308 protein-coding genes, 4 tRNA genes and 4 pseudogenes (2 of these 316 cut by a window edge) are annotated in these 461,373 nt (G+C 41.9%); 163 read left to right on the top strand and 153 right to left on the bottom strand.

Features of this window, described 5'->3' with window-relative positions; genetic code table 11:
• Positions 1-814: the 5' portion of an energy transducer TonB gene (locus R9C00_18445; protein ID WPO33685.1), read on the bottom strand. Its footprint begins 14 nt before the window's first position; only the first 814 of its 828 coding nucleotides appear in the window; it begins with the start codon at positions 812-814; its stop codon lies off the left edge, out of view.
• Positions 815-1,348: 534 nt separating this feature from the next.
• Here R9C00_18445 and R9C00_18450 point away from each other — a divergent pair.
• The 8 genes and pseudogenes from R9C00_18450 to R9C00_18485 all read left to right on the top strand — a co-directional run bounded on the left by R9C00_18450 (position 1,349) and on the right by R9C00_18485 (position 9,134).
• On the top strand, positions 1,349-1,849 hold the full coding sequence (locus R9C00_18450) for a T9SS type A sorting domain-containing protein (protein ID WPO33686.1): 501 nt from the start codon (positions 1,349-1,351) through the stop codon (positions 1,847-1,849).
• The gene (locus tag R9C00_18455) at positions 1,850-2,521 is read left to right on the top strand and encodes a hypothetical protein (protein ID WPO33687.1); all 672 of its coding nucleotides are present in this window, start codon (positions 1,850-1,852) and stop codon (positions 2,519-2,521) included.
• Positions 2,522-2,561: 40 nt separating this feature from the next.
• Positions 2,562-4,451, top strand: coding sequence for a hypothetical protein (locus R9C00_18460; protein ID WPO33688.1), 1,890 nt, complete (start codon positions 2,562-2,564; stop codon positions 4,449-4,451).
• Between the two features lie 217 nt (positions 4,452-4,668).
• Complete coding sequence (locus R9C00_18465; GenBank protein ID WPO33689.1) at positions 4,669-5,862, top strand: DegT/DnrJ/EryC1/StrS family aminotransferase; 1,194 nt, start codon at positions 4,669-4,671, stop codon at positions 5,860-5,862.
• Between the two features lie 83 nt (positions 5,863-5,945).
• Complete coding sequence (locus R9C00_18470) at positions 5,946-7,025, top strand: iron-containing alcohol dehydrogenase family protein (protein ID WPO33690.1); 1,080 nt, start codon at positions 5,946-5,948, stop codon at positions 7,023-7,025.
• Positions 7,026-7,755: 730 nt separating this feature from the next.
• Positions 7,756-8,067, top strand: a complete 312-nt coding sequence (locus R9C00_18475) for a transposase (GenBank protein WPO33691.1) — start codon at positions 7,756-7,758, stop codon at positions 8,065-8,067.
• A gap of 49 nt (positions 8,068-8,116) precedes the next feature.
• A complete protein-coding gene (locus tag R9C00_18480; GenBank protein ID WPO33692.1) occupies positions 8,117-8,965 on the top strand; it encodes an IS3 family transposase in 849 nt (282 codons plus the stop codon).
• A gap of 73 nt (positions 8,966-9,038) precedes the next feature.
• Positions 9,039-9,134: pseudogene (locus R9C00_18485) on the top strand (IS200/IS605 family transposase).
• A gap of 48 nt (positions 9,135-9,182) precedes the next feature.
• Here R9C00_18485 and R9C00_18490 read toward each other — a convergent pair.
• Positions 9,183-10,028 (bottom strand): annotated as a pseudogene (locus R9C00_18490) (IS3 family transposase).
• 427 nt (positions 10,029-10,455) lie between these two features.
• Here R9C00_18490 and R9C00_18495 point away from each other — a divergent pair.
• From R9C00_18495 to R9C00_18510, 4 genes and pseudogenes are all read left to right on the top strand, one after another.
• On the top strand, positions 10,456-10,731 hold the full coding sequence (locus R9C00_18495) for a hypothetical protein (GenBank protein ID WPO33693.1): 276 nt from the start codon (positions 10,456-10,458) through the stop codon (positions 10,729-10,731).
• Positions 10,732-11,228: 497 nt separating this feature from the next.
• Entirely contained in the window at positions 11,229-12,602 is a 1,374-nt protein-coding gene (locus tag R9C00_18500; GenBank protein ID WPO33694.1) for an MBOAT family O-acyltransferase, read from the top strand.
• Between the two features lie 7 nt (positions 12,603-12,609).
• Positions 12,610-14,304 carry a hypothetical protein gene (locus R9C00_18505; GenBank protein WPO33695.1) on the top strand — a complete coding sequence of 565 codons (1,695 nt, stop codon included), beginning with the start codon at positions 12,610-12,612 and terminating at the stop codon, positions 14,302-14,304.
• Between the two features lie 492 nt (positions 14,305-14,796).
• A pseudogene (locus tag R9C00_18510) lies at positions 14,797-15,642 on the top strand (IS3 family transposase).
• Positions 15,643-15,928: 286 nt separating this feature from the next.
• On the opposite strand, the gene R9C00_18515 reads toward R9C00_18510, so the two are convergent.
• A complete protein-coding gene (locus R9C00_18515; protein WPO33696.1) occupies positions 15,929-16,717 on the bottom strand; it encodes an IS5 family transposase in 789 nt (262 codons plus the stop codon).
• Positions 16,718-16,799: 82 nt separating this feature from the next.
• On the opposite strand from R9C00_18515, the gene R9C00_18520 reads away from it, so the two are divergent.
• A complete protein-coding gene (locus R9C00_18520) occupies positions 16,800-17,636 on the top strand; it encodes an IS982 family transposase (GenBank protein ID WPO33697.1) in 837 nt (278 codons plus the stop codon).
• A 144-nt stretch (positions 17,637-17,780) separates the two neighbouring features.
• Here R9C00_18520 and R9C00_18525 read toward each other — a convergent pair whose 3' ends face one another.
• Positions 17,781-18,167 (bottom strand): DDE-type integrase/transposase/recombinase, encoded by a 387-nt coding sequence (locus R9C00_18525; GenBank protein WPO33698.1) that lies wholly within the window; start codon positions 18,165-18,167, stop codon positions 17,781-17,783.
• 22 nt (positions 18,168-18,189) lie between these two features.
• Positions 18,190-18,471: an IS3 family transposase gene (locus tag R9C00_18530; GenBank protein WPO33699.1), complete on the bottom strand. Its 282-nt coding sequence runs from the start codon at positions 18,469-18,471 to the stop codon at positions 18,190-18,192.
• 132 nt (positions 18,472-18,603) lie between these two features.
• On the opposite strand from R9C00_18530, the gene R9C00_18535 reads away from it, so the two are divergent.
• The 3 genes from R9C00_18535 (at position 18,604) to R9C00_18545 (ending at position 21,044) form a co-directional block, all read left to right on the top strand.
• Positions 18,604-19,697 (top strand): IS3 family transposase gene (locus R9C00_18535; GenBank protein WPO38778.1). Its coding sequence is split into 2 segments (ribosomal slippage): positions 18,604-18,862 and positions 18,862-19,697, totalling 1,095 coding nucleotides; the frame shifts between segments, so codons are not numbered across the junction.
• A gap of 337 nt (positions 19,698-20,034) precedes the next feature.
• Positions 20,035-20,262 carry a hypothetical protein gene (locus tag R9C00_18540; protein WPO33700.1) on the top strand — a complete coding sequence of 76 codons (228 nt, stop codon included), beginning with the start codon at positions 20,035-20,037 and terminating at the stop codon, positions 20,260-20,262.
• Between the two features lie 200 nt (positions 20,263-20,462).
• The gene (locus tag R9C00_18545) at positions 20,463-21,044 is read left to right on the top strand and encodes a DUF2911 domain-containing protein (GenBank protein WPO33701.1); all 582 of its coding nucleotides are present in this window, start codon (positions 20,463-20,465) and stop codon (positions 21,042-21,044) included.
• A 90-nt stretch (positions 21,045-21,134) separates the two neighbouring features.
• Here the strand turns inward: R9C00_18545 and R9C00_18550 are convergent, their stop codons facing one another.
• From R9C00_18550 to R9C00_18630, 17 genes are all read right to left on the bottom strand, one after another.
• Positions 21,135-22,154, bottom strand: coding sequence for a glycoside hydrolase family 5 protein (locus R9C00_18550; GenBank protein WPO33702.1), 1,020 nt, complete (start codon positions 22,152-22,154; stop codon positions 21,135-21,137).
• Positions 22,155-22,319: 165 nt separating this feature from the next.
• A complete protein-coding gene (locus tag R9C00_18555; GenBank protein WPO33703.1) occupies positions 22,320-22,601 on the bottom strand; it encodes a DUF2007 domain-containing protein in 282 nt (93 codons plus the stop codon).
• 79 nt (positions 22,602-22,680) lie between these two features.
• The gene (locus tag R9C00_18560; protein ID WPO33704.1) at positions 22,681-25,209 is read right to left on the bottom strand and encodes a glycoside hydrolase family 9 protein; all 2,529 of its coding nucleotides are present in this window, start codon (positions 25,207-25,209) and stop codon (positions 22,681-22,683) included.
• Positions 25,210-25,262: 53 nt separating this feature from the next.
• Positions 25,263-26,804, bottom strand: coding sequence for a carboxylesterase family protein (locus tag R9C00_18565; GenBank protein WPO33705.1), 1,542 nt, complete (start codon positions 26,802-26,804; stop codon positions 25,263-25,265).
• A 774-nt stretch (positions 26,805-27,578) separates the two neighbouring features.
• Entirely contained in the window at positions 27,579-27,734 is a 156-nt protein-coding gene (locus R9C00_18570) for a hypothetical protein (GenBank protein WPO33706.1), read from the bottom strand.
• A 233-nt stretch (positions 27,735-27,967) separates the two neighbouring features.
• Positions 27,968-28,351 (bottom strand): hypothetical protein, encoded by a 384-nt coding sequence (locus R9C00_18575; protein WPO33707.1) that lies wholly within the window; start codon positions 28,349-28,351, stop codon positions 27,968-27,970.
• 191 nt (positions 28,352-28,542) lie between these two features.
• Entirely contained in the window at positions 28,543-29,454 is a 912-nt protein-coding gene (locus tag R9C00_18580) for a helix-turn-helix domain-containing protein (GenBank protein WPO33708.1), read from the bottom strand.
• A 15-nt stretch (positions 29,455-29,469) separates the two neighbouring features.
• Complete coding sequence (locus R9C00_18585; GenBank protein WPO33709.1) at positions 29,470-30,333, bottom strand: SDR family oxidoreductase; 864 nt, start codon at positions 30,331-30,333, stop codon at positions 29,470-29,472.
• Positions 30,334-30,766: 433 nt separating this feature from the next.
• Positions 30,767-31,579 (bottom strand): oxidoreductase, encoded by an 813-nt coding sequence (locus R9C00_18590; protein WPO33710.1) that lies wholly within the window; start codon positions 31,577-31,579, stop codon positions 30,767-30,769.
• A gap of 1 nt (position 31,580) precedes the next feature.
• Positions 31,581-32,090 (bottom strand): hypothetical protein, encoded by a 510-nt coding sequence (locus R9C00_18595; GenBank protein ID WPO33711.1) that lies wholly within the window; start codon positions 32,088-32,090, stop codon positions 31,581-31,583.
• An 80-nt stretch (positions 32,091-32,170) separates the two neighbouring features.
• A complete protein-coding gene (locus tag R9C00_18600; protein ID WPO33712.1) occupies positions 32,171-32,983 on the bottom strand; it encodes an AraC family transcriptional regulator in 813 nt (270 codons plus the stop codon).
• A gap of 6 nt (positions 32,984-32,989) precedes the next feature.
• Entirely contained in the window at positions 32,990-33,766 is a 777-nt protein-coding gene (locus tag R9C00_18605) for an AraC family transcriptional regulator (GenBank protein ID WPO33713.1), read from the bottom strand.
• Positions 33,767-33,788: 22 nt separating this feature from the next.
• Entirely contained in the window at positions 33,789-34,940 is a 1,152-nt protein-coding gene (locus R9C00_18610; GenBank protein WPO33714.1) for an SDR family NAD(P)-dependent oxidoreductase, read from the bottom strand.
• Positions 34,941-35,252: 312 nt separating this feature from the next.
• Positions 35,253-35,405, bottom strand: coding sequence for a hypothetical protein (locus R9C00_18615; GenBank protein WPO33715.1), 153 nt, complete (start codon positions 35,403-35,405; stop codon positions 35,253-35,255).
• A gap of 244 nt (positions 35,406-35,649) precedes the next feature.
• Positions 35,650-36,507 (bottom strand): SDR family oxidoreductase, encoded by an 858-nt coding sequence (locus R9C00_18620; GenBank protein WPO33716.1) that lies wholly within the window; start codon positions 36,505-36,507, stop codon positions 35,650-35,652.
• Positions 36,508-36,624: 117 nt separating this feature from the next.
• A complete protein-coding gene (locus R9C00_18625) occupies positions 36,625-37,203 on the bottom strand; it encodes a Crp/Fnr family transcriptional regulator (GenBank protein WPO33717.1) in 579 nt (192 codons plus the stop codon).
• Positions 37,204-37,315: 112 nt separating this feature from the next.
• Positions 37,316-38,497 (bottom strand): IS481 family transposase, encoded by a 1,182-nt coding sequence (locus R9C00_18630; GenBank protein WPO33718.1) that lies wholly within the window; start codon positions 38,495-38,497, stop codon positions 37,316-37,318.
• A gap of 287 nt (positions 38,498-38,784) precedes the next feature.
• Here R9C00_18630 and R9C00_18635 point away from each other — a divergent pair, with 287 nt between their 5' ends.
• The 6 genes from R9C00_18635 (at position 38,785) to R9C00_18660 (ending at position 49,282) form a co-directional block, all read left to right on the top strand.
• Positions 38,785-39,606, top strand: a complete 822-nt coding sequence (locus R9C00_18635) for an IS982 family transposase (GenBank protein WPO33719.1) — start codon at positions 38,785-38,787, stop codon at positions 39,604-39,606.
• 110 nt (positions 39,607-39,716) lie between these two features.
• Positions 39,717-40,310 carry a sigma-70 family RNA polymerase sigma factor gene (locus tag R9C00_18640; protein ID WPO33720.1) on the top strand — a complete coding sequence of 198 codons (594 nt, stop codon included), beginning with the start codon at positions 39,717-39,719 and terminating at the stop codon, positions 40,308-40,310.
• Positions 40,311-40,463: 153 nt separating this feature from the next.
• Positions 40,464-41,519 carry a FecR domain-containing protein gene (locus tag R9C00_18645; protein WPO33721.1) on the top strand — a complete coding sequence of 352 codons (1,056 nt, stop codon included), beginning with the start codon at positions 40,464-40,466 and terminating at the stop codon, positions 41,517-41,519.
• A 199-nt stretch (positions 41,520-41,718) separates the two neighbouring features.
• A complete protein-coding gene (locus R9C00_18650; GenBank protein WPO33722.1) occupies positions 41,719-45,108 on the top strand; it encodes a SusC/RagA family TonB-linked outer membrane protein in 3,390 nt (1,129 codons plus the stop codon).
• Positions 45,109-45,220: 112 nt separating this feature from the next.
• Positions 45,221-46,768 (top strand): RagB/SusD family nutrient uptake outer membrane protein, encoded by a 1,548-nt coding sequence (locus tag R9C00_18655; protein ID WPO33723.1) that lies wholly within the window; start codon positions 45,221-45,223, stop codon positions 46,766-46,768.
• A 558-nt stretch (positions 46,769-47,326) separates the two neighbouring features.
• On the top strand, positions 47,327-49,282 hold the full coding sequence (locus tag R9C00_18660; protein ID WPO33724.1) for a glycoside hydrolase family 97 protein: 1,956 nt from the start codon (positions 47,327-47,329) through the stop codon (positions 49,280-49,282).
• Positions 49,283-49,418: 136 nt separating this feature from the next.
• On the opposite strand, the gene R9C00_18665 is transcribed toward R9C00_18660, so the two are convergent.
• The 5 genes from R9C00_18665 to era all read right to left on the bottom strand — a co-directional run bounded on the left by R9C00_18665 (position 49,419) and on the right by era (position 56,440).
• Entirely contained in the window at positions 49,419-52,589 is a 3,171-nt protein-coding gene (locus R9C00_18665; GenBank protein ID WPO33725.1) for a hypothetical protein, read from the bottom strand.
• 345 nt (positions 52,590-52,934) lie between these two features.
• Positions 52,935-53,729 carry a C4-type zinc ribbon domain-containing protein gene (locus tag R9C00_18670; GenBank protein WPO33726.1) on the bottom strand — a complete coding sequence of 265 codons (795 nt, stop codon included), beginning with the start codon at positions 53,727-53,729 and terminating at the stop codon, positions 52,935-52,937.
• Between the two features lie 150 nt (positions 53,730-53,879).
• A complete protein-coding gene (locus R9C00_18675) occupies positions 53,880-54,980 on the bottom strand; it encodes a Nif3-like dinuclear metal center hexameric protein (protein ID WPO33727.1) in 1,101 nt (366 codons plus the stop codon).
• A 151-nt stretch (positions 54,981-55,131) separates the two neighbouring features.
• Positions 55,132-55,311, bottom strand: a complete 180-nt coding sequence (locus R9C00_18680; GenBank protein WPO33728.1) for a hypothetical protein — start codon at positions 55,309-55,311, stop codon at positions 55,132-55,134.
• Between the two features lie 241 nt (positions 55,312-55,552).
• Complete coding sequence (era, locus tag R9C00_18685; protein WPO33729.1) at positions 55,553-56,440, bottom strand: GTPase Era; 888 nt, start codon at positions 56,438-56,440, stop codon at positions 55,553-55,555.
• A gap of 68 nt (positions 56,441-56,508) precedes the next feature.
• On the opposite strand from era, the gene R9C00_18690 reads away from it, so the two are divergent.
• The 9 genes from R9C00_18690 (at position 56,509) to R9C00_18730 (ending at position 79,295) form a co-directional block, all read left to right on the top strand.
• Positions 56,509-56,581, top strand: a tRNA-Met gene (locus R9C00_18690).
• 236 nt (positions 56,582-56,817) lie between these two features.
• Positions 56,818-56,890 (top strand) — tRNA-Met (locus tag R9C00_18695).
• 423 nt (positions 56,891-57,313) lie between these two features.
• Positions 57,314-57,901 (top strand): RNA polymerase sigma-70 factor, encoded by a 588-nt coding sequence (locus tag R9C00_18700; GenBank protein WPO33730.1) that lies wholly within the window; start codon positions 57,314-57,316, stop codon positions 57,899-57,901.
• 266 nt (positions 57,902-58,167) lie between these two features.
• Positions 58,168-59,190 (top strand): FecR domain-containing protein, encoded by a 1,023-nt coding sequence (locus R9C00_18705; protein WPO33731.1) that lies wholly within the window; start codon positions 58,168-58,170, stop codon positions 59,188-59,190.
• A 180-nt stretch (positions 59,191-59,370) separates the two neighbouring features.
• Positions 59,371-62,919: a TonB-dependent receptor gene (locus R9C00_18710; GenBank protein ID WPO33732.1), complete on the top strand. Its 3,549-nt coding sequence runs from the start codon at positions 59,371-59,373 to the stop codon at positions 62,917-62,919.
• 124 nt (positions 62,920-63,043) lie between these two features.
• Positions 63,044-64,948, top strand: a complete 1,905-nt coding sequence (locus tag R9C00_18715; protein ID WPO33733.1) for a RagB/SusD family nutrient uptake outer membrane protein — start codon at positions 63,044-63,046, stop codon at positions 64,946-64,948.
• A 35-nt stretch (positions 64,949-64,983) separates the two neighbouring features.
• Positions 64,984-66,195: a DUF4959 domain-containing protein gene (locus tag R9C00_18720; protein ID WPO33734.1), complete on the top strand. Its 1,212-nt coding sequence runs from the start codon at positions 64,984-64,986 to the stop codon at positions 66,193-66,195.
• 85 nt (positions 66,196-66,280) lie between these two features.
• A complete protein-coding gene (locus tag R9C00_18725; GenBank protein WPO33735.1) occupies positions 66,281-67,447 on the top strand; it encodes a DUF4998 domain-containing protein in 1,167 nt (388 codons plus the stop codon).
• 505 nt (positions 67,448-67,952) lie between these two features.
• Positions 67,953-79,295 (top strand): T9SS type A sorting domain-containing protein, encoded by an 11,343-nt coding sequence (locus tag R9C00_18730; protein ID WPO33736.1) that lies wholly within the window; start codon positions 67,953-67,955, stop codon positions 79,293-79,295.
• A gap of 74 nt (positions 79,296-79,369) precedes the next feature.
• Here R9C00_18730 and yiaK read toward each other — a convergent pair whose 3' ends face one another.
• The 3 genes from yiaK to R9C00_18745 all read right to left on the bottom strand — a co-directional run bounded on the left by yiaK (position 79,370) and on the right by R9C00_18745 (position 82,438).
• Positions 79,370-80,374: a 3-dehydro-L-gulonate 2-dehydrogenase gene (yiaK, locus tag R9C00_18735; GenBank protein ID WPO33737.1), complete on the bottom strand. Its 1,005-nt coding sequence runs from the start codon at positions 80,372-80,374 to the stop codon at positions 79,370-79,372.
• Between the two features lie 188 nt (positions 80,375-80,562).
• A complete protein-coding gene (gene tyrS / locus R9C00_18740; GenBank protein ID WPO33738.1) occupies positions 80,563-81,843 on the bottom strand; it encodes a tyrosine--tRNA ligase in 1,281 nt (426 codons plus the stop codon).
• Between the two features lie 178 nt (positions 81,844-82,021).
• Positions 82,022-82,438, bottom strand: a complete 417-nt coding sequence (locus tag R9C00_18745) for a DUF6157 family protein (protein ID WPO33739.1) — start codon at positions 82,436-82,438, stop codon at positions 82,022-82,024.
• 71 nt (positions 82,439-82,509) lie between these two features.
• On the opposite strand from R9C00_18745, the gene R9C00_18750 reads away from it, so the two are divergent.
• The 10 genes from R9C00_18750 (at position 82,510) to R9C00_18795 (ending at position 97,167) form a co-directional block, all read left to right on the top strand.
• On the top strand, positions 82,510-83,211 hold the full coding sequence (locus R9C00_18750; protein WPO33740.1) for a sigma-70 family RNA polymerase sigma factor: 702 nt from the start codon (positions 82,510-82,512) through the stop codon (positions 83,209-83,211).
• Between the two features lie 90 nt (positions 83,212-83,301).
• Positions 83,302-84,336: a DUF4974 domain-containing protein gene (locus R9C00_18755; GenBank protein WPO33741.1), complete on the top strand. Its 1,035-nt coding sequence runs from the start codon at positions 83,302-83,304 to the stop codon at positions 84,334-84,336.
• Between the two features lie 183 nt (positions 84,337-84,519).
• Positions 84,520-87,816 (top strand): SusC/RagA family TonB-linked outer membrane protein, encoded by a 3,297-nt coding sequence (locus tag R9C00_18760; GenBank protein ID WPO33742.1) that lies wholly within the window; start codon positions 84,520-84,522, stop codon positions 87,814-87,816.
• Positions 87,817-87,837: 21 nt separating this feature from the next.
• A complete protein-coding gene (locus R9C00_18765; GenBank protein WPO33743.1) occupies positions 87,838-89,493 on the top strand; it encodes a RagB/SusD family nutrient uptake outer membrane protein in 1,656 nt (551 codons plus the stop codon).
• A 69-nt stretch (positions 89,494-89,562) separates the two neighbouring features.
• Positions 89,563-90,540 (top strand): alpha/beta hydrolase, encoded by a 978-nt coding sequence (locus tag R9C00_18770; GenBank protein WPO33744.1) that lies wholly within the window; start codon positions 89,563-89,565, stop codon positions 90,538-90,540.
• The gene (locus R9C00_18775) at positions 90,537-91,481 is read left to right on the top strand and encodes an alpha/beta hydrolase (protein ID WPO33745.1); all 945 of its coding nucleotides are present in this window, start codon (positions 90,537-90,539) and stop codon (positions 91,479-91,481) included. Before R9C00_18770 ends, R9C00_18775 begins: the two co-directional genes overlap by 4 nt.
• The gene (locus R9C00_18780) at positions 91,462-92,475 is read left to right on the top strand and encodes a pectinesterase family protein (protein WPO33746.1); all 1,014 of its coding nucleotides are present in this window, start codon (positions 91,462-91,464) and stop codon (positions 92,473-92,475) included. Before R9C00_18775 ends, R9C00_18780 begins: the two co-directional genes overlap by 20 nt.
• A gap of 43 nt (positions 92,476-92,518) precedes the next feature.
• On the top strand, positions 92,519-94,165 hold the full coding sequence (locus R9C00_18785; protein WPO33747.1) for a glycoside hydrolase family 28 protein: 1,647 nt from the start codon (positions 92,519-92,521) through the stop codon (positions 94,163-94,165).
• A gap of 136 nt (positions 94,166-94,301) precedes the next feature.
• A complete protein-coding gene (locus R9C00_18790) occupies positions 94,302-95,543 on the top strand; it encodes a glycoside hydrolase family 88 protein (GenBank protein ID WPO33748.1) in 1,242 nt (413 codons plus the stop codon).
• Between the two features lies 1 nt (position 95,544).
• Positions 95,545-97,167: a glycoside hydrolase 43 family protein gene (locus tag R9C00_18795; GenBank protein WPO33749.1), complete on the top strand. Its 1,623-nt coding sequence runs from the start codon at positions 95,545-95,547 to the stop codon at positions 97,165-97,167.
• Positions 97,168-97,239: 72 nt separating this feature from the next.
• On the opposite strand, the gene R9C00_18800 is transcribed toward R9C00_18795, so the two are convergent.
• From R9C00_18800 to R9C00_18855, 12 genes are all read right to left on the bottom strand, one after another.
• The gene (locus R9C00_18800) at positions 97,240-98,508 is read right to left on the bottom strand and encodes a cyclic nucleotide-binding domain-containing protein (GenBank protein ID WPO33750.1); all 1,269 of its coding nucleotides are present in this window, start codon (positions 98,506-98,508) and stop codon (positions 97,240-97,242) included.
• 174 nt (positions 98,509-98,682) lie between these two features.
• Complete coding sequence (locus tag R9C00_18805; GenBank protein ID WPO33751.1) at positions 98,683-101,100, bottom strand: penicillin acylase family protein; 2,418 nt, start codon at positions 101,098-101,100, stop codon at positions 98,683-98,685.
• Between the two features lie 252 nt (positions 101,101-101,352).
• A complete protein-coding gene (locus R9C00_18810) occupies positions 101,353-101,859 on the bottom strand; it encodes a hypothetical protein (GenBank protein ID WPO33752.1) in 507 nt (168 codons plus the stop codon).
• A 30-nt stretch (positions 101,860-101,889) separates the two neighbouring features.
• Entirely contained in the window at positions 101,890-102,378 is a 489-nt protein-coding gene (locus tag R9C00_18815; GenBank protein WPO33753.1) for a hypothetical protein, read from the bottom strand.
• 27 nt (positions 102,379-102,405) lie between these two features.
• Positions 102,406-102,906, bottom strand: a complete 501-nt coding sequence (locus R9C00_18820) for a hypothetical protein (protein WPO33754.1) — start codon at positions 102,904-102,906, stop codon at positions 102,406-102,408.
• Between the two features lie 71 nt (positions 102,907-102,977).
• Positions 102,978-104,090, bottom strand: a complete 1,113-nt coding sequence (dnaX, locus tag R9C00_18825) for a DNA polymerase III subunit gamma/tau (protein WPO33755.1) — start codon at positions 104,088-104,090, stop codon at positions 102,978-102,980.
• 838 nt (positions 104,091-104,928) lie between these two features.
• Positions 104,929-106,149: a cytochrome c peroxidase gene (locus R9C00_18830; GenBank protein ID WPO33756.1), complete on the bottom strand. Its 1,221-nt coding sequence runs from the start codon at positions 106,147-106,149 to the stop codon at positions 104,929-104,931.
• A gap of 41 nt (positions 106,150-106,190) precedes the next feature.
• Positions 106,191-107,009, bottom strand: a complete 819-nt coding sequence (locus R9C00_18835) for an MbnP family protein (protein WPO33757.1) — start codon at positions 107,007-107,009, stop codon at positions 106,191-106,193.
• A gap of 260 nt (positions 107,010-107,269) precedes the next feature.
• On the bottom strand, positions 107,270-109,333 hold the full coding sequence (locus R9C00_18840) for a glycogen debranching enzyme N-terminal domain-containing protein (GenBank protein WPO33758.1): 2,064 nt from the start codon (positions 109,331-109,333) through the stop codon (positions 107,270-107,272).
• A gap of 664 nt (positions 109,334-109,997) precedes the next feature.
• Positions 109,998-110,780 (bottom strand): IS5 family transposase, encoded by a 783-nt coding sequence (locus R9C00_18845; GenBank protein WPO33759.1) that lies wholly within the window; start codon positions 110,778-110,780, stop codon positions 109,998-110,000.
• 198 nt (positions 110,781-110,978) lie between these two features.
• Positions 110,979-112,319, bottom strand: coding sequence for a PhoH family protein (locus R9C00_18850; protein WPO33760.1), 1,341 nt, complete (start codon positions 112,317-112,319; stop codon positions 110,979-110,981).
• A 139-nt stretch (positions 112,320-112,458) separates the two neighbouring features.
• The gene (locus R9C00_18855; GenBank protein WPO33761.1) at positions 112,459-113,460 is read right to left on the bottom strand and encodes a glycosyltransferase; all 1,002 of its coding nucleotides are present in this window, start codon (positions 113,458-113,460) and stop codon (positions 112,459-112,461) included.
• A 267-nt stretch (positions 113,461-113,727) separates the two neighbouring features.
• Between R9C00_18855 and R9C00_18860 the strand changes: the two genes are divergently transcribed.
• Both R9C00_18860 and R9C00_18865 read left to right on the top strand, forming a co-directional pair.
• Positions 113,728-114,648 (top strand): hypothetical protein, encoded by a 921-nt coding sequence (locus R9C00_18860; GenBank protein WPO33762.1) that lies wholly within the window; start codon positions 113,728-113,730, stop codon positions 114,646-114,648.
• Between the two features lie 305 nt (positions 114,649-114,953).
• Positions 114,954-116,996, top strand: coding sequence for a prolyl oligopeptidase family serine peptidase (locus R9C00_18865; GenBank protein WPO33763.1), 2,043 nt, complete (start codon positions 114,954-114,956; stop codon positions 116,994-116,996).
• Positions 116,997-117,327: 331 nt separating this feature from the next.
• Here R9C00_18865 and ppk1 read toward each other — a convergent pair whose 3' ends face one another.
• Positions 117,328-119,448 (bottom strand): polyphosphate kinase 1, encoded by a 2,121-nt coding sequence (gene ppk1, locus R9C00_18870; protein ID WPO33764.1) that lies wholly within the window; start codon positions 119,446-119,448, stop codon positions 117,328-117,330.
• A 333-nt stretch (positions 119,449-119,781) separates the two neighbouring features.
• Here ppk1 and R9C00_18875 point away from each other — a divergent pair, with 333 nt between their 5' ends.
• The 7 genes from R9C00_18875 to R9C00_18905 all read left to right on the top strand — a co-directional run bounded on the left by R9C00_18875 (position 119,782) and on the right by R9C00_18905 (position 128,342).
• Positions 119,782-121,206 carry a biopolymer transporter TolR gene (locus R9C00_18875; protein WPO33765.1) on the top strand — a complete coding sequence of 475 codons (1,425 nt, stop codon included), beginning with the start codon at positions 119,782-119,784 and terminating at the stop codon, positions 121,204-121,206.
• Between the two features lie 123 nt (positions 121,207-121,329).
• Positions 121,330-122,595: a M28 family peptidase gene (locus R9C00_18880; GenBank protein WPO33766.1), complete on the top strand. Its 1,266-nt coding sequence runs from the start codon at positions 121,330-121,332 to the stop codon at positions 122,593-122,595.
• Between the two features lie 69 nt (positions 122,596-122,664).
• Positions 122,665-125,301 (top strand): type ISP restriction/modification enzyme, encoded by a 2,637-nt coding sequence (locus R9C00_18885; protein ID WPO33767.1) that lies wholly within the window; start codon positions 122,665-122,667, stop codon positions 125,299-125,301.
• Between the two features lie 139 nt (positions 125,302-125,440).
• On the top strand, positions 125,441-126,541 hold the full coding sequence (locus tag R9C00_18890; protein WPO33768.1) for a type III polyketide synthase: 1,101 nt from the start codon (positions 125,441-125,443) through the stop codon (positions 126,539-126,541).
• Positions 126,542-126,686: 145 nt separating this feature from the next.
• Complete coding sequence (locus R9C00_18895) at positions 126,687-127,475, top strand: IS5 family transposase (GenBank protein WPO33769.1); 789 nt, start codon at positions 126,687-126,689, stop codon at positions 127,473-127,475.
• 47 nt (positions 127,476-127,522) lie between these two features.
• Positions 127,523-128,080 carry a thioredoxin family protein gene (locus R9C00_18900; protein WPO33770.1) on the top strand — a complete coding sequence of 186 codons (558 nt, stop codon included), beginning with the start codon at positions 127,523-127,525 and terminating at the stop codon, positions 128,078-128,080.
• A gap of 40 nt (positions 128,081-128,120) precedes the next feature.
• A complete protein-coding gene (locus R9C00_18905) occupies positions 128,121-128,342 on the top strand; it encodes a hypothetical protein (protein WPO33771.1) in 222 nt (73 codons plus the stop codon).
• An 83-nt stretch (positions 128,343-128,425) separates the two neighbouring features.
• Here the strand turns inward: R9C00_18905 and R9C00_18910 are convergent, their stop codons facing one another.
• The 4 genes from R9C00_18910 to R9C00_18925 all read right to left on the bottom strand — a co-directional run bounded on the left by R9C00_18910 (position 128,426) and on the right by R9C00_18925 (position 132,950).
• A complete protein-coding gene (locus tag R9C00_18910; GenBank protein ID WPO38779.1) occupies positions 128,426-129,811 on the bottom strand; it encodes a dipeptidase in 1,386 nt (461 codons plus the stop codon).
• A 424-nt stretch (positions 129,812-130,235) separates the two neighbouring features.
• A complete protein-coding gene (locus tag R9C00_18915; GenBank protein ID WPO33772.1) occupies positions 130,236-131,300 on the bottom strand; it encodes a PDDEXK nuclease domain-containing protein in 1,065 nt (354 codons plus the stop codon).
• Positions 131,301-131,668: 368 nt separating this feature from the next.
• Positions 131,669-132,187, bottom strand: coding sequence for a hypothetical protein (locus R9C00_18920; protein WPO33773.1), 519 nt, complete (start codon positions 132,185-132,187; stop codon positions 131,669-131,671).
• A gap of 118 nt (positions 132,188-132,305) precedes the next feature.
• A complete protein-coding gene (locus R9C00_18925; protein WPO33774.1) occupies positions 132,306-132,950 on the bottom strand; it encodes a hypothetical protein in 645 nt (214 codons plus the stop codon).
• 308 nt (positions 132,951-133,258) lie between these two features.
• On the opposite strand from R9C00_18925, the gene R9C00_18930 reads away from it, so the two are divergent.
• Positions 133,259-133,621, top strand: coding sequence for a BlaI/MecI/CopY family transcriptional regulator (locus tag R9C00_18930; GenBank protein ID WPO33775.1), 363 nt, complete (start codon positions 133,259-133,261; stop codon positions 133,619-133,621).
• Complete coding sequence (locus R9C00_18935) at positions 133,618-135,126, top strand: TonB family protein (GenBank protein ID WPO33776.1); 1,509 nt, start codon at positions 133,618-133,620, stop codon at positions 135,124-135,126. The genes R9C00_18930 and R9C00_18935 overlap by 4 nt, the downstream gene beginning before the upstream one ends.
• Before the next feature lie 49 nt (positions 135,127-135,175).
• On the opposite strand, the gene R9C00_18940 is transcribed toward R9C00_18935, so the two are convergent.
• From R9C00_18940 to R9C00_18950, 3 genes are all read right to left on the bottom strand, one after another.
• Complete coding sequence (locus tag R9C00_18940) at positions 135,176-135,823, bottom strand: sterol desaturase family protein (GenBank protein WPO33777.1); 648 nt, start codon at positions 135,821-135,823, stop codon at positions 135,176-135,178.
• Positions 135,824-136,051: 228 nt separating this feature from the next.
• A complete protein-coding gene (bshC, locus tag R9C00_18945; protein ID WPO33778.1) occupies positions 136,052-137,608 on the bottom strand; it encodes a bacillithiol biosynthesis cysteine-adding enzyme BshC in 1,557 nt (518 codons plus the stop codon).
• Between the two features lie 241 nt (positions 137,609-137,849).
• Positions 137,850-139,196, bottom strand: a complete 1,347-nt coding sequence (locus tag R9C00_18950; GenBank protein ID WPO33779.1) for an NAD(P)/FAD-dependent oxidoreductase — start codon at positions 139,194-139,196, stop codon at positions 137,850-137,852.
• A 310-nt stretch (positions 139,197-139,506) separates the two neighbouring features.
• Here R9C00_18950 and R9C00_18955 point away from each other — a divergent pair, with 310 nt between their 5' ends.
• The 3 genes from R9C00_18955 (at position 139,507) to can (ending at position 142,963) form a co-directional block, all read left to right on the top strand.
• Positions 139,507-140,184 (top strand): FkbM family methyltransferase, encoded by a 678-nt coding sequence (locus R9C00_18955; GenBank protein WPO33780.1) that lies wholly within the window; start codon positions 139,507-139,509, stop codon positions 140,182-140,184.
• A gap of 565 nt (positions 140,185-140,749) precedes the next feature.
• Positions 140,750-142,318 (top strand): SulP family inorganic anion transporter, encoded by a 1,569-nt coding sequence (locus tag R9C00_18960; protein WPO33781.1) that lies wholly within the window; start codon positions 140,750-140,752, stop codon positions 142,316-142,318.
• Between the two features lie 6 nt (positions 142,319-142,324).
• Positions 142,325-142,963 (top strand): carbonate dehydratase, encoded by a 639-nt coding sequence (can, locus tag R9C00_18965; protein ID WPO33782.1) that lies wholly within the window; start codon positions 142,325-142,327, stop codon positions 142,961-142,963.
• Between the two features lie 78 nt (positions 142,964-143,041).
• Here the strand turns inward: can and R9C00_18970 are convergent, their stop codons facing one another.
• Positions 143,042-144,979, bottom strand: a complete 1,938-nt coding sequence (locus tag R9C00_18970; GenBank protein WPO33783.1) for a DUF3857 domain-containing protein — start codon at positions 144,977-144,979, stop codon at positions 143,042-143,044.
• 327 nt (positions 144,980-145,306) lie between these two features.
• Here R9C00_18970 and R9C00_18975 point away from each other — a divergent pair, with 327 nt between their 5' ends.
• Together R9C00_18975 and R9C00_18980 are read left to right on the top strand one after the other, a co-directional pair.
• Complete coding sequence (locus tag R9C00_18975) at positions 145,307-145,948, top strand: hypothetical protein (GenBank protein ID WPO33784.1); 642 nt, start codon at positions 145,307-145,309, stop codon at positions 145,946-145,948.
• Between the two features lie 150 nt (positions 145,949-146,098).
• Positions 146,099-146,551, top strand: a complete 453-nt coding sequence (locus tag R9C00_18980; protein WPO33785.1) for a hypothetical protein — start codon at positions 146,099-146,101, stop codon at positions 146,549-146,551.
• Between the two features lie 92 nt (positions 146,552-146,643).
• Here R9C00_18980 and R9C00_18985 read toward each other — a convergent pair whose 3' ends face one another.
• Complete coding sequence (locus R9C00_18985) at positions 146,644-148,329, bottom strand: AMP-binding protein (protein WPO33786.1); 1,686 nt, start codon at positions 148,327-148,329, stop codon at positions 146,644-146,646.
• A gap of 855 nt (positions 148,330-149,184) precedes the next feature.
• Here R9C00_18985 and R9C00_18990 point away from each other — a divergent pair.
• From R9C00_18990 to R9C00_19000, 3 genes are all read left to right on the top strand, one after another.
• Positions 149,185-151,113, top strand: coding sequence for a PrkA family serine protein kinase (locus R9C00_18990; GenBank protein WPO33787.1), 1,929 nt, complete (start codon positions 149,185-149,187; stop codon positions 151,111-151,113).
• 99 nt (positions 151,114-151,212) lie between these two features.
• A complete protein-coding gene (locus tag R9C00_18995; GenBank protein ID WPO33788.1) occupies positions 151,213-152,478 on the top strand; it encodes a YeaH/YhbH family protein in 1,266 nt (421 codons plus the stop codon).
• A gap of 38 nt (positions 152,479-152,516) precedes the next feature.
• A complete protein-coding gene (locus R9C00_19000) occupies positions 152,517-154,037 on the top strand; it encodes a SpoVR family protein (GenBank protein ID WPO33789.1) in 1,521 nt (506 codons plus the stop codon).
• A gap of 26 nt (positions 154,038-154,063) precedes the next feature.
• Here the strand turns inward: R9C00_19000 and R9C00_19005 are convergent, their stop codons facing one another.
• The 12 genes from R9C00_19005 to R9C00_19060 all read right to left on the bottom strand — a co-directional run bounded on the left by R9C00_19005 (position 154,064) and on the right by R9C00_19060 (position 165,873).
• Positions 154,064-157,726: an ATP-binding protein gene (locus R9C00_19005; GenBank protein ID WPO33790.1), complete on the bottom strand. Its 3,663-nt coding sequence runs from the start codon at positions 157,724-157,726 to the stop codon at positions 154,064-154,066.
• A gap of 427 nt (positions 157,727-158,153) precedes the next feature.
• Positions 158,154-158,435 carry a hypothetical protein gene (locus R9C00_19010; protein ID WPO33791.1) on the bottom strand — a complete coding sequence of 94 codons (282 nt, stop codon included), beginning with the start codon at positions 158,433-158,435 and terminating at the stop codon, positions 158,154-158,156.
• 47 nt (positions 158,436-158,482) lie between these two features.
• A complete protein-coding gene (locus tag R9C00_19015; protein WPO33792.1) occupies positions 158,483-159,031 on the bottom strand; it encodes a DUF420 domain-containing protein in 549 nt (182 codons plus the stop codon).
• A 21-nt stretch (positions 159,032-159,052) separates the two neighbouring features.
• Positions 159,053-159,631: an SCO family protein gene (locus R9C00_19020; GenBank protein ID WPO33793.1), complete on the bottom strand. Its 579-nt coding sequence runs from the start codon at positions 159,629-159,631 to the stop codon at positions 159,053-159,055.
• 332 nt (positions 159,632-159,963) lie between these two features.
• A complete protein-coding gene (locus R9C00_19025; protein WPO33794.1) occupies positions 159,964-160,299 on the bottom strand; it encodes a cytochrome C oxidase subunit IV family protein in 336 nt (111 codons plus the stop codon).
• 56 nt (positions 160,300-160,355) lie between these two features.
• Positions 160,356-161,102, bottom strand: coding sequence for a cytochrome c oxidase subunit 3 (locus tag R9C00_19030; GenBank protein ID WPO33795.1), 747 nt, complete (start codon positions 161,100-161,102; stop codon positions 160,356-160,358).
• A gap of 147 nt (positions 161,103-161,249) precedes the next feature.
• Positions 161,250-161,831 (bottom strand): cytochrome c oxidase subunit 3, encoded by a 582-nt coding sequence (locus R9C00_19035; protein WPO33796.1) that lies wholly within the window; start codon positions 161,829-161,831, stop codon positions 161,250-161,252.
• Between the two features lie 26 nt (positions 161,832-161,857).
• Positions 161,858-162,760, bottom strand: a complete 903-nt coding sequence (cyoE, locus tag R9C00_19040; GenBank protein ID WPO33797.1) for a heme o synthase — start codon at positions 162,758-162,760, stop codon at positions 161,858-161,860.
• Between the two features lie 128 nt (positions 162,761-162,888).
• Positions 162,889-163,905 (bottom strand): COX15/CtaA family protein, encoded by a 1,017-nt coding sequence (locus R9C00_19045; GenBank protein ID WPO33798.1) that lies wholly within the window; start codon positions 163,903-163,905, stop codon positions 162,889-162,891.
• A 101-nt stretch (positions 163,906-164,006) separates the two neighbouring features.
• Positions 164,007-164,990 carry a 2-oxoglutarate and iron-dependent oxygenase domain-containing protein gene (locus R9C00_19050; GenBank protein ID WPO33799.1) on the bottom strand — a complete coding sequence of 328 codons (984 nt, stop codon included), beginning with the start codon at positions 164,988-164,990 and terminating at the stop codon, positions 164,007-164,009.
• Positions 164,991-165,263: 273 nt separating this feature from the next.
• Positions 165,264-165,500 carry a DUF3303 family protein gene (locus tag R9C00_19055; GenBank protein WPO33800.1) on the bottom strand — a complete coding sequence of 79 codons (237 nt, stop codon included), beginning with the start codon at positions 165,498-165,500 and terminating at the stop codon, positions 165,264-165,266.
• Positions 165,501-165,741: 241 nt separating this feature from the next.
• Positions 165,742-165,873 carry a hypothetical protein gene (locus tag R9C00_19060; protein ID WPO33801.1) on the bottom strand — a complete coding sequence of 44 codons (132 nt, stop codon included), beginning with the start codon at positions 165,871-165,873 and terminating at the stop codon, positions 165,742-165,744.
• A 317-nt stretch (positions 165,874-166,190) separates the two neighbouring features.
• On the opposite strand from R9C00_19060, the gene mraZ reads away from it, so the two are divergent.
• The 14 genes and pseudogenes from mraZ to R9C00_19130 all read left to right on the top strand — a co-directional run bounded on the left by mraZ (position 166,191) and on the right by R9C00_19130 (position 182,897).
• Positions 166,191-166,697 (top strand): division/cell wall cluster transcriptional repressor MraZ, encoded by a 507-nt coding sequence (mraZ, locus tag R9C00_19065; protein ID WPO33802.1) that lies wholly within the window; start codon positions 166,191-166,193, stop codon positions 166,695-166,697.
• A gap of 105 nt (positions 166,698-166,802) precedes the next feature.
• The gene (rsmH, locus tag R9C00_19070; protein ID WPO33803.1) at positions 166,803-167,702 is read left to right on the top strand and encodes a 16S rRNA (cytosine(1402)-N(4))-methyltransferase RsmH; all 900 of its coding nucleotides are present in this window, start codon (positions 166,803-166,805) and stop codon (positions 167,700-167,702) included.
• Positions 167,703-167,826: 124 nt separating this feature from the next.
• On the top strand, positions 167,827-168,180 hold the full coding sequence (locus tag R9C00_19075; protein WPO33804.1) for an FtsL-like putative cell division protein: 354 nt from the start codon (positions 167,827-167,829) through the stop codon (positions 168,178-168,180).
• 15 nt (positions 168,181-168,195) lie between these two features.
• A complete protein-coding gene (locus tag R9C00_19080) occupies positions 168,196-170,298 on the top strand; it encodes a penicillin-binding protein (GenBank protein ID WPO33805.1) in 2,103 nt (700 codons plus the stop codon).
• A gap of 186 nt (positions 170,299-170,484) precedes the next feature.
• Positions 170,485-171,936: a UDP-N-acetylmuramoyl-L-alanyl-D-glutamate--2,6-diaminopimelate ligase gene (locus R9C00_19085; GenBank protein WPO33806.1), complete on the top strand. Its 1,452-nt coding sequence runs from the start codon at positions 170,485-170,487 to the stop codon at positions 171,934-171,936.
• A 3-nt stretch (positions 171,937-171,939) separates the two neighbouring features.
• On the top strand, positions 171,940-173,151 hold the full coding sequence (gene mraY, locus R9C00_19090; protein WPO33807.1) for a phospho-N-acetylmuramoyl-pentapeptide-transferase: 1,212 nt from the start codon (positions 171,940-171,942) through the stop codon (positions 173,149-173,151).
• A 36-nt stretch (positions 173,152-173,187) separates the two neighbouring features.
• The gene (gene murD / locus R9C00_19095; protein WPO33808.1) at positions 173,188-174,582 is read left to right on the top strand and encodes a UDP-N-acetylmuramoyl-L-alanine--D-glutamate ligase; all 1,395 of its coding nucleotides are present in this window, start codon (positions 173,188-173,190) and stop codon (positions 174,580-174,582) included.
• Positions 174,583-174,629: 47 nt separating this feature from the next.
• A complete protein-coding gene (locus R9C00_19100) occupies positions 174,630-175,808 on the top strand; it encodes an FtsW/RodA/SpoVE family cell cycle protein (protein WPO33809.1) in 1,179 nt (392 codons plus the stop codon).
• A gap of 138 nt (positions 175,809-175,946) precedes the next feature.
• Positions 175,947-177,026 (top strand): annotated as a pseudogene (murG, locus tag R9C00_19105) (undecaprenyldiphospho-muramoylpentapeptide beta-N-acetylglucosaminyltransferase).
• 34 nt (positions 177,027-177,060) lie between these two features.
• Entirely contained in the window at positions 177,061-178,464 is a 1,404-nt protein-coding gene (murC, locus tag R9C00_19110; GenBank protein ID WPO33810.1) for a UDP-N-acetylmuramate--L-alanine ligase, read from the top strand.
• A 5-nt stretch (positions 178,465-178,469) separates the two neighbouring features.
• The gene (locus R9C00_19115; GenBank protein WPO33811.1) at positions 178,470-179,234 is read left to right on the top strand and encodes a hypothetical protein; all 765 of its coding nucleotides are present in this window, start codon (positions 178,470-178,472) and stop codon (positions 179,232-179,234) included.
• A gap of 80 nt (positions 179,235-179,314) precedes the next feature.
• Positions 179,315-180,619, top strand: coding sequence for a cell division protein FtsA (ftsA, locus tag R9C00_19120; GenBank protein ID WPO33812.1), 1,305 nt, complete (start codon positions 179,315-179,317; stop codon positions 180,617-180,619).
• Between the two features lie 89 nt (positions 180,620-180,708).
• The gene (ftsZ, locus tag R9C00_19125; GenBank protein WPO33813.1) at positions 180,709-182,136 is read left to right on the top strand and encodes a cell division protein FtsZ; all 1,428 of its coding nucleotides are present in this window, start codon (positions 180,709-180,711) and stop codon (positions 182,134-182,136) included.
• Between the two features lie 203 nt (positions 182,137-182,339).
• On the top strand, positions 182,340-182,897 hold the full coding sequence (locus R9C00_19130; GenBank protein WPO33814.1) for a DNA-3-methyladenine glycosylase I: 558 nt from the start codon (positions 182,340-182,342) through the stop codon (positions 182,895-182,897).
• Here R9C00_19130 and R9C00_19135 read toward each other — a convergent pair whose 3' ends face one another.
• From R9C00_19135 to R9C00_19145, 3 genes are all read right to left on the bottom strand, one after another.
• The gene (locus tag R9C00_19135) at positions 182,898-184,175 is read right to left on the bottom strand and encodes a dihydroorotase (protein ID WPO33815.1); all 1,278 of its coding nucleotides are present in this window, start codon (positions 184,173-184,175) and stop codon (positions 182,898-182,900) included.
• A gap of 112 nt (positions 184,176-184,287) precedes the next feature.
• Positions 184,288-184,995, bottom strand: coding sequence for a LytTR family DNA-binding domain-containing protein (locus tag R9C00_19140; GenBank protein WPO33816.1), 708 nt, complete (start codon positions 184,993-184,995; stop codon positions 184,288-184,290).
• A complete protein-coding gene (locus R9C00_19145; GenBank protein WPO33817.1) occupies positions 184,988-185,998 on the bottom strand; it encodes a histidine kinase in 1,011 nt (336 codons plus the stop codon). The genes R9C00_19140 and R9C00_19145 overlap by 8 nt, the downstream gene beginning before the upstream one ends.
• A 231-nt stretch (positions 185,999-186,229) precedes the next feature.
• Here R9C00_19145 and R9C00_19150 point away from each other — a divergent pair, with 231 nt between their 5' ends.
• The 5 genes from R9C00_19150 (at position 186,230) to R9C00_19170 (ending at position 191,022) form a co-directional block, all read left to right on the top strand.
• Positions 186,230-186,592, top strand: coding sequence for a MotA/TolQ/ExbB proton channel family protein (locus tag R9C00_19150; GenBank protein ID WPO33818.1), 363 nt, complete (start codon positions 186,230-186,232; stop codon positions 186,590-186,592).
• Between the two features lie 187 nt (positions 186,593-186,779).
• Positions 186,780-189,152: a DUF2339 domain-containing protein gene (locus tag R9C00_19155; GenBank protein WPO33819.1), complete on the top strand. Its 2,373-nt coding sequence runs from the start codon at positions 186,780-186,782 to the stop codon at positions 189,150-189,152.
• A complete protein-coding gene (locus R9C00_19160; protein ID WPO33820.1) occupies positions 189,133-190,368 on the top strand; it encodes a DUF3999 family protein in 1,236 nt (411 codons plus the stop codon). The genes R9C00_19155 and R9C00_19160 overlap by 20 nt, the downstream gene beginning before the upstream one ends.
• A 91-nt stretch (positions 190,369-190,459) precedes the next feature.
• Complete coding sequence (locus R9C00_19165; GenBank protein WPO33821.1) at positions 190,460-190,684, top strand: DUF433 domain-containing protein; 225 nt, start codon at positions 190,460-190,462, stop codon at positions 190,682-190,684.
• Positions 190,681-191,022 (top strand): DUF5615 family PIN-like protein, encoded by a 342-nt coding sequence (locus tag R9C00_19170; GenBank protein ID WPO33822.1) that lies wholly within the window; start codon positions 190,681-190,683, stop codon positions 191,020-191,022. Before R9C00_19165 ends, R9C00_19170 begins: the two co-directional genes overlap by 4 nt.
• Positions 191,023-191,037: 15 nt before the next feature.
• Here R9C00_19170 and R9C00_19175 read toward each other — a convergent pair whose 3' ends face one another.
• From R9C00_19175 to R9C00_19190, 4 genes are all read right to left on the bottom strand, one after another.
• Complete coding sequence (locus R9C00_19175; GenBank protein WPO33823.1) at positions 191,038-193,089, bottom strand: BatA domain-containing protein; 2,052 nt, start codon at positions 193,087-193,089, stop codon at positions 191,038-191,040.
• A gap of 140 nt (positions 193,090-193,229) precedes the next feature.
• Positions 193,230-195,803, bottom strand: coding sequence for a M14 family metallopeptidase (locus R9C00_19180; protein ID WPO33824.1), 2,574 nt, complete (start codon positions 195,801-195,803; stop codon positions 193,230-193,232).
• 168 nt (positions 195,804-195,971) lie between these two features.
• Positions 195,972-200,636 (bottom strand): TIR domain-containing protein, encoded by a 4,665-nt coding sequence (locus tag R9C00_19185; GenBank protein ID WPO33825.1) that lies wholly within the window; start codon positions 200,634-200,636, stop codon positions 195,972-195,974.
• Positions 200,637-200,916: 280 nt separating this feature from the next.
• Entirely contained in the window at positions 200,917-201,315 is a 399-nt protein-coding gene (locus tag R9C00_19190; GenBank protein WPO33826.1) for a hypothetical protein, read from the bottom strand.
• A gap of 643 nt (positions 201,316-201,958) precedes the next feature.
• On the opposite strand from R9C00_19190, the gene R9C00_19195 reads away from it, so the two are divergent.
• The 10 genes from R9C00_19195 to R9C00_19240 all read left to right on the top strand — a co-directional run bounded on the left by R9C00_19195 (position 201,959) and on the right by R9C00_19240 (position 214,880).
• Positions 201,959-202,699: a (Fe-S)-binding protein gene (locus R9C00_19195; GenBank protein WPO33827.1), complete on the top strand. Its 741-nt coding sequence runs from the start codon at positions 201,959-201,961 to the stop codon at positions 202,697-202,699.
• A 161-nt stretch (positions 202,700-202,860) separates the two neighbouring features.
• On the top strand, positions 202,861-204,222 hold the full coding sequence (locus R9C00_19200; GenBank protein ID WPO33828.1) for a LutB/LldF family L-lactate oxidation iron-sulfur protein: 1,362 nt from the start codon (positions 202,861-202,863) through the stop codon (positions 204,220-204,222).
• A 22-nt stretch (positions 204,223-204,244) separates the two neighbouring features.
• Positions 204,245-204,832 carry an LUD domain-containing protein gene (locus tag R9C00_19205; GenBank protein ID WPO33829.1) on the top strand — a complete coding sequence of 196 codons (588 nt, stop codon included), beginning with the start codon at positions 204,245-204,247 and terminating at the stop codon, positions 204,830-204,832.
• A gap of 39 nt (positions 204,833-204,871) precedes the next feature.
• Entirely contained in the window at positions 204,872-205,441 is a 570-nt protein-coding gene (locus R9C00_19210) for a rhomboid family intramembrane serine protease (protein WPO33830.1), read from the top strand.
• A gap of 195 nt (positions 205,442-205,636) precedes the next feature.
• On the top strand, positions 205,637-206,620 hold the full coding sequence (locus tag R9C00_19215) for a HAMP domain-containing sensor histidine kinase (GenBank protein WPO33831.1): 984 nt from the start codon (positions 205,637-205,639) through the stop codon (positions 206,618-206,620).
• A gap of 198 nt (positions 206,621-206,818) precedes the next feature.
• Positions 206,819-210,202, top strand: a complete 3,384-nt coding sequence (locus R9C00_19220) for a two-component regulator propeller domain-containing protein (GenBank protein WPO33832.1) — start codon at positions 206,819-206,821, stop codon at positions 210,200-210,202.
• A gap of 70 nt (positions 210,203-210,272) precedes the next feature.
• Entirely contained in the window at positions 210,273-211,637 is a 1,365-nt protein-coding gene (locus R9C00_19225) for an AGE family epimerase/isomerase (protein WPO33833.1), read from the top strand.
• A 76-nt stretch (positions 211,638-211,713) separates the two neighbouring features.
• Complete coding sequence (locus tag R9C00_19230) at positions 211,714-212,220, top strand: rhodanese-like domain-containing protein (GenBank protein ID WPO33834.1); 507 nt, start codon at positions 211,714-211,716, stop codon at positions 212,218-212,220.
• A 147-nt stretch (positions 212,221-212,367) separates the two neighbouring features.
• The gene (gene map / locus R9C00_19235; GenBank protein WPO33835.1) at positions 212,368-213,132 is read left to right on the top strand and encodes a type I methionyl aminopeptidase; all 765 of its coding nucleotides are present in this window, start codon (positions 212,368-212,370) and stop codon (positions 213,130-213,132) included.
• A gap of 1,025 nt (positions 213,133-214,157) precedes the next feature.
• Positions 214,158-214,880, top strand: a complete 723-nt coding sequence (locus R9C00_19240; GenBank protein ID WPO33836.1) for a DUF6252 family protein — start codon at positions 214,158-214,160, stop codon at positions 214,878-214,880.
• Between the two features lie 206 nt (positions 214,881-215,086).
• Here the strand turns inward: R9C00_19240 and R9C00_19245 are convergent, their stop codons facing one another.
• On the bottom strand, positions 215,087-215,941 hold the full coding sequence (locus tag R9C00_19245; protein WPO33837.1) for an AraC family transcriptional regulator: 855 nt from the start codon (positions 215,939-215,941) through the stop codon (positions 215,087-215,089).
• Positions 215,942-216,399: 458 nt separating this feature from the next.
• Between R9C00_19245 and R9C00_19250 the strand changes: the two genes are divergently transcribed.
• The 10 genes from R9C00_19250 to tnpA all read left to right on the top strand — a co-directional run bounded on the left by R9C00_19250 (position 216,400) and on the right by tnpA (position 226,082).
• Entirely contained in the window at positions 216,400-216,546 is a 147-nt protein-coding gene (locus tag R9C00_19250; protein WPO33838.1) for a hypothetical protein, read from the top strand.
• Positions 216,547-216,628: 82 nt separating this feature from the next.
• Positions 216,629-217,789, top strand: coding sequence for a cytochrome P450 (locus R9C00_19255; GenBank protein ID WPO33839.1), 1,161 nt, complete (start codon positions 216,629-216,631; stop codon positions 217,787-217,789).
• A gap of 288 nt (positions 217,790-218,077) precedes the next feature.
• The gene (locus R9C00_19260; GenBank protein WPO33840.1) at positions 218,078-218,386 is read left to right on the top strand and encodes a 2Fe-2S iron-sulfur cluster-binding protein; all 309 of its coding nucleotides are present in this window, start codon (positions 218,078-218,080) and stop codon (positions 218,384-218,386) included.
• A 4-nt stretch (positions 218,387-218,390) separates the two neighbouring features.
• Positions 218,391-219,635, top strand: coding sequence for an FAD/NAD(P)-binding oxidoreductase (locus R9C00_19265; protein ID WPO33841.1), 1,245 nt, complete (start codon positions 218,391-218,393; stop codon positions 219,633-219,635).
• Positions 219,636-219,650: 15 nt separating this feature from the next.
• Positions 219,651-220,769 carry a Zn-dependent alcohol dehydrogenase gene (locus R9C00_19270; GenBank protein ID WPO33842.1) on the top strand — a complete coding sequence of 373 codons (1,119 nt, stop codon included), beginning with the start codon at positions 219,651-219,653 and terminating at the stop codon, positions 220,767-220,769.
• A gap of 340 nt (positions 220,770-221,109) precedes the next feature.
• Positions 221,110-221,913 (top strand): alpha/beta hydrolase-fold protein, encoded by an 804-nt coding sequence (locus R9C00_19275; GenBank protein WPO33843.1) that lies wholly within the window; start codon positions 221,110-221,112, stop codon positions 221,911-221,913.
• 153 nt (positions 221,914-222,066) lie between these two features.
• Positions 222,067-224,367: an FdhF/YdeP family oxidoreductase gene (locus R9C00_19280; GenBank protein WPO33844.1), complete on the top strand. Its 2,301-nt coding sequence runs from the start codon at positions 222,067-222,069 to the stop codon at positions 224,365-224,367.
• A 124-nt stretch (positions 224,368-224,491) separates the two neighbouring features.
• Positions 224,492-224,815, top strand: a complete 324-nt coding sequence (locus R9C00_19285) for a metalloregulator ArsR/SmtB family transcription factor (GenBank protein ID WPO33845.1) — start codon at positions 224,492-224,494, stop codon at positions 224,813-224,815.
• 1 nt (position 224,816) lies between these two features.
• Positions 224,817-225,266, top strand: a complete 450-nt coding sequence (locus R9C00_19290) for an SRPBCC domain-containing protein (protein WPO33846.1) — start codon at positions 224,817-224,819, stop codon at positions 225,264-225,266.
• Positions 225,267-225,647: 381 nt separating this feature from the next.
• The gene (gene tnpA / locus R9C00_19295; GenBank protein ID WPO33847.1) at positions 225,648-226,082 is read left to right on the top strand and encodes an IS200/IS605 family transposase; all 435 of its coding nucleotides are present in this window, start codon (positions 225,648-225,650) and stop codon (positions 226,080-226,082) included.
• A gap of 259 nt (positions 226,083-226,341) precedes the next feature.
• On the opposite strand, the gene R9C00_19300 is transcribed toward tnpA, so the two are convergent.
• From R9C00_19300 to R9C00_19310, 3 genes are all read right to left on the bottom strand, one after another.
• A complete protein-coding gene (locus R9C00_19300) occupies positions 226,342-226,695 on the bottom strand; it encodes a DUF1801 domain-containing protein (protein WPO33848.1) in 354 nt (117 codons plus the stop codon).
• A gap of 133 nt (positions 226,696-226,828) precedes the next feature.
• Positions 226,829-227,287 (bottom strand): GyrI-like domain-containing protein, encoded by a 459-nt coding sequence (locus tag R9C00_19305; protein WPO33849.1) that lies wholly within the window; start codon positions 227,285-227,287, stop codon positions 226,829-226,831.
• A 53-nt stretch (positions 227,288-227,340) separates the two neighbouring features.
• Complete coding sequence (locus R9C00_19310) at positions 227,341-228,063, bottom strand: YafY family protein (protein WPO33850.1); 723 nt, start codon at positions 228,061-228,063, stop codon at positions 227,341-227,343.
• Positions 228,064-228,619: 556 nt separating this feature from the next.
• Here R9C00_19310 and R9C00_19315 point away from each other — a divergent pair.
• A complete protein-coding gene (locus R9C00_19315; GenBank protein ID WPO33851.1) occupies positions 228,620-228,949 on the top strand; it encodes a hypothetical protein in 330 nt (109 codons plus the stop codon).
• Between the two features lie 320 nt (positions 228,950-229,269).
• On the top strand, positions 229,270-229,581 hold the full coding sequence (locus R9C00_19320) for a hypothetical protein (protein WPO33852.1): 312 nt from the start codon (positions 229,270-229,272) through the stop codon (positions 229,579-229,581).
• Positions 229,582-229,761: 180 nt separating this feature from the next.
• Here R9C00_19320 and R9C00_19325 read toward each other — a convergent pair whose 3' ends face one another.
• From R9C00_19325 to R9C00_19570, 50 genes are all read right to left on the bottom strand, one after another.
• The gene (locus tag R9C00_19325) at positions 229,762-230,937 is read right to left on the bottom strand and encodes a DUF4861 domain-containing protein (GenBank protein ID WPO33853.1); all 1,176 of its coding nucleotides are present in this window, start codon (positions 230,935-230,937) and stop codon (positions 229,762-229,764) included.
• Positions 230,938-231,005: 68 nt separating this feature from the next.
• Entirely contained in the window at positions 231,006-232,340 is a 1,335-nt protein-coding gene (locus R9C00_19330; GenBank protein ID WPO33854.1) for a sugar porter family MFS transporter, read from the bottom strand.
• A gap of 40 nt (positions 232,341-232,380) precedes the next feature.
• On the bottom strand, positions 232,381-233,601 hold the full coding sequence (locus tag R9C00_19335; GenBank protein WPO33855.1) for a glycoside hydrolase family 88 protein: 1,221 nt from the start codon (positions 233,599-233,601) through the stop codon (positions 232,381-232,383).
• A 79-nt stretch (positions 233,602-233,680) separates the two neighbouring features.
• Positions 233,681-235,645 (bottom strand): hypothetical protein, encoded by a 1,965-nt coding sequence (locus R9C00_19340; protein ID WPO33856.1) that lies wholly within the window; start codon positions 235,643-235,645, stop codon positions 233,681-233,683.
• Positions 235,646-235,650: 5 nt separating this feature from the next.
• A complete protein-coding gene (locus R9C00_19345; GenBank protein WPO33857.1) occupies positions 235,651-238,182 on the bottom strand; it encodes a glycoside hydrolase family 95 protein in 2,532 nt (843 codons plus the stop codon).
• Between the two features lie 3 nt (positions 238,183-238,185).
• Positions 238,186-239,970, bottom strand: coding sequence for an arylsulfatase (locus tag R9C00_19350; protein ID WPO33858.1), 1,785 nt, complete (start codon positions 239,968-239,970; stop codon positions 238,186-238,188).
• Positions 239,971-239,974: 4 nt separating this feature from the next.
• Positions 239,975-240,880, bottom strand: coding sequence for an alpha/beta hydrolase (locus R9C00_19355; GenBank protein ID WPO33859.1), 906 nt, complete (start codon positions 240,878-240,880; stop codon positions 239,975-239,977).
• 24 nt (positions 240,881-240,904) lie between these two features.
• Positions 240,905-242,377, bottom strand: a complete 1,473-nt coding sequence (locus R9C00_19360) for an arylsulfatase (GenBank protein ID WPO33860.1) — start codon at positions 242,375-242,377, stop codon at positions 240,905-240,907.
• A gap of 109 nt (positions 242,378-242,486) precedes the next feature.
• On the bottom strand, positions 242,487-244,310 hold the full coding sequence (locus tag R9C00_19365; GenBank protein ID WPO33861.1) for an arylsulfatase: 1,824 nt from the start codon (positions 244,308-244,310) through the stop codon (positions 242,487-242,489).
• Positions 244,311-244,393: 83 nt separating this feature from the next.
• Entirely contained in the window at positions 244,394-245,854 is a 1,461-nt protein-coding gene (locus R9C00_19370; GenBank protein ID WPO33862.1) for a sulfatase-like hydrolase/transferase, read from the bottom strand.
• Between the two features lie 311 nt (positions 245,855-246,165).
• On the bottom strand, positions 246,166-247,641 hold the full coding sequence (locus R9C00_19375) for a sulfatase-like hydrolase/transferase (protein WPO33863.1): 1,476 nt from the start codon (positions 247,639-247,641) through the stop codon (positions 246,166-246,168).
• Positions 247,642-247,648: 7 nt separating this feature from the next.
• Positions 247,649-250,393, bottom strand: a complete 2,745-nt coding sequence (locus R9C00_19380; protein ID WPO33864.1) for a hypothetical protein — start codon at positions 250,391-250,393, stop codon at positions 247,649-247,651.
• Positions 250,394-250,397: 4 nt separating this feature from the next.
• Positions 250,398-251,981 carry a hypothetical protein gene (locus R9C00_19385; GenBank protein ID WPO33865.1) on the bottom strand — a complete coding sequence of 528 codons (1,584 nt, stop codon included), beginning with the start codon at positions 251,979-251,981 and terminating at the stop codon, positions 250,398-250,400.
• A gap of 5 nt (positions 251,982-251,986) precedes the next feature.
• Positions 251,987-253,507 carry an arylsulfatase gene (locus R9C00_19390; protein ID WPO33866.1) on the bottom strand — a complete coding sequence of 507 codons (1,521 nt, stop codon included), beginning with the start codon at positions 253,505-253,507 and terminating at the stop codon, positions 251,987-251,989.
• A 41-nt stretch (positions 253,508-253,548) separates the two neighbouring features.
• Positions 253,549-255,180 carry a glycoside hydrolase family 172 protein gene (locus R9C00_19395; protein ID WPO33867.1) on the bottom strand — a complete coding sequence of 544 codons (1,632 nt, stop codon included), beginning with the start codon at positions 255,178-255,180 and terminating at the stop codon, positions 253,549-253,551.
• A gap of 62 nt (positions 255,181-255,242) precedes the next feature.
• Positions 255,243-256,895, bottom strand: a complete 1,653-nt coding sequence (locus R9C00_19400; protein WPO33868.1) for a sulfatase — start codon at positions 256,893-256,895, stop codon at positions 255,243-255,245.
• Between the two features lie 125 nt (positions 256,896-257,020).
• Positions 257,021-258,148 (bottom strand): alpha-L-fucosidase, encoded by a 1,128-nt coding sequence (locus R9C00_19405; protein WPO33869.1) that lies wholly within the window; start codon positions 258,146-258,148, stop codon positions 257,021-257,023.
• Positions 258,149-258,193: 45 nt separating this feature from the next.
• A complete protein-coding gene (locus R9C00_19410) occupies positions 258,194-259,612 on the bottom strand; it encodes a right-handed parallel beta-helix repeat-containing protein (protein WPO33870.1) in 1,419 nt (472 codons plus the stop codon).
• A gap of 1 nt (position 259,613) precedes the next feature.
• Positions 259,614-261,605 (bottom strand): glycoside hydrolase family 97 N-terminal domain-containing protein, encoded by a 1,992-nt coding sequence (locus R9C00_19415; GenBank protein ID WPO33871.1) that lies wholly within the window; start codon positions 261,603-261,605, stop codon positions 259,614-259,616.
• Between the two features lie 48 nt (positions 261,606-261,653).
• Positions 261,654-264,464 carry a heparinase II/III family protein gene (locus R9C00_19420; protein WPO33872.1) on the bottom strand — a complete coding sequence of 937 codons (2,811 nt, stop codon included), beginning with the start codon at positions 264,462-264,464 and terminating at the stop codon, positions 261,654-261,656.
• A 42-nt stretch (positions 264,465-264,506) separates the two neighbouring features.
• A complete protein-coding gene (locus R9C00_19425) occupies positions 264,507-265,415 on the bottom strand; it encodes a family 43 glycosylhydrolase (GenBank protein WPO33873.1) in 909 nt (302 codons plus the stop codon).
• Between the two features lie 54 nt (positions 265,416-265,469).
• Positions 265,470-268,964, bottom strand: a complete 3,495-nt coding sequence (locus R9C00_19430) for an alginate lyase family protein (GenBank protein WPO33874.1) — start codon at positions 268,962-268,964, stop codon at positions 265,470-265,472.
• A 112-nt stretch (positions 268,965-269,076) separates the two neighbouring features.
• Entirely contained in the window at positions 269,077-270,603 is a 1,527-nt protein-coding gene (locus R9C00_19435; protein ID WPO33875.1) for a sulfatase-like hydrolase/transferase, read from the bottom strand.
• 12 nt (positions 270,604-270,615) lie between these two features.
• Positions 270,616-272,253 (bottom strand): hypothetical protein, encoded by a 1,638-nt coding sequence (locus tag R9C00_19440; protein ID WPO33876.1) that lies wholly within the window; start codon positions 272,251-272,253, stop codon positions 270,616-270,618.
• A gap of 106 nt (positions 272,254-272,359) precedes the next feature.
• Positions 272,360-273,262, bottom strand: coding sequence for a DUF1080 domain-containing protein (locus R9C00_19445; protein WPO33877.1), 903 nt, complete (start codon positions 273,260-273,262; stop codon positions 272,360-272,362).
• Between the two features lie 51 nt (positions 273,263-273,313).
• On the bottom strand, positions 273,314-275,377 hold the full coding sequence (locus tag R9C00_19450; GenBank protein WPO33878.1) for a hypothetical protein: 2,064 nt from the start codon (positions 275,375-275,377) through the stop codon (positions 273,314-273,316).
• A 32-nt stretch (positions 275,378-275,409) separates the two neighbouring features.
• Positions 275,410-276,504 carry a glycoside hydrolase family protein gene (locus R9C00_19455; protein ID WPO33879.1) on the bottom strand — a complete coding sequence of 365 codons (1,095 nt, stop codon included), beginning with the start codon at positions 276,502-276,504 and terminating at the stop codon, positions 275,410-275,412.
• Between the two features lie 68 nt (positions 276,505-276,572).
• Entirely contained in the window at positions 276,573-279,239 is a 2,667-nt protein-coding gene (locus R9C00_19460; protein WPO33880.1) for a hypothetical protein, read from the bottom strand.
• Between the two features lie 56 nt (positions 279,240-279,295).
• Positions 279,296-281,593 carry a glycoside hydrolase family 3 N-terminal domain-containing protein gene (locus tag R9C00_19465; GenBank protein WPO33881.1) on the bottom strand — a complete coding sequence of 766 codons (2,298 nt, stop codon included), beginning with the start codon at positions 281,591-281,593 and terminating at the stop codon, positions 279,296-279,298.
• A 123-nt stretch (positions 281,594-281,716) separates the two neighbouring features.
• Positions 281,717-283,321 carry an alpha-L-fucosidase gene (locus R9C00_19470; protein ID WPO38780.1) on the bottom strand — a complete coding sequence of 535 codons (1,605 nt, stop codon included), beginning with the start codon at positions 283,319-283,321 and terminating at the stop codon, positions 281,717-281,719.
• Positions 283,322-283,325: 4 nt separating this feature from the next.
• Entirely contained in the window at positions 283,326-285,104 is a 1,779-nt protein-coding gene (locus R9C00_19475; protein WPO33882.1) for a hypothetical protein, read from the bottom strand.
• Between the two features lie 64 nt (positions 285,105-285,168).
• The gene (locus R9C00_19480; GenBank protein WPO33883.1) at positions 285,169-287,964 is read right to left on the bottom strand and encodes a chitobiase/beta-hexosaminidase C-terminal domain-containing protein; all 2,796 of its coding nucleotides are present in this window, start codon (positions 287,962-287,964) and stop codon (positions 285,169-285,171) included.
• Between the two features lie 59 nt (positions 287,965-288,023).
• Positions 288,024-290,684 (bottom strand): glycoside hydrolase family 31 protein, encoded by a 2,661-nt coding sequence (locus R9C00_19485; GenBank protein ID WPO33884.1) that lies wholly within the window; start codon positions 290,682-290,684, stop codon positions 288,024-288,026.
• 78 nt (positions 290,685-290,762) lie between these two features.
• The gene (locus R9C00_19490; GenBank protein ID WPO33885.1) at positions 290,763-294,302 is read right to left on the bottom strand and encodes a hypothetical protein; all 3,540 of its coding nucleotides are present in this window, start codon (positions 294,300-294,302) and stop codon (positions 290,763-290,765) included.
• A gap of 120 nt (positions 294,303-294,422) precedes the next feature.
• Positions 294,423-301,727, bottom strand: coding sequence for a carbohydrate-binding protein (locus R9C00_19495; protein ID WPO33886.1), 7,305 nt, complete (start codon positions 301,725-301,727; stop codon positions 294,423-294,425).
• A 179-nt stretch (positions 301,728-301,906) separates the two neighbouring features.
• Entirely contained in the window at positions 301,907-302,623 is a 717-nt protein-coding gene (locus R9C00_19500) for an SGNH/GDSL hydrolase family protein (protein ID WPO33887.1), read from the bottom strand.
• A gap of 45 nt (positions 302,624-302,668) precedes the next feature.
• Entirely contained in the window at positions 302,669-305,086 is a 2,418-nt protein-coding gene (locus R9C00_19505; GenBank protein ID WPO33888.1) for a glycoside hydrolase family 3 N-terminal domain-containing protein, read from the bottom strand.
• Positions 305,087-305,230: 144 nt separating this feature from the next.
• The gene (locus R9C00_19510) at positions 305,231-306,664 is read right to left on the bottom strand and encodes a hypothetical protein (GenBank protein WPO33889.1); all 1,434 of its coding nucleotides are present in this window, start codon (positions 306,662-306,664) and stop codon (positions 305,231-305,233) included.
• A gap of 6 nt (positions 306,665-306,670) precedes the next feature.
• A complete protein-coding gene (locus tag R9C00_19515) occupies positions 306,671-307,462 on the bottom strand; it encodes a DUF1961 family protein (GenBank protein WPO33890.1) in 792 nt (263 codons plus the stop codon).
• A 119-nt stretch (positions 307,463-307,581) separates the two neighbouring features.
• The gene (locus R9C00_19520) at positions 307,582-309,096 is read right to left on the bottom strand and encodes a glycosyl hydrolase family 28 protein (protein WPO33891.1); all 1,515 of its coding nucleotides are present in this window, start codon (positions 309,094-309,096) and stop codon (positions 307,582-307,584) included.
• A 29-nt stretch (positions 309,097-309,125) separates the two neighbouring features.
• Positions 309,126-310,769, bottom strand: a complete 1,644-nt coding sequence (locus R9C00_19525) for an FAD-dependent oxidoreductase (protein WPO33892.1) — start codon at positions 310,767-310,769, stop codon at positions 309,126-309,128.
• 45 nt (positions 310,770-310,814) lie between these two features.
• Positions 310,815-312,551, bottom strand: a complete 1,737-nt coding sequence (locus R9C00_19530) for an alpha-L-fucosidase (GenBank protein ID WPO33893.1) — start codon at positions 312,549-312,551, stop codon at positions 310,815-310,817.
• Positions 312,552-312,559: 8 nt separating this feature from the next.
• On the bottom strand, positions 312,560-314,203 hold the full coding sequence (locus R9C00_19535) for a hypothetical protein (protein WPO33894.1): 1,644 nt from the start codon (positions 314,201-314,203) through the stop codon (positions 312,560-312,562).
• 2 nt (positions 314,204-314,205) lie between these two features.
• Positions 314,206-316,578: a PDZ domain-containing protein gene (locus tag R9C00_19540; protein ID WPO33895.1), complete on the bottom strand. Its 2,373-nt coding sequence runs from the start codon at positions 316,576-316,578 to the stop codon at positions 314,206-314,208.
• 313 nt (positions 316,579-316,891) lie between these two features.
• A complete protein-coding gene (locus tag R9C00_19545; GenBank protein ID WPO33896.1) occupies positions 316,892-317,629 on the bottom strand; it encodes a GDSL-type esterase/lipase family protein in 738 nt (245 codons plus the stop codon).
• A gap of 35 nt (positions 317,630-317,664) precedes the next feature.
• Positions 317,665-319,020 (bottom strand): alpha-L-fucosidase, encoded by a 1,356-nt coding sequence (locus R9C00_19550; protein ID WPO33897.1) that lies wholly within the window; start codon positions 319,018-319,020, stop codon positions 317,665-317,667.
• A gap of 140 nt (positions 319,021-319,160) precedes the next feature.
• A complete protein-coding gene (locus R9C00_19555; GenBank protein ID WPO33898.1) occupies positions 319,161-321,041 on the bottom strand; it encodes a RagB/SusD family nutrient uptake outer membrane protein in 1,881 nt (626 codons plus the stop codon).
• A 23-nt stretch (positions 321,042-321,064) separates the two neighbouring features.
• Entirely contained in the window at positions 321,065-324,586 is a 3,522-nt protein-coding gene (locus tag R9C00_19560; protein WPO33899.1) for a TonB-dependent receptor, read from the bottom strand.
• A gap of 297 nt (positions 324,587-324,883) precedes the next feature.
• Entirely contained in the window at positions 324,884-325,933 is a 1,050-nt protein-coding gene (locus R9C00_19565) for a DUF4974 domain-containing protein (protein ID WPO33900.1), read from the bottom strand.
• Positions 325,934-326,118: 185 nt separating this feature from the next.
• Positions 326,119-326,700, bottom strand: coding sequence for a sigma-70 family RNA polymerase sigma factor (locus R9C00_19570; protein ID WPO33901.1), 582 nt, complete (start codon positions 326,698-326,700; stop codon positions 326,119-326,121).
• A gap of 381 nt (positions 326,701-327,081) precedes the next feature.
• On the opposite strand from R9C00_19570, the gene R9C00_19575 reads away from it, so the two are divergent.
• Positions 327,082-327,981 (top strand): AraC family transcriptional regulator, encoded by a 900-nt coding sequence (locus R9C00_19575; GenBank protein ID WPO33902.1) that lies wholly within the window; start codon positions 327,082-327,084, stop codon positions 327,979-327,981.
• A gap of 152 nt (positions 327,982-328,133) precedes the next feature.
• On the opposite strand, the gene fucP is transcribed toward R9C00_19575, so the two are convergent.
• A complete protein-coding gene (gene fucP, locus R9C00_19580) occupies positions 328,134-329,429 on the bottom strand; it encodes an L-fucose:H+ symporter permease (GenBank protein WPO33903.1) in 1,296 nt (431 codons plus the stop codon).
• Positions 329,430-330,882: 1,453 nt separating this feature from the next.
• Here fucP and R9C00_19585 point away from each other — a divergent pair.
• From R9C00_19585 to R9C00_19620, 8 genes are all read left to right on the top strand, one after another.
• Positions 330,883-332,019: a hypothetical protein gene (locus tag R9C00_19585; protein ID WPO33904.1), complete on the top strand. Its 1,137-nt coding sequence runs from the start codon at positions 330,883-330,885 to the stop codon at positions 332,017-332,019.
• A gap of 13 nt (positions 332,020-332,032) precedes the next feature.
• Positions 332,033-333,268: a hypothetical protein gene (locus R9C00_19590; protein WPO33905.1), complete on the top strand. Its 1,236-nt coding sequence runs from the start codon at positions 332,033-332,035 to the stop codon at positions 333,266-333,268.
• A 34-nt stretch (positions 333,269-333,302) separates the two neighbouring features.
• Entirely contained in the window at positions 333,303-334,328 is a 1,026-nt protein-coding gene (locus tag R9C00_19595) for a hypothetical protein (GenBank protein ID WPO33906.1), read from the top strand.
• A 27-nt stretch (positions 334,329-334,355) separates the two neighbouring features.
• On the top strand, positions 334,356-335,801 hold the full coding sequence (locus R9C00_19600) for a hypothetical protein (protein ID WPO33907.1): 1,446 nt from the start codon (positions 334,356-334,358) through the stop codon (positions 335,799-335,801).
• Between the two features lie 171 nt (positions 335,802-335,972).
• Positions 335,973-338,087 (top strand): hypothetical protein, encoded by a 2,115-nt coding sequence (locus R9C00_19605; protein WPO33908.1) that lies wholly within the window; start codon positions 335,973-335,975, stop codon positions 338,085-338,087.
• A gap of 46 nt (positions 338,088-338,133) precedes the next feature.
• A complete protein-coding gene (locus R9C00_19610) occupies positions 338,134-341,583 on the top strand; it encodes an RHS repeat domain-containing protein (protein ID WPO33909.1) in 3,450 nt (1,149 codons plus the stop codon).
• A 29-nt stretch (positions 341,584-341,612) separates the two neighbouring features.
• Positions 341,613-345,920, top strand: coding sequence for a DUF6443 domain-containing protein (locus R9C00_19615; protein ID WPO33910.1), 4,308 nt, complete (start codon positions 341,613-341,615; stop codon positions 345,918-345,920).
• Position 345,921: 1 nt separating this feature from the next.
• Complete coding sequence (locus tag R9C00_19620; GenBank protein WPO33911.1) at positions 345,922-346,356, top strand: hypothetical protein; 435 nt, start codon at positions 345,922-345,924, stop codon at positions 346,354-346,356.
• Positions 346,357-346,838: 482 nt separating this feature from the next.
• On the opposite strand, the gene R9C00_19625 is transcribed toward R9C00_19620, so the two are convergent.
• Positions 346,839-347,150 (bottom strand): hypothetical protein, encoded by a 312-nt coding sequence (locus R9C00_19625; GenBank protein ID WPO33912.1) that lies wholly within the window; start codon positions 347,148-347,150, stop codon positions 346,839-346,841.
• 305 nt (positions 347,151-347,455) lie between these two features.
• Positions 347,456-348,463 carry a transposase gene (locus tag R9C00_19630; GenBank protein WPO33913.1) on the bottom strand — a complete coding sequence of 336 codons (1,008 nt, stop codon included), beginning with the start codon at positions 348,461-348,463 and terminating at the stop codon, positions 347,456-347,458.
• 296 nt (positions 348,464-348,759) lie between these two features.
• Here R9C00_19630 and R9C00_19635 point away from each other — a divergent pair, with 296 nt between their 5' ends.
• Positions 348,760-348,912, top strand: coding sequence for a hypothetical protein (locus tag R9C00_19635; protein ID WPO33914.1), 153 nt, complete (start codon positions 348,760-348,762; stop codon positions 348,910-348,912).
• Between the two features lie 188 nt (positions 348,913-349,100).
• Here the strand turns inward: R9C00_19635 and R9C00_19640 are convergent, their stop codons facing one another.
• The 4 genes from R9C00_19640 to R9C00_19655 all read right to left on the bottom strand — a co-directional run bounded on the left by R9C00_19640 (position 349,101) and on the right by R9C00_19655 (position 351,878).
• On the bottom strand, positions 349,101-349,409 hold the full coding sequence (locus R9C00_19640) for a hypothetical protein (protein ID WPO33915.1): 309 nt from the start codon (positions 349,407-349,409) through the stop codon (positions 349,101-349,103).
• A gap of 575 nt (positions 349,410-349,984) precedes the next feature.
• A complete protein-coding gene (locus tag R9C00_19645; GenBank protein WPO33916.1) occupies positions 349,985-350,425 on the bottom strand; it encodes a PIN domain-containing protein in 441 nt (146 codons plus the stop codon).
• Positions 350,419-350,634 carry a hypothetical protein gene (locus R9C00_19650; GenBank protein WPO33917.1) on the bottom strand — a complete coding sequence of 72 codons (216 nt, stop codon included), beginning with the start codon at positions 350,632-350,634 and terminating at the stop codon, positions 350,419-350,421. Before R9C00_19650 ends, R9C00_19645 begins: the two co-directional genes overlap by 7 nt.
• A 560-nt stretch (positions 350,635-351,194) precedes the next feature.
• The gene (locus R9C00_19655; GenBank protein WPO33918.1) at positions 351,195-351,878 is read right to left on the bottom strand and encodes a helix-turn-helix transcriptional regulator; all 684 of its coding nucleotides are present in this window, start codon (positions 351,876-351,878) and stop codon (positions 351,195-351,197) included.
• A 160-nt stretch (positions 351,879-352,038) separates the two neighbouring features.
• Here R9C00_19655 and R9C00_19660 point away from each other — a divergent pair, with 160 nt between their 5' ends.
• The 4 genes from R9C00_19660 to R9C00_19675 all read left to right on the top strand — a co-directional run bounded on the left by R9C00_19660 (position 352,039) and on the right by R9C00_19675 (position 355,733).
• Complete coding sequence (locus R9C00_19660; GenBank protein ID WPO33919.1) at positions 352,039-352,245, top strand: hypothetical protein; 207 nt, start codon at positions 352,039-352,041, stop codon at positions 352,243-352,245.
• 375 nt (positions 352,246-352,620) lie between these two features.
• Positions 352,621-353,202: a hypothetical protein gene (locus R9C00_19665; protein ID WPO33920.1), complete on the top strand. Its 582-nt coding sequence runs from the start codon at positions 352,621-352,623 to the stop codon at positions 353,200-353,202.
• A gap of 312 nt (positions 353,203-353,514) precedes the next feature.
• On the top strand, positions 353,515-354,510 hold the full coding sequence (locus tag R9C00_19670) for a helix-turn-helix domain-containing protein (protein ID WPO33921.1): 996 nt from the start codon (positions 353,515-353,517) through the stop codon (positions 354,508-354,510).
• Positions 354,510-355,733: a site-specific integrase gene (locus R9C00_19675; GenBank protein WPO33922.1), complete on the top strand. Its 1,224-nt coding sequence runs from the start codon at positions 354,510-354,512 to the stop codon at positions 355,731-355,733. The genes R9C00_19670 and R9C00_19675 overlap by 1 nt, the downstream gene beginning before the upstream one ends.
• A gap of 170 nt (positions 355,734-355,903) precedes the next feature.
• On the opposite strand, the gene R9C00_19680 is transcribed toward R9C00_19675, so the two are convergent.
• The 5 genes from R9C00_19680 to R9C00_19700 all read right to left on the bottom strand — a co-directional run bounded on the left by R9C00_19680 (position 355,904) and on the right by R9C00_19700 (position 363,227).
• Positions 355,904-355,978, bottom strand: a tRNA-Val gene (locus R9C00_19680).
• A 163-nt stretch (positions 355,979-356,141) separates the two neighbouring features.
• Positions 356,142-357,677: a RagB/SusD family nutrient uptake outer membrane protein gene (locus R9C00_19685; GenBank protein ID WPO33923.1), complete on the bottom strand. Its 1,536-nt coding sequence runs from the start codon at positions 357,675-357,677 to the stop codon at positions 356,142-356,144.
• 110 nt (positions 357,678-357,787) lie between these two features.
• Entirely contained in the window at positions 357,788-361,168 is a 3,381-nt protein-coding gene (locus R9C00_19690) for a TonB-dependent receptor (protein ID WPO33924.1), read from the bottom strand.
• A 190-nt stretch (positions 361,169-361,358) separates the two neighbouring features.
• A complete protein-coding gene (locus R9C00_19695; protein ID WPO33925.1) occupies positions 361,359-362,468 on the bottom strand; it encodes a DUF4974 domain-containing protein in 1,110 nt (369 codons plus the stop codon).
• Between the two features lie 168 nt (positions 362,469-362,636).
• A complete protein-coding gene (locus R9C00_19700; protein ID WPO33926.1) occupies positions 362,637-363,227 on the bottom strand; it encodes a sigma-70 family RNA polymerase sigma factor in 591 nt (196 codons plus the stop codon).
• A 331-nt stretch (positions 363,228-363,558) separates the two neighbouring features.
• On the opposite strand from R9C00_19700, the gene R9C00_19705 reads away from it, so the two are divergent.
• Both R9C00_19705 and R9C00_19710 read left to right on the top strand, forming a co-directional pair.
• The gene (locus R9C00_19705) at positions 363,559-364,578 is read left to right on the top strand and encodes a DUF481 domain-containing protein (GenBank protein WPO33927.1); all 1,020 of its coding nucleotides are present in this window, start codon (positions 363,559-363,561) and stop codon (positions 364,576-364,578) included.
• A 48-nt stretch (positions 364,579-364,626) separates the two neighbouring features.
• The gene (locus R9C00_19710; GenBank protein WPO33928.1) at positions 364,627-365,442 is read left to right on the top strand and encodes an META domain-containing protein; all 816 of its coding nucleotides are present in this window, start codon (positions 364,627-364,629) and stop codon (positions 365,440-365,442) included.
• On the opposite strand, the gene R9C00_19715 is transcribed toward R9C00_19710, so the two are convergent.
• Entirely contained in the window at positions 365,439-366,476 is a 1,038-nt protein-coding gene (locus R9C00_19715) for an AI-2E family transporter (GenBank protein WPO33929.1), read from the bottom strand. The two genes, R9C00_19710 and R9C00_19715, sit on opposite strands and share 4 nt — an antisense overlap.
• A 226-nt stretch (positions 366,477-366,702) precedes the next feature.
• Between R9C00_19715 and R9C00_19720 the strand changes: the two genes are divergently transcribed.
• From R9C00_19720 to R9C00_19730, 3 genes are all read left to right on the top strand, one after another.
• The gene (locus tag R9C00_19720) at positions 366,703-367,164 is read left to right on the top strand and encodes a nuclear transport factor 2 family protein (protein WPO33930.1); all 462 of its coding nucleotides are present in this window, start codon (positions 366,703-366,705) and stop codon (positions 367,162-367,164) included.
• A gap of 264 nt (positions 367,165-367,428) precedes the next feature.
• Positions 367,429-370,002 (top strand): FtsX-like permease family protein, encoded by a 2,574-nt coding sequence (locus R9C00_19725; GenBank protein WPO33931.1) that lies wholly within the window; start codon positions 367,429-367,431, stop codon positions 370,000-370,002.
• 327 nt (positions 370,003-370,329) lie between these two features.
• Positions 370,330-370,590 (top strand): hypothetical protein, encoded by a 261-nt coding sequence (locus tag R9C00_19730; GenBank protein WPO33932.1) that lies wholly within the window; start codon positions 370,330-370,332, stop codon positions 370,588-370,590.
• Between the two features lie 148 nt (positions 370,591-370,738).
• On the opposite strand, the gene R9C00_19735 is transcribed toward R9C00_19730, so the two are convergent.
• On the bottom strand, positions 370,739-373,006 hold the full coding sequence (locus tag R9C00_19735; GenBank protein ID WPO33933.1) for an aconitate hydratase: 2,268 nt from the start codon (positions 373,004-373,006) through the stop codon (positions 370,739-370,741).
• Positions 373,007-373,453: 447 nt separating this feature from the next.
• Here R9C00_19735 and R9C00_19740 point away from each other — a divergent pair, with 447 nt between their 5' ends.
• The gene (locus R9C00_19740) at positions 373,454-374,212 is read left to right on the top strand and encodes a carbonic anhydrase family protein (protein ID WPO33934.1); all 759 of its coding nucleotides are present in this window, start codon (positions 373,454-373,456) and stop codon (positions 374,210-374,212) included.
• 82 nt (positions 374,213-374,294) lie between these two features.
• On the opposite strand, the gene R9C00_19745 is transcribed toward R9C00_19740, so the two are convergent.
• Complete coding sequence (locus R9C00_19745) at positions 374,295-376,055, bottom strand: long-chain fatty acid--CoA ligase (GenBank protein ID WPO33935.1); 1,761 nt, start codon at positions 376,053-376,055, stop codon at positions 374,295-374,297.
• A gap of 510 nt (positions 376,056-376,565) precedes the next feature.
• Between R9C00_19745 and R9C00_19750 the strand changes: the two genes are divergently transcribed.
• Both R9C00_19750 and R9C00_19755 read left to right on the top strand, forming a co-directional pair.
• Positions 376,566-381,842, top strand: a complete 5,277-nt coding sequence (locus R9C00_19750; GenBank protein WPO33936.1) for a S8 family serine peptidase — start codon at positions 376,566-376,568, stop codon at positions 381,840-381,842.
• Between the two features lie 252 nt (positions 381,843-382,094).
• A complete protein-coding gene (locus tag R9C00_19755) occupies positions 382,095-383,117 on the top strand; it encodes a radical SAM/SPASM domain-containing protein (protein ID WPO33937.1) in 1,023 nt (340 codons plus the stop codon).
• Between the two features lie 65 nt (positions 383,118-383,182).
• On the opposite strand, the gene R9C00_19760 is transcribed toward R9C00_19755, so the two are convergent.
• From R9C00_19760 to R9C00_19785, 6 genes are all read right to left on the bottom strand, one after another.
• Complete coding sequence (locus tag R9C00_19760) at positions 383,183-386,539, bottom strand: VCBS repeat-containing protein (protein WPO33938.1); 3,357 nt, start codon at positions 386,537-386,539, stop codon at positions 383,183-383,185.
• 341 nt (positions 386,540-386,880) lie between these two features.
• Positions 386,881-388,632, bottom strand: a complete 1,752-nt coding sequence (locus R9C00_19765; GenBank protein WPO33939.1) for a RagB/SusD family nutrient uptake outer membrane protein — start codon at positions 388,630-388,632, stop codon at positions 386,881-386,883.
• A gap of 55 nt (positions 388,633-388,687) precedes the next feature.
• Positions 388,688-391,924, bottom strand: coding sequence for a TonB-dependent receptor (locus tag R9C00_19770; protein ID WPO33940.1), 3,237 nt, complete (start codon positions 391,922-391,924; stop codon positions 388,688-388,690).
• A 486-nt stretch (positions 391,925-392,410) separates the two neighbouring features.
• The gene (locus R9C00_19775) at positions 392,411-392,902 is read right to left on the bottom strand and encodes a DUF3365 domain-containing protein (GenBank protein WPO33941.1); all 492 of its coding nucleotides are present in this window, start codon (positions 392,900-392,902) and stop codon (positions 392,411-392,413) included.
• Between the two features lie 205 nt (positions 392,903-393,107).
• Positions 393,108-393,989: a universal stress protein gene (locus R9C00_19780; protein WPO33942.1), complete on the bottom strand. Its 882-nt coding sequence runs from the start codon at positions 393,987-393,989 to the stop codon at positions 393,108-393,110.
• Between the two features lie 141 nt (positions 393,990-394,130).
• A complete protein-coding gene (locus R9C00_19785; protein WPO33943.1) occupies positions 394,131-394,919 on the bottom strand; it encodes a hypothetical protein in 789 nt (262 codons plus the stop codon).
• 233 nt (positions 394,920-395,152) lie between these two features.
• Between R9C00_19785 and R9C00_19790 the strand changes: the two genes are divergently transcribed.
• Both R9C00_19790 and R9C00_19795 read left to right on the top strand, forming a co-directional pair.
• Positions 395,153-395,620 (top strand): (2Fe-2S)-binding protein, encoded by a 468-nt coding sequence (locus R9C00_19790; protein WPO33944.1) that lies wholly within the window; start codon positions 395,153-395,155, stop codon positions 395,618-395,620.
• A complete protein-coding gene (locus R9C00_19795) occupies positions 395,617-397,749 on the top strand; it encodes a xanthine dehydrogenase family protein molybdopterin-binding subunit (GenBank protein ID WPO33945.1) in 2,133 nt (710 codons plus the stop codon). The genes R9C00_19790 and R9C00_19795 overlap by 4 nt, the downstream gene beginning before the upstream one ends.
• Positions 397,750-397,796: 47 nt before the next feature.
• Here the strand turns inward: R9C00_19795 and R9C00_19800 are convergent, their stop codons facing one another.
• The gene (locus tag R9C00_19800) at positions 397,797-398,408 is read right to left on the bottom strand and encodes a hypothetical protein (GenBank protein WPO33946.1); all 612 of its coding nucleotides are present in this window, start codon (positions 398,406-398,408) and stop codon (positions 397,797-397,799) included.
• Positions 398,409-398,618: 210 nt separating this feature from the next.
• Between R9C00_19800 and R9C00_19805 the strand changes: the two genes are divergently transcribed.
• The 5 genes from R9C00_19805 to R9C00_19825 all read left to right on the top strand — a co-directional run bounded on the left by R9C00_19805 (position 398,619) and on the right by R9C00_19825 (position 402,242).
• Positions 398,619-399,605, top strand: a complete 987-nt coding sequence (locus tag R9C00_19805) for an acyl transferase (protein WPO33947.1) — start codon at positions 398,619-398,621, stop codon at positions 399,603-399,605.
• Between the two features lie 125 nt (positions 399,606-399,730).
• Positions 399,731-399,874 (top strand): hypothetical protein, encoded by a 144-nt coding sequence (locus R9C00_19810; protein WPO33948.1) that lies wholly within the window; start codon positions 399,731-399,733, stop codon positions 399,872-399,874.
• A 176-nt stretch (positions 399,875-400,050) separates the two neighbouring features.
• Positions 400,051-400,794 (top strand): tRNA pseudouridine(55) synthase TruB, encoded by a 744-nt coding sequence (gene truB, locus R9C00_19815; protein WPO38781.1) that lies wholly within the window; start codon positions 400,051-400,053, stop codon positions 400,792-400,794.
• 39 nt (positions 400,795-400,833) lie between these two features.
• Entirely contained in the window at positions 400,834-401,769 is a 936-nt protein-coding gene (locus R9C00_19820) for a bifunctional riboflavin kinase/FAD synthetase (GenBank protein ID WPO33949.1), read from the top strand.
• A 125-nt stretch (positions 401,770-401,894) separates the two neighbouring features.
• The gene (locus tag R9C00_19825; GenBank protein WPO33950.1) at positions 401,895-402,242 is read left to right on the top strand and encodes a TfoX/Sxy family protein; all 348 of its coding nucleotides are present in this window, start codon (positions 401,895-401,897) and stop codon (positions 402,240-402,242) included.
• A 355-nt stretch (positions 402,243-402,597) separates the two neighbouring features.
• On the opposite strand, the gene R9C00_19830 is transcribed toward R9C00_19825, so the two are convergent.
• Positions 402,598-404,427 (bottom strand): pyruvate kinase, encoded by a 1,830-nt coding sequence (locus tag R9C00_19830; protein ID WPO33951.1) that lies wholly within the window; start codon positions 404,425-404,427, stop codon positions 402,598-402,600.
• 274 nt (positions 404,428-404,701) lie between these two features.
• Here R9C00_19830 and R9C00_19835 point away from each other — a divergent pair.
• From R9C00_19835 to R9C00_19875, 9 genes are all read left to right on the top strand, one after another.
• Positions 404,702-404,777, top strand: a tRNA-Pro gene (locus R9C00_19835).
• A gap of 141 nt (positions 404,778-404,918) precedes the next feature.
• Entirely contained in the window at positions 404,919-406,028 is a 1,110-nt protein-coding gene (locus tag R9C00_19840) for a phage integrase SAM-like domain-containing protein (protein ID WPO33952.1), read from the top strand.
• A gap of 1,275 nt (positions 406,029-407,303) precedes the next feature.
• On the top strand, positions 407,304-407,732 hold the full coding sequence (locus R9C00_19845) for a fibronectin type III domain-containing protein (GenBank protein ID WPO33953.1): 429 nt from the start codon (positions 407,304-407,306) through the stop codon (positions 407,730-407,732).
• Positions 407,733-407,972: 240 nt separating this feature from the next.
• Entirely contained in the window at positions 407,973-410,033 is a 2,061-nt protein-coding gene (locus R9C00_19850; protein ID WPO33954.1) for a hypothetical protein, read from the top strand.
• 31 nt (positions 410,034-410,064) lie between these two features.
• Positions 410,065-413,406, top strand: coding sequence for a hypothetical protein (locus R9C00_19855; protein ID WPO33955.1), 3,342 nt, complete (start codon positions 410,065-410,067; stop codon positions 413,404-413,406).
• Positions 413,407-413,467: 61 nt separating this feature from the next.
• Positions 413,468-415,180, top strand: a complete 1,713-nt coding sequence (locus R9C00_19860) for a hypothetical protein (protein ID WPO33956.1) — start codon at positions 413,468-413,470, stop codon at positions 415,178-415,180.
• Between the two features lie 5 nt (positions 415,181-415,185).
• Entirely contained in the window at positions 415,186-415,539 is a 354-nt protein-coding gene (locus R9C00_19865) for a hypothetical protein (GenBank protein ID WPO33957.1), read from the top strand.
• A gap of 143 nt (positions 415,540-415,682) precedes the next feature.
• Positions 415,683-416,690 carry a transposase gene (locus R9C00_19870; protein ID WPO33958.1) on the top strand — a complete coding sequence of 336 codons (1,008 nt, stop codon included), beginning with the start codon at positions 415,683-415,685 and terminating at the stop codon, positions 416,688-416,690.
• Positions 416,691-416,754: 64 nt separating this feature from the next.
• The gene (locus tag R9C00_19875) at positions 416,755-419,100 is read left to right on the top strand and encodes a DUF6443 domain-containing protein (protein ID WPO33959.1); all 2,346 of its coding nucleotides are present in this window, start codon (positions 416,755-416,757) and stop codon (positions 419,098-419,100) included.
• Here R9C00_19875 and R9C00_19880 read toward each other — a convergent pair.
• Positions 419,097-420,104: a transposase gene (locus R9C00_19880; protein WPO33960.1), complete on the bottom strand. Its 1,008-nt coding sequence runs from the start codon at positions 420,102-420,104 to the stop codon at positions 419,097-419,099. The two genes, R9C00_19875 and R9C00_19880, sit on opposite strands and share 4 nt — an antisense overlap.
• A 74-nt stretch (positions 420,105-420,178) precedes the next feature.
• On the opposite strand from R9C00_19880, the gene R9C00_19885 reads away from it, so the two are divergent.
• From R9C00_19885 to R9C00_19905, 5 genes are all read left to right on the top strand, one after another.
• Positions 420,179-420,349, top strand: a complete 171-nt coding sequence (locus tag R9C00_19885; protein ID WPO33961.1) for a hypothetical protein — start codon at positions 420,179-420,181, stop codon at positions 420,347-420,349.
• 3 nt (positions 420,350-420,352) lie between these two features.
• The gene (locus R9C00_19890) at positions 420,353-422,278 is read left to right on the top strand and encodes an RHS repeat-associated core domain-containing protein (GenBank protein ID WPO33962.1); all 1,926 of its coding nucleotides are present in this window, start codon (positions 420,353-420,355) and stop codon (positions 422,276-422,278) included.
• Positions 422,268-423,032 (top strand): hypothetical protein, encoded by a 765-nt coding sequence (locus R9C00_19895; GenBank protein ID WPO33963.1) that lies wholly within the window; start codon positions 422,268-422,270, stop codon positions 423,030-423,032. The genes R9C00_19890 and R9C00_19895 overlap by 11 nt, the downstream gene beginning before the upstream one ends.
• Before the next feature lie 367 nt (positions 423,033-423,399).
• Positions 423,400-425,721, top strand: coding sequence for a GH92 family glycosyl hydrolase (locus tag R9C00_19900; protein WPO33964.1), 2,322 nt, complete (start codon positions 423,400-423,402; stop codon positions 425,719-425,721).
• A gap of 93 nt (positions 425,722-425,814) precedes the next feature.
• Positions 425,815-426,225 (top strand): META domain-containing protein, encoded by a 411-nt coding sequence (locus R9C00_19905; GenBank protein WPO33965.1) that lies wholly within the window; start codon positions 425,815-425,817, stop codon positions 426,223-426,225.
• Between the two features lie 118 nt (positions 426,226-426,343).
• Here R9C00_19905 and R9C00_19910 read toward each other — a convergent pair whose 3' ends face one another.
• Positions 426,344-426,901: a DUF4136 domain-containing protein gene (locus tag R9C00_19910; GenBank protein ID WPO33966.1), complete on the bottom strand. Its 558-nt coding sequence runs from the start codon at positions 426,899-426,901 to the stop codon at positions 426,344-426,346.
• 293 nt (positions 426,902-427,194) lie between these two features.
• Between R9C00_19910 and R9C00_19915 the strand changes: the two genes are divergently transcribed.
• From R9C00_19915 to R9C00_19935, 5 genes are all read left to right on the top strand, one after another.
• Positions 427,195-428,124, top strand: coding sequence for a YegS/Rv2252/BmrU family lipid kinase (locus R9C00_19915; GenBank protein ID WPO33967.1), 930 nt, complete (start codon positions 427,195-427,197; stop codon positions 428,122-428,124).
• Positions 428,125-428,232: 108 nt separating this feature from the next.
• Positions 428,233-430,350, top strand: a complete 2,118-nt coding sequence (locus tag R9C00_19920; protein WPO33968.1) for a tetratricopeptide repeat-containing sensor histidine kinase — start codon at positions 428,233-428,235, stop codon at positions 430,348-430,350.
• A 346-nt stretch (positions 430,351-430,696) separates the two neighbouring features.
• Positions 430,697-432,112, top strand: a complete 1,416-nt coding sequence (locus tag R9C00_19925) for an arginine decarboxylase (protein WPO33969.1) — start codon at positions 430,697-430,699, stop codon at positions 432,110-432,112.
• A 193-nt stretch (positions 432,113-432,305) separates the two neighbouring features.
• Positions 432,306-433,280 (top strand): deoxyhypusine synthase family protein, encoded by a 975-nt coding sequence (locus R9C00_19930; protein WPO33970.1) that lies wholly within the window; start codon positions 432,306-432,308, stop codon positions 433,278-433,280.
• 156 nt (positions 433,281-433,436) lie between these two features.
• Complete coding sequence (locus R9C00_19935) at positions 433,437-434,072, top strand: hemolysin III family protein (GenBank protein ID WPO33971.1); 636 nt, start codon at positions 433,437-433,439, stop codon at positions 434,070-434,072.
• On the opposite strand, the gene R9C00_19940 is transcribed toward R9C00_19935, so the two are convergent.
• Positions 434,062-434,652, bottom strand: a complete 591-nt coding sequence (locus R9C00_19940) for a YigZ family protein (GenBank protein WPO33972.1) — start codon at positions 434,650-434,652, stop codon at positions 434,062-434,064. The genes R9C00_19935 and R9C00_19940 overlap by 11 nt on opposite strands.
• Positions 434,653-434,852: 200 nt before the next feature.
• Here R9C00_19940 and R9C00_19945 point away from each other — a divergent pair, with 200 nt between their 5' ends.
• A complete protein-coding gene (locus R9C00_19945; protein WPO33973.1) occupies positions 434,853-436,070 on the top strand; it encodes a peptidoglycan DD-metalloendopeptidase family protein in 1,218 nt (405 codons plus the stop codon).
• A 79-nt stretch (positions 436,071-436,149) separates the two neighbouring features.
• On the opposite strand, the gene R9C00_19950 is transcribed toward R9C00_19945, so the two are convergent.
• Positions 436,150-436,707 (bottom strand): hypothetical protein, encoded by a 558-nt coding sequence (locus R9C00_19950; GenBank protein ID WPO33974.1) that lies wholly within the window; start codon positions 436,705-436,707, stop codon positions 436,150-436,152.
• A 391-nt stretch (positions 436,708-437,098) separates the two neighbouring features.
• On the opposite strand from R9C00_19950, the gene R9C00_19955 reads away from it, so the two are divergent.
• The 11 genes from R9C00_19955 (at position 437,099) to R9C00_20005 (ending at position 454,840) form a co-directional block, all read left to right on the top strand.
• On the top strand, positions 437,099-438,595 hold the full coding sequence (locus R9C00_19955; GenBank protein ID WPO33975.1) for an acetyl-CoA hydrolase/transferase family protein: 1,497 nt from the start codon (positions 437,099-437,101) through the stop codon (positions 438,593-438,595).
• A 609-nt stretch (positions 438,596-439,204) separates the two neighbouring features.
• Entirely contained in the window at positions 439,205-440,671 is a 1,467-nt protein-coding gene (locus R9C00_19960; protein ID WPO33976.1) for a circularly permuted type 2 ATP-grasp protein, read from the top strand.
• A 252-nt stretch (positions 440,672-440,923) separates the two neighbouring features.
• Positions 440,924-441,880, top strand: coding sequence for an alpha-E domain-containing protein (locus R9C00_19965; GenBank protein WPO33977.1), 957 nt, complete (start codon positions 440,924-440,926; stop codon positions 441,878-441,880).
• A gap of 73 nt (positions 441,881-441,953) precedes the next feature.
• Entirely contained in the window at positions 441,954-445,322 is a 3,369-nt protein-coding gene (locus R9C00_19970; GenBank protein ID WPO33978.1) for a transglutaminase family protein, read from the top strand.
• A gap of 248 nt (positions 445,323-445,570) precedes the next feature.
• Positions 445,571-448,153, top strand: a complete 2,583-nt coding sequence (locus tag R9C00_19975; GenBank protein ID WPO33979.1) for a circularly permuted type 2 ATP-grasp protein — start codon at positions 445,571-445,573, stop codon at positions 448,151-448,153.
• Positions 448,150-449,043 carry a transglutaminase family protein gene (locus tag R9C00_19980; GenBank protein WPO33980.1) on the top strand — a complete coding sequence of 298 codons (894 nt, stop codon included), beginning with the start codon at positions 448,150-448,152 and terminating at the stop codon, positions 449,041-449,043. Before R9C00_19975 ends, R9C00_19980 begins: the two co-directional genes overlap by 4 nt.
• Before the next feature lie 170 nt (positions 449,044-449,213).
• Positions 449,214-450,728: a PAS domain S-box protein gene (locus tag R9C00_19985; GenBank protein ID WPO33981.1), complete on the top strand. Its 1,515-nt coding sequence runs from the start codon at positions 449,214-449,216 to the stop codon at positions 450,726-450,728.
• 81 nt (positions 450,729-450,809) lie between these two features.
• The gene (locus R9C00_19990) at positions 450,810-451,262 is read left to right on the top strand and encodes a response regulator (GenBank protein WPO33982.1); all 453 of its coding nucleotides are present in this window, start codon (positions 450,810-450,812) and stop codon (positions 451,260-451,262) included.
• A gap of 82 nt (positions 451,263-451,344) precedes the next feature.
• Positions 451,345-452,961, top strand: coding sequence for an ATP-binding protein (locus R9C00_19995; protein WPO33983.1), 1,617 nt, complete (start codon positions 451,345-451,347; stop codon positions 452,959-452,961).
• Positions 452,962-453,040: 79 nt separating this feature from the next.
• A complete protein-coding gene (locus R9C00_20000; protein ID WPO33984.1) occupies positions 453,041-454,096 on the top strand; it encodes a response regulator in 1,056 nt (351 codons plus the stop codon).
• Between the two features lie 369 nt (positions 454,097-454,465).
• Positions 454,466-454,840 (top strand): hypothetical protein, encoded by a 375-nt coding sequence (locus tag R9C00_20005; protein ID WPO33985.1) that lies wholly within the window; start codon positions 454,466-454,468, stop codon positions 454,838-454,840.
• An 11-nt stretch (positions 454,841-454,851) separates the two neighbouring features.
• Here R9C00_20005 and R9C00_20010 read toward each other — a convergent pair whose 3' ends face one another.
• On the bottom strand, positions 454,852-455,175 hold the full coding sequence (locus R9C00_20010) for a hypothetical protein (GenBank protein ID WPO33986.1): 324 nt from the start codon (positions 455,173-455,175) through the stop codon (positions 454,852-454,854).
• 450 nt (positions 455,176-455,625) lie between these two features.
• On the opposite strand from R9C00_20010, the gene R9C00_20015 reads away from it, so the two are divergent.
• Positions 455,626-460,707 carry an Ig-like domain-containing protein gene (locus R9C00_20015; GenBank protein WPO33987.1) on the top strand — a complete coding sequence of 1,694 codons (5,082 nt, stop codon included), beginning with the start codon at positions 455,626-455,628 and terminating at the stop codon, positions 460,705-460,707.
• Positions 460,708-460,715: 8 nt separating this feature from the next.
• Positions 460,716-461,373: the 5' portion of a type IX secretion system membrane protein PorP/SprF gene (locus tag R9C00_20020; protein WPO33988.1), read on the top strand. It continues 281 nt past the right edge of the window; 658 of the gene's 939 nt are visible here — the first part of the coding sequence; the start codon lies at positions 460,716-460,718; the stop codon falls past the right edge of the window.

The raw sequence follows: 461,373 nt of genomic DNA on the forward strand, positions 1-461,373 counted from the left end.
TAAAGTTGATTGGCAATACAATTCTTTGCTTAACAGCTCTACCACGTTGCTTACCTGGAGACCATTTCTTCGCTTTCTCGAAAATCCTAACAGCTTCTTCGTCACAGCCACCGCCTATACCTCTAATCACATTCACATCAGTAAGCGAGCCATCGGTATCAACCACAAACTGCACATATACTTTCCCTTCTACACCCATTCTTTTCGCTTGTGCAGGATATTTGATATTTTTACCAACCCACTGTAAGAATTTAGTAACACCACCTTTTGGAGTTGCACCCTCTTCTACTATTTCGAAGATCTGGTCAGCAGTTTCCTCTTCTTCGGGCTCCTCTTCTACCATTACCTCTACTTCCTGGATGATGGTTTCTTCATCAGCTTCCATGTCGAGGTTAACCTCTATCTCCTGCTCAATTTCTTCTTCGTCAGGCACCTCTACAATTTCAGGAGCTTGAACTTTTGGTGGTGGAGGTGGTTTTTGCTCAGTTGGAGGTACTTCCATCATTTCCTCAGCAATGTCGTCTAGTTGACCAAGGTCTACCAGCTCAGCTTCATCATAATCTGGAAATTCAAATGCCGCAAGAACCAAAGCAAGACTGAAAATCATACCTGCGTTTCTGATAAGCGGGCGGTACTTATTAATGTCTGCCGATGGCACTTTCTTGATTAGCGGGTCAGAATAATCTATACTTTCTATATCCTTTGCCCCATTAATTTTCAACAGATAGCGCAGAAGAAAGATCATTCCGATTACCCCGAACACAAAAATACCTACTACACCTAGCAGACCGATTGAGTGGAGAAATTCTACCATTTTAAAAATAGTTTAGTTGTAAAAAAAATTTTGTCGTATAGTTTTAATTCGCTTTTTCACGTCCAAAAAAACGCTTTAGAGAACATTTTCGATAGTGTAATGCAGCTTTAGAAAAAAGATACAAGGCAGACAAAAAATAATTTCAAAAAAATAGTAAAACCGCCTTTTTGGCATCTTGAAGGGAGTTCTTTTTAAAAAAATCACGACTACAAAAAATGATCGGGATTAAAATCTCGCCTAGCTAACCAAAGCCTCTTCAAAGGAAGCCTACAAACAGCGAAAAACACATGACATACATCATGTCAATTTGAAACTTTTGTAATGTTTTATCCGTAGTCGTTTTTAAGCTATTGGTAGAATTTTTATACAAGCCTATTTTTCTGCATGACTGTTTACCTTATTTTTATTAGCTTTATAAAATCAACACATCGTACTCGACCAATTTTCTATCTTCTCAACTCCCTCTTTTGAGGTCATTCTTAGTTTAACTTTAAACAAAGGCTAATCATTCGTCACTTAATGTATCAAGCAAAGATGAAATCTATCGGCACGATCATATTCTTGTTGTTTACGACCAGTATGTACGGCCAATCAGTTTACCTTCAAAGGTCTGCTGTGGGCATGGCAGGCTTTTCTGGCAAAACTACCTCAAGCCAGCAGCGCCTTTACATACAACAAAGTATAGGTCAAAAAGGAGTGATTGGAACAGCCATGCTTGGTAAAAAGGCAATTTTTCAAGGTTTTTTACAACCTTTCAGTCCAAGAGCTACTTCTTTATCAGCCGGAACGCCCAATTCATCCCTAATAGTTTACCCCAACCCATTTGAAGGAACACTCACGGTCGAAACCACATTTGATACCTCTTCAGCAGCCGTGATAAAAGTCTATAACATACTTGGAAACATAATTTACACACATAACTATGCCCATAACGGACCCCTAGATTTAGAATTAAACCATCTGCCTGCAGGGCAGTACATCCTCCACCTACACAGTAATTCCAGTCTTTTTATTCATAAAATACAAAAGAAGTAGATGTTAAAAATTTCTCTTACCATTCTTTTTTCATTGATTGTTTTCACAGCTACTGCCCAAGAGTTTTTTATGGGCATGGGCAACACCACATCTTCTTTTGACTATAAAAATTCAAAAGGAGAAAAGCTGGAAAACCTTCGCCCAAACAACGATTTGTACATGGAGGCAGGCTATAAACTCCATATCTTCACCGAAAACCTAAACATCGTCCCTACCCTATCTTATATTCAATATGGAGCTTCAGGAACTGAGCAAAACTATTCCCTTGACTGGGAAATGGCTTACTTGGGGACAAATATTGGATTGGAGTATAATCTCTTTTATATCAGTGATTTCTTCAATCAAATGAATGGATTTGTAAAAGATAGAGAGGGCCTTATCCTCTACCTGAAAGCTTCCTTTTCTGGAGAATTCATGCTGAGTGGAACACAACGGATCAACAACGACACCTATGACCTTGCAGGAGTGGAACAATTTGATAAACCCTTCTTTTTTGGAAGAGGTGGCGGTGGTTTGAACTACTCTTTTTCTGAAGACATTTCCATTTATGGGCAGTATATGTTTGGAAAAAGCTTCCCTATAATTGCCAGCAACTCCAACGATCAGGAAGAACTCAGCATTCTTACCCATCAGTTTAGCTTCGGCATCCTCATTGGCATCAATCACAAATAAGTAAGCATTCTTTTACCCAATATCTGTAAAACGCATACCTATGAAAAAGCTACTATTTCTTCTTTTACTAGCACCATTTTCGACTTCCGTTTTTGCCCAATCGCAAGGCATAAGCTACCAGGCGTTTATTGCCAGCGCAAATGAACTAGAGATACCAGGAATCGATATCGACGGACCGGCTGTGCAAAATGCGCCCATTTCATTGAGGTTTACCATCATAAGTGAAACAGGCACTATTGAATACCAAGAAATACAAAACACATCTACAGATGAATATGGGATGATCAATGTGATTATTGCTGAAGGAGAAATTACTGCTGAAAGCCCTGGAAATTTTACGAATATCGACTGGAACGGATTACCAAAAAATTTGAAAGTAGAAATCAGTTTGGAAGAAAATGGGAATATCTTTGAACAATTTAGCGAGCAAGCCTTGTACTTCGTCCCCTATGCCTTTCACCGCAACATTACTGCTACGGGCACTCTCATAGTAGATGGTGCCTCTACGCTCAATAGTTCCTTAAATGTAAAAGGGGCTACCACACTAAACAACACGCTAAACGTAACAAACGAAAGCACGAGCAACCTATCAGGGATACTCAATGTGGATGGAGCTTCAAACCTGAATGAACTAAATGTTAGCAAAGAGACCAACCTAAACGGCCAGGTAACCATCTCTACTTCCCTAACTGGAGGCGAAACCTCGTATGGAGCTTACCCCCTACGGGTGGAAGGCAGCAACCAAGGGGTAGCAATTAAGGTAAATGGAACTAGAAACTCAGGCAAAAACTTCTTGACATTTATGGATGCAGCTGGCGTACAAGGTCGAATAGAAGGACAGACTCTCAGTGAGCTACACAATAGTTTTCGTTATATTTGGGACATTACCTTGCAGGGCATTGACGTAGCAGCTGCTGTAGCAGAAGCTGCTGCTGCTGCCGCACAATTTCCTTCAGGTCCTGCCGAAGCAGCCGCAGTTTCTGCCTACGCAGGCTTACAAACTGCACATTATACCGAATGGATAATAGACCAAGAAACTTCCATAGGTATAGCTTTTGAAAGTGGTGGAGCAGATTATGCTGAGTTTTTGGAGAAAAATGATCCTTCCGAAACCTTCCTACCGGGAGAAGTGGTGGGCGTAATTGGTGGAAAAATTTCTAAAAATACAGCAGATGCAGATCATCTTATGGTTATTTCCACCAACCCGATAGTCGTGGGAAATTTACCCAAACAAAAAGAGGAAACTAAGTACGAAAAAGTTGCATTTATAGGGCAAGTCCCAGTGCGAGTAGCAGGAAAAGTAGCTGTTGGAGATTACATCTTACCCTCCCAAAACAATGATGGAATTGGGGTTGCTGTATCTCCTTCGGAAATGACAGTTGAGGATTACAACAAAATAATTGGCATTGCTTGGTCCGAATCTCAAAACGCTTTCACCAGCCTCGTTAATGTAGCCGTGGGGATCAATACCAACGACTTGGCCGCAGTAGTTGCCAAGCAAGAAAAACAACTCCAAGCCATGCAGCAGCAAATTGATCAAATAATGGCGATGCTTGCAGGAGACACACTTGAAACCCCTCAAGTTATTTCCAAAACAACAACTCAATCCATCTCTACAACCGATACTTCCAGCACACTTTCAATCTCCAAACAATTAGCAGAGTCGCATGCTAATGGAAAGACTTTTTCAGCTATTTCAGATCAAGAATTTGAAAAATGGCTAACCGACTATGGGTATATTTTTGAAGAAACCATGGCTGATCTGAATTCTTTTTTTGCAAGTAAAAATGTGGATGTGAGCAACTATCCAGAAGTGAAGTCGATCATTGAAAATCCGACCGAAGCACTCAGGAATATGCGAAGCGGGAAATACATGCCTACGCTCTGGCAATCATTGGAAAAAAGACATTTGCAACATTTGAGGGATTGATGATCCTCAACTTCTTTTACACTAGTTACAATCTTTTCTTTAATGGACTTCACCAAGCCTCTAAAAGATTACTGGGGAAAGCAAACATTTTTCTTAATTTTGGGCGAGAGAAACGAGAAGAGCAGACTGTGAAAGTAAGGCAAGCGAATTTTGTCTGATCTTTTACTTCCAATGTCTTTCTACAATCATATCCTATCAATAAAAAAACTTTAAAGTTATGCCAGGAACCGAATTGTTTGGTGCGGAAGAAAAAAAAGAAGTAATGGACGTGCTGGAAACCGGCATTTTGTTCAGATATAACCACGACGAGCCTCGCCAAGGCATTTGGAAAGCCAAAGAGCTAGAGGAAGAAGTGAAGAAATTTACCGGTGCGAAATATGCCCATGCCGTTACCAGCGGTTCTACGGCAGTTGCCTGCGTGATGGCAGCGGCAGGCCTTGGCTTCGGCGATGAGGTGGTAGTTACACCATTTACTTATATAGCCACGGTAGAGGCGGTAATGTACGCCGGTGCGCTTCCTATTTTTGCCGAAGTAGACGAAAATCTTTGCATCACAGCTGAAGGAATAGAAAAAGCTATTACGCCTAATACTAAAGCGGTAATGCTGGTACACATGTGCGGTGCTGCGGCTGATATGGACGCAATCCAAGTGGTTTGCGACAAGCATAATTTGATTTTGGTTGAAGATGCAGGTCAAGCACTTGGCGCTTTTTACAAAGGAAAATCAGTTGGCCTTTTTGGTGTAGCTGGTGCATTTTCTTTCGATTTCTTCAAAATCACCACAGCTGGTGAAGGCGGCGTATTCATCACCGATAGCGAAGAAGCTTACAACATAGCTCAACAATTCTCTGACCACGGGCACGACCACATTGGCGATAACCGAGGAATGGAGCAACACCCAATCGTTGGTTTCAACTACCGACTTAGCGAGTTGCATGCAGCCGTTGGTTTGGCTCAAATGAGAAAAGTGGAATACATCCGCGAGCAAAGCAGAAAAAACAAGGCTTATATAAAAGAACAGTTGGCAACGGTAGATGGCGTTACTTTCCGCCCTATGCCCGATGCTGAAGGAGATTCTGGAACGTTCCTTAACTTCTTTTTGCCCGATACAGAAACAGCGCAAAAAGTGATGGCGCAGTTTAAAGAAGACGGCGTTGGCGGATGCAACTATTGGTACACAAACATGTACCACTTCATCAACCAGTGGGATCACTTGAGAAACTTGAAGACTCCGTACAAACTCCCTATCCACCACCTAGGCGCACCTCAAGATTACAACAACCTTGACTTGCCTAAATCTCAAGAAGTAGTTGGCAGATTGATTTCTTTAGGTATCCGTTGCACATGGACGGAAGCCGAAATGGAAGAGTTGGCTGGCAAAATGGTGAAGTCGATAAAAGCTGTTCTTTAGAAAGAAGATAACATTCCAAATCGTAGAGAGAAGGCATGCCTTCTCTCTACTACTATTTGACATTAGATTTACCTTATTACATCATGCACAAGATTTTAAAAAACGTAGATAAAGTTGTTTACGGTAGAGGCAGCTTTAACCAACTGGACGATATTTTAGCACCTATAAGGGCTGAAAATGATAATTTCATGGTCTTTGTAGTGGACAAATATTTTGAAGGCAAGCCTCTTGCCGATCGTGTTCCTGCCAAACCTGAAGACGTTGTTTTATTTGTAGATGTTGACGAACACGAGCCAACTACGGTACAAGTGGATACTATTCGCGATACAGTAAAAAGCGAGAAAGGCGTTCCTTCGGGCCTCATCGGAATAGGTGGAGGTAGCATTATGGACATTGCCAAAGCTGCTTCGCTTATGTTTACCAACGATGGTTCTTCTTCGCTTTACCAAGGTTTGAACTTGGTGAAAAATCCGGGAATCTACCATGCTGGCGTGCCTACCCTCTCGGGAACTGGTGCCGAGTGCTCAACTACTGCGGTAGTGACTGGTCCTGAAAAAAAATTGGGCTTGAAATGCGAATGGACTCCTTTCAACCAAATAGTGTTAGATCCGGAATTGATCTACAATGCCCCAAGAAACCAGTGGTTTTACACAGGCATGGATACGTACATCCACTGTATAGAATCGGAAACGGGTACATTCAAAAATGCCTTTAGCTCGGCGTATGCACAAGCATCGCTGGAACTTTGCCGCGACGTGTTTTTGAGACCTGGCGGTGGGCAAAGCCCCGAAGGCGATGACAAACTGATGGTCGCTTCGCTGATGGGCGGATTGAGCTTAACTTACTCTGAAGTAGGCGCTTGCCATGCACTTTCTTACGGTTTATCTTTTGTATTTGGCTACCGTCACGGCATTGCCAACTGCATCGCTTTCGATAAGTTGGAAGATTTTTATGGTGACGGAGTAAAAGAGTTTAGGGAAATGGTAGCCCACAACCAAGTGGAAATACCTCAGAACCTAGCAAAAACTTGGACGGATGAGCAAATCACCCAAATGGCTGAAGTTTCTTACAAACTTGGGCACATGTGGACGCATGCAATAGGTCCTGATTGGGAGGAGAAACTTACTTTGAAAGATATAGAAGCGCTGTTCAGAAGACTGTAATAGAGGTTAGAGGACAGAAGTTAGAGATCAAAAAATACCCCATGCCAAGACATGGGGTATTTTTTTGATCTATTCTATTTTTGATTCTTAGGAGCCTTTCAACTCTTCTCCAATTTCCCCTAAAACTCGAGCGTCAAAAGGCCAAGGCTTATTTTAGTAACTTTTGCCTACACCTTTTTAGAAACCTATAACCTTCAAGGACAAAAGGTCCCTATCCTAAAACAATCTTTCGATACAGGAAAAACAAACTCTCACTCTTCAGTTTACGGAAATATCTTCAGGAATCTATTCCTTAACCATAGAAGGAAAATGCAAGAAATTTTTAGTGAAGTAAATATTTGAAGGTAGAGGATTGAAGAGTCTACTATAGGACTGATGATAATTGCCACCATTTGAATTAGCGAACAATTTATCTTAGAGAATAGACATATTCGAAAAATAGGCAAAGAAAATAAAGGAACAACTTGAATTCTGGCTCCTTAAATACTATAATCATAGAAAGACAATGAATTACCTACCCTAATTCTAAAAGTTACGGATAACCAACTGATATTAAACATTACGGAACGTTTTATTAGGTTGAATGGCATACTGGCTACAATTCAATTTCTATAAAAAATCAAACTGGCACTAAATTGACGCTTTTCTACAATTAAAAGAGCAGGAAATTATCTTAGCCCCCAATAAGGTTGGAGTGTTCTTTTAGACTTCAAAACAATAGATTTGAACCATGAAATACAAGAAATGGACACTAGAAGAGAAGCTGGAGATTCTAAGGCTATCGGAAGAAATAGGCATCTTAGAAGCCTGCCGCCAGCGGAAAGTAAGCACGGGCACTTTCTATAGCTGGAAGAAGAAATTCGAACACCAAGGTGAAGCGGGGCTAAAAGCGAACTACCAGGTCAAGGGCAAGGAACTCAAACAGGCAGAAGAGGAAAACAGGCTTCTCCGCAAGTTGCTCGCCGACAGGGAGATAGAACTGGAGGTACAACGGGAGCTCTTAAAAAAAAAGTTTGGGACGTGCGATCCAAGAAAGATTTAGTGGACAGCTTTTACGGGCGCTATAAGACAAGCAAGGCCAAGCTCGTCAAATGGGCGGGCCTGGCAGAAAGCAGTTATATTACCACAAGCCTAGCGGGGGCAGGAAAGGGAACAGGCCCTCTGTGGAGACTTATCACCAAACAAAGGGATATGTAGGGGAACAGGAGGTCTTGGGGTCTATCAAAGCCATTTTGGGACATGAATTTATAGACTGTGGCTATCGCCTGATGGCCTCTTACCTACAAAAAGGGGGCTATCGCATCAACCATAAGAAAGTATACAGGATCATGAAACAGGCAGGGCTCTTAAAAACCGCGGACAGGATAGACAGGGGCGGCGCCGGCCGCAAGTTTGTGGAGTTCAGGAAGGTAAAGACCTCTAGGCCCATGGAATGCCTGGAAATGGATATCAAGATGGTATGGATACCTGCCATGGGGAAAAACGCCTATCTGTTGTCGCTCATAGATGTACATACCCGCAGGATATTGGGGGGCATGTTCTCCTTCAGTATCAAGCAAGAGCAGGTCATCGGCTTCTTGTCGGCGGTGTTGGAGGAATATGAATGTCCTGGCAACGTGGTCATCAGGAGCGATAACGGAAGCCAGTTTATAGCTACACGGGTGCGGGAATACTTGGGCTTGGTAGGCGTGGGACAGGAGTTCACCCATGTGGCCACCCCAGAAGAAAATGCCCATATAGAAGCCTATCATGGCATATTGAGACAAGATGTTTTTGATAGGGTAGAGTATACGGCCTTTGGGGAAATAGAGCAGGTCTTGAAGAGGTATGTGCATTTCTACAACCACGACAGGCTGCATGGGCTGTTGGGAAAGGTGACACCTATCGAGAAATGGGAAGCCTGTGAACACTTGATATTGCCCAGAAAAAAAACCGCTTGAATTTTTAACCCGATTCTAAAAGGTTACTCTTGTTTTATAGGGGTTAAAACAATAAAGCGGTTGAGGGGGCGTCTCTCGTTTGTTGCAACAAGAGTTTCCAGAGCTGAATAAACGTTATTGGGGCAGGCATTTTTTGGCAGTGGTGGGGTACGGGGCATCGAGTACGGGCAATGATGTGTCCCCCATTTTTAAACAGAATCGGTTTTTTAATAAGGTCTTAATTGATTAAATAATTCATGGAAGGTATTGGCGGTTCAATAGATGGATGCTCCCTTTCATGATTGTAATAATAGAAATAATTCTTGAGACCTTCAGCCAGTTGAGTCCCATTCGCAAAATCATGCAGGAATACATACTCATATTTCACAATCCTCCATAGCCTTTCTATGAAGGCATTATCGGTAGCCCTGCCTTTTCCGTCCATACTCAACTTGGTCTTGCCCACCTCAAGGACCGCTGAGGCGAATACGTCCGAAGTATATTGGCTTCCTTGGTCGGTATTGACAATCTCAGGCTTTCCCCAGCTACTGCATGCCCTTTCAAATACTTCCGCACACCATCCAGCCGTCATTGTATTGCTCAGCGACCAGTCCAGTACGAAACGGGTAGCCACATCAATCCATGCGGCCAGATATAGATACCCCCCTGACAGCCCGATGTATGTGATGTCCGTCTGCCAGGCTTGATTGGTCCTTTCTATCTCCATGCCTCTAAGCAGGTAGGGACAAACCTTGTTCCCCGGTGCCGGCTTTGAAGTATGGGACCCGGAAAGTATTGAGCTGAGTCCCATGACCTCGTAGTATAAGCGGCTGACTTTCTTGAGGTTGGCATTGATGCCATGTACCCTCTTCAGCCAAGTGCGCATCCTGCGTGGCCCTTTGTCTGGGCGGACCAGATAGTGCTCACCCATCAGGCGCATGATCCTAAGATTCATGCCGCTTTCTGGGACAGGCTGGTAATAAAGCCTCCCCCTATTTATCCCGAGCAGCTGGCACTGCCTGACCAGACTCAAATTCTCCGAACGGCTGATACCCCGCAATTTTGCCTCTTGGCACATCAGTCGAGCGTTTTTTTTAGAAACTCATTCTCTACCTGTAGCTTGCCGATAATCCGCAGCAAATCGTCTTGGGCTTTCTCGTTTTCCTTTGAAACTTTGTGCCTACTGTTTCCATGCTCAAATAGCACATCGCTCTGCTCAAGCAGAATCTCCTTCCATTTCTTTATCTGGGAGGGGGCACCTTGAACTTCTGTGCAATCTGGGGAATTGTCAGGTGTTCCTTGACTGCCTCAATGGCTACCTGCTTCTTGAATTTGGTAGTGTAACTTTTTCGCTTTGCCATAATCGAATATAAAGTTTTTTCGGACCTTATTCAGTTGTTCGATTTTTGGGGTACACTACAAATCAATTAGCATTTTCTATAAATATGTCAGCCCTTCAGGCTTTTTCGGGGATACATTCATTAGAACAAATAAATTATAAGCATATGAATATGAAAAAACTAGCACTACTTCTTATCTCCCTCACTCCCATCTGGTTTTCTTGTACACCCACAGCCATTGAAACGGATGACTGCAAAGGCGATGTGGAAGATACAAGGTGGAAAATAGACCCATGGAACAAAGGAGCTTGGCAAACAGATGCTTACCGCAATGTATTTCTGGATGCGGGCTATCCTCAAGAAGAAATAGACGCCAAGCTTGCCAAGGCGTATGCCGATCTGTTGAAGGACCCAACCTCGTGTATTTTGAAGTGGAAGATTCTTTAAGTTATGTTTCCGACCTAAAGAACAAGGATGCCCGCACAGAGGGACTCTTTCCTACGGGATGATGGTGGCGGTGCGGTTCGATAAGAAAGAGGTGTTCAATTTCAAGTTGAAGTTTCTCTGTCTCTAAGTCAGGTATGTTTGTCTTATTCTCAGCCATATTTGGTCTCACATAATATTCGCTAGCGTTTGGCTATGCAGCGTGCGCCTTTAAACCAACACACTTGCAAGCTGCAAATAGCCAAATTGATTTTCCAAATATAATATTCAAACCGTCAAATCAAAGATTTGGCGGGGATTCCATAACGCTAAAACATTACATATATTTGACTGTCAGCATGCTATCTGAAGTGATGAATATCGCTTAAAAAAGCGGTTAATTTAAGACTACAATTTGGGGATATTATAAATAATTATAATAATTTTGCACTTCGTGTTTATTTAAAAAAATAGCTTTGGTTTTTAGTTCTACAATATTTCTATTCATTTTTCTGCCCCTAGTGATAATAGTAAACTATTTACTTTCAAATAAAATAAGAAATAGTTTTTTACTTTTAGTCAGCTTATTCTTTTATGCATGGGGAGAAGGTATACTAGTATTAGTAATGTTAGGCTCTATTTATATAAATTATATAGCAGGCGTTGGTATATCTGAATTATCAAACAAGAAAATAGCAAAAATAGTATTGGCGTTAGCCATTTGTGCAAATCTGTCAATTTTATTCTATTTTAAATACTCTAATTTTTTCATTGATAACCTGTCAATTTTAGTCAATTTTGAAAACTTTAACTTCAAAGAGATTTTGCTTCCGATTGGTATATCTTTTTTTACTTTTCAAGGAATATCCTATTTAATAGATGTCTTTAGGAATGATACAAAGGTTCAAAAGAACCCTATTCATTTAGGATTATATATATCATTATTCCCTCAATTAATTGCTGGTCCGATAGTTAGATATCATGACATCGCAATGGAAATTGAAAATCGCAAAATTGATTTATCTATGTTTTCCGATGGATTATTTCGATTCATTAGAGGATTGTCAAAAAAAGTTTTAATAGCTAACTCTGCAGCATTAATTGCAGATAAAGCATTTGAAATGAATATCAACGAACTACCTACGTTAGTCAGCTGGCTGGGAATCATCTGTTACGCGCTTCAAATTTATTTTGATTTTTCAGGTTATTCTGACATGGCTATTGGACTTGGCAAAATATTAGGGTTTAATTTTAAGGAGAATTTCAACTATCCCTATATTTCAAGATCCATTCAGGATTTTTGGCGTAGATGGCATATTTCATTGTCTACGTGGTTTAGAGATTATCTTTATATTTCATTAGGAGGCAATAGACTTGGTAAATGGATTACATATAGGAATCTTTTTATCGTATTTTTAGTGACGGGCCTTTGGCACGGAGCAAGTTGGAATTTTATTGTTTGGGGTTTATTTCATGGTCTTTTCTTAATTCTTGAGCGGAATAATATTATCAACGTCAAAATGTTTCCTAGATTTATTCAGCATATTTATTTGCTGTTAGTAGTTCTTGTTGCTTGGGTGTTTTTTAGGACCGACAATTTGCTTGATTCTATATATTATCTAAGTACCATGATTGGATTCAATAATGGCAATAATTATGAACCAATAATGTATTTAACAAATTATACATTATTGATGCTATTGACTGGTGTTATTTTTGTCACACCAATTAGATTATGGTTGGAGATGAAGCTTAGAATCAATTTTTTTATTTGGAAAAGACTGAACTCTATAAATTTATTTTTAAAACCACTTAGTTATCTCTTTTTGTTAATTCTGGTGTTAGTTGAATTAGCGCAATCTAGCTATAATCCATTTATTTACTTCCGTTTTTAATATTATCATGGGTAGATTCGCATTCTTATTTAGTATTCTTTTTACTATTACAATTTTAGTTGGTTTCTTTTTGAGCAGTTTTCGCTCTCTTCCTACAAATTCTTATGTTGCTCTGGAAGGTAAATTCAAGAAAGATGATGTGTTTCAGGTTTTTTATAAACTAAAAGGAGGACAAATTCAGGAGATTAACTCTAAAAGAATGAAAGTTGAAGGAAGTGAACTTATTCAACAAATTATTTTTGAATTACCTGAAATTGATTCTATTACTGAATTTAGAATTGACCTAGGTATTAATTCTTCACAAGAAGAAATTGGATTGAACTCAATTTCAATCTATACAAATTCAGGATCTTTTGAATTTACAGGCGACGAGATTTGGAAAGTATTTAGAGTCAATCCCTTCCTAGAGCGAAATGATAATATTTTAACTACTAAAATAATTTCTAACAGATATGATCCCTATATCATCTCGGATGATATGAGTAGCAAGATGCAATCATTATTTGTACCTTATCAAGTAGTCGATTATCCATTTTTGTATGCGTTTTTATTCACTTTGTTGTTTACAACTATTTTAGTAATAAACCCTTTGCATATTTCTATAGTCAATTTATCAAAGTATTTATTTATTTTATTGTTTTTCATTATTCTATTGATGCCAATCATTGATCAATTATTCTCGATTTCCCCAGATATCGAAAACCAAGAAAAAAGAGAGTTAAGTCAATTACCGGAATTTTCAGTATCTAAAGAATATGCTTATAGATTTGAAAATTATTTTAATGATAATTTCGGCTTTAGAGACCACTTAATTAGCCTAGGGTCAAAGTTTAAAGCGATTATATTTAATACCTCCAATAATCCTAACGAGACAATGATAGGTAAAGATGGTTGGTTATTTTATAATAAGAAAAGTATTTTTGAAAGCTATACTCATTCAAATTTATTGACTGCTGAGCAACTTATAGTTTTGAAAAATAGATTAGAAAAAAGAAAAGTAGATTTGAAAAAAGAAGGAATAGACTATTTACTTGCTTTTTGGCCTAATAAGCATAGTATTTATCCAGAAAAACTTCCATTGGCGATGAAGATGCAAGTGAAAGATACATTAAGTTTGGCTGACCAATTAATTGAATATTTTACTGAGCAAGATGTTAATATCAACTTTATAGATATTAGGTCCGCTTTGATTGATAAAAAGAGTAGTTATCAAATATACAAAAAGCTAGATACTCATTGGAATCTATTAGGTGGATACTTTGCTTACTACAATTTCCTCGAAAAAAGTAAACCTTTAATCAATGTTGCCCCGATTGGTTTAGATTCTTATTCTATTTCTTGGGAAGAATCTAAAAAAGGAGATTTGGTGGGTATATTGGGTCTTAGTAATAATACTGTATTTAAAGAGCAAATCCCCTCCTTAAGATTACGAGATAAATCATTAACATATTCTCAAGAATCGACTATTTCATTTCCTGCTAGATCAATAATAACTAGAAATCCTAATGCTAAAGAAAGACGTAAAGTTCTGTTCTTTGGAGACTCATATTCTACATGTTTAGAGCCTTTTTTGTCTCAGACTTTTATGGACGTCATATATATACGATCTCGCTTTGATGTTGAGATGGTTAAAAAAGTTAATCCAGATATTGTTATCGATGCATTTGTTGAGAGACAAATGATAGAAAAAATAGGAGAATGAGGAACTAAACCACTCTGTACTGGAAGTACAGAGGTTTGTGAGTAGGGACTGAAAGTCACACTCTTATTTCAACATAAAGTTGGAATTTTCGCTATCATTCATTATCCTTGCAATGGTGTTCTAAATATTCATTCTCCATCTCATCTGTGATGCGGTGTAGTGTACCCCAAAAATCGAACAACTGAATAAGGTCCGAAAAAACTTTATATTCGATTATGGCAAAGCGAAAAAGTTACACTACCAAATTCAAGAAGCAGGTAGCCATTGAGGCAGTCAAGGAACACCTGACAATTCCCCAGATTGCACAGAAGTTCAAGGTGCCCCCTCCCAGATAAAGAAATGGAAGGAGATTCTGCTTGAGCAGAGCGATGTGCTATTTGAGCATGGAAACAGTAGGCACAAAGTTTCAAAGGAAAACGAGAAAGCCCAAGACGATTTGCTGCGGATTATCGGCAAGCTACAGGTAGAGAATGAGTTTCTAAAAAAAACGCTCGACTGATGTGCCAAGAGGCAAAATTGCGGGGTATCAGCCGTTCGGAGAATTTGAGTCTGGTCAGGCAGTGCCAGCTGCTCGGGATAAATAGGGGGAGGCTTTATTACCAGCCTGTCCCAGAAAGCGGCATGAATCTTAGGATCATGCGCCTGATGGGTGAGCACTATCTGGTCCGCCCAGACAAAGGGCCACGCAGGATGCGCACTTGGCTGAAGAGGGTACATGGCATCAATGCCAACCTCAAGAAAGTCAGCCGCTTATACTACGAGGTCATGGGACTCAGCTCAATACTTTCCGGGTCCCATACTTCAAAGCCGGCACCGGGGAACAAGGTTTGTCCCTACCTGCTTAGAGGCATGGAGATAGAAAGGACCAATCAAGCCTGGCAGACGGACATCACATACATCGGGCTGTCAGGGGGGTATCTATATCTGGCCGCATGGATTGATGTGGCTACCCGTTTCGTACTGGACTGGTCGCTGAGCAATACAATGACGGCTGGATGGTGTGCGGAAGTATTTGAAAGGGCATGCAGTAGCTGGGGAAAGCCTGAGATTGTCAATACCGACCAAGGAAGCCAATATACTTCGGACGTATTCGCCTCAGCGGTCCTTGAGGTGGGCAAGACCAAGTTGAGTATGGACGGAAAAGGCAGGGCTACCGATAATGCCTTCATAGAAAGGCTATGGAGGATTGTGAAATATGAGTATGTATTCCTGCATGATTTTGCGAATGGGACTCAACTGGCTGAAGGTCTCAAGAATTATTTCTATTATTACAATCATGAAAGGGAGCATCCATCTATTGAACCGCCAATACCTTCCATGAATTATTTAATCAATTAAGACCTTATTAAAAAACCGATCCTGTCTAATGCCCCTGTAAAAATCCACGTCCTATGGACGTGGTCAGAGACCGTTCCACGGGTTTTACCCTAGTAGAAATATCGACCCATGTTTACTTTTATGAAGTTGTCCCCACAACAAAAAAAGTAAAACAAATGAGTCGATTCTTAAAATTAACGTGAGTTTTTTTTTGCTAACCTACTGAAATATAAGTTCTTATATAGGAAAAATGAGATTTTAAATTGATATTAGGTTTTCCAAGACAAAACATCAACTAAGAGCATGTTTAAAAATTTAATTCATGTTTTCTTTTGAGCCTGTTGAGTATTATTTGGCAGTTTTGCCATAGCACCCAAGCTTCTTGGCTTTTTGTGGTCTTTTCATAGTCCTTGGACAGCCTCCTGAAGAAATTGAGCGTCCCGAAAGTCCTTTCCGTGACCCACCTCCACTTGATGGGCACGAAGCCCTTGGCGGTCGGTGGGCAAGAGGAAATCTCGACCCCCACACCCCTGATATTTTCCTCCACCCAGCCCATGAAGCCTTCTTTGTAGGCATGGTCGGCCAGTATCTTCTTAATCCTATCCAGGTAGCCCAGCAAGGGGTCGGCCACCCGTTGCCCTGCCGCCCCATCAGGCTCGTTGGCCGGGCCGGCGAGCACGCCCCATACCAACCCCAACGTGTCGGTGACCACGTGCCTTTTCCTGCCGTCCACCTTCTTGTTACCGTCTATGCCGGTGTCCTGGCCTATGAAAGGCGCACGCCTTACCGACTGGCTGTCAATGGATAGCATACTGGGGGTCTCCTTTTTGTTTTCCCCCACTCTCCATTTCTTGTTCAACTGGGCGTTGATACGCTCCAAGGTGTTGTCCTGTTTCCATCTGCGGAAATAATAATAGACACTCTGCCATGGGGGGTATCCACCGGAGAGGTTCCGCCATTGCATCCCCGTGCGCAAGATATAAAATATGCCATCCACCACGTCGCGCAAATCATATTTACGCTTTCTTTGCACAGGTAGGCATTCTTTGATATATTCCCATTGCTGGGCAGTCAATCGGCTTTGGTCGGTTTCCATAAACTTTGTTGTTTGGTCACTACAAAGTTTTGGGCTGCCCAGCTTTTTTCAAAATTTAAACATGCTCTAAAATCTCATTCCAATGGCACAATTTAATGAAAATATCTTGATAAAGATCTTCATCGATATCGATGATTTCTGTAAATGTCACGAAGCATGGCTCGAAGCACACCCTGGCAGGCCCTATGGGGAATGGAGATCCAACCTTAGCAGGAGCGAGGCGATGACTATCTTGGTATGCTATCAATTATCGGGCTATAAGAACTTTGCCTATTACTATGAGAAGATGGTGCTCCCCGAGCTTTCAGGTTATTTCCCAGGCTTGGTGGGGTACAAGAGCTTTCTGTCGCTCATACCTTCCTGTCTCGACCAATTGTACATGTATGCCACTTGGCAGGCCGCCCAATCTGCCAGGACGGGCATCTACTATGTGGACAGCAAGAAACTGCCCGTATGCGACAATAGGCGCATCCACAGCAACAAGGTCTTTGCAGGGGTGGCAGGACGGGGGAAATCATCCACGGGCTGGTTCTACGGGCTCAAGCTCCACTTGGTGGTCAACAATATGGGCGAGGCCGTCTCTTTCCTGTTCACGCCCGCCAATGTGGGGGACAACAACCATAAGGTGCTCGGCCACCTGTTGGACAGGCTCAAGGGGGCATGTTATGGCGACAGGGGATACCTGTCCAGCCTCTTTGAAGAGTTCTATTGCAAAGGGCTCAAGCTTGTCACGAAGATCCGCAAGAACATGAAGAACGCCTTGGTGCCCTTACATGAAAGATATAGGCTCATGAAGAGGGCGATGATCGAATCGGTCAATGATATCTTGATGACCGTATGCGACATAGACCATACCAGGCACAGAAGCCCTGTCAATGCAATCGCGCACATGACATGCGCGCTCATCGCCTACAATTAACCAAAGGTCTCATTCCCTAATCTTTTAAATTAGTCCTCGATTTTCAAAAACCTCACGTTACAAAACTAATTCAAAAAAGTATTTGACCGAGAGCAAAACACCTCATTCGGCTTTTTATCACCTATAGAGCTGTTGCCTCCTCTGTCAGTTGTAAAGCTCCATATACCGCTTTATTCCTCCATACAAATCCTTGCCATTCTCATACGAATAGAGGTAGATATCCTCGTACTTGAGGCTTCGCCAGAAACGCTCGATAAAGATATTATCGGTTGCCCTGCCAATACCGTCCATACTTACCCTTGTGCCATTTTTCTCGACAGTTCCAACAAAATCATCACTGGTAAACTGAGAGCCTTGGTCTGTATTGAGTATTTCAGGTGTCCCATGTTTCTCAATTGCGTTTTTTAGTGTTCGCACGCACCAGTCCGTGTCCATGGTGTTGGACAATGACCAGCCGACAATAAAACGGCTATGGAGATCTATCATGGCCATCAGATACATAAAGCCACCCTTGATGGGTATGTTGCCCAAACTTGGTTCGGGCGATGGACCTTCAGCCCTCGGGGCAGGTAGGGGTACTTTTTATGCCCTTTGTTCCCTTTTGAGGTAGGGGGCCTGGCGCAATGGCCTGGATACACATAAGCTTGTAGAGGCGCTCGACACGCTTATGGTTGACCCTTATCCCCTTGTCTTCCCTGAGCCATGTGGTCATGGAGGCTGTCCCCCTAAACGGATGCTTGGTGTATTCTTTATCAATCATATCCATCAGTTTTAGGTTTAAGGCATTTTCTGGCTTTGGCTTATAACTCAACCCAGACCTGGCGATTGAAAGCAAAGAGCATTGGCGGCTTATACTGAGCTTTGCATGTGCCTTATCAACTATTGCCCGCCTTTCTTTAGTTGTGCACTGGAATGTCTACATTTATTGGTACGGAAATAAGAGGTCGCAATCACGTATATTGCGATAATTATGAAACAGTACGAAAAGGAATTTAAAACAATGATAGTGGGCCTGCTCGAATCCGGACAACCAGCCAGGCAAGTGGCGGAAGACTACGGTTTGAGTGCGAGCATGATAAGGAGATGGCGAAGGGAGTCGAGGGGCGGAAAGGAAGCCTTCACCGGAAAGGGGGTGGCCTCCCTGACACCCGAGCAAAAGAAGATACAACAATTGGAAAAAGAACTTCGGGAGTCCAGGATGGAGGCCGAGATATTAAAAAAAGCCATCGGCATCTTCTCCCAAAAAGACGGGACAAATACCGGTTCATAGAGATGAACCGTCACCGGTATCCTGTTGGGAAAATGTTGGGTTGTCTAGGGGTGAGCAAAAACGGGTACTATACCTGGGAACGGAGGAAGGACAAAAAGAAGACCTCCCGAAAAGAGGAACTGAAAAGGAAGGGCATTCTCGTGTCCAGGTCCTATGTGGCCAGATTGATGAAGGAGGAGGGGCTGAGGAGCTGTGTGCGCAAGAAATACATTGCCACGACCGGCTCGGGGCACGGCCACCCGGTTGCCGAGAACACCCTGAAAAGGAATTTCAAGGTAGAAGAAACGGGTAAAGTGTGGGTGCCAGATATCACATATATAAGGGTAAATGACGGCTGGTGCTACCTGACCAGTATGCTCGACCTTGCCGACAGGAAAGTGGTAGGCTGGTCGCTTTCAAGCGATATGACGGCCGAGAACACGGTGATAGCGGCTTGGGTGAATGCGAGGAAAAACAGGCAGATAAAAGACGGGTTCGTCCTCCATTCGGACAGAGGTGTGCAATACGCCTGCAACAAGACAACAAGTGTTTTTTCTTTCAACAGAAAAATGAAACAGAGCATGTCAAGGAAAGGAGACTGTTGGGACAACGCCGTGGCCGAGAGTTTTTTCAAGAGCATCAAGTACGAGTGGCTCAACAGGTTCGAGTTCACTTCCTACGACGAGGTTTACAGGCAGGTGGCATGGTATATCAACTGGTACAACACCAAAAGGCTCCACGCTAGCCTTGGCTACAAAACACCTAAAGAAAAAGAAGCGGAACTTAATTTTATTCAATCAATGGCGGCCTAATCTTTTTGTACCAAATTTTGTTGCAATACCAAACCTCATGATAAGGCTTTCTTTAAAAAATCGATCTCGACCTTTTGCTGGCCAATGATCTCATAAAGCTTTTCTTCCTCGACTGATTTCTTCGCTTCTTTTTTACCGGAACGAGCGTCAAAAGCTGCGGCAGCATTGGATAAAAACTCCTTCTTCCATTTACCGACCTGTGGGGGTGGAGTCCATATTTCTTTGCGATCTCATTGACGCTCTCAATTTCTTTAATAGCCTCTGTTTTAACCCCTGTAAAACATTCTTTGACCAACATATTTTTAATATCGTAGATGACACATTAATAATCAAAAATGTGGAGGACAGCTTGAGAGTTGGTCAAGATTTCATTGGATTAAAAGCGGTAATTGAATCAGATACTGTAAGGGGAATGCTTTATATAGATTATCTAAAGGGCAAAAGCCAAAAAAGAAGAAAGAGAAAGAAGGCAAACCAACCTGATGTTGCAAAACCTTTTAAACCCGCAGCTTATTATAAGTTTTACATATCAGGAGATTCATGTAAACTTGGACTTGGATTTTAGGTTTTGTTGGTTTCAAAAACACCTCTTTCATACCCCACTCTTCGCCTTTTACAAAGCCGAACCAATATCAGAGGAATTGAATTCTGTTTTTTCAAACTTAAGAAGAGCAACTTACCTATTCCTTTTACCACAATTTTCAAATAGCATTTTCTTTTTCCATATTTTTAGAGCAAATTTTTATCAATCTTAATTAAAACAGTATGAAAACGGTTACGAGTAAACTCTTGATGATGCTAGCCTTTGTAGGGCTTTTATGTTTTTCTGGCAGTATTCAGGCGCAGGACAAAATTCAGGCAAGCCAAAAAGCGAGTGTTTCGCAGTTTATTGGAAATGACACAGGGATCACTTTCACCTTCAGCAGGCCTGGGGTAAAAGGAAGGAAAATATGGGGAGAGCTGGTGCCTTACGGCATGGAGCCAGGTAACAAATACTCTGACAACAAGCCATTTCCATGGAGAGCAGGCGCTAATGAAAATACTACTATTGAAGTAAGTAAAGATGTGAAGATAGAAGGAAATACCTTGGCTGCGGGCAAATACAGTATCCATACTATTCCCGGTGAAAAAGAATGGGTAGTGATTTTCAACAAGGTAAGTGACCAATGGGGTAGCTATAAGTACGATGAAAAACAGGATGCCTTCCGCATCACGGTTGCTTCCAAAAAAGCTCCTATGGAAGAATGGCTCACCTATGGTTTTGGTGACATCACAGACAGCAGCGTTGTAGCTTATTTTCATTGGGAAAAGCTACAAGTACCTTTCAAGATTGAGGTAGCTAAATAGTTGCCAGTTCAGAAAGGCTAAGCGAAAAAGGCAGCAACGGGTCCAAAGTTTAACCGAGTTGCTGCCTTTTTCAATGTAATTCACTACTCATTACTTCGGGCAACTGGAGGACAAAGAAGTATATTTTTCCAAAATACCCATTTGAGGTTTATCAACACCCTTTTCGGGCTCTACCGAAAGGTGGTACTCTCCCCACCAAGGACCTCCCGCCCAATACGTCCCATTGATGCAATTCGCTTTCAAATACCTCAAAAAGTTGTCAAGGGGAACCAGCCAACGCTTGTCCTTGGAAGGAACGCCATATTCTCCAATAAACCCTTTGAGCTTGTTGGTTTTGAGCCAGTTGACAAAGGGTTTTACCCTATCTACACCTATGTTTGGATATGCATATTCCTCATCATAATTTTTAGCGTACATGCCACTGGCATTGTCGTCAAAATACACATGGGCTTCGAATACTAGATTGTTGGAAGGATCAGAAAGGTTTTTCAGGTTATCGCTGGCTTTCACCCAACGTTCGGCAGAACTCCAACTATCGCCAGCTACTACAATACGGGTCTTGGTATCATTCTTCCTTATACCACTGATGGCTTCTTGTGCCATAGAAAACCACGAGGTGCTCGATAGCAAATCGTGAGGTTCGTTCATGATCCCATATCCCCAAATAGTTGGCGTATTTTTAAATTCGGCCGATAATTTAGACCATACGTCTTTGAAATGAGCAATGCTCAGGTTTTTAGAACCGATGATCTCACTTTTTCCATTTAACTCATACCGGCAATAGTTGTGCAAATCGAGCAACACGACTATATTTCGCTCCTTTGCAGATTGTACAAAATCTTTTATCCTTTTTAACTCTACAGGGTCAAGGCTGCTATTTAGGGTAGGTTGGATTCTTTCCCATCTGAAAGGCAACCGAACCAACATAAGCCCTTTGGACTTGTAATAATCTAATTCGCTTGCGGTAGGGTAGGTATAGTTGACATTAAACTTCCCGGGTATTTCCGACTCGAACTCGGCACCAGCCAAGTTCACTCCAAAAGGAGTTTGGGCAAGTACTCCGCCGTTTAACAATAAAGTGAATAGCAAAAGCAATTTTAGTAGGTTCATCTTCCTATGTCTATGGTAATAGCTATGGATTACAATAACTTTTTAGAATAAATATAAAGAAATGTTGTAAAATAATGGATTTCTGGCTTTACAACATTTCAAAGCAATAATTTTTAAGAAATAATTCTGCTTTCGCTTTTCTAACTATTAGAGACAAGCACCATCTTACAGCTTATTACCTTCATACTCTTCCACAATTAGTTTTGCCTTGTCATAATCCAGAGCGCTGATAGTCACCCTAACAGAACCTACTCCGCCAGGCGCAGTTTGCCAAGGAAATAAAGTACCCATCATACTATCTATTACAAATGCCTCAATTCCCTCATTACCCAATTGGTTTTTAACCATTTCGGCTTGCCAAGGTGTTCCTGAAAATATTTCGATCATCTCATGTTTTTGCTTTTCCATCTCCTTGAATTTAGTTTCCACTACTTTATTGCCTATCACTTGTCATATACGTTCAGATTGCCAATGCAGTTCGGGAGTTTGAGGTACAATTCTAGACACCTTCCCAGAAAAGCACTCGTTATTTCACCAAATTCTTAAAGGCAGTGCCAAAGATCAAATACCTGGTGTTTCCATTAATCGTCCCTTCGTTTTGCCCCCACAAGAATGGCCAGTCATCGTAGTTTTCAAAATGGTCGGGTTTTCTAAACAATATACCAGGGGCAACATTGCCGGGAATAAAAGAAAAATCCGCCCTGTTGTTGCCATAAAACACTGCCTTGGGGCGAGCAGCTCCCACTGTTGCTACTAGCGAATAATTATGGTACGGATGGCAGCCATATAGCCAATTGGTCGCTTTGAACACATGGCTGGCATCTATAATATCAGGGAAATGTTGGTTGGCAAAACAAATAGTAGTCCCAAAATTCACCACGGACCCACTGCCTGCCCAGTTGCCAAGCCTAATGGGTACTCCGTACGGATTGTCCTTTTCAAGCCCTTCGATATATTCTTTGTATTTTACCACATATGGTCGAAGTTTTTCTTTATACGATTCATCCATGTGCGGTATGGCAAGTATCGCCGTAAAAATAGTGAAGCTTACATAGCGGTCAAGTGAAGGCCACAAAACCTCCTGAAATTTATCGATATATTGCTGTTCCCCAGTAGTGATATATAGCTGAAGATTGGTAGACATATCTGCTGATTGATTCCAACCAGAGCTATCTTGCGGCTGGTCGGCAAGTAATTCAGTGGCTTCTTTTAGCAGTCTTTTCGATTGTTTCAAGGCCCTTGCCGAAAGGTCGTCGTTGTATCCCTCCAGTGCCCTGCTCGTTGAGGCAAACATTGCCGCTGCCCTGAGGTCTAGGCCTGGGTTTCGGGTGGTAAATGCCCACATGTCGTCTTTAACCCCACTCGAACGGCCGTCCTTAGCTACTTCGTAAGGTCCGAGGTCTGGATTATAAGGAAGCCCGTCGGTTATAGAAGCCGCATCGCCAAGGTGGTGGTAATTATCGAGAACAGCGTTGGAAAGTGTTTGTGACATATGCCCGATGATTTCTGCCTGCGCTACTAAGTTCATGGTTCCATGTTCGATAAACTGTAATATATCTGGTGTTCCATCTGGGCGATGAAGGTCTACGTAGCGCTGCTTTTCATCCACAAAGGTCTGGTCACGCATAGGCTTGAAATATTCCCACGCTTGGACAAAGCTCTCCACCACAGAAATATTTGAGCCTGTCTCTATATCAAAGTCGCCAGCATCGAAAAAGCCGCCGATATTTAAGCCTGGTATTGTTTCCAGCGGCTTGTACTTGGTGTCGGTTGTGGGTCCTTGGGCATGTAGATCGAAGTGGTCGGTATTTGGCGGTGCTTGGAGATAACCCTCCTTAAAAGGCTCGCCGTGCCACACCCTATACGCCTCGTTCACATACATGTGGTTCATGTGTATCGGGATCCAAATATCGCTGGTAGCGTCGGTTATTTTATCATATACTTTTTTTTCTATGATGAAATTGTTCGTTTTATTATCGCCATACTGAATATAGTAGATGCCAGGCGTGTTTACGGAGGAAAAATCGAACTTTACATAATGGTATTTATAATAATCGCCCCAAGGTTCGATAGCTCCGCTAAATACCTCGGAAGTTTGTCCATCATTGCCTATTTTATAGAGCGAGGCGGTTGAAAGCGGTTTGTCATTTTTGTCCAGTTCAATAACAGAGACTTTTTGCTGGGAAGGAAGGTAGCCTACCTGCGAAAAGCCAATATTTGGTTCTCTTAGCCAGCCTCCAATGGCATTAGGTTCAACCGTCCAAGTCAATACCTTGCCTGTCTTTCCCGCAGGGAGCAGGCTGCGGACAACGAACCAACCGTTTTGAGCCAACACGCGACCATCAAAAAGCATAAGATCGGTACCGTCCGAAGAGATTTTCACCGAACGTTCGGGATCTTCCGGTGCAAGTAGAAGGGTACGACCGGTTTCGAGCGGAAGCGGATCGATAAACTTGCCAGTGCCCCTATCATCAGAAGTAACATATCCCTTGAATTGTTTTGGTTTTTCACTGTTGGGCTTTGTCACCGTATTGCCAACCACATAGCGTGAGAAGCGGTTGATGCGCCCATCTATCAAATAAGTCTTCCCCCAATATTGCGAGGGAAGAAACTCCAAGTTAAACCCCGCATCCCCTTCCACAGCCTCTGGAAGTGGCTTGTCGAGGTAAACTGATATTTCAACGCCTTTGCCCTTAGCCGTCACCACCACGCGCGAATCAAAATCATAGTCTTCGTACCTTAGCGTGGCTTCAATGGATTTCGATGCAGGGTCAACCGTCCGAGTAGGTATTTCAGGAACTAAGTCCCATTGCTCGGGCGTGTTGGAAAGCCTTACGGTCCCGCCTTGCGCAGTTCTTACACCATGGTGGATCAATTCAATCCCGGCATTTTTTTCATCGTTAAAACCTCCAGTAAAGAGGTTGCTATAGACAAGTACATTTACGCCCTGTTTCTCGAAATACTCTAGGTCATTGAGTTTCAACTCCTGCCCCAAAACATAATTGTATGCCAAAAGCAGTAGTACTACAAATGGTAATATTCTTTCCCTTTTCATATTTGTTTAAGATTAGTTAGTGGTTTGGGTTTAGATGTGTTAAAAGGCAAGTTTCAATTAGTAGGTTTTATAAAATCCATCAATTCTCTGTCGTGGTTAGTTACAATTCTGCATTCATTGTCAAAATACATAGTTACACCGTTTTCCGCAGTATAAACTTCCCACTCAGGCAGTATACCTTCTACATTAGGATTAGCTGTTTTAACGAAGTTTAGCCAAGCGGAGCTCATTTTGTCAGCTAACTTCCAGGCTTCTTCCGTATTGCCAGTCCAGTCTGCTCTCAGGTCAACGGTATTGAATGCCAATGGAATGTCCAGGCCATGAAACGAACCTTTCGATGCATTGTCGACGCCACTTTTCCATGCTAAAAAGTAAACATACAGTGGGGCACTTGTTTCCTGCGCCCTTGCATCAGCGGTTCTTATCGTATAAGGTCTGAAAACCTTGTCAACAGAAAGAAGGTCCTGAGGTGTGTAATCGGGATAGGCCTTTGCAAATAACTCAACGTATTGTTCGGTTTTGTCACCATAATCTTTTGCTAGGCTATCTTTTGCCTGTTCCAATGTCAGGTCTTTTACGCCATAATAAGTTTTCATTAGTTCATTGAGTGTAGAACCAATCATTAATGGTATCTCTTTTGAAATATCAGCAAATCCGGGACTAAAAGGTTGCTGGAGCAAAACATCACCATCGGCAGAAGGAGCAAAGCCAAACATTGTTGGCGATCCCAGCTTTCTCGGACCCGATACTTTGGCAATAGCTTCATTTCCTGCTTTCACCAGGTCTTTATAAGGGATCGTATCCAGTTTTTCAACATCGTTTGGTGTAAGTCCCAAATTTTCAAGTACGGCTAAACCCAGCTCTTGCGATTTTTCTTTAGTCATTGTATTTAACAGTGTTCCACTTTGAATGATTGCTTTGTGAAACATGCCTTTTGCCGCTGGCATACACATGATGGTACCAACTTTTCCGCCACCTCCCGATTCGCCGAGAATGGTTACATCAGAAGGATTACCCCCAAATTGTTCAATGTTTTTTTGAATCCACTCCAAGGCTTTTACAATGTCGAGCACACCCACATTGGCCGATTGTGCATACTTATCGCCACATGCCGACAGGTCCAGAAAACCAAGAATGTTCAACCGGTGATTCACAGATACGAAAACCACATCCCCTTTTTTAGCCAAAGCTTCGCCATAAGTCATCGGATCGTTGCTGGCACCAACATGAAACCCTCCACCGTGCAGCCAAAGCATTACCGGACGCTTTTTGCCATCCTTAATTCCCTGAGTCCAAACATTCACACTAAACAGTTCTTTTTCGTTTTGAACGGAATCAGGATACCAAGGCACTACTTGTCTGGCAACAGGTCCAAAGTCGGTGCATTCACGAATTCCATCCCAGGCATCAGGATCTTGAGGAGGCATAAACCTTTCTGCCTTGGCGTAGGGAATTCCCTTAAAAGCATATACACTATCGGCAACACTACCAGACACATCGCCAGAAGTGGTTTTAACAACTAGGTTTTGGTCTTGGTTTTGATCTTGGTCAGTTGGTGATTTGCACCCAGTAACACAAAACCCGACTAAAGTCAAACAAAAGAAAATAATGTGTGTAAAGTGATTCATAACATGAATAATTAAGGTATTTGCAGTTAATAAAAATATACAGAAGATCCTCTTGCATACAGCAATAGGTTTTTGATATAGCGCATCGTGGGATAACAAGGCAATTTTCGTTCAGTTTCTACCGCCTTTTTATAAGGTCCAAAGCTCCGTTACTGAAATCCGTATTCACTATACTGTGTGTTATAAACACAGATTTTCATGTTACGATTTATCAATTTTACTTTGCAAAAAGTAAGTAGCCCTTAACTCTTGTCCAAAAGTCTCTTTTTAGTTTTGCTGATAAACACGTTGAAAATCCGACTTTATCTATCTGAGTCAAAAAGTCGCTGAATTTACCTGTCAATCTATGTGAAATTATAAGCCAAAATTTAAAAAACCTCGACCTGTGGTGGGAATACCTATGTTACATCGGTTAATAAAACACTTCCATACTTAATAATTCACAATGTTGCTTCTAGTTCATAGGCAACGAAATCTTTTTCTTATGTTTTGAGAAAAAGATTCCAAAAACATCAGTACCTCCTCCGCTTTTCAATAGTTCTAACACCAGGGGGTGCACATTTATGACGGACTACCCGTCGTGGTCGTTTTTTTTACGCCCACGACGCTCAGAAGTAAAACGAGACCCATTGCAGGTAGGAAACAAAGCGACGGGGGCTTCTAAAAAGACCCCGTCGACGGTTGCACATTTATGACGAACCACTCGTTGCGATCATTTTTTTATGCCCATGATGTTCAATCCTAGAAAAAGCGCTGGTTTGTATCATTAACGCCGTTACTTTTAAAAATCAGCGGATGTTGGATGATAAGCGAACCTTTCAGCATACCATAAGGCAAGAAACCTAAGAACCGAGTAACGGCGTTAATCTCTGCATCGCTGCTGTTAAGGATTTGCAATTCCGAAGCCTTATTAAGACATCAGGATGCGTTTTTTATACTCATCGCTTTTTTAGATTATTAATGCCTTTTGTTGCACCGAGCGGAGTAATCAATAAGATGTTTGAGCTTTTCATATCGTCATTGTTTTAAACAAGTTAATAAATCATCAATACAGTCCTTAGAAATAAAAACCGTGTGATTTGGAGAAGTTCCGCTCCCAAACATATCATTAAGCTCTGGAATCTCAATGACTAACTTTTTCCCATCATAGAAGATTGAAATCGACTTTTTCGTACGGTTATTGCTGAATATTTTCCTTTAACAGATGGAACTCCTGCAATGGACTCTGGCTTGTAATCACCTAATGATGTTTTTGTCATAGATGATACAGTTTTATACTTCTCAATAGTTTTAATCAGCGTCTGTTTATCCTCAACCTTTACAGTAATCTGATATCCACTTTTAAATTTCAATTCAATCCTTTTATGATAAGTATATGGCATTGCATCATTTGTGCTTTTCTGCCCATTTATCATCTCATAATAGCAAAACTCTCCTAATACAACTTTCTCATGTTGCGCATAAACTGATGTAAAAGTCAAAATCAGTCCGAAAATCAAAATCTTTGTTTTCATAATTAATCATTTTAGCTAGAATGTTGGTAGTCACCCGAAATTACTGGCAACGGTCTTGTATATGAAAAGTAGCGGGTTTAGATGCTTTTATTTTCCGATAAGCAAGATACTTAATTAAAAAACAATAGCGGTTCAGGTTAGTACCCAAACCGCTATTGTTTTTATAGATTGTTTGCAGTAGTGTTTTGTTTTCAGTTAAACGATTGCCTGAATTCAGAAGGTGTATAGTCAGTTTTATTTTTAAATAATTTGCTAAAAGATTGTATGTGCTCAAAGCCTAATTGGTATGCAATTTCACTCACCGACAAATCGGTAGTTGACAGTCTTTCTTTTGCTAAATCAATTATTTTATCTTGAATAAAATGTTTAGTACTTTGTCCTGTCAGCGTTTTTAATAATCTGCTTAAATAATTGGCAGATAGATTTAGCTCATTTGCAAAATACTGAACTGTAGGTATTGCATTTTCTATTAAATTTCCTTTACTATAATAAGCCGATAGCAATTCCTCAAATTGGTTTAAGATCGTATGATTTGTAATTTTTCGTGTAGTAAATTGACGTTGGTAAAAACGTTCTGAATAGGTCAATAATAACGCTAACTGTGCAATGATTACATCTTGACTGAAATGGTCAATATTTGATTGATATTCTTGAACAATACTTTGCATTACACCAATAATGATTTTTTCCTCTTTGTCAGACAAATGCAGTGCCTCGTTTATTTTGTAATCAAAATACTCATATTCCTTTATTTTTTTTGATAGCGGAGTGTTCCAAAGGAAATCGGGATGCACAAGCAATAACCACCCTTTATGGTTTAATTCTTCATCTGTTCTGTATTCAAAAGAAAGCACCTGCTTTGGAGACATAAAATGCAATATACCTTCATCAAAATCATACTCCTGTTGACCATACTTTAATTTGGCATTAAAATCTTTTTTTAAAGCAATGGAGTAGAAATCATTCGTAATATTTATTGGGCTGGTTTCATTACGCTTAATATCCTCAAATTTTATTATACTAACGAGTGGATGTTCGGGTTTGGGCAAATCCATAACTTTATGGTATTCAGTTATGGATTTTATATGATAGGGTTTAGCCATGGTACAACGTCATTTTTATACTTCGAAAAGTGTGCTTAACCCTTCTCTTAGCGATGTAGGTTTACGACCCAATTTCTCTTCTAAATCATTGGTTATTTCATCTTCCTGTCCATTTTTTATATCAGTGTTAAATTCAACTACCTTCTGAAGCATGGGATCTGGTATTCCTGTTGGTCTCATTCTTTCTTGAAAGGTAGCAATATCTACTGGGAGGTATTTTACTTCTTTTCCAGAAAGTGCTGTCAATGCCTGGGCAATATCGTAAAACGAATAGACTTCATTATTTGTGAATTTGTATGTTTTGTTTTCACAACCTTCATTTGACAACACATTCGCCATTGCTTCGCCCATTTCCTTTCTTAATGCAAAAGCTACTTTCCCATCTCCTGCAGGTTGAAAAATACCCCATTCAAACACTTGTTTACCCACAAAAATTGGGAGTACGTCCATATACAAGGTGTTTCTAAAAATGGTATAGTTTAGTCCACTTGCTTTAATATAATCTTCTGTAAGAAAGTGTTCTTCCATTAATCGATGAGCGAGTGTTTCTCTATTCCGCATCGCCCTACTTGTGTAGGCAATATTTGCCACTCCTGATCTTTTAGCAGTATCAATGACATTTCTGTGTTGTTGCATTCGGTCACCTTGGTCGCCTGCTGAAATTAAAAGCACGGTATCTACATTCGCCATTGCTCTTTCAAGAGAGGCTACATTATCATAATCGCCCTGAAAAACATTTATTCCTTTTGCTCGAACTTCTGATATTTTTTCTTCTTCTCGAACAAGGGCAGAGATGTTTTGAACTGGAATATTCTTTAATAATGTTTCAATGACCGCACTGCCAAGGTTTCCGGTAGCTCCTGTTACTAATATTTGCATAATTATCTGTTTTTTGATTTATGCAAAGTTCCATAGCATTTAGCCGATAATTTTAGTCAAATCTTGCCTTGTTGTAATCGTTTTCAGCTTTTTACATTACCGCCAACGGTTTATAGCATGGTGTCAGTCTTTCTATTCAATTTTACTAAAGGTGTAATTAATAACCGATTTAATAATATTCCAATCAGATAGTCCAAATTTGAGAATTCAAGTAATAGTTTCCCAACTAATTCGAACTGTTTGTCAGTCAACTCGGAATATTTCAATGTATGATTAAATGGCATTTTTAAATTGGTTACAACGGTTTGTATAAGAGCAGTAGCGGATAAAAAAGCACTTGCTTTGGATTACAATATACTGAATCAAAGACAAAAACGGTTCGAGTTAGCACCCGAATCGTTATTTCTTTTATATCTTGATATAGGCTGATATTTTATTTAAACTGTCCTAAAATCATTTTATCCATTTGTTTGTCAGACAGTACTTTTCTTAAAAAGAGTAATGGTTTTGCCATAAATCCACCAATGTACCTTGTCTTTGGCTTTCTGGAAGTGATTGCTTTGTTAATCAGGTTGGCGATAATTTCTGGTTCTGCATTTTTGTCCTTAAATTTTTTGCCTGTTTCTATCATCTTCTGTATCATATGACCATAGATGCCGTTTGCAGAAGCTTTTTTAGCATTTTCCATTGCGATATCACTCCATTCTGATTTCACTCCTCCGGGTTCTATGACCACCACATTTATCCCGAATTGTTTAACCTCCTTTCTTAGACTATCACTCAAGGCTTCTACTGCAAATTTGCTGGCGTGATACCAACCGCCAAGAGGGTTGGCTATTTTTCCACCAATGGAGCTAATGTTTATAATCGTTCCATTGTTTTGGTCCCGCATATGTGGTAAAACCAATTGGGTAAGGCGAGCCAAGCCAAACACATTGACTTCCATTTGATCCTTGGCACTTTCCATTGTCACATCTTCAATTGCTCCGTATAAACCAAATCCTGCATTGTTAATAAGAACATCAATCTGTTTTTCGTTTTTGATGATTTCCTGAATGCCCAAAGCCATTGATTGCTCATTGGTTACATCCATCTGAATAACTTTTGCTCCCAATTTTATTAAGTCATTCATTTTTTCTACTCTACGAGCAGCACCATAGACGGTGTATCCTTTTTTCAGCATCAGCTCTGCTGTAGCTTTTCCCATTCCAGAAGAAGCTCCTGTTATTAATATTACTTTACTCATTTTATATTTTTTTAAAGTTGATAGGTTCTATTTTTTGCTGATAGGCTTTGTTTTTTTTCATAGAAAAAGTCTCTATTGAATGTCCTGTTGTCCCGATTATTAGTAACCCTAGCCCAACCCCTTTCCATAAATCATTTGGGCTAATAAGTATAATAGCAAGTCCGCAGATAACTAAAGTTGAGAACAGGATCAGAGCAAAACGATAGCCAGTTGTTATGACCAAGCCCATCCTTTCTATCTCGGATTGATGAAGTTCCATATTGGTTTGGGGTGAAAGTTTTACTTCCATCATTTTACGATTGTTGTGAATAGCAACAGGAACTCCTGCTGTTATAAAAAATAGGCTTGCCCCGAAAAAAGCATATGATAATCCTTTGATCAACCTGTCGTTTCCGAAATACTGAAAAAGAATAAATGAAGCAGCAAAGAAGACCATTCCTATTGCAGCAGCGAGGTAGGCAGTATTTCGTTCACTCTGGTAATACTGATGCATGAGCTCTATCATTTCCATTGTTTTATAAGTTTATATACAATGCAAAAGTAGAGCGATCAGAAAGACTTTTATTTGTTCAGAAGCTCAAATTTGGCAACTTACTGGCTCAAAATGGATGATGGATTGTAGCCGAAAAACTGCTTAAAGGCATGGCTGAAGTGAGAAAAATTCTCAAAACCAGCTTCTAAAAAGGCTTGTGAAGGCTTTTGTTGTTTTTCGGCAATAAGAAAATGGGCTTGTTCCAAACGTTTTTCAGTCAGCCACTTTTGTGGGGAGGTGCCAAATACCTTTTTGAAATCACGTTTAAAAGTAGCGAGGCTTCTGCCCGTAAGATATGCAAATTTTGAAATAGGAATGTTGAACATAAAGTTGGTTTGCATATAGCCAGCAAGGTCAATTTTATGTGGTTCAGAGAAATCTGAGAGCAAATCATCTACATGAACATCCAATTTTCGAATTAGGGTTAAAGCATCCTTTATCTTGCTTTGTGCTTGATTGTCAGCAATAAAAATGCTGTTCGAGTTCAAATGGTTTTCGATAGATCGGAATAATTCATTCAAAACGTCATTTGTCTTTAGAAATAACAGTTTAGGGCGACTCCCATTATCCTTTTTGATCACTTCGGGGGCATAGAATTTTTGCAGGAATTGTTGCGTGAAAAATATAGTAACCGATTGACAGGCTTCACCGCCCAGCGGTTGTTTTGCGAATTTTGCCAATTGGTTACGACCGAATAAAGCAGCCTGTCCGGCCGAAAGGGAATAGGTTTTATTGGCAGTAGTTACAGAAATCTTTCCCGAATAAACATAAGTGAGTAAATGTTCGGGGACAATCTGTTCTGTTACGAATTCTTTCTTCTCGTTACAAGAAAAAAACAGTCCTGCTTCTGATATGTAATTTGTGTCATTCATATTGAATTAATTGTCCAATTCTGTTGGTGCCAGACCAAATTTCTTTTTGAAAGCATATGAAAAATGTGACAAATCTTCAAAACCTAAATCAAGGTAAATCTCAGATGGCTTTTTATTCTTTTTCTCCATGAGAAAATAGGCTTCTTTTAGACGTTTCTTTGTCAGCCATCTACTTGGGGTTTCATTGAATATCGTTTTAAAATCACGTTTGAAGGCAGATAAACTACGTCCTGTTAAATATGCGAATCGTTCTAAACTTACATTAAATTGATAATTTCGGTTCATAAATTCTTCTAGGTTTATTTTGTATGGGTTTCCATACTCAAAAAACACGTTTGCTAATTCGGGTTGTGATTGTAGCAGAATGCTTAGTAATTCTTCTCGTTTTATATCCACCATTGTAGGGTCGATCTTGCCCTCGCCTTTATAATAAGGTTTTAATAAATTGATGAAATTCGGAATTTGTTCTGTAGGATGAAGTATCAAGAAAGTTTCTTTTGTGTCTAAATCCTGACTATGGGTTAGATGCTTGTTTTGATAGCTTTTGAGAAATTTTTCATCAAAGAGAATAGCAACTTTTTCAAAGCCATTGCTACCCTTGACTTTATTGTACCGAGCCAATCGGTTTTTCCGCACAAGACAGTATTCTCCTGCATTTAAAGTGTAATGCACATTTCCATCATACCCGTTCATCGTACCCTTTACCAAAAACAAAAAAAGGTGTTCGGGTATAAATTGTTCGGGCGATATTTCAGGACCTAAATAGCAGGAGTTCATTTCCATAAGGTAATCATTCATTACAGACTTATTGCTCAAAATAAACGCCTGCCATCTTTTCACAAATTACCCAAAGACTATCTGCCGTATTCCTTTCCAAAGCCCAAGGTCTTACCCCAAAAGGGGCATCACTGCCATTTGGTACCATTTGGGAAATATTGCAATCTTCTAAATATTGTCCGCCTTTATCATTTAATTGTGGACTTACAGCAGCCCAAGTTGTGGTAGCTCCACCTTGTTGTACTGTCTTGTAGATGTCGCCTTCGTTTTCGGGTTTTCTAAAGTAGTTTAATAGCTCCGTGCCATAAAAAGTCCTTAAACTTTGCCCTGCAAATTTTGTCATCCAAACCTTGAATTTTGGAGCATATCCAACCAAAGAAGCCGCAAAAAGGTCAGACGAAGGAACAGGACCAGGATGTACGGAAAATGATTGAATGTTGTATTTACTGAACAATTCGTTTTGCTTAACAGAAATTAGCGCCACTGCCGTTTTGCTTTGGCAATAGGCTTGGAATCCATCATAGGGTGTATGTTCATAATTAATATCATTCAAGTTTACATTGCTCATCCTGTGTCCGCGAGAAGATAAATTTACAATTCTTGCCCCGTTGGCTTTTTTCAAAGCAGGGAGTAGTTTGAGGCTCAATTCAAAATGACCCAAAACGTTGACAGCAAACTGGCGTTCATAGCCCCGTTCATCTCTTTGAAGTGGTGTATTATGAATCCCTGCACTGTTTATCAATACATCAATCTGCCTATTCGATTGCATAAATTTTTTAACGAAGGCATCAATGGATTTTGGCATTAGTAAATCGAGGTATTCAATTTCTACATTAGGCAGGCCTTTTAGGTTTTTCTTAGCCCAGTTAACGTCTGGAGCAAGGGCAATAACGGTAGCTCCTTTGCTCACGAATGCTTTTGTAGCTTGTAGTCCTGTGCCAGTATGTCCGCCCGTCATTACAATAATTTTACCAGACAAATCCATTCCTTCAACCACTTCCATAGCAGTGGTGCTATGACCAAAGTTATTTTTAATTTGTTGTTGTAAGGTGTCAGATATAATTTGACCTGAATAGATAGGGTTTCCAGCGGATTTATCATTTTTTACGAACATAAAAATGATAGAGGCATAGAAAAGGACGTAGAGTAAAAGGGGAATTCCAATGAAAATATACAACATCTTTTTTAACGACATTTTTGTAGCGATTAATTTAAAATTTACACTACAAATATCTGCTAAATACTATCGAGCTACTTTGTTGAAAAGTCCAAAGTTGCTCAATTGAAATTTTAAAACCGTAATCCATACATTTCAATTAAGTACCAAACACTTTTTGTACGGCAACCAAGTCCATCCCTTCTCTAACCAATTTTATTTTACCATTTTCTGCAACCAATCTACCCATATACAATTGTTTATAGGGTTTTCCAATCATAAGTGTATCTACTTCATACTCTGCAAAAACTTGATTTGGAGTTACGATATATGTTTTTATATTGATAAAACTAAATTCGGGAGACCTTTCCCCATGGATGCCATGTAGGGCAGCTCAATAGCGCCATCTTCTGCAAAAATGGAAGCTAAATACTCAGGATTACCAATATTATTTATATACTCATGGAAGAGTTCTTCTGCATTTTTCATAGTGAAGTTGTCTAAAGTAAGAATTTCATGGCGAGAATGAGCGGATTTTGTTCTAGGCGATTCAATTTTGACGAGAATAATGGTGATTATTTAAGGAAAAATTGAAAAAGCATAGGGCAAAATCAGTCATTCGTAGCCGAAAGACTTTACTTTAGACAACTTCAGTATATTATTTTGAATTTATGGTTTTAATAATTTCAAGGGTGTTTGTTTTCTGAAAGTTCAAACACCCTTGAATGGTGATTTAATTGCTATAGGTAGCCAACCATTTTTCTTTTATTTCTGCTCTTGCGTTTATGAACTCAATGTCGGTTCCTTGAGCAATCGCATCTAGAGGAAAGCGCAGCGGTCTTGTTCCGTTTTGCATGCTCACCAATTTTAAAATTCCATCGGCAATGGTTTGTGGGTTCATGTCAAACTCCTGCATTTTACCAAATAACCCTGCTCCAATCGCATTAAACATATCTGTTGCAACAGGGTCATATGCTGCCGCAACTTCGGTTTTGTCTGCACCAATACCTGCCTTGCTTCCGTTGTTCATTTCGGTAGGATAAACACCAGGTTGAATGGTTACATTCTCTATATTAAATTGAGCCAGTTCTGCTTGCAACCCTTCGGAAATGCTTTCTACACCGAATTTAGAAGCCAGATATGGAATCATAAATGGTAGTGTATGCCCACTTGCTCCAGAGGTAATATTGATAATTAAACCTGATTTCTCTTTTCGCATACTGGGCAATACAGCTTGATAGGTTCTAATGACACCATAAAAGTTCACTTCAAACATTTTACGAATTTGCTCTATTGAAGTAGCCTCTAAAAGTCCAAAACCTGTTACGCCTGCATTGTTGACCAACACATCAATTTTTCCGTGCTTCGCCAATGTTTTTTCAAAAGCATTCGTGACAGATGCATCATCGGTTACATCTATTTCTACCACTTCTACATTGGGCAATTCAGCAAGTTCTTTTGCTACTGTTTCGTTTTTAGCTGTTGTGCCACGCATACCAGCAATAACGGTGTAACCTGCGTTTGCAAGGGTAATCGTGGTAAGTTTACCAAAACCCGTGCTTGTTCCTGTAATGAAAATTGTCTTGTTCATCTTTTTAAAATTTAAATTGTTATTGGATGAAGCAAAGATGCGACTACAGGAAGTCTTTTTTCATTGACAAATGCTCGAAAAAAAAGCAAACAAATATCAATGGTTTAGAAGACTGCTTTACTTTTTGGTTGCGTTTCTTCTTATACGAGTCAGTGTTTCAGGAGTAATCCCAATGTAGGAGGCAATCATATGCTGTGGAACCCGGTTGGCAATAGAGGGGGATTTCTTCAAGAAATCCAGGTACTTTTCTTCGGCAGAAAGACTTATTTGGGAATGGATGCGGCTTTGAGATACATTAAAACTCCTTTGCAGGATAGTATTTACTAAATCATTGAGTTGCGGAATATTTTTACAAAGGTTGTCAAAGTTTGTTTTCTCAATCAATATAATTTCTGAATTTTCAATAGCGTCAATATTGAATTGAGAGGGAGTGCCGTTCATCAAACTTGTTCTATCGCCTGTCCAATAATTTTCGGGAGAGAAACTCATAATATGTTCCCGTGCTTCCTTGTCGAAAGAAAAGGTTTTTAAGAGGCCACTGCATACAAAAGCGTTGTATTTCCATATGTCGCCCTGCTGTGAGAGGTACTGTTTTCTGCGAAGCTTTTTTTCGATTGTGACGTCACGAATCATCTCAATTTCATTTTCAGAAAGTGAAATTTTATCTTGCAGGTATTTGATAAAGAAGTCAAACATTGAATGTAACTTTTTTCCAAGTTTAAGTATATATAAGTTGTTTAGAATCTTGACATTTAGGTTTGTTACTGTTCGATAAGCATCCTAGTTTACAAAGTTCAAGGATCCTTGTTTACACTAGATTCTGACTTAATCTGATTGATACTTGTTTGTCTCTAATGTTCTTTTCGTCAAAGTAACCTAAAAATACGTTACGATAAAAGACTCTCCATATACCGTTACCAATATCTTCAACACCTACGTATTTCCCTTTAAGAGCAGCGGTCAAATATATCCAATGATAAGACTTCCATCTGATAGCACCATTTTGGGTTACCTTCATGATTTTTAGGTTAGAATTGTAATCAAAATCTTTGATGATTTCGGGATATGGCCGGGTAGAAAATTGATGGGCAGAAGCAGGAGTTTCCATTTGTAAGGCTTCATGAGGTCTAACATGATTGTACTCTTTTACAAAGCTGTTTAATCTTCGCTGTTGAGCTCTTAAATCTTGGGCAGAAGGTTTTGCACAAGCGGCTTTTAAATCACGGTGCATGCGTTCATGTCGTCCGTTTTGTTCTGGGTGTGCAGGATCAGAAAATACGGGTAAAATACCAAGTTCAATAAACCAGTAAGAGAGCTGTGTAAACCTTTGAATAGCCCTGACTGAACCAAATGGACTTCCGTTGTCTGTATGGATTTGTTGGGGTATACCATATTTTCTGAAAACCTTGGTAAACTCCGCTTTAACAGCCTTAAATGTCTCGTTGTAATGACCTTTTGCAGTGAATAGGAACCTGCTTTTGGAGTCTGCAATAGTTAGGGGGTGACAATAGGTTTTGTTACCCATCAAGAACTTTCCTTTGTAGTCAGCGGACCAAACTTCATTACAGTGTTTAGGGTCAAAAACAGGGAAAAGAGGTTTGATCCTCTTCATTCTTTTTTGAGGTTTAACGTATCCGTGATTTGCAAGAATTTTATGAACGGTAACCACACTTGGAATATCTTTTTCAAGACAAACGTTAAACAACAATCTTCTGATTTTCTTAGCACCCCAGAGCCTGTGTTTTTCCTTTAGTTCTATGATTTTATTGACAACCTCATCGTTAGTTTTTAGAGGGTGGCTTTTGTGTGCTGTGCTACGATCTAATAAGCCCTCAATTCCATAATTAAGATACCGATGGATGAGCTTGTAGGCAGTAGGCCTAGAAATATTAAATGCCCTACAAAGTTCTGTGATGGAATACTTTTCGGTTCTCCATTCACAAATAAAGTCTACTTTTTGTTCCATTTTTGTTTTTACTTTCCAAGCCATGATAATTCGATTTTGAGTCAAATTATCTGAACCTAAAAATGTAAACAAGGAAGGTTTAAAAGTGTAAAGGAGGAAGCTTTACCGTACCTTCGTTGCGCCAAATGCACTACAACGGTTTGTGTATGCTGTCATAGTTTCCCGCAGGGTGCTATGCACTATACACTTTGTTGGAAAATCGTTTTTATAGGTTACTTAATTCATTAATTAATTCAAGTTGCGGTGTATATAAGTAAATCTGCCAAAATGTATAAGTTTAAGAGCGACCAAGCCATTAAACTAAATACATTATGACAGATTATACGATTGCAATATATTGTTTTATTGATGGTTTTCTAAAAAACACCGGTGGCAGAGATGAAAGCAAAAGAAAAATGAACGATGCGGGGATCATGACCACCGCCCTGGTCTCGTGCAGGTATTTTTCAGGCAACCAGGCCAAGGGGATGCATTATATGAGGGCACATTTCCAAGTCGACCTGATAGACAAATCTGGTTACAACAGGCGGCTACACGGCCTTTCCCTCCAGCTTCACCTGCTTTTTATAGGCCTGGGAAATACCCTGAAAGACCTCAACGCTTCTTGTGAATACCTGATCGATAGTTTTCTGGTTGCGGTATGCCGGAACATCAGAATACCGAGAAACAAAATACTGGATGGTGTAGAGGCCTATAGAGGGAAGAATGCGTCCAAGAGGGAGTGTTTTTATGGTTTTAAAGTTCAAATGGTCACCACTGCGGCGGGGGTCCCGGTCGATTATTTTATTTGTGCGGGCTCCTTTGCCGATATCACGGCCTTTAAGGCGATGGATATCGACCTTCCTGAAGGGAGTACGTTATATGCCGACAGTGGCTATACAGAATATGAAATTGAAGATTTGCTCAAAGAATGTGAGGGCATTGACTTTTTGGTCGAAAGGAAGTCCAATTCGACCAGAAAAGACTCCCCAGCTTTGGCTTACATCAAAAAACATATGAGAAAGCGGATCGAGACATCCTTTAGTGGGATCAATGCATTTTTTCCCTTGAAGATCCATGCCGTGACACCACAAGGCTATCTGCCCAAAATATTCCTGTTCTTGTTTGCTTATACTTTGAAAAAATCAATTTGATACAACGCAACTTGAATTAATTAATTGTGCCAAAATACCTAAATCAAGAATATCAAAAGTATATATTTATATTTGTGGCTACGATCTATTTGGTACAAGCAATGCAGAGTATGGATGATGAAAATGTTATTTGGGGGAAGTTTAAAGAAGGGAGCTCCGATGCATTTTATAGCTTATACGATCTATATTACCAACCTTTATTTTATTATGGAATGAGAATTTCAGGTAATAAAGATCTTACCAGAGATGCTATTCATGATCTTTTTTTAGAGCTGTGGGAGTCTAGAACACGAATAAAGAATGTACAAAGTATAAAGCCCTATCTGCTTAAGAGCCTAAGAAATATCATTATTGATATTCTCAATAAGGACAAGAAGACATTAAATGTATTTGAAGATGCTTTCTTTGAAAAAAACACCATTGAAACTATCCTTTCCCAAGAGGATGTGATCATACAAGAGTATGATAGTTCAATAAATGTGGAACAGTTGAACAAAGCTTTTAATATACTCAGCAGTAGGCAAAAAGAGATAATTTATTTGCGTTTCTACAGCAACTTGAATTACAAAGAGATTGCCGAAATAACCAACCTAAAATATCAATCAGTTAGAAACCTAGTTAGCAAAGCCCTCCTAAAACTAAAAGAGAGCCTCATCTTTTTTTTAATTTTTTTATCACTCACTATCAATCAATTACATAGTTAACTGATTTTTTCTTACCAAAAAGCGAGTACAAAAACCTCTTTTTTCAGAGTAGATAATAAACAGCATTAGGTCATCTTTAATTCCACCTAATTCTGCTGTAAATATATATTTCAAAAAAGCTCTTTATGGCTTTTAACTACTTAGAATTATAGTATGAAGGAATACGATAAATATGAAATTGCAGATTTTTTGTCTGATCCATCTTTTCAAGATTATGCCTTGGGCAAGGATGAAAATGCAATAAATCAATGGAACACTTGGATAAACAACCATCCTGAAAAACAAACACTTGTACTTCATGCTAAAGGTTTGTTGAACTCTCTCCAATTTATCGAAAAACCAATAGATGATACCCAACTACTCATTGATAAACAAAAGCTGCAAAGCGCAATTGCTGCTATTAATTTAAAGAAGAACATTTCCCCTACACGTACACGTAAATTCATCCCTTCTGTTTGGCTCAAGATAGCCGCTTCTATAGCCCTATTTCTATTGGTAGGTTATACATTTTGGAAAAGTGCTCAATCACTGCGAGGTAATCTGGTTGAATCAACACCGATCAGCTGGGTAACCAAAGAAACCCAAAGTGGGCAAAAGTTAAGTATCACGTTGCAAGATGGGACTAAAATAAAGCTCAACTCCAATACTAAAGTTCGGTTCTCATCACCTTGGACTGAGAACAAAAGAGAAGTGTTTTTTGAAGGAGAGGCTTTTTTTGTGGTAGCCAAAGACCCAACCCGCCCTTTTATTATCCATACCAATAGTCCTATATCTACATCAGTTTTAGGCACTTCATTTAACATGAGAGCCTATCCTGATGAAAATGGTATAGAGGTAGCGCTAGTAGAAGGGAAGGTAAAAGTTTTTAATAAAACAGCCCAAAATGAGCAAATGATCCTCAATCCATTGGAAAAAGCGTATTATAACAAAAAAGAAGACGGGCTTTCCAAATCTGGTTTTGACCTCGCCAAAACACTTGCTTGGAAGGATGGCATCTTGTTTTTTGAGAATGCTACTTTTGATGAAGTGATAAAGCAGCTCGAAAGCTGGTATGGTGTTGATTTTATCATAGAAAGCCGACCAACATTTGTGGAAGGTTTTTCTGGCAAATTCCACAATCAGGTACTGGAAGATGTATTGATAGGAATAAGTTATACTTCCGAATTCAATTACAGGATCGAAAAAAACAAAGTATATATCTCCAAATAACAATAAACATTTTTTGTAAAATGAAGAATCACATCAAACTTAATACCTCTTAAAAAAAGCCAGTCACATACTGTAACTGGCTCAAATATCACTAGTCATAATTGCTTTGCTACCCGTTGGACCCGGCGTTCGCCTTGCAATGATGACCTTAGAATTATTTTGACCAAAAAGTACTTTTTAATCAAAACTTCTTAAAGATATGAAATTGAAAATAATACGACAAATTTGGATTATGTCTAAATATGCGATTTACGGGATAACATTACAATGCTTGTTTTATAGTTTGCTGCTTGCCGAAGATGGTTATGGACAGCACAAAAGCATTGAAGACATCTACCTCTCTGTAAAACTTGAAAAAGTCCCTGTAGAGACTATCTTTTCAGATATTGAAAAGAAAACCGATTTTAGCTTTGTGTACCATAATGTACAAGTCAAACACAAAACCTTGTCGATCAATGAAGGGACAAAATCATTGGCTGAATTGCTAAGGTACATTTCAAAAGAAACTAACCTCAAGTTTAAAAGAATAAATGAGAACATCTATGTCTCTCAAATGAAGAAGGGAGTCGATGAGGTAAATAGCAATTATGATGTAGAGGAAATACAACAGGTTCTTGTGAGTGGCAAGGTTGTTTCTGCAGAAGATAATGAGCCACTACCGGGTGTAAATATTATCATAAAGGGAAGCAATACTGGTACTACAACGAATATCGATGGAGCTTTCTCTCTCAATGTATCCCAAGGCAATATACTTCAATTCAGCTATATCGGCTTTATTTCTAAGGAGATAGCCATTACCACAGAATCTGAGTTGACCATTGTGCTAGCGCCCGACCTAGAACAATTAGAAGAAGTAATAGTGGTAGGTTATGGAACTCAAAAGAAAGAGAACCTCACCGGTGCAGTAGGCACAGCAAACTTAGATGATATCGATTCTCGCCCAATCACCAGTTCTAGTGCTGTTTTACAAGGAAAAATTTCAGGCGTTTATGCATTGCAAAAGTCTGGAAAGCCAGGTGGAGACGATGCTGTAATCAACATTAGGGGTGTTGGTACACTTAACAACAGCAACCCTCTAGTATTGGTTGATGGTTTCCCATCCAACATCAATGATGTGAATCCTAATGATATAAAATCGATATCTGTATTGAAAGATGCTGCATCTGCAGCTATTTATGGAAACAGGGCGGCAAATGGAGTAATTATTATTACGACCAAAAGAGGAGCGGCTAATAAAACATCTATAACGTACAACAATTACTTTGGTGTTCAGAATGCGACAAGGCTTCCTGAAGTTTTGAATTCGTATGAATATACTACCTTGTATAATGAGGCATCGGCAAATACAGGTATGCAACCTAGATATACTGATGAAGAAATTCAGAAATACGCTGATGGGTCCGACCCTATGTATCCAAGCATCAACTATTTTGATGTTTATTACGATCAAGCTACTATCCAAAACCATCGGATTAGTCTTACAGGGGGATCTGATAACCTGAAATATGCATTTATGGGCGGCTACTTAGACCAAGAAGGTATATTGGTAGGGACATCTTATAAAAAAGTAGATTTCAGGTCCAACATGGATGCGTATTTTTTGAGTGATGACAAACTCAGAGTTTCTGCTCGTATGTCAGGAAATCGTGGTATTACCAAAGAACCTACGGATGAGTGGAATGCCAAATGGTATGCGACCAACTCACCTGTGTGGCCATTGAAAAATGGGGAAGACCAATGGGTAGCTGTAATAGGAGAACGAAATTATTATGGAGAGATACAGGAAGGTAGTACTCGGGAAATAGAAAGATATACTTTTAATGGACAGGTTGAAGCAGAATATGAGATCATAGATGGTTTATCCGCTCAAATCACTTCGGGTTTTAATGTAGTAACTGCCAATAATAATGCATTCCACGCAAATGTATTGTTAGCGAACTTAGATGGCAGCACACGTTCGTTAACTTCCGATCTGACAGAAACAAACGACCTGAACACCCAAACATTATTTACTGGGCTATTAAAATACAAAAAAGCAATTGGTAAGCATGAGCTTAACTTGCTTGCAGGTTACCAAGAAGAAGAGTTCCAGTGGAAATGGAGCAATGGTTACAGAAATACCTTCATCAATAACACACAGCGCTACCTGAACCTTGGAGATGCTTCTACTATGCAAAATAATGCTGGTGCTTACGACTTGGGGCTACAATCTGTATTTGGGCGAATCAATTATAGTTATGCTGGGAAATACCTATTTGAAGCAAATGTAAGAAGAGACGGTTCTTCAAGGTTTGGAGAAGGGTATAAATGGGGCACCTTCCCTTCATTCTCTGTAGGATGGATGCTTTCTGATGAAGCTTTCTTGCAAGACGTAAGCTGGATGGACCAATTGAAACTTAGGGCATCTTGGGGTAGATTGGGCAACCAAAATATCAATAATTATTATGCAGCAAGTGATATTTTATCAGCAGGCACCAACTATAGTTTTGGAGGAAACCTGAATTCAGGGGTTGCTATAACCAGCATGACCAACAAACAAACTACTTGGGAAACCACAAAGCAGATCAACGTAGGGGTTGACATGACAATCAACCAGAATATTGACATCACGATTGATTACTTCAACAAGACTACGGAAGATATTTTAATGCAAATCCCTATACCTGTTACTCTAGGTAATTTGTCTCCTCCATATCAAAACGTGGGAGAAGTAGTAAACAAGGGAATTGAGTTCACAGGTACTTACCGAAAGATATTTGCCAACGACCTCAGGTTCAGCACAACTGTAACACTAGCCAGTATCAAAAATGAAATCACAAATCTCAACGGAAGAAGCCCAATAATCAATGGGGTTTCTGCATTAGTAGAAGGCTCTCCTATCCACTCCTTCTATGGGTATGAGCAAGATGGAATTTACCAAATAGACGATTTCACATGGCAAGATAATAGCAATTCTTCTATTCTTCACGAAGACCGCCAGTACACTCTAAAAGAAGGGGTAGTTGCAGTAGCTAATTTTACAGCTCAGCCCGGCGATGTGAAGTTTAAGGATCAAACAGGAGATGGAATAGTAACTACGGACGATGACCGCAAGGTAATTGGAAACCAGTATCCTGATTTGGCCTACTCTGCACAATTTAATTTGGAATGGAAGAACTTTGACCTTGGATTTTTCTTCCAAGGAGTTCAAGGAATAGAAGGCTATACTTACTATGAAATAGCCACTCCTTTCAGTGGAGCGGCATCTAACATGGGTTCTTGGTGGCTAGACAGGTGGACTCCTGAAAGCCCATCTAACGAATTGCCAAGACTAACATTGGATGGAGTTAGAAATAACATCCACTCTACACTGTACATGGAAGATGCTTCTTACTTAAGATTGAAGAATATTGAAATAGGCTATTCACTACCTAATAATGTACTTTCTGCCATAGGTATAGGGTCTTTAAGGGTATTTGGTAATGTTCAAAATGTATTCACCATAACCAAGTACAAAGGCTTTGATCCTGAACAAACAACAGGTGAGACACGGGCACAAGCTTATCCGCAAGTGCGAATGTTTACCGCTGGTTTAAATGTTAACTTTTAACTGTAAGTATCCATCAAAAAAACTATGATAACCTATCGGTCTAAATAATCTTGGTTATCATAGTTGAGTTTATTTTTTATCACAGCACTGGTGCTTAGAAACAATGAAAAATATGAAAACTATATATAAAATAGTAATAACAGCTTTATTCCTCTTCGGATGTACAGAAGACATATTGGATAAATATCCTCAAGACCGACTTTCTCCAGACACTTTCTATCAGAATGAGGCAGAATTGAATATGGGGTTGACGGGTATCTATGAGAATATCAAAGAATATGAGACCCCCATTCATTGGTTTCAGTTTGATTTTATGTCAGACGATGCCTTTTGCCACCATGCTTGGCAAGGTTCGCTAGAATTTGGATCTTGGTCTCATAATTCAAATAGCTGGGCCGCAGGAGCAAAGTGGGCCAGAGCTTATCAATTAATAGTAAGGGCAAATACTTTTTTGGAAAATACAGAAACAGCTCCGGTAAGCGACGAAGTAAAAACCCAAGTAGCGGCAGAAGCTAGGTTTCTAAGAGCCTATATGTATTCAGATCTGATACATTTCTTTGGAGATGTTCCACTCATTTTGAAAGTACAAACAATAGACGAGGCCTATGTGTCACGCTCACCAAAAAGCGAAGTACTGACCGCCATCCTCGCTGATTTGGACTTTGCAGCTCAAAACCTTCCTACAAGCTACTCTTCAGACAATGTAGGACGTGCTACCAAAGGGGCAGCTTTAGCTTACAAAGCCAGAACCTTATTGTACAACGAAAAATGGACCGAGGCAGCAGCTGTAGCAAAAGAGGTAATGGACCTGAACGTTTACGATCTATATCCAGATTATGAGGGAATATTTTTAGAAGAAAATGAAAATAACATAGAAGTCATTTTTGATATCCAATATATAAAAGACCTAAATGCTCAGCCATGGCCTAGTTCAGCACTTTCTTTTGGAGAATGGCCAACCCCTAATATTAGCATTGATTTGATTAATGCATATTACATGACTAATGGCATGGCGATAGATGATTCGGGATCAGGCTACGATCCTCAAGATCCTTATTCAAATCGAGATCCAAGGCTTGCAGCTTCCATAGCATTGCCTGGTACAAATCTTGGTGCAAGCCGTACCATGATCCCTGCTAATGATGAAGTAATAACAGGAGTAAGACCTAGAAAATACGCTGACTTCTCAAATTCAAACCGTGATAATTGCGGCATTAATACTATTAAATTGCGTTATGCCGATATTCTTCTAATGCGAGCTGAAGCATTAATAGAATCTGGAGATAACTCACAGGAGGTATATAACCTGATAAATGCAGTGAGGCAGAGAGCAAATATGCCAAGCATAGAAGATGCAGAAGGAACTGGACTAAGTACAGGCGAGCTTAGAAATATTGTCCGTCACGAGCGCAGGGTCGAATTCCCAATAGAAGGACTACGCTATGCCGACATGCTTCGCTGGAAAGATGAGTCTTTGGTTCATGATGTAATCGGTTACAACAAACAAAAATTATCTGACCCATCCAGCTCTGAAACATGGCAGTTTGAAGAAGTAATTGCTGCAACCCGAGCTTTTGATCCAGCAAAAGGCTGGTTATGGCCAATTCCTCAAACAGAGGTACAAAACAATGAAAACTTATCACAAAACCCAGGTTATTAATAACAAAGAGGGCAAGCCGAAAGCTTGCCCTCTTTTGCTTTTCACCAATTTTAAGTATCTAATCATACCCTAGTTTTGGATGTTTCTTTTACGACAGACTGGGCAAAATCTCATTCCAAATTTCAACTACTTCCAACTACTTCTTCTCTAACGCCTCTCCCCCAATCTCTACCATATTAATTGGAAGAACTTATAGCGATGCCTCCACCGACAAAAATGCTATATGCCTACATAAGTTTTTTTTGTTTTTAAGAATGAACCGGTATTGGAGAGTAACAAGAATGAGAATCTCATCAAGTACGAAATCTCTTTCCTATTAAGTTACTCATAATCTGCGCTAAATGCAATTGGACGTGCTTACGAAGTAGGGTAAAACAAACAAGGGCTTCCTTTATTCACAACTCCCATTCTTATAATCAGCCCCTCCTCTAAGTTATATTATTTTACCCCCTTCTTATACCATATTGCCCTATATCGGTCAATAATGGCAAAGTATTAAAATTGTTTTTTACATTAGATGAATATATTCTGTGTGTCCAAACCCTAATTTTTTATACTATGCATAAAAATATTTTAACCATACTCCTGCTATTAAGTCCTGTCATCGGCATAGCCCAAACGTATGAGGTAACCTCCAAAGACAACAACACAACGCTAACCGTAAAGGTAGGCGAAGACATTTCTTGGTCAGTCATAAAAGGTGGCAAAACAGTGATTGAGAATGTCGCTATCGGGCTTAACCTTGGGAACATGGTTCTCGGAGAGAAAGCAAAAGTTTCTTCCCACAAAATAGTGGAAGTAGCCGAAGATATTACCGCAGTAGTTCCCCAAAAAAACAAAGTGATCCCTAATTCTTACAAAGAGCTCCAATTAAATCTAAAGGGAAGGTATGCCGTCCATTTCCGTGTTTACAACGAAGGGGTAGCCTACCGTTTTGCCAGCTCGCTTAAGGGAGAAATTGAGGTGCACTCCGAAAAAATGGAAGTAACTTTTCCTGCCAGCACTACCTCCTTTTTCCCGAAGGAAGACAAGATGTACTCGCACTACGAACGGGAATATCTTCTAAAAAAGCTGGACACCATTCCGAGCGGAGAGTTTTGTTCCCTCCCCGTTATGTTCACCGAAACCAATGGGTTTAGGCTGCTTTTTTCCGAAGCAGACCTCTACGATTACCCTAACCTTTTCTTAGCAGCTGAAAGCGGGAATACCCTAAAAGCTGTTTTTCCTAACTATGTATTGGAAACAAGACCTGACCCTGCCCGGGCAGACCGCAATGAAATCATCACTAAAAAAGCAGATTACATAGCCAAAACCCAAGGTGCAAGGTCTTTTCCTTGGAGGCTTTTTGTAATAAGTGACGATGACAAAACTTTCTTGGAAAATGACATGGTCTATAAACTTTCCAGGCCACTCGAAATTGAAGATGTTTCATGGATAAAACCTGGCAAAGTAGCATGGGACTGGTACAATGACAACAATATTTACGGTGTCGATTTCAAAGCGGGACTCAATACAGAGACGTATAAATACTACATTGATTTTGCATCGACTTATGGATTAGAATATGTGATATTGGACGAAGGATGGACAAAATCTACCACCGATATTTTAGAGGGCAATCCTGAACTTGATGTAAAAGAGTTGATCGCTTATGGCAAAGAAAAAGACGTGGGAATTATTCTCTGGTGTCTTTGGAAGCCTCTCAATGATAATATGGAAGAAATACTCCAAACCTATGCCGACTGGGGGGCAAAAGGCGTGAAGGTAGACTTTATGCAACGAGCCGACCAATACATGGTAACTTCTTTTACCAAAATTGCCCAAGAAGCAGCCAAGCGCAAACTATTAGTCGATTACCATGGCGCCTACAAGCCTAGTGGCTTGAGGAGGGCTTACCCTAACGTGATCAGCTACGAAGGGGTGAAAGGAAATGAAAACAACAAATGGTCGAAAGAGATCACTCCTACGCATAACGTTACCCTTCCCTTCATCCGAATGGCGGTCGGACCGATGGACTTTACACCGGGAGCTATGAGCAATTCCCAGCTCATCAACCATAAGATCAGCCATTATCGCCCCCAAAGCTTAGGCACCAGGGCGCACCAAGTAGCTATGTATATAGTGTTTGAAAGTGCGCTCCAAATGCTGTGCGATGCTCCTTCCACTTACCTTAAAGATAAAGCAACCGTTGAGTTTATCGCACCAATTCCTTCTGTATGGGACGAAACCCATGCGTTGGAAGCCAATATCGGGGAATATGTAGCAGTAGCTAGAAAAAGTGGTGACAATTGGTATGTGGGAGCTATGACCAACTGGGATGAACGAGAGATGACCATCGACTTTTCATTCTTGCCCGAAGGCAACTATGAAGTTACTATGTTCAAAGATGGGGTGAATGCCAGCAGGTATGCCGAAGACTACAAAGTGGAAAAAGTGAACGTAGACAAGAGTTCTAAAATCACCATCCAATTAGCAAAAGGTGGAGGCTGGGCAGCTACTCTCAAAAAGCTGTAAGCAGAAACTAAAATAGGCTCAGGCACAACCCATGTAAATACCTGAGCCTATTGCAATTGCAACAATAACAAAAGAACTATCCTTCACTTACCCGAACTTAGAAGCATCGTCTTGCTAAACCAACTGGGAATTTCCGTTACTCCTTGTCCACAGCTTCTTTCATTGCTTTGTTTATGTTATGGAAAGGGCTAATAGAAATGGATGCTACTTTAGCTTCGTAGGCTTTCCAGTCATTTTCGAAGAAGGCATCTATTTTGCCCATTACTACTTCGGCTTCTTGCTCCACGTTCTTTACTAAATTGAGCTGGTTGGCATTGGGTGCCTCCAGCGAGCCAGAGAGCATGTAATAAGCATTCCTCAACCTCGCACTCAAGATAGTCGGGCTTCTTACTATTCCCTGCAAGCCTTCTTTGGAGAACACCAACTCTTTTAGCTCCGTTATTTGGTTTTTAATGCTATCACTTTCCGCTTTTATCTCTTCTACATTCTCTCCTTCGCTTGGCAGTTGCTTCAACACCAAATCAATAGCCTCTAATGCTTCAATAAGCTTGTCTGTACTTTTGGTTACTTCCGCCACCTTTTGGGACATTTCCTCTAGGGCATCGTACCTAGCTTCAATATCTTGCGCAGAAAGCTCTATCCGTGGGTCGCCAAGTACTTTCACCGTGGTAGAATCGCAGGCTTCTTTCCACGTCATTTTTACTTTGTATTCTCCGGGCTTCACCCAAAAGCCACCATTTTCGCCAGCATCTTTTTTAGGCTTAGAAGTAGAAGGGAAGCGAACACCAGCCACATCTAGCTCCCATTGCACTCGGTTCAGTCCTGTTTCTGGCTCTGGTTTCAAGGTACGGATAAGCTTTCCCGAAGCATCAAACACTTCAATTTTAACCTCCTCCTTTTTCTCCGCATCCTTTGCATTTCCTTCTTTTACGAAGTAAGAAAGCATCGCCCCAAAAGGTCTGTTTTCCCCAGCAAAAGTGGCATCTGCACCAAAGCGCATACCCGAAGCCTGCCCATACACAGCAAGGTACGCATCTGGTGCGGCAAAGGCATGGATTTCTTTGGCCAACACCTCTTTCTCTTTGGCAACTTCCCTCAACGGACGGATGTCGTCGAGCACATAAGCAGCTCTACCAAAAGTACCTATTACCAAGTCATGCTCCTTTGGTTGGATAACCATATCCATAGTAGAAACCGTAGGGTAGCCATGTTTCCATTGCTGCCACTTCTCTCCTGCGTCGAAGCTCACGTACAGCCCAAATTCTGTTCCTAAGAACATCAGGTTTGGCTCTTCTAAATCTTGCACAAACGAGAGTGCATAGCCCCAAACCTTTGTTTCGTCCACTATTCTCTTCCACGATTTTCCGTAATCTTTGGTCTGGAATACAAATGGCGTCCAGTCGTTGCGACGGTAATTATTGAACAGTACAAATGCTTCGCCTTCATTGAACTTAGACGCTTTTACCTGTGGAATCCAACTGCCAGCAGGCACACCTTTTATGCTCTTGGTCAAATCTTTCCAGGCCTTTCCTCCATCTTCTGTGAGGTGCAATTTTCCATCGTCAGAACCTACCCAAATCAACCCTTCTTTCAGCGGGCTTGGCTCTATGGCAATGATGGTTGTGAAGTTCTCCGCTTGGGTGGCATCGTAGGTCAAGCCACCACTTTCTAGTTGCTTATGCTTGCTGGTGTCGTTGGTGGTGAGGTCTGGGGAAATAATGCTCCAAGTCTCGCCCTTGTCGGTGCTTTTGTGCACGTATTGGCTACCGTAGTAAATGGTTTTGGTATCAAAAGGATCTTGGGCGATTGCCGAATTCCAGTTAAAACGCAAGGTTTTTCCTTCGGAATGAACAGGCTTTATCCCTTTACGATGACCTGAAACCAAATCGTAGCGCCCCAAAGACCCACCTTGAGACATGGCATAACCGTAGCGGTTAGGCTGCTCCGGATCTGGCATCACATCAAATCCATCGCCAAACATTACCTCTTCAAAATAAGAGTTTCGGATACCGTTGGCTCGCCAAACATAGGCTGGACCACGCCATGATCCGTTGTCTTGCATACCTCCATAAACATTATAAGGCGTTTCATTATCCACATTTATATGATAGTACTGTGCGAGCGGCAGGTTCGTTACAAAGCGCCAGTTCTTACCCAAGTCGTGGGAAATAGCCATCCCTCCATCGTTCCCCAACATCATAAAATCAGGGTTTTCAGGGTGAACCCAAAAGGCATGATGATCAGGGTGGACTCCTGAATAAGGAACGATCACCTTGAAAGACTTTCCTCCATCTTCACTCATAGAAACCATGGAATACAAACTGTAAATCCTGTTCTCGTTTTGTGGATCGAGAAAAATATCAGCATAATAAAAAGGCCTGTTGCCTATCTCAGGCTTGTCGTTTACCATGTGCCATTTTTTGCCGCCGTCGTCGGAGCGGTAGAGGGCATTCTTTTTCGACTCTACAATAGCATACACCACATCGGGTCTGTTTTGGGCAATAGCCAGCCCTATCCTACCTAACTCACCCTTGGGCAGGCCATCTTCCGAAGTCCGTTCCTTCCAGGTCTTGCCGCCATCGTGGGTCACATACAGCCCTGAGCCTTCCCCACCCGACTTGAAAAACCATGGCCATCTCCTAAATTCCCACATGCCTACAATCAACTTCTCGGGGTTCTTTGGGTCGATCACCATGTCACCCACACCTGTTTTCTCATTTACATAGAGGATTTTGTTCCACGTCTCGCCTCCATCGGTGGTTTTGTACACACCTCGCTCAGGGTGTTCGCCCCAAGCCGAGCCTTGCACGCCTGCATACACAATGTCAGGATTGTTGGGATGGATAATTACTCGATGGATATTTCTTGTTTTTTCTAGCCCTTTCAGCTCCCAGGTCTCCCCGCCGTCTCGACTGAGGTAGATGCCCGCTCCGCTAGTCTGGCTGTTACGTGGGTTGCCCTCACCTGTTCCAGCCCAAATGATATCAGGGTTAGCTTGGAATACAGCCACCGCGCCTATTGAGGCAACTTTCTCTTTGTCAAAAAGCGGCTTCCAGCTAATGCCTCCACTTTCCGATTTCCACAATCCTCCCGATGCCGTTCCCACATACATCACTTGCGGATTGTTGGTTACCACATCGATGCTCGTGACCCTGCCGCTCATCCCTGCAGGACCTATGCTTCGGGCTTTCATTCCTTTGAAGAGTTCGAGGTCTTGGGCTTGAGCCAGCCCAGTGGCAAATAGAAGGGTAATAACATAAGTAAAAAAGCTCAATCCGAGCCTTTTCCTTGGCTTTAGTTCTTTCATCCTTTTTGGTTCTTAGTTTTTGTGTGATTGTTGCTGAAGCTACCTGAAGAGGCTAGCTTCTTTGGAATACTAAAAATAGAACACAGGATTCAATTTGCCATGAAAGAAGTGGAAAATGAGGGAATAAATGCAAAACAAAGATATCGGGTACATATTATAAAAAAACAGGGGGCAATTAAAAGTATGTTTTTTTCATTTCCAAGAATGGTTTAAATGAGATAGGTTAACATACAAATCCCCAGTAGAAAGTATTTATGTATCCTTTTGCTTGAGTATTTTTTTTATAAAGGGGAGGGGGAGAATGGGCATCAAAAAAAAGCCCTGAATCTCTTCAGGGCTTTCAATTTATTTTTTCTTTGTTGTCGTCTTTTTAGTAGCTTTCTTTCTACCCCCTCTTTTTGGTGGCTCAACTACTTCTTCTTTTATCACGTGCGAGAAGATTCTTCCACAGTGCTCGCAAACAATAAGCTTTTTACGTTCGGCTATTTCAACCTGACGCTGAGGAGGTACTACTGCAAAGCAACCTCCGCAAGCTCCACGCGCAACTGGCACTACTGCCAAACCGTTTGAAGCATTCAGCCTGATTTTTTCGTAAGAATTGGCAAGACGGCTTTCCAACTGACCCATCGCTTTTTGCTTTGAGTTCAACAGCTTGTCTTCTTCTACTTGAGTCTCGGCCATAATTGAATCGAGCTCTCCCTTCTTCACATCCAAATCTTCCATTCTCCCTTGTAACCTAGCTTCTGCTTCGGCAACTTGCGTTTTTTTTGCGTCTATCGAGAAGCCCGCTTCTTTTATTTTCTTTTGAGAGATTTGAATTTCCAAATCTTGGAGCTCCATCTCTTTCGTGATAGCATCGTACTCTCGATTATTACGAACATTCATTTGCTGCTCCTCGTACTTCTTGATCAGCTGCTCAGAGTTTTTGATGGCATCCTTGCGAGCTTTGATCTCATCTTCCAACTTCTTCTGTTCGTCCTTAAATTTCTTGACCCTTGTCTGATACCCTGCTATCTCATCTTCAAGATCTTGAACTTCTTCAGGTAAATCTCCTCTGATTTTTTTTATATCATCTATTTTAGAATCTATGTCCTGGAGTTTAATCAGGGAATCAAGTTTTTTGGCTACGGTGCTCTCCATTTAATCTTAATTTGGATTATATGTCCTTTTCTATAATATTATTTGCCGAGCAAACGGCTATTTCAAATCAATCTGCAATTTTAGCAATTCCTTTTCAAAAATAGTTGAATAAATCAATTAATTTTCTTTTTTGGCAAAAGCGGGTTCGCTCTAAGAGAAATATTGAACCGGATTAGTATCAATGGAAGTGAGTCCTATAGGTACCTCATTACCAATACCTATTTTTAACATACCTCCTAATAGCTCACTGGTAAACTTCTCGCTTTCGTAGTGCCCAATGTCAGCGATAATGATTTTATTATCCGCATCAAAAAACTGATGGTATTTGTAGTCGGCAGTGATAAATATATCGGCACCTTGAGCCATTGCCTTGCCCAATAAAAAAGAGCCCGAGCCTCCACAAACAGCAATTTTTTGTATGGGCTTATTCAAAAAAGCTGTGTGGCGAATGACTTTCAACTCCATTTTCTCTTTCAAATAAGTTAAAAACTCCTCCTCAGAAAGCGAAACCTCCAACTCGCCTACCATACCCGAACCTATTTCCGGCGATTCATTTTCTACTTTCTGGATGAAATAGGCAACCTCCTCATACGGATGTGCTTTATCTAGTGCAGCTATTATTTTCCTTTCCAAATAATCGGGAAAAACCATTTCTATTCGCACTTCATCCACTTCTTCAAACTTACCCGATTCCCCAATATAAGGGCTCGCCTGCTCATTTGGCTCAAATGTCCCTTTTCCATCCACTTGGAAACTACATTTTTCATAATTGCCAATATTTCCTGCACCAGCTCTCCCCAATGCATCTAGCACTTCTGCTTTATTGACCAAGGGAACGAAGGTAATGATCTTTTTGAGCAAGCCTTTCTTAGGAGCCAGAGTTTTCACCTTGGACAGTTCTAGTCTATCGCAAATCATCTTGTTTACCCCATGTGCTACATTATCAAGATTGGTGTGGATGGCAAAAATGGCAATGTCATTTTTAATGGCTTTGATAATAACCCGCTCAATATAGTTTTTGCCTGTTATCGATTTCAGCCCACTGAAAACAATAGGATGATGAGCCACCACCATGTTACACTCTTTTGCAATTGCTTCATCAATTATAGCTTCTGTAGAATCAAGCGTAACCAAAATACCCGTCAGCTCAGCATTGGGGTTTCCCGTAATCAAACCAGCATTGTCGTAAGACTCCTGCAAAGCTGGAGGGGCTATTCTATTAAGTATACTTATAGCGTCTCGTATATGCATATTTGATAATATTTTCTATTGGTTTTGAAGTAATGCCAAAGCTAAACAAAATATCATTTGAGAGAAAAACCACATTTTAATTTACCCATAAAAAAAACCAGCCATAAGGCTGGTTTTTAATCGTATAGTGAGTATCTATCCTGATTTTTGGTTAGATAATTTTAGTCTGAACCTCATCAACAAGCTGAATAACTTCTTCTTCGCTTTTATTCAATCTGTGAGAGAGCCTCTGCACCAATTCATCTTCCTTGCCCTCTTCGTAATGCAAATCTGCATCATTCAGCTCGTCAAATTTAGTTTGAAGGATGTTTCTGATTGCACTCCACTTCATTTGAATATTGATTTTTTTTTGTGTTGCTAACATAGTTATGTCTATTTAATTGGTTAAGGTATTAAAAATTGTACTTTTTAAATAAAGAGCATCAAAATTAAAAGAATTTAAACCTTTCAATAGCATACTCTAAATATTAAACGGCAACATTTTACCCTTTGTTTCCAATCATATAACACAAAATCTAAAATACGTATTTTCCCTTAGTCTTATTAAGGGGAAATACGCTTTCGTACCTTCACTATTGAGTATACCCAAGTCTCGAAAGCTTCGTCTTTTTTCTTCTCCAATCTGGTTCAACTTTTACAAACTGCTGCAAGAAGATCTTCTTACCAAAAAATGCCTCCATATCCTTTCTCGCTTCCGTTCCTACCTTTTTCAGCATTTGTCCTTGTTTACCAATAATAATCCCCTTTTGGCTTTGCCTTTCCACCAATATATCGGCGTAGACCCTTATGATATCCTTTTCATCTTTAAACTCTTGGATAACCACTTCGGTAGCATAAGGCACTTCCTGCTCGTAATTTAGGAAGATCTTTTCCCTAATTATTTCCGAAGCAAAAAACCTTGAAGACTTATCGGTAATCTCATCTTTGCTAAAAAATGGAGGATGCTCAGGCAACTCTTCTTTCAATGATTCCAGCACAGCTTGCAAGTTAAAATTATGAAGAGCCGATACTGGCACTATCCCCTTTACCTTCATTCCTTCAAGCTTTTCCTTCCAAAACTCGATCTTTTCCTGAATCTCTTCTTGTGCTTTCAGGTCCACCTTATTGATCAACCAGATTACGGGAATCTCCAAATGACGAATCATTTTCAACACATCTTCCTCATCAAATTTTTCCTCGATATCGGTTACTACCAACAGCACATCGGCATCTTCCAATGAACTTTTCACAAATTGCATCATAGAAGAATGCAACTCATACTTAGGCTTGATTACACCTGGCGTATCAGAATAAACTATTTGATAGTCCTCTTCATTGATTATCCCCATTATCCTATGGCGAGTAGTCTGCGCCTTAGAAGTGATGATGGAAAGCCTCTCCCCCACCAGTTGGTTCATTAATGTTGATTTCCCAGCGTTTGGTTTGCCTACTATACTTACGAATCCTGCTTTATGTCCCATTATTTCTTATTTTTCTACAAAAGTATTTGTTTTTAATGAGAAAATCCTCACCTTTGTGCTCCCAAAATTGCGGGATGGAGCAGTTGGTAGCTCGTCGGGCTCATAACCCGAAGGTCACAGGTTCGAGTCCTGTTCCCGCTACAAAGACCCTCAAGCTATTCAAGCTTGGGGGTTTCGTTTTTTACCACCCCTTTTTTAAGAACTCAAATATTTCTAAATCCTCCCTTTTGATAAAGGAAGCAAAATTTTATTTGAATAAAGACAAGTTTGGAGGAAGAAACCCAGCCATTGCAAAACCAGTTTCCAACTACGCCAGAAATTAAAAGCACTCTTTTTTGTATTTAATAAAAAAAACCTCATCTTTGTGCACCCAAAATTGCGGGATGGAGCAGTTGGTAGCTCGTCGGGCTCATAACCCGAAGGTCACAGGTTCGAGTCCTGTTCCCGCTACAAAGACCCTCAAGCTATTCAAGCTTGGGGGTTTCGTTTTTTACCAGCCTCCTTTCCTAAAAAAAACACCCTAATTCTTTGCAAGAGTATTAATACTTAACATTTCCCACATAACATTTTTATCCGCAAAAATTCGAAAACACAGCATAAAATAGAACAAGTAAACGCTTCGTTTCCAGTTGTTTTATCCTCAGCTACAAATAATTATTACCAATACTTATTTGTTTTTTATTAAATTTATAAGTGTATTTATGACAATTTTAAATATATAGGGTTCGCTGCGCCAATAAACAGGTTCAAGAAATACTATCACCAACAACTGACAAGCAGAGCAAATATGAAATTATCGTAAATGCCCCAAAACTTTTACTATCTAAAAAACATGTAAAATATATCACTACTATCAACCATTGAACAGGGAATATGAAAATGAAAACTACGACTATCAATAAGACCTTAATCAGGCGTCTCAAAGAAGGAAACCTCGATGCCTTCCATCAGTTATACCAGCAATACAGTTCTGAAATGATTCGGTTAGCATTCCATTTTTTGAAAAATGAAGAAGAAGCGGAAGAAGCTGTCCAAGATATTTTCCTCAGAATATGGGAGAAAAGGGAATCTATAAATGAAAAGCTTGCATTTCAGGGCTTTCTATTTATAGTAGCTAAAAGAATATTATTAAATAAAGTCAAAGCTAAGAGCAAGTACAGGTTCACAGAAGTAAACGAATGGAACGCTATTAGCACTTCAAACATGGAAGAGCAGCTCATTTGCGAGGAGCTGTTTCAACTTTCAGAAAAAGCCATCTCTAAGCTACCCTCCAAAAGAAAAGAAATTTATTTGATGAGTAGGGAACAAAAGCTCACCTACAACCAAATAGCCCAAAAGCTAGGCATAAGCCGAAAAACGGTTGAAAACCAAATTGTATTAGCTTTAAAGGGCATTAAAGAACACCTTCAGAGGTATTCAGACTACTCCTTTTCTTTAGGTTTTCTGCTGCTATTTTTATAGAAAAACATCTCTCATAAGAACCCCTCTCCTACCGCCTAAAAAAACTTATTTTTTTTTTTTGGGGGGGGTATCCCCTTTTGCTGTATTTAAATGTATCCGATACAAATAAATATATTTATCTGACCACTCAGGCTGCCAATACCAACAAATGGAAGCCTACAATACACAAGCAGAAGAAATGCACGAATCAGTTCGCTGGAAAGTCATTGAGCATCCAGTACACTAAATATGAGAAGGAAAAGAAATTGATAAACCCATAATTATTCATGATACCAATAAATATTCGCCACTTGCTTGAAAAAGTAAAATCTGGTGACTGTTCACAAGAAGAGTTTCAAGAGTTCCATGATTGGCTATCGAAGCCTGGCAATGAAGATCAAGCTTCAGAGTATTTCGATAGAATTTGGTCAGAAACTTTTGCAAAAAAACAACCTAAGCTAGATACTGATCAAGAAAAACTGTGGGATTCAATTCTTCAAAAAGCAACATCATCGAAAAAAAAGCAAACCAAACACTTTACAGTACATAAAAGAGAAAAAAGAAGCTTTCCTACTTGGACAAAAATAGCTGCGGTATTAGTCCCACTTTTGGTCATTATCCTATTTTGGACAGTAAAACATGAACTTGGCAACAGCGCCATTGCACAAGTGAAGCCTACCAAAACCATCATAGCTCCTAAAGGAATGAAAAAGCAAATCACATTACCCGATGGATCTAAAATAAAACTCAACTCTGGCTCAAAGGTTACCTTCGACGAAGATTTCATAAGTGGAGAAGACAGAATAGTGCATTTAGAGGGAGAAGCATTTTTTGAAGTGACAAAACTAAAAGGGCAACGCTTTAAGGTAAAAACTAAAAATTCGGTAATAACCGTGTTGGGAACATCCTTCTCAGTTAATAATTACCCATTTAGTAACAAAGGATACGTAGCAGTTCTCACCGGTAAGGTAGACGTACGATCTCAAAAAGAAAAAGTACTCCTCCTCCCAGGTGAAATGACCATTTTAGGTTCAAAAAAACTAGAAAAACAAACATTTAACCCTGACGAAATTTTCCTGTGGAAAGATGGCGTACTGTATTACCACAATGCTACTCTCGACCAAGTTTTCCAAAAGCTGGAGTTCTGGTATGGAGTAGAATTTCTGATTCAGGGAAAAAAAAGCTCTAGAACTGGCTTTTCTGGCAGGTTTAAGGAAGAATCATTAGAAAATATACTGGAAGGACTCGCCTTTTCGGCTGGGTTCAAATTCGACATAAAAGACAAAAAAGTTAATATCCATTTTAAATAACCCTCTTTACCATGAAAGAAAACTACTTTAATCTATTGAAATCCGGCTAAACACCCCTTGTCTTCACTACCAAGTGCACTAGACAAACCAATCAAAAAGAAAACCCAGAATACATAAGAGCTTGGCGGCACTGTACCCTGGGTTAGGACTTAGTTGTTTTAACTAAATTTTATTAAAAATATGAAATTGAAAATTCTAAAACAAATTGTGATGATGCCCAAATACGCTATATGGGGTGTGTTTTTGCAGTGCTTCCTCTGCAGTATGATACTTGCAAATGATGGCAAAAGCCAGCACACCAGCATCGAAAAAATTTACCTCTCGCTAGACTGCAAGAGTGCTAAAGTAAACGAGGTATTCGCAAATATTGAAAAGAGTACCAACTTAAAATTTGCCTACTTTAATGACATCCTAAAGCAAGGAAACAAGATTTCTATTCACGCACAAAACAAATCGCTAGCCTACATACTCAGGGATGTGGCCAAACAAACAAACCTGAAGTTCAAGCGGGTTAATGGAAGTATATTTGTTGAAAAAAGGACGATCCTAGGACCAATGCTACAGGAAGAGCTAAAAGACCAATCGCCCGAACAACGTAAGATAGAAGGCAGGGTCTTGGACGAAACTGACCAACCACTTCCCGGTGTAAGTATCTTGATAAAAGGGACTAGCACTGGTACCACCACCGATTTTGATGGAAACTATAGCCTATCTGTGCCAGCAGGATCAGTTTTGGTGTTCAGTTACATAGGCTTCAAAGACCAAGAAATCACACTCACCGACCAAGCAAGATTGAATGTATCCATGGAGCCTGACCTTGAACAACTGGAAGAAGTTGTAGTAGTTGGGTATGGTGAGCAGAAAAAGACAAGTTTGGTAAGCTCGGTAACTTCAGTGAACATTAAGCAGCTAAAAACGCCATCGGCTAACTTGACAAATGCAATAGCAGGTAGGGTTTCAGGCGTGATTTCGTTCCAGCAAAGTGGCGAGCCTGGCTTAGGCACCGACAACTCTACCTTCTTTATCCGTGGCCTTTCCACTTTTGGAACGGGCAAAAGAAGTCCATTGATCTTGATTGATGGTATTGAGTCTACCGTGACTGACATGGCACGTTTGCAACCCGATGATATTTCAGACTTTTCAGTGTTGAAAGATGCTTCGGCTAGTTCTATATATGGAGCAAGAGGAGCAAATGGTGTTGTATTGATCAATACAAAATTGGGTTTGTCTGGAAAAACACGCTTCTTTTTTCGGATGGAAAACAGGATTTCTACCAATACGCAGAATATAAAGCTTGCTGACAATATCAGCTATATGAACATGGAAAACGAGGCAAACGTAACCCGTTCTCCAAATAACGTAGAACCTTACACCCAGTACAAAATCAATAATACTATGGCGGGGGCAGACCCGAATCTGTTCCCAAACAACGACTGGATGGGCCAACTCATTAAGGATTATACCTACAACCAAGGGTTTAACCTTAACCTGAGCGGTGGGGCTGAAAAGGCTCGTTACTACATAGCAGGAACTTATAACCGTGATAATGGTATCCTGAAAATTGATCCTATAAATGATTTCAATAATAATATTACCCTGAATAATTATTCTATCAGGTCGAATGTTGATTTGGATATCACCAACACTACCAACTTGGTTTTACGAGTTTATGGGCAATTTGATGATTATACTGGCCCAATAGGCGGTGGTGGATTAGCTTTCCATAATGCTCTCAACGCCAACCCTGTTATGTTTCCTAAAGTGTATCCAAAGGAAAAACTGCCTTACATAGACCACCCTTTATTCGGCTCTGACAGAGTGTTGAGCACTGGTAACTTGCAGCAGACGGGTAATTTGTTTGTAAATCCATATGCGGAGATGGTCAAAGGTTACCAGACCTACAAGTCATCAAACATTAACCCTCAATTAGAAATCAATCAAGATCTTGAGTTTTTCACCAAGGGCTTGAGGTTTAGAGGGATGTCTTATATAAAACGGACTTCTTTTGTAAGCCAAAACCGTTTTTACAACCCATTCTTCTACAAAGCCAACATTAACCCTACGGATGGAAACTATAACTTAGAAGTACTTAACGACGGTGGGCAAAACTCTATAGGAACGCCAGGTACCGAATACTTGAACTACTCAGAAGACAATAAAACTGTTGCCTCCCAATTCTGGATGCAAGGTGTCTTGGAATACAATAGGTTGTTTGGCATGAAACATAGCGTTGGAGGTTTGCTTCTCGGATATATTTCACATTATGAAATAGGCAACCCTGGTAGCCTTATCGAATCCCTTCCTAATAGGAATACAGGCCTTTCGGGTAGGTTTACTTACGGCTACGATGACCGCTATTTGGTAGAGCTAAACTTTGGATATAATGGCTCTGAGCGTTTTTCGGAACAAAACAGGTTTGGTTTCTTCCCTTCTGCAGGTTTAGGCTACAACATTTCAAAAGAAGCCTTTTTCCAACCACTAACCAAAGTTATATCTAACTTGAAACTAAGGGCGACCTTCGGGGTAGTTGGTAATGACCAAATAGGCGATACAAGGCAAAGGTTTCTCTACCTTTCAAATGTTAACTTAAACAACGAAGATTTTGGGGCAAGCTTTGGTAAAAATGACGGCGCAGCAACCTACTACAGACCTGGCATCTCCGTTTCTCGCTATGCAAACGATAATATTACTTGGGAAGAATCCAGACAAATAAACATTGGCATGGATCTCGGGCTATTCGATAATTCTTTGGAACTAGTGGTAGATGCATTTAAGCAATATAGGAGTCAAATTTTGCAACCTATCACGTACACAGACAATGCAGCAGGTCTTCAAGTTGTACCACTCGCCAACTATGGCAAAGCCGAGACTCAGGGGATTGACCTTTCATTGAACTATAACAAAAACATCACTAGGCAGCTCAACATGAACCTTAGGGGTACATTTACCTATGCTACTAGCTCAGCTATAAAACTCGATGAGCTAGCATACCAGGAAAACCTAGCCCATTTATCTAGAGTTGGCCAATCGCTTTCCCAGGAATGGGGTTACATAGCTGAGCGGTTGTTTGTAAGTGACGAAGAAGTAGCTAATTCGCCCGTACAATTTGGTAATACAGACTTAAGAGCAGGTGATATTAAGTACCGAGATGTCACTGGAGATGGTGTGATAAATTCAGATGATAGAGTGCCTCTTGGCTACCCAACACAGCCAGAAATCATTTATGGTTTTGGAGCTTCTATTATCTACAAGAACTTTGATTTCAACTTTTATTTCCAAGGCTCTGCCAGGTCCACCTTCTTTATCGACCCGAGGGCTATCCAGCCATTCTACAAAACCTCATTGAACACTTATTATGATCCACCTCGAGGTACTGATAGAATCTATCAAACAGGGCTACTCGAAGCCATTGCCGATGATTATTGGACAGAGAGCAACCCAGACCAGTATGCTTTCTGGCCAAGGCTGAGTACATGGAGAGTAGATTCAAATAACGAACGCTCAACTTGGTGGATGCGAAATGGCAGCTTTATCAGACTCAAAAGTGTAGACATAGGATATAATATGGAAATACCGAAACTAGGTATTGACAACTTGAGAATATACCTATCTGGCACCAACCTACTCATGATCAGTAAATTCAATTTGTGGGATGTTGAAATGGGAGGTAATGGTTTGAATTACCCCATCCAATCTACCTACAACTTAGGCTTTTCATTGAACTTTTAATTTGACTTATATCATGATACAATTCTTATTAAAGATAAAACATTGGAGCAGGAGTGTTGTAGAATCACTACAGCTATTCCTCCAACCTAAAAGGAAAGCGTTGCTTCCCGTAAAGCTCCTTGTAATGACATCAATCGTCTTTTCTTCGTGTGATAGCTATTTGGATATAGTACCAGACAACGTGGCAACTATTGACAATGCATTTAAGCTGAGAAATGAAGCTGAGAAATACTTGTTCACTTGTTATTCCTTTTTACCGAAAAATGGAGACGGGTGGTATAATGTAGGAATGATGGGTGCAGACGAAATAGTGCTCCCACAAGCTACTCAAGGCCAGTGGCATGCTGCATATAGAATCTCTATGGGTCAACAGAGAAAGGATGACCCTTATTTTAACGAGTGGGCGGGAACAAATAAAGGTAATGGCGCTGGATGGAACCAGCTCAAGTTATTTGCAGGAATGCGACACTGCAACACCTTTATAGAAACGGTAGAAGACGTAAACAATGTACCAGATCTTAGCTTGAACGAACGAGCAAGATGGATTTCTGAAGTGAAATTCTTAAACGCTTATTACCATTTCATCCTATTGAAGATGTATGGACCTATCCCGATCATGGATGGCCTTCCTGAAATCACCGAAGCTCCTACTTCTAAAAGGATGCCCGTCGATGAGGTTGTAGACTTCATTTCAAATACCATTGATGAATCTCTTGAAAACTTGCCAGACAGAATAGTTTCTGAAAACACTGAGCTAGGCAGAATCACCAAGCCGATTGCCTTAGCAGTAAAAGCGAGGTTGTGGATGTATGCGGCAAGCCCCCTTTTCAATGGAAACCCTGATTTTTCTGGTTTTACAGATAACGAAGGAACGGCACTTTTCAACCCTACATTTGATGCTACTAAATGGGAAAAGGCGAGAGATGCGGCAAAAGCCGCTATAGATGCGGCAGAGGAAAATGGTCATATGATGTACGAATATACAAATGATATTTTCAACCTAAATGACGAAACAAAAACCAAATTGAACATTAGGAATGCTATAACAGATAGGTGGAGCAGCGAAGTCGTTTGGGGTTTATCAAACAGCTATTTCTTTAACCATAACCTAGCGATGCCACCTATGCTTGGAGGTACAGGAACATCGACCAGTCGCTTCGTATTAGGAGGAATATGGGCTGCCCCTATTAAAATAGCAAAGATGTTTTATACCGAAAATGGTGTGCCTATAGATGAAGACAAAACGCTGGACTTCACTGATTATACCGAAGTATGGACATCTGAAGAAAGCGACCAATTCAAAATAACCCCTGGTTTTGAAACCGCTCGATTAAATTTTGACAGAGAGCCTCGTTTTTATGCTGATCTGGGTTTTGATGGAGGAACTTGGTACATGAAAGATGGCAATGAAACTGGTTCTGACATCGACAATTACTATATAGAATGCAAAAATGCTAAACCAGCAGGGTATGGCCACTTCACCAACTGGAACGAAACAGGCTATTTCATTAAAAAACTAGTACACTGGGAATCTTCTACCTCTGGTTCTACCGACCCGAGCTGGACAACTTACCCTTGGCCTGAAGTAAGAATGGCTGATCTGTACCTCATGTATGCCGAAGCTCTTAACGAAGTAGAACCTGGGTCGACACAAGCCATAGAGTATTTGGATATAGTAAGGGAAAGAGCTGGTCTGAAAGGCGTGGTAGAATCATGGAGCAACTTTTCTACCAACCCTACAAAATACTCTTCTCAAGATGGATTGAGAGAAATCATTCACCAAGAAAGATTAATTGAACTTGCCTTTGAAGGGCAACGCTTTTGGGACCTAAGAAGATGGAAAAAAGCTGCTGAAGAGCTTAACAAAGACATCACTGGTTTCAACATCTACGGTAAGACTACCGAAACCTACAATAATGAAAGAGTAATCTACACCCAAAAATTCATCACTCCGCGAGATTACTTATGGCCAATTGGAAATTACGATATAAGGAGAAACCCCAACTTGGTTGAAAACCCTGGATGGTAATTACTTTTTTATTTAAGAATTAAAGATTTGAACAAATGAAAGTAACTAAGATAAAAAAATTGGCTTATACCATGCTAGGTATACTCGCCATCATTTCTTGTAACGACGAGCTGGAGTTTAGGGAGCCGACCACCATAAGCGGTGCTGTACCAAGACCAGTAAGTGAAGTAACGGTAGAAAATCTTCCGGGAAAAGCTAAGATATCCTATTCTTTGCCCGACGACAGCAATTTACTTTATGTAAAAGCCTCTTATACCCTACCAAACGGAACTCCCCAAGTAGTGAAAGCTTCTTATTATGAAGATGTCCTTTTGATAGAAGGCTTTGCCGATACGTTGGCACATGAGGTCAGTGTTTACTCGGTTAGCCGCTCTGAAATAGAGTCTGCCCCTGTTAAAGTAAATATCAAACCCCTCGAAGCTCCTATCTGGAAAGTTTTTGAAAGCATAGAAGTATTAAATGCCTTTGGCGGATATAACCTCAGTGCAACAAATGAGTTTGAAGAAGATATCTCGATCCAAATCATGCGTAAAAATGATTTAGGAGCATTTGAAGTTGACCAATACAAAAGTATTTATACTTCATTGGCAGACATCACTTCTAAAGTGAGGGGGCTAGATACCTTGAACTATGAGTTCAAAATGTTTGTGATAGACAAATGGGGAAACTCTACAGATACGTCTACAGTGAATGTATTACCTATTTATGAAACGGAACTTTCGAAAGACAAATTCAAAGGTTTTGTATTGCCTGGCGATGCTCCTCAGGTTACCAATGGTGCAAGTCTCGAATATGCTTGGGACAACCGCTTAGGATGGCCATATACCAGCTTTACCTATCAAACTGCAGGTGGACCAGACCCTCATATGATCACTATAGACCTCGGTAGCATGGCTCAATTGAGCAGGCTTTGGTATCGTCCCTTCCCTGAACTTAACCCTAGCCAATTCTTCTACCTAACCACTATGAAAAGGTTTGAGATTTATGGTTCGGCCTCCCCATCTCTAGATGGCGCACTCGACGATAGCTGGCTCTTGCTTGGTTCATTTATATTGGATAAACCATCAGGTTCTGCTTACGGACAAGATACGCCCGAAGACCGTGCCGCTGGTGAAGCAGGCTTCAACTTCGAGCTAGATATAACCGCACCTAAAGTGAGGTACATACGGATACGATGCTTAGAAAACTATGCTGGCGGAACTGCCCAAAGCATAAATGAACTAGGTATTTATGGCGATCCACGCTAACCTGATTTAAATTTAACCTGTCTGGCAAACAGTCCGGTAACCCGCCGCTTTTTGCCAGACATTAATATAAAACATTATGAAACCTATGAATATATGGTATAAAATAAGAATGATCATTGGATGCCTATTTTTGGCTTTACTATCATTCTCATGTAGTGACTGGGATACATTCAAGAAATTTACTGAAGGTGGCGAGATTATATATCCTGGTAAAATGCAGTCAGTAATTATCTACCCAGGTAAAGAAAGGGTCCAATTCAATGGCATCTTAAATCCTGATCCTAATATTGTCAGTTACAAAATCCGCTGGAACGATAACAAGGACTCCATCACATTTGACATAGATAAGCCATCAGGTCAATTGCCAGTGGAAAACATCTTTAGCGTAGACGAAGGGGTAAAAAGTTTTGAGGTCTATACTTTCGACGCAAAGGGCAATGTTTCAATTCCAGTAAATGCTGTTGGGGTATCTTACGGCGATGCTTATAGAAGGAAGCTGAACAATAGGCTTATTTCTGATTTGACTTTTGAAGATTCTGGAACAACTATTAACTGGTCGCAAATGGATCTCAGCACAGGTCCGCAATATACTGTAGTAGAATACGAAGTTGGCGGTGAAGCCAAAACGCTAGAAACCCCTATTTCCGAATCAAGCACTTTTCTTGAAGGCGTTACTAGCACAACAACTATTAAGTACAAAACTGTATTTAAACCTGAGTCAACCAGTATTGATACTTTCTCTACCACATTTGAAGATTACTTAGTGAAAATCCTTCCTCAGATGAAAAACATACGAGTGCCCTTTGCAGCATCAGCAACCAATGGCAGGTGGGGTATTTTAGCTGATTGGGCAACCAACGAAGCTGCCAAAAACCACGATGGCTATGGCGGCTGGGACGAATGGAATGGCAATATTTTCAACGTTGAATCTGGCTGGGGAAGCCCGAACATAACAAACGGTAAAATCTACCAAACCTTGAACCTTCCTGCTGGTAGCTATACCTTCAAGATTGATGAATTGCTGAGTACCAACATAGTTGACACAGACCCTGTTTACCTAGTAGCGGCTGAAGGAACTACGTTACCTGATGTGGAAAACATAGACGATGCTTTAGTCTATACCCAGTTCCTAGGGAATGAAATTGTATTTGAGGTGGCAGAAGACAAACAAGTGTCCATTGGAATCCTTACGTCACAGCAAGGAGATAAATTTTACAATATCGTTGCTTTTGATTTCTACTTAAATGAGTAGTAACCCATTAAATCAAACAACAACTTTTGGGGAATGCCTTAACCGGTGTTCCCTTTTTAATTTTTTTTGGACAGAACCATTTCGTTTCCAATCCCTCAGATGTTATTAATTTCTCACAAAAACATATTGACAATACCCCTACTTTAAAGCAACCTGTCACAGGTTTAGGTAAAACACCTAGAGATTTAAGCATATCTACCAAATGCCACCCTTCCTGCGTTTAATATCCCTTCTTCATAAAACAAAATATCCTATAACTTTCAAAATAAGCTTTGTTTTAATAGCACTTTTTTATTTCACCTCTTAGCCTCAATCAATTAAAACCGGTATTCAACAAAACTAAACGCCAATTTCCAAGCCCATCTATCACATTGGAGTTTACTTGTAAATACTAGATCACTCATGGGGCACGTTCTGTACTTAAGTCAACGAAAAGGGCAAGACTACTGCATTTCTTGCCCGTAAAAATTTGAATCATCCTAAACAAAACAAACACTAGTTAGACATGGTGAAAAAGTTACACCTCTACCAAGATTGGTTTGGAAAATCTACTATATATTCCATAAGCCTAGTATTTCTACTTCTTTTATCATTTCAAGAAACAACAGCTCAACGCTATTGGGTCGGGGGAACAGGCAACTGGAGCGATACCAACCATTGGTCCACCGCTTCTGGAGGAGCCGGTGGAGCGACTATCCCTTCAAGTTCTGAAGACGCTATCTTTGATGCAAACTCCTTTACAGCAGGTGGGCAAATAGTCACCCTCGATATTGATGGAGAGTGTAGAGATTTTGAGTGGAATAATGCAACGAATTCTCCCGAATTCACCGGCGCAGCTGGTAGAACATTAACTGTTCACCGCTATAATTTCACCCTCATCGATAACATGACTTACTCCTTTTTAGGAGAGTTGATTTTTGTTCGAAATGGAAACGTGTTGATCGAGCTAGGCGGAGCTTCTAAAACCCTTGGGAATATGACGTTTCTAATGGATAATAGTAGCACTACTAGGTCTGCAGTGATAAGAACTACTGGCGCAGATATGGCTGATACTTATGTGATAGGCGATGTAGTAGTGGATAGTGCCAATTATCTATACTGGCATAACAATAGTACAACCACAAACACCAATGTTGAATTTGGAAATATTGATTTGGCTATCAATAGCAATTTAAGAGTGAATGCCCCTAATGGAGGTTCTTCAACCAGTACTTTTGGAAATATCACCCTTCAAGAACAAAATGATCTCAGGGTCTATGCAATCACAAATACCTTTAATGGCACCATTGATATTAACCAAAACAGAAATGATTATGTTATTTTTGGAAAGACTGACGGCTCCTCAACAAATATCTTCAATGGTTCAGTAACAGCCAGCGGTAGGTCAAATAGCCGTGATAGGATACGTTTTTATAACAATAGCACTTTTCAGTCTACGGTCACACTTCTTGATACCACAGAGGCTAATTTCTATGATGGAGCTATATTCAATGATTTGGTAACTATTGGGGCAGGAACAGGTTTTGCCGATGGTGAAAGGTGTGAAATACAATTTATAAATAATACAACTTTCAATGCAGGTTTAACTGTCGGCGATTATTCTTTTATAGAATTTGGAGATAATGATGGGGGAGAAATAACCGATGCAGAAACCATTTTTGCCAGCAATACACCTGTTACTTTTGGAAATGACTTAGATCTTCTTTTCAGAAAGAATGCGACCTTTGAAGGAAATGTCACGATCGGAAATGACTGTGAGATTGACTTCAACGGTGGTGATAATACTTTTGAAGGAACTGTTACCATTGGCTCTCAAGATGTAACTGGCAGAAACATCGTTTTTAACAATACCAATATTTTTGAAGATGCTGTTGTGGTCAATGGGAGCCAATATGACTACAACAGAATCATATTTGAAAACAGTACTTTTGAAAGTACTGTCGACCTACAAGGCACGGACGTTAAAGCCAGTTTTGATAATGACTGTACTTTCAATGGCTTAGTAACTGTTGCTGACAATGGAGAAGCAAGGTTCAGGGAAAGTGATATATTTAATGCAGGTGCCACATTTGGAAACAATACTTTAGTAAGGTTTGCTGATGACAATATAACAGGTTCTTCTACTACATTTAACTCAGCTGCACCTGTCACTTTTGGCACAGGGGTCGATATGATCGCTGATAGAGATTTTTTCATATCTGGAGACTTAAGCTTTGGCGATGACCCTTCTCGAGTACAATTTAGCGGTTCAGAGAATATATTTAATGGCGATGTTGACTTCGGAATAGATGCAAGAGCCAATTTTTACAACTTGAATACATTTAATGGCAATGTCACTATTGCAAGTGTAGAAGGAGGATCAAATGATTTGTTCAGGTTTTATGGCAGTACTTTCAATGACGCTGTTAGTATCACAGGTTCTTCTACCACTCCTTATGGCTTGAGGTTTTATGGAAGCGAATTCAATGAAAAACTGACATACGTAGATGGACAAGCGAGCTTTGAAAGCTCTTGTAGTTTCCACCATGATGTAGATATCCAAGGAGGGGTTGTGTACTTTAGGGAAGACGACACTTTCGACAATACCCAAAATGGAGCTGCAACTTTTCAAGCCAGAAATGCTGATATTATATTTGGACAAAGAACAAATACAACACACACAACCACTTTTGATGTACCCGTGACATTCGGCACTGGTGTAGATGTGATCTCTCGATACAATACCATTTTCAACAGCACTGTTAACTTTGAAGACGATATCACTAATGCACTTTTTGCCGACTATGGAAACAGTACAAGCACTACCCACAATGATGATGTGACAATAGGGCAAAACAACACGGTTGAGTATGAAGGTATGGTCACATTTAACGAACCTTCAGGAACAACCCTACTCACCGTGGGTGAAAATTCGACTTTAAATCTTGATACCAGAAATGGTGATAACACTTTTTTGGATATTACTTGTCTGGAAGGTGCATCCATCAATTTCAATCCTAACTATTCTAATCAAGTTGATGGGAGTACAATTCGAGACTTCATCTTGACTAATTTCAATGATATAGCATTTAACCGGTATAACACAGTAACAATCACTTCGATGACTGCAAATGCCGGCTCAGGAGGTTGTGAAGAGTGGATTTATTTACACAGCCATGATTTAAACCAAAATAACAACAGAGGACTTGTATCATTTGCCTCTCCGCAAACCCTTACAGGTGTAATAGCATGGAAACTAAATGTAACAAGCTCAAACCTTACAATAGACTATGGAAAAGACCTTGGAAGAAACCAAGGAATTACTTTTAATCTAGCCCCTGCCAGAACAGTCCCTCTCGACTTTTATTGGGTTGGAGGTAGAGACGGGCTCACCAAACTTTTTGGAGACAATGAAAACTGGAACAACCCTTCCAACTGGGTTGCAGGAAATTCTTCTTTTGCCGCTGCCACCAATAATAATGGCTGTATTCCTGTAGAAGGTGACAATGTCTATTTTAATGCTAATTCATTTACATCGGCAGGAAAACAGGTTGTGGTAAATGTAGATGCGGCATTCCATGACATGGACTGGACTGGCTCACTCAACAATCCTGAGCTTACTGAAAGCGGAACATATACACTAGATATTGACGGCTCTGTTACTTTTGTAGCGGCAATGACCTCTTCTTATACTGGGGCAGTAAACTACATTAGCGATGAAGCCGAGGTTTTGGTAACTGCCGACCAGACCTTTGGTGGCGATGTCACTTTCAATAATACAACAGGTTCTTGGCAGTCAAATGGAGCATTGAATTGCACTGGCACTTTATCTCTAGAAGAAGGAATATTAGACTTAGAAGCATTTAACAGTAATGTTAGCTGCGATAAATTCATTATGAATTCAGGAGCCGACTTGGCCAGAACCCTTAATTATGGAGGAACAGGCACAATTTCGATTACCGGTAACGGTACGGGCGTAGATGCTGTAGTTGATTTGAGAGGTGCAAATTTAACGATTTTTCCAGCTTACGATGCGGTTACTATACCACAAACCTCTAATTGGTCAATTGAGGGCACATCCCACTCAGATATCCAGTGGGGTGATAATCCTTTGAACATTGGCAATGTAACTATTGATATTGGGAATAATAGGGATGCGTTTTTCTATAGTGATGCCGTAGCTGCTGACTTGTTCACTTACGGCAATTTGACTATTACAGATTTCACTGATGCGTTCTTTTATGGTGATTCAAAAAAACAATATGGCTCCATGATCACTGGTGAGGAAACCGACACTGATTTCGATGGTGAAGAAATTCATTTCACTGGTGACATAGTTTATGGCATTGAAAATACTTGTGATGTAAATGGCACTACTAATACTTACCAAGCTGTTACTATTGGTTCAGGCGACACTTCACCTAACTATAATTTCAGATTCAATGGCACAAACACTTTCAATGGTGATGTATTAATAGATGGCCGCTGTGATAATACTGATAGAATACATTTTTATAACAGTACTTTTGAACAAACATACACGATGGAATCGCCCACAAGAGCAAGGACAATTGGCCCTGCTATTTTCAAAGGGCTAGTAACAACCCAAGATGGCACATCCTCAGATGTTTCGGATAGAGTAAGCATGAGGTTCAGAAATGACGCCACTTTCCAAGGAGGCGCCTATTTTGGCGATTATTCTTGGGTACAATTTAATGACCCTGGAGAAGCAGACCAAGGGACTTTCGCCCAATTTGAAGGCAGCAATACCGTTGAATTTGGAGACTATGTATATGTAGATGCATATGAAGATTTATTTTTTGTAGAGGATGCATCGAACAATGCTCCGCCAGTAATTATTGGAGACAACACTATTCGTTTTGAAGCTGATGAAAATGTAGTAGTCGATAATACACTTACAATTGGCGACAATGCCACTTATATCCGATTCTGTAACGAGGAGGGCGAAGGCACTTTTGGCGATGCTGTCGCTATAGGAGAGAATAACTCAACAATCTATTTTGAGAGAGACAATGTTTTTGCTAGTACATTTGATATTGGAAATGGCTCTGTAGTTCAAATAAACGACAATGATTCTATCAGTGTTTTCCAAGGAGATGTAACCATTGGTGATGACGCTGACGTAGAGTTCAGGAAGAAAAATACATTTGAGCAAAACCTTACCATTGGATCAAATGCAATGGCAACATTTAGTCAAGAAACGTCCAATGCAACCCAACCTGTTTATACCTTAGTTCAAGGAAATGTAGACATTCAAAATGGGGCAACCGCTGACTTTAGACGGGAAAATGAATTCCAAGGTACTTTCGATACAGGTTCTGATGTATATCTTATTTTCAATAATAGTGAAAACTCTACTTCAACTTTCAAAGGTTTAGTTGATATTGGCAACAATAACGAAGGCTATTTTGAAAGGAATAATATTTTTGAAGCAGCAGTAACTGTTGGGAATAACGCCAGCCTCACTTTCAACAGAGACGGGCGTGATACAGAATTTCAAAGTACCCTTACTATTGGAAATTCAGGAAACACAAGCTTTGGAAGAAAGGTGAATTTTTACGACGATGTTCTTTTTGGTTCACAAGCAAGAAGCACCTTCACTAACCTTGAAGATGACTCTACTATTGTACATACTCACCTAGAACTTGGCATAGATAATGAAGCTGATTTTTACGGCGATTTAATATTCACTAAAGCAGCTATTGACGCTGACTACGAATTTGAGATTGGCCAAAGAAGTATAGTCACGTTGAATGAAAGAGGCTCCAACAATGAAGATGGAGTATTTCAAGACATACATTTAAGCGAAGAGGCAAGGTTGACTTTTGCTAATAGACGTAACTCAGTCAGAAACCTTCATACAGAGACCTATAACATCATTGAACTTTCAACTCATGGAACTACTACGGTTACTAATGAATTCACTGCAAGTGTTACATGTAACGAATGGCTGATTGTTAGGTCAGATATTTCAGGTGATGATGCCGAGATTGAATTTACCACTAAAAAACAAGATTGGTCAAACATTGTAGTACAAGATTTGACCGTGTTAGGTCCAACAAACTCTGGTTCTAATTTCCCATTAGAAATATTTGAAGGAGTAAACCTTGACAACCTTGCTGAAACCACTAGCGACGGCAATGAAATAGATTCGGGACATGGAAGTTATGACCCATTAAAAACAATTTACCTTAATGCGGAAAGAACTCCTAAAACACTTTACTGGATTGGTAGAGGTACTACTACCCCCGATTGGAGTAATATAGATAACTGGTCAGAATCAAGTGGTGGAACTATTTCTGGCTGTATTCCAAATCCAATTGACTCAGTTGTGTTTGACAATAATTCATTTACTGCAAACAACCAACAAGTAATCATAGACATTGCAAATGCAGCTTGTGGTGGTTTTAGCTGGGTGGCAACTAACTTCACTGGGATAATGGAAGGCGATGCCCTAAATACCCTTCAAGTTTATAGTGATTTTTCTGTAAATGATAATTGGGATAACCAATTTTGGGGTACTGTAGAATTTTATTCGGCAAAAGCTATCTCAAGAGAAATTAATCAATCCTCAGGCGTAAGTCCGATAAATTTCCTTGGCCCTATTACCTTCTCGGCAAGTTATGATATTTCTTCAAGCCCCTACAACTGGAAATTTGATGATCCTATCGACATAAATGATGGTGATACAACTGATATCTATGACAATTTCTTTAGCCATCACCAAGGGTATGTTTGGGCAAATGGCCAAGATATTAACGTAGAAGGAGATTGGGAAATCCAAGCTGATGGTTATTTTATACATGGAGACAACACCGTCACCTTTGATGGAAACATCGACAACGTAACGATCGAAACTAACGAACAAGCATTTTATAACTTGGTAGTTAATAAAATAACCGCTATTAGAGATGTGCAAATCATTACCGATGACGTAACTATCGACAATGATTTGACCATTACTTCTGGAAGGCTTTGGGACAGCAATGAAGGTACAAGTGCCCCAAAAGCTATCAATGCAACCGAAACAGGTACTGTGACCATTACCGCAAACGGTTCATTACTGCTCGGCTCCAACAACAATACTGCCGCAACCTCATTCCCTAATTTTGGTACTTACAATCTTGACGATGCAAGTACAGTATATTTCAGGCATAGGGATAACCAAGACCAAAATATCCAGAATGCAGATAATGAACCAATTGAATTCGGCAACCTAGTTTTGATGAATGCTAGAGATGGCTCAGGTGGTAACAGTGGCAATATTGCTTATAAGTACTTATTAGCACCAGTTACAATCAATGGAGCATTAAGCATTTTAAACAGAACAACTTTTAATGATCAGGGTAACCAAGTTACAGGTAACCTAAATACGGAAGACTCACTTACAATGGTTGATAACGCAACTTTTATTGTGGGCGATGAGGATGATGGCACTTCTTTACCTCAATTCTATACTTACAACTTAGGCGATGACTCTGAAATAATATACAACAGTGGTGTTGCCCAACCTATTAGGGGAATTGATGACGGTGGATCTTCTAATGGCAGCTATGCCAACCTGACCATAACGAATTCAGATAGTGCAAGTACTTCTACCCCTGTATTAAAAACCTTAGATAATCCTTTGAGAATAAGAGAGGCGTTTAGGATTTATGACGACAACCATGTTTGGGACGAAGGGCACCAAATAACTGCGCTTAGCAACAACAGTTGTGAATTGTATACTGAAATAAATACAATCCTAACTTTTGGTTCTGTAGATTCGGCAACAATCTTTCCTGGCTTCCAAAGTGATGAAATCTTCTTAGATCTCAACTCAACTATAATTTATGCCTCTGGAGCATCAGATGACCAACAGGTAAGAAGGCTTGCTAATGGTGATAATTCAGAAAGAAGTTATGGAAACTTGAAGTTTATCAACTTGGACTCAACCGCCCATACCAACGGTATTGTAACCAAAACTCTTGCAGCCAGTCCTTCTGCTCAAGACGGCAGTAATACTCTAAAGGTAAGAGGTGATTTATACATAGGTGATTACAATAATGTAATTGACGCAGGCTATCAGATTGAAGGAAACAGCACTGATGGAGGGTCAATCGAAATTGACGACAATGCAATTCTGACCTTAGGAAGCTCAACTGTAGCAACCCTTTTCCCTCTATATTTCGATGCGTTTGATTTGGATGCAAATAGTGAGGTAATCTACAATGCTGGAGTAACCCAAACTATCAAAGGACTTTATAATTCAGGTGATCTCACGGCAAATGACAACTATGGCCATATTACATTGATAAACTCTGATGGAGGTTCATTGATAAACAAGACGCTCGATGCTGAAATGAATGTGAGAGGTAATTTAACGATCCAAAGTAACAACAATTTGGTTGACGATGGTTTCCAAATCTACGGAGGTGCTGCTACAAGCAATACACTTGAGCTATTTGGAGATGCAAGCCTTACACTAGGTGGCGATGCAACCGATTCGGAAAACACGGTTTTCCCTATCTTCAACACAACCAACTTGCACCATGGTGATTCACCAACCAGTACCGTTTATTACACTTCAAACCGTGAAGATGCAGTGCAAGAAGTAGCAGGTGGGCTTGATTACGGAAACCTTGTCATTACTTCGGTTAATACCACAGTAAGCACAGAAAAAGAACTTCAGGCGGCTACTAATATCCATGGCAACTTAGATATTACAGGTGTAAATTCAGGAGAAGAAATAATCTTTAACGACAATGGTTTCCAAATAACAGGAAACGCAACAGGAACTGTTACCTTAGGAGCAAGATCTACATTGCAGCTGGGAGATGAAGTTACGGCAACCCTATTCCCTCTCACCTACCCTAGGGACAATGCGTCGTTGTTGTTGGATGATGCCAGTACAGTTACCTACAATGCGGGTGATGGAGCTGCAGGTATCCCTCAACTGATTGCAGGTGGGTTTGATTACGGAAATTTGACATTGACAAACCCAACAGCATCTTCGCAAGTCAATAAACAACTTGAAGCTGCTGTGCAAATTGACGGAAGTTTGACTATCAACACTCAAAACCATTTGATAGATGATGGTTTTCAAATCACTGGCAACGCAGACGCAAGCAACTTGATGACAATGGCGGCAAACACTACGCTTACTTTGGGCAAAGCTGGAGCCGGTACATTTGCCACCGAGTTCCCGTTACTTTTCATCCGAAACAACACGAATATCCTACTGAACGATGCCAGTGAGGTCATTTACAATGCTGGTGATGACAATACGGATGCCCCTCAAATGGTAGCAGGTGGTTTTAATTATGGAAACTTAACGTTTACCAATCCAACTGCTGGAGGCAATATAGAAAAACACTTGCAAGCAGATGCTACAATTGATGGTGACCTAACTATTAATACACTGAATACTGTTTTTGACAAAGGCTTCCAGTTCATAGGAAATGCTTCTGGTGATTTAACTATTGCTGCAAACTCAATATTAAATATTGGAGAAGGTACTTCAGCAACTACCTTCCCAACAAACTTTGTTTCTGCCAACATTTCATTGGACGAAACAAGTACAGTAGATTATAGATCAACGGACGACCAACAAGTTTCAATTGCACCTGGCGATGGAACTACTGGAACGGGATATGGCAACTTGGTTATTTCACAAGACAACAGTGCAACAGTTATTAAAACCCTTACGGGAAGTGGCGTTACTTCAGCAGTTCAATTGAAAATCCAAGGTAACTTAACCATCGACAAATGGAATCATTTCCTTGATGCTGGTTACCAGATAGAGGGACCAGATGCCGCTGGAAAAACCTTGGAAATGGGGATCACTGGTAATGCAGGTGGAGAGGCAAGGTTTGTACTCGGAAGAGGAATTGACGATGCCGCTTGGGACGATTACGCCACCTATATGCCAAGAGGCTGGGATAACAGAGTCACAGGAACTAGCACTGGACAAATTCACCCGACCGAAAGTACGGTTGAATATAGAGGAGGGCGTACACAAGAGGTAGACGCTGATTTCCCTTATGGAAACCTGTTGTTCTCGGTTGATGGAAGCACTAGTGAAGTGGGCACAAACAGAGTTAGAAAATACCTTAAAACGTATAATGCTTCTTCAGATGTAACCATCTACGGTGATTTGACCATTGGCGGCACTGTTAACTTAGATGATGATGGAATTCAGCTTATCGCTCAAGCTACTTCTACATTAACCCTGAACGACGATGCTGACTTGACTTTGGGAAATATAGGAACTGCAACTGAATTCCCTCAAGATGTAACCGATGCAAATATTGCTTTGGCAGATAATTCAATGGTAATTTATAATTCTGATCAAGACCAGGACATTAGAGCACTATTTCTCTCATCTAACCAAGCTTCTGACAGGAATTATGGCAACTTGACTATCAACAACCCAGGAGTTGGAAACCCAACTAAAACCATTCTGGGGGACGATATAAGAATAAGAGGTGATTTTGAACTAGGCTCAGGAAATACGATCGATATGGATGTTGCTACGCTCAATATCTATTTGGGTGGTCACTGGACAAACAACGGCGGTACTTTCACATTCAACCAAAGCAAAGTTATTTTTGAAGGGGCAGTAAATCAAGAAGTTACTTCAGCTAGTTCCAAATTCTACAGAGCAGAAATTGACAATAACGCTGGAATTCTGTTAAAAGATGACTTTGTGCTAGATGGCGCAACAAACGGAGAGTTTATCTTTAATGCTGGTCATGTTTCATCAGATAGCGGAAATGAAGAGCTGGTATTTGAAGACGGATCAAGCTATTCAGGCGCAGGTGCAAATAGCCACTCACTGGCTAAAGTGAGAAAAATTGGTGCAGATGACTTCACCTTCCCTGTTGGAGATGGTACTACTGGATATTACAACCCAGTTGGAATTTCTGAACTAACTGCTTCTACCGAGTTCATTGCCGAATACATTGGAAGTAACCCACATGGCTCATACGATGTAAACAGTAGAGATACTACACTTCACCATGTAAGTGTACAGGAATATTGGATGTTAGAAAGGGATGCAGGTGCCGCAGTTGCTTCCGCAAAAGTTACTCTACACTGGCAAAACCCACGTACCGATATGCAAACTTCTTCTGACCTGAGAATTGCGCACTGGAATGGTTCTAAGTGGGAAAATGTTGGGAATACCGATGCATCAGCCTCAGGTACAACTGGCTACGCCACCTCAGAATTACTTTCTGACTTTAGCCCATTCACTTTTGCAAGTTTGTCTGGCTTAAACTTATTGCCAGTAGAACTTCTCTCATTTGAAGCTAAGTACGAGAAAGAAGAAGGAGTGGACTTGACATGGAAAACAGTAAATGAGTTGGATAATGAAGGCTTTATCTTGAGCCGTTCAATTGGAGACGATGCTCATTTTGAAGAAATTGCTTCTTACAAAAATGAATCAGACCTAAAAGGTCGATCAGGTAATGGAGAAATAAACAAATACAGCTACTTGGACACAGAAAATCTTGCCCCAGGCGAAGTTCATTACTACCGTCTACAGCAAGTCGATTTCAATGGTGAAGTCACCACCTTCCCTATCAAAGCAGTGAACATTGGTGCTAAAGTGGTACTTTACCAAAACTACCCAAACCCTGCTTCTTACAACACTACTCTTGCTTTTTCTATTGAAAAAGAAGGAAGGGTAAGGTTAGAAATAAGAGACATGAGAGGCGCTCTGGTAGATGTGGCAACTGATGCAGCTTTCGAAGTAGGTACCCACAAAGTTGACTACGATTTGTCAAGCTACAAATCAGGTATTTATGTGGTAAGAATGTTCTATGGAGATAAAATAATAAATATTAAAATGTCAGTGGTAAAATAATCGCAAACCAAGATTAACTATAATCAAAAGGCTCTCCTAAAAGGGAGAGCCTTTTGTATTTTGGGGCAAAAAAACTACAACGTATAAAGCTCGTCCCAATATTTTTCATCCACAGGAATACCGTTCACCAAATTTTCCATTCGCCTTTTTAAGGTTTGTTCTCCAGGGTAAAATTGCTCCCCTCCCTCCTCTTTAGGTGTCGCATTTTTCAAATGTTCAATCACCCCATCAGCTATTGCATTCAAATTCCCTAAGCTAGTCATCTTTTCAGGTTGAATGGCGATAAACACTTGCGAGATATTATATTCTTCATGAACACTATTGCCTACCTGATGCGTAGCCTGTCCGTCGGATAGCACGGCCGCCATAATATCGAGCATGAGCGCAAGCCCTGCTCCTTTCCAATAACCCATAGGTATCCCCAAAGCCGATTCCATAATTGCAGCAGGATCGGTTGTCGCCTTGCCGTCCTTATCATACCCTCCTAGAAATGGCAGCTCTTTTCCCTGCATCTTCATAGACTCCACCTTCCCAAAAGAAAATTGGGACATAGCCCCGTCCCACACCAAATGTCCTTTTTTACGGGGAATAGCCAACACCAACGGGTTGTTGCCCAATACACTTTCCTTCGTTTCCCAAGCAGGCATGTTCGGCTTCGTATTCGACCAGCAAATAGCCATACAATCATTATCAACAGCCTGCCAGCCGAAGTTGCCCCCTCGCATCCAGTGATTTGTATTGCGTAAGGCAACCAGCCCTATCCCCGAACTCTTACTAATTTCCATTGCTCTGTTCATAGCATACCAAGCATTAGAAGGGCCAGGTCCCAACAGTCCATCCCAAACTTCCAGAGCCCCAAACCCATTTTCCTTAATAGGAACCGCCTTAGGCTTAACATAACCATTTTTGATGTAGCCAATAAAAAGGGGAAATCTGTTCAAGCCATGGGAAGCAACTCCGTCGAGCGATGCATTGGCAAAAAGCCTTGCGCATATATTCGCATTTCCTTCCGACATTTTATACTTCAACAATAACTTCAAAAACTCATTTTGCAATTGAGTATAGGGTATTCTTAACATAGCTGTCTATTTTTTTGAGTGGGAAGTAAGGTAGTAGAGCAGGAAGCAAAAAGCCGTAAAATAGGTAGTATGCTTAGATAGGATTCAAATAAGAGTTTGAAATTAACCCAAATTTCCGAAAAAACTTGAAAAACAAAAAAACCTAGCCATATAGGCTAGGTTCAATTCTTCCAAAAAAGTACAGAAAACTAATTTACCTTAATAATGAAGTAGTTTTTCTTTCCTCTCTGCACCAATAAATATTTGCCTTGGATCAGATCAAAATCATTCGTTTGTTCAGGGTTTCCAACTTTCTCTTTGTTCACGCTTACTCCTCCACCTTTTATCATCCGTTTAGCTTCTCCTTTCGAGGCAAAAACAAGGTTATTACTTGCATTTGACAACAAGTCAGAAACATCAGCGGCTGCGCTAAGTTGATCCTTAGTAATCTCCTCGGTTGGAACACCATCAAACACTTCTAAAAAGGTCTTTTCATCCAAGTTTTTCAAAGCTTCCGTCACGCCCGATTTTTTAAACAAAATCTCCGAAGCTTGAACAGCTTTTTCGTACTCTTCTTCTGAGTGAACCCTTACGGTTATATCCTTCGCAATGATTCTCTTCAGCGCATTGGGGTTGCCCTCATGCTCCGCTTCCATCGCCTCAATCTCCTCCTTATTGAATAGCGTAAAGACTCTCAATATTTTAGGAATTTCCGAATCGGCAAGGTTCAACCAAAACTGGTAGAACTTGTACGGGGAAGTCATCTCTGGGTCGAGCCAAACGTTTCCAGCTTCCGACTTGCCAAACTTCGAACCATCTGCTTTCGTGATCAACGGCGTAGTCAATGCAAATGCACTTCCACCTTCCATTCTCCTGATCAATTCCGTTCCCGAGGTAATATTGCCCCACTGGTCAGAACCACCCATCTGGAGTGATAACCCTTCATGTTTGTACAAGTGGCAAAAATCGTAAGCTTGCAAAAGCTGGTAAGAAAACTCTGTGTAAGACAATCCCGTCTCAATCCTTTTCTTCACAGACTCCTTCGCCGACATATAATTGATGGTAAGATGCTTACCTACTTCTCTCAAAAAGTGCAAGAAAGAAAAATCCTTGAACCAATCGTAGTTGTTCACCAACTCGGCAGAGTTTTCACCACAATCGAAATCCAAAAATTTGGAAAGCTGTTTCCTTACACCTTCTTGGTTCGCTCTCAATACTTCCTCGCTCAACAGGTTACGCTCAGCCGACTTCCCCGAAGGATCGCCGATCATACCCGTAGCACCACCTACTAAAGCATAAGGTTTATGCCCTGCTAACTGCAACTGTTTCAGCAACATAACCGTAGCCAAATTACCTATATGCAAAGACGAAGCAGTAGGGTCAAAGCCGATATAGCCCTTCGCCATTCCCTTCGCCAAATGTTCTTCTAATCCAGGCGTCATGTCGTTCAACATGCCCCTCCACTCCAATTCCTTTACTAAATTTTTCATCTTTTAACTGTTTTTGAAACCGACCTCGCTGGTTTCGTGGCGGCAAAATTAGAGAATGTTTCTTTTTACCCCCAACTTCAATAGACTTTTTTCAAAAGAGATTACTTCAAGCCAAAACCAAAGCATGCCTTGTCCCTATCATTTGTTTCCTTATCCCATACCTTAAATTTCAAAGATATCACTTCCGCTTACTCCGCATCGCCTTCACTTTTTTGGTTGCTTCATCCTGAACAAACGCTTCGTACTCTTCACTTTCCCTACCAAACATCGCCACCTTCCCTTCCGAATTACTATGGATGCCCCAACCGTAACGCTTGGTAAGCGGAGAAGATCGAAAGCAAGGCTGCCCTTTCGAGAAAAACTTTGCTCTGGCTTCAGTTAGCTCCGCTTCTGTCAAATCATTGCGCTCGGCATAAATTCTAAAGAAAACATCGTCAGATGTAAATTGGTAGGGAGCATCTTTTAGTAACTCAAATTGCGTCCGAGCAACGGTAGGTTTTTCCCCTTTCAATGGTGGGACATTTCCCTCGTTAACCAGACAATCCTCCGCCACTTCTATGAAAGTATTCGAATAATTTGTGCTGTGGATTTTCATCGATTTGGAATTTAGTTTTTTTATCTTTTCCTTTATAATAAAAAAGCAGGTCTAACCCAAAGGTCTGGAAAATGAAAATGAAAAACATTGGAAAGCTTAAATCTCTTACCAGCAAAGACTTAAACTTTACTACTCAAGGTATAAGCAAAGAACCGACTCGTTTCAGCAACATGGACGACCAGCAAATTTGGTCACTGTTCAAAAAAGGAGATGATGAAGCTTTGTGCTACATTTATAGAGTTTATGCAGAAACTTTGTACCGCTTTGGTTGTCAAATCACCAATGATCAAGAGTTGGTGAAAGATGCTATCCAAGATATTTTTGTTTTCCTAAAAAGAAACGGGAAAAAAACAACAGATGTCCTTTCCATCAAGTCCTACCTATACCGCTCCCTTCACCGCTCCATACACGACAAGCTAAAACAAAAAAATAGGTTTTTTTTAAAAGATACTTACCCTGCAGGTTTCGATATCAGTATTTCTACCGAAACCAAAATGGTTGAGAAGGAGCTATATGAAGAAAAAGTAAAATTTTTAGAGGATGAAATAAATAAGTTGACCTCTAAGCAGAAACAGGCGATCGTCCATTATTATTATGAAGGATTTACCTACCAAGAAGTAGCTTATATTATGGGGCTTGCTGATAAGGATTCTGCCAGAAAACTCATTTACAGAGGATTAGATGCTATAAAAGTTAACCTAAAAAAGTACAAACACCTACTTTTACCAGTAGGCTTGTTACTGATAGGCTTAGCCTTTCAAAACTTTTTTTAAAAAAATAGTTTAAAAATAGCCCACTCCTGTTTTTTGCTCTCTCTTTATAAATAAAGGGCATACATCACATGCAACTTTAGTAAATTGAGAATGAAATATAAAGACTACACCATATTAGACTTTTTAAAAGATGACCTCTTCATTAAGTGGGCCAAACACGCCGATGAAGAAGCCACCGATTTTTGGAACAAATGGCTCCTCAAATATCCCGAGAAAAAGGTGGTACTTATGGAAGCCAAATATTTGGTTCAAAACATGCACCTCAAAGAAGAGCATGCGCTGTCAGACTTTGATTATGTAGGCATCTTCGAAAATATTTTTAAAACTGAAGTTCATACAGATCATATAGCTTCTAGAAAGCCTAAGAGGTCCAAGACTTGGCTGAAAATAGCAGCAGTTTTCCTCCCATTAATTGCCGTTGCAGCTGTTTTTTACTTTAACCTTACCGAGAAACAGGCTGTAGTTCCCATACAAGAACCCATCGCCTTTGAAGAAAAAGCATACCCTAATGGAATAAAAGCGTCCTTGATCCTAAGCGACGAATCTAAAATCAAGGTAAATGCGGCGAGTACGGTGAAGTTTCCCAAAAAATTTGCAGATAACAAGCGGGAGTTTTACTTGGAAGGCGAAGCTTTTTTTGAAATTGCCAAGGATAGCACCAGGCCGTTTGTAATCACGAGCGGCAAGGTGAAAACTACTGTATTAGGAACCTCTTTCAATATAAGAGCAAATGAAACAGACCCAGATATCGTGATTACAGTCGCCACAGGGAAAGTCTCCGTCACTGATGAAAAAGGGAATGTGATTATCTTGTACCCTTACGAGAAAGTAACTTATAACAAAGTATCAAGCAAAATTTCCAAAATAGAATGCAAAGACCTGGACAAGGAATTTGCTTGGAAAGATGATAAGCTGATTTTTGAAAAAGCTTCGCTTACCGATGTTTTTGCAGAACTGGAAAAATGGTACGGGGTAAACATTGAAATAGAAGACGGAGAAATTAAGGGGACATACAGCGGGGTATTTAAAGATGCCACTTTAAAAAGAGTACTTGAAGGAATAAGCTATACATCCAATTTTAAATTTAAAACAACTGGTAACACTGTAACAATAAAAAAGAACTAATGGAAAGCATCTACAAATCCCAAACAAGAAGTCCATAAAGTAGGATAAAAAAACCAGCCACAAATATAAGATGTGACTGGTCTGTACTTTTTCCGATTGCTTCCCAATCTGTGGTAGGAGACAAGAAACAAAAGGAAAACCATCTTGATAAATTTCTTTACCAAAATTGAACATAGTAAAAATATGAAATCGAAAAGATTACGACAAGTTTTGCGTATGTCTAGGCAACTGTTTTTTATAGTTTTTCTGCAATTACTCCTTTGCGGATTGTTGTATGCAGAAAATGGAGTAGGTCAGAAGAGGAAATTGGAAGATATTTTCATATCGATCGAGCTCCAAGAAGCAACTCTCAAAGATGTGTTCCATAAGATACACCTTGAGACAGACTTGGAATTTACCTACAACCACAAGGTTGTAAATGACAAGTCTAGGTTAAGTTTATCTTTCATCGACGAATCGCTGGAAAATATCCTAGGTTATATAGCCAAGGAGAAAAAGTTAAAGTTTAAGAGGATAAACGAAAACATCCACGTCAACAACTATTATATCTTTGCCCCAACCCCTGAGGTAACAGCCGTTGAGGACATCTTACAAATGACCATCAAAGGCAAGGTCACTTCCGCTGAAGACAATGAACCGTTGCCAGGTGTAAACATTATCATCAAGGGCACGTCCAAGGGTACAACCACTGGAATAGATGGAGATTTTTCATTGCAAGCTTCCAGCGAAGACGTCCTCCTTTTCAGCTACATCGGTTTCTTGCAACAAGAAATAGCGGTAGGAAGTCAATCAGTAATCAACGTTGTGTTGGAATCAGACTTGGAACAGCTGGAAGAAGTTGTGGTAATTGGGTATGGCACCGTGAAGAAAAGCGACCTTACAGGATCGGTAGCTTCCATCAAAAGCGAAGATATTACTTCAATGCCAACCAACAACGTGTTGGAATCGATGCAGGGGAAAATATCAGGAATGGACTTGGTGCGAGAAAGCGGGCAAGTAGGTAGTGCTATTAAAATGACAGTGCGAGGCAACAGGTCGTTGACCGCCAGTAACTCCCCTCTTATTCTTGTAGACGGTGTGGCTTATGGAGCTGATGTGAACATCAACCCTAATGATGTCGAATCCATTGAAGTATTGAAAGATGCTTCTTCTACTGCGATTTATGGCTCGCGAGGTGCAAACGGGGTAATTATGATTACCACCAAAAAAGGCAAATCTGGCAAACCTACTGTGACATTCAATGCCTATAAAGGAGTAAACACGTTGACAAACTATCCTTCCCTAACGAACACCGAACAATGGGTTGAACAAAAAAGAGAAGCTTATAGAGCAACAGGCGTTTGGAACTCTCCAGCCGATGATGCTACCATCTGGACTGGCGAAGAATTAGACAGAATAAATAGAGGAATCAGTACCGACTGGTATGATGTGATTTACAGTACTGGGCAAATCCAAGACTATCAAGTTGCACTAACAGGAGGCTCAGAAGCTACTAAGGTTTCTTTTTCATTAAACTACTACAATGAAGCTGGCGTCCTCAAAAATGACGAGTTGGACAGGTACAATGGAAGGGTAAACATTACTCAAAAAATCAACGATAAAATGGAGCTGGGCGCTTCTCTTCTCTTAACGTATAGCTTGAGAAATGAAAGGCGTTCGATATTTGACCAGACCAAAAAAATGCTACCAATCGGGATTCCATACAATGAAGACGGTTCGATAAGGCAATTCCCATTCGCTTCTACTGATGTAAACCCTTTGATGGATGAAGACGAGAATAATTATAAGAACGAATCTATTTCGAATAGAACGTTCAGTACAGCCTACTTCAAATATGAAATAATACCCAACCTTGTATTCAATTCTAACTTAGGTATTGATATAGGCAACAGCAGACAAGGCATATTCGAAGGGCTAAATTCTACCGCAGTTTCCAAAAACCAAGGTCTTTCTAAGGCTTATAAAAGTCATGGAGTAAGCAGAAACATCACTTTTGAGAACACGCTATCTTATGCTAAAGATTTTGGAAAGCATAGCATTTCGGCTTTGTTCGGTCAAAGTTACCTGACTTATTATAGTGAGGTAACCAGTGCCGAAGGATTAGATTTAGCATTTGAGCAATCACAGTTTCATAACTTGGACGGACTCCAACAACAACAAGTAGTCTCTAGCTCTCTCACAGAATCTGGCCTGCTTTCCTATTTCACGAGGTTGAACTATAAGTTTGATGAAAAATATTTATTGACTTTTACCATGCGAGCAGACGGCTCCTCGGTTCTGGGAAATAACAATAAATGGGGCTACTTTCCGTCTGGTGCCTTTGCTTGGAGAATGAGCGAGGAAGGTTTCCTTTCAAACAACAATACAATCAGCAATTTGAAATTGAGGGTAAGCTATGGGCTTTCTGGCAATACCGCTGTGTCACCTTATCAATCAACAGGTGGATTGTCCAAAACAATTTATGCCTTTGAAGAAAATGCCGCTTATGGCTATCGCCCGTATAATTTAGCCAACCAAGACTTGAAATGGGAAAAAACCACAGTACTGAATGGAGGCCTTGATTTAGGAATTTTATCTGATCGGATTTCCGGCTCCATTGATGTCTATAAAACATGGACCAATGATTTGTTGATGGAGCAGTTAATTCCTTCGCACACAGGGTATACCAAAGTAATTAGTAATGTTGGAAAATCAGAAACAACAGGGCTAGATGTTACACTTAGCTCGGTCAATATAGACAAACCTGATTTCTCTTGGAACACTGACTTAACATTCTCTACCAACAAAGAAAAAATCACTTCGCTGAATTCAGACCAAGATGACGTAGCTAATGGATGGTTTATTGGGCAACCTACTCGAGTATTCTACGATTACGATAAAGTAGGAATTTGGCAACTCGATGAAGAAGCCCTTGCTGGCGAATACGGCCAAGAGCCTGGTGATATTAAAGTGAGAGATACCGATGATGACGGAGTGATCACCGCTGAGAAGGACAGGATCATTATAGGGCAAGCGACCCCTAAGTGGACTGCGGGTCTAAACAACCAGATCAACTATAAAGGATTTGAGTTTTCTTTTTTCATGATTGCAAGAATTGGGCAAACGATCAGTAGCGAGGCCGCAACGCAATTTTACCCAAGTGCTTACCAAAATTCCGCTTTAGTAGACTATTGGACTCCAGAAAACCCTACTAACTCATACCCAAGGCCTAATGCATCTAAAAGCGTATCCAATATGTTATATTTTAGCTCATTGGCATACCGAAAAGGGGATTTCTTGAAGGTAAAGACGATTACTTTCGGGTATAACCTACAGCCTTCACTATTGAACAAAATCGGTCTCGATAGAGTGAGGGTGTATTGCACCGCCAAAAACTACCTGACCTTTAGCGAGTTTGACGATTACGATCCTGAACGTGGAGGCTCTAGCTCCTACCCTATGACCAAGCAACTTGTTTTTGGTACCAACATCACTTTTTAAGAACTCAAATCGATAGTAGTCATGAAAAAATATATAATCACACTCTTATTAATTTCGGTTTTTGCTTCGTGTGAAGACGTACTCGAAGAAACCAACCGAAATGCCACGAACGCAGATTTGCTGTACACCACAGAAAGTGGCTATGAAAGCCTTATTAATTCTTGCTATTCTTTTTCCCGTTTATGGTACGGGAAAACCGAAGGCGAAGCATTTACAGATTTAGGCACTGACTTATTTACCGCTGCTAGCGGATGTAGCGGTAGGCCTTTAGCCTATTATGCTTCTGATTTCCAAAGCAATGTAGATGTAATTAAATATATGTGGGAAGGGTTGTACAGTGCATTGAACACATGTAATACAGCTATTGCAAGGGTTGAAGAAGCTCCTCTTTCAGATGACCTCAAAAAATTACGCGAAGGAGAAGCACGGTTTTTACGCGCATTTTATTTGTGGCACATCACAGAAACATGGGGCGAAGCTATTTTATACACGGATGAAGTAAGCAGTGTAATCACTACAGCTACCCATACTTCTGTTGATGGTTTTTATGAACAAATTTTTACCGATCTCGATCTTTCCATCGGTTTATTAAACGGAACTGCTCCAAAAGAAAACGGACGTGTTACCCAAGTAGTAGCAAAAGCTTTTAAAGCAAGAATGCTTTTGACAAGAGGCCAGTTCAGTGAAGCATCTGCCTTGGCCAAAGAAGTGATCAATACGGGTGCATTTAACATGTACGGTACTTTTGCAGAGACTTTTGATATCAACAATAGCGAAGGCACTACTAATAACGAAGCAATTTGGTGGGTGAATTACAACGCAGACAACACCTTAAACCTTCATTTTGATGGAATAAGAGGTCTTTGGCTTTGGGAAGGTGGCAATCATGCACAAGCCTTTTCTGCTATGGTTTATTGGACATTTCCTGGGATGTGGGTTTCTCCTGACGTGAATAGGCCAAGTGTCCAAAATATGCCTACCCTAGCCTTCTTAGATATGTTTGACGAAACCGTCGACGAGAGATATGATGTCACTTTTCGTACGGTTTACCATGTAAATGACCTTTCTTCTGTAGGAGATACTGGACTGGAACTAGGAGATACCGCAGTAGTTTGTACCAAATACGCGGTGTCCCAAGAAGTAAAAGACAGCAAGCCTTACAAATTTGTAGATAGAAGTTCTGTGTACGATGAAAGTGGAAATATCATCAACTCAAGAGAATACTTCGTCTCGATGTTCAAATTTCAAGACCCCACCCGTGCAACTGGTTGGGAATCAGAAAGCAAAAGAGATATGTATGTGATGCGCATCTCTGAAATGTACATGATTGTAGCTGAAGCGGAAATGATGCAAGGTAATATGACCGAAGCTGCTACTTATATAAATGCAGTTCGCGAAAAGAGGGCCATAGATGGCAAAGAACCTGAAATGAAAATTACCGAAGCAGACATCGACATCGACTTCATACTTGATGAAAGAGCAAGAGAGTTTGCAGGAGAGCACTTGAGATGGTTTGACCTCAAAAGAACGGGTAAGCTTGTGGATAGGGTAAGAAAATACAACCCCGACGCAGCACCAAATATCCAAGATTTCCACAATGTGAGACCATTTCCTTTGGCAGAACTAGACGCCATCACAAACAAAGACGAGTTTAAACAAAACCAAGGATATAATTAAGATTAACCAATCTAATGAATGAAAGCAGGCTCATGTAATGTGAGTCTGTTTTTTTAAAACAATGAAAATATGAAAAAACTAAACTTTTTTGTCTTTTGTATGGGGCTGAGCCTATCACTTTTCGGCCAACAAAAACCGATACCCAGAGACACAACCTACACAACTTTAATCACCTACAACAAGATTAAAAAGAATTATCCTGAGGCTGTCCCCGCACCCGACAAACTGCCCAAAGGAGTGAAAGAAGAACGGGACGTAGTGTATACCACTTTGCCCGATACCCCATTTGGCTCTCGCGACCTGCACGTAGATGTTTTCCAACCCAAGAAAAAGGGGAAATACCCCGCACTTATTATGGTGCATGGCGGAGGCTGGCGCTCTGGAGATAAATCCATGCAAATCCCTATGGCGCAAAAGCTAGCGGCAAAAGGGTTTGTAACGGTTTGCGTGGAATACCAATTGTCGCTAGAAGCAAAATTCCCTGCAGCAGTTCACAACATCAAAGCAGCTATCCGCTGGATGCGTGCCAATGCAGAAAAATACAATATAGATCCAGACAAGATTGCCATTTCTGGCTGCTCCGCAGGTGGGCAATTAGCGGCACTGGTAGGTATGACCAATGGGGTGGAGAAAATGGAAGGAGACCACGGTCATCCAGAATTTTCCAGCGAAATTCAGGCTGTGGTTGACATTGACGGTGTAATTGATTTTATGGCACCTCTATCACTGAATTTGGACAGAAGACCTGACTCTCCCGATGTGGAATGGCTAGGTGGAACGTTTTACGAAGTTCCCGGGACATGGAAAGACGCCTCTTCTATCTTTTGGGCAAATGAAAATTCAGCCCCGATCCTATTTCTGAACAGCGGCTACCCCCGCTTCCATGCAGGCCAAGATGAAATGATTGGCATGTTCAAGATTTGGGACATCTATACCGAAGTCCATAAATTTGACGTACAGGTTCATCCATTTTGGTTATTTGACCCTTGGGTTAACCCAACTGTTGATTATATTGCAGTATTTTTAACAAAAAGCCTTACCAAGTGAGATTTTTTAAAATAACACGCAGAATCATCCTTCTGCTCTTATCATTTCTCTATTTTACTACTGCCTCTGGGCAAGAACGAATTATGCTTTGGAAAGAAGGGGCTTTACCCAATTCCAAAGGAGTAGAAGTAAAAGACAGCATCAATAACGAGCGACTATTCCAAGTTGACAAACCTTGGATCACTCCTTTTTTTACCTCCAACCAAGAGAACAAAGGAGCTGCCGTTTTGATCATTCCCGGTGGTGGTTATCACCATCTTTCTTTCAACATCAGTGGCTACCAAATGGCAAAATGGTTCAACACGTTGGGGATGAACGCCTTCGTGCTCAGCCATCGTTTACCACTTTCCCCCGATTTGGTTAAAAGAGAAATCGCACCCTTGCAAGATGCCCAGCGGGCAATGCAGATCATCCGAGCCAATGCGGAAAAGTGGGGCATTGACACCACGAGAGTTGGTGTGTGGGGCGCTTCTGCAGGAGGACATTTAGCGGCTTCGCTTAGTACAATTCAAGAAGATTATACCCAGACTTCCAAAGGCCAACTTTATCACTCGTACCGACCAGATTTCACGATCTTGATCTCTCCTGTGATAGACTTGGGCGAGTTTGCCCACCGAGGAAGTAGGGATAATTTGTTGGGGGAAAATCCGTCAAAAGAACTTGTGCAGAAGTTCTCACTTCAAAACCAAGTGAGCGAGTACACTCCTCCCACTTTTGTCTGCCATGCATTTAACGACACAGGGGTTTCTCCCCAAAACAGCATGCTATTTTTCAACGCATTAATGGACAAAGGAATCGCTTCTTCGTCTTTACATATTTTCCCACAAGGTGGGCACAATATCGCACTTAGAAACAACCCAGGCTCAACAAATTTATGGACACAGCTATGCGAAAGCTGGCTAATAGAAACTCATATTATCAATGAAAACATCAAAAAATAAAACTTTACTAACCCTTACTTTATTACTATTGGGCATCGGCTTTGGCTACGCACAACCCAAGGTCTACCCCAACAAATTTACCGTGGCAAAAGACGGCAGCGGGGACTTCCCTACCATCCAAGAAGCTATAAATGCGGTGAGGGACCATTCGGAACAAAAGGTGGTAATCCACATAAAAAATGGTACTTATCAGGAAAAAGTGGTTGTCCCTTCAGAAAAAAGGAACATCGCTTTTGTAGGAGAAGACATAGACAAAACAATCATTTCCTTCAATGATTATTCGGGAAAAGAGCGCCTTTACAAAGATAGGCGAGGATTCGACAAATTTACCACGTACAATTCCTATACGCTGCTAGTACAGGGAAATGATTTTACCGCTGAAAACCTTACTATCCAAAATACCGCTGGGCGAGTAGGCCAGGCAGTAGCAGTACACGTGGAAGCAGATCGAGTAGCCTTCAAAAACTGTAAGATTTTAGCAAACCAAGACACCTTGTATGTATCTAAAGACGGGACCAGAAACTTTTTCACAAATTGCTACATAGAAGGCACGACGGACTTCATTTTTGGGGCAGCTACCACTTTTTTTGAGGAGTGCACCATAGTTAGCAAAAAAAACTCTTTTGTTACGGCTGCATCTACTAGAGATGTTCAGCCTTACGGTTTTATCTTCCTCAACTGCAAACTGCTCCGGCAAGGCGATTTAGTCAATAAAGTTTACCTAGGACGCCCTTGGAGACCTTATGCGAAAACAGTGTTCATCAACACAGAAATGGACGAACATATTTTAAAAGAGGGATGGGACAATTGGAGAAATCCGGAAAACGAAAAAACGGTGTTTTATGCAGAATACAACAGTAAATATATCAATGGGAAATCTGATTTTTCACAACGTGTAAGCTGGAGCAAGCAGCTGAGCAAAAAGGACATCAAACAGTTTGAATACGAAACCGTAATGGGTGGATGGTATCCTAGCTTTTATCAGCAAGATTAATGGAATCCTGAAGGCAAGAGCAAACTTTTAAAACAACTGAAATATGAAATTAAAGAAATTCACAACTCTATTTTTATGGGGCATTATCATCCTATTTTCCTATACAAATTCTTTTGCACAAGAAACGTATAATTGGGAGCATTTACCAACCATCCAAGAACCTGATTTTAAATCAGATACATCCAATATATTGGACTTTGGCGCAAAGCCTGATGGCATCACGCTGAACACAGAACAGATAAACAAAGCCATAGCCGATTGCAGCAAAAAAGGTGGCGGAGTTGTCCTCGTTCCCAGCGGATATTGGATCACAGGGCCAATCAAAATGCAGAGCAATGTAAACTTGCACTTGGCAAAGAATGCCTTTTTGCAGTTCACCAAAGATTTTGACCAATACAAAATGGTGGAGGGAGTGTACGAAGGAAAACCTTCGGCAAGAAACGAGTCCCCAATTATGGGAACTCAACTTGAAAATATTGCCATCACAGGTTTTGGTACCATCGACGGAAACGGCGATGTATGGCGAATGGTGAAAAAAGATAAGCTGACCGAATCGGAATGGAAGAAAAAAGTTGCTTCAGGAGGACTGCTGAGCGAAGATGGCAAAACGTGGTTTCCTTCCGAAAAAACTAAAAAAGCCCATGAGGGAAATCGCACGAGCGTGATGGAAGCAGGTATGAAATTAAGCGATTTTGAAGACATAAAAGATTACCTCAGACCCAATATGTTGGTACTTACCGAGTGCAAAAAAGTCTTGCTTGAAGGGGTCACTTTTCAAAATTCTCCCGCTTGGAACCTCCATCCGCTTATTTGCGAAGACCTTACGCTTAGAAACTTATTTATCAAAAACCCCGATTATGCCCAAAATGGAGACGGCATCGACATCGAATCTTGTAAAAACGTATTGATAGAAGGCTGCACAATCGACGTTGGGGACGATGCCATCTGCATAAAATCTGGAAAGGACAAGCCGGGAAGGGACAGAGGAGTTCCGACTGAAAATGTGATTGTTAGGAACAATATAGTCTATAAAGGGCACGGAGGCTTCGTAGTGGGAAGCGAGATGTCGGGCGGGGCTAAAAACATCTTCGTTTCCAACTGCTCGTTCATGGGAACTGATAAAGGCTTGCGCTTCAAAACGACCAGAGGAAGAGGCGGCGTAGTAGAAAACATCTATATCAAGGATATCAACATGGTGGATATCGTGCATGAAGCCGTCATGTTCAATATGTATTACTGGACGAAAACTCCCGGATCTAATGAAAAAATGACGATCCCTCCTGTCACCGAAGAGACGCCACAGTTCAAGGATATTTACATTGAAAACATTGTTTGCAATGGCGCAGAAAGAGGGATTTGTATAAAAGGGATTCCCGAAATGCCCGTGCAGAACATCAATATGAAAAACATCTTCATCACGACTGAAAAAGGTGTGGAAATCACCTACGCCCAAGGTGTTTCTTTGCAAAACGCAACTATCCATACCAAAGACAAAAGCCCGCTCATCTACATAGAGTCAAGCGAAAAAGTAGTTGTAGACAACTTGGCTTTTGGGAAAGGGATCGATACTGTATTTGAAATAAATGGGGAATCAACAAAAGGTATTCAGCTTTTGAATACGGATTTGCACAAGGAAATCAAGAAGGCGACTTTCCAGCATGAGGCTACTAAGCAAGCACTGCTAAAGTAATTCCTACACTTTGATTTTTTTATCGCCTCAGCGAACGCTTTTTTGGGCACTTCATGATAACTTTAAAGTGCCTTTTGGTTCAAAGCCTAAAGCATTTTTTAAAACAAAATTCAACTTATAAAACCCAGATTAACTAATGAAAATGAAACCTAAGCTTCATAGCACAATCATCTTTGCATTCTGCATTACGATACTAATTGGTTGCAGCCCCTCAGAAAAGAAAGAAAAAAAGGAGGTTCCAGCCAAAGAAAAATGGTCGCAGTTGATGACCGAGTCCGAGATAAAAAGAAATCCAGAGGCTTGGATGCTGGACTTCCATACGGAACCCCGATGGTCGTACGTAAACGGGCTTGTTTGCCTCTCCATTCTGAAAGTTTGGGAAGATACAGATGACCCCAAATATTTCGATTATGTAAAAGGATATGCCGATTCTTTGATAAATTCTGAAGGGGAAATTATGGGAAGATTCAGGAAAGAAGCGTTTAATATTGATGCCATCAACTCAGGCAAGATTTTATTTGCACTCTATGATAAAACAGGTGATGAACGCTATAAAAAAGCAATTGATGCTCTTTATGACCAACTCCACGACCAGCCTAGGATAAGCGAAGGAGGTTTTTGGCATAAAAAAATCTACCCTAACCAAATGTGGCTAGATGGCATATACATGGGCAGCCCTTTTTATGCGCAATATGCCAAAACCTATGGTGATGACTCCATGTTCGACGATATCGCTCTTCAGTTTGAATTAATGCACGAAAATGCTCGGGATAGCATAACGGGTTGGTATTACCACGGATGGAACCCTCGCAAAGATGTGTATTGGGCAGACCCTGAAACAGGACTTTCGAAGCACTTTTGGGGAAGAGGCGTAGGATGGTACTACATGGCGCTGATAGATGCACTTGACTTCTTCCCAAAAGACCATCCAAAACGCCAACAGTTGATAGATGAATTTACAGAACTTTCAGCTACTGCCAAACGCTGGCAAAATGAAAAAACTGGGCTTTGGTACCAAGTATTAGACCAAGGTGACCGCAAAGGAAATTACCTAGAAGCAACTTGCTCGTCTATGTTTGCCTACGGACTGCTCAAAGGAATTGACCAAGGATATTTGGGAGATGAGTATGTTCCTACGGCTGAAAAGGCTTACAAAGGGATAATCGACAACCTGATCATAAAACACTCGAACGAAGAAGTAGAATTGACCGAGTGCTGTGCTGGCGCAGGCTTAGGCCCTGCCGATAATTTAGTGCGCAATGGTACTTACGAATATTACATAAATGAGAAAAAAAGGTCGAACGATGGAAAAGGGACAGGTCCTTTCATCATGGCGAGCCTGTTATATGAAAACATGGAAATCTTTAACAAAAAATAGCATGAAAAAATACCCTAAATTAACTTATTCAATACTTTTTGCTTTGTTTGCTTTCGTATCTACCCATACAGAAGCACAGTATGTATCCGAAGCTTGGTCGCCAGATTTGGGTGATGGAAATTACAAAAACCCTGTCATCCATGCGGATTATTCCGACCCTGATATTTGTAAGGCAGGAGATGATTTTTACATGACCTCTTCTTCTTTCAATTCCGTTCCCGCTTTGCCAATCCTACATTCAAAAGACTTGGTAAACTGGGAATTGATCAACTACGCAATCCCTTCTTTCCCAGGTAGCTATTTCGATACTCCCCAACATGGAAATGGGGTTTGGGCACCCTGTATCCGCTACCACGAGGGCATGTTCTACATCTACTGGGGCGATCCAGACCGAGGTATTTACATGGTACAAACCGATGACCCAGCGGGAGAATGGTCTGCGCCAATCTTGGTAAAAAAAGCATATGGAAACATAGACTCCAGCCCGCTTTGGGATGATGATGGAAAGGTATACTTAGTCCATGCCTTCGCCCATAGCCGAGCGGGTATCAAGAGTACGCTCCAAGTGGTGGAGTTGAGCAAAGACGGTTCGCAAATTATGGACAAGGGAACAATCGTTTTCGATGGGCATAAAGACCATGAAACTATTGAAGGGCCTAAGTTTTACAAAAGAAATGGGTACTACTACATTTTCGCACCAGCGGGTGGAGTTCCCACTGGTTGGCAACTTATATTGCGTTCTAAGAACGTGTATGGTCCTTATGAGGAAAAAATCGTACTTGCCCAAGGCGAAACACCCATCAATGGTCCTCACCAAGGTGGTTGGGTAGAGCTGGAAAACGGTGAAAACTGGTTCTTCCATTTCCAAGACAAAGGAGCATATGGAAGAATTCTCCACTTGCAACCCGTAGAGTGGATTGACGATTGGCCCATCATGGGCAACGACAAAGATGGTGATGGTACAGGAGAACCTTTCCTTGTTCATAAAAAACCAAACTTGCCCACACAAAAAGTGGTAAATCCAATAGAATCGGATGAATTTGACTGTAAAACCTTAGGGCTACAATGGCAATGGAATGCCAATCCCCAACCAGGGTGGTACAGCCTAGCTGCTAAAGAAGGGCAGCTGAAGTTGAACACAAAACCAACTTCAGAATTAGCCAGTAATTTGTGGCTTTCTCCTAATATTCTTCTCCAAAAATTCCCCGCAGAAGAGTTCAAAAACACCGTCAAAATGGATGTGTCTAACCTGAAAGATGGCGAAGAAACTGGCTTATTGATTTTTGGACTGGACTATGCGTCTCTGGTAGCCAAGAAGAAAAAAGGAGAGGTTTACATCGAACAGCGAGTTTGCCTACAAGCGGAAAAAAATAAGGAGGAGAAAACACTTAACTCAGCTAAAATTGTTGGCACAACAGTTTGGTTAAGATCCGAAGTAAAAAAAGGAGCACTGGTCAACTTTTCTTATAGCACAGATGGGAAAGTTTTCAAACCAATTGGACAAGAGTTCACTGCCAAGGAAGGCAAATGGGTAGGAGCTAAATCAGGACTCTACGCCAAAAGAGACAAAGAAACAGGGCTTGGAGGCTACGTTCTTATCGATTGGTTCCATGTTGAGAAATAGTACTTGCCGCAGAGCTGTTGTAATAATTTACAGCTCTGCAATTTTTTATGATTTCAACCAGATAGCTCAACTCTAATCATCCCGATCTTTCCTGATCTTAGCCTGCGCCTTTATTTGTGCCCCTATCTCAGGATAGCGATGGACAATTCGCTCAAAATGTACTTTTCGTAGCTTGTATAAATCACAGTAGGTCACTGCCTTGATTGTAGCCGACCTAGTGGCGTCCAAAAACAGGGCAATCTCCCCGAAGAAATCCCCTTCATACAATCGGTCTATTTCCTTTCCGCTATCCCCTGAAAGTACTTGCAATTCCCCTTTCACCACAAAATACATCTCCTTTCCTTCGTCTCCATAGCTAAAAACCCGATCCTCTGGCGTCACTACCTCTGGCACCAAGTGCATAGAAATTTCCTTCACAAAGTCATCGGTACAAAACTGAAAAAGAGGGATTTTATTGATAATCTCCTTTTTCAGATGGAGTGAAACCTCTTTTTGCAAATGATCTGGCAATCCTTCCAAAAAATCCATTTCATTAAAGCCCATCCGCTTTTTCCACAGATAGGTATAATAATCGCGAATTTTTCCTTGTAGGCTTATCGGCAGTTGACGGTATTGAATCAGTGCCGTCAGCTTCTCTATGTTATGTTGATATTGGGCTTTTGCAGGGTCTGTTTTTGATATAATACCCGCCACATTACCTATTACATAACCATAAACAGCCACCCCTAATATCTCTACAAAAATGGTAAATATCATCTGTGTGTTATTATACTGATCGGGCGTAATATCACCATATCCCACCGTGGTAAGTGTGGTCACGCTCCAATAAAGTGCCCGGATGTAATTAGAAGTAGCATCAAACTCAGGTCGAATCCCCGAAATGTAAATCCAAGCACAACTGATCCAATGTGAAATATGAATCAACCAAATAAGCAGGTAACAAATCGCCAATTCCGTAGCCCGCTTTACTTCGTAGTGCCTAAAACGCGACATTATCCTCAACGCCTTGAAGATTTTGACTAGCATAAAAAGTTGGAAAAACGGATTGTAGGCTAAATACTTGAAAGGAATAATTGCAATAATATCAAGAATAAGCCAGTAGCGTAAATATACGCTTAAGCTGTCTTCGTCTTCAAAAAGAGAAGCAGTCGTATCCTTCTTGGCATTTACAATGCTTACCACTATATCCGCCAAAAAAATCCCACCTACCAAATCGATAATATAATGAACCCATGTAGGCTCAAACCCAAAGATGGTATCAAGAGGGATGAAAATAGCTACAAAACTCGTACTTATCAGAATCAACAAGTTCCAAGCTTTTACTGAGTATTTCTTTATCAACTATTCTTTTTTTTCTTCTTAACTAAAAACAAGACTTACGCATGATAGCACAAAACTAAAAGACATATCGGTTTAAAATGCTTATCAATGCCTTAAAAACAATTGTAGCAGAATCCAAAAATTCTACCTTATAACTTCTACCTTCTAAGATAGGATTTTCAGGTTAGAATAAAATCACTCGGACTTCAACATCAAAATATGCTTACTTTTCTCCCTAATCTCCCCTTCATTCATCATCATTTTCCTGAACTTACCATTTACAAATAGCTCTGCCTGATCGCTGTAATGTGGACTCATAAAATTACCAGACTGCCCCGTAGGCAACACACAAATAGCATTTTCAATATCATCAAAATCGATGATGATCCGCATTGCTGGACCTACTTTCACCTTATGCTCCAAGTCGGTAGAGATTGTAATTACCTGATTATTAATCGTCTCATTACTGCCATCCATGGGAAAAGGACCTACGTTAAAGAATTTATCGAGCGGGGCTTGGCTACCCAGCACATGTCCATGTTCCAATGTGTGCGAAAGCCCCCAAAGCCAAATCTCAGGATCTTGTCCTATCCCGTTCACCAACTGAAGCAAAGCAGAATCTAATGCAGCAATAACAGTTGCGCCTCTAGTTTCCTTTTCTGCTGTTTTCGAATTATCCCACCAAAGCGCTGCCTCATTATGGATAAGCTTATCCAAGCTCCTTTTCATAAAATGCGTGGAACGGAACGTGGAAAAATCTTTTTCACCCAATTCATCTTCAAAAGTCAGTTGAACTATCCACCCCAACCACTGGTAATAAATAGTTGGTGCAGCAATATCTATCTCACAAGCCCCGTCCCAATTTGCCAAAAGGTTCAATGCCCTTTCATGCGTATCACTCTTGCCAAAAGCTCCTTCTTGCCCCGCTATTTTCAATAGTTCCTCACATATTTCAATCGTTACGGGAGAGGTATTATCGTTGATCATGTTTTTCATTTCATCTACGCCCCAGCCTTCTGCTTTTTCCAGCATTTGCCGTATTTTCAAGCCCCTATCTTCGGGTACATAGTACCCGTGGTAAAGCCTACCTGCCACCGTATCGGGCTGGTTATTTGCCGAATAGACAAAGCCCGACTCCGGGTTTTCCAACTTCGGATTGTAGCTAAAGTCAAGAAAGCTTTTATAGTCATCCTCCCCACTTTCCCCACCTAAAAACATCTTAGGATGCACATGTGTGGGCCTATCGGGAATGGATGCCGCAGCCCACCAAGCAATATTTCCTTCTGCATCTCCGTACATCACATTTAACCCAGGCGCACGCAATTCAGATACCCCTTCCTTAAACTCAGCCATGTTTTTTGCATGAGAAAAACTATAAGCGACACCCAACAAATTAGCAGGCTTTTGAGTAAATGTCCACCAACAAGCCACCGGGTTCTTCTCTAGTTCGCCTACCGCATCCACCACCTTGTTTACTATAGGGCCATGCGATGATTTTTTTATTTCAAATACAATATCATCACCCCCTTTCACTTTTATGGTGTCTTTTCTTATCACTAAAGGAATCCATTCTCCTTCCTGCCTCACCAAGTTCTCGTCGTCCGGGTGTTGTTTTTCTACATAAAAATCAATGTCATCATTCTCAAACATAGTCAGCCCCCAAGCATGCCTGCGCGTATGCCCTACCAAGGGAAAAGGAAAGCCGCCCAGATGGTTGCCATATACGGAAAAGCCTGCTCCTTCCAAGTGCGCTTCGTACCACACCGCCGGCTGCGAATAACCAATATGTGTATCGTTACTGAAAAGTACTTTCCCACTCTTTGTCCGCTTGCCACTTAGCACCCAACCGTTGCTCCCCATAATCAGCGGCACGGGCAGCTTCTCCAACATTTGGGTAATGCTTTCACCAGCAGTTGCTTCCAAAATCACTGAATCTGGCAAGTCAGGATTGTTTATAGGAATAAGCTCCGCTCCCTCGGGCCAGTCTACTGCCAAAGAGTTCAAATATTCAGGACCTAAGTCCCTATGTATTTTTGTAACCAAAGGGTCAACTTTAAATGCTGCCGCAAAAGAAAATGCCATATACCCGGTAATATTATACACATCCTCCACTGTAAACTCCTCTTCGGGAATCCCCATAATCGCATACTCCGCCGGCAACGTGTTGTTAGCCATGTACTGGTTTATCCCATCCAAATATGCGAGTGTATATACCTCCTCGGGTTTATCAATTTCTCCGAAATACAGGTCCACCGCTTGCTTGCTATTTTCAGCGATCCCAAGTGTCCTGAAAAACTGATCCGTTTTTACAAAATCTGCCCCCAATATTTCCGAAAGCCTGCCCCCTCCTACTCTCCGCAGCATTTCCATCTGGAAAAGCCTGTCTTGCGCATGTACATAGCCCAAGCTTCGGTACAAATCCTCTAAGTCTTCCCCATAAATATGTGGGACCCCATACTCATCGTACAGCACCTCCGTAGTGGAATGGAGGTTAGAAATAGCCACCTCCCCATCGTACTGAGGCTTTTGCATTTGTAAATAAACAAACAGAGCAATAGCCCCAACGGTAAGGAGCAATACAATTCCTAGGAAAATTCTTTTGATAAGTTTCATGTAATAAGTGGTGTTGTAAAAGCAATCAAAAAAGCATATCCAACAGCAAGGAGCTTATTGGAGAATAAACCTACAACAAAATGGAAAGTTTGGCGAGAAAGGGGATGAATTTCTACCAACCGCTCATTAAATAGGCAACCTTTTCCCTACCTTTGATAGTTTCATATGATACTATCACGTTGATTATATTACCCGCTCACCAGACTCAAAATAGGAAGAAGAATTTCAAAAATAATACATCAACTTTATACCCTATTCTACATCAAGAATCAGATTATACCTTCCTTTGACATAGAATTTGAAAGGATGTATTTTAGCTTCCATCGCTTGACCTATTTTTTCTTTGTCTCTGAAGGAATAACACTTTTCTTCAAAGCGAATGGAATCACTCCCCTTAAGCGATTCCAACAAAATGTAGTCTACATTTGCGAGATAATTCCCCGCATAGTAACACATTGTATTTTGAGATAAAATGCTAATGCTATACGTTAGAGAGTCAATAACGTCTATGTCTTCTACATTAGTAACTGACTGGTCATAAGGACTCGAACCAAAAGGTCCTATTTTTTTTAGCGGATAAATAGTATCGAGTATATTCAAATAGATTGAAGGAGATTTTGTGGGTGAGAAGGGATCTTTTAATTTGACCTGAAAACAAATTTCATCATCCGTTTTATTTCTTACGTATATGTTGATGGCAGGATGACAACTCAAAAGTAAAAAGGATAAAGAAATTAATAAAACTATTTTCTGTTTCATTTTCAATGATTTACATAAAAAGGCTCATCTTCATTCTATATCAAAAACCCAATTATACCGAGACTTGAAAGTAACAGAAAGTCGATGATTTTTATCCTTAACTTCATTTACAACTTCATCTTTATAATTATAATCCAAATAAATACTATCAACTCCTATTGATGAACTTAACACAATGTATTCCACATTCGGACGATATTTTTTAGAAAAATAAAACATCGTTATCTCTGGCATAACATTTATGTTGTAAGTCACTGAATCAAATTTATCTATGCCTTCGATATCCATAACCGACTTACTATAAGGGTTCGGCCTTACTAAACGATTGATTTTCTTCAAAGAGTAAATAGTATCCAATTGGTTAAAATGAAAATCAGGCTCTAAATTCAGTTCATTCTTCAATTTGAATTTTAGAACAACATTTTTTTTGGACTTATTTCTAACATAAATAGTATATGGAATATGGCAACTTGATAGTAAGCAAAGAAGAGCAATCAACAAATAAAAAATGTTTTTCATGTTCAAAAAATTCAACATTAATACTTCCTAATCCACCTCCAACCCAAGCTTGTCCCTTAGCTCACTCAGAAGAGGAAATTTTTCGAGGAGGTACTCGTACTTTTCGTGGGAGGTGTAAGGTTCTAGCGTTCCTTTTGCCGCTTCGCCCACCGTGGCTTCAAACTCTATCACATCGTTTTTCAGCCTGGAGCTTAGCATCTGGTAGAGCATGGGAGTGAGCAGCCTGAACCGCTCTAGCAAGAGGCGGTTATTGAGCTTCACCACAATCTTGAACTCCCCTTGGAGGGAAAGTTCACCCTCATCCATTATGTACTGCTGTTGCTTATCGTTTACCTTCTTTTTTACCTCTTCTTTTATCTCGTTCCAGTGGGTCTGGAGTTTGTTAAGATCAAAAGGAGTTCGTCGGTTGCCCCGTTCACCTTCACGCTTGGCGCGCTCTTCGGCTTCTTGTTTTCGCTTCTGGTCATCCGCTTTTATCTTCTGCTTTACCTGGTCTATACTGGCGGGAACATTCGCCGTGGGCTTCACCGAAATACGGTTTTTCTTCCAAGCTAGCAGTTTGCTGCCTGTGAGGGGCTTTTCGTCGCTAACACTTTTTGCTACGCTATTTTTTTTTTACCCTGCATCTCCGCAGCCAACTTTATCGCATTGTTGATGTGGCTCATCTTCATGAGCGCCACCTCCACATGGAGCCGTTGGTTTTTGCTGCTTTTGTAGTTCAGGTCGCATTGGCTACCTATGTTGAGGGCAGTCATCAGGAAGGAAAGCTTGGCATCGACTGCTTGCTTTTTGTATTGTTCCCGCACATTGTCGGCAACTTCCAGCAGCTTGCTCGTTTCAGGGTCTTTGCAGACCATCAGGTTGCGCAAGTGCTCGCACAAGCCCGTAATGAACAAGTGCCCGTCAAAGCCCTTGCGGAGAATCTCATCAAAAATCGACCATGCCTGCGTAAGGTCTTCGCCCATCAGCGCTTCGGTGATCTTGAAAAAGTAATCGTAATCGAGGATGTTGAGGTTTTCCAGCGTGCCTTTGTAGGTCACATTCTTGTCGGTAGAAAACGTCACAATCATATCAAAAAGCGAAAGCGCATCACGAAGCGCACCGTCGGCTTTTTGGGCAATGAGGAACAACGCCTCAGGCTCGGCAGTAATGCCCTCTTTTTGGGCAATCCGTGCCAAGTGGTCGGCTATGTCCTGTACAGAGATTCGGTTGAAATCGAAAATCTGGCAACGCGACAAAATCGTAGGAATCACCTTGTGCTTTTCCGTAGTCGCCAAAATGAAAATGGCATACGGCGGCGGCTCCTCCAGCGTCTTCAAAAACGCATTGAAGGCCGCATTGGAAAGCATGTGCACCTCATCTATAATATACACCTTGTACTTGCCCGACTGAGGCGGGTAGCGCACTTGGTCAACTAAGTTCCGAATATCTTCGACAGAGTTGTTAGATGCGGCATCAAGTTCATAGATATTAAATGAGTTGGACTGATCGAGCACCGTTTCTTCGGTCTGCTCTTCGTGGTTGATCTTCCGTGCAAGAATCCGTGCACAAGTAGTCTTGCCCACGCCCCTTGGCCCGCAAAAAAGAAACGCTTGCGCCAAGTGGTTGCTCTCGATCGCATTTTGCAGTGTGGTAGTGATATGCGACTGCCCTACCACATCTTCAAAAGACACGGGACGGTACTTCCTAGCCGATACTACAAAATTTTCCATGGCGCAAGTTAGTAATTCCCACCAAATTTAGGGAAGCCCAAAGAGGGAAATTTGACATTGTAAAAACAGTGAGGAGACATTTTTTGCACAACCCATTGGTAATCAGAAAGAGTTGGCGATAATTTTTCTTGGGCGCACTCTCGCAATGCCCGTCCCGGGTGGTCAAGCCACCCCACACACCAGCCATTTCGGTCTTGCCCTACCCTCTTTCCCCAGTGCGCACAAATCGTTTTGCCGCCAGCCGTTCCCCATACCTTTCTCCTTTATCACTAATCTTGGTACATCATCGAACTACTCTCTCAAGGAAGAACCTAGCTTTTTCATCCTAACTCCCAACCGTCCACCTAAACGATGTTACAAATCCATTTTTTATAGGATAATATTACCCATATATCTAAACAATATTTGGCGAAAGGCGCATGGCCCAATAGATAAGGCAAGGTATTACCAAAAGGTTAAATGAATGTAAAATACCAAAGAAACTACTTTATTAGAATAATACAATTATTTTGGGTAAATTATCCAATTTTAAAAAACTACAAAACATTTAATTATACAAATATTTTATTGCACTTTTCCATAAAAACCTATGATAAACCTGTAAATCTTAAAAAAAAATAGATTTTAATCTGAAATTAAACACTCCATTTGTTGCGTGGAATAAATAATTTAGTACATTTGTATCGAAGCAAATATTTAGTGTTTTGCACTAAATAATTCTTTTTCATAGCTGGTTGAAAGAATCACAAGGGGTAGATGAACATCTACCCTTGTGTCTTTTCTAGGGGCCAAGTTTTATAAACCAAAGCACCCCTAAATAAACCAATCAGGAATCCAATCAATTTGACTTACTTCCATCTCTCAAATCTTCAGGTCGGCTGTATTGCGGATCGGAGAGCAGATCATAATCCGTCAGGCTCAATACAAATGCTTTCAGGGCCACTTTATCATCCTTATTTAACCTAACACCACCTCTTTTCACCTGCTTCATGAGTGGGTGCGCATTTTGTGTATCCACCAATCCATCCGAATAAAAATCTATTACTTCATCTAGCGATGTGTAGCGGCCATCGTGCATGTAGGGGCTTCGCACAGCAGCATTAATGAGCGATGGTGCTCGGTAAGCTCCTTTGTCTTTCACATCAGCCGTAATGGCAAAGCGGTCTTTGGAGTCGAAAAATGATTTATCTTTAGCATTGTTGTAAAACAGATTGGTGGTCATCAGTACCGAACCGCCATGACAGTGAAAGCAATCACCCTCTTCTGAAAAAAACAATTCCATTCCCCTTGTTTCCAAAGCAGTAAGTTCGGCTTCTTCCCGCATGTACTGATGGAACTTACTTCGGTACGAAACGATGCTCCGCACAAACTGGGCAATCGCCTTGCTTATCCTATCGATATTGACCTCTTCACTTCCAAAAGCATCTCGGAACATAGGCTTGTAGCTATCAATCCCTGCAATGGTTTTTACCGTTTGCTCTATGCTCCCGTTCATTTCGTGAGGCGCAGCTATGCTCATCCACACCAAAGATTCTATGTTTTGATAATGAAAACTACTGTCCGCCGGAACTTGATAACTGGACGAACCTAGCAATTCATTGTCTTCATGCACAAACCCGTTCCACAAATACCCTTTATGGTTATAGACCAAGTTTACCAGAGCCATCCCTGTGTGCGAAGTCTGCTTTCCTTCGGGGTACGTTGCCGAAGGCAGTCCTTTTGGATAAACCTGATCAGCCTCTACTGGGGCAAAATCGAAGCCTTTTTCCTGATTGTGGCATGAACTACAGCTCATGAGCGAGTCGGGGTGCGTCCTGCCCGAAAGGCGACCATCGTAGAATAGATACCTCCCCAGCTTCACTCCTTCTACCGTCATCGGGTTATCGGAAGGAATGTTCAAGTTACGAGGGAAATAATCCATATCGGGAAACTCATAGGGAGTGGGCAAATAAAACTCCGTTTCCCCAGTGCTTGGGTTCACATCTTGTTGGCAAGCATTGAATATCGCCAACCCAAAAAACAACGTTGAACAAAAAAGTAACAATCTAGCAGTTTTCATTTATAGAATAGTTGAGGTTGGTAGGAATAATTTGATAATAATCAGAAGGCCATTGGAGGCAAGATGGAAAAAACATCTTTTCCATTTTCGCAAGCCAAGCCCATCGCTTCTTGGTTTTGCATGATCTTGCCCCCTATTTGGTCCAGATCATAGATAGTAGGATTTTCAAACCATTTATCTACATTCATCACTAGCGTGATCGAATTATTTTTCTCTTTTTCAAACTGGAATCCCTCCAAAGGAAGCGTGACTTCAAACCAATTTTGGACAAAACCAATGACTTCTCCTTGTCCATTCCTCCTCTGCCCCACTCCCAAATGCAAGTTGAAAGCATCTCGCTCTTGGCTGGCATTTTCCCAAAAGCCATTGAGCTTCATGTAATGATAGCCGCCCTCTTTACCTCCCAAATGCATGGGCCAGAGCATGTCGCTTTCGGGTGGGTCGGTAAACTGGTAAGGCTTGTTTTTTTCACCCCTCAAACCAAAAGTAAAAGCAATAGCAGTATAATTCCCTTCAGGTAACTCATCGGCAATTTCCCAGCTTAGGCTTTCTGGAATATCCGTATCTACGTAATGGGAAAAGCCTTTTGAATCTAGCCGAAGCTCCTCCCCACTTTCCTTCACCAATTGTACATCTGAAATAAACCACTGAATCTCATTTACTTCGTAGCGATTTCCAGCTGCATTGATATACATCAACGTATCTACCACCAGCGGCTTTCCCTCTACCCAGTGCTCAAATTCTAAAACCACCCCCATTTCTTGCTTGGCAACCTCTTGCTTCACTTGGGCGCATTGCATGCAGAATAGAAGGGGGAATAATATAAATAAGGCAATCGAACAATTTTTAAATGAAAACATGGCTCTCATTTTAGTAGGTTAAAAAAGTGATGGAGGTGATTCACTTATCTCATCAACTCAAGGTCCTGCTTATCGGCAAAAACCTTCTCATAGATCACACATAAAATTACCAAAGGGTTGGGTGGGAAATTGGGGAATTTGACCAAAAAGGTGATTTGTACCACAAAGGAATGAGTTTGTGCTATTAAAAAACCGCCTGCCGTGTATTTCTACACAACTAGGCGGCATTGCTAACTAACTTAAGATGTTCGTTGAATTATTTAGCTCCAGCTATAAGACTTGAAAAGCTTAACCCTAGAGGAACTACTGTTCCTGAAAGCTGAGATTCTTGAAAATGGATTGGAAAACCTCATTCCTTCTTCATCTGACTCTCTATCAAAAAAACCTTTTGGGGTTTCTTCTTGAACAAGCTCTACTTTTTTCTTTTTCTTGAACACCTCATTGCCCACTCCCGCTCTTAGCAATTCTCCAATTGCCCTAGCACTTGCTACCTTTCTGGCAGGCATCACCTTCTCGTTGTATTCAAATACATCCGATACACTCCCGAGGCAATGCTCGCCAAGATGTGGTTCAAACGATCTGAAAACCTCTCTGGCATGGTACTCGCCCCGCTCTTCGTCTAGCCTTACGGTAGCATCTATGTACAAGCCCAACAACCATGTGAGAGCTACTTTGGGCAGGTCTTCGTCCCATTGCGACGCATTGAATCCCGACATTAGCCCTGCACTTGTATAAAGTCTACCGTTAATGTGTTTATAAATTTTTCGAGCTTTCAGCCCTTCTAGCACAGGAAATGGCAATGCGATAGCCAATAGCTGACCCACCCTAAACCTTTCGTCCTTATCTTCTCCCTCTACCGAATCGTAAAGGTAATCTTCCGAAGTATTCCAGAATGTTTTTACAAAACTTTTCTTCACCTCACCAGCCATACTCCGGTACGTACCCGAGCTTTGGTTCTTATTGGTAAGATCAAGCAAATAGCTATATGCCTTGAGTGCATTATACCAGAGAGCATTTATCTCTACCAACTTCCCACTTCTTGTTTCCTTGTCGTCGTAGCTCAAACAGCTCATACCGCTCTTTACCACGCTGGCTGTTACCAGCCCGTCCATATCTACCCTCAAGCCCGAATGAACCCCGGCCCTAAACCATTCTATCACCTTGCGCATAACGTGCATTATCTCCTTGCGCACAAAATCTATATCGCCCGTAAACTTGCAATACTCATATGCAGCGTTAAACAGCCACAAGGGGGCATCTATAGCCAAGGTAGCATCTACGCCTTGTTTCCTGCTCAAAAAATCCTCTTCTATTTTTTGAGCCCAATAGCTCAGTATGTTTTTGGCATCTCCGTAGCGACCCGAAGCTAAGCACAGACCGGGAAGCGCCATTAACGAGTCTCTCGCCGTTTCTCCAGACCAATGGTAGCCAGAAAGAATATTCCGTTGATTTTTGCCAGCATACACTATAAACTGGTCTCCAGCTAACACAAGCTGCTCCATAAATTCGTCATCGTAATTGAGGCTTGTGGTCAGCACTTGTCTTCTTGCCCGTTCTTTTTCCATCAAAGAAAATGCATTTTGAAAAGCAACATTTTCTAAAGAAACTGTAATTCCAAGTTTCTCTCCTGGAGCTAGGTTCAAACTAAAACTTCCCGGTGTGAACAGGTCTTCACAGTTCCCTTCTTGCCCAGGCTCACCTTCAAGGTATTCAAACTGATAATACCAATCGGGCTTATGTTTAAAAGAAGCCCCAGGCACATTCACAAACAAACCTGGCACTTGGTCACTGGCATGATACTCTAGCTGTCCAAGCTTAAAATCGGCTACTGGGCTCATTGTATCAGCAGCATTTCGCAACTCGCTCACGTCCCTTGCCCCTATGAGCGGGCAAAGCTCCATGGTAAAGCTATTTGGAGCTTCGAGTACTTCATAGATAATCACCACCGTGTTTTCCCCAGAAATAGCGGCAAATGTTTTCTTAAGCGTGATATCTCCAACCTTGTAGGTAAGCGAAGGGAACAAGCTCCGCTTAAATTGTTGCATAAACAGATGCCCATTTGGATAAACTGCATTGAGGTACTTGTTGGAAGCAAGCTCTATCCGTTTATCACCCATCACTATCGTTTCATCAAGCTTCGATAGCATGTTCAAGGGTTCATCGAAACCAGGCACTGCCGCAACTAGCAGTCCGTGGTACCTTCTTCTGTTTGCCCCGGTCACAGTGGAGCTAGTCCAGCCTCCAAGACCGTTGCTTTCAACCCACTCAGATTCTGTAGCACGGTTGAAATCTCTTAAAACTTTTTGGTTAACAGTTAAATTCATGTCAGGACGTAATTAAAGGATTCACATATAATGGATACTCTTGTTAGTCGGATTGGTTCTTTTATATGAATCTGTAAACAGGGAAGCTAGAAAATAGCCCGCCCCAAAAAATAAGCTTATGCACCAGATAAGAAACATACCATAATAAAACCTATAAAAAGGTTTTCCAATGGCAAAAGCTAAGGTTTATGAAAGTAATGTGCTAATGAATCGATTTTACACCAAAGTGATGCAAAACTTAATATTTGATGGTCTGAAAAACTTTATTACTTGAATATACAACATCTAAATCAATTAGAAAAACAAGGTGAGTTTATGTGTAATGACACTTAATTTTTTCCTAACACATTAATTTATAGCTATATACATCCCTAACACATAAATAAGGACAATTGTTCATAAGGTTACCTCAAAAACAACGTGTTAATTTTCCATGAAAAATACAGAAGATTCTTAGTTAGTTGACATATTTTTTTTACCCGCCTTTTTAAAAACAGATTTCAAATAGTGTAAAACCAAAACTTATACTCCTCATCAACAGACTATTAATATTTCAACCTCAAAACAGCCGCTAGCTTTTTTACAGGCTAAAAACAATAATAAGTTTACACGATATTAAAAAGAGAAGAAATTCTAGAAAAAACTAAGATCATGTTTAAAAATTTTAAATAGGCATTTTTTTGATCCTATTAAGTATTATTTGGCAGTTTTGCCATAAAACCCAAGCTTCTTGGCTTTTGGTAGTTTTTTCATAGTCTTTGGACAGCCTCCGGAAGAAATTGAACGTGCCGAATGTCCTCTCGGTGACCCATCTCCACTTGATGGGCACAAAGCCCCTGGGGGTTGGGGGACAAGAGGATATCTCGACCTCTACGCCCCTTATGTTGTCCTCTACCCATCCGGTGAACTTCTTTTTATAGGCCTGGTCTGCCAGGATCTTTTCCATCCTGTGCAGGTAGCCCAAGAGGGGCTCCACCACCCGTTGCCCTATCGTGCCGTCATGCTCGTTGGCGCCAGTGGCGACCACTCCCCATACCAGCCCGAGCGTATCGGTGATGACGTGCCTTTTTCTCCCGTTCACCTTCTTGTTGCCGTCCAGCCCCGTGTCCTGCCCGATAAAAGGCGCGCACTTTACCGACTGGCTATCAATGGAAAGCATGCTCGGGGTCGCCTTCTTGCCCTTCCTCTTGCGCTCTAGTTGGTTGAGTGCCGCGTTCAGCCGAAAAAGCGTGTTGTCCCCCTGCCACTTGCGGAAATAATAGTATACCACATTCCAAGGAGGGCGTCCCTCGCCCGAGAGGCTGCGCCACTGCTGTCCGCTGCGCATGCAGTACAAGATCGAGTCCACCACGTCCCTGAGGTCATATTTGCGTTTCCTTTCCACGGGAAGATATTCTTTTATATATTGCCATTGCCGGGAGGTCAAGCGGGTATATCCTGTTTCCATAAACTTTGTTGTTTCGTCACTACAAAGTTTTAGCCTGCCCGGCTCTTTTCAAAATTTAAACATGCTCTAAACTAAGCCATTCATACGACAAAGCATTTCTTTGTTACAAGATGGTGACAATTTTTCGTTTTTATTTTTCACACAAAAAAGCCAGACTTTCCGGCCTGGCTCATTCATTATCAAAAATAACAGGAAATTCTATAAAAGCTCATTGGCTAAGTTGGCTAGCTCGGAACGTTCTCCTTTTTCCAGCTTCACATGCGCTGCCAACGGATGCCCATGAATCCTATCGATAAGGTAGGACAAGCCATTACTTTGGGTATCGAGGTAAGGGGTGTCTATTTGGTAGATGTCCCCCGTAAAAACAATCTTGGTATTTTCCCCTGCCCTACTGATAATGGTTTTCACCTCGTGAGGCGTGAGGTTTTGTGCCTCATCTACTATGAAAAAAATATTGGACAAACTCCGCCCACGGATGTAGGCAAGCGGCGTAATCACCAACTTGTCATTTTCAAGCATCTCGTTGATGCGCTTATACTCCTTATCCCCTTCTCTAAACTGATTTCGAATAAACTTTAGGTTATCGTAAAGCGGCTCCATATAAGGATTGATCTTCGATTTTATATCGCCGGGCAAAAAACCGATATCCTTATTACTGAGTGGAACAATAGGTCTTGCCAAAAAGATTTGATGGAACTCGGTTCTTTGTTCCACTGCAGCAGCCAGCGCCAAAAGAGTTTTTCCCGTTCCGGCTACACCTTGCAACGTTACCAACTTCACTGCGGGGTTTAGCAGCGCATGGAGGGCGAATACCTGCTCTGCATTTCGAGGCTTTATCCCATAAGCATTTCGCTTTTCCACCCGCTCTATCAGCTTTGAATCTGGGTTAAAATAAGCCAACGCCGAGGAGCTTGTATTTTTGATGATAAAATACTGATTGACCTCTGGAGGATGTACAAATGGAAAATCTTTTGATTCGCAAGTCCCTGCCTGATACAGTGTATCTACCGCATCGGTAGTTGCATTTTCAACCAAAAGCTTTCCTGAATACAGTTCACTTACATCCCTGATCTTTCCTGTTTCATAGTCCGCTGCGGTTAAGTCTAGCGATTTGGCTTTTATTCGTAAGTTGATGTCTTTACTTACCAGAATCACCTTCCTGTCAGAATATTTATTGGATAGGCCAATGGCTACATTTAATATTCGGTGATCGGCTTTGTTTGCCCCAAAAAGCTCACAAGCGTCAGGCTTGCTCTTTTCTTCCATAATCACCTTAATTTTCCCCGTACCCTTCTTGCCCAATGACACCCATTCGTGCAACGTTTCTTTATCTGAAACCCCATCCATGAACCGGGTAAACTCACGGGCATTAAAATTCAAGGTATCGTTCCCCTTTTTGAAGTGATCTAATTCTTCTAATACAGAAATGGGGATGGCAATATCATTTTCTTCGAAGTTCGTAACCGAAGCGTGGTCATACAGGATAACCGAGGTGTCTAGCACAAAAATCTTTGGGTGTGCTTTTTTCTTTCTAGGCATATTTATGAGTTAGTTTTTATAAATAAGCAAGTCAAAACTTGCTGAAAATGCAATTCAACCAACCTCCATCCAAACCGTCATACTACTTACCAAGTATACCAATTACTCCGTCCAATAAAGAAAGAAACCCTTCTTTTTTCTAACGTTCGTACACCCGACCTTTCCATATTACTTTTATTGGCAAAAAATAAAAAATGACCATTAGGAAAGACAAAACCATCACATAAGGCTCATAAAAGAGCAGGGCAACCATATTTCTCCACTGCCCAAACCGAACCAGCCCCGACCCTATCACCAAAGCTTGTATGCCAGTTTTCAGTATAAAAACAAGCAAAGCAAGTTCAAAATTCACAAATGAAAAAAACAGAATGGCAGGAAAATAAAGCGCTTGGAGAAAAAGCACAACAAGCATATAAAATGGAAGCTTCATCGCTCCTTTCATCCACCGCTTCCGCTGGTGCAACAAGGAAAGCAAACCTTCAATAGGTTGTGTAAAAGCCATCACTCCAGTTTGCATAATGTTTTTGAAGCGAAAACCTTTCCCCACTACTGCTTTGAACATGGCATAATCTTCGATAATGGAAAATGGAAGGCTTTCGTAGCCACCTACAGCAAAGTATGCCTTACGGCTCAGCAGCATATTGTTCCCCATTGAAGTAACCGGCAGACCCAAATCCGATACGATTTTTATCATTTGCTGGGCATATAGCCAATCGACCGCCTGCAACTTTCCCCACAGCATGTTGCTCCTTATCATCGTAAAACCTGTTACCACTCCATATCCTTTCTGGGCAACATTTACCATGTCAGTCGCCCAACTTGCAGGCACTTCTACGTCTGCATCGGTAAAAAGGAAAAACTCTCCCTTTGCTTTCTTAGCCAATTGGGCAAGCACATTTGCCTTCCCTTTTGCCTTGCCAAGTTGCTCATGAATATCAACCAAATGGAACCCAGGTTTTCCTTCTACATACATCTGCACCTTGCTAAAAGTATCGTCCTCAGAAGCATCGTTCCCTATCCATACATCAAACATTCCTTTCGGATAATCCAGTTTTTCCATCGCCCTAAGGCAGGCAAGTATATTCTCCGATTCATTTCGGGCAGCTATCAAAATACTTACAAAAGGAAGGGAGTTCTCCAAAGCTTAAGGTTTCGTGTTTCTAAAAAAAATTTACAAAAAATAGGGCTGTATTGGGGAAAAACAAAATATTGATCGCTAAGAAAAAGTTTATTTATTGAATGAATAGCATAAATTTTGCCTTATACTCATTCCCTTCTACTAAGCCACTAACCCTTAAAAACCTTTTAACTGAAACCCAGACAGCTTTTTTTGCGGAAAACTGTCAAAAAAACATATGTATCAACCGCTTGATTCACAAGCATTTTATTAAATTGAACGGATTATTTAATGGCTATGAAATCCTTACCTCAATATTTCTTTCAACTCGGGGCACTTTCCCTTACCATGATGGCATGCTGGTCAGGTTTTATGGCCCTCGCCAGCGACTATCTCAACATTGGTCCAGCAGAAGCATCAATGTCCGAAGTTGAATCTATGCTTCTCGTGCTTGCAGTCTGCGTCCTTCAAACAGTTCTTTCTACCGCACTTATCAGCCAATCTTCTTGGAAAGGATTCAAGCTTATCATTACCTTTTTTATAGTAATGTTCGGCATCCAATTTCTGCTTACCCAAGCAGAAAACTACTTTCTCCACGGTAACGTAACGCTGCCCGATGGGCTCATTGAAGGAATATTGATAGCAGGTGGCGCACTTTCCCTCATCTATTCTATAGCCGCTGTGGTTATTATGGGCTTCCACCGCATCAAAAACTCCGAGCGCTATTTTAGGGCACAAAGAGAAAGGCGAAGCTATAGTGCAAAATTTTACTTTAGACTTCTTTTTTCAGCGGCGGTCATCTATCCAGCCATCTACTTTCTTGCTGGATATTTTATCTTGTGGCAGTTCGAAGCTGCTCGCCTTTACTATGCCAACAGCAGTAACAAGCTTCCATTTTTAGAGCATATGCAGCAACTTTTTTCCCAGAGCTCTGGCTCTCTTTATTTCCTACAAGTAATTAGAGGAGCAATTTGGACAATTATAGGCATGCTTCTTTTTAACATGCTAAAAAGCCATGTCACCATCAAAGCAATCCTCATTGCACTTACTTTCTCCCTTTTCATGGGACTTCAACTCCTCATCCCCAATCCATTTATGCCGACCCCCGTACGCCATGCCCACCTCCTCGAACTCCTGCCGTCTAACTTCATTTGGGGTATTGTTTTAGTATGGTTTGCCCTCAGGCCTAGCAAGAAAAAAGCTCTCTATTAGAAGAGGACATGCACATAGAAAGCCAAACCCTAAAAAGCCACTGAAGATGGACTTCAGTGGCTTTTTAGGGTTTACAAGGAAGGAAAATTATTATATTTGCTTAAAGCTTTTTTCATACTTACCAACAAGTAGCTTTTCACCGACTCTCCTACCTTCACCACCTTATTTTCAACTCCAAAGATTTAACTACTAGACTCAATTATTCTCTAACCACAAGAATTAAAAACATGAAAAATCTATTGCTAATAATCAACATTTCGTGCCTTATACTTTCGTGTACGCCTACAAGTGAACAAGAATCAAAAATGGAATACCCAAAAACCAAGAAAATAGACCAAACAGACGATTTTTTCGGAGTTCAGGTCACCGACCCTTATCGCTGGCTAGAACAAACAGATGCACCAGAAGTAAAAGAATGGGTTGAAGCTGAAAACAAAGTCACATTTAGTTACTTGGGAAAAATACCTTACCGTGAAAAACTAAAAAGCAGGCTACAAACACTCTGGGATTACGAAAAACTTTCTGCACCACGCAAAAGAGGAGATTACACTTATTATTATAAGAATGATGGTCTACAAAATCAGTCGGTACTTTATCGCACAAAAGACGATGCCGAAGAAGTTTTTCTTGACCCTAATAAACTTTCTGAAGATGGCACTACATCACTGTCAGGCAGTTCATTTACCAAAGATGGGAGTTTGTTTGCTTACTCTATTTCTCAAGGTGGATCGGACTGGAGAGAGATTTACATAAAAAATACTGATACAGGCGAATTGCTAGAAGACAAAATTATAGATGCAAAGTTTACAGGAATTACATGGAAAGGAAACGAGGGGTTTTATTACAGTAGTTACGACAGACCCAAAGAGGGAAACAAACTAGTAGCCAAGACTCAATTCCATAAATTGTATTACCACAAATTGGGCACTCCACAAAGCGAAGACGTCTTGATTTTTGGAGGAGAAGAAACTCCACGCAGATACATTGGGGCTAGTATTACAAAAGATGAGCGCTTTCTAGTAATTTCAGCTTCAGAGAGCACCAGTGGCAACGAACTGTACATTCAAGAGCTGAGTAAGGAAAATAGTGAAATCATACCTATTGTGACCAACTTCGAAAACGAACATTCGCTGATTGCAAACGATGATGATAAATTGATGATATACACCAACCTCAATGCACCTAACAACAAAGTAGTTGAAACTAGCATTGATAACCCAAGCCCTGATACTTGGAAAGAGCTAATTCCCGAAACTGAAAATGTACTTTCTGTTTCAACAGCGGGAGGTAAAATATTTGCCAGCTATTTGGTAGATGCAAAAAGTGAAATAAAGCAGTTTGACAAAAACGGAACACTAGAAAGAACCATCGGTCTTCCAGGGATTGGTTCGGCAGGTGGCTTTTATGGAGAAGAGGAAGACACGGAGTTGTATTATACGTTCACCTCTTTTATCGACCCCTCAACTATTTACAAATACAATATTGCCAGCGGTGAATCTGAACTTTATTGGCAGCCAGAAATTGATTTTGACTTCGGCAACTACGAAACCAAGCAAGTTTTTTATACAAGTAAAGACGGGACAAAAGTACCTATGTTTATCACCCACAAAAAAGGCATTGAGCTAAACGGTAAAAACCCAACTTACCTATATGCTTATGGAGGTTTCAATATCAGTTTAACACCTAGATTTAGCACAGCAAGGTTGGTATGGTTGGAACACGGCGGAATTTATGCGCAGCCAAACCTACGCGGCGGAGGGGAATACGGAGAAGAATGGCACAAGGCAGGTACAAAAATGCAAAAACAAAATGTGTTTGACGATTTTATTGCTGCTGCTGAATACCTTGAAAAAGAAAAGTATACTTCTAGTAAATACTTGGCTATTGCCGGCGGATCAAATGGAGGTTTGCTAGTGGGGGCAACTATGACCCAACGCCCTAACCTAGCGAAAGTAGCTTTCCCCGCTGTAGGGGTAATGGACATGTTGCGTTACCATAAATTCACCGCAGGTGCAGGCTGGGCCTATGATTACGGTACTGCCGATGATTCTAAAGAAATGTTTGAATACCTAAAAGGCTACTCGCCTGTTCACAATGTGGAGGCTGGAACTGCCTACCCAGCAACTATGGTCACCACAGCTGATCACGACGACCGTGTAGTGCCAGGGCATTCATTCAAGTTTGCTGCAGAGTTACAAGAGAAACAAGCAGGCAGCAATCCGGTTCTCATCAGAATTGAAACCAAAGCTGGGCATGGAGCGGGTAAGCCTACCTCAAAAATCATTGAAGAAAACGCCGATAAATGGGCTTTTGCCTTTTACAATATGGGGTTTGAGAAGCTTCCCTAAATAAAAGTGCGACGAGTTTCAAAAAACGAAATGACATAACCCATTCCCACAAAACAAAAAAGCCCGGTGCATCACACCGGGCCTTTCCCAAACCTCTCTAATAACTTTAAACTCTAACTTATTTCTGCTTTTTTCTTCTTGCTTGGTACAAACATATAGGTTCTTGTCCCATTCATTATCATCAATACCCTTGAGCTAGTATTTTTCCTGTTGAGCAGGAATATTAAGCGATAAAGCAGAATGGTTATTTTTTTAAGGTGAGTCCAAAAAAAGCAAACCCCTTTGTGCTGTACAGCACAAAGGGGTTTCAAATTCAATGCTTCTTTTCAGGTCAGATCAACTCCACATCATCTACATTTCGTTCCGAAATCTTGAAGAATTCCTTGTGCGAGTTGAAAGGTTTGTTTTTACCCGAATCTATCTTCACATAGCTGCCATCTTCTTGCATCTCGTACGAGTTCACATTGTCTTTCATATTGAAATCCAAGATCGTGATTGCTTCTCTGATACTTCGCTTATCGATGTAGCGGAACAACGACTCAATCCTTCTGTCAAAGCTTCGTACCATCGCATCGGCACTTCCTCCATAAATAATCGGGTCGCCATTGTTGTGGAAATAGAAGATACGAGAGTGTTCCAAATAGTCACCTACAATAGACCGTACAATAATATTTTCACTGAGCCCTTTCCTGCCCGGGCGAAGCGAACAAATCCCTCGTACTATCAGTTTTATGGAAACACCCGCTTGCGATGCCTTATACAAAGCATTGATAAACTTCTTGTCTTGCAGGGAATTCACTTTTATATATACCCCACTTGGCAAACCTTTTTTCGCATTTTCCGCCTCTTGCTCTATCAGCTGTATCAGCTTGTTCCGCATCTCTACTGGTGCGGTAAGGAGATACTTATATTGCTTAGGATATGAATGCCCGGTAATAGCGTTGAAAAACTCCGATACATCGTTAGCATACTGATCTTTGGTCGTGATCAAGCTCATATCGGTATAAAGCCTGCTCGTGTCCTCGTTGTAGTTACCGCTCGACATGTGCACGTACCTCGTTACCTTATCCCCATCTTTTCTTACAATCAACAGCACCTTGGTATGAGTTTTCAACTGGCTCATTCCATGGATAATAAAACACCCTGCTTCTTCGAGTTTCTGCGCTTCTTTAATGTTATTTTCCTCATCAAAACGAGCTTTCAACTCAAACAACACCGAAACGTGCTTACCATTTTCGGCCGCTTTTTTCAGTGCTGTGGTAATCCTCGAATCTTTCGCCAGCCTATAAATAGTGATCTTGATGGCCAACACATCAGGATCTTCCGCCGAAGCTTCTATGAGCGTAAGCAACGGTTCAATACTATTGTAGGGATGGTGCAACAGCACATCATTCTTCTTAAAAAGCTGGAAGATCGACTCCGTATTGTTCTCCGGGATAGAAAGCGGACGCACAGGTTTCTTCGGAGGCGGTTGCAAGTGCTTGAATGAGCTATGCTTTATCACCTGCCAAAGCGAAGTATAATCTATTACCGAATGAATTTCGAAGATATTAAACTCATCTATGTCCCATTTGCCAGAAAGCTGCTTTATCAGCCATTTAGATGCACCAGGCTCTATTTCTAGCCTTACTACCCTGCCCGTCCGGCGGCTCTGGAGCTTGTATTTAATTTCTTCTATAAAATCAGTTTCCAAATCCTCACTTTCCTCTAGGGTAAAGTCACCGTTTCGGGTAATTCGGAAAAGGTTGATCGATTGGATATCAACATTTCTGTAGAGACGATGAATTTTTTCTCGAATAATAGATTCAATAGGCACAAAAATCACCTGATCGTCCCTGTAAATCTCGAAAAATCGGGGAAGGTTTGGCGGCACTTGCACAAACGAAAGCTTGTTTTGCGCCTTGCCATCAACGTTATCCCTTGTCACTATCCCAAATATCAATACCTTGTTCATTAAGGTTGGGAAAATGCGGTAGGTATCCGTCATCATCGGGGTGAGCATTGGGAAGATTACCTTGTTGAAGTAGGCAAAAGAAGAATCTTTTTCCTCATCGGTAAGCTGATCTACGTTTAGTATTTTAAACCCGTTTTTCGCAAACTCAGGCACTAAGTTTTTGAGAAAATACTCATCTTGATCTTTCACAAACTGCTGAACACCTTCCAGCAACGTAAGCCTAAAGGGTTCTTCCGACAACCCCGAATAATCTACCCTGTGCTTGTTATAGTCTATGTAATTGTAAAGGCTACCTACCCTTACCATAAAAAACTCATCGAGATTAGATGCCGTGATGGCCATGAACTTAAGCCGTTCAAAAACCGTCCGCTTGGTATTCCTTGCCTGATCCAACACTCGGAAATTGAACTGTAACCAGCTCAAATCCCTGCTTATCAGGTCACTTTTATTTATCAAGGCATTTACTCTTTCCTTAAATATACTCTTAGTCACGGTCATTAAGCTTTTATATATGGTTTTCCCTTTTTCAAATGGGGATAAAAAATCATGAATAAACAACAGTTAGGCTTCACTGCACAAAATACATTATTAAACTCAATTTTTCCATTTCTACCAAGTTCTATTTCGCATGGCTAACTCGCTTTAAAATTAGAATGACCTTTCGACAAAAAAAAGAAAATATCATTAAGAGACTGTTCATACTACATATTCTTTTCCATTCCTTTTATTCTTCTGCCAATTCATGCTTACATTCGTACGATAAACTTCCCACCAACCCCACTGCATTTTTTAATACTATTGACAACGCTTGTAAGTAACCTATGAATTACCATGAAAACCTTATTCTTCATTATTATCTCTACCATGCTAAGTTCCATCCAATTTGCCGAAGCACAAAAACTCTCCAAAACACTGCCTTCCGAAAAGGAAAGCAACATTAAGCTGGAGTACGATCAAAAAAACGGAACCTATAATTTCTCTCCCAGAGACGAGACACTTCCAACAACATCATCGTTCCAATATACTTCTGTAAATGGATTTTTTATAGCCGATGTGTTTTTAGGAAAGAAACCTTCCAATGGAAAAATAGGCTTTCGGGTCACCCCTTCAACTAATAGCTCCGCACCCATTGCCGGTTTTTTAGTAGAAGGAAACAAAGTTTCCATAGTAGATACCGAAGGAAAATCACACGATATCCAACAAGAAAACACCGACTTTTTACGCATAGAAAAACGCGACAGCATATTAAATTTTTACCTGAAGGGAGAAAATGACTTACTTGAAAAAGTAGGAAAAGTCAACTCTTCCACAGTAGATATAAATATTGGGCTTTATATTGAAGACATCCAAGGCGAAGCATCTTTCTATAACTTCAGGCTGAGCCAGCCCATTTACAACCCAACAGGAAGCCGTAGCTTAACAAGCCGCTTGGAAATACTGGATATCAATACCTTGCGGCGAAATATTGTATACGAAAACTTCCAGCATTTTGAAGCCCCAAACTGGAGTAGGGATGGCAAAACACTTATTTTCAATCAAGAAGGGCGGTTATACAAAATTCCCATAAACGGGGGGAAGCCTAAGCTTATAAAAACAGGAGACGCACAAAAGCTCAACAACGACCATGGACTTTCGCCAGATGGAAAAATGCTCGCCATCAGCCATCACGACGGGGAATTTAGAACTGCAGACAACTCTACGGTGTATGTATTACCTTCCAAAGGAGGAAGGCCGAAAAAAGTAACCACGAACAACCCATCTTATTGGCATGGCTGGTCGCCCGATGGCAAAACACTTGCCTATGTAGGTAGAAGAAATGGGCAATACGATATTTATACCATCCCCGTGGAAGGCGGTGAAGAAACTCGCCTCACAACAGCAGAAGGCTTGGATGATGGCCCTGATTATTCTCCTGATGGCAAGTATATTTTCTTCAATTCTGACCGGACAGGCAGTATGGATATTTGGAGGATGGATACCGATGGACAAAACCAAACCCAGATTACCGATGACCCTTTCCAAAACTGGTTTCCACACCCTTCGCCCGATGGCAAATGGATCGTTTTCCTTTCTTACCCTCCTGAAGTAGGCGCTGGCCTCCACCCTCCCAACCTCAAAGTAATGCTTCGTATGATGCCTTTGGAGGGCGGTCCAATAAAAGTTTTGGCTTATCTTTATGGCGGGCAGGGAACTATAAATGTCCCGTCTTGGTCGCCCGATGGGCAAAAATTTGCGTTCGTTTCTTATTCTTATTGATGTATGAAAACCCTTTTTCTGACAACAACTGGTGCGATCATCCGCTCGTGCCCTACATTTTATGTTAAAAAAGTCTCATGTATACGCTCAACTAATCACCTATTTCATCCTATTACTTTTTGTATGAAAACACTTTTTCTAATTTCCCTTTCCCTGCTTGCCTTTACACAACCTCTCTTTTCCCAAAACCTTCCCTTGGCAAAGCAACAAGTAGATACGCTCTGCTCTCCAGCAATGCTCGGGAGAGGCTATAATTCCGAAGGAGATAAAAAAGCTGCCGAGTACATCCGCAACGAGTTCAAAAGCATCGGTTTGGAAGACATAGCCGAAGACTATTACCAAAAATTTCAGCTCAATGTGAACACTTTCCCCAACCAAGTGTACCTCAAGCTAGGTAAAAAAACATTGATCCCCGGCAGAGATTTCATCCCCGACCCCTCTTCGGGCAATGCTTGGGGCAAAGGAAAGCTCATCCAGCTCGACACCCTCATTTTCTCCGATTCGGTGGCTCAAGAGAAGTTTTTACAGCAAGATTTGATAGGCAACGTCTTGGTGTACGACGAAAAGTTTGATGCAGCCGTGTACAAACTTCCCCGCAAGCCAATGGTCAAACTTATGCAAGCGGCGGCGGTAATTGTACTCGTAGATAAACTCACCTTTGGTGTAGGCAGGCAACAAATGAGGTTTGGAAAGTTCAAAGTACTGAAATCAAGCTTCGATGCCAAAGCCAAGAAAGTACACTACCAACTGGTGGCAGAGCTCAAAGAGCGATACATCACCCAAAACGTGATGGGGATGGTGGAAGGAACGGCAAAGCCCGACTCCTTTCTGATTGTAAGCGCACACTACGACCACCTCGGCACACTCGGTGAAAATGTGTATTTCCCAGGCGGAAACGACAATGCCAGCGGCACCGCACTCCTCTTACAAATGGCAAAGCATTTTAAGGAAACCCCCCCTGCTTTTTCCATCATTTTCATTGCTTTTGGGGCAGAAGAAGCGGGGCTGGTAGGCTCGCAATACTACGTCCATTACCCCATAGTTCCGCTCGACAAAACCGCTTTTATGCTCAACCTTGACCTCATAGGCACGGGCGAAGAAGGAGTGATGGTGGTAAATGGGTTGATATTTCAAGATGAATTCAAGCTGCTGGAAGAAGTGAATAAAAAGGGCGGCTACCTTTCGGAAATCAAAAAACGGGGAAAAGCCGCCAATTCCGACCATTATCCCTTCTCCGAAAACGGAGTTAAATCCTTCTTTTTCTACCTCATGGGAGATTGGAAAAATTATCACGACATTTACGACGACAACCAAGTGCCGCTCACGAAGTTTCCCGAAACCTTCAAGCTCTGCGTCGACTTTTTGGATGCTTTGCAAGAGCGTAGTTAACCCAAGGGCTATGGCATACAGCCTTTTTGTTAAGAACTACAACCATTAAAAAACTATTCAAAACCCTAGATGTCGAAAACGAAAATTACCCAACTTTTTAACCAGTGGAAAAAAGCAAGGCAAAACGCCGAGCAGCATTCCCTCCATCAAGAACACTTGGTAGAGGCGATTGCCCTTTCCCAGAACCTTCGTTTTCAAGCCCAAGCTTCGCCAAAAGATAGTTTCGAGCTTTTCTCCACTTTTTCCGAACCCATTGCAAGCGTTTTATTTTCAGGAGAAAAAGGAAAAGAACCTGATACAAAATCCCCAATTACATTTGAAATAAAAGAAGAAAAAAGCGGCAAAGAATTCGGGAAGCTTTACCACGCTTTTTGCGAGGAAATAGAAGAACAAAAGGAATTAGAAATAGCTAAAAAAAAGTACGAAGAAGCACTTAAAAAGAACAAAAAAAACTTGCTCAAAGCTGCGGAAAAACTAGAAGTCTCCGACAGAAAGTTTTCCAAAAACCGTCAAGAGCTTGCGCAGTTTTACGGCGACATGCCCTTGGGAAAACCCTCCAAAAAACAGCTTTTCAGCCATGTAGCCAATTGCTTGAATTGCCTTCCCTTGCTAAAGGGAATCGGTTGGAAGTCCACCACTTTTCCCGCTCTTCTTGAGTTGGTCATCACCCTTTCCGAGCAAGCGGATGAACGCACAAAAGCAGCCAGTTTAGCCCTAGAAAAGTTGGTTCGAACGCTAACCAAAGGCTATGAAGAAAGTGAAAAAGCTACGTTCGTTTCCTCTTATATCGCCCTGCAAGAAAATGCTCAATTTGAGCTACATCCTACATTTCTGGAAGCGATAACCCATTTTTCCCCATCGAAAAAAAAGGAAAACCAAAAAGCTTTATTTGTGGGAAATTTGCCCTATTCAACTTTCAAGAAAACGACCCAACTTACTGACCAGCTTACATCCTTGCTTTTGGCAGGAAAAACCGAAGTGATTTTTTGGGTGGAAAATGGGAAAGAGGATAAGAAAAAAAGTAGCACAAACGCAGCGCAAGCAGGGCTTTTCCAAACTACCCACCCGAACACGATTCGTTTCAAACAGTTGCTTTCTAGCGAATACGATGCTGTGCATTTCAATGCTTCAACCCAAAAAACTTTTCCCTTTCCAATTCCGTCCGAGGAAATTTCTTTCGGTAAAGTACTTGGAAAAGCGCAAAATGAGCAGTTTTCCCAAACGCTCAATTCCCTTTCTTTTTTGGAGGAAAGGGTAAAAAAAGATGGCTCGTTTCAACTCGTTTTACCCAAGGTTTTCGCTACTGCTAAGGCATTTGAAGGGCTAAGAAATTGGCTGTGCGCAAAGTTCCAAAATTTGTGGTTGCTCCCCTTACAATTCGATGCAGCGGGCAACCCAAACGAGGATTTTTATTTGCTTTGTGAGGGAAATGGGAGTGGAAAGCCTAAAGCTACTTTAAGAGTTTTCTCGGAAAAAGCACCAACCTTGCACCAAGTTTTTGGGCAATGGAAAACCTTGCAAAGGTCCAGTCTCAACGAGCAGCCGATTGACCAACCTTGGGTGGTGGAAAAAGGAAGCGATTTCGAGAATTTGTTCCCACTTTTTGAGAAAGGAAACCCCTCGGCTATTTTCAAAAACCTAGCAAAACCCACCGAAACAGAGCCACCTTTTAGCCTTTCTTCAAGTGAAGCCTCCGTCATGGTTCAGCCTTTCATTCCTGCTTTTTCCAAGGGGAAAGTGGAAAAACCAATTCCTCATATTTTCATTTCCCAAACGGAGAAAGGTTTTATTCCTTTCGCTGGGCTTGCACCGTTTTCTAAAGAATACAAGGGGAAAGTTTTTGGTTTCTCTCTGGAGAAAAACATACAAAAAGAAGCGGTAAAAGCTTTCGAAAAACATTACGAGGCGTTAAAAACAAAACAGCTCAACAAGGTAAGAACTGGACTAACTCAAGACATTGAGCAAATGCTAAAGGAGCTGGACACTTTTACCAAAAACCTGCCCGTCATCCACAAATTCACCCTCAAAATGGTAGGTGATTTTGCAGAACTTGGCACAAACTTTAGCTTCGCAAACAGCGGCGAACTTGCCGAAACCGTTGCCCTTTTGGACGCCAAAACCAAACAACTTTACAAAAGCGCCCAAGAGCGGAAAACGCTATTTGAAAAGGTACTGAGAAAAACCGATAGGCTTCAAAAACTGCTAAAACAACTTGAAAATGAGGAAAAAGAAATAGAACACGCTATTGGGAAAATTGACGAGGAACGCCTTTTTTATTATACCTACGCTATTCTGAACCATCTGGAATTTGCCGAGGAATACGGGGAAAAGCTTTCCAAAAACTTGGCAAAAATCCCGCTGTACGATGAGTTTCGGGAGTTTGCCAAAAGAGGCAAAAGCTTGTTCGAGCTCCACAGTGTTCAAGTAGAACCAGACTTACTACCCGCCCCCATTTTTGAAGACTTGGAAAAAGACGAACCCCTGCTCAAGCTCAACAAAAAAGAAGGCTGGATTTCCCTAGGAAACGGAAAAGCGCTGGTCATAGAAAACCCCGCTGTGTTCAATTGGCAACTTGATGGGAAAACCGCACTTTCTTACCTTTTAGGCAGGTTAAAAATAGCTCTAAAGCAAGTAGAAAAACCTAGTGAAGAGGAGTTGGTGAACGCAGTGCAGCGCTTGGTTTATGTTTGTGAGCAGGCAAATTAATACCGTCGTGGTCGTGAGAAGAATCAATCAAACAATTCCTTCCAACCAAAGTTTCCCTATCATACCAGCACACTTGGTTTTCATTCAACCTTAAACCATCACCCATAAACCGAAAAACTTCATCTTCTAACTCTAGCTCATGAATTCATACATCAACGCTGTGGGGAAAGCGACGGCTCCTTACAGGGTAAAACAAGCACACATTGCCGATTTTATGTGTGAAACGCTCCAGCTATCCCCCGAAAAACAGCGCGAACTAAAAGTACTTTACCGGGCAACGGGCATCAATTACCGCTACTCTGCCATCAAGGATTTTGGAAACTCCAGAGGCAATTTTTCCTTTTTCCCCAATGAAAAAAATGCAAACCAACCAGGCGTTTCCAGCCGAATGGATCTTTATAAAGAAACTGCTCCAAAGATGGCATTTGAAGCTATTTCAAATTGCTTTGAGGGCTTTGAAGGCTACGGTTTAAAAGATATTACCCACATTATCACCATCAGTTGTACTGGACTTTATGCTCCAGGTTTGGGTATCGAAATAATTAACCATTTTGGACTCAACAAAACCATCCAACGCACAGGGGTAAATTTCATGGGCTGCTACGGAGCATTCAATGGGCTAAAAGTTGCTGATAACATCTGTCGAGCCAATCCTGAAGCAAACGTTCTCATGGTTTCGGTAGAGCTTTGTTCTATCCATTTCCAAGACAGCACTGCACCTGATGACCTCTTGGCAGCCTCCCTTTTTGCTGATGGATCGGCAGCAGCGCTTCTTTCTTCCAAGGCAATTTCTGGCTCGCTGAAAGTCGAGAGTTTCCACTGCGACCTAAACACGGAGGGAATAGACGAAATGGCGTGGGATATTGGCGATACGGGCTTCAATATGCGGCTTTCCCAGTATATTCCCGAGCTAGTAGGCGATGGTATTCCAAGCTTGGTAGAAAACCTGTTTTCGGGGCACAACATTCGACTAGATGATATTTCTCACTATGCTATACACCCTGGGGGGAAAAGAATTCTGCAAAAAACAGAGGAAGTTTTGGAGATTAAGCGGGAGAAAAACAAGTTTGCACATGAAGTGCTGCGGGAATACGGCAACATGTCGTCTGCCACGGTGCTTTTTGTGCTGGATGCCGTGCTCCAAGAGATTGGAAAAACGGAAAAGAAAGGCAATGTACTGAGTATGGCATTTGGACCAGGGCTGACCCTTGAGTCAGCTTTCTTTAAATATGTACCGTAGAGTGTAGAGGTTAGATGAATTGACAAACTCGGCTCACAAGTACAACTAGCAACAAGAAACCAGTAACCCCAGCAGTAAGAGCATGTTTAAATTTTGAAAAAAGCTGGGCAGCCCAAAACTTTGTAGTGACCAAACAACAAAGTTTATGGAAACCGACCAAAGCCGATTGACTGCCCAGCAATGGGAATATATCAAAGAATGCCTACCTGTGCAAAGAAAGCGTAAATATGATTTGCGCGACGTGGTGGATGGCATATTTTATATCTTGCGCACGGGGATGCAATGGCGGAACCTCTCCGGTGGATACCCCCCATGGCAGAGTGTCTATTATTATTTCCGCAGATGGAAACAGGACAACACCTTGGAGCGTATCAACGCCCAGTTGAACAAGAAATGGAGAGTGGGGGAAAACAAAAAGGAGACCCCCAGTATGCTATCCATTGACAGCCAGTCGGTAAGGCGTGCGCCTTTCATAGGCCAGGACACCGGCATAGACGGTAACAAGAAGGTGGACGGCAGGAAAAGGCACGTGGTCACCGACACGTTGGGGTTGGTATGGGGCGTGCTCGCCGGCCCGGCCAACGAGCCTGATGGGGCGGCAGGGCAACGGGTGGCCGACCCCTTGCTGGGCTACCTGGATAGGATTAAGAAGATACTGGCCGACCATGCCTACAAAGAAGGCTTCATGGGCTGGGTGGAGGAAAATATCAGGGGTGTGGGGGTCGAGATTTCCTCTTGCCCACCGACCGCCAAGGGCTTCGTGCCCATCAAGTGGAGGTGGGTCACGGAAAGGACTTTCGGGACGCTCAATTTCTTCAGGAGGCTGTCCAAGGACTATGAAAAGACCACAAAAAGCCAAGAAGCTTGGGTGCTATGGCAAAACTGCCAAATAATACTCAACAGGCTCAAAAGAAAACATGAATTAAATTTTTAAACATGCTCTAACAGAAATTATTCAAAAAAGCTATCTAAAAAAACAATATGTCAGCAACACCATCTACCATGATTCCCTTGGGCTCAACCGCCCCTGATTTCACGCTTCCCGACACGGTGAGCGGCAAAGACATTGCCCTTTCTGAGCTTCAACCAGAAGTAGCAACAGTGATTATTTTCATCTGCAACCATTGCCCCTATGTGATTCACATAGCCCCTAAATTTGCCGAACTGGCAAAGGCTTACCAAGCAAAAGGAGTGAAATTCGTAGCCATTAGTTCGAACGATGTGGTAAATTACCCGCAAGACTCTCCTGAGAAAATGACGGAATTTGCCAAGGAATACGACTTGTCTTTCCCTTACCTCTACGACGAAAGCCAAGAAGTAGCCAAGGCGTACAAAGCAGCTTGCACGCCCGACCTTTTCGTGTTCGACAAAGACCTCAAATGCACCTACCGAGGGCAGTTCGATGCTTCCCGCCCCAAAAATGTTTTGCCTGTTACAGGTGAAGACTTGATAAATGCGTTGGATTTGATGTTGGATGGAAAAGCTGTTCCCGAAACACAAATTCCTAGCATAGGCTGCAATATAAAGTGGAAGGCTTAGTGGGGTTGCGGGTTGGAATTATTTATTAAAAACATCAGAAATGGAAATCTATATAACTTCAAATGGCGAGATGGTTAATTTGCCTCAGGGCTTTGACCTAAAGATAGACGAGCTATCTAATGGTGTTTATGAAATCAATATATCTGATAAAAATGGGCGAAGCGTTAGCGGGCAATGCACCGATACTGAGTTAGATTCATTGGTGCAGAAAGCAATTGAAAGCCTGAAAAAAGTGAGAGGGTATATTTCTGATACCAAATGAAGCCTATTCCTTCAGAATTCGTCTTAAAAAAACCAGCTCAAAGTGATTCTGTGAGCTGGTTTTCTAATTTCTAACCCCTTCTACTACTTACTCATTTCCGCCAAGTACTTGTAGAAAAGTGGAACGGTTTCGATGCCCTTGAAGTAGTTGAACAAGCCGAAATGCTCATTGGGCGAGTGGATGGCATCTGAGCTCAAACCGAAGCCCATCATCATCGAATCTAGCCCCAATTGTTTTTTGAACATCGCTACAATTGGAATACTTCCTCCATCTCTTTGGGGGATCGGCTTCTTGCCAAAGGTATCTTCATACGCCTTGCTTGCTGCTTGGTATGCAACCGATTCGGTAGAAATAACCACTGGCTCGCCGCCATGGTGCGCCGTAACTTTCACGCTTACACTTGGCGGGGCAATTGACTTAAAATGCTTGGTGAACAGCTCGGTGATCTCATCCGAAACCTGATGAGGGACTAATCGCATAGAGATTTTGGCGTAAGCCTTCGCCCCTATTACTGTTTTAGCTCCTTCACCCATGTAGCCGCCCCAAATGCCGTTTACATCCAAAGTAGGGCGGATCGAAATACGCTCGCGCGTGCTGTAGCCTTTCTCTCCGAACACATCGGGAATCCCAATTTCTTTTTTGAAATCTTCCACGTCGAACGGTGCTTTGCCCATTTCGTCCCGCAGCTCTTGGCTTAGTTCCTCCACTTTGTCGTAAAATCCGGGGATAGTCACATGTTCGTTTTCACCTTTGAGCGAAGCGATCATCTCCGCCAAAATGTTGATAGGATTGGCTACCGCTCCGCCATACAGCCCAGAGTGCAAGTCACGGTTCGGGCCGGTAACTTCTACCTCCATGTAGCTCAAACCTCTCAAGCCTACCGAGATAGATGGAATATCGTTGGCGATCATTCCTGTGTCCGAAATAAGGATCACATCTGCCGCTATTTTCTCTTTGTTAGCAACCACGAATTCTTCTAGGTGCGATGAACCTATTTCCTCCTCACCCTCTAGCATAAACTTTACGTTACAAGCCAAAGAGTTAGTCTGCATCATGGTCTCGAAGGCTTTTACGTGCAAATACATTTGCCCCTTGTCGTCGCATGCGCCACGGGCATATATTTTCTCATCTCGTATCTCAGGCTCGAAAGGAGGGGACGTCCAAAGCTCCAATGGGTCGGCAGGCTGCACATCGTAGTGACCATATACCAACACGGTGGGCAAAGAAGGATCGAATATTTTTTCGCCATAGACGATTGGGTGACCGGGCGTTTCGCAAAGCTCTACCTTTTCCGCCCCAGCAGCTTCCAGTTTTTCTTTCAAAAACTCCGCTGCTTTTTTCACATCTCCGGCATACGCCTTATTGGTACTGACAGATGGAATTCGCAGTAAATCAAATAGTTCGGCAATGAAGCGCTGCTTATTTTCCTCTATGTATTGTTGCATATTTTGTTTGGTTGTTTTTTGAATAATCCGAATGTTGGAAATATAGCAAATTGAGGTGGGATGCGCCAAGTTAACTTTGAAAATGATTTTTTTGGGGTGTGGGTACGCCGTCCGAGATTTGTAATCTCGGACGGCTTATCGTAAGACTTGCAGTCCGACCTTTAGTAAATCGGATTTCAAATCCTGTGATAGGGCTTCGGAGTTACAAACTACGAAGAGCGAGGCTATTTGTATTAGGAGGCTTGGCTTTTCTACTAATGCGTATATCCGCAATTTCACGAATTTATCCGCCATTGTTCAATTGATATTTTGTACCTTTTCGCTCTCCCTTTTTGATTAAAATTTCTTTTTCTGTTAGTTGTTCTAAATCTCAGACATCGGAGCTATAGTAGGACTTACAGTTCATTCTTAGGTATTTGCTTCTAGTAGGCGTAGAAGGCTAAAAACGTTAATCATCACTATCTGAGCTGTTGTTTTTATACATTGTTGCAGCTAACTCTTTCTCAATTTCCTCTATAGTCGGCAATTCAGGTTTTAAGTCAGTTGGTATAGAGTTCACAATTTCATATTCCGCTACACCAATTGGTTGGCTTGTTCCTCGAAGTGCATATTCAGCGATCACTTCAGATTTACTTTTACAAAGGAGTAGTCCAATCGTAGGGTTTTCATTTTCGCTTTTCATTAAGTCATCAACCGCAGAAAGATAAAGATTCATTTTTCCTGCATATTCTGCTCTAAATTTCACTGATTTCAGCTCAACGACGACATAGCACTTCAGCTTAATATGATAGAAAAGCAAGTCAATATAGAAATCCTCTCCATCAATTTTCAATGGCACTTGCCTGCCAACAAATGAAAAGCCACCGCCCAGTTCAAGTAAAAATGATGTAATGTGTTTAATTAACTGTTCTTCTATATCCTTCTCTAACGCTTTTTCATTTAAAGTCAGAAAATCAAATTTATATGGATCTTTCAGGGTTTCAATCGCTAATTCTGATTGTGGAGTTGGTAAAGTCTTTGGAAAGTTTGTAATTGCTTTTCCCGAGCGGTTATAGAAATCTAAATCTATTTGATGAGCAAGAACAGTCCTAGACCAATTGTTTTCAATCGTTTTATTGATATAAAATATTGCCTCGGCACTATTCTCAGCTTTAGTTATAATCAACACATTGTGTCCCCAGGGAATTTGTCCAACAAGTTGCTGGACTTTTTCAATTTCAAGTTCTGATTTGGCATAAAACTCATACCATTTTCTCATTGAAAATAGGTTTGAGCGAGAAAACCCTTGTTGATTTGGAAAGTGATTCCTTAAATCTTTCGATGCATTTTCAACAACAGATGTTCCCCATTTTCCAAGATTGATTTTCTCAGAGATTGATTTACCAATTCTCCAATACAAATCTAAAAGTGTCTGGTTTACAGAAATCGACGCTTTAATCTGAGACTTTTGAATTTCAGACTTTAATTCTTCAATCCACTTTTTATATTCTCCTGTATTTTGGGTTAATTCCATTTTGCAAGACTTTCCTCAAAGATAAATTTAATCAAGCTAAACCTTTGTAGATCGAATTAGCTCCAATATTCAGTTATCGCAACAATTACTTTGCCCCTTCTTGTGTGGGCATTATCGCCATGGTTTTTTTGAATAATCCGAATGTTGGAAATATAGCAAATTGAGGTGGGATGCGCCAAGTTAACTTTGAAAATGATTTTGGGGAGGGGGCACGCTGTCCGAGATTTGTAATCTCGGACGGTTTATCGTAGGACTTGCAGTCCGACCTTTAGTAAATCGGATTTCAAATCCTGTGATAGGGCTTCGGAGTTACGGACTTTGGAGAGCGGGTCGAACTGGTGCATCAGATACCAGTTGGTAACCAACGTCTACTTATTTTTTAATCCTCTAATCCTGACATAAACTTTAAATATCGGGTCGATAAAAGAATACCTCCCATTTGAAAGTTTTTTTAAAACTGGTTTCGTATTCCCATTTTTCACCAATGAGTTAACTATATTGGCTGGTGAATTAATTCCTAATTCTTTCGCTGTTTTATAAATATCTTTTGTTGAAATTACAGTATTAAGTTCCTCTGCAAATAAAACTAGCAACACCTCTTTATTACCTGAATAATCTATTGTTTCTAAATAGAGTGTTTCATATAAATTTGGTAGTCTACCCTCTGCAATTCTCTTAAAAACAGATTGAACTGTTTCAATATTTATCTTCCTTTGCCCTCTCTCATGCGCCAAATAAAATGACTCTTTCCCTATTAAATGTACAAAATAAGGAAAGCCTCCTGCTAATTTTACTATATAATCTCTTGCTATATCCTCTATCTCAAAATAATGAGAAACACGATTTTCAGCTTTTTTAAATATTTCTAGCAACTCATAATCGAGCATTTGGTCAATTCTAATAGGATACGAGAATCTTGATATAGATTCATGATCTGAAATTAATTTAGTGAAAGAATCAGAAATGCCTACAACACAAAACTTAAAGAAGTCATTGGTACAGGCTTTAAGTAAGAGAACCAAACCCTGTTTTATCTTCTATTAGATCAAACTCATCTATAAAAACGATAAATCCTTTCTTATGGAAATTTTCTTTTTGAATCTGACCAAGTAGTTTTCTGAAATTCTGAATGACATCATCGGATTCTTTAATTTCATATTTAACATCCCTTCCCTCCTTTGCGGTAAAGTCAACTAAATTCTTAATGCCTAATTTACCACTTTGAGAAAAACTTTCAGTAACCCCTTTTTTTATCTTGTTTCCTTTATCGGTATGGTCAAATAGCTCTTCACTGTTTTCGTCTCCAAATAATATTCTCTTTATTAAGTCTTGTGTATTTTTTATCGATTTATCGCAAGTAATAAAATGTGTTAAGAAATTAAATTTCAAATGTGCTGTTTCAATGTACCTGTCTAAATATAGAATTTGTTGCAAAGTATCATCACCTTCAGCAATAAGTTGAACTTGTTTTGCAACTGAAGTCTTACCAATACCTCTAATACCAAAAATCGGGATAAAACTTCTTATGTCGCTTAAAGCACGGACTGCAGTTTTAATCTCTTCTTTTCGTCCAGCAAAAAATGCAGGATTATCAATTTCTCTTGATGGGAAGAAAGCATCTTCAATATCTTCTCGTGTAATATTATTCATAGCCCTTATGGTATTTAACTCTCAACACCTAGATATATGATGTCGCACATTTTTCAATCATCAGATGCTATTTGCACGCTCAACTAAAGATAAGTCTTCAGCCCCCCTTTTTGAGGCACATCCTCTGTAAATCTACAAAACAATTCTTTTTTATCAAAGTACTTTATGTTAAAAGCAAGGTGTTAATTCTATTTTCATAAATCGTCCACCCCAAACTAAAAAAATAGTTTGGATTGCTTGCTTTTAACCAAACTAATCCTTTAGTTTGAACTATTGATTTAGTTTGGTTGATTAAACACGCTTAATAAATGAAAGAATTAACAAAAGCAGAAGAGGAGATTATGCACGTATTGTGGAGGCTGGACTCCGCATTTGTGAAGGACATTATTCCCGAATTGCCCGAGCCAACGCCTGCCTACAATACGGTTTCAACGATTGTCAGGATCTTGCAAGAAAAGGGGTTTGTGGGGCATGAGAAACACGGGCAATCTCACAAGTACCATCCTTTGGTTACCAAAGAAGCATATACCAAGTCCTTTATGAAAGGCTTTGTTTCAAAGTACTTCAGCGGATCGTATCAGCAAATGGTCTCCTTTTTCACCAAAGAGGACAATCTCAGTTTCAATGAGTTAGAGCAGCTATTGAAAGAACTTAAAGAAAAGAAATCATGATAAATTACTTGATAGAACTCTCGGTCATCCATAGTATGCTTTTTCTGGGGTATTGGCTTTTCCTGAGAAAGGAGCGGCAATATGCCAATATGAGGTTTACCCTGCTAGGGTCCACATTTTTGGCGCTGACCATTCCTTTGCTCAAGCTTCCAAAGCTATTGCTGGGCAGTACTGAACCTCTTGCCGCTATTCCAATACAAGCTATCTCGCTAGATGCTATAACCATTGCCCCAAGTTCAGAAACTTCCTTTTGGAGTTTTGACCAACTTATCTGGGTATATGCAACCATCAGCGGCTTTTTCCTAGTCAAATTCGCAAAGAATGTGCGCTACTTAATGCGCTTGGAGCGAGGCAGTACCTATGAGAAATTTAATGGGATGTACATACGCAGAACACAGAACATAAAGGGGAGTTTCTCTTTTTTCAATTGGATATTCCTGAGCAATGATATTGATAAAAGCGAAGAAGATTATCAGGTAATCTTGAAGCATGAAAAGGCGCATGTTTCTATGAGGCACAGCTACGATTTGGTATTCTTCGAGCTATTCAAAGTGTGTTTTTGGTGGCTGCCTTCTGCTTGGCTTATCATAAAAGAAATGAAGAAAATACATGAATATCAGGCTGATGCCCATGTTCTCAAATCTTTTGATCTGGACCAATATTCGACAATCCTGATCACTTCTACTTTAAAATTAAATGGACTGGTGGGGTTAGCCAGCTCTTTTCACGATGGTTTAATAATAAAACGACTAAAAGCGATGAAACAAAATGCAAAAAATGTACGCCCATGGAAATGGGGAATCTTGAGTTCCATGTTCTTAATACTATTGGTAGTTTTCGCATGCAGCGAAGAGGCTGACATAGCTGCTAACGAGACGGGCAGCCTAAAGTCTAGCATGGAAGAAGTATTTACAGTGGTGGAAGAGGTTCCGCAATACCCTGGTGGGATAGATGCTCTTTATAAACATGTAGCTACTAACATAACTTACCCCAAAGAGGCAAGGGTGACTGGTGTAGAAGGTGTGGTAGATGTCCAGTTCGTAGTAGAAAGGAATGGTTCTCTGTCAGAAGTAAAAGTGGTTAAAGGTATAGGCGCAGGTTGCGACGAGGAAGCGGTCAATGTATTGCAAAATGCTGCTCCGTTCAAGCCTGGCAGCCAACGAGGCAGAACGGTACGGGTACGGATGGTTATGCCGATAGAATTTAAGCTGGATCCTGAAAAAACGAACAAGGATAACAGCGCACAGGGAATGGTTATCGTAAACGAGGTCCAACAGAAAAATGAGACCCTCAAGATAAACTCAAAGTTTGAAGATGGAGAATGGTCTGGTACTATCTACGATGCAAATGGCAATGTACTTCCTGGTGCTAGCATAGTGGTGGCTGGGACTACAAGAGGAACGGTATCTGACTTAGATGGCTCTTTTAAAGTGAAAGCCGATAAGTCCAAAGACCTACATATAAGTTTTGTGGGGTATGAAACCGTGAAACTGGAAAGTAAATAAAACATGCAAAAAAATAAAAAAGACAGAGAACCTAGGTTCTCTGTCTTTTTTATACTTTTTCAGCTTTATAGTTCTTAGCTCCTACCCTCGGCATGGTTCGGAATAGGAAATCCCACATAGGAGATGTTACACCATAGGCTCTATCGCTTTCTTTATAATGATGGATACCGTGGTGGATCCAAAGTACTTTCAAAAAGTTTTTGGGCGGACGGAATGCGTGGACGATGTAATGGAAACATAGGTAAGTTGCATAACCAGAAAGGAAACCTGGGTAAAAAGCAAATACATAATTGCCCAAAGTCAGTTTGAATGCAAAAAACAAGAGCGTTGCCAATACGACACTTATAACCGGAGGCATAGCCAAACGAGCCTTGTCTTTAGGATATTCATGGTGAACTCCATGAAAGTTATACTGAATGCTTGATTTCACTTTATTGTCAGGCTCCATATGGAAAATGAACCTATGGATACAGTATTCGACCAGGGTGAATAACACAAATCCGATGATAAAGATGATAACAGCTAACAAAGGAGTTACCAAACCTTCCACCAATCCATACCCTAATGCAACTGCTGCTGCACTGTAAAAAATAATAAGGGGAACAGAGATATGTGTACGTGTGAGACTTTCTAATACTGGATTTTTAAAAAGCTGTTTTTTACCAGTATTCTTGGGTTTTACAGTTGAGTGTTCCATTTCAAAAATATGAAGTATGAGTCCTAAAAGAATATAATATCTAAGCTAGTATATCAGCATGCATTTGGCTAGTAGGGCGTTGACTACAAAAGAAATATCGGAATAGTAAAAATCATATAAAACAGCAGCAAAATAGTTGACATTTTTTACTATTCCAAACTCTAGTTATTTGACAAACAACATCTCAAAAAAGACAATGTTTAGATTTTCCTTAAAATTTTTACTTGTTTAAACATCATATTCCAATACATGATATTGGTAGTTCAATGGCTCGAAAGTCTCTAACAACTCAGATAAAAAGTTGGGGTTATTGAGGTAAAAAGCCAAAAGGTTATCATATCGTTCTTGTGGACCTCCGCCCGGAAAGAGTTTTTCCTTGAGGCCAGTAAGTTGGTTTATAGCTATTTCTTGGTTCTTCTCCTCTGCTTTTTTAAGCCTACGCTGTATGTTATCAATCTGTTTTCCCACTTTGGTAGACTCGCCTTTTATATAACCTTCCAAGGATTTATCTACATTTACCGCTTTGGCGAGAATAGCTTCAAACACCTTTTCCATATCCGCTATTTCGGTACCTAGCTCTAAGTTTTCCTCGCTGTTCCTAAGCAAATAATCTGTTTTGAGCTGGTGCTCGTCCAAGAACAGTTCTTCGGTGGATAGGGCTAGTTTATTTACCTTTTTGGAATTGGCTTTATTGATGACCAAGGCAAAGTTACGGGGAACAAGAAGCGGGAAGGGGATTTGGTAATGATCGAACACGCCTTTGAGTTGCAACCAGTACACCAGTTCTGAAGGACCGCCTGTATAGGATAGGTTGGGCAAGATCACTTCTTGGTAAACCGGCCTGAGTACTACATTGGGGCTAAATTTCTCAGGGCTTTGCTCTATCAGCTGGTTGATTTCCTCTTCGCTAAAACATCGGTCTGTATTGAGGACTTCATATCCTTTTTCCGTTTTTTCAATTCTCTCCCTAACACCGTCTTCCAAATAGAAGAAATTTATTTCCCTAGGAAAAACTTGGGTTTTATAGCCCAGCTCGTCTAGCTTGGCCGAAGTATTTTCTACCGTCTGCTTGGCATTATGGTTCTTCAGGTCGTCGAAAATCACTTCCCTAAATTCTTTTTTAAGCTGAGGGTCGTCCGCATCTATCACCACCAACCCTTTTTCACCAAAAAGACCGCTTACAATCTCCCTAGTTGCATCTGCCAGTGTATCGTTACCCAAATATGCTTTTTTGAAAAGCTCGGGCACCTCCCCTATTTCCTCAATGAGCGCAGAAAGCGAAGATGGGCTGAGCCTGCCCACCGCTCCTGCGGCATCGGCATTTTCCCAAACCAACTTCTTTCCAAAAAGATTAAAATAACTGATCTCCTCAAAATCATGGTCTTCCGTAGCCATCCAATAGACCGGCACGAAATTGAACTCAGGAAATTGCTTTTTGAGCTCTTCTGCCAAGTTGATTACCGTCACTATTTTGTAAATGAAATAGAGCGGACCGGTGAAAATATTCAACTGATGGCCAGTGGTTACGGTGAAAGTATTCTCCTTAAGCAAGGCATCAATTTGCACACTTGGACCGCTAAGGTTAGCATACTGCGCAGTGAGCGCTTGGTGTAAAACCTGCCTTTTATTCGTACTAAATTTCTTTTCTTCTAATTGCTTTTTAAACCCTTCAAGATCGGGAGAATTACCATAAAAAGGTTTTACGGCAGCATCTTGATTGATATAATCCAAAAATGTTTTGCTAAAGGTATTCGCCTTTTCAAAAGGCAGCTTTGTGATTTTCATAAAAAATTGTTGCTCAAAGTAATGTTTAGTACCCAAGAAGAAACTTTGGTTGTTGAATTGGAAACCGGTTTCCCAAAATTTCCAAAGGTAAAAGCCTCGACCTTTAAAAAAGGTTTCAAAAAAAGGAAAAAATCCCCACGCCCCCAAAACCTAGAAGCAATTGGCTGGAAATAAAAAGTAAAAGCTGGGCGTAGAAACATGCCCAGCTTTTGCATAAACTGTATTGGTATGAGGGAAAGAATTAGGCAATAACCGAAGCTGCCGCTTCAGATTTACCTTCTGCCTCTTCCACTTCCTTCATTTTGTTTTTGTTCCGGTTATACGGACGAATAATCAACCTGATGCCTCGGTCATAATTGATATAGTTCCACAGCCAATTGATCAGTACAATAGCCTTATTTTTGAACCCGACCAAGAAAAGTAAGTGAACGAACATCCACATAGACCAGGCAAAAAAGCCTTGGACTTTAAAGTTAGGAAGCTCAACCACAGCCTTGTTCCTTCCCACCGTTGCCATTGAACCTTTATCCGTATACTTAAACGGTTTGGGATCTTTTCCTTTAAGCCATTTATAAATATTCTTTGCCACGTTACTTCCTTGCTGAATAGCCACCTGCGCTACCATAGGATGCCCCTGAGGGGTATCATCGTTGATCATAAGTGCTACATCACCTATGGCAAACACATTATCATGCCCTTTGATGCGATTAAACTCATCGACCAAAATCCTGTTTTGCTTTCCTACTTGGCCTACATCCAAACCTTTGAGCACATTGCCCTTCACCCCTGCCGACCAAATCAGTGTTTTTCCTAATACTGTCTTGCCTAAGTTGGTTTCCACCTTGTCCCCATCAAAATCCGTTACTTGGGTATTGAGCCACACATTCACTCCCAGTTTCTCCAAATATTTCTGGGCCTTTTCCGAAGACTGGTCAGACAAGCCTGGCAACAGCCTTTTTCCAGCTTCCATCAAATGGATTTGCATTCGTCGCACATCTAGCTCTGGATAATCATTGGGCAATACGTGCCCTTTCAGCTCACCCAATGCACCTGCTAATTCCACACCAGTTGGACCGCCGCCCACTATCACGAAGTTCATCCGGCTCTCCCGCTTTTTGAGATCGGCATCGAGCAAGGCTTTTTCAAAATTCTGTAACATCAGACTGCGCAAATCCAACGCTTGTACCACTGTTTTGAGTGGCATGCCGTAATGCTTCACTTTATCTAGCCCGAAGAAGTTGGTGCTTGAACCTGTGGCTATGATCAAATAATCAAAAGAAAGCTCACCGATATTTGTCTTGATGACGTTCTCTTCTGCATTCACCTCTTCTACTTCAGCCAAGCGAAAATAGAAATTAGGATAGTTCTTGAAGATTTTGCGGATAGGAAAAGCAATTGCATCGGGCTCAAGCCCAGCAGTGGCTACTTGGTACAACAATGGCTGAAAAGTATGGTAATTGTTGCGGTCGAGCAATATAATTTGTACATCTTTCCCCTTGAGACCTCTGGCAATCTCTATCCCTCCAAATCCACCTCCAATGATCACCACCCTAGGGATGTTCATGTCTGGCACATCTATTTTTTGCATCTGATATGGTTTAGTAAGTATTAGATTCAACTATATAACGTATCACATTATTTAAACCTATTTTCACCCTCCAATTGTTTCATTTTTAAGGTAAAATAATAAACGTAACAATTGTTATAACGGGAACGTAGCCAGTATTAGGGTAACAAATTCTATTCGAATAAAAGTAAGTAGCATGATATGCGAATACCTTATAAAACTATAAAAGCTTCTAAAATTTTACTTATTTCGCATTAAACATATTTTTGATAAACTACCCTGAGCTCAGGCTACAAATTACATCTAAGATAACTCACTTAAAACAAGCGTTTTGAAACAAAAAAAAGAGATTTACAGAAAGCTCCAACAAAAAGGCATAGCAATAGAAAACGCATGTGAGGTTGGTGTATATATGCCCGAAACTTCTAATATTATTGATTTTATAGAAGATGGGCAACCTTGTATGTTAGTAGAGCCAGATCCTGCAAGTATCAAAAAAATAAAAGAATTGTTTGGCGATAAGAAAAACGTTCAGTTGTATCCATATGCCATGTATGATTATAATGGCAAACTCTCTTTGTCTCAAGCAGATGCCTCCACTTTTGTATCTGAGTTAGAAGCAAGCCCTGCGCTCATCAATGATAAATACCAAGTTGACAGTTCGAAAAATTTTGAGGTTGAGTGTAAAAAGTTCAGTGAAATAGATCCAAAAAACATTGATCTGATCAGCATAGACATTGAAGGTTCAGAATGGTATGTGCTCAAACATATGACAAGCAGGCCTAAAGTGATTTCAGTAGAAACTCATGGAAAGTTCTATGTAAACCCTTATATGGGGAAAATAAACCAATGGATACAAGACAATGGATACCTCATTTGGTACAAAGATGGAAGCGACACGGTTTTTGTCAAAAATGAATTATTTGAAATCACCCTTTCTGACAAATTGGCCTTGCAGCTAAAAAATCTGAAAATTTCCTTACGTAGGGCAAAAAAGGTTTTTAGATAAAAGAGACTATGAAGTTGTTCAATGGCTGAAACTGCACAAGATCCCCCAAGTCAAACAACGTTCGCTTTAGTAGCCTAAACTATATTTTAAGCCGAGAAGGCTTTACAAGCTAAACCGTGATATAAACTCTGAAGAATCAAAAAGATGCTTATTGAAAAATAGCTCGCCAGATCAGGCTAATTACACCCATTAGTTAAGCCCATCAACATACCCCTCCATTGCTAACTTTGTGGAGCTTCTGTAAAAACAAGATACATTCCCAGCCAATAAGTCAACTATTTTTTGGATTGCCCTGTCGATTTGTTTCTTTCCCAAAGGTGTAGTCAAGGCTATACTCTAATCAGTTAGGAGAATAAATGCGTATATAACACATTTATTAAGAATCGATCTAAACAAAACCTAAAGTTTTTTGTTCCATTTCCATGCTATTATTTATTTTAGCAAACAAGGTATATTAGCATGTCTTACAACAATGTATCCTGCCTTTTTTAAAAAATTCCTAATCTTTTTTTCTTTAACTAAACAGGAGACTTATACCCAATTTAAACCCATTTGAACCAAAACCATGAAAAAAGAATATTTTGAAAATTTGAAATATGACATCCCCGCAGGGCTGGTTGTCTTCCTCGTTGCTGTACCACTGTGCTTGGGAATTGCCCTTGCCTCTGGTACACCATTTACATCTGGAATTATTGCCGGAATGATAGGCGGATTGGTCATCCCGCTGATTAGCCGGTCTCAAATGAGCGTAGCTGGCCCTGCTGCCGGACTTACAGCAGTAGTGCTAGCAGGTGTAGAGAAACTTGGAAGTTTCGAAGTATTCCTTGTGGCAGTAGTGATAGCTGGTATCCTTCAAATCATCTTAGGTTTATTAAAAGCAGGTTTTTTTGCCTACTTCTTCCCTTCCTCGGTTATCAGGGGCATGTTGTCTGCAATAGGTTTGATACTGATACTGAAACAACTCCCTCATGCCATTGGCTATGATGTAGAGATTTTTGGGAAAGACAGCTTCCAGGCCACCAGTGATGAAAACACCCTGACTCTTTTGTTAGAATCCCTTGTTCATGTGGAGTGGGGGGCATTTATTATTAGTTTCATTTCACTTGGTATCCTTATTTTATGGGAAAAAGTAACCTTCCTAAAAAATATGCGCTGGCTGCCAGGTGCTCTTGTTGTAGTTGTGCTAGGCATAATATTCAACGAATTTTTTGGATTGGTTGCCCCTCAACTAAAATTAGCGCCAAGTCATTTGGTTTCACTTCCGGTATCGGATAGTTTGGGTGAGATGGTCTCTGGTTTTAACACCCCAGACTGGTCGGCAATAATGAACAAAGATGTATGGATATTAGCAGTAACTATTGGGCTTATAGCCAGTGTTGAAACCTTGTTAACCATTGAGGCTGTCGATAAAATTGATCCATACAAAAGAAAGTCGCCACTAAACAGAGAGCTACTCGCACAGGGTGTTGGCAATACCATTTCAGGGCTGATAGGTGGTATTCCACTTACCTCCGTAATTGTTCGGAGTTCTGCTGGTATTAACTCTGGTGGCAGAACCAAAATGACTGCTTTTTCACATGGTGTATTCATGCTGATATCAGTAGTATTTTTTGCAAAGTACCTGAACCTTGTCCCTCTGGCTTCATTGGCAGCGATCTTACTCCAAGTTGGCTACAAATTAGCTAAACCGTCTGTTTTCAAGGTTATCTACAAAAAAGGATGGGAACAATTTGCCCCTTTCCTTATCACTGTTGTCGCTATTTTGCTTACAGATTTATTGATAGGTATTACTATAGGTATAGTAGTAGGGCTTGTATTTGTAATCCGAACCAACTTCCATTCGCCTATGGCTATTATCAAGGAAAAGAACCTTGTGCTTATCAAACTGATGAGAGATGTTTCCTTTTTGAATAAAGCTGTGATCAACGAAACTTTGGAGAACATAGAAAGTGGTTCAAACGTAATAATAGATGGAACAAACGCTATGTTTATAGACAATGACGTAATTGAGCTTCTACAAGAATTCGTAGACCAAGCGGATCAGAAAAATTTGAAAATAGAGCTTAAAAACCTTCACAGTACCAAGTTTTCAAACCAGCCATTAGAACTGACTCATTCAAATACAAAAGACTAATATAAAATGGAAACATACCAAAAATTATTATTACAAAACAAGGCTTGGGTTCAAGAAAAACTACAGCTCGCTCCTGATTATTTCAAACACTTGGCTAGTATCCAAAACCCAGAGTTCTTGTGGATAGGCTGTGCAGACAGTCGTGTTCCAGCAAATGAAATAACTGGAACCGAACCTGGAGAGGTATTCGTACACCGCAACATAGCCAATATGGTGGTGCATACCGACCTTAATATGCTGAGCGTGTTGCAATATGCCGTTCAAGTATTGAAAGTGAAACATGTGATAGTATGTGGGCATTATGGCTGCGGAGGTGTAAAAGCTGCTATGACCAACCAAAATTTTGGGTTGATAAATAAGTGGTTAAGAAACATCAAGGATATTTATAGGATACACCAAGATGAGCTACTAGGAATAGGAGACCTCAAAAAAAGGGAAAACCGCTTAGTAGAGCTCAATGTACAAGAACAGGTACTCAACCTTGCCAAAACATCAATTATTCAAAGTGCATGGCATGAAAACAATGCCCCTACACTTCATGGTTGGGTCTACGGGCTAGAGGATGGCCTTCTGAACGATTTATGCATAAAACCACCTAATTCGGAAATGGATAAGATCTTCCTTTTCGACCATGACGATAAATAAGAAGTAAAAGCATAAGTACAAAAACGGAGCAGCGATATGAATGGCGGCTCCGTTTTTTTTTGTTATGTTCAAGCTTTTTCAACTCGCTTTTTTCAATACTATTTGTGCATTTAGCTTTTCGCTTAAAAGTGTATAGAATTGCTGCAGGGCTTTATAATGAACTGGAGGCACATTTCTATCTGTAATATTTAGGTAAACCATGATATTAAAACCATATTCCTTTTGGGTGGTTTTATAAAGCAATTTTCCATAGTTATTCGGCAGCTTCAAAGCCACATCGGCAGGAACTTCTACGACGCTGTACCCCGCTGGTAAAATAACATCAAAACTATAGCTATACTTTTGGGAAATAGTCTGCTCAACTGGCAACCTTCTTTTTTCTTGTTTATAAGGGTTTTCATTAAACACGTCAATAATATTAGGTTGAAGGTAAATCACCTCATCATCCTCTTCAAAAAGCTGCTCTAAAACCAACTCAGAAGCTATGCTTAAATGCTTGGAGTCATCTTCAAGGTTTTCTACTTTCATCTCCTTTACATCAGCGATATCTGGTTTTATAAGACCAGACAAAAATACATCCTGTCCTTTTTTTCCTATCAATTGCCTTTTGTACATTTCAGAATAAGCAGAATAAGATGCTTGTACCTTAACCTTGGGAGCTTCTACATCACTATAATCTACGCTAACCCTTACCGATTCCCCCACCCCTTTCTTTTGTTCAATATCAACCCACCTAGGTTGGGATTTGCTAAGCAAATACCCTTTTAGATTTAGGTCGTTCTCATCTAGTAAATTGTAAGGACGGGCAGCATTGGTAGCATTTAAAATGAAACCTTCTTCACCTATTTTCACATAGGCAAGCATATCTGAAAATTGCGATATCATAGGATACGCTTCAGTAACCCGCCCATGCGTACGGGTACTTATCAGCAAGGGATCTGCTTCCAAACCAGCTTCACGCAGCAATAAAACCAACAAAAGGTTAATCTCTGTAGTCATCCCTTCCTTTGTTTCCAGCAGTTCATTGAGCTTTTGCTGAGTCATAGTTCCATAATAGCCATTTTTTGAGTAGTTCCCTCTCACATAATCATAAATAGCTATCATCTTATCTTTGGAAGGCTTCCCGTTGAGTTTCGGTATTGTTTCCAATATATTTCTAGCAACCCCTCTTTTGTTGAGGTAACGGGTAACCTCCTCTTTTTTGATAACATCTTCTGCCAACTGCTCCCAAGAGTTCATCAAGTGAGTTTGAGAACCACTAATCCCGTTATCGTAATAGGATGCTAATTGGAAGCTTACCCATTCTGCATAATCCATGTAATTCCCTACAAACTCCTCATCTTTAAGAGCATCCATATTCTTAAGTATCCAATGGTTGGTTGTTTGATGCCCATATTTTTTGATCAACTTCGACCCATTGAACAATAACCTATACTCCAACCCTTGAGGAATAACCACTTCAAGTTCGCTGTGCAGGGTTGGTATCTCATTCTGGAATTGCCATTTTTCAAGCACAGCAAACACCTTGGATAGCATTACAGATTCATATTCAATAATACAGCCTTCTTCTATAGCTGGGAAAGTAAACCTTTTTTGATTATAGAATTCGTTTACTTCTACATCAAAAATATCTTTTTTAGCTACCGGCACTTTGGTTACATTCCCTTTTTTATCTATCAATAAAGTCTGCGCTTTTAGCTTAGTAATACTTTCAAGGTTATCATTCGAATAATAATTGAGCCTGATATCAGCCTCATCAAACCCATTTTTATTTAGGATTTTCACCCTTTTAATTCGTGTGTATAGCACCCCGCTTGGGATAAATGTCACTTTCATCTTATCTACCAATACAACTGCATTGGCGGCGCTATCATAATTGCATACTTTCAATGCGGTTTCATCTTTGTTGGGCTTGCCCCATTTGTAAGTTATCGGCTGTCCGTGTATTGTTTTTGAAAAGAAAATAAATGAGAGAAGCAATATTGAGCACAAAATTGCTGGTCGAGTAAAATTCATAGCATGGAATAGTTTTTTATTAAAAATAGAAAAAACAGAATAAAAAAAGTATACAATCAAAAATTGCAGAAAAAAAAGTAGGTTTTTAGATTAGGCTGGAGTGATGACATCTAGGTAAAACGTGTGGAACTCGCTGTATTGTATTTTTGGACAAATCAATATTTGTTAAACTCTTGTAAGTTCGAGAAGAAACTAGTCCTACTACGGACTGGTGCTAAACATAAAAAGGGCGTTAGAAAAGAGAAAATAGTTCGGAAAACCAAGGGCGTAAGTGGTTGAATGAATAACAATTGACAACTCGAAAGCGCCCTACTAACAAACAAAGCGATGAATAGAGTAGCACCAACCAAAGCCACGAAGACCTCCTTCCTTTTAGTGATGTTGATATTTATGTTCACCCTCACAGGTTTTGCCCAAAAGCGAAAGTTTAAAATCTCCCAATCATATGTAGGGATAGAGCTAATGGGCGGCTATAGAGCCACGGGAACAAATACCTCTCAAGAAGTGAGCGGTGGTACCATTGGCCTAGTTACCGGAAAGGACTTTATAATGGTTTCGATCAGAGGGATTGGCATCTACCAGTCTGCGCTGAACCCCCAAACAAACATGAGCATCTTTGAAAGCCAGGCCGCCGTAAATATGCACGTGCTGAAAATGCTGGGAGCTGGCAAGTCATTTATTGACTTCTACCCACTAGCAGGTATTTCGGTAAGCAAGTATAAGTTTGGTTCACCAGATGCCGCAAATACTACCCAACCTCAAAAAACGACTGATTTTAATGGTTTGAGTTATAACCTCGGCGGTGGAGTTGTTTTCAAACTTAAAAACCGCTTCAAATTTGTACATCTCTTTGCAGAAGTATCCAACCAACACCTCCTGAGTGCCAGTGGAAACACAGATGGATTCGGGCTTGACAAATCTTTTTCTGGAAATATTGGACTCAGAATCGGTCGAATATTTACAAAATAAACCTTCTACTTAAAAGAACAGTGTCCTCTTTATCATTTTTGGTAAGATGGTGCGTTTTAAGAGTACATATTTTTGAAATAAAGAAGAAAATAAAAATAATTAAGGGACTTCTTTAAACTTTTTTATATGATTTAAAAACACCTTAGAGTTATGAAAAACATAAACAAACAGCCTCCAACTCCAGCACCTGCTGCCCCAAAAACAAAAGACCAATTCGATTTCATCAAACACCTTGAGCTATATTATTATGGTGAATCTGTTGATGTGATCCAGTCTGCTAAAAAACTTGTTGGTGAAAAAGGACAGGTTCACTTTACAGTAAAAAAACCAGTAGATTTTGAAGGGACAGATTATACTGCTGTAAAATTCAAACTTATGCCAGCTGCTGGAAAAAGCAGTTTCAAGCTGATAGAGTTCAGCTTATTAGTCAACCAGACCTCTGGTGCGGTTGTGGATGTAATAGAAGCTCACAAAGACCGCCAAAAGCTCGATGAAAAAGGCTTGATCATTACCCTAGGTAGGTTTTCCTCTGCTGCAGAACTAGATAAGAACCGCAAAATCGTACAATCATTTATGAATTTTCTAGAGAAAGAGAAGGCATAGCCATCCAAAACTCTTCCTCATCGTTTTACAGCACAAAAGACCTCGCAATGCGAGGTCTTTTGTGATACTGCAAGAAAAGTAAAACAAACTCTTTAAGCATTAGTAGTCTGCTTTGAATTTTCTTTTTCTTTAAGAACTCTTCTCAATATTTTGCCTACGTTCGATTTTGGCAACTCATCCATAAACTCTACATATTTGGGAACTTTGTAGCCTGTAAGACAAGTTTTACAGTACGTCCGAATGTCTTCTGCAGTAAGCGATTCGTCTTTTTTAACGATAAACACTTTTACCGCTTCGGTAGATCTTTCATCGGGTACGCCAATAGCTGCTACTTCCATCACCCCTTTGTGTTTTGAAATCTCATCCTCTACTTCGTTAGGATACACGTTAAAGCCTGAGACCAAAATCATATCCTTCTTCCTATCTACTATCTTGAAAAAACCATCTTCTTCCATCATCCCAATATCTCCAGTCCTAAACCAGCCGTTTACAAATACCTTTCGAGTTTCATCGTCTCGTTTCCAATATCCTTTCATCACCTGTGGCCCTTTGGCACAAATCTCCCCTACCTGCCCTTGCTCAAGCTGTTCACCATTTTCATCTGCCACAATTATCTCCGTACTAGGAGCCGGAAGCCCAATGGTACCTATTTTTTCAGTTCCATCAATAGGGTTGCATGAGAGCAAAGGCGAAGTCTCGCTCAACCCATACCCCTCTACCAGAGGAGTGCCTGTCACCTCTTCCCATTTTCTGGCTACAGCATTTTGCACCGCCATGCCTCCACCTACAGCTATTTTTAACGACGAAAAGTCTAAGTTCCTAAACCGCTCGTTGTTCAGCATCGCATTGAAAAGTGTATTGACACCAGTTAGCACGGAAAAAGGATATTTTTCCATGTCTTTGATGAACGCTTCCATATCCCTCGGGTTCACTATAAGTACATTTTTAGCACCAATGCGAAGCATGGCCAAACAGTTTACCGTAAGGGCAAAAATATGGTACAAAGGAAGTGGAGTGACAACTACTTCTTTGCGTTCAATCAACTTGGGCTTCATCCATTCCAAAATCTGGAGCATGTTTGCCAGAATATTCCTGTGGGTAAGCATCGCCCCTTTCGAAACACCGGTAGTACCACCCGTGTACTGCAAAAACATCAGGTCATCACCAGTGATGGTTGGTCGCTTGTAGGTCATTGATGCACCTTTGGCAAGCGCAGTATTGAATTTGATAGCTTTTGGAAGGCTATAGGAAGGCACCATTTTTTTGATATACTTCACCACAAAATTCACCAACGGCTTTTTAATGCCACCAAGCATATCGCCTATTTCGGTAACAATTACATGCTCAATATCTGTTTGTGGAAGCACTTTTTGGGCACTTGAGGCAAAGTTAGCCAATACCACCAAGGCTTTTGCCCCAGAGTCTTTAAACTGGTGCTCCATTTCCCGAGCTGTGTAAAGTGGGTTAGTGCCTACAACAACGAGCCCTGCCCTTATCGATCCCAATAAGGCGATGGGATATTGCAAGACATTGGGCATTTGGATAGCAATTCTATCGCCTGGCTTTAAGCCTAAACTCTGCAAAAAGGCTGCAAAATCCTTGGTAAGCCTATCTATATCTTCAAACTTGAGCGACTTATCCATGCCCTCGTAGGCAATTAGTCCTTCGTACTTTTTCATGCTTTCTTCTAGCATTTCAAGCATAGAAGGATAAATATCAGGGTCTATTTCGTGCTTAGTCCCCTCTGGGTATTTTTCAAACCACTTATGTTCTTTCATATTTACGTTGGTATAAGGTCAAAGACAGCTAGTCGATGTAAGGCGATTGGGCAATGTTTATTAAAAGGATCATTTCTTACTACAACCTAAAAACATACCTTATGGTTAGTTTTTTTAGGCACTAAAGTTAACTTTTTCCAAAAAAAACATTTGATTTTTAATAAATAAAAAATTTCAAACTAGTACGCTAAAGTAAAATTATAGAAAGCTGCATTTTACTTTATTCCAAATAATAATACAAAACATTTGCTATTTAAAAAATTTTATAAACACTTTATTCTAGTTAAAATAATATAATTCCGTAGAGAAGGTGAATACTTTTTACTAAATTGTTGTTATACCAATTGAGCACTAGTCACGAGATGACAAGGTGTAGGCGCAAAACATGCATCCTGAAATACGTTTCCTCAGGGCGCAAATTCAATTCTTGGACGTTTTTCAATCCCGGTTTCTTGAGAATTTACCAAATAGCTGCTGCGGCAGTTGATCGCTAAATTTTCATGTATTCGATACAAAAGTGTAAGTAAAAATGAATTTTAACACATTTGAATGGATATAAATATTCACGACCAGATTACCAAAAACAAACCAAATACCATATATAATTTACATATTACATATATGAAACGAATCTAATAGCAAAGGCTGACCACTAATTGTTTTGCACAATCAGCCTAATAAAAAGAGCCAATTCGCCTGACATTTTTACTATCAGCATACCCGGGAATTTTCCATTTTTTTTGAAACAAAATAACGAGCACGAGGGGGAAGAGACGCCGCCATATGGCATGGGCGTGCGTATGTCAAAAGCATAGGTTAACCTCAATTCAAATTTTTAACAAAAAAAGCTTCATAATGGGTGTACTTGAAAAAATTAGAACAAATTACAGCACGGAGGTCAATGAAATTTCAGTAGCAGAATACTTGGAACTCTGCAAAGAGAACCATGATGTTTATGCAAAACCAGCTGAAAGGATTCTGAAGGCTATTGGCAAGCCTAAAACAATAGATACTAGAGATGACCCCAAGCTGAGCCGTATCTTTTCCAATAAAAAAATAAAAATATACCCTGCTTTCAAGGACTTCTTTGGTATGGAAACAACCATAGAGCAGATTGTTTCTTACTTCCGCCACTCAGCACAAGGCTTGGAAGAAAAGAAACAGATCCTTTACCTCATGGGTCCTGTTGGTGGTGGTAAAAGTTCGTTGGCAGAAAAAATAAAAGAACTAATTCAAGAGTATCCAATCTATGTACTAAAAGCTCAAAATCAGGTCAGTCCTGTTTTTGAAAGCCCACTAGGGTTATTTGCTGACTACCGCTCCGAAATGGAGAAAGAATATAAAATACCATCGAGATACATTCCTATAAGCATGAGCCCTTGGGCCAACAAGCGGCTGAGGGAATACCACGGCGATGTTAACCAGTTTAAAGTTGTAAAACTCTATCCATCTGTTCAAAACCAAATTGCCATTTCGAAAACCGAGCCTGGCGACGAAAACAACCAAGACATTTCAACTTTGGTGGGTAAAGTAGATATAAGAAAGCTTGCCGAATACCAACAAAGTGACCCTGATGCATATTCTTACACGGGAGGGCTTTGCCTTGCCAACCAGGGCGTATTGGAGTTTGTAGAGATGTTCAAAGCTCCTATAAAAGTATTGAACCCGATGCTGACCGCCACGCAGGAAAACAACTACAAAGGAACGGAGCCTATTGGCGCTATCCCATTCGATGGGCTTATCCTTGCTCACTCTAATGAATCGGAATGGCAGAAGTTTACCACGGACAAGAAAAATGAGGCTTTTCTAGACAGGATATATAAGGTACAAGTCCCTTACTGCCTACGTATAGACGAAGAGGTGAAAATCTATGAAAAACTGATAAGAGAAAGTTCTTTAAAAGAAGCGGTTTGTGCCCCAAAAACGCTAGAACTACTTGCCCAATTCTCGGTGATGACCCGTATGAACGAGCCTGAAAACTCTAGCATTTTCTCAAAACTGAGAGTATATAACGGGGAAACGCTCAAAGAAACCGACCCAAATGCAAAGTCTTTACAAGAGTATAAAGATGAGGCTGGAATTAACGAGGGAATGACGGGGATCTCTACCCGGTTTGCCTTTAAAGTGCTTTCCAAAGTATTTAATTACGATGGTGAGGAAATAGCTGCAAACCCAGTTCATTTGCTTTATGTATTGGAGCAAGAGGTAGTTCGCTTACAACTAAATAAGGATACTGAAGATCGTTACTTGCATATTATAAAAGCAATTTTGGCTAGCAAATATGCAGAGTTCATCGCCGATGAAATCCAAAAGGCTTACATAGAATCGTATAGCACTTATGGGCAAAACATTTTTGAAAAATATGTGATCTACGCCGACTACTGGATGCAGCGCAACGACTACCGCGACCAAGATTCGGGAGAGGTATTTGACAGGCGAATGCTCAACGAGGAGTTGGAGAAAATAGAAAAACCTGCTGGTATTGCCAACCCAAAAGATTTTAGGTCGGAAGTAACCAACTTTACCTTGCGCTACAAGGCTTCAAACAATGGTAAAATGCCTCGCTGGGATGCATATGAGAAAATCAAAAATGTGATAGAGAAAAAAATCTTCACCAATACCGAAGACTTACTCCCTGTTATTTCCTTCACGGCAAAAACTAACAAGGATGACGAGAAGAAACACATGGATTTTATAAGAAGAATGACCGAGAGAGGATACACCAAGCGCCAAATTAGGATTTTGGTAGACTGGTTTATGAGGGTAAGAAAGACAATGTCCTAATTTAGCTTTTTTTGACCTTACCCCAGCTTTTCAGCTGGGGTAAGTGTTACCTTTCAACCAACTCTTTCCCATTCCCAATTCTCCAACTAGAGCCAGTATATGAGCACAATCATAGATAAAAGGAAGAATACAAAGGGTAAATCCCTCAACAATCGGCAGAAATTTTTGAAACGAGTGGAGGGGCAAATAAAGCGTGCCCTACCCGAAATTATTAGTAAAGAATCTATAAGAGACAGCAATGGCGGTGGCAATGTAAAAGTACCTGTGAAAGGTATTAGAGAACCTCGGTTTTCCCACAATCCGCAGTCGGGAAAACGAGATGTAGTTCGTCCAGGCAACGACCGGTTTGTAGAAGGAGATAAAATTCCCAAACCCGAAGGAGGAGGAAAAGGAAGCGGCAGAGGCAAGGGTTCAAACAGTCCAGAAATAACCGAAGATGAATTTTTCGTAGAGCTTTCTAGAGAAGAATTCCTCGCCTACTTTTTTGATGATATGGAGCTACCAAACATGGTGAAAAAACACATGGAAAGTACCGAAAACTTCAAAAACAAGCGTGCTGGTTTTGTAAAATACGGAGTTCCCTCAAGGCTAAATGTAAAATCGAGTTACGAACAATCATTAGCAAGACAAATATCACTTACCGGGGCCTACAAAGCACAAATAAGCAGGCTTAAAAAACTTCTGACCGAGGCAAAATCAGAAACCGAAAAGGCTAAGCTTGAGGAAAAAATAGAGAAAACGGAGCGCATGATGCTCACTATTCCATTTTTTGAGGATGTCGATTTGCGCTACAACAATTTCGAGCAAGTTCCTTTGCCAACAACTTCAGCAGTAATGTTTTGTATTATGGACGTTTCAGCTTCCATGGGCTATCATGAAAAAGACATTGCGAAGCGTTTTTTCACCCTGCTTTACCTTTTCCTCACAAAGCAATACTCCAATGTGGAGATCGTATTCATCCGCCATCATACCATGGCAAAAGAAGTAGATGAAGAAGAGTTTTTTAACTCGAGGGAAAGTGGTGGAACTGTGGTAGCCCCTTCGCTAGAGCTGATGCACGAGATCATAAAAGACCGCTTCCCAACCGACCAGTGGAATATCTATTGCTGCCAAGCCACCGATGGAGACGTCTGGTCGGAAAGAGATGCCGTTGATTGTTACAAAATTTTGAACGACAATATCCTTCCCATCATCCAATACATGGCCTATATTGAAATAAACGATCATGAAATGGATGGTGCTTTGTGGCAAGCTTACAGCGCACTACAAAACGGCCAAAGCTTTTTCATGAGAAATATATTTGACGTGAATCAAATATGGCCTGTGTTCAAAGGCCTGTTCAGGAAAAACAAGATAGAAGCATAAATCCTTCTCTTCTTTCTCAAATGGAAAAAAACTAAACTATGCCGCTTAAAAATAAAGAAGTATATAAAAAAATGTTTTCCAAGCCTACCTGGGATTTCCATACGCTCGAAGCTGCCAATGAGCTTACAGAGTATATTGGAAAAGATGTTTTTGGCTTGGATATTTACCCCAACCAAATAGAAATAGTCACTTCTGAGCAAATGCTCGACGCCTATTCTTTGGTAGGTTTGCCGACCTCCTACCCTCACTGGAAGTTTGGAAAAGATTTCGTGATCAACCAGAACAGTTACAGCAAGGGCCAACAAGCACTTTCCTACGAAATGGTGATCAATTCCGATCCTTGCATTAGCTACAACATGGAAAACAATACTACCTGTATGATGGTGTTGGTAATTGCCCATGCTTGCCAAGGCCACAATGCTTTTTTCAAGAACAATTACATGTTCAAGGATTGGACTTCAGCTGATTCTATCATCGATTATATGGTGTTTGCCCGCGACTATGTGATTCGGTGCGAAGAAGAATTTGGGTGGGAAGAAGTGGAAGCTGTTCTTGATGCGGCCCATGCTTTCATGAACCATGGCGTGGACAAATACCGCAAACCACAAAAGCTTTCCGCAAGGGAAGAAGAGGCAAGGCTCAAATCCCTCACCGAGGCTAAAAGAGAAAATTATAACGAGCTTTGGAAAACTATTCCCCAAAACCAGTTTGAACAAAAAAGGTCGAGAAAAAATAGGAATAAATTCCCCGAAGAACCAGAGGAAAACATCCTTTATTTCATTGAAAAAAATGCCCCAACCATGCCTGTTTGGAAAAGGGAGTTGATCAGAATAGTAAGGAAGGTTGCCCAATATTTCTACCCACAAGGCATGACCAAGGTAATGAATGAGGGCTATGCTACTTTTATGCACTACCACATCATCAATTATATGTTCGACGAAGGTTACGTGGACGATGGTTTCATGTTGGAGTTTTTGCACAGCCATAGTTCCGTACTTTTCCAACCCGAATACAACAGCAAATACTTTTCGGGCTTAAACCCTTATACACTAGGCTACAATATTTTCACCGATATCAAACGTATTTGCCAGAATCCAACTCCTGAGGACAAAGAATGGTTTCCAAATCTAGCTGGGAAAGGCTGGCTGGAACAAGTGCATTATGCTATGGAAAACTTCCGAGACGATAGTTTTATCCTCCAATACCTCTCTCCAAAAGTGATTCGAGATATGCGCTTATTTATTCTTGCGGATGACGACAAAGAAAATGAATACACCATTAAAGCAATTCATAATGAACGTGGCTACTCAAAAGTGAGGGAAACGCTCAGCAACCAGTACCGCAGGGCATTTTATGTTCCCGATATCCAAGTAGAAAAGGTAGACCTTCACGAGTCAAGTATGCTCCACCTTGTTCACTTAATTTCAGATGATAAAAAACTGGATAAACGGGAAGCACAAGAAACCCTTGAGCACATCCGATATCTTTGGGGATTTCCAGTATCTCTTGTTTCCAAAAATAAGCTTGGCGTAAATGAAGAAACTTTCAGTGTAGATTAATGAAACTAGCCCCCTTCGGGGCTTTTTTAATTGCTATGCAAAGGCATCTCTATGTAAAAAACAGTTCCTTCGCCCTTTTTGGTTTCGAACCAAATATTTCCTCCCGAGTGCTCAATCCCACGCTTAGCAATGGCCAAACCTATCCCCGACCCATTCGATTTGGTACTGAAGTTTTGAATGAAAATCTTGTTTTGGATAAGCTCTGGAATCCCAAGCCCATTATCCTCAAATTCCATCAAAACCCTATTGGGATCGTAGGTTCTGAGGCGGATTCTTAGTTCAGGATCTTTCTCTGGTGGAACGGCCTGAATACCGTTAAGGATTAAGTTGGTAAAAATCCTACTCATCAATTGAGGGTCACCATTTACATAAAATTCTCCTTTGGGTATCTCCTTTTTAATTACCAACTCTTTGCCATCGTAAAGCGTAATCGTCTGGTTCAGCACAGAGGAAATCTCAAACTTCTCTTCGCTAGGAACCGGCATTTGGGCAAAATTTGAGAATGAAGTAGTGATATCGTTGAGGGTTTCAATTTGATTGAGCAGCATGGCTATAGCCCTACGCGAACGCTCGTTTTCCTCGGGCAATACCCTCTCCAACTGCTGGAGTGAAAGACGCATGGGTGTAAGTGGGTTTTTGATTTCATGCGCCACTTGCTTTGCCACCTCGCGCCATGCAGATTCTTTCTGGCTTTTTGCCAAAGCTGATTTGCTTTCTTCAAGCTTCACCAACATTTTGTTGTATTCCCCTATCAGCAATCCTATTTCATCATTCGAATAATAATCGATAGATTCATTTCGGTTGCTCAGACTGATCTTCTTGATCTTTTGGGTCACCATCACCAATGGATTGATCAAGGAACGAACGGAAAGATAGGAGAGCAACAGCAAAAAGCCAAAGCTTGCGGTAAATACATTCATGATGGTAGTAAGCAAATCGATGATCTGCTGATCAAATTTGTACTTCGAACCAAAAAACGGAATACCTACAATACCTAAGATTTCCCTAGAGTCTGGAGAACGGATACCAACATAAGCTGAATTGTAGCGCAAATCTCCCAAAGATTCGTTCGCCATGAGCTTCGCCTGGTTATTTTCAATGATATTTATGATAGCATCGGGGTTTGCCAACCTCGCCTGCAAATCGTTGTCAAAAATATATTCTTGACTAGCAACCAAAAGTTTTCCCGAGTTGTCAAAAATGTTAATATCAGATTGGGCAAACTTAGAAATACGTGCTATAACCTCATTGAGCGCATTTGCTTCTGTACTTTGATCTATAAACTCATTGAAATCATCCGTGATATTTTGACTTACACTAATCGCCTTTTCCAAATAGTAACTTTGAGTTTCACTTTGGTTACTTGATGTAAGAATACTCACCGTAATCACACTCACAAATACTAGTGGCAAGAAAAAAGCAAGGTTAAGGTAAAGCTGAATCCTAGTAGCAAAATTGATATTTTCCTTACGCTCTTTCGGTGAATAATTGATAGCTAAAATCATGAACATCATGATGAAGATTAGCATCAAAAACAAGAACGAAAAGTTAGAATAGATACGTCCAAGTGGATATTTTTCAGAGGTAACTATGACATTTTTATTGTTATTTTCGCCCAATCGCCTGAGGTGATCATGATCTTTCGTTTCCAATTCAGACTGCAAGAACCCCTTTTCATGCTTAAACAACTCTAAAAAGTTATTATCGTAATTAAATTCCCCTGAACTAAACGCTAATCTTTCATTCTGATAAACAGCGTAGCTAAACTCATTGTATTTGTTCAGCGAAGCAAATTCATCGTCCAAAAAAGGCGGATAAATACTGTTGGGAACATTTTTTTTGAGAGTAAAATCCAAAACGATGAAACCCAATTCCTCTCCATTTCTTTTCAGTGGGATGGTACTGAGATAACGGTTTTTTCCTGTTGCTACTTCACTTATGAAAAAGATTTGCTCAGAGTCAGTTCTGTATGATTCTTTATTGTAAATTTTTATTAATGTATTGTATGAGATATTCGTATTGCCATATTCTTCTCCTGAACTTTGAAATAGACGAATGTTCAAATCATACTTATCAAAGTAATTCGGTATATAAAACTTGATCTTTCTTTTGATCTCATCCTCTGAAAACTCAGTCCCTATAAACCTATTTTTAATAATAGGGTCATTACCTACCTTCGCATTAATTTCGTTTAGTTTAAACTCAGCAAAACTGTCATGTTCCTCCGATAGCAGGGACGCATATTCACTTTTATTTTTTTTCACTATCTCTTGCCCACCTCTATATACTGCATAAGAGCCAACTATTGCGCAAGCTGCCGAACAGGTAAATAAATACACAAAAGTCTTGTAGTTGGTAGAGCGGAGTGATTGGGGAAACGACAAATAAGTGATAGCTGCGAAATAGATAGCGTTGACATTGAAAATCACTATATTCTGGCTATCAAGAAACATGGTGATAAGATAATAGAACAAACTGCCCGCCACAAAGACGACCGTAGTTGCATAAAGCGTAAACCCTAGCCTATTCAACAGCCTTGCCGCCAAATTACACACAGTAAAGTAGATCAAAACCATGATAATAAATATTATATAGGCAATAATCTTCACTGTAGGAAAATGGAAGTCGGTAGTGATATCCAAGGACACTCCAGACCTTACATATACATCGTGGTATATCTGATAAAGTGCATAAATGGTCACATAGGTAAGCACGATCAACATGAAAGACAGTACTTTTTTATGAAGCCTTGGAACAGATTCCAAGCGTTTCAAATTTATTAGTTTGGACAGATGCGTAGCTACAAAACCTAGCAACATAGCTAGAAGAATCATGTTCAGCAGCATATCGCCCAAACTCGGTGAAATAAATGAGGAGCTAAAAAGATCTGGATCAAAAATAGCAGTGTCAATAATTGAATGGGGCAGCTTAAATGTTAGCATAAGTGTCCTTAGCCCCACTACAAAACCCAGCAAGATACTAAAGGCTTGTAACGATTTATTTCTCTGAAGCAGGTAATGAATGGCTTTTCGAATAAAAAGGAACAAGAAAACAATAGAGATGATGATAAACATTAGCACTACTATTTGTTTGTCAGAATAGTAGCTGAATTCTTCTGGAAAGTCAAGGGAAAAAGCATAGCGACCCATCGAATTATATATAGGTTCCCCTATTTCTTTGGACAATACAATTTCCACAGATTCCTCAGGGAAAATATCTTTATTGAGATGTGATGTAAAATATTGGTTTTCTATAGAAAATGACCGCTTCAGAGGAATAACTACCACAATCTGATAGCCGTTTGTAAAACGGGAACGCGTGACATAATAAATGGAATTATTATATGCCTCACTCTTATCTATAAAGTTGGCATTTGCCCATTTAAGAGGGATATTGATGCTATTGTCCGACCAAAAAATCAGTTCTTCATTTTTAAAAACAAATGCGGGAAAAGGGGCATTCACATCATAAAAATCACTAAAATTTACTTGCTCGCCTTTTTTTTTGACTACGTTTTGAAGCTCAAAAATCTGATTATTGGCTAACACTGTTTCCAACTCAAAATTTTCGGTTACCCGCTTTACATAAAGCTCATAATTAGGCTCGCTGAGGTAGTAAGCCCTTAGCGCCACAGCCAAAAGGAGAGATACTGCTGATAGTATGAGATATGTAAACTTGGAAAGTTTCAATAGTAGATTCGTTCTTCCTTTGTACCATTAGCCATATCAAAAGTTAAGGCTTTTTATGTTATTCCTTAATAGCTATGTGCAAAAAGTATAGGATATTTCTTTTTCATTCTTATTTCACAAAAACCATACACTTATCTCAAGTTTTGATGAAAATAATCATCCACCTTGTTTGTCACTCATGGGAAACATCAAACCTAAATTAATGATATTTAGAGAAACACCGACCTTTTCAATTAACCTATCCAAATTCACGCACTCATTATTTTTACAAAAATCATATTATCAGTCTAATTTTCAATTAGTTACAAAAACATACTTTGCCTTCGAAATATGTTTCTTAAAACCACAAACAAGAAAAGCTTGGCAATAGTAGCCAAGCTTTTCAAATATCAATTTAATACAATTTTTTTAATGTAGTCGGAAATAGTTAACGTAATTTCGCTTTGATGATTTGGGCAACCCTAATCTTTTTACCAGTTTCCTTTTTACTGTTTCTATACCATGCCCAAGCTATCACGGCAAAAAGCAAATAAGGCATTGCCCCCAAATACAAAATCCCTGTATTCAATCCCGCTCCTATTGTGTTCTCTCCATTGCTTATACTATTTTCTACAGAGGCCCTACACATGGCACATTGCCCATAAACATCCACATCGAGAACGGTGATGGCTACCAGAGCTAAAACAGCGATTATCAATATCTTCTTCATAAAATGTCTTTTTCAATAAACACGATTCACTACAAAATCATTCCTGCCTAATACTGATAATATGGACTGATCATCAGGTAAGTTATCACTCCCGTAACAGAGACATATAACCAGATAGGGTAAGTGAACTTGACTATTTTTTTATGGCGATCGAACTTACTTGTCCATGCATAATAGAATGCCAGCAAAACCAAAGGAACCACTACAGCTGAGAGCACTATATGCGTCAACAACACAAAGAAATATACCCCTTTCATCAAACCTTCGCCGCCATATTTGGTAGGCTCAACTGACGCATGATAAATCACATAAGAAAGTAGAAATATCGCTCCTAGAATAAATGAAATATTCATACAAAACTTGTGGTAGGTGATCTGTTTGTTCTTGATGAAATAAAGAGCAAAAACTAACAAAATAGCTGTGATAGAATTAATAGTTCCATGCAAATGGGGCAGAAAGTATACCCACCCTCCTTCGGGAGTAGTTCTATTCGGTAAGAAAAGTAATATGGCTACCAACACTGGAACAGCGATGGATAGCACACCGATAATCCACAAGTACTTTTTATCGTTTGAAGTTGAAGTTTGAACAGTCATTTTCAATGATGATTTTATAATTTATTGATTGTATTCGTGTAAAAGAACATGGATTTCAGTGATTAACCTATCCACCTCTTCCCTGTCCGTGCCGCTGTAATAACCTCTAATCCTCTTTTCTTTATCAACAAGAACTAAGTGATCGCTATGGATAAAGTCGTTTTCCAAGGTCTGGCTTGGCTTTGCCGTAATGAAATATCCGCAACGAGCCAACTCATAAATTGCAGGTTTATCTCCTGTGAGCAATTGCCACTTATTCGAGTCAATACCTTTTTCCTTAGCATATTCTGCTAAAACAGCAGGCTGATCGTGCTCGGGGTCTACCGAATGGGAGACGATCATCAAATCCTGCTCATTTTCAAAAGCCTCCTGTACCCTTAACAACTGTGAGGTCATCTCGATACAAATATTGGGGCAGCGGCTAAAGAAGAAATCAGCCACGTAAACTTTCCCTTCTAAATCCTTTTCAGTCACCTTTTCTCCTCCTTGGTTAAGCAAACTGAAAGAGGGAATCCTATGAACGCTATCTATCAAATTTGGCTCACAATTAACAGCTTGTGGGTTATAAACCTGCAGCTCAAATTTATTGTCTCCAGCCATGTTCAAAAACAAGAACACAATCACTGGAAAGAACAATATCAAAAACAGAATCGTTAATTTCTTTGCTTTACTTTGCATATATAATTCAATTCTCTAATCCAAAAGTTTAGTAGTCTCTTTCCTTTAAGGAAAACCATCAAAGGGGCGAATGTCAAACAAGACATGCAAAGATACATGTCGCTTTTTTAGAAGACTGACTTTTAATGTTAAAATCAAGTTCTAACTAAAATGTTTCTTTCAAAACCTTAAGCATATCCAAAAAAAATTGGTGAGATACCGTCGTAATCCACGACAACATCTCACCAAAAAGCGCTAGCCGATAAATAGCTACTCTAAATAGTAAAAGGATCTATCATTTCCTGCCCTTCTACCCAAAGAACAACCAAAAGCCAAACGATGAATACCAATGGAAGTAATACTGAATATGCCAGTGTTTTGATCTCACCTTTTAAGTGCATAAATTCAGCTACTATATAAAATGCTTTTACTAGGGTAAGAATGATGAACAAAATATTTAACATAAACCTGCTCACACTTTCTGGCCATATAAACGCCAACACAAATTCAATACCCGTAACTATCGCCAATATTAAGGCTATTTTTAAGATTTGTTTCTGATTAGCTTTTCTGATCTCGTCAGAAGACATGCTAGGATCGTGAGTTGCCATAATGAATCTTTGTATTATTAATAATGCTTTTCAAATAAAAGTTCTATCTGTCGGAATTAGATAAGGTAGAAAAGGGTAAACACAAATACCCAAACCAAATCTACAAAGTGCCAATATAGACCAACTTTCTCTACCATCTCATAGTGACCTCTTTTATCGTAAGTTCCCATCACTACATTGTAGAAAATGACAATGTTTAAAATAATGCCACTGGCTACGTGAGTACCGTGGAATCCTGTAATGAAAAAGAAGAAAGCAGCAAACAAAGGAGGTCCGTACTCGTTGTGCGATAGGTTAGCTCCAAAAAACAGCTCGCCATTGGTGAGCAATGTACCATGTTCGGTACCGTGGATAAAGTGAGTCCATTCCCACGCTTGGCAGCCTAAGAACAACAAACCGCCAATAATAGTCCATAGCATCCACTTCTCAACCCCTTTTCTATCCATACGGTGACCTGCTTCTACAGCAAACACCATAGTGACACTACTTAAGATCAAGATAAACGTCATAAGACCTACAAAAAGAAGAGGTGCATTGTGGATGCCAAATGGAGCAGCATCAAACACCTTTTCAGGCACTGGCCAGTACTTATCAGAAGCGGTAAATTCAGAAATTTTCCCTTCGTAAGCTGGGTGCATGAACCTCACCACTGCATAAGAGATAAGAAGAGATGAAAAAGTGAGGGCATCGGACAGTAGGAAAAACCACATCATTATTTTCCCGTAACTGGCCTTCATTGGAGATTTACCTCCATCCCAAATATTTTCCCTTGGGTTTTTGACTACAAATGTAGATGCAGACATAAAGAGTTTACTATTATTGGTTTATGAAAAAGTTTAAGTCACTCCTTGCCCTAACAACTTGCTTAAATCATAAGCTATTGGTTATGAAGGCAAATGAGTATAGTTATATAAGCTATAAAGCTTACAATTTTAGATTTAGTGCTAAAATTACCTATTTATTAATAAAAATATGAATAAATATATCCAAAGTCCATCTAAAAAGTGCCAATAAGTGGCGCATATTTCAAGCTGCGACATCTTTTTAGCATGAATTTTTTGGCGTAACGCATTCACCATCACTACTAGAAGAAAAATAACAGCACTGATAACGTGGACACCGTGTAATCCAGTAATCACATATAAAAATGAACCAGAAGGATTACCTACAAAGTGTACGCTGATATCCACCAAGTCTGACCAACCGATTACTTGGAGCACCAAAAAGACGACTCCAAGCACTCCCGTTATTGCCATAGCGATGCTCAGCGATTTGAAATTATCTTTTTTTGCCGAAAGAACTCCCCAGTGCATGGTAAGGCTACTCAGTAAGATTACCGCCGAACTAGTATAAAACACGCTGGGCAAATCAAACACATACCAATTTCCCTCAGCTTGTCTTACAATGTAAGCACTCGTAAGGGCTGCAAACACCATCACTACACTCACAATAAACAACCACATTGCGAACTTTTTAGGGTTCATTGAAAGCTGTGTGGAAGAATCGTTAATCTCTATAGATTTATTACTCATTATTATAATTCTAATTGATCCCTTTATTACATTTTATCTAGCAAATAAGCGATTTGCACAATGGGCAAATACAAAAATGAGCTAAACATGATTTTTTTCGCAGACTTATTCGAACCTGTTTTTATCAACTCCAACGTCTGTAGCAAGAACAAGATCCCGCAAACAAAAGCGACAATACCTGAAACAGTTCCCGTAATCCCGTATTGCGTAGGCAACAACCCTAGCGGAATCAAGAAGAGTGTATAAAAACTGATCTGTAGAGAAGTATATACATCAGGTCCTTTCTTAGAAGGAAGCATTTTGAAACCTGCTTTGGTGTAGTCTTCATGCCCAATCCAGGCAATAGACCAAAAATGAGGGAATTGCCATACGAACTGGATTCCGAACAATACAAATGCCTCAACGGTAAATCCTCCAGCCATCGCTACCCATCCAATCATAGGAGGCAAAGCCCCTGGAAAAGCCCCAACCAACACCGAAATAGGCGATTTTTGTTTCAGAGGGGTATAAACAAACCCATAAAGAAGAAGGGATAACAAAGACAACCCGGCTACCAATGGATTTACAAAAAATACCAAAAGCGCACTCCCTGCCATAGCTAGCACCAAGGTAAAGGCAATAGCCTCGTTTACAGAAAGCCTGCCCATTGGCAAAGGCCTATCCTTTGTGCGTTTCATCAACTTATCTAAGTCACGTTCTTTCACTTGGTTGATGATATTGGCTGCGCCAGTTACCATAAAGCTACCAAGGATGAACATACCGAAGTCCAACCAATTGATACTCCCTTTTGAGGCTAACAAATACCCAAAAGCGCCTGAAAACACCACTAATGCTGAAAGTCTAAACTTGAGAAGAATGAATAGTTGTTTAGCTTTATATGAGACTTGACTCCAAAATAACACCTTGTATTCTGAATTACTGCTTATCATAAATAGATGTGTAACCCTTCTTTTGAGGGGTAAAGGTTTATGTTAATTTTCAGATTAAGCGGCAAAGTTAATGATTAAAGAAAAGAAATAGTCCTTCTCTTGCCAAAAGAAAGAATATATTATAAAAATCAAATGCCAGACATAAAAGTTGTGTAAGGCAGCTGATTTTTTTCCTTGTTTAACAACTTATCTGCATTTACGAAGAGTACCAATAAGAATTGAATACCGAAGAGGAGTGTACCAAACAATAGGTGTACAGGTTGTAATACTTTGGGAATGGAAAAATAGGCCATTATCGCACCTGTAATTATTTCTAAGCCTATCACCGAGAGCAAGGCAATTGCCCATTTGAAGATTGGGTCCGATTTGACGCAACCTTTTTTGAGTAAGTAAAATATGTACCCGTTCACCAGCATCACCACCAGTGAGAATGTTCGGTGGAAGTAAAAGAAAATACCAAGTTGGTCAACCCAAAGCTCCCGTTGCTGGCCATCGAACGATCGGGCTACCAAATCAACCTGCTCCCGCACTTGCGTCCCTAGTACTACTTGGAATATCGAAAGCACAAGCCCAACTATTAACCAGAAGTTCAAAACCGATCGCTTTCTGGCAAAAGCCGTAGCCTTCAGCGACTCAAAAGACCGGCTAACCGTATAAATCAAAATTCCTACAATCACCAGCGCCAGAAGCATGTGCAAAGTAATGAGAACAGGCTTGAGGTCAGTGGCCACTACCACCGAGCCAAGCCAACCTTGGAAACCGACCGCCAAAAAGGCTACCAACGACAGCCAAAATATCAAGCGGTCGGTTTCCCAATATTGCCACGAAAGAATAAGTGTAATAAGTATAAAGAACCCGATCAGAACCCCAATAAGCCTGTTAATATATTCCGTCCAGGTATGGTACACATTAAAGTCGGCAATTTCTTTTCCTTGAACCTGAAACTGCTCTTTATAATCTGGAGGAAGTTGGTCTACACTGGTAGGGGGCACCCATGTACCAAAACATTTGGGCCAGTCGGGGCAACCCATACCAGAGCCTGTGCTCCGCACTATTCCCCCCACCAAAATCAACAGATACACAGCTATTACTGTAACCACTCCAAACTTCCGATACCTACGGGTTGACCAAAATTTATTTTCCAATATGCTCAATTAATTAGTTCATCCTAACCTAAGTTAGGCCGGCAAATATAACCAGTAAGAAATATACTCAAACAAAATAGCTGGGGATTTTGCCCTTTTGACTATTTGCCCTTTCCTTTCCCAAAGCCCAACTCTTCCAATCGCTCTTGCAAAAACTCGCCTGCCGTCATATCCGAATACCTCTTAGGGTTTTCCTCATCTACACAGCTCTCAAGGCAAGTCAAGTCCATTTCTGAGCGAGGGTGCATAAAAAACGGAATAGAGAACCTTCTTGTTTTCAATTTCTCGGCAGGAGGGTTCACCACACGGTGAATTGTCGATTTTAACTTATGGTTTGTAAGCCTATCCAGCATATCGCCCACATTCACCACCAACTGCCCCGGCAAAGCCGTAATCGGAATCCACTCACCGTCTCTTCTCAATACCTGAAGCCCCTCGGCACTCGCACCCATCAGCAAAGTGATCAAATTTATATCTCCATGCTCGGCTGCACGCACAGCGCCCTCACCCAGCACACTCGGATCTTCTATAGGGAAATAATGGATCGCCCTCAAAATACTGTTCCCCTTTTCCACCCCAAGCTCAAAATACGCTTCGTCCAAGCCCAAGTACAGAGCTATGGCACGCAACATCAGCTTCCCAGTTTCCTCCAATGCACCAAAAGCCTCCAAGCCCGCAGCCTTAAAATCAGGCACTTCTTCAGGAAAAACATTATCAGGATAACCCTCCGTAAGCGGCTCGTTTGGCACCACTTCCTGCCCTACATGGTAAAACTCCTTCAAATCACCCACTTTTCTGCCCTTTGCAGATTCCTTTCCCTTTCCCACATACCCACGCTGCCCCTGCAACTCCGGGTTCTCATATTTTTGCTTCACCTCGTCCTCTAGCAAGAAAAACTCTTCTACCGACTTATAAAGCCTATCCACCAAGCTCTCGGGCAATTTATGGTTTTTGATAGCCACAAATCCAATCGTATTATAGGCATCACCCAAAGCTTTCACAAAAGCAGCCTTTTTTTCAGCGTCCCCGTGTTCAAAATCAGCAAGGTCTAGTGAAGGAATTTCATCCAATAATATATCTGACATAATTATATGTGTTTTGAGGTTTTCAATTTGTTGATCCCACCAAAAGTAGAGCATCAAACCAAAAAAGCAATCCTGATCGGAAGGAATCTAGAAAAAACACAAGCTTCTCCTTAAAAAACAAAATGATTAGGGCGCACTTTGCAGCCTAAGGGCTGCAAGCTCGTCCCGGGCAGCCAAGCCATCCAACGCACCTGCCACTTCGGTCTTGGCTCGCCCTCCTTCCCCAGTGCGCGCACTACCCTGCTGGAAAACCCCTTCAACAAATCCAAAAGCCTAGTCAATCGGGTAAACCTCAAAATCCGTGTAATCTTTCCATCTATCAACCCAAATATCAAAAAGCGTTGAATCATTTGTTTCCATCAATTGAAAACAAATGCTCCGATCTTTATTCATCCATGAATTCAGATAATAAAGTCCTTCAGGAAGCATTCGTCCTTTTTCATTCCAGCGCTCATTATTCTTTTCCAAGCAATTTGGCTTAAACCTCTCTACAACCATGTATTTTTTCATTTTACACCCTTTTTATATGTTACAAATACCATAAGCAATAACTCCAAACAATTGAAGCCCTCTGAAGGGAGAAACAAATCAAACTACCGAATTGCCAAAAACTCCCTTGCCTCCAAAATCTCCAGATACTTTCATTCACTTTTTGTTTTGCCCACAATCTCACTGACCAAAACACAGATTGACCCTCCATTTCCACCCCTTACTATCACCATTTACTATGCTTTTTAATTTCCCCACTTCATCACACTTTCTCCCACCTCCCCCACCTTTCGCCCTTTTCCCCACCTCTCTCCACATATCTACCACTTTTTACCACCTCCCCTCTCATTTTTCTATTTTCCCACCTTTTACCACCCCTTTTAGCAGTATCCATTTTTAGTATTTGTTAATAGATGCAAACAGAAAAATCTTAAAATAATCACATATATATCTACCTAAATCTTTACTTAAAAAAGTATATTATAAACACCTATTAATATGATGTTTACATAATAATTTATAACACATCTAAAAAAGTTTTTACAACAAGTAACTAACACCTTATATAACAATTATTTACCTCTCAACGTTAAGCCAAATGAATAGTCAGGGGGAAAAGTGGTAAAAAGTGGTAAAAAGTGGTTGACTTATTCAAATAAAACATTAGATTTGTATAATTAACTTAAGTATCACCGTAGGCAAGAAGCTCTAATGAATTCTTTTTCAAGCGAATATGAGTGTAAATTGGACGACAAAGGGCGCTTAACGCTCCCCGCTCGTATCAAAAGCACTTTGCCTGAAAACGAAACAATGAAAATAGTGCTGAAAAGAGGTTTTGAGACTTGCCTCACCATTTATCCCCACGATGAGTGGGAAAAGATTTATGAAAAAGTGGTAAGTCTCAACGAGTTCGTAAAGGAAGACCGACTTTTCCAACGGATGTACTTAAGAGGCAACACCGAACTAGACTTAGATAAGTCAGGGAGGGTTGGGATACCGAGCTCGATGCGAAAGTATGCACAGCTCGAAAAAGAAGTTTTGCTAGTGGGGCTAGGAAACAGGATCGAGATTTGGAATCCTGATGTGTATGACGAGTACTTGTTCAGCCAGCAAGAGAAATTCTCCGTATTGGCAGAGAAGTATTTGGGAAGCGATGAAGTGAGCGAGCCAAAGCAACAGTCAGCCGATGAGGAGGACGATTTAAAAGAAGCTTCTTAAACGAGTTGAACTGATTAAAAATAAATTTATAACAAAAACAAAATCGCACGCTCAATTTTTGTCGTCTGATTTTTATTATACCAGTAACAAAACAGAATTTGAGATATGTACCACGTGCCTGTAATGTTGGAGGAGTGTATGGAAGGCTTGGACTTACAACCAGGCAAGGTAGTAGTTGACGTGACATTTGGGGGCGGAGGGCATTCGAAAGAGATTCTGAAAAGGCTGCCTGAAGGAAAGCTTTTGGCTTTTGATCAGGACCAAGACGCAGCAAAAAACATTGAGGGAACAGACGGTTCTCGCTTCAAGCTTATAGAGGGTAATTTTCGCTATATCAAAAAGTACCTAAAGCTCTATGGTTATGCGCAAGTGGACAGCATTTTGGCTGATTTGGGGATTTCCTCCCATCAAATCGACAAGCCAGAAAGAGGGTTTTCCACCCGGTGGGACGCCCCGCTAGATATGCGGATGGACAATAAAGCCGACTTCAGCGCAAGGGACTTGGTAAACACGTATCGAGAACCTGACCTGATAAGGGTATTAAGCGAATTTGGCGAAGTAAGAAACGCTAGAACACTGGCTGCCAGCATTATGCGGGAGCGAGTAAAGAAAAGCATAGACACTACTGCCGAGCTTGTAAACGTACTTGAAAAACATGCGCCAAAAGGCAAAGAATTCAGGTATTATGCTCAAGTTTTCCAAGCGTTGAGAATAGAAGTGAACGAAGAAATTGAGGCGTTGAAAGAAATGCTAGAAGGGGCAAATGATGTCTTAAAACCAGGAGGAAGACTTGTAGTAATGTCTTACCATTCATTGGAAGACAGGCTGGTCAAAAACTTCATTAGAGCAGGGAACTTCAAAGGGGATGTGGAGAAAGATATGTACGGAAACCCGATAAAGCCACTTGAAGCAGTAAACAGAAAACCGATAATACCGACAAACGAAGAAATTGCTCAAAATCCAAGAGCCAGAAGCGCTAAGCTCAGAGTAGCAAAAAAGCTTTAATCAGCTCTTAATTATAACCATAAAGTATCCAAAAAAGATCTGTAACCAAATTGAAAATAAAGAAACTGGCTCATACAGCCAGCCTTGTTTTTCGAACAGCATTCGTGCATAAACACTGAAAAATATGAACACTTACAGTCCACCAAAAGAAGAAGACAAGAAGAGCTTTTTTGGGCATGTATCGGAGTATAAGTTTGATTTTAGCGTAGATGATTCTGCTATTATCAAGCATGTGCCCTACTTCATTTTTCTAACCATTTTGGGAGTGCTTTACATTGCCAATAATTACTATTCGGACAGGCTGACTAGGGATATTGGTGTGTTGGAAAAAACGGTGGAAGAACTTCGTGTGGACCACGGGTCTTACAAATACGAATACATCCATGCCAGTAAGTACGTGGAAATAGCCAATCAGGTAAAAACCATTGGGCTAATAGAAAATGACAAACCGGTGATCAAAATCACCCCAGAAAATTAATAAACTCGGGAAATCGTGAGCATCAGAAAATCCATATTGATTCGTGTTAGGCTAGCCTTCTTAATGGTTGTAGCCTTTGGTGCATTTATATTGGTGAGGTTAATCGATATCCAAGTGGTAAATGGAGAAAAGTGGAGAGGGATTGCCCAAGAAAACAGCTTGAAATTCAAAAAAGTAAATGCAACAAGAGGAAGCATATTAAGCGATGATGGCAGCCTTTTAGCAGCTTCTTTGCCTTTTTATAGGGTTTCTCTAGACCCTTCTATTTCAGAAGAAGAGCTTTTTGAAAAAAACGTCGATACACTTTCGGTACTAATAGCCGATTATTTCCAAGACAAAACTGCTGAGGAATATGCGGAAGAGCTTCGTTTGGCTCGTACCGAAAAACGTCGTTATAAGATAATCAACAGGGAATTGGTAAAATACCATGATAAAAAAATCATGGAGGAATGGCCTCTATTCAAAGAAGGAAGGCTAAAAGGCGGGGTTATTTTCGAGAAGATGGAAAAACGCTTCAAACCCTTCGATGAGCTTGCCAGAAGGACCATCGGTTTTGTAAGAGAAGATTCTACCGACCAAGTTAGAGGCGTAGGTTTAGAATACAGCTTTAATAGCAAATTGGCGGGAGTAAACGGAGAAGCACTTTACCAAAAAATACCCGGTGGTGGCTGGAAGCCTATCAACGATGGCAACCACATCCGCCCTGAAAATGGCTTAGACGTACACACATCTTTAGATGTGTACCTCCAAAACTATACTACGGATGTGTTGGACAAGGCACTCAGAAGAAATTATGCCAATTATGGTTGCGTAATTATCATGGAAGTAGCTACTGGAGAGATAAAGGCGATGGTAAACCTGAGTAAAAACTCTGAAGGCCAGTATGTAGAGGACTACAACTATGCCATTGGTTCTCAAGGAACTACTGAACCTGGTTCTACTTTCAAAGCTATCTCTATGATGGCTCTGTTGGAAGAAACCAAGCTCTCGATTGAAGATACGGTAAACACGGGCGATGGCGAGTATGTCTATTACGACGACTGTACCATGAGGGATGCTGCCTACTACGGTTACGGAAAAATCCCTGTGAAAACAGTTTTTGAAAAGTCATCAAACATTGGGGTTTCAAAGTTGATCTTTAGGTACTTCCGCGAAAAACCTGAGAAATTCTTTAGCTACCTCGACAAATTTGGTATGTCTGAGCCTTTGGATTTCCAAATGATAGGAGCAGGAAAGCCATTCTTCAACCGCCCTGGCACACAAGGATGGAGTGGTTGCTCACTACCTTGGATGTCAATTGGTTATGAAATAAAACTTTCCCCATTGCAGATCCTTACTTTCTACAATGGCATTGCCAACCAAGGTAAAATGATCTCTCCTATCATCGTAAAAAGCATCAGCCAAGGCGATGAGGTGATAGACGAGTTCGAATCGAGAGTAATCAATGATAAAATGTGTTCTGACCGCACCTTGGGCATCATGCAAGAGCTGCTGAAAGGTGTAGTAAAAAGAGGAACAGCAAGGGAAATAAGAAACGACAAATTTGACATAGCAGGAAAAACAGGAACTACCCAAAAGATTCGTAACGGGCAATATACAAAGCGCTACTACACCTCTTTTGCTGGTTATTTTCCGGCCGACAATCCAAAGTACAGCTGCATTGTAGTAATTGATGACCCAAAGGGGGAAGGCCAGTACGGCGGCGAGGTTTCGGCACCAGTTTTCGCTGAAATCGCTGAAAAACTTTATATCAGAGGCATAGAACAATCACTTCCCGATACACTCATCAACGATGGTGTTTTCCCAATGGTGAGATCAGGAAACTACAAAGACCTAAAGTTGCTTTGCGACGAAATGGGCATCAAACAAGTGGATTTGAATACAACCAACTGGGTGAAATCAGCTACTACAGGCGATACTATCCAGTGGGTAAACAATAAGATTGGAGAACAAAAAGTGCCAGATGTAAGAGGAATGACCTTGAAAGATGCACTTTATGTATTGGAAAACCAGGGACTTAAAGTAAAAACCAGAGGACGAGGAAGGGTACAAAGGCAATCGCTCACTCCAGGTCAAAAAGCAAGGAAAGGCGGGGTGATTTACATTAGCCTGGGATAGGTTTAGGTGCAAGAGACCAAACCAAAAGAAGGCACGAGATTAACAATACGACTAGAATAGTAGCGAAGGTTAGCCTTCCCTACTACTGATGATAAGAATACCAAAGAAAGTCTTGCAAGGGCTTTCTATCGGAAATAGATGAATTAAAGAATTAACACAAAAACTATCAAAACGTTAGGACACATATTGTCAAGTACGAAGGTGCTAGCATGGGAAGGGAAAAACCTCGATCAGGCTATCAGCTCACTCTGCTTCGATTCTCGCAAGGCTACAAAAGGCTCTGCGTTTTTCGCTATGCCCGGCACGTTGGTAGATGGCCACGATTACATCGAGAAAGCCATTTCCCTAGGTGCAGTTGCGATAGTTTGCGAAAAAATGCCCGAGCAGCTTGCTCCCAACGTTGCCTATGCCCAAGTGGAAAACGCAGCGAAGGAAATGGGCAAAGCTGCATCTATTTTCTTTGAACATCCTACTCAAAAAATAAAATTGGTGGCTGTAACCGGCACCAATGGAAAAACAACTTCTGTCACTTTACTACACAGGCTTTTCAGGAAACTGGGCTACCATGTGGGGCTTATTTCCACTGTAGAAAACAAAATAGACGAAGAAGTTCTCGACACGAAATATACTACCCCTGATAGTGTAACTCTCAACCAGCTATTGGGCGAGATGGTGGCAAAAGGCTGCACGCACTGCTTTATGGAAGCTAGTTCTCACGCTATTTGGCAAGAAAGAACGGCAGGTCTCCAGTTTGCAGGAGCGGTATTTAGCAACATAAGCCACGACCATCTGGACTATCATAAGACTTTCAAGAACTACATAGACGCCAAGAAAAAACTATTTGACGAACTTCCTAAAACTGCCTTTGCCCTATCGAACATAGACGATAAGCGAGGCAGCTACGTGTTGCAAAACTGCAAGGCAAAAAAGTTGACCTACGCCCTTCGCTCTATGGCAGATTTTAAGGCTAGGCTACTTGAAAACACCTTCGACGGCTTGCAACTAGAGCTGGACGGGCAGCAAATATGGTTTAGGCTCACAGGCGGTTTCAACGCCTACAACCTGTTGGCAAGTTATGCGGTGGCAGTTTCTTTGGGTGAAAACAAGGAAAAAGTGCTTACTGCTCTTAGCGATGTTCAACCAGCACGTGGCAGGTTCGAACAATTGGTTTCAGAGAATAATATAAGAGCGATTGTGGACTATGCCCACACGCCCGATGCACTAGAAAATGTATTGGAAACTATTGCCGAAATCAACCAGGGAAAAAGTACAGTAATCACCGTAGTGGGCTGTGGAGGAAATCGAGACAAGGAAAAACGGCCAAAAATGGCTGCGATAGCGGCGAGATTAAGCAACCGTGTCATCCTTACTTCCGACAACCCTAGGAACGAAGAACCCGAGCAAATCATCCGAGAGATGGAAGCTGGGATTTCGGAAGAAAAACAAGCCTCTACCCTATCCATTACCGATAGGAAGCAAGCAATTACAAAAGCCGTGGAGCTTGCCCAAACTGAAGACGTAGTGCTAGTAGCCGGCAAAGGACACGAAACATACCAAGAAATTAAGGGAGAGCGATTCCCTTTCGACGATAAAGAAATTATTACCGAATTATTCAAAACTAAAACCTCAAACTCATAACCGTTGCTTTACTATTTATTCACATATCTGAAAGAAGCTTACGACCTGCCAGGCGCTGGATTGTTCCAATACATATCCTTCCGAGCGCTCATGGTAGCAGCCTCTTCCCTCCTTTTTGCCACCATTTTTGGTAAAAAGATCATTCGGATTTTGCTGAGGCAGCAAGTGGGCGAAACGGTAAGGGATTTGGGCTTGCAAGGGCAAAAAGAAAAAGAAGGCACACCTACTATGGGTGGGCTTATCATCATTGGCTCTATCGTTATCCCGATGTTGCTTTTCTCTAGGCTCACAAACATTTACATCATTTTGCTGCTTACAGCAACAATTTGGATGGGCGTAATCGGCTTCATTGACGATTATATCAAGATTTTCAAAAAGAACAAACAAGGGCTAAAAGGCAAATTCAAGGTAGCCGGACAGATCACTTTAGGGTTAATCATCGGCCTAACGCTTTACTTGCACGAGGATGTGACCATCCGTGAAAAAAACGAGAGCGTGACGAGGGCAAACGTGGAAGAGGTAATAGCCAAAGAGTCATATACAAATGTGAAATCGACCAAAACGACGATTCCTTTTGTAAAAAACAATGAGCTGGACTACAACAATATAGTTCCTGCCGACTGGATGACGCCCATTATGTATGTGCTCATCGTGATCTTTATAGTGACAGCGGTTTCGAACGGGGCTAACATCACCGATGGAATAGACGGCTTGGCAGCAGGAACTTCTGCCATCATCGGCACTACGCTGGCAATCTTAGCCTACGTGTCGGGAAACATGATTTTCGCAGATTACCTCAATATCATGTACATCCCTTTCACAGGCGAAGTGGTGATATTCTGCATGGCTTTCGTGGGGGCTTGCATCGGTTTTTTGTGGTACAACTCCTACCCAGCCCAAGTTTTTATGGGCGATACGGGAAGCTTGGCTTTGGGATCGTCCATTGCGGTTGTAGCGCTTATTTTAAGAAAAGAATTATTGATTCCGTTCATCTGTGGAATTTTCCTCATCGAAAACCTTTCGGTGATTTTGCAAGTGAGCTATTTCAAATACACAAAGAAAAAATACGGTGAAGGAAGGAGAATCTTTTTGATGTCGCCTTTGCACCATCATTACCAAAAGAAAAAAATACACGAATCGAAAATAGTTACACGGTTTTGGATTGTGGGAATTTTGATGGCCATAGCCACCCTCGCAACACTCAAGATCAGATAAAGATAATTGCCAATAGATTAATGACTACGTAGGAAAATGGCGCAAAAAATAATCATACTCGGTGCAGGAGAAAGCGGCGTAGGTGCAGCTTTACTCGCTAAGCAAAAAGGTTTCGAAGTGAAAGTTTCGGACAAGGGTATGATTGCGCCTCATTTTAAAAAAGAGCTTTCGGAAAACCTGATTGAATTTGAAGAAGGCGGGCATAGCGATGATCTGCTCACGGATGTGACCGAGATTATCAAAAGCCCCGGCATTCCAGATAGGGTCCCGATAATAAAAGAAGCTAAAAAACTAGGGATTCAGGTAAGCTCGGAAATCGAATTTGCCAGCAGGTTTACCACTGCAAAAATTGTAGCCATTACGGGTACAAATGGCAAAACGACCACTACCCTACTCACGCACCACTTGCTACAAGAAGCAGGGTTGGACGTGGAAGTTGCAGGAAATATTGGAGAAAGCTTTGCCCGAAAAGTGGCTGAAAAAGACCATGATTATTTCGTATTGGAAATCAGCAGTTTCCAATTGGACGATATCCATTATTTCAAGCCATCGGTGGCCATCTTGCTGAACATCACCCCTGACCACTTGGACAGGTACGACAACAGCATGGAAAAATACGCTGCTGCAAAGTTTAGGATGATTGAAAATATGCGCCCTGGCGACTTGTTCATCTACAATGCCGACGATGAACACATTGCCAAGGAAATAAATAAAAGAGAAACGAACATCTGGACGGCAACTTTTTCGGAAGCAAACTCCAGAGGAAACGCCCTTCATATCCCAAGGTTTTACAGCCCTGCGATAGATGAGCCAGAAGAACTAGCAAACGAGCAGCTGATATTTGATGGGCTGCCGCTAAGAGGGGCGCACAATGCCATGAACATGAGCGCTGCAATCATAGCTGCCTTGCGGGTTGGTTGCGATAAAGAAGCGATTGAGAAAGGGTTAAAAACTTTCAAAAATGCAGCTCACAGGCTAGAAGTAGTTGCCAAGATCAATGGAATCACGTTCATAAACGATTCGAAAGCGACCAATGTAGATGCAACTTCATACGCACTAGACGCATTTGAAACGCCTATTATTTGGATAGCGGGCGGAACGGACAAGGGCAACGACTATGAGCAGATATTGCACAAGGTGAACCAAAACGTGAAGGGAATTATCTGCCTTGGTGTGGATAACGAGAAATTGCTCAGGACCTTCGGCGAAATGGTAAGCTACGTAGCCGAAACACAAGATGTGAACAAGGCGGTGATGAAAGCATATCACTTGGCAGATTCGGGAGATATTGTACTGCTTTCCCCTGCATGTGCCAGTTTCGATCTTTTTAAAAACTATGAAGACCGAGGCGACCAGTTTAAAAAAGCAGTTCACGAACAACTAGGGAAACTAGATACACAAGGAGATTATTCCTTAGATGATAGAGGATAAAAATGTAGCTCGACTTTCTAGGTCGATAAAAATAAAATAAAAAAATCATGAGTAGTACTATACAAGAACACAGCATTTACAAGTACTTCCAAGGTGACAAAATCATTTGGTCAATAGCCATTGGCTTGTCCCTGCTCAGTATTTTGGTGGTTTACAGCGCTACGGGGCAACTGGCCTACCGAAGCGCAGGCGGAGATACGGAACACTTCCTCATGAAACATACCGTGTTGGTACTCTTGGCTTTTGGGGCTATGTACATCTGCCACAAAATCGACTATGTGTACTATTCAAGAATTTCGAGGATAGCCCTTTTGGCTAGTGTGCCGCTACTTATTTTCTCTTGGCAATACGGTAGCAATATCAACCAAGCATCGAGATGGATCATTATCCCATTCATCGATTATTCGTTCCAGCCTTCCGACCTTGCAAAACTGGCTTTGATTGCAAACGTAGCCAGTATGTTGTCGAAAAGACAAATGAGTATCAAGGAATTCCAAAGAGCTATTGTTCCCGTACTTTTCTGGTGCGGAATCATCTGCGGGCTCATCGGGATGACTGACTGGTCGAGCGCAGCCTTGCTTTTTGCAACTTGTAGCTTGCTCCTTTTCATCGGTCGTGTGCCCCTTAAATATTTGGGAATGCTGTTCCTCATCGGGTTTGTAGCCGGCTATTTCGCTTTCACTTTTGGGCAGAGGGGAAATACGGTACAAAGCAGGTTGGGCATGTACATGGAAGACGGTGATGTTCCTTTCCAAGCTGAGCAATCGTTCATTGCCGTAGCAACGGGAGGAGTAACAGGAAAAGGCCTAGGAAATAGCACACAAAGAAACTTTTTACCCCACCCCTATTCAGATTTCATCTTCGCCATTATAGTGGAAGAATATGGGCTGATAGGTGCGGTAGTGATCATCAGCGCATTTTTAATCTTGCTGTTCCGAGGGATGGTGATTGTGGGGAAAAGCGATCGAGCCTTTGGAGGGCTGCTGGTCGCCGGGCTCACGTTCAGCCTGGTAGTACAGGCATTTGTACACATGGCCGTAGTAGTGGGAATTTTACCTATTACGGGTTTGCCCTTGCCGCTTCTTAGCATGGGGGGAACATCCTTGCTATTTACGGGAATGGCCGTGGGCATGATCATCAGCGTGAGCAGAGCAGAGCTTTCGGAAGAAGAACTTTCAAAACGAAATGTGAGACGAAAATTCAGAAACCCCGCTCCAATTATCTAAGTATTCACTTGACTAATTCTATAAATAGAGTAACCAAATTTATCAAAACAGAATCCTAACAAATTCGACCAACAATTAAACCAAGTAATCCTTAAAACCAACTAATTATCATTATCAACTGATCAATCGCAAACTAATTTGCCAAACGAAAAAGACCATATCAAAGTAATCATCAGCGGAGGCGGCACCGGGGGGCATGTGTACCCTGCCATCGCTATTGCCAATGCGCTCAAAGAAAGAAATCCCAAAACGGAGATTCTTTTTGTGGGGGCAGAGGGCAAAATGGAGATGGAAAAAGTGCCACTAGCTGGCTACGAGATCATTGGTTTGTGGATAAGCGGACTCCAACGTAGGCTTACGTGGAAGAATTTGCTTTTCCCCATCAAGCTTATCAGCAGCTCTTTGAAGTCGAGGCAGATTATCAGAAAATTCAAACCCGATGTAGCGGTTGGCGTAGGTGGTTACGCCAGCAGCACCATCGTGAAAGCAGCTCAGGCTGCGGGCTTGCCCACCGTATTGCAAGAACAAAACGGCTACGCAGGACTCACTAACAAATTACTATCTAAAAATGCCAAAAAGATTTGTGTGGCATACCCAGGCATGGAAACCTATTTTCCGAAAGAGAAAATAGTACAAACGGGAAACCCTGTAAGGCAAGACATTGTGGACTTGGAAAAATACCGTGAGGAAGCTTTCAAACACTTTGGGCTTGACCCCAACACAAAAACACTTTTGGTTCTGGGCGGAAGCCTAGGGGCGAGAACCATCAACAACAGCCTGAAAGCTGGCGTGGAACTTATCTTGGCGGCAGGTTACCAAGTAATCTGGCAAACGGGGAAATTTTACATAGAAGAAATAAGGGCAGTTTTTGATGAGAAAAAATTGAAAGGACTCTATTTCAACGATTTTCTCAACCAAATGAACTTGGCGTATGCTTGCGCCGATGTGGTGGTTTCCAGAGCGGGAGCTTTGAGCATTTCGGAGCTTTGCCTCACGGGAAAACCCAGCATTTTGGTTCCTTCGCCAAATGTGGCAGAAGACCATCAGACCAAAAACGCCATGGCTTTGGTAAACGAAGGCGCAGCCATTTTGGTGAAAGATGTAGAAGCAAACAAAAAGTTGATTGGCGAGACCATCGACTTACTCAAAAACGAAGATAAACAAGCTCAGCTGAGCATTGAAATAAAAAAATTGGCAAGACCTAATGCAGCGCAAGACATTGCGGCAATAGTAGAAGAACTTGCAAACAAAAATGGATACGCGACTCCAACATATCGACAGCGTGTATTTCATCGGGATAGGTGGAATTGGCATGAGCGCACTGGCGAGGTGGTTCAAGCACGAGGGCAGACTAGTAGCAGGTTACGACAAAACCTCTACCCCACTTACCCAAGCTCTGGAGCAAGAGGGAATAACTGTTCACTACACAGACGATGTAGCGCTTATTCCGGAAGAAATAAAAGCTAAAAAGGACAGCTCGTTGGTGATTTTCACCCCTGCTATCCCAGCTTCGCACAGCGAGAAAAAATACTTGGAAGCAGAAGGCTTCCAATTGGTAAAAAGATCGGAAGTATTGGGCATGATCACGGCAGCACATTTCAATGTGGGCGTGGCAGGTACACATGGAAAAACGACCACTTCGTCGATGCTTTCATGGTTGCTTCATGGTTGCGAAAAGCCCTGTACGGCATTTGTGGGTGGAATTGTCAACAATTTCAATTCCAACTTACTGCTAAGCAAAGCACCAGTAGAAGAAACCATTGCCGTTGCCGAAGCTGACGAATACGACCGCTCGTTTTTAAGGCTTTCGCCAGATATGGCCATCATTACGGCAGTAGATGCCGACCATTTGGATATCTACGGCGATGCCAACAACATGAGCGCAGGCTTTGAAGAGTTTGCTGGCAAGATCAGGAAAAATGGAAAGCTTTTTTTACAAGCCGACATCGAACTTTCAACTCCTGCTCTAGCCCAAAATCAAGTCCAAACGATCAGTTTTGGAATTGACCAAGGCGATTATAAAGCGGAAAATATACGAGCAGAAGGCATTAGCTTCATTTTCGATTTGGTGTACCCAAAAGGAAAAATTGAAGACCTGACCTTGAACATGCCGGGCTTCCATAATGTGGAAAATGCCACGGCAGCAATGGCAGTCTGCCTTGAATTGGGCATCGCACCTGAACTAGTAAAAACTGCTTTGGGCAAGTACAGAGGGGTAAAAAGAAGGTTCGATATTTTGCTGTATAGCGAAAAGGCGGTGTACATAGATGATTATGCCCACCACCCTACCGAGATTACGGCATTTATAAAATCGGTGAAAGCGCTTTTCCCCAACAAAAAGCTGACAGTGGTTTTTCAGCCGCATTTGTTCAGCCGCACTAGGGACTTTGCCGAAGGGTTTTCGGAGAGCCTTTCACTGGCTGACAGCGTGATTTTGTTGCCAATTTACCCTGCAAGGGAATTGCCGATAGAAGGGATTACCAGCGAGATGTTGCTAGAAAACATCAGTATTGAAGATAAGAAATTGGTGGAAGACGAGGACCTGCTCAGCGAGATAGAAAATAGGAAGCCAGAACTTTTGGCAACCATTGGAGCTGGAGATATAGATCGCTTCCCAATAAAGATAGCAGATTATTTAAGCACCTATAAGGTATAAAAGCCATGATGCAGAAACTAAAAAAATTATCGGTTAGACAAGTGCTTTTTAGCATCAGTGTAGTACTGATCCTCACGGGCTTTATAGTGGTGGACTTCAGCAAGGCCAAGGATGAAAACATCGTCATCAACATAGATGAAAAGAATGGGTACTACTTTGTGACCAAAGACGATGTGGTAAGGCTTATTGACGAAATCAAATTTGAACACCCGACAGCATCGAGGCTCAACCGAATAGAGCTTAAAAGCATTGAGGAAAAATTAAAATCCATTGATTTTGTACTTGATGCACAGGTTTCGAGGGACTTGAAAGGAAACTTGATCATCAATATAGAGCAAGATCAGCCCATTGCCCGCCTAATAGGCAACAACGGCGACGGGGGCTACATCAGCCGTGACCGTGATTTGCTCAACCTTTCGGATGGGTATGCGGCAAGGGTGATGCTGATAAGCGGAAGCGGGGCAGATAGCCTGCTGAAATCGGAATTTCTCCACTCTGAACAAGGAAAAGAGCTTTGTGAATTTGTGGAATACATAAACAGCGAGCCCTTTTGGAGAGCAATGGTCACCCAACTGGATTTGGATAGCGATATGGACATCACCATCTATCCGCAGATCGGGAAGCAGCGCTTTGAGTTTGGGAAGTCAGAAGGCTACCTCAAAAAGCTAAAAAAAATGCAGACTTTCTACGATGAGATAGTCCCTAAAAAAGGCTGGGGCGAATACAAAGTGGTGAAGTTGCAGTACGAAGGCCAGATCGTCTGTAAATAATTGACGACAAAGTTGAAAAGTTTTCGAGGGGAAACCCTTGAATCAAAGATAATTAACATTAACTATTAACCGATACACTTATGCAAGGTGACAAAACAAGGATTGTAGTAGGGCTTGACATCGGCACAACGAAGATTTGTGCGATAGTCGGTCAGATGAATGAATTCGGAAAGTTGGAAGTTTTAGGCTTGGGAAAAGCGATTTCTGACGGTGTAAAAGAAGGCACTGTTCGAAACATCGGCAAGACCGTGCATGGCATTTTGGCTGCCGTAAAAGAAGCGGAGGAAACTTCAAAAATCAACATCAATGTGGTGAATGCTGGAATTGCTGGGAAGCACATCAAAAGCACAGAGCACCACGGCAGCTTCACGCGCAAGTCGAACGATGACGAGATCACTTCGGAAGATGTGAACAAGCTCACCAACGACATGTACAGGATAGTGACCGAGCCTGGTTCGGAAATCATCCACGTGATGCCGCAGCATTACACAGTTGATTATGAGGAAAACATCAAAGATCCCGTTGGGATGTCTGGTGTGAAGCTAGAAGCTGATTTCCACATTATTACCGCTCAGACCAACTCTATCCGCAACATTAAAAAATGTGTGGAAAGAGCCGACATCGAGATTGAGGACATGATCTTAGAACCACTTTCTTCGAGCTTGTCAGTATTGAGCGAGGAAGAAAAAGAAGCTGGTATCGCTTTGGTAGACATTGGAGGAGGTACTACGGACATCGCTGTGTTCCAAGACGGTATCATCCGACACACTGCCGTGATTCCTTTTGGTGGAAACATCATCACTTCGGACATTAAGCAAGGTTGTGCAGTGATGCAAAACCAAGCTGAGCAACTGAAAGTGCGCTTTGGAAGAGCTTTGGCAGAAGAAGCCAACGAAAACGAGGTGGTATCTATCCCAGGTTTGCGCAACAGGCCTCCAAAGGAAATTTCTATCAAAAACTTGGCTTACATTATTGAAGCCAGAATGGAAGAAATCATCGACTTAGTGATGCTGGAAATTGAGCGTTCGGGATACAAAAACCGCTTGGCTGGTGGTATCGTGATCACAGGAGGTGGCTCTATGCTCAAAAACTTGAAGCAACTCTTTGAGTACAAAACAGGCATGGACGCACGGATAGGCTATCCGAACGAGCACCTTGGCAAATGCGCTTTTGAAGAAGTGAAACACCCATTATATGCTACGGCTGTTGGATTGGTATTGGCTGGATTCCGCTCGGCTCGCGAACTAAGCGAGGAAGGCGTAACTGGTGGACTCCAATACAGAAGCAAGGCTAAACAAGCGGGAGGAGGAAACTTCATCAATACCATTTTGAAAAAAACCCGGGACTTGCTCATCGATGATTTCGATGATAAGGCCACGTATTAATATACTGGACTTGCGCCAGGATGCGTGAGCCGCACAATTATTTTCCCATAAAAAAAGATCTAAAATTTTCACTTTAAATAGTTAAGAAGATGGAAGAAATGAAATACGAATTTGCATCAAGAACGAATACAGAAGACGCAATTATAAAAGTATTTGGCGTAGGTGGCGGAGGCGGAAATGCCGTAAACCACATGTACCGCCAAGGAATCCAAGGAGTAGATTTTTATATCTGCAATACGGATATCCAAGCATTGGACAACAGCCCTATCCCAGAAAGCCAACGCATCCAGATTGGAGGTAAGCTAACTGAAGGCCTAGGCGCTGGAGCAAAGCCAGAAGTAGGCAAAAACGCTGCTGTCGAAAGCAAAGAAGAAATAAAAGAAGTATTGAAAAAGGGTACAAAAATGCTCTTTATCACTGCGGGTATGGGCGGTGGAACAGGAACTGGAGCAGCTCCTGTAATTGCCGAAGTAGCCAAAGAGTTGGATATCTTGACTGTGGCTATCGTAACCCGTCCGTTTAGCTTCGAGGGCAAGCCTAAAGCGAGAAGAGCGGAAGAGGGCATAGAAGAACTGAAAAAATACTGCGATACGGTATTGGTTATCCTCAACAACAAGTTGCAGGAAGTATACGGTAAAGTAACCATGAAAGAAGCTTTCGGTCAGGCGGATAATGTATTGACAAGAGGTGCCAAATCTATCGCCGAAATCATCACCGTTGCTGGTAATATCAACGTCGATTTTGAAGATGTGAAAACGGTAATGAAAAACTCTGGTGCTGCCGTAATGGGCTCTGCCACTACCGAAGGGGAAAACAGGGCGAGAAGAGCTGCCGAAGGCGCTATCACTTCTCCATTGCTCAACAATACCAACATTTTCGGGGCAAAATTTATCTTGCTCAGCATAGTAGTAGGCGATGAAGACAACTTCCAAATGGATGAGTTGGAAGAAATCACCGATTACATCCAAGAGCAAGCAGGTGACGATGCTGAAATCATCTTCGGACAGGCTACTGACCAGTCACTTGGGGATAGTATCAACGTAACCATCATCGCTACTGGTTTTGACGATGAAGAAAAAAGCACCGAGACCAAGGTTTATGACTTGGAAAGCAATAAAATTCAAAAAAAGATCAGGCTTGAATCAGAGGACTTTTTTGACAGGGAAGAAGAGGACGACGATATAGAAACCTTGCTTCAGAAAAAGAAGAATGCTGAAAAAATCGTTTTTGAACTCGATGGGGACTTTGAGCTTATAGAAGAAACCGAAGAGCAGAAAAAAAAAAGGTTAGAACATCAATATAAAATGCGCCAAGAGAAGCTTGAGGGCTTGCAGTCGATAGAAGACATGAGCAACGACGAAGTAAAGAAGAGGCAAGAAACTCCTGCTTATATGAGAAGAGGGGTGAAACTTTCGAACCTTCCCCACTCTGCTGAGCCAAATGTCTCTCGTTACAGCCTTGGCGAAAATGACGAAATCCTTGGAAACAATAAGTTTCTACACGATAATGTGGACTAACAAGTAGTTGGGCGCAAGCCCCCAACTTGTTTTGTTTCACACCTTGCAAACTTTAATTCATCATCTGGCAAAAGCCCGCATCTTTGGTGCGGGCTTTTTGTATACTGTAATTTCTTGTTACCACTTCCAACATTTCAGGTATTACATAAAAATCCTTATATTTCATCCTAATAACTCAAATCAATTTTACCTATAACCAACCAATGCAAGAACTCAGCCCTTACTGCAAAGCAGTCATTGACAAGAAAATTGGTCAAGTCCATGTCGATTACCATGATACCCAATATGGCTTTCCTATCCATTCCGACAACGAATTATTTGGAAGGCTAATTTTAGAAATAAACCAAGCAGGGCTTTCTTGGGACACCATCCTCAAAAAACAGGAGAATTTCCGAAAAGCCTATTCAGAATTTGACATAGCTATCATTGCCGCTTATGGCGAAGATGATATTGAACGCTTGAAAAACAATGCGGGAATTATTCGGAACAAACTCAAGATAAACGCTGCAATCTATAATGCCCAGCAGGTGCAAAAACTCCAAGCAGAATTCGGTTCTTTTGCCAAGTGGCTAGACCAGCATCATCCCAAAACAAGGGAGGAATGGGTAAAATTATTTAAGAAAACCTTCAAGTTTACGGGCGGAGAGATCACCAATGAATTCCTGATGAGCAGCGGCTACCTCGAAGGGGCGCATTCACCAAGCTGCCCCATTTACAAGAAAACCTTAGCCCACAATCCTAAGTGGGCGGAAAACAGCTAATTACCTCAACTCAGGAGCAAGCGACACCTGCCCTCGGTTGATGATCCCCATTGGCTTTCCTTTCAGCATTTTGCCAAGGAAAGGCGTATTCCTAGATTTCGATTTAATGTCCTGCTCTTTGAGCGACCAAAAAGCATTTTCATCAAAAATAGTGAGGCAAGCAGGTTGTCCTTCTGCTATTTCTACCGCATCTAGCTTCAAAAGCTTGCGAGGAGCGGTGGTAAATTTCTCCACCAACACCTCCAATGGAATGGAATCTGGGCGGTGGGTATTGAGTGCGGCAAAGGCCGTTTCCAAATTGATGATACCGAAATCTGCCAGATCAAACTCAAGCTCCTTGCATTCTTCGTCTTGGGGGTTGTGCGCCGAAACTATGATGTCTATAGTCCCATCGGCTAACCCTTCCCAAAGCGCAGCAACATCAGCTTTGCTTCTAAAGGGTGGGCGAACTTTCAAGTTGCTATCAAAACTGGCAAGATCTTCATCAGTAAAAGCCATTTGATGTGCAGCTACGTCGCAGGTCACATTCAGCCCGTCCTTCTTTGCTTGGCGAATCAGCTCTACCGATTTGGCAGTGGAGATATTGGAAAAATGGAGCTTGGCATCATGATAAGCCACCAAAGCCAAATCCCGTTGAATGTTCATTTCCTCTGCCAGTGCAGGTCGCCCTTTCGTCCCCATGCTCGTGCTCACAATCCCTTCGTGCATGTGCCCACCACTAGCCAAAGCGCGTTCCTCAGCACGGTTGATCAGCACCCCGTCAAAAGCCTTTAGGTAGAGCATCGCCCTGCTCATCACGCTCGCATTGCCAAGGGTATGGTCGCCATCGGTGAAGGCAACTGCCCCTGCATGCGTCAAGTCAATCATTTCGGTCAACTCCTCCCCTTTTGTATCCTTCGTTACCGCAGCCATCCCATGCAACTTCACCGAATGAAACGTATTTCTGCTTTTTATGAAGTGAAGAGATTCTTTGCTCTGGATAATGGGCTGGGTATTGGGCATGACCGCCACATCGGTAAAGCCACCTGCCGCCGCCGCAGCGCACAAGCTGTCAATATCCTCTTTAAACTCCAACCCAGGCTCGTTCAGCATCGCCTGCATATCGAACCAACCTGCCGATACGCTTAGGGCACTCCCACCTATCACTTTCCCCTCAGTTTTCAGCTGCTCTTGGCTAACCGAACTGATGGTTCCGTCTTTAATCAATATATTAACTTGTTGGAGATGAAAGGGGTGTCCCTGACCGATGAGCTTGATGTTTTCGAGCAATATTTCCATAAAAAATACAGCGTGGTTTTTTACCTAGAAGAATGAAAATGGTGGGCCTGAAAAGAACCGCACAAAGGTAATAAAAAAACTATGACGAATTGAAATGAAGTTCATATTGGCTTTACCCTAATTCTCCCAGTCTTTTCAATACATGGTCTTGGTACTTGCGGCTAATGGGAAAAGTGCGTTTTTCCAGTTGGATACTTGTTCTGTTAAAACTCACGATGCTATTTATAGCCAGCAAAAAAGAGCGGTGAGCCCGCAAAAAAAGTTCTTGGGGAAGTTTTTGTTCCAAATGAGAAATCCCCTCTCTCGTAACTAACTTTTTGTCTGCCAAGTTGATTTCCACATAATTCCCAAAGCTTTCTACAAAAAGAATTTCATTCAAGGCTATTTTAAAAATTTTCCCATCAGCATGGACAGCCAAATACCCATCTTCTATCAATTTGGTACTTTCTTTAGGGGAAACAACACTGGCTGTTTCATAAAACCGATCGACGGCACGCATAAACCGCTCAAACCGAATGGGCTTCAACAAATAATCAACCACATCCAAATCAAAGGCTTCTACCGCATATTCTCTATATGCCGTAGTCAGAATGACTTTGGGAGGTTTTTGAAGGGATTGTAAAAACTGCAACCCGTTCATTTCAGGCATTTCTATATCCAAAAACAGCAAATCTGGTTTTTCTCTTTTGATGGTAGAAAATGCTTCTAGCGCATCGGAGCAAGAAGCCACTACCCTAAACCCGTCCAGTTTATCGATATACTCTTCTAGCACTTCATGCGCCAAAGGCTCATCGTCTATAATGACACATTTCTTATCCATGAGTTTCTACAATTGACAAATGGGCAAAAAAACTACTTTCATTGTTTATTAGCTCTAACTTCGCCTGATCTGGATACAGTTTTTCCAAGCGGCCCTTCAGGTTCGCCAAACCGATTCCTTCTTTATGCTCCTCACTTTTTACCGAGGGAATAGAGTTTTCAATTCTGAAATTAAGTCCTAAGGCATCCGAAATATCTATGTCTACCACCGCCTTTTTTCTTTCAGGTTTCACTCCATGCTTAAATGCATTTTCCACCAAGGGAATCATCAGCATGGGCTCTATTTTTTTGTGAGGGGTTTCAAGGTTGATGGAAATATTCAGCTCCAATTTATGCCCGTAACGAAGCTTTTCCAAGTCCAAGTAATCTTTGATGAACTCAATTTCTTTTCCTATTTCAATCTGATCAGAATTGCATTCGTACAGCAAAAAATCAAGAATATCCGATAATTTGAGCACCATTTGCGGGGTTTCGTCAGACTTTTTCTTCGCCAACACATAAATACTGTTGAGCGTATTGAACAAAAAATGTGGATTGATTTGGGACTTGAGCATCTTAAGTTCTATTTCCACTTTTTCCTTTTGAAGCGCTTCTTGCTTTGTGGCTTTTTCTACTGCCACTTTTGTTTGCCGAGTGGCTATTCCAGCCAAAATAACTAGCCATGTACTGGACACAATCACCAATACATCTTGAAGCCTTGGGGTTACACTTTCCAAGTCAAACTTGATGTAAACAAATAGCCCAAAGACGAACAGCATTTGGAAATAGGTTCCCAAAACCACGACGGCAAAAGAGTAGAAGAAAAACTGAAAATGCGCCTTCCAAAAATAGTATTTTGGAATAATCCAGTTGTTAAATAAGTTCGAATTCAGAATGGCAATACAAGCCATAAACGTTGGAATAAGCACCCCAAACTTTTGCGCTGGCACTCGATAATTGTAAACAAAAAAAAGAATGAGCCAGCTAAAAAATATAAATATGAACTGCCCTAGGTATTTCTTCACTTCGGTGTCGTTTATTCTCCAATTTAGCTAATTCCGACGACAGGAGTACTTATTTGTGACCAAAAGAATGTTTCCTGAAAGATTCTACCGGTTTCGATGGAGATTTTACTAAAAGCACATCAATTCCGCAATATAGCTTTCGACTTACCCACTTGGTTGATTAGATTTTTAGCTGAATCAATTCTATTGAATATTAGGCTTGTAACTATTTTCAACCTAAATTTCAACATAATGGAAACTGATTTTTTAGATGTCGCCTTGAACGATCCTATTTGGTTCATTTTGATCACTACCGGGTTAATAGCCATGCTCGTTATGGCTGCAAAACTGTTTTTTGTCCAAAAAGATGTGGAAAAGAAAAAGCAACACCTCCATGCGGTACTTTACATCGGAGGGCTTTCTTTCCTTTTTGGTGTTTTATCTCAAATTTTAGGACTTATTTCTGCTCTAGATGCCATCACCCGCGCAGGGGATATTTCCTTCGGAATGGTAACGGACGGCTTAAAAGCATCCTTTTACTTACCAGCCTATGGATTATCAGTCTTTGCCCTGGCGTTGCTAATCGGTCTGGTCACAAAAATTTCAAAGGTTTGATGAAACACAGGTAGCTAAGAATGGTGAATCACAAGCCAACCCCAACCCTCTTATTGGGATTGGCTTTCCTGTTTTCTCATGCCAAAAAACAAAATGAAAACCACCATTAGTTTTAAAGGAACTAAACTATCTGCCCCGCATTCACGTGTAATAACAAAGACTTTTTTACACACATTGCTGAACGTATATGGCGAACGACCAAGAAAGAATCAATCAACTACTTCACAAAATCGAGCTCCTCTCACAAAAACAGGAACGTTTTTCCATGGCAATCAACGAGTTGCGCCGAGAAGCTAATCTACTGAAAGCATCTAGCTCAACGGTACAAGAGGAAGTTCAGCAAGACGTAACTCCTCCTAGTATTGCACCACTGGAAGTTCCCAAGGAAGAGGAAACAATCTCTGGCTACGATAAATATTTACAAAACAAAGCCAAAGAAGCTGAGGAGCGAACCGCCCCTCCAAAAGCGAAACCAGTTCCAAAAGTCAAATTGAATGCCGAGAAGTTCATTGGAGAAAACCTGATTAATAAATTAGGGATTCTCATCACCGTAATTGGTGTGGGGATTGGGGCAAAGTATTCCATCGAACACGAACTTATAAGCCCACTTACCCGAATCATATTGGGTTACTTTGCAGGCTTAGGACTTTTGGGTTTTGGAATTAAACTAAAGAAAAAGTACGAAAGCTACAGTGCCGTATTGGTAAGCGGGGCAATGGCAATCATGTATTTCATCACCTTTGCCGCCTACAGTTTTTATGGGCTCATCCCGCAAGAAATGACCTTCGCTCTCATGGTGGTTTTCACCGCTTTTACCGTAGTCGCAGCCCTCAATTACAACAAGCAAGTCATTGCACTTATAGGCTTGGTTGGAGCTTATGCAGTTCCTTTCCTTCTCAGCGACGGTTCGGGAAAAGTGGCAGTGCTCTTCAGCTACATGGCTATCATCAATGTGGGAATTTTGATCATTGCCTTCAAAAAATACTGGAAACCGCTTTACTATTCTGCCTTTGGGCTTACCTGGCTCATCTACTCCGCTTGGCGAGTGGCAAACTACCAAACCGATGATCACTTCACCTTAGCCTTGGTCTTTTTGGCTATCTTTTTCATCACATTCTACGTCACATTTCTTGCATACAAGCTACTCAGAAAAGAAAAATTCGAAGCGCTTGACGTCGTGTTGACAATGGCAAATTCCTTTGTTTTCTACGGAATGGGCTTCAGCATTTTGAGCGAACATGCTACTGGCGACGAATTTTTAGGGCTTTTCACCCTTTGCAATGCCGTTATCCATTTTATACCAAGTGTCATTATCTACCGACAAAAATCGGCAGACAGAAAGCTATTTTACTTGGCTATGGGGATGGTCATGATATTCATCACCATTGCAGTTCCTGTGCAGCTAGATGGAAATTGGGTAACGCTACTTTGGGCAGGAGAAGCCGCCTTGCTCTTCTGGATAGGCAGAACTAAAAATGTCTCCATGTACGAAAAGCTCTCCTATACGCTCATGCTGTTGGCTTTTGGCAGCATCATTCACGATTGGGGCATGAACTATGGCAACTATTATATAGAAGAGCCTGAAACCAGAATCACACCTTTGCTCAATATCAACTTCTTAAGTTCTATGCTGTTTGTGGCAGCTTTTGGGTTTATCAACTTCTTGAAGTTCAACAAAAAATTTGCGCAAAGCACTGAAAACAAACTTTCTAAAACCTTTTCTTTCATAATCCCAGCCATTTTCCTCGTTACGCTGTACTATGCTTTCCGCTTAGAAATAGAAACGTACTGGAGCCAGCTCTTCACCGATTCGGCACTTACTATTGATGTAGAAGGGCAAGATTACCCAAGGTACTTTAGCAATTACGACCTTAGGGAATTCAAAACCATTTGGATCATCAACTATTCCTTGCTCTTCCTTTCTATCCTTTCTTTTTTGAACTTCAAAAAACTACGCAACAAGGAATTGGGTATTGTCAACCTAGTGCTAAACACCGTAGCCCTTTTGGTTTTCCTCACGCTAGGCTTGTACTCGCTGAGCGAGCTTCGCGACTCGTACCTCAACCAAACCAATGCCGAGTATTACAACATCAGCCAATTTAATATTGGGATACGGTACGTTTCCTTCGCCTTTGTAGCCATTTTATTAGCGGTCACTGGAAAGTTCCTTAAGCAAGACTTCTTGCAAAATATGTTGCGCATTCCTGCCGAATTGTTCTTCCACGTTACCCTGCTCTGGATTGCGAGTAGCGAACTTATCAGCTGGATGGACATGGGCGGATTCAGCCAATCTTACAAACTGGGACTGAGCATTTTGTGGGGCTGCTATTCCTTGCTGTTGATTTCCGTAGGGATTGGGAAGAAGAAAAAGCACCTTCGGATTGGGGCAATCGCACTTTTTGCGGTGACCTTGCTCAAGCTATTTTTCTACGACATTTCCCACCTCGATACCATCGCAAAAACCATTGTGTTCGTATCGTTGGGCATTTTGCTTCTGATCATTTCATTTTTATACAACAAATACAAGCATCTTATTTCCGATGATGAAATTGAAGATTAACATCCTATTTTACCTGATTTTATTAGCTAGTCCTGCCGCTTTTGGGCAAATGGATAAGTACGATTATCAACAAGAATTACACGGAATAAGCGATACTTGGCACAAAATAGTGTTGCCCAACGAGTTGTTTGGCGCTGTCTCCCAAAACCTTTCCGACATCCGAATTTATGGGATAACAGCGGCAAACGATACGGTGGAAGCCCCGTACCTGCTTCGGCTCAGCACCGATGAGGTTTCAACAAACGAAGTCAGCTTCAAGGTGTTCAATGCATCTCAAAATGCAAACGATTATTATTTCACGTTCGAAATCCCTTCGGCTGAGCCTATTAATCAGCTAAAGTTGGCTTTTGAGCAACAAAATTTCGATTGGAAAGTCCAACTGGAAGGAAGCCAAAACCAACGGGAGTGGTTTACTTTGGTGGAAGATTACCGAATTTTGTCCATCAACAATGAACTTACCGATTTTCAGTTCACCAAAGTTATTTTCCCCCAAGCCAAGTATCGGTATTACAGGATCCTAATCCGTAGCAAGGAAAAGCCCAAGCTCAGCGAAGCCCAGCTTTCACAGTACGAACAGGTGGCGGGAGCGCTCCAAACATTTTCCGTGCAACAGTTCAGCACTCGAGAAAACAAAAACCGTAAGCAAACCGTATCTACCATCAGCTTGGAAAAATCTGTACCCGTCAGCTATCTCAAAATAGACGTGGAGCAAGGCTTCGACTATTACCGACCCGTCACCATCGAATACCTCACCGACAGTATAAAAACCGAAAAAGGATGGAACTACCATTACAGCACCTTGGCATCCGGTACACTAAACTCATTGGATGGAAACGAATTTAGGTTTCGCAGCACCACCTTACAAAAGCTAAGAATCATTGTGAGAAATGGGGACAACGCATCGCTTAAAATCAGGGGAGTGGAGGCAAAAGGCTACACCCACGAATTGGTTACAAGATTTACCGAGCCTGCCACCTATATCCTTGCATACGGAAACGAAAGTGCGAGAAAACCTAACTACGACATTGCCCGTTTTACCAACAAAATCCCAAAGGAAATCTCCTCATTGACCTTGGGCGAAGCGATAAAAATCACTAAAGAAGAAGCTCCTCAAATCTCCCCACTCTTCCAAAACAAAAACTGGCTTTGGGGCATAATGGGCACTATCATTTTAGTACTCGGATTTTTCTCTTTTAGGATGATGAAGAAGGTTTAGGGTTGGGAAAAACGAACTTTCTGACAAGTAATGAGATTTAGTAAAGCAGAGAGTTTGTATATTTACTTAGAAGAAAACTTTTAGGAATTAAATGATAGACTATAAAACCATTATCACCAGAAACCCAAATAAGCGATTTGGAAAACCATGTGTAAGAAATACCCGAATCACAGTTTATGATGTGCTGGGGTGGTTGGCTGCTGGGATGGATTTTCAGGAAATCATTGAAGACTTCCCCGAACTTACCTCAGAAGATATTAAGGCTTGTTTAGCTTACGCCGCAGACAGAGAACATAAACTACAACATGCTTCATGAAGCTGCTCTTCGACCAAAACATTTCATACCGAATCACTAAAAAGTTAGCAATCCACTTTGAAGGATGCAAACATGTATCGGATTGTGGGCTTAGTGATACGGAAGACACTGAGATTTGGAAATACGCAAAATCAAACGATTATACCATAGTCACTTTCGATGCTGATTTTTTTGATATTAGTATGGTAAATGGTCATCCTCCAAAGATAATTTGGGTTCGCACTGGCAACCTTACGACCCCTCAACTGGCAAGCTTAATGTTGGAAAAGAAAACAACCATCATCGCATTTTTGGAAAATGCTGAATTTAAAAATACTTCTTGCTTAGAAATCGAATAACATACTCCCTAATTATCAAGCCGTCTTCCAAAATCTTATCAACAACACTTCAATTAACAAGAATAGAAGCGCAAGCAAAAGGGCGTAGCGCCAAAGCGGGGTGGCTACATTTTGATTGCTGAACTCGGCGCGGAAATCTGCGGCATCTGGTGTCTCAAAAAACTGGATGTTATTCGCTTCACCAAATACTTCTTTCAACTCGTCCATGCTGTAATATTCCAAGCTCGATTCGGAATTGTCGTAGTTAAAAGCGATGTTCCCGTACACCTTTTCATCATTCATTTTTTTGAGTTGGTAATTGCCTGCTTCTATTTCCTCGTGAGGAACATCAATCATCAACCTCGAATCTACAATGCGCTGAGAGGGAATAATTTCCGCCTGCTCGCCAACTAGCCTGAACACATCGTTTTGGTTCACGCTATCCAATGAAACAATAGCAACCTGATCGTTGAACGAATAGGACAGCCTATCATTTTTAATCTTACTTGCCAAGGCTATTTTGTACATGGTGGGCACAAAAAGCGCATGCTTGGGGAAGTTGCTAAAAGCTGGGTCTAGCGGGCTAGAAAACACGTATAACTTCTGCCCGGTAGTTTCCATTTCGGTGAGGAAAGGAAGCTCGTTGCGGAAGCGTAGCAAGGTCTGCCCAGGGGCTTGCCAAGTGATGGTCGGAAAACCTTTTGGCATGCTCATGTTTGCCGAAACCTTCTCAAACACTCCTTCGAAAAACGGGTTGGCTTGGTCAGGAACGGTCATTGAAAGCATTTCCTCTTCGGGAATAGGCAAGGCTTTAACTTCCTGCTGCGTGGGCGGAAAACCTAGCAAAGAAGTATAAGAAGGCAGATCGGGAAAGGGCGATGGAAATACCACCACGGTTGCCCCCTGCCCCATCACTCGCTGAAGGGAAGCGAGCAGGGCATTGTCAATTTCCCGCAATCCTTCCAGTATAATTAAGTCAGCGGTATTGAGCGCGCTATAGTCCAGCGCATCTATGCCATAAGAGGTAAGCTTGAAAAATGGCTCGTTGGCAAACACACTTTCCACGTAGCTATTTTCAGTTGCCGCCACTTTTACTATGCGGATTTCTGGCGCAACTTTTATCACAAAGAAATACTCGTTATCAAAAATCACGGGAAAGTCTTCTACCTCTAACTTGCAACGTTTTTCTCCACCTTCTCCTACCGAAAAATTCATGTTCACCGTTTCAGATAAACCTGCGGCAATATCGACCGTGGTGCTGGAAACTTGCTTGTCGTCAATAGAAAGCTTGATTCCTTTCTCCGTCACATCTTCGTCCCCAAGGTTCACCACTCGTACTTTCAACACGCTATTTTCCTTAGCCTTCACAAAAGGGGTTTCCAGCCAAACAGAGTCTATGAAGAGGTTCGTATTTTGGTCAGGCAACATGGGAATGATGTAGAAATTATTCAGTGTATCCATCGCCAACTCCGAAAGCTCACCAATGGAAGAACGTTGAAAATCGCTGATCCAAAAAATATGGTTTCCCTTTTCCATCCCGTTCGAGGCAAAAGCCTCTTTTTGTTTCGCAAGCACATTTGCCAACTGCCTTCCGTTGTTGCTAAAGCCTTTTTCCAACAGTTTTTCTTGCACCCGATCTTTCTCCATAAAATAATTGGAAGAGTTCTCGAAGCTGTTGTCGAGCAACTGGAACAGGGCATTATTTGGGAAAAGGTTGGAGATTTCATCTACATGGTTGACCGCCACATCGAACAAACGACGACCTTCCAGTTCATTTTGCAAACTGTACGAATTATCGAAATAGATGCTGACGTAGTTGCTGTTGGGCATGTCGGCACCCGCAGTTTTATTGGGCAAAAATGGGCGGGCAAATGCCAGTACAAGCATTGCTATGAACAAGATACGCGCCAGCAACACCAAAATATTTTTAATCCGATTGCGGGAATTGGTCACGGATTTCACCGACTGCAAAAAAGCCACATTGGTGAAATAGACTTTTTTAGCCCGCTGGAAATTGAAAAAATGGATGATGATTGGGATGGATACCAACGAAAGTGCGTAAAGGATATTTGGAAAAAGAAAATTCATGTATATTCTCTAATAATGTGTCTGTTCTGTTACTCTTGGAAAGATAAAGGATTAGCTATAATTATTAGCCAATCCTTTAAATTGTTTTCATTCGATTCGGTAGAGACAAGAAATGCCTTGTCTCTACAGCAGGGTTATTTCTATCGTGCAGCCGAAGAACTGATGATGTCTCCAAATAGAACTGCATTGGCGAACAACTTGTTTGTTCCATACCAAAAAGCCCTGAAATTTGGGTTATCTACCATGGAAATGATTCTTCCCGATCCGTATTTATCTACCAAAATACTGGCTGATCCTTTCGCTAACTCCAAGTTCTCTTCCGAAATGTACCCACTTTTGAGCGGTTCGTCTAAGTAAATAAGCGGAGTTGCATACGGGTTTTCATGCTTGATGGCAAAGTTACTTCCCCTTCGGAAAACTGAAATATCGCCCTCTCTAAATCCGTAGCCGAGCGGGTTGGTGATATCCAACGTTGCCCCCATAATCATTCCGCCCACTTGCTGTGCGCCACGGTTGTTACTAAGGTATGCATAGGATTTTACCGCCGTACTGTCTCCTTTTTCCTTCTTTTTGAAAGTCACGTGGGAAAGCCCGTTAGATGCAACCCATTTGGTAGCCCCAGCCAAAGCAACCAATGTCCCGCCTTCTTTCACCCAGTCTTGAAGCTTTTTAGCACCTATTTTATACGAGCCACTCACCATCACTATCACGTTGTACTTGTCGATATCGATGCGGGAAAAATCATTTTGCTCAACGATGGTCACGGGAATTTCATAACGCTGATCCATCAAATGCCACACCTCACCTGCTTCGTACGGGCTCACTCCGTCCCCGCCAAGCATCATCACCTTTGGCTTTTTCACCATCTCGAAAGAGTTACTCCCTACGTCTATTCCCGAACTTGCCAAACCTGTAGAGATTCCAAATACTTCCAAGCCGTCTTTTTCAGCCACTGTGCTCACCAACCTTTCCACCTTGCCCCTGTCCGATTGCATTCCCACAGGAATAACTACTGCTCCGTAAGTAAACTCTTTAACAGAACCGTCCATTAGTTTGTAAGTAGCTGGTTTAGTGGCAACTTTTACTTTTATGCCCGCTTTTTTGAGGCGGTACAATGCTCTTGGCGCATAATACCCATCCCATTCAAACACATAGCCAACCGAGCTGTTACCGCCAACCATTTTCCCTTTAGGAAATGCTGGTTTTGTCATTACCTCTCCCAACAAACTTTGGTCGAGCGCTTTGCCATTCAGCTCGGCATAAGGCAAGTTGAAAGCAAGCGGCATTGTCCAAGTTGAAATATCGTAAAATAAGCTATCTCTAAAAGAAGTCTGCGTTTTGAAAATGGCTTTCGCCAACGAATATTGAGGCTGGTCGAGCGGTACAATATAAGCCTTGCCTTCTTCAAAGGATTTTCCACCTGCAGTCGTGTTTTTTGCCAATTCGTAGGTTTTAATTCCATGCCTGCTTAGCATTTCCACCAAGTGGAAAGTTTTGGCAGCATCGTATTTGTCTCCAAAAATATAGCCTTTTACAGCATCCTTTCCAGCCCTTTCACTTGCTTCTGCATAGAAATCAAACTGGTATTTTTGCAAATCTGTTTTCAATGCTTGAGATGCCTCAATGGTAGAAAGTGTCGCCGTAAACTGGTTTCTGACGGCAAACCAAAACCCAAGTGTTCCGTGGATGGTGCTTTGAGCATGCCCCCTCGAACTTCCTTGTTCAAACAAAATTCCTACGCCACCTTGCACATCTGGATAAGTAGAACCTTTTCCATAATAAAAGTCGTCGAAACCTTCTTTTGTAAAATACGAAGAACCGATATTGTCCAAAGCCTTGGCGTGATAATTCCCAATTTTGATGGTAAGTTCTTGATTGATTGAAGGAGTGAGCGGATTGAAGCGAGTCTGCACACCAGGCTGGAAAAAGAACGTAGAGTTCGAACCCATTTCGTGGTGGTCGGTCAAGATATTCGGCTTCCATTCTTGGAATAATTTAATCCTTCCCTGCGATTCTGGATGTTGCAAAGGCAACCAGTCGCGGTTGAGGTCGAACCAGTAGTGATTGGTACGTCCGTTGGGCCATCGCTCGTGGAACTCCCTACTTTGCGGGTCGGTAACCAAATGCTCGCTACGGTGCATGTTCACCCACGTAGAAAAGCGTTGCACACCATCGGGGTTGATGGCTGGGTCTACCAAAAAGACCGTTTGCGCCAAAGCTTTTTCAATTTCCTCACCCTGCGCCGCTGCCAAATGGTAGGCGGTGAGCAAAGAAGAATTTGCCCCGCTGGCTTCGTTGCCATGTACGCTGTACGCCAACCAAACCACCAATTTTTCCTCCTCAGGATTCAACGAACCCACTTTTGATGGATCTGTAATAGCAGCCCTTTGCTGTTTTATTTCCTCAATTTTGCCATGATTTTCGGGAGAAGTTACCGTGAGCAAAAGTAAAGGACGCTGCTCGTAGGTGCGGGCATACTCTTGTACTGTCACCCTGTCCGAAGCGGCAGCAACCGCTTTCATGTAATACACCAACTGGTCGTGCGTGACGTGGCGCTCCCCTACTTCATACCCCAATACATCCTTTGGCGTCGGGATTTTCGAATCGTATGTTACCCCTTTGGGTAAGTAATAATCCAAGCTGGTAGGCTGTGCTAGCAGAAATTGCGTAGCAAAAGATAATAGTAATGTGAATAAAATCCTGTTTCTAGTCATGTTTGTGATCGTTTTTGTAGTTGTTTTTCACCAATGGAAAATTAGAAAAAAATAACGGGGGATCACAAGGTGAGGCTATATAATAGGTATTAGAGGAAAGAAATAGGGGAAATAACAGGAACTCAGATATGCCTTTACCCCTGCCCTTATGGGAATTCAGATAATAGTTTAGTCCTTCAGCGCCGCAAAAGCCTGCTCTACTTTGACCCAGTCTTTGTGTTGGATATTTAGTTTCCTCAAGTCGCTTTGCTTTGCCCCTTCCGATTTGAGAGAAATGGCTATTTGTTCAGCCTGCGTATCATCTATCGAATAATTAGTTGCCCCAGGTAATTTCAAAAGCTTTATGTAAAGTAATTTGGCGTTTTCTAGTTTTTTTGTCTCGTAAAAATACTGGGCAAAATCGCTGAGCTGCTTGCGGTCTTGGTAAGCCAAAATATCTTTGAACTCAGGAAAAATGCCCGCATCATCTAACTCGCGAGGCAGAAGCGCTGGAATTTGCTCAGCCCTCCACTTCTGGTAAATACCTTTGGGTAAAAGTTCTCTTTCCACGGTCATGCCTGAGGCAACATATATTTTGTCTTCGCTGGGAGCAAAAGCAACAGCCTTCACTTCTTTCGTAAAGTCATCAAATTCCTGCATTATATTACCCTTTAGCCCCCAAAGGATGGCTGTATGGTCATCACTTCCTGTAAGGATTTTATCTCCATTTGGAGAAAAAGCAAGGGAGGTAATATGGTCGGTATGTCTTAAAAACCTCTGAATAATTGTTCCGTCCAACCCCCAAAGTATAGCCGTATTATCGCTACTTCCAGTCAAAACCTTATCTCCTTTTGGAGAAAAAGCAACAGCATTGACCTCGAACCTGTGTCCTTTAAACTCATTGATGACTTTTCCGTTCAAATCCCACAAAATAGCAGAATGATCGGTACTTCCCGTAAGCACTTGCCTGCCATTGGGTGAAAATGCCACCGAGGTAACAAATCCACCATGCTTAAACTTTTTCAACAGCTGCCCACGGGCGTTCCACAAAATAGCAGTGCTGTCATAGCTACCTGTCAAAACCCTGCTCCCATCTGGTGAAAACGCGATGGAACTCACGACATCCTTATGTCCAAGCAAGACTTGAACTTTGTTGCCTTCCATATCCCAAAGCGAGCCTGTATTATCCCAACTACCCATAGCTAAGAGGCTGCCTTGTGGAGAGATGGCGATTGTATTAATGCCATAGTTATGGGCAAAAATGGTCTGAACAAGATTGCCCTCTTTATCCCAGATGATGGCAGTTTTATCGTCGCTCGCTGTCACTATTTTTTCCTCTTTTGGATACAAAACAAACCCGTTTACTTTCTCCAGATGACCTAAAAGACTAAATGGCTTTTCCCCACCTGTATTCCACAAAGAAGAGTTCCCTCCCATATCGCCGACGAGCAACTGGTCTCCCTTGGGAGATATGGAAACAGATATTTTCCCACTTGCACCTACTTCTATTTTTTGATCTACATTGCCATAGTTATCCCACTTTATCACCGTACCGTCATTGCTTCCTGTTACGGGCTGACCTCCTTCTTTTGAAAAAGCTACAAACCCCACGGGGCTTTTGTGTTCGGCAAAAGTAAAAATTGGCGAGGATCGCAACTCTCCTTCTTTCAATCCCCACATCACTGCTGTACTATCCTGCCCAGCGGTAAGCACTCGATCTCCTTCGGGTGAAAATGCCACCATATTGATATAGCCTTTATGCCCATTCTTAAGAATATGGGAAATAGTACCGTTTGCATTCCAAACTATGGCAGACTTATCGTAACTCCCTGTAATGAAATGTTTTCCATCGGCATGAAATGCTACCGAGGAAACCACATCTTTGTGCCCTTCTAACCTATGCAATATATTGCCATCCAAATCCCACAATATGGCAGTACTATCGTAACTTCCTGTGAGGATGTATTTATTGTCCGGAGAAAGAGCAACAGAAAGAATACTCCCTGTGTGTTTACAATATTTTTTCAACATTTTACCAGTAGAAACTTCCCATAAGCTTAGCTCCCCGCCTTCATCACCTACTGCCAATACATCCATTCCGTGTGCAAATGCTACTGCATTTATATTCTGATCGTTCCTTTCGAACACCTGTAATTCATTTCCTTTCATATCCCAGGTTTTAATGTAGTTATCCCAACTCGCCGTTACTATTCTTCTACCATCTGGGGAAATTTTTACAGCACTCACAAAATCGGTGTGCCCCGCCATTTTTAATACTTCGTGGTGGGTCGTTTTCTCTTCAGTTTGATAAAACGTACGCTGCATCAAGTAGTTTTTATCTATGTTCCAGTAGCTTAAGGAATCCCATGCAGCAAGCAAATATTGGATAGATTGTGTTTTATCGCCCTCTCCCAGGGCCTCCTTTGAAAGGTTGTCTAGCTTGAAAGCAAGCGCCCGAATTGATTCTTTTTTAGCCTTCACCTTCTCCAGTTCAGCTTCTAACCTTTTTGCCTCGGCAAACTTTTCAGCAGCCAAGGCTTCGCTTAAAGCCTCTTCCAACTCCACTTCCTTTGCCTGCAAGTTGATCAATGCCTGTTTTGCCCGCTCTTTTTCAGCCTTCTCCGATTCAGCTGACTTATCAGCTATCTCGGCCAACCTTTTAGACTCTGCAAGTGCTCCATTGGCTACAGCTAGGTTCTTCTTTGAATCATAAATAAAATAACCAGAAACAAACAAAAATATAATAGCAATCCCCACGGCAATTTGAGACATCCGCAAACGTAACAGCAAGCTTTTCTCCGTTTTCAGCTGTGCTTCTTGCTCTAGTAAAAGAGCTTTTCTACTTGCGCTGATGTATTCTTTTTGAAGCTCTGTAGAATGCGGTTTTTTACCACCAATATCTTCCAACCAAGCTTCCGCTTCGTCACAAGCCGTGGCGTTCAATAAAAAATCTTTACTTTTTTGGTTAGTTTCCCATTCCAATGCCCGCTCGTGCCATTTTACATGAGACTCTACATGCTCCCTATCAGTATCAAGTGCTAAGATCAAAGCCTGTAGAGATTTCTCAAAATGGTTAAGGTCATGAAACTCTATCCATTCAATATTTTGAAAACTCTGAGGTAATATTTCCTGATATTTATCGGATTCACGGAGGAAAATCGGGATAAATCGTTTGTGAAAATCCGCAGCATGCTTTAGTTCGCGTTCGCAAAATGAAGAGGCGATGGCATCGGGGGAGATCACAAATAAAAACGTCTGACAACGCTCAATCCCTTTAAATATCTCTTGGTCAAAATCCACTCCCGAAGCAATACTCTCTTGGTCGAACCAGGTAATTCGCCCTGTTTCTTGTAGCGCACGGTTCAACTTCCGAGCAAAATCGCTGTCTTTCCTCGAATAGGAAATAAACACCTCTGTTGGATGCATCCCTTTACTCTGTCCGCTTGCTTCTATGTATTCAATGTGCAGCTCTGTAGGCGGATGTTCTTCCCTATCTGTATTGAGCCTGAGCCATGTAAGCGCATTGTCGAGATTATGTCCTCTCAGCAAAAAGGCGGCCTTCCCCTTCGCCTTCCATCGCAATGCCTGCACCAATAGCATTTTGTGCTGAAAATGATAATCTTCGTTCCTATGAAACTCAGCGGTTATATCTTCAATATCTTGATCAAAATCTGACTTTCCCGTTTCGTCTGTAGCACCTGCTACATTATCGGTAAAATCCACATACTGCAAATTAAGCAAGTATTTCACCGTTTCCTCTACACCTTCCAAGTCGGGCAAGGTATAATTATGCGTTTCTCCAATATTGAGTGGAATTATCCGCTTGTTCAGCGAAATGGCATATTGCAGCTCTTTCAAACACCAATAGGAAGAAAGTGAATGGTCGGAAAGGAAAAACAAAAAATTATCAGCCTCCTCTATTCCCTTGGTTATCTCCCTTCCATAAATCTTATTTTTATCGATATCCGTACTGTGAACCCAAGTAGTAATTGCATTGAGCTGCAAAGCTGCCTGCACTTCCCGCATAATTTCTACATCCTCCATTGCGTAGGACACAAACACCTGGGTCATCAGGTTTTGAGCGTTCTTTTTGGACGCACAGATATACTTCGCTTGTAAAATGCTCGGATGACAAGGCGCATTTTCCCCATGCCTAAACTCCCTTAGCAACCATTCTTCCGAGTTTATACGGTCATTTCCTACCAGTAAATCTTCCGTTTGGTTGCCGTGCTTTTCCCAGTCGTAAGCCAAGTTGAGGAAATGGGTATGCATCTGCACATATTTCTGGTGCCGTTGCGAAGATTTCAGCAACTTATCCACTGCCTCCTCTAGGTTATCTATCGACTGCCAATCTACCTCAGTAGGGCAATCCCAATCGGAAAGGTAGGATAGATCATCGTGTTGTGGCCACTTGTTTTCATAAGTACCTTTCCAGCTTTCCAGCTCAACCAAGCTCCCCGCCTTCTCTTTAGCCAATATCCAATCCCTTTTGCCTAGTTCTTTTTGAATTATTTCGTAGTTGGTGCGGTAAGCCTCATCTACCTGAAAGGTTTCGTCTAGCTCACAGTGAATAATTGGGAACACTCTTTTTCCGAGCTGAAGGGCATACTCTATTTCGGCATGACAGTGGGGACTTGCCATAGAACCTGGCGACACTACAAAAATAAAGTTCTGGGCATTGCGAATTCCAGCTTTTATACGGTCTTCCCAAAAATCGCCCGACGGGATATTTACTTTATCGAACCAAGCCTCCACTCCCTTCAGCCTAAGCTGCTGGTGCAACTTACCTGCAAAAGCGATACTGAATTCTCTAGAATAAGATATAAAAAATTCTTTATAGTTAGTGTTAGCCATAAGGACAAGTTAGGATCGATATTCTTGAGCAAAATGTGTCAGATCATCGAAAATGGTCTCTAAAATAACAGAAGCCTTTTCAAGCTAAGAATATAACAGGGTTTGATGTTAATTATTGGCTAGGTTCTCTCTGAATCTTTGGCACAAAAAAAGCCCTAGCTTGCTGCTAGGGCTTAGTTTAGGTAGTTGGCAATCTTCTATTCGGACTTCAAACCCCTTCTAAAAAGTTTGATTTGTCGCTGTTTTATAGTAATCAGTTATAATCTTCTATTCAGACTCCTTACGCAGGGGAAATACTTTTCAATAGGGTAAACAACACAACCAATTCAATTGCTTGCTCATCGGTTCGTATCAAGTGAACCACATTATCAGTGGTAAACATCGTTTCTCCGTCTTGCTGAAACTCAAATGAGTCACTACCATCTGTACTGATGAAATAAAGAATATGATCTTCCTCATCTTCTGTTATCTGATAGCCTATGTCAGTGTTTTTCAAATCGATTTTCATCGAGTTGAGTGTCAAAACACCTTCTTCATAGGTAATGTCACCTTGCAGGCTATAGAAGTAATGAGTTTTGGACTGAATTTCAGATACTAAACTATCAGCAATATCTACCTGTGCGAAACATTGGGCGAGAGGTAGCAACAATAGCAACAAGCTAATTTTTAATGATTTCATTGTTTTGAAAGTTTGTTCAGTTAAATATTAATCTTCTATAAGAAGCTGAATAGTTCAGCCGGTATCTTACATATGTAAGTTTTACTCAAATTAATGACATTTTGTTTCCAAATCAAATGTTCGTTAAAAAACATTCACATGCCAATATCTTTTATAAATAGATTAATATTTTATTTTTTTATATAAACCAATATTTTATTCTGTTTATACACTCTTGTTCTTATGTAAGAGTGGGTAATAAAGCCGTGTTTACAATACGATATTTGTTTATTTTTATTGTAAAAATTACTTCATTTTGAAGCTTTATGTCTAAGAAGCAGAAGAGGTAAACAAAAATTGAATAAAAGTGATTTTACAGTCTAAATGGCTTAAAAAGGGGATTTCAAGTATCTCCAAGAGAAAAACAACAGATTTTTTTTGTTGCCTATCCCCACTTTTTCTTACATGAAAAATATTGGACTTGCGTAAAAATGCTTAAAAAGCATAGCGACAAAGCTATCAACCTACAAGAACTATTATTTAAGGGGGCTACACCAACAGAAAATAGGCGAGATTTTAAAATGTAGACTCTAGAACAAGGGCAAATTCCCTGTTTATAATTATCTTTCAGCCCCAGTTTAATATTTAACCAAGCAAATGAAAAATGAAAGTAGGATTATTTGTACCTTGTTATATAGACCAATTCTACCCCAATGTAGCAGTGTCCACTTTACAACTCCTTGAAAAACTAGGAATGGACGTGGAATTCCCTCTCAACCAGACATGTTGCGGCCAGCCTATGGCCAACTCGGGTTGTGAAGATGATGCCGAGAAAACAGCAGCCCTTTTTGTAAAAAATTTCAAAGATTGTGAATACATTGTCTGCCCTTCGGGTAGCTGCACCTTGCATGTGCGCGACCATTACAAGCATTTCACGATGGATGCCGCTGAGCGGAAAACCTGTGAAAACACGTACGAACTTTGCGAGTTTTTGGTAAAAGTGCTTAAAATAGAAAAGCTTGAAAGCAATTTCCCACACAAAGTAGGCCTGCACCTAAGCTGCCATGGGCTAAGGGGCATGCGCCTAGGCAAACCTTCCGAAACCGTGGAAGAAGACTTCTCCTTTATGAGAGATTTGCTCGATATGGTAAAAGGCATTGAGCTAGTTGAGCTAGCGAGAAAAGACGAATGCTGTGGATTTGGAGGCACCTTCGCTGTTTCCGAAGAAGCCGTTTCGGTAAAAATGGGCACCGACAGAACCCGTGACCACATACAGAGCGGTGCAGAGGTGATCACCGGTGGCGACATGTCCTGCCTCATGCACATGGAAGGGCTCCTCAATAGGCAAAAACAGCCCGTGAAGGTCATGCACATTGCCGAAATATTGAACGGAAATAGGGGTTAGTTAGGTTTTAGGAATTGGAGAGTTAGTTGTTAAGATTTAGCTTAGGCTAACCTCCTTACTGAGCTGTGTGCCACAACCTTCTTGTAGTGTACTTCATCACCCAAAACCCTATCCATCAAAATCAGACAAAAAAACATTCATTTTTATACGACGATACAATTATGGGCCACGCAGAAAAAGCGGCAATATTTAACAAGGACGAAAAGCGAACAGAATGGCACGACGAATCTCTGTGGTTTGTGCGGCAAAAACGAGATAAAGCGGCATGGACAGTTCCCGAATGGGAAGCGCTAAGAAGCCAGGCTTCTGCCATCAAAACCAATGTGATGTCCAACCTAGACAACTATTTGGTCCAGTTTGAAGAAAATGCCCAGAAAAATGGGGTAACGGTGCATTGGGCTTCTGACGCCGACGAGCACAACCAGATAGTTGGCAAGATTCTTAAAAAGCATAAGGTGAAGAAGTTGGTGAAGAGCAAGTCCATGCTTACGGAGGAATGCCACCTCAACCCCTTCTTAGAAAAAAACAACATAGAAGTAGTGGATACTGACCTTGGTGAGCGAATTGTCCAGCTTGCCGAAGAGCCTCCAAGCCATATTGTACTTCCTGCTATTCACAAAAAAAAGGAAGATGTAGGCGAGATTTTCCACAAACATTTGGGCACGCCCAAAGGCGAAAAAGATCCACAAAAACTTACTGAAGCGGCTCGTCAACACCTTCGCGCCAACTTCCTTTCGGCAGATGCGGCACTCACGGGCGTGAACTTCGCCATAGCAGAAACAGGCGGTTTCGTGGTCTGTACCAACGAAGGAAATGCCGACTTGGGTGTTCACCTTGCCCCTATCCACATCGCCTCTATGGGAATGGAAAAGCTCATTCCGAAAGCCGAGCACCTTGGCGTATTCTTGCGCCTACTCGCAAGAAGTGCTACCGGGCAACCTATCACCACATATTCATCTCATTTCCACAAGCCTAAGAAAGGCGCAGAAATGCACATTATAATTGTAGACAATAAGCGTTCGGAACAGTTGGGAAGAGAAGACTTCCGCAGATCACTCCACTGTATCCGCTGCGGAGCTTGTATGAACACCTGCCCTGTTTACCGAAGAAGCGGTGGACATAGCTATGCTTCTACTATCCCTGGTCCTATTGGTTCTATCCTGTCCCCAGGAAAAGACCTCAAAAAATATTCGACCTTGCCTTTTGCCTCTACGCTTTGCGGCTCTTGTACAGATGTATGCCCCGTGAAAATCGACATTCACGACCAGCTCTACAAATGGCGACAGATCATAGCCAAAGAAGGCAACTTGCCAAAATCGAAAGTTCTCAGCATGAAACTGATGGGCAAACTCTTCGCCTACCCCAAACTCTACCGCTTTGCAGGAAGCATGGGACGCTTTTTCCTTCGAATTGCTCCGCGTTTCTTGGTATACAACTCACTGAATCCATGGGGAAAAGCGAGGGAATTGCCCAATGCTCCAAAAGAGAGTTTTAGGGATTGGTATATTAAAAACAAAGGTTGATCACTTAGTTTATGAAAAGAAAATGAACAGTAGAGAAAAAATATTAGCAGCGGTAAAAAAAAATAAACCAGTTTTGACTGATTTGCCCGAAACCAAGCTTTTTGAACGGACAGATGTAGAGTTAATCCCACATTTTAAGGAAGTACTCGAATCTATAGGCGGAAAACTGGTAGAAGTAGCCTACGGCACTAGCCTAGAAGAAGCCATTATCACAACTTGCCCCGACATGAGCACCATTTGCTCAACTATTCCAGATATAAATGTAGCCAACGTAGATATAAATATTACCGAGGTGAAAGACCCACACGACCTCAAAGGTGTAGACTTGGCTATAATAAAAGGAGAATTTGGCGTAGCCGAAAATGCGGCAATTTGGGTGACGGAGGAAGATATGGGGCAACGAGCCTTGCCGTTCATCACACAACATTTGGCAATTGTGTTGGAAAAAGCTTCTTTTGTTTGGAACATGCATCAGGCATATACAAAACTGGATGCGAGAGAAGCAGGTTTTGGGGTGTTCATAGCTGGGCCTTCCAAAACTGCCGATATCGAACAATCTTTGGTAATTGGGGCTCATGGACCTCGAAGCTTGAGCGTGTTTTTGGTCTAATCATTGAACAAAATATCCTTTCAAAAGAAGTAATTAGGTATGAAGATTTCATATAACTCACCTGTAATTCTCACCTATACCTTTCTGTGTGTAGGCGTACTGATAATAGGAGAACTTACTGGGAATGCATTTATGAGCCTTTTCACGGTCAGTAGCTCCATGAATTTACTGAACCCACTTGATTATTTCAGGTTGGTGAGCCATGTGATTGGGCATGCTAATTGGCCACACCTCATCAACAACCTGACCTTCATCCTACTTATAGGGCCTATTTTAGAAGAAAAATACGGGTCGAAACCAATGCTTTATATGATGCTGATTACCGCATTGGTAACGGGTATCATAAATGTACTTTTCTTTTCCACAGGATTGTTGGGAGGTAGCGGTATCGTTTTTATGCTCATCCTCCTTGGTTCAATCGTAAACCTCAGGCAAGGTACCATTCCCCTCACCTTCGTGTTAGTTGTGCTGCTTTTCTTGGGCAGGGAAGTCATAAGCATTTTCGACAATGATAACATCTCGCAATTTGCCCACATTCTAGGAGGCATATTCGGTTCCGTTTTTGGTTTTAAAAGAAACGCGACCATAACAGAGAAGAAATATTATTGATTAAACATAAGCCCCGTAATAAGGTACCAATCGGGCATAATCTTTATTTTGAGGACATCTGTTTGTGAAGTGATCCACCCCCTTTGGTACTACAAGATGGTTTTGGATACACATATACTTCCAAAACACTTTTGTTTGAGTATATTTGGTCGAATTCACAGCGAAACATTACGAAAAATAACAATAACATCTCCCATGAATATATTTTTTCACGCTCCTGTTCTACTTATTGAAAGTTCGGCTCTAACAAGCCTTTACCTATTGGCAGGCGTATCAATTGTTTTAATTGTTATAATCGTATTCATGTATAACAATGCCACAAGAAAACTTAAAAGCAACCTTGCAGTACTTGAAGAAAAACTAACCGAACTAGAAAAACTAGCTTCTAAAAAAGAGGTAAAAATCAAAAAGCTTCAGGCAAAAATCAGCAGCTTAAAAAACGGAGAAGACGATACTGAATCAATCATAGAAGAGCAAGTTGCCATGCGCACGGAGAAGCTGAAAGCAATGAACGAGGAACTAGACCTATTTCTATACAGATCTGCACAAGATTTCCGCCAACCACTCACCACCCTCAAAGGGTTAAACTCTTTGGCAGTCGTTGCCCTCAAAGATGAATTTTCCCGCTCTCTATTCGAAAAAGTAGGGGAAACTGCCTCACAAATGGAGAAGGTACTCCAAAAGTTTTCAATACTCCACGAGGTACTATCTCTCAGCGATAAGCCCAATTTGGTAAATTCAGAAACAGTACTGTTTCATGCGAAAGACAATCTTGAAGATCGTCTCACCCAAATCAATATTGAAAGTGAAATTTCTAAAAACAATGGCAGTTTCAAGTCATACGCCCAACTTATCGAACATATCATCTTCATCTTGCTCGAAAATGCACTAGACTTTGTTAATCCCCATTCTCCAGAAGCACCGTCTATAAAAGTGATGTTGCAACAATCTGCCAGCGAAATGCTAATAAAGGTCAGCGACAACGGAGTAGGTATACAAGAATCCGTTCAGCCACGTATTTTTGAAATGTACTTTAGGGCCAACGAACACTCAAAAGGCAAAGGCTTAGGCTTGTACATAGCAAAAAAAGCGGTTGAAGCACTTGAAGGCTCCATCACATTCGAGAGTAAACTAGGAGTAGGCACTACTTTTACAGTAAGTTTACCAAGCTTTAATTAAAAGTATGCTTAAGTTTCATCTATTTTGCTGCAAATGCTAAGGCTTTTCTACCCACTCAATTTTATTGTTTGGGATAAAGGAAGAATAAACAATGCTTTAATCTACTTTTGCATTAAAATAATTGCATATTCTTTATTTTAAACTTAACTTTTATTTTTGATGCTTTAACTCCTAAAAATACCAACTAGAAACTACACTTTGGGTAATAACAAACTCATACTCCAATCAATCAAGCTGTATATTACGATAGCCCTCAGCATAACAGCCCAACGTGGACTTGCCCAAAAAGAGCTTTCCTATTATGCAGAATATCTATCTATTTCAGAAAAGCAGCCACTCAGCCATATTCGAGCTATTTACAAAGACAGTCTTGGTTTTATGTGGTTCGGCTCAGAAGATGGGTTGATTAAATATGACGGACTTAGCTGCGATAATTATGCCTACCGAGAGGGAGAAGGAAAAAGCCTAACTTCAGCACATATTATCTCTATAACAAGTAGTAAAGGGGCAAATTTCTGGATTTCTACCTTAGGCGAAGGTATAAGCTATTACCACTACCACGAAGATAGGTTCGAACATTTTAGACATAATCCAACCAACCCAAACTCACTAATAAGTGATTATGTCTGGTATGTTTTTGAAGACAGTAAACAGAACCTCTGGATTGGGACAGACAAGGGAATAGATTACAAGCCGGCAGCTCAAGATTCTATTTTCCACCTTACAGCTACTCTAGCTTTTGGGAGTTCACCCAAGTTGAAATATCAGCAATTTAAGGAAGACCAAGAAGGAAATATTTGGGTAGCTACCAGCAACGGAACTGGTTTTTTCCCAAACGGGAATCATGAAAAGTTCATGATGTTTCGGAAAGAAAATATAGACTCCCAAGCCAATTTTACAACTCATATTTACATAGACCGAGAGAACACTGTTTGGATAGGCACTTTGGATGGACTTGGTAGGTTTGATTGGGCTGATAGCACTTTTATTTTTCAAAAAGAAAATGGCAAGCCTTTGATCGAAACTGCTTATCAAAATGTCCAGTATGTTGCTAGTTATGGACAAGACAATCTTCTCCTTTCTATCAACAAAGTAGGACTACTCATCGTAGATAAAAAAGGGACAATTATTAAGAAACTCAACGATGACATAGGAGTAAAAACAAACTTTCAGTCATCTGAATTTAGAACTGTGTATTCAGATGAATCCGATTTTATATGGGTGAGTGACTTTCATAAGACAATTGCTTTATTTACCCCAAATTACTATAAAGTAAACCTTCTCTCTCACAACCTAAAAGATAAAAACTCACTTCCTCACAACAACGTATGGGATATACTTGAAGATTCAAAAGGAAATATTTGGATTTCTACTAACGGGGGAGGTATTTCTTACTTTGACAGAAAAAACAATACGTTTACCAACTATAAAGATATACCTACAAACCGGCTTGCCCATACCCTCATTTTGGAGGAGGGCAAAGGTCTTTGGGTAGGCTCCTGGGGCAGGGGCATCACCTATTTTGACTTCAAAACAAAATCTACAAAAGTCCTGCTCAGCGACCAAAAAGATAATACAACCCTAAAAAACAACCAAGTTTATTACCTCCTGAAAGATCATAAAGGGCGGATGTGGGCTTCTACTTTTGGCGATGGAATAAGTGTACTGGACAGTGGTTCAACTAGCTTTCGACACTACCAAAATGACCCTTCAAACCCAAATAGTATTAGTAAAAACAAGGTACGTTTTATATTTGAAGATAGCAAAAATAGACTATGGTTTGGCACAGAGGGAGGAGGACTTAACCTTTACAACGAAGAAAAAGATGTATTCATCCGCTTCCAAGCCTCCTCAAAGCCCGACTCGCTTTCAAGCAACAATGTGATTACGATTTTCGAAGATTCAAAAGGACGAATTTGGTTGGGAACATTAGGAGGAGGGCTAAATCTTTTTGATGTAAATAAAGCTTCATTCAAACATTTTGGACAAGCTTATGGGCTTGTGAGCAGTACCGTTTCCTCTATAAACGAAGATGATGAAGGAAACCTTTGGCTAGGCACCTCTTGGGGGCTTTACAAATTTGACCCGGAAAGAGAAGAATTCAGTAAATACGACAAGTCAAATGGCTTACAAGGAAATTTGTTCAATTTCGGCACTACCCTAAAGACTAAAAGGGGGGAATTATTTTTTGGTGGATCAAATGGACTCAACTATTTTTTACCAAACCAAATCACTAAAAACACGAGAGTCCCCCAAGTGTATGTTACCGAAATTTATTTGTTCAACAAAAAAATGGAAGTAGGTGATAGCATAGGGCTTCTCTCTCAAAATGCCAATACTGTCAAAGCTATTTCTTTAGAGCCTGGCCAGTCCATCTTCACTATAAAATTTGCCGCATTAAACTACCTCCACCCTGGCAAAAACCAATACGCTTACATACTAGAAGGGCTTGAGGAAGAGTGGAATTATGTGGGGAATAAAAACGAGGCAACCTATACGCAGCTAGAGCCTGGGAAGTATACTTTCAAAGTAAAAGCCTCTAACAACGATGGTGTTTGGTTAGAAACTCCAACCTCACTTATTATCTATGTGCCCCCCCCATGGTGGAAAAGCAAATGGTTTATAAGCATAAGTATTTTCACCTTTGTTGCAGTATTAGTTTTTCTTTACAAACAGAGGATCATGAACCTCAATAGGCAACGCATGCAGATGGAGGCTAAAGTAAAAGAACGCACGTTAGAACTAAATACGGCCTACAAAAAAATAAAAGAAAAAAATGAGGAAGTAAATAGTCAGTCAGAAGAATTACATCAGCAAGCAGAAGAGCTAAGAATCACCAACGAGCAAATCACTTCGCTCAATGCAGCTTTGGAAAACAAGGTGAAAGAAAGAACAGAAAAACTGAGCAAGACGAACAAAGAACTTGATTTCTTCCTCTATCGCTCTTCCCACGATTTCCGCCGACCGCTCACCACGCTTATGGGCATCAGTTCCATGGCAAAGATCTACATCAAAGAAGAATTCTCCATCTCCCTCTTCGATAAGGTACAGGACACTGCCGAAAAAATGGATATAATGCTTCAAAAGCTCACCATGATCCACGACATCAACAACATGAACGAGCTTTCAAAAGCAGTAGATTTTGAAAAAATACTAAAAGATATAGGAGAGCAAATTAGCGACCTTAAGAAAAAGACGAATACCGAACTCAACTTCGTAGCGGAAACTCCCATCAACTTTTTTTCTAAGCTCCATTTCATCGAAATCATCTTATCTAACCTTATCGAAAACAGTATTTACTTCAGTGGGCATCCATTCAACCCTAACCCCAAGATAGATATCATGATTTCCCAAGCTCAAGATGGACTAAGCATAAAGGTGGTTGACAATGGCGTAGGCATCCCCCCCGATTCGTTGCCCAATATTTATGATATTTACTTCAGGGGAAATGAAAACTCCCCAGGCAATGGGTTAGGCTTGTTTGTGGTCAAAAAAGCGGTGGAACGCCTTGAAGGAAGCATCCATTGCGAATCGACAACAGGCAAGGGAACTACGTTTACCATTGTTATTCCCGGGGCTTAGAGCGGTAAAAAGTCAACTTCTACTTATCAGATAGGTATAGAATACAATTTCCCAACAACTATACATGAAGATGAAAAAACTAATTACCTTAAATCTCCTTGTGAGCTTACTTTTTGTTATCAACAATTGCAACTCCAAAGTAGAAGACCAAGCCAGCCAGCAACTCAGCAAAGAAGAACTCACCGAAGAAATAGAATTTTACCTTAAAGACAAACTGCTCCATATTTGGTATCCTCGCATGGTAGACAAAGAAAACGGAGGGTATTACACCAATTTCAACAGTGACTGGACGCTGATGGAAACACAACCCAAAATGATAGTGAGCCAAGCTCGTGGCTTATGGACAGCGAGCAAAGCTGCCGAACTATTTCCCGACGACCCTCGCTACCTCGACGCTGCCCATTATGGTTTTACCGGCCTCCGAGATACTATGTGGGATTACCAGAAAGGCGGCTTTCATTTCTTTGCCCCAAACCCCAACGAAGCCCCATCTGCTATCAAGCAGTCTTACGGCATTGCTTTTGGTATTTATGGACTGGCGGCTTACTACAAGCTCACCAGCAACCCCGAAGCCCTTGAGCTAGCAAAAAAAGCTTTCTTCTGGTTAGATGAACATGCCCACGACGCTGAACACGGAGGTTATTATGATATACTTACTAGAGAAGGGTTAAGCGCTCTTTCCCCTGATTTCAACCCCGAACTGTTAGGTCGTTATGGGGAAATTGCCAACTACAAAGATTATAACTCCAGTATCCATATCCTCGAAGCCTTTGCCGAACTCTATGTTGTGTGGAAAGATGAGCTCTTGAAAGATCGGCTAAGAGAAATGTTGCTGATCACCCGAGACAAAATCATTGGTGAGAAAGGATACATGAGCCTGTATTTTGAAAAAGACTGGACCGCTATTTCTTTCCAGCAAGAAAGCGATAGCGTGATCAAACAAAACTTTTGGCTCGACCATGTCACTTTTGGGCATGATATAGAAACAGCTTACTTACTGTTAGAAGCAGCGGAAGTACTTGGCGAAGAAGTAGAAGAAACAGAGCATTTTACTAAAAAAATGGTGGACTTAGCTTTGGAAAATGGGTTTGATGAAGAATATAAAGGCGTATTTGACGGGGGAAATTATTTCCAAGACGAGGACAAACCACAGATCACCAAAGGCAGCAAAAACTGGTGGTCGCAAGCGGAAGCCTTAAATACCTTACTGATTTTTGCCAAGCATTACCCTGACGAGCCTGTGTACATGGAAGCCTTCCAAAACATGTGGGCATTTTGCAAAGAATACGCCATAGATAAAGAAAACGGAGGTTGGTACGAAGAGACAATAGATGTAACTCCAAGTTCGAAAAACAAGAAGAAAGGCCATGTGTGGAAATCGAACTACCATACGGGGCGCTCCCTCATGAATTGTTATAAAATGCTCCATCAATAAAAATAAAAAAAGAGTGATTTATCCCAAAACTGAAAAGAGGAGAAACTTATCTGACTTTCTCAGGTGTTAAAGAGCTATGAAATTAATCAAAAGCAAAAAATATATACTGGGGCTGGGCTTGGTTGCCCTGCCCATTTTCTTTTTACCCTACAAACAGCTTGCCTACCAAGTATTCCTGCACACATCTATCTATGAGCATACCGTCCCCCTCATCCCCCCTCAGGAAGTCAGCTTGAAACAGGATATCATTTTAGATATCCGAAGCCCTAAAGAATTCGGCGTAAGCCACTTGCCTTATGCACAATTTGTTGATTACGATAGCTTTGATGTTTCCAAGCTCCCATCCATTGAAAAAGACAAAAAGATCGTGGTCTATTGCTCGGTGGGCTACCGAAGCGAGCGGATAGGGGAAAAGCTGCAAGAAGCAGGCTACACCAATGTCCATAACCTAGAGGGCGGTATCTTCCAATGGGTAAATCAAGAACTGGAAGTAGTAGACTCAGCTGGGAGCACCCAAAATATCCACCCATTCAGCAAAGACTGGGGCTTTTGGCTCAGAAATGGCAATCAGGTGATGGAGTGAGGTTGAATGCCTCCTTCATAAAGTTATTCCTTCGAAAGCGGTACATCCCTCCTATTCCAACAGGTTACGCTCACTTTTGAAAAACGCTCATTTACCTATAACTTTGATTACAGAAAAGTAGATATTACCAAAATCAATAAGGGAAATATGTCGATTACAAAAGAAGCCGAACTAATCGGCATGAAGAAGATCAGTGAAGTTGTTGGGACTACCTTAAGACGCATGAGAGAATATGCTCAAGTCGGTATGTCCACAAAGGAACTAGACGAATATGGTGGCTCTATTCTAAAAAGTTATGGGGCAAAGTCTGCTCCTTACGAAACCTATAACTTTCCTGGCTATTCTTGCATCAGTGTGAATAAAGAAGCGGCTCATGGCATCCCTTCTGACAAAACAATTCTAAAAGAAGGGGATTTGATTAACATAGATGTCTCGGCCGAGCTCAATGGTTTTTGGTCTGACAACGGAGGCTCTTTCGTTTTGGGGGAAGATATCCATAACCACCAACCGCTTGTCGATGCCTCCAAACAAATTTTGCGCAAGGCTATTGATAACATCAGAGGTGGAATTAAAATCGCCGATATAGGACACCTGATAGAAACGAACGCAAGAAAAGCAGGTTTTAAGGTTATCAAAAACTTAGCTGGTCATGGCGTTGGCAGAAGCTTACACGAAGCACCTGAAGACATCCTGAACTACAAGGTACGAAGCAACCGAGAAAGATTTAAGAAAAACACAACCGTAGCAATAGAAACCTTTATTTCAACAGGCTCGACTATCGCAGTTGAAAAAAAGGATGGCTGGACCTTGGTTGGAAACCTTGGAGGTTATGTAGCCCAACACGAACAAACCATCCTTATAACAGATTCCAGCCCAGTTATTTTAACCAAGTCAAATGAGATTTGGGATTAGAAGACCCAAATGAGTCACCTGACCTCAGTTTCGGCTAAAGCCGATTATATATCTATCGTTACGGGGCTTAAAAACCCGTCTAGTGAAAAAACTCAATAAAAGTTGGAAAAGCTAACAGTAGATCAGTAGAAATTATTTTGTCCATCAGTAGATGAATGGAAGGGCTTAACAACCTACCCTTACCTCAATGGAATTAAGATTGCTTTTATGGCAAAAAAGCAACGAATAATTTTAAATATGATGAATTAAAAAGTTGCTTAGGAGAATGTAAAGGACAAGTATTTTATTATGAACTTTTGAGGCTGGATAATGAGCTTGTAAGAGTTCATACCGAAAGAGTTATTTGCGAAAAATGTAAAAACAGCCCACTTATTTCAGCAACTCCTTCCGTTATAGATCTCTATATTGGAGTTGAAGAACAAGACCATGCTAAAAAAGAGGTTATAAATTCCCTACTTTAAAAGCAGATATTGCAATACGCTATATGAGAGAAGATATACCATCTGGCAACTTTATGAAGAAAAAGTAAGGGGTAATGCTAATCCCCAAAAGATATAGGCAGATTACTATCAGAAGCTCTAGTTCCGCCATCAATAATTAAAATGGAAACAAAATAAAGCAAGATATTTTTTATTGATAGTCCCTTCTTTTCTAACTCCTACCCTACTGCCAATCATTTCAAATCAAAAGGCAAGCCTCAAGCTCTACAAGTAATTAGCATAAGTATTGAATAAATTTATATATATGCAATATTATATATACATTCAACCGTTACATGTAAAGGTCATCTATTCTTATTCTAAAGAGTAGTACAAGATAATTTTATTCTTGATAGACCTTTTTGATTTCACATTACAGTAACTATTTTTTTTAAATTTTCAACCAATAAAAAGTATGTTTAATTCATTCAAATTATTTTTATTAACATTCTCAGCAATATTGGCTGTATCTTTTTTTTCGTCTTGTAGCGAAGAGTTTGAAGCCCCTAGCACTGAGGGTATGTCGGCAAGTATTGATGGAAAGCTGTGGAGCCCAACTATTATGCCGCAACCATTAATAATGGCTTTACCAACATTACAGGTCGGACGGATGACGGTCAGGTCATCACAATTACCCTATCAGATGATAATACAGGAGTGTATACACTCGAACAATCATCAGTTCATGTAGCAGCCTACACAGAGCAAATAGGAGCAAATGCACATACCACCAATGGTTCGGCAACTGCAGGCGGCACTGTTGAGATAACAGCAATAGATAAAACCGAGGGTTGGATTAGTGGCACATTCTCTTTTACACTTGTTCGCGCTATTGATAACAGTACTGTAAGTGTTACGAATGGCACAATAAATAAAGTACTGATTGGAACAGCTAGTGGAGGGGGATCTAACAGCTTTTCTTTAAAGGTGGATGGTACGGACTGGACAGCTACTTCTGCTATTGCCTATGTAGCACTCGGTACTCTCCAAATCTCTGCTACCAGCAATGATAATAACAAGACATTTAGTCTTTCCATGCCTCCTACAATAACTCCAGGAACATATGATATAGAGTCATTTGGGGATTATTCAGCCCAATACAATATTGGCACTTCCGTATTTTTAACTGCAGATCAGGGTAAACTTATCATAAGTAAGCATGACATACAGAACCGTACCATTGAGGGAACATTTAATTTCGAAGCATCTGAGCTTATAGGTTCTAATACAGCAAGTATTACGGAAGGCAGCTTCTCTGTGAATTACTAATTAAGATTACGCTATGCCTATGATTAGCTAAGATTTTATCAACACCCCGTCCCTAAATTTAGGGTAAACCTTAAGGCCACTGAAGAAAAGCTTCGGTGGCCTTCTTTATGATAACCGTGAGGATGATTAAAAACAGAGTTTGGGCTAAAAAACTACCTAACAGCTCATATCTTGCTATCAATAAGCTTTATTAGACTAAGTTAACTCTACTGCTTATACCTCGCCACGTACCCGTATTTCTTTCGGTATTTGTGCGGGGTTTCTTGTTTGAACTTGTTGAACTGTTTGTGGAAAAAAGGAAGGGATTCGTAGCCGCAGGCAAAACCTACTTGTGAAACGGATCGATCTGTATCAATAAGCATTTTTGCCGCCATGTTGATGCGGTATTCGTTGAGGAAGGTGAAAAACGGTCGGCCCATCATCTTGCTGAAAAAGCGGGAAAAGGATTGCTCCGACATATTTACCAAGTCCGCCAGCTCTTTCACTTGGATTTTCCTATGGTATTCTGTTTCTACAAAGTCGTGGATTTTGCCCATTCTGTCCCCGTACTCGTTGGGCAAATCGTCTAAAAAGCTGGCATCTGAAAGCGTTTTGCTTGGAATTTCCGTCAAGTTCAGGAGCAGTTCCAGCAGTTTTACATAAAGCTCGTATCCCGATAGGTGGTCAAGCTCTATGAGTTTGGGAATGAATTTCCCCACATGTTCTCCCTCGAAAATAATTCCTCTGGAAGCCTTTCGGAACATATCAAAGAGCGTTTCCATTTCCGGCACTTTGGCAAAAATGCCTTTGTTCCATTGCACCACCATCGAACGGGATGCGGTATTTTCCTCCCGATGACTTTTCCAACAATGGGGAAGATTGGAGCGCAACAATACCAACTCTCCTTTTTCGTACGGTCCCACAAAATCGCCGATAAACTTCGTGCCGCTGCTTTCCAAAATATAGGTCAGCTCGTATTGGGGGTGGAAATGCCAAGGTGCGTCAAAATGGTCGTTGGAGTATTCAAACACCAAGATCGAATTTCTTTTCCCAAGCCTGATTGCTTCTAGTTCCGGCTTCATAAATACTCTTTTTTGTTACTGATAAAGATATAAATTTTCCTTAACAAACAGAATAGTTTACTTTTTTATCAAAAAAGGAAAAGTTACGCCCCATATTATTTCTCATTATTGCAAAATGTGTTCTTTACGAATCTGCTTAATAAAGTGCATTATGGAAAGAGTTTAAGGTTTCTTTCAAGAGTTTATAAGATAGAAATTAGAGGTTAGACAAAATGGGAAATAGCTTAAAATAAATATCGAGTTGCTTTTTCCAGCTTCTATCCTCCAACCTCTAGCTTCTGTGTGTTACTTTAATCCAATTGGAAACCGAGTTATCAAGAAATTCATAAAGAATATAAAAACTACCAAAGATGTAATTCTTCGCAAATGGAAGGCTTCAATAGCACAACTGGAGAATGAATGGTAGTAACTATTAAGTACTATTACTAAAATAAACCATCAACAAAACCAGAGTGAATATGGAGCTGGAAGTAGTTAACATCGAGGGGCAAACCGAGCACTGCAAAGCCATTTCTTTTGCCCAACCGTCCCTGCACAAAAATTACACATTCAAAAACCATCCTTCTGTATGTGAGCTCTGGCCAAAAAGAGATCATTTCCACTAAAGAGCTCAACTAATCACAAACTGATAACAAGGTTTGTTACAACTCATTCCAAAAAGACATTATCAATCAAAATCATAAAAGCATGAAAAAAAGCACGCTATCAGACCCATTTAAAGAGGCCAGAGAGGGCAAAGGTATTGGCGAGATGAATGATCAGGATGATCCGGTAAAAATGGTACTTGGGCATAAAGATGTCCGCAAATGTGCTCATAACTGGAAAACCTTCCAGTCGGGCGGAGAAGAAATCGGTAGAATTGTTGTGCCTTCAGAAGTACATATTAGAGATGTTAGGCAAATCCCTTTTGAAGTTGACCCACCAGAACATAAAGGATACAGAGCGCTAGTTGAGCCATGGTTCAAGCGTCCATTAGAAGAAGAATATCAGTCAAAATTGACTGACATTGTAAATGGGGTGGTTGAGGAAGCCCTCACAAAAGGAAGCTTGGAAGTAGTTGAAGAATTCTCCTTGAAACTACAATCCAGAGCGTTGACACTTTTACTAAACATTCCATATGAAGAGTCGGAGCTATGGATTTCGTGGGGCACGCACGTATTCAGAAGTGAAGACACTGCCTTGGATGGCGATAAAGCCAATATATTATACGATTACATTGATGCGCAAATAGACAAAGCGATAGCCAACCCTGGCGAAGACTTATACTCTGTATTGCTAGCTTCTGAAGCGAACGGTAAAAAAATGACCAAAGAAGAGGTGAAAGGCGTGTTGATATTAACTTTTGCCGGTGGTAGGGATACCGTTATTAATGCAGTAACCAATTCTATCGCCTATTTTGCAGACCATCCTCAGTCCTTACAACGCTTGCGCGATGAACCTGAAATAATGAACACGGCCATTGAGGAACTGATTCGTTATTTCTCACCCCTCACCCAAATGGGACGTGTAGCTACCGAAGACACGCAAGTTTGCGAACACGCTGTAAAAGCGCAAAGTAGAATATCCATGTGTTGGGCTTCTGCCAATAGAGATGAACGTGTTTTTGAAAAACCCGATGAAGTCGTTTTAGACCGAAAAGTAAACCCGCATGTAGGTTTTGGTTTTGGCACGCACAACTGCTTAGGCGCAACTCATGCACGTCAAATAATGAAAATCTTATTGACAACCCTTACTGAAAAGGTAGGTTCTATGGAAATTCTCGATTGCAAAGAAAACATAGAAGACCTTGACGAATTTAAACGGAAAGTAGGCTTTGACAACATTCAAGTAAAATTCAATAGACTATAAACTAAATAATCGAGTGTTTTAATAGTGCTCATTATTTTGCTTTTCAGATATTACTGACGGTTGCTAGCGGTCCGCCGCTGCGGTTGCGGGTTACGGGTTACGGGTTACGGGTTTTAATAATGCTGGTTATAACTAGGTAATAAGTTGATTGACTGTTTTTTTTAAAACTAGCAACCAGTAACGAGTAACAAGCAACAATTGAGCATAGTAGTAAATCATCAACAAAGGCTTTATTTAGAAAGTGCAAAAACTTAGTTTACCGAGTACTAAACATAAATCAATAGAAAAATGGCAAAAATAACATTCATAACCAGCAACAACAAAACCATAGAAACTGAAGCAACTTCTGGAAGCGTAATGGAAGTAGCGGTTAAAAACAAAGTAAAAGGAATTGATGGCGATTGTGGTGGCGTTTGCTCTTGTGCTACCTGTCATGTACATGTAAAGGAGGAATTCTGGAATGCTGTTGGAGAACCAAGCGAACTTGAAGCGGATATGCTGGAGTTTGACGATAATGTAAGTGAATATAGCCGTTTAGCATGCCAACTTAAAGTTGATGAAGTTCCTGACGGGTTGATTTTAAAAGTTGCAAAGTAATCACATGACAGTAACAAAGAATCAAGTATGCGCTGTTGTAGGTGCAAGTCATGCTGGAATAAACTTAGCTTTTTCCCTACGAAGAGAAGGCTGGGAAGGGGAAATCATTCTTTATGATATTGATAAAGAATTCCCTTATCATCGTCCTCCATTGTCAAAAGCCTATCTGACAAGTGAAGAAGGTACGGAGCAAAGTTTATTGTTCCCAAAGGAAAACTATGACGATGAAAACATCACGCTAAAACTGGGTATTGCTGTAAAAGGCATCGACCGTAGCAGCAAAATCATTTCATTAAGTGATAATTCGACCCAATCTTATGATAAGTTGGTTATTGCCACTGGTGCACGTCCGTTCATACCGCCAATAAAGGGGATAGATGCCGCCCAAAGCGTGTTTCCAATGCGTACTGCCGAAGACTCGGTAAACATTAGAAAAGCATTTAACTCTTCCGATAAAAAGCGTGTGGTAGTGATTGGCGGTGGCTACATTGGGTTAGAAACCGCAGCGTCCCTTAAAAAGTTAGGCGCTCAAGTGGTTGTGCTGGAGCGTGAAGAACGTATTTTAGCTAGAGTCACCGCTCCAGTAATGTCTGAATTCTTTACAGGATTGCATCAAAACAATGGGGTTGAAATATGCACTAGCAAAAATGTGATTGCTATTGAAAAGCAAGGCGATTGTAACGTAGTAGTTTGTGACGATGGCACTAGGTATGAAGCCGATGTAATTGTAGTTGGTGTAGGTATTAGAATCAATACCGAATTGGCACAAGAGGCAGGCTTAACCATTGAAAATGGTATTAAGGTAGATGAAACCGCCCGAACCAATGATGAAAACATTTATGCCATTGGGGACTGCACCTATCATTACAATCCTCATTACAAAACCAATGTACGATTAGAATCTGTTCAGAACGCTGTAGACCAAGCAAAAACTGCTGCAAAGGCAATTTGCGGACAAGAGGGTGTAGTGTATGATAGCATCCCTTGGTTTTGGTCGGACCAGTTTGATGTAAAGCTTCAAATAGTCGGGCTTTCAAATGGGTACAATGACATTGTTGTGAGAAAAGAAGAAGCCGAAAATAGTTTCTCCACTTGGTACTTTAAAGACGATGAGTTACTCGCTGTTGATGCCGTAAATTTTGCAAAAGCCTATATGTTGGGCACACGCTTTATAAAAAGTGGTCAAGTGCTCGATAAGAATAAACTGGCAGACACAGCCATTCCTTTCAAACCAAACAATTTTGTATAAAAAAGACCTTAAAAAATGCCCATACAATCTAAATCAGCAATAGCTACTGGAGACGGAAAGTTCATAATTGACACCGTTACCATTGCAGACCCCAAAGAAGACGAGATTATAGTAAAAGTAAAAGCAGCTGGGCTTTGCCATACCGACCACGATTCTTTAAACTGGGGAAAGCCCATCGTCCTTGGACATGAAGGAGCTGGAATAGTTGAAAAAGTGGGTAGTGCAGTCACAGATTTCAACCCTGGAGATGCCGTGATCTTGAACTGGGCAACTCCTTGCATGAAATGTTTCCAATGCCAAGAAGGCAACCAGCACATCTGCGAAAACAACTCACCTGTAACTGCTGGAGGCAATGGTTTTACCCCTGGCCATGCACATTTGGAAGGAACAAAGTGGAATAATAAAGCCATTGAACGCTCATTCAACATTGGTACTATTGCCGAATATGCTTTGGTAAAAGAATCGGCTTGTGTGAAGTTGGAAAGCAAAGACCTCTCTATGGCCTCAGCAAGTATCATTAGCTGCGGAGTGATGACGGGCTATGGCTCGGTAGTCAACTCGGCACAACTGACGGCAGGAAGCTCGGCAGTGGTATTGGGAACAGGAGGTGTAGGGCTAAACGTGATCCAAGGAGCAAGAATCTCTGGTGCAGCCAAAATCATTGCCATAGACATCAACGAAAAGCGATTGGAAATGGCGAAGCAGTTTGGCGCTACCCACACCATTTTGGCTGATAGAGACGATAAAGGCTTGATGCAAGCAGCGGAAAAAGTAAAAGAAATGACAGGAGGAAGGGGCGCTGACTATGCCTTTGAATGTACCGCCGTTCCGGCTTTGGGCGCTGCACCGCTTGCCATGGTCAGAAATGCAGGAACTGCCGTGCAAGTGAGTGGTATCGAAGAGACCATCACTATCGATATGAACCTCTTCGAATGGGATAAAATCTATATCAACCCCTTGTATGGAAAATGTCGCCCACAGATAGATTTCCCCAAACTAGTAGACCTCTACGACAAAGGCGAGCTCATGCTAGACGAGATGATTACCCGAACCTATCCTTTGGAAAGCCTCCAGCAAGCTTTTGACGATATGTTGGCTGGAAAGAATGCGAAAGGTGTAATTGTGTTTGAGTAGTCTTTTTTTGAAAATATATCAGAGATTATCACGGTTTTTGACAGTAAAGGCATTTCCAACTATCAATAACGCACATAGTTTCGGCTGAAGCCGAATAGGTATGGTGTTATTCAACGGGCTTTAGCCCGTTGCTAGTGATAAAAGAATCAATAGGCGGGGCTTTTAAGCCCCGTTTGGAAGTAAAAACGATGTTGGCTTTAGCCTAAACTAACTTTTAGCCCAAAAAATCTATACAAATCAAACCGTGATAAACCCTATTGAAAAAGATAAAAACTTGTAACTCGCAGGGCGAACCGTTGAAACCTGCAACCGTCTGCAAAAGCTAAAAATTAAAATACCAATGACTAAATCAATATTCAACACAACAGAGCTTTCCAATCCTCAATTTGAAATGGATGGGCTTCGATTCATCACCGTGAAATCGAAAAACCTGAAGGGCAGAGGCGATATTTGTGTATTTGTCCCCAAAGGAGAACAGTTGGAAAACCTACCCATAGTCACCCTCTTACATGGCGTGTACGGAAGTGCGTGGGTCTGGGCTTTTTTGGGTGGGGCGCATAAAACAGCTCAACGCTTGATTGAAGAAGGTAAAATCAAACCGATGGTATTAGCGATGCCTTCCGATGGTCTTTGGGGCGATGGATCGGGCTATATGGCACACGACGGCAAAGACTTTGAAAAATGGATTGCCGAAGATGTACCCACTGCCGTGAAGGAAAATATTCCTCAAGTTTCGGAAAAGTCTCAACTATTTATCTCAGGGCTTTCCATGGGAGGCTTTGGCGCACTGAAAGTTGGGTCGAAGTATGGAAAGCAATATGCAGGCATTTCCGCCCACAGTTCCATCACCGAAGTGGGACAAATGGAATTGTTTGTTGAAGAGCCCTTGTCGGCTTACAAGCAAAAAGTGAGGGCAAACGAAGATGCCTTTACCAGCATTTTGGAAAACAGGGATAGCCTCCCTCCTCTCCGCTTCGATTGCGGCAATACCGATGAGCTGATCGATTACAACAGAACCTTGCACCAGCAACTAGTGGAAAAGAAAATAGACCATAGCTACGAAGAATTTGAAGGTGGACACCAATGGGAATATTGGCAAGAACATTTGGTGGATACGCTGTTGTTTTTTGATAAGATTAAGTGATGTGCTAATTATCTAATGTGCCGATATGCCGATGAAGGAATTATCCGATCATATAATGATAAAGTGCTGTTTCAATCTATTTCCAAATACTTTTGCGAGCTTCGCTAATTGTTCGATTTGCTAAAAGATAAACCCATTTATAACCTCTCCTTCATGACTACCAAAACCAAAAGAAACATCTCTATAGTAGGTCCAGAAGAATTCACCGACCTGAAGCTGACTCCACCAAAAGCTTATGCGGCTGGCTTGCCCGCAGTAAAAGTAGCCCTTGACCATGCCATGAAGGAAATGGGGTTAACAAAATCGGTGGCTACACTCTCCAAGCTTAACCAAAAAGGTGGCTTCGACTGCCCCGGATGCGCCTGGCCCGACCCAGAAAAAAGGTCATCGTTGGGTGAGTTTTGTGAAAATGGGGTAAAGGCTATATCCGAAGAGGCGACAAACAAACGAGTTACCCCAGCCTTTTTCAAGCAGCATTCCATCACGGAACTTTCCAATTGGACGGATTATGAAATAGGGAAAAGCGGAAGGCTAACTGAGCCTATGATTTTGAAGCCGGGCAGCCATCATTATGAACCCATTTCTTGGGAAGACTCCTTTGAACTAATCGGGGATTCCCTGCGCTCATTAGCCGACCCCAACGAAGCCGTGTTTTATACATCGGGCAGGTCGAGCAACGAGGCTGCTTTTCTGTACGGGCTGTTTATCCGAGCCTACGGAACGAACAACATGCCCGACTGCTCCAATATGTGCCACGAGTCCAGCGGAGCTGCCTTGGGAGAGACCTTGGGAATAGGAAAAGGCTCGGTCACCTTGGAAGATTTTTCGGATGCTGAAGTGGTGATGGTGATTGGGCAAAACCCGGGAACCAACCACCCCAGAATGCTTTCCGCTTTGCAGAAATGCAAAGAAAATGGTGGCAAAGTAGTAACGGTCAACCCTTTGGAAGAAGCTGGTTTGGTTCGCTTCAAAAACCCGCAAGAAGTCAAAGGAGTTATAGGCAATGGAGCTTCCATAACCGACATTTTCCTTCAGGTAAAGATCAACCAAGATGTGGCTTTACTCAAGCTGATCATCAAAAAACTGGCGAAGCTCGATGCTGAAAAAGGAGGCGTTTTTGACCATGAGTTTATCCAAAAAAATACCCAAGGAGCAGAAGCGTTATTGGCTGATTTGGAACAGTACTCGGAAGAAGAATTGCTCCAACAAACAGGCATCAGCTCAGGTAAAGTAGAAGAAACCGTTGCCCTCCTCGCCCAAAAGAAACGCATTATCATCTGCTGGGCAATGGGGCTTACACAGCACAAAAACGGCGTTAATAATATAAAAGAATGCGTCAACCTACTTTTGCTCAAAGGAAGCATCGGAAAAAAAGGAGCTGGCACTTGCCCTGTCCGTGGGCACAGCAATGTTCAGGGCGACCGCACCGTGGGAATTACCCACCATGCCTCGCCAAAGCTTATTGATGCTTATAAAAAAGTGTTCAATTTCGACCCTCCTACCGAAGAAGGGCTGGATGTGGCGCACTGCGTCAAAGCCATGCACGAGGGCAAAGCTAAGGTATTCATCGCCCTTGGCGGGAATTTCCTATCGGCAGCTTCCGACACTATTTATACGGGCGAAGCACTGCAAAACTGCCAACTGACCGTTTCTATCAGCACCAAACTTAACCGAACGCATGTAGTACCGGGGCAAACTTCCCTGATCTTGCCTACGCTTGGTCGCACCGAGCAAGATGCCAAAAATGGGCAAAATAGGTTTGTAACAGTCGAAAACAGCATGGGCAAGGTGCATCAGTCGCAGGGAAGGCTTACTCCCGCATCCGAAAAGCTAATGAGCGAACCAGAGATAGTGACAGGCATAGCCAATGCGTATTTCCAAGGCAAATCCAACATAGACTGGCTACAACTAGGAAGCGACTACGACCTTGTAAGGGAAAAAATCTCCCAAGTGTTCCATGGTTTTGACAACTACAGCGAGCGCTCCAAAAAAGGGGGCTTTGATCTGCCCAACCATGCCCGAATGGGCCATTTTTCAAAACTGCCCGGTGGCAAGGCACACATTTCTGTTTGTCCCCTTCCACAACACGAGCTTAGCCAATCGGATTTCCTGCTGATGACCATCCGCTCGCACGACCAGTTCAACACGACCATCTATGGCTTAAACGATCGCTACCGAGGGATTTATAATGAAAGAAGAGTACTGCTAATGAACGAGAAAGATACCCAAAAACTCGGGCTGAAAAAGCTCGACAAAGTGGATTTGGTGAGCAACTACGACAGCAAAGAACGCCGAGCCAAAAACTTCCTCATCATCCCCTACAGCATCCCCGAGGGCAACCTAGCTGCCTACTTCCCCGAAACTAATGTACTCATTCCCTACGACCAGTTTGCCGACAGGAGCAACACGCCTATTAGTAAATCTGTGAGGGTAAAGGTGGAGAAGGTGGAGTAACCCAAGCTTTCCCAAGACTTATAGCAATAGTCTCTTTCATCTATATTTTCCAATAAAATTAAGAAAACACTTGCGTAACCGATTAGTTACACTTATATTCGTAACCAATCAGTTACATAAAATAATGAGAAGAGATGTTTTTCAAGCAATAGCAGATCCGGTAAGGAGGGATATTATTGAATTGCTCGCAAGTGAGCCACTTAGTATAAATGCCATCGCCGAAAAATTTGATGTAAGCAGGCCTGCTATTTCAAAGCACCTGAAAATATTAAAAGAGTGTGAAATCATCGAAATTGACCAGAGAGGTAGGGAGCGGTTTTGCCAAATCCAACCCAAAAATCTAATCCCTGCTTTCCTGTGGATAGAACAATACAGAGGCCTGTGGGAAGAAAGGCTCGATTCATTTGAAGAGTATTTAATGAAATTAAAAAATCAAAAAGATAAATAATATGAGCGATTTGAAAGACCGTACATTGACCCTCGAAAGAACATTCAATGCACCCCTAGCCTTAGTATGGGAAGCATGGACACAACCCGAACATATTGCACAGTGGTGGAGACCAAAAGGAATGGAAACCAAAGTCATCACACATGAATTTAAAGTGGGTGGCAAATGGGAATATGTGATGGCCATGCCCGATGGAAAAAATTTCATTGCCGAGGGCGAATACACAGAAATAGTGGAACTGGCAAAAATAGTCTCATCCGCTAACTTCAAACCAATGACCGAAGGAGTTACACTACATGCCGCATTTGAGAAACAGGGAGAAAAAACGCTTTTCACCTTCAGTGTGGTTCACCCAACAGCGGAGTATTGCCAGCAACAAGAAAAAATGGGCTTCTACAATGGCTGGGGTTCTACGTTTGATAGATTAGCAGATTATTTAAACGCTTCATGATAAAAGAACTATTGCCTTAAAATCATAAAGGCAAACCTCATTTCAAAATAGGTGGGGTATTTATGCCCCGCTCCTATCCATACATGCCAAACTATAAGCTATCATTGCTCAGTATATCATTTAGTTTAGGCTAAAGCCGATGTGTATATCAATCATTGCGGGGCTTGAAAACCCCGCCTAGTGAAAAATCAATTTACATGATTGATAAAAGGCAGAGCAAGAAACAGTACCCACGAATAGCGCCTTTTCCAATTAAATCATCTTGCCTAATCAAATGCAATTCCCTACATTGTAAAAACATACCACCGTTATAATTAGGCGGGGTATTTATGCCCCGTAATATCCAAAACCCTAAATCGGGCTTTAGCCCAAACTAAAAAGATGTCATTCATAAAGGTTTATGTACACTTCGTATGGTCTACTAAAAACAGGATGCCGTTATTGACCAATAACATCAGGCAAGATGTATTTAAACATATCAAAGAAAATGCTCAAACCAAAAATATCTTTATTGATTTCATCAATGGGTTTACAGACCATGTACATTGTCTAGTTTCCCTCAACGATGATATCAGCATTAGAAAAACTGCCACTCTTATAAAAGGTGAATCTTCACATTGGATCAATAAACAAAAGCTCACAAAAACCAAGTTCCAATGGCAAGACGAGTACCTCGCCATCGGTGTGGATGATGAAAAATTACCAATTGTAAGGAAGTACATTGCAAACCAAGAAGAGCATCATAAGAATGTTACCTTTGCACAAGAGTACGATCAGTTTATTAGGAGATATGGCTTTGATGTCCTCAAAAAATAGTTTGGGCTAAAGCTGATGTATATAACATCCGTTGCGGGGCTTAAAAACCCCGCCTAGTGAAAAATCATTTTACATGATTGATAAGGGATAAAACAAGGAACTGTACCACAAACATTATCTTTTTATTGCCAAACCAACCCCTTCTCCTTAAATTGAAAAAACATACCACCATTTATAACTAGACGGGTATTTATGCCCCGCAATTCTCAACGCAATCAATGGGCTTTAGCCCAAACTAAAAGCAGCGCCACAATATGCATCAAAACCCCTCTCTCATTTCCAATGCCTCTTCCAGCACCTCGGCTATCAGCTCGATGGGCAGGTCTTCAGCTGGATTGATCCGCAAAATCTTCATTCGTGCCCGGTTGCCTTGTTCTAGGGCTGAATGCTCCATCAATCCTCCATCTACCCAGCCAATATACGGCTCACCTGTTTTCTTATCTTTCCAGAAATAACAAAACATCTTGCCCTTATAGCAAAAGAAAGGCATGCTGTATTTCCACGCTTCGGTAATGTTGGCATTGGAGGAGAGAATGATCTCCCTCAATGCCAGCAAACAGCTTTTCATAGGTTCGGGTTGGCCGAGGTAATAATCGTCAATATTGCTGAGCATGATTTATATTTAATACACCAAACTATTTTTCATATTACTTTTGTCAGTTTTTGCTGATGGTTGCTAGTTACCCTCATCCGCCCTAAAATAAAGGAATAGAGCAAGAAGTTGAGTAAATTAGCATGTAGAGCGTTTACCTCACCCCTATAAAAATATCCACTTCTGCATTGCTAGGGTCTTGTGCTTTTGCTCCGTAGATTTCAAAATCGGCTTGATAAGCTCTATCTAGCTCCGTATCCCAAATTTTCACCCATTCGTTGTACACTGCTCCTCGGGCAAGGTCTCCTTTTGCCACAAATTTCACAAACTGGCCTCCACCAATTGTCCGACCTTCCAGCCCTTCGGGAATTTCATCCAAGCTCGACACTTTACAACCCATCAGCACCCGGTAAGGGTTTGTATAATCGCCTTCGTAGTCGGTATAAACCGAATAAACTTCCTCGCTGAGCTTATTAGGGATTTTTGTGGCAATACCTTCGCCCATAAACCTATTCAGCAAGTCGCCTATATCTTTTGCTGCTTGTCCATTTGCATTAGTGGTTACCGTTGAAATCCCAACTAGGTTGAATGCATCAATTTTTGTGTTTTCCATTTCTAATTTTCAGTTTTTTTTGAATGATGCTTCAAAAGTACTGATGGCTTATGTCAAGGGTGTGTCAGGGGTGCCCAATTATTTTCCCTACATTTCTCAAAGTATTCTTGGAGGTTCATTTTATGAGGCTCAAACTGTTCTTTTTGGATAGAAATCTTCACTATTCTATCCAACCTAAAGGTTCGGAATTCTTTCCGCATTTGGCAAAAAGCGATGAGCAGCCAATTATCTTGGGTGCTGTACAGGGCAAAAGGTTCAATAACTCTTTGAGTCTTTTCTTCTTGGAGGGAAAGGTATTCCAAATCCACTAATTTGTAAGCAGTGATGGCAGATTGGATAGCCATGAGGTAGCTGCTTGTTTTTTCGTTCTCTTCATTATCCCGAATATGTACACGTTGGGAAAGCAACTCCATTTTATCTTTTTGAGAAGAGCGCAATACTGTCTTTATTTTGAGAACAGCATTTCTATACTGCTCTTCCAAGGAAGAGTCTTTGTTCTTAATAATAAGCTGTTCAGCAGTGATAAGGGCATTTGCCTCCTCCTCGGTGAACATAACGGGAGGCAAACGGTAGCCATTTATCAGTGAATACCCCCTCCCCTCTTCGGTAACTATTGGCATACCAGAGTTTTCCAAGGTACGGATATCTCGGTACACCGTTCGGATGCTTACCTTGTATTTTTCGGCTATTTCTTTGGCAGTAATCAATCGCTTCGATTGCAGCTGGATCATAATTTCTGCTAACCTCTCTAGCCTTGGTTTTTCTTTTTCGGGCATAATAAGTTGTTTACAGTTTTATTCACAAGTAAAGATGAGAGATCCTGCTTTGATTACTAGAATACCAGTCAAATATATATAACATAGAACAAGACTATTAGTCACAAGAAGCATGTTAATGTATGTTAAAAAAAATAGAGTAGGAATTATATTTACATTTATTTTAACATTACATATATAAGTCTATACTTCAATTATCTATTCAAATATCCCAACAAATTATCAGGCTTTTGTTTTTTTGTTATGAGAATAGAGAAGATTAAATATTCGTTTCTATTCCGAAAATAAAATAGAACATAGCATTCTATAAACCTCAATAAATATTCACTGACATTTTATTTATAGCTTGTTTAGTAAACAACAAAAAATATCCGTTGACTATGCTATGACTCACAGGCAACATTGCTAGCCTTCCACCTTGGATGTAATTCAATTAGAACTATGCAACACAGGCTATTTGCATATTGTTTTTAGTTATTTATTAAACTGAAATTTATTTTATAAACTAATTAACTCTCAGCAAATTATACTATTATTTACATAACCATATAGTCAAATGCTATACTTAACAAACGAGCTACTAAACTTATTAGAAGAATTAGGATTTTATGTTTCGAGTATCAACGACTCATCTTTTGCCGCCCACATCGATAACAAATCAAACAACACATATTATTTGATCTGTTCTAGAGGATATTGCCAGTTGAGTGTGCTAATTGGGGTAAACTCTTATTTGCTCATCGACAATTATAAAGTTAAAACAGAAAAAGAACTACTCCGCCTACTTATAGGAAATCAGAAATTTTCACAAGATTTTAAAAATATTGTACACTTTTTAAAAGCGTATTTGGATAAAAGTGATGAAATGAATCAAGATTTGAAATGAATAGTAGAGAAAAAAGGGTTTAGGAGCCTAACTTTTCCTCAACCCTTTTACTGACAACAGTGAATAAGTACAATCGCACAACAAAGTTCTGAGGTTTGTGGAATTGGATATCACCTCTTTTGGAGATATTTAAGTACTAATAAAACAATTTTAGAACTAACTATTCGAAATACGATATTCAACATGTATAATATTACAACATACAGTATTTTACCCATTAAAAAACAGTGTTCACTAAGAAAAATAGGACAACAATATTATTGCTTATTTAGAACTTAAGCAGTTCAGTGAATTTTCAATATCACTTTTAACCTCAAAATATGGAACCCAGTAGTAACAAGCTCTTAACCTTTCTAACAAGTAAAGGGTTTGAAATTCAGGAACAAACTGATGATTCGTCGTTTACCGCTTATATTTCAAAAGGTTCGGGGGAACAATTCGCTTTAAATTGCGAAAAACATGAATGCTGCCTCTATCTACTATCTAATAGAAAATCAGTCACATTAATCCCGAAAATGCCAATGACTCATATACAAGATGCCCTCATGGTATTGCTTTCCTGCAAAGGCTTTACAGAAACACATCCAAAACTCAGTGAGGAGCTTAAAGACAAAATGTATGAGATATTTTAAGTAAATGAAGACAAAAAGCCGATTTTGAGAAACCTTGCGGACTCAAAATCGGCTTTTTTTGATCTTCGTGGGCAGATAACATTTCCTTATTTCTCAGAACAAGAGCTGGTAAGCTATCCGGCTATATCTGTCATTAACAATCAAACTTGATTAATATGTCTCTGCCTCGTTTAGCCAGTTTTAGTTGACTTGAACCACTACTGGATTTGCTACTAAATCGGCCTGCTTTTTCAATATTTCCAACCACTCACTTTGATTACTCGCTTGCCCGCTTTTCGTCCAAACAAAACCAGCATAGTAGGTCAGCTTTTGCTGTGCAGAATCGGTAACTACCAACAATTGGCTTTGGTCTGGAGTATCCGTACGGAAATCAAATCCTTTCTTAACCACAGTTGGGTCAATTACAATGCCTTCACCTACAAAAGCGCTATCTATCTCTTCCCAGTGGCTGAAAACCCCTTCGCCTTCATTAATACTAACCTCCCCTTCTTGCTTATGCAAAGTGATACCGATGGTATAATTGGGGACAGGCTGCTCTGAAGAGAGACTGATCTCAAACTTTGAAAAATTAGACCCCAAATCGAGGCTAATCCTTTTGGTTTCTTTCACACCAAACTCACTCCAAGGTGCATAGTCAAGCTCAAATACTGTTCTGAGTGGTCCAGATGCTATTCTTCTATAAGCTGTAAAGTTTTTGGAAGTCAGCAAGGTATCATTTTCCCAAATGCCTATTCCACCAGTCCCCCTACTTTTACCTACATGGTAAGGGTCATAACCTTCGCCATGATCAATATGGTAGTAGCCAACCTCTTTGGTGTTTTTAGCATACCAATCGTCTATAATGGAATAATCCACTCTTTTGAGCCAAAGGTCGATACCACTAGAAAGCGTACCTCCAGGCACTTTTTCCTCAATCATCTGTTGGGCTACAGGTCCATATGTACGAAATGCTACCTTGTCATTTTCCCAAGTATAATCGTCCGTACGCTCAGGTACAAAACGGGAATAGGTGGTTAACTTAGGCTCAGGGCGCTCAACGTTTTCCTCCCAGCTTATCTCATACGTTTTGCTTTCATTTCCTGCCAAACTAGCTTGAAACAACAATTCGTCAGACTCTCCATCAAAATCAATCCATTGGATGACCAAAGGATCTTTTCCACCTTTCTCTTTTACCACGAGCCCCGACTCACTATTGCCATTTAGCAGTTTTTGGAGAGCCTCCGCTTTTACAGATACTACTTCATTTCTTTCATACTTAGAAGGGTTTTGTACCTCTACTAAAATGATATCGCTTCCTTTTTGGCAAGCCCCCAACCCGAAGGCCATTAACAATAATGTTTGGATCAAAAATCTCATTTCTTCTAATTGTTTTGAAAATACAAAATATTCTTTGCAAGAAATTTACTTCTTATTCTCAAAAGAACCTATTTATCACTTTTGACAAGGCTCTTTTCAAGTTCTTCAAGCGACTTACCCTTTGTCTCTGGCATAACCCTGAGCACAAAAATCAGCTGCCCTACCATCGCTATAGTAAAAAAGGTGAAGGCATAAAAACCTCCTCGCCCCATCTCTGCTACCATTGGGAACGTCCAAGTAAGCAATGCCGCCCATACCCAGTGAGTTAGGCTGCCCAATGCTTGTCCCTTTGCACGTACCGAGTTGGGGAAAACTTCTGCCAAAAACACCCAAATAACAGCTCCTTGGGAGAAAGCAAAAAAGGCAATAAACCCGACCAGATAGATCAAAACCGCATAGCCAGTAAAGCTTTCTTGGTAAAAAGTAATGGAGGTCATCCCTAGGCATACAATCATCCCTATTGTCCCAATTTTCATTAGCGATTTCCGCCCAAACTTATCTATCACTGTCATTGCAATAATGGTAAATACCATGTTGGTAAGCCCAATGATCACTACTTGGAGCAAGGCAGTATCTTTTGCCAAACCAGTCATTTCAAATATACGAGGGGCATAATACATGATGGCGTTAATCCCCGAAAACTGGTTGAATGTGGCAAGCAAAATAGCCAACATGATAGGAAAAGAGAATTTACGTGTGAACAATTTCTCCTTCACTCCCTTCACTTCAGTTTGTAAACTATTGCTTATTTCGGTGAAAATTTCCTCCACATGGTCAGTATTCAAATTGAAAAGCACCTGCTTAGCCTCTTCTTGTCGACCGCGCTTCATCAACCACCTCGGGCTTCTCGGGATCAAAAATAGGAAGCTGAAGAACAAGATGGCGGGAATGGTTTCCACTCCCAGCATCCAACGCCAAGGCTCATGTTCAACAATTGAATTAATGAGGTAGTTAGAGAAAAAAGCCACAAGAATTCCGAACACGATATTAAACTGGAACATAGCCACTAACCTTCCCCTCAGCTTTGCCGGAGCTATTTCCGAAATGTACATAGGGCCTAACACCGACGATGCGCCCACTGCCAAACCACCTAAGAAGCGGTAAAACAAAAAAGCGTGCCACGAACCTGCCAAGCCGCTTCCTAAAGCTGAAACAGCATAAAATAAAGCCAATACAATCAACGTATCCCTTCTTCCATATTTATCGCCCAACATTCCTGAGAACAAGGCTCCGATAATAGTGGCAATAAGTGCAATGGAATTGGTGAAACCATGCCAAAAACCATCCAATCCATAAACAACCTTGATCGATTGCTCTGCACCAGAAATTACGGCTGTATCAAACCCAAATAGCAACCCTCCGAGTGAAGCCACTAATGCGGCCAAAAACATTTTCTTTTTCATACTTACTGATTAAAAACTCCTTATAATGAGCTTGTCTTTTTTACAAAATTGATTTTCCTTCTGCTAATTTTTTCAAGCGAACCAATGCTTCTACGTAATAATAGTCTGCATAAATAATAGAAGCATCTATTTCAGAACCTTTTGGATGATGGCCTGTAGAATGTAGCAAGAATGAGGTGTTTTTATCTTTGCTTTGGTACTCATCGGTTGACAAGGTAGCAATCATTTTCTTGGCTTTGGTCAGGTATTCGCCAGCCAAGGCAGCATCTTCTGTGTACCCCGCTAGTTCGATAAGCGCCGAGGCCACAACTGCCGCAGCGGAAGCATCTTTTGGTGCATTAGGGATACCTGGCGCATCAAAATCCCAGAAAGGAATCAGATCTTCTGGCAAGCGATCGAGATATACACGACTCACTTTATGGGCAAAATCCAAGAACTTAGGGTCTTTTGTTTCTCTATACGTCATTGTATAGCCATAAATAGCCCATGCTTGACCCCTTGCCCACATAGTCTCATCTGCATAGCCTTGGTGGGTAACACCTTTTATTTTTTCCCCTGTGAGCGTATCGTAAACAATTACATGATAGACCGAATTGTCTTCCCTAAAATGGTTTTCCATGGTAGTTTCGGCATGACTTACCGCCAAATTGTACAAAGAAGAATCGCCCCCATTTTTAGAAGCCCAAAAGAGCATTTCCAAATTGATCATGTTATCTACAATGGTATTATGAGGCCAGCCCATCTTTTCCACCATTACAGGCCAAGAGAGAATAGTGCCTACCGTTGGGTTGAACAAAGTAGCCAAGGTATCAGATGTTTTAAGGATGATATCTTTGTATTCTGCATTTTTCGTAAGGCGGTAGCCATTTCCAAAACTGCAAAAAACTTGAAACCCTAAATCGTGGTCGGCAGCTGGAGTTACTGACAAGGGAGTAAGGTAGCGGCTATATTTATCTGCTGCTTGTTTCCATTTTTCATCTCCAGTGTATTCGTACAAGTACCACAATGTCCCCGGCCAGAAGCCGCTTGTCCAATCTTTATATTTTACCAGCTTCCAATCTGTTTCATTTGCTGCAACATTCCGTGGTAAATATTGGCTATCAGGTAATAACTCTAATGTTTTCGATGCTTGCGCCTCACAATAAACTAGGCTCTCTTCCACTGTGCGTGCCTTCTCGGTTTCTGCTTCATTTTCTTTCACTCCACAGCTCCAAATGGACAGACACATAAACCCAATGAAAAAACTTGATTTTATCCGCATAATATGAATATTTTAATAATTGAAATTTGTCAATGAATATGGTTTTTAATCCTTCTTAACTCACTTTTTACATTACTCATTAATTTTCAAAAACTGGCCTATAAATAACAGTTATAGATCCATCCTGAAGTTTTTTAGTAAAATCAATACCAATCCGCTTGGCATCTTTCCCACTTCTCAAATGCTCGACCGGAACAGGTTCAGGAACGATTTCCACCTCCCCGCCTTCGCTTTCAATTTCTACTCTCACCTTCATTTTTTTATCAACACTAGTGAGCAAAATCGTTTTTGCATCTAAAATTTCGTATTTCGAAAAAGTCGATATCGCTGTCCCAAAACTCAGCGGTTCGCTAGCCGAAAATTCATCTTTGATGGTAATAGAACCCTCCCCCACTTTGCTGTTTTTCATTGTCCGCACAAGCGTTTCCAAGCCCGGAACTTCATACGCCGCACTAATATCCATAGTGACATTATCAGAAGTTTCTGCAAATTCGGTACGAGTCACTTTTCCATGGAAAGACCTCCCATTGGACTGCAACATGTTTTCAATGCGAGGCACAGGATGCCCCCAAGAGCTCCGAGCCGGATTATCGGGAGAAAATGCGCCAGCAATGTAAGATGGTGCACCAATATCACCTGCAACTATATCATCGCCAACTACCAACACATAACTTCCCACATCGCTATGGTTATGATTTTCGGCATTGTGCCCAGCTTTTATGGCTATAGAAAATGGGGTTTCTTGCTGTCCACGGGAAATAACAATCCCATAATCATCAAAATAAGTATGCGATGGCAACTTTGTCCCAATCTCATTATCCGTAGTATAATCATCTCCATCTTTCCAAACTATCAGGGTTTGCACACCTTCGTTAGAAATGAATTCCGATACTTTTTTAGCTCCGTAGTGTTTGGAAGCCATTGTGTAGGCAAAATTATCACTACCACTTTTCACACGAGTTACGCCGTCGGAAAATGGTGCATACAATCCCTCATGTATTTGAAAATTTTCTGGAAAATTGGCTACTCTTTTAAGCTTTTCAGGATCGTTAAACTCAAATAAGTTGATCTTTCCATCGGTGTAGTCGTCTAAAATTTCGGCAAGGTACAAGTAGTGCCCAAAGCCATAATTCCAGTAACCGGTGCCTTCGGAACAATAGCCATCTGCACCAAAGCCTGACAAGTAATACACCATGCTGTTTAAAGCACAGCCGATCACGGCAATTCGCTCTTCCGACTTTTCTGAAGCAACAATAGTGGTAAAAATAGTACCACTTGTACAAACCGAATTCCAGTTGCTCGTGCTTCGTATCCATTTGTTTCCTAATGTATCTTCTCCTCTGCACGATTTCAAATACGAATCCATAATCCGCCACTGAAGTTGGTCGGCGATCTTGGTTCTTAACTCTTTGGGCAACTTATCTTCCAAAAGGGCGTCGGCAAGGGCTAACACCAAACCAAATTTCCTTGCCCCCAAGTCAATAGCAACCCGTTTTCCTTCCAGCACACTATTCTCACTATCATCGTGATTTGGGTGCAACCACGACTTCATGGCCATGATAGAATCAGCATAAACTCCGATCTGCGAAATAAAACGCCCCTCGTTTTCAATGCACTCACCAATGATAAATTTCTCCAGCCTGTCCATGGTCCGGTAATACCTTGGTTTATAAATCCCACGGTTTCCTTCCAAATTAGCCCGTCGGTAAATCTCATCTGTAATAGGTACTTCTGGAGCTTTTTCTAATTCTTCAAGCGCCTCTTCAAGGTAGTTCTTTCCCGATTCACTCGCCGCAATTTTTTCCCAATGAGCACGATCAGAAGCTGGTGGAGCGGGTTGAAACACCGTTTCGGGCACCACCTTTTTGAGCATTTCTATCTGCTTAGGAGTTGGATAAATATCCTCCCCATCCGAAGCCTCCAAATAAGCATTTATATCTAAAGGTTCAGTCTGTTCAGGATGATTTTGATTTTCACAACCGAAAACTATACATGAAAAAACAACTAGTGTTATAGCCACAACGCTTTTCTTTAGCAAATTCATTTTTTTTACTTTTTAACCAACACAATACGTTGACCTGGCGTGGTATCGATATCATATAAGGCACTAAAAGGAATTTGTACCCCTTTTAATTTTCCTTTTCCAGAAATCAATGGCTCTTTTATTTTTGGAGTTTGGAAGAATGGGTTGTCATTTTTTCCACTAGCTTCTTGCAAAGCCCCCCCACCTTCTAAAGTTAGCTCAGAATAACTACGAATCCGACATTTCCCACCCAAATTTGATGTAATCACAGCTTTAACCAATTCACCGTTTTCCCATTCCATTTCTTCTATCTCGAAACCTCCTCTTGCACGTAGCCCAGTTACTTTCCCTTCTTTCCAAACACTGGGCAAAGCAGGAAGCAAATGTATGGCGCCATCGTGGCTCTGAAGAAGCATTTCTGTTATCCCTGAGGTAAATCCAAAGTTCCCATCGATTTGGAAAGGAGGATGCGCATCCAACATATTCGCATACGTTCCGCCGCCTTTCGGCGAATCAGGTCGTCCAACTAGTTTGATTTGGTCGCCCATTAGTTTATAGGCGTGGTTTCCATCAAGCAACCGAGCCCAAAGGTTTATTTTCCAGTTCATGGACCAACCCGTTGAAGGATCGCCTCGGTAGATGAGCACGTTTTTAGCCGCTTCAAAAAGCTCAGGGTTTCTGTACGGGGAAATTTGATTAGAAGGGAATAACCCATACAAATGTGAAACATGCCGATGCTTGTCTTCTGGATCGTCCCAATCTTCCAACCATTCCTGAAGTTGTCCATGTTGCCCAATCTGCATAGGAGCAAGCTTGGAAAGAGTTTCTTCAATTTTTTGAACCAAATCGGCATCCAACTTTAAAAGCAAAGCTGCTTCCGCTGTTTTGGTCAGCATATCAAACACCAATTGGTTGTCCATAGTAGTCCCATAAGCAATATTCACCATCCTCGGATGATGCGCAGGACGGTTTTCTGGAGAGGTTGAAGGCGCAATAACCAGCCAACCATTCTCTGGCTCGGGTGTTAAAAAACTAAGGCAAAACTCTGCCGAGCCTTTCATAGCAGGGTACACGGAGCGCAAATAATCCAAGTCTCCATTAAAAGTGTACTTTTCCCATACATGTTGGCTCAACCACAATCCACCCGTTGGCCACATACCCCAAGTAGCCCCATCTACAGGGCCACAAATCCGCCAAAGATCAGTATTGTGATGCGTTACCCATCCATCTGCACCGTACATATCTTGCGCCGTTTTCCTACCCGTTTCCGAAAGCTCTTTCACCATCTCGATGAGTGGTTCGTGCATCTCGGAAAGATTCGTCACCTCTGCTGGCCAATAATTCATTTCTGTATTGATATTGACGGTGTAGGCACTTTTCCAAGGCGGATCCAACTGGTTACACCAAATCCCCTGCAAATTGGAAGGCTGCCCGCCCGGTTGCGAAGAGCTAATTAACAAGTACCTTCCAAACTGAAAGTACAAAGCTGTCAACGCAGGGTCATTTCCTTGGGCAAACTGTTTGATACGAATATCTGTCGGATTTTTAATGGAATCGGTACTTCCCAAATCCAAACTCACCCTATCGAAATAGTTGCGGTAAAAAGCCGAATGGTCGCTTAGCAACTGCTGATAACTTTTCTTTTCTGCTTTTGCAATGTAGTCACTGACTCTTTGCTGAGGATCGGCACTGACATCTTGATAATTGACAAAATTAGTAGCAATGGAAACATAAAGCATGACACTGTTCGCCCCTATTACCCTCAATGTGCTATCAGTAGAGGTCAACGAACCACCTTCGGGCACAACTTTCAACCTCGATTGGAACTTCACCCTGCCTTTTGTAGGAACTGCATCTTTGGGTAGCCTTTTGTTTTTTCTGTCGTTGCTCGTGCCCACCATTGTTAAAACATCAGGCCCTTCAGTAGAAACCACAACCTTCGATGGAGCTGGCCTATCCATTCCAGCTGAAAAGCTTATTTTACCATTTTCACTGGCAGTAAGCCTGATAACTATCACCTGATCGGGAAAAGAGGTAAAAACCTCTCGTTGGAAATCGACGCCATCCACCGTATAAGAAGTTTTGGCGATGGCATTTTCAATATCCAAATCACGATAATAATTTGAAAAATCGCTGTGATCGTCAAACTCAAGCCTTAAGTTCCCCACAGTTTCGTAAGGCATACCATGCGATGTTTTTGAGATAAAGTTGGAATTTGCCAGCTTGTGGGCATCCATATAATTTCCCTCAAAAAGTAACTGTCGGATTTCAGCCAAAGCCTCTTTCGCATCAGGATTATCGTTTCGGTGAGGACCGCCCGACCAAAGGGTGTTTTCATTCAATTGAATATTTTCTTGAGCAGGAATACCGAACACCATTGCACCCAATCTGCCATTCCCAATGGGCAAAGCCTCGTTCCAATTGGCTGCGGGGGCATCGTACCAAAGTTTTAGCTGGCTTTCCTGTTCAACTTCAGGTTGTTTCTCACACCCAAACACGATACCCAACACAACAAGCATCGCAGCCCAGCCATTTTTTTTAGTTCTCTTAACTTTCATTGCTTATAATTTTTCAATGTACACATAGTAAGCAGGGTGAACCCGATTGTCCTCATCAAGCAGTTGGGCTTCCATGTCGTACTTTCCTGCAGGGATATTTCCTTTAAAAGTGACTTCGGCTTGCCCTTCTTCAATGTCCATTGATTTGGAAATATTTGCCACGTACAAAAGAGCTTGGGTAAAATCACTCTTTTCTCCGGCAGGAGCTGTTTTGTCTAATTCAAGCCTTTTTTCTTGTGCTGGGAAAGTTGCATTAATGGGTAGTCCGCTTTCTCTGGGAAACCTCCTCAGGGTAATCGAATATTCTCCATCTTGTAGAAATTCAATTTTCCATTTGCCAGTAGAAACCGCTCCCTCAATTGCACCGTTTTGGTGCCAAGCGGGCGTGTACCTTCCTACTATCATATCATGTGCGCTAATTCTGCTTGGGTTTTCCTGTGGCGACCCCACCTTGATGTAGGCATATCGTTGGTCTACCCCTTCATCTATGAACGATTGCCACCAGCGTTCGTAGCCCTCTGCCAAACGTGCAGCCACTTCAGGATGGTCATCAATTACATCTTTTTCCTGCCCCAAATCTTCGGTGATGTTGTAAAGCTTATTTCCGTCCACCAAACGCCAATCATCGTCCATCACCGCATATTTCCTATACTTGATCAGGTTTTGCTCACGCTGCGTATCCATGTACAAGATACGGTTTTTCCACTCTACATCTTCTTCCTTTAGCAATGGTTTCAAACTGATTCCGTCCAACGGCTTTACCTCATTAAAATCAAGTCCCAACAAATCGACAAATGTTGGGAGCAAGTCGTAATGAGCCACTAGTTTATCAATGTCTTTTCCTCCCGTCAGCTCGCCATTAGGCCAGCGGATAAACAATGGTACTCGATGACCTCCATCGTATTGGCTTCCCTTGCCGCCTTTTAGCCCTGCATTGTAGGTGCTTCGCCCAGCAGCAGTACCGTTATCGGTGGTAAAAATCAGGATCGTATTTTCTGTCAAACCAAGCTCGTCCAGTTTTTCTTCCAGCTTTTTAAAATTATCGTCGATGTTGGTGATCATCCCGTAGAATCTCCTCAACCTTGGGTGCAAATCGTCAAACTCTTTGCCTTGGTACATGTCATAATAATCTTTGGGAAGGTTATATGGCGCATGGGGTGCATTGGTGGAGAGGTAGCAAAAAAATGGCCTATCCTTGTTCTCTTCTATAAAATCCAGTGCTTCGGAAAAGAAAACATCCGTGCAATACCCCTCGTATTTTTGCAATTCGCCATTGTGCCAATAGGTATCGTCAAAATAGTCGTTCATCCAGTAATCTGGCCCTTGCCCGATGCCTCCGCCGCCATGGCGAACGACCTCGTGAAACCCTCTATCTTCTGGACGGAATGGATAATTATCACCCAAATGCCATTTGCCATACATGGCGTTGGTGTAGCCATTTTGTGCCAGCACTTGAGGCAAAATTACCTCGTCGTCAAAAAGGAGCGAACGCCCATTAATGGTATGGTATACGTTCACCCTATTGCTGTGCCTCCCCGACATGACGGAAGCCCGAGTGGGAGCGCAGGTGGTAGAAACGTGGTAGTTGGTAAACCGCACCGCATCAGAATAAAACTTATCTATGTTAGGTGTTTTTATGTATGGATTTCCTGTGCAAGCAAGATCTCCCATTCCTTGGTCATCGGTTATGATAAAAATAATGTTAGGCTTTTTCGACTGCGCCATTAGCACATTCACACTGCCCAACAAAGCAATTATCAATACAAAAAAATTGACTTTCATTTTCATACAATTATAATTTTGGCTCGCCTTTTAGGTATTTTAAAGAAATAAGAAATAAGTCGGTTTCTCGAACCGTCTTGTTGAAATACACCCCTTCTTTCTTCTGTTTATTAAAAAATCCGTGCCCTTCGCCTTCATAGAGAAACAGCTCGCAGCGACCGCCCGCAGCTTCCATCTTAGCATAGTAATTTTCGGCAATAGAGACTGGAATCAGATGATCTTTTGTACCCAAAAAAACGATGGTTGGCGGCACACCTTTTTTTATGTTATGAGCTGGAGAGATTTCTTCCCATCGCTCACCCATTCGTTCATTTTGAAAACCTTCAGGGCCATTATCGAACACGGGGTTGAACAACACCAGCGCATTTGCTTTTGAGCTTATTTTTAAATCTTCACCTGGTTCATCCAGCCCTGGACAATTTCCACAAGCCGCTGCCAAATGCCCTCCTGCCGAACCGCCAGAAGCCACAATTTTTTTAGGATTGACATTCAACGCCTTGGCATGCTTGCGCAAAAAACGAATGGCCGACTTGGCATCGGCAACCGATTCGTAAGGCGTGGTTTTATGCCGAGATTTCACTCGGTAATCTGCCAATACGGTAATCATCCCTCGTGAGGCAAAATATTCCGCATGAGGCTCAAATTGCTTAACCGTTCCTCCGTTCCATCCTCCGCCAAAAAAGAAGACGATGGTTGGGTATTTTTTTGATTTGTTAAAGTCAGCCGGATACCTAAAAGTTAAGTCCAGTTTTACACTATCAATTTCTTTGTAGGTAAGGTTGAAAGGCTCTGTCCGATCGATACCTGACAGCTGCTCGGCAAACGTTTGGGCTTTCAAGCTTGGTGAAAGAAGTACCAAGACAATGAAAATAACACAAGCCAAGGGTTCAATTATAGTTTTCTTTAAGTTGTTCATTTGGGTATTTATTTGTTTTCATAGTTAAAGTTCCATCCAAGTCACTTGCCCCCAATCCTCCTTCACGTATTCTTGCGGAGCTCCCGGCGTTGACCTTCCTTCTTGTATAATTTTGGAAATTCTTGCCTTCATCCTCTCCACCACTTCAGGATGTTCGAAGTAAAGATTAGTAGATTCCTCTGGATCATTTTCCATGTCATAAAGCTCATAAATGGCTTCTCCTTCTTTGGGCTCAATAAGCTTGGGCTTTAGAGAACCGCCTGAGCCCCTGAGCATGTTCAGCTTCCATTTCCCTTCTCGTATGGCAAAATGTCCTGTGAACGAATGATGGATTACCGCTCTTTCAGCATCGTAAGCACCAGTACTTTCAGCTGCAATCAGCGGGTACAAACTATAGCTATCTTCCCCAGAATTTTCAGGAATAGAAGCCCCAATAATATCTGCGATGGTTGCCAAATAGTCGGACTGGCAAACGGGAACATCTACTTTGCTGCCAGCCTTAATCGCATTGGGCCACCTCATCAGAAATGGCACTCGGTGACCTCCTTCGTATATATCTCGCTTTCCTCCTTTAAAATTCATGCAACTGAAATGCTGAAAGGTATCTCGCTGGTACGCATAATTGCTTTCCGCACCATTGTCAGAAGAAAAAATCACCAGTGTATTCTCCTCTAGCCCATTCTCTTTCAAAGCATCTAGTACCTGCCCGACCCTAAAATCGGTTTCTTCCATAAAATCACCGTAGTTCCCACAATCGCTTCTCCCTTGGAAATCAGGATGTGTGCAATGGGGCAAATGTGGGCTGGTCAGTGGCAAATACAAAAAGAAAGGCTTCCCATTTTTTGCATCAGAAGCCGATTTATTGATGTACTCTACCGCTTTGGCGGCAAAAGTCTCCAACACCAGTTCATCGTTAAATGAAGGGGCAACTTCCACATAGCCCTTGCTTCTTTCTTCCACATATGGCGGCGTCATCCGATAGGTTCTGGGAGTGACATCGTGTTTTTTCTTAGTGTATAAAACTGGAGGATCAAGCACCCGGTCATTTTCCAAGTAGGTCAATATTCCATAATTCATGGAAGCAGCAATGCCAAAGAAATAGTCAAAACCCTTCTCGATTGGTCCGTCCGTAAAAGGCTTAGACCAATCTCGGCCTTCGCCTACTTTTCCCTCAAACTCCATTTGCAAATGCCACTTGCCCACCATGGCAGTATTATATCCATTTTCTTTGAGCAAGGAAGCAATGGTCATCCGGTCTTTTTCTATCAGGCAAGGGCCATCTGCCCTCAAAACACTTTCTTTCAAGGAGGTTCTCCAACTGTACCTGCCGGTTAAAAGGGTGTATCTAGAAGGGGTACAAACCGCATCGCTGCTATGGCCATCCGTGAATGTTACTCCTTCATTTACTAGCCTATCTATATTAGGTGTTTTGAATTTCGCATTTGGGTTCAATGCACTCACGTCGCCATACCCTTGGTCATCGGTATAAATAATCACGACATTAGGTTTCTCAACCTTGTTTGGGCTTTCAGAACAAGACACTAAAAGGCTGAAGATTGCAAAACCAGTAATAACTAAAAAATTCTTATACACGTTCATCACCAATCTACAATTTTTCTACTTCCACATAATATGCCCCTATTTCAGTACCATCATCAAGTTTAAACCACGTTTGTAAATTGGTTTCACCTTGCTCTAAGTCAAGTTCAAATTCTACATATCCTTTGCCCGAATTCACCATTTGGGAAGTCTCTACATTCTGAATTTTTATTTTTGCCTCGTTCACTTTAAATGCCTTCCCTTTTTTACTTTCACTCACACTTGTCCCCGGAATTGCAGGGCGAACCGGAGCTTCATCATTTATACCCAAACCCGATTCTTTTGGCCAACGGCGAAGTTTTAAGTTGTATCGTCCGCTTTCTGCTACCCTAACCAGCCAGTGGCCATTATCAACATACCCTGCTCTTATATGCCTTTGCGCCCAAGGGCTGTCTTTATCGGTATGCCAATCGTGACAATACAAGGTGGTGGGGTTTTCCGCTTCATGTCCCACAATGATATATGGCTGGTCGCTGTAACTTGGAGAGATTTCAGCCCACCATTCATCGTACGCTGTCTTAAATGCCGCCATTTTTTCGGGATGTTGTTCCGCTACATTGTTGCGTTGCTCTGGGTCAGTTTTCAAATCATAGAGCTCTTTTCCATCTATTAACCGCCAGTCGCCTTGCATAAAAGAGGTCCTCCGCCAAGGTTCGGGAACTTCTGTTCGCTGAGAGTTCACCACAACAAACCGGTCTTTGAACCCTTCATTGTTTCCCCCGATCAAAGGAACTAGGCTTTTACCATCGAAGGTGATCGAATCGCTCACATCCAGTTTACACAAATCGACTAGGGTTGGTAAAACATCATAATGCGCCGCTAATTCGTTAATATCTGTCCCAGTGGTGATTCCCCCATCTTTCCAATGGATATAGAGAGGGACACGGTGGCCTCCTTCGTACATACTGGCTTTTATACCACGCATTCCCGAGTTATACCCTTTTATAACAAATCCATCTAGGCGATGCCCTTCCACTTTTGCCCCCTGCGCCGTTCCATTATCAGTCGTGAAGATCAGAATGGTGTTATCCATTAGCTCTACAGATTTCAAGTAATCGACCAATTTCCCAATGTTTTCATCGATGTTGGCAATCATTCCATAAAATGGAGCATGGTTTACGTTTTCATTGTCTTTGTAAGGAGCTGAATATTGATCTTCTACCCAATAGGGTGAGTGGGCTGCATTTGTAGGCAAGTAGCAAAAGAACGGCTTATCTTTGTTTTCCCCAATAAACCTTTTGGCATTCTCAAACCAAACGTCCGTACAGTAGCCCTCAAACTTTTTTAGCTCACCATTATGCAAATACATGTCACCAAAGTAATCGTTGTCCCAATGGTCCATAGTTTGCCCAATTCCGCCACCGCCGTGAACTAGCACTTCGTCAAAACCTTTGTCTTGTGGGCGAAACGGGTAATTATCACCCAAATGCCATTTGCCAAATATGCCGGTACTATATCCATTACTTTTAAAAATCTGAGCCATGGTAGTTTCCCTTTCCAAAATGAGCGATCGCCCATTTACGGTATGCCACACACCCGTCCTGTTGTTATGATGCCCCGTAAGAAGAGCTGCCCGGGTTGGGGCACAAGTAGGGCTTACATGATAGTCGGTAAACCGTGCACTTGCCGAGTAGAGTTCATCGATATTAGGCGTCTGGATATGTTCATTCCCATGTGCGGCAATATCTCCATACCCTTGATCATCCACCAAAATCAGAATTACATTAGGTTTTTTTTCTTCAGAGTTAGACGTTTGCTCTTTAGAATCTCCACAGGCAAATAACACAAATGGTAATAGTAGAATCACCAAATTAAACTTCTCATACTTCATTTTAACATAGTTTTTTCTTTTCCATATCCCTTACTGGCTATAGGTATGTGCCAATTAATTGCGTTCCATACTCTTTATTTTTATTATTTTTCTCTTTTCCAAATAAAGCTCCCTTCCAATAACTTTTCATACTCATCCTTCAGGCGACTCTTCTCTTCATCAAACACATTGGGATATTTTGATGCCACATCGGCTGTTTCACTTTTGTCATTTTTCATGTCATAAAGCACGAAATCAGTGAGTTCAGCTTCTTTTACAAAAGCCTCGTTTCCATCGTACAGGTTATAAATTTTGGACAAGTAAGTTGTGTCGTTTTTCAACATGGCCATAATTTTCCAGTCGCCATCCCGCATGGCTACTACGTGGTCATTAAGAGCATTGTAAAAGCTCCATACCAACGGCTTGGTACGCACAAATTCACCTTGCCCAAAAAGAGGGGTAAACGACTCTCCATCGAGCGTCCGTTGGGGCAAAGCAGCACCCGATACTTCGGCGAAAGTTGGCAAAAAGTCTAGCCCCGAAACCACCGCATCGGATGTTCCCGAAAAAGTCTCTTTTCCCATCCAATACACAATGCCAGGCACTCTAAACCCTGCTTCATTTGTCCAGAGCTTCATCCCTTTCAGCTCGCCCGGCGATCCATACGACCGCTTCGCTCTCGAATACCTGTTCAACGTTTCAGGACCGTTATCGGAACTAAATACAATCAGAGTGTTCTCTCCGTGGTTCTTTTCCAAGTATTCGAGCAAACGTCCAACAGCTTTGTCCATATTCTCCACATTGGCAAAGTATTGGGCTTGGTTCTCCGTTTCTGAACTTGGGAGGTATTTATCTACCAACTCTTTTGGCGAAGCAATTGGCTCGTGCGGCTCGTGAAAACAGACCTGAAGATAAAATGGGTTATCGGAGTCTTTACTTTCTAACCAACTCATAGCCTCGTCCACCACAATCTGGCAACTAAACCCTTCTATTTCACCAACATCTTCTCCATTTCGGATAAAATTCTTTGGGTTCTCATGACTTGGCGCTGCATTATTATGCGTGGCAAACCAATGGTCGAAGCCAAAATGACTTGGCTTGGGCTGGGCTTCGCTGTTGAACCGAGAGTTGCAATGCCATTTCCCAGATAAACAAGTGGAATACCCCACCGTTTTGAGCATTGCCGGAATGGTTTCTTCATGTGCTTGCAAATGCACCAAATCCCTCAAGTCCTCACTCTTCTTAGGTCCGGGAATAAAATCGTACACCCCTGCCCTGTTCGGGCTTCTTCCAGTGAGCAAACCCACACGTGAAGGCGAACATACCGGAGCTGCCGAATAATAGTTGGTTAGCTTGATACCTTTGCCAGCCAAGCCGTCCAAATTTGGGGTTTGGATAGTGGTATGACCATACGATGACAAGTCTCCATATCCCAAATCATCGCAAAGGATCACTACGATATTGGGTTGTTCGCTATTAGACTGTTCGTTTTCCTTTTTGCACGAACTAAAAAGTAGGGCAAAAAGGAAGAAGGAAATAAGTATTTGCAGTTGTTTTTTCATCATTTTCAAAAGAGTTAGAGTTTAGGAGAAGTTAGAGGCTGGAGGCTAGAAGTTAGATGAACTGACATTTGAACTTGGGGACAATTCAAGCGGATGCTTGAAACATGATTTAGGCACGAGCGAGACGCTCGCGCCAGCATTTCTGCCTTTTTCTAGAAATCATTTTTGTCTCTAAGTTAGCGTGTCAATTCAGTTAGAAAATACCCTTTTGAGGTTTTGTTTTTTTCTAACCTCTAATTTCTAGTATCTGACCTCTTAACTATCAATCTTAAAATTTTCCATTACTAAATCATCATCTAGATTCATAAAGAGCTTTATTCCTGATCCCAAAGTCTATAAGGATCTTCGTGTTTCACCATTTGTTCGAGCAAGGCAGCCTCCATCTCTTTGAGCTTTTCCGCATATTTAGGATTGCCCGCCAAGTTGGTCTCCATTTCGCCTTCTTTTCCATGTTCTGGCAAAAATTCGTGAGGGTTTTCCGCAAGGTTAAAAAGTTGAGTTTCCCTAACCGCTCCATCCATCACGTCGTATTTGATCAATTTCCAATCTCCTTTTTTCACCGAGCGCATTCCAGGTTTTGTTCCTCCACAATACACTCCGTACATAATATCACGAACAGTTTTTTCTTTGCCATCCAAAATAGGTTTTACGCTTTTCCCTTCTACGGTTTCAGGAATTTGAATACCTGCCAAGTCGCAGAGCGTAGGTAGGATATCCAACAAATAAACATTTCCTTCTACCCGTGCACCTGCCTTAATACCAGGCCCTTTTACAATAAATGGTACTCTCCATGTGTGTTCGTACAAGTTCTGCTTGCCCGTTAGGCCATGACGCCCAATGGCTATTCCGTGGTCCGAAGTATAGATAATGTACGTATTTTCCAGCTCGCCCATGTCTTCCAGTTTCTTTAGCACTTTTCCTAACTGGATATCGATATTTTCAGAGCAAGCATATTCCCGCCCCAACTCATTCCGAATAGTTTGTTCATCCCTATTTTTCCAAACTCCACGTACCCTTTCCTCATCCCTCAAGTTTGGATGGCCATGGAAAAAAGGATGGGCAGCCAAGTAATTCTCTTGTAACTGAGGTTGCTTAGGGTTTGCCGGAGGTAGGCTTGCTGTATCTTCGTGGTTCACCGCACCGTATTTTTCGAGCAGCTCAGGCGTTCCGTTGCGGACATCGTGAGGATGGGAAAAACCAAAATAAATCATAAAAGGAGCAGCTTCTTTGGTGCTGTCCCTTTCATCCAAATAAGTCAATACTTGCTTCGCATGCCAAGCACTGCCACTCTCTTCTGTACCTCCTCGTTTGGTTTTATCATGCACTACCGTAAATTGCTTGTTCGCACCGGGGTAAGAGTTTCCCTTTTTGCAGGTTCGCATGGTTTTGTACCCTGCCCTGTTAAAAATTGCCCCCATAGTCTGATCGTCGATGGGATGTGGATCGGTTCGCTTTTGGTACTGCGCACTTGGGGGCAAATGCCAGAGGGTACGGCCACTCATGATCATGTGCCTCGAAGGAGTGCAGACAGCTCCGTTCATCGAACCCATGTGGTAGGCACTTTCGAAAACCATCCCACTCTCCACCAATTTATCGATGGTCGGCGTTTCCAAAATCGAATTTGGGTCGTAGGTTTTCAAATCAAAAGGGGACTGGTCATCAACGACAACAAATAAAAAATTGGGACGCTTTTGCTCTTGTTGCTCTTCAACTTTCTCTTTCTTCTCACAGCCCATCAAAAAAGTAGCCGCTACTAGCAATCCCACCAAATACTTAAAATACACTTTCATACTTCTATTATTTTAGTTTGATATTTCTTAATTCGCCTGCCTCAAATTGTTTCTTCTTTTTCCCATAGGAAATGGTCACCGCCACTTCGTTGTGTAGAAAAAATTCACCTTCTTTTTGTTCCAACACCACGTTTCCTTTTTCAGCTGCAACAATTGCATAGCCATTGGCTGTGAATTGCGTTCCATTGCCCATAAATAGCACAAAATCGCCGTTCTTTTCAGTACCAACAAGTGCATAGGCCGCATCCGAAGACTTGTTTTCGTAGCTGGCAAGTGTTCCTCCGTAAGAAGAGAACACAAAGTCTTCTCGCCCAGAGTTATGGCTTACCTTCACCCCCACAAACTCTTTGCTTCCATTTTCATCTTCAAAGCCTTTTATGGATGCAATGCTTTTTCCCTCTTCGGAAGTAAAAGGCTCGTACACCGATACAAATGGATGCTCCCACGCTTCACCATGTTGGCGGGCAGTCAAGGTCAAGTAGGGTGCTTTGCTCACATCATAAGGAAGTCCACCATTTCCACGAAACGCCTTATTTGGTGGTGATTTAATAGAGAAGACTTCCCTTCCTTCAGTTCCTTTCATCCAAAGATTCATGAACACATCTGCTTCGCCTTCGGGCATATCAATTTTCCACTCCGCTTGGTAATCGTCAGAGGTTCGAATCGAATTTTTATCCCACATGTAGTCGAGTGCGTATAGGTGACCACCGGCAAATCCCATTTCTTCGCTTGGGGTCAAAGAAAGTGGATTTCCTTTCGCATCCATCACCTGCATGCTTTGCCCAAGGTTGTGGTAGTAATAATCATGGAATTTATCGCCTTTGTGCTGTTTTTTAGAGCGGAAAATATCAACATAATACCCTGTGGTTTCTCCTGTTTTCACGATGCTTACCGTTCGGTTCTGATCGCTTCGGGTTTCAGGTTCTAAAAAGAATACATCCGAATATGTGATGTTTGAATAGAAACCTTCTTTTTCTTCCGCCTTCGGGTATTCGCCCACGAGGTCGAAAGCATGGTAGCTCAACATCTCGGTATAGGAAGAAGCTCCATCGACCATCACAGTATTATGCGCAGGAAATTGGGAGTAATATTCCAAATAAATAGGCTGAAGATAACTAGCTCCTTTGCCCGGGTCGGCCCCTTGCACAAAGCCTTTTCCGTACAGCTCCATATTAATTCCGTTGGCATGCATGTGATTTCCTAGCGAGCCGTTCAAAGAGATCATCATCCCATCTTTGCCTTGACCCATGCGCTGTACATGCCAGCTCACATTGGGCGCATAAAATGTTTGGGTGATATAATCGCCAATTGTTGCTTTTTCATAGCCAGGGTTTAACTCCAAGGGTTTGCTTGCAAAAAACGAAGAAATATTCCCTCTGACCCTGCGCTGCCTTGCAGGTTGGTCGGCTTCGGAGTTAAACAAACGGTACATGCCCGTGAACTCCTTTTCCATTTCTTTATCTCCGCTTTTTTGGGCAATGCGGATCATATCGCTCATTGCATTGGTAGAAAGCAGTCCGTAGTAAGTATCGCCAAAAGCTACAATCTGCCCATTGGGGAACAAATACTGAGGAAGCATCTTAACAGCCTTTTCCATTACAGAAGTATAGGGCAAAATATTATGATCGAACGTATTTTGGAAGTCGTTGATAAAGTGCGTAAGATCATTGGTTACACCAATCGAATATCCCGGACATTCAGCCCATACACCATTTTCTATGTCGTAGCCGTAATCCATAAACTTAGCAAGCGACCACTGACGAGCCGAGGTTACATTCAAAATGTAATCGATGTAATACTCACGCCCTTTCCCATCTTCATAGTTTTTGTCGTCTTGCAACACCATGGCAGCTTTCAGGATTATTTTGGCCTGATGTAAGTTCCAGTTGTTTTGGGGCACTCCATTTTTGATAATCTGATCGTTCCATTTCTTTATGGTCGCATCGTAGATCCCGATTTTATCTGAGTTGTTTTGTTCGACATATTGATGCAAAAAGTCATACAATTCGGCCGCATCGATTAGGGCATGCTCGTGAATTACCTGAAAACACGTTAGCCCTACCAAGGTTTGGATATGCCCATTGAGCAAGTCGATAGGTTCATTGCGGTAATGCATGCCCATCATATAGGTATCGAAAATATCGAAGGCAAATTTGGCGTATCGCTCATCACCTTCCAGCCAGTAAATAAAGGCGGCATCGCGAGCAAGGGCGATTATCTTTTCATTTATTTTATGAACAATACCACCCGTATTTGCTATTTCAACCCATTCGAATGGTTGCCCTTCCTTGGTTTTATTCGGCAAGTACATACCTCGTTCATCGTCCATATACGGCAAAATATCTTCCAGCTTGGGTTGTGCATAACTTGTAGTATAATCACGCGAACCTGTAAATTTTACTGTAGGGACAGGTGCTTCACCATCGGCATGTGAGTAATAAATGCCATTTACATACACATTGGCAGCTTTAGTTTTCCAATACATCTGCAAGCGAGAGGGCATCCATTCCGATGAATCTACATGCTGCTCTACATACTTGTCGATGCGCTGGTGAATGCCTGCCAATACATCCTGTGCCCATTGTTCATTTTTGACAAGTTCTTCCAAACTAGCTTTCTCCTCTTGCGTGATGTATAAGCGAGGGTAACCTTGTACCAAGTCTGTAGGAAGAGGAATTTTGGCAGCTTCCTGCGCCAAAGCCCAGCTTCCTAGCCAAGTTAAAATTAGGGTAATTGTGAGTTTTTTAATCATGATATTAATTTTTAAATGAGATTACTACTTTATCTAGTGTCGGTTTTGATTTATTTTCGGTGCTGTCATGGATTTTAACTTCAAACTGAAAACCAAAACCTTTTGGTAAACCAGAAAGGTCCAACTGAGCTGGAATTCTCTCTACTTGTTTGGCAAAGCCTTCTACATAGTCATACTGCTCCTTCACCACCTGCCAGTCACTCCATTGGTCAATAGCTCCATCGTTAGTAGTATCCACGCCTACACGCACTTCAACAGTTTCTACCCACGGTCCTGGGCTTGTATAATCGGTGTTCATTTGTGTAAGTAAATAAAACTGACCTTCGGCAAATACAATATCCGGATCGGGATGCCCCTGCCCAATGTTACTGCAAAAGGCAAAGGGCTGGTTGATATCGCTAGAAGTAAACCAAGCTACACTCATGTCTTTTCTGCCATGCCCCCCTGCCGGATCAAAGTCACAAAATAAATAGTACTGACCGCCAATCGAGATTGAAGCCCAATCGCCATAGGCATTTTGCTCTGGTTCGTGAATTTCATACTTAGCAAAAGCACGGGTATCGCCTGCTTTAATTCTGTGCTGGGGTACATCTTCAGTTGCTGTTTTCCCAGGAAACCTATCAGGAGCTTCCTTATGCCAGTGCGGATGAGCATATTCAGCAAATTTTCCTGTCGGATTAGTACGTTCATCCACAGGAGGTTCCACTATTTTAAAATCATTGATCCCGTCGGGGCTAATGGCATGAACAGCCAAGGGAGAATCCCAAGCATGGGTAGACGCATCAATAGGCGTCCAGTCTTCGGTGATGATATGAAACTTGCCATCAAGGTCCCGAATTACGGCACAGTCGGAACCATCGGTTGGATCTTTGAACACCATTCCCATGTTTTTTCCAGGCTTGCCATCCGTAAGGTCATCATCAATATACAGGTGCGGGTCTTGATCGTTCGGAAAGTCATAGTAGAGATAAAGCTTGCCATCTACATATTCGGCGGTAGTTGCCCAACTAGCAAATTTTTCAGATACAGCCCCATGATGTACCCAATTTACCATATCCTTACTTTGCCAAGCGTGGTATCCACCTTTCCCGGGTTTTAAACCTCCGGGTGCATCAAACTGGTTTTCGAAAGGCGTAGTCTTTAGTTTTACATCAAATCCCGCTAGCATGGTATCCTTAGCTTGAAAGGAACCTGCCATCTGGTTTTTACTTTTTCCATACCTTCCAAACATCCAATAATTTCCATCGCCCAACTGCAAAGCTATTGGAGCGTCGCCTAGGTTCGAAGGACCAACATTACTGATCGGATTCCAGTTTAACCAATCAGGCGATTGCGACAAGGTTATAGAAGATATCGATTGCTTTTCAGGAAATGATTTGATTGTACTTTGGAAAGTAGCCTCACCTGCTGTAGGCACTGCATTTCCCTCGGTAATATCCAAATTTGATTTCCCTGCCACATTCGCCTGCCATTCTTGCTGAGAGTCAATTGACCAAACCTCTTCTTGAGGTTTAGAGCCTTTCTCACATCCAGTCATAACAATTAATAATGTTGCCATTAAAGGCAAAAACCACTTCAACAGTTTCATAATGATTATTTTTCTCTACTATTCATATGCTTCTTCCAAATATCAATTTCCGCATCATTTGCTTGGGCAGCTCCAGAAGTACTTCTTCCTTTACCTACCACATTTTCTAATAACCCTACCAGCGAGTCAACTTTTTGGGGATATTGCTCAACAAGGTTGTCCACCTCCCCTATATCTTCATTTAAGTTATACAATTGTATTTCTGGAAACCCTTCTTCCATTGCTTCAACATCTTTAGGTGAAGACCAGCCTCCCGACCCTGGCGCCAGCAATAACTTCCAATTGCCCTGGCGGATTGAAAAACGCCCATTTATAGAATGGTGGACTATTTCTTTGCGTGGGTTATCTACTGGTTTTCCGTAAAGGGCACTCAAAAAGCTCTTGCTGTCCTCTGCATTGTTTTCGGGAATATCAAAAGAAAAATACGCAGCAAAAGTTGCCATCAAATCCGAAAGGCAAACCAAATGGTTTGAGGTTGAATTAGCTTTAATCTGCTTGGGCCAGCGAACAATAAAAGGTACTCTATGCCCACCATCCCACAGGTCAGCTTTCGATCCTCGCAACCAAGCACTTGGATAATGTCCCATCGATTGCAGCTTCTCAATATTTGCCGCCTTGGATGTTCCATTGTCGGCACTAAAAATAACAATAGTATTCTCACTTAATCCATTGCGCTCTAGCGCTTCAAGGACAGCCCCAACAGAACCGTCGGTTTGGGCAACAAAGTCTCCGTACTTGCCCAAGTTTGTTTTACCAACCCACTCTTTAGCGGGCACTATGGGGGTATGGGGCGAATTTTGGGCAAAGTAGATAAAGAAAGGCTTGCCAGCTTTAGCTTCAGCCGCTTTCTGGTCGATCAGCTGAACAACTTCCTTGGTCAGTGTTGGCAACACATCAACCACATCCATCTCTTGAACTATTTCATTGTTTCGAACAATGCTGCTCATTGCTCTTGAATGGTGGAAGCCGAAAAAAGAATCAAATCCCCGAGTAACCGGGCCATCGGGAATCATCGTCCCAATAGGTACTTCTGCCAAGTACTTACCTTTCTTTTTCTTCGGTTTCACATCTTTTAGTTCTTCGGGCACTTCATAGTGATACTCCAAATGCCACTTACCTACCAGCGCCGTGCTATACCCTTGCTTTTGAAACAAATGCCCCAAAGTCATTCTATCAGGAGCTATCAACGGTTCTTCTCCTCCCTGAACAACCCCATTTTGCAATCGGGTGCGCCAATTGTACCTACCGGTCAACATGGCATACCTAGATGGCGTACAAACCGATGAGCTGGTATGTGCATCGGTAAAAACCATGCCCTCAGAAGCCAATTGGTTGAGTTTTGGGGTTGGTATTTTGCTCCGTTCCGGATCAAGTGCTTCAATTTCACCATACCCCATATCATCTGCCAAAATCAGGATTACATTGGGTGCTTCATTTACATTTTTTGGTTTTGGAACACACGACCAACAAAGCCCAATACTGACATAAAATACACACAAAATGTTTCTCAAAAAGCTCAATGACATGATGATATTTTTTTATAATTCAGATTCTTACCCATCCTAACTTATTCCTTTTCAGCTAACTGTGGAACATTCAATGCTTCATTTGCATCAGGCAACCTATTGGTAGTAGTGCTTGCATCACCGTACCACATCATTCCTACCCCATAGCCCATCTCACAGTCTGTCCAGCTCCAGATCTCCATATCCAATTGGAACGAGCTGCCAAAAGGCATTCCATCCAGTGCCCTTGTCCTTGTCTCGGTACTGTAGCCTAAAGTGCTCCGTTCTTTGGAAGTTTTTCTATTCAACTTATTATAAACATTGCACCGTGGCTGGGCGTGAAAGGAATGTTCGTAAAAATCGGTGCTTCTTCCTCCCCAAGAATATCCGTAATAATCTTCTGTACCTGTGCCAAAAATGGATGGAAAATCTTCTCCATCTACCCAGATTTTCTCATCACCTTCGCCCCACCATTTTTCTACCGGGTTCATGACCGTAAGGGCATCGCCCACATATACCCCACGACCTTGTAGAGTTACATAATTCCAGTCGGAAAACGGACGAGTAGATACAGGGTACTGCCCTCGCCACGCCGCATTAAAATACAAGCTTTGTTCGGTCCAGTTATAATCTCCCACTACTGCCCTAAGCTCAACCTCGACCTCTTTTTCACCTAGATTTTCAACAGCAATGCTTCCCATTTTTTGGTAAGGCATCACCCACCTACTGTTCATTATACCATTTTCCAATACTGTATTGTGCCAGCCCTGATAGGGGTTTAGCCCAATCCCTGTCCCAAAAAAGTCGCCAATGGGACACCAAACTGTTTGTTTTCCATCGAAACTCATTTTCAGCACAACCGACCGGGTAACCGAAGCCGAATCATAATTCGCCAACTTTAGCGAAAGCCTCCTTACAGCCGCTACACCCTGAGGAAGCTGGATAGATTTTTCTTCGGATGCCCCTAACTTCGCTTTCATCGTCACTTCTTCACCCATTAACACGTTTTCGGGGTTTAACAATTTTTTGCCCACCTTTTCTGTCAGTTGAGCTGCTGCATTAAAACCGTTAAGCGTAAAGGTTTCAACCGATGTCCCCTCTACATATTCACGATAGGTAAACTGATAAAAGAAAGGGCGACCTGTAGTAGTGATCTTGCAGCGCTTCGCATAGGGAATGGGGAAAAAAGAAACTGCGGAGCGCAAAGATTTATGGGCAAAAGGATAAGGTATCAATCCATCGCCATTCAATAATCCTAGCATGTTACCTTGTAGCGTGGGCTCTTCAGCACCATCGAGATAGATTTTGATCTCTATATCCGCATTAGGCTTGTCTGGTTTTAAAAATGGCATCCACGTCCGTACAATTGCTCCCGGCCCTTCATGATCCATCAAGACCCATTCTTTTTGCCCATTTTCCTCTTCTATTCGAATAAAATTATGGTCTTTCTCATTGGAGTTGAAATCGTGATTGATAAACCAACCAACGGTATCTTCTGGGGTGACCGAAGCGCGGTTATAACTACTTGCCTGCTTCAGCCTAAAATCGGTAGCTGGAAAACGGGTGATTGCATCTCTGTCTACCATTTCAGCCAATAACGACTCTATGGATACCTTTCCTTTTTCCTCCTTACAGGAAAATAAGAAAGTACATAAAAACAAAGCACTAAGTATGATAAAATAATTGTTTTTCATTTTCTTACACGAAAGTTCATTATCGACAATTATGGTAATCCACCATCAGCTTTCACATTTGCCTACCAGAAATCATTGCCCTTCTCTACCTGCATATTTTTGTAGATATCTATGTACTGCTGATCCAATTCTGGCGAATCTTTGTACTGTTCCCTTAGTGCTGTGAGCTTTACCTTAAGGCTATCTACTACCTCGGCATACTTAGGATTGGAGTAAACGTTGTTCATTTCCATTGGGTCGTTTAAGCGATCATACAGCTCCCACTCGTCCACATCGTAATAAAAATGCGCCAGCTTAAATTCCTTGGTAACAATGCCATAATGCCTTTTTACCATGTGTACGCTGGGATATTCGTAATAGTGGTAGTAAACTGCATCTCGGTTCCATTTCTCTTTTTCCCCAACCAAAAGTGGTATGAGACTTTCGCCTTGCATATCGTCTGGTGCTTGGATATCCGCCGCTCCCAGTAAAGTTTGTGCAAAATCAAGGTTTTGAACCATCTCATTTTCTACTGAGCCAGCCTTCACTTTTTCTGGCCAACGGATAAGAAGTGGTGTCTTAAATGATTCGTCGTAAATAAATCGCTTATCGAACCAACCATGTTCGCCCAAATAAAAACCTTGGTCAGATGTATATACCACAATCGTATTTTCAGCCAAACCACTTTCATCTAGGTATTCCAGCACTCGTCCCACATTATCATCTACTGAAGAGATACACGCCAAATAGTCTTGCATATAGCGTTGGTATTTCCACTGCATTTTCTCCTCCTCGGTCATCTGTGGCCAGTTTTCTTCAAAAGCTTTATTGATCGAATCCAACACTACGTCATACTCCGCTTTTTGGGCAGCATTTGCTCTCCCATATGGTCCATAAAATCCATTATCAAACTCTTCGACCACAGGTTTTACTTTGTCGCCCATTCGCTCTAATGTTTCTGGACGAATTTTGCTATCGTGGCTGTACATCATATGGGTAAGTAGGTTCATCTCTGCTGTATTGGCAGCCTCTCCACGGTTTTTGTAATCGTCAAAAAGCGTTTCTGGTAATGGAAATTCCTTTTTGGTAAACTCCTTGAATTTGTCAGGTTGAGGCCACCAAGGGCGGTGCGGAGCTTTGTGCAGGTACATCATCATAAACGGCTTTTCGTCGTCCCTTTTTTTAAGCCAATCAAGCGTCAAATCTGTAATGATGTCAGTTACATACCCCATTATTGTGGTATCTCCTCTGGGGGTATTGAAATCGGGGTTTAGATAAAAACCTTGATCTGGCAAAATCATAAATTCATCTACACCCTTTGGGTTATTTCCGAAATGCAACTTTCCAAACATGGCTGTCTGATAGCCATTTTGCTGGAAAATCTGTGGGAAAGTAACCTGCGTGGTATCAAACGGCATCAAGTTGTCAATTTTCCCATTGATGTGGGTATGCTTTCCCGTGAGGATTGTTGCCCTAGATGGGGCACAGATGGAGTTGCTCACACAGGCATTGGTAAATAGCATGCCTTCATCCGCCAACCGATCTATATTTGGTGTTTGGATCAGCTTGTTATCATATGCACTGATAGCCTGATAAGCATGGTCATCCGACATAATGAATAGGATGTTAGGCCTACTATCCTTCACTGGAATTTCATTCTTCTGAGCGCAAGAAATCAGTGCAAAACTGATCAAGCAACAATAAAAGTATGTTTTCATCATTTTCTTATATTTCATTTCTAGTTTACTTGGTTAATATACATGGCAAAACCCCGGAATTAAATCCTAGGCAAAGCGCACTGCAATTCCGTAATCGTTCTTCAAAGCCCAATCTGAATAGCGTTGGCTTCCCATCCATTCTATCATGAAGGCCAGCCTTCATTTCGAATAATTTTCCCAACAGCCTTCATCGATGCCACATCCTGTTTGTCTATAGATCCATCGGGCAAAGGTCCCGTGTTCAACAACAGGTTTCCTCTGTATTTTTTTGCATATCGCAAATTCTCGATAATGGAATCAGCCCCCCGATGTTTTCCGTCATTCTTTTTGGTATATCCCCATCCTGCTATGTGGGTACATATTTCGACAGGCTTACCTGAATCGAGCATCTCTTTTGTTTTCTCTTGGTTATTAGCCAACCAATGATATTCTGGAGAAAGGTAATCTTCCGTTCCTAGGTATCCCCATTTAGCAGAAATCAAACATTGGGGCTGGAGCTTTCTTATCAATTGATAGGTTTCTTCAATTCTAAATTTTTCGGTTGGACCATTTACGGGTACGCCATGCCCATCGAACCAAATGCTTGCAATAGAACCATAATTTGTAAGGAGCTCGGTCAGCTGATCATGCATGTATTCAATATAAAGATTCAGGTCATGTTCATCACCATACTTATAATATGGCTCTTCCGTCTCGTATAATGGACGCGCCAACCCTCCCCAATTATCATTGTTTGCCGCATGTGGATGTCTCCAGTCTCTTCCGTGTGAATAATACAGGCACAAGCCCAAACCTCTTTTATCACAAGCATTGGCCAATTCCTCCACTAAGTCACGCTTTGCAGGTGACTGTACACTGTTGAAATCGGTAGTTTTCGTATTGAATAAACAAAAACTGTCATGATGACGAGTAGTTATGTTGATATACTTCATCTCTGACTCTACTGCTAAATCTGCAATAGTTTCAGCATCAAACTTCTCTGCCGTAAATTTGTCTTTTAGTTTTTCATATTCTTTCACATGGATCTTTTCACGATATTGTACCCATTCGCCCCTGCCTAACAGGCTATATACTCCGTAATGCAAGAACAGACCGTATTTTGCATCAACAAACCATTTGGTTGCCGCATCCAATGGGCTTTCCGTATATAACTTTGCATAGTTCCCCAAATAGGATGGCACGTTTGGTTTACTACATGAGTAAAATATAGATGGCGTCATAGCTGTGCCAACTCCCATTCCTGTTAACTGAATAAACTTTCTTCGTTTCATGTTACTGTTTTTAATAGACTATTTAATTACCTTATATTTAGTATATCATTTCTTCACTACCTCTCCCTTGCTTTCCACTTTAGGATTTTCTATTCCGGGCAACAGCAAAACTTTCGCATCGGTTTGGTTATCTAGCCGGATATCGGTTGCATGTATTTTTACATTCTTCCGGAAGCTTCCATAGCCCTCTTTGGTTGAAAGCTTTATTGCCATTTCTTTGGGAATGAAATCGGGGTTGGAAGTGGTGATAATCACCTCATGACCAGTACCATTTATTTTTGCCAACATACTATTTGCTATACCTCCCCTGCTATCCAAAATCTCCATTTCCACATAGGCATTTTTAGCATTGACGTAGGGAATACAAAACGCCTCGGCATACTTTGCATCGGAGCTGCAATTGATCAAAGTATCGGCATTGCCCACATTAAACCCAGTTGCCACACAGCTTCGAACCTGACAATTGACCACCTTGTCGCCCGATGTGCTTAGCCCGGTGCAAATACCTCGGCGCATCTGAAAAACAGTACAGTTTTTAACAGTGGTATTTTTGGTCGGATGCCCCTGATATTCTGGATACATCCGAATACCGTCTTCGCTTAGGGAAATGATCTCTCCAGGAACGATTTTACCATCAGCAGGAAGGATAGTCCCTTCAACATACCCACCCTTGTGGGCATAAAAACCCTTATCAAAACAATAGCCAGATGTTTCAGCCAAAATTTGATCGGTAGTGCGAAGCAGTCCATCCACATGGCAATCTTCAATGAGGGTATTCTCTGCACCTTGAATGAAAATGGCATGTCCCATCGCACGCATATGTACTTTGCAACCAACCAACTTCACACCCTTTGCCGGATAGCCCACACGAATCCCGTTCATTTTCCGCACATCGCCACCTCCCAAACCATATAGGCTGCCATAACCCCAAGGACTTGAGCCAGCGGTTCTGATCTCCACATCCTTCAGCGTAATATCTGAACCCACTAGGTTGAACATCTTGTTTTTGCTTTGCCTGCCTGGCTTATCTCCATAGGTTTCCATGTACAAACCTTCCAGCACTACCTTATTCCCAGAGATTTCAATGGCACAATACATCGAGTTTCCATCCTCACTTTTTGCTAAGTCTGTTCGGCTAAACAATTTTGTATCTACCATAAATCGCACACCACTAAGGTCATAATGCGAGTTATCACCTGTTATCTGAATAAAGCGTATGCTCGTTGCCTCGTCAATTTGGTACGCCCCTTTTTCCAGCCTGACTTTCACATTGTCTTTGCTGGCATACTCTCGCAATTCGGAAAGGCTATGTATCAACGTGAAGCCATCAGCGACCACTTCAACTTTTTGCGCCTGAGCTTGGGAAGTAATTCCAAAAAGCAGCAACGCTATTGCCATCAGAAGGCTGAAGCCTTGCCTAATAAATTTGATTTTTGCAGGTATTGATTTACAATTCATTTTCATTCTATTTAATTTGTTTGATATGCATGACAAACCCATTATTTGCCTTCACATCCAATATTTCCTTCGTTTTTGAGTCTACTGCCTTCTCTTTTATTTCCACCTTCGTACGAGTATTTATAGCTTCGTTATCAGTATAAAATTTAGCACTGTAGCTTGCCCCTTCTTCTAAAAAAGAAAAGTCAACTTCCACATTCTTGGCAGTTAGCCCATTTATTCCACCTACAAACCAATCACTTCCCTTTCGGCGGGCAATCACTCCTATTTCACCAATTTCAGCCGTAAGCACCCTTGTTTCATCCCAAGTGGTGGGCACATTATTGAAAAACTCAAGCTCAGGTTCGTTGCCAATAGTTCTGGTATCTCCCCACAGCGCATCCGTTTTTACAGGTGCAGCCGGAGCTCTATCGTACCAATACAAAAACTGAAGTGGACTGAAGATGCAAACTGCCTTTGCCAACTGCGATGCATGCGAACCCATTTTTTCCACCCGCTTGTTGTAATAGCAAATGGTGTTGTCCGATGCTCCGGCGAGCGAGCGGGTAAACATGGTGATTAAAGTATGTTGGTTTGGAACCGTTTCTTCATCGCCTCTTATCCCTTCTTGGGTAAGAAAATTTGGATAGGTTCGGGAAAAGCCAGTTGGCCGATATTCATCATGAACATCCACTACCATCTGATAATCAGCAGCTTTTTTTATTGCTTCATGCATCCAAGCCGTAGCATCTTGGTCGCCCACTCTTACAAAGCCATATTTGATACCGGCTATCCCCCACTCCTTAAACAAGGGCAATAGTTCATCCAGTTGCTTTTCTAAAGACCGTCGGTTCACATACAGCATTACGCCAACGCCTTTCTCTTTGGCATAAGCGGTAATTGCTTCCAAGTCAAATGGTCCTTTGGAGCGTTTTGGGTCGAGCGTAATGGTAGTCGCATCCGAACGGTTATCCATTTCGTTGCCATACCAACCCGCATCAAAATGCACATACTGCATGTTATGGCTTGCCACAAAGTCGATTGCGGCTAAGCCTCCTTCCGTTGTCAATGTTCCTTCCCGCAACACCTTTCCTGACTTTATCCATGACACATCTGCAATTGCACAAGCATCGTTCAGGTTCTGGATGAGGTAGTTGTTTTCTAATAATTTGCCATGGTTTTCTGCCATCATCACCACCCTCCAAGGTGATTGGAACGGAAGTGTTTTAACCACTTTAGGCTGCTGGCTTCTTTGCCCGGCCAATGCACCGGTAATGGTATCTTGTTTCACTGCTTCCAACTTCCCGTCAAGGCTAGATGTGATCCCAAGCTCAACATCTTGGCTTGCATTGAAACTTAGACGGGCATAATCTACCAACTTTGCTTCAGCCAAAGCTATTTTCAAATCCTCAGCAACTTCTACTACCAATGGGCGCTCGCAACCTTCTTCCAAGCTGGCCAAAGGAATCTTCCGATATTCCCCTTGTGCAGTCAGAACCTTCGGAGCTCGTTTGGGGGTTGACCAAACAGCATGGTTTTCGGCAAACTGATACGTGATTTCTTCATCGTTAAGGCTGATTTCCCCCAAGTCATTTTGCTCGGGAATTTCGTAAGAAAAGGCAACTCCTTCGTTGTAAGCTCGGCAAATAAGGGTCAATTTCGCTGAAGCATTTTCAAGATAAATCGTAAGCTGATTGTAGTTGTCGGGAATCGTTCCTCGCTCACCAAACCTGGTCGTCCACTCATTTTCTATCGAAGATTCTTCTACTTTTTTTACTGAAAAAGGAGTGCTAAAATCTAGATCATTTGAGCTGAGTTCGAGCAAAGAAGGCAACAAAACATCCTTTCCTTTATATTGAACCGAAAATGGAATTCCGCTTTTATCAGCCTCAGCCAATTTTGGAAAAACGGTAAAGACCTTAGACCCGTCGGGCGATTTGACCACAATCTCCTCTTGCTTGTTACAGGCAAGAAAAATTACTGATATTGCCAGTAATAAAAATAGTTTTTTTACAAACATGTCTTTGCTATTTATTTTTATTTTATATCATCAAAACCTCTAATCCATTTATTCCGAAATAACCACTGCTTTCTTGTAAGCCTTTTCAAAGCGGAACTCCACCTGATTTGGGTTCATCCTGCTCACATTTCCTTTTCGCTCTATGTAGTTTCCGCTGTCATCATACAAGCGGACCACGGCAGGTTTGAAGTCAGGTGCAATGGGTACTTTTACCACTACTGGCTCATCGTTTTGTACCCAAAAACCGTCCTCTTTCTTTTCTACAGAAACTGTTGCCGGCGTATTGACTGCCAAAATTTCCCAATCATCTTTTTTCAATTGGTACACTCCAGCTGCAAACAAAAAGACCGGCGTAATTTCTTCACCTTGTGTCCTTATGATCGACAGCAACCCTTTTTGGTAAAACCCTTCTTCGGAAACCACATCGCTTTCCGAAGTGGAAGCAACTATGTAATCAGCAACCAGTTCGTCAGCATGTGTCACTTTTATCTTTTGGCAGGCAGGGTTCTTTGAATCGGCGGTAAACACTACATTCTTTATCGGATTGTTCCCATTTTCCATGTGAGGGTTGAAAACGAGCGCATATGGGTTGACCCAAGCTTCTTTGTTCCTTCTCAAGATCAACGTAGGCATCTTCGCATCAAGCAGCGACTCGGGAGCCGTTCCTTTCGATAAGGCATTGCTTTTTGGACCTTTGGCAAAAAACACCTGTTGGTTTTCATCTCCCTTTATCCAAATTTTCATAAGGTTATCCGCTGCGTCCGCTTCTTCAATTCGGAACACGGCTTTTACATCCTCGCTAATATCAATCGCCTTCTTTTCCGTCAAATAATCGTATGCTTTTAGTTGCCCATTTTCTGAAGTCAGCTCCTCAGTCTCTTTCAATGCCAGTTCCTTATCCGCCCGGTCGAAAAGCTGGAAGGTATGTCCAAGATTGTGATAAAAATAGTCGTGCTTTTGGGCTGCCCTATTCGTTTTTGACCTAAACAAATCCAACACATATCCATCGCCCGATGGGGTGTTGATCAGAGCTGTCAATCTTTGCTGATCTGCATTGGTTTCTGGCTCCACAAAGGAAACTTTGGCAAATGAAACATGCTTAAAAAGTGGACTTAGCTCACCTGATTTTGGAAAATGATTGTCCAAACTAAAAGGATGAAAACTCCGCATATTTGAATACGTCGATTTCCCATCTACCACCACCGTATTGTGCGCCGGCATTTTGGAATAATACTCTCTAAAATCTGAGCTCCAGTAGCTTCGTCCCTTGCCCATATCGGGCGCATGAACATACTTATTGGCAAACAATTCCATGGAAACTCCATTGGCATGTGCGTGGTTGCCATACGAGCCCACCGTAGAAACCATCATCGCTTTATCCCCTGTTCCCATTCGCTGGACAAACATACTTACATTGGGTGCATAAAAAGTGGGGCTCATTAGACCTGAAGTCTCTACTTGCTGATCGGGCGCAACCGAACTCAGTTCATCTACATAAAAATTGAGCTGAAAAAGACTTTTTGCCCTCCGTTTGTACAAGCCATTTTCTACATAAGGCTGGAGCAAAGAGGTAATGAGCTGTTCTTTTTCCTTGTCCCCGTATTTTTGATAATTGGCTATGAGCAATTCAAAATTTTCGAAAGGAATAGTCCCATGCCCCGAATCGCCAAACCCTACATTATATCCACTTGGAAATAAGTATTGGAAACATGCCAAAGCAGCTTTTTCTATGATGGGAAAATTTGCCAATTCGTTGGCGTTGCTCACATTATCCAACAAAGCCAAAATCTCTAGCAAAGTGGTATTCACATGCATGGAATAAGAGGGAGACTCGGGCCAAATACCCGTTTCCTGATCATAAACCAGCAATGCATCTTTTATGGCGATTTGCCGAGGGGTAGAAGCCTCAAATGTGTGCTTCAAATAATACTGCTGCCCTTTTCCGTTTGCATAGCTTTCATCCTCTTCAAGGGCAAGAGCTATATAGGTTAAGAATCTTGCCTGAAAGAGGTTCCAGTTGTTGTCGGGAATACCAAATTTGATGATCTGGTCGCCCCATTTCTGGAAAACGGCTGCCGTATTGCTCAAATCAGCCTTATTTTCCACAAAATAATTGTACAAATAATCGTAAGACACAGCCAAATGCTGGACAGCTTTTTCATGAATCACTTCGAAAGTTGCCAAGCCCGAAATAAACCTTTGGTTAGACTCGTCCAGTACCTCTGGCGGATTGCGGTAATGCATCCCGTCGATGTAAGTGAAAAATACTGGTGCAGCGAGCTTTGCATACTTTTTATCGCCTGTAAGCCAATATAGGAAAGCAGCATCTTCCACTATAGATAAAATCCGTCGGTTGATGCCTTCTATTGCATGCCCCATTTCGGAAGGGTGAACCCATTGCTTTTTACCCGTTTCTTTGTGCTCTAAAAAGTACCCTCGCTCATCGTCAAAATAAGGTTCTATCTCTTCCAATGGACGAGATTTGTAATCTGTAGCCCAGTCTCTTGTACCCGAATAGCGAACCGTCGGGACGGGTGCTTCCCCATCGGAATGGGAAAAATCGCCTCCTTTTAGGTACACGTTCGAATGCTTTGTTTTCCAGTTCATTTGTAAGCGGGACACCAGCCATTTGGGATCTTTTTTGCACAGCTTTATGTACTTCGCTACATTTTCTTTCTTGCGCTCTACAAACTCTTTTTTCCAAGGCACTTCCTCAAGAGAAGTTAGAAATGCGGCTTTGGAAGCATCATTATTTAATATGCGAGGATGTTGGCTTTTTAAGCCGTTTTGCGCAGAAAGCAGCAAAGAACAGCCGATAAAAATCGAAGTCAGTAGGGTTTTGTGAATGTTTTTTTTCATTGATATATTTTGCTTAGTTTGTTCATTGTTGATTTCCCTGTGTTATTTGCCGTTTAAAGTATATTCAATGGGTTGGATAGTTCCGTCTTCGTTAAATTTCATTTTTTCATAACAAGCTGATCGCTTGAAAAAAGAACCGTTGTTCACATCGCCTCGCTGATAAAAGAAGTACCATTCATCCTTAAACTCAATTGCCGACATGTGTACCGGGGCTTCCCGCTGCTCCTTGGTGATATACCCCTTAAATTCGGCGTATTCAGTTGGAAGTGGGGATTCCGCCATAAAATAGCCCGTTCTCCATCCTTTCCTCGCCATGAAATAGTAAATACCATTGCGTTTGAACACATACACAGCTTCGCTCACTTCTTCTTCGCTTAGCCTCATCCAAGGTCCATCTAGCTCAATCATATTATCCTTGAGCTTAGCGCCCAATACATGCCGCCCCTTGTCTCCAATATTCATCTTGTTGTCGCTTCCAAAAATATACGCCTGCCCGTCGTCATCCACAATCACCGTGGGATCAAAAATGGTGGTAATCTTGTCGGTGACCGCTTCTTCCCAAGGTCCAACTGGGGTTCGGCTCTTGGCTACTCCAATGTGGGTTTTGTCGTAGGGAAAATAGAAATAGTACCAACCATCTTTATAGGCGACATCAGGGGCGTTCATTTGCCCTTGTGCCCAAGAATATTCGCGGGGTTTTAATATCACACCATGGTTTGTCCAATTCACCATGTCTTCGGTTTCTAGCACCAAATAGTCTTGCATGGTGCTGTAGCTCACGGCAGTATCTTGATCGTGCGAACAGTAAACGTACACTTTCCCGTTGTACACCTCAGCCGTAGGATCAGCTGCATATAAAAAATTTGGTTCGCCTAACTTTAAAATCGGGTTTTGGGAAAACGCCGGCCAACCAGCTAAAAAAGCACAAATTATTAATAGTATTTTTTTCATTTTCTCTTTAAATCCAATCCTATTTAAAACTCCTCTGGTCAAATCACTTCTAGCCTATTGGCCAAAGGTTTTCTCTTGTCGAATAACTTCTCCATCCTTCAGCTCTGTCACCGACGCTTTTATATTTTCTCCATCTCCCTCCAAGTCACTGATTTTCAATTCCTGCACCCGACCATCTTTTAGCTCCACCACCAGCTCATTGGCACTTTTCGCTTTCACCGATTTGATCACCGATCCACTTTCATAAGGCTCAATTACCGACAGGTACCTCGCCTCTTTTCCGTTTGACCGCACAGCCAGCGTCTTCCTTCTCGACGCTTCGTTGCCCAAAGGGAAATCGCCTCCAAGCTTAGCTTTGAAAGCCACCGCTTCCACACCCGATAGGTCAATAATCGCCGTGGCTTCTTTTTGGGTGTTTTCAGGCATTCCCGGAATAGAATTCCCCATTAATTCCCCTTCAATTTTCACGGGGCCTCCGTAATAATCCACCCCCGCAGAAGTCGGCTGAAGCATATTTTTATACTTCACAGAAAGCGATGAAACAAATACCTCTGAGCCATCTTTCAACACCAGTTTGGCATTGCCCCAAAAAATGGTATTGTTTCTAGATTTATCCACTTTCGTAGTCAAAACCAGTTCTTTTTTACCTGTGATGTCTAGTTCAATATTTTTTGCCCCTAACACCCAAGCACCTGTGCTGTCATTTAGTAGTGTCTGATTATCGGCTTCGATACTGAACCAAACCCTTTTATTTACACCAAAAGATTCGGGAGTAGTCCCTACCATTATTTCATTTTGGGTTGGCCAAGCGTTAAACACGTCAATTTTAAGCGGGCCGTCCTCGTTTTGCCTCATGCGAGCCCCCGCATTGTCACATCCTTCGCCAAAGCACATTTCGAATGTTGACTTTGCAGTTCCAGTAGTTGTGTACCAATCGCAATCGGTAGTGAACTGCGCAGCTCCCAACGGATCGGTATTCCATTGATTATCGTGGCGTATAAATTCTTTTTTATCAGCACTCAATTCTTTGAAACCTTTTATCTGCATCAGCCAGTCGTAGGTGCGCACGCTGTCCGATTGGAGGTAATCTGCCAACACGATGTAATCATCCATCATTACCATTAAGCGACGCTGCATGATAGGATCAGTGTATCCCGTAATCTCTCCATATGGAGGGTGGTCATCGGGTATAAATAAGCTACGGTTTTCCGACCATGCTTTTTCCTGAACGGTCACGGGTTTGCCCCCGTACACCATGCCCATGTACGGCGGATTCATCCAGCGGGCTTCCGATTCCACTACCGTAGCTTGCATGAGTTCCCCGGTATAAAACAGCTTCCTGAAGCTTTCCGCAGGTTCTTGCATTTTCTGATCGACCACTACCATGTTTTTATTGACAGAAGCCTGTACCAGAAATTTGTACAAATACGTATGATAACCGTACCAATACATTTCGGGATTGTAGAAACTACGACCGTAACGCATCATGCTGATCAGCTGGGTACGGTCGTAATGCCCGTGCCCTCCTCCATGAGTTCCATAATGCAATACCGCCTGGATTTGTTCACGCTGCTCCCTTCCTTGTTTTTGAGAGCGCAATTGTACAATTCCCATGTTATCGGCATAAGCAGATTTGCTGGTTTTTTCAGAGGTTGCCTCTGGTAATTCGGGTACGCCATAGAGCAAATCCCGCTTATCCCCTCGTTGGATAATGGCGGCATATTCTGGGTCTCGGTACAGGTAATAAGCCAATTCGTAATCGGCACCAGTCACTAGGGCTTCGGTAGCATCGTTCACTGCAAACATTACACCTCGGTAATCAAGGAAATCTAGCGGAGCATCCCACATGTCTTTAATGCCAATGCTGTTGTTGTTCAGCGTTCCCCATTTCATAAAATTCATTCCCCACAAGCCAGGCCGGTTTCTGCGGGGCAACAGCGAGTGATTAGGCCTAGTGCCCAAGGGCAATAGTTTGTCTTTAAAGTTTATTCCCCAAGGCTGGAGCGCAATGGCAACTTGGGAGAACATCCGTGAACACCACAAGTTGTAGCCAACCGCACATTCATGCCACCAGCCATCGTTCAACACACCTTGCGCCAACTGCTGGTAAATTCCTGCCGGCATGTTCAAAATATATTCTGCCAAGTGCAAATCCTGAATAGAAAGGGCGCAGTAAAATGCTCCAGACAATTCGCTCAAGTCCCAATTGCCAATTGCCCCAGCACTGTTCTGTGTTATCGCCACGTCTATGTACAGACGAAATGTATTTTCGATCTGCTGTTCATCTTCTGCTGTCAACAAACCAGCATCTTTGATCATGTCATGCCCTCTGGCTACATTTTGAAAAAAGCCTCCCTCTTTCACAAAATTAGCTCCGCCTGCACGCAAGGTCGTTGGATAGCCATTTTCAGGATTGGAAAGTCTTTTCAAAAACAACACACATTTCTCTGCATACTCTTTTTTACCTGTTAACTGATAGGCTATTGCACAGTTGAACATGTTGTTTGCATCTCGTTCGCTATAGAGGTGCTGTCCAAACTGATGATCGCGTGTTGGCAGGGTTTTAGCAACTTCAGGAACATTCCATCGCTGGGCTTTTTCTTCGTATTCCTTAGCCTGCTCTTTCGCCCATTCGTACTTTTCCATTTTATCTCTCACTTTTTGCCATTCTCCGGCTGTAAAAAAGATATTGGGGAAAGGGACTGCAACGGCAGTGGTAAATTCGAGCGTAGCAGCAGCAGAGCCTTTTCCATTGGGGATGGCTTTTAATACTTGATTTTCGCGAACACCTTCGGGTAATTTTGCTGGGACATCCACCACAACTTTACACTTTTTCACCTCCAAAGGCTGAAGCTCAATGACAGCGGGCGCAACCATGGCTTCCATCGATTCCCAACCGTATTTTGCAAAATGCAACTGAACGTTTTGCTGTTGAGAAGTAGTATTCCCCACTTCAACTTCGTATTCAACTTTCCCACCTCCAGCAATTGATTTCCCCCGAATGGGTGCATTTACATAAACTAACTCGCTCTTGGTAACGTTAACATTTTTGATTTTAAAAAATAACTTTTGTGCTGATTGAGCTCTAATCTCTAATTCTTTAACAGCTTGAAGAGTTGCCAATTTATGTCCCTCTGCCAGATCAAACAACTCCCATGGAATATAGACAGACTGCCAACCTGCACCTGCTATTTGCAACTTGGCCGTGCTTACAGGGTTTACGGCATCGGCATCCTGTTCAGCAACTTTAAATGTAACTTCCAACGATGCAGTAGATTCATTTTTGAGGTAAATATCAAAAGCCAGTCCTGCATATTTGCTCCAATCGGAAGCATGTCCGTAAATGGCTTTGAACCCTTTGTACGTGTGCTCGCCATCGGGGTATCTGTAGGAAATGGCCTGGTCACTTTTAAAAGAAGCCTCCCCTTTTTTCACTTTGGAAATGCCCTCCCAATCGGAAAAATCGGCTTTCCCAATACTCTCTTGTACTTGGGCATGGATAATACCCGAACTGAGTAATAGTAATACAAGGATAATTTGTCTAGTCATTTTAGTATTTGTGAATTTTACTTTGCTTTAAAAATAATGATTATTCCAATAAAAATAAATTGATATAGCAATTTTGCTTCGATAGTATCGTGTGCATGTTTAACCACTACTGTCAGGGTAAAATCTCACGATACATTTGCTCTGTCTTCTTTCTCAGCTTTTTCAGGATTTTGGCATGCTCAGGGCTGTTCGCCAAGTTATTCTGCTCAAATGGATCGTTTTCTATATCGTATAGTTCTTCGATTTGAGGGCTGTGTTCGTAGTACACAAAATACTTGTAGCGGTCTGTCCTAACCCCATGGCTTCGGTAAGATTTATTCGCTTTGATAAGCCCCTCATTAAGTTCATCCACGTTTTCCTTATAGCGCTCTTTGAACATAGCTACGAGGAAAAGATCTTCCATAAATACGGCATCTCGCCATTGGCTCATATCTTGTGTTTTATCCAAAATCCTACTAAAATCTCTCCCCTGCATACTTTTTGGTATTTCGAGCCCTGCGAATGAAAGAATAGTAGGCGCAATATCCACCGAAGAAATAAGTGCCTCTTCCCTAAATCCACGTTGGGCTACTGGCACTCTTCCATCATACACAATCAGGGGAGCTTTCACTGATTCTTCATAAAGCAAACACTTATCGAAAAGGCCATGCGAACCTTGGAAGCGGCCATTGTCACTGGTGTAAATGATGACCGTATTTTCCAACATTCCTTTTTCCTTTAGCTTCTCCACCAACAGCCCGACTTGTTGATCTACGCTGTAGCCTTGCGTGGCAAAGCGGCGTACCAACCTCTGGTGCATTTCAGGGGTAGATGATCGCTGCTTATGCAGATAAACACCACGGGCATTCTCTTTCACCACGTTGGGCAAGTCCTCATTTTCACCCTCCACCCAATTCTCCGGCACCGACATATCGTAATTCTTGAACTGCTCAAAATGCGGCATGTACATGTCCCTATTATTATCGTGTTTTACAGCGTAAAAACTAACCGAGAGGCAGAAAGGCTGGTCTTGAGGTTGGGTTTCCAAAAAGCGCAACATCGCCTCTCCCGTTCTCAACGTTCTTCCCGAATTTTCCCTTCCTTCCTTATAGATTGCCTGCAGCTCAGGATCATTTTCTGGCCACATGACAATGCCGTTTCTATCGTGCGTCTCGCTGCCGGCAAAGAAATCGAAGGTAGCTCCCATGTGTTTTTTGTAGAAATGCTCTTTTGCGGTACTTGGCCGAATAGCTTCTTCGGTAACGGTGAACCCGACCTTGCCAATAAAACCTGTTCGGTATCCCGCATTTTTAAGTATTGCTGGGTAGCCTTTGGCAAAATCAGCTTGGGACAAAGTATAGTCATCTGGGGCAACGAAGCCCACCCGGTGGTTTGAGTTGTGGCGACCCGTCATCATTGTTACCCGGCTGGGCATACAAATAGCCACCGTATAAAATGCCTTGTCAAAAGTTACGCCCTCTTCGGAGAGCTTATCGATATTAGGCGTATTGAACTCAGGCTTACCATAGCACCCCATGTTGTCCCAACGTTGGTCATCCGTCATCAGAAAGATGATGTTGGGCTTGTCCTTCGATTGGGCAAAAAGCCCCAAGGGGTTTATTAGCAGGAGTAAGAGTAGCGATAATTGTATAAGTTTCATATGCTATCTTTTTTAATTGATTTGTTCGATCAGCACCACGCTCCAAATCGACAGCTCTTGTTGGATATGCAGCACACCATCGTCACCAACTGTCACAATACTTGTCTTTAAGCTTTCAGCCACTTGTTTCATCACTTCCACCTGCTCACGTGTAGGAGGTTCGGGCTTGCCCATTTTTTCCCAGTAATCATAAATATTTCCGTGGTCCTTATCCAATACCTCAATCTTAAATTGAGTGCCTGGCTTTAGGTCGGTAAGTTTAAAATCAAGATTTCTTGGGCTTCCGGAGTAATGCTTCTCAATCACCCTGATACTTTTGGGAACAGCTTTGTAATGCTCTTCGGGATAATTGTACGCCAAAGCCACAACTTTTCCATTGCCTGATTTTCTGCTTACGAACAAAAATTCGTCTTTGTATAACTTCTCGTCGCCTAGGTGATGAAGCATTCTGTAAGCATGATACGATGGCTTCACGATCCCTTGGTAGTTGATCATGCCGAACCCACCGTGAAAGATGCTTGCGCCGCCGCCCTTTTCTTCAAAAATATCGGTAAAAGTCCAGAATGCCAGCGAATTGGTCAACCCAATACATTCTAGGTTGGTACGAACAATATAGGCAGCCGGAGGAAGAAAATCATGCATAGCATCGCGGCTATTCGGACTTGTGTTCCACTCGGTCAAATGTATCTCTGCATTGGGGTATGCACTTTTGGCTATCACACCGTTTAGCCATTTTATATCTTCTACTGTTGAATGAACATAACGTGAAAAATCTTTCCCTTTTCCCGTACGTGGGTCCAATGGGAAATCTGTTGGGTAAGGGTGAGTACTGATAAAATCAACCGGAAGGTTTTCCTTTTCACAATATTTCAAAAAGTCTTCAATCCAAACACCTCTCCATTTCAGGTCATTAATGTTGTCGGCATTAAAAGTCAATTCAAAGCCCTCGGTATTTTCTTTTTCCCCTTCGTAGCGGTCATCGGCTACAAAGTTACTCGACGAAGGACCACCTACCTTAAAGCGGCTATCTACCGAACGTACCGCCTGAACCGAGGCTTTATATAGAGCAAAATATTGTGATTTGGTACCATCCCAAAAAGCACGAGATAAATTAGGTTCGTTCCAAACTTCAAAATACCAATTAAGCACTTCATCAACCCCATAGCGATCTACAATGTGTTGGGTAAATGCCTTAACCAAATCGTGCCATTTTTCCTCATAACCTGGTCCGGGAGTTGTATTTGCTTTCCACCAAAAAACGGTGTGAGAATTTTCCGCAGCAATACTTTTGGGAAAATAAGCCAATTCAATGAATGGGCGTACATTCATATCTAGCAACCTATCGAAAACCTCATCAATGTATTGCCAATTGTAAACTGTCTTTCCATTCACTTCCATCACAGGAAACATATCATCGTGGAAAAGACCGTGGAAACGTACTGTTTTAAAACCGCAGGTTTGCTGCACAAATTCCATTTGTTCGAGCCATCCGGCACGTAATGCTTCGTTTGCACGCCCTGCCCCCACACTGTTGCTCCAAAAGTGTTCAAACTTTTCGCCTTCTCCATTTGCCTTAATACTTATCTCGCTTTGCGAATAAGCTGTGTTCATTATCAATACTGCTGATAGGATAAAAAATACTCTTTTCATTTTTATGACTTTAAAAAATTAATATTCACTCTTTTTATAAAAAACACTCGCTGCCTGTGAGCCACAGACCGAGGGAGATTTCATTTTGTCATGTACTAAAAAAAACTCACTTCAATTGGCTCGCAAATTCTTCTGGCAACTCATTTACCGACCTTATTTTAATCTCCTTGTAGTACACTTCGGCTCCTTCGCTTTGGAGTTGAATTTTTCCTTTGCTCAAAGGCGTGGCAACATCATCTTCGTCATAAGCAACAGACCTTTCCAGCACCATCACCACCCTTCCATTTACAATGTGATAGGATTTATCCCCAATGCAAACCAGCTCAAGCATATTCCACTCACCAGTTTTTTCATGATCAGCTATTTTTTTGCAACTCCATTCTTTTTCCCCGGTTTTAAACCGTTGGTACTCTCCATTTGGATCATAAATGAAGCTGACTGATTCCGATTCAGCATCATTCACTTGAATTGCTTTTATATCCACTCCTGTACCGGCTATGGCGTAATAATCGCCGCAATCTCCTTCTTGCACCTGCATTTCTTGAGACCGCATCCAAATGCCCCAAGCTGCGCCCTGTGGTTCCTGACAGTGATAAAGAATTCCGCTATCTCTTAGTTCGTCGAGGCGAGGTTCGTATTTTTTTGAGCCCCACTTGAACTTCATACTGAGGTGGTAATTTTCATACTCTTTTTTGGTATTAATACCTCCATAAATTTCACCCGAAGCCCTTAAGACGGTCTCACCATCCATTTCAATTGTGGAAAAAACGTTCTGAGGGTCGTTATTCAACCCAAGTGGCTTCCCCTCCAAATTGCCACCTTTTTCATACCCTTCTAAACCAACTGTAGGATGAGGTACTCCGATAAATTTATCCCAATTGCTCAAGCTCATGTCCAGCAATGGTTCCCAGCTTTGGTCAGCCACTTTTTTTGAACTACAGGAGTTGAAAACCAAGCCAATTGCCATAGCTCCAACAATAAGTAAAATGCTTGTATATCTAAATGTCATGATAGCTTCAAGTTTCGATTTAAATGTTTAGGTAGTTTTTTAGTTGCTGAGCTACCAAAGCGTACTTACATTCTGTGGCCATTGATCGATATCGGTTAGCTCCTCATTTCCTTTATTGAATATGCTGTTCTCCATGGTCACATCACACTTGTACAATACCATATCGGTTTTCTCATTATCAAACTTACTGTTGATAATATGAGCACCACCTACCCTTCGCCACATGGCGCCATAGCCATTATTGATAATTTCACATCGGTTTATAATGACTTTTTGAGGAGCGTACTTTGGATTTTCTGTGTAATTGTATTTATCGTAATAATGCTCGCAAGGAAACCAAAGAGCCACGTTCCCACATTCTGAGATATCATACTTGTGGAAAAACAAATAGCCGGCTTCTTCATGATCGGCTTGGATTCCATTTCCATTGGCATTTCTGATTTTGCACCGCTGAGCCAATACAAATTCACACGAAGTGTACTTGTTTCCTTTCCCTGTTATAGGATTAGACATATCGCAGTCAGACTGTAGAATGTACTTGTTGTATAAAAAATAAACATTGTGAAACAAACTCCCTCCAGATCCATTGTACTGAAAATCACAATTATCCATAATGATATTATCCGTGCGCTTCATATGAACCCCTTGCGCTGACCAGTCCCTCACGGTAATATTTTGAAGCATAATTCTGTTGTGCCGGCTACCATTTTTCCCAGACAACCGTATCCCATTGGCTTTGCCCTTCCTTGTACCTTGAATAATCAGGTCTTTAATTACAAAATCAGTCACCTGTGGTGTTGGCTCTAAATTGATCCCAGAAACGGTCATCTCAGGCCCTTGCATAATGATTGTCTCGGCACGGCGCTCACCAGCAAGCGTGACTTTGCTCCTAGGTGTAAGGGTAGTATCCAAATAATGAATGCCCTTTTTCAATAAAACAATCCCGCCTCCCTCAGCGCTGGCAGCATCCATTGCCTTCTGGATTGACTCGCCCGGACTCACCTCAACCACATGGTTCAAAAACTGCTCAGGGTACGTCACATGCTTGAATTCATCTTTCCATTTTTCATGCATTATGGAAAGTACTTCAGGTTCAATTTCGACTTTGGAGTACGTATAATCCGCTTGCTTTGTAGTTGCTTTAGATTCAAACAAAATGTAGCGAGACGTCCATGTTTGTTCTTTATTAGGTTCAACAGATAACCGAATAAATTGCTCTGGGCAAAGAGTTTTGTTAATTGCCCAAAAATGAGCCTTGGTTAGGGGCTGGTCGATGGATACAGTTACGCCAGCGCCCGTTTCTTTATTTTCTATGCTAAATTTATTAAACTGAACAGATGGCTTAAACCCTTCCAACTCAACAGAAAAACTGTTCCCCTCTTCTATTTCCTTGTTGAACTTTATGCTATTGCCTCCTACTTCTGCCAAGCCCTTGGTGTCACTTTCAGTGTGGACCTTAAAAGGATATTTGACCTTCACGGATGGTCCAGAGACTTGATTATCGATCACAAAAAAGTTATGATTGTACTGATCGAGCTCAATTTGCTTTTCACCGGTATTTCCCAACGTATGTTCAATAGTGAAACCCTTATCATTTAGTCTTATCGTTTTTTTATAGACATACCCATAGCCAAAGTCACTATTAATGGTATGGGTAAATGTGATCCAATCATTTCCCTGATCAATCTTCCATTTACCATAGTCCAAAATCTTGTATGTTTCAATATGTTGGCTGTATTCCTGCTCATCACCTTTTTGGATGATTCCCACACCGAGGCGGATAAACCCTTCCCCTGGCGCTGCTTCATCATATCCTAACCCACCACTTGCTGATGCTTCGGCAGGGCCTAAAACATCCTCTGTTGCCAGTGGATTATGTGAATCTTTCCAAGCCCCAAAGTATTCATGACCTCTGTACTTAACGCTCCCAATCACCCCCGACCAATCGAACCTTGTTGAGCGATATAATCCTTTTTTACGGTCTGGTAAATAGACTTTCATGGTCACCTCGCCATTGGAGATGACAGTACTTGGATATTTTGAAAAATCTACCTTCTGAGCATGAATGCTATTTCCGCATAAACACACCCAAATAATCAAAAATATAATTCTCATTTTCATCATTTATATAGTTAGCTCTGTTGGACCTATTTCAATGGAATGACCATATTCCATGTTTTAGTACCATTCCCAAATCCACCAGGGCCGTCCATTGTAGCAAAGAATATGTGCGTTGGCTTTCCATTTTCTACAAAAACAAAAGGTCTTTCCAATTGGCCTTGCTTAATAGCTTCACCATTATCCCATTTCACTGTTCGGGTGTATGCCAATGGATTTTTGTCCAGAACCCAGTTAAGACCATCTTTTGAATGGGCAAGAACTCCCCCATGATGGCTTTTGGCAATATCACCCGTCATGTCCTTGGCAATCATATGAAAGCCTTCATCATCGCTCCACAAGTGGGGATCTTCCACCTCACCAAACTTTTCAGATGAAAAAAGCGGGTCATCACCCATTACGGTGTATTCCCCGTCGTAAGAAGGAGCAGTAGCCACCCCTATAAACTGACCAGAGTGTGTCAACCCATCTTCCCTATAACTTCTCCCTTTGAACAGGAGCACTATAGAGCCATCTTCCTTAATCAATGGAGAAGGGTTAGAAGTGAGGAAACTATAAAATGAATTGGGTTTCACATCCAAAATAGGTGCATCGAGCCTTTTCCACGGACCATTTGGGCTCTTAGAAGTTGCCACACCCACACGTTTTCCCCAACGCCCTCCAATACACCATTTGCTGGACAAGGTCAGCTCACTTGCATTTTCTTCTGTTACCTCTTCAAATGGGTGCGTTGACCCCATGTAGTACAACAGGTACGTGTCTTTGTATTTGACAATTTTGGGGTTGTGGCAAGATCTTCCATCCCAATACTGCGCACCCCTCGCTCCCAATGCCACATCTTTGAACTCATAAGGTCCTTCTGGCGTAGCCGAAACGGCATGAACAATTTCGGAAGCGATCATCCAGCCAGGATGAAACTTCAAGTACTTTGGCCACCTGGACGCATACATGTGATAATTCCCGTCTTCGCCCTTTATCACAGAACTGCCCCAGACCCAATACTCTTCCATTTCAAGCCCTCCGCCTACAGGAGCAGTGCCCAAGTTATCGTAGATTACATTTTGACCTGCTGCGGAAAGGCAAATCAGGCACAAAAACGACAACACAAAGCTTTTCATTTTCATATCGAGTTAGCTTAATACTATTTGACTATCAGTCTATTAAAAAAAAACACTTATAATATATTTCACTTCTATTCTACAGGCAAATCCTCACCTGCTGGATAGGTTTTGGCTTTCCCTTTTTCTGTCGTTATCGTCACCGGTTTATTTGCAGAATAGAAATATTTCCCATCCACATTTCTAAGTTCGGCAGCTACATCACCTTCTACAGCCTCTATACTCACTTTCCCTTTTTTCAACACCTTACCACTACCTAGGTACAAGTAGTCTAGCTTGCCAGCAACTTCAGAGATAATTCCAAATGTCCCTTGAAATTCCACCTGCTTTTCCGGTTTGTAGTTTTCTTTGTCAATGGCATTCAATATGAGTTGCTTTCCCAATTTTTTGGAGTCAACTTCAATACAAACAAAACCTTCATTTGAAGCCACATTTGTGATAGAGCCAATTGCTTTTTCTCCTTCACTGTAGGCATCAAAAACCGCCACGAACGGGCTAGTTTGTGCATTATTTTTTGTTTGGCGCAAAATCATCGTAGGAGTGGGTTGCGGACTTCGGTTCACACCGCCCGGAGTTAAATCGGTACGCAAGGTTGACGGTGGGGCATCGGCAATATAAATTTCACGGTTATCCTGTCCCATCATCCACATATCAACATGATAAGCAGATTCCACTTGAGTAGTTGTCCAAGTTGAAACAAAATCCTCATCGTATTTAGCCAACCTCAAGTTTTCAAAAAAAGCATACCCTTCATGATAATGGTTGTCGATTTTAGCCACTTTTTCAAGGTTCAGTACCTTGCCTCTTGCATCCTTCAAAACCACCTCATTTCCTAGCACATGCTGTAAGTTATCGTTATCATTTTGATTTGAGCGAAAAACATCAACATAATAACCTGTACTTGGAGAAGTCCGAACCATAGCGACCAAACGTCGTTTTTCATCGGCACTTACATCGGCAAAAGAACAGGTTGCAGAAGTTTCCGAGGTGTTGTAAAAGCTGTTGGTTTCATCCACAACCGGATCCATTGCATTGATGGTTATTTCGCCTCGTTTATATCCTGGAACTATGGTGTTTGACCCAGCTATTCCACGGTGGTATTTGGCATCGTCCGACCAGTACGATTCGTAAGCAGAAGCATCAGGATTTAAGACATAACCGTTACCATAAAATTGCATGCACAACCCATTGTCGGTTAGGTGACCTCCTTTTTTACCTCCATACAAGGTAAACATCAACCCGTTTTCTTCGCTATTACCATTTTTCATTATCAGGTGGCGATGGTGCTCAGAATAAGCCGCTTTGTGATAGGGCAATTCGCTGCCTGACTCGGGAAGAGGTTGATACAAACAAAGCCCTTTCCAGTTACTTTTGCTTCGGTTGTATTGCCCAGCAACTATTCCTTTACGGATTACCGTGGCCATTTTCTTCGCATTTTCGGGCTCATTCTGCCAAGTGTAGTAAGCCAACATTCTTTCAAAAACTGAGAAGTTGGTTGGCCCGCCACGCATATCGCCAAATAGCACAAGATTACCACGTGCATCTAGCCAACCCAAGTTGGCCATAGCGGCTTTTTGCAACAGCGGATTATCGCCAATGGTATTTATGCCGGCATTGTAAAGTGGCATTCCAATATCCAGCACAGCTGAAATCATTCCCGACGCATACCCAGGAGACTCGGGCCACAGCCCGGTAACTTCATCGAAGTTTTTGATAAAATCGGGCAAGGCCTCGTGGTAATCGGTGGTGATCTCGGTATAGTAAGGGATATAATATTCTTTTCCTTTCCCGTCTTCATAAAATTCATTCGATTCTAATATGAGCATAGAAGGAACGATATTTTTATAACCATTGACGTTCCAGTTGCCTCGCTTACCACCTCGAACCAAACCAAGGTCGACAAAGCGTTTAAACACTACGCCCGCAACGTCCACCACATCCTTCCCTATCACTTCAAGATGTTCATGTGGATTCGCTTTTAAGTAATCGTAAAGAAAATCGTAAACAAACGCACCGTGTTGCTGATGATCGTCATGGATCTGTTCGTAATCGTAGTATCCCATAATCCCCCTTGGTTCGTAGCCACCATATCCTCCTGTAGACTTTTCAGGGTCGAGTGGCGGCTCCATGTAATAGGTCCCTAGCAACCAAGTCCAAAAAATATCTGCGGAAAATTCGGCATACTTTTCTTCTTGGGTAATCCAGTAGGCAAAAGCAGCTTCCTCGGCCAAGGTCAAAATCTCATTGTTGTTGTAACGAATCATGTGCCCGGTTTTCTTATAAGGTACCAGAACCGGAGTTTTATCGTCGCTGGCACGGTCAATAGCCAACATGTCACCGTTTTCGCTGTATGGCAAACGATCTTCCAGCGGAACATTGATGTAACTATTCCAAGTACGCATTCCCGGAAGCCTTACCGTCGGAATGGGTGCATTTCCTTCACCGTAGTCCCAGTTCTGTTTCTTAATGTAGCACTGGGTATAGCGTTCGCCATCTTTCCAGTACATAGACATGCGGGAAACGATCCACTCAGGGTCGGTTTGATGGCGGTCTACATAAACGTCAATATTCTCTTTTATCCTTTTCCAAGCAGAGGCAGCCCACTCTTCATTTTCAATTTTTTCAAGAATGGCTTGTCTGTCTTCGTTTTTGGCAAACAACTGAGGTCGGTTTTGGGCATTGACCTGCTGAAACACCAATACAAAAAATAAAATCGTGGTTGAAATCAATCTGTTATTCATCGTTGTTTGGTTCGTTTAAAGTGATGTTAATCCCCACAGGTAGCGTATATCTAAATTTAATCAGTAATGCTACTTGTAGAAAAAAATGTGTTTCTATTCTCCAGCAGTAGATCATCTCCTTCTAGCTGTATTGTTCCACTTAAAGGGATATCTACACTGGAAGCACCAATTTTAAATTCGTAACTACCTGCTTCTACCTTCCAGCCCTCTTCTAAATAGTGCATCAATTGTTGAGGAAATACTGTAAATACAACCGTTTTCTTTTTGCCTGCTTTCAAATTAACCCGTTTGAAGCCCTTCAACTGGATGGGATCCATGGAAGATGATTCATCAACTGGCGATACATATAATTGGACTATTTCTGCACCGTCCATCGAACCTGTATTCTCAACAGTACAGGAGATGGTAAAACCTGCATCGCTCAAATTGACTTTTGCTGGCATGCTGAAATCGGAATACGCATACGTTGTGTAAGACAGTCCATAGCCAAAAGGGTATTGAGGCTGAACGTCTTTGTATCCGTGCTGATAATTTAATTCTTGTTCAGATTCATCTTTTGGGTAGCTCACACAAAGCTTGGCAGATGGGTTTACATTTCCGACTAACAAATCTGCAAGGGCATTGCCCGCTTCTTCACCCGGAAACCATGCCTGAACAATAGCCGCACATTTATCTTCAAACTTGTCCACCAATTGCTGTCTTCCTCCAGTAATCACCAAAATAACAGGCTTTCCTGTTTCAATAAGCTTTTCTACAAACAGCTCTTGCTCTCCTGGTAGGCGAATCCCTTCACGCTCGCGGTTTTCCCCACACAGGTACGTATTTTCACCCATGGCAGCTATTATCACATCACTATTCTGAGCTATGGAAAGTGCTTTTTCCAAATCTGGCTGAGCAACTCTGCTCAATATATTTTTCTTTGCTGTCCCCAGTTCACCGTCTCCATAACTATTAGGATCTATTATAGTCCCCAATGGTTCAGTCCAGTCGCAGCCCCGCTCATTATGGATATTGACTTTATCTCCCAATTTGTTTTCCAGCCCTTCTATAATGCTCACAATTTTGGGAGAATTAGGATCAAAAGTTTGCCCCCAGAAATAGGTAATCATTGACTGATAAGTATAATCTCCTAACAAACAAAACACATTGTCGGAGTTTGGTCCCAGCAATGCAACATCTTTTATTTCATCTACTTTTAAAGGAAGAATCCCATTGTTTTTTAATAAAACAATGGACTGGCAAGCGGCCTCATAAGCCAATTTCCTATTAGCCGGCGGATCAAAATCCAACTCTCCATCTACTCCAAAAACTGGGTTATCCAACAATCCCAATTTGATTTTCATTGTCAGAGAACGCTTCACAGCCGTATTGATCACGTCGATTGAGATCGTAGAATCCTCAAGTGCTTCAGGTAAAAACTCGTAGGTTTTGGGAACTGGAAACTCTAGATCATTTCCCGCTTTCAAGGCCATCACTCCAGCCTCTTTGAAAGAACTAGCTTGTGCCCATTTATCATGTACATGGTCAATGGAATGATAATCGCTCACCGCTATCCCGTCGAAACCCATTTTACCTCGGAGAATTCCATTGAGTAACTCAGGATTAGCCACATCAGCCACTCCTTTGTAAGCAGCATACGAGGGCATCACACTTTTAACCCCAGCAACTTTAATAACCGCCTCATGCGGCATCAGGTAATCCTCAAAAAAATCTTTTTCGTTGGTAGTTTTTGCTCCGTAGCCTGCAAAATGCTTCGTGGTTGCAGTAATTCCAGACTTGAAATCATCGCCTTGCAGGCCTTTCACAAAAGCCACACCCATGGTGGAGGTTAGGTAAGGATCTTCACCATAACTTTCTTCTATTCTTGGCCAATGGGCGGTGCGGATGACATCGAGCATGGGCGACAAGGCATAATTAGCGCCTACTGCTTTCATGTTTTTGCGGGTTGACAGGGCATTTCGGGTAGCCATTTCAGGATTCCAAGAACAGGCAATACCAATTTGCTGGGGAAACGTTGTCGCCCCTTTGGTGGAAAATCCGGTAATGGCTTCTTCGTGGAAAACAGCTGGGATTTTCAACCTTGTCTGCGTCATGAGATACCGTTGAACCTCCCGCACAAAATCGCGTAACTCCTCAGGCTCCATGGTAAACGAAGAAGAAAACTGACACATATGACCAATTCCGTTGGGTATTTTTTTGCGACAGCTATCAAGCGAAAGTTTTCCGTCTTTCAAAAGCTCCGTTGGGCGGATGCCTTGTATTTGGGCAATTTTTTCTTCGAGGGTCATTGTCGCCATGATGGAATCTACACGAGCAGCAATCTCTGGGGTGGAAAAGGGTTCGGGTCTAGCCATAAATATTTCAGTGTTTTGAGGTTGTTCTACACATGAAAACAATAGTGTGGCCAAGATAGCAATTAGTATTTTTTTCATTTTTCATTTATATTTTGAACTCTACTTAGTTCGTGGCTGGAAAGGTTAAAGAGCTCCTTTTACTTCAAAAACTGCTGCATATTGACTTGGCCTTTGGGCTGGAACATTCAGAATCAGTTTATCTTTTGCTTGATTGAACTGAACCGGACCATCACTCCCTATAAGCTTCATAGAATGTATTTGCTTTGGCTGATAAGCTGAACCAAGCCCCAGTGCAGGAATTTCAATCTCCCCTTCTGTTGGGTTCAATACAAAAACATATAGCATATCTCCTTTGGTGGTAAATCGCACTTGATCGTGCCCGTATGCAGGACTGTCTTTTGTTCGATTGTTAAATTGTACACTTTTTCTTTTCTTTTGATCTACAAGGTCGGTATTGGCCATATTGGCATTGCTGGATGAGGTATCAGCAGCGATGGAAAAGAGGTTATCGCCGTGAACCTTCCAAGGCGAAGTAGCGTAGATGGCTTCACCATTCAGTTTTAACCACGCTCCAAAATCATCAAGGATCACTTTGTGCTCTGGCGGGATAGTCCCATCGGGCAAAAGCTCAACATTTAGCACGAAGTTGCCATTCTTGCTCACCACATCTATCAATAACTCGATGGTGCTTTTGGCGTCGTGCCTCGACGGATCGTCTTTCTTATAGAACCAATGTGTATAAGAACAGATGCTTTGCCAAGGTTCTGGATAAATTTCTGTTTCCACCCCTTGTTCTATATCATGAACGATGGCTGGATCACCACCCGGAATTTTTCCTGTGATTACCGCATTGATTTTCCCGTGTTTGTTGAGGTCGTTATTATAAAATGTACGAAAGGCTTCTTTTCCATACTCTCCGTAAGGAAATCCCCTGCCATCGTACCACAAAAAATCTACATCATATTTGGTGACCAAATCCTTCATTCGGAGCAACCAGTTTTCTTTCCAAAACTCTTCCCATTCTGGTGTCCTTTGCTCGGGTGGCAGGCCGTATAATCCGGTAGGATCCATTCCTTCCCACCACGTACCTTTTCCATCTTCTTTGGTTAGGCGGCCATCGTAGGGAACATCTTTGTATGGTCCGGAGGTATCTGCACCAAAAGCAGGTAATCCCCACTCAAAAAAGCGCTCATCATGCGTGCTTACTCCAAAGGGTACACCAAATTTTTTGGCGGACTCACTAAACTCGCCAATAATATCTCGCTTGGGACCAACATTCACCGAATTCCACTCCTGATAAGTGCTGTTCCAGTTATCAAAATTATCATGGTGGTGCGCCAACGCCATAAAATATTTAGCACCCAAGTCCTTCGTGAAATATTGTAAAAGCTCATCGGTGTTTAACTTTTCGGCCTTCCACTCATGAATCACATCCTTATATCCTTTTTCAGAAGGATGCCCAAACCTTTTGAGGTGATAGGGATATGCATTTTTCCCGAAAGTCTGGTTACCAACATCTTGCATGTACATATGGCGAGCATACCAACCACCCCCATATTCGGGCAATGTTTGCGCACCCCAATGTACCCATATCCCGAACCGAGCATCGGTAAACCATTTTGGCACTTCGTACTGTGTGCCTATTTCTTCCCAAGTACGTTCCTTTTTGGGCGTACAACTTGTAATACTAATAATGACAAATAGAATTAAGAGCCGAGATATTTTCATCACACTATTTTTTCGTTTGGTCAAGTAATATTTCCCAGTTTCCCTCGAAATAGGCCTTATCGATTTTATCAGGCTTCAAGCCCTTTTCAACACGCTTGGCCTGGTCCAGCAAATCCATGTACACATAAAATTGTAGCCAGTAGCCGTAGCTATATTTTTGGTAGTCCGATTTTGGATTTTTCATGAAGGCATACCAAGAGGTGTTCAACCCTAGTTTGTCTGCAACGTCCAACGCAGCCTGGGCTTTTGCCCAAATACCTTCCGACATAGAAGTGTGCAGTTTTCGATAATCTTCGTAGGACATTTTAGCTGCATCAATAATTTCGCATTTGTCATCGATTCCCAACTCAAGAAGCGAGACGGATTTTTCAAAAAGAGTATCTCCATCTATATCCATTTCAATTTGATCGATAAAGCCGTTGTTGTCCGTATCTTCATATTTGAAGGTGCTGAACGGGGTAAATTCTTTCTGAAGTCGCTCCCATTTTGGCGTATATGTATCATACATTCCCCCAAAACCTTGGTAGGAATACGCTAGCTGATCTACCCGCCATGCGCCCCATTCGGCACCATAGAGATGAATCCTCCCATCAAATTTTGAAATATAAATGTTTCCTTTTCCGCTATTGTCTAGGTCCCATTCGCCTCGATCCCCTATAGCATCGGCTTGTAAATTATTATCCAATCCACCGTTTCGCCCTCCTATTGTAAAAAGGCTCTTTGGATCATAGAACTCCACCCTTTCCCAGCGTTCGCAATCGTCATCTTCATCGTACGAAAAGTAGATATTATCCCATTCACCTCGGTTGTATGTCAAGTCCAACGCTGTGTCAAAATCAGGGTAGATGAGTTCGGTAACCTGCCTCCAGCGAGGATCTTTGAAAAACTTATCGGCTTCCTCCACTCGCACGTTCTTGAACTTGTGTACTTGATCCATATAGTCAAATCCCTTGCCTTCTCCCCGAAAGCGAAAAGACATGTCGTAATCAAATTCATTTCCCGGCGCATTGTCATTGTCCAAATCAAAGGAAACTCCTACATAGCTCACCTTTCCCTCTACGAATACTGTATCTCTATTTTTTGGTGAATCCAATGCCCTAAACGCCATTTCCGTTAAACCATCCCCGTCATGATCGAAGAATAAAAAGGGGTTTTCCCAATTCAGGCGTACATCTTCCATATGATAGGTAGAAGTGTGTGCTTTCAGAAATGTACTCTGCCCCACATAATCTTCGAAGAAATTAGAACTTCCCTCGTGAAGCCATGCACGTACTTCAAAAGTATTCCAGTCTATATAGTTGAAGACATTATCCTTGTCGCTATCAATTACCCAAAAATAATGTCCAGGACCCCACTTCTTAGCCCCTTCCTTTGCGTTTTCGATAAATACCTGCATATCTGCCATGCCATCTCCATCCTTATCAATCCAGTCCACGGCTATATCTTCGTAATCGCAATATTTGCCATCTTTGTTCACATCTATCAATAGGCAATCACTATCCGTATCTCCCTCAAAATCTCCTTCTCTCAAGTCATCGTCGTCATCTATCCACATAATGGGCGTATTCCGAATGGTGACCGAATAAATAATGTCCGGATCGCCATCCCCATCCAAGTCTTCCTGAACTGGTTTGTAACCTATAGGAGGCGGAGGCAAGCGATACGAAACAAGAGGAATGTTGTTGTTCCAATAAGACCTGCCCTCATCTTGAGCGCAAAGCTCGACCTGCACAAGAAGTACGATGAAAGCAGATAATGTATAGTATGTTAAAACCCTTTTCATTTTCACTCTTAGTATAAGATAAAAAATCTCAGCTGCTTGTAGTTTACAAGTAGCATTATAAATCCTATGGAAAGTTGATTTCAAACTTTCTTGAGTTGTAATCCCTCACCGCAGTGATGATTACCGTTTCCCCCTGATACTTTTTAAGGTAATGCTGAAGGTCTGATATATCTCGAACCTTGTTTCCATTGACTTGCTGAATAACCCAATCACTCACCAGTTCAGCATCTAGCCACATTTTTGACTTTTCAGGAACGAGCAATTTGATATAACAACCAAAGTCATACCCTCCCGTAGCGTCTATCAGATCAGGATCATCGGCAATATTGACCAGCAAAGCACCTTGAATTTCCATTTCTAATGCACCAGTAGAAGCTTTTCCTCTTTTTTGCTGATATTCCCCCGCAAGCAGTGTGCTGAGCCAGCTCGGGTGAACAACCTCTTCTACTCTCTTAAAATCAGCTTTGGCGGTAAAGCCTACAGGAACTCCATTTGCATCAAAAGTTCGGGCTTTTACCGTTGCAGAATGAGCTAGTTTCACCTTACCAGTATATTCTAAAGAATGGACACTTGGTTCGGACCCATCAAGTGTGAAGTAAATTTTAGCACCATTTCCAGCCCGTACATCGGATGTTATCGTCAATATTTTTGGCTCTGAAAATTCGCCCCCAAAAGGAGTTATACGAGTCATCTGGTGTCCAAACTCATCCATTGAAAAGTTTTTAAAACCTAGTTTCAATGCAGGTGAATTTTCCTTTACCTGATAATTTCCATTGACGGGATCCACAAAGAGCGGATCGGCTACAACAGAGTGCTGGTCGTAGCCTTCGGCTTGCCATTCGGGCAGCGATTTACCCTTGACTATCTCAGGGGTATTTGGGAAATTTATATTCCAATACAAGTTACGATCGTAATTGGTACTCCATTTGGTTTCTGTAGGCAAGCGAATTGGTCGGATAAACTGAGCCGTTGCTTCCTCATTTCCGGGCACAGCTCCCGAAATCACAAATATGTTTTGGTAAATTTCGTCCTGCGACTCTTTTGGCCACACATGCCAACCCAACGGAACTGCACTTACGGTGATGTTATTAAAGACCTTACGAGCCATTCCATCCCTCAATTTGATGGTTGAACCGAGGTTTAGGTTGTTGTATATTTCAAAATAACTTGAGCCATCGTCCAAATCGATCGTCCAGTTGCCTGCGCTGATAGATTTGCGGTAGTTCGCTATGCGGTTATTTCGTATAATGACATTATCAATGGCATCCAGCTTTGTCAATTCTTTTAGAAAATGGTCATCCGTACCCCTCGATCCCTTCCATTGGCGCTCCCGTCCCCAAGAATTAAAAGGACCATGTTCGCCAGTTTCTCTTACCGTTTCCCAAATATCACAATACTCGATAATGTGCCCGCCCCAAGTTCCGTCATTGATACAAATGCCGGCGCGCGGACAATTATAAATAGTATTGTGAGATACTGTTATTTTATGGCTCATGGAAATATACACTCCTGCCACTTGCTTACCGACATCTCCAAAATCGTGCATTATCGAATTTTCTGCCACGCAGTTTTTCGGGTAATCGGGGGTTTTAGGACCTGGAGTCAAATCCATGTTCTCACGCATCTCCTCCCAATCTTTGCCATGTATTTGGCTATCGTCCCAAGTTTGGTAAAAACGAACGGCCGAAGGCAACCCGACAAAACAAACAGCACTTTCACCAGTATGTACAAACCGGCAACCTGTCACTTTGTTGCCTCGGTTATAGGCACTCATGAACACGCCATTGCCTCCAACATACTCAAAACTGCAATTTTCTACAAGGCAGTTCTCAGCGCCCTCCAAATATACAGCCCCGCCTCTATGAATTGCCCAATCTCCACGGGCAACAGGCTCGTAGCTATCCATAAAAGTGAACGCTGATTGCGTGAAACGAAAGCCTTTCAATTGAATATGTGCTACCGGCGAATCTTTTGTCCCTTTCAGCTGAATCAAATCTTTTAACACGGTAACTTCCACCTTAGCATCAGCCAACTTCACTCCCGCTTCTGGATAATAATAAAGCTGCCTAGTTTCCTTATCCAAAAACCACTCTCCTGCCACATCTAACTCCTCAAATATATTTTCGACAAAATACCAGGATGTCTTTTTTCCTTCCCCCCCAATTCCATGTTTTCTCTGTAACTGCCACCCCCCTTCGCCCAAATACACCTTATTTTCTTTGCGGTTGACCGTCTTAATTCGGTACTGCATATTGCCCCAGTTGTGGCTCTGAAATGCGTGTACTATTCCCGTTTCCGGTTGTTTCCATTCCTTTTTCGTGAAAGTATTCGGATCGAATGAAAACCATGTATCGTACCGATGGTTTGTCCCGCCTTTTACTTGAAGGTATCCCTTGCCTCCTCGAAGTGGGTTTTGGTAATCATAGTTTGGAAAACGTGCCCTTATTTGCCGTTCCCCATTGATAAACAATTGATCAAAATCAAGCCCTGAAGGCAATTCGGCTACAAAAACCCCATTTTTGAATTCACTCCACTTCAAGTACCCCAACCGCCTAGACCCTTTTATAGTTACCTTTGCCCCCGGTAAAGCGGAAAATACAACGGGGTTTTCAGGTGTTCCTGAATACTCACTTCCTATCTCAATGGTTTGGCCGAGGTAATACTCGCCTTCGCTAAACCAAACAGTAACGGCTTCTCTTCCAGCATACGCCTTTGTTTCGCTCAGCGCTCTTGAAAAAGAAGCAAAAGGGCTTTCTTTTGTACCCTCTCCTTTGTCATCCCCAATAGGCGAAACGAATAGCTCTTTCCCAATAAGCAGCTTACTCGCTAGCAACAGTACAAAAAGCATTTTATATCTCATAGCTCTTTTTTTACAAAAAAATCATTCCGATAAATCAAACTATACAGAATCTATTATTTTTACTTCCCAGCCAATTCTACTTCTATTTTTGCTCCCTTGTAGCTTACCCCTGTCTCCAATTTCTCTCCATCAAAAAAGAGGGTAAACTCCTGAGGAACTGATTGGTAATCGAGATATTCGCCAATTGCCTCTTCAAGAATCAACTTTTTCTCTGCCTCAACATATTTCATTGGGATGATGCTGTACACACCGTTTTCGTAGGCATAGCTCTCTCCCTCATCGGTGTAAAGTTCATAGCTTCCATCAGCCCCCGAATACACGTGCAGTTGCAAAGGATCGTCAAATTGCTGGGTGGCAAATTGTACTTTAGGTCCCATTGGGATGATTGACCCCGCCTTTATGAAAATGGGCGTTTCATCAAAAGGGGCTGCAACCGTGATCGTCTTGCCTCCTAAGGTTTGTTCATTCGTCCAGAAGTTGAACCATTTGCCTTCAGGCAGATAAATGTCTTTATTCCTCTGCTTGTAGTCTGTTACAAACCCTACCATTATCGACTCTCCAAAAAATAGCTGATCTTTAATTCCCCAGGTATTTTTATCGTTCGGATAATAATACGCCAATGGGCTCATCAGCACATGCCCATCTTTGTGAATTTTCCAAGCCTCGGAATAGATGTAGGGCATCAGCTGATAACGGACATCAATAAACTTGCGGGCCATGTCTTCAAATTCTTGTCCGTAGCGCCATATTTCTGTTTCGGAAACATAACCATGGATTCGGAAAATGGGGCTGAATGTTCCGAACTGGAACCAACGTGTAAGCAGTTCAATATATTCAAGATTGGTATATTGACTATCAAACTCTGGATTAATCGACTTTGAATCTCTAAAAAAACCACCAATATCGTGCGACCAATACGGAACGCCTGCCATGGTGAAGTTCAGGCCTGCGGCAATCTGTTCTGAAAATTGCTCCCAAGAAGCCTCTACATCTCCAGACCAAGAAGTAGCTCCATAACGCTGCTGCCCAGAATATGCAGAGCGAGTCAGGTTAAAAACACGTTCGTTAGGAAATTCTTTCCTTCGCCCCTCGTACACTGCTCTGGTAACTTCTAGCGAATAAGGATTTTGAACCTCTTCATAAAGCCCCACTGCTGTATTTACTTTAGTGTCTTTAACCCCTTCGGGCTCAGTACCATCTAGCCAAATAGAGTTCACCCCAAACTGGAACATCGAATCGCTCAATGCTTGATAAAAACCCTCTCTGATTTCTGGGTCGTAAATATCTATATAGTTGCTGCTCTCAATTTTGTCAAGACCATACCTCTCCTCTATCCCATCGTTCTTCACCTCAGGCCATACCGAAACCATCAGGTTCAGGTTTAATGCTTTCAATTCATCAACCATCGCTTTTGGATCTGGATATTTCATCCTGTCCCACTCTGGGCCTTTTGTTCCTTTGGGCCAGTAAAACCAATCTTGAACAATATTATCAAAAGGGATTTTACGCTCCCTCATCTCACGTGCATTCACTAATAATTCTTCTTGGTCGTGATACCGTTCACGGCATTGCCAAAAACCGTAAGCACTTTTGGGAAACATGGGGGTTTTTCCCGTCAGTTCATGATTTAAAGAAATAACTTCTGCTGGGTTTTCGCCCTGTACGAAATAATAATCGATTGCATTTCCTTTTCTACTACTAAAAACAGTTTTGTTATAATCAGGCTCATTATAGAACAAGCGCCCAGGAATCTTCGCTCCTGTGTTTTGAAACACAACTTTATATGTTTTTCCTGCTTCCAGTTGTTTCCTTCCCGAATACCTTCTTGGCATCCAGATAGTGGAGTAATTGATTATATCATCCCCATTTATTGTCACCCTAATCTCACCTCGCATACGACCATTGTTATCACTCAGTGCCATAAAAGTATATTCTCCCGTTTTGGTCGGAGTGAAGGTAGTTTCCCGTATATTTTTCTCTATATTTTCCTTGCTGGCATAAGCTGCTACATTTTCCTTTTCCCCATCAACTGGCGCTACTTGCTCGTCTTTTGCACTCTCTACCATACTGGCAGCGCCAAACTGAACCTCATTTTGTGGGCTATTAAAGTCAGTAAGACTGTAATTGTGCCAGTAAATACCATAGCCATTGGTAGAAACCAAAAATGGAATGGCAATTTCCTGATTGTACTGCTGCAAGCGAATAGGTACATTTTTCCAGTTCATGATGCCACTTTGGTACTGCCCCAAGCCATACAGAGCTTCATCTCCAGCATAAAATGCTTGGGAAACGGTATGCTCTTCACCCTGGGGATTTATATAGGACAGCTCATTTGTTTCTGCCAAAAGCTCTTTCCCAGCCTTGTCGCGGTAAATGATCGTTCCATCGCTATTGACTAGAATGTCTAAAACAGCGGTGCTGATTGCTACTTGCTCCTGCGTTTCTGAAAAGTCCCACGGTACGTTCTGCGGCTCTAAAACGGTTACGTAATCGGGTAAAGAAGCTTTTTCTTCACCTCTTAAAGTTTTTGTGATGTGAACAATTGCCTCATCCATTATCTCAACCTGAATTGTGGTGCTGTCCATTTGGACAACTACACCATGAGCTGTTTTTTGCACTTCATATTTGAAGTGTGTTTGGCAGCTAAAGAGCAGAAGAGAGAGGATGGCCGAATAGCCTAACAACCTGTTTAATTTGAATATTCTGTTATTCTTTTTCATTTCATTTGTGAAGTTTTACTCGTGAAGTATTTAATCGTTGATTGCTTTTTAATCTAAAACCCAAACTGGCTAATTTTACTATTCATAGGTCTGTTCCTGTCGAAGAACTTCCCCCGCTTTCGTTTCCTTAACCGACACCTTTATTTCCTCCGTATTGCTTTCAATTCCTGATATGGTTAACTCTTGAACCCTCCCGTCTATTAGTTCAACCACTAACTCATTAGCACTTTTTGCTACTACCGATTTGATCATCGATTCATTTTCGTAAGGTTCAACTATCGAAAGATATCGGGCTTCTGTTCCATAGCTTCTGACCGCCATGGATTTCAAGCGTGAGGCTTCGTTTCCTAAAGGAAAATCTCCACCAATTTTTGCCTTAAAAGTGGCAGCGTCCATGCCCGAAAGGTCTATCATTATTTTTGTAGCTTCCTTCGCATTCTCTGGCATTCCGGGAATTGAATTGGCCATTGGTTCACCTCCTATTTTGATAGGGCCACCGTAGTAATCTTTCCCTTTTGTTGAGGGTATCAAAATATTTTCATACTTCACAGGAAGAGTTGAAACCAATACTTCAGAACCGTCCTTTAAAACAATTTTTGCATCGCCCCAAAAAATGGTGTTGTTCCTTGCCTTCCCTCCTATTTTTGTGGTGAGTTCCAAGGTAGTTTTTCCAGAAATATCCGCTACTATTTGTTGGCTTCCCAAAATCCATGCACCTGTACTATCGTTCACCAACGTATTGCCATCGGCACTCACGGTGTACCACAATTGCTTGTCTACATAAAAATTCTCGGTCGAAGTGCCAATCATAATTTCGTTTTGTTGGGGCCATGCGTTGAACACATCAATTTTTAAGGGCCCTTCGGTACTGTGCGGCAACCGAACTCCCTCATTATCACAACTATCTCCCCAGCACATTTCGAATTGGGTTCGGGAAGTCCCTTCGGTTTTGTACCAGTTGCAATCGGTAATAAATTGTGCGCTACCCAAAGGGTCTGCATTCATTTGGTTGGTATGGCGGAGGTATTCTTTCTTATCTGCCGTGATGTCCCTAAACCCTTTTGCTTGAAACATCCAGTCAAACTGGTGTTCTTTTTCTGCATTGAGGTAATCGGCAAGGACTATATAATCGTCCAGCACCACCATTACTCGGCGCTGCATCACAGGTTCGGTAAACTCGGTACAAGCCCCGTATTCAGGCGCATTTTCTGGAATAGGAATAGTTCTACCTTCTTCCCACATCTTTTGTGAAAAAGGTTTTTCAGGATCATAAACAATTCCACCATAGGGAGGATAACTCCACCTTGAGTTAGTTTCTATGGCAGTTGCCTGCATCATTTCTCCTGTATAAAATAGCTTTCGGAAGTTTTCAACTGGCTCTTGCATCTTTTCATCCACCACTACCATGTTTTTGTTGATAGATGTCTGTTTTAAAAATTTGTACAGATAACTCTGATAGCTATACCAATACATCAAAGTACCGTAAAAACTACGGCCATAGCGCATCATGCTTACCAAGTTGGTGCGGTCGAAGTGTCCGTGGTATCCTCCATGGGAACCGTAATGCAAAGTTGCCTGAATTTGCTCACGTTGCTCTCTTTCTTTTCCTTTGGATCGTAACTGGACAATACCCATATTGTCGGCATAAGCCGATACTTTCATTTTTTCGGAAGTGACGTTTGGCAGATCGGGTACTCCATACAACAAATCACGCCCTTTGCTCCGATTGATAATGGCAGCATATTCTGGGTCTTTGTAGAGGAAATAAGCCAACTCATAAGGTCGGCCGGCCACCTTAGCATCTACGGCATCGTTAATTGCGGGCAACACTCCCCGGTAATCCAAAAATGGAATAGAGGCATCCCACATGTCTTTTATGCTCACATTGTTGCGCTCAATTTTCCCCCATTTTTCAAACTGCATCCCATAAATCCCCCCTTTTCTTCTGCTTGCCAAAAGCGAAAAATGTTTGGTGGTACCTATGGGAAATTTCATGTCTTTGAAATTGATGCCCCAAGGTTCTAGGGCAATGGCTGTTTCGGAAAATTCAGTTGCCACCCAAGTGTTGTACCCCACAGCGCACTCGTACCACCACCCATCGCTCATAATTCCATGCTCCAAGTGTTTGTAAATACCCGTTGGCGAGGTCAAGAGTTGGTCTATCAGATGCCAATCTTGCAAGTTCAGGGCACAGTACAGTGCTGCGGTGAGCTCGGCAACATTCCAGTTGCTGATAGCCCCACGGGTATTCCCTTGGATAGTTCGGGTAACAAACAACCTAAAAGTCTTTTCAACTAACTTGTGGTCTTCTTCTGTAACCAATTCGCAGTCGCGGATAAGGTCGTATGTGCGACCAATCGACTGCCAAAATTTGCCTTCCCCTACAAATGAATTGCTTCCTCCCACCAAGGTGGCAGGGTATCCATCTTCTTCCCGAACCAATCGGCGAATGACTTTTAAGCATTTTTCTGCATACTTGTTATCACCAGTTAGTTGGTAGGCAATGGCACACGTTAGGATGCGTCTGCCATCCGTGTTAAACACCGACTTACCCAGTAGGTCTTCTCCTTCTAGGTCAGAAAAATCATTTCCTTTGGGTGCTTCCCATCTTTCTGCCCTGTTTTCATATTCTTCTAAGCCTTCTTTAGCCCATTCATATTTGTCAACCTTATCTTTTACCTTTTGCCACCCTTCAGCAGTAAACACAATATTGGGGGTTGGCACTCGTACGGCAGTAGTAAACTCGATAGATGTGACAGCAGCTCCATTAGCAATTGCTTTCACTACCTGCTTTTCTCGGATTCCGGTAGGTAACTTTGAGGGGATGTTTACTGTCAGCTTACATTTTTTTGCTTCTCCCGGAGCTAAATCAAAATAATTTGGTTCGATGGATGCTTTCATTGATTCCCACCCTTCGGTTTCTATTCTGAGCCGAACGCCTTGCTGGATATCGGTGGTATTGCCTACTTCCACCTCATAGGTAACCGAGGTTCCCGCATCTGATGATTTCCCTTGGATGGATGATTGCAACCCTACGGACTGCCCTTTTGTTGCATAAAAATTTCTTATTTGGAAGGTCGAATTAGTTGCGAAATTGAGCGTTAGCTGCACATGTTTTATGGCGAAAAGAGTGCCCCACTTTTGCCCTGCGTCTATATCAAACATGTCCCAAGGAATATAAACAGACTGCCAACCTTGCCCCACTAGGCCCACTTTTGCAGTGCTCACTGGGTTCAGCTCTAGGTAGTCCAATGTATCTACTTTTAACATAACCGAAAGCTCGGCCTTGGTATTCGGCTTTAGGTAAATGTCAAAAGCAATTCCTTCATAATTGGTCCAATCGGCAGCATCGCCAAAATAATTCCTACTGATTTTAGGGAAATAAATTCGGCTTTGGTTTGAATAGGTATAGGAAATTGTATCTCCACTATTCGCATGGGCTATACCTTTCTTGACTTTTGAAATGCCCGACCAATCGGAAAAATCTTCATTCCCCACTTGGGTTCTAAATTGGGCATGGCACAAACTTCCCATCATGATCCCAATCAAGACCAAGACCAACTTAGTCGTCCTATTTTTATTTCTCCTTACAAAAAATCCATAGTAGGTAATTCTCATTATTTTATCGTTTAAGTCACCAATAGAGGCTACCCCCGTCTAAAAAATTCATCTCAATTAAAACATTGAAAGCACCACAGCCCTACAAGAGCCATGGTGCCTAGTTAGATCTATTTCAAATTAATGTCTCACCACAAACCGTAAATTCATCTGTTCCCCATCCACATTTATGTTCATGATGTAGATGCCATCCGATAGCCCGGGCATATCGAGACCCAGCACTTGCCTACCTTGGGGAAGCTCCCTCAACTCGGAATGCAGGATCCTGCCCGTAAGCGAGATCACCTTGAGGCCTACAACTCCCGCCTGCGGCATCGCCAACTCTAGGCTTGCCTTGTTATCCATTGGGTTCGGGTAAAGGAGAATGCCGGAAAAAATCTCCTCTGGTCTCACGATAGCCGTTGCCGCAACCCGTTGCGCGGCCCCGCTTGGCTCTGTGCCCCAGACAAGCTCGCCACCTACATAGAGCGTGATGTTCGCATTTGCTTGGTAAGTGTTCGTGCCTACGTATGAATAATCGTCCGTCTCGTCAAAAGCCGCCCAGCTGGCGTTCGCCAAACGGGTGCGGATCTCGCCCGAACCGCTTAGGCTGTACAAGGTGTCCTCGGCAGTGAAGCCGATCTCAAGGTACCTGTCCGCACCGGCTACCGGCGTTTCCAGCTCCTCCACGGTGCCCTCTACTTTTCCATTGCCCATCTCTGCCCAGTCGGTCCAGAAATTGGTCGACGTCGCATCTTCGGAGGTGAACCAATATTTCATGGTCACATCGGAAAGCGGAACGACGGTGTTCCCCGTATTCCTGATCTCAAAGTTTGGCCTCAGGGAATTGTTGTAAGGGGAATTTGCGTCCCCCGCCTTGTGCTCTACCACAAACGAAGCGGTTGTTGCCTCAGCTTCAGGTTCTTCGCCCCATACCAAAATACCATCTAGGTACATCGTGACCTGCGTGTTTTCTACATAGCTGCCGGAAGGGAGGTAAGAATAGTCGTCCGCCTCGTCAAAAGCCGTCCAGTCGCTTTTTGCAGAGCGGGTCATGATATCGCCGGTGCTTGTCCCCGGTAAGAGGTCGAGCCCTTGGGCAAAGCCAAGTTCTAAGTACGTGTACCCGCCAGACCTTGCAGGCGTGCTCTTGTGGAAAGAGCTTGTGATGTTGGACTTGCCCAATTTGGCATAGTCGCACCAAAAGTCCAGTGGCGTATAATCCTCTGCGGTGAACCAGTAGCGGATGGTCAACCCGCCCAATGCAACGCTATCTGTCCCCGTGTTGGCCACGTCGAAATAGGTATGGATGCTGTTGTCGTCAACCTTTCCCTTCGTTTTGGAGCTTAGGTCCAATGAGATGCCCGACAACTCGAACTCCATCCAGTTCAGGTCGAACAAGTAGCCTTCTCCGCCGTTGAACTCGAACTCGAGCGTTTGTATGCCCGCTTCTAGCCTTACCAGGGAAATGACGGTCTCCCAAGTGCCTGCCGTGGTTGGAATAGTAGCTGTCCCTAAAACCTCTCCTTCGTTTTGGATGGCAATGTTTCCGCCTAGCTCTGAAGAAACCCTATATGCTATTTTATAGATACCAGCATTGAGCACGTTCACATCAAATGAAACATGGTCTCCATTTTCAACTGAACCAATTTGCTCGTCTCCTTCTTCATCAGAAGTTGTTTCTACTTCTATACCTGATTGTGAGAAATAATCTTCCGCTTCTAGCCTAGTAAGAGTACTTATTTCAATAGGCTTTCTGGTAGCTTTAAACCAGTTGAGGCTCATTGCCCCTCCTTTGAAAACGAGGTAAATATCGTATTCGCCATCAGCGATATCCATAGTAGCCCCAATTGTTTCCCAAGTAGTTGCTGAACCTGTATTTGGCACCTCAATAGTTGACAAAAGCTCGCCTGCATAATCGCCTAACCTAACTTCAATGGTTGCTCCCTCAGCACTTGCAACACGAGCGTCAATGCCGCCAGCATCTACAAATTCAAAGCCGCTGAACATAATCCAGTCACCATCTTGAACAGTAGCAACTTCTTCTTCACCATCTTCATCTGAAGTAGTTATTGTTTCTGTTCCGTTCACCAAATCGTAGCCTTCCGCTTCTATTCTTGCATAAGGCTCTGCTGGTTCTTCTAAACCAAACTCCGAAAACTCGAACCAGTTACTATTACAGACATTTGCACTTGATACTGTTTTATAAATAAAATAAACATCATGCACTCCTGTAACTTCTCCGGTGATGTCTCCACTTGCAGTTTCCCAATTGTGCCAGCCACCAGAGTTATACAAATTGATAGTTCCGATGAGGTCGCCATCAGCAGCTCCTGTCCTTACTTCAACATATGTATCATCGTAAATAGAGCCAAAACGAGTACTCACTCTTTTTGCCCCAGTAAGATCAACATCACTGAACATGATCCAATCGCCAGGAACGATCGACTTTAGGATAGACCCGACACCATTATCTTCAGCATCTGTTGTACCACCAACGCTCGCTTTCCTCCAATCATTCGCATCATAATCTTCCGCTTCGAGCCTTGCAAATGGATCTGCATATTGGTTAAACTGAAGCCAGTTAAGGTTAAACAAATAGCCTCCGCCACCTTTTAATATAACATACACATCGTGAACACCCTCTACCTCTAAAAGCTCTGAATTGACAGTGGCCCAATTGCTCCAATTACCAGTGTTTGGCAATTCGACATTTCCGATCAACCTGCCATCAACCCCACCTACTCGTAATTCAACAGTACACCCACTATTTGGCGTACTGTAGCGTACATCAATATCTACAAAACCGGTTAGATCAACTTCGCTGAACATGATCCAGTCGTTGTTGTGAACCCAACCGACGTTTTCGTCTCCGTTATCATCAGAAGTTGCTTGAGTGTCGATGCCGTACATATCATCAAAATCTTCGGCTTCGTAGTAACCTAGTGGGCTTGCAAATTCGGTAAACTGTAGCCAGTTGATATTCACAAGGTCAGCAGATGTTCCTTTGAATACAAGATATACATTGTACTCACCTTCCATTTCTTCTACTTCAGATTTCACCGTTTCCCAAGCACTAGCCGAACCTGTGTTTGGTACTTCAACAGTAGAGATCAATGCGCCATCATATGCGCCTAGCCTCACTTCAATGGTAGTGCCTTCATGAGGACTGGCTACACGAACATCAAGGCCTCCAGCATCGGTCAAGTCAACATTTTTGAACATGATCCAGTCGCTGTCTTGGATAGAAGCGACTTCTTCTTCGCCGTCCACATCTGAAGTAGCCGCCGTTGCAGTTCCACTTGCGTTGCTGTACCCTTCCGCTTCTATTCTTGCAAATGCTTCAATTGATTCACTTACCTCAAGCCCAGAAAACTGGAACCAGTTGCTGTTACACACATTGGCGCTTGACTCTGTTTGGTAAATAAAATACACGTCATAAATACCAGTTTTAGGAGTGATATTTCCGCTTGCAACTTCCCAATTGTGCCAACCTTCCGTGTTGTACATATCAATAGTTCCGAGCAACTCACCATCGGCAGCTCCTACTCTTACTTCTATAAAAGCATCGCCAACTTGAGTTCCAAAGCGAGTGCTCACACTTTTTACATCCGTAAGGTCCATATCCGAAAACTGGACCCAATGACCGGGTTTTATAGATTTCAAAATAGATCCTACGCCATTATCTTCGGCGTCTGATGTTCCTCCAACCGTAAAGCTTCCATACTGACCGTCATAATCTTCGGCTTCTATTCTTCCAAATGGGTTTACATATTTTGTAAACTTAAGCCAGTTGATTTTTAACAAATCAGTGCCTGCTCCTCTGAATACAAAATAGACATCGTATTCGCCATCTACTTCGTCAATAGCTGTGCTTACCGTCTCCCAAGTGCTTAAAGAACCTGTGTTTGGTACATCGATAAAAGAAACAATTTCCCCATCAGTAGCACCTAGCCTTACTTCAATAGTTCCACCATCAGTTGCACTGGCTACTCGTACATCAATTCCGTCAGCTTCTCTCAAATCCAACAAATCAAACTTAATCCAATCACCGTCCTGAATGCTGCCCACTTCTTCTTCTCCATCTACATCGGAGGTTGGTGAAGCGATAGTTCCACTTTCGCCGTCGTTAATTTCAGCCTCAAACCTTGTGTAAGGATCTGTTGGAGGCTTCACAAATACATCGGAGAATTGGAACCAGTTGATGTTGCATACGTTAGGACTTTCTTTGGTCTGATACACTAGGTACACGTCGTAAATACCCGTTACGTCTAGCATATAGCCACTAGTCGTTTCATACGTTTGCCATGCACCCGTATTTGCTGCATATACTTTACCTACCAGCGGTCCATCCACCGCATCTAACCGAACTTCTACGTACGCATCATCATACACAGAAGCCAAACGGGCATTGATACTTTTTACACCGGTAAGGTCAAGGCCAGCGTACATACTCCATTCTCCCGGGGCAATAGAACCTAAATTTTGCACTCCATCAATGTCGCCAGTAGTTCCTATTTTCACCCCATTCATATCGTCAAAGTCTTCTGCCTCAACTCTTGCAAATGGATCTGTAGTTTCTACTACGCTAATGTTTGTTACGGTGTAGTAGTTTTCTTCGCTTGAAGAAGTCCCTTGAATTATTACTTCTAAGGTGCTTCCTGTCAAGTTCTTTACAATTGCAGTCGTTTCGCTTAGGCTTCCTGTACTTTCCGAAATCGAGGTCAGCGCACCGCCATCAAGTTTGTAATAAACATTGATATTATCTGCGCTAGATAATGCTCCTGTTTCGCTTAACTGCACGTAAATATTGGCACTTGAAACACAAGTGATATCCATGAGACCAGATGACCAATCTACAGAAGCATTTTGCACCGTAAACCCTTCGTTTTCAAATGGTAAGTTACAAGGACTCACAAAACCCTGCCCCTTCAATTCTAACCAGTTGATGTTCCAACCTGCAGCGTTTGAAGTTAGGCGCAGCGTATGCGTTCCTGCTGTTAGGTAAATAGCCGAAGTGGTATTTACCGTAGCCCATGTTTGCGCTCCACCAGTGGCTGGGAAAGTGACTTGCCCAATACTTTGCCCGTCTACGCTTACCGCAAAATCGCCATCAGTTGTTTCGCTGGCTACGCGGTAATCAAAAGCATAAGTAGCCGAAAACGGTACCACAACAGTATATTCCATCCAATCGCCTGCATCTATTGAAGTTACATTTTCCACGCCGCTCACATCGGAAGTTGCTTCTGTAGTTACTCCGCTCATGCTTGAAAATGCCTCTGCTTCTACCAATACCGAACCTTGAACAGTGATATTGAAAGCCGCTGTATTTTGCTGGCCACAGTCGTTGGTGAAGGTTACTTCATAAGCTCCAGCAACATCCGCTTGGATATCGTCAAACTCAACCACCCTTGTATCTGCGGTAAAACCATTAGGACCAGTCCAGCTCCAAGTGCCTCCTACAGCAGGCTTTGGCTGCAAGCTTGCCGAATTGCCTGGGAAAATAGACACATCAAAAGATTCTTGCGTGCTAATGGTCGTTCCCACCATATTGTACACTTCTGCATATGGTTTTACTTCTACTACAGCGCATTCCAGCAATAAATCCAACCAGTTGAAATTCCAACCAGATGAGTTTGCCGCCACCCTGATTGTCTGTATTCCAGCACTTAAAAAAATGGGAGATGCAGAAGAAACCGTGCCCCATGTTTGAATACCGCCCGTAGCCGTGAAAGAGACGGTTTCCAATTCTTCTCCACCAACACTTACCGTAAAATCTCCATCTGCAGATTCGCTGGCTACTCGGTATGCCATGGTGTAAGTGCCATCGAAAGGAACATCAATTTCGTACTCCATCCAGTCGCCAGCCTCAATTGACGTCACATTCTCACCTGCACCTTCATCGGTAGTAATTTCTGTGGTTACGCCACTTGCATTGCTGAAACCTTCCGCTTCATATTTCCCAACAGAAACTGCTGTATGTACGAGGTTGTTGTTCGTACCAAAGTCAGTTACCATGCCTCCTGAAACTCCGGTAATCGTTGAGGTTTGTTCCCTTAGCTCTACAGCGAAGTTAGTGTTGTTATTAAGCACAATATTCGTTGCGGTAAAGTCATCCTGATTGGAAAGGCTTTCCCCTTGGGTACTGATATGGTTTCTCTCACCCCCTACTTTAATTTTTAAATCTTGGTCAATAACCAGACCTGGGGCACTCTTCAACGTAATGTTGTGGTTGCTACCTCCGATGTAGGCAACATTTCCCGAACCGTTGTAGTATGGATCTTCAGCAGGAATAATCGTAATTTCTGCATTATAATTCTTATCAGTTGTGTAGGTACTTGCATAAACTGGCCCATAAGCACAGTCTGCATAACTATCAACTACATCTCCCGAACCAAGCGAATAGCCGTTCTCGCAACCTATTGCAATACATCCTTCTACATACTTTGTTCCAGTGGCATGGGCAACGGTTACACCTGTCCGCAAATGCTTTATGGTACAGTTCAATACTGTTACGTTAGAAGTTCCTCGGCTATACTCCACTCCGTCAATTACGGTGTTACCTGCATTATAAGCTCGAATACCAGCTTCACCGGTACTTTTCATATAGCCTGCTGGCAATCGGTAGCCCCAAACCGTGTAAAAATCAATTAAATCAGCCGCAGTACCTGTCCCTTCTTCAGCGAGCATGTCATCTGTAGAACGCATCTCGCCTTCAAGGTAGCAACCTTCAATTTTAGGATTGTTAGCAGCTTGCATAAACATGCAATGACCATAAGAACGGTGAATGATCGTATTGTCTTTTGCATGGTTCGACTCTCCCCTAATCAAGAAAGCGCTGTGCTTAAAGTGCTTGATGGTATACGTGCCCCCTTTACCAAAAGCATCGCCATAACCGTAAGGGTACGAACCTTTTGCGGTAATATGAAAGCCCTCGATCCTGTTGTACGAACCATCCATACAAACATTGAGTGCCCCATTTTTAGGGTAATCATGGACGCTCCCCACATCTACTAAAGTCAAGTTTTTAAGAACGTTGTTATTACCTGTAATTTGTACTTCGAAAAAATCGTCATAGGAATCTGTATAAGCATTAAACACAGCCGTCTCCACATTGACGGTTACATCGGTAAAATCATAGGTACTGTTATTTCCCGAGACAAGAAAAAGCACATAGGCTTTCACTCCTCCCACGGTCGTATAGTCAGGAAAATCGCCATTCACGATGTCATCGGGAGTAACCGTGTACGTCCCTGGAGCCAACTTTACATCTGCATTATCTTGCTTGAGATACGGCAGCAATTCTTGCAACGAATTGACTGTAATCTGCTGTGCCGAGGCACTAAAGCTGATCAAGAAAAAAAGCGCTGCCAAAAAGCGCTTTGGTTCAAAAAGGCAGGGTAAACTCCCTTCCTTTCGATAGTTACATTTTGTCTTAGTTTTCATTTTCATTTTACAGTTTCAGAAATAATTAATTGGTTTACATAAATAGATAGTAGTTAAGTGAAGTATAATTAAAGAGGTTGTGCTGATAAGCAGGATACAGTTTTATTAGATAAAAAACTGCAAACAATAGCTTTTTAAGCTTACTATCAAACACTTACAAGCAACAATCTCGTATATTCTTATTTATTTAAAGCCTTTGTAATCGCCTTTACAACCAGCGATTCCATCACCTTATAGCCCTCTAGGCTAGGATGTACCGAATCCCTTCCATATTCTTTTTTAAGCCCTTTCTCTTTGTTCACCATTGGCTTGTAATAATCTACGTAGACCAACTTGTTCTCCTTTGCATATTTTTTAATCAGCTTATTGAGGGCGACGATAGAGTCTGCTGGTTTTATATTAGGCCTCCACGAATAAGAAGTAGCTGGCAGAGCTGCTGCCAAAACCACCTTTATCCCGTTTGCCTTCGCCAGTTCTGCCATTGAGAAAATGTTGCCTGCAATTTGCTCGATGCTGATTGGTCCTTTATTTTGGGCGATATCATTTGTCCCGGCCAAAATCACCACCACTTTGGGCTGTAGCTCTATCACATCTGGTCTGAACCTGAGCAACATTTGTGAGGTTACTTGCCCACTTATCCCCCGATTGATGTAGGGATTAGTTGCAAAAAAAGCGGAGTCGTAGGTTTCCCACTTTTCGGTGATCGAATTACCCATAAAAACCACCCGATTTTCTTCGGGAGAAGGTGCTGCTAACTTGGCATTTGCTTCTGCATATTTCCCCAAATTTGCCCAATCTTGCTCTTGTGCCAGCAACGGCGCAGCCAAACTGACGAGCAGCACACATAGCAGCATTTTTAGCTTGGGGAAACCCCTATTTTCTACTTTCCAATTCATCTTTTTAATTTTTATACTTTTCGGAGCATTTATATGCTTCCTCATTTAGTTCAAAGTCTCAATTTCAAAAGCCCCGCTCAGCCTAATATCTTCCGATGAACTGCCTACCATTACCTTGAAAGTACCAGGCTCGACAGTCCAATTCATATTTTTGTCTAGCAAAACCAAATCATCTGGATGCAGCACAAAATCGATGGTCTTTGTCTCTCCTGGCAACAGGTGGATGCGTTCAAAACCTCTAAGTTGGGAGTCATAAGTAGTTACACTACTCACTTCATCTTTTACATACAATTGGACAACCTCATCACCGGCTACCTTACCCGTATTAGTGAGTTGAAAGGATACATGTACATTGGCTTGAGGTTTCAAGGAAGTTGGGGTTACTTTCAGGTCGCTATAGCCAAATGTTGTATAGCTCAACCCGTATCCAAAAGGGTACAAAGCTCCAGTTACCCGGGTGCTTCCAATCCCATTTTGTTCATCTAGGGACTGTCCTGCTTGTGATCCTACCTTAAAGGGGAAATTGTAAGGTATCTGACCTACCGTTTTTGGAAAAGTGAGGGTGAGTTTCCCGCCGGGGTTATACGCTCCAAAAAGGGTTTCGGCAATTACATCGCCAGCCGAATTGCTTGGGAACCAAGCTTCCAAGATTGCGGGAAGGTATTTATTCTCCCAATTGATGCTGAGGGGCTGCCCGTTGATCAACACTAGCACAACAGGTTTTCCAGTTGCGTATAATGCCTGAACTAATTGATGTTGTCTTCCAGGAAGCCTTAAGTCGGTTCTAGATTTTGACTCACCTACCCTCTCTTCGTCTTCCCCCACAACTGCAATAATCACGTCCGCATCTTTCGCTTTTGACACAGCCTCATCAATAGCGGCTTGCTCTTCTTTGCTCAACGGATAGGTAATAATTTCGCTTTCAGGCCAATGAGGGTCTATCACATCACACCCTTTTGCATAGGTCACATTTAACTCATTTCCTCCATACTTTTTAATCCCTTCATATACGGATACCGATGGATTTTCAGCAGGACCATACCTGCTATAGGTAAAACTGACCTCATCTGCCAAAGGTCCGGTTACCAATACGTTTTTCAACTGTTTACGGTCTAAAGGAAGGAGGTTGTTTTCGTTTTTCAACAATACCAACGATTCCCTGTTGATTTGTTTTGATAACTTTTCAGCTTCGGACGTGTGTACTATTTTATCAGCTTCTTTAGGGTCTTTTACAAACGGCTCATCAAATAGTCCTAGCCTAAATTTTACAGACAATACATCGGCAACTCTTGCATCGATTGTTTTCATTGAAACAGCTCCTTCAGCAATCAACTGGCGCAAGGGCTCGATAAATGACTCAGGAGTTCTGAATGTTGTTCGCACGTTCAACCCTGCCTCTACAGCCTGACGAACTGCTTCTTTGTAATCTCCTGCTACTTTATGTTTGTCACTAATAAACTCAACTGCTTCACTATCAGAAACTACGTATCCATCAAAGCCATATTTTTGTCGGAGCAGCTCGGTCAGGAAATAAGAACTTGCAGAAACAGGAACGCCATCGTAGTCATTATAACTGCTCATCACTCCCATGGGGGACGCTTCTTTTATTACTCTTTTGAAAGGATATAAATGTAATTGGTGCATTTCCCTTGGCGCTACATGTGGGTCCGTTCTCGCCTCCCCGTCTCTCGCTCCTTTGGGCACGCTATAAACCGCAAAATGTTTAATAGTAGACGCTACACCCTGAGACTTAATCCCCAATACCATTTGCTTGCCTAGCTCAGCAACTAGGTACGGGTCTTCGCCATAGCTTTCCACACATCTCCCCCACCGCTGGTCTCGGGCAGGGTCCAATATAGGTGCATAGATATTTGTATAACCCAAAGCCTTAGCTTCCCTACCTACCATCTGGCCTGCTTGGCCAACCAACTGCTTATTCCAAGTACTTCCAATGCCAATGGGCGCAGGCAATGAGGTTGCTTTTTTATGACATAAGCCATGAACTCCTTCGTTGGTGAAATCGACAGGAATCCCCATCCTAGTTTCCTCAATGAACCATTTTTGTATTTCATTGATGGCAAGCGCATGGTTGCTATAGGGAAAAGAATGTTCTGTATAAGTAGAGGGTCTGCCGTGAAGCGTGTTTAGGTGTTCATCTATATTTCCAATCCCATCTTTCCAAACCCGCTGCTTCCAACTCTCGTTGGGCATTTCATCTTCCAACACCCGAGAATAGCCATACAAGGTAGCCATCTGACAGGTTTTTTCTTCAACAGTCATCAATGAGAGCAAGTTGTTTATTCTGCTTTCCAGTGGTGCTGTCGGGTCTTCAAATACATCTTTTAAGCCGTTTTTATTGAAGTCAATCCAACCCTCATGATAGATCGTATCTTGCCCTTTCTTAGTACCAAATGAGGTAAAGAGAAAAAACAAAATAAGCGCATATAATCTAGTATTTTTCATAGGTCATTGGTTTGATAATTTGACTTGTTATTTTATCTGAAAGCACCTAAAGACTCCAACGCACTTGACAGAATACAGGGAAATGTCGTCCCTAAACAGCAGTAATAGTGATTTCCCCATCTTCTGTCAGCCCTCAATAATCTGTTACTTACCAACCGTCACTGTACTAATAGATGATGCCTGTAACTCAATAGAAACTGGTGTTTTCCCAACCATCACGTTTATTGTTTTCGCTTCCTTTTCAGGGTTGTTCAGCAGCAACATCACACGTCCGTCTTTCAGTTTAAAGGCCAAATGGTTTTTGCCTTCCGAAGATTTCAGCACATGGTCGCCGGGTTGTACAAAATGCGAAAGATGCTTGAATAGGTAAAATTCATCGGTATAATTGATTTCTTGCTTCTCACGGTCAATCACCACCATAGAATTTTGTGGCCAGCCCCATGCACTTTTGCCCGTTTCGTCCAGCACCATATTCCAATACATGTAGCTACCAGCTCGGTTGTTGAAAAAATGCACGATGGTTTCCCACGATCTTGCTACCGAAGTCCAGTCATTTTCACTTTCACCACATTTATTTTCAGTTTGCATGAACTTGTAATCGGGGTACTCTTTCGCAATGGTGGGAATGGACTTAGAACCTCCCCACTGAAACCCAACTCCTTTAATGTATTTCTTAGATTCTTTGTCGTCCAAAATGGTTCTCACATAGTCTGGCTTGCCCCAGTTGATGGTCCCCAACCAGATTTCAGCTTTGATGTTATCTTTTTCAAACTGTGGTCCTAAAAAGTGTCCAATAAAATAGGACATATCCTCTGCTCTCCAAGTACAACTCGGCCAGTTAGGCGCATATGCAATTTCGTTTTGAGGTTGGATGGCACACAGCGAAATACCTTCTTTTTCATAAGCTTGTACAAATTTCGAGAAGTACAAAGCGTAAGCCTGAAGATACCTTTCCTGCATTTTAAATGCCGTTGCGTTGTTGAAAACCTCTGCACCAGGGGTCATTCGGTTTCCATCAGGGCGACCGTTCCAATCCCCACTTCGGGTCGAATAATGTTCGTTCACTTTCATCCAAGCTGGAGGCGTCCATGGTGATGCCCAGATTTGCAAATCAGGACGAACTTTTAAGGCTTCTTTGAGGTAAGGAATGAGAATGAATTTGTCCCTGTCGATATTAAAATCACGCATTACAAAATCTTCGGGAACATCGTTGGAGGAATAATAGCTTAGAGCGTAATCGCTTGCCCCCAGTGGAATACGGCACATGGAAAAGTTGCAACCCTCTTCGGAAAACAGTGCATTAAAAACTTCTTTCGATTGAGTGGCTGGCAATGCTTGAATAGCCGTCCAGCCCAATTCGTTGAACGCACCGCCAATGCCATCAATTTCCTGTAATACACTATCGGTATAGATGGTAATGTCTGGGTTAGAAACTTCCTTTTCTACTTTTGCCGCAGACTTTTTGGGTTCAACCCAACGCTCAGTTGGGGTAGTATACACCACACTTACTTTCTGTGCAGAAAGAGTACTTATTCCAAAAAATACTATGCTAATAGTGCTGAATAATAGTTTTCTCATTTTTCTCTATTTTGTATAAACTTTAAAGTCTCTGTATCGTGCTGAGCGGGTAAACATGTGGCGCAACCCGATTCGCCCTTCCTTAGGTGATTGTTTTTCATCTAAGTCCCAAGAATATAATTTCTCCACACCCTCGCCCTTTACCTGAAAGTGGAGCTTCGAACCCGTTTTGATAACCGTGATTTTGTAGGTGATGCCTGGTAAAAAAAGTCCAGTTTTAAAAAATGCCGGAGGCACTTCTGTTTCTCCAAACTTGCCTTCTTCTGCGGGGTATTTTCGTATCCTTATGTAATCATTGTCAGGATCTTCGTTCACCATGGGGAAAGCCGAATAACTAACATGGAGCGGGTTCATGTTGTAGTAATACTTACTCATGGTCGGCACTTCTCTGTACTCGTTCCATTCCGTAATATCCTTTCCCCTACCTTCATTCCCAATTCCTTGAGCTTGTATATACAAGATGTTCACATTCACTATTTGCGAATCTGTTCGGGTGTAGTCATACTCAATTTTGATATCTCCTTTGAAGGAATCTTTGGTCCACAAAACCGTATGGTGCGCATCGTTTCTATTGATAGGTCCGGCAATTAAATCCATGCCTTTTTCATCCTGCACCACTTTTGAGATTAGCCCATCTTTAAACCAGTTCTCTTCCCAATTGCTCGTGCAATCATCTGATAATTGCAACTTCCAGTCGGATGAAGCATTCAAGCTTTCAAAATCCTGTTGCCCTTTCACCGAACAGCTAAAAAAAGTAAATGAAACAGCTGATACCCAAAATAATAGTCTTAATTTCATAGCAATTTATTTCATCTGATTAATATTCGTATTCGGGAACTGAATAGACCATTTCTTCTTTAAAGCCCATCCCTTTTTTCACACCGTAAAGATTGATTTCTGATTGATTTCTCCTCCTTTCATTCAAACCGAACATCTTTTACAAAATCGTTCATCGTTACCTGCTCAGCGACAACTTTCTTTCCGTCTAGAACCACATTTTCAAAATACACACCCTCTACAGTGTGGTCTTTATCAAATCCTACCAGCTCCATACTCGCATGATCGCGAATGATATACGGTTTCCAATCTGTGCCATCCTGAAATCCAGTGAGGGTTGTATCGATAGGTGCGGAAATGGCTGTGATGTCTTTGAAAATCACATTTCTGACGTTGCCCCGTTCTTCTGTTTCTGTCCATCTCGTCTTCCCAATCCAACAAGATATTAACCTGCGGGCTTCCTCTATTCGGATATTCTCAAATGTTACGTTACTGATGACCGCATCATCGCAATGGTAAACTCGAAGTGCCGTTTCCCGCCCAACATCATGGATAATATCGCAGTCTTCAAAAAGTATATCACTGACATTTTCACATATTTCAGCCCCGATGCTCAAAGAATGGGCAAGTTCGTTCCAGACCACACACTTTCGGGTATGGATGTTTTTTACCTCCCCACGCCCTTCAAAAGATTTGATCACCACGGCGTCGTCAAGGGTGCGAAAAAAGCAGTTCTCCACTAAAGCATTTCTTGAATTAGAAATATCAACCCCGTCCGCATTTCCTCTCCAGCCAAGGATTTTGATATTATCAACATGAATATCATCGGAACTCTGAATCGGAACGGTCCAGTGGCTGGGATCGCAGATAGTTACCCCTTCAATAGTTATGTTCTTAGAATGCTGGGCAAATATGGTGTGCCTTCTGCGCGCCCTTGGAATAGCAGACTGGTCAATAATGCCCCTCCCACGGATAGTGATGTTTTTTCCTTCCATAAAAAAGGTAGGTAAGTTCTTTTCTGACCCACGTATTTCTACCTTCTTCTCATCCTTCTCCATTCCACAGCGGAGATAAGCCCCCCCAGCTATATAAACTGTTTGACCATCCTCTAGTGCCACACTGGTTACATCATGGACTCCTGGACCAAAATAAATGACATCAGAACTTTCTGGGTCAGGAATATTTTCTTCAAAAGGATTGGCAAAAATATGCAACGATTCATGCCAATCTCCATTCACTTCAATGGTCAGGTTGCCTGGGTTATCTACAGAAAACGATATGTCATTCCCATCAAATTTTGCTTCAATCCCATAGGACGTCGGCAATATTTTCACAGAACTAACCGCCTCAGGATAAGTGATTTTAACCTCCACTTTTTCCTTCATATCGAAAGAAGCGAATGAAGCAAATCCGAATATTTTGCGCGAGTGATTTAGGCGAGGTATCGGTTCTGATGGTGGGATTTTTGTTTTATAAACAGGCACTGCCTGCCCCTCTACTTCCACAGCGAAAGCTTTGGATAGCTCAACGCCCTCCGGTGCTGGATATACTTTTACCTTTTGCTTTGTACACGCACTAAAAGCCAGAATTCCTATTGAAAAAAGAAGTACTGTTGTATTTCGACAATTTGTATAAAACCCAATACTACGCTTCATAAGTCTTGATATTAATAGAATACAAACCTTTAATTCAGAACCTGTTCGGCTTCCAACAACCTTGATCTCAACTGCTCATATTCTATGTCATGAATATCTTTGTTGGCATCAACCGCCATACCTGCAAGCATCCCAGCACTTTGCCCCAGCACCATGAATACCGGCTCCATCCGAATAGAGCCAAAAGCAATGTGCGAACTCGATATAGCTGTGAGCACGATCAAGTTTTTGCATTCTTCTTTTTTAGGAAGAATTGTTCCCAAGTGGATTTGGTAAGGCTGCCCAGGCTCTACCCCCAAATCGCCCTCGTTTTGCACATAGCCTTCAGCGGTAATGTACCTTTGGGTATTGTGCGAATCCATGGCATACGAGCCCATCCCAATCGACTTTTCAACAGGCTTTTTCCCCAGTATTTCATTGTCGGTCATCACAAACTCTCCAACCATTCGACGAGCTTCCCGCACATAAATCTGGTAAGGCCAGTGGCCATTATCCACAAATTCATCTTTTGCCAAGCCCCATTTTTTTATATTTTCCCTTAACCTTTCCGGCACGCTTTCATCGTGAGTCCAGAAGTACAGCAAGCCTTTGTGGTAGTTGATATGCTCTTCCAGTATCTCTTTCCTTTTTTCGTAAGAGGCTTCTGGGTATTCGTAGTTCATCCCGATGTTGTCGGAGCTAAAAGGGCCTACATTGTTTACATCCCTTTTTTTATTGGGAATTTTTCCACCTCCAAACATAGAAGTCCGGCCACCTCTGAATACCCTTCTCAATAATTCATACTGCGTAGAATCGTAATTTTCTGGTTTCTCAAAAGGCACTACGTTGCCTTCAGCATTGGTGGTGCACAGGCGGTAATTATACGCCTGAATGCGCTTGTCGCCAGACCCTTTTTCCCCAGGAGGGTCTGTAGAAATACGGGGCAATACGCCGCTTGTAGAATCGCCGGGGATTACATAAGGGCTAATGTTAAGCTGCTGGAAATTATGGCTATGGTGAAATTCGTTGGTTTGCACACCGTTCCAAGTTTCGCCATACACACTGTTGGCTTCTCGCCCTATGGTATAAGTGACGCCAGCGGCAGCCATCAAATCGCCCTCGTACGTGGCATCCATGAAAATTTCCGCTTCAAATTTCTTCCCACTCAACATAGTGATGGACTTGATTTTCCCATCCACTACTTCTACCCCATTTTCTCGGTCGAGCCACTCATCACGCAAAACAGTGATCCTATTTTCAGCTATAAATGCCTCAAAAATTCCTTCTGCCACATGCGGCTCAAATGTCCACATGGTTTGCATGCTGTCGTTGATCGCCGTAGTTCCTTGCCCCTCGTTGCCGTATTCATTCTTCGGCTGCCAATTCCATGCGTCCTCTTTTTGGTAATGCAAATACACACGATGGTAAAACTCACGAGAAAGCCCGCCAATTACGCTTTTATCGCCTACATCGGTGAACCCTAGCCCACTTGCCGAAAGTCCGCCAATATGTGTCTCGGGGCAAACGATGATGACTGATTTGTCCATCTGCGCAAGCTGCACCGCAGCCGTGATGGCTGCCGAAGTCCCTCCATAGATCACCACATCTGAATCAGACGGTTTTTCAGTCTTGGTAGTAGTACAAGCAACAACAGTTGCCAAAATCAGCAAGAATGGCAGTACATATCTTTTCATTTCATATTGTATTAAAAGGTTGTTAGCGCATGTTTAAATATGCTCTTAGTTGACGGGCTTCATCACCACTTCCTTCAAGTTGATAGGATTCCAAGCTCCCGCAACTGGCTTAAAAGTGATTTTATAATCACCTGATTTATTTATTTCAAAATCGCCAATTTCTAAAGATTCAAATTTGTCGTAACCTCCAGTTTTTGGAATTTTCACCGTTTTTGTTTGCCCATTTATTTCCACGGTAAACTCCGTATCTTCCAGGCCAGCAGTCATTGCCGCCGCCTTGAACTTACCCGGTTTTTCTATGGAAAAATTCCAGTACACCACAGCTGTTTCGCTATTCCAACTTCCCACGCAGTCTTTCGAGCTGTTGTAGCGAGCGCCCGGCCCTTGCAAGTTTTGGAATTGTGCACGCTCTGTATAAAAAGCTACAATGCCTTCCTCATTTTGCCCAAAAGGTTTCGGGGGAATTGCATTTGGCTTGCCCGCCAACTGAAGCACCACCACCGAGTTAATTGGATCGGAGGCCGTGCCCGTTAGGCTTACCACCAACCCGTCTTTGCCAGCTTTCGTTTTGAAAGCCTTGTTTTTATTGGCTAATAAATACGCTTTTTGTGCTTTATTTTTTATGGGTACAAGGAGGTTACCATCGGCTGGCCAGTCGAACACGTGGAGATACAAATTGGTTTTGCCGCCAACTGTTTTCATGGTAACATATCCCCAATCGGGTTTGCCACATGGGCTTGCCTCTGTTTCGTAAATAGCTTCGCTGTTTTTATTCATCCAAGCGCCAACTTCTTTCAAATTGTTCACGGCTGTGGGGGCTAAAGTTCCCAAAGAAGTTGGGCTCACATTTAACAGGTAATTTCCACCCATGCTGCTGGCATCTGCCAAGTTTCTGAGCAGGGTGGAAACAGGTTTAAACTTTTGGTCATCGCTGCGGTAGCCCCAACTGCCACTTATCGGCTGGCAAATTTCCCAATAGGGTGCTTCGGGTTTTTGCTTAGGCAAATGGCGCTCGTAGGTTTTATGATCGCCCGGATAGTCATCGCCCAATCGGTCGTTGGTAATGATAGCTGGCTGCAAATCGGTAGTGATATGGTACAAACTATCGATCACCTCTTTGGTCATTTTCCGAGGAGTATCCCACCAAAAAATGGCGATTTTTCCATATTCAGTCAGCAATTGCCTTACCTCGGGAAGTGCTTTTTCCCGTACATATACATCGGCGCTTACCCGCTGCATCTTTTTGTCCCAGTTATTTCCCAGCCCTCCTGGGTGACTCCAGTCTTGTGCTTGGGAATAATAAAACCCGAATTTGATATCCTGCTTGGCACATTCCTCGGCGAGTTCTTTGAGCACATCTCGCCCAAATGGCGTTGCATCTACCACATTGAAAGGATTGGATTTTGAATCGAACATGGAAAAACCATCGTGGTGCTTAGAGGTAATGACCATGTATTTCATGCCTGCTTCCTTTGCCAATCCAACAAATGTTTTGGCATCGAACTGAGTTGGGTTAAACAGGTCGGAAAATTTCTCGTATTCTCTCAAAGGAATTTTGCCTTTGTTCATGATCCACTCGGCAGAGTTGGTTTGTGCCTCACCTTTGTAAAATCCGGCTGGTACGGAGTAAATCCCCCAGTGGATGAACATACCGAAACGGGCATCGGTCCACCACTCCATGCGTTCTTCGTCTGTGATTTGCTGTGCGTTCGCCTTTTGTTTGCCCCAACCAATGCTGAGGAGTAAGGCTAAAATCGTAAGTATTGTGAAGTGTTTTTTCATTGTATCAATTAATTTATTTGTTCTATCAGCACCACGCTCCATGGAGTCAAGGTTTGCTCAATGGTTAGATTTCCATCACTCCCTACAGTTAAGATTTCGGTTTTTAAAGTATTTGCAAAGTCTTTCATCACTTTCACCTGCTCACGTGTAGGTGGCTCTGGTTTTCCCATCGCTTCCCAGTAATTGTGGATGTTTCCGTGGTCTTTGTCCAAGGTTTCAATTTTGAACTGTGTACCTGGCTTTAGGCCCGACAGTGAAAATTGGAGCGATTTAGAAGTGCCTTTTTCTAGTTTGTTTCTTCCAGCAGGAACAGCTCCTTCGTATTCTTTAGGATAGTTGTAAGCCAATGCAGAAATTTTTCCGTTGCCCGAATTTCGGCTTACAAACAGGTACTCGTCTTTGTAGAGTTTTTCATCCCCCAAATGATGCAGCATGCGGTAGGCGTGGTACGAGGGTTTTACTATTCCTTGGAAATTGATCATTCCAAATCCTCCGTGGAAAATACTTGCCGCGCCTCCTTTTTCTTCAAAAATATCGGTGAACGTCCAGAATGCCAGCGAGTTGGTTAAGCCGATGCAATCGAGGTTGGTTTTTACGATGTATGCTGCCGGAGGTAGAAAATCGTGCATAGCATCGCGGCTACTTGGGCTAGTGTTCCACTCAGTTAGATGCAGCTCGGCATCGGGAAAAGCACTTTTGGAAATGATTTCATTCAGCCATTCCAAATCGAGTTTGGTAGAGCCTACAAAGCGGGTAAGCCCTCTTCCCTTTCCTGTTTCGGGGTTAAAAGCGTAATCGGTGGGGTAAGGATGGCAACTTATGAAGTCAACAGGTAGGTTTTCCTTTTCGCAGAATTTGAGGAAGTCTTCGATCCATACGCCATGCCACTTTAGGGTGTTTATATCATCGATGGTAAAAACTTCTTTGGCAGCTTCCCGGTCTTCAATTTCCCCATCGAAGCGGGCATCGGGAACGAAATTACTGGTAGAAGGCCCGCCAACTTTAAGTCGGTTATCTACCGAGCGTACAGCTAGTGCCGATTGCTTGTACAGCTCGAAATATTGAGATTTTGTACCATCCCAAAAAAGTGGGTATAGGTTAGGTTCGTTCCACACCTCAAAGTACCAAGTTAGCACTTCGTCAATTCCGTACCTATCGACGCAATGCTGCGTGAATGCTTTTACAAGATCATGCCACTGCTCGGCGTAATTTTCACCAGGAGTAATATTAGCCTTCCACCAAAACACGGTTTTTGAATTTTCAGCAGCAAATTGATTGGGCAAAAATGCTAGCTCTACAAAAGGTTTTACATTCAAATCGAGCATGCGGTCGAACAAATCGTCGATGTATTGCCAGTTGTACACAATTTTGCCTCTGCTTTCGAGGACGGGGAACATGTCTTCGTGGAAAAGCCCGTGGAAGCGGACATATTCGAAGCCACAATTCTCCTGAACTACCTGAAGCTGTTCTAACCAACCAGCCCGCAAACCCTCGTTTGCCCTTCCTGCACCCACGCCCTTGCTCCAGTAATGCTCAAACTTTTCTCCATTAGCATTTGTGTCTATTACCTTACTTTCTTGAGCATAGCTTGCTTCGAGGATCAGGAATATTCCACAAATAAAAAATGCAACTATTAATCGTAACTGGCTCATAATTATTTATTTACTTTGACTGTAAGCAATTGCTCCGTTTGATTTCTCATGACAAGCATTTTCACTTCTTTTGATTGATTGTGTTTTTTTAATGCTCCAAAAAAGTCTTTTACATTTTTGACTTTTTCACCTTCCACTTCTAGCACTACATCTTTCTTTTTCAAACCACCGCTCTGTGCAGCGTAGCTTCCTCCCCACATTCTCAGCATAATTATTCCTTCGGCTGTGTTGAGTCCATAAGCCGATTGCTCTTCCTTCGAATCCACACTTTTAATTTCGTTGCGCAACCAAGAAACCACTGGGCTAATATCTCCTCTTAGCTCTTCGGCACTTTTCAGCACAGGAACTTCGGGTGTTTTTGCCAGCTTTTTCAATGAAGGTTTCACTACTCCGAATTCATCCATGGGGAAATTTTTGAACCCGAGGGCAAGGGCTGGAGAGTTTTCGGCTACGCTAAAATCGAGCTGTGAAGGATTGGAAAACTGAGGATCGCCAAAGGAACTATTTGCATCGATGTTGTAAATCTGCGCCTTCATCATCGACTCCTCGTCGGGGAATAAATTATAATCGAGTTCTTTTCCCCAGCTCAATACATTTACATCTTTGTATGAATCTCTGACAATGTTTCGGAGGAAAACATCTTCACAGTTGGCGAACCAAACATGTGGATGCAAAGTGTTGTTTACCGTAATGTTATTTTCTACTACTCTATAAAACCCTTCTCGTAGTTTGATCCCTCCATTGAGGCACAAATTGTTGTAGATATAATAATTTGAAGAGCCGTCATCTAAGTCAATATCCCAACCATGATCGCAACGAAAGCGGTTATTTCTGATGATTGTGGTGTGAATCGCATCCCACTTTGGCATTTCTGGGTTTGCCATGATCATGCTGTCCATCACATTTCGCTTGGGATGCCAAAAGCGGTCACGCCCCCAAGAGTTGAAAGAACCATGATCGCCTGTTTCCAAAACAGTATTGAACACATCGTTGTATTCCAAAATATGTCCACCCCAGGTACCATCTCCAATGTTGATCCCTGCCCGTGGCACATCGTAAATACTATTATGCCGAACAGTGATATCCATCGCCATCGCTATTTGGACGCCTGCCGTTTGCTTTTCGGTCCGTCCTATTCGGTGGATCAGGTTATTTTCAGCGATGCAATCTTTGGGGTACAAGTCATTTTTTGGACCAACAACCGTATCCATTTCTTCCAAGGGAACAAACTCGCTATACTGGAAAGAAGGGGAACGAACAGCAGAAGGGTGACCAACAAAACAAATAGCACTTCCACCACATTCGTGGATATGGTTGCCCGCAAGTTTTATATTTCTGGTATAGCCGCTCACGAAAATGGCATTCCCTCCTAAGTTGGTAAACTCGCAATCCGACACCGAACAATTCTCGGCATTTTCAATAAAAGCCGCTGCTCCTCGGTAAATTGTCCAGTCGCTACGAAGCAAAGGCTCGTAAGCTTCCATAATCGTCCTTTGGGCAAACTCAAACTTTATTCCTTCAATAGAAATATCTCGCACCGGCGACTCTTCAGTTCCTTTGATCTCAAGCAACTTTTTAAGTACAACCCCTTCAAAAGTTGCGGTTAAAAGATCGATTCCCTCGGCTGGCCAGTAGTAAATTTTGTTGGTTGATTTGTCTACATACCATTCTCCTGGGCTGTCCAATTCTTCAAATACATTTTCCAGCATCCGGTATTCCTTATGCGGACTTGATGGTCGGTTATTCTGTTTTCCTCCTTCTAAAATAGCATTTCCCAAGCTATCCACCCCGGAGATGAGGTAATGAAAGCCTCCCCATTTCCCTCGGTGCATGGCATTAAAAATTGCTCCCTCGGGCTTTTTCCATGTTGCTACTCTTTCTTTGGAAATAGCATCTTCGGCATGCCCTTGCCAGTAGCCACCATTTTCATCATAATTGGGGTAGCGAGCCAAAATTTGTAGCTTATTGTTAACCACAAACTGGTCAAAATCAAGCCCTGTGGGAAGAGACGAAACGTAAATATTCGCCTCCGATTTTTCCCAACTCAGGTCTAAAGGGGCAGAGCCTTTTATGGTCACCAAAGAACCCCCTGCCCCTTTTATCTCTAGCCCGCTTAAAATGTGATCGATAACAATTTGAGATGATAAAAAATACTGTCCGGGCAAGATATTAATTACCACACTGGTACTAGCATCTTGAAGCTTTAGTTGACGAGCTTTTGCTATCGCATCGTTAATTTTTGAAAAAGGGGCGTCTTTCGTCCCTTCACTAATAGCCTGCCCATTATCACCTACATAGATTTCGACTTTAGTTTTTTTACAACCTATCAAAAAAACAACGCAGATAATGGTAAAACACAATATTTTTCTTTTCATTTTGTTAATCGATTTATGTTTTGGACACAGTGCTCAACAACTCTTTAATTAAAAAATTAACTGGATAAAAACAACGTATTGAAATACACTTGAAATTGATATTTCAGAATATGTTTCGCCACTGTGTGCCAAGTAATATTTTTTGCTTAGTACATTCCAAAAAGTTTCCATTGCTTATAGCCCATACTAAACATGCTAACTTCTCTTTTAACATATTTTTCCGGTCTGTGTAACTGGACACTCATTCCTCTTTGTGATTTACTATCTCCGCCCTTGAGCACAAAGATGCCCCGCTTAACAAGCTTCCATTTACCTATTTATCAGCTATTTTTTCTCTATAGCCACTTATTCTCTTTGACAGAAAAGAGGGGTAATTTTCACCATTAGTAGTCCCTCCTCCTTTGTTTCCCACACCGTTAGTAATAGAATCTCCAAAGCAAATTATTTTCTTTTGCCCTTGAAGCAAACCTTCTTCTTTTAGAAATTGAAATATGTTTTCGGCAATAAACCTATAACCTAATGCTGTTGGATGAACCCCATCGGTTGCCCCGCTATTCTTTGGATTCCTGATAAACAAATCCTCATTATGGCGAGGTAGGTTTAGCGCTCTAAATTTTTCAAATAGGTTGAGAAAAAGAGCCTCGTTTTCATCTGCGACCTTGCTCACGATCCAACTTGCCTTTTCCATGATTTCATTCGGCGATTCTTTGTACAAAAGCCGGTCATGCCTTTTGTACAGATAAGCAGAATCCACTGGCAAAGAGCTCATCATCAGTACTTCAATTCCCTCTTTCTTTAACCTGCTGGTTATTTCCCCCAATTGCTTTTCGTATTTCAGGTGGGAAATCATCTTTCTGGAGTTTAGCAAGTCGTTTGTTCCTACCATCAGTATGACTAAATCTGGTTTTTTTTCCAGCACATCCTTTTCTAGCCTACCTAGCAAATCTGACGTATTGTTCCCTCCTATTCCTGCATTTATTACTTGTGCAACTCCATAATTGGTAATAAAAATACAAAGAAACAATGCGAGAAACAAGAAAAAAAACTTCATCTATCTTTTACTTTTTACGTAAACCAATATTTTGTTTACTCACTAATTTCCAGCTTAATAACTGAAGAAACTTTATCAGGAGCTTCTTTTGGAAGATGGATGGTCGTTCCCTTACTGCCTACTTTTATTTTAAGCTTTGCCTTTGGATCTGCCAAGAGCTTTGCACTTTTTACTTTTAACTCTTTATCTATTACAAGGCGACCGTTTTCTGGCCATTCGAACACATGTGCATATACTGCTTCTGGCTTGCTCGTATATTTACCCCACTCTGGAGTTTTTACCGGGCTAAGCCCTGCTCCGTAAATCGATTCGCTGTTTACCTTCATCCATTCACCCATTTCTTGTAACCTTTCCACACTTGGCCCTGGAATCTGCCCTTCTGCAGTTGGGCCAACGTTCAGCAATAAATTTCCACCTTTAGAAACGATATCTATGAGGTTGTGGAGCAGTAACTCCGAGCTTTTCCAGTTATGGTCAAATGATTTAAACCCCCAAGAACCGTTCATGGTCAAGCACGACTCCCAATCGGTGCTCAAACCTGTTTCAGGCACTTCTTTTTCTGGTGTACCGAAATCACCTAAAAAATCTCCATCTACATTCATACCCGCCATACCATTTCTGCCCTTGTCCACACGGTTATTGATGATCGTATTTGGTTGGATACTACGAATAAAATTGTACATTTCTTTGCCCATCTCAGTGGTATAATCTGGAATCCACTCTCCATCGAACCATACTACGCCCACTTCACCGTATTTGGTTAGGAGTTCTTTTACCTGAGGCTTTAGGTAGTTTTTGTAATAGGAAGGGAATTTGGGGTTATGAACCGTTTGATCTTTCTGCCCTGCATTGTAGTTGGGGAAAAGGGGAGCCTGTGCATCGGGGTGATGCCAATCGGTAATGGAATGGTAAAAACACAATTTGATTCCTTCTTTTTCACATGCTTTTGCCAGTTCTTCTAAAATATCTCTTTTGAACGGCGAAGCGTCCATTATATCATAATCTGTTACTTCCGAATCCCACAAGCAGAAGCCTTCGTGGTGTTTGGTGGTGATGACGATGTATTTCATCCCAGCATTTTTTGCTATGGATATCCATTCGTCTGCATTGAACTTGACGGGGTTAAATTTGCCTGCGAATTGTTCGTACTCATTTATTGGAATATCCAATTTGTCCATGATCCATTCTGCATTTCCCCTTACCGAGTCTCCTTTGTAAATTCCGGCAGGTTCTGCATACAGCCCCCAGTGAACGAACATTCCGAAACGGGCTTCACGCCACCATTCCATGCGGGCATCACGCTCTGCCTTGGTTTCTTTTGAGTAGTCTTGGGAAAAGAGTAAGCCAAATTGGAAAAGTAGAAGTATGAATGTAATTAGTAGTTTTTTCATTTCATTTGAATATTAATATTACAGCTATTAAAATAGAACCTCCGTATTCCCGATAACTATCGGTGCAAAAAAAAGCTGGCAGCAACAGCTACCTATTGGCTGCCAGCTATATAATTTGACTTATTATTTCAATTTGGTTATTACCAACCTGGGTTTTGCAAAAGCTCTGAATTTAAGTTTACCTGATTCAATGGAATAGGATCCACATAGTTCTTAATTGAGAAATTGCGGTTTCCAGCAGCATCAATGATCAAGGCGCCAGGTTTGGTAGTTGCAATACCAGCATAACTTGATACACTTTGCTCAGTCGTTGTTAGCCCATACGGCCAAATTCCATCTACATAAATTGGATTACCTGGATCTTTTGGGTTTTCTGCAGTTTCGTACTCTGTTCCAGTAATATAGGTAATACACACATCGTTGTTCAACTCTTCTGGAGCTATGTTCCAACGCTTCAAATCATCGAAACGGAAGTTTTCTCCATATAACTCGATAGCACGCTCTCTACGAATCTCTCCTAACATATTCAAGTCACCGTAAGGACCAATCAGTGCATTAGTAAGAGGAGCAACACCTGAACGCTCCCTAATTAAGTTAATCGAGATATTAAGATCGCTATCATCAATAGTTCCGCCATTTAACTCACAAGTAGCTTCTGCGTAAATCAACAATACCTCAGCATACCTGATGTGAGGATAGTTATAAGACTCCTCCCTTGTTTCACGCAACTGGTGTTCTGTGGTAAACTTACGACCCATATATCCATTATTACGAGACGTACCAGGTGATGTCAATGCAGGAACATAACGGTAGTCAAAGTTTATTCCACTATCTTCAAAGTCTACCCCATATTGAGCTCCACCACCATTGGTGTTTGAACCCCATCCCCAATATTGTTTCAAGGGAGTGTTTGCATAAAGGTGCACACGGTCGTCACGGTTTTCAAATTCTGAAGTCATCATATCATATCCTTCGAATTCAGAAGAAAACTGTACTGGCAACCCGTCTGAGCACAATAACATGTCCATTAATTTACGTGATGGTCCATGAGGTTTTGCATGTGTCAAGTTTTGGCGGATTTGTCTTAACGTAAAATCATACACCGTTTGGAAAATAAATTCCTTGTTATCAGCTTTTGTCAAGCCTATAGGGTTTGAACCGTCTTCTAAGTTATATAAATAAAACAAGTGATCTTGCCCAATTTCGTCACGATAGTTCCATAGCTCAAAAGCCTTACTGTCCATCACATCTTTTGCCTGCTTTTTTGCTTCTGCAAACATATCAGAAACACTTGGATAACCAGTAGGCTTTGCAGAACCAGCACCAGTGCTCACCCCGTCGCCATCCGTAGCCTCGCCTACATATTTTTCCCAAGTAGCTTCGTAAAGCAATATTCTCGCTTTGAATGATTTTGCCGCTTCCAATGAAAGCTTGCCTTGCTCTGCAAGACCCATATCGTTTTGTGAAGGTAAACCTGCAATAGCAACATCCAAATCTTGCAACATTTGTCCAACCACTTCATAGCGACTATTTCTTGGACCATACACTTCTTCCGAATCTACATCCAACGAACGTGTAACAATTGGAACACCACCAAAGCGTTTGAGCAATAGATAATGATGCCAAGCCCTGAAAAAATGAGCAGTTGCTATGGGTACTACTATCTCAGCTTGTTCACCAGGATACTCTTCTGCTTTTTCTATCAGTTGGTTGACCGCACGAAGTTGAGAATAGTTATCTTCCCAAATATCATCGGTAGTAGGGATTATCGTATTACCCCATGCGTAGTTTTCATTATCTCCAAGGTTATTTGACAAATCGGATTGCTCGTCTCCATCAAAAAAGCCTAAGCGAGTATAAAAGTAATTAGATGCTGTTTCAAACTGATCTGCTGTTTGGTAATAAACAGCTTCACTTACTACATCTTGTGGCAACTGGTCCAAGTAGTCATTGCAACTACTCATAATAAAACATGAGAGCAAGACAGCTAGGGTGAACTTTTTTATATATCTATTTTTCATTTTCTTCATATTATCATTAAATACTAAAATGTGATTTCAAGACCAAAAATCACTGATTTACTGTAGGGAACAGTGTCTCCTTGGTTGGCAGAGGTAACCATTTCAGGATCCATACCGTCCTTCACATTAGAGATAACAAATAAATCGTTACCTGTAACAGACAAGCGAACCCTGTCTATTTTGGCTTTATTAAGCAGCTCTTGAGGAAGGGTATAGCCCAATGAAATGACTTTCGCCCGCATATAAGATGCATTTACCACATTTATATCGTTTGGATGACCATAATTCCAGTTTTTCCTAGTTCCATTATAATAAGTTGCAGGCCATTCAGCATCTTGGTTATTTTCGTTCCATGTATTGCCTAAGAAAGCACTGTTCTGGTTTGTCCACCAACTTCTAAATGGATATGCAAGAGCTCCCGTACGCAATATATTCTGTTCGCCAACCCCTTGGAAGAAGGCAGAAAAATCAAAGCCTTTCCATTCTGCACCAAGTCTGATACCAAAACTGTAATGAGGGTTAGCATCGCCATAGTACTCCAAATCATCCTCATTGATGATACCATCTCCGTTAACATCCACACGCTTTACGGTACCGGGCACCAAACGGTTAGGGCTTCTGTAGGCAGGAAGAACGGTTCCGTCTTTCATCACGGTCTGATCATCAGTGTCAGCAAAACCATACATATTATAATAGGCTTCTACTTCTTCCTCCGTTGTAAGTATTCCATCGGTAACGTAGGTATATAAAGCATTAAGAGGTTTTCCCTCAACAATTGTATTCAAACCTTTAACTATTGCAGTGGCTCCTTCCATGCGGGTAACTTCACTGCGGTTATCCCAGAACATTAACCCTGCATTGTACGAAACCTCACCAATCTTATCCTTCCAGTTCAAAGCCAGTTCCCAACCTTTGGTTTTAAAGTCACCGCTGTTGGTTTTAGGAGCAGTTGCACCAAGAACCTGAGGGTAAGTGATATTTACGAGCATGTCGTTATTCTCACGGATAAAGTATTCAAAAGTACCGCTTAGTCTGTTATTTAAAACACCAAAATCCAGAGCAAAGTTGGTAGTCCCTACCCTTTCCCAAGTACGGTCGGTAGTAGTCATGCCGCTAATCCATGCCGTGTTGGCCAAAGCTGGAGAAGCACCAAATACCGTAGAGCCAGCTCCCATGTTAGAAATGTAGTCATAAGCACCAATACCTGTTACAGACCCTGTTTCCCCATAAGAAGCACGTAGTTTCAAATTATTGAAAAAGCCACCTTTCATAAAGGACATTTCGGAAAGACGCACACCAGCAGATGCTCCGTAGAAGTTTTTCCACCTAAAGTCAGGGTGTAACCTAGATGATCCATCTCTACGAGCCAAGGCTTCAAAAAGATAGATACCATCGTAATCATAATTTACTCTACCGAGGTAAGATAATAGACCAACAGCATATCTCCCTCCAGAGTTGACTTGCGTAGTGACATCACCAGTATTGATATCATCCAAATCATCGGAAGCCATATTAGACCTAGCCATGTAATAATCCTGATACTCATCTTTTTGACCTGTAGCTCCTACTGTTAGCCCAATATTATTTTTACCAACAGCGAAGCGATAATTACCTTGCAAACTATGCATTAAAGTAAGATCGTTTCCTTGACTTATTTTTACAGAAGATGTCAACAAGGTAGTTGGAGTGTAAGATACATTCCCATCCCAATCATACATGGTGACTGATGTTGTCCTTTCTGTTTTTTCAGTATCTCTCAAACCTGCATTTACATCATAACTAAACGAGAGACCCTCTACATATTTATTTAGGTCTAGGTTTATTTTAGCACCCAAACGAAGGTTTTCGTTTCTAGTCTTTGTCCTTCCTCCTTCATCCAACTTAGCCAATAAGTTATTTGCCCCAAAAATATCATAATATTGTCCTTGTGGATTGTACATAGGGAAGATATACATATCTTGAACTCCATGGCCTACACCTTGGGTAGGAGAATCGATCAACCTATTGTCGTAAGAAACCGTAAAATCTGTGCTTAACAGCTCATTTATATCGTACGATAGGTTGGTGCGAAAGTTAAAACGTTTTGCACCATCGTATACAAAATCGATAGGCGAACGTTCATCGTTGTAGCCAAAAGAAGTCCAATACCTCACTTTTTCATTTCCTCCTGAGATAGATAGGTTATGTCTTTGAGAAGCAGTGGTTCCATAAACGGCATCATATTGGTTTACATCCGCAAAACGGTGGTCTTTGCCTAACCAAAAATAAGATTCAGGTGCCATTGGCATCGTTCCGTCAATAATAGACACCAACTCATCTCTAGTAAAGAACCGGTAGTTTGAAGCAGCTTCCTGAGGGTTTCCGTCAGTATCTAGGTAAGAAATACCATCATTGTCACCCGCTTCCAACCAAAGCTGAGCCCATTCATTCAGGTTTGCTATTGGAAAATCGTTGGCATAGTTTAGCTGGTATTGACCGCTATAGCTCACTTTGGCTTTTCCTGCTTTCCCTTTTTTGGTAGTCACCAAAATAACACCACCCGCAGCACGCGTACCATAAATAGCCGCAGCAGCATCTTTCAATACTGAAATTGATTCGATATCATTTGGGTTGATGGTGGAAAGTTGCCATTCGGGAATGATCAATCCGTCCATTACCACTAGAGGGGAAACACCATTAACGGATATGTCACCACGTATCTTTATATCAAGCCCTTCCTGACCCGGACGAGAAGACGTACGGGTTATTACCACACCAGGAACTTCACCTTGAAGCGCCAAACCAGCACTTGATGTTCCTTTTGACTTCAATACCTCTTCGTTTACCTGTGCAACCGAGCCTGTGAGGGTAGATTTTGTTTGAGTGCCATACCCTACTACAACCACCTCTTCTAGCTGCTCTAAATCAGCTTCTAAAACAATACTTAATTTAGATTGGTCTCCCACTTCCACCTCTTGGGTTTTAAAACCAATAAAGCTAAACTGCAGCACTGCTCCATCTGCTACTTCTAATGAAAATGCTCCATCTATATTTGTAACAGTTCCAGAAGAAGTTCCTTTTATCATTACACTTACACCCGGCAAAGGCTCTTGGTCTTCCGCTGTCACCACCGTGCCAGTCACCTTTTTTTGAAGAACATTAATCGGTTCGATTACTTCAGATATTGCCGTAGTAAAAATTGTCTTTCGGGCTACATGAATGCTTTCATTCACCCTTTTGAACCCCAAGCCAGTATCTTTTGAAATCTGGCGGAGCAAGTTGGCTACTGATTCGTGGTCTACTTGTGCGGATATTTGAATATCACTTTGCTCTATCAGGTTTTTTTCAAACGCAAACACAAAATCAGTCTGGTTTTCAATGACCTTAATAGCTTCCTGTATTGTACCATTTTGAAGATCCATGCTAACATAGATCTCTTCTAAACTTTTCCTTTGAGCCATCCCTTCTTTTGCTGACAAAAGCCCAACAAACAATGCTTGAAGGAATATTCCATATAGCGTATACTTCGACATAATAATAATTTGTCGTATTAGTTTCATTTTCATATTTTTACATAGTTTTCTTTATAAAAGAGAATTGTTTCTGAATTGATGAATAGGAATAGTGTCTCAAGCCAAGCCTATTAATTGTATCAGAAATTGAAATTGTATTTGAAGCCAAGAGTCTCACGAGATTTTTGGCTTCTTTTTTTAAGGGGCAAATACTAGCTTGTGTCGTAACTTTTCATTTTCTTTCATCATTGTTTTAGTAAATACTAATCATTCTGATAATTATTGGGTTTATCGGAGACCCATGCCTTCTAAAAAATAAAACCTTCGCAACTAAGGTGATACAGCATTTAGTTAGTCAATATAAATAATGTTGTTATCGATAACAAATTTAAAATCAAGAACGTAACTCATTCCTTCCAATACCTCCTTTAAAGAGCTGTTTTTATAGGTTCCTGTATAAGGTCGATTAAGTATATTCTTATTGCCCACCTCTATCTCAACTCCATACCATTTTTCCAAATCTTTTTGAATCGCCTCAAAGCTGGCATCTTTAAAATACAAAACCCCATCTTTCCAGCCTAAAACAGCATCTTTATCAAAGCTCCCCTTTGAGAATCCATCCAAGCTTTCACTATATGTCAACATCTCATCAGGTCTCAAAAATATTTGTTCATCTAATTTGTCATTTTCCAATTTTGTTACAGCCACCAAGCCAGTTACTACAGCTACTTTTATAGTTTCCTCATTTTCAAAAGCTTCTATATTAAAAGAAGTACCTTTTACCGTAGTGGCTATATTCCCACTTTCAATCACAAATGGTTTCGACTGATCTTTTGTTACATCAAAAAAAGCTTCACCTTCTAGCACTACCCTTCTTTCTTTCCTATTGAAATCGGGGTATACTTTCAGCGTTGTACCTGAATTCAATTTTACCCTAGTACCGTCTGGCAACTTGAATGTCGATTTAGTACCAAACGGAGCTTTCTTTTCTACGAAAGCAATTTCCGTATTTGGAGATGGTTCTGAGGCACCTAGCTCGTCCTTCACAAAATAATAGCCAACACCCGCTACGAGTAAAAAAGCGACAACAGCCGCTGCTTTTCGACCAAACCAACTCGATGTTACGCTAACGAAGCTAACCGCCTTTCCCTTTTCCACAGGCTTTGTTTTCGACTTTAATTTTAAAAACTCTTGGTGGAACTCATCATCGGAAAGAGTTTCTACATCGAATGTAAGAGAAGACAAAAAAAGCTTAGCTTCTTCTACCTCCAAAGACTTTTCTGGGTTCTTGGCAATCCAGCTCTCCCAAAATACCTTATCCTCTTTGCTCAAGTCAAAGTAATATTTTTGAAAAGACTCGTCTCCAATAAAATCTTCTACTGTATATTTTTCAAATTGCATGTGTAATCTCTAATTAATATGTGCCAGCTCAACAGCTCCTGCACTCTTTTCTAACGGGTTTCATTAGCTAGTGCGGCAAGAAGAGATTCCATACTGAAAATTATTGATTTTTTTTATAAAAAAATCGTAATTCACTGATTGTCAGAACAAATAATTCAACAAAATAATAAAAAAAGGGAGAGGATTTATATAAAAAAGAAAGCTGCGATAACTAAGCTAATAAGAATAGCTCTCAATAATTTGATGGCTTCGTACGAAAGGTTAACAACCGATTGCTGTTTTATCTGCAAGACTTCGGCTAGCTCGGCATAGTCCATTTTTTCGTAAAACTTCAAATGGATAATCTCCCTTTGCCTCGGTGTCAATTTTTTCAAGGCTTTTTGCAGGTTTTCAGTTAGTTCTAGCTTTATTTCGTTCTCAATAATAGTTTTTTCCTGAGAAAATGATAGTTCAAAATGCTGGTCTGACACTTTGTCTAAATCGATTTTTTTATCTACCAAATCCTTCATTAGCTTTCTCCTCAGATAGGTAAAAAGATAGGACTTCACCTTTTTTACCGAAACAATCTTGTGCCTTTTTTCCCACAAATCCATAAATATATCTTGGATGGCATCTTTTGTTAGTTCTTTGTTATTGGATAACTTGACTCCATAAGCAAATAAGCTCTGGTAGATAGCCTGATACAATTGCAAGAAAGCTGTATCATCTCCATTTTTAAAATGCTCCCAAAGCTTGTTCTCATCCAATTTAGTAGGATTACCCTTCATTTAAAAAAATGCTTTTAGTTCAATAATCAAGCAGACTTAATTATTCCTCAAAAAACTAATCTGTTTTTATGATAAAACGAAATATAAACCAAAAATAGAGTCCTCTTTTTATCAAAAATAAAAACTTCTTACTTTACTGCCCCAAAGGGGCTTTCACTCGAAGTTGACAAATTCGAGTATTTCCGAACAGTTTTGTTCAATAACTTATGTTACACTATATTTTTTACACATGCACGTTGTAGAAAAACAAAAAACTCATTCTAGCGATTATAAAAACCTAATATCAAGGCCATTTCTTAGTTTCAATCCACCAAATGAGATGAAAAAAATCCGATTTTCAAAGGGTGCTGTATTTTTGTATATATTTTAAACATTGATGGCATGGATGCTAACAGTAGAATACCCGATAAAAGTGACCCCTCCGATGAATTACAAGAGTTCCCTCAATATAACATACAATTACACTGTTGCCGTTACTGGTGGCTCCAAAACTGGGAGTTTAGTGAATTGTCTTATCCATTTTGGCGAATTTATCATAACAGCAATGAAGGAGCAGTAGTAATTTGCAATGGAAAGGAATATGATTTAACCCCAGATAGAATTGTTCTGATAGCTCCAAACACATCATATGCTACTCGGATACACAACCATAAAATCCCTAAGCTAGGATATTCTTTGAAAGGAGGAAGTGTGAATTTAAACCTCTCCAAAAAACGCTCTGACCATGTTTTGCACCTGTTTATCCATTTCAATCTAGGTATTCCTTTTGATAATATACCTTCTGGCATCTTCATTTTTGATCTCACCAACTACTTAAAAATAAAATTAAAGGACATAAAGCATTATATGGGCTATGAACATGTAAGTTTCAGCTTTCATAAAACCTTGACTATTCATTCTTTAATAAATGATTTATTATCGCAATTACCTGAGGGAAACTGGAAAACCTATACTAAAGACTACCGGATCCTTCAAGTTTTAACTTATATAGAGAACCATGTGAGTGAAGAACTGAGCAACACTACGTTAGCTGAAAAAACCAACTTGGTGACCAACGCTTTTGCCCGTTTATTTTCCGAAGAAATTGGGATGCCACCCCAAAAATATATCAAGAAAAAAAGAATTGATAAAGCCCGGATCTTGCTTCATCACACCCATTTATCAATTGATGAGATTGCCCTCAAAACTGGTTTCGCCGACAGGTACCACTTTTCAAGAATATTTAAACAAGTTACACGTATTTCACCAGCAAAGTACAAAAAAGAAATTGGGATGAAATAAAGCTTCAAAGACCATAAATGGCAACCTAAAGTTGAATCGGTTTCATACCACAAGCAATCAACTACTTTCTGCCCTTTGCCAATTTGCAAGCATACTTTTAATTGGCAAAATTCCATTTATTCATGTTTATATTTTGACGTTGCCACAGCCCATCAACTTTGAAATTTATTCGATCGGTATCCATAAATTGCAATCATTATAAAGCTAACGAATGGTAGAAAAAAGGAAAAATTAACAGCAGGCAATGGACCTACCGTGCCAAGGTCAATTATTGCACCTTGTATAGGAGGTAAAAGCGCCCCGCCTACAATTGCCATTACCAACCCGGCAGAGCCTAGTGTAACATCTTCGCCAACATCCCTGAGGGCAATACCGTAAATAGTGGGGAACATCAGTGACATAAAGGCTGAGGTAGCCATTAGGAAATAAAGCCCAGAGACGCCCACTATTAAAATAGCAGAAAGAGTTGTTACCATTCCACCTATGGCAAAAAACATAAGCAGCTTGCGGGCATTTATAAACCTCATGAGAAAGGTACTTATAAACCTGCTAGTCAGGAAAACAACCATTGCTGCTATGTTATACAATTGAGCCGTTGCTTTGTCGATTCCCAAATTACCTGCGTACTGTATAATAAATGTCCAACACATAATTTGAGCGGCAACATAGAAAACCTGGGCAATCACTCCCTCCCTATATACTTTATTGCCCAAAAGCCTTTTAGCCGAATCTAAAGGATGAATTTTTATTTCATGTTCATTTTGTGGCATTTTCACCATTGCTATCACGACTAGCATTACGATTACTACAATGCCTATAACTACATAAGGGTTACGGATAACCATTAGGTCATGAGCCCTGTCCATAGCTTTGGTTGTAGCGTCCAACATGGAAAAATCGATCAGGTTTCCCGCTTCGTCCGTGTGCTTATCGGAGTGCAAGGCGGCAAGGATTAAGCGTGATGCTACAAACATTCCGATTAACGAGCCCATTGGGTTGAATGCTTGCGCTAGGTTTAAGCGCTGGGTAGCCGTTTCTTTTTCACCAAGCGATAAAATAAATGGATTAGCTGTTGTTTCTAGAAATGCCAATCCAAATGTGAGGATATAAAGGGAGACTAAGAAAAAACCAAACACTTGAAACTGAGCGGCTGGCCAAAACAACAATGCTCCAGTCGCATACAAAGCCAGACCTAATAATATCCCTTTTTTGTAGGAATATTTTTGGATGAACAAGGCTGCTGGAATAGCCATAGTAGCATACCCTCCATAAAAAGCAAACTGAACCAACGATGCTTTAAAGTTTGAGATTTCCATGATGGTTTTAAAAGCTGCCACCATTGGGTTAGTGATGTCATTGGCAAAACCCCATAAGGCAAAAAGACTGGTTATTAATATAAATGGGAGAAGGTTTTTTCGATCTACTATTTTGGGGGTGGATTTTGACATTATTGTTGTTTTGTGTTTGTAAGATAAGTTGATTTTAAGCTACCCGTTTAGAATTTTTTCTTAAATGGCTAGTTTAGAATGGCTACCAAACCTACTTTTTATTGACGGGTATATCAATGGGTTGGAATAAAAAAATCTTAAATACAAAGATTATGACCAAAACAATATAAGGAAATGTTTATTTATAGGAATTTTGTATCTGTTTTAAACATGGACAAACAAGAACTCAACAAAAGCACCTTAATTTAGGGAGCCTTTCAACGGTTTTTAGCCTTTGAAAAATGGCAACACCTTGCCAAAGAGAAGACTTAATAGGGGAGTTAAAAAAGACGAAACAAACGGATGTAATGTAACTTAACACATAAAAGACAAAACATATGTAGAGAAGGAGTGTTTGTGGAACTTACCGGATTCGAACTTACCCTTATAAAGTATTGAATATCTTTACTTTGTGACTTACATTCAATTTCTCTTATCATGGATGTTAAACATTTGGGCTAAAAGGGAAATTTACTCACTAGCTATAATCCAACATTACCAATTACAGGCTTCTTACCTATTAGACTATATCATTGTCACAAACCGTGATATAGTCTACTGTTTGTTCAATAAAACTAAAATAGTAATATAATTGATATTCAATTATACAATCACCAAATGTGAATGTAACCCAAGCCTATCAAGACAAGTTCGACACCGACTAGCTGGACAAAATGAGACATTTCGTAAATTCAACAATAGAGGTGTTTAATTTAAAAGGATAATCTACGATCAACTTATAAAGATTGGGGACTTCATTTTCTTTGTACAGCCCATTGTGATACAATTCAAGCACTTAATAACGAAGACGCTATATCAATTCCGAATCTATAGAATGTAAAACCCTATTTATTATCAATGACCCAAATCAATTGCCTTTGATATACCTTCCCTTTTTTATGACACCTCTACTCCAACAAGTCAAATCTTAATAAAACCTCTTTGCTAAGCTGAACATGAAGAAGCTACCCTGCTATTAAGCTCAAATATGTTCTACAAATCTAAAGAAATCCCAATTGCAGAATATTCATATTTTTTAAAATGCTTTCATCTAAAAATTTTACAGTATTTTTAGCTAAAAAACGCTTAACAAAAAACAAATATTATTAAAGTTATATTTATCATATCATAAATACAACTTCAATAAATGCAACTAATTATCAAAATACATCTATTATATCAACTTTTTTATACTTGTTAATAATACCAAACAAACAATAAAAATATTGTATAATAGTTATAACAATGATTATTTATCATTCTTTTTGTGATATCATTTTTTTTAGAGTCATATATACACCTCCACTTTCTAATGAATAAATATTCATCACACCACAGAGAAAGCAATTAACAAAACTCAAGCACAAATCATATTAGAATAATACAATTTTAAACACAATAAAAAAACCAAGTAATGATTTCAAAACCGATAATAAGCACCCTACTACTAACATCTATATTCACCCTTTTTATTGGCTCTACTGCCAATGCTCAGTGGGACGGCACATCAGGCAAACAATACTTCATGGGGAATGTGGGGATTGGGACGAGTACGCCTGCCTACTTGTTAGACATAAAGGGTATATCGAATAATGATAATCTTTTTAGAATCAAAGCATATGATTCTAGTAGTGATTATTTATCAATCTCAAATTCGACCTCCCAGCCTAGCCAGTTTATACCAATGATCAAAGGGTTTCATGATACCGACCTTCGACAAGCTTTAATATTAGTAGGTGAGATAGGGAGCAATAATGATGCAGGTAGCGAACCTGTAATGGTTTTTGATTCTAGACTGACTGGAGGTGAAATCACAGCAAGACCACTTTTTGGCTGGGCAAGCAAAGGAGAGAGAAAAATGATTATGGATGCTGATGGTAGTTTAGGGATAAGTGTTAGTTCACCATCTGCCGCACTACACGTCGCTTCTTATAAGGTAGATGCAGGTGGAACAAAATTAGCCGCAGTATTAGGAAATGACTGGAACTCTTGGACAGCTTTTGGCTCGCCAAATGGAGGTAGGATTAGGGGCTCGGGAGAAGGGTATTTAGTTTTAGAATCAAACCCGAATGGTATTGATAGAAGAGTATTAATAAATAGCAAGTCCTCTGGTGATGTATTAATAGCACATGGAGGTGGTAATGTAATTGTTGGTTCATTAGATGGGGTTGACATATCAAAACTTAATAGTGGGTTTAATCTTTTTGTTCGTAAGGGCATCATGGCCGAAAAAGTAAAAGTAGCATTAAAAAGCGGCTGGTCAGACTTCGTATTCGAAGAAAACTACGCCCTCCCCTCCCTCTCCAAAGTAGAAAGCTATATACAAGAAAACCACCACTTGCAGGATATCCCCTCTGCCAAAGAAGTAGAAGAAAACGGCATCAACCTAGGTGAGATGGACGCTAAGCTCCTTCAAAAGATTGAGGAACTCATGCTTTATACCATTGAGCAGGAGAAAGCTATAAAGCTTCAACAAAGTAAAATTCAAAAACAAGATCGAGAAATCTCTGAATTGAAAAACTTAGTCAACCAACTTATAAACAAACAATAATCCTCTTGTCAAAATGAAAAATTTTATACTGACTATCTCCTTTTTGTTGGCTTATATCTCAATTTATGGGCAACAAGTAAATGTATCCTATTTAAACCCAACCCATTCAGACTCTGCTAAAGTGGTTTATGAATTTTTAAGATTAGGGACTTCAAGTAATTACTGGGGAGGTTTAATGCATAATATTTCATCCACTTCTTATGGTAATGGTGAGGATTTTTCAATTTTTACATATGGCAATCGTGATATGACCTTTCGCACTGGAACAGGAAACTTTATCATATTTCCAAGTGATGGAGGAAAAGTTGGAATTGGCACCTCAAACCCACAATCAAAGTTACACATATCTACTACTAATTCTAATGCATTTATCTACTCTCAAACAGGAGGTGTCAATGGCTCACTGATGAAAATTGGTGCAGTCAGTTCAAATGGAATGAAAGAAGCCCAAATTCAGTATGAAGGAAGATTTGGACTATACAATGTGGGCACATCGTCATTTAGCATGACAATTGACGAAGAGGGCTATGTTGGGATTGGTTATAAATATCCTAAAGCAGGTCTTCATGTCGCCAAGTACAGCACTCTTGAGGATGGAACAAAATTAGCCGCAGTATTAGGAAATGACTGGAACTCTTGGACAACTTTTGGATCTGTAGATGGAGGTAGGATTAGGGGCTCGGGAGAAGGGTATTTAGTTTTAGAATCAAACCCGAATGGTATTGATAGAAGAGTATTAATAAATAGCAAGTCCTCTGGTGATGTATTAATAGCACATGGAGGTGGTAATGTAATTGTTGGTTCATTAGATGGGGTTGACATATCAAAACTTAATAGTGGGTTTAATCTTTTTGTTCGTAAGGGCATCATGGCCGAAAAAGTCAAGGTAGCCTTAAAAAGCGGCTGGTCAGACTTCGTATTCGATGAAAACTACGCCCTCCCCACCCTCTCCGAAGTAGAAAGCTTTATCCAAGAAAACAATCACCTACAAGACATCCCCTCTGCCAAGGAAGTGGAAGAACACGGCATCAACTTAGGCGAGATGGACGCCAAACTCCTCCAAAAGATCGAGGAATTGATGCTTTATACCATTGAGCAGGAGAAGAAAATCGAGAAGCAAGTTGCAAAAATTCAAAAGCTTGAAGATGAGAATTTGGAGCTGAAAAAACAGCAAGAGAAAATCAATAAACAAGAAGAGAAAATAGAAACCCTAGAGAAGTTGGTCAACCAGCTACTTGAAAAAGAATAAACCTTAAACTGAATTTAACAAATACTTTCAACCAATGAACAAACTACTCTTTTATATCATCTCTTTTTTAGGGATATTGGTATTTGCCGGTATCAGCCATGCCTACAGCCAAGATTATTTTACTTTAACAAATAGGCCTGACCAGCCTAGGGGAAGCTTCACTATCAATGGCGATGCAAGCATCTTTTACCCAGTAGTTTTCACAGGTTCCAATGCCAATAATAACAATAGCCCTGTCTCCTTGCAGATTTATAGGAATAATGTTCATGAAAATGGAAGTTGGACTGGCACCTGCGACGTGCGGATCATGTATACCTCATCCAACTGGGGGCATAACAATCGACATTACCAAGCGTATGTTACGCAACTAAAAGGAAGAGGTGAAAATGAATTGCCCTTGGTCTCTGATATATTACCAACCTACAAATCAGACAGGATAATCATTTGGCTGAGGGGAGGAGGAATAACCTACTATTGGACGAGTACTGATGAGATAATAGTTCCCAGTACAGAAAATACTTGGGGCAACAATAATCAAGTTACTACCCCACAAGGGGAGATATTCACCACTAAGTCCAAGATAGAGGACAAGTTCAAACCCAACAGTGTACTTGTACATACCGGAAGAATCTCTGGGGCTTCATTAACAGGAGGTTCTGCATCAATTGGAGTTGATAACCTTTCAATTCCAGAAGGATACAAATTAGCCGTTGGTGGAAAAGCAATTATGGAAGAAGTGAAAGTGGAACTTGAAGAGAATTGGCCAGATTATGTCTTCGAAGAAAACTACGCCCTCCCCACCCTCTCCGAAGTAGAAAGCTACATACAAGAAAACAATCACCTACAGGACATCCCCTCTGCCAAAGAAGTGGAAGCAAACGGCATCAACCTAGGTGAAATGGACGCCAAGCTCCTCCAAAAGATCGAAGAACTGATGCTTTATACTATTGAGCAGGAGAAGAAGATTGAAAAACAGGAGAAAGAAATCACTGAGCTAAAAAAACAAGAGGAAGAAATTAAAGAACTAAAAAAATTAGTCCACCAGCTTATTGAAAAATAATAACCCTTTAATAAAAAAAATCCGACTATGAAAAAGAATTTACTATTGATTTTGGCAATACATTTTGTCTGTCAATTTGCAAATGCTCAAGACCAAAACCTGCCTTTAAATAATTTTATAGGTTTCGTGAAACCTGACGGTTCTGAAAGGTTCACATATAATGGGCAATCAATTGGACAATACTCTTTGGGATGGTACAATTTAAACCTATCATCTCCAGAAGCAAGAATGTCAGGGTATGGAGGGATTAAATTCTTCACAAATATGACCCCAAGGCTTTCCATAACAAAAAGTGGTTTTTTAGGAGTAGGGACAACAACACCTGAAGCAAAATTTGAGATTCAACACACAGGAACAATTGGAGGAAAATGGAATCCATCTTCAAGCTATTTTAAGTTAAGTGACGGCTCAATTTCGATGATCATGGATAACAACGAAATATATACGAATAACTCACTTAATTTAGGAGCATCAAATGATATAAAATTAAGTACGGTCGATGCAAGCTCATCTACTTTAAGGTTTATAATTACAAATGCAGGAAAGGTTGGAGTAGGTACTTCCAGCCCAAAGGCAACTTTCCATGTAAATGGAGATTACTATGGTAAAGGGCATATGTTTTTACATGCCTATGAAGGTGAGGGGAGCTCGGGTACTGCTTATATCCAAGCAAGAGACTTTTCAAACTCTTCAAATATTAATTTACGATTCAGAACTCAACAAAATGGGGTTCTCAATGAGGTAATGATTTTAACCCCAAACGGTAGGGTTGGAATAGGCAAAGACCCTATGCACCCCCTTGATATTGAAGGTTCATTCAGAATGGGGAGTAGAGATAATAGCATTAAGAATAGTAAGCTCATAATCGATGGTCCAAATGCAATTCCAAATGCAAATGAAAAAATCAATCGCGAAATCTCTTTTGAATACCTTGCCGCAGGGAAAGCCAAAATAAGATCATACAGAGGTGGTTCTTGGGATACTTACCTAGACTTTATGACATCAGAAGGCTCAAATTCTGGTGGCGAACCAAAAGTGCGAATGCATATAGCGGGAGATGGCAAAGTTCGAATAGGTGATGATAATCTCAATATCTCAAGCAACGACTACAAGCTTTTTGTAGAAACGGGAATCATCTCGGAAAAAGTTAAGGTAGCTGTAAAAGAAAATTGGGCAGACTTCGTATTCGAAGAAAACTACGCACTCCCCACCCTCTCAGAAGTTGAAAGCTTCATCCAAGAAAACCACCACTTGCAGGACATCCCCTCTGCCAAAGAAGTGGAAGCAAATGGCATTGACCTAGGCGAGATGGATGCAAAGCTCCTACAAAAAATCGAAGAACTAACCCTCTACACCATTGAGCAGCAAAAGGAGATAGAAGCTTTAAAGAAAAAGAATACCGAGCTTCAAAAGCAACAGGAAATGATCGGGTCGCTCCTTGAGAGGATCGAAAAGCTCGAAGGAAGGGAATAGCCCGAAAATCTCAAACCAAACAACAAACTTTAGGCAGGGCAGCCTGCCGACTAAGAACAAACATTGATGCCCGTTAAAAGCACCGCCCTCTTGCTAACGATATTCTTGGCAGCTTGCCTAAGCACTGCCCCTGCCCCGCTATGCGCCCAAGAAATTGGCCAAAAATGGGGATTGGGCAGCCTGTTCCAAAAAAACAAGCCGGCACAAGGGCCAGCGGGCGACCAATTAGGCCTGCCCGGCACCAACGGAGCCGGCAAGGATATCCTGGGCGACACGCTCCCGAGCAAATGGTCGATCGAGGGGAACTTCAGTATTAGCAACGCACAGCCGTTCTCGGCGAACATCTCTCCGCTCGTCTCTTATCGCTTGGACTCGACCTGGACTTTCGGGCTGGGGCCGGTGCTCAACTTCAGCCAAGCCGCCGGGGACGGGGAACTGCCCCAGTCTATCAGCTACGGGTATGGCCTGCGGACTTTTGCGAGGATGAGGCCGTTCCAAAAGCTGCCCTTCCTCCAGGCCGAATACGAGGGGCTCTCCGACAAGGACAGCATAGGACAAAACATGTTCACTTCCTCCATATTGCTGGGAGCTGGGCATACCTTCAAGATCGACGGCCGGAACAACGTGACTATCTCGGTGATGAGGAACCTCAACTGGAGCGGGGCGAGCACCGCCTACCCCTCGCCATGGGCAATCCGGATGGGGCTGCAAGTACCCTTGGGCAGCGGGAAGAACAAGATCGACAAGGTTGACCCCGACTTCGTGGAAAAATACCGCGGGGGGATACCGCTCGATGCCAAGCTCGACCCTATCAGCTTTTTGCTGCAGCGGCTCAAGCTGGAAGGCACGGTCAGCGTGACGCCGGGCGACCCGCCCACCATCGACGTATCGCCCACCTTCAACTATAGCATAGATTCGAGCCTGAGCATAGGCGTAGGGCCTGCGCTCCAGTTCCAAAAAAGCCTGAGTTCCTTGGAAGACCTCTCCGTCATGAACTATGGCGGGCGGGCCTACCTCCGCTACCAACTGGGCAACAAACTGCCCTTCGCGCAAGTGGAATACGAGGGGATCAGCGCACTGGACAGTACGAGCACAAAGGGCGGGAGGAGCTTCGTCTCCTCGGTGATGCTGGGCGCGGGCTACGACCTCAAGCTCTCGAAGCTGGGCGGTGTGCAGCTCACCCTGCTCAGGAACCTCAGCTACGACGGCGTGACGCCCGTGCACAACAGCCCTTGGGTACTGCGCACGGGATGGACAACGGGCATGCCCGTGACCACCAGCTCGGCGGGGCTGCCCACCATGGACGCCATGGGGCTGCTACAGCTCCTCACCAAGACCTTCAACCTGGAAGGGAACTTCAGCATCATACCGGGAAGCCCCAACAAAGTGGAGCTATCCCCCATGTTCAATATCCCGATAGACTCTGTGCTGAGCCTCGGGCTGGGCATCTCCTACCGCTTCGAGCAGGACAGCCTAGATTTCGCCAATAGGACGAACGAGCAATGGGGCGGCAGGGCCTACCTCCGCTACCGGCCAAAAGAGAAATGGCCCTATGCCCAATTGGAGGCAGAGGCGCTCAGCCGCAACATCGACAGCCTGGCCAGCGACACTTGGTACAGGAACTGGGAAAGCGGCCTGCTACTGGGCGCGGGCTACGAGCTACAGGCAAAAGGCTGGGCCATAGGCCTTACGGTGCTCCGTGACCTTGGCTTGGGGGATAATAAAAACAGGCAAGCCTCCCCTTGGGTATGGCGCACCACGGTGAAAAAGCCCCTGCACAAGCCCAAGAAAAACTACATACCGGGCAAGTCGCCACCGCCGGCGGCAAAGGAAGGAGACCCCGACAAGGAGCCGTTCTCCGAACGGATAGAGATAGAGGGGAACATCGGGCTGGTGCTCGGGCCCTCGCCGATGGTCGATTTCTCCCCGCTAGTCGGGTACAAGATAAAGGACTATTGGCTGGCGGGGCTGGGGCCCAGCTACCAGTTCCAGAAAGACGAGAAGACAAAAGAGGTGACGCAGGTATTTGGGGGAAGGATGTTCACCCGGCTGGAGCCGGAAGAGGGCTACCCCTACCTGCAGGCCGAATACGAATATATGCGGGGGCAGACCGACAGCAACAGCCCCCGGACATGGAAAGGGGCACTGCTGCTTGGCGGGGGGGTAAACTTCCCCATAGGCAAGAAAGCCTCCTTCCTCATCACCGTGCTCAGGGACGCTACCTGGGACCGGGAGACCTCCATCCGAAACGACCCCTGGGTCGTGAGGGCGGGATTGAAATTGTAAAGAAAAATCAAAACAACTAATTCGATATAAAATGTTACGAAAAAACATGATACAATTTAAATTTATACTAGCACTGCTCTGTACCGTGCTGGTGATAAAGGCAAATGGGCAGGAACTGCCTGAAGTGATACCTCCATCCCCAGAAGCACAAAAAATTATTCAATATATAGACTATCCTGTAAGCTATTCTACTGGTCTTTCTTCGGTAAACATTCCGTTATATACAATCAAATCAAAGGAATTGAATTTGCCATTATCCTTGAGCTACCATGCATCGGGTTTACAGCCATCTGCGGATGATGGCCTTGTGGGCTTAGGATGGAAACTCAATACAGGAGGGACAATTACTCGAGAAATAAACGGTCAACCTGACGAACAATATTGGGATCATATCATTAAGTCCGAAGATGATTTGCCATATGGCGAACAATGTGATGAGGTTATAAATGGAGGATGTTATCATACAAAGAATGATCCTGGGTATACCTATATGAGTAACATTGAAAAAAAGATCGATGATTCCGAATATGATATCTTCTATTATTCCTTATTAGGAAGCTCAGGTAAGTTTGTGTTCAAAAGGAGCAATGATATAAACACCTTTTTAGAACCTATCACATTACCTTACAAGCCATCTGTATCAATTAAGCCGATACTCAAAAACTCAACACCAGGTGGCTATTATTTTGAGTATTTTGATATTGTGGACGAGAATGGCAATTTTTATCGGTTTGGCAAATCTATTTCGACAGAAAAAGAGGAACTAGAAAAGTTTGTAAACAATAGTAGTTCTATTACTGTCAAGGGAAGCACATCATGGTTATTAACAGAAATTATATCAGCTAACAAGACTGATACGATTTACTTTGAATATGAGAATGTATTCAATACAGAAACCCCTACATTGGAAGCACATAAGTATATTTTAAAGCTGAACAGGAGCCAGTCTGTTACAGAGGGGGGGCTTGGTTCTTCCCTCAGCGGATATAGTTATACCCAAAAGAGAATAAAAAAAATAACTTCCAAGAATTGTGAGGTTAGCTTTTCCTATAAAGGGAAGTACTACAAAAACAAGATTCTTGAAAAAATAGAAATCTTTAAAAGGGGAGGCACCACGCCTTTTAAAACGATTAATCTCAAGAGTTCCAAATACCACAACGATTCAGACAGGCTAAATTGGTACAAGCTTGAAGAGGTCAGCTTTGAAGATGTAGACCTTGAAGAAATATATAAATATAGTTTGGTCTATTATAATGATGGGACTCCATCAAAGTTTCCCAATATTCATGATGAGCAAACAGAGGAGACCTACTCAGTAGACTACTGGGGCTATTTCAACGGTGCATCCAATACCGCCCTACTAGACCCTTCCCAATCAAACATTGGACCGTTTATTAGTAAAACAGCAGATAGAACCCCTAATCCAATCTACTCAATGTCAGGAGCATTGGAAAGTATTACATATCCCACAGGGGGCAAGACCACTTATACGTATGAAGGAAACGAAAATTCAAATGGGTCAATTATCGGTGGATTACGGATACGTGAGATAAAGAAAGAAGGGGGAGGAGAGGATATGCTAAGAACCTTTGTGTATGGAATTGGTACAGACGTAATATCCTTTGGATATCCCACAAATATTATTGGGCTACCGGTAAGTTCTGGCTTATTTAGGCAAATTTCGATACAGCTTAATGGAAATGTGGCATCTTCATTGACACGGACTTATCTCTCTGCCCCGGAAGCAAGCATAAACTTAAACGGAAGCCCTAGTACCTATAAAAACGTCAAAGAATACATTGGTAGCGAGACAAATAATACAGGCTGGATAGAGCATGACTTTGATGCTTTTCCTATAGTAAGCCATCAACATATATCCACAGATGTTTTTCCGAAAAATGAATGGGTTTTATGGTGGCCTTACTACGAACTATTTACAACCCAGCCTATAGGGATAGCTTATGAAGCAGAGGTCTTTTACCAATCCACATACGTATTTGGTGAAGTTTTCGAAAAAAGCACAAAATATTACAATGGTTCAGCATTAATAAAAGAAGTCGAGAATTTTTATTCCCATGAGGAGAAGGAACTATTACAAGGCCTAAAAATAAGACGTTTTGTAAGCCCTTCATCATCGTATGGAGTTTTAAAAAACCGATTTTTTTGGCGTAGGAATTACCATGTCCAACAACTATCCCAAACACTCGACAGCACGGTAGTGACAGATTATCTAGAGGGCGGGGAGTTGACATCTAGAACCTACTATACCTATGATGCTAACTTGTTCGTGAAAGAAAGCAAGACCAAAGACAGCAAAGGCGTTTGGAAGATATCAAAGATGAAATACCCCACCGACTTTGCTACCTCGGGGAACGTCTATGAGAAGATGAAGGCAAGGCACATCCTCTCCCCTGTCATAGAGACATCAAACTATCTGGGCTCGACATTCCTTTCCTCGCTCAAGTCCTCGTACAAAGAGTGGGGCGGGGATATCATCGCCCCAGAGCTGGTACAGACCAAAAAGAAGGGGCAGGCCAGTGCGGAGACAAGGATAAGGTACGAGAGTTATGACGACTTTGGAAACCCTCGCACGGTAAGAAAGGAAGGGGGCACGCCCATCACCTACCTCTGGGGCTACAACAACACACTACCGATAGCAAATGTGGCCAATGCAGCGTACGAAGAGGATATTGAAACATATACCGAACAGGCTCCAATCTCGTATTCAAATGCCATTACCATAAGCGTGCCCACCGACCAAGACCTACCTAATACTACTTTTACCATCGACCAAGCGCAGACGGTGACCTTTACGGTATCTCTATCAAGCTTGGGCTCTCCAGGCAGCCCAGGTGAGAACATACTATACCTAAGTCTAGACGGTTCTACTTGGTCTTATAAATTAGATGCAGGAGAGAATATGCCATCGGCTCCTTCAATAACAAAGACCCTACAGCCCGGGACCTATAGCATCAAATATAGGGCGGCCCTGCTCCTCAATGGTTCTGGACTTATACTCGATCTCAACGGCAGCTATTTACGAACCCTAAAGCGCGCCCACGCCACCGTTTTCCATACCAGCTTTGAGGAAGATGGCAATAACAGCTCTTACGCCAAGACAGGAAGGAAAATCCATTACGGAACATACAAGGTCCCTCTTCCTACCACTGCCGGGAAGTACATCTTGAGCTACTGGAAAAAACAGGGCTCCGGAGACTGGCAGTACACCGAAGAACCTCCAATAACGGTCACTTCGACAGCTTTCCAGACAAAAACGATAGGTGCTATCGGTTCATACATAGACGAGGTAAGGCTCTACCCGACAGATGCCCAGATGACCACCTACACCTACGACCCGCTCATAGGGATGACCTCCCAAACAGACCCCAACGGGCTGACCACCTACTTCGAATACGACTCCTTCGGCAGGCTCAAGCTGGTCAGGGACCATGAGGGCAACATCCTCAAGTCTAACGAATACAACTACAAACACTAATTTTTTGACCAAGCTACAAAACAAAGACCATGAAATTAAAAATATATAGCATAGCCCTGCTTGCCCTCTGCTGGCTGGCAACTTGGGACGCACATGCCCAAACGGACAAAAACTATGTGCGCTCACATACCTATACTACCAAAAGACAGACGCTCCCCGCCAACCCACTAGGGCTGACCAAAGAGCAGGCACAGAGCAGCACCCAATACTTCGACGGGCTGGGAAGGCCTATCCAGACAGTGATAAAAGCAGGATCTCCCACTGGAAAAGACATGGTATCCCCTGTCCTCTACGATGAGTTCGGCAGGGAAGCGTTCAATTTCTTGCCCTACGTGGCCAGTGATTCCACAGGGACATATAAAAGCATGACCGGGATCGTCGATCCAGTGGCTAGCCCAACTCCCTACCAAGGAAGTGAACAGTATGACTTCTACAATTCAGGTACGATAGGAAATGGCATCACAGGCGATACCAAGCCCTATAGCAAGACCGCATTCGAGGCATCTCCATTGAACCGAGTGCTCTCCGAAACAGGGGCAGGGGCAAACTGGCATAATCTTGGCAAGAACGTGCAGTTCTTCGAGATGGTAAATGCCACAGAAAACGATATTGAAGACATCGTGTTGCCCCGCGACCAAGCAGAATATCCGATCAACACTAACTCGGGCAACCTGATAGGGGCAGCAAAGTCCGTGACCTTAGAGCCAGGCTTTACGTTCACCGCTACCGCCAACGGCTCGGCAACCGTCTACATCTCCCAATACAAAGCATCAGAGGTACACCAATGGTCGATTGAAAATGGGTCGCCACAAAACGAAGGGCTCTACCCCATGGGCGAGATCTATGTGAAGCAGGTGATAGACGAGAATGGGCAAAGCATGTACGAGTTCACCAACAAAAGTGGGCAGGTCATCCTCAAGAAATCGGAAGTAGCTAGCGAGACGGTGACAAGCGGGAGCGAAAGCTCTACAGAGACCGTGTTCACCTGGACCTATTATATCTACGACGACTTCGGTAACCTCCGCTTCGTACTCGCGCCAGAGGCATTCGAGACATTGAAGGAAAACAGCTGGACATGGAACAGCAAGGCAGCAGACCTCTCCTTCGAATACCGCTACGACGGCAGGAACAGGATGACAGAGAAAAGGATTCCAGGGATGGAAGGTTTCGTGTATATGGTCTACGATAAGCTGGACAGGCTGGTGCTTACCCAGGATCCCGTACAAAGGAATTCAAGCCTATGGGCATTTACAAAATATGATGTGTTCAACCGCCCCGTGCTTACGGGCATCACCACGATCACGGCAGCAAGCCAATCAGCGGCACAGGGTTTGGTAGATACCCATGGGACGTTCAACGAGTCACGCGGCAGCAGCATCTTAGGCTATACAAGTGTGGCCTATCCGAGTAACCAACAGGAATCTGCCTACCTCAGCGCCACTTATTATGACGATTACGAATGGAGTCCTTCGCTCTCGTTTGACGACACCCAATCTGGAAAAGGCTTTGACGATGACTATTTTACAAGGCTAAAAGGCCAGGTGACGGGCAGCAAGACCAGAATATTGGGCACGAGCGACTGGCTGGAGACCGTGATCTGGTACGACGACCGCTACCGCCCCATCCAAGTGGTGACCCAGAACAACCTTGAAGGTTCGGACAGGGTGTATACCCAGTATGACTTTGCGGGCCGGGTGACCAAGACCCGTACACTGCATAAAGCACAGGGCAAGGCAGATATCGCCATCTTGAAGACTTTTGCTCTCGACCACTTGGGCAACGTGACGCAGATAGACCACGAGATAGAGGGAACGGGGCATACGGAGACCATCGCCATGAACACTTATAACGCCTTGGGGCAGCTCCAAAACAAGGTCCTGAACAACGACAGCGGCAGCGGGGAAACGGCAGCCTACGCCTACAACATCCGTGGGTGGATGAAGTCGATCAACGGGGCGAGCGATCCCAACAACATGGGCAATAATAAGCTCTTCAATATGGAACTGTTCTACGAGAGCGGCTTCGGCACTGCCCAATACAATGGCAACATAGCCGGGGTGAAGTGGCAGACCGCCACCACCGATATGGAACGGAACTTCCAGTACAGCTACGACAAGCTCAACCGCCTCACCGCCGCCAATTATGGCTTTGACCAAAATTTCAACAGCGACGAGGACTACGACGTATCGAACATCACCTACGACCTCAACGGCAACATCCTTAGCCTAAACAGGAAAGGGCTGACCCAGCAGGTGCAGGAGCAAAAGAGCTATGGGTACATAGACCAATTGAGCTACAGCTACGATGGAAACAGGCTGCTAGGCGTGACCGACGGCACCAGCGGCAACGACCACGAGGTGGCGGGTGATTTTAAAGATGGGAACACCAGTGGCAACGACTATGCCTACGACGCCAATGGCAACTTGGTAAAAGACCTGAACAAGGGCATAAAAGACGGGAGCGGGAACGGGATCACCTATAACCACCTCAACCTGCCCAGCGTGATCAAGTTCGGATCTTCCGACAAGCGGATAGAGTACACTTACGATGCGGCGGGGATCAAGCTGCAGAAGAAGGTATTTGAAGGTGGCGCACTGAAAAAGACCACCGACTATGTAGGCGAGTTTGTGTACGAGGACGGCGAGCTGCAGTTCATGCACATGGCAGAAGGCAGGGTGCTGCCCAAGAGCGCGCTTCCATTCGAGAACGGGGACGGCTATGTATATGAATACCACTACAAGGATCACCTGGGCAACCTAAGGGTAAGCTTTAGGGAGGCGACCAAGGAATATGTGGCGACCATGGAGGAGACCCCGGAAGAGACCAAGGAACTGGAAGAAGCCACTTTTGACCAATTAGGGACAAGAGATGGGGAATTTTCACATGGCGGGACTAAAGCGGTCAAGATAGAATCTACGGTAGGCCCTTACAAGATGTTCAAGATCAGCAAGGACGACAAAGTAGAAGCATCCGTATGGGTCTATTACGATAACCCAGCATCTTCGCCAAGTTCAGGTAACTATTCCACATTTTTCTCGGAAAGTTTTGGGACAGGCTCGGAAACAGGAAGCTTTTTTGGTAACTTGGGATTGGGCATGAAGCCTCCTGGGACTGATGGCTTAAATGGTGTGCCCCTCGCCTATGTGCAGGTGGTGTTCTACAACGAGAACGACGAGGTGGTACAGAGCGCCAGGAAGGAGATCAGGAGCGAAGGCTCGGATAATTGGATCGAACTAAAGGCCTCCCCTGATAAGGCTAAGCACAATGGCTATGCAAAAGTGTTCGTAGTGAACGAGTCCAGCGAGCCGGTATGGGTAGACGATTTCAAGATCACGCACCAGCAACTGGTGGTGCAGGAAAACCACTACTACCCCTACGGCATGAACATGGCGGGGATAGAAAGGAAAGGAGCCCCTGACCACCTTTTCCAGTACAATGGAGGAGTTGAGAAAGAGGAATCTTTTGGGCTTAATTGGTATGAGACAGAGTATAGAAACTACGATAGTCAATTGGGAAGATGGCACCAAGTTGACCCATTGTCAGAAGCTGCTAGAAGCTGGACCCCCTACAGGTATGGACTTAACAACCCTATACGACTTAATGACCCCTCAGGCTTATTGGAAGCAAGTGATGTCCTAAAATTCTTAGAGAAAGGTGGGAGCCTTCCAAATGGTTATACATGGACTGATGATGATTCGGATGTTAACGATGGAGTATATGATCAACAAGAAGATAGGAGATATGAAAAGATTGATGATATTGGTGATGAATTTGGTATACATATTTTTCGAGATAAAGATGGTTCGGTTCATTATGTGAATACAGATACAGGTTTTAAAAAATCAGTGTCTGCAGAAGAACTTAAAAAGTTTAGATCAAGATTAAATGAATTATCACCTTACATAGAAGCTTTGATGCTACTTAAAGAACCAGGAGTTGGATTTAATTTTTCAGCCAGTGCTATTCTTGGAGGAGGGTTTGCAGGAGACATTTCGATAATTAAAGGTATTGATGGTGTAGGTGTTTATCTTTCGCTTGGACCTGCTTTAGGGTATGATATTGGAATCGCCGCGGGCGGATTTAAGTTGATTGATACTGCAAATGATGGAATTTCTATTATTGGAGGTGATCCTGCTGGACTTGAAGTCTATGGAGGTGGGGGGTTTATTTTGAATGGTGTAGTTGGTACTAACTTAGATCTTAATAATCCTAAGCTGTCGGGTTTCAAAAGGCTTAACACCCAATATATCAAAGTTGGTGCTTCAATAGGTGGGAAAGGAGGAGGAAGTGTTGGATTATCTTATTCCATTGAATTATATAAAACAAGAGATAAATAATATGTTTACAAAAAGAGTCTTATTAATCATTGTTTTACTTCCATTTGTATGTTGTAATAAAACTGAACGGTGTATTGCACAACTTGAAGTAGAGACAAGCCTTTCTTACAAGCATCTTGTATCAGATAAGTACATCGATAGAACTAATCACGGGCGTTATGATTTAGTGCTTCAAAAAGACAATAAGTTTGAACCCAATGATTTCGACCGCTACCCATTTAGAAAAATATGGCACGCAGCAGACATTGGTGACTCATTGATAAAGGAGAAAGGATCAATCATATTTAAAATCGTCAAACCAAGTGGAGTTGTAAAATATGTAGAACTACACTGTCCAGAAAACGATTCAATTTATGCAGCAGAGGCTACATTTTATTTTGATTCTATGAGACGGGTTGGGTATCCCATGAGGTTTAAAGAGTTGTTTTCCAATTAAATACAATCCTTCGAATAATACAACTGCACAAATCTAAGGTGGTCGGAGCATCCGCTCCGTCCAAACAAGGGCAGCAAATAAAAAAAAGCAACCATCGAAACGTCCCGTCATCTTTTGGCGGGGCGTTTTTGGTTTTTGGGCTGGTCGTTGCCCGGTTTTCTATTTGCCCGTCGTGGTTACTCAACACAACTAACGCCGTTACTTGCTGGCGTCAATAAGGGTTGTTGGATAAAGGAGCGTTCTTTGGGGGTATAGCTTTGCTGCTCTAAAAAGAGTAACGGCGTTAGTTCGGGCGCAAGAAAAACGATGGGGGCGCTTGGAGCGACCCCATCGCTCAACAAGAGCAGTACCCGTCGGGGTCGTTTTTTTTACGCCCCCGACGCTTTGCCCGCACCCACCTATCGTCGTGGGCATCCCAAACCACCTCGACGGGTTTGCCAAACAAGGGCAGCAAATGAAAACAAAAAGCAACCATCGAAACGTCACGTCATTTTTGGCGGGGCGTTTTTGGTTTTTGGGCTGGTCGTTGCCAAGTTTTCTATTTGCCCGTCGGGGTTTGCCCACCAGCAACTAACGCCGTTACTTGCTGGCGTCAAAAAGGATTGTTGGATGGGTGAGCGTTCTTTGGGGCTAGAAAGCTTTGCTGCTCTAAAAAGAGTAACGGCGGTGGTAGTTCGTTCGGGTGCAAGAATAACGATAGGAGCGCTTGGAGCGACCCCATCGCTAAACAAGGGCCGTACCCGTCGGGGTCGTTTTTTTACGCCCCCGACGCTTTGCCCGCACCCACCTATCATCGTGGGCGTACCAAACCACTACAACGGGTTTGCCAAACAAGGGCAGCAAATAAAAACAAAAAGCAACCATCGAAACGTCTCGTCACCTTTTGGCGGGGCGTTTTTGGCTTTTGGGGCCGGTCGTTGCCCAGTTTCCTATTTGTCAGTCGGCGTTGTCTAAAAACAACTACCACCGTTACTTGCTGGCATCAAAAAGGGTTGTTGGGTAAAGGAGCGTTCTTTGGGGTTATAAAGCTTTGCTGTAAAAAAGAGTAACGGCGTTAGTTCGGGCGAAAGAAAAACGATGGGGGCGCTACTCTTATGGTTTATGCAAGGGTATGGGTATAATTTTTTTCATATTTTCTATCTTGCTTTATGACGGCAAAAATTCTATGGACAAGCTTTGACCTGATAGCGTTGAGTACCGACATCTTGTTTTTCCCTTCTGCGACTTTTCGGTCATAATATTTCCTGAGCTCCCCTGTCGTGTTGAGGGTAGACAGGGCTGCCATGTGGAATATTTTCTTGAGCTCTTTGTTTGCCTTGTACGAGACCTTGTTGCGTGAACGGATGCTGCTGCCCGACACATACCTGAACGGCGCACAGCCGATATGGCAGACAAACTTCTTGGGGTCATCGAACTTCCGGAAATTTTCCGTGGCCACGATGGTGGCGATGGCGGTCTGCATGCCCACGCCCTCCACGGAGACGATCTTATCGAAATTCCCCTTGATGCCCGGGTCGTCTTCTATGAGCTGCCCCATCTGTTCCTCTATCTCATCGATCGTTTTTTTATAAGCGGCGATGATACCCTTTACCCTCTTTTCTTTTTCCTTGAAATACCCTTTGTCGAGAAACCCTTCTTCTTGTTTTAGCTGCCCCCTATATTTCGACAGGTCACGCACGGCCAGCTCCCGCTCGGCGGAAAGCAACTTTAACACCTTGATAGTCTTGGGCGTAGGCTCGGATAGCTTTGCCCTATCGGAAAAACGCTTGGCATATTGGGCGATCCTTATGGCATCTGCCCTGTCGTCCTTTCCCCTTGTCAGGCCTTGCGAGCGGAGGATGGCATAGGCCGGTTCCATCCAGAGGCAAAGCCCTAGGCAGAGACAGGTGTCCACCAGCTTGTTGCCGAACTGCCCCGTATGCTCGGCACATAGCAAGGTATCCCCTTCTTCAAGCCCGTGCACTTTGAACAAACCCTTCAGCCCCTTTGACAGGGCATCCCTGTCGTTGTCCCATTTGAGGTTGACAAGCTCGCCGTGCCCGGTCAAGAGGGCAAGGTCGATGGTCTCTTTGCTGATATCGATGCCGATAAAGTTTTTAAATCCCATGGTTATCCGTATTTTTATGTTGGACAAAAATCTGGAGGTTAAGAACCTGGGCCGTATCCTAATAACCTTAACGGTGACAAACTCTTATACAGGTCTGGGCACGGGAGGGGACACGGGCATCCAGCAGTGGGATGAATCTTGTTCGTGGAGCGAGTTGAGTCGCCCATGCCCCCCTTGGCCAAAAGGAAATTAAGGTTTTACAATTAAACACAATCCTTCGAATAATACAACTGCACAAATCTAAGGTGGTCGGAGCATCCGCTCGTTCCAAACAAGGGCAGCAAGTAAAAACAAAAATGCAACCATCGAAACGCCCCATCATCTTTTGGCGGGGCGTTTTTGGTTTTTTGGGGATGGCCGTTGCCCAGTTTCCTATTTGCCCGTCGGGGTTGCCCAACACAACTAACGCCGTTACTTGCTGGCGTCAAAAAGGGTTGTTGGATGAATGAGCTTTCTTTGGGGGTATATAGCTTTGCTGCTCTAAAAAGAGTAACGGCGTTAGTTCGGGCGCAAGAATAACGATGGGGGCGCTCCAAGCGACCCCATCGCTCGACAAGAGCCGTGCCCGTCGGGGTCGTTTTTTTACGCCCCCGACGCTTTGCCCGCACCCACCTATCATCGTGGGCGTACCAAACCACTACAACGGGTTTGCCAAACAAGGGCAGCAAATAAAAACAAAAAGCAACCATTGAAACGTCCCGTCACCTTTTGGCGGGGCGTTTTTGGCTTTTGGGCTGGTCGTTGCCCAGTTTTCTATTTGCCCGTCGGGGTTTGCCCACCAGCAACTAACGCCGTTATTTGCTAGCGTCAAAAAGGATTGTTGGATGGGTGAGCGTTCTTTGGGGCTAGAAAGCTTTGCTGCTCTAAAAAGAGTAACGGCGGTGGTAGTTCGTTCGGGTGCAAGAATAACGATAGGAGCGCTTGGAGCGACCCCATCGCTAAACAAGGGCCGTACCCCGTCGGGGTCGTTTTTTTACGCCCCCGACGCTTTGCCCGCACCCACCTATCATCGTGGGCGTACCAAACCACTACGACGGGTTTGCCAAACAAGGGCAGCAAATAAAAACAAAAAGCAACCATTGAAACGTCCCGTCACCTTTTGGCGGGGCGTTTTTGGCTTTTGGGGCCGGTCGTTGCCCGGTTTCCTATTTGCCCGTCGGGGTTGCTCACCACAACTACCGCCGTTACTTGCCGGCGTCAGAAAGGCTTGTTGGATAAAGGAGCGTTCTTTGGGGTTATAAAGCTTTGCTGCTCTAAAAAGAGTAACGGCGGTAGTTCAGGCGCAAGAAAAACGATGGGGGCGCTCCAAGCGACCCCATCGCTCTGCAAGAGCCATACCCGTCGGGGTCGTTTTTTTTACGCCCCCGACGCTTTGCCCATTCCCGCCCATCGTCGTTGGCGTCCCAAACCACTACGACGGGTTTGCCAAACAAGGGCAGCAAGTGTGGATGAAAAATCGATGCCGTCAAGATCCGAGCGAGACTGTTTATGATGCCTTAGCATTACTCGAACCAGAAAAAACTATGCTATATCATTTATCGTTATCACTTCAATTTCCGTGATTTTCTTTAGGGCTTCATCATTAGAAAAGAAATAATCGCATCGGTGGTGGATTGCCGTGGCTAGTTGGATAGCATCTGGTGTTCGCAAACTAGCATACTTTGCCCGAAGTTCTGCCGCCTTAACGGCTATATCCTTATTCATCTCCGCAATAGTTACCCCTTTTGCATCTTCAAAAATACGCTTGTACTTCGCCGCCAGTTTTGTGTCCTTTTCTCTGAGCGGGTGTACCAATACTTCGGTGAGGGTTAAGACTGAAACAATAAACCCAAACGTTTGCTGGGCATGCAACTCAAAAACATTTTTTACTTTCGGATGGAGCGTTGGGTGCTGCTCTATGAAGTAAATAAGTGGGGCTGTATCTAAACCGACTAACTTCCCCTTTAACTCACCGATTACCATTCGTCACGCAATTTATTTACATACTCATCGGGATCGGTGTTTCCCCAACTTTTTTTACCCAGCCCATCCAAATCTAACAAAGTAGATTGCGGTTGGGGGGGAGTTGAGCGAGCCAATTCATTCGCAAGCACATGCAAGAGCTCAACTTTTTCATCGTACCCAAGTGTTGCTACCTCTTGCCTTATTTTATCTATTACCAAAGAAGCCATAACATATATCTTTAAAATGTATGATTAAGATGCACTTGCTAACAAAAATACGAAACATAAAGTGCCTTCCAAATAATTAACTTCCCCGCAGCCCAGTATTGCCAAAAACAACGACCCCGTTACCGGCGTCAAAAAGGATTGTTGGATGGGTGAGCGTTCTTTGGGGCTATAAAGCTTTGCTGCCCTAAAAAGAGTAACGGCGGTAGTTCGGGCGCAAGAATAACGATGGACCCGTTCCAAGCGACCCCATCGCTCAGGATTGGCGCTTCTTGTTGTAGACGCCCTGGTAGGGCGGCTCTACGATATTTCTTTTATCTCGCTTTATGCACCAACCCTAAATACATAGCCTAAATCCAGTATAAAGGATGAATAAATACAAATAAACCCTGTATAAAAACAGTATAAATATGGGCGGTATATCCTGATTTCATCAAAAATACTAGTAAAAAATAGCACTGAGTTACCCTGAAAACAGGTGTTTTGTAGCCTTTGTGGCACAAAAAAGAGCTGCCCCTTTGGATTGGGGCAGCTCTTTTTGAATTTAAGATACAGCTTTACTCCTATAAGTCTTTAAATCTGTTTAATTCAACCTTTTTAAGCGATAGAATATCAATCAAAATTTGAAGCATTTGAGCCCCTTCAGCCATATCGTTGTATATTACTTGGGAATGCCCAAGTAATTCTAATATTTCTTCTCGCTTATACATTCTCTTTAAACCTCCTTTTATGTCAGACCTATTTATATGTGGAGGTGATTGTTGCAAAGCTTTTTCAATAGAATAATGAATTAATTCTTCAATTTTAGTTTCATATATCCTTAACTCCTCTACAGATAAAAAATCAACATTTATATCACTATCCTTAATATACTCAAAGTATAATTTTAGAAATGTCCCAAAAAAGCCTATCAAGTGAAGAATAGCTACTTTTGAGATTGTTAAGTCTGTTTCATAATACGTATTTAATTTTTGGGTTAATTCGAGTTTTGATTTTAAATCTTCATTAATCCTCTCTAGCTCATTAACCCTCGAACCTTTGGTTTCTTCCAAACCCAGTAAAAATTGGGGTGTTACATCGAACAATTCAGCTAACTGGAATAGTTTGTCAATTGTTATTGATGTCTTACCTGATTCGATTTTTTGATAAGATGCTTGTGAGGCGAACCCAAGTTTAATTGCCGTATCTGCGATAGTCCATCCTTTCTCTAACCTTAGAGACTTTATTTTTTTTAGTACCTCATTCATAAATGTAAATATAATTTCTCAAAAGGATTTTTTTATAAAACTGAAAGCCAAAGAGTTATAAAAATCCAAAACAGAAATTAAATATCTCATTAGGATATATAGTTTCTTATAAGTATTTTTACTCAACAAAAAAATAAATTCCAAACAAAACCAGAAACCTATGGATTTCTCAGAAGCATTTCTCCAAGAAAAGGGGCTTTTCACCCGGGAGCAGGTAATGACAATGCTTGGTATCACCAACTATGGATGGTATAAACTTGTGAACGAGGGGCTACCTGTTATCAAGCTTACCTCCAAAGCACAATTCGTAAAACGAGATGACCTTGAGTCGCACCTAGAAAAAATGTACTCAAAGAAATCGGCATAAAAAAAGCAGATGGCGGCTACCATCTGCTTTTTGTTTTGCTGTTTTCCCAAACTCTAAACTGGTAAAAACATGTCCAAAGATACCAAATTCTCCCCAAACGGGCAAGCTGTGCCCCCATAAAGCAAATACCCCCATATAGTACGATCTTTTCCGCCTAGGCCACGCTAGCAACCGAAGCGGAAACAAACATACCCGATAACAGGTCTCTGAATATCGGGACAGGTTTCTATTGCCTTTTCGGAAAGGCTTTTTTTAGCGGGCTTTAAGTAGTTACCGTTTAAGAAAACTTTGCTCCGCAAAGTAATCGTACTGATTACGTGCTTTTTATAAGTTTCTTCATTTCATATTTCTAACATTTCAAAATTTAACCGTACGATGAAAAATCAATTTTCCGACAGGATTTTCGTGCCCAGCGGAAGCACTTTTATGCATGAATTTTATTTTGACCCTCTTAAAAACGAGGGCAAGGACGCCAACATGAACGGTTACAGCCGAAGGGATGGCTCGATAGAGCCCATGGACAAGACCGGAGTACTCCGAAACATGGTAGCTAGAATATTGGACAGGTATCTCCCAAAAATGGCGGTCATGGAGGTTTACCAAAAAAATGACCTGTCCCAAGGAACTTTTGAAAACAACCGAACTCTACTGTTTACCATATATCCTACTGGAATCCAACTAAACTGCACTGGCCATAAGACCGTGGGCGAGCTGAAAGAGTTTCTTGATAAGCTCAACCATAAATTGAAGACTGGTGACCATAACATCTTAGACTTGATGGAGAGCTTGAAAAGGAGGAAAAGGGCGAAAATCTATCAGTCCTACATTTTCTCAAACTCCTTTAAAACGCTTGACGAACTGGAGAGGCATTGCCAAGCGGAAAAACTCCAAGGCATCGACGCTTCATTGATAGAAGAGTTTAAAAGCCACTATATCAAAATGTATTTCGCTGCATAACCACTTTAATTACAAACCAAAAAGGCATGGACAACCCCCACATAAAAAAAGCCCCAGTGCTGGCACACCGGGGCTCGTTAGGAGGGACAAGTCCATGCCCCAACAATTATCAAGATGGCAAATATTACAAAAATCTACAGGGAAATCCTATCACGAAAGGATTTCCAAAAGGAAATTGACGGGGCCAGGGAGCAGTTCCGCTTCCGCCCTTTCATAGAAGAATACCGTCCGCTGAAGCTCTTCGCCCGTTGGGGCAGGTGGCTCTTGGCACTTTTCAGCATCGCAACGGGCCTCGGTTTCCTGTTCTACTCATTGGCGGGGGCTCTCCCCTACTGGGTCGCTTTCCCCATCGCCCTTTCTGTCTTGCTCTTCATCGAGTTGCTAAAGAACTCCTCGGTGGGCATCAGCGCAAGGGGCTATTACCTCAACGGGAAATTCCCCTTGGTCTCTTTGCTGGCTGCGCTGGCTTTTAGCCTCTCGGTGTTCCTGAGTCTCAACGGTGTCCAGTCGCTTTTTGAGCGGCACAGTTCCACGGTTTCCAGTTTTGAGGAGGCACACCTCGCCCAGTCCGATAGCATCGCCAAAGCATATGAAGCCAAACTGGAAAAGCTGGAGATGGAAAAGGTCGGGTTTGAGGAGTCCGTGAGCTGGTTGGGCAAGATTGATGTCAGTAACAAGGACGTCTCGGCAACGCTGGGCAGCTTTACCAGCAGGCGGGAAAGGCTGGAAAAGGAGAAAACAGATAAGCTGGCTGGCTTGGAAAAAGAATACGAGACAGGAAAAACCAAAGCTTTAGAGGAAAGCGAGCTGAACCTCTGGCTGTGGGTATCGCTCTCGGCATTTGTAGAAGCCGCCATCCTCGCCTGCCTCTGGTTCTTGGTCTATTACGCCTACCGTGTACAGTCCGAGTCGGAGCTGTTCCTTGCCGAGAGCCAAAAATGGTGGATCGGCATCAACGACCTGAAGGGCTTTGCCGATGCCTTCCTGGCCAATGCGGGAAACCTCTTTGCCTACCCCACGGGCACGGTGGACAGCCCTTCACGGATCGGGTTTGCACAGGGTGCAAAAAAGAAAGAAGATGGAGACGAAAAACCCGAGAACACCCTATTTAAAGAGGGGTTTAAAGGGGTGCAAGACGTGGAAAAAGAACGGGAGGAACTAAGGGCTTTCTTGGCGAAATACCCCGAGGTGGTAAAGTGCATAGAAGAGGGCGTAAGCACCAACCAGACCTCCAAGGTCTGTGGGGTTTCTACCTCCACCGTCCATAATGTGAAACGATGCCTCAGGACATTAAAATCTTATAAGTAATGAAACAGTTGACGATCAAATTCTTTCTACATAAAACCACTTACAGCAAAAAGACGAAGGACTTTAAGCTCTATTTTCGGGTTTGTTATGATAGGGATGTATGGGCTTGCGCTACAGACCACCGACTCAAAAAGAAAGACTTCAACGAAGTGATGCAGCTTTGCAAGAGCAATGAGCTTGTAAATGAAGAAATGATGTGGGTGAAAAATAGGGTATACGAGATCAAACGGGAAATTGCCTACCAAGGAAAGATCGTTACCCTAAATATGATCAAAGAGAGTTTCAAAGGAGGTAGTTCTAAAATCACGCTTGTAACTTATTTAGAGCAACATCTCCTTTTTTTGAAGAAATCGAAGCAACATTCTAAAGGGACAGTCACTAATTGGTTTGTGAGGGGTGAAAAACTCAAAAAATATTTAGTAGAAAGAGGTAAACAAAATACAGTCTTACATGAAATAGAAGTAAAGTTCATTCAGGATTTTGATGATTGGCTTTCTTGCCAGATCAGCGAACAGTACAACAGACCCTATGCACGGAGCTATATAAACGAGCACCACAAAAGGTTAAAGTCCCTGATCAATAAAGCAATTAATGAAGAAATCATCAGCCATAACCCTTACAAAAAATGGAATATGCCTTCCGACAATAGGGAAGTTGCTATCAAATACCTGACAAATGATGAGCTGACAAGGCTCTATTATGCTGATCTTGGAGGAAATAAAGCTTTGGAAAAAGTACGGGATATCTTTGTTTTTTCGGCAATGACGGGCTTGAGGTATAGTGATGCAGCCTCGCTAAAGGTTTCGGAAATCCATTACGACAAGGAAGAAAAACTCTATTTTATATTCAAAAAAAAGCAACAAAAGACGAAAGGACTAGTAACAATTCCACTTTTACATTGGGCGGAAAAAATATACTTGAAGTACAAGAATAGCGGCTCGGCGGAGATCACAGGAAAGTTACTACCAATATACAGCAACCCCAAAGTGAATGCCTACTTGAAAACAATTGCAGACTTGGCAGGAATTGAAATGGCACTGACCCACCACGTAGCAAGGCATACTTGCGCTACCTTTTTGCTGAGTAATAGTGTACCATTAGAACAGGTATCTGAAATACTGGGACATAAGAACCTATCAACAACTAGGATTTATGCCAAGATAACGAAACAAAGTCTTTCGGAAACTGCTAAAATGATCAACAAGAAACTAGGAGATATGTAATTAAACAAACTATTTATCGGTAACACATCGAACTAACAGCAACCTTTAAACATTTTAAAAAGCTTTAAACATTTGCACATAAAAAAGCATGAAAAAAGCCGATTTTGAGAAACCTTACGGACTCAAAATCGGCTTTTTTGGGCTAAAATCACCCTTTCAGAAAGAGGTAGTGGAACTTACCGGATTCGAACCGGTGACCCCTGCCCTGTCAAGGCAGTGCTCTAAACCAACTGAGCTAAAGTTCCAATAAAATGGTTCTGCAAACATATACAGTTTTTCTAAACCTCCGCTTTTTTGCTCAAGAAAAAAACATACTTCAACTGTTGAGGATGAAAAGCATTAAAAAATGCCACGCTATGAGCGTGGCATTTTCGTGATTCCTAATCGTATCAAAATAATACCGATACCCTAATAACCTGGGTTTTGTGGTTTTAGATTTTCATTTCTATCAAGCTCGTCTTGAGGCAATGGGAATAAGTAGTCTACCGACTTATCAAAATCGGCATGTGGCTCTAAAGAATTAGCTCCTTTGAACACTTCATCCCCAATATCCCAACGCTTGATATCGTACCATCTTTTGTACTCGAAAGCAAGCTCTAGGCGTCTTTCCTCACGGATTGCCTCAGTCAAGTCACCTTCAGCAGCCGTGTAGTCGGCTGGGTAATTTACTTCAGCCCCAGCCCAGTTTCTAGCCCTTGCCCTCACTTGGTTGAGGTATCCCGCAGCAACTCCATCTTGTGATAAGTTATCAGCTGCTTCAGCTGCAATTAACAATACTTCTGCATACCGCATTGCTGCATAGTTAATGTCAGACTGCCCGCAATCTCCTCTTGACAGCCCACATCTGCCCCAATATTTTCCAATATGAGGCCTTGGCGAACCGTGGTTAGGCGCAAATTTTTCGTAGCCTACCAACTCGGTCAATTCAGGATCGGCATACGCTTCATCTATCATACTCACCTCCTTACGGTAATCCCTGTCATCCCAGCTTTCATACACTTCCATAGTGGGCACTGCCACACTCCAACCTGAGTTAGCATCTGGAAGATAGACACTTCTTATACCTGTAATAGGTCCCATCCAATCGTTTTGTTGTAGGTCGGTCCCTGTAACTTGCCCCAAGAAATCTATCATGAAAATATGCTCATCTACGCCACTTGTAGCTGAAGGATCAAAGAGATCGACAAAGTCAGGCATAAGTCTATACCCAAATGTACTAGCGTTACTAATTACATACTCTGCTTCCGTAAGAGCTTTTTGGTCATCTCCCATAGTCAGATATACGGAAGCCAGGTATGCAGCAGCTGTACCTTTAGTAGGCCTCGATTTCACATTTCCTGCATGTTGGTCAGGCAAGTTTGCTTTTGCATATTCGAGATCGGCAATTATGCTTTGGTATACAGTACTAGTCGGTGTTTTACTTATAGTTTTCACGGCTTCCGGATCGGTGATAAAAAAATCGATATAGGGGATATCTCCAAAAAGGCGTACCAAATGATAATAAGTAAATGCTCTGATAAACATAGCCTCTGCCTTTAACGCATTGACCTCTGCAGCAGGTTCTCCTACTAATTCAGCCCCTGCAATTGCCGCATTGGCAGATCCTATAATTTTATAACCCCTAGGCCAAAAAGCAGTGATCATCCCATTATTAGAATCCATATTGAAATCATTTACCTGCTGACGCCTACCTGGAGTATTTCTATCCCCAATATCGGCCATGTCTCCTCTTAGCAAGAGAGAAAGTACTAGTTTTCGACCATAAAATTCTTCATTAGCAATATCTGCATACGTACCCATTACAGCTGCCTCAACATCTTTTGGACTTTGAAAAAATGTATTAGGAGCTAATAACGCAATAGGATTTTCTTTAAGGTCTGTACAACCGAATACACCGAGTACAATCCCTATTACCAGTAATTTATATACTATTTTTTTTCTCATTTTCTTATCTTTTTTGATGGTTAGATACAGCAAGAGGAGACTCTTTTTTGTGAAACACCCTCCACCACTGTAAATAGTTTAGATATCAATAAGGTATTTTAAGTAAGTGCCTAGAAGCCGATATTGAGCCCGAATGTATAGGATTTTGCATTAGGGTAACTGGCATAATCTAAACCGATATTTTTGTTTCCATCACCCGAACCACTACTGCGGTAGTTCACTTCAGGATCGTAGCCTTCATAATCGGTAATGGTGAATATGTTTTGAGCACTTACATATAGCCTCAACTTACGTAGCTTGATTTGGTCAAGTATAGGTTGAGGGAAATTGTAACCCAATGCAAGGTTTTTCAACCTAACAAATGAACCATCATATATAAAGCGTGTAGAAGCTCTTCTTGTCCTATCCCCCGAAGCCGCTGGAATATTTGTATTGGTATTTTGAGGAGTCCAACGGTTCAGTGCAGCCGTTGTGGCGTTGTTTCTTCCTGCCATTAGGTCAAGTTCCAATAGCGTATAACTAAAAATATCGTTACCTTGAGATGCTTGGAAGAATATGTTCAAATCGAACCCTTTGTACCTAAAGTCATTATTGAAACCCCAAATAAAATCTGGGTTAGGGTCACCTATGATAGCTCTATCATCCGCATTCAATTGACCATCAGGAACACCTGTCAAGTCTCCATTTTCGTCCTTTGTACCATCAATATCTCTATATTTCTCTCCGCCAAGCTCTTGCTCAAACCCTCCACCAGGCAATATATCATCGCCTTGTTGGTAAGGTCCATCATAAATCCAGCCATAAAATGCTCCTACAGGCTGTCCTACACGAAGAATTTGTGTATTACCCAAACCTACCATATGACCTGGGCCCGATGCATAGTCAATGTCGGAATTACCATCTGGCAATTCCAATACCTCCTGCCTGTTCATAGATAAGTTGAAACCCATATCCCATTTAAACTCCCCCACTAGGTTTTTGGAGTTGAGGGTAAATTCAAAACCTTTATTACCTACTTTACCTATATTTTGAAGTTGGGTTTTATATCCGGAATATTCTGGCAATGGCACATCGAACAACAAGTCAGAAGTCTCCATGCTATAATAATCTATGATCAGGTTCAACCTGTTCTCGAACAAGCCTACATCTATACCGACGTCTAACTGAGTCGTTGTTTCCCAAGTCAAGTTTTCATTTGAAACATTGGTAGGGAATACTGCATTAACAGGAACACCGTTTTGGACCGACAGTGCGGTAGAGAACTCTGCAAGTGTACGATAAGGAGAAATACCTCTATTACCTGTTAGCCCATAACTTGCCCTCCATTTCCAATCGCTGATCACATCTATTCCCTCCATAAAGGCTTCGTCCTTCATGTTCCAAGCAAAAGCACCTGATGGGAAGAACGCCCATTTATTTCCTTCACTAAACACTGAAGAACCGTCGTAACGTGCATTGAACGTAAGTAAATACTTGCTCTTAAAGTTATAGACTGCACGTCCGTACCAAGACGCTAATTCCCAATCGGAAAGGCTAGAAGTAGGCTGTTGCCAAGAAGACGAGCCGCCTAAGTTCCAATATAATGCACCATCAGAAGGATAACCTTGTCCTCTTGCACCCCAACTTTCGTCTCTGGAAGATTGGTAAGAATAACCACCCATAATAGAAATATTATGATCGCCTATATCTTTCGTGTACGTCAAGTAGTTTTCGTTCAAAAACAGAGAGTTCTTAGTACCGTCCATTCTACCATCACCGCCTACACCTATTCCACCTTGAAGGGAGGTTGGCGTATACTGACCAACTCGACCCGAGTTAGAGCTTGCACCCAGTGTAATCCTAAACTTCAAATCTTTCAAGATATCATATTCACCATACACGTTCCCTTGGAATCTATCTACTATATCTTCGTTTACATATTCCGTAACTACAGCTACGGCATTATCATGCGCGTCATTTAGTCTCGCAAGTGTGTATTTACCATTAGCATCTCTAATAGGCTGATCTGGTCCCATTTTGAATGCTGCCGCAACTACACCAGAACCGTTTGCTCCACCTGAGGATTCCTGTGTCCTTGCCCCTTTCTTATCGCTACGCTGTGCAAAAAGGTTTAAGCCTACCCTGAACTTCTCAGAAGCTTTAATATCAACATTACTAGTTACAGAATACCTTTTGTAGCCCGAGTTTAAGATGATACCTTTCTGGTCATAAAACGTTCCCGATAAATAGTAATTTACATTATCTGATCCGCCAGAAATACCCATTTGGTAGTTTTGGATATATCCTTGCTGGAAAATTTCCTCTTGCCAATCCGTATTTGCTCCTAATCCAGTAAAATTAGGATTGCCACTTGCCTCACGGATATAATCAACAAAATCATCAGGCTTTAACAAGTCCAACCTATTTATTTCATTTTGGATAGAATAAGAAGTATTGAGGTCTACCCTAGTCTTGCCGCTTTTTCCTCTTTTGGTAGTGACCATGATTACCCCATTCGCTCCTCTAGAACCGTAAATAGCCGTTGCAGAAGCATCTTTCAATACTTCAATGGACTCGATATCTTCTGGAGGAGGCAATGTAGCTCCTACAAAACCATCTACCACATAAATAGGATCACTACTGGCATTGATGGATGTCCCACCACGTACCCGTACTTTGTAAGAAGCGCCCGGCTCACCGTTGTTGGCTGTGATTTGCACACCTGCCGCACGTCCTTGCAAAGCTTGAACTGTACCCAGTGCAGGGTATGCGGTCAATTCCTCTGCTTTTACAGAAGCAACCGAGCCAGTAAGGTCACTTTTCTTTACTGTACCGTAACCTACTACTACCACCTCTTCCAACTGTGCCATGTCTGGCTCTAGTGTAAGGTCGATAGAAGACTGTTCACCCACAGTAATCTCTTGAGGAACAAAACCGATATAGCTAAAAACCAAAATAGAAGATGAATTGGGTACTTCTAAACTATACTTACCATCAATATCGGTCACCGAACCTATGCTCGTTCCTTTTATCAAAATACTAACCCCCGGGAGAGGCAGGTTGTCTTCTCCAGAAATAATAGTACCTGTTACCTTTTGCTGTGCAGGAGCTAGCATTTCTACACTCTCTTCTACAGGTGCGCCTAAAAGTCCCTTTTTGCTTACAAAAATATTTTCGTTGATTCGCTTAAACTTAAGGTTGGTATTTTTTGAAATATCCCTCAACAAATTTCCCAACGAAGTGAAATTCGCTGAAGTCGTGATTCTTTCATTCACATCCACCTTGGCCATTTCATACGCAAACTTAAAGTTCGTTTGGGTGGTGATCTGCGAGAAAGCTTGTTCTAGCGTGGCATTTTCTAGGTTCACGGTCAAGTATATATCATCTATACTGACGCGCTGGGCTTTTCCATCATTTGCTAATAGCAACCCAACAAGAAAGCACTGAAGGAATGCTCCTATCAATGTGTATTTACTTGTCATAATAATTTGTCTTAGTATTTTCCTTTTCATATTTTTAAGAAGGTTTTGAGGAAAGGTATGTTTAATTCAAAATCGGTTCGCATGCTTTCTGTTTCGGGGTCTGCCGCCAAACGTTCACCGAACCAAAAGCATGTGATGTTACAGCCAGTATTCCCCCTAGGGATGCTGGCTTTTTTTAACTTGTGTCGTAATTTTTCAATTTCATATCATACTTGGTGGTTTATTTAATAATTACTTTTTTTCCTTTTATTTCGAAATTGAATTTAGTTGAGAAACTAATCCCTTTCAATACCGACTCTAAGCTCTGGTGTGTAAATTGACCTTTAAAACCTACAATCGCAGGCTCATTAAGCACCTCAAATTCTACATCGTACCATCGTGATAGTGTAAAAGATATTTGTTCGAAATCAGCGTTATTGAAAAAAATAGTCCCAGAGCGCCAAGCCAATTCTTTCCTCGCCTCAAACGGTCTTTTTATACCCACTTCCTTTTCCTTGTTATAAGAATACAGCTCACTTGGTTCTAGCAAGGCCATGTCTAAGCCTCGATGCCCCACTTCTACCTTACCTTCTACCAGTGCAACTTTGGTCGCCACATTTTCTGGATAAGACGAAATGTTAAATGATGTCCCCAACACTCGCGTCTGCACATCACCAGCATGAACTATAAATGGTTTGTTTGTATTTCTTGCAACTTCAAAAAACGCTTCCCCTTCTAAGTAAACCTCTCTGATGCTATCCCCAAATACCTCAGGAAACCTGATGGTTGTCTCTGAATTCATTTTTATCCGCGTGCCGTCCATTAAGTTGATGGTAGATTTCACTCCTCTTGGCGAACTTTTTTCTATCATCTTCACTTCGGCAACCAATGGTTTACTTTCTTCTCTATTTGGTCCAAATATTGACGATTTATAACCTATAAGCGCCATCACTGCTAATAAAACAGCCGCGGCAACCCCGCTAAGACCAAAGCCCTTTGACAGTAGCCATCTTCGCTTAGGTTCATGTTCCTTTTGTGGATAGGTTTTGATAGATGTTACTAATCGTTCTTTTTCTGCTGTTAGTTCTTCGGGGGAGACCTTTAAAGAAAGCAGGACAACCATTTCCTTCGCCTGCATAAACATAACTTGTTTTTGAGGATGGCTTTCCAGCCAACTCTCCCAAAAAGCAACATCTCTGTCTTCTTCATCATGCACGTATGCCTGAAAAGATTCATCCGAAACCAAGTCCTCTATACTGTTGTATTTGCTCATAAAAATAAAAGGAAAGTTGAGAGCCGACTTTATCAGTAAAGTCAAGCCACTTCTTGCTGGTTGTTTGATTAGAATCAATAGTTATGAAAGGGTAACTGAATACAATAAAAGACTAAATCTTTTCCCTTTGTAATTACTAGTGCAAAGCCTTATTAGCTTTTACCATGCTTTCCAGAAAAAAATTATTTTTTTTCAAAAACAAAATCCAAATATGTGCTAATACAGATAAAAAACAGCTTAAATAGGCTAAAAAAACAAAGCCCCTAGGAGGAAAACAACAGAAGGGACATTGGAAAGAAACGTTTTCATCTTCTTCACAGCTTGGTGCACCAAGTTGTACACTGTGCGGGTTTGGGTAGATTTGAGCTCTGCAATTTCCTCATAACTCATCCCTTCATAAAACCTTAATCTCAGTACTTCTTTTTGAGCATCGGTTAGTTTCTCCAAAGCTTTTACTACCAACTCTTTTTTCTCTTGGCGGGCTTGGTGCAACACCACAAGATCTTCGTAAGAGGGTTCCGTTTGCAAATCTACAACTTGCCCATCTTCCTTCCCCAACCTTACTTTTGCCTTGAGCAATTTCCTTCGGAGGTACACTTTTAGATAAGGGGTGATTTTAGAAACCGAATTGAGCTTTTGCCTATTCTCCCATATTTCCAAAAACATTTCATGGATAGCATCTTTGGTAAGTTCCACGCTTGACGAACTAGCCAGCCCATGGACATAAAGTGCTTGATAAGAGCTTTCGTAAACCACCAAAAAAGCATCTCTGTTGCCCCGCTTCAGGGCATCCCACAGTTCCTTTTCATCTTCCTTCAAAAATGTCTTCTTCTGCATTAATCGGTCGTTCGCTTATTTACCCAATGTTAAATACTATTCTTTTCATTCCAAAACCAAAAATAGGCAAAGGATAGGTAGCCCTTTCAAACCTGAATTAAGTTACAAACTGAATATTATCCAAAAAACCCTATAAGAGATAAGTTGAAACCTACATATAACCCATCACCAATTAAGGTTAGCATAACACAAAAGACGCTAACATATTAACTCTGGCGTAGATCCATTTAAAAAGGAATATGGGTTGGCATAAATCTCTTAAACATTATTTACATTAAAGAGTTCGAAATTGAAAGTTGTCTTGAAAACCCTCTTTAACATGTTTCCTACAATGAGCAAACCTAACCTTTGTCTTTTCTTTTTTTTAATGATTAGCCCTAATTTTTCCTTTGCCCAAACTACAGACTCTCTTTACCTGACCAATGGAGATATGATAGTTGGGGAGATAAAAGGTATGGACAGGGGCGTACTCACCATAGAAACGGACTACAGCGACAGTGACTTTAAAATAGAATGGGATGGCATCAGCACGATCTTTAGCAATAGCTTTTTCCTTATCATACTTTCGGAAGGTAAAAGGCTAAATGGCAATTTGAAATCAGTATCGGCAGAAAAAATCCTAATTTTTACTAGCGATAGCTCAGTGGTGGATGCACAAAAGGAGGACATTGTATTTTTAAAAGAAATAGAAAAAGGTTTTTGGGACAGGCTCTACGCCTCCATAGATTTTGGGTTAAGCATAACCAAAGCGAATAACTTGCGGCAACTCAGCCTGAGGAGCAACGCAGGATATATTGCTGACAAATGGTCGGCAGATGCCAATTTCAATTCTGTAAACTCATCCCAAGACGATGTAGAGCCTATTCGACGTACCGACGGAGGACTCACCTACCGCTATTTTTTACCCAAAGACTGGTTTGTAATTGGGCAAGTAAACTTTTTGAGCAATACCGAGCAAAAAATTGATTTGAGAACCACGGGGAAACTTGGGATTGGTAATTATCTAGTCCATACCAACCAATCTTACTGGGCTTTTCAGGGAGGTGCTTCTTTCAACAATGAAAAGTTTAGCAACGAGGGATCAGACAAACAAAGTATGGAAGCCTTTTTGGGAACAGAGCTAAACTTATTTGATATCGGCAACCTCTCCCTGCTTACCAATGGCACTGTTTACCCAAGTATAACGGAAAAAGGCCGCTGGAGGGCAGATTTAAACTTTGATGCAAAATATGACCTGCCATTAGATTTTTATATAAAACTGGGGGTTTCTTATAACTACGATAACCAACCTGCCGAAAACTCTTCTACTGACGATTATGTATTCCAAACTACTTTTGGTTGGTCATTGTAATTCTACTTCATATTGTTATTATTGAACCAAACAGAAACCTAACATCTTATGAAAAATCATTTTTGGTTAATGGGCTTCATCGCCCTGTTTATTGCTAGTTGCTCGCAAAGCCAACAAAAAAAGGAAACACCTGCTGAGGCAAACACAGCGCCACTAAAAGCCGATTCCACCCAAATCCCTCCGTCTATGACAGGTATAGAATTAGCTTTTAAAGCTCAAGGAAACGAACCATTTTGGAACGTAACAATGGACTTTGAAAAGGAAATTGTGTTTAAAACAATGGACGGGCTTGAACTACACTTCCCGGCAGTGAAAGGGAACAAAGCCCAAGATGCACCTGTTACCCGCTATGCCGCTGAAACCGAAACGGCGAGGATCGTCATCACCATTAAAGGGGAAGAGTGCTCCGACACGATGGCTGACACCACTTACCGCAACTCGGTACGTGTGGAACTAAAGCAAGGTGAGGAAACCGAATACACCACCTACGAAGGCTGTGGCAACTTCCAGCCCGACTATAAGCTCCACGATATTTGGGTAATGATAGAAGCTAATGGCGATACCCTTGACCCTAAAGATTTTGAGCGAAAAGGGCTTCCTATGTTCGAGTTTTATTCCAAAGAAGAACGCTTAAGTGGCCATGCTGGCTGTAATCATTTCAACGGGAGTTTTTATGTAGCCGAGCCAGGGGTTTTACAAATTGGGATGGGCGCCAGCACCCAAATGATGTGCCCCAACATGACAATAGAAAACTTGGTAAACCAAAAGCTTTTTGGCAAGCGGATGAAATACAAAGTTGCGAACCTGAGACTTACCCTCACAGGATACGATGGCAGCTCTTTCGTTTTCAAAAAAGTTGATTAACCCTCCTTAATTTCTTTTCCAGTCCCCAACATTACGGCTATCCATCTGGTGTTGGGGTTTTCTTCAAGCATGATTTTGATGGTCATAGTTAGGGGCACGGAAAGAAACATGCCAACCGTACCAAAAATAAAACCCCAAGTAATCAATGAGAGAAAAACTACCAAAGTGGAAAGCCCAAGCCCTTTTCCCATTATTTTGGGTTCTACAATATTTCCAACTATCATATTCACAGCAAAGTAACCTACCAAAGTCAAAAGAAGCGCTGTAGGCCCAGAAATGATCAATGCCAACAACATGGTAGGCACAGCAGCTATTATAGAACCAATATTGGGAATATAATTGAGCAAAAATGCAAGCAGCCCCCACAAAAGGGCATACTCCACTCCTATGATTAATAACCAAACATAAATAAGCACCCCTGTTAGCAAGCTTGTAAGCGTCTTTATCCACAGGTAATTTCGGATACTGTAACCAACTTCCAACAATTTGCTCAGAGGAACATCATGCGTTTTGTTTATGTATTTTGCCTTATTAGAAAAAGCTTGCAGCTCCAATAAGATAAAAATCACGATAATAAACACTTCAAATGAGTTCGCTAATACACCGCCAAACTCCCCTATTGCACTCGTAGTAAAACCCAATACTTTACCAGGGTCTACAAAGCTTGAAATTTGATCTGTAGAGACGCTAAACCCCCAGTTATTAAGCCAACTGATAGTTCCTGATAAAAGCTCGTTCAGTTTATCTTCGTACATTGGAGCATCTTCCGAAAACTTCTTCACTGTTCTTCCTACAATTCCCCCAAAACCTAAAATAATTAATAAAAGACCAATAAGTACGATGATAATAGCGACTGTATCAGGGATTTTTTTGCGGCTAAGCCAAACTACTGGCTTCGCTAAAATAACGCTGATAAAAACCGATAACAATATGGAAATAAAAATAGATTTAGCTGCAATCATTCCAGCTGTTATGATAACCAAAGCAGCAAGGGTGATTATAGGCGATAGTTTTAGTTTTTTGATAGCTTCCATGCAAAAATATGAAGGTTCAGTTTCATGTGAATAGATGCCGACAAGATAAGTCTATTGTAAAGCAAAAACAACAAGATGAATAAAAGTTAAAGCCTAAAACCCTTACCTAATCCAAGAAATAAAGAAACCTCAGCTTGGTTGTTGCCACCGACCGTTTATCAAAATGTAGTTGGGAAAAGGTTCTTTTTGGTGGAAATTGGAATTTCATCATACAAAAACTACAACCATGAAAAAAAGAACGACCCTCCTGTTTTGCTCCTTAGCTATTTTGCTTTTCTCATTTTCTAACCTCAAACCTGAAGAAGAAAAAGATGTAAGAGCTACAATAGAGCAACTTTTTGATGGAATGAAAAAAGGGGACAGTACTATGGTGAGAGGCGTTTTTCATCCCGAAGCTCGCTTACAGACCGTAGCTTCCAAAGATGGTAAAACCGAGTTGCATAGCACACCTATCAGTAAGTTTGCAGAAGCAGTGGGCACTCCTCACGATAAAATCTGGGACGAACGAATTCTATCTTATGAAATAAAGATAGATGGCGAATTTGCCTCGGCATGGACTGAATATAACTTTTATCATGGCGACAAGTTCAGCCATTGCGGCGTGAATGCTTTCCACCTAGTAAAGACTTCAGAGGGGTGGAAAATTCTTCAAATTACCGATACGAGGAGAAAAGAAGGCTGCGAGTAGTTTTTAGGAGGTGCTTATTGCGGCAAATTGCTGCCGAATCGCCTAAGTTTATACATCGTACAGCTTCCAGACGATTTGGGAAAAACCTTTAGTACTTTAGTTGCTAAAGGTTTTTTATTTACAAAACTAATTGCTTTTTACTGTTTTTGAGGTGTCTTACTTAGAGCAAGGTCATAAACACCGCCCTCAACAAAAACAACTAGAACTTATTGCTGTTAAAAAGGAGATAAAAATACCTCAACTGGCATAAACTAACGCATCCGAATGGATAGAGTTATTAAAATAAATAGACAAAAAAAATCTTGGATAAAAAGCTTGTGGGTATGGAAACTTGCTTGGAAAGATGCACGCAGCAAGCTTCCTCGTATTCTGGTTTTTATTTCCTCTATAGGAATCGGCATTGCCGCTTTCGTTTCAGTCAACTCGTTCAACAACAACCTCAAAAAGGACATCGACAACCAAGCGAAAGCCCTTTTGGCAGCCGATTTGGTTCTGTACAATGACAAAGATTTTCAAACCGCCGATGAACTCTATTTTGATACAATTCCCACAGAACAAGCAAGTGACCTGCGATTTTCCTCCTATGTCCAATTTCCTTTTCTGGAAGATGGCAGGCTGGTACAAATAGTTGCGATAAAAGGCGGATATCCGTTTTATGGGGAAATGAAAACCCTTCCCAAAAATGCCCTAGAGCAGTTTCGAAATCAAGAAGGTATTTTGCTTGACGACAACCTCGCCCTCCAATACGAAGTCTCCACAGGCGATACTTTGCAGATAGGCAAACTCATATTTCCAGTAGCCGGGGTAGTCACCAAGTTACCAGGCAATATCAAAATCATGGGCACCATCGCCCCATCTATTTATATTCCCTATGACACCGTACAGCAGACTGGGCTGATAGACAAAGGAAGCAGGCTCTACTACCGTAAGTTTTTTAAAATTGGGAGTGAGAGAAAGACCGCCGCTTTTTTGGAAGAGATAAAGCCTATTATCAATAAATATGGCTTTGGGTACGAAACGGTTACCTTCCGCAAAGAGAGCTTGGGAAATGGGTTTGAAAACCTCTACCGTTTTTTGAATTTGGCTGGCTTTATTGCCCTAATCATAGGTTCAGTTGGTGTTGGTGCTTCGGTTAATGTATATGTGAGGGAAAAAATAAAAACAGTAGCCATTCTTCGTTGCTTAGGCGCTTCTGGAAAAGATGTTTTCAACCTTTTCCTTATCCAAGTTGTATTTATGGGGTTGATAGGAAGCATTACAGGTGCAGCGTTAGGCAGCGCACTTCAAAGTCTTTTACCCTTCATTTTCCAAGATTTCTTACCCGCCGCCCTTACCTTCAAAACCTCCTGGCCTTCGGTTCTTTTCGGTGTTTGCGTAGGCGTTTCTGTCACTGTTTTGTTTTCTATCTTACCTCTGCTTAAAACCCGCTACACTCCACCGTTGAGTGTTTTACGAGAAGAGGCTATTGACCTTGGGCACAAGCCCAGCAGCATTTTCTGGATAGCTTGTCTTGTATTGCTTGTCAACTGGGCTTTCACCATTTACCTTACCAAAGATATACTTACAGGCTCGCTATTTTTCATCAGCTTTTCTGGAGCTATCTTAAGCTTAGTTACTGTAGGCGTACTTGCAGTAACTTTAACCAAAAAGCTTTTTCCATCCAAAGCTTCTTTTGTTTGGAAACAAGGGTTCTCTAACCTGTTCAGGCCTCAAAACCAAACCGTTTTGCTCATGGTCGTAATTGGAATGGGAGCGTTGCTCATTTCTATTGTCACTATTATCCATACAGGTATTCTCAACCAAGTGGCAGATGTATGGAGTGAAAACCGAACCAACCTAGTGCTCTACGACATCCAACCCGACCAAAAAGAAGAGGTGCTTGAATGCGCTGAACGCTTAGGTTTAGACATAGAAGATATTATCCCCGTAGTAAGCCTTCGGATTCATGAAATAAATGGAAAAGACCTTAATGCTATTAAAGCAGACTCTGTGGGTGGGCAAATTCCAAACTGGGTATTATACATGGAGCATCCGGTTACGTACCGAGATGACCTGATGGATGCTGAAACCCTTGTAAAAGGTGAAATAAAAGTTCTGGAAGACGGGTCAAAGCCTGATACAGTTCCAGTTTCTATTTCGGAAGTACTTTCCCAGCAGCTAAAACTAGATACAGGAGACTACATCCAATTTAAGCTTCACGGTATCCAATTGAACGCTAGGGTGTGCAGCGTGCGGAAAGTCAGGTGGCAGCGCATACCAGCAAACTTTGGTTTTGTTTTCCCAAAAGGGGTTTTAGAAGAAGCTCCGCAGTTTTACGCTGCATTGCTACATGCACCAAGCCAACAAGCATCCGTCAGGCTCAAACAGGAGCTTTCAGAGAAACATGCAAACATATCGGCTATTGACCTCGACCTGATCATGCAAACATTAGATGATCTACTTAGCAGGCTAGCCTTTGTCATCCGCTTTATGTCTGTATTTAGCATACTTACTGGTTTACTGGTACTTTATACCTCTATTGTAAACAGCAAATATATAAGGCTTCGAGAAGTCAGTTTATTGAGAACCTTGGGTGCATTCCAGAGCCAGATAGTGAAAATTACGATTATAGAATATTTCTTTATAGGCGGGCTTGCCGCACTTTCGGGGATTTTACTTTCACTCATTGCCACTTGGGGCTTGGGTAAATACTTTTTGGAGATAAACCTAAGACCAAGCTTTTATAGCCTATCTCTGGTTTTTGTCCTAATAACGGCATTGACAATAGTAGTAAGTTGGCTCAATATTAGGCCTATTATGCAAAGACCGCCTATAGAGTCACTTCAAAACAAACAATAATGCCTTGAAATTATCCAACTGTAATTTTTACTTTTGCATTTAATTTGCATTTAAAAGAGAGCAGTTATCTATCAATTTTCCAATTATCTTTCATGAGTTATTTAATAGAAGAAAAATGACAATTTTCATTTTAAAGCAGCTATAATCCATGTATTTTTGAACATTAGACTTCAACAACCGTATTATCTTTTATAAAAACAACCCATTACCACTCAGATTCTGCTGCTTTTTGCTTCTAACCTTACCTCTTACAAAACTACCTTCAAAAAATATTTAAGAGTTTTTGTGTTATATAGTCAAACAGTAGTAGAACGAAATTATATTGTTATGGATTACCTAAAAGCATTTAAGCAAGCTTCAAAATACGAACAAGGCAACATCCTTTTTGCCAGTGGTACGTTTATCACCAGCAAATCTTACCAAGGTTTTAAGTTGCATTTGTTTTCACTTGGTCATCACGTATTTGAAGTATGGTACAATTCGGAAACGAAAACTATTGAGAAAATTTGCCAAGTTACCGACCACGACGCTCTATATGCCTACTTCGAAGAAGTAGATATCAGCCGAGTAAAAGTTAGTGAGAATTAAGATTGGATTCATTATTTATAAAGTTTTGGTATTTTCCGAGTTACTTCACAAGGTAGCTCGGTTTTTTTTGTCTATTCTATTGGTCAAAACAAAACCCCCGAAGACGAAAATCTTCGGGGGTTTTAGTATCTATAGCTCAAACAGTTTCTTAGCTGTTGTTTTGAGTCTTTATCAAGTTCAATGCTGAACCTGCTTTAAACCAATCGATTTGCTGATCATTATACGTATGGTTCAATTTGATAGTGTCAGTAGACCCATCAGCATGAACAACCTCTAAAGTCAGCTGCTTACCTGGAGCAAATTCTTTCAAATCGATAAAATTGAACGTGTCATCTTCTTGGATTTTATCGTAATCGGCTTCAGTAGCAAAAGTAAGGCCCAACATCCCTTGTTTCTTAAGGTTAGTTTCATGGATACGGGCAAAAGACTTAACGATTACCGCTCTTACGCCCAAGTGCCTTGGTTCCATGGCCGCATGCTCACGAGAAGACCCTTCACCATAGTTATGGTCACCTACTACTATGGTAGGAACATTAGCGGCTTTATAAGCCCTTTGCGTAGCCGGTACTTCACCTAGCTCACCAGTCAACTGGTTCTTAACGCTGTTAGATTCACCGTTGAATGCATTTACAGCACCAATCAAACAGTTGTTAGATATATTGTCGAGATGACCTCTAAAACGCAACCAAGGACCTGCCATAGAGATATGGTCAGTAGTACATTTTCCTTGAGCTTTGATCAACAGTTTAGCACCAGTGATGTTTTCACCGTCCCAAGCAGGGAATGATTCTAACAACTGCAACCTATCTGAATCAGGCTTCACCTTTACTTCAACTTCGCTGCCATTAGCAGCAGGAGCTTGGAAGCCAGCATCTTCTACATCAAATCCTTTTGGGGGTAATTCCCATCCAGTTGGAGGATCTAATTTCACCTCTTCACCATTTTCATTAGTAATGGTATCGGTGATAGGGTTGAAACCTAACTTACCAGAGATAGCTACAGCAGCTACCATTTCAGGAGAAGCAACAAATGCGTGTGTGTTAGGGTTGCCGTCAGCCCTCTTAGAGAAGTTACGGTTGAAAGAGTGGATAATAGAGTTTTTCTCTTGCTTATCAGCTCCTTCCCTAGCCCACTGACCGATACATGGTCCACAAGCATTGGTAAATATTTTAGTGCCCAATTGTTCGAACGTGTCGATAAAACCATCTCTCTCGATGGTAAATCTCACTTGCTCAGAACCTGGGTTGATTCCGAATTCAGCTTTTGGCTTCAAGCCTTTTTCCACTGCTTGTTTTGCAATAGAAGCAGCTCTTGAAATATCCTCGTAAGAAGAGTTGGTACAAGAACCAATCAAGCCCCACTCAACATCCATAGGCCAGCCATTTTTTTCTGCTACCGCCTTCATTTCAGAAACAGGCGTAGCCAAATCTGGTGTGAATGGACCATTTACATGTGGCTCTAGCTCAGAAAGGTTGATCTCGATTACCTGATCAAAGTACTTCTCAGGATTCGCATATACTTCTGCATCACCAGTAAGGTGCTCGGCAACTTCATCTGCGGCAGCAGCAACATCAGCCCTGTCGGTAGCTTTCAAATACCTTCTCATCGAGTCGTCGTAACCGAAGGTAGAAGTAGTTGCACCAATTTCAGCGCCCATGTTACAGATCGTACCCTTACCAGTACATGAAAGAGACTCTGCGCCTTCGCCAAAATATTCAACAATAGCACCAGTACCACCTTTTACGGTCAAGATACCCGCTACTTTCAAAATCACATCTTTTGGTGCAGTCCAACCGTTGAGTTTGCCCGTAAGCTTCACCCCGATCAGTTTAGGAAATTTAAGTTCCCAAGCCATTCCTGCCATCACGTCCACCGCATCGGCACCACCAACACCAACCGCTACCATTCCCAGACCACCCGCATTTACAGTGTGTGAGTCAGTGCCAATCATCATTCCACCTGGGAATGCATAGTTTTCTAATACTACTTGGTGAATAATACCTGCTCCTGGCTTCCAGAAACCAATACCATATTTGCTTGAAACCGAAGAAAGGAAGTTGAATACTTCGCTACTTTGGTTCAAAGCAGCCTGCAAATCTTTATCAGCACCAATTTTAGCCTGAATTAGGTGATCGGCATGTACCGTAGAAGGAACAGCGGCTTGGCTTTTACCTGCTTGCATAAACTGCAAAAGTGCCATTTGAGCAGTTGCATCTTGCATTGCAACACGGTCAGGCGCAAAATCCACATAAGAACCTCCTCTTTCATACACTTCAGAAGGAGTCTCTTGATACAAATGTGAATACAGAATTTTTTCAGCAAGGGTAAGGGGCGAGCCTGTTAGCTCACGAGCTTTATTTACGCGTTCTCCCATGCGTGCGTAAACCGCTTTTATCATCTCGATATCAAATGCCATATTGTCCGGAATTTGTTGGTTTTATAAATTGAACTAATTTTTTTTACGAACTATTGAAAAAACTAGGGCTTTGAGTCCTAAGTTTTCAACCAATCCGCAAATCTATAAAATATCCTCAATGTTAGGTTATTCTCTCATTAAAATAACTACTATGGTTGAAAGGTGTTTAGAAAAATCGCACCAATTTTCCAAGTAGCTAAACAGTATCAACAAAAAATTATTCTTACCCTTATTTTGTGTATCTCGTGAGCACAGGTATCTCCAGCTTTTGCGTTATTCTTATTGATAATTCATTTTGCAATTAAACTACCCGTATTTTAACTTGCACTCGATTTCATTTTTTAGAGGTATTTTTTGTTTACCAAAACATGTGGAAATCAACTCATCTTATTTGTTAAGCTCACCAAATGCCACATCAAGTATTTTTTAACCAAACTTTTTGAAACAATGAATAAGTTATTCTTTCTGCTGCCGCTTGTGATGATAGCAGGCTGCACTCAAACCGAAACCTCTGAACACAAGGAAGCTCAGACTTTAAAGGCAGCATACTATTGCACACCAGAATTCACCTCTCACCACAGGCAATCTCCCATCAATATTCTTACTAACCACATTGACAAGGGCGTTGATCACCATATGGAATGGAACTTAAATGACGACATCCGTACGATTGAAAACCTTGGGCACACGGTAGAACTTCTTTTTGAAAACGGAAGTAGTGTTCACGCCGATGGGAAAGATTATGAAACGCTCCAACTCCATTTCCACACTCCTTCTGAGCACTTGATAGATGGTCTTACTTACCCAATGGAAATGCACATTGTCAACTCCATAAAAAAGGATGGCAAACACGCAGAATTTTTAGTGGTAGGAGTATTATTTAAAATGGGTGAAACCAATGCGTTTATCAATGAGTTCATCGATGCCATTCCTGCAAAAGAGCAGAGTTCAAATAATGTAGAACAAGGAATGGTTAAAATAGCCGATTTATTCGGTGGGGAGGAAGAAATGAATGCGTGCCTCAAAAGTGCTTATCACTACCCTGGTTCGCTAACCACCGCTCCTTATACCGAAAATGTGAACTGGTACGTGCTCAGCAACATATTTGAAGCATCTCCAGAACAAATTGAGAAGATTAATAAAATTGAGAAAAATAATGCAAGACACATCCAAGCGATTTATGATAGAAAAATTGATGCAAGATAAATACCCAAAAAGGTAGCCATACAAAAGCGGCGCAAAAGAAAAATTTCTTTGCGCCGCTTTTAAGCTTCCCTACCTAGCCAAATCAAACATACATATCCTCTATTTCCCTTGAGAACTTCTCCAAAATAACCCTGCGCTTCATCGACATTTTTGGGGTAAGCTCACCCGTTTCTATCGACCAAATCTGCGGGATCAGGCGAAACTGCTTCACCCTTTCCCAGTTGCCAAAAAGCTCATTGGCCCGGGAAACTTCGTTGGCTATCCGGTTGATCACTCCCGGCTGTTTCACCAATTCTTCCAAATCAGAAAAGGTAATTTTATTCTCCACACACCAATCTTTCAGCCCATCAAAATTTGGTACGATAAGGGCTGAAGGAAACTTCCTATTTTCCCCTACTACCATCACTTGCTCTATGAACAAACTTTCTTTAAGCTTGTTTTCCAACACCTGCGGGGCGATGTACTTCCCTCCCGAGGTCTTGAATATTTCTTTTTTCCTATCGGTGATTTTCAAAAAACCTTCTTGCGAAACTTCTCCAATATCACCCGTGTGAAACCAACCCTCCTTGAGTACCTCAGCAGTGAGTGCTGGCTCTTTATAATAACCCATCATAATGTTAGGTCCTTTACAAAGCACCTCTCCGTCCTTGGCTATTTTTACTTCTACCCCTTCTACCAACATACCTGTTGCCCCCATTCGAACCATTTCTACATTATCGGCATAGTTCGCTGCTATTACGGGGGCACATTCTGTCATCCCATAACCTTCACACACTTTGATGCCCGCTGCCCAAAACACCCTACCCAAGCGAGGTTGTAAAGCTGCTCCTCCGCAGGAAATAGAACTGATATTTCCTCCCAAAGCCTCTCGCCATTTAGAGAAAATCAACTTATCGGCTATAAACATCTGAACCCTGTAAGACATCTCATATTTTTTGTGAGGCTCATACTCCAACCCCAAACGCATTGCCCAGTTGAAAAGTGATTTTTTCAGCGGGGAAAGCTCGTTTGCTTTGGCTATTATTTTATCCATCACTTTTTCTAGCAACCGTGGTACGCTATTAAAAAAATGAGGCTTTACTTCTCTCAAGTTATCCCCTATTTTTTCTAGGCTTTCGGCATAATAAATAGAGGAGCCGGCAAAGAGAAACAAAAGGAAACCTGAACGCTCATAAATATGGCTTAGGGGCAAAAAACTAAGCACCTTGAACTTTCCCCGTACCAAGCCCGAAACTTTGTACACGCCCTTCACATTGGTTACCACGTTTTTGTGGCTCAGCATCACTCCTTTTGGTTTTCCTGTTGTTCCAGAAGTGTAAATTATTGTCATCAGTTCCTCCTCGCCAATTGAGTCTTGAATTGCTTTTAGCCTATCCATCTCTGGAGATCCAACTTCTTTCAGGAGGCTAGTCCAATGTTGCACGCCTTCTAACTTTTCAAAAGAATATAAAAGAAGTGCATTTTCCTCATCGACAGAAGTTACTATTTTGTTGTATAGTTCTTGATCTGAAGCAAAAACCAATTTACACTCGGCATGCTCCAGTATATAGGCACAATCTTTAGGAGGGAGTGTTGCATACAAAGGCACCAAAATGACTCCTAGTTGCTGAGCAGCCAAATCCACAAAGTTCCATTCGGGTCTGTTTTCGGAAATGACAGCTATTTTGTCTCCTTTGAAAATACCTATATTCATTAATCCAACGCTCAATTGGTTCACAATATCTGCAACTTCTTGAGTACTAAATGATTTCCATTCACCATTTACCTTTGAACTTATAGCTTTTTGCTGGGGGAACTTTTCAAGTTGGTAATGCAGGAAATCAAAAGTGCGGCGAATATTCATTATATGTATTGTTGTTTTGGTCAAATCTAGTTTCGTATTAAAACAGGCTTTAGCTCAAGAGTGTTCAAGTTTATTTTGATATATACAATCCTCTCAAACCAAATTCAAAAATATCTAATCTTACCCAACAAACATCTTTTTTAGACAAGAATCATAACCCAAAAAGGGGATGGTTGGTAGTGCATGAAAAAAACAATTAACCGCATAACAAATCAAAATATGAAATCCAACCTTGTATATACTAGGTTAGGTTATAAAGTACGATCCCCTCAGCTTTTCCAAAGTATCAGCTCATCACAAGCTATTCATTTCGACCTTACTAACCTCCGTTATCCAGAGCATTTTACTTGCATGACACCCAAAAACCACCTAAATATGTACAAAACATACGGATGTAAGTTTCAACACATTTGTGTATGTATAACGAATGTTAATAGGACGTAATAACTACACATGTTAACCTATCGGTTACCAAGCCGATTTCAACATAAGTTATGACTACCAATTACCATGAAAGAAACTAAATTACCAATCCTTGTTATTTTTATCACCTTAACCTATTTGAGCAATGTTTTTGCTCAAACTGGAGGGAAGGGCAAACTGTTTGTTCCAAAAAAAACTGAGGTTGTGATAAAGCTTCGGGACAATCAATACAACACCAATTCTTCCTATAATCTCCAACTCCAAAGCTTTAGCAATGACGTTCGCTTACAAGCCAAATTACGCAAAAAAGGCATGAGCGCCAGTACTGTTTTTAAAGGCAGGGCAAAGCAACAAAAACTTGGCATCTTAGCCGCTCCTTTGAAACAGAATACACCAAAACATAAGCTTGAGAATTACTATAAAATAGAAGTTCCAGAAGACCAACTTCCTTCTCTCCTAGCTGAACTCGCCGAAGAAGATTGGGTAGAATATGCAGAAGCACTACCTAGCTATGATCTTTTATACACGCCTACAGACGAACCGCATGTTGCATATCATTGGGGACATGTAAAAACCCAAGTATATGATGCGTGGGACATTACTCAAGGGGATACAAATACGGTTATAGGAATTATAGACACAGGTGTTCAATACACCCATCCTAGCCTTAAAAACCAGATACACTACAACAATGCTGAGCGTTACGGACTGCCTGGTATTGATGATGATAGTAACGGTTTTGTAGACGACTCCTTAGGCTTTGATTTCGGTGACCTAGACAATGACCCTTATGACACCTACAGCCACGGCACTGAAGTTGCAGGAGTTGCTGCTGCTGAAATAAATGACAACTTTGGAAGCTTTGGAGTAGGTTTTAAAAGTAAAATAATGCCTATAAAAATACTGAGAAGCGATGGCGCGCTTATTAATCTTTGGGCTGCTGCGGTATATGCAGCTGAAAATGGCTGTAAGGTGATCAACATGTCCTTGGGTAGGCCCGGAGGAGGAGCTTCTACCTTCGAACAAGAAGTTATAGATTACATCACAAAAGACCTTGATGTTGTAATAGTTGCTGCTGCTGGCAACACAAATGCTTACATAGACTTCTACCCAGCCTCCTACGACAATGTAATATCTGTTGCCCATTCAAACCAAACTGATAGCAGAGTGGCTACATATAGTTATTTTGTGGACATGCTTGCACCAGGATATCAAATTCCTGCTGCTAGGTATAACAGCTCTGCTAATACATATATTGAAGCTGTTGGCTCTTCTTACGCTTCCCCATTTGTAGCAGGAGCAGCGGCACTTATCCGCTCACACTTCCCAGACCTTACCGCTATACAAGTAGGTGAGCTTTTAAGACAAACCACCGACGATGTTTATAATGTAGCCGGAAATAATTTACCCGATATGCTGGGCACAGGAAGGTTAAATGTGTACCGCGCCCTTACCGAAAGGTACAACACGCCTGCTATCCGAATGACCCAACTCTTCGATGGGAAATCTGGTGAGGAAATATTCAAAATGGGTGACACCGTGAATGCTGTATTAGGAGATACGATGCAAATCTGGGGTAAATTCCAAAACTTACTAGGCGTTTCTAGTTCAGATTTAAAAATCACGCTAACTTCCCAATCTCCTTACCTCACCATAGTAGACAGCGTGATGGATGCTGGAACTATAGCTACACTTGATTTTGCCAACAACCAAACTGCCCCCTTTAAGGCCTACGTTCACCCCGACATGCCTATTTACCACAAAATGTTGTTCAAATTGAGCTACAGCGATGGTTCGTATAGCGACTACCAATACTTCTATTTGTATAGAGATGGGTACTTCAATGTAAAAATAAACAACATTGCGCTAAGTACATCTCCAGAGGGCAGGGTTGGCAACATAGGCACACCTAATAATCCAAAAGGGATTGGTTTCAACTGGAATGATAACTTGCTAATGAACGAATCGGGGCTCTTACTTGCTACTCCTGACGGTAGAGTTTCGGATGCACTAATCAGCGAACCAGGGCAAAGGAATTACGATTTTATCCCTCAACTTTCTGATAGCATAGCCTCATATGGCCAAGTTTATAAAGAAATAGTTTCGAGGTTTACTGATGTTGGAGCGGTTGCAGACCCTATAAACATCCAAATTACCCAACACCTAAAAGGCTGGGAAGAAAACGGTTCGGAAAACTTCATCATTCTTGAATTCAATATTGAAAACAAAGGAACTGAAGTGCTTGACACCCTTTTTGTAGGACACTACTCAGACTGGGACTTACCTTCGAACCCTAACTTTGCCGATTGGGACAGCCTTTACCAATTTGGATATGTATATAATTCTTCCAATGAATATGCTGGAGTTAAAATTCTGAAGCAAACTACTTCCCACTTCACCTTCGACAAAGTCACAGACACTCCTAATAACCTTCGATTGGGAGATGGTTTTTCAGACGAAGAAAAATTACTGGCAGCCTCTGGTGGATTTCCAAAAAACAAAGCAGGTTACCATTCTGGTGGGGAAGATGTTTCCCACATGTTGGCCACTTCCATTTACAACTTACAACCTGGCGAATTGGATACCATCCAAATAGCTATTGCGGTAGGAACTTCTAAAGAAGAACTTCAAAGTTCATTTTTGATGGCTGCTGAAAAAATAAGCTCTGACATTTTCTTGTCAGAAAAACCGGTTATTACCGATACACTTTTCTGCGAAGGCGATTCTCTAATTATCAGCCCAACAAATGGCACAAATTTCAAATTTTATGCAGATGCAAATTTGGATACATTGCTCTACACTGGAACTGAAATGGGCATCAACGTAAGCGACACCGCAAAGCTCTTTTATGTGACCAATGCAGACAATGCTCTTGAAAGCGAAGAACAGTCGGTTAGCCTACAATATTTGACTATCTCCGCAGCTTTTACCTTGCCCGACACCATTGACCTTGAAGTTTCTCCCGTAGCTAATTTTGATGCATCTTTGAGCGAAAATATAACTGACTGGGAATGGGATTTTGGGGATAATAGCCAGCTTTCTGGAAATGAAAGCTCAAGCCATACGTATTCGGAAGTAGGCGTTTACGATGTAAAGTTAGTTTACCAAAACAGCCTTGGCTGCGAAGATTCAATCATCCATACCTTGGTGGCTACAAAAGGGTATTTCACCCCTATAGAAAGTGACAGTCTGATTTGTGAGGGAAAAACGTTGGAAATCACTCCACAAAATGGCTCGAGCTTTGACTTTTACCTTGGTTCAAAACCCGATTCACTTATTCATAGCGGAGCTACATTAGAATGGACAAATTATTCAGGAAAGCACGAAATCCATGCTATTGCAACAGATACTGCCCTTGCTTTTTACCACCAACAGTTCAACGTTGAAAGCCAAGCTGCTTCCGTATCTTTTACCTCTGCCGACACAGTGCATTCTTACACCCCAACAATGGTACAGTTTGAGGGCTTAAGCACAAATTACCTCACTGCTATTTGGGACTTTGGCGATGGCAATATTGGAACGGACACGCTTTCTATAGCCCACAATTACGCACAAGAAGGCACATATACTGTTCGCCTAACTATCATCGACAACCTTGGTTGCCAAGCATTTGATGAAAAAGAAATAGTAGTCAGGCACATCAGCCCTACCCCAACGGTTGCCGAAGATACTATCTGGGTTTGCTCAGGAGAATCAGCAATTATTACACCTAGCAACGGAACGAACTTTAGGTTCTATCAAAGTGACTCTACAACAGTTATCGAAGAGGCGACGGCTAGCTTGAGTATGGAAAACATCTCTACCAACCAAACTATATGGATATCCTCGCTCGACTCCGCACTGGAAAGCGAGAAAGTAGCGGTACAGATACAGGTAGAAAAACTAGTAGCAAGCATTTCTGCCCCAGATACTGTGCTGTTGCACGAAAACAACTCCGCTAGTTTTGAAATAACAGGATCTAGTATTGGTTCGGTCAAGTGGACGATGGATGGAAAATCTATAGGTGAAGGGACAAGTATCAACTATGACTTCCAAGCCGAAGGAACTTACCTATTGAAGGCGGAAGTTGATGGGGAACAAGTTTGTAATATAGATTTAGAGAAAACCATTATTACACTTCGGAAAAGCCCTACCCCAACGGTTGCAGAAGATACTATCTGGGTTTGCTCAGGAGGATCAGCAACTATTGACCCGGGCAACGGAACCAACTTTAGATTCTACCAAGAAGATGCTTCTTCTATTTTGATAAAGGGTACGGGTTTGACATTGGATAATCTTGCAAAAAGCCACACTGTTTGGGTTTCTTCACTCGATTCAGCTCTTGAGAGTGAAAAAGTAGCCGTAAGCATTCAAGTAGAGGGTTTGACTGCTAGTATTTCTGCCCCAGATACTGTGCTGTTGCACGAAAACAACTCCGCTAGTTTTGAAATAACAGGATCTAGTATTGGTTCGATCAAGTGGACGATGGATGGAAAATCTATAGGTGAAGGGACAAGTATCAACTATAACTTCCAAGCCGAAGGGACTTACCTATTGAAGGCTGAAGTTGATGGAAAGCATGTTTGCAATACTGTGCTGGAACAAGAAATTGTAGCCGTCCTAATTCTTGAAAAGCCAGAAACCACCCAAGATACTCTTGTAGCTAGCAATGCGACAGTCATAATAAGCCCTTCAGGAGGAACGATTTACAACTTTTACTTGGCTGATAATCCAGATAGCTTGATCCATTCAGGAGAAACTTTGGTATTGGATAACCTAGTTAAAACTACTACCATCCTTATTAGCCAAGTTCAGTTTGGACAAGAGAGTGAAAAAACATCTACAACTATTACCGTTGCTCCTCCAGTGATTGCTTATTTTGATATGAGCAACGACACTCTTGATATTTACTTAGCAGACTCGATAGTTTTCACTACACAAAACCAAGGTACGCTTACATGGGATTTTGGAAATGGAGAAAAAGGAGATCAAGCCGAGCATACCGTCAGTTATGAGGTAACTGGGGAATACGAAATCACACTTGTTGTTACCGACAGTTTAGGAACTTCCGACACAACAAAACAAACCCTTGCAGTCATTGATACCCGACCTTTGGCTGTAGAAGATGAGCTTGAACTTTTTAGCTTCAACATGTACCCGAATCCTGCAACTAGTAAAGTAAACCTTTTATTTTCACAAGTATTGAAAAGCAGGAGTTTGGTACAGGTGTACAGTCTTTCTGGAAAAGTTGTATTCCAAAAAGAGGTTAAGCCATCGTTAGATGATGAACTTCAGCTAGACCTTCCACAACTGGACGCTGGCATGTATATGCTAAAGCTTGAAACGGGGAAAAAGAGGTTCGTGAAAAAGCTCATGATCAATTAGAAAAAGACACAAAGGCCGAAAAAATGAGGAGATTCAAAAAACTTTATAAGGAAAAGGTTTCTTCTAAAAATGCCCAGTATCTTAAGTTATAGTTCAAAAATGAATAGGAGTAAGGTAAAAGGTTTGATGAATAAATCGAACCTTTTTTCTTTTCCACCTAAAGATATCGCTATTTTGCGAGAGGTCTGAAAACTATTTATGAAGTCTGTATGACCAAATTGCTATCAACCTCAAGCTATAAAAAACGAACACATGAACCGCAACCTTACCGATGGACTAAACCTGCTCAGCAAATTGACTTTGGGCCGAAGTATAAATGCAGGCAAAGTGCTAGGAAGTTATTTTTGGTCCAAATGGAAAAAAACACCCCTACAAAAAGGATTGCCCATTAGCCTAGCATTCGAGCCCACCACCTCTTGCAATTTGCGCTGCCCCGAGTGCCCAAGTGGCTTGCGATCTTTTTCCCGGCCAACAGGCATGATGGACAGTGACTTGTTCAAAAAAACTATTGATGAACTTGCCCCTACCCTTCTCTACCTTACTTTTTATTTCCAAGGAGAACCTTATTTGCACCCCGACTTCTTAAAACTAGTTGGCTACTCTTCAAGCAAAAAAATCTACACTGCCACCTCTACCAATGCGCATTTCCTCAGCGATACGAATGCAAAAAAAACAGTTGAATCGGGCTTGGATAGGCTCATTATTTCCATTGACGGCACCTCGCAAGAAACCTACGAGCAATACAGAATTGGCGGTAAGCTGGAGAAGGTGTTGGAAGGCACTAAAAATGTTGTAAAATGGAAAAGAAAACTCAAGTCTTCAACCCCTCACGTCGTCTTCCAATTTTTGGTAGTGAAGCCAAATGAACACCAAATAGATGATGTAAAAAAGCTCGCAAAAGAACTCGGAGTAGATGAAGTTGGGTTAAAGACAGCCCAAATCTACGATTATGAAAACGGGTCACCGCTCATACCCACCATAGACAAATATTCGAGGTACAGCAAAAGAAAAGACGGTACTTATTCCATTAAAAACAAGCTAGTGGATAGTTGCTGGAAAATGTGGAATTCCTGTGTGATCACTTGGGATGGGCTGGTCGTTCCCTGCTGTTTTGATAAGGACGCGCACCACCGCATGGGCAGCGTGGAGACTTCTACTTTCAAAGAAGTATGGCAAAGCAAAGAATACAATCGCTTTCGTCAGCTACTCATCCAGTCCCGAAAAAACATTGACATGTGCAAGAATTGTAGTGAGGGCACAAAAGTATGGGCATAAAAAAGCACTGCGTGTAAATGCAGTGCTTGGAGCAAAAACAAGTTAAGATAGTCGCAAGCTAAAAACTATTGGTTCAAAACAGCTAATTCTTTTCTATCTACCTCTTTCTTAAATATCTGTACAGGTCCTTGGTTATTACCGGCAAGCAGCAACCATTCTTTGTTCCCTTTTATCAGTTTCAAATCACGAGTATCGTTGTAAATTAATATCCCACTTTCAGGGAAGGTAGTTGGGGTAAAGTTTCCTTTGCCATCGCCCAACAGTAGGCAACCTATACCGCCGTCGTTACGAGGAGTTTCCACTTCCGATGTATATAAGTTTCCTGCTACAATGATATCCAAATTTCCATCCTCATTAAAGTCCTCAGCCACAATGCCATTGATACTGGAAAGCTGTACTTCGTTAGGAAGTTTATGTCTCTTGAATTTCCCATCACCCAAGTTCTCTATGTAAGCACTGCTAAAATCAGTCACTTGGTAATGCAACGCAGACTCCAGCGCTTCTTTCGAATACACATCCTCTAGCGTAGCCACGGAAAACTCATCATACGTCTCATATTGCATCTGAATAATTGGAATCTGCTCAGAAGAACACTGGCGACCTCTTACAGGAAACTGAGTACCTTGGTTATAATAACCTAGCACAATATCTATCTTACCGTTCTCATCAAAATCTTTGGCATATACATCAAAAGTCTCTTTCTCATTTGCCTTGTATTTGTAATTCAACCCAAGGTTACCAAGCACAAAGTCTTTGTCTCCATCTCCGTCAAAATCTTCTGCCAAAATACTGAACCACCAGCCAGTAGTATTTGCCAAGCCATATTCTTCGGTCATGTTTTCAAACTTCCCATTCTTATTTTTGAAGAAAGTGATAGGCATCCATTCGCCAGCAAGTACCAAATCCACTGCGCCGTCATTATCGTAATCTACCCACTCTCCACTGGTAACCATGCCTAGCCCTGCAAGCTCAGGAGCAATATCCTTGGTCACATCTACAAACGAAATTTTTCCTCCTTCGCTGCGGTTTTCCAGAATATAGCTATCGGCAGGAAGAGGATAATTGCGAGGCACGAGCCTTCCACCCACAAACAAATCCAGGTCTCCATCTCCGTCATAATCGGCAGGGAGAACACAAGACCCACTCACCCTAATATCGGGCAACCCATCGCTTTTGGTCAAGTTCCCTTTTCCATCGTTTATATAAAGCCTATCTTGGAGCTGCGGTGCACCCTTCTTATAAATATTCCCTCCACTTACCACGTACAAATCTTGGTCACCATCTCCGTCTGCATCGAAAAATGCTGCGCCCAAATCTTCCTCCCTCACATCTGCTTCCAAGGCTGTTGGCAATGTTTTATTGAATGTCCCTTCTGCTGTTTGGACAAACAAGCCTCCTGTCTTCTGGCTTGCGCCTCCAATATAAAAATCTTCTAACCCATCTCCATTTATATCGCCTGTAGCCAAAGCAGGACCATAGGCAGATGTACGGTGTGGCAAAAGTGGCTCCAGCGCAAAGTCATTATAGGTATTTTCAATATGAATATGATCTACCCCTTTTTCCTTGCTCACTTCTTCAAACATAGGCTTAGCTTTTTCTACAGCCACCATTGCCGGATCAGTTGCATTTGCATAATCCAAATTGAGAATTTGGTCAGCTTTCACATTTTCCAACACTTCTTCTTTTCCATCCGTCCAAGTCACAATCACTTTGTCCACTTCCGTTTCGGCCCCAAGCCCAAAATGAGCGAGTGGCTGCGCCGATGACTGGAAACCTCTGGTTGTAGTAATTTCATAGAATTGGCTCTGATTGCCATCCTCTACTTTTATTTTAGCTCCAAGGGCAAAATGGTTTTTCCCCGTTCCTTTTAGCCTAACCTGCAAAAAGTGATTATCCTCTAATTCGGTAGCCCTATTTTCAAAAATCCCAACAAAATCATCAATGTTAGAAACCACGATGTCAAGATCGCCATCGTTGTCTAGGTCGCCATAAGCAGACCCGTTTGAATAACCTTCAAAGCTTAGCCCCCATTCTTTCACCGAGTTAGTGAACGTAAGGTCACCGTTATTTCTAAAGGCAAAATTGTCTACCTTTTCCGAAGGAATCCCCAAAGTATATTTCAAGGAATTCTCCATCTTATCTTTCTTCTTGTCTATTTTTTTGAAATAATCCTTGTGGTTGATATCCCTTCTGGTACCGTTGGAGATAAACACATCTTTCCATCCGTCGTTATCAAGGTCAACAAATAAGGGCGACCAGCTCCAGTCTGTGGAAGACATCCCAGCAATGCGGGCTACATTGCTAAAAATAGGTAAATCGCCGTTGAGCCCGCGGTTAAGCTGCAAGCTGTTTTGCATATACTGATAATGGAAACCGTTATTTACACTGCTCCAGAACAAACCAGGGTTCATACTTGCCATATTGGCTTTGCTACGTTTGTTGGTAGAAGGATTCATTTCCATTTGTACAATATCCAACAAACCATCATTATTAAAATCCCCAATGTCTACACCCATACCGAACATCGAAATGTTTTTGGTGATTTCTTGTAGCTTTTCGGTAAACGTTCCGTCACCATTATTGAAATAGAAAAAGTCGGGAGTAGCAAAGTCATTTGAAACATACAAATCGACCAACCCATCTTGATTGAAATCTCCTGTAGTAGCACTCAATGTCAAGCCAAAGCTCAGCATGTTTGCCTCTTCGGTCACATCGGTAAAACCCTTTCCGTCATCATTCCTATACATATGGTCCGAATCTTTCCAAGTGACCGTGTTCATTAAGTAGCGGTATTGCTCATTAGGCGTCCTGAAAGACGTAGGAGGATAATTGGAAACATACAGGTCCAAATCGCCATCGTTGTCATAATCGAAGAAAGTCCCTTGGGTACTATAGCCCTCATCTGCTATATTAAACTCTTTGGCTCTTTCGGTAAAAGTCTCATCCCCATTGTTGATGTACAATTGATTGGTTCTTGAACCAAATTTCCCTGAAACGGAAAGGTAAATATCCAAAAGCCCATCGCCATTCACATCGGCCATGGTACTTCCGGTTGACCACATACCAGCTCCCGCCACTCCAGCTTTTTCTGTTATATCTTCAAACTTGAAGTTGCCTTTGTTAAGATAAAGCTTGTTATCGACAAAATTACCCGTTAGGTAAATATCGGCAAGCCCATCGTTATTGATATCGCCAATCGATACTCCACCTCCCATATATATATAAGGGTAGGTAAAATAATTGAGGCTATCATTTTCGTGTAACGTATTCTGGAATTCTACGCCTGAACTATTAGGGGGTACAGACTGAAAAAGAGCAACACCTTCATTTTTCGTTGCGCGCTGCTCGCTTTCTATACCAGAGCAGCCAAACAACAAAATGCCTAGAAATAAAAAAATAGGGGTAAACTTCATTAGTTTCATTGTTTTGTATTTTTCATTTTCAAATAATTAATGCCCGCACCTTAAAAAGTGAGAGAGAGCAGGATTGGTTCGTGTAAGATTTTGGTAGTAAGTATAACTTGAACCCTCAAAAGAGGCTTTTATCTATACGAGTGAAAAAACAGTCTTTTTTACTGTAGAAAAGCAGATTAATTGAACAATAAAATAGTATCTAGAATTTGGGTTGGGTCCTATCAATTGATTAGTAAGATAGTGGCAGGAGTATTATAAGGCAAAAAATAGAAAAATAATAAAAAACAAAAGAAGTTTCTCCACCCTGTAAAGAGTGGAAAAACTTTAAATTCCTTAGTATTTAGTTAGCCCTAGTAACCAGGGTTTTGCTTGAGAACTTCTGTTCCCTGCAAATCGATTTCGTTTTGAGGAATAGGCTGGTACTCATCTTTATTTGTATCAAACTTAGCACCTTGGTACATAGAAGAACCTGGGTTATTGCTTCTCTCATTAGCTAAGAATGCATTTAGCGTTGGCTCAGCTATACCCCATCTTACCAAGTCGAAGAAACGCTGGCCTTCTCCAGAAAGCTCTAGTTTTCTTTCAAACCTAATGGCATCGATCGCAGCAGCTTTATCAGTCCAGGCAGCATCATACGTACCAATCACATAGTTGGCTGCATCATCTCCACCTTCAGTTTTTACAAAATACTCAGAATTTGCCGCTCTTTCTCTCACTTGATTTACCAAAGCTCTTGCAGCTTCCAAATTACCTAATTCTGCTTCTGTTTCTGCAGCTAACAGCAATACATCTGCATAACGGATCACACTTACATTCAACGCAGTATACCCTGGTGTCCAACCACTTATATCATTCTCAGTACCACTTCCTCCTTTGTAGTAAATAAATTTCTTCGGAGAATAAGGACCTGCATAAGGTTGGCTACGAATCCAGAACTGACCTGGGTGAGGGCCCCAATCTAGGTAGGGAATACCACGACGGCCTACTGAATGATCCAAACGAGGATCTACATTGCCTGCATCTGGTTCATATGGGTCTGGAGTATCTGGATCATCATGACTCGACATCCCAAAGTCATTCTTTAATGCATTTCCGCCATCATTATAAGAACCATCTAATAATGGAAGCCCATTTGCATCTGTGCGAAATGAATTAGCCATATCGAAAGTAGGCTGGAAGAAACCACAGCAGCCACCTGGTCTTTCAGGACCTGAAGAGCCATGAGGGAAGTTCAACACCATACCAGCATTAGCATTTTGTACAGTACCTGTATTAGCAGATGCTTGGATAGCAAACACAGACTCTTCGTGGTTGTCGTTTGTTGACCTAAAAATATTAGCATAGTTCTCAACAAGACCATATTTCTGACCATTGGCAGTTTGCCCATCTGCAATTACTGCATCAAAAAGAACTTTTGCCTCAGACCATTTTTCCTGGTAAACATATGCCTTAGCCAAGTAAGCAGCAGCAGCCCATTTGTTTGCTCTTCCTGGATCACTCATTGTTTCAGGCAAGTTTTTGTAGGCAAAATCAAGGTCTGCCTCTATCATAGGCCACAGATCCTTGTCGTTGGCTACTGGTGTGACACCGTCCCAAGTCTCATCTACGTAAGGTACATCTCCAAAGATTTTCTTCATTTCGAAGTAATAGTGACCTCTTAAGAATCTTGCTTCTGCTATGATTCCAACTTTAGCTTCGTCAGGCACATCTTCTGCAAGAACACCTAACTTCAATACGGCATTACTTCTTGCAACCCCCTCATAACTTACTCGGTACTTAAGATTTACCTCGCCATTAGTTGTCTGGGTGTTATACTGCATAATTTCATTCACCCCAGACTGGTCACCTGGGTCACTCCCCTTATTCGCCTCTCCTCCTACTACAGAACCCCAAAACCAGTTGTCTGAACTAGAATAAAAACCATCTCTACCAAGCAGAATACTGTACGCTCCTATCAGGGATCCTTCCATCCCCTTTATTGAGGCTAACTGAGCCTCACTTAGCGATGCCGTAGGAAGGACTTCCAAAAAGTCCTCCTTACAGGATACCGAAAATACTATCAAGAATGACAGCGTTAACGCAATTTTTTTTGTGATTTTCATTTATATATCAATTTATATTTTTTATCAAATCATTAAAGAAAGTGATGAAATTATCCTAGAAACCAAGGTTTACACCGAAAGTATAACTTCTTGTAACTGGAACGTTACCCAAGTCAATACCAAAGTTGGTATCAGCTGCACCACCTACTCCCGGATCCAAACCTTCGTAACCTGAAATAGTGAAGATGTTGTTCAAGCCTCCAAACACCCTGAATTTAGACATGCCCATTTTCGTCAGCAGATTCATAGGTAGGTTGTAAGCCAACGTGATGTTTTGCAAACGCAGGTATGAACCGTCTTCTACATAGAAAGAGTTAGACTGCCCTATGGTACTAAAGTTCGATACGTTCTCAAAAATTGGAATATCAGTACCTGTATTTTGAGGAGTCCAGCTATTTTTTACACGATCACTGATAGCAGCACCAGGGAAAAGTGGGTAGAAATCCGTAAACAACTTAGATACGTTGTAAATCTCATTGCCTAACGAAGCATAGGTATAAGCTTCAAATTCGAACCCTTTGTACATCAGTTTGATAGTAAGTCCGCCTGTGAAATCAGGAATTGGGTCACCTAAGTAGGTTCTATCTTCTATATTGATTTCACCGTCATTATTTTGGTCAACAAATCGGAACCGACCGGGAGCAGCGCCATCTTGTGTTGCAGCACCATCTACTTCTTCTGTGCTCTGAAACAAACCTTGTACATCATAGCCATAGTAAGACGACAATGGATAACCCACTTGGTTCAACACTGGAGTTATACCTCTATATTGCGCACTAAAGTTTGGAAGTTCAGTAAGGTCACCATCCAATTCAACAATCTCATTTTTCAAGAAACCACCAGTAGTAGTAATTTCATACTCCAATCCACTTCCAGTTGTATTTCTGTAGGTTATCAAGTAATCGATACCTTTGTTATTCATTTTACCCACATTCACTGAAGGAGCAGAAGCACGGTATCCGCTTTGTACCGTTACAGGCAATTGGAACAATAAGTCCTCTGTATCTTTTTGCCAGAAATCAAGAACAAACTCAAGCCTGTCGTTGAAGAAACGACCATCAAAACCTAAGTTACTCATTACAGAAGTTTCCCATTTTGCTCTTGGGTTGCCAATTCTACTTCTGTAAAATCCTTCTGCAGCAGAAGAGTTGCTACCTTGGATATCGTATGTTGAGTTGTCTAGGCTTGTACCAAATAAGCTATACTGGTTATTTGGATCTACGTTATTGGAGTTACCCATTTTACCATAACCACCACGTATTTTCAAGTCATTGACCCAAGTAACCTGGCTCATGAAGCTTTCAGAAGAAATCCTCCAACCTGCTGAGAATGCAGGGAAAGTACCATATCTGTTCTCAGCTCCAAAACGAGAAGAACCATCGCGACGAACAACTACTGAAGCCATGTACTTATCATTGAAGATATAATTTACTCTTCCAAATACAGAGGCAAAGTTTACACCTTTGAAATACCCACCACCTACTTGTCTGTTATTCACCGTATTAAGTGTCACAAAGTCAACATCTTGAGAGAAAGGGTTGATACCACTGCCAGACATGGATCTACCTGAACCAGTATTCAATGCTTCATAACCTCCCAAAAGATCGATGCTGTGCTGACCGAACTCCTTCTTGTAGTTTGCGGTATTGGTCCAAACCCACTCAGCTACGTATCCAGAATACTGATTGTATCCAAATGCTGAGTTATTTTCAGAGTTTTCATACTGACGACGGGTATAGCCTTGGCCATTATATTGATCGAACCTACCTCCAAAACTTGTTCTCAATGTCAACCCTTCTATTGGCTCATATTTCAAATACACATTACCGAAAGCATTAATATTGAAGTTTTTATTATCTTTTTGCCCTACTCGATTCGCTACAGGGTTACTAGGATTGTTGAAACCCTGAGCCGCAGTACCAGCATATCCGCCAAACTCATCATATACAGGAATGATCGATGCCATTCTTGATGCTGTCAATATATCATTTTCATCATCAGATGAACCAGAACCGCCTCCTAAGAGGTTAGTGGTAGATCTATATGTTCCTTGAAAATTTGAGCCCAAGCTTAAGTTGTCCAACAGATCAAATTCGGCATTTGAACGGATTGAGTAACGCTTGAAGTTTTGATGAATCAAAATACCATCTTGGTCTTGCATGCCCAAGCTAATGTAGTAACGGCTTCCATCACCTCCACCAGAAACACCTATCGTATGTCGATGAATAGGGGCTGTACGAGTTATTGCATCATACCAGTCTGTTCCATCTTTATTCGCTTTTACCACTTGGTAAATTGATCCAGCTTCTGGGTTTACATTATATTTCGCCCTTTCTGCCTCCAAATCAACATTACCAACTACACCGAAGCTACCACCTACCATCAAGTAGTCAGGAATAACAGGAGTAGAACCTGTTCCGTATTGTGGGTGGCTAAATACTGGAGTCTCGCCTATTTGCTCTGCCGCATTTCTGATTGCATTCCATGTCCAAGTCGCTTGGTCTTGAGGGCTCATGATTGGCGCAGATTTGCCTGGGTCGGTAAAACCGATCATTCCATCATAGAACACTTCCATTTTCTGAGCTCCTTTTTTGCCCTGCTTGGTAGTGTAAACAATCACACCATTAGCTGCACGAGCACCATAAATAGAAGCTGCTGTCGCATCTTTCAGTACCGTAGTCGACTCAATATCGTTTGGGTTCAAGAAATCAGTAGTACCCACAGGCACACCATCTACTACATACAAAGGATTGTTACCGCCAAAAGCACCAAAACCCCTTACACGAACTTTACTGTCCGTACCGGGCTGACCGTTGGTAATAACTGTTACACCAGCTACTCTACCCTGAAGCTGCTGTTCAATGTTGCCAGAAGGAACAACCGTCAGATCTTTAGGCTTTACGGTTGAAACCGCGCCAGTCGTCTCTCTTCTACTATCTACCGAATAACCAGTTACGATTACTTCCTCTAGTGCTTTAGTATCAAGCTCTAGCACTATGTCTATAGAGGTTTTTCCCTCTATCATAACTTCTTGGGCTTTATATCCCACAAAAGAAAAAACCAATATTGATCCGCCACCTACATTTAAAGTGTATTGACCATCAATATTGGTTATAGTTCCTGTTGTAGTCCCTTTTACAAGGATACTAACACCAGGGAGCGGACTTCCATCACCGCTATCGGTAACGGTGCCTGTTATTGTTTGGGCGAATGTTACCGCGCTGCCAAATAATAACAACAGTGCCATCGTAGGGATCTTTCCCCATCTTGAAAGGTAATTTTTCATCTTCATGTTTTAAAATTCAGGTGTATATATAATTGAGAAAATCTTATATTTTAATATTTAAAACGTTCCCGGTATTTCAGCAAAGTATAGCTCCGCTAATTACGCTCTAGAATCAGAGCCAATTGATGTTAAAATAAAATTTGGGGATACTGCATAAGCAGTCAGGATTCAATAAACTCAGTTTACTGAATGAGGCAACAACTAGAAATGATGGTTGAAATATAAACGGGGATTGCCCGAAGGCGCAGAAATTCTAATCTACTTTTTGTAGTTCTCATCTTCATATGTACGTGTAGTTTTATATTAGTAATTAGAGTAACGAAGCTTGCGGTTCGTTTACTGTCTTGTTAGTCGTTTTGATACAATTTTGTAGTATCTGAACCCGAAGATTAATTTTTTTTCGGATTATCACAAATTTTATGTTAAAAAAACATAAAAAACTTACTTATAAAATAGATAACAACTAAATAGTAACGCTTCTAAAGTAGCTAGTTAGTATTTGGGTGACTTGAACGTAATACTCCAGATACCCCTTAAGTCATTTGGCTTATAACCTTGTGCATCATCGTTTGGGTAATGCTTTTTGAGTAGGTCAAGTGATTGGTCATCAATATCAGCAGGTGTGCCGTGGCACTTGAGGCATTGTGAGTTGATAAGAATGGGTGCTGCAAATAGCACTTCATTATCCTTTAAACTTACAACCTTTGGCAAAAGTTCCCTGCCCACTTTCTTGTCCTCTAAGTACCAGCTTATTATCTCAGCTTCCAGTTCTGTAGGCTTGTTTTTTTCATTTCTCCATTTGTCCGATGTCCTCTTAATAGCAACCTGATAGGCTTTTGAAAGAGAGTCCGTCAACGGTACTGCCTGGAGGTTGCAATAATTAATGGCATGAACAGCTCCTCCTTCCTTCATCGCCCCCATCAACTGGCTACTAAGCGCTAAAAACGACTGCTGGGCTACCTCCTTTCCCTTCTCTATATACATTTTTTCCTCTTCCTCCGACAGTTTTTGCGGTTTTTCTTGGCAACCCCAAAACGCAACAACCAATAATAATAAGCAAAAAAACACACTATATCGCATGGCACTTAAAATTTATCATGAGTATATACTAAACACAAAAAAGGCCTAGAAACGTTCAACGCCCTAGGCCTTTTCTATAGGAAAACACAAGTTGTTACATCAACTGTAATCAATGTTGTTCATTAAATGTCAATACGGGTTTTATAGCATGGTTAACAACTTCTTCGGCAATGCTACCAAACAGCAAATGGGAAATCCCTTTACGCCCATGAGTGGTGAGGGATAGTAAGTCAGCATTGAGTGTATGACCAAATGCACGGATGCCTTCTTCCTCTGTATAATAATTAAACACATTCACGGTATAATCATCAAACTCATTTTCTTGTGCAAAACTCTCTATCAGCACCTCCGTATCCGGTGTAGTTTCAAAATTATTTGGGGTGACAATTTTAACAAAATGCAGGGTAGAACTAAATAGTTTTTGGAACAATTTCAGGTTGTCAATTGCCTCATCCGAAACATCTATGAAGTTAGATGCAAAAACAATATTTTTGGGGTAAAACTCCTCTACTTGGCTTTTGATTGTCATTACAGGGATTTTGGAAGTACGTATCACCCGCTCCGTGTTTGAACCTACCAATATCTCATTGATCCCGCTAGAGCCTTTAGAACCCATAATGATCAAATCAGTTTTGTCCTTCACTACAAACTGGGCTAAGTGCTTTTGCATATTATCGAATACAATATGCTCCTTCAAATTTACATCGTCATATTTCTCCTTAATCTCAGAAATTTTTTGCTTGGTTATGCTCACCAAACGGCTCATATATCCCTTATAAATCATAGGGTCACCACCCGCATCTCCGCCGCTAATATTCATATTGATAGCATCGCCCGTAACGGAATGAGAACCAATTGAAGGTACATCAACAATATGTAATAGAGTTATATCTGCATTGCAAAATCTTGCTATTTCTACTGCTACTTCAAGTGCGTTGTTAGCTTCTTCTGAAAAATCGGTGGGTACTAATATTTTATTAAGTGTTGACATGGTTGTAGGTTTAATGGTGAAAAAAATTGCGCTAGTCAGCTTGTTATTATATTCTTATTTACGTTTTTATTCGCTTATTAGTTGGGTATAAATACACATTAAAAAAACTAATCATAAACAAAGACTTTTTCACAACTCAACTTATAATTTAGGCATTTTATGAAAGATATTAAAATCCAAGGCTACACCCATAGAAAATAAAAAAGCATCGTGCCCATACTCCTTGCCCGAGGCAAAGTCCAAATCGTTGTAGCTTAGTTTGATACTTACCCCTGACTGCATATAAAACCTCACATTTTTATACCCAAACTTGAAAGAGACAGCAGGCTCCGTGTACAAATCTGTAAAATGAAAGCCCGACTCATTGGTTCCAACAAATGTATATCGATGTGAAAAACCTAATACGAGATATAAATGTTCGCCCCTAAACTCTATGTCATCGATAGTAAGGCCAATACCTGGCTGGACAAATATTTTGTAGTAACGCCCTTGCCATTGTTCATCAAACAGCCTCAAGTATTGTGCATCTTCATCAAGCCGCTCACTATGGTGAAGCACCTTAAATTCTCCATAACCATACCCTCCCGATACTTCAAAAACACCCTTCTTAAACCTTTTGTAATACCCCAAACCAATATCGAAAGATTTAAATTCCTGAGAACTTCTAAGGGAATCTGACCAAATAGTGCTCCATGCATTATACTCCCTCCTTTCCCTATCCAGCATATTGGCACTGCCCAGCACAAATATTTTATCCGACATTGCATATGAAACTTGGGCAGTATGCCCGCTTTGGTCGCTTGTCAGCAGGTTCAGTTGTCCATCTCCTTTCTTTTTGAAAAAAGGAGCATTTACCGGAGAAGGAATATAAGCAGGAGTACACGCTCCAAACAAAAAAAGCAACAAGAACAAAACATAGAGGTGTTTCATAAAAAGACAAGATATAGGTTTCAAGTTTACATATTTTTCGTAGATAAAAACGCCCTTCTCAAGGCTTGTAACGTAAGACACACACATGGGTGAGAAAGCAAATTACATTTACTAAAAACGTTAAATGCCTACTTCTAAAACTCAACCTTTCGGATTTCCTCCATTATTTCACTACCTTGAAGTCAAATAGCTAAAAATTCACAAAACCTAATTGTTAACTTTAAATCAAACCTATGGCTTCTTTTAAGCTCCATGTAAATGGAAAGGAAATGCAGGTGGAGGCAAGCTCCGAAACCCCATTGCTTTGGGTATTGAGGGACAACTTGAATCTCACTGGCACAAAATACGGTTGCGGCATAGCCCAATGCGGGGCATGCACTATCCACCTCAACGGCAGTGCCATGCGCTCTTGCTCCCTTCCCGTTTCGGCAGTGGGAGAATCAAAAATCACTACTATAGAAGGACTTTCCGAACAGGGCGACCATCCAGTCCAACTGGCTTGGAAGGAAATTGATGTACCGCAATGTGGCTATTGCCAAGCGGGGCAAATAATGTCGGCTACTTCGCTGCTGAGCAAAAACAGCAACCCAACCGACGACGATATAGACGCAGCAATGACAGGAAACATCTGCCGCTGTGGCACTTACAAACGCATAAGGCAAGCAATCCACGTTGCCGCAGGAAAAGGAGGCGCACAATGAGAGGACAAAAATTAGACAGAAGAGGGTTTCTAAAGGTATCAGCTGCTGCTGGAGGCGGAATGGTTTTGAGCTTCAATTGGCTAGCGGGCTGTACCAACCCTGTACCCACCGAAGAAATTGCCTTGGAGCTCTTCAAACCTAATGCATTTTTGCGTATAGCTACCGATGGCATAGTGACCATTATGGCACCCAACCCCGAAATTGGGCAAGGTGTAAAAACTGCTTTTCCCATGATAGTTGCCGAAGAACTAGACGTTGACTGGAACAACGTTCGGATAGAACAAGCCCCGCTAGATACCAATAATTATAAAAGACAAGTTGCCGGTGGTAGCGGATCGGTGCGTTCAAGTTTCGCCGCTTTGCGAGAAGCAGGCTCGGCAGCTAGGCAAGTACTGATAGAAACTGCTGCCAAAGAATGGAGTGTGCCCGCTGCAGAAATCACCACCGATAAGGGCATGATTTACCACAAAGGAAGCGGTAAAGAAATCTCTTATGGAGATATTACCGAAAAAGCAGCCAACTCCCCTGCCCCCGAAAATATCACACTCAAAGATGTAACCGAATTCAAACTGCTTGGGCAAAGAATTCACAATGTTGACAATGACAAAATAGTAACTGGAGAGCAGAAATACGGCTACGATACTAAAGTGGATGGCATGCTCTATGCTATGATCACTCGCCCACCTGCTTTCGGCAGCAAATTGGGAGCTGTGGACGATACAAAAGCTAGAAAGCTGTCTGGAGTAGTAGATGTAGTTTCGTTCGATGATAAAGTAGCTGTACTTGGCAACTCCACTTGGGAGGTGATGCAAGGAAAAAAAGCATTAAAAATAGAATGGAAAGCTCCTTCAAAACTAGAAAACACAGAAGAGCAGTTTTCAGAAATGAAAAAGGCTTTGCTGAATAAGCCTGAAAAACCAAGGAGGCAAGATGGAAATGTAGAAACCGCCTTGGCAAAAGCATCCAAAAAGATAGAGGCTATTTACGAAGCCCCTTACCTCCCCCACAACACAATGGAACCGATGAATTTTTTCGCCCATGTAACGGCTGAAAAAGCAGATCTATTAGGTCCTATCCAAACTCCCGAGCGGGCAAGAAAAGAAGTAGCCGAAATGCTCGAAATGTCCGAAGAAAACATCAATATTATGCTTACCCGAATGGGTGGTGGGTTCGGCAGAAGGCTTTACAGGGATTTTGTGTTAGAAGCGACCAAACTTTCCCGCATGGTGAAAAAACCAATCCAATTGCTTTGGACAAGGGAAGACGACATGGCAGGCGGCATGTACCGACCCGCAGCCACGTACAAATACACCGCTGGCTTGGATGATAATGGGCAGTTGACTGCTTGGCATCATCAATCTGCAGGAATGGGAGTGGGAAATGCAACACGGGAGCATAATTTCCCGGCAGGGGCTGTCCCCAATTACCAAGTGGATTACAACAAGGTAAATTCCGATGTAACTACGGCTGCATGGAGAGCACCTAACCACAATTATGTCGCTTTTGCCGAAGAAAGCTTCATCGACGAAATAGCGCACTCACTTGGCAAAGACCCGATAGATTACCGCATTGAACTACTCCAACAGGCAAAAAACAAACCTGCAGGCGATGTAAAATACGATCCTGACAAGTACATCAACGTGATAAACAAGGTGAAAGAAATGGCTGGATGGGGACAACCAAAACCCGAAGGGGTTTACCAAGGGTTTGGATCGCATTTCTCCTTCGGCTCGCATGTAGCCCAGATTGCCGATGTTTCGGTAACGGATGGAAAAATCAAGGTCCATAAAGTGTATTGCGCAGTAGATTGTGGTATCTTGATCAACCTTAGCGGAGCTGAAACGCAGGTAGAGGGAGGAATAATGGACGGCTATGGACATGCCATGTACGGAGAACAGTTGATAAAAGATAGCAAACCTGTAAAAAGCAATTACGACCGTTATCGTCAGCTGCGAATAAGAGAAGCTCCAATGGAGATCGAAGTGCAGTTTGTGGAAAGTAATGATCCGCCACAAGGGCTGGGAGAACCAGGCTTGCCCCCTATCCCAGCGGCAATTGGAAATGCGATTTTTGCAGCTACAGGGAAGCGCATAAGAAAACTTCCATTCATAAATGCAGAGTTGGGTTAAGAACAAAAAAAAGCCATCTTGTATAGATCACAAGATGGTTTTTTCAACTATCCGCCAGTGTTAACCGATGGCACTTGGGGCTCACCCACTATGACGGAGTCCGTCCATACTTCATTACTTAATTGTTTTGCTCTATCCGCTATTTGAACCTTAAACTTGATTACATCTCCTCTACTAATAGGAGATCCTCCCCCATATAAAATATCAATTTGGTAGCGTAATTCACCTTCTAAGGCAGTTTCGTTCATCAACTCATTTAAGATTGGATAGCGCCCATTAAAACTAACGCCATCTGGAAGATTCACAAGTGCATATTGACCATCAGCTCCCATTTTCCATATATCTATAAAGTAATTAAAAAAGAAGGGATTAGGTATGGAATCACCTGTAGCTTCATCTATTAGAATATTTCCAAACTCATCTACCAAGTATTCGCCATAGTCAGGATAGGAATCTACTTCGTTGGCAGCCAGTCCAAGATCACCATCTCCATCTTGAAAGGTTACTTCCACAATGACCTCATCAACACTGGGGGTGTTTGTTTGAATTATTTTGGAGAATTCGATAACGGGCTCATTTGGATAATCCGGCTCTTTGATACACGAATAAACCAAAAGTGCCCCAATCAAGAAAAAGAAAATTTTTTGTGCGTTTATCATTTTATATAGTAAAGCTAAATTCTGTACGATTCAACATTTCGTTATCAAACCAAATGCTACTAAAAGACTTCCTAAACTTAAAAATAGTTGTTCTAGATTCATAAGTTTATCAACTTCACCCCTAAAATAGTTTATTCTTTTAAAATCTATTTACCCAACAATTTGTTTCTTTTTGCAAAGTAAAAGATTCTTTGGCAAGCTTCGGACAGAATGACCTACGCAAATAAATTAAAACAAGCAGTATTAGACACCAAAAAAGAGGGTTTTCATGAGTTGGCCCTGGAAATATTCCGCTTTCAGGCAAAAGAAATCCCTGTATATGGTGAATACCTCAAACACCTAAAAATCGACCCCGCTCAAATAGGCCAAATTGAAAACATCCCTTTTATGCCCATCGAGTTTTTTAAATCTCAGACGGTGCTAAGGAAGGGAGTGATCCCAAAACTCACCTTCGAAAGCAGCGGAACTACGGGAGCGAATACTAGCCGACACTTCGTGGGAGACCCTGATTTCTACAAAGAAATATCTATTGAAATTTTTGAAAGCATTTACGGAAGCCTCAGCGATTATTGCATTTTGGCCCTACTCCCCTCCTACTTGGAGCGCCAAAACTCATCCTTGGTTTTTATGGCAGAGCAATTCATAGCCAAGGCTTCGGAAGGCTCGGGCTTTTACCTCCACGACCTTCCTAGCCTAGTAGAAAAAGCAATAGGAAGCTTAGCTTCTGGCAAAAAAGTATTGATTTTGGGCGTCACCTTTGCCCTACTCGACTTGGCAGAAAGCTACAGTTGCGACCTAGAAGGAGCTATTGTGATGGAAACCGGGGGCATGAAAGGACGAAGAAAGGAGATGCTTCGCGAAGAAGTGCACCATATTTTAAAAAAAGGGCTCAATTTAAAGACGATTCATTCGGAATACGGAATGACCGAACTGCTCTCACAATTCTATGCTACACAAGATGGATTATTCCAAGAACCTCTTTGGGCAAGACTTTTGTTAAGAGATATGAGTGATCCTTTTAGCCTTAGGGCAAGGAAAACAAATGGAGGCATCAATGTCATTGATTTGGCAAATATCGATTCTTGCTGTTTTATAGAAACCAAGGACATAGGCAAACAAGTTGGAAATGGGCTTGTTTCTGTAGTAGGGAGGTTCGATAACGCCGATATAAGAGGGTGCAACCTTCTTATATCATGATACTATACAATATTATTAATCTTTGTAGTAGATTATTAACAGATGCTTACATCAAAATTTAGCATACTTGCGTTACTGAAATAATAATTTGTGTTTGTACTATTAATCTGAAAAAAAATTCAGCCATGAAATTTAAAGCGATTCTTCTTTTCTCATTTTTAATTATTGGAATGTCTTCTTGCGCTTACAAAACGTGCCATACATATTCAAAACAAGACGTTAAAAAAGTAAAAACTAGCGAAGAAATGGTATTGACTGCAAAACGTTAATACTTCTATCTAATAACTAGCTGGTTACCAGCAACGAGCCCAAGAAATTCTAAAACGGCTTTGAAAAATTAAATTTTCAAAGCCGTTTTTTTGTGCGCTACAGCCTATTCCCAAGATTTCTCCCCAACAAAAATCCATATTTTTCTCTACACCTACCTTTATCATTATCTTTGCCCATCATTCAAAATAAAGAGGAATTGGAAAAAGAATTTGACCTTATAAACGGAGAGGTGCTCCTTCTCGACAAACCACTTACTTGGTCGTCGTTTGATGTGGTAAAAAAGATACGCTACGCTGCCAAGATCAAAAAAGTAGGGCATGCAGGTACGCTTGATCCCCTAGCTACTGGCTTGTTGATTGTCTGCATAGGCAAAAAGACAAAGAAAATAAACGACATTCAAGATGCCGAAAAGGAGTATACAGGCACAATAGTAGTTGGGAAAACTACTGCCTCTTTCGACCTGGAGCATGAGGTAGAAGATGTGGCAGACCCTAACCACCTTACTGAAAAAGACCTAAAAGAGGCGGCAGAAAGCTTTTTGGGCTGGAGCGACCAAATTCCCCCGATGTATTCTGCCGTGCGAATAAATGGCGTGCGAGCCTACAAACATGCCCGAAAAGGGGAAGTAGTAGAACTGAAATCACGAAAAGTAGAGTTAACCACTTTTGAGCTCACAAGAGTTGAACTACCTGAGGTCGATTTTAGAATTGTCTGCTCGAAAGGAACGTATATCCGAAGCATAGCCCGCGATTTTGGTGAGAAACTGGGTGTGGGTGGATATTTATCCAAGCTAAGAAGAGAGCGGATAGGAGAATATTCAGTAGTGGGAGCTAGTGATCCAGCTACCTTGGCAGATCAGATTAGGGCTCAGGTAGAAAAAGCACAAGAAGAAGCTAAAAAAGAGTCGGAAGACAAATAACCAAAGTTGCACAACAGCCATTAATTAAAATAAGTATTTATGAGGGTCTTTCATGGGCTAAACGATTTTGTTAAGATTGAAAATGCAGTGGTGACGAGCGGTACGTTTGACGGTGTACACTTTGGTCACCAGCAAATTTTGGCAAGGTTGAAAGAGATTACAACTGCCATGGAAGGCGAAAATGTTGTTATTACTTTTTGGCCACACCCCCGTTTTGTGCTCAGCGGAATGGATATAGACCTCAAACTCATTTCTACACTCGATGAAAAAATAGAACGCTTGAGCGATTTTGGAGTCGATAACTTGCTCATCATCCCTTTCGATAAACAATTCGCCAGCCTAAGTTCCCTAGAGTTCATTCAAAAAGTATTGGTGGATACCGTCCAAACAAAAAAACTGGTGATGGGCTACGACCACCGTTTTGGCCACAACCGCGAGGGTGGTTTTGATTTTTTAATGAAAAATGCTTACAATTTCGGCTTTGAGGTAGAAGAAATACCAAGGCAAGAAGTAGAGGAAATAGCCGTAAGCTCTACCAAGATAAGGAGAGCCCTCCAGCATTCCGACGTGCAGACAGCTGCAAAATACCTCGGCAGGCCCTACCAGCTACGGGGCGAAGTGGTTGGTGGAGCTAAGCTTGGACGCAAACTTGGTTTCCCCACTGCCAATTTGCTCATTAAAGAAACCTACAAACTGATCCCCGAAAATGGGATTTATGCAGTAAAAGCCTTTCACAATGACATTGCTTACGACGCCATGCTCAACATAGGCGTGAGGCCCACCATAGCAAATGAAGGCGAGCGCTCCATAGAAGTGCACCTTTTTGACTTCAACAAGGACATTTATGGGGAAACCCTTAAAATCCACTTCATAGACCACCTCCGAAACGAAAAAAAGTTTGCCAACCTAGAAGAATTACAGCACCAGCTTTCTATCGATAAAGAAGCCGCCTTGGAAGTATTAAACCACTTTTAGAACAAAACTTATTTTTAGCTTCTACCCTACTTTCTTACCAAGCCTAACACATTTTTCTTGCATAGGAAACCCCGTCTTTCTATCTTGAAAACTGACAGTGTTAAATTTTAAACCAACCTAGTGCAATGGCTTACGACGAACACCTTGCCGACCGAGTGCGGCAGATAATAAAAAGAAAACATCTGTCTTTTGAAGAAAAGAAAATGATGGGCGGCTTGTGCGTGATGGTGAACGATAAAATGTGCGTGGGCGTAGTGAAAAATGAGCTAATGGCACGAATACATCCTGATCTCTACGAAGACTCCCTCACCAAAAAAGGCTGCAAGGAAATGAACTTCACGGGCAGGGCAATGAAAGGCTTCGTGTTCATAGATGCCGAAGGAACAGACATGGAAGACGACCTAGCATACTGGGTGCAGCTCTGCCTCGATTTCAACCCACTGGCGAAGTCGAGTAAGAAGAAAAAGAAATGAGTTGCGGGTTATTAAGTAAGTGGACAAATAAAAACGTACAATAAACTGGCATTTAGTTTGGGCTAAAGCCGTTTTGGTTAGTATGGTTCAACGGGTTAAAACCCGTTGCTAGTGATAAAAAAACTCAATAGGCGGGGCTTTTAAGCCCCGTTTAGAAGTAAAAACGACGTTGGCTTTAGCCTAAACTAAAGCTTTCAGTAGCTAAGAAATTCAACACGTAATTCTTTAGGTTTCTTTTGGTCAGGTACTTTCCAAGGTCTGTGAGTCACAGACCTTGGGATAGAAGAAATTTGCATCTATCTCGGCCGCTCATCAGAGCGGCTATACATCCCTTTTTTTTAACTCGCAACCCAACTTACTTCTCCATAACAGGCATCATCGGTGATTTTTTGTTTTGGTAATCCTTCATCATGGTGAGGATGTGGTCGAGCATTTCAATAGCATCTACAATGTGCGGACCTTTGTTGAGCATCACACATTCGGCACGCTGCGCCATGGAAGCATCGGTGATTTCCGCCCTCGAAGGAATGCCTTTTTTCGCTAAGCTTTCCAACACCTGCGTAGCCCAAATCACGGGTACGTGGGCCGCTTGGCAAAGCGATAAAATCTCCTCTTGGATCCTGCCCATATTTTCCCAACCGCATTCTATAGCCAAATCGCCACGTGCTATCATCACCCCAACAGGATAAACTTGCATCGCCGTAATCAAAATATCCGTAAGGTTGAGGAAGCCTGCCTGCGTCTCAATCTTCAAGATTACGCCCACTTTATCCATGGCGTCCAACCTGTTTATCTCATCTATCAGCTCTTGTACATCTTCGGCTGTATTCACAAACGACATATTGATCACATCGGCATGCTTCACCACAAATGGCAAATCCTCCTTATCCTTCTCGGTCAAGCCCCTTATCTTCAAGTTGCTTTTAGGGAAATTGATACCTTTGTCTGCTTTTAGCTTCGATCCATTTTCCTTGGCATAGGTGATCCTTACTTTCAATGCCTCAGAACTTTGCTCTTCAATCACCCCTTCTATTTTTCCATCGTCAAACAAAATCGGCTGCCCAGCTTCTACACTGGTAAAAATTTCCTCCGAAGTACACGAAATATGGGCAACTTTTAGCAACTCCCCATCTTCTGTATATTCCGCCGGTTCTCCTAACATTTGCTCTTTGTGAAGTACCAAAAGATCACCTATTTTGAGCAACAATGACAACTCTACGGGCAACACATCGCCAATGGTTCCCTGTCCAACGGTTTCCCCATAGCGAGCAACTTCAAATGGCGTTCCAGCTTCCACATACGTGGTATCATGACAAAGCGCTTCAATCCCATAAACCCCATGCCCTACAATTTTAAAAGACCTACTCCGATCACGGGTATCCTTCAACTTGAGAATATCTCCCGGCAAAAAGCTCTTGTACAACTCCTCCGAAACAGGCAAGTAATCGGTAATTTCCAACGGCATTTCCGTTCCTTCTGGAACAACCCAAACCTGTCCAGGATGGGTCACCCTTCCGTATTCATCTCGGATGGGCACAAACTTCACTACCTTCGGCCCAGGTTTTATGCTCCCCGTTCTGATCTTCGGACCTCCCAAATCCATACTGATTTTACACCTCTTCCCTGTTTTCTTATTGGCCTCATGGATATTGTCAATAATCTGCTTCCACACCACCGGCTCGTCGTGCGCACAATTGAGCCTTGCCGTATTCATCCCTGCCTTTACCATATTTTGCACCAGCTGAGGCTCTTGTGCAGCTATGGAAGGCTGGGTCACCATAATCCGTACACGCCTTCCTTTGGAACGATAACCAAAAATTTCCAATGCGTTTTTCTCCAACAGTTTATTCCCTTTTTTGATAGAAAGGTGCGCTTTGGCAGGCTTATGCTTTTTATCCGAAATGAAGTTTTTGAGGATAGCGATAGAAGCCTCTATACTCGCCATCACGTGACTTTCCGCCTTGCCCAGTCGAGAAAGGCTCATGTTGCCTAACTTGATTTGCAAATCGCGAATATCGTGCTGGCGAAGCGCACGGTAATGCAACAAGTTCCTAGCGCTATCTTTAAAATTAGGGTGTACCCTCGCAAGCACAATACTGTAGCGATCTTCCATTTCTAAAGCGCTTTTCCGAAGCTCTTCTAGGCGGGCAACCATATCCCTGATCTTTTCCTCTTTAATCTTCATTTCTGGTGTAATTCTGTGGTGGACAGTAAAAAAACTAAGCTTATCACAACTAAAAAATGCCTGTTTCAGCACTTAGTAAAATTAGCGTAAACTCAATTTAAAAGCGTTAAAACAGGCAAAATAATAACGCAAAGCTGATGAAGATCATAAAGCGAAAAAGATTCACGGTTTCGTAACCTGCGAATCCAAAACCGAGCTTAGTTATTAAAAAAATCCATCATTCCAAACTTGGCATTTAAAACGAAAAAACTCATATTTGCACTTCTAATTTTTTCGGGGTGTAGCTCAGTCCGGTTTAGAGTACTCGTCTGGGGGGCGAGGGGTCGGAAGTTCGAATCTTCTCACCCCGACTTTTAGATTGTTTAGCAGTAAAAAAAGCCTTTTTGAATCAATTTCAAAAAGGCTTTTTTACGTTGTGATAAAAAGGGTGATTCATATGGAAGAAATTTCAATCAGCTATTGAAATCATAACTAAACCAACTGTAAAACAAATGGTTACAACTACTATCCAGTTCCGATTCAGGAATACTTGCGCTTCCACTAGTAAAGGCGTGGTATATGCAAAGGTTACACATAAAGGTGTACACTCGAATTATTTCTCAACTGGTATTAATACCACTAAAAACAAGTGGGTAAACCGCTCAAATAGCCGTTTGGGTAAAAAAATCGAAAGGATTAGGATCGAATTGCTTGATGCGACCAAAAAGGCTAACTACAAACTAGAATTGGTAAGAGAAGTATGGAGAGATGGCAATAAACCAGTAACACTATTTGCGATAGCCAAAGAAGTGGTCAAGCTAAAAGGCCAGGATAGAACCTTGAAATATAGGACTTGGGAAACTTATGACACTAGACTTAAAAAGCTTGAGCAGTTTGACACTTCCACCCCAATCAAAAAAATCAATGAAAAATGGGCAAACAATTATTTAGCTTGGTGCTTGCACAAAGGCTACAAAAGAAATTATTGCATGAAGCAAATTCAGTTTGTAAAACATGTATTGAAGCATGCAAAAAAAGAAGGGATCATTAAAACCAACAAGTTGGAGTACTATGATTTCAAATATGAAAAAAAGCCAATTGAATTCCTTACAGTAGATGAAATCCAGAAACTTCAAGGTATCTCATTCGCCTCGCCTGCGCTAAACAAAGTCAAGGTTGCCTTTCTATTTCAAATGTATCTTGGCTTGTCCTACGAAGGCTTAGAAAAGTTTCGGTATAAAGACCTAAAAACCTATAGAGACAAAAAATGCTATGTGAAGCAACGGGACAAATCTATGGAGACTTACTTTGTACCCCTGTGCCAAGAAGCACTACAGCTACTAGAAGAAAATGGTTTTGAGATACCCCTGTATTGCAATGCTTATTACAACAGGATTTTGAAAGAGATAGCTCTGATCCTTGCCATTGACCTCAAATTAACGACCCACCTTGCCCGTAAGACAGCGGGAATGCGCTGGCTGAACATGGGCTACTCCATAGAATCTGTATCCTTGATGCTCGACCACAGCGATATCAGAACTACCCAACGCTGGTACGCAAGGGTATTACCAATAAGGGTTTTGGAAGAGACGGAAAAGATAGAGGCTAAAAATAAAAAGTGATTTCTGTGCTTTTAGCCCTATAACAGCTTATTTTTGAAGCCTCCTAGAGCCTGTCAAGGCTTTAGTTTAACTATTACTGGAACGCACGGCAGGTAGCTAGTGCGTTTTTTTGTGGGTAAAAATGAAATCAAGAATTTTTGCCCATAAAAACTAATTTTGGGTTCCCAAACCTAAGCCAAGTCCTATTTGAACCAAAAATGGAAAATATCATAACAAACTAAAATTATGCCATTAAAAAAAATAAAATAATTTTTACAAGAATAAATAGTACTTTATTAATATTTGAATTATTCACCTTGATACCATACCACATACCTTGCACCACCATTTTTAGTGATATTTCATGGGCGCTCCCCCTCAACAACCAAAAAAGTGGCCTAGCCCAAATTAAAACAAAGTAAAATACGATAAATATCACATATGTAAGATATCCCGCCACATATTCAAATTGCCAAAACCCGGCTTACCAACAAGTTTTTTTTGATGCAATTGCAGGTTATTATTGCGTTGTACTAGCAAACAACACTCATAGCAAACAATAATAAATATGACTTTTTATAACTACTACCCAAGAGTCCCCCTCGTCCAAATCGACCTATCACCGACTAAATACTTACCGACACTAATGGAAATACCCTTGGGATCTTTATTATAGACACCTAATCTAAAAATACTGCATAAACAAAAACAACAACACTTGCTTTTGGCAAGACAGGAGACCTATGTCCTATTTAAACAAACAACAAACTTCAATACAAACCAAGATGCAACTAAGGAAGCTGATACCGATGTTCCTAGGGCTATTTTTGGCTGCAAATGCATCCTATGCCCAATCTTCGCCCAAGGCCTATTATGCCATAAAAGATGGGGGCTGGTCAGAGCCCAGCACATGGTCTGAGACAGTAAACGGCCCTGCCGCGACAAGTTACCCACAAGGTCAAGACAACGTGTCCATATCAGGGTACAATGTCACGATCGCCCCAGGCCTCAATATCACATGTGGGACAATCACCTTGGGAGACTTTAATAACTTCCCTGGGATCCTAACAATAAACAGTTCATTGTTGACAGTCTACGGGAAAGTTCTTCTAAAGAAAAACGACCCATTGGTCAACGGGACAAAAATCAATATAACCAACAACGGGAACATCTTGGTTGAAGAAAAGACCGACGTGATCATAGACATAACCCCCCCCCTCCGCGCCCTCGGAATTCGCCGTGGCGACCAAGACCTCTACCAGCGTATCGCTCTAGTGGGGCGCCTCCACGGACAACGTGGGCGTCACCTCGTACAGCATCGACATAGCGGGAGGGGGCTCCTCATGGACGGAGGACGGCATCCCCGGCACCTCTACCGCTCATACCGTGGTGGGCTTGTCACCAGATACGGAGTATATCTTCACGGTCAAGGCGCACGACGAAGCGGGCAACGAATCTGAGGACAACCCCCAGGTGACCGAGACGACCGACCCTGCGCCCGTCGCATCCTTCTACAGGGGGATCAACCTCGGCGGTGGCGGCTCGGTGACCATAGGTGGCAACACCTTCGACCCAGGGTATGCGGACAACGTGGCGTACACGGGCGCGGAGTACAACCTCAACTGGATACCGTGGGACGACGCGCCGACAGACCCGGCGGAGAGAGAGCTAATCGACAGACGGCGCGTCCGTGACCCTCACCAGCGTGCCCAACGGCACCTATGAGGCATACCTCTACCTTGTGGAATGGGAATCCGGGACCAAGGTACTAGACGATCAACGGCCAGCTACTTCAGCCAGCCTGAGAAGGGCTGGTCGAGGCTAGGCCCTTGGCAGGTGGAGGTCACCGGCGGACAGATACAGGTCGCCACCACAGGGGCCAGCGCAGGCATCGCCGGACTCAAGGTGTATTCTGTAGAATAAAGATTAAATCACGTCTTGACCAAAACAACATATATATCGCTCATGGCCATCACATTGGCGCTCGCCCTTCCCTTCTGGGCAAATGCGCAGGACAGCCTTGCCTCAAGATGGGGCTGGGGCGGTGGGTTCGGGTTCTCTAGCTCTGTACCTTCCAGTCTTGTACTGTCGCCCTCGCTGGAATACTTGCCAAACAAGACGTTCAGGTTTGGCACGGGTATCCTAGCGGGCTATAAACAGGCAGAGAACGGGGGCGTATCAGCCGATGCCCAATCGGGATGGGACATCGGCGGCAGGCTCTATGGCGACCTGTTGTTCCACAAAAACCTGCCATGGCTGCAAGTGGGGTACAAAGCATCTTTGCAACCCGACAGCCTGGGCAAAAAAGACTGGATACATTCTAGCACCGCGGGCATCGGCTATTCCATGGAAATGCAAAAAGGAAAGCAGTTCAGGCTGTTGCTCTCAAGGGATTTCTTTTCTGATAAAGAAACAGATAAGTTAACCTTGGGAGACTGGAACTTTGGGGTCTCCCTTGCGGGAGGGCTCGGTAGGAAGCAAGGCGTGGGAAAACCGTTCTCTTCCTTTTTGTCTTCCCTAAAACCCAGTTTCCAGAAAATAGACACAGCAAGGAACCCGAGGACATTTAAGGAACGGCTGGCCTTCGGCGGGGACTTTTCCCTCAGCCCGGACAAAGAAAACAGTTCGCTGAGGCTCTCGCCCATGATTGCCTACGAGCCCAACAGGTTCTCCAGCATAGGTATCGGCGCAAACTTTTCTTACTTGGCGACCAAGGAAAAGGACGGGGAGACACAAAAAGAAAAAGAGGAAATAAATTACGGATACAGGGTATTCGGTAGACTATCTCCGGTAGGCTGGCTGCCTTATGGGCAAGTAGAGCTGGAGGGCATGTCAAAAACCGACAGCCTCGGGAACAGGGGCTTTGACCATACTTGGCTGCTGGGCGGGGGATATAAATTCCCTATTGGGGAACTTGCCTCGCTAAACGCCTCCGTGCTCAGGGATATGGGTACGGCACCAGGCTCAGAAAGCCCATGGGTATTTAGGATGGGCATCGAAGCAAGTCTTGGAAACCCGAGAGGACAAGAGAGCTGGATAGACGGGATGAAGGAAAAGCCTTTCACCCCGGGGATGATGATGGTCGCCCCGATCCTCAAAAAACTGGGGCTGGAGGGCAATATCAGTATCATCCCCGGAGACCCTATAAGGGTCGATATCTCCCCGATCTTCAATATCAAGCTTGACAGTATGTTCACCTTTGGAATAGGGCCAAGTGTACAGATGGGCCAAGATATGTTCGAAAAAGAGTGGGACTTCTCCAAACTGGACTACGGGGGCAGGGTATACGCCCGCTTCCAACCAAGAAAAAAAGTACCGTACGTGCAATTGGAATACGAGGGCATCGGGGCACTCGACTCCCTCGAAAAAAGGGAGCTCCTCTCATCGGTATTGTTCGGTGCGGGGTATGCCGCCAAGCTGCCCCTCGTGGGAAATGTCAGCCTGACGGTACTAAGGGACTTGACCTATAGCGGACCGACAAAGACACATGAAAGCCCTTGGGTATTCCGGACGGGGCTGGGCAAAAAACTGCCCTTCGAGGACAAGCCGATACCGGGGACGAGAGCACCAACACCTGTCAAGAACGGATTCGACCTTTATGACTTGGAGGGAAACCTCGGACTCTCCCTCGGGGAGCTCATGCAGGTAGACCTCTCCCCTGCCTTCTCCTACAATATAAAAAAATGGTGGAACGTGGCCACAGGACCTGTCTTCCGCTATGCCAAGGACAACAATTCGGGAAGGGACGAAGCAGTCTATGGCGCGAGGGCGTTTACGAGAATTTTGCCCAAGTACGCGCTACCCCACCTTCACTTCGAGTGGGAGGCGCTAAACTCGGGGATGGACGCCAACGGAAAATCGATCGACAGGCAATGGAATATGGCACTGCTACTCGGTGGAGGGCTCAACTTTCCTATCGGCAACAAGGCTGCCATTAATCTGGCGGCGCTCAGAAAGCTGGGATGGGACGGTCCTACCCCAACCCACAGAGAAAAGTGGGACATCCGGATGGGACTTAAGATTTAAAGGATTAAAAAAAATAAGCCAATTAAATACAATGATGCAACAAATAGACAAAACAAAATGGGCTGGGAGGATTGCCAAAATATCCTACTTGTTCACTACATTTCTCCTAATGCCATTTTTCTCTTGGGCACAAGAAGGATCTGATTACATAACCCCTAAATTACCACAGATCATTGCAGCCTCTCCCGAGGCTGCAAGCCTCGGCCAATACGGGGAAGTCCCAATCAACCTATCGTTAGGGCAGATAAACTATACAGTCCCCATTTATACCATAAAGGTAGGGGACTTCGAATACCCACTGACCCTTTCCTATGGATATGGGGGCTTTAGGCCAGATACGGATCCTGGAATGGTAGGGATGGGCTGGACCGCCAATTTTGGCGGGGCGATAATAAGGCAGCTCAAGGGCATGCCAGACGAACAACCCGAGGGGTATTTCACCCACGGCGCAACCTTTGCCAACCTGAGCAGCGAGACCGAAACAAAACAGGCAGAGCTCCTTACCTGGGCTGCCGAAGGCATTGTAGACACACGCCCCGACAAGTTTATCATCAATACTCCTGTACTGGGCGGCAGCTTCAGGTTCCACACAGACAAGAAAGCAGTGTTCTCCGAGCACAGGAACTACATCGTATCTCACAACAATAACCTAGCCTCCATCGGCATCACTGACGATAGGGGCATCTTGCATGAGTTCAATGGCGGAGATACCGAATATACAAGAAATTTCAGTTCGGGGGATGATGAAACAGATTATACCAGTTCATGGATGGTATCTAAGGTCACCATCCCAGGAGGCAAGGGGACGATCGACTTCCAATACAGGGACTATGATTTTGTTGCCGAGTATTTCACCAAAACATATAACGTTAAAAGCACCACACCTTGGAACAATAGCAGGGAGGCTAGCCTACGGCAAAGTAGCACCGAGACGCAGTCCAAGCTGCTCGAGAGGATCGACTTCCCCAACGGGTATATAACCTTTTCCCACGACATATCTCTCAAACCTACCAACACAGAATATATGGGGGGTAGCTACACCTACAGCACGCCACAGGCCAAGCTTGGCTCGGTCTCCATATTTAACATAGATGGTGTTTTGATCAACAGATACACTTTCAACTATTACGACGACGGCTACTATTTTTTCCTAAAATCCGTCATAAAAGAGGGTGTTAACGGGAACAAGGAAGATTATTACAGTTTCAATTATTACGACCTTGACGAAGTACCTGCCAACAGGATCTCAAGCAACAGGACGGATCTTTGGGGGATTTACAACGGAATCGATTTCGACGAGAACGATGTGGTTTCATCCCTCAACCCAAACTTCGCGAAAGGGAGGGTAGGCGCACTCAAGCAGATCATCTATCCCACAAAAGGAATAACAGAGATTACCTACGAACCCAACGATATCAGTAGAAGTGAGAGCTATTACGATTCCTCAAACCCGGTTTATGATGAAACAGAGTTTGCTGAAGTAAATTATGACGACTGTGCTCCATATTGCGATGACTTCCCCTCGGAGTCAAAAGGAGTGTATATACCTTTTTCACAGACAGTTCAGATTACGTTGGAAGTCGATGTCTCGTCCACACAGTCGGTCGCCACAAGCGGGTTGAAAAAAGACGGTACATATATCACTTACAACCAGAGCAACGGTTCGACCGGACTTGTCAAACTATACGCCACAGAGGAAAGCCTTGGGGACAATGAGAGTAGACATTTCCTACAGACCTATGAAGTTACCTTGTCACAGGGAACATACATACTCTTTACAGAGGTCGGCGAGGGCAATGAGGATGGGGCAAATTTTGCTAAGGCAATAATAAAATATAGGCAAGTCCCCTACCCCCAAGACCCCATAGCCAACAACATTACTGTCGGTGGTATCCGGGTAGCCCAGACGGAAAGTTGCCCTGGCACTGGCAACTGTACCACCACCAAATATAAATACCTATCTGGATATACGCAGAATCCCGGGACCTCTAGCGGGTTTCTGACCGAGTTATACCCTAGGTTCAAGAGCCTCACGGTAAAGCATGAGGATATTATAGTAGGACCGAATAGCTTGCTTCAATTACTTGATAATGGAGAGCTTTTTTATATTCTCGGTTTTGAAGACAAATTAGAAACATCGAATTACAATACCTATTCTGAGAGCTACCTTCCCATGACTCCCTTGACAATCTCAAGTAGTCATGTACTTTATACCCGGATTGAGATCATCAAATATGACGAGGCAATAGGCAAGGTGGTAAAAGAGTTCAGCACCTTCGACAAATCATTTGACCCTACTGGTTCCTCCAAGCTTTTCCCAGACCTGTACACGGATTTCGATTTCAAGCAGGGCAAAGTTTTGAAGGAAGAGATATTCGAAAACTCCGGGGGAACACTTCAAACCAAGCAAACAATAACCAATGATTATGGGGAAAGCCTCTTTGGTCAATCTGGACAGGTCTTTGATTGCAAGGTGATGAGATACCCCAAAATTAGAACAGGATATAAGGGTTCATATAGCCTTACAGAAAGTATGGTGAGCTCCTATACGATGGAGTCGGTAGTACACAAAACAAAAGCATACCGACCTAGCTCTACAACCACTGAATTGACAGAAGAAAACGGCACGGTCAGCACCTCGGTCTCATATACGTATGACAGCGAGACCGGTCTGACATCGGAAACTAGCCAACTTAACAGCAATGGCAGTACCACCTCATCCAAGACTTATTATCCAAATAACAGTTCGCAACTGACGGGTTTAAACCAGTCAGTCATTGATGGGCTTACTACCCAGAACAGGGTCGCAACCCCGATCCAAATAGAACAGGTTGTAAAAGGGGCGAACAACTCTATTCTGGCCAAGGTCACCCAGAGGACGAATTATAAAAACTGGGACAACGACAACCCTGTTACTATCGAAACCAGGATTTTACCAGAGACTGTACAGGCAGCCAAAGGAAGCTTGGCATTGGAAGAAAGGATCGCCTATTATGACTATGATAAAAATGGCAACCCAACGGAAATAGGAAAGACAGGAGACGCTTTACGCATCTCCTTCCTCTGGGGATACAACAACACCTTGCCTGTCGCTAAAATAGTGGGGGTCGGTTATGCGGATATCACCGTAAGCGGGGTCAAAAACCTAGGAAGCGGGGGATTGTCTGAATCACAAGCGGAACAGTTAAGGGCGATTCCAGGCGCAATGGTCACGACTTTCACCTATGACCCTCTAATAGGCATGACTTCGCAAACAGACCAAAACGGGTACACCACCTACTACGAGTACGACGACTTTGGTAGGCTCAAGCTAACCCGAGACCAGGACGGGAACATCCTCAGCATGAATGAATACCACTACAAGGGTCAATAAATAGCATTTTTAAGTCACTCACAATGTTTATAAGCATTCAATAAAACTAGCGACAAACATCATGTCAGTAAAAAAACTAATAACAACAATTTTCCTAGTTGTTGTATGGGCGCATTATTTATTTGCACAGTGCAATACCGTTTCTTTCAGCAAGTCTGGAACGACCTTGACAACAACATATACCGTCAATAATGTAAATCCCATTGTTTTTGATGAGCTCAAGTTCGACTGGTATACAAATGCAGGGATGACGGTCTTGGCCAAATCGGTCACCACCCACCCAAGCATTAATAATGGCTTCCCATATACCACAAATGGGGTATCCATCACTTGGACGAACAATAATAGAAGCTATACATGTAAATGTACCTTTACCGCCAGTTCGGGGACAACGTATTATGCTAAAGTCACAAGTACAAGAGGTACAAACGATTGCTCTGCGACCGCAGGCCCTGTTTCTTTTGATCCAGCTCCCAGCACTCCTAATATTACCGATGCCGATGGCTATTATTGCCAGGCATGCCTTACGGACGACGACAAGGCATATGTGACCCTCAAGGGAGGAAACTCCGCTTATAACGATATCTACAAGATATACAAGAGAGGCAACAGCACAGCGGTAGTAAGCGTCGCAAGCTCGGGAGCCAGCAACAAGATTGCCATACCCGGCTATTGCACCACCGCAAAATACTATGCCACCATACAGAGGGGGAACATGGCAAGCGGGCAGACTGCCGATTTCTCGCTTACCAACAAAAAGCCCGCAAAGCCCACGGTACAGGACGAGGCAAGATGCGGTGCAGGGGACGTGGTCTTCACTGTCTCAGGGACGGTAGCTGGCCTGGAGTACCACTGGTACAACGCACAGGGGGACGAGATTGGGACGCCGGGAACCTCTATCACCGTCAAGAACCTAGCCGTTTCCAGTTCACCTTACCTGTTCACCGTCAAGGCCAAAAATACCGCCTATGGTTGTTGGAGCGATGTAAAGACCGTCAAGGCTACGGTGGACGAAATACCAGGGCTGCCCACGGTTTCGGACAAGTCCATTTGTGGCTCTGGATCAACAACGTTGACAGCCAACTTGGAAGGGGCTTCCTCCTACAGGTGGTACGATGCCGCCACGGGTGGAAAACTAAAAAAATCAGGACCGGACCCGTTTGACACTCCCTATCTTTCTGCCAACACCAACTATTGGGTCTCCGCCGTATCTGCTGCGGGGTGCGAGGGACCTAGACAAAAGGTAACCGTATTTACAGATTCACCAAATACGGTTACCTTCAGCAAGTCGGCAATGACGTTATCAACCGAGTATACTATTACTAGCATAACAAACTATACCATCTTCAACAGCTTCAACCTCCAGCTCGACTGGTACACAAATGAAGGGATGACGGTCTTGGCCAAATCGGTCACCACCCACCCAAGCATTAATAATGGCTTCCCATATACCACAAATGGGGTATCCATCACTTGGACGAACCAGGGAGGTTATTCTTACAAATGTACATGTACATTTACCGCAAGCTCGGGTATCACTTACTACGTCAAGGTCACAGAGATCAAAGACATTGGCAATTGCTCGGCCACCGCCGGACCTGTATCCTTTGACCCTGCCCCAAGTACCCCTGATATAACCAGTGCCTACTATTGTAGTACTTGCTCTCCCATTGATAGTGATGATCTTGCCTATGTGACCCTTAGCGGGGCAAATTCCGCCTATGGGGACACCTACATGGTATATAGGCAAACCACAACGGGGGCGAACTGGTAGAGAGCGTGTCCAGCACTGTCCCTAACCAAGTTGCCTTTACAGGGTATTGCGGCCAGGAACAATATTATGCTGTTATCAAGAGGGGCACCATGACCAGTGACGAAAAGATAATTACATTTACCGACATGCGCCCCCCTAAGCCTACAGCTGTAAGCTCACAGACCAATATCTGTTCAGGACCGATTTATTTAGAGGTTACGGGCGCTCCATCAGGAGGAACCTATCAATGGTATGATGCCAACGACAACCCGATCACCTTAGATTTGTGCAGTTGTATTATTCGAAGGATTGTGTTTAATTGGAAAACCTTGATTTCCTTTTGGCCAAGGGGGGCATGGGCGACTCAACTCCGACCATGAATAAGATTCATCCCACTGCTGGATGCCCGTGTCCCCTCCCGTGCCCAGGCCTGTATAAGAGTTTGTCACCGTTAAGGTAGTTAGGCTACGCACCGGGTCCCTGGCCTCTAGGTTTTTTGTCCAACATAAAAATACGGATAACCATGGGATTTAAAAACTTTATCGGCATCGACATCAGCAAAGACACCATCGACCTGGCCCTCTTGGCCGAACATGGAGAGCTTGTCAACCTCAAATGGGACAACGACGGGAAAGCCCTGGGCAAAGGGCTCAAGTCCCTGTTCAGGGAGCACGGGCTAGGCAAAGAAGACACCTTGCTATGTGCCGAGCACACAGGACAGTTCGGCAACAAGCTGATGGAAGTGTCCCTGGACCTGGGGCTTTGCCTCTGGATGGAATCACCTTATTCCATCTCCCGCTCGCAGGGAATGACAAGGGGAAAGGACGACAAGGTGGATGCCGAGAGGATCGCCGGCTATGCCAAGCGGTTCGCCGACAAGGCAAGATTGGTAAAGCCTACACCCAAGACTATCAATAAGTTAAAGCTTTTGTCCTCTGAGCGGGAACTTGCCATGAAGGATCTCTCGAAATACAAAGGGCAGCTAAAACAGGAGAAAGGGTTTCTGGACAAAGAGTATTTCAAGGAAAAAGAAAAGAGGGTGAAGAAGCTCATCGCCCTCTATAAAAAAACGGTCGAGGAGATAGAGGAACAGATAGCCCAGTTGATAGAGGACGACCCGGACATCAAGGACAGTTTCGACAAGATCGTCTCCGTGGAGGGCGTGGGAAAGCAGACGGCCATCGCCACGATAGTGGCCACGGAAAACTTCCAGAAATTTGACGACCCCAAGAAGTTTGCCTGCCACATCGGCTGCGCCCCGTTCAGGTACGTGTCGGGCAGCAGCATCCGCTCACGCAACAAGGTCTCGCAAAAAGCCAACAAGGACCTGAAGAAAATATTCCACATGGCGGCACTCTCCACCCTGAGGACAAAGGGGGAGCTGCGAAAATATTACGACCGCAAAGTGGAGGAGGGCAAGCACAAGATGTCCGTCATAAACGCCATCCGGTCAAAGCTCGTCCACCGCATCTTTGCGGTCATTAACCAAAACAGGAAATATGAAAAAATTTATACGCATTCCCTTGTTTAAACCATAAGAGTACCTTAGGGCGAAAAACATCTCGACAGGGTGTTGGAGCCCTCCCAGCGAGGCGGTGATCGTATACGACTTCACGCCACCAGCGGCTTACACAACCACCGACCTCAACTATGTAAGGACATACGTCTTCCAAAAGCCTACAACTACGGAGACCTTCGACGACCTGATAACCGATGACTTTACAAAGCTATATACCCACAAAAACCCGAATGAAATACAAGTAGCCACCCAGTATATGGACGGATTGGGAAGACCTATCCAACAGGTCACCCAGATGGCTATCGAGAAAAACAATGCTTGGATGGATATGGTACAACCTGTATATTATGACGAGTTCGGTAGGCAGACGAGGGGCTACCTCCCTTATGCCGAGGCAGAAGCAGATAATGCAGGTGATTTTAGGGCGAATGCCTTTGCCGAGCAACATTCCTTCTACTCCTCTCCAGAGGATGGCATACCCCAGTCAAACTATGCCTTTTCGCAACAGGTAATAGAGCCTTCTCCACTCAATAGAGTACTGGCACAAGTTGCCCCTGGCGAAAGCTGGCTGCCGTTTGTAGGCACTACCCAAGACCGCTCGGTGAATATGAGGCAATTGACCAATGAAGAGGGCGACAACATCCGCATCTGGACAGTAGGCACAGGAGAAAACGACCTCCCAACAACTGCCAGCGCTTATGAAGACGGCCAGCTCTTCGTATCGGAAACAACCGACGAGGAAAACCACAAGTCTTTGGAATACAAAGACAAACAAGGAATGGTCGTACTAAAAAAGGTACAAGATGAAAACGACTTCCTTAGCACCTACTACGTCTACGACGACTATGGCAACCTCCGCTATGTACTCCCCCCAAAAGCAATGGAGGAGATGGGCGACGACTTTAGCGGCCATGACAACTTTGACACCATACTGGACGAGCTCTGCTTCAAGTACACCTACGATGCCCGCAAAAGGATGGTGGCAAAGAAAGTGCCCGGCACAGAGGGAGAAACCTATATGGTCTACGATAGGTTAGATAGGCTGGTACTCACCCAAGATGCCGAGCAGAGGCAGCCGAACGAAGATGGCGAGCAAGAGTGGTTTTTTACCAAGTACGACATCTTTAGCCGCCCGGTGATGACGGGGATATACACTTCTTCCTTGACAAAAGAAGAGGTGCTGGCAGAGATAGAGGTAATTAACCCTACGGATTATGCAGTGCAATCCGTACGGGCAACGAATAACCCCGATCAAGTAGAAGGGAGCAACGTGAAGAGGGAAACCCACAACGGAGAAAGTACCTACTTGGCCACAAAAGAGATAGAGTTACTGCCAGGCTTTACGTTGAGCGACCCTTCTCAAGCATTCACCGCCGAGCTGACAGGGACGGTCACGCCGGAAAACGAGCAACGTGGTTATGAGATACCGCAAGATGACTTTCCACCGGCAGAAGACCTCTACATCCTTACCATTAACTATTACGACGACTATGACCTAGACAACGACGGCACGCCAGAGGAGGCATATGTCAATGTAAACGAGGCAGGCTTTATGGCAGAACAGGCAGTGACCGATAGGGTGAAAGGGCTGCTGACCGCCACCGAGGTAAGGCAATTGGGTGAGGGGGACAACGGCTTCTTGAAGACCGTGACCTTCTACGACAGAAAAGGAAGAGTAGTACAGACCCAAGCTGAAAACCACAAAGGTGGGACGGACATCGTGACCAATGAAATTGACTTTATAGGCAATGTGACTAAATCGCACACCCGCCATGCCAACCCCGAGTCTGAAGATAAACCCGCCACCATCGTAAAGAACTGGTTCGATTACGACCATGCCAATAGATTACTCAAGACCCGCCAAGCATTTGACCTGCAAATGGAGGCGGAAGCCGAGACCTTATCGGAAAATACCTACAATGCCTTGGGGCAGCTCGTGACCAAAGAGCACAGCGAATTGGCTGGCGAGCCTGGTACACCTGCCTTGCAGACGGTAGACTATCAATACAACATCCGTGGCTGGCTGACCAAGATCAACGACCTGAACAATGTGAGTGAGAGCAAGCTCTTCGCCATGGAGCTGATGTACGATAATGCGGATGCCAACGCTCAGTACAACGGCAATATCGGGAGGATTAAATGGAAAACGGACCTCGACGAGGTACAGCGCCAATACAGTTATGTCTACGACGATCTCAACCGCCTAAAATCTGCTACCTATGCGGGCAGGGCGAACGAGGACTTTAACGTACAAAATATCAGCTACGATGCAAATGGAAATATCAAGACCCTCCAGCGATATGGCCTGACCGATTTGGGTGCTACCCCCGAGCAGCATACCTATGGGCTGGTGGACAACTTGACCTACCAATACGACGAGGGACAGGTAAGCAATAGGCTCACCGCTACTCTTATGGTTTAAACAAGGGAATGCGTATAAATTTTTTCATATTTCCTGTTTTGGTTAATGACCGCAAAGATGCGGTGGACGAGCTTTGATCGGATGGCGTTTATGACGGACATCTTGTGCTTGCCCTCCTCCACTTTGCGGTCGTAATATTTTCGCAGCTCCCCCTTTGTCCTCAGGGTGGAGAGTGCCGCCATGTGGAATATTTTCTTCAGGTCCTTGTTGGCTTTTTGCGAGACCTTGTTGCGTGAGCGGATGCTGCTGCCCGACACGTACCTGAACGGGGCGCAGCCGATGTGGCAGGCAAACTTCTTGGGGTCGTCAAATTTCTGGAAGTTTTCCGTGGCCACTATCGTGGCGATGGCCGTCTGCTTTCCCACGCCCTCCACGGAGACGATCTTGTCGAAACTGTCCTTGATGTCCGGGTCGTCCTCTATCAACTGGGCTATCTGTTCCTCTATCTCCTCGACCGTTTTTTTATAGAGGGCGATGAGCTTCTTCACCCTCTTTTCTTTTTCCTTGAAATACTCTTTGTCCAGAAACCCTTTCTCCTGTTTTAGCTGCCCTTTGTATTTCGAGAGATCCTTCATGGCAAGTTCCCGCTCAGAGGACAAAAGCTTTAACTTATTGATAGTCTTGGGTGTAGGCTTTACCAATCTTGCCTTGTCGGCGAACCGCTTGGCATAGCCGGCGATCCTCTCGGCATCCACCTTGTCGTCCTTTCCCCTTGTCATTCCCTGCGAGCGGGAGATGGAATAAGGTGATTCCATCCAGAGGCAAAGCCCCAGGTCCAGGGACACTTCCATCAGCTTGTTGCCGAACTGTCCTGTGTGCTCGGCACATAGCAAGGTGTCTTCTTTGCCTAGCCCGTGCTCCCTGAACAGGGACTTGAGCCCTTTGCCCAGGGCTTTCCCGTCGTTGTCCCATTTGAGGTTGACAAGCTCTCCATGTTCGGCCAAGAGGGCCAGGTCGATGGTGTCTTTGCTGATGTCGATGCCGATAAAGTTTTTAAATTCCATGGTTATCCGTATTTTTATGTTGGACAAAAAACCTAGAGGCCAAGGACCTGGTGCGTAGCCTAACTACCTTAACGGTGGCAAACTCTTATACAGGCCTGGGCACGGGAGGGGACACGGGCATCCAGCAGTGGGATGAATCTTGTTCGTGGAGCGAGTTGAGTCGCCCATGCCCCCCTTGGCCAAAAGGAAATCAAGGTTTTACAATTAAACACAATCCTTCGAATAATACAACTGCACAAATCTAAGGTGTGAGCGACGGTGCGGGACTGGCAGGCAATGCCCTCCTCGCCGACTTTAAGGACGGAAAGGACAATACCCAAAAGGCGCTTTCTGGAGAATATATGTATGACCAGAACGGCAACCTGACCTCCGACAAGAACAAGGGGATAACGGGCATCACCTACAACCACCTCAACCTGCCGGAGCTGATCGACTTTGGCTCGGGCAATACGATCCAATACCGCTACGATGCGGCAGGGATCAAGCTACAGAAGAAAGTATACGAGGAAGGCGTATTAGCGAAAGTGACCGACTACTTGGGTAGCTTCCACTACGAAGAGGACACCCTGCGATTTGTGCACACCGCCGAGGGAAGGGCGCTCTGGAAGACCGAGCACCACGACCTCACGCAAGACTTTGTGTACGAATACCACTACAAGGACCACCTCGGCAACCTGAGGATGAGCGTGAGGGAAGGGGAAGAACTACAATACAAAGCCACTTCCAACCATGACGTTGCGGCAGATGAGGAGACCAAAAAAGGCTTTCAGAATGTTGTGAGCACGTTCGACCCCAAGAAAGGGGAGGACGGCATCGTCGGTTCTGCCTTGCTCAAGTCAGAGGACGAGAATACTTTGAGGACAGTCGGTCCGCTAAAGGTGTTTGAGGTAAGAAAAGGGGACATAATTGGCGCGAACGTTCAGGCGTGGTTCGATAAGGAAGATTCGGGAACAAAAACAACATCCCAGTATATAGTTGGAAACTTAACCAACAAGTTCACCCCAGATGTTGGGGGAAGCCCTGTTTCAGTAAACTTTGGACTCGCCCCACAAGGTGAAAATAAAGACGATGGCTCTGCACCTGTAGCTTATGTAGCGATCTATATCTACAACGAGGACGGGGAACTGGTGGAGGATAAGGTTCGATGGTTGCACAACGGGATGGTGGACGAAGATTGGAACTACCTAAACATCCTCTCTGACGTAGAGGTGACACAAGACGGGACCGCCAAGGTGTTCGTGGCAAACGAGAGTGCTGTGAGTGTTTGGTTCGACGACTTGCAGATCACCCACAAAAAAGGTATTATAGCACAGGAAAACCACTACTACCCCTTCGGCATGAACATGGCGGGGATTGAACGGAAAGGAATCCCCGACCACAAGTTCCAGTACAACGGAAAGGAAAAACAGGAAGAGCACGGGCTCAATTGGGCGGACTACGGGGCGAGGTTTTATGATAGTCAGCTTGGTAGATGGCATACGGTAGATCCACTAGCAGACCAGATGAGGAGGCACAGTGTTTATAATTATGCATTCGACAACCCGATCCGATTTATTGATCCTGATGGGATGGCGCCTGGGGATTGTTGTGGTGGACAAGATTATAACCCCTTTGATTATGAACAAGATTCTTTTGACAAGTTTTATAACGACTCTTGGAATTATTTTAAAGGATTGCTTTCTTTTGGAGCAAAAGCCGAAGCCCATGTACAAGTAACGAAAGTAGTAGGAGAAGCTAGTTCAGATAACCTTTCGTTATCATATGAACGTACTTTAGAAGTAAAACATGAAAAAACTTTTGACTTAAGTAGGATGTTAGATAATTTATTTACAGATGCTCCTAATGCTAACCCTGGGGATATAATTAGTTCTGAAACAACAATTACTTCTATGACAGAGACCAAAGCTTCAGCTGATATAAAACCATTCAAGTTAGAAGCAGTACATACGGAAAATTCTAGGGGAGAGACAGAAAACTCTATTAAAATGAGTAGAGAAATTGATGCTGGCTTTTTGAACTATGGGGCTTATTTTAAGTCGACTTATAAAGTTAATAATCAAGGACAATCAACTAAAAGTATAGCTACAGGAATTAGTGGAGATGTGATTATCCCTGTTGAAGAAAATACTAAAATCAAAGTAGGCGCTAGTTTTGAAATCTTTTATGAAAAATAATTCTTTCTTATTTATAATTTTGGCATTAAGTATTTGTAGCTGTGGGCATGACAAGGTTAATTATTTTAATTTTGCATACCCGCCAAAAAACAAGCCGATATTTGCTCAAGGTGAATTTACAAATAAAGGTGTCGAAAATGGAGAGTTTACAATCTCATCTGATAGCCTTTTAATTAATGGTAAGTATAAACAAGGTCAGAAACTTGGTACATGGTTCTATAAAATAGATTCTAGTGAATTTAAAATCAATTGGAAATCTTGCAATGTTCATGATATAAACATGTCTTTTTCAGTTCCTGAAGACTGGGATATTTATGATAGGGATGGTGTGGTTGTATTGGCAGCACTCCCACAACAAGATAAGAAAAACCCAAGAGAATTTCTAAAAATCATTAAATATCCCAAAGAGGAACTAGATTTAACTTCAAGTGTTGGCCAATGTTTTTTACAAACACAAAATGATTACAATTTAATATCATCAAAGCCATTAAGAATTGTTGATATAGAAAACGTGATGTCATATTATCTAAGACTTGAATTAGATAATAACACTCACTTCTTATTTTACTTTTTTGAATACGGTGATGATATATATCAAGTGAGTTTTTTGACATTAAAACAGAATCTTAATATTAATTTTTTCTTGTTTTTTGATATCATCCATGGCATGATGTTAAATAACAAGAAAATTTTTAGCCCATATAAATCTTATCAAGCATCAGAATTCAATCTAGTGCCTGCTGAAAATGGATAATTTTCTCCCCAACTACTCTTATGGTTTAAACAAGGGAATGCGTATAAATTTTTTCATATTTCCTGTCTTGGTTTATGACCGCGAAGATGCGGTGGGAGGGGGTTGAAAGTAATTTATAAAAACAAAATAAAAGGTGCAGGATGTATTTCCTGCACCTTTTTTTGTGCCAGCATTTGCAGGAGGCTTTTTCCTAAGGAAGAGCGTTCATTGGGGCTATAAAGAGTTGCTGCTCTAAAAAGAGTAACGGCGGTAGTTCGGGCGAAACACCTAGGTCAGAGGAATTGCACTTGCAAATCTGAATTTACAACGCTTTAAACCCTATATTTGCGGTAAAACAAGTCAACTCAACCATCTATTTACATTCTTCATGAAAAAGGTATTTTTAGTAAGCATTTTCATTCTCACCATTTTTAGTTCTTGCAATAGGACTCAAAACGCCCCATCATCCAACACTTCTTCTGCTAAGCAAGTCGACTTGGCGGATTATGTAAATCCGCTCATGGGCACCGATTCAAAATACAGCCTTTCCAATGGAAACACCTATCCTGCTATTGCCACTCCTTGGGGCATGAACTTTTGGACGCCGATGACCTCCAAAATGGGCGATGGATGGACGTACAAATACAATGAAAATAAGATACGAGGGATAAAACAAACCCATCAGCCAAGCCCTTGGATTAATGACTATGCGGCTTTTTCGCTCATGGCGGTTACGGGCGAGCTAAAATACGAGGAGAGCGAAAGGGCTTCTTGGTTTTCGCACAAAGCTGAAACGGTAAAGCCTTATCATTACAAAACCTATCTGGCAGATTACGATGTGGTAGCGGAACTTGCCCCCACCGAACGGGCGGCACATTTCAAATTCACCTTCCCAAAATCTGATTCTTCCTACATATTATTGGATGCTTTTTTCAAGGGTTCGATGGTGAAAATCATTCCTGAAGAAAGAAAAATAATTGGCTATTGCCGAAACAATAGCGGTGGCGTTCCAGAAAATTTCCACAACTATTTTGTAGCAATATTCGACAAGGACTTTGAACTTACCCACACATGGGGCGATACGTGGAAATTACAAGCAAACACCTTGGACAGCGAAGGGCAGCATGTCGGGGCAATCATCGGGTTCAAAACGAAACGAGGAGAGGTTGTCCATGCAAAAGTAGCTTCTTCGTTCATCAGCCCAGAACAAGCCGAGCTTAATCTTTCGAGGGAAATAGGGCAAGATTCTTTTGAGGTTACCAAGGAAAAAGCCAAAGCAGCTTGGGAAAAAGAGCTGGGAAGAATAAAAATTGAGGATACAAATACGGACAATATCAAGACATTTTACTCTTGCTTGTACAGGGCATTGCTTTTCCCCCGCAAGTTTTACGAGATAGACGCCGACAACAAAATTGTTCATTACAGCCCCTACAATGGCGAAGTGTTGCCCGGCTACATGTTCACCGACAACGGTTTTTGGGATACGTTTAGGGCAGTTTTCCCTTTCTTTAACCTCATGTACCCCGAGCTGAATGGGCATATTATGGAGGGGCTTGCCAACACTTACAAAGAATCGGGTTGGTTGCCCGAATGGGCTAGCCCTGGCCACCGCGATTGCATGATTGGCTCCAATTCTGCGCCTATCATTGCCGATGCCTTTTTGAAAGGAGCGGTAACTTCGGATGCGGAAGTGTTGCTAGAGGCTATCTTAAAAAATGCGACCGTGGAAGAAGGGCGGCCAGTTGGCTCGGTGGGAAGAGAAGGGCTCGATTATTACAACAAATTGGGCTATGTACCTTACGATGTGGGAATAAACGAGAATACGGCACGTACGCTGGAATATGCTTATGCCGATTTCACCATCGCTCAAATGGCGGCAAAACTTGGCAAAGAAAATCTTGCCAAAAAGTACTACGAACAGTCTATGAACTACAAAAATGTATTCGACCCCTCCACAAACCTGATGAGGGGGAAAAATGAAGACGGAAGTTTCCAATCGCCGTTCAACCCACTCAAGTGGGGCGATGCCTTTACCGAGGGAAACAGCCTACACTACACGTGGTCGGTTTTTCACGATGTGCAAGGGCTAATTGATTTGATGGGAGGAAATGATGCTTTTGTAGGGCAATTGGATAATGTATTTGAGATGCCCCCAGCTTTTGACGACTCGTATTACGGGCAAACTATTCATGAAATCAGGGAAATGCAGATCGTAAATATGGGCAATTATGCGCACGGAAATCAGCCAATCCAGCACATGATTTACCTCTACAACTACGCTGGTGCCCCTTACAAAACCCAAGAAAAAATAAGGGAGGTTCTTACCAAATTGTACGCTGCCACGCCCGATGGTTACTGCGGCGATGAGGACAACGGGCAAACTTCCGCTTGGTATGTGTTCAGCTCCTTAGGCTTTTACCCCGTAACACCTGGGGTAGATCAGTACGTGATTGGAAGCCCGCTATTCGACAAGGCTACGCTTACGCTGGAAAATGGGAACACGTTTACTATTTCCTCGGAAAACAATTCAAGCCAGAACTATTACATCCAATCGGCTAGCCTTAACGGGGCAGACCACTCTCCTAATTTCATTCAATTCGATGATATCAAAAAAGGGGGTGAAATAATATTTAAAATGGGCAGCAAACCTAATACAAGCTGGGGAAGCCAAGCCAAGGATGTTCCATATTCTTTGAGTTTAATAAAATAGCAATGAAACCAAATGCATGTTTGACGGTTTCGGTAGTAAAGAATTAAGTCGATTCATTAAAGAGCTATTATTTTAACACCTAACTCATTTTTTATGAAAATTTTTGTTCAATCAATCATACTCATCGCTTTATTAAGCACTAGCGCATGTTCCACTATGAAGAATGCAAAAATACCCTCCATCACCCAAACCAAATGGGTACTGGAAACGCTTTATGGGGATAAGATCAACTATGGAGCAGGCCAGGCAGCAGCTTTTATGGAATTTAAAGAAGACAAAGTGAATGGCTACGGAGGTTGTAACAAGTTCTTTGGTGGCTATTCGCTAGATGGAACAAGTTTAGACTTCGGTATGCTAGGAAGCACCAAAATGGCTTGCCCCACTTCTGACTTGGAAGGCAAATTCATGAAAGCCTTAGACGAAACTAAATCATTTGCCGTGGAAGACGGTCAACTCGCTCTCAAAAGCGGAGACGCTACCGTAGCGACCTTCAAACCGGAATAAAAAAAACGCTGCAAACACAAAAAAGGCTGGGTAGAAACTGATTTTACCCAGCCTTTTTTGTGTTTGCACAACATGAGCAAGAGACTCCCCTTATCTCCGCATCAAATTCACGGCGAGCCTATTTTTTCCTTGGCTTCAACGGGTATTTTTTGTAAATAAATTTCATCACATAATCAATGTTATCCTTTCGGTCTTCTATGCCTTCATTGACTTTCCCAATCGCCGAACCTTGCCATATCAGCTTTTTTTGCTTGGCATCAAATACATCAATAATCAGCGTTCCTTTCCACACATCATATACTTCGTAGCTCGTGGCAGAATAGCCAAACCCAACGCCATAATATGTGTAACCATAAGGATGATTTCCATAATAATCGTTGTAAGAAGCTACAGCTGATTCTCTTTCCAGAATTATCATCGCATTTACAGACAAGTCACTTTCGCCTTCCACAAATTCATAGCCCCTATTTTCCATTTCAAACTTGATGGCTTCTCGTATCAGCTCTCTGTTCACTCCATTTACCAACGTTTTAGAACTGTTGCTCCAAGGCATAAAACCAAAGGTTTTGTAAGTAGTGAAATCAGCACTTTCATCGGTGTCCGAAATAACTTTGATGCTACTGCAGCTGCTAAAAACCATAAGTAGAGCAAAAAACAGGTAAGATGTATTTTTCATAAATTATAGTTTCAGTTTAAGAAGTTCTAAAGCAAAACCTTTCGCTTATGAAATACCTTACTTTAGGCAACTTCAAATAAGTTCAGAACAAAGAAGGAAAATTTTCTTGACTTTGCCCTTAACATTTTATATTTTTTCGGCTCACTGGGCTTTGTACCATCCATACGTGTTTTTTAAGGACGATTTCTGGAAAAAAGAAGGTGATAATACTATTGAAAAAATAGATTTTCATATGTTTGGAAGATCGGTAACATTGAAACACCTATATTTTTTAACCATAAGCCAATTCCCAAATGCTGGCAACCATTTTTGTGATCATCAACCCCCATGCAGGAAATGGAAAAGCCTTGGAAGCTTGGGAAAAAACTAAAAGTGCATTTTCAGGTAATACAAGTATTTTTTCGGTACACATTTCTCAAGCCCAAGCTGAACTTCATAATCATGTAAACGAAGCCTACACCAAAGGAATAAGACGCTTTTTGGCAGTAGGCGGTGATGGTACGCTGCACTCGCTTATCAATGCACTTGCCCCATTTATCATCAACAAAAACCAAGAAACACTCCAAATAGGGCTTTTACCGACAGGCACGGGAAACGATTGGGTGAAAAGCCAAGGAATCGATAAAAACATAAGGCATTTTACCAAAATCCTCGGTAGTACCAAAGAGAAATTCCAAAATATTTGCAAGATCAGCTACACAGAAAATGATGTTGAAAAGGAGCGTTATTTTTTGAATATAGCCAGCCTTGGGTTTGGGGGAAAAACGGTGGAAAACGTGGACAAGCTCCGAAAAAAAGTATTCCTCGGCAAACTGACATTCATAGCAGGACTTGCTTTCACGCTTTTTGGCTTCAAAAGCACTAGATGTAAAGTAGTGATCGATGGATCTGAAATAAAACTCCCGCTGTTCATTTTAGCAGTAGGTAAAGGGAAGTTTTTTGGAGGAGGCATTAAAATCTTACCCCATGCCCAACCCGACGACAATCAGCTCGCCATCAGTATGGTAAGCAAAATACCAAAGTGGAAAGTGTTGGTAAATATCACTCGGCTATTTGACGGAACTTACACCAAAAACAAAGAAGTTGTTGTATTAAAAGGAAAAGAAGTCCTTCTTAAATCAGCAAAGAAAATCCCTCTCGAAATAGAAGGCGAATTCATCGGCTTTACCAAAAAAGCAAATATTTCTTTAACACAGAACAAAATCAAAGTTTTTGTAGCGTAAACCAATTGTATACAACTTCCTCAAGATATTATTCCACACTACTATAAGAAAAAACTGCACCTGCGTTAATAAGCTAATCACATAAAGCCCCAAAAGACATTATTGAATATGAAATACATATTGCTGCTTGTAGCCCTACTTTCCAGCAAAATATTTATAGGCGAGCTCCAAGCCCAAAGGTTGGATGCTGATAGCCTTAAGAAGGTATTGTCTACCACCGAAAATGATACGCTTTTAATTCTCACCAATCTTAAGTTATCTCATATTCTTTACGGCACCGATCCTGATGAATCTAGAAAACACGCACAAAATGCACTCATACTTTCTGAAAAAACAGGAAATGAAAAAGGCATTTTGAATGGGAACAAATATGTAGGAATCTCCTATCATGTACAATCGAACTACGACAGTGCTAGCTTCTACCTAAACAAAGCGATTGTGCTTAGCCAAAAACTCCATTTACCGATAGAAACTGCTCGAATTTTGAACATATTAGGGCTTTCTGACCACCGCACCGGCAAGCCTCAAGAAGCTCTTGAAAAGTTTTATACTGCCATAAATATTGCCGATAGCCTCAAAAGCATTCCGCTGAACATATCCATAAGCAACAACATCGCCTTGCTATACAGGCAACAAGGAGACATTAAAAAAGCATTAGAAATTTACTTAAAAGCATTAGAATGGCCTGAAGAAAAAATCCCGATCATTGGTAGAGGAAACTTGCTAAACAACATAGGGATTATCTACAAAGACCAACAAAGGGATGCTGAAGCTATTGAAGTTTTTACACAAGCCAAAGCCGCCTACACGGAAGGCAGGCACCGACTGGGAATCCTTTCCACGCTGGTAAATATTGGCTCTTTGCAAACACGCAAAAAGGAATATACCAAAAGTATCCAATCCAACAAGCAGGCTATTATTTTGGCAAGAGAGCTTAACAGTCCTTATAATTTGACCTTGGCATACATGAGCCTAGGCAAGACCTTTGGCGAAATGGGGCGTTATGCCGAAGCCAAAAACAGTATAAAAAAAGCTTTGGAAATAGCCCAAGAAAAGGAATTGCTTTTACAAGAAATGGATGCATTCAAGATCTTGTACCTACTAAATAAACAACAAGGGCTCAGCTCCAATGCGCTACAGTACTATGAACAATATACGCTGCTCAAAGACAGCCTTTATGAAAAAGAACGAAGTGACAAAATAGCCGAACTAAATGCTCTTTATGAGGTAAAGGCAAAAAACACCGAAAATACGTTACTCAAAAAAGAAAAAGAGTTAAACGAAAATGCTCTGCAAATAAGCGAGGCAAAACTCCAGAAACAATACACGGCAATCATCGCATCGGTAATTGTGGTAGTATTATTGGCTGTTCTCATCCTATTGCTCACACGCAACTCTTACATGAAAAAAGAAGCGAACAAGCAATTGCTGGAGAAACAAGAAGAAGTGCAACACCACAACGAGATTCTTTCGGAAATCAACCAAAAGCTTTCAGAAACAAACTACGAAAAAGAAAGCCTGATGCATGTAGTGATCCACGACCTTCGCTCTCCGCTCAATAGGATAAAAGCCCTTATGGACTTGCTGAAGCTAACAGGACCACTTAACGAGGAACAGCTCCAAGCTCGCCAGCTCACACTCGATGCAGTGAAAAACGGTAGCTCGCTCATCAATTCCCTGCTCGATATCCACGACTTTGAAAAGGAAGACCTTACCCTCAACCTAAATACCATCGACCTCAAAAGTTTTGTGCAGGGTCTTGCCGAGCCTTTCAATCAGCAGGCCAGCATGAAAAATATTTCTATTTCCCTGAAAAGTGAAGGGAATGTTGATATCCGAACAGATGCAGATCTCTTTACCCGTGTGGTAGACAACCTTATTTCCAACGCTATTAAATTTTCCCATCCAAATAGCCAAATTAACCTTTCGATTAAGCAAGCTGACAAAAAGGTTGTTTTCACAGTGAAAGACCAAGGACCAGGCTTCGATGAAGAAGATAAGAAAAGGGTATTCCGCAAGTTTCAAAAGCTAAGTGCCCGACCTACGGGAGGAGAAAGCTCTACGGGCCTTGGGCTCTACATCGTCCATCTTTTGGTGAAAAGGCTAAATGGAAATATCAGCTTGGAAAGTACAAGAGGAGAAGGCACTTCCTTTATCATCACCTTGCCCAAAAACCTCAATCAAGAAACTTTGACAAGAGCAGCTGATCCTATAGAGAACTCCTAGTTTTCTAAATTCAAAAACAGCCCACATTTAAGGTAACCCCTTCTAAAAAAGCTACCCAAAACCTTACTTTTATTTTTTTTGGGAAAAATAAAGTTTTATTCAATTATTATCCTTTCTTTGCGCTCCTAAAATCACCTCTAACTGATTAGTATTCAGATAGGTGCTTGAGAAAAACCTATTACATAAAGGCTAGGCTTTTCTTAAAAGCCCTTGGTTATCAAACACTAGGGTATATCAGGCGCATTCTCATCAGTGAGCAGTGGGGAAGTTTTGGAGTAGAAAATCAATTTTTAACCCATTATAGTCAGCAAGTTGAGGCCTAGCGTTTTGGTCTTTTTTTATTCAAATGAAAAGCACTTATTTTGATCTGATAGAGCAGAGCTATTATTTCCCCCAAGAGGGATTTGATTTGAGAGATGGTTCGCTCACTTTCCATGGCGTTTCTCTCAAGCATTTGATTGAAAAACACGGCACGCCTTTTAGGTTTATTTACCTACCTAAAATTGGCGACCAAATAAAAAAGACCCGAAACCTTTTCAACAGGGCTATCAAAAACAATTCGTACAGCGGGAAATACCATTTTTGCTATTGCACCAAGTGCAACCACTTTTCCCACGTAATCCAAGAAGCGCTCAAGCACAATGTGAACTTGGAAACTTCCTCGGCTTTTGACATCGATCTTATCCTTCGCCTCTACGAGAAAAAACAGATAGACAAGAAAAGGATAATTATCCACAACGGGTACAAAACCGACGATTACCTCCGCAAAATCATCCTATTGCAAGAGGCTGGCTTTGTCAACTCTATCATCATTTTAGATAGTAAGAAGGAGCTAGACAGGCTACTTAAGTTGGTAAAGAAAACAAAGGTGAAAATTGGGTTGAGAATGTCGATAAACGAGGAAGCTCAGTCGGCTTATTATACCTCAAGGCTAGGTATACCTGGCTCGGAAATCATCGAATTTTTCAAAAACAACATTCGGGACAATGACAAAATTGAGCTGAAAATGCTACACTTCTTTGTCGATTCTGGCATAAAAGACAGTTTGTATTACTGGGGCGAGTTCCAAAAGGCATTGAACCTTTACACCGAGCTCAAAAAGGAAAGCGAAAACCTCGATTGTTTCAACTTGGGTGGTGGTTTCCCCATCCGCAACCACCTTGGCTTTGAGTACGATTATGAGTACATGATCAAGGAAATAGTCAAAAACATAAAGGAAGCTTGCGCCAAGGACAACATTGCCGAACCAAATATTTTCACGGAGTTTGGAAAATACACCGTAGGCGAATCGGGTGCTATCATCTTTGAAGTACTGGAACAAAAGCAACAAAACGATGCGGAAACTTGGTACATCATCGACAACAGCCTGATGAACACCATCCCCGATTCTTGGTCTATCCACGAGAAATTCATCCTACTGCCCATCAACAAATGGGAAAATGAATACCGAAGAGTAAATATTGGAGGGATAAGCTGTGACCATTCGGATTATTACAACTCGGAAGACTTGAACCAAGAGGTGTTATTACCAAAATATTCGGACGAAGACAAGGACAAAGAACCGTTGTACATCGGCTTTTTCCACACAGGAGCTTACCAAGATTCCATCAGCGGCTATGGCGGCATCAAGCACTGCCTTATCCCCTCGCCCAAGCATGTAATTATTGACAGGGACGAAAAGGGGAACATTGTTGATCATGTGTACCGCGAAGAGCAATCTGTAAGGGAAATGTTCAATATTTTGGGGTATAACGAAGATTAGTTTGTGGAAAACAAATTAGTCGGTTCTGGTAAAAAAGTAGATGCTGGAAAATAAAATAAGGGTTCCTGCTGATAAAAAGAAACAAATAGAAGAAGGGATTCCTAGTTTCGCCGATCACTGAAACTAGAATCACTTTAACTTAAGAAGCTTACTATCAATAAATTATATTTTTGGTGTTTTTAACTATTTAACAATGAAACACAACAACATAAAAGAATTCATGCTTGAGCATTTCAAGCATTTTAACTCAGCTGCTTTAGTTGATGCTGCTGAAGGCTACGAAAAGCAATTGGCAGATGGCAACAAGATGATGATCACCTTGGCTGGGGCAATGAGCACCGCCGAGCTGGGCAAATCGTTGGCCGAAATGATCCGCAACGATAAGGTGCAAATCATTTCTTGCACAGGGGCAAATTTAGAGGAAGACCTGATGAACTTGGTAGCCCACTCGCATTACCGCAGAGTGCCCGAGTACCGCGACCTCACTCCTAGCCAAGAATGGGAGCTGTTGGAGAAAGGCTTGAACAGAGTGACAGATACCTGTATTCCCGAAGAAGAAGCTTTCAGGAGGTTGCAAAAGCACATTCATGCTATTTGGAAAAATGCGGAAGACAAGGGCGAACGCTATTTCCCCCACGAATACATGTACAAAATGTTGCTTTCAGGAGTTTTGGAGCAGTATTACGAGATTGACCCGAAAGACAGTTGGATGCTAGCTGCCGCTGAGAAGAACTTGCCGATAGTGGTGCCTGGCTGGGAAGATTCTACCATGGGCAACATCTTCGCCTCGTACTGTGTAAAAAAAGAATTGCAGCCTTCTACGGTAAAATCGGGCATCGAATACATGACCTGGCTGGCAGATTGGTACACCGAAAACACTCAGGATAGCAAAATAGGTTTCTTCCAAATTGGTGGAGGAATTGCTGGAGATTTCCCCATTTGCGTTGTACCTATGCTCTACCAAGACTTGGAAAGAGAAGAAACGCCATTTTGGAACTATTTCTGCCAAATCTCTGACTCTACCACCAGTTATGGTTCCTATTCGGGTGCAGTTCCCAACGAAAAAATCACTTGGGGAAAGTTGGACATCAATACGCCGAAGTATATTATTGAGTCGGATGCAACTATTGTTGCACCACTAATTTTTGCCTACTTATTAGGGTGGTAAAATAGAAGTTAGAGGTCAGAGGCTAGATGTTATAAATTGTTTTATGGACTATTTTCTCTTTTTCTAACTTCTAACCTTTTTACCTAAAAACTTAAATTTCTTCCATAATTTTGGTCTTGCGATTAGTTTCAAGAAGAACCAAAACAACACACAAAAATGCCAATAAACCTAGAACTCAAATCAGAACTAGCCAATGCAATTACCCATGGCATTGGGATTGTTTTAGGAATAGTTGGCATTCCTCTCTTGCTCACCCTAGCGGCGCAAAACGGGGAAACCTACGTGATAATTGCCGCAGCCATTTACGGTTTTTCCTACATGATGGTCTACTCTTCCTCCACCATCTACCACGCCGTAACCCATGTGGAACTCAAAAAGGAACTCCGCAAACTTGACCATATCAGTATTTTTTTCCTCATTGCAGGTACTTACAGTCCTTTTGTAATGATCTTCGGCTTGGACGATTCGGCGGGAAAAATCTTGCTTGCCGCCCAGTGGGTATTCACCTTTTTGGGGATCATTTTCAAGTTATTCTTCACCAATAGGTTCAAGTACGTATCTACGGGTATTTACCTGCTCATGGGGTGGTCCATCGTACTCGTACCCAATTCTTTTTTGTTCAAAATGCCCAGCGAAACCCTTTGGCTGGTATCCATTGGGGGTGGGTTTTACACCATTGGTGTGTTGTTTTATTTGTGGAAAAGCCTGCGGTTTCACCATGCCATTTGGCATATTTTTGTACTGTTTGGCAGCCTGAGCCACTTTGCCGCGCTTATGACAGCTATAACCTAAGGCCATCTACTTTTTCCAACTTTGCCCTTACTTCTGGCAGCAACTTTTCTCGCACCTCTACTTCCATAATGCAATCCATGGTAAATTCCTGTTTTAATATATTCAGGTCATAATCTTTTACCACCTTCATTACATCGTTCATTTGAGGATATTCGAATGTCATACTCAGCGTTTCGGTTATTATTTTTTCTATAATCTCAGCATTTTCCAATGCCTCCGCCGCAGACGTTTTATAGGCATTTATCAGTCCGCTTACCCCAAGTTTTGTTCCACCAAAGTACCTCACTACCACCACAAGCACATCCGTAAGTTCCCTAGACCTAATCTGCCCTAGAATAGGTGCTCCTGCCGAATTCCCAGGCTCGCCATCGTCCGCAGCGCGAAATCTATCCATTTTCCTACCCATCATAAAGGCATAGCAATGGTGCCTTGCATCGTAGTACTTTTTCTTTAATTCTTGGATTTTCTCTTTCACCTGATCTTCCGTTTTCACAGGATAGGCATAAGCCAAAAACTTGCTTCCTTTCTCCTTATAAAACCCTTCGGAGGGCGAATCTATGCTTAGGTATGTATCTTCCATTTCTGTTCAAATAATCTATTATAGCTCTTTGCAACTCTACTTAATAGTTAAAGGTCAGAAAATTTGTAAATAGGTTTCCCAGCTAACTTCCCTAAAATTCAACTAAAGTCTTAAAGAGACTTAATATTAGCGAAGATAGAAAAATAAGGGGTAATGCCTTTTTGGGAAATTGGCCATAAGTTTGCTCTTTTGTAGAAGGAATGATTACAAAAATCGCTTTAGGCAACGTAGGGCAAATGCACAACAGCTTTAAACTTGGAAAACTGGGGATTGTTTTATCACTGATTTTCTTACTACCATACTACCTTTTTGGGCAAGCAGACCGAAGTCTGATGGAAGCCAACAGGCATTCTATTCAGAAGAGGATCGACCAGACTTCTGAAATCTTGGAAAAGATTTTGGAAAGCAAAAACGATAAGCTAACTGAACTGCAAGGCCTCAACAGCCAGATTTCCCAAGTGGGCAGATTGCTCCAACAGATCAACGAAGAGCTAGATGTGCTCAATTGGGAGATTTTTGAAAGCGAAGATGTGATCAACACCCTCAACAAAGACCTCGAAGAACTAAAAGCAGAGTACGCTGCAATGCTCTACTCCACCTACAAATCCAACAACGATATAGAAAGGCTTTCCTTTGTTTTTTCAAGCAAGTCCATCGGGCAGATGTTTTCCCGCCTCAGCTACTTCCGCCAATACGATGAATATAGGCAATACCAAATTGAGCAAATAGCTGCCGTAATGAACATTTTGGAAGAAAGAAAACAAGGCTTAGTAACCAAAAGGCAAGAAAAGGAAACTCTCCAAAATTCGTTGGAAAGGCAACAAAGGAGCTTGCTTTATATGAAAAACAAAAAAAACAGGTTGGTAAAAGACCTTTTGCAAAAAGAAGGTAAGCTCAAAGTGCAGATGGAAAAAGAAGAGGTTGCACTCAACGCCCTTCAAAATGCCGTTACCAAAGCGGTCACCGCAGACATAGCCAGTGGAGTTTCCGAGGCAGCAGCGGCAAGTGGCCACATTGAAAACTTAAAAGGCAAGCTTCCATGGCCTGTGAAGGAAGGGTTTATTTCTCGAAGGTTTGGCAACCAACCGCATCCAATCTACGAAAATATTTGGGACGATAACCCGGGCATCTACATCACTACTAAAATAGGTGAAAAAGTGTTGTCCGTTTTCCCAGGCAAAGTCATAGCCGTTTCTAAACCTCCTGGGGCATTTTATTATGTAGTTACGCTTCAGCACCAACAGTATTACACAAACTACCACCGCCTCAAAAACACCTCGGTGCAGGTAGGGCAAGTAGTAGCCGCTGGCGATCCACTTGGCGAGGTAGCCGAAAGTGATGGCGGATTTGCCGAATTGCTTTTTGAAGTTTGGGAAAACCTAAAAAAGCAAGATCCCGAAGAGTGGCTGGTTAATTAAGAGCTTGTTAAACTTTCACCCCAACAAAAAAAGTCGCTTTTCAGCGACTTTCCCATTTATACTATCTTCTTTCAACTTTTTACTCTGGCTTCAAAGTAAGGTTAACAGAAAGCTTTGCCGTTACTTCTACTCCATTGTAGGTAGTAGTTACATCGTCCGATTTGCTCAATTTGAAAGAGGAAGAAGTCAATTGATCTATTTTCAGGTCGTTCAAGTTAAACTCTAAATCATCATCCAATTCATCAACTCCAATTTCGAACTCCAAGTCGTCAATTTCTAAATTGAATTTCGTTTCGTTTTCTGAAAAAAACCAATTCCCCTCGTCTTCGTCATCTCCATCTACACATAAATTCAAGTTTGGCTTTACGATGAAAGTATTATCTTCCATAAAGTCAAATAAGTCATCTCTATCACACTCGTCTAATTCTGCAATAAGATCCAAAGTTTCTTTAGTTGGCAAAGGCACCCCTGCAAGAGAAACAGAAATTTCTACCTCAAACTCGGTCATGTTCCAGTCATTATTCACCAAAATTTCCTTTTTGGAAATAGCATCTTCTTCCCCACAAGCTTGAATAAACAAAAGTACAGCTATGCAAGGCACCAGCAACAGTAATTTAAATCGTGATTGGAATTTCATAAGAAATAAAGTTTGTTAAAAGTAAATATTAAGGAATATGTCAGCACACAGCTTAGTTGTTAGATTAGTCGCCTGCCATTACTTGATACTGAGGATGAAGTACGAATGTTTCAGTTTTCAGCAAAATAATAGCACAGCTTTTCAATTGAATTGGGAATAAGGCTATAACCATGCCATTTGTGAATAAACGTAAACAGGCCGGCTGCCCTTCAAAAAACTCCCGCATTTGCTTACGTAATTTCACTTACAAAAGAGTCATCTTAAAGCCTGACATAAAGCAGCTTTTTTTACAGGAGTGCTTGACCAATATCATCTGTCAGGGAGAAAGTGGGTGTTAATTTTGACACATTGAAATTGGATTAGAAACAAACACTTTAAAAAGAGAAATAATATGTCATATCGATTCATGAGTGCAGAGGAAGCTGCAACTTTTGTCAGAAACGAAGACAATGTAGCCTTTAGTGGTTTTACACCTGCAGGCTCTCCAAAAGCAGTTCCTACTGCTATTGCCCAAAGAGCAAAAGCTGAGCATGATGCTGGAAGACCATTCAAAATCGGGGTTTTCACTGGTGCATCTACCGGCGACTCACTTGACGGCGAGCTTGCCAGAGCCGAGGCAATCAAGTTCCGTACGCCTTACCAATCTAATCCTGACCTCAACAAATTGTTGAATGCTGGTAAAACAGAGTATTTCGACATGCACTTGTCTCAAGTTGCTCAGGAGATGAGGTACAAGTTCTTAGGCGATGTGGATGTGGCCATCATAGAAGCAGCTGACATTAGCTCAAGAGGTGAGATTGTATTGACATCTGGTGTGGGTATTTCCCCAACTGCCGCCCGCTTGGCAGACAGGATCATCATAGAATTGAACAGAAATCACCCTGCCGACATCAAAGGCTTGCATGATGTGTATGAGCTACAAGATCCTCCTTACCGTCGTGCAGTGCCCATCTTCACGGTAAAAGATTTGTGCGGAACACCAACATTGAAAGTTGACCCTCGCAAAATTGTAGGCGTGGTAGAAACCAACAGACCTGATGAAATCGGTGCTTTCTCTGCTGTAGATGCCACCACCAAAAAAATTGGGGAAAACGTAGCCAACTTCTTGGCTAGCCAAATTAAAAACGAAACTATTCCATTGGAATTTTTGCCAATCCAGTCTGGCGTAGGGAACATTGCCAATGCCGTTCTTGGTTCGTTGGGCGAAAACATGGATATCCCTCCGTTCACTATGTACACTGAGGTAATCCAAGATTCTGTAATCGACCTTATGAGAAATGGAAACGTTACTTTTGCCAGTGGATGTTCGCTCACCGTTACCCCAGATAAATTACAAGATATTTACCACGACCTTTACTTCTTTAAGCCAAGGTTGGTACTTCGTCCGCAAGAGCTTTCCAACAACCCTGAAGTTGTTCGTAGACTTGGGCTTATCACCATCAACACGGCTCTGGAAGCAGATATATTTGGTAATGTGAACAGTACGCACGTATTGGGAACAAGAATGATGAATGGCTTGGGCGGTTCCGGTGACTTCACCCGTAACAGCTTCTTGTCTATTTTCACTTGCCCTTCTACGGCAAAAGGTGGTGCCATCAGTACATTAGTTCCTATGGTATCTCACTTCGACCACTCTGAGCACAGTGTAAAAGTACTTGTGACGGAGCAAGGTGTAGCCGATTTACGTGGACTGTCACCTAACCAGCGTGCCGAGACTATCATCGAAAACTGTGCTCACCCAGACTATAAGGAAATGCTTCACGACTACGTGAAACTAAGTGATAAAAAAGCGCACACACCTCACAGCTTGAAGTCAGCATTCAAAATGCACTGTGAGTTTGCAGACACCAAAGATATGCGCAATACAGACTGGAGCAAGTGCTTGTAAGTCAGCATAAAATGCATTTGATTATTTTTCTAAGTTAGGATTTAGATACTCAAACACCCTTTCGATATGCTTCGGAAGGGTGTTTTTTCATTCACAAAACATCCGTTGCCCGCCCCTAGATACAAGTATTATTAACTTCTTTTAGGCTTTAACACTTCCCTTACATATGTAGAAAAAGAATTAGAGAAAAGATACCAGTTATAAATATCCCAAAAACCTTGATCATAACCTGAACAAGATCTAAACAGCAATTCTCAAAACAATTGACCTACTTTTTAGCTTTATCTATGAGCACTCCTCAATTAAATTAACTTTACTTTTTTTGGATGTGGATATTAAGAGTGGGTTTAAAAAAGTATTTTTACTTGTAAAAAATCTGTTTAAAAGCTACCCTTCCTTCAAACTGCCAGCTTAAAAATATCTAATACAGACATTGTTTCAAACAGGTTCAAAACCAAGGGATTACAAGATTCCTATTTTTATTTTATCTAAAAATTTTACTATTATTTTATAAAAAATTAATATTTTGCTATATTCAATGCGGATAAGACAACGTATTAAGGTTTTTTTTGCGAAAAACCTAAACAAACACTAGCAAGTCAAGAAGATATGGTGAATGACACAGATTTATTCTCAAGTTACGATCAAACTGGAGAGTTTCATGATGAAGTATTTGGTAAAGAAAGCTCAGTCAGGCAAACGTATGTTAAAACAGTAAACCACTTTAAAGGGCTGAACAAAAAGGACATAAAAGCCCTAACTGATTACACAACAATTTCTTTTTTTAATCAAGGTATCACATTCAATGTCTACTCCGAAAACAAAGGGGTAGAGCGGATTTTTCCCTTCGATATTTTCCCTCGGATCATCCCCAACAAAGAGTGGGAACAGGTAGAAAAGGGAGTTATTCAACGAACCCAAGCCATCAATTTACTCCTCAAAGACCTTTACAATGAGCAGAAGATTTTGAAAGATGGTATTTTGCCTAAAGACCTGATCCTCGGCTCTAAGTCATATTGCAAGCACATGAAAGATTTTACCCCTGCGGGCGGTGTGTACACCCACATTTCGGGTACTGACATTATAAAAGGAGACGATGGGGAATATTTCGTATTGGAAGACAATGTAAGAAGCCCTTCGGGTATCAGCTATGTCCTTTCCAATAGGCAGGCAATGAAGCGGACATTTACCGACCTTTTCTCCAAATACAATGTACAAGCCGTTGACGATTACCCCCAACAGTTACTCAATAAGTTGCTGAGCGCCGTGCCCAGAAGATCATCCAACGAACCTACTTGCGTACTTCTCACACCCGGCATTTATAACTCTGCTTACTACGAGCATGCCTTCTTGGCTTCGGAGATGGGTATAGAGCTGGTAGAAGGCAGGGACTTGCGCGTAGAAAACGGGTTTGTGTATATGAAGACTATTAGCGGCGACCAAAAGGTAGATGTGATCTACCGAAGAATTGACGATGACTTTTTGGACCCTAAATATTTTAATAAAAACTCTATGCTAGGCGTGGAAGGCCTCATGGATGTGTACAAAGAAGACAAAGTTACGATTGCCAACGCTCCTGGCACAGGTATTTCGGACGATAAAGCGGTGTATGCCTATATGCCAGAGATCATCAAGTATTACCTTGACCAAGACCCTATCATCAAAAATGTACATACCTACCACTGTGAGCGTGAAGACGATCGCAAATATGTGCTAGAAAATATGAGCAAACTGGTGGTAAAGCCCGTAGACGAATCGGGCGGATACGGTGTGATGGTAGGGAGCAAAGCCACAAAAAAAGCAATTAGCGATTATCAAAAGCTGATTTTGGCAAACCCTAGAAAATACATTGCCCAGCCTATAATGCCCCTTTCAGTACACACTACTTTTATAGACAAATCGAAGACTTTTGAACAGCGACATGTCGATTTGCGTGTATTCTCGCTAGTGGGCAAAGAGGATGTTTTTGTCTGCAAAGGTGGACTAAGCAGAGTCGCACTCCGCAAGGGAAGCTTGATTGTAAATTCATCGCAAGGAGGAGGTTCTAAAGATACTTGGGTACTCGATAAAGATTAAGTATTATTGGCAACCTTTTCATAGATATAATACAGAAAGGGCAACCACATTTGACCAATTTCACACTTGCACTGCCACCACTAACGGCATAACTTTCACTTACTATTTACTTACAACAAAGAGGCTTTAACATAAATAATGGTATAGACGCCCTTATTTTCTACAACCTCAGAAATGGGTTTTCCTCCTTGGCATGAGGCAGGGCTAAACCCCAGTGATTTTTTAATAGTCAAACATAAAACTACAAGAAAAATGCTAGCACGAATAGCAAATAACGTGTTTTGGATGGGTAGGTATCTTGAAAGAGCAGAACACTTGGCCAGATATAGCAGGGAACAGTATTTCACTACGCTCGATGCCCCTTACACAATCAATAAGAAATTAGCACTTGAGTCCATCTTGAGAATGGGTGGCTCTTATGACGAATACAGAGAAAAGTACGATAACATCACCAGTGAACGTGTTTTTAACTTCACCACTAGGGATCCCGATAATGTAATGTCCATACAAGAGATGATAAAGATAGCTAGGGAAAATGCCCGAAGCGCAAGGTATAAGCTATCGGACGAGACGTGGGAGGCGATCAACAAATTTTATCATTACGTGAACGAATGTGCTTCTTTGAAATTCCGCGACGAGCAACGTTACGATTTCTATCAAAGCATAATTAACAATACCTATATTACAAAAGGGTTCATCACAAACACCCTCATGAGGGACCATGTATGGACCATCATCAATACGGGTGTCCATCTCGAAAAAGCAATCCAGATAAATAGGATGCTCATTTCTCGCTATACCGATCTTTCTAGAATGGATTCTGAAAAGCTGATCACCCCTGTGGAAAACTACCTTTGGGCTACCCTGCTCAAAACCACAGACTGTCTAGACATTGCCCGTAGGGTGTATAAATCGGAGATTAACAAGAATGTAGTCTTGCACTTTTTAATTCTCAACAAACAATTTCCAAAATCTATTTTGCACAACCTAAAGTCGGTGATCAGAAGCCTGCACTCACTGGAATCTAAAGAAATGGAAGTCGGTTCATTGGAATTTGAGGCAGAAAAACTAGAGTCAAGAATTAAGTTTTTGACCATGGCCGAAATACGAGCAGCCAGTGACGAGGAAACACTCAAATACCTTATAGAATGTTTGGACAAGTTAAACCAGCTTGCGGTAATGTTCGAAAAAAAGTACTTGAGTTGGTAAAGAAATTTAGATTTGCAAAATCATTCGACTACTCCTAATCTTTCTAAAAACGATCTTCTAAACAGACAGTAATATGGCTATACGAGTAGCAATAAAACATAAAACCCGTTACGATTACGATAGATTTATCAACCTGTCACCTCATACTTTTAGGTTGCGGCCCGCAGTGCATAGCCGTACAAAAATTGAAGCCTATTCGCTCAACATCGAACCAAAAGAGCATTTTATCAACTGGCAGCAAGATCCTTTTGGCAATTACCAAGCAAGGGTAGTTTTTCCCGAAAAAACAAAGTCCCTTTCTGTTGAAGTTGAAGTAATTGCTGAGCTAGCAGGCATCAACCCTTTCGATTTTTTCTTGGATGAGTATGCTGAGGAATTTCCTTTTAAATACAAAGACCAAATAAAGGAAGAGCTTACTCCTTACCTCAAAATTTCGGAGGAAAGTCCTCTTTTAGATAAGTGGCTCGAAAAAATTGATTTAAAAACAAAAAGAAGAACCGTAGACTTCTTGGTGGAAATAAACCAAGCTGTCAACAAAGACATTGCCTACTCCATCCGTATGGAGCCAGGTGTTCAGACTTGTCAGGTAACACTTGAAAAAGCTCTTGGTTCATGCCGTGATTCATCTTGGCTTCTCGTCCAGATTTTCAGACATTTGGGCTTGGCGGCTCGTTTTGTTTCTGGCTATTTGGTACAGCTCACCTCAGATCAAAAATCGCTCGATGGTCCTTCTGGTCCTGAAAAAGATTTTACCGACCTTCATGCTTGGGTGGAAGTTTATATTCCGGGCGCTGGTTGGATTGGGCTCGACCCAACATCGGGCTTGTTTGCCAGCGAAGGACATATTCCTTTGGCATGTACGCCAGAGCCGGCAAGTGCCGCGCCGGTAGAAGGGGCGACGGACAAAACCGAAGTAGAATTTTTCTTTGACAATAGCGTGGAGCGTATCCACGAAGACCCACGGGTAACTCTGCCATTTTCGGAGGCGCAATGGGAAAAAATATACGACCTCGGCCTTAAAGTTGACAAGGACTTAGAAGATGGTGACGTAAGGCTTACCATGGGTGGCGAACCTACTTTTGTTTCTATTGACGATATGGAATCAGCCCAATGGAACTCAGCTGCCGATGGACCGCACAAGCGAGCCTTGGCCAGCCAGCTGATAAAAAAGCTGAGAAATGAATTTGGAAAAGGGGGGCTTCTCCACTATGGACAAGGAAAATGGTATCCGGGCGAAGAGCTTCCTCGCTGGAACTTCAGCTGTTATTGGCGTAAAGATGGTGTACCAATCTGGAATGACGAGACCCTCCTAGCAGACAATGCCACAGACTATAAACACACCCCACTAGATGCCCTAAATTTCATGGCTAGGCTTGCCAAAAGATTAGGCATTCCAGTTAAAAATATTGTTCCTGGCTACGAAGATGCTTTTTACTATGCATGGAAAGAAGGAAGCTTGCCAGAAAACATCGATCCGCTAAAGTTCAACCTCAAAGATTCTCTTGAGCGAAAAACTATTGCCAAGGTACTTGATAGAGGTCTGGACACACCAACAGGCTTTGTTCTCCCACTCCAGTGGAACTTGCAAGACCAAGATTGGGAATCGGGTAAGTGGAAATTCCGAAGGGAAGACATGTTCCTCTTCCCCGGCAACTCTCCCATGGGCTTGCGCTTACCGCTCGACAGCCTTCCTTGGGAACCCAAAGACAAAAAAGAGGTTCGGTTTGACCAAGACCTTTTCCGAGAACTTCCCGAGCTTGCCAACTTTTTTAAAGAAAGTGAAGCAGAGGAAAAGAAGAAAAAATCAGCTCCGGTCCATACCGTCGTTCGCACAGCGCTTACTATTGAGGAAAGAGAAGGAAGAGTGCATATCTTCATGCCCCCCCTCACCCACTTGGAACATTACCTCGACCTCATAGCCAAGGTAGAACTTACTGCAAAGTCTATGAAAATGCCTGTGCTGATAGAAGGGTATGAGCCACCAAAAGACTATCGTGTAGAAAAACTTTCTGTCACCCCCGACCCGGGCGTAATAGAAGTGAACGTACACCCCGTCACCAATTTCAAAGACTTGGTGTACAACACCGAAACCTTGTACGAAATAGCAAGGACAACCCGCTTGGGTACTGAAAAATTCATGCTCGATGGGAAGCACTCAGGTACTGGAGGAGGCAACCACGTCACCTTGGGAGGAACTTCCCCTGCCGATAGCCCGATGTTGCGCAACCCGAACTTGCTCAGGAGCCTGATCACGTATTGGCAGCACCATCCCGGACTTTCTTACCTCTTCTCAGGGGCATTTATAGGCACCACTAGCCAAGCACCAAGGGTAGACGAAGGCCGTGACGAGATGCTCTACGAGTTGGAAATTGCCTTTAGCCAAATTCCAGAAGGCGAAGAAGTACCTTTTTGGCTGGTAGATAGGCTTTTCCGAAACCTACTTATAGATATTACGGGAAATACGCACCGTGCCGAGTTCTGTATAGACAAACTCTACTCGCCCGACTCTAGCTCAGGCAGGCTCGGCATTTTGGAAATGAGGGCTTTTGACATGCCTCCTCATGCCCGTATGAGTGTATTGCAAGTATTGCTTATCCGCGCACTCATCGCTTGGTTTTGGAAAACTCCTTACAAAAAGAAACTAGTAAGATGGGGCACGGAACTTCACGACAGGTTCTTACTCCCACATTATGTGAAACAAGACATTGCCGATGTGGTGGATGACCTCAAACAAGCAGGTTATGATTTTGATCTTAAATGGTTTGATTCGTTCTTCGAATTCAGGTTCCCACACTACGGCACGCTAAACCTCAAAAACATTGAAGTAGAACTACGAAGCGCCATAGAGCCTTGGAACGTATTGGGGGAGGAAATGAGCAACATGGGCACAGCCCGCTTTGTAGATTCTTCCCTAGAAAGGCTTCAAGTAAAAATTTCGGGGCTTACGGACAACCGCTATGTTCTTACGTGCAACGGCAACCGAGTACCACTCAAAAGCACGGGTACAAAGGGGGAATATATTTCGGGAATTAGGTACAGGGCTTGGCAACCGCCATCGGCTTTGCACCCGACCATTGGCGTAGATACCCCGCTTGTATTTGACTTGGTAGACACTTGGAACAACCGCTCTATTGGTGGGTGCACATACTTCGTAACCCACCCTGGAGGAAGGAGCTACGAAATATTCCCAATCAACGCATTTGAAGCTGAAGGGCGGAGAATCAACCGTTTCTGGGATTATGGCCACACGCAAGAGCCACTTGAGGTTAGACAAGACCAAGTTGAAACATCGAAAGGCGTTTTTGTAAACGCTCCATCTTCTACAGAAAGAAAAGTGGAAGCAAACAAAGCAGGACAGTTTGTGGATTTGGCAGCAGCTATCCAAAACCCAGAATACCCTTATACACTAGATATGAGGCTTACAAAAAGCAAAGGAAAATAGACAACGGTTCTGATTACAAGGCACGCTGATCACCAATCTTCCAGCGGTACAATGCATGTAGAGAAGTAGGTTTGCCCCTATCTCTCTACATGTTTTATATAAGGGGATAGAGGAGATAAAATAAAAAGCTCAAAACCAAATAATTACTAGAGCATAAGAACATCTTAACAAAAGGATGTTCACTATTTATCAAAAGCTTGGTTAACTTCAAACAATCATCTACCCTCGATTGAATTAGTAAAGCATAAATGGAAACCGATATCAAACATCCAAAATTCTTAAAGCACTACGCCCGTTCATTGTTCACTTACGATGAAATGATGGACGAACGTGGGGAGATTCGAGAACATTGGAAACCGTTCCATAATGTACTCAAAGAGTTTTCAGAAAAAGATTTAAGTAAACGGCAAAAGGAAATCAACCAGTTGCTCCGTGAAAATGGTGTAACTTATAATGTATATAACCGCTCCCAAGAAATGGACAGGCCTTGGGAGTTAGATCTCGTTCCGCTCATTATTCAAAAAGCTGATTGGGAGATCATAGAAAAAGGCATCCAACAACGGGCGGAGTTGCTCAACCTGATTTTGAGCGACCTGTACGGGCAGAGAATGCTGGTAAAAGAAGGCTTGCTGCCCATTGAATTAGTGTACAGCCACAGCGGCTTTTTGAGGCAATGCGACGGCATAAAATTCGACAACAAATACCAACTCATTATCTACGCCTGCGATATGGCCCGAGGGCCCGACGGACGTATGTGGGTGATCAATGATCGTACACAAGCACCTTCAGGTTCGGGCTATGCTCTCGAAAACCGAGCAGCAATGTTGCGTGTAGCACCTGACCTTGTCAGACCAGTAAACATTGCCAAACTTTCGGGCTATTTCAGTCATATTAGCGATAGCCTTCCGGGGTTGTTAAACCAGCATAAAGAAGATGCAAGAGTAGTTGTGCTCACTCCAGGGTACTACAACGAAACTTATTTTGAACATGCTTACCTCGCTTCCCAACTGGGCTACAAGCTAGTGGAAGGAAGTGATTTGATGGTAAAAAACAAAACAGTTTGGCTCAAAACGCTGAGCGGTCTCGAAAAAGTTGATGTGATCATCAGAAGGTTAGATGATTCCTACTGCGACCCACTTGAGCTCAGGCCAGATTCTCAATTGGGCGTCACAGGCTTGCTCTCTGCCATTAGGGCAAAAAATGTCTCGGTGGTGAACCCGTTGGGAAGCAGTATCTTGGAAAACCCAGGGTTATTGCCTTTCCTTCCGGGAATTGCCAAATTCTTTCTCAATGAAAAACTTATCCTTCCTTCGGCTGCAACTTGGTGGTGCGGGCAAAAGAAGGAAATGGACTATGTAATTGAAAATGCTGATAAATTGGTCATCAAAGCCATTGACAGGGGCTTGGGCTTTAGTTCTTATTTTGGAGATAAGCTCTCCAAAACAGAACTAGAACAGCTAAGAACTAGAATAAGAACAACCCCACATAACTTTATTGGCCAGCAGCAGGTGAGCTTTTCAACCGCCCCTTCTTTGGTAAGAAACCATTTGAAACCGCGCTATACTGTACTCCGTAGCTTTGCCTTTGCAGGGAAAGACGGGTATAAAGTGATGCCCGGAGGGTTAAGCCGAAGCTCGAGCCATAAGGAGAACTCTTTGGTATCGAACCAACTTGGCGGAAGAGGCAAGGACACTTGGGTAATGGAAGATTTGCCCAAACATCCACCTAAAATTATACTTAGCCCACTTACCAACAAGAGCATTCAGCCTTTGCCTAGTAGAGATAGCAGTGCGCTTTCGAGCAGATCCGCAGAAAGCCTTTTTTGGACAGGCCGCTACCTACAGCGCTCGCTCTTTACTGCCAGAATGCTGAGGATTATTCTCCAAAATTTTAACCAAAATAAACTTTCGGGAAAAGAAACGGTGGAATCGGACGACCTGAAAGGATTGCTCCGTGCCCTCACGCATATCACCATGACATACCCTGGCTTTGTAGGAAAAGGGGGAGAAAACAAGTTCGATTGCCCTGAGCGAGAAATCATATCTGTTGCGCTGAATGCGAAGCGTCCTGGCTCTTTGGCAAACAATCTTCTCTATCTTAAAAATAATGTTTTTGCTGTAAGAGACCAATGGTCGAGAGATGTATGGAGGTTGATAGAAAACGTGGAAAACCAATGGGAATACATTTCAAATAACCAACGGATTAGGATCAGGAAAGTCCAAATTATTTTGGATTATATCATTACCACTTTGGTTGCCTTTTTGGGACTCAACGCTGAAAATATGCAGCGCGACATGGGCTGGTTCATGATGCAAATTGGCAGCCGACTGGAAAAAGGCTTATTAAATATTGCCTCGATGAGAGCCTTATTAGTTCCTTGTTACGATGAGCAAACAGAATCTACCCTGAACGAAGCCCTACTCAGCCTCAATGAAGGCTTGGAAAGTTACCGATCAAGGTACAAGTCTCATTTCCATGTTCCTTTCGTACTCGAAATGCTTCTTTTTGATAAGTATTATCCAAAGTCGATTGCTTATCAGTTTGAAAAGTTGGGCAACTATATCAATAGACTTCCCAACAAATCGGGAGGATATGAAATGGACAAGGAAGACCAACTTATACTCGATGCGTACACCAAAATCCGATTGGCAAAATTGGACGATCTGTCAAAAGCTTCGGACGAGGCTTTCCTAAGAACAGAACTTGATGATTTGTTGAAATTTGCTGCCGGAAGGCTAGCCGATACGGCCAATGTGATCACACAAAATTACTTTAGCCATACTCATATTCAACAGCAGCTTACCGAAAACATTATTGATCCAGAAATATGAGGTTTCTCTTATCACATAAAACCATATATGACTACGGAGGCTTCGTAAACCTTTGCCACAACGAAGCAAAGCTTACCCCTCGCCAACTCGAGAACCAACAGTGTATTTCGTTCGACTTAAAAATCGACCCTAAACCTCTTGACCTTACCGAGCGTGTAGATTTTTTTGGTAACCGAACCTATTATTTTAGCATACAAGAACCACACGAGTCTCTCACGGTAACAGCGGAAAGCTTGGTTGAGCTCAAAGCCCCAAAAGTCCCTTTGCTGAAGGACAGCCCTACTTGTGCAGAAGCAAGGCAAATAATTTCAGAGAAAAGTACCGATGAAGACTTGGACGCCATCCAGTTCATTTTACCTTCTCAGCTCATCAAACCCTTCGACGACATTGAAGCCTATGCCCGAGAGTCTTTTACCGACGATCGTCCTATTTTGGAAGCTGCAATGGAGCTTACCGAGCGTATTTTTAAAGATTTCAAATTCGTACTCGGCTTCACTTCTGTGACCACGCCATTGCGCGATGTAGCCAAGCACAAAAAAGGCGTTTGCCAAGACTATGCTCAGTTTGCCATTGCCTGTGTCCGGTCAGTAGGTTTGCCTGCAAGGTATGTGAGCGGCTACATAGAAACCCTTCCTCCCGAAGGCGAGGAAAAAATGATTGGTTCGGATGCATCCCATGCTTGGCTTTCGGTATATGCACCAGGCATAGGTTGGGTAGATTTTGACCCGACCAACAACCAAATGCCCAAAGAACAACACATCACTATTGCATGGGGCAGGGACTATCTTGACATTACCCCTTTCAAAGGTGTAATTTTCAGTAGTGGCACGCACAAAATGGACGTGATGGTAGATATGAACCGAGTAGAAGCTCCCCACGAAGAAGCATAACATTCATCTAAACCCCATTTTTGAGAATACAAATGGGATTTCAGTAACCTCCACCACTACTTTCTCTCACCTAAACCATATATTTGTAGGAATGATAGGTAGCAAACCTTAGTACCAAAGATTTTTAGGTATTTTTTTAACTTACACAAAAGTCCACCAATATACTATAAATGTTAAGCGAGCAAATCATATTACGGGCAATCTTCGAATCCTCCGCCGAGGGCATCATTATTTCGGATAACAAGGGCGAAATAGTAAAAGCCAATCCTAAAAGTGAAAAAATGTTTGCCTACGACCGAGGTGAGCTAGTGGGCAAAAAAATAGAAGACCTAATACCCAGCCGTTTTTTAGCAAACCACCATCATTACCGAGAAGGGTTTTATGAAAAGCCCAAGCCTCGTTCCATGGGAAAAGGTCTTGACCTTTATGCCAAAAGAAAAGATAATTCGGAATTCCCTGTAGAAGTTAGCTTGAGCTATTCTAGGATTGGGGACGAGATGTTGGTCATTGCCTTTCTAATCAATATTACTGAACGAAAAAAGGCGGAGAAACAGCTTCTACAAAGCGAGGAACAACTTCGCTACTATATGACAAACTCTCCAGCGGCTATTGCCATGACGGATTGCGACCTCAAATATTTATTGGTGAGCGATCGGTGGATAGAAGAGTATAAGTTTGAACAAAAAGACCTCGTAGGTCTCTCCCACCCCGAAGTATTTCCAGACTACCAAAAAAACTGGGATACTGTCTATGAAAAATGCCTTAAAGGAGAAATTATTCGCTGCGAAGAGGATAAAATCCACCGGAGTGACGGCACTATAGACTGGCTCCGCTGGGAAGTACACCCATGGCGCGATGCTAATGGCCAGATTGGCGGGCTTATCATGTTCAACGAGGTGATAACCACTCGGAAACTAGCAGAAGAAGCCCTCAAGAAGAGCAGGGCCAAACTAAGGGACTACACCATCCAACTAGAACGAAGCAACCGTGAACTGGAAGATTTTGCTTATATCTCTTCGCACGACCTCCAAGAGCCGCTCCGAAAAATCCAGACATTTGGGGATAGGATAAAAAGAAAAGAAGCTGAAAACTTAACGGAAAAGGGGCAAGACTACCTCAACAGGATGCTTAGCTCGGCATCCCGAATGCAGAAGCTAATCAACGACTTGCTCACTCTTTCGAGGGTTTCCACTAAAATGAAAGCTTTCGAGACTGTAGATCTCAACCATATATTGGAAGAGGTGTTAAGCGATTTGGAACATTCTATAGAAAGAAATAAAGTTACTATCACCATAGATTCACTACCAAAAATAGAAGGCGACCCCACGCAACTCCGCCAGCTTTTCCAAAACCTGATTTCTAATGCTATTAAATTTAAAAAAGACGGAGAAGACCCCGTAATAACAATTGAACTAAAACAACCAACAGATAGTACTGAAGATAAAATAGAAATCCATGTGAGAGATAATGGAATTGGGTTTGATGAAAAGTACCTAGACCGTATCTTTAATATATTCCAGCGGATAGCAGGCAGACAGTACGAAGGTTCGGGCATCGGATTATCCATTTGCAAGAAGATTGCCATTAGGCACGGAGGCAACATTACTGCCCATAGTACTTCAGGTGAAGGATCAACATTCATTGTTATCCTTGCCGAACATGCTAGCGAAAAAAATGCAAACTAAGTATCGTTTCTAGAGATTATATTTGTAGAAACCGAATAACTATCTATAATAAAATTAACCTCAACACCTCAAATTTTGAATATGACAACTGAAAACCCAAATGTCATCTCTATCTTATATGCTGATGACGATCCTGAAGATAGAATGCTTGCTAAAGATGCCCTTGAAGAGAGCAACATTAGCAACATCATGCATTTTGTGGAAGATGGAGAGGAACTTATTCAGTACCTACGCAACGAGGGTAATTATGAAGACAAAGAAAAACACCCTACTCCTAGCTTGGTGCTATTAGACCTTAATATGCCTAAAAAAGATGGTAGGGAAGCTCTTAAAGAAATAAAAGAAGACCCCGCTCTCCGCAAAATCCCTGTAGTGATCTTAACTACCTCGAGTGCAGAAGAGGATGTGTTAAAAACCTACGACATGGGCGTAAGCTCTTTCATTACGAAACCAGTTACGTTCGATGGCCTGGTTGAAATCATGCATACATTGGGAAAGTATTGGTCGGAAATAGTGGAACTTCCCAATAGCTAGGAAATCCTCATTTCCCTAACAATTAAAGAGTATGTATATTTAGCATTCCCTTTATAGTAAATAATGTTGAGCGACTGGTTGGATGATTAAGAAAATATTATTGATAGACGACGATGAGGAAGATTTCCTTATCACCGAAGATTTGTTGGAAGAAATTCCCCGAAAAGATTACCAGTTAGATTGGGTGCCTACTTACGAAGAGGCGCTAGAGCAAATTGGAAAAAAAGAGCATGATATCTATTTAGTAGATTACCGCCTTGGTACGCGTGATGGGCTTTCACTCATTAGCGAAGCAAATGCTACTTTTTCCGACCTTCCCCCATTTATTTTGCTCACCGGCCAAGGCGATACCGATACGGATGAAAAAGCCCTCCATGCAGGGGCAGTGGATTTTTTAGTAAAAGGAAATTTTAGTTCTTCGGAACTCGAGCGTTCTATTCGATACAGCTATGCCCATCATAGCAACATGGCCGAAATCAGGATGCTCAACAGTGAGCTGGAAAAACGGGTAAAAGAAAGAACCTTGGAACTAGCCGAAACGGTGGAAAAGCTGGAAAACAGCAACCACAACCTCCAAGACCAGATACGGGTTCGAAAAATTGCCGAAGAAGCGCTTCGCGAAAGCCAAAACCTTTATAGCACCATCGCTCATAATTTCCCCAACGGCACCATTAATGTGCTGGACAGAAACCTTCGATTCGTGTTTGTAGATGGGAAAGAGCTCAGCGAGATCAACATGTCTTCCAAAGATATAGTAGGCAAAACGGTAGCAGATATTTTTGAAGATGTGGAAGCTGCCAGCTTCGTAGCCTCCCAGTACCTACGTGTATTTTCTGGCGAGATAGTCAACTTCGATGTAGCTCTTTGGGGCAGACAATATGTGTTCCATGCCACCCCACTTCCAGGCACTACCGATGAGATTAGCCAAATACTGGTAGTAGCCGAAAATATTACCGAAAGGAAAAAAGCGGAGGAGGAAATGATAAAGATGCTGGAAAAAGAAAAGGAATTGAATGAGCTGAAATCGAGGTTTGTAACCATGGCTTCGCACGAGTTCCGCACACCTCTCAGCACTATTCTTTCATCTTCTTCCCTTATATCCAGGTATGAAAACACCAGTGATCAGGGCAAAAGGTTAAAGCACGTAAACAGGATAAAATCTAATGTAAACCACCTCAACCGTCTGCTCAACGACTTCCTATCGCTAGGCAAGTTAGAAGAAGGCAAGGTAATGGTACACCCCGAATACTTCGACCCTGTTGCCCATACCGAATCGGTAGTGGAAGAGCTTTCACTTTCTACCCTAAGTGAACAAAATATATTGCTCAATTCATTTGGCGAACCCACTTCAGTCTTTCTGGACAAGCAATTGATCAAAAATATTCTGATCAACCTTATGTCGAATGCGGTGAAATATTCACCCAACGGTAAAGATGTAGAACTTGAACTTCATTTTACCGAAGAAACATTTGCTATAAAGATCATAGATCATGGAATAGGCATACCTGAACAAGAACAAGTTCACTTATTTGAGCGCTTTTTTAGAGCAAAAAACACAACAAACATCCAGGGAACAGGTCTAGGGCTAAATATTGTGAAAAGATATGTCGATCTTATGAATGGAAATATTGATTTTTACAGTAAATTAAACGTAGGTACTACTGTTACGATTACTTTTCCCTTAGAGCTTGGAAGCTGACAGGTGGCTTTTCTAAGGGAAATAATGAATGATAACTGCGCGGGAAGGCCGTCACAAACTCGATTAAACAAAAAGACAAATGAAAAAAATCCTCATTATTGAAGATAACACTGACGTTAGGGAAAACATCTCTGAAATATTAGAACTAGCCAACTATGAAGTATTGGCTGCTGAAAATGGTAAAGTTGGCGTAGCGATTGCCCAAAGCGAGCATCCTCACCTCATCATTTGCGATATAATGATGCCAGAATTAGATGGTTATGGCGTGCTTCACATCCTCAGCAAAAACCCTAATACCAATACTATTCCTTTCATTTTCCTTACAGCCAAGTCCGAAAAAGATGATTTCAGGAAAGGGATGAACCTTGGGGCAGACGATTACCTCACCAAGCCATTTGACGATATAGAACTGCTTGATGCTGTGGAGATGCGCCTTAAAAAAGGAGCTATGTTTCATGCCGAGTTTAATAGAAGTGTAGATGGCCTGGACGATTTCCTCAACAAAGCCCGAGGTCTAGAAGACCTTCAGAACCTTTCGAAAGACCGCAAAACAAGGATTTATAAGAATAAAACAAACATTTACCTGGAGGGAGACATTGCCAATGCGGTGTATTTTGTAAACCGCGGTAAGGTAAAGACTTACAAGACCAACAGCGATGGAAAAGATTACATCACTGGTCTCTACAAAGAGGGCGACTTTATAGGGTATATGGCCCAGCTTGAAGGTTCTACACACAACGAATCCGCCATGGTGCTCGAAGAATCTGAAATTTGCATCATCCCTAAAGAAGATTTCACTTCGCTGATCTTCAACAACAAGGACGTATCCAATAAGTTTATAAAAATGCTCTCTAACAACTTGAAAGAAAAGGAAGAGCAACTTTTGACATTAGCCTACAGCTCTGTAAGGCAGCGTGTTGCCGAAGCATTGCTCATGCTCAAAAGCCGTTTGGATGAGGACAATAAAGAGGGGACAATCAATATTACAAGGGAAAACCTTGCAGGTATTGTGGGTACAGCCATCGAGTCTGTCATCAGGACCCTATCGGATTTTAAAGAGGAGAAATTGATAGAAATAAAAGGCAAGAAAATTACGATTATCAACGATGCGGGGCTTAACCGCATACGTTCATAACACTTGGCAATTTGCTGATTTCCTAACCCAATACTTGGTGCATTTTGTAATATATCCTTTGTTCAAACTCATCAAAAACAGAAGTTTGTCCTTATTGAGGAAAGCTTCTGTTTTTTGTTTCCTCTTGTTTGTAAAACAGATCACTGAGTGAGAAATTCACAAACAAAAATAGTTTTGAGTACCAAATCGTTTAGTGATCTAAAGTATTTTTAAAATTTTACAAAACAATTAAGTATTTTTAAAGAGAAGACAAGTCTTGCCAAAGGTATTTTTTACTCTATAAACCAACTTTTGAACCACTATACTTTGGTAATACAATCAAACTTCTTTGAGTCCACTCAAAATAAAAACACCTTGTAACCTAGCGGAATGATGGCGCAAAACAATTATATAGATGAACTAGAACAAAACCACAACCTCTGGTTAGAGGATATCAACACTATTAAGGAAGAAATCTCTGACTTGATCACCGAGCTTGCTGAAAAAATAGACGACAATGAGGAGTTGCCCATTTGCAAAAAGTTGTCCGATGCTCAAAACAACCTTGTAGGCCTACACATGCTTTTTGAGAACCTCGTTACAGACATCATTAACTTTCGGTATGCACTCAGGCGCTACTCTAAGCACCACGCAATGGCTCTCCAGAGTAATTATTTCCAAAAGCATAAAAAGCTAGCGACCGCCATCCAGCGCAACAAAAATCAATTTGATGCTTACAAAGCAGAGGCTCGTTCTCTCTTATAGCGAAAGCACTTTTACTGTTTCCTCCTTTTTTTCAAGTCCTTTTCCGCCAATATCCTTATCTCTTTTTCACCGCCTTCCTGAACGTACTCCACCCCTATCTCGCCAGCTTGCTGCCAAGCTTTCCATTCTGTTTCAGACATACTTATTTCCACAATACCATTTTTGAAAGATGCTTTCAGTTTTACATCTTGTTTTTCCAACAACAACCTAAAAAACAAAAAAGACGCTCCGGGGAAAAACAGTTTGACCTCTAATACTTCCCCATTTCCAAGAGCTATAATTTCATTCTCTTGCAAGCGTACATTCAAAAAATTTTCTGATATCCTAACCTTCATTTTAATAGAGTTTGTACCGACGACGGTTTACTTTGTTAATAAGTGGTAACTACAGTGCAATAAACTAAAAGAAACCAACCTTACAAACGTACAATAAAACGACAATACTTACATGAAACAGTTTTTTAACTTATGAACAGCAAAAAAGTATCTTGTTAATTAGTATTAAGCGATTTTTAGATTAAAAACCAAACATGTACTTTTAATCTTGAATAAAATCCCGTGTACAAAAACACAGGTCAATTCAACAAAAAACCAACTAAAAATTACATTTCCTTAAATTATCTTACTTAGGCGAAAGCTAACAAACTCATACTCACGCTCCTTGCCTTCATTCTGGAGGGAAACAGGAAAAATAATTAATGGCTTAGGCAAACTTCTTAAAAACGAAATGAATTAAGCCACAAACTAATTAAGCCTAAAAAACTAAGGTAATTGAATTAAATAGCTATGAAGATAACACTTCGACTACTTCTTGTAGGTTTTCTATCCCTTGCGATAACCGAACAAAGCATTTCTCAGCAGTTCACTGAACGTGCAGCTGACTATAACATCAACCTTGCCGGGGCTAAGGATGGCGGGTTCTCATTTGGCTATCTTAATGGAGATGAACACCTTGACCTCATAGTAAATACTTACGATGGTCAGAAACGCAGTAGGGTTTACTTCTTTGAACCTGCTTCGGGAAAGTATATTGATGTAACAAGTACACATGCAAAAGGTATATTGGCAGATGTGCTAGAGGGCAGCACTGCCTTGGAACGCTCGTTGGTCATCGTAGATTTCAACAATGATGGATACTACGATTTTGTAAGGAACTCTGCTTTTAGAGTAGAAGTATACCTCAATAACGGACCTGGTGCTGGTTATACTTTTGGTCGGCTCCCAAGCCAATTACCCAATTTTGTGTTGTACACAGCCGATATAAACGACCCTTCTGATCATCCCTTCAAAATTCCTGGAGGTATGAACACAGAAGGTATTGGCGCATTGGATTACGATAATGATGGTGACTTAGACCTTTTCATAGAAAACCACAACTGGGGCGTAGAGATATATGAAAACACAACCATAGGTGCAAAAAGTGGCGATAATCTTTTTGTTCATGTTCTCCCAACTAGCATTGGATTGCCTTTAGGTGGCGGTACTGACCCGTCTTTCACTTATTACGATGGTGATTATGCAACCGTAACCGATATCAATAATGATGGATATATTGATATGTTGGCCAGAAAGAACGGTAGAAACGCTGTTGACCTCTACATAAACAACCCAGAAAACCCTGGGAATTTCATGCAGAAGTATGACATTCAGAATGCTAGCAATGAAAACAAGGGCGCGGTTTCTTTTTACGACTTGGACAATGACAACGACTTTGACCTGATCTGGACTGCTTCAAAAACGACAGAGATATATGAACTTGACGCCAACGGAGACTTTGTTCTTGTTCCTGGCGCATTTCCTTCTAACACAAACCTAGATAACATCGATGGTTTGGCAGGTGGAGATATTGACCACGATGGTGATATTGATATTTTCTTGGCCGATGACCAAGGTAGCAGCTTCTTAATGATAAATGAAACTGAAGCTGGAGGACCAATCAAATTTGTACAGTCAAATAACGGAATAGATGTCAATGGTGATGCAGAAGGCGCTCTTTTCACGGATGTAGATGAAGATGGCGACCTTGATTTGTATGTAAATCTTAATGGACTCGAAAACCAATTGTGGATCAACGATCTGAACACAACTGAAAAAGGAAATGATTTTATAATAGTTAAGGTTTTGGAAAATAGGGATACTGATGGAAACATCGGCAACCCAACTTTTGAAAACGCAGAGGGAGCTAGATTAGCCCATGGTGCAAATGCTGTTATTCTCGATTACTGCGGAAATGTAGTAAGCGGATTGAGAGAGCTAAACGGTGGAAATGGCCATGGTACTCAAGGACCTCCTCTCGTGCATTTCGGCTTGCCAAATGGTTACAAAGACAAGTTTTTTGTGCGCGTTTCTTACCCTGATCTATTGAACGACCCTAATGGTCGATTGATCATTGAAAAAGAGGTAAAACTAGCAGAACTACAAAATGGCAATTTGTTGGTAGTTAGTCCTGATATGGAATCGGATACAATTAATAGAGTGCCAGTTGCCGTAGATGATAGCTACACTATTATTTGCCCTGCTGATTCTATAGCAGGAAATGTTGGGGACAATGACTATGACCCAGACAGTACTGTTTCTGTATTCTCACTCGCAACTGATAAAGATGAAATAAGCGGAGACCTAACTTTCAACGAAGACGGTTCTTTTGTGTACTACAACAATGGATTTGTAGGAATTGATAGCTTTCAATATGTTATAGCTGATCCTTGTGGAACTACTGATTCTGCAATGGTAAGAATTGACGTTACATGTGATGGTGAAGAGTGCCTCCCTCCTACAGCCGGTGCAGATACGTTGTCAGCCGCTTTCTGTGGCGAGCCGATACTGATCGATGTGGCGCAGAACGACTCTAGCTCGAATGGGCTTGACCTTGTTTACGATTCTACCTTGGTGATCGAGGCTCAGCACGGAACGGTCGCTTACAAAGAAAATGGAATTTATGCCTACATGCCTGAAAACGGGTTCTTGGGTGAAGACTCTTTCTCCTACAGGGTATGCACTACCGGCGACACTTGCGGAATGATGTGCGATACCGCTTCTGTCACCATCAACGTGCTGGAATGTCCCGCGGATTGCGTGCCGCCGACCGCCGGTGCGGATACCTTGTCAGCCGCTTTCTGTGGAGAACCGATTTTGATCGACGTGGCACAGAACGACTCTAGCTCGAACGGGCTGGATCTTGTTTACGATTCTGCACTTGTAATTGAAGCACAGCACGGTTCGGTTGTATTGAAAGAAAATGGAATTTATGCCTACATGCCTGAAAACGGCTTCTTGGGAGAAGATACTTTCTCGTACCGGGTTTGTACTACCGATGATAAATGTGGGACTATGTGCGACACCGCTTCGGTTGCGATTACCGTCTTGGAATGCCCTGTGGATTGTGTGCCACCGACTGCCAATGCAGATTCAGCTTCTGCACTTGTTTGCGACCCTTTCATAAATATTGATGTTTCGGCAAATGATGAAAGCCCTAGCGGAGAAGAGCTTGTTTATGACTCCGTACTGGTTCAAAACCCTGCTTTTGGTAGTGTGAAAATGAGCAGCAACGGTACATTTACCTACACCCCAGATTTCATCACCGTAGGTTTGGACTCGTTCGCTTACCGAGTTTGTACAGTAGATACAAAATGCGGCACTCAATGCGATACTGCTTATGTATTTGTAGAAGTAGAAAGCTGTGACCTAGCTCCTCCAGTTTGTAAGGAAGTGATAGCCATAGACGACACGTTGGCAAATGCAATCTGCGGCGAAGTAATAGTAATTGATGCAACCGCTAACGATTCTATCCCAGAAGGTGTCATAGCAATTTATAGCGATGTCACCCTCAATGGACCTGAGCACGGCACTATCTCCATGACGGTCAATGGTATTTACAACTATACTCCTGATAAGGAATACGACGGGGAAGATAAGTTCAGTTATGTGGTTTGCACAGAAGCTACTGATACTTGTGAAGCTACTTGCGATACGGCTACGGTTTATATCAATGTAAGCTGCGGCACGGAAAACTGCCTACCACCAGTTGCCGAAGCCGATACCACTTCGGGGCAAAACTGTGGAGAGCCGTTCTTCATTGATGTTGCCGCGAATGATTTCAGCCCCAACGGCATCGACCTTGTTTACGATACGCTACCTGTGGTATTGCCAGAACACGGCTCGGTTAGCTTGATGGCCAATGGAACATACTCTTATCTTCCTGAAGCTGGGTTTGAGGGCGAAGACTCGTTCTCTTATAGAGTTTGCACCAGCAACGATACTTGCGCTACACTTTGCGACACGGCCACGGTAACTATCACCGTATTGCCTTGTGACGACATTGAAGAGTGCGAAGAAGTGATAGCTATGGACGACAGTGTTTCTTCTGCTACTTGTGGAGTGGAAGTTGTAATTGATGTAACCACAAATGATTCTATTCCAAAGGGAATTAGGCCTATTTACAGCGACATCACACTTGACGGACCTAAGTTCGGTACACTTATAATGACTGACAATGGTATTTATACCTACACAGCCACAGAGAACTTTAGTGGAGAGGATAAGTTTAGCTATATCGTTTGCACTGAAGCTGCTGGATTATGTGAATCGTCTTGCGATACGGCTACGGTTTATATCAATGTAAGCTGCGACACGGAAAACTGCCTACCACCAGTTGCCGAAGCCGATACCGCTTCGGGGCAAAACTGTGGAGAGCCGTTCTTCATTGATGTTGCGGCGAATGACTTCAGCCCCAACGGCATCGACCTTGTTTACGATACGCTACCTGTGGTATTGCCACAGCACGGCTCGGTTTCGTTGATGTCAAACAGTACATATTCATACATCCCTGAAAGTGGATTTGAAGGAGAAGACACCTTCTCTTACAGAGTATGTACCAGTAACGATACTTGTGCTACGCTCTGCGATACAGCTATGGTAACCATCACTGTATTGCCTTGCAACATAATAGAATGCGAAGAAGTAGTTGCTGTGGACGACACGGTTGCTTCGGCTTCTTGTGGAGTTGAAATTTCAATTGATGTAAGTGCCAATGACCTTATCCCGAGCGGCGTTACTGCAACATATAATGCGACAACGCTTGACGGCCCTGAGCACGGCACTATCACAATGAATGCAAACGGAGTTTACCAATACACTGCCGAAGCGGATTATACTGGTGAAGACATGTTTAGCTATATAGTTTGTACAGAAGCTACAAGTCTTTGCGAAGCATCTTGCGACACGGCAACGGTTTATATAACCGTAGAATGTGAAACTGGTTGTGATCCAGCTTGTACAGACCCAATAGCAAACGATGACGAATATACAGTAACCGATTGTAGCATAGAATCACTCACTGAGAATGTGGCGCTTAATGATGAGCTTTCAATAGCATGTGGAAGCCATATATTCAGCGTAGTGGAAGAGCCACAGTTCGGTACGGTAGAATTCGAAAACAACGGAGACTTTGTTTATACTCCTACTAATGTCGGGACAGGATTCTCAGGAGATCAATTTGTGTACGAAGTATGCAATGACTGTGGAAAATGTGATACAGCTACGGTACAGATCAATATTCAACCAGAAATATTTACCATGTTCTCACCAAATAATGATGGGGTGAACGACTTCTGGCAAATAGACTGTGTAACACCAGGTTATAAGGTACAGATCTTCAACAGGTGGGGCAACTTGGTATTTGAAGCCAGAGGCGGAAATGATCCAAATTACTCATATGCCATCACTTGGAAAGGTGAAACCAACAAAAACACTGGCATAAGCGCAGGAACTGATGTAGTGCCAGACGGAACATACTTCTTCTTATTGTATGACCAAACTGGAAAACTGATAGAAACTGCTGAGACATTTATAGTTGTAAAAACTAAATAACAACAACAATGAAACTACTGAAGATAAATTTAACTACCCTACTAGCAGCTTTATTGACATTAATTGGTACACAAGCTTTTGCCCAGCAAGAGCCCATGTATTCTCAATACATGTTCAATGGCGTAAGTATCAACCCTGCTTATGTGGGCAGTCACGAAGCCGTTAGCCTTTCGGCTTTGGCAAGAAGGCAATGGACAGGGCTAGAAGGCTCGCCTACCACCGAAACCTTTACTATCCACAGTCCTTTAGGCAAAGGTACCGGACTAGCAGGAGGACTCAATATTATTCATGACCAGATCGGCGCTACCAATAGGGTTTCAGTTGCCACGGCATTTGCTTACCAAATACCGCTAGGCTTCGGCAAGTTATCTTTCGGGGTAAAAACTGGTTTGATCAACTACCGCACTGATTACTCAAAGTTGACAGTTCAAAACCCCAACGATTTTGTATACGGAGGGGCACAAGTTGTTTCTGAAGTTACACCCGATGTAGGAGCTGGGGTATACTACTATAGTGATAAGTTTTTTGCTGGACTTTCTGTACCATCTATCCTCAATACTGGCAGTACTTCATCGGAAGGTATTTCAATAGAAAATATCAAAAAACATTATTTCTTATACTCTGGCTATGTGTTCACCCTTTCAGAAACGCTTAAGCTAAAACCAA

It is taken from the genome of Flammeovirgaceae bacterium SG7u.111 (assembly GCA_034044135.1).
GTDB lineage: Bacteria > Bacteroidota > Bacteroidia > Cytophagales > Flammeovirgaceae.

Excerpts from the sequence above, each read along its gene's own strand:
- R9C00_19655 (WPO33918.1), bottom strand. The coding sequence starts at position 351,878 with ATGAATGAGGTACTAAAAAAAATAAAGTCTCTAAGGTTAGAGAAAGGA.
- R9C00_19365 (WPO33861.1), bottom strand. The coding sequence starts at position 244,310 with ATGAAGTATGAGAAGTTTAATTTGGTGATTCTACTATTACCATTTGTG.
- mraZ (WPO33802.1), top strand. The coding sequence starts at position 166,191 with ATGAATTCTTTTTCAAGCGAATATGAGTGTAAATTGGACGACAAAGGG.
- R9C00_19800 (WPO33946.1), bottom strand. The coding sequence starts at position 398,408 with ATGATAAACGCACAAAAAATTTTCTTTTTCTTGATTGGGGCACTTTTG.
- R9C00_19715 (WPO33929.1), bottom strand. The coding sequence starts at position 366,476 with ATGGAAGCTATCAAAAAACTAAAACTATCGCCTATAATCACCCTTGCT.
- R9C00_18630 (WPO33718.1), bottom strand. The coding sequence starts at position 38,497 with ATGGCTTGGAAAGTAAAAACAAAAATGGAACAAAAAGTAGACTTTATT.
- R9C00_18835 (WPO33757.1), bottom strand. The coding sequence starts at position 107,009 with ATGTTTTCATTTAAAAATTGTTCGATTGCCTTATTTATATTATTCCCC.
- R9C00_19305 (WPO33849.1), bottom strand. The coding sequence starts at position 227,287 with ATGGAAAACACAAAAATTGATGCATTCAACCTAGTTGGGATTTCAACG.
- R9C00_19870 (WPO33958.1), top strand. The coding sequence starts at position 415,683 with ATGGGATTTAAAAACTTTATCGGCATCGACATCAGCAAAGACACCATC.
- R9C00_19380 (WPO33864.1), bottom strand. The coding sequence starts at position 250,393 with ATGATTAAAAAACTCACAATTACCCTAATTTTAACTTGGCTAGGAAGC.
- R9C00_19900 (WPO33964.1), top strand. The coding sequence starts at position 423,400 with ATGAAAAAGGTATTTTTAGTAAGCATTTTCATTCTCACCATTTTTAGT.
- R9C00_20000 (WPO33984.1), top strand. The coding sequence starts at position 453,041 with ATGAAAAAAATCCTCATTATTGAAGATAACACTGACGTTAGGGAAAAC.
- R9C00_18815 (WPO33753.1), bottom strand. The coding sequence starts at position 102,378 with ATGAAAAACATTTTTTATTTGTTGATTGCTCTTCTTTGCTTACTATCA.
- R9C00_19785 (WPO33943.1), bottom strand. The coding sequence starts at position 394,919 with ATGAAACACCTCTATGTTTTGTTCTTGTTGCTTTTTTTGTTTGGAGCG.
- R9C00_19115 (WPO33811.1), top strand. The coding sequence starts at position 178,470 with ATGATGCAGAAACTAAAAAAATTATCGGTTAGACAAGTGCTTTTTAGC.
- R9C00_19230 (WPO33834.1), top strand. The coding sequence starts at position 211,714 with ATGAAATTAATCAAAAGCAAAAAATATATACTGGGGCTGGGCTTGGTT.
- R9C00_19570 (WPO33901.1), bottom strand. The coding sequence starts at position 326,700 with ATGAAGGGTAATCCTACTAAATTGGATGAGAACAAGCTTTGGGAGCAT.
- R9C00_18780 (WPO33746.1), top strand. The coding sequence starts at position 91,462 with ATGAAAACATCAAAAAATAAAACTTTACTAACCCTTACTTTATTACTA.
- R9C00_18480 (WPO33692.1), top strand. The coding sequence starts at position 8,117 with ATGGGCGGGCCTGGCAGAAAGCAGTTATATTACCACAAGCCTAGCGGG.
- R9C00_19860 (WPO33956.1), top strand. The coding sequence starts at position 413,468 with ATGTCAGTAAAAAAACTAATAACAACAATTTTCCTAGTTGTTGTATGG.
- R9C00_19205 (WPO33829.1), top strand. The coding sequence starts at position 204,245 with ATGAACAGTAGAGAAAAAATATTAGCAGCGGTAAAAAAAAATAAACCA.
- R9C00_18625 (WPO33717.1), bottom strand. The coding sequence starts at position 37,203 with ATGTTTGACTTCTTTATCAAATACCTGCAAGATAAAATTTCACTTTCT.
- R9C00_19810 (WPO33948.1), top strand. The coding sequence starts at position 399,731 with ATGAAATTTAAAGCGATTCTTCTTTTCTCATTTTTAATTATTGGAATG.
- R9C00_19700 (WPO33926.1), bottom strand. The coding sequence starts at position 363,227 with ATGCAGAAGAAGACATTTTTGAAGGAAGATGAAAAGGAACTGTGGGAT.
- R9C00_19285 (WPO33845.1), top strand. The coding sequence starts at position 224,492 with ATGAGAAGAGATGTTTTTCAAGCAATAGCAGATCCGGTAAGGAGGGAT.
- R9C00_19420 (WPO33872.1), bottom strand. The coding sequence starts at position 264,464 with ATGAAAAAAAACATTCACAAAACCCTACTGACTTCGATTTTTATCGGC.
- R9C00_18470 (WPO33690.1), top strand. The coding sequence starts at position 5,946 with ATGCACAAGATTTTAAAAAACGTAGATAAAGTTGTTTACGGTAGAGGC.
- R9C00_18495 (WPO33693.1), top strand. The coding sequence starts at position 10,456 with ATGAAAAAACTAGCACTACTTCTTATCTCCCTCACTCCCATCTGGTTT.
- R9C00_18890 (WPO33768.1), top strand. The coding sequence starts at position 125,441 with ATGAATTCATACATCAACGCTGTGGGGAAAGCGACGGCTCCTTACAGG.
- R9C00_18520 (WPO33697.1), top strand. The coding sequence starts at position 16,800 with ATGGCACAATTTAATGAAAATATCTTGATAAAGATCTTCATCGATATC.
- R9C00_18860 (WPO33762.1), top strand. The coding sequence starts at position 113,728 with ATGGCTATGAAATCCTTACCTCAATATTTCTTTCAACTCGGGGCACTT.
- R9C00_18980 (WPO33785.1), top strand. The coding sequence starts at position 146,099 with ATGAAAAACATAAACAAACAGCCTCCAACTCCAGCACCTGCTGCCCCA.
- tnpA (WPO33847.1), top strand. The coding sequence starts at position 225,648 with ATGTCATTCATAAAGGTTTATGTACACTTCGTATGGTCTACTAAAAAC.
- R9C00_18460 (WPO33688.1), top strand. The coding sequence starts at position 2,562 with ATGAAAAAGCTACTATTTCTTCTTTTACTAGCACCATTTTCGACTTCC.
- R9C00_19250 (WPO33838.1), top strand. The coding sequence starts at position 216,400 with ATGGAGCTGGAAGTAGTTAACATCGAGGGGCAAACCGAGCACTGCAAA.
- fucP (WPO33903.1), bottom strand. The coding sequence starts at position 329,429 with ATGTCAAAATCCACCCCCAAAATAGTAGATCGAAAAAACCTTCTCCCA.
- R9C00_18550 (WPO33702.1), bottom strand. The coding sequence starts at position 22,154 with ATGAACCTACTAAAATTGCTTTTGCTATTCACTTTATTGTTAAACGGC.
- R9C00_19920 (WPO33968.1), top strand. The coding sequence starts at position 428,233 with ATGAAATACATATTGCTGCTTGTAGCCCTACTTTCCAGCAAAATATTT.
- R9C00_19135 (WPO33815.1), bottom strand. The coding sequence starts at position 184,175 with ATGGAAATATTGCTCGAAAACATCAAGCTCATCGGTCAGGGACACCCC.
- R9C00_19280 (WPO33844.1), top strand. The coding sequence starts at position 222,067 with ATGACTACCAAAACCAAAAGAAACATCTCTATAGTAGGTCCAGAAGAA.
- R9C00_19840 (WPO33952.1), top strand. The coding sequence starts at position 404,919 with ATGGTTACAACTACTATCCAGTTCCGATTCAGGAATACTTGCGCTTCC.
- R9C00_19485 (WPO33884.1), bottom strand. The coding sequence starts at position 290,684 with ATGAAAAAGAATAACAGAATATTCAAATTAAACAGGTTGTTAGGCTAT.
- R9C00_19720 (WPO33930.1), top strand. The coding sequence starts at position 366,703 with ATGAAAAAAAGAACGACCCTCCTGTTTTGCTCCTTAGCTATTTTGCTT.
- R9C00_19615 (WPO33910.1), top strand. The coding sequence starts at position 341,613 with ATGAAATTAAAAATATATAGCATAGCCCTGCTTGCCCTCTGCTGGCTG.
- R9C00_19745 (WPO33935.1), bottom strand. The coding sequence starts at position 376,055 with ATGAATATTCGCCGCACTTTTGATTTCCTGCATTACCAACTTGAAAAG.
- R9C00_19945 (WPO33973.1), top strand. The coding sequence starts at position 434,853 with ATGATTACAAAAATCGCTTTAGGCAACGTAGGGCAAATGCACAACAGC.
- R9C00_19455 (WPO33879.1), bottom strand. The coding sequence starts at position 276,504 with ATGAAAATGAAAAGCTTTGTGTTGTCGTTTTTGTGCCTGATTTGCCTT.
- R9C00_19490 (WPO33885.1), bottom strand. The coding sequence starts at position 294,302 with ATGAGAATTACCTACTATGGATTTTTTGTAAGGAGAAATAAAAATAGG.
- R9C00_19025 (WPO33794.1), bottom strand. The coding sequence starts at position 160,299 with ATGGCAACTCACGATCCTAGCATGTCTTCTGACGAGATCAGAAAAGCT.
- R9C00_19960 (WPO33976.1), top strand. The coding sequence starts at position 439,205 with ATGGTGAATGACACAGATTTATTCTCAAGTTACGATCAAACTGGAGAG.
- R9C00_18730 (WPO33736.1), top strand. The coding sequence starts at position 67,953 with ATGGTGAAAAAGTTACACCTCTACCAAGATTGGTTTGGAAAATCTACT.
- R9C00_18725 (WPO33735.1), top strand. The coding sequence starts at position 66,281 with ATGAATATATGGTATAAAATAAGAATGATCATTGGATGCCTATTTTTG.
- R9C00_19545 (WPO33896.1), bottom strand. The coding sequence starts at position 317,629 with ATGAAGTTTTTTTTCTTGTTTCTCGCATTGTTTCTTTGTATTTTTATT.
- map (WPO33835.1), top strand. The coding sequence starts at position 212,368 with ATGTCGATTACAAAAGAAGCCGAACTAATCGGCATGAAGAAGATCAGT.
- R9C00_18985 (WPO33786.1), bottom strand. The coding sequence starts at position 148,329 with ATGAAAGAACATAAGTGGTTTGAAAAATACCCAGAGGGGACTAAGCAC.
- R9C00_19445 (WPO33877.1), bottom strand. The coding sequence starts at position 273,262 with ATGACATTTAGATATACAAGCATTTTACTTATTGTTGGAGCTATGGCA.
- R9C00_19635 (WPO33914.1), top strand. The coding sequence starts at position 348,760 with ATGCAACCATCGAAACGCCCCATCATCTTTTGGCGGGGCGTTTTTGGT.
- R9C00_18635 (WPO33719.1), top strand. The coding sequence starts at position 38,785 with ATGACAGATTATACGATTGCAATATATTGTTTTATTGATGGTTTTCTA.
- R9C00_19665 (WPO33920.1), top strand. The coding sequence starts at position 352,621 with ATGAAAAATCAATTTTCCGACAGGATTTTCGTGCCCAGCGGAAGCACT.
- R9C00_19565 (WPO33900.1), bottom strand. The coding sequence starts at position 325,933 with ATGCAATTTGAAAAATATACAGTAGAAGATTTTATTGGAGACGAGTCT.
- R9C00_19770 (WPO33940.1), bottom strand. The coding sequence starts at position 391,924 with ATGAAGATGAAAAATTACCTTTCAAGATGGGGAAAGATCCCTACGATG.
- R9C00_18830 (WPO33756.1), bottom strand. The coding sequence starts at position 106,149 with ATGAAAACTGCTAGATTGTTACTTTTTTGTTCAACGTTGTTTTTTGGG.
- can (WPO33782.1), top strand. The coding sequence starts at position 142,325 with ATGGAAACATACCAAAAATTATTATTACAAAACAAGGCTTGGGTTCAA.
- R9C00_20015 (WPO33987.1), top strand. The coding sequence starts at position 455,626 with ATGAAGATAACACTTCGACTACTTCTTGTAGGTTTTCTATCCCTTGCG.
- R9C00_18920 (WPO33773.1), bottom strand. The coding sequence starts at position 132,187 with ATGCTCGATTATGAGTTGCTAGAAATATTTAAAAAAGCTGAAAATCGT.
- R9C00_19190 (WPO33826.1), bottom strand. The coding sequence starts at position 201,315 with ATGAAATCATTAAAAATTAGCTTGTTGCTATTGTTGCTACCTCTCGCC.
- R9C00_18940 (WPO33777.1), bottom strand. The coding sequence starts at position 135,823 with ATGGAACACTCAACTGTAAAACCCAAGAATACTGGTAAAAAACAGCTT.
- R9C00_18865 (WPO33763.1), top strand. The coding sequence starts at position 114,954 with ATGGAATACCCAAAAACCAAGAAAATAGACCAAACAGACGATTTTTTC.
- R9C00_19260 (WPO33840.1), top strand. The coding sequence starts at position 218,078 with ATGGCAAAAATAACATTCATAACCAGCAACAACAAAACCATAGAAACT.
- R9C00_18990 (WPO33787.1), top strand. The coding sequence starts at position 149,185 with ATGGGTGTACTTGAAAAAATTAGAACAAATTACAGCACGGAGGTCAAT.
- R9C00_18545 (WPO33701.1), top strand. The coding sequence starts at position 20,463 with ATGAAAACGGTTACGAGTAAACTCTTGATGATGCTAGCCTTTGTAGGG.
- R9C00_19850 (WPO33954.1), top strand. The coding sequence starts at position 407,973 with ATGGCCATCACATTGGCGCTCGCCCTTCCCTTCTGGGCAAATGCGCAG.
- R9C00_19170 (WPO33822.1), top strand. The coding sequence starts at position 190,681 with ATGAAGCTGCTCTTCGACCAAAACATTTCATACCGAATCACTAAAAAG.
- R9C00_19430 (WPO33874.1), bottom strand. The coding sequence starts at position 268,964 with ATGACTAGACAAATTATCCTTGTATTACTATTACTCAGTTCGGGTATT.
- R9C00_18585 (WPO33709.1), bottom strand. The coding sequence starts at position 30,333 with ATGCAAATATTAGTAACAGGAGCTACCGGAAACCTTGGCAGTGCGGTC.
- R9C00_18610 (WPO33714.1), bottom strand. The coding sequence starts at position 34,940 with ATGTTGTATATTTTCATTGGAATTCCCCTTTTACTCTACGTCCTTTTC.
- R9C00_18515 (WPO33696.1), bottom strand. The coding sequence starts at position 16,717 with ATGGAAACCGACCAAAGCCGATTGACTGCCCAGCAATGGGAATATATC.
- R9C00_19520 (WPO33891.1), bottom strand. The coding sequence starts at position 309,096 with ATGAAGCGTAGTATTGGGTTTTATACAAATTGTCGAAATACAACAGTA.
- R9C00_19535 (WPO33894.1), bottom strand. The coding sequence starts at position 314,203 with ATGAGCCAGTTACGATTAATAGTTGCATTTTTTATTTGTGGAATATTC.
- R9C00_19210 (WPO33830.1), top strand. The coding sequence starts at position 204,872 with ATGAAGATTTCATATAACTCACCTGTAATTCTCACCTATACCTTTCTG.
- R9C00_18660 (WPO33724.1), top strand. The coding sequence starts at position 47,327 with ATGCATAAAAATATTTTAACCATACTCCTGCTATTAAGTCCTGTCATC.
- R9C00_18840 (WPO33758.1), bottom strand. The coding sequence starts at position 109,333 with ATGAATTTAACTGTTAACCAAAAAGTTTTAAGAGATTTCAACCGTGCT.
- R9C00_19140 (WPO33816.1), bottom strand. The coding sequence starts at position 184,995 with ATGGATAAGAAATGTGTCATTATAGACGATGAGCCTTTGGCGCATGAA.
- R9C00_18590 (WPO33710.1), bottom strand. The coding sequence starts at position 31,579 with ATGAGTAAAGTAATATTAATAACAGGAGCTTCTTCTGGAATGGGAAAA.
- R9C00_18665 (WPO33725.1), bottom strand. The coding sequence starts at position 52,589 with ATGAAAGAACTAAAGCCAAGGAAAAGGCTCGGATTGAGCTTTTTTACT.
- R9C00_18465 (WPO33689.1), top strand. The coding sequence starts at position 4,669 with ATGCCAGGAACCGAATTGTTTGGTGCGGAAGAAAAAAAAGAAGTAATG.
- R9C00_18845 (WPO33759.1), bottom strand. The coding sequence starts at position 110,780 with ATGGAAACAGGATATACCCGCTTGACCTCCCGGCAATGGCAATATATA.
- R9C00_18605 (WPO33713.1), bottom strand. The coding sequence starts at position 33,766 with ATGGAAATGAACTCCTGCTATTTAGGTCCTGAAATATCGCCCGAACAA.
- R9C00_18575 (WPO33707.1), bottom strand. The coding sequence starts at position 28,351 with ATGAAAACAAAGATTTTGATTTTCGGACTGATTTTGACTTTTACATCA.
- R9C00_19645 (WPO33916.1), bottom strand. The coding sequence starts at position 350,425 with ATGGTAATCGGTGAGTTAAAGGGGAAGTTAGTCGGTTTAGATACAGCC.
- R9C00_19470 (WPO38780.1), bottom strand. The coding sequence starts at position 283,321 with ATGAAAATATCTCGGCTCTTAATTCTATTTGTCATTATTAGTATTACA.
- R9C00_19185 (WPO33825.1), bottom strand. The coding sequence starts at position 200,636 with ATGGCTAACACTAACTATAAAGAATTTTTTATATCTTATTCTAGAGAA.
- R9C00_19405 (WPO33869.1), bottom strand. The coding sequence starts at position 258,148 with ATGAAACGAAGAAAGTTTATTCAGTTAACAGGAATGGGAGTTGGCACA.
- R9C00_19050 (WPO33799.1), bottom strand. The coding sequence starts at position 164,990 with ATGTCAGATATATTATTGGATGAAATTCCTTCACTAGACCTTGCTGAT.
- ppk1 (WPO33764.1), bottom strand. The coding sequence starts at position 119,448 with ATGACCGTGACTAAGAGTATATTTAAGGAAAGAGTAAATGCCTTGATA.
- R9C00_19155 (WPO33819.1), top strand. The coding sequence starts at position 186,780 with ATGGCGAACGACCAAGAAAGAATCAATCAACTACTTCACAAAATCGAG.
- R9C00_19825 (WPO33950.1), top strand. The coding sequence starts at position 401,895 with ATGGCTTACGACGAACACCTTGCCGACCGAGTGCGGCAGATAATAAAA.
- R9C00_19435 (WPO33875.1), bottom strand. The coding sequence starts at position 270,603 with ATGAAACTTATACAATTATCGCTACTCTTACTCCTGCTAATAAACCCC.
- R9C00_19660 (WPO33919.1), top strand. The coding sequence starts at position 352,039 with ATGGATTTCTCAGAAGCATTTCTCCAAGAAAAGGGGCTTTTCACCCGG.
- R9C00_19160 (WPO33820.1), top strand. The coding sequence starts at position 189,133 with ATGATGAAATTGAAGATTAACATCCTATTTTACCTGATTTTATTAGCT.
- R9C00_19940 (WPO33972.1), bottom strand. The coding sequence starts at position 434,652 with ATGGAAGATACATACCTAAGCATAGATTCGCCCTCCGAAGGGTTTTAT.
- R9C00_19710 (WPO33928.1), top strand. The coding sequence starts at position 364,627 with ATGAAAAATCATTTTTGGTTAATGGGCTTCATCGCCCTGTTTATTGCT.
- R9C00_19575 (WPO33902.1), top strand. The coding sequence starts at position 327,082 with ATGGATGCTAACAGTAGAATACCCGATAAAAGTGACCCCTCCGATGAA.
- R9C00_19990 (WPO33982.1), top strand. The coding sequence starts at position 450,810 with ATGACAACTGAAAACCCAAATGTCATCTCTATCTTATATGCTGATGAC.
- R9C00_19030 (WPO33795.1), bottom strand. The coding sequence starts at position 161,102 with ATGTCTGCATCTACATTTGTAGTCAAAAACCCAAGGGAAAATATTTGG.
- R9C00_19215 (WPO33831.1), top strand. The coding sequence starts at position 205,637 with ATGAATATATTTTTTCACGCTCCTGTTCTACTTATTGAAAGTTCGGCT.
- R9C00_19500 (WPO33887.1), bottom strand. The coding sequence starts at position 302,623 with ATGAATTGGAAAGTAGAAAATAGGGGTTTCCCCAAGCTAAAAATGCTG.
- R9C00_19775 (WPO33941.1), bottom strand. The coding sequence starts at position 392,902 with ATGTATATAGAGAAGGGAAAGGAGGTAGCCCAGCAGTCGTTTTTAGCG.
- bshC (WPO33778.1), bottom strand. The coding sequence starts at position 137,608 with ATGAAAATCACAAAGCTGCCTTTTGAAAAGGCGAATACCTTTAGCAAA.
- R9C00_18720 (WPO33734.1), top strand. The coding sequence starts at position 64,984 with ATGAAAGTAACTAAGATAAAAAAATTGGCTTATACCATGCTAGGTATA.
- R9C00_19130 (WPO33814.1), top strand. The coding sequence starts at position 182,340 with ATGCAAGAACTCAGCCCTTACTGCAAAGCAGTCATTGACAAGAAAATT.
- R9C00_19015 (WPO33792.1), bottom strand. The coding sequence starts at position 159,031 with ATGACTGTTCAAACTTCAACTTCAAACGATAAAAAGTACTTGTGGATT.
- R9C00_19760 (WPO33938.1), bottom strand. The coding sequence starts at position 386,539 with ATGAAACTAATGAAGTTTACCCCTATTTTTTTATTTCTAGGCATTTTG.
- R9C00_19200 (WPO33828.1), top strand. The coding sequence starts at position 202,861 with ATGGGCCACGCAGAAAAAGCGGCAATATTTAACAAGGACGAAAAGCGA.
- R9C00_18925 (WPO33774.1), bottom strand. The coding sequence starts at position 132,950 with ATGAATAATATTACACGAGAAGATATTGAAGATGCTTTCTTCCCATCA.
- R9C00_19855 (WPO33955.1), top strand. The coding sequence starts at position 410,065 with ATGATGCAACAAATAGACAAAACAAAATGGGCTGGGAGGATTGCCAAA.
- R9C00_18710 (WPO33732.1), top strand. The coding sequence starts at position 59,371 with ATGAAATTGAAAATTCTAAAACAAATTGTGATGATGCCCAAATACGCT.
- R9C00_19740 (WPO33934.1), top strand. The coding sequence starts at position 373,454 with ATGAATAAGTTATTCTTTCTGCTGCCGCTTGTGATGATAGCAGGCTGC.
- R9C00_18770 (WPO33744.1), top strand. The coding sequence starts at position 89,563 with ATGAAAAAACTAAACTTTTTTGTCTTTTGTATGGGGCTGAGCCTATCA.
- R9C00_18675 (WPO33727.1), bottom strand. The coding sequence starts at position 54,980 with ATGCATATACGAGACGCTATAAGTATACTTAATAGAATAGCCCCTCCA.
- R9C00_19300 (WPO33848.1), bottom strand. The coding sequence starts at position 226,695 with ATGCTCAGCAATATTGACGATTATTACCTCGGCCAACCCGAACCTATG.
- R9C00_18620 (WPO33716.1), bottom strand. The coding sequence starts at position 36,507 with ATGAACAAGACAATTTTCATTACAGGAACAAGCACGGGTTTTGGTAAA.
- R9C00_19750 (WPO33936.1), top strand. The coding sequence starts at position 376,566 with ATGAAAGAAACTAAATTACCAATCCTTGTTATTTTTATCACCTTAACC.
- R9C00_18935 (WPO33776.1), top strand. The coding sequence starts at position 133,618 with ATGATAAATTACTTGATAGAACTCTCGGTCATCCATAGTATGCTTTTT.
- R9C00_18615 (WPO33715.1), bottom strand. The coding sequence starts at position 35,405 with ATGAAAAATGCAGAAGAACTCTTCCATGAGTATATAAATAATATTGGT.
- R9C00_19630 (WPO33913.1), bottom strand. The coding sequence starts at position 348,463 with ATGGGATTTAAAAACTTTATCGGCATCGATATCAGCAAAGAGACCATC.
- R9C00_18475 (WPO33691.1), top strand. The coding sequence starts at position 7,756 with ATGAAATACAAGAAATGGACACTAGAAGAGAAGCTGGAGATTCTAAGG.
- R9C00_20005 (WPO33985.1), top strand. The coding sequence starts at position 454,466 with ATGATGGCGCAAAACAATTATATAGATGAACTAGAACAAAACCACAAC.
- R9C00_19060 (WPO33801.1), bottom strand. The coding sequence starts at position 165,873 with ATGGATACTGCTAAAAGGGGTGGTAAAAGGTGGGAAAATAGAAAAATG.
- R9C00_19355 (WPO33859.1), bottom strand. The coding sequence starts at position 240,880 with ATGAACAACTTAAAGAAAACTATAATTGAACCCTTGGCTTGTGTTATT.
- R9C00_18900 (WPO33770.1), top strand. The coding sequence starts at position 127,523 with ATGTCAGCAACACCATCTACCATGATTCCCTTGGGCTCAACCGCCCCT.
- R9C00_18970 (WPO33783.1), bottom strand. The coding sequence starts at position 144,979 with ATGAATTTTACTCGACCAGCAATTTTGTGCTCAATATTGCTTCTCTCA.
- R9C00_19765 (WPO33939.1), bottom strand. The coding sequence starts at position 388,632 with ATGAAAATCACAAAAAAAATTGCGTTAACGCTGTCATTCTTGATAGTA.
- R9C00_19335 (WPO33855.1), bottom strand. The coding sequence starts at position 233,601 with ATGCGGATAAAATCAAGTTTTTTCATTGGGTTTATGTGTCTGTCCATT.
- R9C00_18885 (WPO33767.1), top strand. The coding sequence starts at position 122,665 with ATGTCGAAAACGAAAATTACCCAACTTTTTAACCAGTGGAAAAAAGCA.
- R9C00_18960 (WPO33781.1), top strand. The coding sequence starts at position 140,750 with ATGAAAAAAGAATATTTTGAAAATTTGAAATATGACATCCCCGCAGGG.
- R9C00_19675 (WPO33922.1), top strand. The coding sequence starts at position 354,510 with ATGAAACAGTTGACGATCAAATTCTTTCTACATAAAACCACTTACAGC.
- R9C00_19270 (WPO33842.1), top strand. The coding sequence starts at position 219,651 with ATGCCCATACAATCTAAATCAGCAATAGCTACTGGAGACGGAAAGTTC.
- R9C00_19610 (WPO33909.1), top strand. The coding sequence starts at position 338,134 with ATGATACAATTTAAATTTATACTAGCACTGCTCTGTACCGTGCTGGTG.
- R9C00_19165 (WPO33821.1), top strand. The coding sequence starts at position 190,460 with ATGATAGACTATAAAACCATTATCACCAGAAACCCAAATAAGCGATTT.
- R9C00_19685 (WPO33923.1), bottom strand. The coding sequence starts at position 357,677 with ATGAGAAAAAAAATAGTATATAAATTACTGGTAATAGGGATTGTACTC.
- murC (WPO33810.1), top strand. The coding sequence starts at position 177,061 with ATGGATACGCGACTCCAACATATCGACAGCGTGTATTTCATCGGGATA.
- R9C00_19425 (WPO33873.1), bottom strand. The coding sequence starts at position 265,415 with ATGAAAAAAATACTATTAATAATTTGTGCTTTTTTAGCTGGTTGGCCG.
- R9C00_18745 (WPO33739.1), bottom strand. The coding sequence starts at position 82,438 with ATGAAAATCCACAGCACAAATTATTCGAATACTTTCATAGAAGTGGCG.
- R9C00_19465 (WPO33881.1), bottom strand. The coding sequence starts at position 281,593 with ATGGCTAGACCCGAACCCTTTTCCACCCCAGAGATTGCTGCTCGTGTA.
- R9C00_19315 (WPO33851.1), top strand. The coding sequence starts at position 228,620 with ATGCTATACTTAACAAACGAGCTACTAAACTTATTAGAAGAATTAGGA.
- R9C00_19350 (WPO33858.1), bottom strand. The coding sequence starts at position 239,970 with ATGAAAATGAAAGTCAATTTTTTTGTATTGATAATTGCTTTGTTGGGC.
- R9C00_18700 (WPO33730.1), top strand. The coding sequence starts at position 57,314 with ATGAAAATGAAAACTACGACTATCAATAAGACCTTAATCAGGCGTCTC.
- R9C00_19935 (WPO33971.1), top strand. The coding sequence starts at position 433,437 with ATGCCAATAAACCTAGAACTCAAATCAGAACTAGCCAATGCAATTACC.
- R9C00_18950 (WPO33779.1), bottom strand. The coding sequence starts at position 139,196 with ATGCAAAAAATAGATGTGCCAGACATGAACATCCCTAGGGTGGTGATC.
- R9C00_19510 (WPO33889.1), bottom strand. The coding sequence starts at position 306,664 with ATGAGAAAACTATTATTCAGCACTATTAGCATAGTATTTTTTGGAATA.
- rsmH (WPO33803.1), top strand. The coding sequence starts at position 166,803 with ATGTACCACGTGCCTGTAATGTTGGAGGAGTGTATGGAAGGCTTGGAC.
- yiaK (WPO33737.1), bottom strand. The coding sequence starts at position 80,374 with ATGTTAAGAATACCCTATACTCAATTGCAAAATGAGTTTTTGAAGTTA.
- R9C00_19150 (WPO33818.1), top strand. The coding sequence starts at position 186,230 with ATGGAAACTGATTTTTTAGATGTCGCCTTGAACGATCCTATTTGGTTC.
- ftsZ (WPO33813.1), top strand. The coding sequence starts at position 180,709 with ATGGAAGAAATGAAATACGAATTTGCATCAAGAACGAATACAGAAGAC.
- R9C00_19880 (WPO33960.1), bottom strand. The coding sequence starts at position 420,104 with ATGGAATTTAAAAACTTTATCGGCATCGACATCAGCAAAGACACCATC.
- R9C00_18895 (WPO33769.1), top strand. The coding sequence starts at position 126,687 with ATGGAAACCGACCAAAGCCGATTGACTGCCCAGCAATGGGAATATATC.
- R9C00_18560 (WPO33704.1), bottom strand. The coding sequence starts at position 25,209 with ATGAAAAGGGAAAGAATATTACCATTTGTAGTACTACTGCTTTTGGCA.
- R9C00_18785 (WPO33747.1), top strand. The coding sequence starts at position 92,519 with ATGAAATTAAAGAAATTCACAACTCTATTTTTATGGGGCATTATCATC.
- R9C00_19585 (WPO33904.1), top strand. The coding sequence starts at position 330,883 with ATGATTTCAAAACCGATAATAAGCACCCTACTACTAACATCTATATTC.
- R9C00_19915 (WPO33967.1), top strand. The coding sequence starts at position 427,195 with ATGCTGGCAACCATTTTTGTGATCATCAACCCCCATGCAGGAAATGGA.
- R9C00_19345 (WPO33857.1), bottom strand. The coding sequence starts at position 238,182 with ATGAAAGTTAAGAGAACTAAAAAAAATGGCTGGGCTGCGATGCTTGTT.
- R9C00_19245 (WPO33837.1), bottom strand. The coding sequence starts at position 215,941 with ATGAAGCCGGAACTAGAAGCAATCAGGCTTGGGAAAAGAAATTCGATC.
- R9C00_19970 (WPO33978.1), top strand. The coding sequence starts at position 441,954 with ATGGCTATACGAGTAGCAATAAAACATAAAACCCGTTACGATTACGAT.
- R9C00_18795 (WPO33749.1), top strand. The coding sequence starts at position 95,545 with ATGAAAAAATACCCTAAATTAACTTATTCAATACTTTTTGCTTTGTTT.
- R9C00_18975 (WPO33784.1), top strand. The coding sequence starts at position 145,307 with ATGAATAGAGTAGCACCAACCAAAGCCACGAAGACCTCCTTCCTTTTA.
- tyrS (WPO33738.1), bottom strand. The coding sequence starts at position 81,843 with ATGAAAAATTTAGTAAAGGAATTGGAGTGGAGGGGCATGTTGAACGAC.
- R9C00_19010 (WPO33791.1), bottom strand. The coding sequence starts at position 158,435 with ATGAAGAAGATATTGATAATCGCTGTTTTAGCTCTGGTAGCCATCACC.
- R9C00_19310 (WPO33850.1), bottom strand. The coding sequence starts at position 228,063 with ATGCCCGAAAAAGAAAAACCAAGGCTAGAGAGGTTAGCAGAAATTATG.
- R9C00_19830 (WPO33951.1), bottom strand. The coding sequence starts at position 404,427 with ATGAAGATTAAAGAGGAAAAGATCAGGGATATGGTTGCCCGCCTAGAA.
- R9C00_18760 (WPO33742.1), top strand. The coding sequence starts at position 84,520 with ATGAAATCGAAAAGATTACGACAAGTTTTGCGTATGTCTAGGCAACTG.
- R9C00_19075 (WPO33804.1), top strand. The coding sequence starts at position 167,827 with ATGAACACTTACAGTCCACCAAAAGAAGAAGACAAGAAGAGCTTTTTT.
- R9C00_19055 (WPO33800.1), bottom strand. The coding sequence starts at position 165,500 with ATGAAAAAATACATGGTTGTAGAGAGGTTTAAGCCAAATTGCTTGGAA.
- R9C00_19690 (WPO33924.1), bottom strand. The coding sequence starts at position 361,168 with ATGAAAAGGAAAATACTAAGACAAATTATTATGACAAGTAAATACACA.
- R9C00_19480 (WPO33883.1), bottom strand. The coding sequence starts at position 287,964 with ATGAGATATAAAATGCTTTTTGTACTGTTGCTAGCGAGTAAGCTGCTT.
- R9C00_19020 (WPO33793.1), bottom strand. The coding sequence starts at position 159,631 with ATGGCTGGAGACAATAAATTTGAGCTGCAGGTTTATAACCCACAAGCT.
- R9C00_19100 (WPO33809.1), top strand. The coding sequence starts at position 174,630 with ATGAGTAGTACTATACAAGAACACAGCATTTACAAGTACTTCCAAGGT.
- R9C00_19595 (WPO33906.1), top strand. The coding sequence starts at position 333,303 with ATGAACAAACTACTCTTTTATATCATCTCTTTTTTAGGGATATTGGTA.
- era (WPO33729.1), bottom strand. The coding sequence starts at position 56,440 with ATGGGACATAAAGCAGGATTCGTAAGTATAGTAGGCAAACCAAACGCT.
- R9C00_18640 (WPO33720.1), top strand. The coding sequence starts at position 39,717 with ATGGATGATGAAAATGTTATTTGGGGGAAGTTTAAAGAAGGGAGCTCC.
- R9C00_19440 (WPO33876.1), bottom strand. The coding sequence starts at position 272,253 with ATGAAAAGAGTATTTTTTATCCTATCAGCAGTATTGATAATGAACACA.
- R9C00_19705 (WPO33927.1), top strand. The coding sequence starts at position 363,559 with ATGAGCAAACCTAACCTTTGTCTTTTCTTTTTTTTAATGATTAGCCCT.
- R9C00_18875 (WPO33765.1), top strand. The coding sequence starts at position 119,782 with ATGAAAACCTTATTCTTCATTATTATCTCTACCATGCTAAGTTCCATC.
- R9C00_19780 (WPO33942.1), bottom strand. The coding sequence starts at position 393,989 with ATGTCAACACTTAATAAAATATTAGTACCCACCGATTTTTCAGAAGAA.
- R9C00_19910 (WPO33966.1), bottom strand. The coding sequence starts at position 426,901 with ATGAAAAATACATCTTACCTGTTTTTTGCTCTACTTATGGTTTTTAGC.
- R9C00_19955 (WPO33975.1), top strand. The coding sequence starts at position 437,099 with ATGTCATATCGATTCATGAGTGCAGAGGAAGCTGCAACTTTTGTCAGA.
- R9C00_19475 (WPO33882.1), bottom strand. The coding sequence starts at position 285,104 with ATGAAAAGGGTTTTAACATACTATACATTATCTGCTTTCATCGTACTT.
- R9C00_19340 (WPO33856.1), bottom strand. The coding sequence starts at position 235,645 with ATGAATTTGCTAAAGAAAAGCGTTGTGGCTATAACACTAGTTGTTTTT.
- R9C00_19515 (WPO33890.1), bottom strand. The coding sequence starts at position 307,462 with ATGAAATTAAGACTATTATTTTGGGTATCAGCTGTTTCATTTACTTTT.
- R9C00_19460 (WPO33880.1), bottom strand. The coding sequence starts at position 279,239 with ATGAATAACAGATTGATTTCAACCACGATTTTATTTTTTGTATTGGTG.
- R9C00_19650 (WPO33917.1), bottom strand. The coding sequence starts at position 350,634 with ATGGCTTCTTTGGTAATAGATAAAATAAGGCAAGAGGTAGCAACACTT.
- R9C00_19805 (WPO33947.1), top strand. The coding sequence starts at position 398,619 with ATGACCTACGCAAATAAATTAAAACAAGCAGTATTAGACACCAAAAAA.
- R9C00_19400 (WPO33868.1), bottom strand. The coding sequence starts at position 256,895 with ATGAAATATAAGAAAATGATGAAAACATACTTTTATTGTTGCTTGATC.
- R9C00_19730 (WPO33932.1), top strand. The coding sequence starts at position 370,330 with ATGGATTACCTAAAAGCATTTAAGCAAGCTTCAAAATACGAACAAGGC.
- R9C00_18680 (WPO33728.1), bottom strand. The coding sequence starts at position 55,311 with ATGAAGTGGAGTGCAATCAGAAACATCCTTCAAACTAAATTTGACGAG.
- R9C00_18670 (WPO33726.1), bottom strand. The coding sequence starts at position 53,729 with ATGGAGAGCACCGTAGCCAAAAAACTTGATTCCCTGATTAAACTCCAG.
- R9C00_19320 (WPO33852.1), top strand. The coding sequence starts at position 229,270 with ATGGAACCCAGTAGTAACAAGCTCTTAACCTTTCTAACAAGTAAAGGG.
- R9C00_19370 (WPO33862.1), bottom strand. The coding sequence starts at position 245,854 with ATGATGAAAAAACAACTGCAAATACTTATTTCCTTCTTCCTTTTTGCC.
- R9C00_19395 (WPO33867.1), bottom strand. The coding sequence starts at position 255,180 with ATGAAAAACAATTATTTTATCATACTTAGTGCTTTGTTTTTATGTACT.
- R9C00_19965 (WPO33977.1), top strand. The coding sequence starts at position 440,924 with ATGCTAGCACGAATAGCAAATAACGTGTTTTGGATGGGTAGGTATCTT.
- R9C00_19895 (WPO33963.1), top strand. The coding sequence starts at position 422,268 with ATGAAAAATAATTCTTTCTTATTTATAATTTTGGCATTAAGTATTTGT.
- R9C00_18750 (WPO33740.1), top strand. The coding sequence starts at position 82,510 with ATGAAAATGAAAAACATTGGAAAGCTTAAATCTCTTACCAGCAAAGAC.
- R9C00_18995 (WPO33788.1), top strand. The coding sequence starts at position 151,213 with ATGAGCACAATCATAGATAAAAGGAAGAATACAAAGGGTAAATCCCTC.
- R9C00_19195 (WPO33827.1), top strand. The coding sequence starts at position 201,959 with ATGAAAGTAGGATTATTTGTACCTTGTTATATAGACCAATTCTACCCC.
- R9C00_19275 (WPO33843.1), top strand. The coding sequence starts at position 221,110 with ATGACTAAATCAATATTCAACACAACAGAGCTTTCCAATCCTCAATTT.
- R9C00_19995 (WPO33983.1), top strand. The coding sequence starts at position 451,345 with ATGATTAAGAAAATATTATTGATAGACGACGATGAGGAAGATTTCCTT.
- R9C00_19980 (WPO33980.1), top strand. The coding sequence starts at position 448,150 with ATGAGGTTTCTCTTATCACATAAAACCATATATGACTACGGAGGCTTC.
- R9C00_19820 (WPO33949.1), top strand. The coding sequence starts at position 400,834 with ATGAGGGTCTTTCATGGGCTAAACGATTTTGTTAAGATTGAAAATGCA.
- R9C00_19755 (WPO33937.1), top strand. The coding sequence starts at position 382,095 with ATGAACCGCAACCTTACCGATGGACTAAACCTGCTCAGCAAATTGACT.
- R9C00_18930 (WPO33775.1), top strand. The coding sequence starts at position 133,259 with ATGAAAGAATTAACAAAAGCAGAAGAGGAGATTATGCACGTATTGTGG.
- R9C00_19735 (WPO33933.1), bottom strand. The coding sequence starts at position 373,006 with ATGGCATTTGATATCGAGATGATAAAAGCGGTTTACGCACGCATGGGA.
- R9C00_19000 (WPO33789.1), top strand. The coding sequence starts at position 152,517 with ATGCCGCTTAAAAATAAAGAAGTATATAAAAAAATGTTTTCCAAGCCT.
- R9C00_18765 (WPO33743.1), top strand. The coding sequence starts at position 87,838 with ATGAAAAAATATATAATCACACTCTTATTAATTTCGGTTTTTGCTTCG.
- R9C00_19390 (WPO33866.1), bottom strand. The coding sequence starts at position 253,507 with ATGTCATTGAGCTTTTTGAGAAACATTTTGTGTGTATTTTATGTCAGT.
- R9C00_19560 (WPO33899.1), bottom strand. The coding sequence starts at position 324,586 with ATGAAAATGAAACTAATACGACAAATTATTATTATGTCGAAGTATACG.
- R9C00_19255 (WPO33839.1), top strand. The coding sequence starts at position 216,629 with ATGAAAAAAAGCACGCTATCAGACCCATTTAAAGAGGCCAGAGAGGGC.
- R9C00_19985 (WPO33981.1), top strand. The coding sequence starts at position 449,214 with ATGTTAAGCGAGCAAATCATATTACGGGCAATCTTCGAATCCTCCGCC.
- R9C00_19375 (WPO33863.1), bottom strand. The coding sequence starts at position 247,641 with ATGAAAGTGTATTTTAAGTATTTGGTGGGATTGCTAGTAGCGGCTACT.
- R9C00_18595 (WPO33711.1), bottom strand. The coding sequence starts at position 32,090 with ATGGAAATGATAGAGCTCATGCATCAGTATTACCAGAGTGAACGAAAT.
- cyoE (WPO33797.1), bottom strand. The coding sequence starts at position 162,760 with ATGATAAGCAGTAATTCAGAATACAAGGTGTTATTTTGGAGTCAAGTC.
- R9C00_19550 (WPO33897.1), bottom strand. The coding sequence starts at position 319,020 with ATGAAAAAACTACTAATTACATTCATACTTCTACTTTTCCAATTTGGC.
- R9C00_19530 (WPO33893.1), bottom strand. The coding sequence starts at position 312,551 with ATGAAAAAACACTTCACAATACTTACGATTTTAGCCTTACTCCTCAGC.
- R9C00_19525 (WPO33892.1), bottom strand. The coding sequence starts at position 310,769 with ATGAAAAGATATGTACTGCCATTCTTGCTGATTTTGGCAACTGTTGTT.
- R9C00_19180 (WPO33824.1), bottom strand. The coding sequence starts at position 195,803 with ATGACTAGAAACAGGATTTTATTCACATTACTATTATCTTTTGCTACG.
- R9C00_18650 (WPO33722.1), top strand. The coding sequence starts at position 41,719 with ATGAAATTGAAAATAATACGACAAATTTGGATTATGTCTAAATATGCG.
- R9C00_18455 (WPO33687.1), top strand. The coding sequence starts at position 1,850 with ATGTTAAAAATTTCTCTTACCATTCTTTTTTCATTGATTGTTTTCACA.
- R9C00_18505 (WPO33695.1), top strand. The coding sequence starts at position 12,610 with ATGGGTAGATTCGCATTCTTATTTAGTATTCTTTTTACTATTACAATT.
- R9C00_19620 (WPO33911.1), top strand. The coding sequence starts at position 345,922 with ATGTTTACAAAAAGAGTCTTATTAATCATTGTTTTACTTCCATTTGTA.
- dnaX (WPO33755.1), bottom strand. The coding sequence starts at position 104,090 with ATGGAAAATTTTGTAGTATCGGCTAGGAAGTACCGTCCCGTGTCTTTT.
- R9C00_19590 (WPO33905.1), top strand. The coding sequence starts at position 332,033 with ATGAAAAATTTTATACTGACTATCTCCTTTTTGTTGGCTTATATCTCA.
- R9C00_19600 (WPO33907.1), top strand. The coding sequence starts at position 334,356 with ATGAAAAAGAATTTACTATTGATTTTGGCAATACATTTTGTCTGTCAA.
- R9C00_19290 (WPO33846.1), top strand. The coding sequence starts at position 224,817 with ATGAGCGATTTGAAAGACCGTACATTGACCCTCGAAAGAACATTCAAT.
- R9C00_19505 (WPO33888.1), bottom strand. The coding sequence starts at position 305,086 with ATGAAAAATACTAGATTATATGCGCTTATTTTGTTTTTTCTCTTTACC.
- R9C00_18705 (WPO33731.1), top strand. The coding sequence starts at position 58,168 with ATGATACCAATAAATATTCGCCACTTGCTTGAAAAAGTAAAATCTGGT.
- R9C00_18450 (WPO33686.1), top strand. The coding sequence starts at position 1,349 with ATGAAATCTATCGGCACGATCATATTCTTGTTGTTTACGACCAGTATG.
- R9C00_19325 (WPO33853.1), bottom strand. The coding sequence starts at position 230,937 with ATGAGATTTTTGATCCAAACATTATTGTTAATGGCCTTCGGGTTGGGG.
- R9C00_19975 (WPO33979.1), top strand. The coding sequence starts at position 445,571 with ATGGAAACCGATATCAAACATCCAAAATTCTTAAAGCACTACGCCCGT.
- R9C00_19330 (WPO33854.1), bottom strand. The coding sequence starts at position 232,340 with ATGAAAAAGAAAATGTTTTTGGCCGCATTAGTGGCTTCACTCGGAGGG.
- R9C00_19450 (WPO33878.1), bottom strand. The coding sequence starts at position 275,377 with ATGAGAATTATATTTTTGATTATTTGGGTGTGTTTATGCGGAAATAGC.
- R9C00_19950 (WPO33974.1), bottom strand. The coding sequence starts at position 436,707 with ATGAAATTCCAATCACGATTTAAATTACTGTTGCTGGTGCCTTGCATA.
- R9C00_19540 (WPO33895.1), bottom strand. The coding sequence starts at position 316,578 with ATGAAAAGAAAAATATTGTGTTTTACCATTATCTGCGTTGTTTTTTTG.
- R9C00_18905 (WPO33771.1), top strand. The coding sequence starts at position 128,121 with ATGGAAATCTATATAACTTCAAATGGCGAGATGGTTAATTTGCCTCAG.
- R9C00_18915 (WPO33772.1), bottom strand. The coding sequence starts at position 131,300 with ATGGAATTAACCCAAAATACAGGAGAATATAAAAAGTGGATTGAAGAA.
- R9C00_18880 (WPO33766.1), top strand. The coding sequence starts at position 121,330 with ATGAAAACACTTTTTCTAATTTCCCTTTCCCTGCTTGCCTTTACACAA.
- R9C00_19625 (WPO33912.1), bottom strand. The coding sequence starts at position 347,150 with ATGATAGGTGGGTGCGGGCAAAGCGTCGGGGGCGTAAAAAAACGACCC.
- R9C00_18805 (WPO33751.1), bottom strand. The coding sequence starts at position 101,100 with ATGAAACTTATCAAAAGAATTTTCCTAGGAATTGTATTGCTCCTTACC.
- R9C00_18715 (WPO33733.1), top strand. The coding sequence starts at position 63,044 with ATGACATCAATCGTCTTTTCTTCGTGTGATAGCTATTTGGATATAGTA.
- R9C00_19790 (WPO33944.1), top strand. The coding sequence starts at position 395,153 with ATGGCTTCTTTTAAGCTCCATGTAAATGGAAAGGAAATGCAGGTGGAG.
- ftsA (WPO33812.1), top strand. The coding sequence starts at position 179,315 with ATGCAAGGTGACAAAACAAGGATTGTAGTAGGGCTTGACATCGGCACA.
- R9C00_19930 (WPO33970.1), top strand. The coding sequence starts at position 432,306 with ATGAAACACAACAACATAAAAGAATTCATGCTTGAGCATTTCAAGCAT.
- R9C00_20010 (WPO33986.1), bottom strand. The coding sequence starts at position 455,175 with ATGAAGGTTAGGATATCAGAAAATTTTTTGAATGTACGCTTGCAAGAG.
- R9C00_19795 (WPO33945.1), top strand. The coding sequence starts at position 395,617 with ATGAGAGGACAAAAATTAGACAGAAGAGGGTTTCTAAAGGTATCAGCT.
- R9C00_19035 (WPO33796.1), bottom strand. The coding sequence starts at position 161,831 with ATGAGTAATAAATCTATAGAGATTAACGATTCTTCCACACAGCTTTCA.
- R9C00_19725 (WPO33931.1), top strand. The coding sequence starts at position 367,429 with ATGGATAGAGTTATTAAAATAAATAGACAAAAAAAATCTTGGATAAAA.
- R9C00_19555 (WPO33898.1), bottom strand. The coding sequence starts at position 321,041 with ATGAAAAATAGATATATAAAAAAGTTCACCCTAGCTGTCTTGCTCTCA.
- R9C00_18645 (WPO33721.1), top strand. The coding sequence starts at position 40,464 with ATGAAGGAATACGATAAATATGAAATTGCAGATTTTTTGTCTGATCCA.
- R9C00_19265 (WPO33841.1), top strand. The coding sequence starts at position 218,391 with ATGACAGTAACAAAGAATCAAGTATGCGCTGTTGTAGGTGCAAGTCAT.
- R9C00_19385 (WPO33865.1), bottom strand. The coding sequence starts at position 251,981 with ATGAAACTGTTGAAGTGGTTTTTGCCTTTAATGGCAACATTATTAATT.
- murD (WPO33808.1), top strand. The coding sequence starts at position 173,188 with ATGGCGCAAAAAATAATCATACTCGGTGCAGGAGAAAGCGGCGTAGGT.
- R9C00_18790 (WPO33748.1), top strand. The coding sequence starts at position 94,302 with ATGAAAATGAAACCTAAGCTTCATAGCACAATCATCTTTGCATTCTGC.
- R9C00_19415 (WPO33871.1), bottom strand. The coding sequence starts at position 261,605 with ATGTTTGTAAAAAAACTATTTTTATTACTGGCAATATCAGTAATTTTT.
- R9C00_18755 (WPO33741.1), top strand. The coding sequence starts at position 83,302 with ATGAAATATAAAGACTACACCATATTAGACTTTTTAAAAGATGACCTC.
- R9C00_19225 (WPO33833.1), top strand. The coding sequence starts at position 210,273 with ATGAAAAAACTAATTACCTTAAATCTCCTTGTGAGCTTACTTTTTGTT.
- R9C00_19175 (WPO33823.1), bottom strand. The coding sequence starts at position 193,089 with ATGAATTTTCTTTTTCCAAATATCCTTTACGCACTTTCGTTGGTATCC.
- R9C00_19905 (WPO33965.1), top strand. The coding sequence starts at position 425,815 with ATGAAAATTTTTGTTCAATCAATCATACTCATCGCTTTATTAAGCACT.
- R9C00_18850 (WPO33760.1), bottom strand. The coding sequence starts at position 112,319 with ATGCCTAGAAAGAAAAAAGCACACCCAAAGATTTTTGTGCTAGACACC.
- R9C00_18655 (WPO33723.1), top strand. The coding sequence starts at position 45,221 with ATGAAAACTATATATAAAATAGTAATAACAGCTTTATTCCTCTTCGGA.
- R9C00_19495 (WPO33886.1), bottom strand. The coding sequence starts at position 301,727 with ATGAAAACTAAGACAAAATGTAACTATCGAAAGGAAGGGAGTTTACCC.
- R9C00_19410 (WPO33870.1), bottom strand. The coding sequence starts at position 259,612 with ATGAAAATGAATTGTAAATCAATACCTGCAAAAATCAAATTTATTAGG.
- R9C00_18600 (WPO33712.1), bottom strand. The coding sequence starts at position 32,983 with ATGAATGACACAAATTACATATCAGAAGCAGGACTGTTTTTTTCTTGT.
- R9C00_19925 (WPO33969.1), top strand. The coding sequence starts at position 430,697 with ATGAAAAGCACTTATTTTGATCTGATAGAGCAGAGCTATTATTTCCCC.
- R9C00_18580 (WPO33708.1), bottom strand. The coding sequence starts at position 29,454 with ATGGCTAAACCCTATCATATAAAATCCATAACTGAATACCATAAAGTT.
- R9C00_18810 (WPO33752.1), bottom strand. The coding sequence starts at position 101,859 with ATGAAACAGAAAATAGTTTTATTAATTTCTTTATCCTTTTTACTTTTG.